This window comes from Burkholderia ubonensis (assembly GCF_001718695.1).
Classification (GTDB): Bacteria; Pseudomonadota; Gammaproteobacteria; order Burkholderiales; family Burkholderiaceae; genus Burkholderia; species Burkholderia ubonensis_B.
Map to the genome: position 1 here is coordinate 1,552,155 of NZ_CP013422.1, position 461,373 is coordinate 2,013,527.

Annotated in this window: 365 protein-coding genes, 3 tRNA genes, 3 rRNA genes and 23 pseudogenes (2 of these 394 running past the window's edge); 166 read left to right on the forward strand and 228 right to left on the reverse strand. The window is 67.5% G+C overall.

Features of this window, described 5'->3' with window-relative positions:
- Together sctV and WJ35_RS26520 are read right to left on the reverse strand one after the other, a co-directional pair.
- Positions 1–2,155: the 5' portion of a type III secretion system export apparatus subunit SctV gene (gene sctV / locus WJ35_RS26515; protein WP_060233442.1), read on the reverse strand. Its footprint begins 32 nt before the window's first position; only the first 2,155 of its 2,187 coding nucleotides appear in the window; the start codon lies at positions 2,153–2,155; the stop codon falls past the left edge of the window.
- A 247-nt stretch (positions 2,156–2,402) separates the two neighbouring features.
- The gene (locus tag WJ35_RS26520) at positions 2,403–3,236 is read right to left on the reverse strand and encodes a helix-turn-helix transcriptional regulator (RefSeq protein ID WP_069240646.1); all 834 of its coding nucleotides are present in this window, start codon (positions 3,234–3,236) and stop codon (positions 2,403–2,405) included.
- 288 nt (positions 3,237–3,524) lie between these two features.
- Between WJ35_RS26520 and WJ35_RS26525 the strand changes: the two genes are divergently transcribed.
- Complete coding sequence (locus WJ35_RS26525; protein ID WP_060233667.1) at positions 3,525–4,430, forward strand: helix-turn-helix transcriptional regulator; 906 nt, start codon at positions 3,525–3,527, stop codon at positions 4,428–4,430.
- A 13-nt stretch (positions 4,431–4,443) separates the two neighbouring features.
- Here the strand turns inward: WJ35_RS26525 and WJ35_RS26530 are convergent, their stop codons facing one another.
- Positions 4,444–6,090, reverse strand: a complete 1,647-nt coding sequence (locus WJ35_RS26530) for an NRAMP family divalent metal transporter (RefSeq protein WP_060233440.1) — start codon at positions 6,088–6,090, stop codon at positions 4,444–4,446.
- A gap of 103 nt (positions 6,091–6,193) precedes the next feature.
- Positions 6,194–6,331 carry a hypothetical protein gene (locus WJ35_RS31945; protein WP_014725409.1) on the reverse strand — a complete coding sequence of 46 codons (138 nt, stop codon included), beginning with the start codon at positions 6,329–6,331 and terminating at the stop codon, positions 6,194–6,196.
- Between the two features lie 1,201 nt (positions 6,332–7,532).
- Between WJ35_RS31945 and WJ35_RS32690 the strand changes: the two genes are divergently transcribed.
- Together WJ35_RS32690 and WJ35_RS26540 are read left to right on the forward strand one after the other, a co-directional pair.
- Positions 7,533–7,679 carry a hypothetical protein gene (locus WJ35_RS32690; protein WP_335645772.1) on the forward strand — a complete coding sequence of 49 codons (147 nt, stop codon included), beginning with the start codon at positions 7,533–7,535 and terminating at the stop codon, positions 7,677–7,679.
- Between the two features lie 87 nt (positions 7,680–7,766).
- On the forward strand, positions 7,767–9,248 hold the full coding sequence (locus WJ35_RS26540; RefSeq protein ID WP_069240376.1) for a carbohydrate porin: 1,482 nt from the start codon (positions 7,767–7,769) through the stop codon (positions 9,246–9,248).
- 59 nt (positions 9,249–9,307) lie between these two features.
- Here WJ35_RS26540 and treA read toward each other — a convergent pair whose 3' ends face one another.
- Positions 9,308–11,011, reverse strand: a complete 1,704-nt coding sequence (treA, locus tag WJ35_RS26545) for an alpha,alpha-trehalase TreA (protein ID WP_069240377.1) — start codon at positions 11,009–11,011, stop codon at positions 9,308–9,310.
- A gap of 309 nt (positions 11,012–11,320) precedes the next feature.
- Between treA and WJ35_RS26550 the strand changes: the two genes are divergently transcribed.
- Together WJ35_RS26550 and WJ35_RS26555 are read left to right on the forward strand one after the other, a co-directional pair.
- On the forward strand, positions 11,321–12,709 hold the full coding sequence (locus WJ35_RS26550) for an MFS transporter (protein WP_029226696.1): 1,389 nt from the start codon (positions 11,321–11,323) through the stop codon (positions 12,707–12,709).
- A 357-nt stretch (positions 12,710–13,066) separates the two neighbouring features.
- Positions 13,067–14,278: a winged helix-turn-helix domain-containing protein gene (locus tag WJ35_RS26555; protein WP_060233432.1), complete on the forward strand. Its 1,212-nt coding sequence runs from the start codon at positions 13,067–13,069 to the stop codon at positions 14,276–14,278.
- A gap of 53 nt (positions 14,279–14,331) precedes the next feature.
- Here WJ35_RS26555 and WJ35_RS26560 read toward each other — a convergent pair.
- From WJ35_RS26560 to WJ35_RS26570, 3 genes and pseudogenes are all read right to left on the reverse strand, one after another.
- A pseudogene (locus WJ35_RS26560) lies at positions 14,332–15,392 on the reverse strand (alpha/beta fold hydrolase).
- Between the two features lie 47 nt (positions 15,393–15,439).
- A complete protein-coding gene (locus WJ35_RS26565) occupies positions 15,440–16,660 on the reverse strand; it encodes an acetate/propionate family kinase (protein ID WP_069240378.1) in 1,221 nt (406 codons plus the stop codon).
- Positions 16,657–17,628 carry a phosphate acetyltransferase gene (locus tag WJ35_RS26570; RefSeq protein WP_060233426.1) on the reverse strand — a complete coding sequence of 324 codons (972 nt, stop codon included), beginning with the start codon at positions 17,626–17,628 and terminating at the stop codon, positions 16,657–16,659. Before WJ35_RS26570 ends, WJ35_RS26565 begins: the two co-directional genes overlap by 4 nt.
- Before the next feature lie 181 nt (positions 17,629–17,809).
- Between WJ35_RS26570 and atpG the strand changes: the two genes are divergently transcribed.
- Both atpG and atpC read left to right on the forward strand, forming a co-directional pair.
- The gene (gene atpG, locus WJ35_RS26575) at positions 17,810–18,676 is read left to right on the forward strand and encodes an ATP synthase F1 subunit gamma (protein WP_059814191.1); all 867 of its coding nucleotides are present in this window, start codon (positions 17,810–17,812) and stop codon (positions 18,674–18,676) included.
- 21 nt (positions 18,677–18,697) lie between these two features.
- On the forward strand, positions 18,698–19,150 hold the full coding sequence (gene atpC / locus WJ35_RS26580; protein WP_069240647.1) for an ATP synthase F1 subunit epsilon: 453 nt from the start codon (positions 18,698–18,700) through the stop codon (positions 19,148–19,150).
- A gap of 46 nt (positions 19,151–19,196) precedes the next feature.
- On the opposite strand, the gene WJ35_RS32405 is transcribed toward atpC, so the two are convergent.
- Both WJ35_RS32405 and WJ35_RS32410 read right to left on the reverse strand, forming a co-directional pair.
- The gene (locus WJ35_RS32405; RefSeq protein ID WP_059964056.1) at positions 19,197–19,415 is read right to left on the reverse strand and encodes a DUF1653 domain-containing protein; all 219 of its coding nucleotides are present in this window, start codon (positions 19,413–19,415) and stop codon (positions 19,197–19,199) included.
- 75 nt (positions 19,416–19,490) lie between these two features.
- On the reverse strand, positions 19,491–19,934 hold the full coding sequence (locus tag WJ35_RS32410) for a GNAT family N-acetyltransferase (RefSeq protein ID WP_069240379.1): 444 nt from the start codon (positions 19,932–19,934) through the stop codon (positions 19,491–19,493).
- Positions 19,935–20,126: 192 nt separating this feature from the next.
- Between WJ35_RS32410 and WJ35_RS26595 the strand changes: the two genes are divergently transcribed.
- Both WJ35_RS26595 and WJ35_RS26600 read left to right on the forward strand, forming a co-directional pair.
- The gene (locus tag WJ35_RS26595) at positions 20,127–20,750 is read left to right on the forward strand and encodes an HAD hydrolase-like protein (protein ID WP_069240648.1); all 624 of its coding nucleotides are present in this window, start codon (positions 20,127–20,129) and stop codon (positions 20,748–20,750) included.
- A 372-nt stretch (positions 20,751–21,122) separates the two neighbouring features.
- The gene (locus tag WJ35_RS26600) at positions 21,123–21,695 is read left to right on the forward strand and encodes a DUF4142 domain-containing protein (RefSeq protein ID WP_069240380.1); all 573 of its coding nucleotides are present in this window, start codon (positions 21,123–21,125) and stop codon (positions 21,693–21,695) included.
- A gap of 88 nt (positions 21,696–21,783) precedes the next feature.
- Here WJ35_RS26600 and WJ35_RS26605 read toward each other — a convergent pair.
- A pseudogene (locus WJ35_RS26605) lies at positions 21,784–21,972 on the reverse strand (GNAT family N-acetyltransferase); the annotation flags it as partial.
- Between the two features lie 37 nt (positions 21,973–22,009).
- Positions 22,010–22,945: a LysR family transcriptional regulator gene (locus WJ35_RS26610; RefSeq protein WP_060233403.1), complete on the reverse strand. Its 936-nt coding sequence runs from the start codon at positions 22,943–22,945 to the stop codon at positions 22,010–22,012.
- A gap of 103 nt (positions 22,946–23,048) precedes the next feature.
- Here WJ35_RS26610 and lysA point away from each other — a divergent pair, with 103 nt between their 5' ends.
- Complete coding sequence (gene lysA, locus WJ35_RS26615; RefSeq protein WP_069240649.1) at positions 23,049–24,287, forward strand: diaminopimelate decarboxylase; 1,239 nt, start codon at positions 23,049–23,051, stop codon at positions 24,285–24,287.
- 167 nt (positions 24,288–24,454) lie between these two features.
- On the opposite strand, the gene WJ35_RS26620 is transcribed toward lysA, so the two are convergent.
- Positions 24,455–25,342: a DMT family transporter gene (locus tag WJ35_RS26620; protein WP_069240381.1), complete on the reverse strand. Its 888-nt coding sequence runs from the start codon at positions 25,340–25,342 to the stop codon at positions 24,455–24,457.
- 125 nt (positions 25,343–25,467) lie between these two features.
- On the opposite strand from WJ35_RS26620, the gene WJ35_RS26625 reads away from it, so the two are divergent.
- Positions 25,468–26,931, forward strand: a complete 1,464-nt coding sequence (locus tag WJ35_RS26625; protein ID WP_080484452.1) for a PLP-dependent aminotransferase family protein — start codon at positions 25,468–25,470, stop codon at positions 26,929–26,931.
- A gap of 55 nt (positions 26,932–26,986) precedes the next feature.
- Here WJ35_RS26625 and WJ35_RS26630 read toward each other — a convergent pair whose 3' ends face one another.
- Both WJ35_RS26630 and WJ35_RS26635 read right to left on the reverse strand, forming a co-directional pair.
- Complete coding sequence (locus WJ35_RS26630) at positions 26,987–28,420, reverse strand: nicotinate phosphoribosyltransferase (RefSeq protein ID WP_069240382.1); 1,434 nt, start codon at positions 28,418–28,420, stop codon at positions 26,987–26,989.
- 74 nt (positions 28,421–28,494) lie between these two features.
- A complete protein-coding gene (locus WJ35_RS26635) occupies positions 28,495–29,535 on the reverse strand; it encodes a bifunctional nicotinamide-nucleotide adenylyltransferase/Nudix hydroxylase (RefSeq protein WP_060233380.1) in 1,041 nt (346 codons plus the stop codon).
- Between the two features lie 328 nt (positions 29,536–29,863).
- Here WJ35_RS26635 and WJ35_RS26645 point away from each other — a divergent pair, with 328 nt between their 5' ends.
- Positions 29,864–30,625, forward strand: a complete 762-nt coding sequence (locus WJ35_RS26645; RefSeq protein WP_069240383.1) for an N-acetylmuramoyl-L-alanine amidase family protein — start codon at positions 29,864–29,866, stop codon at positions 30,623–30,625.
- A gap of 49 nt (positions 30,626–30,674) precedes the next feature.
- The gene (locus WJ35_RS26650) at positions 30,675–31,064 is read left to right on the forward strand and encodes a lysozyme inhibitor LprI family protein (protein ID WP_069240384.1); all 390 of its coding nucleotides are present in this window, start codon (positions 30,675–30,677) and stop codon (positions 31,062–31,064) included.
- A 65-nt stretch (positions 31,065–31,129) separates the two neighbouring features.
- Here the strand turns inward: WJ35_RS26650 and WJ35_RS26655 are convergent, their stop codons facing one another.
- From WJ35_RS26655 to WJ35_RS26665, 3 genes are all read right to left on the reverse strand, one after another.
- Entirely contained in the window at positions 31,130–32,476 is a 1,347-nt protein-coding gene (locus WJ35_RS26655) for a glutamine synthetase family protein (RefSeq protein ID WP_069240385.1), read from the reverse strand.
- A gap of 138 nt (positions 32,477–32,614) precedes the next feature.
- Positions 32,615–33,172, reverse strand: coding sequence for a helix-turn-helix domain-containing protein (locus WJ35_RS26660; protein ID WP_042588360.1), 558 nt, complete (start codon positions 33,170–33,172; stop codon positions 32,615–32,617).
- Positions 33,173–33,190: 18 nt separating this feature from the next.
- Complete coding sequence (locus WJ35_RS26665; protein WP_069240386.1) at positions 33,191–34,480, reverse strand: NAD(P)/FAD-dependent oxidoreductase; 1,290 nt, start codon at positions 34,478–34,480, stop codon at positions 33,191–33,193.
- A gap of 1,433 nt (positions 34,481–35,913) precedes the next feature.
- Between WJ35_RS26665 and WJ35_RS26670 the strand changes: the two genes are divergently transcribed.
- The gene (locus tag WJ35_RS26670; protein WP_059463032.1) at positions 35,914–37,317 is read left to right on the forward strand and encodes a sensor histidine kinase; all 1,404 of its coding nucleotides are present in this window, start codon (positions 35,914–35,916) and stop codon (positions 37,315–37,317) included.
- 57 nt (positions 37,318–37,374) lie between these two features.
- On the opposite strand, the gene WJ35_RS26675 is transcribed toward WJ35_RS26670, so the two are convergent.
- On the reverse strand, positions 37,375–37,872 hold the full coding sequence (locus WJ35_RS26675; protein ID WP_011882645.1) for an acyl-CoA thioesterase: 498 nt from the start codon (positions 37,870–37,872) through the stop codon (positions 37,375–37,377).
- 224 nt (positions 37,873–38,096) lie between these two features.
- On the opposite strand from WJ35_RS26675, the gene WJ35_RS26680 reads away from it, so the two are divergent.
- Complete coding sequence (locus WJ35_RS26680) at positions 38,097–39,083, forward strand: response regulator (protein WP_011882646.1); 987 nt, start codon at positions 38,097–38,099, stop codon at positions 39,081–39,083.
- 352 nt (positions 39,084–39,435) lie between these two features.
- Here the strand turns inward: WJ35_RS26680 and WJ35_RS26685 are convergent, their stop codons facing one another.
- Genes WJ35_RS26685 through WJ35_RS26715 form a run of 7 tightly spaced genes read right to left on the reverse strand, consistent with a single transcriptional unit; the run spans position 39,436 to position 47,227 of the window.
- Entirely contained in the window at positions 39,436–40,302 is an 867-nt protein-coding gene (locus WJ35_RS26685; protein ID WP_011882647.1) for an alpha/beta fold hydrolase, read from the reverse strand.
- A gap of 14 nt (positions 40,303–40,316) precedes the next feature.
- Positions 40,317–41,570 (reverse strand): 3-(3-hydroxy-phenyl)propionate transporter MhpT, encoded by a 1,254-nt coding sequence (mhpT, locus tag WJ35_RS26690; protein WP_059562552.1) that lies wholly within the window; start codon positions 41,568–41,570, stop codon positions 40,317–40,319.
- A gap of 58 nt (positions 41,571–41,628) precedes the next feature.
- Positions 41,629–42,651: a 4-hydroxy-2-oxovalerate aldolase gene (gene dmpG / locus WJ35_RS26695; protein WP_311732205.1), complete on the reverse strand. Its 1,023-nt coding sequence runs from the start codon at positions 42,649–42,651 to the stop codon at positions 41,629–41,631.
- A 15-nt stretch (positions 42,652–42,666) separates the two neighbouring features.
- The gene (locus WJ35_RS26700; RefSeq protein WP_069240388.1) at positions 42,667–43,614 is read right to left on the reverse strand and encodes an acetaldehyde dehydrogenase (acetylating); all 948 of its coding nucleotides are present in this window, start codon (positions 43,612–43,614) and stop codon (positions 42,667–42,669) included.
- 17 nt (positions 43,615–43,631) lie between these two features.
- Positions 43,632–44,420: a 2-keto-4-pentenoate hydratase gene (gene mhpD / locus WJ35_RS26705; RefSeq protein ID WP_011882651.1), complete on the reverse strand. Its 789-nt coding sequence runs from the start codon at positions 44,418–44,420 to the stop codon at positions 43,632–43,634.
- 4 nt (positions 44,421–44,424) lie between these two features.
- Positions 44,425–45,378, reverse strand: coding sequence for a 3-carboxyethylcatechol 2,3-dioxygenase (locus tag WJ35_RS26710; RefSeq protein ID WP_069240389.1), 954 nt, complete (start codon positions 45,376–45,378; stop codon positions 44,425–44,427).
- Position 45,379: 1 nt separating this feature from the next.
- Positions 45,380–47,227, reverse strand: coding sequence for a bifunctional 3-(3-hydroxy-phenyl)propionate/3-hydroxycinnamic acid hydroxylase (locus WJ35_RS26715; protein ID WP_069240390.1), 1,848 nt, complete (start codon positions 47,225–47,227; stop codon positions 45,380–45,382).
- Positions 47,228–47,391: 164 nt separating this feature from the next.
- On the opposite strand from WJ35_RS26715, the gene WJ35_RS26720 reads away from it, so the two are divergent.
- Entirely contained in the window at positions 47,392–48,204 is an 813-nt protein-coding gene (locus tag WJ35_RS26720) for a DNA-binding transcriptional regulator (RefSeq protein ID WP_069240391.1), read from the forward strand.
- A 279-nt stretch (positions 48,205–48,483) separates the two neighbouring features.
- Here WJ35_RS26720 and WJ35_RS26725 read toward each other — a convergent pair whose 3' ends face one another.
- On the reverse strand, positions 48,484–49,722 hold the full coding sequence (locus WJ35_RS26725; protein WP_011882655.1) for an SfnB family sulfur acquisition oxidoreductase: 1,239 nt from the start codon (positions 49,720–49,722) through the stop codon (positions 48,484–48,486).
- 287 nt (positions 49,723–50,009) lie between these two features.
- Here WJ35_RS26725 and WJ35_RS26730 point away from each other — a divergent pair, with 287 nt between their 5' ends.
- Positions 50,010–51,269, forward strand: a complete 1,260-nt coding sequence (locus WJ35_RS26730; protein WP_069240392.1) for an acyl-CoA dehydrogenase family protein — start codon at positions 50,010–50,012, stop codon at positions 51,267–51,269.
- Positions 51,266–52,666, forward strand: a complete 1,401-nt coding sequence (locus WJ35_RS26735) for an LLM class flavin-dependent oxidoreductase (RefSeq protein ID WP_011882657.1) — start codon at positions 51,266–51,268, stop codon at positions 52,664–52,666. Before WJ35_RS26730 ends, WJ35_RS26735 begins: the two co-directional genes overlap by 4 nt.
- A 114-nt stretch (positions 52,667–52,780) precedes the next feature.
- On the opposite strand, the gene WJ35_RS26740 is transcribed toward WJ35_RS26735, so the two are convergent.
- From WJ35_RS26740 to WJ35_RS26760, 5 genes are all read right to left on the reverse strand, one after another.
- Positions 52,781–54,208 (reverse strand): MFS transporter, encoded by a 1,428-nt coding sequence (locus WJ35_RS26740; protein WP_034194530.1) that lies wholly within the window; start codon positions 54,206–54,208, stop codon positions 52,781–52,783.
- A 329-nt stretch (positions 54,209–54,537) separates the two neighbouring features.
- Positions 54,538–55,398, reverse strand: a complete 861-nt coding sequence (locus WJ35_RS26745) for an HpcH/HpaI aldolase/citrate lyase family protein (RefSeq protein WP_069240393.1) — start codon at positions 55,396–55,398, stop codon at positions 54,538–54,540.
- A gap of 89 nt (positions 55,399–55,487) precedes the next feature.
- Entirely contained in the window at positions 55,488–56,837 is a 1,350-nt protein-coding gene (locus WJ35_RS26750; RefSeq protein ID WP_045577790.1) for an MFS transporter, read from the reverse strand.
- Between the two features lie 48 nt (positions 56,838–56,885).
- A complete protein-coding gene (locus WJ35_RS26755; protein WP_045577789.1) occupies positions 56,886–57,725 on the reverse strand; it encodes an FAS1-like dehydratase domain-containing protein in 840 nt (279 codons plus the stop codon).
- Complete coding sequence (locus WJ35_RS26760; protein WP_069240394.1) at positions 57,722–58,894, reverse strand: CaiB/BaiF CoA transferase family protein; 1,173 nt, start codon at positions 58,892–58,894, stop codon at positions 57,722–57,724. The genes WJ35_RS26755 and WJ35_RS26760 overlap by 4 nt, the downstream gene beginning before the upstream one ends.
- A gap of 198 nt (positions 58,895–59,092) precedes the next feature.
- On the opposite strand from WJ35_RS26760, the gene WJ35_RS26765 reads away from it, so the two are divergent.
- A complete protein-coding gene (locus WJ35_RS26765; RefSeq protein WP_224019615.1) occupies positions 59,093–59,971 on the forward strand; it encodes a LysR family transcriptional regulator in 879 nt (292 codons plus the stop codon).
- A gap of 25 nt (positions 59,972–59,996) precedes the next feature.
- On the opposite strand, the gene WJ35_RS26770 is transcribed toward WJ35_RS26765, so the two are convergent.
- The 13 genes and pseudogenes from WJ35_RS26770 to WJ35_RS26820 all read right to left on the reverse strand — a co-directional run bounded on the left by WJ35_RS26770 (position 59,997) and on the right by WJ35_RS26820 (position 74,427).
- Positions 59,997–61,157 (reverse strand): sensor domain-containing diguanylate cyclase, encoded by a 1,161-nt coding sequence (locus WJ35_RS26770; protein ID WP_059562585.1) that lies wholly within the window; start codon positions 61,155–61,157, stop codon positions 59,997–59,999.
- A 365-nt stretch (positions 61,158–61,522) separates the two neighbouring features.
- A pseudogene (locus WJ35_RS32415) lies at positions 61,523–61,666 on the reverse strand (RES domain-containing protein); the annotation flags it as partial.
- Complete coding sequence (locus WJ35_RS31655) at positions 61,624–61,779, reverse strand: hypothetical protein (RefSeq protein ID WP_155121979.1); 156 nt, start codon at positions 61,777–61,779, stop codon at positions 61,624–61,626. The gene WJ35_RS31655 and the pseudogene WJ35_RS32415, both read right to left, overlap by 43 nt.
- 242 nt (positions 61,780–62,021) lie before the next feature.
- The gene (locus WJ35_RS26775; RefSeq protein WP_069240395.1) at positions 62,022–63,497 is read right to left on the reverse strand and encodes an efflux transporter outer membrane subunit; all 1,476 of its coding nucleotides are present in this window, start codon (positions 63,495–63,497) and stop codon (positions 62,022–62,024) included.
- A 47-nt stretch (positions 63,498–63,544) separates the two neighbouring features.
- Positions 63,545–66,655 (reverse strand): efflux RND transporter permease subunit, encoded by a 3,111-nt coding sequence (locus WJ35_RS26780; protein ID WP_069240396.1) that lies wholly within the window; start codon positions 66,653–66,655, stop codon positions 63,545–63,547.
- Positions 66,652–67,755 carry an efflux RND transporter periplasmic adaptor subunit gene (locus WJ35_RS26785; RefSeq protein ID WP_080484437.1) on the reverse strand — a complete coding sequence of 368 codons (1,104 nt, stop codon included), beginning with the start codon at positions 67,753–67,755 and terminating at the stop codon, positions 66,652–66,654. The genes WJ35_RS26780 and WJ35_RS26785 overlap by 4 nt, the downstream gene beginning before the upstream one ends.
- 158 nt (positions 67,756–67,913) lie before the next feature.
- Positions 67,914–68,348: a DoxX family protein gene (locus tag WJ35_RS26790; RefSeq protein ID WP_069240398.1), complete on the reverse strand. Its 435-nt coding sequence runs from the start codon at positions 68,346–68,348 to the stop codon at positions 67,914–67,916.
- Complete coding sequence (locus WJ35_RS26795; RefSeq protein WP_069240651.1) at positions 68,345–69,535, reverse strand: multidrug effflux MFS transporter; 1,191 nt, start codon at positions 69,533–69,535, stop codon at positions 68,345–68,347. The genes WJ35_RS26790 and WJ35_RS26795 overlap by 4 nt, the downstream gene beginning before the upstream one ends.
- Positions 69,536–69,592: 57 nt before the next feature.
- A complete protein-coding gene (locus tag WJ35_RS26800) occupies positions 69,593–70,219 on the reverse strand; it encodes a thermostable hemolysin (protein WP_060002543.1) in 627 nt (208 codons plus the stop codon).
- A 13-nt stretch (positions 70,220–70,232) separates the two neighbouring features.
- Entirely contained in the window at positions 70,233–71,573 is a 1,341-nt protein-coding gene (locus WJ35_RS26805) for an AMP-binding protein (protein WP_230459739.1), read from the reverse strand.
- A 133-nt stretch (positions 71,574–71,706) separates the two neighbouring features.
- Positions 71,707–72,633, reverse strand: a complete 927-nt coding sequence (locus tag WJ35_RS26810) for a TauD/TfdA family dioxygenase (protein ID WP_029226725.1) — start codon at positions 72,631–72,633, stop codon at positions 71,707–71,709.
- Between the two features lie 207 nt (positions 72,634–72,840).
- Complete coding sequence (locus WJ35_RS26815; protein ID WP_010094234.1) at positions 72,841–73,797, reverse strand: LysR family transcriptional regulator; 957 nt, start codon at positions 73,795–73,797, stop codon at positions 72,841–72,843.
- Positions 73,798–73,875: 78 nt separating this feature from the next.
- Positions 73,876–74,427 (reverse strand): MarR family winged helix-turn-helix transcriptional regulator, encoded by a 552-nt coding sequence (locus WJ35_RS26820; protein WP_069240399.1) that lies wholly within the window; start codon positions 74,425–74,427, stop codon positions 73,876–73,878.
- A 106-nt stretch (positions 74,428–74,533) separates the two neighbouring features.
- Between WJ35_RS26820 and WJ35_RS26825 the strand changes: the two genes are divergently transcribed.
- The 4 genes from WJ35_RS26825 (at position 74,534) to WJ35_RS26840 (ending at position 78,030) form a co-directional block, all read left to right on the forward strand.
- Positions 74,534–75,343, forward strand: coding sequence for an alpha/beta fold hydrolase (locus WJ35_RS26825; RefSeq protein WP_069240400.1), 810 nt, complete (start codon positions 74,534–74,536; stop codon positions 75,341–75,343).
- Between the two features lie 900 nt (positions 75,344–76,243).
- A complete protein-coding gene (locus tag WJ35_RS26830) occupies positions 76,244–76,471 on the forward strand; it encodes a DUF2945 domain-containing protein (RefSeq protein WP_046422958.1) in 228 nt (75 codons plus the stop codon).
- The gene (locus WJ35_RS26835) at positions 76,468–77,043 is read left to right on the forward strand and encodes a DUF488 family protein (RefSeq protein WP_069240401.1); all 576 of its coding nucleotides are present in this window, start codon (positions 76,468–76,470) and stop codon (positions 77,041–77,043) included. Before WJ35_RS26830 ends, WJ35_RS26835 begins: the two co-directional genes overlap by 4 nt.
- Before the next feature lie 249 nt (positions 77,044–77,292).
- Entirely contained in the window at positions 77,293–78,030 is a 738-nt protein-coding gene (locus tag WJ35_RS26840) for a sulfite exporter TauE/SafE family protein (RefSeq protein WP_069240402.1), read from the forward strand.
- Positions 78,031–78,235: 205 nt separating this feature from the next.
- Here WJ35_RS26840 and WJ35_RS26845 read toward each other — a convergent pair whose 3' ends face one another.
- From WJ35_RS26845 to WJ35_RS31950, 5 genes are all read right to left on the reverse strand, one after another.
- Positions 78,236–78,814 carry an NnrU family protein gene (locus WJ35_RS26845; RefSeq protein WP_069240403.1) on the reverse strand — a complete coding sequence of 193 codons (579 nt, stop codon included), beginning with the start codon at positions 78,812–78,814 and terminating at the stop codon, positions 78,236–78,238.
- Between the two features lie 383 nt (positions 78,815–79,197).
- Complete coding sequence (locus WJ35_RS26850) at positions 79,198–79,731, reverse strand: TfoX/Sxy family protein (protein ID WP_069240404.1); 534 nt, start codon at positions 79,729–79,731, stop codon at positions 79,198–79,200.
- A 25-nt stretch (positions 79,732–79,756) separates the two neighbouring features.
- The gene (locus WJ35_RS26855; RefSeq protein WP_069240405.1) at positions 79,757–80,866 is read right to left on the reverse strand and encodes a malate/lactate/ureidoglycolate dehydrogenase; all 1,110 of its coding nucleotides are present in this window, start codon (positions 80,864–80,866) and stop codon (positions 79,757–79,759) included.
- 55 nt (positions 80,867–80,921) lie between these two features.
- Positions 80,922–82,376, reverse strand: a complete 1,455-nt coding sequence (locus WJ35_RS26860; RefSeq protein ID WP_060232826.1) for a M20 family metallopeptidase — start codon at positions 82,374–82,376, stop codon at positions 80,922–80,924.
- A gap of 357 nt (positions 82,377–82,733) precedes the next feature.
- Positions 82,734–82,982, reverse strand: a complete 249-nt coding sequence (locus tag WJ35_RS31950; RefSeq protein WP_162471376.1) for a hypothetical protein — start codon at positions 82,980–82,982, stop codon at positions 82,734–82,736.
- Between WJ35_RS31950 and adiC the strand changes: the two genes are divergently transcribed.
- Positions 82,876–84,402: an arginine/agmatine antiporter gene (gene adiC, locus WJ35_RS26865; protein ID WP_059474701.1), complete on the forward strand. Its 1,527-nt coding sequence runs from the start codon at positions 82,876–82,878 to the stop codon at positions 84,400–84,402. The genes WJ35_RS31950 and adiC overlap by 107 nt on opposite strands.
- A gap of 3 nt (positions 84,403–84,405) precedes the next feature.
- Positions 84,406–86,745: an Orn/Lys/Arg decarboxylase N-terminal domain-containing protein gene (locus tag WJ35_RS26870; protein ID WP_014725479.1), complete on the forward strand. Its 2,340-nt coding sequence runs from the start codon at positions 84,406–84,408 to the stop codon at positions 86,743–86,745.
- Between the two features lie 75 nt (positions 86,746–86,820).
- Here the strand turns inward: WJ35_RS26870 and WJ35_RS26875 are convergent, their stop codons facing one another.
- Together WJ35_RS26875 and ftrA are read right to left on the reverse strand one after the other, a co-directional pair.
- Complete coding sequence (locus tag WJ35_RS26875) at positions 86,821–87,555, reverse strand: hypothetical protein (protein WP_059474700.1); 735 nt, start codon at positions 87,553–87,555, stop codon at positions 86,821–86,823.
- Positions 87,556–87,716: 161 nt separating this feature from the next.
- The gene (ftrA, locus tag WJ35_RS26880; RefSeq protein WP_069240406.1) at positions 87,717–88,691 is read right to left on the reverse strand and encodes a transcriptional regulator FtrA; all 975 of its coding nucleotides are present in this window, start codon (positions 88,689–88,691) and stop codon (positions 87,717–87,719) included.
- A gap of 111 nt (positions 88,692–88,802) precedes the next feature.
- On the opposite strand from ftrA, the gene WJ35_RS26885 reads away from it, so the two are divergent.
- Positions 88,803–89,222, forward strand: coding sequence for a rhodanese-like domain-containing protein (locus WJ35_RS26885; protein ID WP_069240407.1), 420 nt, complete (start codon positions 88,803–88,805; stop codon positions 89,220–89,222).
- 101 nt (positions 89,223–89,323) lie between these two features.
- Positions 89,324–89,650, forward strand: a complete 327-nt coding sequence (locus WJ35_RS26890; protein ID WP_010099330.1) for a superinfection immunity protein — start codon at positions 89,324–89,326, stop codon at positions 89,648–89,650.
- Between the two features lie 9 nt (positions 89,651–89,659).
- Here WJ35_RS26890 and WJ35_RS26895 read toward each other — a convergent pair whose 3' ends face one another.
- The 5 genes from WJ35_RS26895 to WJ35_RS26915 all read right to left on the reverse strand — a co-directional run bounded on the left by WJ35_RS26895 (position 89,660) and on the right by WJ35_RS26915 (position 93,964).
- On the reverse strand, positions 89,660–90,856 hold the full coding sequence (locus WJ35_RS26895) for a cytochrome P450 (RefSeq protein ID WP_069240408.1): 1,197 nt from the start codon (positions 90,854–90,856) through the stop codon (positions 89,660–89,662).
- A 254-nt stretch (positions 90,857–91,110) separates the two neighbouring features.
- Complete coding sequence (locus tag WJ35_RS26900) at positions 91,111–91,377, reverse strand: YodC family protein (RefSeq protein ID WP_069240409.1); 267 nt, start codon at positions 91,375–91,377, stop codon at positions 91,111–91,113.
- Between the two features lie 336 nt (positions 91,378–91,713).
- The gene (locus WJ35_RS26905; protein ID WP_069240410.1) at positions 91,714–92,574 is read right to left on the reverse strand and encodes an isocitrate lyase/PEP mutase family protein; all 861 of its coding nucleotides are present in this window, start codon (positions 92,572–92,574) and stop codon (positions 91,714–91,716) included.
- 120 nt (positions 92,575–92,694) lie between these two features.
- Entirely contained in the window at positions 92,695–93,555 is an 861-nt protein-coding gene (locus WJ35_RS26910) for a MurR/RpiR family transcriptional regulator (protein WP_010089806.1), read from the reverse strand.
- Between the two features lie 55 nt (positions 93,556–93,610).
- Positions 93,611–93,964, reverse strand: coding sequence for a YgiW/YdeI family stress tolerance OB fold protein (locus WJ35_RS26915; protein ID WP_042588373.1), 354 nt, complete (start codon positions 93,962–93,964; stop codon positions 93,611–93,613).
- Between the two features lie 210 nt (positions 93,965–94,174).
- On the opposite strand from WJ35_RS26915, the gene WJ35_RS26920 reads away from it, so the two are divergent.
- From WJ35_RS26920 to WJ35_RS26930, 3 genes are all read left to right on the forward strand, one after another.
- Positions 94,175–94,837, forward strand: a complete 663-nt coding sequence (locus WJ35_RS26920; protein ID WP_059534748.1) for a response regulator — start codon at positions 94,175–94,177, stop codon at positions 94,835–94,837.
- Positions 94,838–94,861: 24 nt separating this feature from the next.
- Positions 94,862–96,208, forward strand: coding sequence for an ATP-binding protein (locus WJ35_RS26925; RefSeq protein WP_069240411.1), 1,347 nt, complete (start codon positions 94,862–94,864; stop codon positions 96,206–96,208).
- 910 nt (positions 96,209–97,118) lie between these two features.
- Positions 97,119–97,319 (forward strand): DUF805 domain-containing protein, encoded by a 201-nt coding sequence (locus tag WJ35_RS26930; RefSeq protein WP_011882712.1) that lies wholly within the window; start codon positions 97,119–97,121, stop codon positions 97,317–97,319.
- Between the two features lie 469 nt (positions 97,320–97,788).
- On the opposite strand, the gene blaPEN-bcc is transcribed toward WJ35_RS26930, so the two are convergent.
- Positions 97,789–98,682 carry a PEN family class A beta-lactamase, Bcc-type gene (gene blaPEN-bcc, locus WJ35_RS26935; protein ID WP_069240412.1) on the reverse strand — a complete coding sequence of 298 codons (894 nt, stop codon included), beginning with the start codon at positions 98,680–98,682 and terminating at the stop codon, positions 97,789–97,791.
- Positions 98,683–98,796: 114 nt separating this feature from the next.
- Between blaPEN-bcc and penR the strand changes: the two genes are divergently transcribed.
- Positions 98,797–99,687 carry a beta-lactamase transcriptional regulator PenR gene (gene penR / locus WJ35_RS26940; protein ID WP_069240413.1) on the forward strand — a complete coding sequence of 297 codons (891 nt, stop codon included), beginning with the start codon at positions 98,797–98,799 and terminating at the stop codon, positions 99,685–99,687.
- A gap of 507 nt (positions 99,688–100,194) precedes the next feature.
- Here the strand turns inward: penR and WJ35_RS26945 are convergent.
- From WJ35_RS26945 to WJ35_RS26955, 3 genes are all read right to left on the reverse strand, one after another.
- Positions 100,195–100,446: a hypothetical protein gene (locus WJ35_RS26945; RefSeq protein ID WP_069240652.1), complete on the reverse strand. Its 252-nt coding sequence runs from the start codon at positions 100,444–100,446 to the stop codon at positions 100,195–100,197.
- 98 nt (positions 100,447–100,544) lie between these two features.
- Positions 100,545–102,764 (reverse strand): amylo-alpha-1,6-glucosidase, encoded by a 2,220-nt coding sequence (locus tag WJ35_RS26950; RefSeq protein WP_060232935.1) that lies wholly within the window; start codon positions 102,762–102,764, stop codon positions 100,545–100,547.
- A gap of 146 nt (positions 102,765–102,910) precedes the next feature.
- Positions 102,911–103,945, reverse strand: a complete 1,035-nt coding sequence (locus WJ35_RS26955) for a rod shape-determining protein (protein WP_069240414.1) — start codon at positions 103,943–103,945, stop codon at positions 102,911–102,913.
- 270 nt (positions 103,946–104,215) lie between these two features.
- On the opposite strand from WJ35_RS26955, the gene WJ35_RS26960 reads away from it, so the two are divergent.
- Positions 104,216–106,681, forward strand: a complete 2,466-nt coding sequence (locus WJ35_RS26960) for a patatin-like phospholipase family protein (protein ID WP_069240415.1) — start codon at positions 104,216–104,218, stop codon at positions 106,679–106,681.
- Positions 106,682–106,706: 25 nt separating this feature from the next.
- On the opposite strand, the gene WJ35_RS26965 is transcribed toward WJ35_RS26960, so the two are convergent.
- Together WJ35_RS26965 and WJ35_RS26970 are read right to left on the reverse strand one after the other, a co-directional pair.
- Positions 106,707–107,837: an ATP-binding protein gene (locus tag WJ35_RS26965; protein ID WP_060232850.1), complete on the reverse strand. Its 1,131-nt coding sequence runs from the start codon at positions 107,835–107,837 to the stop codon at positions 106,707–106,709.
- A gap of 55 nt (positions 107,838–107,892) precedes the next feature.
- Complete coding sequence (locus WJ35_RS26970; protein ID WP_060232852.1) at positions 107,893–108,603, reverse strand: response regulator; 711 nt, start codon at positions 108,601–108,603, stop codon at positions 107,893–107,895.
- A gap of 223 nt (positions 108,604–108,826) precedes the next feature.
- Here WJ35_RS26970 and WJ35_RS26975 point away from each other — a divergent pair, with 223 nt between their 5' ends.
- On the forward strand, positions 108,827–109,741 hold the full coding sequence (locus WJ35_RS26975; protein ID WP_010089825.1) for a glutaminase: 915 nt from the start codon (positions 108,827–108,829) through the stop codon (positions 109,739–109,741).
- A 248-nt stretch (positions 109,742–109,989) separates the two neighbouring features.
- On the opposite strand, the gene WJ35_RS26980 is transcribed toward WJ35_RS26975, so the two are convergent.
- The 4 genes and pseudogenes from WJ35_RS26980 to WJ35_RS26995 form a co-directional block, all read right to left on the reverse strand.
- Entirely contained in the window at positions 109,990–110,547 is a 558-nt protein-coding gene (locus WJ35_RS26980) for a hypothetical protein (RefSeq protein WP_059474693.1), read from the reverse strand.
- Positions 110,548–110,832: 285 nt separating this feature from the next.
- Positions 110,833–112,282 (reverse strand): annotated as a pseudogene (locus WJ35_RS26985) (IS1182 family transposase).
- Between the two features lie 114 nt (positions 112,283–112,396).
- Positions 112,397–113,017 (reverse strand): LysE family translocator, encoded by a 621-nt coding sequence (locus tag WJ35_RS26990; protein WP_069240416.1) that lies wholly within the window; start codon positions 113,015–113,017, stop codon positions 112,397–112,399.
- A gap of 150 nt (positions 113,018–113,167) precedes the next feature.
- On the reverse strand, positions 113,168–115,060 hold the full coding sequence (locus tag WJ35_RS26995; RefSeq protein WP_069240417.1) for an SAM-dependent methyltransferase: 1,893 nt from the start codon (positions 115,058–115,060) through the stop codon (positions 113,168–113,170).
- Between the two features lie 436 nt (positions 115,061–115,496).
- On the opposite strand from WJ35_RS26995, the gene WJ35_RS27000 reads away from it, so the two are divergent.
- The 5 genes from WJ35_RS27000 to WJ35_RS27020 all read left to right on the forward strand — a co-directional run bounded on the left by WJ35_RS27000 (position 115,497) and on the right by WJ35_RS27020 (position 121,759).
- Entirely contained in the window at positions 115,497–116,732 is a 1,236-nt protein-coding gene (locus tag WJ35_RS27000) for an MFS transporter (protein WP_059460569.1), read from the forward strand.
- A gap of 61 nt (positions 116,733–116,793) precedes the next feature.
- Entirely contained in the window at positions 116,794–117,720 is a 927-nt protein-coding gene (locus tag WJ35_RS27005) for a LysR family transcriptional regulator (protein WP_224056444.1), read from the forward strand.
- A gap of 88 nt (positions 117,721–117,808) precedes the next feature.
- The gene (locus WJ35_RS27010) at positions 117,809–119,338 is read left to right on the forward strand and encodes an amidase (RefSeq protein ID WP_059739067.1); all 1,530 of its coding nucleotides are present in this window, start codon (positions 117,809–117,811) and stop codon (positions 119,336–119,338) included.
- Positions 119,339–119,346: 8 nt separating this feature from the next.
- Complete coding sequence (locus WJ35_RS27015) at positions 119,347–120,708, forward strand: D-serine ammonia-lyase (RefSeq protein WP_011880681.1); 1,362 nt, start codon at positions 119,347–119,349, stop codon at positions 120,706–120,708.
- Between the two features lie 226 nt (positions 120,709–120,934).
- Positions 120,935–121,759 carry an alpha/beta fold hydrolase gene (locus tag WJ35_RS27020; protein ID WP_059739071.1) on the forward strand — a complete coding sequence of 275 codons (825 nt, stop codon included), beginning with the start codon at positions 120,935–120,937 and terminating at the stop codon, positions 121,757–121,759.
- Between the two features lie 248 nt (positions 121,760–122,007).
- Here WJ35_RS27020 and WJ35_RS27030 read toward each other — a convergent pair whose 3' ends face one another.
- Positions 122,008–122,391 carry an ATP-dependent protease gene (locus WJ35_RS27030; RefSeq protein WP_069240653.1) on the reverse strand — a complete coding sequence of 128 codons (384 nt, stop codon included), beginning with the start codon at positions 122,389–122,391 and terminating at the stop codon, positions 122,008–122,010.
- A gap of 357 nt (positions 122,392–122,748) precedes the next feature.
- Here WJ35_RS27030 and WJ35_RS27035 point away from each other — a divergent pair, with 357 nt between their 5' ends.
- Positions 122,749–123,384 carry an isochorismatase family cysteine hydrolase gene (locus WJ35_RS27035; RefSeq protein WP_069240418.1) on the forward strand — a complete coding sequence of 212 codons (636 nt, stop codon included), beginning with the start codon at positions 122,749–122,751 and terminating at the stop codon, positions 123,382–123,384.
- 67 nt (positions 123,385–123,451) lie between these two features.
- Here WJ35_RS27035 and WJ35_RS27040 read toward each other — a convergent pair whose 3' ends face one another.
- The 7 genes and pseudogenes from WJ35_RS27040 to WJ35_RS27070 form a co-directional block, all read right to left on the reverse strand.
- On the reverse strand, positions 123,452–124,183 hold the full coding sequence (locus WJ35_RS27040; RefSeq protein ID WP_069240419.1) for a ribonuclease T2: 732 nt from the start codon (positions 124,181–124,183) through the stop codon (positions 123,452–123,454).
- Between the two features lie 324 nt (positions 124,184–124,507).
- Positions 124,508–125,648, reverse strand: a pseudogene (locus WJ35_RS27045) (enoyl-CoA hydratase/isomerase family protein).
- Positions 125,645–126,436: an enoyl-CoA hydratase gene (locus WJ35_RS27050; protein WP_060232861.1), complete on the reverse strand. Its 792-nt coding sequence runs from the start codon at positions 126,434–126,436 to the stop codon at positions 125,645–125,647. Before WJ35_RS27050 ends, WJ35_RS27045 begins: the two are co-directional and overlap by 4 nt.
- Complete coding sequence (mmsB, locus tag WJ35_RS27055; protein WP_060232862.1) at positions 126,436–127,335, reverse strand: 3-hydroxyisobutyrate dehydrogenase; 900 nt, start codon at positions 127,333–127,335, stop codon at positions 126,436–126,438. Before mmsB ends, WJ35_RS27050 begins: the two co-directional genes overlap by 1 nt.
- 13 nt (positions 127,336–127,348) lie before the next feature.
- Positions 127,349–128,878: a CoA-acylating methylmalonate-semialdehyde dehydrogenase gene (locus WJ35_RS27060; protein ID WP_060232864.1), complete on the reverse strand. Its 1,530-nt coding sequence runs from the start codon at positions 128,876–128,878 to the stop codon at positions 127,349–127,351.
- A gap of 99 nt (positions 128,879–128,977) precedes the next feature.
- Positions 128,978–130,684, reverse strand: a complete 1,707-nt coding sequence (locus WJ35_RS27065) for an AMP-binding protein (RefSeq protein WP_060232865.1) — start codon at positions 130,682–130,684, stop codon at positions 128,978–128,980.
- Positions 130,685–130,800: 116 nt separating this feature from the next.
- Positions 130,801–131,934 (reverse strand): acyl-CoA dehydrogenase family protein, encoded by a 1,134-nt coding sequence (locus tag WJ35_RS27070; RefSeq protein ID WP_010089843.1) that lies wholly within the window; start codon positions 131,932–131,934, stop codon positions 130,801–130,803.
- 87 nt (positions 131,935–132,021) lie between these two features.
- Between WJ35_RS27070 and WJ35_RS27075 the strand changes: the two genes are divergently transcribed.
- From WJ35_RS27075 to WJ35_RS27085, 3 genes are all read left to right on the forward strand, one after another.
- Positions 132,022–133,110, forward strand: a complete 1,089-nt coding sequence (locus WJ35_RS27075; protein ID WP_155121980.1) for an AraC family transcriptional regulator — start codon at positions 132,022–132,024, stop codon at positions 133,108–133,110.
- A gap of 157 nt (positions 133,111–133,267) precedes the next feature.
- A complete protein-coding gene (locus WJ35_RS27080; RefSeq protein WP_060232866.1) occupies positions 133,268–134,815 on the forward strand; it encodes an NfeD family protein in 1,548 nt (515 codons plus the stop codon).
- A complete protein-coding gene (locus WJ35_RS27085) occupies positions 134,812–135,585 on the forward strand; it encodes a slipin family protein (protein WP_010099442.1) in 774 nt (257 codons plus the stop codon). The genes WJ35_RS27080 and WJ35_RS27085 overlap by 4 nt, the downstream gene beginning before the upstream one ends.
- A 28-nt stretch (positions 135,586–135,613) precedes the next feature.
- On the opposite strand, the gene WJ35_RS27090 is transcribed toward WJ35_RS27085, so the two are convergent.
- Positions 135,614–136,891, reverse strand: coding sequence for an HAD family hydrolase (locus WJ35_RS27090; protein ID WP_042588415.1), 1,278 nt, complete (start codon positions 136,889–136,891; stop codon positions 135,614–135,616).
- A gap of 504 nt (positions 136,892–137,395) precedes the next feature.
- On the opposite strand from WJ35_RS27090, the gene WJ35_RS27095 reads away from it, so the two are divergent.
- Together WJ35_RS27095 and WJ35_RS27100 are read left to right on the forward strand one after the other, a co-directional pair.
- Positions 137,396–137,683: a hypothetical protein gene (locus WJ35_RS27095; protein WP_060232883.1), complete on the forward strand. Its 288-nt coding sequence runs from the start codon at positions 137,396–137,398 to the stop codon at positions 137,681–137,683.
- Between the two features lie 250 nt (positions 137,684–137,933).
- Positions 137,934–138,308 carry a DUF2917 domain-containing protein gene (locus tag WJ35_RS27100; RefSeq protein ID WP_069240654.1) on the forward strand — a complete coding sequence of 125 codons (375 nt, stop codon included), beginning with the start codon at positions 137,934–137,936 and terminating at the stop codon, positions 138,306–138,308.
- Between the two features lie 163 nt (positions 138,309–138,471).
- Here WJ35_RS27100 and WJ35_RS27105 read toward each other — a convergent pair whose 3' ends face one another.
- Positions 138,472–138,750 carry a hypothetical protein gene (locus WJ35_RS27105; protein WP_069240420.1) on the reverse strand — a complete coding sequence of 93 codons (279 nt, stop codon included), beginning with the start codon at positions 138,748–138,750 and terminating at the stop codon, positions 138,472–138,474.
- A 698-nt stretch (positions 138,751–139,448) separates the two neighbouring features.
- Here WJ35_RS27105 and WJ35_RS27110 point away from each other — a divergent pair.
- Positions 139,449–140,750 carry an NCS2 family permease gene (locus WJ35_RS27110; RefSeq protein ID WP_060232885.1) on the forward strand — a complete coding sequence of 434 codons (1,302 nt, stop codon included), beginning with the start codon at positions 139,449–139,451 and terminating at the stop codon, positions 140,748–140,750.
- Between the two features lie 186 nt (positions 140,751–140,936).
- On the opposite strand, the gene WJ35_RS27115 is transcribed toward WJ35_RS27110, so the two are convergent.
- Both WJ35_RS27115 and WJ35_RS27120 read right to left on the reverse strand, forming a co-directional pair.
- Positions 140,937–141,224, reverse strand: coding sequence for a DUF1488 domain-containing protein (locus WJ35_RS27115; RefSeq protein WP_045563807.1), 288 nt, complete (start codon positions 141,222–141,224; stop codon positions 140,937–140,939).
- 243 nt (positions 141,225–141,467) lie between these two features.
- Positions 141,468–141,695: a DUF2964 family protein gene (locus WJ35_RS27120; RefSeq protein ID WP_080434816.1), complete on the reverse strand. Its 228-nt coding sequence runs from the start codon at positions 141,693–141,695 to the stop codon at positions 141,468–141,470.
- A gap of 244 nt (positions 141,696–141,939) precedes the next feature.
- Here WJ35_RS27120 and WJ35_RS27125 point away from each other — a divergent pair, with 244 nt between their 5' ends.
- The 7 genes from WJ35_RS27125 to WJ35_RS27150 all read left to right on the forward strand — a co-directional run bounded on the left by WJ35_RS27125 (position 141,940) and on the right by WJ35_RS27150 (position 146,710).
- Entirely contained in the window at positions 141,940–143,832 is a 1,893-nt protein-coding gene (locus tag WJ35_RS27125) for a sigma-54-dependent Fis family transcriptional regulator (RefSeq protein ID WP_069240421.1), read from the forward strand.
- 98 nt (positions 143,833–143,930) lie between these two features.
- Positions 143,931–144,233 (forward strand): 2Fe-2S iron-sulfur cluster-binding protein, encoded by a 303-nt coding sequence (locus WJ35_RS27130; protein ID WP_069240422.1) that lies wholly within the window; start codon positions 143,931–143,933, stop codon positions 144,231–144,233.
- Between the two features lie 94 nt (positions 144,234–144,327).
- Entirely contained in the window at positions 144,328–144,705 is a 378-nt protein-coding gene (locus tag WJ35_RS27135; RefSeq protein WP_034195468.1) for a DUF2946 domain-containing protein, read from the forward strand.
- A gap of 217 nt (positions 144,706–144,922) precedes the next feature.
- The gene (copC, locus tag WJ35_RS27140; protein ID WP_011880709.1) at positions 144,923–145,288 is read left to right on the forward strand and encodes a copper homeostasis periplasmic binding protein CopC; all 366 of its coding nucleotides are present in this window, start codon (positions 144,923–144,925) and stop codon (positions 145,286–145,288) included.
- Between the two features lie 52 nt (positions 145,289–145,340).
- Positions 145,341–145,787 (forward strand): copper chaperone PCu(A)C, encoded by a 447-nt coding sequence (locus WJ35_RS27145; protein ID WP_011880710.1) that lies wholly within the window; start codon positions 145,341–145,343, stop codon positions 145,785–145,787.
- A 30-nt stretch (positions 145,788–145,817) separates the two neighbouring features.
- Positions 145,818–145,994: a hypothetical protein gene (locus WJ35_RS31955; protein WP_011880711.1), complete on the forward strand. Its 177-nt coding sequence runs from the start codon at positions 145,818–145,820 to the stop codon at positions 145,992–145,994.
- Positions 145,995–146,080: 86 nt separating this feature from the next.
- Positions 146,081–146,710: a LysE family translocator gene (locus tag WJ35_RS27150; protein WP_069240423.1), complete on the forward strand. Its 630-nt coding sequence runs from the start codon at positions 146,081–146,083 to the stop codon at positions 146,708–146,710.
- Positions 146,711–146,748: 38 nt separating this feature from the next.
- On the opposite strand, the gene WJ35_RS27155 is transcribed toward WJ35_RS27150, so the two are convergent.
- Positions 146,749–148,074 (reverse strand): leucine-rich repeat-containing protein kinase family protein, encoded by a 1,326-nt coding sequence (locus WJ35_RS27155; RefSeq protein ID WP_069240424.1) that lies wholly within the window; start codon positions 148,072–148,074, stop codon positions 146,749–146,751.
- A 147-nt stretch (positions 148,075–148,221) separates the two neighbouring features.
- Here WJ35_RS27155 and WJ35_RS27160 point away from each other — a divergent pair.
- Both WJ35_RS27160 and WJ35_RS27165 read left to right on the forward strand, forming a co-directional pair.
- Positions 148,222–148,306: transfer RNA gene (locus WJ35_RS27160), tRNA-Leu, on the forward strand.
- A 379-nt stretch (positions 148,307–148,685) separates the two neighbouring features.
- The gene (locus WJ35_RS27165) at positions 148,686–150,497 is read left to right on the forward strand and encodes a hybrid sensor histidine kinase/response regulator (protein ID WP_011880714.1); all 1,812 of its coding nucleotides are present in this window, start codon (positions 148,686–148,688) and stop codon (positions 150,495–150,497) included.
- Between the two features lie 40 nt (positions 150,498–150,537).
- Here WJ35_RS27165 and WJ35_RS31660 read toward each other — a convergent pair whose 3' ends face one another.
- Positions 150,538–151,248, reverse strand: a complete 711-nt coding sequence (locus WJ35_RS31660) for a hypothetical protein (protein WP_230459765.1) — start codon at positions 151,246–151,248, stop codon at positions 150,538–150,540.
- Between WJ35_RS31660 and WJ35_RS27175 the strand changes: the two genes are divergently transcribed.
- Positions 151,171–151,758: a response regulator transcription factor gene (locus tag WJ35_RS27175; protein ID WP_230459757.1), complete on the forward strand. Its 588-nt coding sequence runs from the start codon at positions 151,171–151,173 to the stop codon at positions 151,756–151,758. The genes WJ35_RS31660 and WJ35_RS27175 overlap by 78 nt on opposite strands.
- 251 nt (positions 151,759–152,009) lie before the next feature.
- Here the strand turns inward: WJ35_RS27175 and WJ35_RS27180 are convergent, their stop codons facing one another.
- The gene (locus WJ35_RS27180) at positions 152,010–153,299 is read right to left on the reverse strand and encodes a right-handed parallel beta-helix repeat-containing protein (protein WP_059568722.1); all 1,290 of its coding nucleotides are present in this window, start codon (positions 153,297–153,299) and stop codon (positions 152,010–152,012) included.
- Positions 153,300–153,829: 530 nt separating this feature from the next.
- Positions 153,830–154,714 carry a LysR family transcriptional regulator gene (locus tag WJ35_RS27185; protein WP_175658061.1) on the reverse strand — a complete coding sequence of 295 codons (885 nt, stop codon included), beginning with the start codon at positions 154,712–154,714 and terminating at the stop codon, positions 153,830–153,832.
- Positions 154,715–154,790: 76 nt separating this feature from the next.
- Between WJ35_RS27185 and WJ35_RS27190 the strand changes: the two genes are divergently transcribed.
- The 3 genes from WJ35_RS27190 to WJ35_RS27200 all read left to right on the forward strand — a co-directional run bounded on the left by WJ35_RS27190 (position 154,791) and on the right by WJ35_RS27200 (position 157,493).
- Positions 154,791–156,092: an aspartate aminotransferase family protein gene (locus tag WJ35_RS27190; protein WP_034195474.1), complete on the forward strand. Its 1,302-nt coding sequence runs from the start codon at positions 154,791–154,793 to the stop codon at positions 156,090–156,092.
- An 85-nt stretch (positions 156,093–156,177) separates the two neighbouring features.
- A complete protein-coding gene (locus tag WJ35_RS27195; protein ID WP_011880719.1) occupies positions 156,178–157,041 on the forward strand; it encodes an AraC family transcriptional regulator in 864 nt (287 codons plus the stop codon).
- Between the two features lie 44 nt (positions 157,042–157,085).
- On the forward strand, positions 157,086–157,493 hold the full coding sequence (locus tag WJ35_RS27200) for a DUF2000 domain-containing protein (RefSeq protein ID WP_011880720.1): 408 nt from the start codon (positions 157,086–157,088) through the stop codon (positions 157,491–157,493).
- 31 nt (positions 157,494–157,524) lie between these two features.
- Here WJ35_RS27200 and WJ35_RS27205 read toward each other — a convergent pair whose 3' ends face one another.
- From WJ35_RS27205 to WJ35_RS27230, 6 genes are all read right to left on the reverse strand, one after another.
- On the reverse strand, positions 157,525–157,875 hold the full coding sequence (locus WJ35_RS27205) for a VOC family protein (protein WP_069240425.1): 351 nt from the start codon (positions 157,873–157,875) through the stop codon (positions 157,525–157,527).
- A gap of 91 nt (positions 157,876–157,966) precedes the next feature.
- A complete protein-coding gene (locus tag WJ35_RS27210; RefSeq protein WP_010089867.1) occupies positions 157,967–158,668 on the reverse strand; it encodes an ABC transporter ATP-binding protein in 702 nt (233 codons plus the stop codon).
- Positions 158,668–159,435: a high-affinity branched-chain amino acid ABC transporter ATP-binding protein LivG gene (gene livG / locus WJ35_RS27215; RefSeq protein WP_042588433.1), complete on the reverse strand. Its 768-nt coding sequence runs from the start codon at positions 159,433–159,435 to the stop codon at positions 158,668–158,670. The genes WJ35_RS27210 and livG overlap by 1 nt, the downstream gene beginning before the upstream one ends.
- Positions 159,432–160,703: a high-affinity branched-chain amino acid ABC transporter permease LivM gene (locus WJ35_RS27220; protein ID WP_059919711.1), complete on the reverse strand. Its 1,272-nt coding sequence runs from the start codon at positions 160,701–160,703 to the stop codon at positions 159,432–159,434. Before WJ35_RS27220 ends, livG begins: the two co-directional genes overlap by 4 nt.
- An 11-nt stretch (positions 160,704–160,714) precedes the next feature.
- A complete protein-coding gene (gene livH, locus WJ35_RS27225) occupies positions 160,715–161,641 on the reverse strand; it encodes a high-affinity branched-chain amino acid ABC transporter permease LivH (protein ID WP_010089870.1) in 927 nt (308 codons plus the stop codon).
- Between the two features lie 170 nt (positions 161,642–161,811).
- Positions 161,812–162,936: a branched-chain amino acid ABC transporter substrate-binding protein gene (locus WJ35_RS27230; RefSeq protein WP_069240655.1), complete on the reverse strand. Its 1,125-nt coding sequence runs from the start codon at positions 162,934–162,936 to the stop codon at positions 161,812–161,814.
- A 785-nt stretch (positions 162,937–163,721) separates the two neighbouring features.
- On the opposite strand from WJ35_RS27230, the gene WJ35_RS27235 reads away from it, so the two are divergent.
- On the forward strand, positions 163,722–164,279 hold the full coding sequence (locus WJ35_RS27235) for a hypothetical protein (RefSeq protein WP_060042505.1): 558 nt from the start codon (positions 163,722–163,724) through the stop codon (positions 164,277–164,279).
- Positions 164,280–164,341: 62 nt separating this feature from the next.
- Here WJ35_RS27235 and WJ35_RS27240 read toward each other — a convergent pair whose 3' ends face one another.
- Both WJ35_RS27240 and WJ35_RS27245 read right to left on the reverse strand, forming a co-directional pair.
- Entirely contained in the window at positions 164,342–164,839 is a 498-nt protein-coding gene (locus WJ35_RS27240) for a PIN domain-containing protein (protein ID WP_011880728.1), read from the reverse strand.
- The gene (locus tag WJ35_RS27245) at positions 164,836–166,008 is read right to left on the reverse strand and encodes an XRE family transcriptional regulator (RefSeq protein ID WP_011880729.1); all 1,173 of its coding nucleotides are present in this window, start codon (positions 166,006–166,008) and stop codon (positions 164,836–164,838) included. Before WJ35_RS27245 ends, WJ35_RS27240 begins: the two co-directional genes overlap by 4 nt.
- A 392-nt stretch (positions 166,009–166,400) precedes the next feature.
- Between WJ35_RS27245 and WJ35_RS27250 the strand changes: the two genes are divergently transcribed.
- The gene (locus WJ35_RS27250; protein ID WP_069240426.1) at positions 166,401–167,642 is read left to right on the forward strand and encodes an NAD(P)/FAD-dependent oxidoreductase; all 1,242 of its coding nucleotides are present in this window, start codon (positions 166,401–166,403) and stop codon (positions 167,640–167,642) included.
- Positions 167,643–167,658: 16 nt separating this feature from the next.
- Here the strand turns inward: WJ35_RS27250 and WJ35_RS27255 are convergent, their stop codons facing one another.
- The 9 genes from WJ35_RS27255 to WJ35_RS27295 all read right to left on the reverse strand — a co-directional run bounded on the left by WJ35_RS27255 (position 167,659) and on the right by WJ35_RS27295 (position 176,898).
- Positions 167,659–168,417 carry a FadR/GntR family transcriptional regulator gene (locus WJ35_RS27255; protein ID WP_069240427.1) on the reverse strand — a complete coding sequence of 253 codons (759 nt, stop codon included), beginning with the start codon at positions 168,415–168,417 and terminating at the stop codon, positions 167,659–167,661.
- Positions 168,418–168,523: 106 nt separating this feature from the next.
- Complete coding sequence (locus WJ35_RS27260; protein ID WP_069240428.1) at positions 168,524–169,396, reverse strand: amidohydrolase family protein; 873 nt, start codon at positions 169,394–169,396, stop codon at positions 168,524–168,526.
- Positions 169,397–169,459: 63 nt separating this feature from the next.
- On the reverse strand, positions 169,460–170,401 hold the full coding sequence (locus tag WJ35_RS27265) for an ABC transporter substrate-binding protein (RefSeq protein WP_069240429.1): 942 nt from the start codon (positions 170,399–170,401) through the stop codon (positions 169,460–169,462).
- Between the two features lie 39 nt (positions 170,402–170,440).
- The gene (locus tag WJ35_RS27270) at positions 170,441–171,478 is read right to left on the reverse strand and encodes an ABC transporter permease (protein ID WP_060232941.1); all 1,038 of its coding nucleotides are present in this window, start codon (positions 171,476–171,478) and stop codon (positions 170,441–170,443) included.
- A gap of 21 nt (positions 171,479–171,499) precedes the next feature.
- Positions 171,500–173,056 carry a sugar ABC transporter ATP-binding protein gene (locus tag WJ35_RS27275; protein WP_060232943.1) on the reverse strand — a complete coding sequence of 519 codons (1,557 nt, stop codon included), beginning with the start codon at positions 173,054–173,056 and terminating at the stop codon, positions 171,500–171,502.
- Between the two features lie 35 nt (positions 173,057–173,091).
- Positions 173,092–173,868, reverse strand: a complete 777-nt coding sequence (locus WJ35_RS27280; protein WP_060232909.1) for an SDR family oxidoreductase — start codon at positions 173,866–173,868, stop codon at positions 173,092–173,094.
- A gap of 39 nt (positions 173,869–173,907) precedes the next feature.
- Positions 173,908–175,185, reverse strand: a complete 1,278-nt coding sequence (locus WJ35_RS27285; RefSeq protein WP_069240430.1) for an L-fuconate dehydratase — start codon at positions 175,183–175,185, stop codon at positions 173,908–173,910.
- A 38-nt stretch (positions 175,186–175,223) separates the two neighbouring features.
- On the reverse strand, positions 175,224–176,066 hold the full coding sequence (locus tag WJ35_RS27290; RefSeq protein WP_045563822.1) for an ureidoglycolate lyase: 843 nt from the start codon (positions 176,064–176,066) through the stop codon (positions 175,224–175,226).
- A 67-nt stretch (positions 176,067–176,133) separates the two neighbouring features.
- Positions 176,134–176,898, reverse strand: coding sequence for an SDR family oxidoreductase (locus tag WJ35_RS27295; RefSeq protein ID WP_060232912.1), 765 nt, complete (start codon positions 176,896–176,898; stop codon positions 176,134–176,136).
- Positions 176,899–177,559: 661 nt separating this feature from the next.
- On the opposite strand from WJ35_RS27295, the gene WJ35_RS27300 reads away from it, so the two are divergent.
- Complete coding sequence (locus tag WJ35_RS27300) at positions 177,560–177,850, forward strand: DUF3331 domain-containing protein (RefSeq protein ID WP_069240431.1); 291 nt, start codon at positions 177,560–177,562, stop codon at positions 177,848–177,850.
- 353 nt (positions 177,851–178,203) lie between these two features.
- On the forward strand, positions 178,204–178,506 hold the full coding sequence (locus WJ35_RS27305; protein WP_059588975.1) for a DUF4148 domain-containing protein: 303 nt from the start codon (positions 178,204–178,206) through the stop codon (positions 178,504–178,506).
- Positions 178,507–178,696: 190 nt separating this feature from the next.
- Here WJ35_RS27305 and WJ35_RS27310 read toward each other — a convergent pair whose 3' ends face one another.
- The 7 genes and pseudogenes from WJ35_RS27310 to WJ35_RS27340 all read right to left on the reverse strand — a co-directional run bounded on the left by WJ35_RS27310 (position 178,697) and on the right by WJ35_RS27340 (position 185,585).
- Positions 178,697–179,893, reverse strand: coding sequence for a TauD/TfdA family dioxygenase (locus tag WJ35_RS27310; protein WP_069240432.1), 1,197 nt, complete (start codon positions 179,891–179,893; stop codon positions 178,697–178,699).
- A gap of 22 nt (positions 179,894–179,915) precedes the next feature.
- Positions 179,916–180,853 (reverse strand): annotated as a pseudogene (locus tag WJ35_RS27315) (alpha/beta hydrolase).
- A gap of 15 nt (positions 180,854–180,868) precedes the next feature.
- Positions 180,869–181,351: a thioesterase family protein gene (locus tag WJ35_RS27320; RefSeq protein WP_060168845.1), complete on the reverse strand. Its 483-nt coding sequence runs from the start codon at positions 181,349–181,351 to the stop codon at positions 180,869–180,871.
- A gap of 2 nt (positions 181,352–181,353) precedes the next feature.
- Complete coding sequence (locus tag WJ35_RS27325; RefSeq protein ID WP_060232917.1) at positions 181,354–182,319, reverse strand: L-carnitine dehydrogenase; 966 nt, start codon at positions 182,317–182,319, stop codon at positions 181,354–181,356.
- Between the two features lie 79 nt (positions 182,320–182,398).
- A complete protein-coding gene (locus WJ35_RS27330) occupies positions 182,399–183,328 on the reverse strand; it encodes a 3-keto-5-aminohexanoate cleavage protein (protein WP_059479984.1) in 930 nt (309 codons plus the stop codon).
- Positions 183,329–183,395: 67 nt separating this feature from the next.
- Entirely contained in the window at positions 183,396–184,349 is a 954-nt protein-coding gene (locus WJ35_RS27335; protein ID WP_060232918.1) for a choline ABC transporter substrate-binding protein, read from the reverse strand.
- 264 nt (positions 184,350–184,613) lie between these two features.
- On the reverse strand, positions 184,614–185,585 hold the full coding sequence (locus WJ35_RS27340) for a LysR substrate-binding domain-containing protein (RefSeq protein ID WP_069240433.1): 972 nt from the start codon (positions 185,583–185,585) through the stop codon (positions 184,614–184,616).
- A gap of 135 nt (positions 185,586–185,720) precedes the next feature.
- Here WJ35_RS27340 and WJ35_RS27345 point away from each other — a divergent pair, with 135 nt between their 5' ends.
- Complete coding sequence (locus WJ35_RS27345) at positions 185,721–188,021, forward strand: NADP-dependent malic enzyme (protein WP_069240434.1); 2,301 nt, start codon at positions 185,721–185,723, stop codon at positions 188,019–188,021.
- Positions 188,022–188,084: 63 nt separating this feature from the next.
- On the opposite strand, the gene WJ35_RS27350 is transcribed toward WJ35_RS27345, so the two are convergent.
- Together WJ35_RS27350 and WJ35_RS27355 are read right to left on the reverse strand one after the other, a co-directional pair.
- Positions 188,085–189,212, reverse strand: a complete 1,128-nt coding sequence (locus tag WJ35_RS27350; protein WP_069240435.1) for an aminotransferase class V-fold PLP-dependent enzyme — start codon at positions 189,210–189,212, stop codon at positions 188,085–188,087.
- 177 nt (positions 189,213–189,389) lie between these two features.
- Positions 189,390–190,307, reverse strand: coding sequence for a LysR family transcriptional regulator (locus WJ35_RS27355; protein ID WP_059460596.1), 918 nt, complete (start codon positions 190,305–190,307; stop codon positions 189,390–189,392).
- A 136-nt stretch (positions 190,308–190,443) separates the two neighbouring features.
- Between WJ35_RS27355 and WJ35_RS27360 the strand changes: the two genes are divergently transcribed.
- The 3 genes and pseudogenes from WJ35_RS27360 (at position 190,444) to WJ35_RS27365 (ending at position 192,531) form a co-directional block, all read left to right on the forward strand.
- Positions 190,444–191,208, forward strand: a complete 765-nt coding sequence (locus WJ35_RS27360; protein ID WP_014723959.1) for an SDR family NAD(P)-dependent oxidoreductase — start codon at positions 190,444–190,446, stop codon at positions 191,206–191,208.
- 148 nt (positions 191,209–191,356) lie between these two features.
- Positions 191,357–191,455: pseudogene (locus WJ35_RS32420) on the forward strand (glycosyltransferase); the annotation flags it as partial.
- A gap of 122 nt (positions 191,456–191,577) precedes the next feature.
- Positions 191,578–192,531 carry a GlxA family transcriptional regulator gene (locus WJ35_RS27365; RefSeq protein ID WP_069240436.1) on the forward strand — a complete coding sequence of 318 codons (954 nt, stop codon included), beginning with the start codon at positions 191,578–191,580 and terminating at the stop codon, positions 192,529–192,531.
- A 55-nt stretch (positions 192,532–192,586) separates the two neighbouring features.
- Here the strand turns inward: WJ35_RS27365 and WJ35_RS27370 are convergent, their stop codons facing one another.
- Genes WJ35_RS27370 through WJ35_RS27385 form a run of 4 tightly spaced genes read right to left on the reverse strand, consistent with a single transcriptional unit; the run spans position 192,587 to position 196,274 of the window.
- Positions 192,587–193,375 (reverse strand): ABC transporter substrate-binding protein, encoded by a 789-nt coding sequence (locus tag WJ35_RS27370; RefSeq protein ID WP_011880754.1) that lies wholly within the window; start codon positions 193,373–193,375, stop codon positions 192,587–192,589.
- A 49-nt stretch (positions 193,376–193,424) separates the two neighbouring features.
- The gene (locus tag WJ35_RS27375) at positions 193,425–194,861 is read right to left on the reverse strand and encodes an NAD(P)/FAD-dependent oxidoreductase (protein WP_059889069.1); all 1,437 of its coding nucleotides are present in this window, start codon (positions 194,859–194,861) and stop codon (positions 193,425–193,427) included.
- Positions 194,858–195,157: a (2Fe-2S)-binding protein gene (locus tag WJ35_RS27380; RefSeq protein WP_045577731.1), complete on the reverse strand. Its 300-nt coding sequence runs from the start codon at positions 195,155–195,157 to the stop codon at positions 194,858–194,860. Before WJ35_RS27380 ends, WJ35_RS27375 begins: the two co-directional genes overlap by 4 nt.
- Positions 195,150–196,274 (reverse strand): NAD(P)/FAD-dependent oxidoreductase, encoded by a 1,125-nt coding sequence (locus WJ35_RS27385; protein WP_059739347.1) that lies wholly within the window; start codon positions 196,272–196,274, stop codon positions 195,150–195,152. The genes WJ35_RS27380 and WJ35_RS27385 overlap by 8 nt, the downstream gene beginning before the upstream one ends.
- A 149-nt stretch (positions 196,275–196,423) precedes the next feature.
- On the opposite strand from WJ35_RS27385, the gene WJ35_RS27390 reads away from it, so the two are divergent.
- Positions 196,424–197,338: a LysR family transcriptional regulator gene (locus WJ35_RS27390; protein ID WP_011880758.1), complete on the forward strand. Its 915-nt coding sequence runs from the start codon at positions 196,424–196,426 to the stop codon at positions 197,336–197,338.
- A gap of 133 nt (positions 197,339–197,471) precedes the next feature.
- Positions 197,472–197,834: a YbjQ family protein gene (locus WJ35_RS27395; RefSeq protein WP_069240437.1), complete on the forward strand. Its 363-nt coding sequence runs from the start codon at positions 197,472–197,474 to the stop codon at positions 197,832–197,834.
- A gap of 6 nt (positions 197,835–197,840) precedes the next feature.
- On the opposite strand, the gene WJ35_RS27400 is transcribed toward WJ35_RS27395, so the two are convergent.
- The 4 genes and pseudogenes from WJ35_RS27400 to betC form a co-directional block, all read right to left on the reverse strand.
- Positions 197,841–199,091, reverse strand: coding sequence for an MFS transporter (locus WJ35_RS27400; protein WP_011880760.1), 1,251 nt, complete (start codon positions 199,089–199,091; stop codon positions 197,841–197,843).
- 257 nt (positions 199,092–199,348) lie between these two features.
- Complete coding sequence (locus WJ35_RS27405; RefSeq protein ID WP_069240438.1) at positions 199,349–200,488, reverse strand: porin; 1,140 nt, start codon at positions 200,486–200,488, stop codon at positions 199,349–199,351.
- 253 nt (positions 200,489–200,741) lie between these two features.
- Positions 200,742–201,707: a choline ABC transporter substrate-binding protein gene (choX, locus tag WJ35_RS27410; protein WP_069240439.1), complete on the reverse strand. Its 966-nt coding sequence runs from the start codon at positions 201,705–201,707 to the stop codon at positions 200,742–200,744.
- A 42-nt stretch (positions 201,708–201,749) separates the two neighbouring features.
- Positions 201,750–203,288 (reverse strand): annotated as a pseudogene (gene betC, locus WJ35_RS32500) (choline-sulfatase).
- A 222-nt stretch (positions 203,289–203,510) separates the two neighbouring features.
- Here betC and WJ35_RS27420 point away from each other — a divergent pair.
- Positions 203,511–204,416 carry a choline sulfate utilization transcriptional regulator gene (locus WJ35_RS27420; protein ID WP_069240440.1) on the forward strand — a complete coding sequence of 302 codons (906 nt, stop codon included), beginning with the start codon at positions 203,511–203,513 and terminating at the stop codon, positions 204,414–204,416.
- Positions 204,417–204,597: 181 nt separating this feature from the next.
- The gene (gene purU / locus WJ35_RS27425; protein ID WP_069240441.1) at positions 204,598–205,473 is read left to right on the forward strand and encodes a formyltetrahydrofolate deformylase; all 876 of its coding nucleotides are present in this window, start codon (positions 204,598–204,600) and stop codon (positions 205,471–205,473) included.
- Between the two features lie 61 nt (positions 205,474–205,534).
- Here purU and WJ35_RS27430 read toward each other — a convergent pair whose 3' ends face one another.
- The 11 genes and pseudogenes from WJ35_RS27430 to WJ35_RS27480 form a co-directional block, all read right to left on the reverse strand.
- Positions 205,535–207,190: an APC family permease gene (locus WJ35_RS27430; RefSeq protein WP_060234886.1), complete on the reverse strand. Its 1,656-nt coding sequence runs from the start codon at positions 207,188–207,190 to the stop codon at positions 205,535–205,537.
- A gap of 167 nt (positions 207,191–207,357) precedes the next feature.
- Entirely contained in the window at positions 207,358–208,221 is an 864-nt protein-coding gene (locus WJ35_RS27435; protein WP_060234885.1) for a glycine betaine ABC transporter substrate-binding protein, read from the reverse strand.
- A 116-nt stretch (positions 208,222–208,337) separates the two neighbouring features.
- Positions 208,338–209,584, reverse strand: a pseudogene (locus WJ35_RS27440) (FAD-binding oxidoreductase).
- Positions 209,536–210,777: an aromatic ring-hydroxylating oxygenase subunit alpha gene (locus WJ35_RS27445; protein ID WP_010089906.1), complete on the reverse strand. Its 1,242-nt coding sequence runs from the start codon at positions 210,775–210,777 to the stop codon at positions 209,536–209,538. Before WJ35_RS27445 ends, WJ35_RS27440 begins: the two are co-directional and overlap by 49 nt.
- A gap of 51 nt (positions 210,778–210,828) precedes the next feature.
- A pseudogene (locus WJ35_RS27450) lies at positions 210,829–211,619 on the reverse strand (electron transfer flavoprotein subunit beta/FixA family protein).
- The gene (locus WJ35_RS27455) at positions 211,616–212,785 is read right to left on the reverse strand and encodes an electron transfer flavoprotein subunit alpha/FixB family protein (protein WP_060234884.1); all 1,170 of its coding nucleotides are present in this window, start codon (positions 212,783–212,785) and stop codon (positions 211,616–211,618) included. The pseudogene WJ35_RS27450 and the gene WJ35_RS27455 overlap by 4 nt, the downstream one beginning before the upstream one ends.
- An 8-nt stretch (positions 212,786–212,793) precedes the next feature.
- Positions 212,794–214,719, reverse strand: a complete 1,926-nt coding sequence (locus WJ35_RS27460) for a (Fe-S)-binding protein (protein WP_010089909.1) — start codon at positions 214,717–214,719, stop codon at positions 212,794–212,796.
- A 4-nt stretch (positions 214,720–214,723) separates the two neighbouring features.
- Entirely contained in the window at positions 214,724–216,787 is a 2,064-nt protein-coding gene (locus WJ35_RS27465) for an NADH:flavin oxidoreductase (protein WP_010089910.1), read from the reverse strand.
- 70 nt (positions 216,788–216,857) lie between these two features.
- Complete coding sequence (locus WJ35_RS27470; protein ID WP_010089911.1) at positions 216,858–217,391, reverse strand: DUF5943 domain-containing protein; 534 nt, start codon at positions 217,389–217,391, stop codon at positions 216,858–216,860.
- Between the two features lie 159 nt (positions 217,392–217,550).
- Positions 217,551–218,522 (reverse strand): dipeptidase, encoded by a 972-nt coding sequence (locus WJ35_RS27475; RefSeq protein ID WP_060234883.1) that lies wholly within the window; start codon positions 218,520–218,522, stop codon positions 217,551–217,553.
- 33 nt (positions 218,523–218,555) lie between these two features.
- Entirely contained in the window at positions 218,556–219,830 is a 1,275-nt protein-coding gene (locus WJ35_RS27480; RefSeq protein WP_010089913.1) for a serine hydroxymethyltransferase, read from the reverse strand.
- Positions 219,831–219,910: 80 nt separating this feature from the next.
- Here WJ35_RS27480 and WJ35_RS30825 point away from each other — a divergent pair, with 80 nt between their 5' ends.
- The 4 genes from WJ35_RS30825 (at position 219,911) to WJ35_RS27495 (ending at position 224,640) form a co-directional block, all read left to right on the forward strand.
- Positions 219,911–220,171, forward strand: a complete 261-nt coding sequence (locus WJ35_RS30825) for a hypothetical protein (protein ID WP_080434939.1) — start codon at positions 219,911–219,913, stop codon at positions 220,169–220,171.
- Positions 220,172–220,282: 111 nt separating this feature from the next.
- Positions 220,283–221,311, forward strand: coding sequence for a GlxA family transcriptional regulator (locus tag WJ35_RS27485; RefSeq protein ID WP_069240442.1), 1,029 nt, complete (start codon positions 220,283–220,285; stop codon positions 221,309–221,311).
- A gap of 790 nt (positions 221,312–222,101) precedes the next feature.
- The gene (locus tag WJ35_RS27490) at positions 222,102–222,917 is read left to right on the forward strand and encodes an ATP-dependent serine protease (RefSeq protein WP_069240443.1); all 816 of its coding nucleotides are present in this window, start codon (positions 222,102–222,104) and stop codon (positions 222,915–222,917) included.
- Positions 222,918–223,332: 415 nt separating this feature from the next.
- Positions 223,333–224,640, forward strand: a complete 1,308-nt coding sequence (locus WJ35_RS27495) for an NRAMP family divalent metal transporter (protein WP_059462657.1) — start codon at positions 223,333–223,335, stop codon at positions 224,638–224,640.
- Positions 224,641–224,735: 95 nt separating this feature from the next.
- Here WJ35_RS27495 and fdhA read toward each other — a convergent pair whose 3' ends face one another.
- A complete protein-coding gene (gene fdhA / locus WJ35_RS27500) occupies positions 224,736–225,932 on the reverse strand; it encodes a formaldehyde dehydrogenase, glutathione-independent (RefSeq protein ID WP_010089917.1) in 1,197 nt (398 codons plus the stop codon).
- Between the two features lie 308 nt (positions 225,933–226,240).
- Here fdhA and betI point away from each other — a divergent pair.
- The 3 genes and pseudogenes from betI to betA form a co-directional block, all read left to right on the forward strand.
- Positions 226,241–226,739 (forward strand): annotated as a pseudogene (gene betI, locus WJ35_RS27505) (transcriptional regulator BetI); the annotation flags it as partial.
- 138 nt (positions 226,740–226,877) lie between these two features.
- On the forward strand, positions 226,878–228,332 hold the full coding sequence (gene betB, locus WJ35_RS27510) for a betaine-aldehyde dehydrogenase (protein WP_069240444.1): 1,455 nt from the start codon (positions 226,878–226,880) through the stop codon (positions 228,330–228,332).
- A gap of 22 nt (positions 228,333–228,354) precedes the next feature.
- Positions 228,355–230,055, forward strand: a complete 1,701-nt coding sequence (gene betA / locus WJ35_RS27515) for a choline dehydrogenase (RefSeq protein WP_069240445.1) — start codon at positions 228,355–228,357, stop codon at positions 230,053–230,055.
- A 60-nt stretch (positions 230,056–230,115) separates the two neighbouring features.
- On the opposite strand, the gene WJ35_RS27520 is transcribed toward betA, so the two are convergent.
- The 5 genes from WJ35_RS27520 to WJ35_RS27540 all read right to left on the reverse strand — a co-directional run bounded on the left by WJ35_RS27520 (position 230,116) and on the right by WJ35_RS27540 (position 235,918).
- Positions 230,116–231,237: a hypothetical protein gene (locus tag WJ35_RS27520; protein ID WP_011880785.1), complete on the reverse strand. Its 1,122-nt coding sequence runs from the start codon at positions 231,235–231,237 to the stop codon at positions 230,116–230,118.
- A 230-nt stretch (positions 231,238–231,467) separates the two neighbouring features.
- Positions 231,468–231,971, reverse strand: a complete 504-nt coding sequence (locus tag WJ35_RS27525; protein ID WP_069240446.1) for an activator protein — start codon at positions 231,969–231,971, stop codon at positions 231,468–231,470.
- A 121-nt stretch (positions 231,972–232,092) separates the two neighbouring features.
- Positions 232,093–232,917 carry an OmpW/AlkL family protein gene (locus WJ35_RS27530; RefSeq protein WP_069240656.1) on the reverse strand — a complete coding sequence of 275 codons (825 nt, stop codon included), beginning with the start codon at positions 232,915–232,917 and terminating at the stop codon, positions 232,093–232,095.
- A 65-nt stretch (positions 232,918–232,982) separates the two neighbouring features.
- Positions 232,983–234,236, reverse strand: coding sequence for a DUF2957 domain-containing protein (locus WJ35_RS27535; protein WP_069240447.1), 1,254 nt, complete (start codon positions 234,234–234,236; stop codon positions 232,983–232,985).
- Between the two features lie 71 nt (positions 234,237–234,307).
- On the reverse strand, positions 234,308–235,918 hold the full coding sequence (locus WJ35_RS27540; RefSeq protein ID WP_069240448.1) for a DUF2957 domain-containing protein: 1,611 nt from the start codon (positions 235,916–235,918) through the stop codon (positions 234,308–234,310).
- An 854-nt stretch (positions 235,919–236,772) separates the two neighbouring features.
- Here WJ35_RS27540 and WJ35_RS27545 point away from each other — a divergent pair.
- From WJ35_RS27545 to WJ35_RS27555, 3 genes are all read left to right on the forward strand, one after another.
- Complete coding sequence (locus tag WJ35_RS27545) at positions 236,773–237,726, forward strand: ABC transporter ATP-binding protein (RefSeq protein ID WP_069240449.1); 954 nt, start codon at positions 236,773–236,775, stop codon at positions 237,724–237,726.
- Positions 237,723–238,484: an ABC transporter permease gene (locus WJ35_RS27550; protein WP_069240450.1), complete on the forward strand. Its 762-nt coding sequence runs from the start codon at positions 237,723–237,725 to the stop codon at positions 238,482–238,484. The genes WJ35_RS27545 and WJ35_RS27550 overlap by 4 nt, the downstream gene beginning before the upstream one ends.
- A 148-nt stretch (positions 238,485–238,632) precedes the next feature.
- Complete coding sequence (locus WJ35_RS27555; protein ID WP_069240451.1) at positions 238,633–239,334, forward strand: MBL fold metallo-hydrolase; 702 nt, start codon at positions 238,633–238,635, stop codon at positions 239,332–239,334.
- Between the two features lie 30 nt (positions 239,335–239,364).
- Here the strand turns inward: WJ35_RS27555 and WJ35_RS27560 are convergent, their stop codons facing one another.
- A complete protein-coding gene (locus tag WJ35_RS27560) occupies positions 239,365–239,595 on the reverse strand; it encodes a hypothetical protein (RefSeq protein WP_011880793.1) in 231 nt (76 codons plus the stop codon).
- A 159-nt stretch (positions 239,596–239,754) separates the two neighbouring features.
- Here WJ35_RS27560 and WJ35_RS27565 point away from each other — a divergent pair, with 159 nt between their 5' ends.
- The 4 genes from WJ35_RS27565 to WJ35_RS27580 all read left to right on the forward strand — a co-directional run bounded on the left by WJ35_RS27565 (position 239,755) and on the right by WJ35_RS27580 (position 244,342).
- Positions 239,755–241,515 (forward strand): ATP-binding protein, encoded by a 1,761-nt coding sequence (locus WJ35_RS27565; protein WP_011880794.1) that lies wholly within the window; start codon positions 239,755–239,757, stop codon positions 241,513–241,515.
- A gap of 263 nt (positions 241,516–241,778) precedes the next feature.
- Positions 241,779–242,210 carry a YciI family protein gene (locus tag WJ35_RS27570; RefSeq protein WP_069240452.1) on the forward strand — a complete coding sequence of 144 codons (432 nt, stop codon included), beginning with the start codon at positions 241,779–241,781 and terminating at the stop codon, positions 242,208–242,210.
- 135 nt (positions 242,211–242,345) lie between these two features.
- The gene (locus WJ35_RS27575) at positions 242,346–243,152 is read left to right on the forward strand and encodes a DinB family protein (protein ID WP_069240453.1); all 807 of its coding nucleotides are present in this window, start codon (positions 242,346–242,348) and stop codon (positions 243,150–243,152) included.
- A 341-nt stretch (positions 243,153–243,493) separates the two neighbouring features.
- Positions 243,494–244,342, forward strand: a complete 849-nt coding sequence (locus tag WJ35_RS27580) for an alpha/beta hydrolase (RefSeq protein ID WP_069240657.1) — start codon at positions 243,494–243,496, stop codon at positions 244,340–244,342.
- A 164-nt stretch (positions 244,343–244,506) separates the two neighbouring features.
- Here WJ35_RS27580 and WJ35_RS27585 read toward each other — a convergent pair whose 3' ends face one another.
- Both WJ35_RS27585 and WJ35_RS27590 read right to left on the reverse strand, forming a co-directional pair.
- Positions 244,507–244,737, reverse strand: coding sequence for a hypothetical protein (locus tag WJ35_RS27585; protein ID WP_069240454.1), 231 nt, complete (start codon positions 244,735–244,737; stop codon positions 244,507–244,509).
- 273 nt (positions 244,738–245,010) lie between these two features.
- Positions 245,011–245,916 (reverse strand): hypothetical protein, encoded by a 906-nt coding sequence (locus tag WJ35_RS27590; RefSeq protein ID WP_069240658.1) that lies wholly within the window; start codon positions 245,914–245,916, stop codon positions 245,011–245,013.
- Positions 245,917–245,995: 79 nt separating this feature from the next.
- On the opposite strand from WJ35_RS27590, the pseudogene WJ35_RS27595 reads away from it, so the two are divergent.
- Together WJ35_RS27595 and WJ35_RS27600 are read left to right on the forward strand one after the other, a co-directional pair.
- Positions 245,996–246,329 (forward strand): annotated as a pseudogene (locus WJ35_RS27595) (XRE family transcriptional regulator).
- A 545-nt stretch (positions 246,330–246,874) separates the two neighbouring features.
- Positions 246,875–248,809 (forward strand): Xaa-Pro dipeptidyl-peptidase, encoded by a 1,935-nt coding sequence (locus tag WJ35_RS27600; RefSeq protein ID WP_069240455.1) that lies wholly within the window; start codon positions 246,875–246,877, stop codon positions 248,807–248,809.
- 129 nt (positions 248,810–248,938) lie between these two features.
- On the opposite strand, the gene WJ35_RS27605 is transcribed toward WJ35_RS27600, so the two are convergent.
- Complete coding sequence (locus WJ35_RS27605) at positions 248,939–249,868, reverse strand: 2-hydroxyacid dehydrogenase (protein ID WP_069240456.1); 930 nt, start codon at positions 249,866–249,868, stop codon at positions 248,939–248,941.
- A gap of 164 nt (positions 249,869–250,032) precedes the next feature.
- Between WJ35_RS27605 and osmF the strand changes: the two genes are divergently transcribed.
- From osmF to WJ35_RS27630, 5 genes are all read left to right on the forward strand, one after another.
- Positions 250,033–250,956: an ABC transporter substrate-binding protein gene (gene osmF / locus WJ35_RS27610; RefSeq protein WP_069240457.1), complete on the forward strand. Its 924-nt coding sequence runs from the start codon at positions 250,033–250,035 to the stop codon at positions 250,954–250,956.
- Positions 250,953–252,131 carry an ABC transporter permease gene (locus tag WJ35_RS27615; RefSeq protein ID WP_060234825.1) on the forward strand — a complete coding sequence of 393 codons (1,179 nt, stop codon included), beginning with the start codon at positions 250,953–250,955 and terminating at the stop codon, positions 252,129–252,131. The genes osmF and WJ35_RS27615 overlap by 4 nt, the downstream gene beginning before the upstream one ends.
- Positions 252,128–253,084: an ABC transporter ATP-binding protein gene (locus WJ35_RS27620; protein ID WP_069240458.1), complete on the forward strand. Its 957-nt coding sequence runs from the start codon at positions 252,128–252,130 to the stop codon at positions 253,082–253,084. The genes WJ35_RS27615 and WJ35_RS27620 overlap by 4 nt, the downstream gene beginning before the upstream one ends.
- Positions 253,081–253,863, forward strand: a complete 783-nt coding sequence (locus WJ35_RS27625) for an ABC transporter permease (RefSeq protein WP_069240459.1) — start codon at positions 253,081–253,083, stop codon at positions 253,861–253,863. The genes WJ35_RS27620 and WJ35_RS27625 overlap by 4 nt, the downstream gene beginning before the upstream one ends.
- 205 nt (positions 253,864–254,068) lie before the next feature.
- On the forward strand, positions 254,069–254,752 hold the full coding sequence (locus tag WJ35_RS27630) for a lytic transglycosylase domain-containing protein (protein ID WP_069240460.1): 684 nt from the start codon (positions 254,069–254,071) through the stop codon (positions 254,750–254,752).
- Between the two features lie 13 nt (positions 254,753–254,765).
- Here WJ35_RS27630 and WJ35_RS27635 read toward each other — a convergent pair whose 3' ends face one another.
- From WJ35_RS27635 to WJ35_RS27660, 6 genes are read right to left on the reverse strand one after another with little or no spacing between them, the layout of a single operon-like run.
- The gene (locus tag WJ35_RS27635; protein ID WP_069240461.1) at positions 254,766–255,206 is read right to left on the reverse strand and encodes a dihydroneopterin aldolase; all 441 of its coding nucleotides are present in this window, start codon (positions 255,204–255,206) and stop codon (positions 254,766–254,768) included.
- Positions 255,203–255,835, reverse strand: coding sequence for a sarcosine oxidase subunit gamma (locus WJ35_RS27640; RefSeq protein WP_059855273.1), 633 nt, complete (start codon positions 255,833–255,835; stop codon positions 255,203–255,205). The genes WJ35_RS27635 and WJ35_RS27640 overlap by 4 nt, the downstream gene beginning before the upstream one ends.
- Positions 255,825–258,836 carry a sarcosine oxidase subunit alpha family protein gene (locus WJ35_RS27645; protein ID WP_059535094.1) on the reverse strand — a complete coding sequence of 1,004 codons (3,012 nt, stop codon included), beginning with the start codon at positions 258,834–258,836 and terminating at the stop codon, positions 255,825–255,827. The genes WJ35_RS27640 and WJ35_RS27645 overlap by 11 nt, the downstream gene beginning before the upstream one ends.
- Positions 258,833–259,129 (reverse strand): sarcosine oxidase subunit delta, encoded by a 297-nt coding sequence (locus WJ35_RS27650; protein ID WP_059672655.1) that lies wholly within the window; start codon positions 259,127–259,129, stop codon positions 258,833–258,835. Before WJ35_RS27650 ends, WJ35_RS27645 begins: the two co-directional genes overlap by 4 nt.
- Before the next feature lie 26 nt (positions 259,130–259,155).
- A complete protein-coding gene (locus WJ35_RS27655) occupies positions 259,156–260,400 on the reverse strand; it encodes a sarcosine oxidase subunit beta family protein (protein WP_010089369.1) in 1,245 nt (414 codons plus the stop codon).
- Positions 260,401–260,416: 16 nt separating this feature from the next.
- On the reverse strand, positions 260,417–261,802 hold the full coding sequence (locus tag WJ35_RS27660) for an L-serine ammonia-lyase (protein ID WP_059929526.1): 1,386 nt from the start codon (positions 261,800–261,802) through the stop codon (positions 260,417–260,419).
- 287 nt (positions 261,803–262,089) lie between these two features.
- Here WJ35_RS27660 and WJ35_RS27665 point away from each other — a divergent pair, with 287 nt between their 5' ends.
- The 4 genes from WJ35_RS27665 to WJ35_RS27680 all read left to right on the forward strand — a co-directional run bounded on the left by WJ35_RS27665 (position 262,090) and on the right by WJ35_RS27680 (position 266,001).
- Positions 262,090–263,181 carry a GlxA family transcriptional regulator gene (locus WJ35_RS27665; RefSeq protein WP_069240462.1) on the forward strand — a complete coding sequence of 364 codons (1,092 nt, stop codon included), beginning with the start codon at positions 262,090–262,092 and terminating at the stop codon, positions 263,179–263,181.
- A 144-nt stretch (positions 263,182–263,325) separates the two neighbouring features.
- Positions 263,326–264,102: a 2-oxo-tetronate isomerase gene (otnI, locus tag WJ35_RS27670; RefSeq protein WP_069240463.1), complete on the forward strand. Its 777-nt coding sequence runs from the start codon at positions 263,326–263,328 to the stop codon at positions 264,100–264,102.
- A gap of 193 nt (positions 264,103–264,295) precedes the next feature.
- Positions 264,296–264,823 (forward strand): cytochrome b, encoded by a 528-nt coding sequence (locus tag WJ35_RS27675; RefSeq protein ID WP_059462665.1) that lies wholly within the window; start codon positions 264,296–264,298, stop codon positions 264,821–264,823.
- Between the two features lie 488 nt (positions 264,824–265,311).
- Positions 265,312–266,001, forward strand: a complete 690-nt coding sequence (locus tag WJ35_RS27680) for an aspartyl/asparaginyl beta-hydroxylase domain-containing protein (RefSeq protein ID WP_069240464.1) — start codon at positions 265,312–265,314, stop codon at positions 265,999–266,001.
- 28 nt (positions 266,002–266,029) lie between these two features.
- Here the strand turns inward: WJ35_RS27680 and WJ35_RS27685 are convergent, their stop codons facing one another.
- Entirely contained in the window at positions 266,030–266,971 is a 942-nt protein-coding gene (locus WJ35_RS27685) for a LysR substrate-binding domain-containing protein (protein ID WP_069240659.1), read from the reverse strand.
- A 78-nt stretch (positions 266,972–267,049) separates the two neighbouring features.
- Here WJ35_RS27685 and WJ35_RS27690 point away from each other — a divergent pair, with 78 nt between their 5' ends.
- From WJ35_RS27690 to WJ35_RS27700, 3 genes are all read left to right on the forward strand, one after another.
- Entirely contained in the window at positions 267,050–267,448 is a 399-nt protein-coding gene (locus tag WJ35_RS27690) for a nuclear transport factor 2 family protein (RefSeq protein WP_069240465.1), read from the forward strand.
- Between the two features lie 148 nt (positions 267,449–267,596).
- Positions 267,597–267,866: a MoaD/ThiS family protein gene (locus WJ35_RS27695; RefSeq protein ID WP_011880820.1), complete on the forward strand. Its 270-nt coding sequence runs from the start codon at positions 267,597–267,599 to the stop codon at positions 267,864–267,866.
- Between the two features lie 55 nt (positions 267,867–267,921).
- Positions 267,922–269,043 (forward strand): WD40/YVTN/BNR-like repeat-containing protein, encoded by a 1,122-nt coding sequence (locus WJ35_RS27700; RefSeq protein WP_069240466.1) that lies wholly within the window; start codon positions 267,922–267,924, stop codon positions 269,041–269,043.
- A 55-nt stretch (positions 269,044–269,098) separates the two neighbouring features.
- Here the strand turns inward: WJ35_RS27700 and WJ35_RS27705 are convergent, their stop codons facing one another.
- From WJ35_RS27705 to WJ35_RS27720, 4 genes and pseudogenes are all read right to left on the reverse strand, one after another.
- Positions 269,099–270,052 carry a choline ABC transporter substrate-binding protein gene (locus tag WJ35_RS27705; protein ID WP_069240467.1) on the reverse strand — a complete coding sequence of 318 codons (954 nt, stop codon included), beginning with the start codon at positions 270,050–270,052 and terminating at the stop codon, positions 269,099–269,101.
- Between the two features lie 105 nt (positions 270,053–270,157).
- On the reverse strand, positions 270,158–271,159 hold the full coding sequence (locus tag WJ35_RS27710) for a GlxA family transcriptional regulator (protein ID WP_060234805.1): 1,002 nt from the start codon (positions 271,157–271,159) through the stop codon (positions 270,158–270,160).
- A 109-nt stretch (positions 271,160–271,268) separates the two neighbouring features.
- The gene (gene choW, locus WJ35_RS27715; protein ID WP_059589246.1) at positions 271,269–272,165 is read right to left on the reverse strand and encodes a choline ABC transporter permease subunit; all 897 of its coding nucleotides are present in this window, start codon (positions 272,163–272,165) and stop codon (positions 271,269–271,271) included.
- Positions 272,158–273,832, reverse strand: a pseudogene (locus tag WJ35_RS27720) (quaternary amine ABC transporter ATP-binding protein). Before WJ35_RS27720 ends, choW begins: the two are co-directional and overlap by 8 nt.
- A 94-nt stretch (positions 273,833–273,926) precedes the next feature.
- Between WJ35_RS27720 and WJ35_RS27725 the strand changes: the two are divergent.
- The 13 genes and pseudogenes from WJ35_RS27725 (at position 273,927) to WJ35_RS27805 (ending at position 299,191) form a co-directional block, all read left to right on the forward strand.
- Entirely contained in the window at positions 273,927–277,358 is a 3,432-nt protein-coding gene (locus WJ35_RS27725; RefSeq protein WP_069240468.1) for a DUF2339 domain-containing protein, read from the forward strand.
- Entirely contained in the window at positions 277,355–278,713 is a 1,359-nt protein-coding gene (locus WJ35_RS27730) for a DUF3999 domain-containing protein (protein ID WP_069240469.1), read from the forward strand. Before WJ35_RS27725 ends, WJ35_RS27730 begins: the two co-directional genes overlap by 4 nt.
- A gap of 115 nt (positions 278,714–278,828) precedes the next feature.
- Positions 278,829–279,134: an NIPSNAP family protein gene (locus tag WJ35_RS27735; protein ID WP_069240470.1), complete on the forward strand. Its 306-nt coding sequence runs from the start codon at positions 278,829–278,831 to the stop codon at positions 279,132–279,134.
- A gap of 307 nt (positions 279,135–279,441) precedes the next feature.
- Positions 279,442–280,092 (forward strand): NADPH-dependent FMN reductase, encoded by a 651-nt coding sequence (locus tag WJ35_RS27740; RefSeq protein WP_010089330.1) that lies wholly within the window; start codon positions 279,442–279,444, stop codon positions 280,090–280,092.
- A gap of 215 nt (positions 280,093–280,307) precedes the next feature.
- The gene (locus tag WJ35_RS27745) at positions 280,308–280,523 is read left to right on the forward strand and encodes a hypothetical protein (protein WP_010089329.1); all 216 of its coding nucleotides are present in this window, start codon (positions 280,308–280,310) and stop codon (positions 280,521–280,523) included.
- Positions 280,524–280,628: 105 nt separating this feature from the next.
- Positions 280,629–281,528: an aminomethyltransferase gene (locus tag WJ35_RS27750; RefSeq protein WP_069240471.1), complete on the forward strand. Its 900-nt coding sequence runs from the start codon at positions 280,629–280,631 to the stop codon at positions 281,526–281,528.
- A gap of 1,129 nt (positions 281,529–282,657) precedes the next feature.
- Positions 282,658–282,744 (forward strand): annotated as a pseudogene (locus WJ35_RS32770) (ESPR domain-containing protein); the annotation flags it as partial.
- A 345-nt stretch (positions 282,745–283,089) separates the two neighbouring features.
- The gene (locus tag WJ35_RS32610) at positions 283,090–292,641 is read left to right on the forward strand and encodes a YadA-like family protein (RefSeq protein WP_420480914.1); all 9,552 of its coding nucleotides are present in this window, start codon (positions 283,090–283,092) and stop codon (positions 292,639–292,641) included.
- A gap of 94 nt (positions 292,642–292,735) precedes the next feature.
- Positions 292,736–293,407 carry an OmpA family protein gene (locus WJ35_RS27785; RefSeq protein WP_069240473.1) on the forward strand — a complete coding sequence of 224 codons (672 nt, stop codon included), beginning with the start codon at positions 292,736–292,738 and terminating at the stop codon, positions 293,405–293,407.
- A gap of 310 nt (positions 293,408–293,717) precedes the next feature.
- Positions 293,718–294,863 (forward strand): DUF2827 domain-containing protein, encoded by a 1,146-nt coding sequence (locus WJ35_RS27790; RefSeq protein WP_069240474.1) that lies wholly within the window; start codon positions 293,718–293,720, stop codon positions 294,861–294,863.
- A gap of 14 nt (positions 294,864–294,877) precedes the next feature.
- Positions 294,878–296,032, forward strand: coding sequence for a DUF2827 domain-containing protein (locus tag WJ35_RS27795; RefSeq protein ID WP_060232417.1), 1,155 nt, complete (start codon positions 294,878–294,880; stop codon positions 296,030–296,032).
- Between the two features lie 23 nt (positions 296,033–296,055).
- Positions 296,056–297,192 (forward strand): DUF2827 family protein, encoded by a 1,137-nt coding sequence (locus WJ35_RS27800; RefSeq protein WP_069240475.1) that lies wholly within the window; start codon positions 296,056–296,058, stop codon positions 297,190–297,192.
- Between the two features lie 34 nt (positions 297,193–297,226).
- Positions 297,227–299,191, forward strand: coding sequence for an FkbM family methyltransferase (locus WJ35_RS27805; protein WP_069240476.1), 1,965 nt, complete (start codon positions 297,227–297,229; stop codon positions 299,189–299,191).
- A 46-nt stretch (positions 299,192–299,237) separates the two neighbouring features.
- On the opposite strand, the gene WJ35_RS27810 is transcribed toward WJ35_RS27805, so the two are convergent.
- The 7 genes from WJ35_RS27810 to WJ35_RS27840 all read right to left on the reverse strand — a co-directional run bounded on the left by WJ35_RS27810 (position 299,238) and on the right by WJ35_RS27840 (position 308,378).
- A complete protein-coding gene (locus WJ35_RS27810) occupies positions 299,238–299,669 on the reverse strand; it encodes a hypothetical protein (RefSeq protein WP_011880840.1) in 432 nt (143 codons plus the stop codon).
- Positions 299,670–299,730: 61 nt separating this feature from the next.
- Positions 299,731–300,534 carry an EAL domain-containing protein gene (locus WJ35_RS27815; protein WP_069240477.1) on the reverse strand — a complete coding sequence of 268 codons (804 nt, stop codon included), beginning with the start codon at positions 300,532–300,534 and terminating at the stop codon, positions 299,731–299,733.
- Between the two features lie 741 nt (positions 300,535–301,275).
- Positions 301,276–302,418 carry a DUF2827 domain-containing protein gene (locus WJ35_RS27820; RefSeq protein ID WP_069240478.1) on the reverse strand — a complete coding sequence of 381 codons (1,143 nt, stop codon included), beginning with the start codon at positions 302,416–302,418 and terminating at the stop codon, positions 301,276–301,278.
- A 270-nt stretch (positions 302,419–302,688) separates the two neighbouring features.
- A complete protein-coding gene (locus WJ35_RS27825) occupies positions 302,689–304,689 on the reverse strand; it encodes an acetyl-CoA carboxylase biotin carboxylase subunit (RefSeq protein WP_069240479.1) in 2,001 nt (666 codons plus the stop codon).
- Positions 304,690–304,738: 49 nt separating this feature from the next.
- Positions 304,739–305,524, reverse strand: a complete 786-nt coding sequence (locus WJ35_RS27830; protein ID WP_059629167.1) for an enoyl-CoA hydratase/isomerase family protein — start codon at positions 305,522–305,524, stop codon at positions 304,739–304,741.
- 23 nt (positions 305,525–305,547) lie between these two features.
- The gene (locus tag WJ35_RS27835; protein ID WP_060232406.1) at positions 305,548–307,155 is read right to left on the reverse strand and encodes a carboxyl transferase domain-containing protein; all 1,608 of its coding nucleotides are present in this window, start codon (positions 307,153–307,155) and stop codon (positions 305,548–305,550) included.
- Between the two features lie 41 nt (positions 307,156–307,196).
- Positions 307,197–308,378 (reverse strand): isovaleryl-CoA dehydrogenase, encoded by a 1,182-nt coding sequence (locus WJ35_RS27840; RefSeq protein WP_059753109.1) that lies wholly within the window; start codon positions 308,376–308,378, stop codon positions 307,197–307,199.
- 174 nt (positions 308,379–308,552) lie between these two features.
- On the opposite strand from WJ35_RS27840, the gene WJ35_RS27845 reads away from it, so the two are divergent.
- Positions 308,553–309,302 carry a TetR/AcrR family transcriptional regulator gene (locus WJ35_RS27845; RefSeq protein WP_069240480.1) on the forward strand — a complete coding sequence of 250 codons (750 nt, stop codon included), beginning with the start codon at positions 308,553–308,555 and terminating at the stop codon, positions 309,300–309,302.
- A gap of 70 nt (positions 309,303–309,372) precedes the next feature.
- Here the strand turns inward: WJ35_RS27845 and WJ35_RS27850 are convergent, their stop codons facing one another.
- The gene (locus WJ35_RS27850; protein ID WP_014724026.1) at positions 309,373–309,861 is read right to left on the reverse strand and encodes a MarR family winged helix-turn-helix transcriptional regulator; all 489 of its coding nucleotides are present in this window, start codon (positions 309,859–309,861) and stop codon (positions 309,373–309,375) included.
- A gap of 195 nt (positions 309,862–310,056) precedes the next feature.
- Here WJ35_RS27850 and WJ35_RS27855 point away from each other — a divergent pair, with 195 nt between their 5' ends.
- The 3 genes from WJ35_RS27855 (at position 310,057) to WJ35_RS27865 (ending at position 314,521) form a co-directional block, all read left to right on the forward strand.
- Positions 310,057–311,136, forward strand: coding sequence for an aromatic ring-hydroxylating oxygenase subunit alpha (locus WJ35_RS27855; protein WP_069240481.1), 1,080 nt, complete (start codon positions 310,057–310,059; stop codon positions 311,134–311,136).
- A complete protein-coding gene (locus WJ35_RS27860) occupies positions 311,133–312,098 on the forward strand; it encodes a PDR/VanB family oxidoreductase (RefSeq protein ID WP_034195528.1) in 966 nt (321 codons plus the stop codon). Before WJ35_RS27855 ends, WJ35_RS27860 begins: the two co-directional genes overlap by 4 nt.
- A gap of 227 nt (positions 312,099–312,325) precedes the next feature.
- Complete coding sequence (locus WJ35_RS27865; RefSeq protein ID WP_069240482.1) at positions 312,326–314,521, forward strand: TonB-dependent siderophore receptor; 2,196 nt, start codon at positions 312,326–312,328, stop codon at positions 314,519–314,521.
- Positions 314,522–314,549: 28 nt separating this feature from the next.
- On the opposite strand, the gene WJ35_RS27870 is transcribed toward WJ35_RS27865, so the two are convergent.
- Positions 314,550–316,472, reverse strand: coding sequence for an SMP-30/gluconolactonase/LRE family protein (locus WJ35_RS27870; RefSeq protein ID WP_069240483.1), 1,923 nt, complete (start codon positions 316,470–316,472; stop codon positions 314,550–314,552).
- 329 nt (positions 316,473–316,801) lie between these two features.
- Between WJ35_RS27870 and WJ35_RS32775 the strand changes: the two are divergent.
- The 3 genes and pseudogenes from WJ35_RS32775 to WJ35_RS27880 form a co-directional block, all read left to right on the forward strand.
- Positions 316,802–316,876, forward strand: a pseudogene (locus tag WJ35_RS32775) (N-acetyltransferase); the annotation flags it as partial.
- A 116-nt stretch (positions 316,877–316,992) separates the two neighbouring features.
- Positions 316,993–317,727 carry a metallophosphoesterase family protein gene (locus WJ35_RS27875; protein WP_034195533.1) on the forward strand — a complete coding sequence of 245 codons (735 nt, stop codon included), beginning with the start codon at positions 316,993–316,995 and terminating at the stop codon, positions 317,725–317,727.
- A gap of 53 nt (positions 317,728–317,780) precedes the next feature.
- A complete protein-coding gene (locus WJ35_RS27880) occupies positions 317,781–318,392 on the forward strand; it encodes an alpha/beta fold hydrolase (protein ID WP_069240484.1) in 612 nt (203 codons plus the stop codon).
- A gap of 340 nt (positions 318,393–318,732) precedes the next feature.
- On the opposite strand, the gene WJ35_RS27885 is transcribed toward WJ35_RS27880, so the two are convergent.
- From WJ35_RS27885 to WJ35_RS27910, 5 genes and pseudogenes are all read right to left on the reverse strand, one after another.
- Positions 318,733–320,127: a Kelch repeat-containing protein gene (locus WJ35_RS27885; RefSeq protein WP_196480344.1), complete on the reverse strand. Its 1,395-nt coding sequence runs from the start codon at positions 320,125–320,127 to the stop codon at positions 318,733–318,735.
- Between the two features lie 253 nt (positions 320,128–320,380).
- Positions 320,381–321,286: pseudogene (locus WJ35_RS27890) on the reverse strand (CysS/YqeB C-terminal domain-containing protein); the annotation flags it as partial.
- 35 nt (positions 321,287–321,321) lie between these two features.
- Positions 321,322–322,496 (reverse strand): IS3-like element ISBvi4 family transposase gene (locus tag WJ35_RS27895; RefSeq protein ID WP_155121863.1). Its coding sequence is split into 2 segments (ribosomal slippage): positions 321,322–322,235 and positions 322,235–322,496, totalling 1,176 coding nucleotides; the frame shifts between segments, so codons are not numbered across the junction.
- 31 nt (positions 322,497–322,527) lie between these two features.
- Positions 322,528–323,049 (reverse strand): annotated as a pseudogene (locus WJ35_RS27905) (cysteine--tRNA ligase); the annotation flags it as partial.
- 393 nt (positions 323,050–323,442) lie between these two features.
- A complete protein-coding gene (locus WJ35_RS27910) occupies positions 323,443–323,814 on the reverse strand; it encodes a heavy metal-responsive transcriptional regulator (protein ID WP_034195534.1) in 372 nt (123 codons plus the stop codon).
- A gap of 99 nt (positions 323,815–323,913) precedes the next feature.
- On the opposite strand from WJ35_RS27910, the gene WJ35_RS27915 reads away from it, so the two are divergent.
- From WJ35_RS27915 to WJ35_RS27925, 3 genes are all read left to right on the forward strand, one after another.
- Positions 323,914–324,741, forward strand: coding sequence for an SDR family NAD(P)-dependent oxidoreductase (locus WJ35_RS27915; protein WP_059669177.1), 828 nt, complete (start codon positions 323,914–323,916; stop codon positions 324,739–324,741).
- Positions 324,742–324,930: 189 nt separating this feature from the next.
- Positions 324,931–325,758: an AraC family transcriptional regulator gene (locus WJ35_RS27920; protein ID WP_069240485.1), complete on the forward strand. Its 828-nt coding sequence runs from the start codon at positions 324,931–324,933 to the stop codon at positions 325,756–325,758.
- 77 nt (positions 325,759–325,835) lie between these two features.
- Positions 325,836–326,261, forward strand: a complete 426-nt coding sequence (locus WJ35_RS27925) for a cupin domain-containing protein (RefSeq protein ID WP_059475914.1) — start codon at positions 325,836–325,838, stop codon at positions 326,259–326,261.
- 242 nt (positions 326,262–326,503) lie between these two features.
- On the opposite strand, the gene WJ35_RS31675 is transcribed toward WJ35_RS27925, so the two are convergent.
- Positions 326,504–327,190 carry a hypothetical protein gene (locus WJ35_RS31675; protein WP_124259675.1) on the reverse strand — a complete coding sequence of 229 codons (687 nt, stop codon included), beginning with the start codon at positions 327,188–327,190 and terminating at the stop codon, positions 326,504–326,506.
- A gap of 359 nt (positions 327,191–327,549) precedes the next feature.
- On the opposite strand from WJ35_RS31675, the gene WJ35_RS27930 reads away from it, so the two are divergent.
- Complete coding sequence (locus WJ35_RS27930) at positions 327,550–328,032, forward strand: cupin domain-containing protein (RefSeq protein WP_034194741.1); 483 nt, start codon at positions 327,550–327,552, stop codon at positions 328,030–328,032.
- A 271-nt stretch (positions 328,033–328,303) separates the two neighbouring features.
- On the opposite strand, the gene WJ35_RS27935 is transcribed toward WJ35_RS27930, so the two are convergent.
- Both WJ35_RS27935 and WJ35_RS27940 read right to left on the reverse strand, forming a co-directional pair.
- Positions 328,304–329,626, reverse strand: a complete 1,323-nt coding sequence (locus WJ35_RS27935) for an ATP-binding protein (RefSeq protein WP_069240486.1) — start codon at positions 329,624–329,626, stop codon at positions 328,304–328,306.
- Positions 329,623–330,363: a response regulator gene (locus tag WJ35_RS27940; protein ID WP_060232425.1), complete on the reverse strand. Its 741-nt coding sequence runs from the start codon at positions 330,361–330,363 to the stop codon at positions 329,623–329,625. Before WJ35_RS27940 ends, WJ35_RS27935 begins: the two co-directional genes overlap by 4 nt.
- A gap of 223 nt (positions 330,364–330,586) precedes the next feature.
- On the opposite strand from WJ35_RS27940, the gene WJ35_RS27945 reads away from it, so the two are divergent.
- Positions 330,587–331,177 (forward strand): thioredoxin family protein, encoded by a 591-nt coding sequence (locus WJ35_RS27945; RefSeq protein ID WP_069240487.1) that lies wholly within the window; start codon positions 330,587–330,589, stop codon positions 331,175–331,177.
- A gap of 49 nt (positions 331,178–331,226) precedes the next feature.
- Here WJ35_RS27945 and WJ35_RS27950 read toward each other — a convergent pair whose 3' ends face one another.
- Positions 331,227–331,865, reverse strand: a complete 639-nt coding sequence (locus tag WJ35_RS27950; RefSeq protein ID WP_069240488.1) for an FMN-binding negative transcriptional regulator — start codon at positions 331,863–331,865, stop codon at positions 331,227–331,229.
- 41 nt (positions 331,866–331,906) lie between these two features.
- On the opposite strand from WJ35_RS27950, the gene WJ35_RS27955 reads away from it, so the two are divergent.
- Positions 331,907–332,290, forward strand: coding sequence for a hypothetical protein (locus WJ35_RS27955; protein WP_124260299.1), 384 nt, complete (start codon positions 331,907–331,909; stop codon positions 332,288–332,290).
- 104 nt (positions 332,291–332,394) lie between these two features.
- The gene (locus WJ35_RS27960) at positions 332,395–334,590 is read left to right on the forward strand and encodes a penicillin-binding protein 1A (RefSeq protein WP_069240489.1); all 2,196 of its coding nucleotides are present in this window, start codon (positions 332,395–332,397) and stop codon (positions 334,588–334,590) included.
- A 10-nt stretch (positions 334,591–334,600) separates the two neighbouring features.
- On the opposite strand, the gene WJ35_RS27965 is transcribed toward WJ35_RS27960, so the two are convergent.
- Together WJ35_RS27965 and WJ35_RS27970 are read right to left on the reverse strand one after the other, a co-directional pair.
- The gene (locus WJ35_RS27965) at positions 334,601–335,848 is read right to left on the reverse strand and encodes a hypothetical protein (protein WP_069240490.1); all 1,248 of its coding nucleotides are present in this window, start codon (positions 335,846–335,848) and stop codon (positions 334,601–334,603) included.
- A 269-nt stretch (positions 335,849–336,117) separates the two neighbouring features.
- Positions 336,118–337,537, reverse strand: a pseudogene (locus WJ35_RS27970) (MFS transporter).
- A gap of 440 nt (positions 337,538–337,977) precedes the next feature.
- Between WJ35_RS27970 and WJ35_RS27975 the strand changes: the two are divergent.
- On the forward strand, positions 337,978–340,431 hold the full coding sequence (locus tag WJ35_RS27975) for a DUF3772 domain-containing protein (RefSeq protein ID WP_069240491.1): 2,454 nt from the start codon (positions 337,978–337,980) through the stop codon (positions 340,429–340,431).
- An 81-nt stretch (positions 340,432–340,512) separates the two neighbouring features.
- On the opposite strand, the gene WJ35_RS27980 is transcribed toward WJ35_RS27975, so the two are convergent.
- The gene (locus WJ35_RS27980) at positions 340,513–342,024 is read right to left on the reverse strand and encodes an aldehyde dehydrogenase family protein (protein ID WP_069240492.1); all 1,512 of its coding nucleotides are present in this window, start codon (positions 342,022–342,024) and stop codon (positions 340,513–340,515) included.
- 623 nt (positions 342,025–342,647) lie between these two features.
- Here WJ35_RS27980 and WJ35_RS27985 point away from each other — a divergent pair.
- Together WJ35_RS27985 and WJ35_RS27990 are read left to right on the forward strand one after the other, a co-directional pair.
- Positions 342,648–343,916 (forward strand): NAD(P)/FAD-dependent oxidoreductase, encoded by a 1,269-nt coding sequence (locus WJ35_RS27985; RefSeq protein ID WP_060232362.1) that lies wholly within the window; start codon positions 342,648–342,650, stop codon positions 343,914–343,916.
- Positions 343,917–344,066: 150 nt separating this feature from the next.
- Positions 344,067–344,744: a TetR family transcriptional regulator gene (locus tag WJ35_RS27990; protein WP_010089309.1), complete on the forward strand. Its 678-nt coding sequence runs from the start codon at positions 344,067–344,069 to the stop codon at positions 344,742–344,744.
- A gap of 18 nt (positions 344,745–344,762) precedes the next feature.
- Here WJ35_RS27990 and WJ35_RS27995 read toward each other — a convergent pair whose 3' ends face one another.
- A complete protein-coding gene (locus WJ35_RS27995) occupies positions 344,763–346,544 on the reverse strand; it encodes a phospholipase D-like domain-containing protein (RefSeq protein ID WP_060232358.1) in 1,782 nt (593 codons plus the stop codon).
- A 103-nt stretch (positions 346,545–346,647) separates the two neighbouring features.
- Positions 346,648–347,406 (reverse strand): DeoR/GlpR family DNA-binding transcription regulator, encoded by a 759-nt coding sequence (locus WJ35_RS28000; protein ID WP_010089307.1) that lies wholly within the window; start codon positions 347,404–347,406, stop codon positions 346,648–346,650.
- A gap of 195 nt (positions 347,407–347,601) precedes the next feature.
- Here WJ35_RS28000 and WJ35_RS28005 point away from each other — a divergent pair, with 195 nt between their 5' ends.
- The 3 genes from WJ35_RS28005 (at position 347,602) to nadE (ending at position 349,894) form a co-directional block, all read left to right on the forward strand.
- On the forward strand, positions 347,602–347,787 hold the full coding sequence (locus WJ35_RS28005; protein ID WP_045563987.1) for a hypothetical protein: 186 nt from the start codon (positions 347,602–347,604) through the stop codon (positions 347,785–347,787).
- Positions 347,788–347,900: 113 nt separating this feature from the next.
- A complete protein-coding gene (locus WJ35_RS28010) occupies positions 347,901–348,770 on the forward strand; it encodes a DMT family transporter (protein WP_069240493.1) in 870 nt (289 codons plus the stop codon).
- 275 nt (positions 348,771–349,045) lie between these two features.
- Complete coding sequence (nadE, locus tag WJ35_RS28015; RefSeq protein ID WP_069240494.1) at positions 349,046–349,894, forward strand: ammonia-dependent NAD(+) synthetase; 849 nt, start codon at positions 349,046–349,048, stop codon at positions 349,892–349,894.
- A gap of 87 nt (positions 349,895–349,981) precedes the next feature.
- Here nadE and WJ35_RS28020 read toward each other — a convergent pair whose 3' ends face one another.
- From WJ35_RS28020 to WJ35_RS28030, 3 genes are all read right to left on the reverse strand, one after another.
- Positions 349,982–351,658 (reverse strand): S10 family peptidase, encoded by a 1,677-nt coding sequence (locus tag WJ35_RS28020; RefSeq protein ID WP_069240495.1) that lies wholly within the window; start codon positions 351,656–351,658, stop codon positions 349,982–349,984.
- A 72-nt stretch (positions 351,659–351,730) separates the two neighbouring features.
- Positions 351,731–353,323 carry a S53 family peptidase gene (locus WJ35_RS28025; RefSeq protein WP_069240496.1) on the reverse strand — a complete coding sequence of 531 codons (1,593 nt, stop codon included), beginning with the start codon at positions 353,321–353,323 and terminating at the stop codon, positions 351,731–351,733.
- Positions 353,324–353,549: 226 nt separating this feature from the next.
- Complete coding sequence (locus tag WJ35_RS28030) at positions 353,550–354,170, reverse strand: LysE family translocator (RefSeq protein WP_010089300.1); 621 nt, start codon at positions 354,168–354,170, stop codon at positions 353,550–353,552.
- Positions 354,171–354,302: 132 nt separating this feature from the next.
- Between WJ35_RS28030 and WJ35_RS28035 the strand changes: the two genes are divergently transcribed.
- Entirely contained in the window at positions 354,303–354,767 is a 465-nt protein-coding gene (locus WJ35_RS28035; protein ID WP_069240497.1) for an Lrp/AsnC family transcriptional regulator, read from the forward strand.
- Positions 354,768–354,824: 57 nt separating this feature from the next.
- On the opposite strand, the gene WJ35_RS28040 is transcribed toward WJ35_RS28035, so the two are convergent.
- Positions 354,825–355,736: a LysR family transcriptional regulator gene (locus WJ35_RS28040; protein ID WP_069240498.1), complete on the reverse strand. Its 912-nt coding sequence runs from the start codon at positions 355,734–355,736 to the stop codon at positions 354,825–354,827.
- A 139-nt stretch (positions 355,737–355,875) separates the two neighbouring features.
- Here WJ35_RS28040 and speB point away from each other — a divergent pair, with 139 nt between their 5' ends.
- Positions 355,876–356,832, forward strand: coding sequence for an agmatinase (gene speB, locus WJ35_RS28045; protein ID WP_010089297.1), 957 nt, complete (start codon positions 355,876–355,878; stop codon positions 356,830–356,832).
- A gap of 105 nt (positions 356,833–356,937) precedes the next feature.
- Here speB and metE read toward each other — a convergent pair whose 3' ends face one another.
- The gene (gene metE, locus WJ35_RS28050) at positions 356,938–359,241 is read right to left on the reverse strand and encodes a 5-methyltetrahydropteroyltriglutamate--homocysteine S-methyltransferase (RefSeq protein WP_069240499.1); all 2,304 of its coding nucleotides are present in this window, start codon (positions 359,239–359,241) and stop codon (positions 356,938–356,940) included.
- Between the two features lie 109 nt (positions 359,242–359,350).
- Between metE and WJ35_RS28055 the strand changes: the two genes are divergently transcribed.
- The 3 genes from WJ35_RS28055 (at position 359,351) to WJ35_RS28065 (ending at position 363,069) form a co-directional block, all read left to right on the forward strand.
- On the forward strand, positions 359,351–360,259 hold the full coding sequence (locus WJ35_RS28055; RefSeq protein ID WP_034194758.1) for a LysR family transcriptional regulator: 909 nt from the start codon (positions 359,351–359,353) through the stop codon (positions 360,257–360,259).
- Between the two features lie 153 nt (positions 360,260–360,412).
- The gene (locus WJ35_RS28060) at positions 360,413–362,005 is read left to right on the forward strand and encodes an inorganic phosphate transporter (protein ID WP_069240500.1); all 1,593 of its coding nucleotides are present in this window, start codon (positions 360,413–360,415) and stop codon (positions 362,003–362,005) included.
- Positions 362,006–362,325: 320 nt separating this feature from the next.
- A complete protein-coding gene (locus WJ35_RS28065) occupies positions 362,326–363,069 on the forward strand; it encodes a 2OG-Fe(II) oxygenase (protein ID WP_069240663.1) in 744 nt (247 codons plus the stop codon).
- 504 nt (positions 363,070–363,573) lie between these two features.
- Here the strand turns inward: WJ35_RS28065 and WJ35_RS28070 are convergent.
- From WJ35_RS28070 to phnS, 13 genes are all read right to left on the reverse strand, one after another.
- Positions 363,574–365,001 (reverse strand): DHA2 family efflux MFS transporter permease subunit, encoded by a 1,428-nt coding sequence (locus WJ35_RS28070; protein WP_069240501.1) that lies wholly within the window; start codon positions 364,999–365,001, stop codon positions 363,574–363,576.
- Between the two features lie 735 nt (positions 365,002–365,736).
- A 5S ribosomal RNA gene (rrf, locus tag WJ35_RS28075) occupies positions 365,737–365,849 on the reverse strand.
- Positions 365,850–366,003: 154 nt separating this feature from the next.
- Positions 366,004–368,885, reverse strand: a 23S ribosomal RNA gene (locus WJ35_RS28080).
- A 284-nt stretch (positions 368,886–369,169) separates the two neighbouring features.
- A tRNA-Ala gene (locus WJ35_RS28085) sits at positions 369,170–369,245 on the reverse strand.
- A gap of 38 nt (positions 369,246–369,283) precedes the next feature.
- A tRNA-Ile gene (locus WJ35_RS28090) sits at positions 369,284–369,360 on the reverse strand.
- A gap of 63 nt (positions 369,361–369,423) precedes the next feature.
- Positions 369,424–370,956 (reverse strand): 16S ribosomal RNA (locus tag WJ35_RS28095).
- Together the 16S, 23S and 5S rRNA genes with 2 tRNA genes alongside form the textbook arrangement of a ribosomal RNA operon.
- Before the next feature lie 506 nt (positions 370,957–371,462).
- Complete coding sequence (locus tag WJ35_RS28100) at positions 371,463–372,014, reverse strand: phosphonate degradation HD-domain oxygenase (RefSeq protein WP_069240664.1); 552 nt, start codon at positions 372,012–372,014, stop codon at positions 371,463–371,465.
- A gap of 5 nt (positions 372,015–372,019) precedes the next feature.
- A complete protein-coding gene (gene phnY / locus WJ35_RS28105; RefSeq protein WP_060236059.1) occupies positions 372,020–373,474 on the reverse strand; it encodes a phosphonoacetaldehyde dehydrogenase in 1,455 nt (484 codons plus the stop codon).
- On the reverse strand, positions 373,471–374,781 hold the full coding sequence (gene phnA, locus WJ35_RS28110; protein WP_069240502.1) for a phosphonoacetate hydrolase: 1,311 nt from the start codon (positions 374,779–374,781) through the stop codon (positions 373,471–373,473). The genes phnY and phnA overlap by 4 nt, the downstream gene beginning before the upstream one ends.
- Complete coding sequence (phnV, locus tag WJ35_RS28115; protein WP_069240503.1) at positions 374,778–375,638, reverse strand: 2-aminoethylphosphonate ABC transport system, membrane component PhnV; 861 nt, start codon at positions 375,636–375,638, stop codon at positions 374,778–374,780. The genes phnA and phnV overlap by 4 nt, the downstream gene beginning before the upstream one ends.
- On the reverse strand, positions 375,628–376,551 hold the full coding sequence (gene phnU / locus WJ35_RS28120) for a 2-aminoethylphosphonate ABC transporter permease subunit (protein ID WP_060236066.1): 924 nt from the start codon (positions 376,549–376,551) through the stop codon (positions 375,628–375,630). The genes phnV and phnU overlap by 11 nt, the downstream gene beginning before the upstream one ends.
- Positions 376,529–377,632 (reverse strand): 2-aminoethylphosphonate ABC transport system ATP-binding subunit PhnT, encoded by a 1,104-nt coding sequence (gene phnT, locus WJ35_RS28125; RefSeq protein ID WP_060236068.1) that lies wholly within the window; start codon positions 377,630–377,632, stop codon positions 376,529–376,531. The genes phnU and phnT overlap by 23 nt, the downstream gene beginning before the upstream one ends.
- 40 nt (positions 377,633–377,672) lie before the next feature.
- Positions 377,673–378,764: a 2-aminoethylphosphonate ABC transporter substrate-binding protein gene (phnS, locus tag WJ35_RS28130; RefSeq protein ID WP_010090040.1), complete on the reverse strand. Its 1,092-nt coding sequence runs from the start codon at positions 378,762–378,764 to the stop codon at positions 377,673–377,675.
- 316 nt (positions 378,765–379,080) lie between these two features.
- Between phnS and WJ35_RS28135 the strand changes: the two genes are divergently transcribed.
- Positions 379,081–380,199, forward strand: a complete 1,119-nt coding sequence (locus WJ35_RS28135; RefSeq protein ID WP_060236070.1) for a 2-aminoethylphosphonate--pyruvate transaminase — start codon at positions 379,081–379,083, stop codon at positions 380,197–380,199.
- A 63-nt stretch (positions 380,200–380,262) separates the two neighbouring features.
- Here WJ35_RS28135 and WJ35_RS28140 read toward each other — a convergent pair whose 3' ends face one another.
- From WJ35_RS28140 to aroQ, 3 genes are read right to left on the reverse strand one after another with little or no spacing between them, the layout of a single operon-like run.
- The gene (locus WJ35_RS28140) at positions 380,263–381,603 is read right to left on the reverse strand and encodes an MFS transporter (RefSeq protein ID WP_059996142.1); all 1,341 of its coding nucleotides are present in this window, start codon (positions 381,601–381,603) and stop codon (positions 380,263–380,265) included.
- Between the two features lie 41 nt (positions 381,604–381,644).
- Complete coding sequence (locus tag WJ35_RS28145) at positions 381,645–382,499, reverse strand: shikimate dehydrogenase (RefSeq protein WP_060236072.1); 855 nt, start codon at positions 382,497–382,499, stop codon at positions 381,645–381,647.
- Positions 382,496–382,951 (reverse strand): type II 3-dehydroquinate dehydratase, encoded by a 456-nt coding sequence (gene aroQ / locus WJ35_RS28150; RefSeq protein WP_060236075.1) that lies wholly within the window; start codon positions 382,949–382,951, stop codon positions 382,496–382,498. Before aroQ ends, WJ35_RS28145 begins: the two co-directional genes overlap by 4 nt.
- Positions 382,952–383,204: 253 nt before the next feature.
- On the opposite strand from aroQ, the gene WJ35_RS28155 reads away from it, so the two are divergent.
- Entirely contained in the window at positions 383,205–385,097 is a 1,893-nt protein-coding gene (locus tag WJ35_RS28155) for a bifunctional sugar phosphate isomerase/epimerase/4-hydroxyphenylpyruvate dioxygenase family protein (RefSeq protein WP_060236077.1), read from the forward strand.
- Between the two features lie 304 nt (positions 385,098–385,401).
- Entirely contained in the window at positions 385,402–385,668 is a 267-nt protein-coding gene (locus WJ35_RS28160; RefSeq protein ID WP_029226250.1) for a hypothetical protein, read from the forward strand.
- A gap of 73 nt (positions 385,669–385,741) precedes the next feature.
- Here the strand turns inward: WJ35_RS28160 and WJ35_RS28165 are convergent, their stop codons facing one another.
- A complete protein-coding gene (locus WJ35_RS28165; RefSeq protein WP_069240504.1) occupies positions 385,742–386,536 on the reverse strand; it encodes an AraC family transcriptional regulator in 795 nt (264 codons plus the stop codon).
- 917 nt (positions 386,537–387,453) lie between these two features.
- Between WJ35_RS28165 and WJ35_RS28170 the strand changes: the two genes are divergently transcribed.
- Entirely contained in the window at positions 387,454–388,590 is a 1,137-nt protein-coding gene (locus WJ35_RS28170) for a branched-chain amino acid ABC transporter substrate-binding protein (protein ID WP_080434899.1), read from the forward strand.
- A gap of 283 nt (positions 388,591–388,873) precedes the next feature.
- Positions 388,874–390,184 carry an MFS transporter gene (locus WJ35_RS28175; RefSeq protein ID WP_069240505.1) on the forward strand — a complete coding sequence of 437 codons (1,311 nt, stop codon included), beginning with the start codon at positions 388,874–388,876 and terminating at the stop codon, positions 390,182–390,184.
- 121 nt (positions 390,185–390,305) lie between these two features.
- Here the strand turns inward: WJ35_RS28175 and WJ35_RS28180 are convergent, their stop codons facing one another.
- From WJ35_RS28180 to garD, 3 genes are all read right to left on the reverse strand, one after another.
- Positions 390,306–390,743, reverse strand: a complete 438-nt coding sequence (locus tag WJ35_RS28180; RefSeq protein WP_069240665.1) for a DoxX family protein — start codon at positions 390,741–390,743, stop codon at positions 390,306–390,308.
- A 178-nt stretch (positions 390,744–390,921) separates the two neighbouring features.
- A complete protein-coding gene (locus tag WJ35_RS28185; protein ID WP_069240506.1) occupies positions 390,922–391,377 on the reverse strand; it encodes an RbsD/FucU family protein in 456 nt (151 codons plus the stop codon).
- A 167-nt stretch (positions 391,378–391,544) separates the two neighbouring features.
- Positions 391,545–393,101: a galactarate dehydratase gene (gene garD, locus WJ35_RS28190; RefSeq protein ID WP_060236092.1), complete on the reverse strand. Its 1,557-nt coding sequence runs from the start codon at positions 393,099–393,101 to the stop codon at positions 391,545–391,547.
- A gap of 231 nt (positions 393,102–393,332) precedes the next feature.
- Here garD and kdgD point away from each other — a divergent pair, with 231 nt between their 5' ends.
- Positions 393,333–394,247: a 5-dehydro-4-deoxyglucarate dehydratase gene (kdgD, locus tag WJ35_RS28195; RefSeq protein WP_069240507.1), complete on the forward strand. Its 915-nt coding sequence runs from the start codon at positions 393,333–393,335 to the stop codon at positions 394,245–394,247.
- Positions 394,248–394,550: 303 nt separating this feature from the next.
- On the opposite strand, the gene WJ35_RS28200 is transcribed toward kdgD, so the two are convergent.
- Positions 394,551–396,128 carry an aldehyde dehydrogenase (NADP(+)) gene (locus tag WJ35_RS28200; protein WP_069240508.1) on the reverse strand — a complete coding sequence of 526 codons (1,578 nt, stop codon included), beginning with the start codon at positions 396,126–396,128 and terminating at the stop codon, positions 394,551–394,553.
- A gap of 248 nt (positions 396,129–396,376) precedes the next feature.
- Between WJ35_RS28200 and WJ35_RS28205 the strand changes: the two are divergent.
- Both WJ35_RS28205 and WJ35_RS28210 read left to right on the forward strand, forming a co-directional pair.
- A pseudogene (locus WJ35_RS28205) lies at positions 396,377–397,752 on the forward strand (MFS transporter).
- A gap of 189 nt (positions 397,753–397,941) precedes the next feature.
- Positions 397,942–398,793, forward strand: coding sequence for a helix-turn-helix domain-containing protein (locus WJ35_RS28210; RefSeq protein WP_059603030.1), 852 nt, complete (start codon positions 397,942–397,944; stop codon positions 398,791–398,793).
- Positions 398,794–399,019: 226 nt separating this feature from the next.
- Here the strand turns inward: WJ35_RS28210 and WJ35_RS28215 are convergent, their stop codons facing one another.
- From WJ35_RS28215 to WJ35_RS28240, 6 genes are read right to left on the reverse strand one after another with little or no spacing between them, the layout of a single operon-like run.
- Entirely contained in the window at positions 399,020–400,231 is a 1,212-nt protein-coding gene (locus tag WJ35_RS28215; protein WP_069240509.1) for an acyl-CoA dehydrogenase family protein, read from the reverse strand.
- On the reverse strand, positions 400,228–401,085 hold the full coding sequence (locus WJ35_RS28220; RefSeq protein ID WP_069240510.1) for a hypothetical protein: 858 nt from the start codon (positions 401,083–401,085) through the stop codon (positions 400,228–400,230). Before WJ35_RS28220 ends, WJ35_RS28215 begins: the two co-directional genes overlap by 4 nt.
- 56 nt (positions 401,086–401,141) lie before the next feature.
- Positions 401,142–401,798: a methionine ABC transporter permease gene (locus tag WJ35_RS28225; protein WP_059533709.1), complete on the reverse strand. Its 657-nt coding sequence runs from the start codon at positions 401,796–401,798 to the stop codon at positions 401,142–401,144.
- On the reverse strand, positions 401,791–402,957 hold the full coding sequence (locus WJ35_RS28230; protein ID WP_060236117.1) for a methionine ABC transporter ATP-binding protein: 1,167 nt from the start codon (positions 402,955–402,957) through the stop codon (positions 401,791–401,793). The genes WJ35_RS28225 and WJ35_RS28230 overlap by 8 nt, the downstream gene beginning before the upstream one ends.
- 18 nt (positions 402,958–402,975) lie before the next feature.
- On the reverse strand, positions 402,976–404,373 hold the full coding sequence (locus tag WJ35_RS28235) for an LLM class flavin-dependent oxidoreductase (protein ID WP_060236141.1): 1,398 nt from the start codon (positions 404,371–404,373) through the stop codon (positions 402,976–402,978).
- 11 nt (positions 404,374–404,384) lie between these two features.
- Entirely contained in the window at positions 404,385–405,212 is an 828-nt protein-coding gene (locus tag WJ35_RS28240; protein WP_060236119.1) for a MetQ/NlpA family ABC transporter substrate-binding protein, read from the reverse strand.
- A 420-nt stretch (positions 405,213–405,632) separates the two neighbouring features.
- Here WJ35_RS28240 and WJ35_RS28245 point away from each other — a divergent pair, with 420 nt between their 5' ends.
- From WJ35_RS28245 to WJ35_RS28265, 5 genes are all read left to right on the forward strand, one after another.
- Entirely contained in the window at positions 405,633–406,973 is a 1,341-nt protein-coding gene (locus tag WJ35_RS28245) for a 2-hydroxycarboxylate transporter family protein (RefSeq protein ID WP_415874016.1), read from the forward strand.
- Positions 406,974–407,080: 107 nt separating this feature from the next.
- Complete coding sequence (locus WJ35_RS28250) at positions 407,081–408,973, forward strand: sensor histidine kinase (protein WP_060236123.1); 1,893 nt, start codon at positions 407,081–407,083, stop codon at positions 408,971–408,973.
- Positions 408,963–410,327 carry a sigma-54-dependent transcriptional regulator gene (locus WJ35_RS28255; protein WP_069240511.1) on the forward strand — a complete coding sequence of 455 codons (1,365 nt, stop codon included), beginning with the start codon at positions 408,963–408,965 and terminating at the stop codon, positions 410,325–410,327. Before WJ35_RS28250 ends, WJ35_RS28255 begins: the two co-directional genes overlap by 11 nt.
- 16 nt (positions 410,328–410,343) lie before the next feature.
- Positions 410,344–410,565, forward strand: a complete 222-nt coding sequence (locus WJ35_RS28260) for a DUF3579 domain-containing protein (RefSeq protein WP_011880922.1) — start codon at positions 410,344–410,346, stop codon at positions 410,563–410,565.
- Between the two features lie 264 nt (positions 410,566–410,829).
- Positions 410,830–411,681: an alpha/beta fold hydrolase gene (locus WJ35_RS28265; RefSeq protein ID WP_069240512.1), complete on the forward strand. Its 852-nt coding sequence runs from the start codon at positions 410,830–410,832 to the stop codon at positions 411,679–411,681.
- 792 nt (positions 411,682–412,473) lie between these two features.
- Here WJ35_RS28265 and WJ35_RS28270 read toward each other — a convergent pair.
- From WJ35_RS28270 to WJ35_RS28290, 5 genes are all read right to left on the reverse strand, one after another.
- On the reverse strand, positions 412,474–412,815 hold the full coding sequence (locus WJ35_RS28270; protein WP_224020109.1) for an aegerolysin family protein: 342 nt from the start codon (positions 412,813–412,815) through the stop codon (positions 412,474–412,476).
- 471 nt (positions 412,816–413,286) lie between these two features.
- Positions 413,287–414,822 (reverse strand): multidrug efflux transporter outer membrane subunit OpcM, encoded by a 1,536-nt coding sequence (gene opcM / locus WJ35_RS28275; protein ID WP_069240666.1) that lies wholly within the window; start codon positions 414,820–414,822, stop codon positions 413,287–413,289.
- Positions 414,823–414,832: 10 nt separating this feature from the next.
- On the reverse strand, positions 414,833–418,033 hold the full coding sequence (gene ceoB / locus WJ35_RS28280) for a multidrug efflux RND transporter permease subunit CeoB (RefSeq protein WP_069240513.1): 3,201 nt from the start codon (positions 418,031–418,033) through the stop codon (positions 414,833–414,835).
- A complete protein-coding gene (locus WJ35_RS28285; protein ID WP_335645773.1) occupies positions 418,030–419,307 on the reverse strand; it encodes an efflux RND transporter periplasmic adaptor subunit in 1,278 nt (425 codons plus the stop codon). The genes ceoB and WJ35_RS28285 overlap by 4 nt, the downstream gene beginning before the upstream one ends.
- 40 nt (positions 419,308–419,347) lie before the next feature.
- The gene (locus tag WJ35_RS28290; RefSeq protein WP_045564044.1) at positions 419,348–420,211 is read right to left on the reverse strand and encodes an alpha/beta hydrolase; all 864 of its coding nucleotides are present in this window, start codon (positions 420,209–420,211) and stop codon (positions 419,348–419,350) included.
- A gap of 194 nt (positions 420,212–420,405) precedes the next feature.
- On the opposite strand from WJ35_RS28290, the pseudogene ceoR reads away from it, so the two are divergent.
- Together ceoR and WJ35_RS28300 are read left to right on the forward strand one after the other, a co-directional pair.
- A pseudogene (gene ceoR / locus WJ35_RS28295) lies at positions 420,406–421,390 on the forward strand (putative multidrug efflux transcriptional regulator CeoR).
- Between the two features lie 476 nt (positions 421,391–421,866).
- Positions 421,867–422,160, forward strand: a complete 294-nt coding sequence (locus WJ35_RS28300) for a DUF4148 domain-containing protein (protein WP_069240514.1) — start codon at positions 421,867–421,869, stop codon at positions 422,158–422,160.
- A gap of 206 nt (positions 422,161–422,366) precedes the next feature.
- On the opposite strand, the gene WJ35_RS28305 is transcribed toward WJ35_RS28300, so the two are convergent.
- The 4 genes from WJ35_RS28305 to WJ35_RS28320 form a co-directional block, all read right to left on the reverse strand.
- Positions 422,367–423,464 carry a purine-nucleoside phosphorylase gene (locus tag WJ35_RS28305; protein WP_069240515.1) on the reverse strand — a complete coding sequence of 366 codons (1,098 nt, stop codon included), beginning with the start codon at positions 423,462–423,464 and terminating at the stop codon, positions 422,367–422,369.
- 314 nt (positions 423,465–423,778) lie between these two features.
- A complete protein-coding gene (locus tag WJ35_RS28310) occupies positions 423,779–424,369 on the reverse strand; it encodes a LysE family translocator (RefSeq protein WP_069240516.1) in 591 nt (196 codons plus the stop codon).
- Between the two features lie 56 nt (positions 424,370–424,425).
- Positions 424,426–425,490, reverse strand: coding sequence for a selenide, water dikinase SelD (selD, locus tag WJ35_RS28315; protein WP_069240667.1), 1,065 nt, complete (start codon positions 425,488–425,490; stop codon positions 424,426–424,428).
- 281 nt (positions 425,491–425,771) lie between these two features.
- Positions 425,772–427,274 carry a PLP-dependent aminotransferase family protein gene (locus WJ35_RS28320; protein WP_069240517.1) on the reverse strand — a complete coding sequence of 501 codons (1,503 nt, stop codon included), beginning with the start codon at positions 427,272–427,274 and terminating at the stop codon, positions 425,772–425,774.
- 129 nt (positions 427,275–427,403) lie between these two features.
- Here WJ35_RS28320 and WJ35_RS28325 point away from each other — a divergent pair, with 129 nt between their 5' ends.
- Both WJ35_RS28325 and gabD read left to right on the forward strand, forming a co-directional pair.
- Positions 427,404–428,687 carry a 4-aminobutyrate--2-oxoglutarate transaminase gene (locus tag WJ35_RS28325; protein ID WP_060237303.1) on the forward strand — a complete coding sequence of 428 codons (1,284 nt, stop codon included), beginning with the start codon at positions 427,404–427,406 and terminating at the stop codon, positions 428,685–428,687.
- Positions 428,688–428,763: 76 nt separating this feature from the next.
- Positions 428,764–430,239, forward strand: coding sequence for an NADP-dependent succinate-semialdehyde dehydrogenase (gene gabD, locus WJ35_RS28330; protein WP_069240518.1), 1,476 nt, complete (start codon positions 428,764–428,766; stop codon positions 430,237–430,239).
- 123 nt (positions 430,240–430,362) lie between these two features.
- On the opposite strand, the gene WJ35_RS28335 is transcribed toward gabD, so the two are convergent.
- Together WJ35_RS28335 and WJ35_RS28340 are read right to left on the reverse strand one after the other, a co-directional pair.
- Positions 430,363–431,907, reverse strand: coding sequence for a PAS domain-containing methyl-accepting chemotaxis protein (locus WJ35_RS28335; protein WP_069240668.1), 1,545 nt, complete (start codon positions 431,905–431,907; stop codon positions 430,363–430,365).
- A gap of 399 nt (positions 431,908–432,306) precedes the next feature.
- Positions 432,307–433,851, reverse strand: a complete 1,545-nt coding sequence (locus tag WJ35_RS28340; protein WP_069240519.1) for a PAS domain-containing methyl-accepting chemotaxis protein — start codon at positions 433,849–433,851, stop codon at positions 432,307–432,309.
- Positions 433,852–434,225: 374 nt separating this feature from the next.
- Between WJ35_RS28340 and WJ35_RS28345 the strand changes: the two genes are divergently transcribed.
- On the forward strand, positions 434,226–434,705 hold the full coding sequence (locus WJ35_RS28345; protein ID WP_046424053.1) for a DUF523 domain-containing protein: 480 nt from the start codon (positions 434,226–434,228) through the stop codon (positions 434,703–434,705).
- 89 nt (positions 434,706–434,794) lie between these two features.
- Here the strand turns inward: WJ35_RS28345 and pcaF are convergent, their stop codons facing one another.
- Entirely contained in the window at positions 434,795–435,997 is a 1,203-nt protein-coding gene (pcaF, locus tag WJ35_RS28350; protein WP_060237236.1) for a 3-oxoadipyl-CoA thiolase, read from the reverse strand.
- A 216-nt stretch (positions 435,998–436,213) separates the two neighbouring features.
- Between pcaF and WJ35_RS28355 the strand changes: the two genes are divergently transcribed.
- Positions 436,214–437,002 (forward strand): IclR family transcriptional regulator, encoded by a 789-nt coding sequence (locus WJ35_RS28355; protein ID WP_059554616.1) that lies wholly within the window; start codon positions 436,214–436,216, stop codon positions 437,000–437,002.
- Positions 437,003–437,041: 39 nt separating this feature from the next.
- On the opposite strand, the gene WJ35_RS28360 is transcribed toward WJ35_RS28355, so the two are convergent.
- Positions 437,042–438,376 carry an MFS transporter gene (locus WJ35_RS28360; protein WP_060237229.1) on the reverse strand — a complete coding sequence of 445 codons (1,335 nt, stop codon included), beginning with the start codon at positions 438,374–438,376 and terminating at the stop codon, positions 437,042–437,044.
- 53 nt (positions 438,377–438,429) lie between these two features.
- A complete protein-coding gene (locus WJ35_RS28365; RefSeq protein ID WP_069240520.1) occupies positions 438,430–439,620 on the reverse strand; it encodes a M20 aminoacylase family protein in 1,191 nt (396 codons plus the stop codon).
- Between the two features lie 263 nt (positions 439,621–439,883).
- On the opposite strand from WJ35_RS28365, the gene WJ35_RS28370 reads away from it, so the two are divergent.
- Positions 439,884–440,462 carry a peroxidase-related enzyme gene (locus WJ35_RS28370; protein WP_060122071.1) on the forward strand — a complete coding sequence of 193 codons (579 nt, stop codon included), beginning with the start codon at positions 439,884–439,886 and terminating at the stop codon, positions 440,460–440,462.
- A 114-nt stretch (positions 440,463–440,576) separates the two neighbouring features.
- Here the strand turns inward: WJ35_RS28370 and WJ35_RS28375 are convergent, their stop codons facing one another.
- Positions 440,577–441,452: an SDR family NAD(P)-dependent oxidoreductase gene (locus WJ35_RS28375; RefSeq protein WP_069240521.1), complete on the reverse strand. Its 876-nt coding sequence runs from the start codon at positions 441,450–441,452 to the stop codon at positions 440,577–440,579.
- Between the two features lie 95 nt (positions 441,453–441,547).
- Positions 441,548–442,126: a TetR/AcrR family transcriptional regulator gene (locus WJ35_RS28380; protein ID WP_010094553.1), complete on the reverse strand. Its 579-nt coding sequence runs from the start codon at positions 442,124–442,126 to the stop codon at positions 441,548–441,550.
- A 193-nt stretch (positions 442,127–442,319) separates the two neighbouring features.
- Between WJ35_RS28380 and zwf the strand changes: the two genes are divergently transcribed.
- Entirely contained in the window at positions 442,320–443,795 is a 1,476-nt protein-coding gene (zwf, locus tag WJ35_RS28385; protein ID WP_060234360.1) for a glucose-6-phosphate dehydrogenase, read from the forward strand.
- Between the two features lie 43 nt (positions 443,796–443,838).
- Here the strand turns inward: zwf and WJ35_RS28390 are convergent, their stop codons facing one another.
- The gene (locus WJ35_RS28390) at positions 443,839–444,786 is read right to left on the reverse strand and encodes a LysR family transcriptional regulator (RefSeq protein WP_069240522.1); all 948 of its coding nucleotides are present in this window, start codon (positions 444,784–444,786) and stop codon (positions 443,839–443,841) included.
- A gap of 101 nt (positions 444,787–444,887) precedes the next feature.
- Between WJ35_RS28390 and WJ35_RS28395 the strand changes: the two genes are divergently transcribed.
- The 3 genes from WJ35_RS28395 (at position 444,888) to WJ35_RS28405 (ending at position 448,299) form a co-directional block, all read left to right on the forward strand.
- The gene (locus tag WJ35_RS28395; RefSeq protein ID WP_060238603.1) at positions 444,888–446,099 is read left to right on the forward strand and encodes an MFS transporter; all 1,212 of its coding nucleotides are present in this window, start codon (positions 444,888–444,890) and stop codon (positions 446,097–446,099) included.
- A 211-nt stretch (positions 446,100–446,310) separates the two neighbouring features.
- On the forward strand, positions 446,311–447,117 hold the full coding sequence (dkgB, locus tag WJ35_RS28400) for a 2,5-didehydrogluconate reductase DkgB (protein ID WP_060238605.1): 807 nt from the start codon (positions 446,311–446,313) through the stop codon (positions 447,115–447,117).
- Between the two features lie 66 nt (positions 447,118–447,183).
- Positions 447,184–448,299, forward strand: coding sequence for an alkene reductase (locus WJ35_RS28405; RefSeq protein ID WP_069240523.1), 1,116 nt, complete (start codon positions 447,184–447,186; stop codon positions 448,297–448,299).
- Between the two features lie 37 nt (positions 448,300–448,336).
- On the opposite strand, the gene WJ35_RS28410 is transcribed toward WJ35_RS28405, so the two are convergent.
- A complete protein-coding gene (locus WJ35_RS28410; protein ID WP_014724113.1) occupies positions 448,337–449,002 on the reverse strand; it encodes an O-methyltransferase in 666 nt (221 codons plus the stop codon).
- Between the two features lie 92 nt (positions 449,003–449,094).
- Here WJ35_RS28410 and WJ35_RS28415 point away from each other — a divergent pair, with 92 nt between their 5' ends.
- From WJ35_RS28415 to WJ35_RS28425, 3 genes are all read left to right on the forward strand, one after another.
- On the forward strand, positions 449,095–449,745 hold the full coding sequence (locus WJ35_RS28415; protein ID WP_014724114.1) for a TetR family transcriptional regulator: 651 nt from the start codon (positions 449,095–449,097) through the stop codon (positions 449,743–449,745).
- Positions 449,746–450,146: 401 nt separating this feature from the next.
- A complete protein-coding gene (locus WJ35_RS28420; RefSeq protein ID WP_060231553.1) occupies positions 450,147–451,532 on the forward strand; it encodes an NCS2 family permease in 1,386 nt (461 codons plus the stop codon).
- Between the two features lie 196 nt (positions 451,533–451,728).
- Positions 451,729–452,322: a hypothetical protein gene (locus WJ35_RS28425; protein WP_011880959.1), complete on the forward strand. Its 594-nt coding sequence runs from the start codon at positions 451,729–451,731 to the stop codon at positions 452,320–452,322.
- A gap of 83 nt (positions 452,323–452,405) precedes the next feature.
- Here WJ35_RS28425 and WJ35_RS28430 read toward each other — a convergent pair whose 3' ends face one another.
- The 5 genes and pseudogenes from WJ35_RS28430 to WJ35_RS28450 all read right to left on the reverse strand — a co-directional run bounded on the left by WJ35_RS28430 (position 452,406) and on the right by WJ35_RS28450 (position 458,002).
- The gene (locus tag WJ35_RS28430; protein WP_011880960.1) at positions 452,406–452,912 is read right to left on the reverse strand and encodes a hypothetical protein; all 507 of its coding nucleotides are present in this window, start codon (positions 452,910–452,912) and stop codon (positions 452,406–452,408) included.
- A gap of 49 nt (positions 452,913–452,961) precedes the next feature.
- Positions 452,962–453,479 (reverse strand): annotated as a pseudogene (locus WJ35_RS32460) (integrase core domain-containing protein); the annotation flags it as partial.
- A gap of 104 nt (positions 453,480–453,583) precedes the next feature.
- Complete coding sequence (locus WJ35_RS28440) at positions 453,584–454,660, reverse strand: patatin-like phospholipase family protein (protein ID WP_011880961.1); 1,077 nt, start codon at positions 454,658–454,660, stop codon at positions 453,584–453,586.
- Complete coding sequence (locus WJ35_RS28445; RefSeq protein WP_011880962.1) at positions 454,653–455,555, reverse strand: diguanylate cyclase regulator RdcB family protein; 903 nt, start codon at positions 455,553–455,555, stop codon at positions 454,653–454,655. Before WJ35_RS28445 ends, WJ35_RS28440 begins: the two co-directional genes overlap by 8 nt.
- Positions 455,552–458,002, reverse strand: a complete 2,451-nt coding sequence (locus tag WJ35_RS28450) for a dynamin family protein (protein ID WP_011880963.1) — start codon at positions 458,000–458,002, stop codon at positions 455,552–455,554. The genes WJ35_RS28445 and WJ35_RS28450 overlap by 4 nt, the downstream gene beginning before the upstream one ends.
- Positions 458,003–458,429: 427 nt before the next feature.
- Between WJ35_RS28450 and WJ35_RS32465 the strand changes: the two are divergent.
- The 3 genes and pseudogenes from WJ35_RS32465 to WJ35_RS28460 form a co-directional block, all read left to right on the forward strand.
- Positions 458,430–458,951, forward strand: a pseudogene (locus tag WJ35_RS32465) (integrase); the annotation flags it as partial.
- Positions 458,952–459,119: 168 nt separating this feature from the next.
- Positions 459,120–460,067, forward strand: a complete 948-nt coding sequence (locus tag WJ35_RS30890) for a GlxA family transcriptional regulator (protein ID WP_072465459.1) — start codon at positions 459,120–459,122, stop codon at positions 460,065–460,067.
- A gap of 138 nt (positions 460,068–460,205) precedes the next feature.
- A pseudogene (locus tag WJ35_RS28460) lies at positions 460,206–461,306 on the forward strand (IS256 family transposase); the annotation flags it as partial.
- Between the two features lie 7 nt (positions 461,307–461,313).
- On the opposite strand, the gene WJ35_RS30895 reads toward WJ35_RS28460, so the two are convergent.
- A protein-coding gene (locus WJ35_RS30895) for an IS110 family transposase (RefSeq protein WP_059606722.1) crosses the window boundary here: on the reverse strand, positions 461,314–461,373 show its final stretch. Its footprint extends 1,176 nt past the window's final position; 60 of the gene's 1,236 nt are visible here — the last part of the coding sequence; its start codon lies beyond the right edge, outside the window — the gene reads right to left on this strand; the stop codon is at positions 461,314–461,316.

The window sequence follows — 461,373 nt, forward strand, 5'->3', positions numbered from 1 at the left end:
CGCCCGCGCCGACCGTGCCGTCGTCGGGCGGGTTCTTCACCCAGCCGATCGTGTGCAGCTGCACGTCCTCCTCGACCTCCTGGTACGACAGCACCGCGAGTTCGGGCAGCACCGGCTGCAGGATCGTCTTCACGTAGCGGCGCGCGCCGAGCGCGACCATCACCGCGAGCCGCGCCGCGCCGTGCGGGCCGCTCGCGCCCGCGGCCTGCACGATCGCGCGCACCTGTTCGCAGATGTCCTGCTTCACCGCGCTCGACAGCGCGAGGAAATTGCCCTGCTTGGTGCGCATCACCGCGCTCTCGATGCGCTCCTGCAGGTTCTGCTCGAACAGCACGACGCGCAGCTGGCGCGCCGCGCCCGCGTGGCGGTCGGTGATCATCCGGCGCAGGTCGACGCGCACCAGCTCGACCAGCGCGACCACGTCGTCGGGCTCGTTCGGCGCCCACGTGATCAGGCTCTCGAAGATCACGCGCAGGTTGCGGATCGGCACCTGCTCGGCGAGCAGCCGGCGCAGCACGTCGGTGACGCGCTGCAGCGGCACGAGCCGCGTCAGCTCGCCGACGAGTTCCGGGTGGTCGCGCCGCACGAGATGCACGAGCGCCTGCGTTTCCTGGATGCCGAGCAGCTCGTCCGCGTGCCGGCGCACGATCTGCTCGACGTGCGCGGCGAGCGCGGCTTCGCTCGTCAGCCATTTGGCGTCCGGCGCCGCGCCGTCGGGCTTGATCCACAGCGCGGTCGGGAACGGCCCGAACGCCTCGGCCGGCTGGCGCTCCGCGCGCTCCGGCAGCGGCGACGCGCCGTCCCACAGCAGCCAGCCGGGCTTCAGCGCGCCGCTCGCGGCGAGCACGTCCTGCAGATAGATCCGGTACGTGCCGGCGGCTGCGCCTTCGTCGTCGTTCAGCGTGAGGCGCGGAAACACCGTGCCGACGTCCGCGTCGACGCGCGCCTTCGCGCTCGCCAGCGCCGCCTGCAGCTGCGCGAGGTTCAGGCTCGTGCGCAGGTCGTCGGACAGCGACACCGCGATCAGCGACGTGACGCCGGCCGCGTGCGCCGCCTTCGCCGGCTGCCCGTCGTCGGCCGCGCCGACGCGCCCCGCGACGTGTATCAGGTTGAAGCTCGGCGCGGCGGTCTTGCGCTTGAGCTGCGTGAACGCGAACGCGCCGAGCCCGGCCGCGATCAGCGCGAACGACCATTTCGGGAAGCCGGGCACCACCAGAAAGCCGGCCAGCACGAGCGCCGCGATCAGGAGCGCGCGCGGATGCGCGCCGAGCTGTTCGCCCAGCTGCTCGCCGAGCTGGCGCTGCCGCGCATCGCGCGTCGCGACGCGCGTCGTCACGATGCCCGCCGCGATCGACACGAGCAGCGACGGGATCTGCGACGCCATCCCGTCGCCGACCGTCAGGATCGCGTAGCGTTGCAGCGCGTCGCCGATGCCCATCCCGTGCATCAGCGTGCCCACCGCGATCCCCGCGACGATGTTGATGAACGCGATCACGAGCCCCGCGATCGCGTCGCCCTTGACGAACTTCATCGCGCCGTCCATCGCGCCATGCATCTGCGATTCCTGCTCGAGCTTCTCGCGGCGCTCGCGCGCCTCGTCGGCGCTGATGATGCCCGCGCGCAGGTCCGCATCGATGCTCATCTGCTTGCCCGGCATCGCGTCGAGCGAGAAGCGCGCGCCGACTTCGGCGACGCGCTCCGAGCCCTTCGCGATCACGATGAACTGCACGACGGCGATCACGAGGAACACGACGCCGCCCACGACGACGTTGTTGCCGACGACGAGCCGGCCGAACGCGTCGATCACGTGGCCGGCGTTCGCGTGCAGCAGGATCAGCTTGCACGACGCGATGTTCAGCGCGAGCCGGAACAGCGTCGTAAACAGCAGCAGCGCCGGAAACGACGAGAAGCTGACCGCCGAAGGCACGTAGGTCGACACCGTCAGCAGCACGACGCTCACCGCGAGATTCAGCGAGATCATCCCGTCGAGCGCGATCTGCGGCAGCGGCAGGATGAACAGCGCGACGACCGCGACGATGAACGCGGCGAGGAACAGGTCCGCGCGCGGCGACGCGCCGAGGCGACGACCGGACACGCCGCGGCCGGCGGAAAACATCCGCTGCCAGTCGCGGGGAAGCGCCTTCGTTTCTGCCATCGTGTCGTCGTCCTGTCGTTGTGGCCGCGCGGCGCGGGCCGTCATGCCCCGTGCAGTGCGGACCGTTGAATGGGACGAGTGTAGCGACGCGCAACCGCGCAAAAACGGGCGCGCCTCGTAGCGTTCCGGCGGTTTTCCGGCAGCCGCCGAAACGGACTACGAAACCCGATGACGGCCGTCGCGGCGCGCGGCCGGAACCGCTCCCATCGCGCGGCGGGCGCCGCGCGGGCTTCCCATGACCTCAGGCTCAGGACTCCAGACGACGTCCGGCGAGATACGCGAGCTGCGCGCGGTTCTGTACGTTGAACAGCCGCTCGAGCGAACGGATGTGATGGCCGACCTTGTGCAGCGACGTGCGCAGCGCGCTCGCGATCTCCTGGTCCGACAGCCCGTGCACGAGCCGCTCGAGCACCGCCTGCTGCTCCTGGCCGAGCGCGAAGCCGCGTGCGCGCGCGACGCGCGCCTCGAGGAACGGCAGCGCGACGCGGTGCACCGCGAGGCTCACCGACAGCGCGCCGCCGATCACGCGATCGTCGATCCAGTCGGTGCCGTGCGTTTCGGACGTCACGTTGACCGCGACCCGCAGGTCGAGCCGCGGCGCCGACAGGCTGAAGATCACGCCGCTGTTCATCGCATGCGCGCGCAGATGGCCCGCGAGCGCGGCCACCTTGCGGTCGCCGCCGCGCTGCGCGGCCGCCTCGATGTCATCGAGCCGCCATGCGACCGGAAAGCCGCTCTGGCGCACTTGCGCGAAACGCGGATCGGTTTCGTAGAGCATGCCTTCTATATATGGCTGCATGAAGGTCGCCGGCGCGAGATCGCGCAGCACATGCGCGCACAGCATGCGCCGCCCGATCATTTCGTATGCGCCATAACCGAGCGTGCTGAAACCGATCTGTCGCAAGCGCGCATGGCATTGCGCGAAATCGAATGCGCCCGGGTCGGATTTACCGGCAGCGGATTGAACGACGGTAAAAACCTCCCGGTTCGCCGCCTGCAATTCGGCCGAACCGGCGAAGGCGGCCGCCAGGTCGGCCTGCGAGAACCACTCGACGAGTGGCGTTCCGTCAGCATTGGTCATGAAGAGCCCGCCCATTTTCTCAATGTTGTGAATCCAGCAGCCCCGTCACGACTTGGTCTTTTCTTTATGGTTTCGTTACGATCCGTCTTCGCGCCTCTGCATGAAATATTCGACGCGATTAGTATTACGGGATATTACGCGCACACCGGCATTTTTGTACAATGCCCCCGCGCTGAATCGGGATGTCGATCGGCGCCCATGAACAACAATGCTTCGATCGCAATGCCGCGACCGGCCATTCACGATGCGGCCGCCGCGGCGGTGCGCGTCGGTTCCGAGGGATGGCTCATGTCCGATATTGCCTTGCATCAAGAAGCTGTCGCCCCAGAATTTCCATTGCCGTCAGGCGACCTGGCGTGCCGCGACGGCGCGCAGCGCCCCCGCCCGGTGCAGGTCGTCTGGTGCGACGACGTGAAGCGCGGCGACGTCGAGCAGCCGCACGCGCCGCGGCTCGGCGTCGCGGACACGCTCGCGCACGCGCAGAGCACCGCCGAGCGCAATCGCATCGTGACGAGCCTGCTGCACCTGACCGGCTTCTCGACGTTCGCGTACTTCGCGCTGGAATTCGCGCACGAGCGCGTCGAAAGCCTCTACCTTCACGAAGCGTTCACGCCCGCGACCTATCGCGGCGACTACGTGCGGCACAGCCATCACGACGTCGATCCGCGCACGCTCGGCGCGCGCGTCTGCAACATGCCGATCGTGTGGGACCTGCAGCAACTGCGCCGCCAGCACCGGCAACGCGTCGACGGCGCGAGCGTGCCGTCCGGCGCGCTCGACGGTTTCCTGCAGACGATGCAGGACGACGGGATGTGCAGCGGGATCATGTATTCGATGGCCGTGCCCGGCACGCGGCTGCATGCGTTCATGAGCTTCACCGCGCCGCGCCGCACGCGCGAATGGATCACGCCGGCGACGGTCGAGCAGGCGCTGTCGATCGGGCTGTCGGTGCACAAGTTCGCATCGCCGCAGTTGATCGCGACGTCGCGCGAACGCACGGTCAACGGCCTCACGCCGTTCGAGCAGGAACTGCTGATCGGCATCGCCGAAGGCGCGTCGGACAAGGAGATCGGCCGGCGCCTCGACACCAGCGCGCACAACGTCGACTATCACTTGCGCAAGCTGCGCAAGCGCTTCGGCGTCGCGAACCGGATCCAGCTCACCTACCTGACGTCGAAGCTCGAACTGATCTGAGCCGGATGCGGCGTTACCTGAGCAGCATCATCTGCACGACCTTGACGATCACGAGGCCGACCGCGATCACGAGGTAGCCGCGCAGCACGCCCATCCAGATCCGCGTCGACAGCGTCATCACCTGCGGCTCGAGCGTGTCGAGCGGCGGCATGCGCCACGTGTCGCGCAGCGAGCGGTCGACGCCCGGCTCGATCACGCGCTTGTTGCGGCGGATCAGCACCGTCGCGAGGTAGCCGGCGATCGCGAACACGGTGCCGCCCACCAGCACGTCGACGATCGCGTCGCCGCTGATGTCCGGATACATCACCGACGCGGTCAGGATGATCGACAGCAGCACCAGCACCCAGATCACCGCGCTGGTGAAGATGTTGAGCTTCGTCGAGTTGACCCACGGCCCGAGCACCTGCCTGTCGTTGCAGAGCAGCAGCAGGAACACGGTCGCGCTCGGCAGCAGCACGCCCGCGAGCGTCTGCACCGCCTCCGTCAGCAGTCCGAGCGGGCTGCCCGGGATCAGCACCAGCGTCGCCGCGGCCGCGACGATGCCGAAGTAGACGAGATAGAAGCCCTTCGCGTCCGACACGTTGCGGTGCAGCGAGTGGCGGATCTTGAACACGTCGCCGATCGCGTACGCGGTCGACAGCGACACCGCCGCCGCGCCGATGATGCACGCATCGAGCAGCGCGACCGCGAACAGCGTCGCGCTCGTGCGGCCGGCATACTTCTCGAGGCCGGCGATGACGCCGCCCGCGTCGGTGAAGTTGCCGAACTCCGGATGCCCGCCGAACAGCGCGGCGCTGAAGCCGATCATCGCGACCGCGCCGATCAGCACGAACACGATGCCGATCCACAGGTCGGCCTTCTCGTACTTCATGAAGCGCGGCGTGATGCGCTTGTCGATCACGTAGCTCTGCTGGAAGAACAACTGCCACGGCGCGACCGTCGTGCCGACGACGCCGATCACGAGCAGCATCACGTCGGACAGCTTCGCGTGCGCGGGCCAGGCCGGCACGAAGAGGTCGCGCGACATCTGCGCGACCGGCGGATGGATCGTCACGAGCACCGGCACGAGCAGCAGGCTCATCACGCACAGCACCACCGCGAAGCGCTCGAAGCGCCTGAAATCGCCGGTGCTGACCGCCGCCATCGTCAGCGCGGCGGCCACGCACACGCCGGCGACCTTCGGCAGCCCGAAGAAGTCGAGCACGAACGTGATGCCGATGAATTCGGTGACGATCGTCAGCGCGTTGAGCAGGAACAGGTCGATCACGCTGAACGCGCCCCAGAACTTGCCGAAGCGCTCGAAGATCAGCCGCGCATGGCCGACGCCCGTCACCGCGCCGAGCCGCAGCACCATTTCCTGGTTCACGTACAGCACGGGCACGAGCAGCAGCAGCGTCCACAGCAGCGTCGTGCCGTAGTTCTGCCCGGCCTGGGTATAGGTGCCGAATGCGCCCGCGTCGTTGTCGCCGACCATCACGATCAGGCCCGGCCCGATGATCGCGAGCAGCGTGCGCAGGCGCGCCCGCCACGTGCCCCGCGGCGCGGTGTCGTGATGCGCGATCGTCCCGAACGCGCCGCGGATGTCGCCCAGATGGGCGTCGTCGAGCACGGCGCCGCGCTCGACGGCGATCGGTGGAGAAACGTTGGATGGCGTGGACATGATGTGTTCCGTACGGCAGATGTGTTTGGCCAAGCGCGTGGCCTTGGCATACGCGCGCGGAGCGGCCGCCGCGCGCATGCCGAGGCTTGCTCGGTGCTGCGATTCAGTGGAACAGCGACTTCAAGCGGGAGATGAAGCGCGAGAACACCCGCGGGCGGGCGTCGAGTGTCAGCATCGCGTCGTAGTGACGGCGCGATTCCGTGACGTGCGGAAGGTTCGACAGCAGAAGGCCGAAGTTCATGGTCTGGCTCCGTGCGGCGGCAGCGTGCGTGCCGGCCGCGTCATGGGCGCGGGGCCAGTCCGGGGCTGAACGATGCGTCAGGCTAGTCGGCCGGAAAGTCCCTGCGATCCCGGTTCAATTGGGTCGGTGGGTGCAACGGGCATAAGGGACAACTGTCACTGTCGTTCACGGCGGCTCCTGTTCAGTGTTCCGGAAGAACACGGTTGACCGCCGCGCGGCGCGCGGACCGTCGTTCGGGCGCAGGCGAAACGCATGCGCGAACGCGGCCGCGCAACGGGCGGCGGCGAAACCGGAATGCGGATGCGCGAACGCATCACGCCGACCGGCGCGAATCGGGGTGCACGTAGGGAGTTGCTGCGAAATACTGCTGCGCGCACCGTTTGCCTCAGTGACAAACGGCGGCGTGGGAAAGGCGCGGACGTCGGTCGCTCAGGCGGAAAACTCGTTCGAAAGTCGACTACTGCAAGCGTCCAAGGCATTCGCCCCAAGGGTGAAGATGGCGGATTTTATGGACCGCCCGAAACCGAAGTCAACCCCTGGAAACGCCATTTCCCGAAATAATTTTCGCGGCCGCCGACGCTGAAAGATTTGCGCTCGACATCACGCGGCGCAACCTTTCAGCGCGGCGCGGCGCGGCGTTGCGCCGATGCGCGCGAACAACGGTGCAACGCCCGCCGGGGCACGCTTTGACGCGCTGCGTCGCGCCGCCGCCAGGGGCTCGTCAGCGCGCATCGGCGCGCCGCGACCGCAGCTTTCATGCGATTTTTGCTTGCACCGCAGCAAAAATCGCGACTACAATCCGCCGCAATTCAACACAGGAGTCCCTCCGTGGACACATGCCCCAGTTGCAGCTCGATGCCGGTTCAAGCCGGCCAAGCCATCGCGAGATAGCAGCTCAGGCATGTCCTTCGCCGCTAGCTCGCATTCGTCGGGTTTAGCGCGCTTCCTTCCGAACCGGCCATCGCCGGTTCGTCCGTCGCACGCTCCGTCAAGTTTCAAACGCCGATCGCAGGCCGCGTGCCGCGCCCGCGCTCGGTCACGCCGTCCGGCATGCGCCGGTGCGGCCGGAGGCAGCGTCATGGTCGTTCAATCGTTTTCACTCAGACTCAAGCGATGCTTGCAGGCAGGACGCACGCGCTGTGCGCTCCGCAGGCGCTCGCCGCTTGCGCGGGCACGCCGCCACCGGCGCGACGCCGCACGCGTGCAGCTGCGTGCCGCGTGGCGCGCGCTCGATTGCGCGCTGCTCGCCGCGATGGCCGCGGCCGTCGCGCTCGGCGCGCTGCTCTGCTCGAGCGCATCGCGAGTCGGCTTCGCGCAGGTCTGGCGCGTCGGCGGCTGGCTGCCGTAGGGCGTTGCCGCGCGCGCTTCGCGACGCGCGCCGCACTGCAATCCTTCTTCGTCAATCTCACTGATCGGACCGCCACACGGAAATCACATGAAGAACCATCTCGAACCCGTTGCTCGCAAGCCACGCCTGCCGGCGTTCGCCACCTTGCTGCTGTCGCTGGCGTCCGCTCCGGCGCTCGCGCAGGCACTGCCGCCCGCCGCCGCGCCGGAACCGGCTGCCGGCGCGAGCGGCGCCGCTGCCCCCGCGCAGGCCGCCGATGCTGCCGAGCCCACCGGCTTCTGGGAGCGTTCGAACCTGTTCGGCAACCTGGGCGGCCTGCGCGACGTGCTCGGCGATCACGGCGTCACGCTGAACCTGCAGGAAACCAGCGAATACCTGTACAACACGTCGGGCGGCACGGCACGCGGCGGCGCATACCAGGGCCTCACGCAGTTCGGCCTGAACGTCGACACGGCCAAGGCGATCGGCCTGCCGGGCGGCACGTTCAACGTGTCCGGGCTGCAGATCCACGGCACCAACCTCACGCAGCGCAACCTGCAGACGCTGCAGACCGCGACCGGCATCGAAGCGAACTCGACCACCCGCCTGTGGGAGCTGTGGTACCAGCAAGCGTTCCTCGACGGCAAGGCTGACGTGAAGATCGGCCAGCAAAGTCTCGATCAGGAATTCATGGTGAGCCAATACGCGACGTCGTTCATGAACGCGACGTTCGGCTGGCCGGTGCTGCCGGCGGTGGACCTGCCCGCGGGCGGCCCCGCCTATCCGCTGTCGTCGCTCGGCGTGCGGCTGCGCGTGAAGCCGTCCGACGCATGGACCGTGCTGGGCGGCGTGTTCGACGGCAACCCGGCCGGCCGTTTCGGCGGCGATGCGCAACAGCTCAACGCGCACGGCACCAACTTCAACCTGCGCAGCGGCGCGCTGCTGATCGGCGAGGTGCAGTACGCGCTCAACGCTCCGCCGGCCGACCCGAAGGCGCCGCAGCCTGCCGGCCTGCCGGGCGCCTACAAGCTCGGCGTCTGGTACCAGACGCAGCATTTCGACGACCTGCGCACCGGCACGGACGGCCTGTCGCTCGCGAATCCGGCAAGCAACGGCATCCCGGCGAGCCATCACGGCAACTACGGGTTCTATGCGGTCGCGGACCAGATGGTGTGGCGCCAGGCGCCGGACAGCCCGCGCTCGGTCGGCGTGTTCGCGCGCGTGATGGGCGCGCCGGGCGACCGCAATGTCGTCGATCTCGCGCTCAACGCAGGCGTCACGCTGAAGGCGCCGTTCGCGGGCCGCGACAACGACGTCGCCGGTCTCGCGGTCGGCTACGCGAAGGTCGGCTCGCACGCGCGCGCGCTCGACGGCGACACCGGCGTGTACACGACGCCCGGCTATCCGGTGCGCCGCGCGGAGACGGTCGTCGAAGCAACCTACCAGTACCAGGTCACGCCGTGGTGGCAATTGCAGGCGGACCTGCAGCACTTCTTCCGTCCGTCGGGCGGCATCCCGAACCCGAACGCGGCGGGCGCGCGCATCGGCGACGAGACGGTCGTCGGCGTGCGCACGACGATCACGTTCTGATGCCAGGTGTCCCGGCGGCGAGCACGCCGCCGGGCCTCTGTCCGCTCACGGCGAGCGCGTCACTCGCCATACAACCCGAGCAGCTTCAGCGTGACGCCGTTGGTCCAGCCGAAGCCATCCTGCAGCGGATATTCGCCGCCGCCCCCACCGCCCGCGCCGGCGCCCTCGACCACATACTTCTCGACGAGCTTGCCCTCGGTCGCATACACGTGCTTCACGCTCGCCAGGAAGCGCGTGCCGATTTCCTTCGCGAGTGCGGGCTCGCCGTAGCGGCGCAGCCCGTCGACCGCGATCCACTGCAGCGGCGCCCAGCCGTTCGGCGCATCCCACTGCTGGCCGGTGGTCACAGTCGTCGTTGCGAGACCGCCGGGCTGCAGCAGCGTCTTGCGCACCTCGCGGGCCGTCGCCTTCGCGCGCTCCGGCCACGCGACGCCCGCGAACAGCGGATACAGCGCAGCCGCGCTGACCGCATCGCGCGGCTGGCGCAGCTGCCAGTCGTAGTCGCCGTAATAGCCGCGGCGGTTCCACAGGTAATGATTGATCGCCTTCGCACGCTGCTCCGCGCGCGCGGCGAAATCGGCGACGCACGCGACGTCGCGCGCGAGCGTGCAGCCCTTCACGATCGTCGTCTCGAGATGGAACATCAGGCTGTTCAGGTCGACGGGCACGATCGACGTCGTGCGGATCGTCGCGAGCGTCTTGCCGTCGCCGAACCAGCGCGAGCTGTAGTCCCAGCCGCTTTCGGCACCCGCGCGCAGGTCGCGCCACACCTGGTTCGCCGGGCGGCCGGACGCCGCCTGCGCGGTCTTCACGTCCTCCAGATACGACTCGTCGCGCGGCGTGTCGCTCGCATCCCAGTAGCGGTTCAGGATCGCGCCGTCGGGCATCGCGACCACGTGGCGCGTCGCGCCGCCGCGCGGCGTCGTGCGCTCGCCCTGCATCCAGTACGCATGCTCGCTGCGCAGCGCGGGCAGGTACTTCTGGTAGACCTTGTCGCCTTCCGCCTGCGCGGCGAGCGTCACCATGTACGCGAAGAACGGCGGCTGCGAACGGCTCGCGTAATACGTGCGGTTGCCGTTCGGCACGTGGCCCATCGTATCGATCAGGTGAGCGAAATTGTCGAGCATCGCGTCGACGAGATCCTCGCGGCCGGACACCTGCAGGCCGAGCATCGTGAAATAGGTGTCCCAGTAATAGCCTTCCCGGAACCGCCCGCCTGGCACCACGTACGGCTTCGGCAGCGGAATCAGCGAGCTGTACGGCGGGACCGTCGCGCTCGTGCGCGTGAGCTTCGGCCACAGCCAGTCGATGCGCTCGCGCAGCGTCTGGTTCGGCGGCGGCGTGACGCCCGCGTCGACGGGCGGCGTGAAATGCTGGTCGGCGAACGCCTTCAGCGAAAAGCCCGGCTGCGATTGCTGCTGCTGATACAAGCGGACGATCGTCGCGGGATCGGTGTCCGGCGTCGCGTCGACGAAGGTCTTCTGGTCGGGATAGAGCTGCGCGGTCTGCACCGCGACGAACAGGTCGCCGTACAGCTGGCTCGGCGGCGGCAGCAGCGCGCCCGCTGCGGCGCTTGCCGGCGCTGCGGCCGTCTGCATCGCGGGCTGGCTCGCCGCGTGGTTCGCATTGTCGGCCTGTGCGGCGCAGCCGGCGACGGCAAGATAAGCGATGGCAAGTACCGCCGCCCAGCGCGGACGCGGCGCGGGCGTGGACGGATGCAGACCGGGATGTGATGCGATCGATGCGGCACGACGTGACGTCATGACGTGTCCCCTCCTTGCGATGGTGAGTGGATCGGCACGCGGTCTCGATTCGCGCGGTGCGCCCGATTCGATGGCCGTCGATCGATGCGCATTGTGGTGTTTCGCAGATGTGGGTGGACTGTCGCACGAAACGCGCGACGCGCGCAAGTCGGGGGGGCGCGTCGCCGGGAGCCGAGGCGCCGGCGCAGTCGTCTCTGCTTCGCGACGCCGTAACAGGAACGACTATTGCAACATGCGGAACACGCGCACGGCTGCGTGACGCGATCCCCACAATGTGGGCATAATGGCGCCTTTACGCGCGCCCCGCCCATGTCGCCCGTCTTTCTTGCACCGCTCATCGTTGCCTGTGCGTTGTTCATGGAAAGCGTCGACGGGAACATCATCGTCACGGCCCTGCCCGCGATGGCGCGCGACTTCGGGCACAGCCCCGTCACGCTGAACATCGCGATCACCGCGTACGTCGTCGGGCTCGGCGTGTTCATCCCGATCTGCGGCTGGCTCGCCGACCGCTTCAGCGCACGCGCGGTGTTCCGCACCGCGATCGGCATCTTCGTCGTCGGCTCGCTGCTGTGCGCCGCATCCAATTCCCTCGGCCTGCTGACGTTCGCGCGCTTCGTGCAAGGCGTCGGCGGCGCGATGATGGTGCCCGTCGGGCGCATCATCATCTTCCGCGCGGTGCCGCGCGCGGATCTCGTGCGCGCGATGAACTATCTCGCGATCCCCGCGCTGTTCGGCCCGACCGTCGGGCCGCTCGTCGGCGGCTTCATCACGACGTACCTGCACTGGCGGATGATCTTCTTCATCAACGTGCCGATCGGCCTGTACGGCATCTATCTCGCGAGCAAGCACATCGCGAACACGCACGAGCCCGACCCGGGCCCGCTCGACTGGTTCGGCTTCCTGCTGTCGGCGAGCGGCGCCGCGCTGCTGCTGATGGGGCTCACGCTGATCGACGGCGCGCTGACCTCGCGCGGCAACGCGCTGGCGATGTGCGGCGCGGGTGCCGTGCTGCTCGCGCTCTACGTGCCGTACGCGCGCCGCAAGGAGCGGCCGGTGCTCGACCTGACGTTCCTGCGCATCCCGACCTATCACGCGAGCGTCGTCGGCGGCTCGCTGTTCCGCATCGGCCTCGGCGCGGTGCCGTTCCTGCTGCCGCTCGCGCTGCAGGAAGGCCTCGGCATGTCCGCGTTCCACTCGGGGCTGATCACCTGCGCTTCGGCGCTCGGCGGCGCAATGAGCCGCTCGACGGCCACCCGCACGCTGCGCCGCTTCGGCTTTCGCACGGTGCTGATCTACAACGCGGCGTTCGCGGGGCTCGCGATCGCCGCCTACGGCGTGTTCCATCCCGGCATGCCGACCTGGGCGATCTGGCTGATCGTGCTGGTCGGCGGGATCTTCCCCGCGCTGCAGTTCACGAGCCTCAACTCGATGATCTACGCGGACATCTCACCGCGCGACGCGGGCCGCGCGACGAGCCTCGGCAGCGTCGTCCAGCAGATGTCGCTCGGCCTGGGCGTCACCGTCGCGGGGCTCGTGCTGCATCTGTCGCATTGGGCGCAGGGGCACAAGACGATGGTCTGGTCCGACTTCTGGCCGGCGTTCGTCGTGGTCGGGCTGTGCTCGTTCGCGTCGATCCCGATCACGCGCAGGCTGCCCCTGAACGCCGGCGACGAAGTCGCGCGCGGCAGGCGCCAGTAGGAACAACGGTCGGGAATCGGCGGAAGAACGCAGCGGCACCGCCGCGGCACAGAAAAATCAGCGGACATCCACACGGGGCCGGTGCACAGCCGCATGGATGTCCGCTCAGGGCTACGGAGCGCTTAATGGGGGCAAGCACTCCGGATTCGCTTCCTGCGTGCCATGGACATATGTGCGTCGGAAGCAGAATCGGCGCGCACACTGCAGCGCGCTCTGGAATGCACTATAAGGAATCTTCGGCCACGCATCTGTCAACGATTGTCAGATGCGTTGCAGATACGTTGCAGGCGCGCGTCGAGCGCGCCCGCCGCTTTCGCGCTAAAGTGGTGCCCGACCGCCAACTTCCCCGCCCCTCCGATGCTTACGCTCTCGCCCGCCGCCGCCCGCGCGCTGCATCTCGCCGCGCAGGGCCTGCTGACGCCGCCGCGCCGCAAGGCGACCAAGGCCGACGTGCTCGACACGATCCGCCGCATGGCGCAGCTGCAGATCGACACGATTCACGTCGTCGCGCGCAGCCCGTACCTCGTGCTGTACAGCCGGCTCGGCGCGTATGCGCCGCAATGGCTCGACGAGCACCTCGCCGACGCGCAGCTGTTCGAATACTGGTCGCACGAGGCGTGCTTCCTGCCGATCGAGCAGTTCGGCCTGATGCGCTACAAGATGCTCGATCCGTCGGGGATGGGATGGAAATACGCGGCCGACTGGCATGCTCGCCACCGCGCCGACATCGACCGGCTGCTCACGCGGATTCACGCGGACGGCCCGGTGCGCTCGGCGGACTTCGTGCGCGAGGACGGCGTGAAGGGCAACGGCTGGTGGGACCGCAAGCCGGAGAAGCGTCACCTGGAAGTGCTGTTCACGACCGGCGAGCTGATGGTGGCCGAGCGCCGCAACTTCCAGCGCGTGTACGACGTGCGCGAGCGGGTCCTGCCCGGCTGGGACGACGCGCGCGACCTGCCGCCGCGCGAAGCCGTGCTGCCGGCGCTGCTCGACCACACGTGCCGCGCGCTCGGCATCGTGCGCGCCGACTGGGTCGCCGACTACTACCGGCTGCCGCGCCGTTCGTACCGCGCGGAACTCGACGCGCTCGCCGACGCGGGCGAACTGATCCCGGTCGCCGTCGACGGCTGGAAGGAGCCGGCGTACGCGCACCATTCGCTGAACGCGCTATTGCCGGCCGCCGCGGCCGACACGCTGCGCTCGACCGTCACGACGCTGCTGTCGCCGTTCGACCCGGTGGTGTGGGACCGGCGGCGCGCGTCCGCGCTGTTCGATTTCGACTACACGATCGAGTGCTATACGCCCGCGCACAAGCGGCGCTACGGCTATTTCTGCCTGCCGGTGCTGCATCGCGGCCGCCTGGTCGGCCGGATCGACGCGAAGGCGCATCGCGCGCAACAGGTGTTCGAGCTCAAGACCGTGCACATCGAGCCGGGCGTGCGAATCGGCTCGGGGCTGGCGAGCGACGTGGCGAAGGCGGTGACGAAACTCGCGGCCTGGCACGGCACGCCGGACGTCCGGGTCGGCCGCGCGCCGCCGGAACTGGCGCGCGCGCTGGCGGGCGGCTGACGCGCGGCCGCGTCGCTGCAACGTCCGTTTCTCCGCTGCAACGACGATTTACCCTAGGCCTGCGCCGCGATCCACGCGGCGATGTCCGGCCATGCGTCCTTCAGCGTGCGCGAGCCCATGAAGAGGCCGATGTGCCCGCCGGGCACGAGCCGGCTCGTCACCTGCGCCGCGGGCGTGCCGAGATACTTGACACCGCATCGAACACCTGCTCCGGCGTCGTGATGTCGTCGGCTTCGCCGGCGAGCAGGTAGACGGGACAGGTCACGTCCTTCAGGTTCAGCGTGCGGCCGAGCGCGACGAACGTGCCCTTCGCGAGCCGGTTCTCCTTGAAGAGCTGCACGATCGCCTGCAGGTACCAGCGCCCGGGCAGGTCGATCGGGCTTTCGTACCAGCTCGCGAACGCCTCCTGCTTGCGCAGGTAGTCCGGATCGTCGAGATGCTCGTACAGGTCGACGTGCTCGGCCAGGTAGTGCTGGTCCGGATGCATGTTCTTCCAGCCGCGCAGCATGAAGCGCCCGCGCATCAGCCCGCCGCCCAATTCCACCAGCTCCTCGTAGAACGACGTCGGATACGTGTGCACCATCTGCCGGATCGGGCCGTTGCCCGCGTCGGTGTCGATCGGCGAACCCGCGAGCACGAGGCTCGCGACCTTGTGCGGAAAGCGCGCCGCGTACATCGCCGCCATCCAGCCGCCCTGGCACAGCCCGACGAAGTTGACGCGGCCACCGAGCTCGTCGACGCAGACGTTCAGCTCCGCCAGGTACTGGTCGATCTCGAGATCCTTCATGTCCTCGGTCGCCGATCGCCAGTCGGTCAGGTACAGGCGGCTCACGCCCTGCTCGCGCAGCGTCTGCATCAGGCTCTGGCCCGGCTGGTAGTCGGCGATCATCGCGCTGTGCCCGGCATACGGCGCATCGACGATCGTCGGCAACCCGCGCGCCGCGCCGTCCGAATAGTCGCGAAAGATCATTGTGCGCAGTTCGAGCAGCGGCCGGTTCTCCGTGGCGAGCGCCGGACGTTGGCCGAAGTGCAGCTTCTCCTCCTCCGCGACGAATCGCAGATTGCGGGCAGTGAGTTCGGAGCCGGCTTCGAACAGCGTGGCGGCGGCAGCCATCGGCCAGAAGATCGGCAGCGACGCCGTCGCGGGTCGGTGAGTGGATTTCATCGGGATAGTGAGGCGCTCGAGGTCGAAGGAGAAAATACCGCGCCGTCCAGCAGGCCGCGCGTGTGCCGCGCGATTATCAGGTTCTCGTCGGTCGGGATCACGCGCACCGTCACGCGCGATGCGCCGCCCGAGATCACCGGCCGGTTGGCGGCGTTCGCGGCGGCGTCGAGCTCGATGCCGAGCCAGCCCGCCGCGCGGCAGATGCGCTCGCGCACCGCGGGCGCGTTCTCGCCGATGCCGGCGGTGAAGACCAGCGTATCGAGGCCGCCCAGCACGCCGGCCAGCGCCGCGAGCTCGCGCGCCGCGCGATACGCGAACAGGTCGACCGCATGCGCGGCCGACGCCGAGTCGCTCGCGAGCAGCGTGCGCATGTCGCTCGACAGGCCCGACACGCCGAGCAGGCCGGATTCCTCGTAGATCAGGCGTTCGACCTCGTCGATCGTGCGTCCGTCGTGGCGCAGCAGATACAGGATCGCGCCCGGGTCCAGCGCGCCCGTGCGCGTGCCCATCGGCAGCCCGTCGACCGCGGTGAACCCCATCGTCGTCGCGACGCTGCGGCCCTCCGCGAGCGCGCACAGGCTCGCGCCGTTGCCCAGATGCGCGACGATCGTGCGGCGCTGCGTCCACGACGCATCGAGCGCGGTGAGCGCCGTCGCGATGTATTCGTACGACAGCCCGTGAAACCCGTAGCGCATGATGCCCTGCTCCGTCAGCACGCGCGGCAGCGCGAATTCGCGTTCGAGCGCCGGCAGCGTGTGATGGAACGCCGTGTCGAAGCACGCCACCTGCGGCAGGTCCGGCGCGAGCGCGCTCACCGCGCGGATCGCATCGACGTGATGTGGCTGGTGCAGCGGCGCGAGCGGCGACAGCGACGCGATCTTCGCGAGCACGTCGTCGTCGATCCGCACCGGCGCGGCAAAATACCGGCCGCCGTGCACGACCCGGTGCCCGACGCCGTCGAACGCCGCGTCGTCGCCGACATGGCGCGCGAACCATTCATGCAGCGCGTCGATCGCGCCGTGGTGGCCCGTGCGCGCGACCGGGTGATCGGCCAGCGTCGCGCCGCGCGCGTCCTTCACGACGAGGTGCGGCGCATCGTGCAGGCTGTCGACCTGGCCGTGGACGCCCGCGCCGAGCGAGCGGTCGTCCAGCGTGTCGTAGACGGAGAACTTGAGGCTCGACGAGCCGGCATTCAGCACGAGAACCGGATGTTTCATCGCGATGCCCCATCGATGCCGGCGCGGCCGGCCGACGCGCGCGTCGCGTGCGCGTAGAGCGCCGCGACCGCGCAGCTCGCCATCCGCGTGCGCTCGTTGTCGGCGCGGCTCGTCAGGATGACCGGCACGCGCGCGCCGAGCACGATGCCGGCCGCATCGGCGTTCGCGAGGAACGTCAGCTCCTTCGCGAGCATGTTGCCGGCTTCGAGATCGGGCGCGAGCAGGATGTCCGCATCGCCCGCGACGGTCGAGCCGAGATGCTTGAGCCGCGCGGCTTCCAGGTTGATCGCGTTGTCGAGCGCGAGCGGGCCGTCGAGCGCCGCGCCCGTGATCTGGCCGCGCTCGGCCATCTTGCACAGCGCCGCGGCGTCGATCGTCGACGGCAGCTTCGACGTGACCGTCTCGACCGCCGACAGGATCGCGACCTTCGGCCGGTCGACGCCGAGCACGCGCGCGAGATCGATCGCGTTCTGCGCGATTTCGGCCTTCTGCTCGAGCGTCGGACGGATGTTGACCGCCGCATCGGTGATGAACAGCGGCTTCGGATAAGTCGGCACGTCCATGATGAACACGTGGCTGAGACGGCGCTCGGTGCGCAGGCCGGCGCCGTCGCGCACGACCTCGGCGAGCAGCTCGTCGGTGTGCAGGCTGCCCTTCATCAGCGCGTCGGCTTCACCCGTGCGCACCAGCTCGACCGCGCGCGCCGCCGCCGCGTGGCTGTGCGGCGCATCGACGAGCCGGAAGCCGGACAGGCCGATGCCGAGCGACGCGGCGAGCGCCGTGATGCGCGCCTCGGGGCCGACGAGCACGGGCTCGATGATGCCGGCGCGGGCGGCATCGACGGCCGCGCGCAGAGAAACGTCGTCGCACGGATGCGCGACCGCGACCTTGACCGGGGGAAGCGCACGGCAACGCGCGATCAGCGCGTCGTATTTCTGGTGCAGGCGGGAATCGACGGAATCGGACATCGGGCAAGGCTCCCTTGTCATGTGGGCGGGAAACGTGCTGCATGCTGCAACGCATTCTTGTGCGAATTCCGCGACGGTTGTTTGACATTGGTCAGATATGTCAGGAGAAGTCCCGATAGCATCGATTCGTCCGCGACGGCATGCGCACCGCAACCGCCGCACCCTTTCCGCCGGGACGCTCATGCATATCCGTGAAATCCGCTCGAAGATCGCCAGCACCTCGTCCACGCGCAAGATCACGCGTGCGATGGAGATGATGGCGCGCACCAAGATGGCGAGCGCGCAGAAGCGTGCGCGCGATTTCCGCCCCTACGCCGCCAAGGTGAAAGCGATGGCCGAGCGCCTGATCCGCGACCGGCCCGACTACATGTCGGCGCTGATGGCGCGGCGCGACCCGGTGCGCCGCATCGGCCTGATCGTCGTCAGCACCGATCGCGGGCTGTGCGGCCCGCTCAACGCGCGGCTCCTCGTCCACTGCGTCGACGCGCTCGAGCAATGGGACGAGGCCGGCATCGAGTTCGAACTGAGCGTGATCGGCGCGCGCGGCGTCGCGCCGCTGTCGCGCTATGGCGCGCACATCACCGCCCGCACCGGCAGTCTCGCCGGCGAGCCGCGTTTCGACGCGCTGCTCGGCGCGTTGCTCGTGCCGCTGACCGCGTTCATCAACGGCGAGCTCGACGAAGTGCGCGTCGCGTACAACCGGCTGACGAGCGCGCTGACCTACGAACCGCGGATCGACACGGTGCTGCCGGTCGTCGGCCTCGACGACGCGCCGCACGCCGGCGGCATGTCGTCCGACTACCTGTACGAGCCGGGGCCGCGCCCCGTCGCGGACACCATCCTGCTGCGCTACGTCGAGGCGGTGCTTTATCAGGCCGTCGTCGAAAACTACGCGTGCGAACAATGCGCGCGGATGTTCAGCATGCAGACCGCGACCGACAACGCGGACCGCGTGCTGCGCGACCTGCGCAACCTGTACCAGAAGACCCGGCAGGCGCAGATCACCACCGAGCTGTGCGAGATCGTCGCCGGCGCGGCGGCCGTCTGAAGGAGGCGCATCGTGGAACCCATCCCCGTGCTGCAGCTCGACATCCTGAGCATCGACGACGTGCTGTTTTCCGGCGTCGCGCGCGCCGTGACCGTTCCCGGCGAGAGCGGCGAACTCGGCATCCATCCGCGCCATGCGCCGCTCTTCACGCGGCTGCGGCCCGGCGTCGTGACGGTCACCGACGCGCAGAGCGGCGAACACCGCCGCATTCTCGTCGCGGGCGGCGTGCTGGAAGTGAGCCGGGACGGCGTGACGCTGATCGCCGATCACGCGCTGCGCACGCCCGAACTGGACGCGCTGCGGGCCCGCGAGGCGCGCCACGCGGCCGACGAGTGGCGGCGCGTGCACGCGCAGGAAAACCGGCGCGCATTCGACTTCGCGTCGGCACGCGCGGAGCTGATGGACGAGATCCGGCGGTTCTTCGCGATGGCGATGCGCGACCACGCATCGCACGGCGCCCGCCGCGGCGGCTGACGCGCGGTTCGGTCGGGTTTATCAGCCGGGCGTATCGGTCGGGCGATCAGTCGCGCAGCTTGCGAAAGCGCGGCGTGCCGTCTTCGAGGGTTTCGTTGAACATCGCTTCCGGGCGCACCCACAGCCCGCGCGCATGCGGCCACAAGTGCTCGTAGACGACGAGCGATTCTTCCATTTCGGAATGGCGGGCAACGCCGATCATGCGGTACAGGCCGCCCTTGTAATGGCGGTGAGTCGCGAGTTGTTCGGCTTCCTGCACGGTCATGGTGTGCTTCCTTCTGCGTGACGAAAAGCGCGTATTGTATGCGCCGCTCGGGCCGCATGCGCTTCGCCCCGCGCGTCAGCGCTTCACGTACACGTCCGGGCGGCGGATCTCCATGATGCGCTCGGGATGCGACGGCGGCTCGAAGCCGACCGGCCGGTACAGCGCGTGCGCATCGGACGTCACGAGCATGATGCGGCGCAGCCCCTGCACCATGTCCTGCGCGAACACGTGGTCGATCAGCGCGCGGCCGTAGCCCTTGCCGCGTTCGGCCGGCAGCACGAACACGTCGCACAGGTACGCGAAGGTCGCGTGATCGGTGACGAGCCGCGCGAACCCGACCAGCCGCGCGCCGACGTAGGCGCCGAAGCACAGCGAGCCGTCGATCGAGCGGTCGAACACGTCGCGCGGAATCCCTTTGGACCAGTACGCGTCGCGATGCAGGAAGTCGTAGATCGCGTCGACGTCGAGTTCGTGCTTGTCGGTCGAAAATCTCAGCGTGGCGGGCGGGATATCGGGCACGTCGGTCTCCGGGAGTCGCGGGCGGAGCAGCCACGATAGCGCGCGCCCGGACGAGCGGCAAGCAGCCCGGCCGCGCAGCGAAGGGCTGCGGCGCGAGGTGCGCCGTGGCCCGCGCGTCGCGGCCAAACCGCCCAGCAGCGCTTCCGATTCGGTGCTATCGTCGGCCGCTCGATGAATATCCCGCACCGTTTCATGCCCTATCGACTGATCGCGTTCGACTTCGACGGCACGCTCGCCGACTCGTTCGACTGCTTCCTCGCGGCGCTGTCGCAGGCGTCGCGCCTGCACGGCTTTCGCGACGCGACGCCCGAGCTGCGGCCGGCGCTGCGCGGCCTGTCCGCGCGCGACATCATCCGCGCGCTCGAGGTGCCGCCGTGGAAAGTGCCGCGCGTGACGCTCGACATGCGCCGGCTGATGCAGCAGCGCATCGCGGACGTGACGCTGTTTCCGGGCGTCGCCGAGACCTTCGACGCGCTCGCGGCGCGCGGCGTGCGGATCGCGATTGCGACGTCGAACAGCGAGGCGGTCGTGCGCGACCGGCTCGGCGCGCATGCGTGCCGCCACGTCGGGCACTTCGCGTGCGGCATTCCGCTGTTCGGCAAATCGCGCCGGCTGCGCGCGCTCGCGCGCGACGCAGGGCTGCACGCCGCCGACGTGCTGTACGTCGGCGACGAGATCCGCGACGCGGACGCCGCGCGCCGCGCGCGCATCGCATTTCAAGGCGTCGCGTGGGGCTATACGACGCCGCACGCATTGCAGCCGCATTGCGACACACCGTTGCTGCCGAGCCTCGACGCATTGCTCGATCGCGTATAGCGGCGCGGCGCGTGTTCACGCGCCGCGTTGCAGATTCGACGATGACACGCCGATGACACGCGCGCCGAGCGCGGCCGGGCCGATGCACGTCAGGCACGCAAATTTTGCCGCCATGAAAGCGCGCCGCAGGTAGCCGCTACCTGCACGCTCGCGAGCCCTTCCATTCGTCTTACCAACCGTTACACAAGCGACAGCGCGGTTTCACCTGCGACGCAGACGCTCTCCTAGAATCGGTCGGGCCGGGAAACACTTCGACAGCCGCCTCGGCAGAGCGGCGCTCGAGCCCGGCCCGGGCCGCGCCCCGGCCTCTCGCAACAGCAGCGGATCACGCGATCCGTCCATTGAACAGAGCCCCGATAGAAAGGAGGTCCCATGAACCGTTTTCCGAACGCTTCGCGCCTTGCGCTGTCTGCCGCCGGTCTGCTTCTCGTCGCCGTGACGGCGACCGCGCAAACGGCGCAGCCGTCGGCGTCCGCGCCGGCCGCGACGACGCAAGCGCGCATCCACGAAGCCGACCAGTCGTTCATCAACGACGGCACGAAAACCGTCTCGACGCAACGCGGCGCGGCGCGAATCGCCGACTCCCGCACGTCGGACAGCCAGGTCAAGGCATTCGCGCAGCGCGTGATCGCCGACGATGAAAAGATCATCCAGGCCATGCGCGCTGCGAGCCCGCGCGGCGTCGACGTGCCGCACAACGATCCGGACACGGCCGTGCTCGACAGCATCAAGACCCTGCGCGGCGCGGAATTCGACAAGGCCTATATCGAGCAGGTCGCGCTGGCCGGCCAGCAGAAGGCGATCTCGGCGTTCCAGGCTGAAATCGCGGCGGGCCGCGACACGAAGCTGAAGGAAGTCGCGCGCCAGGCGCTGCCGATCCTGCAGAAGCACTACGCGGACGCGCAGAAGCTCGCGCAGCGTCATCACCTCGCATCGGCGCAGTAACGCGCCGGGCATGCCGCGCGTGGCGCGGCTGCCTGCTTCCCTGTCTCGCCGCCGCCGGCCCCTCTCCCGGCGGCGGCCCCACCGCCCGCTACCGCGCGAGCCTCTCCCGCAGCCGCGCCTTCACGCCGGGCCATTCGTCGTCGATGATGCTGAAGCGCGCCGAGTTGCGTTTGCGGCCGTCCGGCATGATCCGCTCGTGACGCACGATCCCCTCCTGTTTCGCGCCGAGCCGCAGGATCGCCGCGCGCGATTTCTCGTTGAGCTCGTCCGTCGTGAACGGGAGAACGGCGAGGGGAAACGGCGCGAAGCGTCCATCATACGGCCGCGCGCCGGCCGAGATGCGCGGCGAGCCGGCCGCGGATCGCATCCGCCTCGTCGCGCAGCGCGCTGGTGAACGCATCGACGAGCATGCTTTTCGGCCGGTGCTCGGGCACGATCACGCTGACCCGGTAAGGAAACGAGCGCGCGAGCGGCCGGATCTGCAGGTCGCGCCCCGCGAAATCGAGCGCGGTCAGCGGATTGACGATCGCCGCGCCGAGCCCCTGGCGCACGAACGCGCACACGGACACGGCCGACGGCGTCTCGACGACCGAGCGCGGCGCGACGCCGAGCTGCGCGAACGCCTCGTCGATCATGATCCGGTACGGGTCGTTCAGCGACAGGCTGACGAACGGGCGATCCGCGAGATCCGCGAGCTCGATCGTCCCCTTCGCGAGCAGCGGATGGCCGTCCGGCAGCACGCACACCTCGTCGGCCTCGAACAGCGGCGCGAGGACGGTGCCGGCCGGCGCGACGTCGTGCTCGGTGAGGCCGAGGTCGTAGCGCTGCGCGGTGAGCCACTCCTCGAGCACCGGCGACTCCTGCGTCGCGACCGACACGCTGACGCCTGCATGCGCCGCATGAAAGCGCCGGCACGCACCCGGCAGGATCGCGTGCGAGAACGCCGGCAGCGCGATCACCGACAGTTGGCCGTCGCGAAACTCGCGCAGCCGCGCGGCCGTCGCCGCGACACGCTCCAGCCCCACATACGCGAGCCGCACGTCGTCGAACAGCGTGAGCGCGGCCATCGTCGGCCGCAGCCGCCCGTGCGCGCGCTCGAACAGCGCGAAGCCGACGATCTGCTCCATCCGCGCGAGCTCGCGGCTGATCGTCGGCTGCGACGTGTAGAGCATCTCGGCCGCGCGGGTCGCGCTGCCGGTGACCATCAGCGCGCGGAACACTTCGATGTGGCGATGCGTGAGCGTAGCCATATATATCCGGAATGAATCGAATATCGACAAAATGGCATTTTACTGGATGACCATTCGGGCGCATCATGCCCTCTATCCGTTCATTCGACCCGATTCATTCGTCATGTCCCTCGATTCCCGCCAGCTCGCGACACTCGCTCAACAATACGGCACCCCGCTGTGGGTCTACGACGCCGACGTCATCCGCGACCGCATCGCGCAACTGCGCCGGTTCGACGTGATCCGGTACGCGCAGAAGGCCTGCTCGAACGTCCACATCCTGAAGCTGATGCGCGACGAAGGCGTGCTCGTCGACGCGGTGTCGCTCGGCGAGATCGAGCGCAGCCTCGCGGCGGGGTTCCGGCCGGATGGCGACCCCGAAGGCGTCGTGTTCACGGCTGACCTGATCGACCGCCCGACGCTCGCGGCGGTGCTCAAGCACGGCGTGACCGTGAACGCGGGCTCGCTCGACATGCTCGCGCGCATCGGCGAGCATGCGAGCGGCCACCGCGTGTGGCTGCGCATCAACCCGGGCTTCGGCCACGGCCACAGCAACAAGACCAACACAGGCGGCCCGCAGAGCAAGCACGGCATCTGGATCGGCGACGTGCCGCGCGCGATCGAGATCGTGCGCCAGCACGGGCTGAAGCTCGTCGGCATCCACATGCACATCGGCTCGGGCGTCGACTACGGCCACCTGTCGCAGGTGTGCGACGCGATGGTCGACCTCGTCACGTCGCTCGGCCACGACATCGACGCAATCTCGGCGGGCGGCGGCCTGTCGATCCCGTACCGCGACGGCGAGCCGCGCGTCGACGTCGATCACTACTTCAGCCAGTGGGACGCCGCGCGCAAGCGGATCGAGCAGCATCTCGGCCACCCGGTGCGCATCGAGATCGAGCCGGGCCGCTTCCTCGTCGCCGAATCCGGCACGCTCGTCGCCGAAGTGCAATCGGTCAACCGCCGGCCGAAGCACGACTTCGTGCTGATCGACGCGGGCTTCAACGACCTGATGCGCCCGGCGATGTACGGCAGCCATCACGGCATCACCGTGCACGCGCCCGACGGCGCGGAACCCGGCGGCCGGCCGCTCGCGCACGTCGCGATCGCCGGGCCGCTGTGCGAATCCGGCGACGTGTTCACGCAGGACGCGGGCGGCGTGGTCACGCACCGTCATCTGCCGCAGCCGCAGATCGGCGACCTGCTGTTCCTGCACGATGCGGGCGCATACGGCTCGTCGATGTCGTCGAACTACAACAGCCGGCCGCTCGCGCCGGAAGTGCTCGTCGATCGCGGCGCGCCGCGCCTGATCCGGCGCCGGCAGACGATCACCGAGCTGCTCGCGCTCGAGACCTTCGAGTAACGCGCGCCGCCCAAATCCGCACCCGCGCCCGCGCCGCGTTCGGCGAGCCGAACGCCAACGGCCGCGCAATGCCGCTACCGGCATGCGCGGCCGTTTCGTTGTCAGGCGATTGCGCTCGCGGCGATCGTTGAACGTCGTCGCCTGACCCGCCGCCGCGCAGTCACGCGTCAGCCCGCGCGCTGCACCGGCGCCATCTTCGAGAAGTACTTCGCGCCGGCCACGCAGCCGACCACGACCGCCGTCACGACGAGCATCGACGCCGGCACCGGCTCGTGCAGCAGCCCGGCGGCCAGCACCAACCCGAAGAACGGCTGCAGCAGCTGCAACTGGCCGACGCCCGCGATGCCGCCGAGCGCGAGCCCGCGATACCAGAACACGAAGCCGATCAGCATGCTGAACAGCGACACGTACGCGAGCCCCCACAGCGCACCGGCGTCGACGCCGTCGAACGACGCGGGCCGCGTGATCCACGCGAGCGGCAGCATCACCGGCAGCGACAGCACGAGCGCCCACGAGATCACCTGCCAGCCGCCGAGATGCCGCGACAGGCGCGCCCCTTCCGCATAGCCGAGCCCGCACGCGACGATCGACGCGAACATCAGCGCGTCGCCGACCGGCGACGCCTCGCCGCCGTTGCGCAGCGCGAATGCGGCAACCGCGCCGCTGCCGATGAGCGAGAAGGCCCAGAACGGCAGCCGCGGCCGCTCGCCGCCGCGCCACACGCCGAACAGCGCGGTCGCGAGCGGCAGCAGCCCGACGAACACGATCGCGTGGGCCGATGTCACGTGCCGCAGCGCGAGCGCCGTCAGCAGCGGGAAGCCGACCACGACCCCGAGCGCAACGACCGCCAGCGACACGGCTTCGCCGCGCGTCGGCCGCTGCTGCTTCAACGCGACGAGCAGCAGCAGGCCGAGCACGCCGGCGATCGTCGCGCGCGCGAACGTCAGGAACATCGGATCGAGCCCCTGCACCGCGACCCGCGTCGCGGGCAGCGAGCCGCTGAAGATGATGACGCCCAGCAGGCCGCTGAGCCATCCGTCGGTGGACTTTTGCACGGGAATTCCTGATCGAAGATGAATAGCCGATGATCCGCCCGCCGCCAAAAGCGCGTAAGCTACAGCGCAATACAATTCGACCAAACTGTACTGGACAAACGTCCGTACAGTTCATGCCTTTCACCATGAACCGCATCGATCAGGACCTGGCCCCGCCCGCGCCGTCGCGCACGCGCGTGGAAACCGTGATGGAGACGCTGCGCGCGCGGATCGCGAGCCGCGCGCTGATGCCCGGTGCGCGGGTGCCGTCGATCCGGACGATGGCCGACGCGCTGCGGGTGTCGAAGTCGACCGTCGTCGACGCTTACGAGCGGCTCGCCGGCGAAGGCGTGCTGGTCGCGCGGCGCGGGTCGGGCTTCTACGTGTCGGGCCACGCGCCGCCGCTTGCGCTCGCGGATCTCGGGCCGCGCCTCGATCGCGAACTCGATCCGCTGTGGCTGTCGCGCCAGTCGCTCGAAGCGGCCTCGACGGCCACGGCCGTGAAGCCCGGCTGCGGCTGGCTGCCGTCGTCGTGGCTGCCCGACGAGAGCCTGCGCCGCGCGCTGCGCGCCGTATCGCGCGACGAGCCCGACGCGCTCACCGGCTACGCGACGCCGCTCGGCCTGCCCGCGCTGCGCCAGCAGCTCGCGTGGCGGCTCGCGCAGCATGGCGTCCATGCGGAACCCGCGCAGATCATGCTGACCGACGGCGGCACGCACGCGCTCGATCTCGTGTGCCGCCTGCTGCTGGAGCCGGGCGACACGGTCGTGCTCGACGACCCGTGCTACTTCAACTTCCAGGCGCTGCTGCGCGCGCACCGCGCGCGGATCGTCAGCGTCCCGTACACGCCGAACGGCCCCGATCTCGCGCGTTTCGAGCAGACGCTCGCCGAGCACCGGCCGCGCCTTTACATCACGAACGCGGCGCTGCACAACCCGACCGGCGCAACGCTCGCGCCGAGCGTCGCGCACCGGCTGCTGACGCTCGCGGCCGAGCACGACCTGCTGATCGTCGAGGACGACATCTTCGCGGACTTCGAGAGCACGCCCGCGCCGCGGCTCGCGGCGTTCGACGGGCTGTCGCGCGTCGTGTCGATCGGCAGCTTCTCGAAGACGCTGTCGGCCGCGATACGCTGCGGCTACGTCGCCGCACGCCCCGAATGGATCGACGCGCTCGTCGACCTGAAGCTCGCGACATCGTTCGGCAATGCGCAGATCGGCGCGAACGTCGTGCACCGGCTGCTCGTCGACGGCACGTACCGGCGCCATCTGGACGGCCTGCGCGCAAATCTCGCGGACGCGATGGGCGAAACGATCCGGCGCCTCGCGCGCGCCGGGCTCGGGATCTGGACGGAGCCGCGCGGCGGCCTGTTCGTGTGGGCGCAGTTGCCGGACGGGCTCGACGCCGCGCGCGTCGCGCGCCACGCGCTCGACCATGACGTCGTGCTCGCGCCCGGCAACGTGTTCAGCGCGTCGCGCAGCGCGACGTCGTTCCTGCGCTTCAACGTGTCGCGCTGCAAGGGGCCGGCGGTGTTCGATGCGCTGGCGCGTGCGATGGAGGCGGCGCGGCGCGCGGAACACGGCGGGTCCACGCTGGCCGGCGAACGATGACGCTCGCCGGCGTCGCGGCGCATGTCGGGGCGAACCAGCGCCCCGACGCCGACCTTCACACTTCGGCCGCGTGCGCCCTCGCCCGCACGTCGGCCAGCGACACGTCGACCAGCAGCCGCCCCGTATCGAACACCGTCACGAGCGCATCGTCCCATTCGCTTTCGACCACACGATCATCCCACGCGACCGGCAGCGTCACGGTCCGGTACTCGCCGGTCCGGCAATTGCGCAGCAACGTGAGCCGCCCCTTCTTCGACCGCTTGCCCTGATCGGTGACCGGGTCCTTGCAGACTTCGCGCCACACGCCGCCGCGCCGGATCGCCGAGCACTTCATCGCGAAGCGCTGCGTGTCGCGGTTCACCTGCTGCAGCAGCGCGCCGCCCATCCCGAACACGGCGTTGCCGGCCGCATAGCCCGCATCGTCGAGCGCGGCCAGAATCGCCTCGATCGAATTCGCGTCGACGCCGTCGCCCTGGATCACGCGCACGTGGTTCAGCACGCGCCGGCCCTTGCCGTTGAGCGTCGAGCCGAACGACGCGTCGAGCGCGCGCACGGTCTGCAGCACGATCGTCACCGGATCGCCGGAATCGGGCCGCACGACGAGCGTCGCGCCCGAGTCGATCACGGCCTGCTTCAGCTCGCCGCCCCACAGGTCGAGCGCGGCGAACAAATCGTAGGAATCCGATACGACCGACACGATCGCGCCCGGCAGGCCGAAGCGGCGCAGCATGTTCCGGTACGCATCGGCCTCGCCTTCGCGGCCCCACGACGTGATCGTGCTGTGCTCGGCCGCCGGCACCGAATACGCGGCCATCGGCTCGCGGTAGAAAAGGTTCGCGGCAAGCACGCCGAGCACCGTATCCGAGCCCATGAAACTGACGAGGTGGGCGGCGCCGCCGATCGCCGCCGATTCCGCGCTCGACACGCCGCGCGCGCCGAAGTCGTGCAGCTTGAACGGCAGTTGCGCGAGGTCGTCGTCGGTTTTCTCGAGGAAGCGGCGGATCGTCTGCCGCAGGTGCCAGCTCTGCGTCGCGACCGTCACCGGATACCACACGCGCAGCAGCATCGTCTCCAGGTACGACGCCAGCCAGAACACCTGCGGGTCGTCGCATTCGACGGTCATCAGCACGTTGTGCGTCGGCACGACCGAGCCCTCCGGCACCGCGCGGATCTTCACCGGCAGGTAGCCGTCGTAGCGCTCGACGATGTAGCGCCAGCCGGCTTCGTTGAATGGCTCGCCGTGCACCGCGAAGAAATCGCGCGCGTCGTCGATCATCGCGTGCGTGACCGGCTTGCACAGATATTCCTTCAGCAGCATCTGCAGGCCGAAGAACAGCGTGCGCTCGTAGCGGCCGCCGCGCGATTCGACGTACGAGAACATCGCGGTCGCGTCGGCCGGATATTGCAGGAAGTGGGATGCCTTGTACGAATCCGTGTTGAGGATCGGATTGGCGAGAACCGCGGCAAAGCCGCCGAGATCGTTTTGCATGGCTAGAGCTCCTCTAGGCCGTTGAGATGCCGCCGCGTCTGTCGCGACGGACCGGAATGCGGGGAATCAGCGGATCACAGCTTCCCCAGGAAGTGATAGGCGATGTCGAAGTGATCCTCGAACATCACGCTGCGCATCTGCGCGAATTCGTTGAGCGGCACCCAGCGCGCCTTGTCGGCATCGTCGCTGCCCTTCACGCGCGGCAGCTCGCCGGTCGGGAAGCTGAACAGGCACGCGTGCGTGATCGTGCGGCCGCGCAGCGAGCGGGTCGGATGATCGAACACCTGGCGGTCCTTCAGCGAGCCGCGCAGCACGGGCTCGGGCAGCTTCAGCCCGGTTTCCTCGCGCAGCTCGCGAATGCACGCGGTATCGAGCCTTTCGTCCTGGTTCACGAAGCCGCCCGGCAACGCCCACAGGCCGCGGCCGGGCTCGCTGCGACGGCGCACGAGCAGGATGTGGCCGGAATGCACGACGACCGCGTCGACGGTCACGAACGTGACCGGATACGGCGCCGCCGCCCACGCCTTGCGATACGCGGCGATGAACTCGGCTTCCGCCTTGAGCTGCGCGAATTCCGGCTGCGTGCGGAACCGCTCGAGCCAGCCGAACACGGGCTCGGGCACGGCCCATTGCACGAAGCTGTTGGGGCGTTCCGCGAAATACTGGTCGCGGATTTCGGTGGCGGAGATGTCTTCCGTCGCATCGGCCTCGACCAGCTCCCATTGCGGGAACATCCGCAGGTAATACGACGTGGCGTCCTTCTCGTGGCCGATCAGCCCGACCTTCTTGTGCGCGACGTCGCCGAGCGCGGACGCGACGGCATCCTGCACCCAGCGCACCCAGTCGCCGTCGTTGTACGTCGAGTCCTGCACGGGGGCGATCGTCACGCGGTCGCGCTCGGACGCGTCGAGCAGCGAGGCCAGCATCTGGCGGCGCTCGTCGAACGAGAACGGATCCTTGATGGTGCGGGGCTTGTCGGTCGACCCGATCAGCACGCAGACGCGCTCGGCCCGGCTCAGCGCCGACTTCAGCACGTTCAGGTGGCCACGATGCGGAGGCTGGAAACGACCGATGAAGACAAGCGCGTCGAAGCGCCTGGTGTGTTGCGTACTCATGAGGCTCCCTCAAGAGATTGAAACGCTTCGGGTCTGTCCCGAAGGCATGGACGCAATCGTAGGAGAATTCGCCGCGAAAATCAATCGAGCGCGCGCTCGACTCGAGCGCAATGCGGCGCGACGGCGGCTTCGTCCGATCCGCACCGCTTGCCGTTGACGCGGCCCGCGGCGGCACCCACGTTGCCGCGCCGAGCACGCGTGCGCGCCGCGCATTCGGTCATTGCCTCGCCGCGCGCAGCCGCTATAATCGCGCCACATTCCGACTGCTTGAGCAGGCCGTCGGCGCGACGGGGATGCGACGCGCCGGATGCCCATCTCGACGACAACAATGACAAACCGAACCGTTCGACGCCTTCGTTCGTCCACGCGCGCCGTTGCGCGCCTGCTCGCGTGCATGCCGCTGCTGGCTGCGCCGCTCGTGGCTGGCGCGGCCCGCGCCGCCGGCCCCGACGCGCCGCCGCCGTCCGCCCGCTACATCGTCGTCGACACCGGCCATACGCCGGCCCATCCGGGCGCGACCGGCGCGAGCGGCCGCGTCGAATACCGCTACAACCTGGATCTGTCCACCGCCGTCGCCGACACGCTCGTCGCCCACGGCGACCGCGTGCTGCGCACGGCCGCGGACGGCCGCGAGATCAAGCTGGACCAGCGCTCGACGCAGGCGCCCGATGCCAACCTGTTCGTGTCGATCCATCACGACTCGATGCAGCAGCAGTTCATCGACGCCGGCCGGCAGCGCGAATTCCGCGGCTTCTCGGTATTCGTGTCGGAGCGCAATCCGCATTACGAACAGAGCCTGCGCTGCGCGAAGGCGATCGCCGGGAAGCTGGTCGCGGCAGGCGAGACGCCGTCGCTCTATCACGCGCAGCCGATCCGCGGCGAGAACCGTCCGCTGATCGACCCGCATCTCGGCATCCACCGCTTCGACGATCTCGTCGTGCTGCGCACCGCGCCGGTTCCGGCCGTGCTCGTCGAAGCCGGCGTGATCGTCAACCCCGACGAAGAGAAGCGGCTCGCGCAGCACGACACGATCCAGCGCCTGTCCGCCGCGATCGCGGGCGGCATCGACGCATGTACGGCGGCCCGCTGAAGACGCGGCCGCCCGCTTTCAACGGTTTTACCCAGTGAGGAGCACTACGATGAAGAAGAAGAATCTTCTCGCATCCTGCGCGCTGTTCGCGCTTGCCGTTCCGTTCGCCGCGCACGCGGCCGGCTGCGCGAAGCCGCGCGGCGCATTCGACCAGGTGTACTGCAGCAGCACGCAGTTCTCGCAGCTCGACCGCGAGCTGAACGACCAGTACGGCCGCCTGCGCAAGCAGCTGAGCGGCGACCAGCAGGCGTCGCTGAAGACGGGTCAGCTCGCGTGGCTCAAGCAGCGCGACGACCGCTGCAGCGAAACGCGCGACGACGGCTACCTCGTGAACCTGCAATGCGCGATCGACGCAACGCAATCGCGGCTGACGTTCCTGCGCGAACGTGAACGCGAGTGCACGAGCACCGGCTGCGTCACGGCCAAGCTCGGCGACTGAGCGTTGCCCCGGTTCCGCGCCGTGCCACGCCTCGGTCGCGGCGCGGGACCGTCATCGCGCCGCGCTCACAGAAACCACCGATACTCCCGCGCCCCGATCTCGTTGCGAAAATCCAGCTCTTCCTGCCGCTTGTTCTCGCAGTAGACCATCACGAACTCGCCGCCGAGCCCTTCGCGCACCGCCGGATGATCCTGCATCGCGGCAACCGCCGACAGCATGTCCTTCGGGAAATCGATGCCGCTGCCGCGATCGTCGTTGAGCGGCGCGATCGGCTCCTTGCCCGCGTCGAGCCCGTATTCCATCCCGGTCAGGATCGCCGCCAGCACGAGATACGGATTCGCATCCGCGCTCGCGAGGCGATGCTCGATCCGCAGGTTGCCCGCATCCGATTCGGGAATCCGGATGCATGCGTCGCGATCCTCGAATCCCCAGCTCGCGCGGCTCGCCGCGTTCACCATCGACCCGTAGCGCCGGAACGCGTTGTGGTTCGGCGCGAACACCGGCATGCAGTGCGGCAGCAGCGCGAGGCAGCCCGCGACCGCATGGCGCAGCGGACGCTGCCCGTGCGCCGCCAGCAGGTTGCGCCCCGCTTCGTCGTACAGGCTCACGTGCACGTGCATGCCGCTGCCCGGCGCATGCAGGTACGGCTTGCCCATGAAGCTTGCGCGATAGCCGTGCCGCAGCGCGACGCCGCGCGTGCTGCGGCAGAACAGCGCCGACCAGTCCGCCGCACGCAGCCCGTCGTCGGTGTGGCCGAAGTTGATCTCGAACTGTCCGGGCCCGAGCTCGGCGGTGATCACGGTCGCATCGACGCCCTGCTCGCACGCAGCCTCGACCATCTCGTGCAGCACGTCGGAGAACCGCGACAGCCGCTCGATATGCATGTTCGGCTGATCGTCGCGGTCGTCGCTCAGGCGGTCGCGCGGATACTGCGGCAGGCCGTCCGCGAGCTGCGCGGCGAACAGGTAGAACTCGAGCTCGAACGCGACGACCGGGCGAATCCCCCGCTTCGCGAAGCGCCGCAGCACGCGCGCGAGCACTTCGCGCGGCTCGAACTCGATCGGCGCGTCGGTGCCGTCGGAGCTGATCAGCATCTGCGCGAGCGGCTGGCTTTCCCAGCGCACCCGCTTCAGCGTGCCGGGAACCAGCCGGCGCGGCGCATCCGGGTCGCCGTCGTTGAAGCAGTAGTCGCCGATCTTGTACAGGCCGCCCTGCGTGCCGAGCAGCACGCAGTTCTGCGGCAGCTTCAGCAGCGAGCCCGATGCGACCTTCTCGAGCGCGTCGATCGGATAGCGCTTGCCGTAGAAGTGGCCGGGCAGGTCCAGGCAGATCAGGTCGACATAGCGGATCTCGGGGTGCGCGTGGCGGAATGCACGGACTTCATCGACCAATGCGGAAACGACGTCAGCCATGATTCATCCTTTCGTTCGAGTGTGACGATGCCGCGTCGCGGCGAACCGGGACCGAACGGCCTGCGCAGCGCCGCTCGCCCCATCGATCAGTACGTCAAACCATGTGCTTCGAACGCAGCGTGCCGCCGCGACGACGACTCAGGTGAACACCCAGATGACCCGCGTGGGCTGGTCGGTCAGGTTCGCGTAGCGGAACCGCTTGTGGGCGGGCAGCTGGAACGCATCGTTCGGGCCGAGCGTGACGGGCGTGTCATCGCCGTCGAGCCAGATCGTCAGTTCGCCTTCGAGCACGAAGCCGCCCTGCTCGTCGCTGTCGTCGACGGGCCGGTCGCCGCTGCTCGCGCCCGGCGCAAGATGGCTCTCGAGGACCGAGAAGCGCGCGCGCATGCTCGGCGACACGAGGATGTCCGTGATGCCGGCCGCGTAGTACACGGTGCGACGCTCGCCGGGCCGCGTGACCCACGGCACGGAGCGCGGCTTGTCCAGGCTGTAGAAGTACGTGGTCGGCACGCCGAGCGCCTCGCCGATCGCCGTCAGGTCCGCGACGGTCGGACGCGACAGCCCCCGCTCGACCTGCGACAGGAAGCCGACCGAGCGGCCGATCCGGTCGGCCAGCTCGTTCAGCGTGACCTTGCGGTGCTTGCGCAAATCGCGGATCAGGATCGCCAGGCTTTCGATTTCTTCCTGTTCGTTCATCGTGTGCTCCGGGGAACTTCAGACGGTGTCGCGCAGCCGGTACCAGGCCTTGCCGATCGCCTCCAGCGGCGCGGCGAACCGGCCGCCGCCGGGGAAGCGCGGGTTGCGGATGCGCTGGTACAGCGCGAGGAGCCGGTCGTCGCCGAGCACCGCGTCGGCGACGGCGCGCGCGCCCGCGAGCGTCGGCAGCACGCCGTGGCCGGAAAACCCCTGCAGCCAGTAGCGCTGCCCGCAACGGCCGAGGTCCGGCGTACGGCGCATGCTGATGTCGATGTGGCCGCCCCATGCGTAGTCGAGCGGCACGCCGCGCAGCTGCGGAAACACGCGTTCGAGGTGCGGCCGCGTCGCCGCCGCGATGTCCGCGGGGATGCCGCCGAGATACGTGCAGCCGCCGCCGAACAGCAGGCGCCCGTCGGGGCTCAGGCGGAAGTAGTCGGGCACGAACTGGTTGTCGATCACGCAGTTGTCGCGCGGCAGCAGCGAGCGCGCGAGCTCGGGTTCGAGCGGCGCGGTCGCGACCTGGTAGGTGCCGACCGGCAGCAGCCGGCGCGACAGTCCGGGATCGAGCCGGTCGACGTACGCGTTGCACGCGAGCACCAGCACGTCCGCGCGCGCTTCGCCGGCGGCGGTGCGCGCGACGTAGCCGCCGGCCGTCTCGCTCAGGTCGAGCACGCGGCTCTGCTCGAAGATGCGGCCGCCCGCGCGCTCGATCGTCTGCGCGAGACCGAGCGCGAGTTTCAGCGGATTCAGGTGCCCGGCCTCGGGATCGTAGAGCGCCGCGAGATAACGCGCGCTGCCGATCCAGCCGGGCATCTCGGCGTGCGGAATCACGCGCAGCCGGTCGCAGCCCCAGCGCTCGGCCGCTTCGTCGCGCGCCTGCGCGAGCATCGCAACGCGACGCGGCCGCACCGCCGCCCACAGGCTGCCCGGCCGGTAATCGATGTCGAAGCCGTGGCGCGCCGGCAGGTCGCGCACCTCGGCCGCCGCCCAGCGCATGCTGTCCCACAGCGCGCGTGCGCCGTCGCGGCCGAGCGCCTCCTCGAGCGGCGGCATGTCGCACGACCAGCCGAGCAGCGCCTGCCCGCCATTGCGGCCCGACGCCGCCCACGCGACCCGGCTCGCTTCGAGCATCACGACGCGCTTGCCCGCGAGCGCAAGACGCAGCGCCGTATGCAGCCCGCTGAAGCCCGCGCCGACGATCAGCACGTCGGCGTCGATACGCTCGTCCAGTTCAGGACGCTGCGGGATCGGTGCCGGGTGGGCAGCGGCGTAGTAGCTTGCGACGTGGCGGTCCGACTGCAGGAACATGCGGGTTTTCGTGAAATTTTTGCAGGTGAATTTCATGAAAAATTAGCACGCCGATTTCATGCGGGCAAGGGGGCGAGCGTGGGGAGGTAAGTCGGTCCGTGTACCGTCCGACGAACCAAATGTCGCCGATTTAGGGCTCTGGTGGCCGAATCGGACATTCGGCAACATTGAGGGACATTCGGCTGGCAGCGCGCGGTGCGCACCAGGCGACCCGTGATATACATCCGAACGCCCGTCGCGAGGGCTTCCCAGCGCGCAACCACCGCCTCGACTGGAGCGCGTCTGATTTAATCAGCACAACGCGGCACGCCGCGTTCGCTGGCTGCAATTAAAGTCCACCCACTCTTGCGCGCACGGCGCGAAAGTTCGCCCGATGATGCCGCCGTGGATGCACCACTTTGCGGCGCCTCAGGCTCGCACACTTCGCAACCGACATGCGATGCAACCGGCGTTATCGACACCGGCAGTAATCCCCGCCATCGAATCGCGTCTGTACGCACACCAAGAAACTCCTGCCGATGTCGAGAGAATTACAACTGTGAGCCACCCCACTGATCCGGATGACTTTCCTCGAGACTGTCGAAGGCGCCATTGGCTGGTACCGCCCGAACAACGTCCAGGTGTCGACATCGCTTCCGCGCGGTTAGGCCGCCACGTAACGATCGGCGCGGGTTCCGTACTACCGGGATGCGAGATTGGCGAAGGTGCCTCCGTCGAGGCCATGTCCCGCGTGACTCAATCTCCTGCGCCTTGGGGTACACATGACGGCGTGCCTGCCCTGCTCATCAAGAAAAGCCGTCGCAGCACCTCCCGACAATGGAGACCGAATTGATCGACTGGCAAGAACGAAGCCGATCGTAAATCCACGACGGCGTCCCCTTTTGCCCGGTTTCGACAATGCAATTCAACCCTCGGATGCCGGGACTCCATCTGCCGACCGGTTCACACCCGTCGGCGCTTTTTCTTAAACGGGCGGCGGCAAGTGCCAACGCCCGCACGGAAAAGTAAAAACATGACGCAATCGAAAACCAAAGCGAAATGCTCGCGCTCGAGTATCTGAAGCTGACCGTCACGACCGTGATTCATCCTCTGGTATCGTTGATGACCTCCAAGGCAGAATACCGTCGATATTCTCGAGGCTGGGGCGTACCGCGGCCTTCCGTGCCGCAATCCGTCTGTTTGCGTCGCAACGGAATGCCGGAGGCGGCGCGATCGAAGCAGGCAAGCCATGCGATCGTTGAACGAGTCCGCCGCTGGCACGGGCGTTATGCGGTAGTGACACTTGGCGGGCGTCACATGAGACGGTGTATTCAACGTACGCGCCCACGTCGCAGCGCCGGAATGGCCCGCCAGCTATCGGAATCGACGACGAAACTTCAACCCTGCACTAAGCAGTCCGCTGTAGGCAACCCTGTGAAACGGAACCGAGTTGCATGTATTCGATCTTGCCGGCGTTTGTGTCCGCCCTCTTTCTCGGATTTGGTGTCTATGTATGGCTGACCGAGGGCGTGACCCGACGATCGACGCCCTTCGTGCTGATGTGCATGACCACCTTCGTCTGGCAGGGGACGTGGGCCTTTCTGTTTCAGACCAGCCAGCCGGACGTTGCCCGCGTGCTGGCCAAGGTCGGCTATCTGTTCATCATGTTCCTGCCGACGACGTTCTATCACTTTGTAACGGCAACCGTTGCCCGGCGAAACGAACGCCCGCTGCTGCTGGCGTCATATGCCATCAGCGCGGTGCTGGCGGTACTGCTGCTCACCGGCAACGAGGTCGTCGACGGCGTTCGTCAATTTGCTTTCGGAGATTATCCCCGCGCCGGGCGTCTGCATCCCGTGCACGTCGTGCAAACGATCGTCCTCGCCGGTCGCAGCGGCTGGCTCCTGGTCACCGCGCGCCGTCGGGCGGCTCGCGGCCGGGACGAGCGCAAGCTCCTCGATCTCTGCCTGCTGAGCCTCGGGCTGTATTCGCTCGCGGCCATCGACTACGCCGTGAATTACGGCTACCCGTTTTATCCGCCGGGCGTCGTCTTCATCGCGCTCAGCCTCGGCATCCTCGCTGTGACGATCGTTCGCTATCGGCTGATGCGGCCGTTCCTGGTCGCGGCGACGGTAGCGCATGAAGTGACCACCCCGCTTGCGACGATCGGCATGTATGTGGCAGAAATCGACCGAGCGCTGCCGGCCCTGCTACGTGGATATCAGCTCGCCGTGACGCATCGGCTCGTGGATGGCGATTTGGACACCGAGCAGCTCGAGCGACTTCCGGCGCTGCCCGCTGCGATACGCCACCAGGTCGACAGCACGCATGCGATGGTCAAAATGTCGCTGGCGATGTTTACGCTGGACAGCGTCGATCGCCAAAGCTTCTCGACTCATTCGATCGGGCGCTGCATCGACGTTGCGCTCGATTGCTATCCTTTTTCCGCCGGGGAACGCGAGCGTGTCGACGTCGCGCCGATCGACCCGCGGCTGCAGTACTTCGGGTCCGATTCGCTGATGCTTTTCGTCGTGTTCAACCTGCTGAAAAACGCGCTGCACGCAACGACGGGCGGCACAACGGGCAGGATCGAGATCCTCGCCGAGCGAGACGACGGTTCTTGCGTGCTCCAGATTCGAGATACCGGTACCGGCATCGACGCCAATGTTCTGCCTCACATCTTCGATCCGTTCTATTCCACGAAGTCGCACGGCCGCGGCGCTGGCCTTGGGCTGGCGTATTGCCGTCGAGTCTGCGAGATGTTCGGCGGTCAGATTTCGTGCGAGTCGGTGCCGGGCGTCATGACGACCTTCACGATTCGCTTGCCTGAGGCCGGGTCACCTGCGTCGCGCAGGTGACCGGCGTGCCGATACGGCGCCCGCCCGGCACTGGCGCGCCGGGCGGGACGACACAGCTTAGCTTTCGAGCGACGGCAGGTTCAGTTCATATTCCTTGACCCGCTCGATGATGCCGGCCGGGAAGCGGCGGATCCGCTTGTCGGTTCCCGCGAAGAGGATCTGCTGGTATCCCAGCGAAACCGTGCGTTCGTCGACGCAGAAGCGGAACACCAGATAGGCCGAGCACTGCCGCACCTGCAGCGTATTGAGGTAGCAATCGACGCGCTGAAACGGGAACGTCTCCTGGACGTACTCCTGGTGCGCACGTTTCGTGACGAACGTGCCGCCGGAAGCCAGCAGATTGTTGTGAATGCACTCGTGGAACCAGCGCTCACGACATACGCCCTGCCACTCGAAATAGCGTGCGAAATACGTGTTCATGAATGCATTGGAATCTTTCAGATAAATGTCGATCACGTGATGGAACGTCTTGTGAGGCGCAGCCGTGTTTAATTCCGACGACAGCAGCTCCGGGTTATTGAGCAGGATTTGAGGGATTGCGTTTCGCGTCAACATGGATTTTTTTCCAGAAGAACGACTGCAAGCGGCAGCAACGCACGCCTTCGGCATGAGGGCGTGTCCCATTTTGGATTTGCCCTATTTTTGTTGGTCGTACCCGGACAAAATGGGCTGCAGTTGCCGGTCGCCTTTGAGATGTCCGATAATCTGACGCTGGTGCGCGGCGCCATATCCCGATGCGGGATGGCTCGCTCGTTTAATTCACGTTTCTCGGATCAGCTATGCGTCGCTTTGTCAGGCAGCCGGTGTTCTATCCCGTGTCCACGGTATTTGTCGACGATCATCCGGGCTTCCTCGACGCGCTACGTGGAACCTATCGGAACGGGCCTCTGAACCGCTTTTTCAGCTCACCGCGCGAAGCATTGAACTTCCTGACATCGCAACACCGTCGCGGCACGCCCGAGCGGCTATCGGGATCGCAATTTTCCGATTTTGAAAAGCGCAGCTTCAATGCCTTGGGGCTCGATGCGCTGACCGACGTGACGCGATTCGACGAAGTGGCCGCCGTCGTTGCCGACTACGAGATGGACGAAATGAACGGCGTCGAGGTTTTCGCGGCCTTGGCCGACATGCCGTGTACGAAGATCTTGCTGACGGGCGTGGCGACGGAGCGGGAAGCCGTTGAGGCGTTCAACGCCGGCGTCATCGACCTGTACGTGAAGAAGTCCGCGCCGGACATGACGGAGAAGCTGACCCGCGCGCTGACGGAGGCGAAGGCACGCCACTGTGCCGAGCGAGGAATGATCAGCGCCAACGACGTCGGATCCACGTACTGCGACGCGAGAGCGCTGGCGGTGATGCAGACCATCGTCGAGCGGGAACGGATCGTGGAATATTACTGGCGTCTCGATCAGAACGCCGTGCTGATGTTCGACGCCAGTGGTCAGCCGAGTGTTTTTCTCGTGTGGGACGCCGACGAATGGGCATTCCAGTGCGGCATCGTGGCAGATGAAGGCGACATTTCCCCACTGCGCCGGGAAATGGAAGCCCGTCGCATCATGCCGTTGTATTGGCCATTTCAGGCCTACCGCGCGGGCATGATGGGGGTTCCGTCAATCCGGCCGCTGCCCGTTCCCGGATGGGATGGCGCGTTCTACGGCTGGAGTCGACTCGAGTCTGCGGTGCTCGAGCCGAACATGTCGACGTACGCACGCTGGCGCAAGGCGCAGATGAACAGCGATCACCGCCCTGACTCTTTTGCGATTTAGTTTCAACGCGCCAGCCTGGCGTAAGCACGGCTGGTACTTTTAGACACCGGTTTTGAAGAAGCAATCGATCGAATCGCGCCGAATGCGCATCTTCATACGAACGACTACTCACGACACCGGCAATTTATTGGTGGCCCTCGGAATAGGGACGACGATTAAAACAAAATATTAATGGAATTGAAACTGACACTTTTGACAGGGTCGTTGCGATTCCTTGGCGGACAAAGGGGTTGTTCAGCTTCGCCGGCGGCGGATCATAAAGGCCGCCGTTGATTTCGGGGATGCGGCCATTTTCTTGGACTGATTTACGTCGTTAGGCCGAGCAACCGGCCGCCACCGATGCCACCCTTCGTTATCGGCGCAGGAACTCGAGCACCATCCGGTTGAAGCGCTCCGCGTGCTCCCATTGCGCCCAGTGCCCGCAGCGCCCGAACACGTGCAGATCGGCGTTCGGCATATTCCAGACGAGCCGCAGCCCGACATCCATCGGCACGAACCGGTCGTCGCGGCCCCAAATCACGAGCGCGGGCGCCTTGATCTCGCTCAGCCGGTGACCGTAATCCGGAAACTGCTTCGGATTGGCCGTCAGACTTTTCACGAAATTCTCCAGATGATCGCGCCGTCCGAGCATGTTCTCGAGCCGCGTCTGCATCAGCTCTTCCGTCATCGTGCTCGCATCGTAGACGAACACGTTGAGCATCTTCTTCAGGTTCTCGAGCGTCGGGTCGCGATACAGCGCTTGAAGCAGCTTGATGCCTTCGGTCGGCATCGGCACGAACTGGCTCGGACCGCCCGTGCCGCCGCCCATCAGCACCAGCTTGCCGACCCGCTCGGGATACGACAGCGCGAAGGCCACCGCGCTATGCCCGCCCATCGAGTTGCCGACGAGATGCGCGCGCCCGATGCCGAGCGTATCCAGCACGCCCGCCAGCACGCGCGCGTTGAGGTCGGAGCGCGAGCCCGTACAGACGATCGAATCGCTCTTGCCCCAGCCGGGGCAGTCGACGAGGATCACGCGATAACCCGCGTTCGCGAATGCGTCCACGTTGCGATGGAAGTTCGCCCAGCCGGTCGCGCCCGGCCCCGAGCCGTGCAGCAGAACGAGCGCTTCGTTGCCGGTGCCCGTGTCGTTGTAGTGCACGCGCAGTTCCGTGCCGTCTTCCACCACGTTCACGTACTTGCTGGTCGCGCTTTCGGTATGAATCACAGTGTCAGTCATGTCGATGTCCTTCGTCAGATCGATTCGGTTCCAAGGGTGTGCGAGCCGTTGACCGACTCGCGCGGAGATTTCGCGACTGCGGTGAGCGCACCGAGCGCCGCGATGACGATGAGCGGAATGCTCGAGATCACGAGCAGCGACGCGCTCTGGCCCAACGCCAGCAGTTGCCCGGCGATCAGCGGGCCGATCATCGAACCCATGCGGCCGACGGCCACCGCTGCGCCGACGCCCGTGCCCCGCACCCGCGTCGGATACGTCGCGCCGGCGAGCGCATACAGCACCGACTGCGTGCCGACGAGAAACAGGCCGGCCAGCAGGCCGCCCCATGCCATCGACACGCTCCCCGTCGCACCGGCGAGCGCCAGCAACGCAAGCGCGATGCCGGCATACATGCCGACCACGACCGGCCGCTTGCCGATGCGATCCGACAGCCCCGCGATCACGATCGCGCCGATGCCGCCGCCGATGTTGAACATCATCTGCACGACGCTCGCCTGGACCGGCGTGAGGCCGCGCGAGAGCACCATCGACGGCAGCCAGTTCATCAGGAAATACAGCACGATCAGCGTCCCCAGGTAGCTGATCCACAGGGCGATGGTCGTCCCCGCGCGTCCGTCGCTGAAGAGCGCGCGCACGATGCCGTCCTTCGACGCGCGGCTCGCACCCTGGCTCGCCGCGGCGAATTGCGTCGACTCCTTCAAGCACAGCGCCAGCAGCGGCAAGGTCAGCAGCGGCCCGATCCCGCCGACATAGAAGATCTGCCGCCAGCCCTCGGCGCCCGGGCTGACGATGCCGATCACGGCCGCGAGCGCCGCGCCGAAAGGCATGCCGCAGTACATTGCGCCGACCGCCGTGCTGCGCTGTCGGGGCGGCGCTGCCTCCGCGCACAACGCGATCAGGTTCGGCATCGCCGCGCCGAGGCCGAGGCCCGTGAGAAAGCGCGCGACGAGCAGGCTCTGCAGATCCCACACCTGGGTCGTTGCAATCGAAAATATCCCGAACAGCGCGACGGACATCATCAGCACGCGCTTGCGGCCGATGCGATCGGCGAGCCTGCCGCCAAGCGCCGCGCCCGGCAACAAGCCGAGCGCGCCGATACCGAATGCCCAGCCGAGTTGCGCCACCGCGAGATGAAACTCGCGTGCCATGCGCGGCGCAGCGATGCCCGTGGATTGCAGATCGAGCCCTTCGAGGAGCGCGACCGCGAGGCACAGGCCGATGGTGATGGCGCCGCCGACGCGCGGGGGGGAAGCCGTTGACGTGTTCATTGTTGTCTCCAGGTTGAACGATGCAGCGCTCTTCGTGGCGCCTGGCATATCGGATGGTTCAGGCGCGTGCTTCGCGCTTCTTCAGATCGAGCGCGACGTCGACGATCATGTCTTCCTGACCGCCCACCATGCGTCGCTTGCCCAGTTCGACGAGAATGTCGACGGCTTTCAGGCCGTATTTCTTCGCCGCGATTTCGGCATGCCGCAGAAAGCTCGAATACACCCCCGCATAGCCGAGCGCGAGCGTTTCGCGGTCGACCCGCACCGGCCGGTCCTGCAACGGGCGCACGATGTCGTCGGCCGCGTCGAGCAGCCGATAGAGATCGGTGCCGTGGTGCCAGCCAAGGCGCTCGGCCGCCGCGATGAACACTTCGAGCGGCGCGTTGCCCGCTCCCGCGCCCATGCCCGCCAGGCTCGCATCGATGCGATCGCAACCTTCCTCGACCGCCGCGATCGAGTTGGCGACGCCGAGGCTCAGGTTGTGATGGGCATGCATGCCCGTCTGGGTCTCCGGGCGAAGCGCTGCCTTGAGCGCCCGGAAGCGCGCGCGGATGTCGTGCATGTTCATCGCGCCGCCGGAATCCACCACGTACACGCAGGTCGCGCCATAGCTTTCCATCTTCTTCGCTTCGATCGCGAGATGGTCGGGCGTCGTCATGTGACTCATCATCAGGAAGCCGACGGTATCCATGCCGAGGCTGCGTGCGTATTCGATGTGCTGCTTCGAAATGTCCGCTTCCGTGCAATGGGTTGCGACACGGACGACACGCGCACCCGCGTCGTACGCGGCCTTCAGGTCATGAATCGTGCCGATGCCGGGCAACAGCAGCGTCGCGATTTGCGCGTGCTTCACCACCTCGGCTACCGCCTCGATCCATTCCAGATCGCTGTGCGCGCCAAAGCCATAGTTGAAGCTCGAACCCTGCAGGCCATCGCCGTGTGCGACCTCGATGCTGTCGACCTTCGCCTCGTCGAGCGCGCGGGCGATGTCCTGCACGTTCTGAATCGAATACTGATGACGGATCGCGTGCATGCCGTCGCGCAGCGTCACATCGGAAATGTAGAGTTTCTTGTCCATGATCGAGTGCTCCTTGCGTCAGGCGTTCACGAGCGACGCGGCCATGCGCTCGGCCGTTGCCAGCGCGGCGGACGTCATGATGTCGAGATTGCCGGCGTAGGCCGGCAGATAATGCGCCGCGCCTTCCACTTCGACGAAGATCGAAGTCTTGAGTCCGCTGAAACGGCCGAGTCCGGGGATATGCAACGGCGCAGCGGCGGGGATGTCGTCGAACTGCACGGACTGTTTCAGCCGATAGCCGGGCACATAGGCCTGGACCGCAGCGGCCATCTCGCTGACCGACGCTTCGATCAGCGCGCGGTCCGCCGCTTCGGACAGCAGATACACCGTGTCGCGCATCATGAGCGGCGGCTCGGCCGGATTGAGCACGATGATCGCCTTGCCCTTGCCGGCACCGCCGACCGCTTCGAGCGCCTTCGACGTCGTCTCCGTGAACTCGTCGATGTTGGCGCGCGTGCCCGGCCCTGCCGACTTGCTGCTGATCGACGCGACGATCTCCGCGTAATGCACCTTTGCGACGCGCGACACCGCGGCGACCATCGGGATCGTCGCCTGCCCGCCGCAGGTGACCATGTTCACGTTCGGCGCATCGAGATGCGCGTCGAGATTCACCACCGGCACGCAGTACGGGCCGATGGCAGCGGGCGTCAGGTCGATCATCCGAATGCCGGGCTTGAGCGCGCGCAGGAACGCGTCGTTCTTCACATGTGCGCCGGCCGACGTCGCATCGAACACGAAGTCGATCTCGTCGAACACGGGCAGGCGCGCGAGCCCTTCCACGCCTTCATGCGTCGTCGCCACGCCGAGCCTCGCGGCGCGCGCGAGGCCGTCCGAGGCCGGATCGATGCCGACCGTCGCGGCGATTTCGAGGTGCTTGCCGCTGCGCATGATCTTGATCATGAGGTCGGTGCCGATGTTGCCGGAGCCGATGATCGCGGCCTTGCACCGGGTGTTGTCTGTTGCCATGGGAATGTCTCCGTCCGTCATTCGGTGAAAGTGGCGCGCACGCTGCCGAGCCCGTCGATGTGCGCCGCATAGGTGCCGGCCGCCTTCACTGCGACCATCGGGCCAAGCGCGCCCGTCAGCACGACGTCGCCCGCACGCAGCGGCGTGCCGAGTCGGACCATCCGGTCCGCGAGCCACGCGGCCGCATTCAGCGGATTGCCGAGGCACGCAGCGCCGTTGCCGCGCGACAGGACTTCGCCGTCCTGCGCGAGCGTCATCGCGCACGCGGTCAGATCGATGTCGCGCAGCAGGACCGGCCGGCTGCCGAGCACGAACAGCGCGCTCGATGCGTTGTCCGCGACGGTGTCGAAAAAGCGGATGTCCCAGTCGCGGATGCGACTGTCGACGACCTCGATCGCGGCCACGGCATACGCGGTCGCGGAGATGAGGTCCGCGAACGTGTGTTTTTCTGCGGTCAGGTCGCGTTCGAGCACGAGCGCGATCTCCGCTTCGACCTTCGGCTGGATCAACGACGCAAGCGGCATCGGCTCGCCGTCGCCGTACGCCATCGACGCGAACAACGCACCGAAGTCCGGCTGATCGACGCCGAGCTGCTTCTGCACCGCAGGCGAAGTCAGGCCGATCTTCCTGCCGACGACACGCTCGCCGTTGGTCTTGCGCAAGTCGTTGTTGATCTGCTGGATCGCATAGGCGAGCGTCGCGTCGCCTCCCGGACACGTATCGCGCAGCGGTGCGATCGTCCGGCCCGACGCCTGTGCTTCACGCAGGCGCGCGGCCATCGAAGCAATGCTGTTGTCATCCGACATGGTTCTATCTCCTGGAAAGGGTCCGCTCTCGCGCGTGCATCGCGCCGAAACCCGCGATCCATTCGGGAATCGCGCGGTAGTAATCGATCGACGCCGCGTACGGGCCGCTCGCCGCAAGTGCGCCGAATGCGGCGACCCACGTGCGGATCTCGTGCGCGGACTTGCCCGCATCGCGCGTGATCGCTTCGTTCGTGAGGCCATCGGCGGCGGTGAGGTCACCGCGTTCGAGCAATTCGAGGAACCTGCGATCCCATGCGGGATTGAGCGGATGCAGGCGGCTGTCGCCCGCTGCGAACGCCCTGGCCGCCGCGACGGTGCTGGATTGCCGCGCATCGCGCGACGCGGGCGACGGGTTGCGGCCCGCGATCAACCGTTCCGCGACGACGTCGTCCGCGCCGGCGATTTCCGGCACGGGCGGCTCATGCGAGATGCCGCCCGAGCCGATCACCAACACGCGCCGGTTCATGCGCGCGACGGCACGGCCGATCGCGTCGCCCAGCAGGCGCGCGCGGCGGCACGACGCCATCGGCGGCGCAACCGAGTTGATGAAGACGGGTACCACCGGAAAGCGGTCGATGCGGCCCGTGAGTACCTCGAGCGCCTGGGCGCAGCCGTGATCGACCTGCATCCGATACGACACGGCGACGTCGATATCGCTCGCGAGCGCCGCATCGGCGAGCGCGAGCGCCGCATCGCGCGCGACGGGCAACGGGCCGGCCGCGCTGCCGAAATCGCCGACGGCCGTCGCGCTTGCGCCGATGCAGAACTGCGGCATCACGTCGTAAAAGAAGCCGTTGTAGTGATCCGGCGCGAACACGATCACCAGCTCCGGATCGAACGCGTCGACCCGCTCGCGCGCCGCGCGCTGCACGCGCTCGACTTCCGAGACGACTGCCGGCGCGGGATCGAAATAGCCGTGCAGCGGCGTGTGCGACATGCATTCGAGATGGATCGGCATCTCAGGCTCCCACCAGGCCTGCGGCCGGCGCGAACGTCGCGTCGTCGGCCTGCGCGCCCGTTGCCACGGAAAGCGACAGCCGTTGGGCGAGCTGCGACACGCATTCCGATACGCATTGCGGCGAGCACATGCCTGCCACGAAGCGGTCCGGCCGCAACAGCACGACCGACTCCGGCACCCGCGCGAACCAGTCGCGCAGGCGCGAGTCGACATCGCCGATCGCGATCACGTCTGCGGGTACGTCGTCGCGGAAGCCGAGCTGCGGGTCGGGCTTCGCGAGCACGAAGCATCCGCCGAGCGCGCTCCAGATGCGGCGCGCCTCGGGCGTCAGGCCGAAGGTCGGGTCCGTGCCCCAGCTCAGGATCGCGAAGCGGTTGCCGATCGCATCGTCGAGCCGGACGATGCTGCCATCCGCGACACGCACGCGCGGCTGGATGAACATGCGGCCCACTGGCGTCCCCGCCTGCGCATCGCGGCCGTGCACGATCCGTCCGAGCAACGATTCACGCTTCTCGCTCATCAGACCGACCAGCCTCCCGAACGCGCCGTGCCCCCGGCTGGCGATCAGCCGCGCGAGCATGCCTTCGGACCGCGCGCGTCGTGCCAGCAGCACGACGCCGTCTTCATAGCGCGGCATCGGCTTGAAACGCATCTCGACGAAGTAGCGCTTCAGGGACGGCAGCACGTCGAAGCAGCGCACGAACGCGTCGCGCACGCGCGTTCCGACGAAGCTCGTCGGCGCGAAGATGTCGCCGGCCACTTCCGACAGGTGGATCATCGAGCGCGCGTGGGCGCGCCGCTCCATCGTGTAGGTATCGAGCAGCGCGTCGCGCGCCGCGCCCTTCACGACCATCGCGAGCTTCCAGCCGAGATTGCTCGCGTCGCGAATCCCGCTGTTGTAACCCTGCCCCTGCCACACGGGCATGATGTGGGCGGCGTCGCCCGCGAGCAGGATGCGCTTCACGCGGAACACGCTCGCGAGCCGCGCGTTGTGCGTATAGACCCGCTGGCGGATGTAGTCGACCTTGTCAGGATCGTCGACCACCCCGCGCACCAGCGCCGCCATGTTCTCCGGCTTCGACAGCTCCTCCTCCGTCTCGCCCGGCATCACCATGAATTCGAAGCGCCGGATGCCGTGCGGCAGCGCCGCCGACACGTAGGGCCGCCGCGCGTCGCAATGCAGATAGACATGCGGAGAGCCGATCGGATCGTTGCGCACGTCGATCACGATCCATTGATTCGGCTTCGTGCGCCCTTCGAACGGCACGTCGAGCGTGCGGCGCACGAAGCTGTTGCCGCCGTCCGCGCCGACCATGTATGCGGCGCGGATCGTCGTGCGCACGCCGTGCGCATCGGTCGCGTCGATGGTCACGCCGCTTTCGTCCTGCGCGAAGCGGTCGACGTTGTGGCCGAGCAGCGTCGACACATGGTCGAAACGCTCGAGACCGCGGTACAGGATCTGATCGGCGAGCGGCTGGATGAAGGCGTTGCGGCGCGGCCAGCCGAACTCGTCGGTGCGCGGCTCGATCGACGCGAAGCACTTCCCATTCAGCGTGAAACGCATCCAGTGATTCGGCGTGGTGTGCGGCAGCAGCGCCTCTGCGAGGCCGACCGACTGGAATACGCGCAGTGCTTCGTCGTCGAGCCCGATGGCGCGCGGATAGTCGATGATCTGCGTGAGCTTCTCGACAACGACGACGCGCACGCCCTGCAGGCCGAGGATGTTCGCGATCATCAGGCCGACCGGGCCAGCACCGATGATCGCGACATCGGCGTCGATCGAGCGATGTGTCGTTTCGTGAGGATGAGCGCGGCCGAGGCCGGCCGCCGGTTCAAAAGCGGGGCGCATGCTTGTCTCCTGACTGGGCTTGTTCGTTGTGCTGAATCGACGCAGCGCGTGGCTGTCGCTCGTTCAGCTTATGGACGCAGTTTAGGGATGGCTGAAAACCCCCTCAACAAAATCTCAGGAATGTGCATAGAATGCACATGATTGATTTAAATGGGATTTTTTCCATGACAACCTACACAAACGTGCGCGGCCTGGCGCGCGGCCTGCAGGTGCTGCGGGCGCTGAACGCGATGGAAGACGGCCATGCAACGAGTCAGCAACTCGCCGATCTGACCGGCCTGCATCGCACCACGGTGCGCCGTCTGCTCGAGACGCTGATGGAAGAAGGTTTCGTGCGCCGCAGCACATCGGACGACAGCTTCCGCCTGACGCTCGCGGTGCGTTCGTTGAGCGAAGGATTCACCGATACCGAGCGCATCGCGACCGTGGCGCCGCCGATCATGGGTCAGTTGCTGCAGCGCGTGGCATGGCCATCCGATCTGACCACGCCCGATGGCGACGCGATGATCATCCGCGAGACGACGCATCGCTTCAGCCGGCTGTCGTTTCATCGCGCGATGGTCGGGCGGCGCCTGCCGATGTTGCTGACGGCTGCGGGCCGCGCCTACTTCGCAATGTGCCCCGACGAGGAGCGCGAGGACATTCTGGAGCTGCTGCGCTCCGGTGTGGGCGGTGACGAGCAACAGGCGTTCGCGAGAAACGATGCGCTCGTGCGCAAGCTGATCCGGCGTGTGCGCGACGACGGCTTCGGATCGAACCACGGTGACTGGACCGCGCAGGCGAAGATCGGTGCGGTGGCGGTCGCGATCAGCGCGGACGAGCGCGTGATCGCGAGTCTCAACGTCATCTTCCTGTCACGCGCGGTGCGGCTCGAAGACGCCGTGCGCCGCTATGTGCCGGAGCTGCAAAAGGCGGCACTGGATATCGCCGATGCGTTGAAGCAGGAGTCGGAAGCGCGTCCCCGCGCATCGACGTAGGATTCCGCAACGGCCGAATGTCCATCTCACCGTCGCGTCGGCACGCGACGGGGCGAATCCGCACGCAACAGCGGACGTTCATCGATGCGGGCCATCGCGACGATGCAACTGCGTGAGAACATTACTCGTCTTCTCGAGCATTCATGATCGGCGCGCGTATTCCGAACCGACGGCCGTGATTCTCGTCGTCGATGCACTCGGGTTCGAGCTCGACGGTACCGCGCGGCCGATCGCCAACGCGACGATCGATCGGGCCGCGATCGGCGGCCCACGAGCGGCTCAGTTCCACGCATGGCGTGCCGGACGCACGCCGTTCAGGTAGTAGTTGCCGACGAGGTGATATTTCCAGCGCACCGGATCGTGCAGCGTATGCGTGCGCGCGTTGCGCCAATGCCGGTCGAGATTGTGCTCGGCGAGCGTCGACTGCGTGCCGGCCAGCTCGAACAGCTTCTCTCCCGCGAGCAGCGCCACCTCGGTCGTCAGCACCTTCGCCTCGCCGACCGCGACCGATGCGCGCGCGACGTCGTCTTCGGTCACGTCGCCGCGCGCCGTGATCTCGTCGAGCGTGCGTGCCGCGCGTTCGAGCAATGCCTCGGCCGCATGCAGCTGGATGTGCAGATGGCCGATCTCGCGAATCGTCAGCGGATCGTCGACTGCACGATCGACGCCGCTGTCGACCCACGGGCGCGTGCGGGTCCGCACGAACGCCAGCGTATCGTCGATGGCCGCCTTCGCGATGCCCGCGTCGATCGCGGCCTGGATGATCTGCGACAGCGGGCCGTTGAGCGTCGGCACGTCCGACACGCGCTGCGCGGGCAGCACGTGCGACGCCGGAACGCGCACCGCATCGAGCACGACCGTGCCGCTCGCGGTCGTGCGTTGCCCGAATCCCGACCAGTCGTCGATCACGGCCAGCCCCGGCGTCGGTTGCGGCACGTACGCGAGCCATGCCTGGCGTGCGTCGTCGAGACCGAGCACCGGTACGTAATGCGCGAACAGCGCACCGGTCGAGTAGAACTTCGTGCCGTCGACGACGTAGTCGTCGCCGTCGCGGCGCACGCGCGTCTTCAGGTCGAGCACGTGCTTCGTGCCCTTCTCCGAGAACCCGTTGCCGAAGCGCTTGCCGCTCAGTATCTCCGCGAAGAAATGGCGCTTCTGCGCGTCGGTGCCGGTGAGCGCGATCACGTCGACCAGCCCGAAATGATTCTGCGGCAGCTGCCCGAGCGACGGATCGGCCGCCGCGACGATCTTGACGACCTCGGTCAGCGTGACATGCGACACGCCTGCGCCGCCGTATGCCTTCGGCACCGTGATCGCCCACAGCCCCGACTGCGAGAACCATTCGATTTCGTCGCGCGGCAGACGGCGCGTGCGATCGCGCTCGGCGGCATCTTCCGCGAGCCGCTTCGCCAGCGCGTGCGCGGCTGCGATCGCCTGCGCATCGTCGGCGATCACGCGGGCCGCGGGTGGTTGCACATCGGCTGGCTGCTCCTGAATCGTCGCGCTCGTGTCTGACATCGGGTTCTCCTGTCGAATGGCGAAAGCACTCAATCTAGCAGCGCAGCGCGGGCCGGAAAAACGAGCGATTCTCGGAACGATATTCCTCCGGATAACAAACGACCCGATCGACGCCGGCGACACGCGCTTCGGCGCCGCAATCGACGCGCCGGCGTCGCCGCATCGCGGTGCACCTGCGGTAATACCCAGCGACGATAACGATCTGCGAATCCGTTATTGGAACGCGCATGTCGCGCTTCCTATACTGGCCTCCCGGCGCAATCGGCCCGCTCTTCGAGGAACACCGCATGACTTCGTTGCACGCTGCCCCCGACCTATCCACCGGTACCGACTACGACGCACTCGCGAGCCGGTTCAGGCCGATCTTCGAGCGCATCGCCACGGGCACCGCCGAACGCGAACGCCGCCGCGAGTTGCCGCACGAGGCGATCGGCTGGTTGAAGGCCGCAGGCTTCGGCGCGGTGCGGCTGCCGGCCAGCGCCGGCGGCGCCGGCGCCTCGCTGCCGCAGCTGTTCCGGCTGCTGACCGAACTAGCCGCCGCCGATTCCAATCTGCCGCAGGCATTGCGCGGGCATTTCGCGTTCGTCGAGGACTGGCTGAACGCCCCGTCCGGGCCGCAGCGCACGACCTGGTTCGATCGCTTCGCAAGCGGCCAGCTGGTCGGCAACGCATGGTCGGAGGCCGGCGACGTGCCGCTCGGCCAGACCGTCACGAAGGTGTCGGAGCGCAACGGCCGGCTCGTGCTGAACGGCCGGAAGTTCTACAGCACGGGCAGCCTGTTCGCCGACTGGATCGACGTGTTCGCGCAGCGCGCGCACGACGGCAGCGACGTGATCGTCGCGGTCGCGACCGCGCAGCCCGGCGTGATCCGCGAGGACGACTGGGACGGCTTCGGCCAGACCACGACCGGCAGCGGCACCACGCGCTTCGAGGATGCGACCGTCGACGCCGACCACGTGATCGACTTCGCGCGCCGCTTCAAGTACCAGACCGCGTTCTACCAGTTGTTCCACGTCGCGACGCTGGCCGGCATCGGCCACGCGATCGTACGCGACGCCGGCGAGCTCGTGCGCAACCGGACGCGCGTGTACAGCCACGGCAACGCACCGCGCGCGGGCGACGACGTGCAGCTGCAGCAGGTGATCGGCGAGATCGCGTCGTGGGCGTATGCGGCCGACGCGCTCGCGCTGCGCGCCGCGCAGCCGCTGCAACAGGCCTATGAAGCGCGCTTCGGCGACGACGAAGCGACCGAGCACGCGGCGAACGTCGCGGCCGAGATCGAATCCGCGCAGAGCCAGCTCGTCGTGTCCGAACTCGTGCTGCGCGCGGCGACGCGCCGGTTCGACGCGCTCGGCGCGTCCGCGACGCGCACCACGACCGCACTCGACCGCCACTGGCGCAACGCGCGCACGGTGTCGTCGCACAATCCGCTCGTCTACAAGGCGCGGATCGTCGGCGACTGGGTCATCAACGGCCGCACGCCGCCGTTCGTCTGGCGCGTCGGCAACGGTGCGGGCACCGGCGTGGAAGCGGGAGGCGCACGATGAGCAAGACGATCCGTTTCAACGCGTTCGAGATGAACTGCGTCGGCCACCAGTCGCCGGGCCTGTGGGCGCATCCGCGCGACCGCTCGTGGCAGTACAAGGACCTCGACTACTGGACCGACCTCGCCCGCGTGCTCGAGCGCGGGATCTTCGACGCGATCTTCATCGCGGACGTGATCGGCTATTACGACGTCTACCAGGGCAGCAACTATCACGCGCTGCATCAGGCCGCGCAGATCCCGGTCAACGATCCGCTGCAGCTCGCCGCGCCGATCGCGATGGCGACCGAGCATCTCGGGATCGGCATTACCGCGTCGACGACGTTCGAGCACCCGTACACGTTCGCGCGCCGCCTGTCGACGGCCGACCATCACACGAAGGGCCGGCTCGCGTGGAACATCGTCACGTCGTACCTGGAGAGCGGCGCGAAGAACGTCGGCGACCAGGGCCTGCGCACGCACGACGACCGCTACGCGGTCGCGGCCGAATACGTCGAGGTGCTGTACAAGCTGTTCGAGGGCAGCTGGGAGGATGGCGCGGTGGTGCGCGATCGCGACGGCCGCGTGTTCACGCATCCCGAGAAAGTGCACGAGATCGGCCACAAGGGCCGCTTCTTCGACGTGCCCGGCTACCACCTGTGCGAACCGTCGCCGCAGCGCACGCCGGTGCTGTTCCAGGCCGGCGCGTCCGGCCCCGGCAAGGCGTTCGCCGCGCAGCACGCGGAATGCGTGTTCGTCGCCGCGCCCACCCGCGAGCAGCTCGCACGCTACGTGGCCGACGTGCGTGCGCAGGCTGCCGCGGCAGGCCGCGATCCGGCCAAGGTGCTGATTTACAACCTCGTCACGGTGATCGTCGACGAAACCGACGAAAAGGCGCAGGCCAAGTTCGACGAGTACCGCCGCTACGTGTCGTACGATGGCTCGCTGGTGTTCATGTCGGGCTGGACCGGCATCGACTTCGGCCAGTACGCGCCGACCGATCCCGTGCGGCGCGTCGAAACGAATGCCATCGTGTCGGCCGTCGAGCACCTGGCGGGCGGCGACACCGCGTGGACGATCGAGGCGCTGGCCACGTGGGGCGGTATCGGCGGAATGGGGCCGGTGTTCGTCGGCTCCGCCGCGACCGTCGCGGACATCCTGCAGGAATGGGTCGCGGCGACCGACGTCGACGGCTTCAATCTCGCGTATGCGGTTGCGCACGAAACCTTCGAGGATGTCGTGCGTCATCTCGTGCCCGAGTTGCAGCGCCGCGGCGTGTATCCGACCGCGTATGCGCCGGGCACGCTGCGCGAAAAGCTGTTCGGCGGCGCGGCGCGGCTGCCCGACGAGCATCCCGCCGCGCAGTTTCGCAATATCGAGCAGGTCAAGCGCGAAGCCGAGCGCGAGGCGGTCGGCGCGTAGCGGGATGTCGAGGCCGGTCTGCCCGCGTGCGGGCCGACCGGCTGCAATACCAACGGCTTCGTGCGGTTCGACGAAGCCGTTGGCGCTTTTCGGGGCGGTCGATGCCCCGCGCGTTCACGCGACGCTTTCGTCGTCGATGTCGTGCGCCGTCGGTTCGTACCGCACGATCAGCAGGAACGCGATCGGCGTGACCGCGCTGACCGCGACGACCCAGAACATGTCGGTGCCGAGACGCGCCTGCAGGATCGGCAGCACGAACAGCGCGAGCGCCTGGCCGATGCCGCACAGCGAGCGTCCGAAGCCGACGCCGGTGCCGCGGATCGCGGCCGGATACGACAGCGTCGGATAGATCATCATCTGCGCACCGGGGCCGAATCCTTCGGCGAACAGCCAGGTCCCGAGCATCAGCAGCACGACGCCCACCGCGATCGCGCCGTGCGGATGCCCGGCGAGCGCCAGCGCGACCAGCGCGATCGTCTGCAGCGCGAAGCCCGCGATCGCGACGTGGCGCGACGGATAGCGATACGCGAGGCGCATGCCCAGCAAGCCGCCGGTGAACGCGAACAGCACGTTCAGCGCGAGCGAGGCCGCGATCGTTTCGAACACGCCCGCGCCGAGAAACTGCGACAGGATCGACGGCAGGAAGAACGCGATCGCCGTGTACTCGAACGGAATGCACAGGTTCATCGCGCTGGCGACGATCGTGCGGCCGAGATACGGGCGCTGGAACAGCACGCGGATCCGCACGGGCGGCGGACTCGGCTCGCGCCGCGCATCGTCGGCCTCATGCGCGTGAATGCCGTACGACTCGCGCAGGATGCGCGCGGCATCGGCCAGGTCGCCCTGGTTCGCGGCCCACAGCGGCGATTCGTTCATGAACCGGTTGCGGAACAGGATGATGACGAGCGCCGGCACCGCCCCGAAGATCAGCGATGCGCGCCACAGCCATCCCGCATGCTCGGCCGGCAACAGGAAATACAGGCCGAAGATCAGCAGGAAGCAGACCGACGACGCGACGTACCACATCGGGCACCACGCCGCGAGCCGCGACGCCTTGTTGCCGCGCCCGTTGAACTTCGAGAATTCCGCGAGAAACGCCATCGCGACGGGCAGGTCGATGCCGACGCCGAGCCCCATCACGAAGCGGGCCGCGATCAGCACCCAGACGTTCGGCGCGAGGCCGGCCGCGATCGCCGCGACCACGAAGAACAGCATGTCGGCCATGAACACCTGATAGCGGCCGATCCGGTCGGTCAGCCAGCCGCCGATCAGGCTGCCGAAGATCGTGCCGATCATGATCGCCGAACCGACGAGCCCGGTCAGCGCGGGCGTCAGCCCGAATTCGCGCGCGACGTCGTCGATGCCGTAGGACAGCGTCGTGAGGTCGTACGCGTCGAGAAACACGCCGCCGAGCGCCAGCAGCACGATCATCCGCGCATGGCTGACCGAACTGTCCACGGTATTGATCAGGCGCGCGACGTCGCTGGCCGAGCGGATGGGAGCGGAAACCGGTGTGGCAGGGCTTAGATCGATCGAACTCATCGCATTCCTTGGGGTTTGGCGGAATGCACGCCGAGGCCGGCGTGGAGCCGGAGCCCAGGCTGGTGCATTCGCGATCGGCAGGATTTCGACGGAACGCGGGCGCGTCGACAGGCTGACGTGATTGCGTTCCGGCAGCGGGCATTCTGTTCCGCCGATCCCGGTATCCCAAGCGATATAAAGCGATAAATTAATCGGGCTGCGTCATAACGTTGGCCGGCTGGCGCGCTCGGCAGGAGCGCTTGTCGACGATCTTCGTCAGCGCCGCGTCGATGTCCTGACGGTCTAGCCGACCGACGCCCCACTCCGTCCGGAAACCTCGATCCCCTCCTCTATCGTTCAACGTGGAATTCCTGGGAATGCGCAGGCATTTCAGGAAGAAGATCGCATGCGCTGGCCGAACTGCTTACGATGTCGTTCGCTTTGGCAATGACAGGAGCGTCCACCATTTTTCCATCGACGCTAATGGCCGAGCCGTCGCTTTCCTGAACGGCAGCAAGGACTCGTCGCGCCCACGCGAGCTCTTCCGGGCAAGGGCGCAGAGCCGCGTGTACATGCTCGATCTGTTTTGGGTGGATGCACAGCTTGCCCCTGAAACCGAGATTGCGGGCTCGAACCGTGTCGCTGCGGATCCGCTGAGCGTCATCGATTGCAGCAGTGACTCCGTCCACCGGGGCCGCGATGCCGGCAATCCGTGACGCGATGGTCAGTTGTGAGCGGAAATACACGAGTTCATCGCCGTCACCTTGAATACCGGTGTCGACCTGAAAGTCCAAGGTGCCAAACAAGAGGCGCGCGACTTTCGGCGCCTTCGCCAGCGAGCGGAGGTCGTCAAATGCAACCGCGGTCTCGATGAGCGGCAGCAACACCGCTTCATCGGAGATCTCGTTCGCGAGGTTCGAGAGCAGGTCGGCTCGCTCGGCCTTGGGGACCACGATGCCCTGCAGGCTCGGGCAGGTCCGAAGGGCCGCTATATCGTCCTGGTACCACGCGGTACCGACCGCGTTCGCTCGGACGTACGCTCGCCCGCCTTTTCCAAGCCACGACACGACGGCGTCACGAGCCTGCGCTTTCGCGGTGGATGGCACGGCGTCTTCAAGGTCGAGGATGACTGCGTCTGCGCCCGCAGCGCACGCCTTGTCGAATCGTTCCGGTCGATTGCCGGGAACGAACAAATAGGATCTCGGATACATAAGATTTGTCCTGGAGGTGAGCGGGCGTCCTGATGAGACGCGACCGCAGTGGCATCGCGACAAGCGATCGAGAGCGCCCGCTGCTTTCCTTAGTGCGCAGCCTCTACGAGACGCTCCGATACCGCCTTCGGTTCGACCGTCCGTTGCCGGCCGAGGAAGAACGCGGCGCAGGCGCTGACGAGAGACATGGCCGCGAGAAAAGCGGCAACGGCGTATGCGGAATGGAACGTCTGAAACAGCCACAGCGAAATCATCGGCGCGGGGCCGCCGGCAATGATCGAGGCGCCCTGGTATCCGAGCGACGCACCGCTGTAGCGAATGCCGGGAGGAAACGACTCGGCGATGAAGGCGGCCTGCGACCCGTAGAGCGCCGCATGAATGACCATGATGATGACCGTGCCCGCAATGACGGCGAGCGGAATCTTCGTATTGAGCAACGCGAAGTACGGGAAAGCGAACAGCATCATGCAGACGGCTGCCGACATGTAGGTCTTGCGACGGCCGATACGGTCCGCCAGATGCCCAAAGTACGGCAACGCGAAACACGCGACAACGGCGGCAATCAACACCGCGTTCAGGATGAACCCCTTGCCGAGGCCGAGGTTCTTCGAGCCGTACAGCATGGCGAACGACGTGAGCATGTAGAACGCGGCCTGTTCGCCGGGACGGACGAGTGCCGACAGCAATATCGCCTTCCACTCGGTTCTAATGGCTTCCCGAACAGGACTCCTGGTGCGGTCGACCGACTGGTTGGCCTCGACGAAATCCCTGGTCTCCGGCACGCCCATGCGAATCAGCAGGCCGAACACCAGAAGCACACCGCTTGCATAGAAGGGAACTCGCCAGCCGAAGTCCATCAGCGAGTCGCCGCTCAAGCGGCTGCAGACGCTCCAGACCAGCACCGAGATGACGAGGCCGAGCGGTACGCCGACATTCGGCAGCGACGCCATGAAGCCGCGACGCTTGCCTTGATGACTCTCCATCGAGAGGAGCACGGCGCCGCCCCACTCGCCGCCTACGCCGATTCCCTGGAGGAACCGAAGTCCGACGAGCAGCCAGCCGGCAGCGGGTCCGATCTGTTGCGTGGTGGGCAGCAAGCCCACGAGCAACGTCGCGACGCCCATCAAGGTCAGCGTGGCGACGAGCGTCGATTTGCGGCCCACACGGTCGCCCATGTACCCGAAGATGGCGCCGCCCAAGGGGCGCGACAGAAAGCCCACGAAAATCGTGGCGAACGACTCCATGAGGCCTTCCGAGCTGCCGTGTGCAAAGAACAGCCTCGGGAAAATCAGGGCGGCTGCGGTGCCGTAGATGAAGAAGTCGTACCACTCGATCGTGGTGCCTATGACGCTTGCGATTGCGGCGCGGCGCTCAATGCGCTTCGAGTCCTTCGACTGGGTCGAGGCAACGGCCTGACCATGACGGGCGTTCGGGTGCATCTATGTCTCCAATCTTGAGAAATTTTGTCGAGGCAGGCGTGTGTGCGTTCAGAACGAGGCTTCGGCTCGCATGGACACTGCACCGCCGGGCAAGCTCACCCAGACGACGAGCTGGTCGCCGTCTGGCGCGGCGTTGAGCTCCAATTCGTTGCCCAGTAGCGACGGCTGAACGCCGCGATAATGGAACTGCTTCAGGCGACGTCCGCTCACTTCCTCGGCGAAGCTCGCAAGGAGCGTTGCGTTGAGGGGGCCGTGAATCACGAGATTCGGATAGCCTTCGACCGCTCGGCAGTAGTCGGCGTCGTAATGAATGCGATGGCCGTTGAACGTCAGCGCGGAGTAGCGGAACAGCATCGTCGAATCGGGTTTCACGCGACGCGTCCGCTGCGGTGGCGGCATGTTCGTTTGCGCAGGTGTAGCACCGGCCTTCGACGCTTCCTTGTAGACAATGTCGTGGTGCTCGGTGACAAGCACCTCCCCTTCGCGCACGACTTCATGCAGGACGGTCACGAAGACGAGTTCGCCACTGCGTCCTTGTTTGTGTTCGACCGATGCGATGCTTGAACGCCTTTCCACTTCTGCGCCAAGCGGCAGGTCGCCATGAAATTCGAGCTTGCCGCCGGCCCACATGCGGTTCGGCAACGGCACGGGAGGCAGGAAGCCGCCTCGTGCGGGGTGTCCATCTCGGCCGAGCGCCGAAGGCGCCTCACCGCTCAGGAAATAGAGCCAATGCCAAAGCGGAGGCAAGCGTGCGCCGTCGACGAAGCCGGACTGCGGAATGCCGAGCGTCGCGGCCATCAGCCGCGCGTGACGCGACGACAGGACGTCACGGCTGCACTCGCTCTTGCCGATCCATTCGCGCAGGTGCGCAATATCGACGCCGCTCATGCGAATTCTCCCACTTGCTTCGTGGCGAACTCGGCCCGAATGCGCTCCGTGTGTTCACCCAATCGAGGCGCTGCATCAAAGTGCCGGCTGTCCCACGGCGCGCGAACCGCCGGCGCAATCATGCGCAATTCTTCGCCGTCGACCGTCATCGGCCACGTCCGCAGCGCAGGGTGTTCAGCCATCTGGGCAACCGAGCGAACCTGACCGTAGGCGGTGTTCGAAGCTGCCAGGCGTTGCAGTGCTTCACTGGAGTCGAGCCTCGCGAACGCTTCGGCAATCACCCGATCGAGGGCTTCGCGGTTTTGCACGCGCTTCGTGTTGGACGAGAAGCGCGAGTCTTCTGCCACGTCCGGTTGCTGCAGGAACGCCGAGCAGAACTGGCGCCACTCGCGCTCGTTCTGAATGCTGATGACGATGTCGTCGCCGTCGTTGGTCTTGAAAGCGCCATACGGCGCAATGGAAGGATGCTTCAGCCCCTGACGCGTAGGCGCTCCGTTTCCGTAAACCTGGTGAACATAGGGAATCGTCATCCAGTCCGCCGCGCCGTCGAACAACGAAACCGAGACACCCGAGCCCTTGCCCGTGCTCGAGCGAAGCGCGAGCGCCGACAGCACTGCAATGGTCGCGTTCATCCCCGCGCCGATGTCGCAGATGGAAACGCCCACGCGCCCGCACGCATCCGGTGCGCCCGTGATACCCGCGAGACCGCTTTCGCACTGCACGAGAAGGTCGTACGCCTTGAGATTGCTCGCGGCGTTGTTCGTGCCGTAGCCGCTGATATCGCACGTGATCAGACCCGTGTGCATTTCGCGCAGTTTTTCACTGCCGAATCCAGCTCGATCCAATGCGCCGGGAGCCAGGTTCTGAACGAAGACGTCGGCCTGCGCAATCAGCCGATGCAGGAGCGCGGCGTCATCGGCGTCCTTGAAGTCCAGCACGACCGATTCCTTGCCGCGATTCGTCCACACGAAATACGACGATTGGCCGTTCGCGGCCGCGTCGTAGCCACGCGCGAAATCGCCTTCCGCGCGCTCGATCTTGATGACTCGCGCCCCCATTTCGGCCAAGCGACCGGTGCACAGAGGCGCGGCCAGGGCTTGTTCGATGGAGACGACGACTACGCCGGCGAGCGGCTTCGCCGACGGTGTTTCAGCAACTGATGCGACCATCACTGCCTTCCTGAGTTGGGATGATGGCTATCAGTATCGGAAAACGCCGCGGTCGATTACAGCGAGATTTCACGAAGGGATCGTTCGTGATTAACGAAATCGTGCAATGCAGCAATCGCCGGCATGCATGCCAGCTAGTACTCCTGTGCTATAAAGCCGGCATCATCTTCGCGAAATTCGAACACGATGAGCTATGACTTGACTGACCTGAAGGTGTTCGTCGCCGTCGCCGAAGAGGGCAACGTCTCGCGCGGCGCTGAACGCTGCCACCTTGCGCCATCGTCCGCGAGCCTTCGCGTGAAGAATCTTGAAGACTCGGTAGGCGTGACGTTGCTGAGCCGGCATCCGAGAGGCGTCGCGCTGACGGCGGCGGGCCAGGTGCTCGTGGAGCACGCACGGCGTTGTCTCGCTCAACTCGACCAGATGCGCTCGGATCTTTTGCCTTTCGCCGAAGGACTGACCGGGCACGTCACCGTATTCGCCAACAACAACGCGATCAGCTCCCATCTGCCGGACGATCTCGCTCGTTTCTTCGCGGCGTTCCCGAGCGTGCGCATCACACTGGAAGAAAGACTCAGCCACGACATCGTGGGCGCCGTGGTGGCCGGTCGAGCGGACGTGGGTGTGGTGGCATTGGAATCCGAGCATTCGGCGCTGCGATTCGTACCGTACAAGAAGGACCAGCTGGTCTTGCTCGCGCCAGTGACGCACGCGCTCGCGAGGCAAAGCGAAGTCAGCTTCGCGGCGTGCCTGGGTCAGCCGTTCATCAGTCTGCAATCAGGGGCTGCGCTGCACACCTTTCTGGTGAATCATGCCGCCGCGCTCGACGGACGACTCGACATTCGCGTGCAGGTATCCGGTTATCGGGCTATCGCTCGGCTCGTATCGTCGGGAGCCGGAATCGGCATCGTTCCGCGGACGGCGATTGAATCATCCGACGAAGGCAAGGTCGCGGTCATCCCGCTAATCGAGCCCTGGTCTCAGCGCAATCTCCACGTCTGCGTACAGCGCAATCCGGCGGAGAAGAACCTGTACCGCGACAAGCTGATCAGCATGCTGTGCCATCCTTCGGAGTGATACGCCAAGGTGTGGCTTGGTCTAGCTATCGTCCTTCAGCATGATGAATCAGCTGACTGCCGCCTTGCGACTTCGCCCGATATAGCGCCTGATCTGCCGCTGCGAGCAAATCGGTGAGTGAAGGCACCTCGGAATTCGACGTCGCCAGGCCAATGCTGACGGTTGCGGAAATCCGATGATCGTCGGCGCTGTGGACCATCCTGGCAAACTGGCTCGCAATGCTTTCGCCGATCTCGTTCGCGCGATGGCTGTCGTGATCGGGCAGCAGAGCAGCGAATTCTTCACCACCGATGCGCGCCAGAATCGTGTTCGCGTCGGTACTGGCGCGAACCACGCCCGCGAACGATCTCAGCACCTCGTCGCCGGTTTTGTGCCCATAGCGATCGTTGATCTTCTTGAAGTGGTCGAGATCAAATGCAAGGAGCGTGACCGGGCGTCGACGTATCGCGCAATCGTTGATGATTCGCTCCCCCTCTTCGAAGAACAGCCTGCGATTTCCCAGGCGCGTCAGGTAATCCGTACGGGACTCTTGCAGGAGTTCGCCGTGAACCTCCTCGCGGGTGAGCCGAAGTAGCGTCATCGGCAAAACGACCGAATAGAGCACGCCTTCGTACATCGTGATCTTGCTCGAAATCGACAGTGCGCTCGCTCCAAAGACCGGGACCACCCAAGGCAGGACGAAGGCTCTGGCAGCGTAGAACAGTGCATGGACGCCCGTCACCGCCACAGCGACGCGTCGAGCTTGAACGGCCGGCATCCCGTCGCGTCGTGTCAGTTCGAGGGCCGTCATCGCGGAGACGAGCGCGATGGGCAGCGCGCTGGCATAGAGCCATACGGCGGCCTGCCCGCGCGCGCCGGCCGCCGCCCAGGTCAACCCCATCAAGATCAGCAGGCCGATCGAGCCTGCGAGATACCGCCGGCCGTTGAACATTGCCACAGCGCGCAGAACCAGTAGATAGCCGCTCAGAATCACGAGATTGCTTACAGCCGCGCCCGCGGCGCCCAGCAGTTCAAGCCGGAACGCGGCCACGGCGCAACCGATCCCGAGCGTCGCATATCCGGCCGCCAGCATTCGCAGTTCGTTGCTGCGCTTGGGATGCGATACGTGCTCCCAATATGTCATGGCGGAACTGGCCCACAAGGTGCCGATCACTAGAAGGTAGAGGGTAGCCAGATCGACTTTCATCGCCGTCGTCAACGCGGTATCCCCGCCACGACGAGGAAAAGGTTAAGGGTCTATCGAGATTACGGCAAATGCGTCGGATTCTTGAAAAATCTCGTGGACGCGGCGGTCTGCAGCGGGATGCCACGGGACGCGGTGTCATGTAGCCCCGATTCCGAGGCGGGCGACGTCATGCATCGCTCGTAGACCAAAATAAAGCCGCCACCGTCGGGGATGCGGAGATGTCGCCTCGCCCGTCGCCGTTGACCAGACATCCGAAACCCTGCGGAAGTCGTGAGGCTGCACGCCGCGCAATAAGGTTGTCACTGAGCGCGGCATTGCAAAGACCCAGCTATTTGTATGAAGCCGCGGCAGACCACCATCGACTTCTATGACTGCCCGGCCAGTGGCATGGCAAAGAGGCGTTCATCCCACACCACGGGTCGAGGATCTGTCACGACGATTCGCGCCGCGTCGGGATGTGCCGGATTCACCAGCACGTCGAACGCTGCCCGGACGACGACGGAAGGGACGGCGCAGACTTCGGCAGGCCGTCGCGCACGAGCGCCTCCAATTCCGCCAGCGTGTGCGGGACCGGCTGCAACTCCATGACCGCAGCCACGGCTTCAGGGGTGACGAGCAACATGGCGGCTCCCTGGCAGGTATCAAATGATGCGCGATTATAGTCAATCTGATACCGGAGCCACGCGGATTCGCCGACGGCGGAATCGGGCGCAGCGGACGATCGGCTGGCACGAAGCCATCCAGTCTCGCCATCGTGAACATCGTCTCGGTGCAGCTGTCCGCTCCGCACATCGCTTCGGTCCCGGCGTGGTCGGCCTCCCTGTTTCGACGTTTACCGCTCCAGCCGGATGACCACGCCGGGCGCTAATCGGCCGACGCATCCGGCGCGCGCGGCGTCTCGCCGGCCCGCTGGATCCAGCCGCCGCCCAGCGCGCGGTACAGGTCGACGAGGTTGGTCCAGCGCGCGAGCCGCGCGGTGATCAGCGACTGCTGCGCCGCGTACAGGTCGGTCTGCGCGGTCAGCACCGACAGGTAGCTGTCCACGCCGTTCCTGTAGCGCAGGTCCGACAGGTCGTAGCGTCGCTGCTGCGCGTGCTCGTTGCGCTGCAGCGCGGCGATCTGCTGGTCGTACGTGCCGCGTGCGGCCAGCCCGTCCGACACCTCGCGGAACGCCGACTGGATCGCCTTCTCGTAGTTCGCGATCTCGATGCGCTTCTGCACGTGCGCGAGATCGAGATTGGCGAGGTTCGCGCCGCCCTCGAAGATCGGCATCGCGATCTGCGGCGCGAACGACCACGCCGCCGTGCCGGCCTTGAACAGCCCGCCGAGCGTCGGGCTCGCGGTGCCGAACGCACCCGTCAGCGAGATGCGCGGGAAGAACGCCGCGCGCGCCGCGCCGATGTTCGCGTTGGCCGCGAGCAGGTTCTGCTCCGCTTCCATGATGTCCGGACGGCGCGTCAGCAGGTCCGACGGCAGCCCGGCCGGGATGTCGGTCAGGAAGTTTTGCGCATCGAGCGGCAGGCCCGGCGGCAGGTCGTCCGGCAGCGGCTGGCCGATCAGCAGCACCAGTGCGTTCACCGCCTGCGCGCGGGCGCGCGCCTGCGCCTGCTGGTTCGCGAGCGCCGTCTCGACGATCGTCTGCGCCTGGCGCAGGTCGAGCTCCGAGCCGGTGCCGTTGTCGAACTTCAGTTTCGTCAGGTCGTACGACGCCTGTGCGGATTTCAGCGTATCGTCCGTCACCTTCAGCAGGTCGTCGTACGCGAGCACCGTCAGGTACTGGTCGGCAACCTGCGATACCAGCAGGATCTCCGACGCCTTGCGGGCCTGCGCGGTCGCGAAGTATTTCGCGAGCGCCTGATCCTTCAGGCTCTGGAGCCGGCCGAACAGGTCGAGCTCCCACGACGCCTGCAGCCCGACGTTGTAGGTCGTCGTGATGTTGCGCCCCGGGATGGCCGTGAGCGCGTTCGGCGTGCGCGTGCGGTTGCCGGTGCCGACCGCATCGAGCGTCGGCATCAGGTCCGCACGCGTGATCTGATACTGCGCACGCGCGGCCGCGACGTTCAGCACCGCGACCCGCAGGTCGCGGTTGTTCGTCAGCGCGATCTCGATCAGCCGCTGCAGGCGCGGATCGACGAAGAATTCGCGCCAGCCGATGTCGGTCGCCGCCTGGCCGTTCGCGCTGCGCGCGCCGGCCGCCGCGGCCGGCTGCGTCGCATAGACGCCGCCGGACGGAAACGCCTGCGCGACCGGCGCATCGGGCCGCGTGTAATGCGGCGCCATCGTGCAGCCCGCGGCGAAGAGCGCGGCCGCCGCGGCGGCCGCAACACGGATCCGATTCATGTTTCTCCCATTGCGCGCCGTCGCGACGCGCGTTGTCGATTGCGCGCTCATACGGTCTCCAGCACGCGCGCACGTTCGCTCGTCGCCGCCTCGCGATGCCGCTTCGCGATCAGCGTGTACACGGTCGGCAGCACGAACAGCGTGAACAGCGTGCCGACCAGCATGCCGGTCGAGACCGTGATCCCGATCGCGAAGCGGCTGGCCGCGCCCGCGCCGCGCGCGAAGATCAGCGGCACGAGCCCGGCGACCATCGCCGCGGTCGTCATCAGGATCGGCCGCAGCCGCACGGCGGCCGCGTGCTCGATCGCCGCGCGCCGGTCGAGGTTCTGCGTGCGCTGCAGCTCGTTCGCGAAGCTCACCATCAGGATCCCGTGCTTCGAGATCAGCCCGATCAGCGTGACGAGCCCGATCTGCGTATAGATGTTCAGCGTCGCAAAGCCGAGATACAGCGGCACGAGCGCGCCGCACACCGACAGCGGCACCGACACGAGGATCACGAGCGGATCGCGCAGGCTCTCGAACTGCGCGGCGAGCACGAGGAAGATCACGACGAGCGCGAACACGAACGTGACGGTCAGCCGGTTGCCCTCCTGCACGTACTGGCGCGATTCGCCGAGCCAGTCGATGTCGTAGCCGGGCGGCAGCGCCTGCTTCTGCAGGAACTCGACCGCCTGCCCCATCGTCACGCCCGGCGCGGCCACGGCCGACAGCGTCGCCGAGTTCATCTGGTTGAACTGCGTGAGCGCGTTCGCCTGGCTGCCGTTCGACACGTGCACGACCGTCGCGAGCGGCACCATCTTGCCGCTGCGCGTCTTCACGTAATAGCGGTTCAGCATGTCGGACGACAGGCGCTCCGCGCGCGCGACCTGCGGAATCACGTCGTACGAGCGCCCGTCGTGGTCGAAGCGGTTCACGTAGTTCTCGCCGACGAGCACCGCGAGCGTATCGGCGATGTCCTTCATCGTCACGCCGAGCGCGTTCGCCTGGTTGCGGTCGATCGTCACGCCGACCGCGCGGCTGTCGAACGTCAGGTCGCTGTCGACGACCGCGAACAGCCCGCTCTTCGACGCGGCGGCCTTCAGCTTGCCCATCGTCGCGAAGATGTCCTTGAAGTCGGCCGGCGCGCGCAGCACCATCTGGATCGGCAGGCCGCCGCTCGACGCGGGCAGCGACGGCAGCAGGAACGTGAACACCTGGTCGCCGGCGATCGCGTTCGCGCGCGCCTGCACGAGCGCCTGCAGATCGGCGGCGCCGCGCGTGCGCTTCGACCAGTCGACGAGGTTCACGCCGGCGAAGCCGAGATTGGCGCCGCCGACGCCGTTCAGCACGAAGCTCGTGTCGGCTTCCGGCAGCGAGCGGAACACCTTCTCGACTTGCGGCGCGTAGCGTTCGAGGTAGTCGAGGTTCGCGTACTGGGGCGCCTTCACCTGCAGCATGATCGAGCCCTGGTCCTCCTGCGGCGCGAGCTCGCGCTTCACGCCGCTGAACAGCAGCCCGATGCCGAGCAGCACGCCCGCGCCGAACACCAGCACCGCCGGCCGCGCGGCGAGGCTCGCGTGCAGCAGCCGCCGGTAGCCGTGCGTGACGCGCGACAGCGTGTGCTCGATCGCGCGCGCGATGCGCCCTTCCGACATCCGGCTGTCGAGCAGCAGCGAGCTCAGCATCGGCGACAGCGTCAGTGCGATCACTGCCGACACGCACACCGCGCCCGCGAGCGTGAACGCGAATTCGCGGAACAGCGATCCGGTCAGCCCGCCCATCAGGCCGATCGGCGCGTACACGGCGACGAGCGTGATCGTCATCACGATCACGGGCGACGCGATCTCGCGCGCGCCGAGCAGCGCCGCGCGCGCGGGCGGCTCGCCGGATTCGATGTGCCGGTGGATGTTCTCGACGACGACGATCGCGTCGTCGACGACGAGCCCGATCGCCAGCACCATCGCGAGCAGCGTGAGCAGGTTCAGCGAGAAGCCGGCCGCGAGCATCAGCGTGGCGGAGCCGACGAGCGCGAGCGGAATCGTCACGACCGGGATCACGACCGCGCGGAACGAGCCGAGGAACAGGAAGATCACGATGACGACGATCGCGATCGCCTCGACGATCGTCTCGCGCACCTCGTCGATCGACGCGTTGACGAAGCGCGCGACGTCGAACACGTCGCCGATCCGGATGCTGGCCGGCTTGTTGCGCTCCATCGTCGGCAGCAGCGCCTGCACGCCGCGCACGATGTCGAGCGGGTTGCCCGACGGCGTCGCGTTGATCGCGATGTTCACCGCGCGGCGGCCGTTCATCAGCGCGCTCGCGTTGTATTGCTGCCCGCCGAGCTCGATGGTCGCGACGTCGCGCAGCCGCACGAAGCTGCCGGTCGCGTCGGACTTCACGACGAGGTTGCCGAACGCGCCGACGTCGGTCAGGTCGGTATTCGCGGAGATGTCGGCGACCGTGAGCGCGCCCTTCACCTGCCCCGGCGCGGCCTGCACGTTGTTCGCCTTCAGCGCGCTCGCCACGTCCGCCGCCGACAGCCCGTGCGCGGCGAGCCGCGACGCGTCGAGCCAGACCCGCATCGCGAGGTTCTGCCCGCCGACGATCTCGGCCGACGCGACGCCCGGCACGGTCGTGACGAGCGGCTGCGCGACCCGCACCACGTAGTCGGTAATCTCCGGAATCGACAGCGTGTCGCTCGAGAAGCCGAGATACATGACGGCCGTCGGCGCGTCGGTGAGCTTCGTGATCACCGAGTCGTACGCGCCTTCGGGCAGCTTGTACTTGACCTCCTGCACCTTCGCCATGATTTCCGTCATCGCGCGGTCGGCGTTCGCGTTCAGGCGCAGCCGCGCCTTCACGACGCTCTTGCCCTGCGTCGACGTGGAGCTCAGGTATTCGATGCCGTCCGCGGTCGCGATCGACTGCGCGATCGGCGTCGTCACGAAGCCCTGCATCAGCGCCTGCGACGCGCCGGGATACGCGGTTTCGACGCTGATCGTCGCGCTCTCGAGCATCGGGTACTGGCGCACCGGCAGCGCGCCGAGCGAGCGCAGCCCGATCAGCAGGACCAGCAGGCTGCAGACGAGCGACAGCACCGGCCGCCGGACGAAGATGTCGGTGAAGCGCGCGCCTTGCGTGGGGCCTTGCGTGGGGCCTTGCGTGGGCTGGCTCATCGCACGCTCTCCCGTTGCGCGGACGCGTCGGCGAGCGCCTGCACCTTCGCGCCCGGCGCGACGCGCAGCTGCCCGGTCGTCACGACCACGTCGCCGGCGCGCAGCCCGTCCTCGACGACGATGCGGCCCCGGTCGCGCGCGCCGATGCGCACCTGGCGCACGCGCGCCACGCCGACGCCGCGCGCGTCGCGCTGCTCGACCACGACGACGCTGTCGCCGGCCTGCGACGTCTGCACCGCGGTATCCGGCACGCTGATCACCGCGTCGCGGCCCGGCAGCGCCAGGTGCGCATCGATGTACATGCCCGGGCGCAGCAGCTGGCCGGCGTTGGCCACGGTCGCCTGCACGGTGATGTTGCGCGTCTCGTCGCCGACCTGCGGCTCGATCGCGGTCACGCGCCCTTCGAAGGTGCGGCCCGGGTAGGCGTCCGTCGTCACGCGCACGGCTTGCCCGAGCGCGACGCGGCTCAGCGCCTTCTGCGGCACCGTGAAGTTCGCGTGCAGCGCATCGAGATCGGTGAGCGTCGCGATCGCGTCGCCCGGATTCAGGTACTGGCCGAGGTTCACGCGCCGCAGTCCGATCACGCCGGAAAACGGCGCGCGGATCAGCTTCTGCGTGATCACGGCCTGCGTCTCGCGGATGTCGGCGCGCGCGGCGTCGAGCTCGTAGCGGCGCGCGTCGAAGGTCGCCTTCGGTTCGGCGCCGTTCGGCACGAGCTGCTCGGCGCGCGCAAACTGCCGGCGCGTGTAGTCGGCCTTCGCCTGCAGCCCGGCGAGCTTCGCCTGCTCGGGTGCATCGTAGAGCTGCACGAGCGGCTGCCCGGCGCTCACGCGCGAGCCCGCGACGAAGCGGATGTCCACGACGCGCCCGGCGACTTCCGGCGCGATCGTCACCTGCCGCACCGCTTCGAGCGAACCGACCGCATCGAGCGTCGGCGCATCGGCCTGCGGCTTCACGACGATGGTCTCGACCGGCAACGGCGCCGGTGGCGACGCAGGCCGATCGGCCGCCGATACACGTTCCGTGCGCCAAAGGAACAATGCGCCGGACAGGACGACCAACGCGCCTGCGGCAAGGAACACAGAGCGTCTCACCGATATCTCCCCAATGAATCAGTCATGACGTCAGTTTGGGTGGAGCCGCCGCGCCCGGACGTCAACTTTTCGAATCCCCGTTTAAATTTTTCGCATGCCCGACACGAAAAAAGCCGCTTGCCGCGACGAACGCGGCAAGCGGCGAAGCAACGCCCGCTACGAGCTCAGATGGTCGTGGCAGGCGCTCGCGGCGCATGAAGGGTCCATGCGCGCGCATACGGGTGTGACATCGCCAACAGGACGGCGCCGAACAGCAGCAATGGATTGGTGCCGACCGCCCCGCACATCAGGAACAGCGCGGACATCGCCGCCGCGCCGGCGACACCCCACGCGATCGCGATGCCGAGCAGGATCGATAATCCTGCCGCCAGTTCCAGCCAGGGCACGATCAGGTTCACCGCGACGACGTGCGGAAGCGCGACGTGCACGATCGCGCCGGTCAGCGCGAGCCGCACGGCTTCGGGCGCCACCGCGGATCGCGAGACGGCTGCCGTCAGAAAGGGGCCTGCATCGAAGTGCCCGACGATCTTCGTCAAGCCCGCCCAGCTCCAGAACACGCCGAGCACGACGCGCAGCGCGAGCGCGGCGGCCGCCTTCATCGCGCCACCTGCGGATGGCGGCGATGCAGCTGCCGGAAGCCGATCATGGTCACGCCGAGCAGACACGCGAACATGATGGCAATCGTCGCGTTCGTCTCCATGGGCAATGCGCTGACGACCCCCGACACGATCGAACCGAGCACCAGCATCAGGCAGCCCTGCAGGCTCGCCGCGGCGCCCGCGCGCCCCGGAAACAGCGCCATCGAGCGGGCCATCGCGTTCGAGAAGATGAAGCCCTGCGCGAATGCGATCAGCATGATCCCGCCGAGCGCGGTGACGAGCACGAGCGCGGTGCCGCTCGACGCGACGCACGCGACGCCGAGCGCGAACAGCACGATCCCGCCGCGCATCAACTGCTCGCCGCTGTAGCGCTTGATCAGGCTGCGGTTCAGCGTCGTGCCGCCGAGGTAGCACAGGCCGACGGCGAGCGCCGTCGATCCGAAGTACGACGCGCTGTGCCCGAGGCGATGCTGCACGATGTACGGCCCGATCACGTTCCACATCAGGAATGCCGAGAAGCTCATCCCGAGCATCCCGACGGCGGACAGGAAATGCGGATCGGACAGGATCTCGCGGTAGCCCGCTATCGTCTGCGCCGGCGTGCGCCGCATCTCGGGCCGCAGCGACTCGCGCAGGCCCGCGAACGCGAACGACAGCACGACGAGCCCGTAGCCGCAGTAGACGACGAAGTTCCAGCGCCAGCCCGCCATCTCCTGCACGAGCCCGCCGACGTACGGCGCGATCACCGGGCCGAGCCCGAATGCGAGACTCAGGTAGACGATCGCGACGCGGAAGCGGTCGCCCTTCACGGTATCGACGAGCACGGCGCGCGCGACCACCTGGCACGACCCGATCGCGAAGCCCTGGATCGCGCGACCGACCATCAGCGCCTCGAACGACGGCGCGGCCACCGCGAGCGCGCTGCCCGCGATGAACAGCGCGAGGCCGGCCAGCACGGACGGCCGGCGCCCCCACCAGTCGGCGAGCATGCCGAACGCGAGCTGGCCGAGCGCATAGAACACGAGCGTGATGGTGATCGTGTTCTGCATCATGCTCGGCGCGACGCCGAGCTCGCGGCCGATCGCCGGAATGCTCGGCGCGTACAGGTCGATCGCGATCCCGCCGACGCTGTTGATCAGCGGCGCCAGGAACACGAGAAAGTTTTCGTATTGTTTGGAATCGGACATGGGGACGTTCCAGATGTAACGAGGCGGGCCGGCGCCGAAGCGCACGGCCCACCGGGATCAATGACCAGGCGCGGCGAGCGCGACGTGCCGGGAAGCGCAGCGCGGCGGAGGCTTGTCGTCGAGCGGGCTCCAGGCGGGCAGCTCGTCGCGCGCGGCCATGCCGCCGATCTTCACCATGATCACGCGCGGCGCGTTGTCGTAGTACGTGCCCCAGTCGACGTGCTGGTCGCGCACGCGGCTCACGCTTGCGTGACCGAGATCGTCATAGCCGATCTGCAGCGACTGCACGATGTGCCGCACCCGCTCGGTCGCCGTCATCAGCACGTACCGGTAGTGATGCTGGGCAAGCGTGCGGAACACGTTCGCGATCAGGTAGCGCCCCGCGCCCTTCGAGCCGAACGACGAGAACTGCCCGAGTTCGACGAGCTCCGCGCGCGACAGCCCGTACAGATGCGTCAGCGACTCGTCCAGGTAGTACTCCGAGAAGAGCGGGGCGCTGTCGCCCCAGCTCAACCCGACGCACGCGTAGCCGGGCAGCGTCATCGCGCGGTCGGTCAGGCACCAGAACTGGTCGGGGCGCGGCTCCGGGCGCGCGCCGTGCGCCTGGTAGTAGTTCTGGGCGACCGCCAGCTGCATCGCGCGATAAGCGGCCTGCCCCGGATGGAAAGTTCGTACGATGTGCACGTTCGGCTCCCGATCAGTACAGCGACGCCGCGAGATCGCGTTCGATCAGCTGGCGGCGCGGCCGGCCCGTGACCGTGTAATAGTCCTTGCGGAAGCGCTCGATGTCGGCCACCACCCGCACGCGCCGCACCCGCGCGAAATCCGCGAGCCGCGGCTCGAGGCGCGCCATCTCGCCGCGAATCGCCGCCTCGTCGTGCTGCGACAGCACGATCGCCGCCGGCTCTTCCCGGCCTTCGCCGAACACGACGATGTCGTCGATCAGCGCGCTTTCCTTGTAGACCGTCTCCACCCACTCCGGCGAGATGTTGCGGGCCGTCGACAGGATGATCACGTGCTTCTTGCGGCCGGTGATGTACAGGTAGCCGTCGACGATCTCCGCGATGTCGCCCGTGTGCAGGTAGCCGTCGGTCAGCTCGCACGACGTGTCGTCCGAGTTGTAGTAGCCGGCGCACAGCGTCGGGGTGAGCACGCGCAGCTCGCCGTCGACGATCGTCGGCACGATGCCGTCGAGCAGCGGGCCGGCGGAGCCGATGCGGCGATGCCCCGGATGGTTCAGCGAGATGATCGAGCTGTTCTCGCTCAGGCCGTACGCTTCGTAGACCTGCACGCCGCGCTTGTCGAGCGATTCGAGCACGGTGGCCGGAATCTTCGCGCCGCCGGTGATGATGTGCGGATTGCGGCGGCCGAACAGGCTCGTGACACTCGTCGATTCGAGCAGCGCGTCGGCTTCCTCGAGCAGCTTCGGCGGCAGGTACAGGAAGTTCGGATCGACCTGCGCGATCAGATCCAGGTAGTCGCGCGCATTGCCGCTGCGCGCGCCGTACTCGGCATAGCGCGCCGGCATCAGCGTCAGCGAGCCGCCGGACAGGATCGGCAGGAACACGCCGAGCACCTGTTCGATCAGCAGGCTCATCGGCACGATCGACAGGTAGTCGAGCGGCGCCTGCGGCACGCGCTTCAGCACGTTCGTCACGAGCAGGCCGACCGCCTCGTCGCGGATCTTCACGCCCTTCGGCTTCGACGTCGTGCCGGACGTATGGATGATCCCGCAGATGCCGGGCTCGATCCGCTCGCCGGCCGGCGCGCCCTGCGCGGGCCACGCGCTGCGCTCGCTCGCGGCGTCGAGGCACGCGATGCCGGGCAGGATCGCGCTGATGCGCGCCGCGGTGTGCGCGTCCTGCGCGAAGATCGCGGTGGCCTTGTGCAGCAGGCTGCCGATCTGCTCGTCGGAGAATTCGATCGGCACCGGCAGCAGCACGGCCTTCACGCGGAAGATCGCCAGCATCGTCGCGACCCACGTATAGCTCGAGCGGGCGGCGATCCCGAACACGAGCCCGCTGCAATCGCCGTACACGTCCTGCAGTGTCGCGGGGCGATCCGCTCCACGTCGGCGCGCAGTTCCGCGAGCGAATAGTCGCGGCCTTCCATCTCGCGCACGACGATCCGGTCCTGCGCTTCGGCGAAATGACGTTCGAGGAGTGCGCTGATCATGCAATGGCTCCTTTGCGATAGCTTTGCGCGCCGAAGATCCGGCGGCCCGTATCCGCGAGGCGGCGGCGGCCGTGCATCACGCGGGTGTTGTCGATCACGACGATGTCGCCCTTGTTCCAGAACAGGTCGTACGTGTAGCGCGCGGTCACGTCCTTGATTTCGTCCCACACCTCGAAATCGATGTCGGTGCCGTCTTCCCACGTGATGAGCGGCGGTTCGTAGTTCACGCTCGGCCCGAGCAGCGAATTGCAGAACGCGCGGCGGCCGGAGAAGCAGCTCGTGGTGATCGCATCCGTCACGCGTTCGGACGACACGAGGAACTGGTCGAGCCGGCGGTAGTGCTGGCCCGGCACGCGCTGGTTGACGACTTCGAGATGCGAGTCGTTCACCTCATGCGCGCTCACCTGCAGCTCGATGCTCAGGAAGCGCTGCACGTTCGGCCAGGGAATGCGGCGCGCGTACTTGATCCTGCGCTGCTCGAACAGGCGGCGGGTGGCCGGCGACAGCTCGTGCAGCACGCGCAGGCCGTCGCACATCGTCGTCTCGGAGCCGACGCGCGCCGGCTCGAGGCAGAAGAACCACTGCAGATCCGGCGTGAACGGCAGGTTGCCGTTTTCCTGATGCAGGCCCATCTCGAGGTGGCCCGCGTCGATTTCCGCGGTGTTCTCGGTCGACGCCTTGCGCGCCGGATCGAACGTGACGCGCGCCGAGTGCTGGCTGACGAAGCGGTTGAAATCCTCGAGCGTGTCCGCGAAGTTGCGGTAGATCACGACGCCCGAGTGCGCGAGATTTTCGTATAGCTGATCGGTATCGACGATGTCGATCGCCTTCTGGCCCGGCTCCAGGCTCTCGATCAATTCGAAGCCGAAGCGCGGCAATGGTTTGTGGTGGACCTGCGCGGTGACTACGTCAACATCCATCATGTGTGCCTCTCACTCTCAGTGTGGTTAGTCTTGGTGTGTTCGAGTCCTGGCCTCGTCGAACACCACTCAATTTACCGACACGAAGCGGCACGCCGTTTTAAAAATTAAAAGCTGGATGTAATTTTGTTGAGAGATTCGTGAGAAAGCCCGCCGGGTGCTTCCCCACGCGAAAAAATCAGCCGGGCGGCACGCGCCGCCGCGGCCCGCTCAGAGCGCGTGCGCCGCGCCGGGTTCGAGCGCGTTCGCGCTTGCGAGATCCTTGAACAGCATCCGCATGCTGCGGATGTCGTGGTTCTTTTCCATCTGGGTCGCCCAGATCACGTCGAGCGTGAAGGTCGGAAAGCCGAGCGGCACGTCGCAGATCTGCACCGACGGCGGGATCGACAGGTACGGAATCAGCCGTTGCGGCAGCGTCAGCACGACCGGCAGCCGCGAGACGATGTTCAGGCAGGCCTGATACGTATTCGCCCGCGCGACGATGTTGCGCGAGCGCCCGAGCTTCTCGAGCCAGCCGTCGATCATGTTGCGCTCGGAGATCCACGGCGTCGGGAACACGTGATGCATGTCGCAGAACTCGTCGAGCGTCACGCGCGTCGTCGGCGCGAGCTTGCGCGATGCGGTCAGGCACACGAACGTGTCGGACAGCACCGATTCCCATTGCAGGTCCGGATGCAGCCGGTGATAGCCGGGGCCGAAGCCGGTCGCGAAATCGATCTCGCCGGCGAGCAGCCGCTCGACCGGTAATTCGCGGCCGAGCCGCTCGACGATCAGCGACGTCTCGCGGCCGCGCTTCATGAACGATTCGAGCACACCCGGCAGCAGCAACAGCTCGAAATACTCCGGCGCGCACACGCGGATCACGCGGTGCGCCGCCGCGGCGACCTGGTCGTCGTCCATGTCCGCGCAATGGTTCACCGCATCGATCACGTTGCGCAGATACGGCTCGATCGCCTCGGCTTTCGGCGTCGCCACGAGGCTGCCGTGATCGACATCGAACAGCACGTCGTGAAAGCAGTTGCGCAGCCGCTTCAGGCAATAGCTGACGGTCGGCTGGCTGATGCTCAGCACCTCGGCGGTGCGGCGCGCGCTCTTGTGTTCGTACAGGCACAGAAACACCATCACGTCCTGCAAGTCGAGTTGGCGCAATACGTTGTTGTTGAGCACGATATTTCCTTATCGTTATTGTTGTCGCCGGCCTCATTTGTTGCGGTCTTTATCTTAAACCCATCGAGGTTCGGTCTGTCACGCCTGCTCCCCTCGCGCCCACCCTGCGCCATCGGACGGGAGCGCTTCGCCCGGTAGCGCGAGAAGCGCACGCTTCAGGAGCGATGCAAGTGTCGTGCGGTCGTCCCGATCCAGCCCGCCGAGCAACAGATTCAGTGTGTCCACGTGTACATTCACCGCCCTGTCGATCAGTGCGAGCCCTTCGCGAGTCAATCGCACGGCCATTCCCCTGCCGTCGTGCGGATTCGGCACGCGCTCGACGAAGCCCGCCTGTTCGAGCCGCATCAGCCGGTTGGTGATTGCGCCCGACGTGATCATCAATGAGCGGTACAGTTGCGTCGGCGACAATTCATACGGCTTTCCCGCGCGCCGCAGCGTCGCGAGCACGTCGAACTCCCCTTCCTTGAAACCGAACGGCGACAGCGCCTCGGCGCGCGCCTTTTCACAGTGCTTCGCCAGCCGCGCCAGCCGGCCGAAGATCTCCATCGACGTCACGTCGAGCCCGGGCCGCTCGTCGCGCCACTGCGCGACGACGAGGTCAACGTGATCTTCGGTACCCGGAACCGTCATGAATATCCTCGCATTCGATGGGGGCTTGGTCGCTCAACTTGCAGCCAATATATCTCAATATTAAGATAGTTCAGAAGTACACGGGGGACAGCAGTGGAGCAGGCAGATGGCAAAACTATCATTCAAAGACCACGATCTCTATTACGCGGACATCGGCAGCGGCCTGCCGATCATGCTGATTCACGATCTGGGCAGCTGCGGACTCGCCTGGGCACGCCAGGTGCCGTTCCTGCGTCACGCGGGATATCGCGTGATCGTGCCGGACCTGCCCGGTCACGGCGCGTCGTCGTACCCGGATCGCACGCTTGACGTGAGGGAACTTGCCGGCAGCCTGCAGTTTCTGCTGGATTATCTTGGCCTCGAAAGTGCCGCCCTCGTCGGCATCTCGCTTGGTAGCGCGATCGCCTTGACGATCGCGCTCGATGCGCCCGCACGCGTCGGCAAGCTGGTGGTGTGCAACGGCTGTTCGAACCTGGTCGACGACGATTTCGTCCGGCGCTTCGAGTTCTGGAAATGCGGTTTCGCGCGCGACGATGGCGCAAGCCGCTGGTTCGAGGAAATGTGGCCGCTGATGGTGAGCGCCGAATTCGCTCAATCGGAAGCTGGCGAGATCGCGTATCAGATCGGCCATGCGCGCGCGGCAACCACCGATTCCGCGCAGCTTGCCCGCCTTTGCATCGGGATCGCGAACTACGACGTCAGAAGGCGACTGAATCTCGTACGCAGCGAAACGCTCGTGTTGCAAAGCGAAGACGGCAGCATTTTTCCGGCGACCGAAGGGCAACGGCTCGCTGCCATGATTCCGGGTGCCCGCTACGGAACGCTTCCCGGAGGCGGACATCATGCAAATCTCGACCGCGCCGGGGCGTTCAATTGGGCGGTATTGCGCTTTCTTGGCGGGTCAAATGCTGTGTAGGGTTTCGCACGAATCTCGTCTGGAGGCGTGAGGTGCGTGGGCCGTCATCAACGGCACCGCAGGCGACGAAGCCGGCTTCGCGCTCGGCTTCCTCGGCTACTGGCTGACCGCGTTTGTCTACGTCGAGCAATGGTGAGAACGTCGTTGTTGGCGGAAAGTGCGCAGCAACGCCGTCGCCCGGCCGGATTCGGCTCCGAACGCAAACGGTCGTAATCGTTCGTGTTCGCCCGTAGCGCCATTCATCGTCGTAGCACTCCGACCTAGAAGTCCGCCATCTCACGTCTGCACCAGGTCATCGCTCTACATCGGAAGCGGTCGATCTCTCGGCGATCCGTCGATGGTGCTGAACAGCGCTCGAAGCGCTGCATCATGGGTTCATGACGCATCGCGGCCATCGACATCGCACAACGCTTGTTCACTCCCGGCTCGAAGCACGGGAAACCGGCACGTCGGTGCTTTGAAGCGTCTCCGTGATGCGTACTTTATCGACATCCAGCCAGCATGAATTTGTGGAAGATGACAACGCATCTGCAAAAACTGCCAGAGTTTTGCTGATGCACGATGTCCTGTCGGCGGTCCATTGCCGAACCGCGCGCCGATTCGAGGCGGTCGTTCGGAGACGGCGCCATATACCGGACGATCCGATCGGGATCGACTTTCATCTGCTTCGCCTGCTCCCCGTCGAGCCATCGGCGGAAGCAAGGTCGTCGATGCTTGCGAAGCAAAATGTCACTTCCGACGTCGACACGGGGCATGCAGATTGCATGGACGAGCCTGACCGAGGCCCCACACGATGCACCTCGCACGCGCGAAAGCGCGGCAATGTGCATACTGGCGTGACTCGCTCCACCCGCCGCTTGCGGCCGTATCGCAACAGCATCACCACGAGGAGGCTCACGCATGACGACGCCGTTCGAACCGGGCGACCATGTCCGCTGGAATTCCGAAGCCGGTTACGTGACCGGCACGATCATTGCGGTGCACACGCAGGATTTCGACTACAAAGGCCATCGTCATCGCGCGTCGCCCGACGACCCCCAATACGAAATAAAAAGCGACCGGACCGATCACGTCGCCGCGCATCGGGGCCGCGTGCTCGAACGCGTCGCCGGCAAGGAGCGCACGTGACGCTCCCGTTCTACACGATCGGCCATTCGAACCGCACGCTCGGCGAACTCGTCGCGATGCTGCGGGCCGTCGACATCACGCTGCTCGTCGATATCCGCAAGATGACGCGCTCGCGCACCAATCCGCAGTTCAACGAAGCGACGCTGCCGGTCGCGCTGGCGCCGTCCGACATCGCCTATGAACACGTCGCCGCGCTCGGCGGCCTGCGCGGCAAGTCGCGCGACGTGCCCGACGCACTCAACGGCTTCTGGACGAACCGCAGCTTCCATCGGTATGCCGACTACGCGCTGTCGCCGGAATTCCGCGCCGGCCTCACGCGGCTGATCGCGCTCGGGGAGCAGCAGCGCTGCGCGCTCATGTGTTCGGAGGCCGTGTGGTGGCGCTGTCACCGGCGCATCGTCGCCGACTACCTGATCGCGCGCGGCGAGACGGTGCTGCACATCATGGGCCTGAATCGTGTCGAGCCGGCGCGCATCACGGCCGGCGCGACGGTCCGCGACGACGGTGCGGTCGTCTATCCGGACGCCGACGGCGATACGCAGGAAGATGCCGCGCCGCAATCGAACGAATGACCGGGCGTCGGCGCTGCCCGCGCCGGCTGGTTGATGCGGTTGGGTGACGCGGTTGGTTGATGCGACGGGTTGACACGACCGGTTGACGCAGCCGGCCGATGCGCCGCCGCACGGCGGCCGCCCGTGCGCGTCTGAAACGGAGCGCACGCACCGCCTTTGCGCGGACGCGATCCTGCATTACCATCGGGCCACCTTCGCGCTCGCGCTCGCCGCCGGCGCGCCCTGCCACGCTACCCTTCCTGCGCACCGATGCTCGTCCTCATCATCCTCGCCGGCCTCTGGGCCGGCCTGCAGAACTCCCTCGCGGGCGGCGGCTCGTTCGTCACGCTGCCCGCGCTGATCGTGTCGGGCCTGTCGCCGCTCTCCGCGAACATCACGTCGACGGTCGCGCTCTTTCCCGCACAGGTGACGACCGGCTGGGCCAGCCGCCACCATGTGCGCGGCGCGGGCCAGCTGCCGTTTCGCGCGCTGTTCCTGATCAGCATCGTCGGCGGCGCGCTCGGCGGCCTGCTGCTGCTGAAGACGCCGTCGTCGATCTTCTCGCGGCTCGTGCCGTGGCTCGTGCTGTTCGCGACGGCCGTGTTCGCGTGGGGCAGCTTCCTGCGCAAGCCGAGCGAGGAGACGGTCCATCTCGGCCCCGTCACGACCGCCGTTGCGCAGTTCGCGATCGCGATCTACGGCGGCTATTTCGGCGGGGGCATCGGCTTCCTGATGATGGCGGCGCTGACGATGGCGGGCCTGTCGCCGCGTCACGCGGCCTCGACGAAGAACGCGCTCGCGGGCGTGATGAACGCGTCGGCGGTCGTGCTGTTCCTGACCTCGCCGCACCTGCACTGGTCCGCCGCGCTCGCGCTCGGCGGCGGCGCCGTCGTCGGCGGGCTGTGCGGATCGTGGGCGCTGCACCGCGTCAACGAGCGCGTGCTGCGGCTCGGCATCGTGTGCATCGGCATCGCGCTGACCATCGGGCTGTTCGTCAGGCCGCTGTGACGCGCGCGCCGCGAGCGTCGTCGCTATGCGCCCGCGTCGATGCGCGGGCGAACTCGCCAGCCGCCGCGCGATCGTGCCCGCCGTCGGTCAATGCTGCCGCCGATGTTGAATGCGTCGGCCGGTAGGCCGGGCGATGCCTGCCGCTCGCGCGCCGGGCCGCGGCCATCGGCGTGACGCAGTCGCCGAGCCTGCGCACGCGCAACGTTCAGCCGAACGGCCGCACGCCGATCAGCCAGCCGTGCAGGAACAGCGCGAACACGGCCCATGCGACGACGCCGGCCGCGATCGCCGACACATCGCCCGACAGACGGCCCGCCGGATAACGGACGCGGTCGCGCCGATCGCGCGTGCGCGACACGATGAACAGGATGAGCGACCACGCGAAGAACGCGCCGAACAGCACGACCGCGTGCAGCGTGCCGTTCGCGAGCAGGTGCGCGACGGCCCATACCATCACGCCGGCCAGCATCGGGTGCCCGACGAGCCCCTTGATGCGGTTGCCCGGCACATACGCCGCCGCGATCAGCACGAACGCGAGCGCGGTCAGCACGCCGGTCAGGTGCCGCACGCCGACCGGCGAGACCCACAGCAGCGTCGCGCTGTCGCGGGCGATCCCGCAGCCGCGCACGACCAACACCAAGCCGATCAGCGACGCAACCGAATAGCCGGCCTTCCAGCCGCGCTCACCGACGCGCGCGATTGTCGCGGCGCGCCAGCGGCTGGCCACGATGCGGATCGAATGCACACCAAGAAAGATCACTAAACCGAGAATCAGGACGAACATCGGCTGTCTCCATCTGCAACGATGAGTGGGGAATGCATTCAGCGCGGCGTTCGATGCGCCGTTCGCGGGGCGGGTGTCGCGGTGCGGGCCGCTCAGATGTCGCGTGCGGCTCGCGCCGATCATAAACGCCGGGCCGGTCGTTGTGAAGCGCGGAGAAACAGCGCGCGGCATGCTTGAAGTTTCGTCTAGCGGATGCGAGCAACGTGCGGCGCGCGAATCGTCAGGGCGTATGCGTGCGGACGGCGCAGGGCACTGAGCATCGAGTAAGAGTCCTGAGCGTCGCGTGCCGAGCGCCGAGCGCAGCGAACATCGACCGCCGCGGGTCCAGTATCGACAAGCCCCGAACACTGAACAATCCGCAGTTGCCGTCACGCCGACCGACGCTACGCCTGCTTACGCTTCGACGCCGGTTTCGCTCCGGATTTCGTTTTCGCTTTCGACGCACGCTTCGAAGCCGATTCCGTCGCCCGCTTCGCGTCAGGTTTCGCGGACGGCTTGACACTGCGCCCACGCATCGACCGCGACTCCGCCTCACCCTCGTCCACCGGCTTCCGCCTCGCCTTCGCTTTGCGCTTCGGCGGCCCCGCCAGCAACGCGGCCCGATACGCGCCGCGGCACCAGTCGAACAGCGCGCTCGCATCCTCGAGCACGTCGGCCGGGGTTTCGTAATAGCCTTCGAGATTGACGGTGCGCGTGCGTCCCGAATACGAAAACGGTCCCATCCCGGCTGCGACGAAGGCGGGCCGGCTCACGTCGTCGACGCGCAGGAACAGCGACCCGCGCGACATGAACCCGAACATCACGCCGTCGATCCGCAACGCCGCGCCGCTGAAGAATCGCGTCACCACGACGTTGCCGAGCATCGCGAGCCGATACGCGATCTCGTCGCCGTGCGCCTTGTCTGCCTGCCAGCTCATCGGCACGCTCCTTCTTGCCGGTGCATCACGCGGCGCCGACGCAGCGTTGCGTCCATGCGTCGAATTCGGCGGCGTCGAAGCCGAGCGCCGCCGCGCTGTCGCGAATCTGCCGCCACGTCGCACGATCGACCGGAATGCCGTGCGCGAGCCGCTCGGCGCGGCTCGCCTCCTCCGGCTCGCCGGGCATCTGCACCGGCGCGTCGCCGGAACGCGGCGACGCCTTCGCCCACGCGACGAACGCATCGGCCTCGCGCTGCGCATCGGCCGCATCGAACGCGTTCGGATCGATCAACACCGACAGCATGCCGTTGACGATCGCGCTGGTCTTCTGCAACGTGCCGTCGTAGGTCGTATGCCCGCCGACGAGTGCGCCGCCGAACACCTCGCACATCGCGGCGAGCGCATAACCCTTGTGCAGCCCGAACGGCAGCAGCGCGCCGAACGGCTGCTCGTGCATCACGGCCGGATCGTCGGTCGGCCGGCCGCGATGGTCGATCAGCGCGCCCGCCGGCACGCGCTTGCGCTGGTGGTACGCGACGCGCGTCTTGCCGTACGCGACCGCGCTGGTCGCGAAATCGAGCAGCAGCGGCGCGCGCCCGGCGCGCGGATACGCGGCGCAGAACGGATTGGTGCCGAACCGGGGATCGGCGCCGTGAAGCGGCGCGACCAGCAGATCGCCCGGCACGTTGACGAAATGGAACGAAGCGAGCCCCGATCGCGCGCATTGCTCGGCCCAGTGGCCGATGCGGCCGAGATGATGCACGTCGCGCAATCCGATCGCGCAGATGCCCATGCGCCGCGCGCGCTCGATGCCCTCGACCATTGCCTCGAACGCGATCACCTGCCCGAAGCCGCGGCCGCCGTCGATCGTCAGCACCGCGCCGCCGTCGCGCACGATCGCCGCATGCCGGTTCAACTGCAACTGCCCTTCGCGGCAGGATGCGACGTAGTTCGGGATCATCCCGATGCCGTGCGAATCGTGACCGGCGAGGTTCGCGCCGACCAGGTGCTCGGCAACCAGCCGCGCCTCGCGCGCGCTGCTGCCGGCCCGTTCCCACAGCGCGGCGACGAAGTCGTGCAGCGGTTCGGCGCGCATGCACAACGCATCGGTATCGGGTATCGGCGGCATAGTCATCGGCAGGACTCCAGGGGTTCAGACCGACGTCGGCGCGATCGGCCGACCATCGCGCTCAGCGCGCGGTCGCGATCACGTCGGCCACCGCCGCGGTCAGCTTCTTCGCGTACGGCACGTGCAGGAACTCGTTCGGGCCATGCGCGTTCGACTTCGGCCCGAGCACGCCGCACACCATGAACTGCGCGGCCGGGAAGCCTTCCTGCAGCACGTTCATCAGCGGGATCGTGCCGCCGAGGCCCATGTACGCGCAGTCCGCGCTGAAGTGGCGGCGCGACGCGGCGTCGAGCGACGCCGCCAGCCACGGCGCGACGTCGGGCGCCGCCCAGCCGGTCGCCGCGCCCGCGTCGGGCTTGAACGTGACCTTCGCGTTGTACGGCGGGTCGACTTCGAGCAGTTCCTTCAGCTGCTGCACGGCCTGCGCGGCATCGACGAGCGGCGGCAGGCGCAGCGACAGCTTGAACGCGGTGCGCGGGCGCAGCACGTTGCCCGCGTCGGCGAGCGGCGGCATGCCCGCCGCGCCCGTCACCGACAGCGACGGCCGCCACGTCGAGTTGAGCAGCGCCTCGCGCGGATCGGTCGTGGTCGGCAGCACCGGCTTGCCGTCCGCGCCGCACGCCCACGGCAGCCCCTTCCACACCGTGTCGCCGAGAATCGCGGCGGTCGCCTCCGCTTCGCGCAGGCGGCTCGCGGGAATCTCGCAATGGAACGCGCCCGGCAGCAGGTTGCCGTTCTTCGCGTCCTCGAGCCGTTCGAACAGCTGGCGCATCACGCGGAAGCTCGACGGCGCGATGCCGCCGAACACGCCCGAATGCACGCCCTCCTCGAGCACCTCGACCTGCAGGTCACCGGACACGAGCCCGCGCAGCGACGTCGTGAGCCACATCTGGTCGTAGTTGCCGGCGCCGGAATCGAGGCACACGACGAGCGACACCTGGCCGAGCCGGTCGCGCAGCGCGTCGACGTACGGCAGCAGGTCGTAGCTGCCCGACTCCTCGCAGGTCTCGATCAGGCCGACGCAGCGCGGCCGCTCGACGCCCTGCGCGTCGAGCGCGCCGAGCGCCGCGAGGCTCGCGTAGATCGCATAGCCGTCGTCCGCGCCGCCGCGGCCGTACAGCTTGCCGTTCTCGAACTTCGGCGTCCACGGGCCGAGATCCGCGCGCCAGCCGTCGAATTCGGGCTGCTTGTCGAGGTGGCCGTACAGCAGGATCGTGTCGGTGCTGCCCGAGCGCGTCGCGGGCGTCTCGAAGAAGATCACCGGCGTGCGGCCGGGCAGGCGCACGATCTCGAGCTTCAGGCCCTTGACCGGCTGGCGCTCGGCCCATTGCGCGGCATCGGTGACGACACGCTCGAGATAGCCGCGCTTCTCCCAGTCGGGATCGAATGCGGGACTCTTCGCGGGAATCGCGATGTAGTCGGTCAGCGCATGGAGGATTTCATCGTTCCACTTGCGCTCGATGAAGGTGACGAGCTTGTCATGGTCGAGGACGGGGGTAGTGTCGACGGAGGTCATGGCGGGTGCCTGGATCGGGCTGACGAAGATTCGGATGATACGCCGACGGCCCGCCGCCCGGGTGCATTCACGGCGCGCTGGCTTTCAGTGCCCTTTCCGCCACGGCCGGCAAGCGATACCGTTCGGCAGAACGCGCCCCATCAACCAAAACGATTACGAGCCGCCGGATTATTTAGGCCGCGAATTGATTTAGCCATTTCGTCAAGGATATTTACCGGGCGCCGGTTGTTCCGCGCATCCAGCGAATGACCGAGAAAATCGGCGAAGCCTTTATCAGTAAAGGCCGAGCGCCCGACATACCGAAACGGCGCGTCGCTGCCCGCCTACTTTCAATGACATGAATCAATATTAAAGTCATTAAATTCCGGCGTTTACCATTACCAGAACGGGCCAAAGCGATAACATGGCGACGTTAATAAAACGGCGATCCATTTCGGAATCGTCCACCGGCGCCGGCCGCGCCACCTCAACCGCATCACGTCCGTTCAAGGAGCCTCGCATGTCCGATGCCAGCTCGTCCTCCTCCCGTTCCACCGCTGCGTCGGCAGCGTCCGACGCGCCGAAGATCGGCGTCGTTCCCGCCACGCTGATGGTGGCGGGCAACATGATGGGTTCCGGCGTCTTCATGCTGCCCGCGAACCTCGCCGCCACCGGCGGCATCGCGATCTTCGGCTGGTTGATCACCGTCGTCGGCGCCGTCTCGCTCGCGCTGGTGTTCGCGAAGCTCGCGGCGATCGACCCGGCCGCCGGCGGCCCCTACGCGTACGCCAGAAAATCGTTCGGCCCGTACATGGGCTATCAGACCAACCTGATCTACTGGCTCGCGAACGTGCTCGGCAACGTCGGCCTCGCGGTCGCGGGACTCGGCTACCTCACGCACTTCTTCCCGGTGATGAAGGACCCGCTGGTGTTCGCGCTCGCGCAGATCTTCGTGATCTGGCTGTTCACCTACGCGAACATCCTCGGGCCGAACGTGGTCGGCCGCGTGCAGTCGGTCACGACCGTCGTCGCGCTGGTGCCGATCCTCGGGATGGCCCTGTTCGGCTGGTTCTGGTTCAGCAAGGACGTCTATCTCGCGGGCTGGAACGTGTCGGGCACGAGCAGCATCGGCGCGATCGGCGCGACGCTGAACTTCACGCTGTGGGCGTTCATCGGCGTCGAGAGCGCGTCGGTGTCGGCCGGCGTGGTCGAGAATCCGTCGCGCAACGTGCCGATCGCGACCGTCGGCGGCGTGGTGCTCGCGGCCGTCTGCTACGTGCTCAGCTCGACCGTCATCATGGGGATGATTCCGAACAAGGCGCTGCTCGCCTCGAGCGCGCCGTTCGCCGACGCCGCGCGCCTCGCGCTCGGCGACACCGCCGCGAACGCGGTCGCGCTGTGCGCGGCGCTCGGCTGCCTCGGCTCGCTCGCGGGCTGGACGCTGCTGGTCGGACAGACCGCGAAGGCCGCGGCCGACGACGGCCTGTTCGCCAGCGTGTTCGCACGCGTGAACTCGAAGAACGTGCCGTCGGCCGGGCTCGCGATCGTCGCCGTGATCATGTCCGTGCAGGTGCTCGCGACGATGTCGCCGAGCGCAAGCCAGCAGTTCGGCAAGATCGCGTCGATCGCGGTGATCATGACGCTGCTGCCGTACATCTACTCGTGCATCGCGATCAAGGTGCTCGGCTACGGCAAGATGCCGCCGCACCAGTTCACGTTCTACACGATCGTCGGCCTGATCGGCGCGGTCTACTCGCTGTGGGCGATGGTCGGCTCCGACGGCCAGCAGACGCGCTGGTCGCTGATCTTCGTGATCGCGACGATCGTGTTCTACGAACTGTCGATCAACCGCCAGCGCGAAATCGAGGAAACCCACGTCCATCCGGGCGGCCGTTCGCCGCGCTGGGTGCGCTACTTCGCGCTCGGCGTCACCATCGTCGCGCTCGCCGCGACGTTCTGGATCTCCGTCGGCCAGCACGAGGCCGATATCCTTCACGCACGCTCGCCGGCCGCGGGCGTCGCGGCAACCCAGCACACGGGGGAATAACAGATGACCGCTTCCTTGACCCAACCGGCATTGCGCCGCCTCGGGATGAAGGCGCTGCTCGTGCAGCACGACATCGACGAGCGAACCGCGACCGGCCGCGCCGCCACCGCGCTCGCCGAAGAATTGCGCACGCGGCTCGTCGACGTCGTGATCGCGACCTCCGCCGACGACGCGTGCGCGGTGGTCGTCGCCGATCCGGCGATCCAGTGCCTGCTGCTCAACTGGGAGCTCGGCAACGATCCGGCCCACGCGCCCGCGCAGGCCGTGCTCGACGCGATGCGCGCGCGCAATGCGACGGTGCCGGTGTTCCTGCTCGCGAGCCGCGCGAGCGCGGCCGCGATTCCGGTCGACGCGATGCGCAAGGCCGACGACTTCATCTGGATGCTGGAGGACACCACCGCGTTCATCGGCGGGCGGATCGTCGCCGCGATCGAACGCTACCGCGAAACGGTGCTGCCGCCGATGTTCCGCGCGCTCGCGCAGTTCTCGCGCGTGTACGAATACTCGTGGCACACGCCGGGCCACACGGGCGGCACCGCGTTCCTGAAGTCGCCGGTCGGGCGCGCCTACTTCGAATTCTTCGGCGAAGCGCTGTTTCGCTCGGACCTGTCGATCTCGGTCGGCGAACTCGGCTCGCTGCTCGACCACTCCGGCCCGATCGGCGACAGCGAGCGCTATGCGGCGCGCGTGTTCGGCGCGCATCGCACGTATCACGTGACGAACGGCTCGTCGATGTCGAACCGCGTGATCCTGATGGCGAGCGTCACGCGCAATCAGGTCGCGCTGTGCGACCGCAACTGCCACAAATCGGCCGAGCACGCGATGACGATGTCCGGCGCGATTCCGACCTACCTGATCCCGTCGCGCAACCACTACGGCATCATCGGCCCGATCATGCCCGAGCGGCTCACGGCCGCGGCCGTGCGGCTCGCGATCGACGCGAACCCGCTGGTGCGCGGCCGCGACGGCATCAGCCCGACGCCCGTGCACGCGCTGATCACGAACTCGACCTACGACGGGCTGTGCTACAACGTCGCGCGCGTCGAGGAGCTGCTCGGCCAGAGCGTCGACCGCCTGCATTTCGACGAAGCCTGGTACGGCTATGCGCGCTTCAACCCGATCTACCGCGATCGTTATGCGATGCACGGCGATCCGGCGCAGCACGACGCGAGCAAGCCGACGGTGTTCGCGACGCAATCGACGCACAAGCTGCTCGCGGCGCTGTCGCAGGCGTCGTTCATCCATATCCGCGACGGCCGCAATCCGATCGAGCACGCGCGCTTCAACGAGGCGTACATGATGCACGCGTCGACGTCGCCGAACTACGCGATCATCGCGTCGAACGACGTGAGCGCGGCGATGATGGACGGCCCCGGCGGCGAAGCGCTGACGACCGACGCGATCCGCGAGGCCGTGTCGTTTCGCCGGATGCTGGCGCGCCTGCATGCGGAATACGACGAGAACGACGACTGGTTCTTCGACGGCTGGCAGCCGGACACGGTCGTCGACCGCAAGACCGGGCGACGCGTGCCGTTCCACGAAGCGGACGAGACGCTGCTCGCGACCGATCCGTCGTGCTGGGTGCTGCATCCGGGCGACACGTGGCACGGCTTCGGCGCGATCGAGGACGACTACTGCATGCTCGACCCGATCAAGGTGTCGATCGTCACGCCGGGCGTCGCGCCGCACGGCGGGCTGATGCCGGTCGGCATTCCCGCGTCGGTGGTGACGGCCTATCTTGACCGGCAAGGGATCGTCGTCGAAAAGACGACCGACTTCACGATCCTGTTCCTGTTCTCGCTCGGCGTGACGAAGGGCAAGTGGGGCACGCTCGTCAACACGCTGCTCGACTTCAAGCGCGACTACGATGCGAACGCGCCGCTCGAGCAAGCGCTGCCGGAGCTCGTCGCGCGCTATCCGGAGCGTTACGGCAAGCTGGGGCTGCGCGAGCTGTGCGATCTGATGTTCGCCGCGATGAGCGACCTGAAGACGACCGAGATGATGTCGCGCGGCTTCTCGACGCTGCCGCAGCCGGACTACAGCCCGGCCGAGGCGTACGAGCATCTGGTTCACAACGACATCGAGATGCTCGAGCTGTCGGAGATGGCCGGCCGCACCGTCGCGACCGGCGTCGTGCCCTATCCGCCCGGCATTCCGCTGCTGATGCCGGGCGAGAACGCAGGGCCGGCCGACGGTCCGCTGCTCGGTTACCTGAAAGCGCTCGAACAGTTCGACCGGCGCTTCCCGGGCTTCACGCACGATACGCACGGCGTCGAAGTGGACGACGGCGTGTACCGCATCGCGTGCATCAGGCAGGCGGGCCGCGATAGCGCCGCGCGCTGAGCGAAGGCGGTGAGCAGCGACCGGCGTCACGGCCGGTCGCTAACGGCCCCGGCCGGGGCCGGGGGTGCCGGCCCGCTACGCGGGCAACTTGGCGACCCACGCGGCAAGCTGCGCTTCGCCTTCGTCGTCGAGCTTGCCGCTGAGTTCTCCATACCACTGCACGATCGCGTCGGCCGGCTGCGTGGCCTTCAGGATCTCGAGGCTGTTCTCGAGGAACGCGCCGAAGAACGGAATCCCGCGCATGTAGAGGAACGTCGAATCGGTGATGCGCACATGGCCGTACACGTCGCGCAGCCACCCGAGATGCGGCAGCGCCTCGCGCGCATGACCGCTTTGCATCAATGCCGAAATGAAGTTCGTGCGCGCGGCGACGTCGGACTGTTCGTGCGTCTCATGATTGATCTCGGCCGCCTTCTGCATCCACGCCTCGCCGCGCTCCACTTCGTCGCACATCACCGACGTCGTCGCGAGCTGCACCGCGTTGTGCGCACTCGGCTCATGGCCGAACAATTCGAGCCAGTAAGGGAATGCCTCCGCGTAGCGCTGCAGCGCCGAATACGACAGCGCGCACAGACGCGCCGCGTCGGCCAGCCGTTGCGCATGCGGCGCGGCAGCCGCGATCGCCGCTTCGTGCCGGCCGGCCTGATATGCCGCCAGCGCCGCGGCCAGTTCGGGGGCGATGTCGGGGCCGCGCTGTTCGTCCGCGTCGGCGTCCGACGGCTGCGTGCGTTGCGTAGACGATGCGGGCGGCGTGAGCAAGGCGGCCTCGTCGCGCGGTTTCTTCCCGAACAGCTTTCCCAGCAGACCCATGTCGTTGTCCTTGTCGTTATGGTGAAGGAATGGCGGCGCCGCATCCACGGCCGCCGCACGGCGACCGCCATCTTACGCGTGCGACGCGGTGGCGGAAACGGGCAACGGGAAAAGCGAAAAGGCGACCGCCGCGTGCAGCCGTCCAGGAGCGCCGCGACGCGTCACGCGCGCGGCGGCCGCACGCCGCGATCCATGCTGCGCCGGTACGCGGCGGGACTCGTCGCCGCGATGCGCCGGAAATGCCGGCGCAGCGACTCCTCCGACCCGAAGCCCGCGCGCGCCGCGACCTGCGCGAGCGGCAGCGCCGGATTCGCTTCGAGCAGATCCTTCGCGACGTTCACGCGCTCGCGGACCAGCCACGCGACCGGCGACATCCCGGTCGCGTCGGCGAACTGCCGCTGCAGCGTGCGCGGGCTCATCGCGGCCTGCGCGGCGAGTGACGCGAGCGTATGCGGCTCGGCCGCGTGCGCGCGCATCCAGTCGATCAGCCGGGCGAGCCGGTCGCTGCCGCCCGGCGCCACCGGGCGCGGCACGAACTGCGCCTGCCCGCCGTCGCGATGCGGCGGCAGCACGAGACGCTGCGCAACGCGATTGGCGATCGCGCCGCCGTGATCGCGGCGCACGAGATGCAGCAGCATGTCGAGCCCCGCCGCCGACCCGGCCGACGTGATGACCTGCCCTTCGTCGACGTACAGCGCGTCCGGATTCACGCGCAACGCCGGATAGCGCGCCTGCAGGCGCTCCGCGTAGCGCCAGTGGGTGGTCGCGGTCAGGCCGTCGAGCACGCCCGCCGCGGCCAGCACGAACACGCCGGAACAGATCGAGCAGAGGCGCGCACCGCGCCGGTGCGCGGCGCGCAGTTTCTTCACCAGCGGTTCGGGCGGCAGTTCGTCCGGATCGCGCCAGCCGGGGATCACGATCGTGTCCGCGCGGTCGAGCATCGCGAGCCGGTACGGCGCGGCGACCGTGATGCCGCCGGCCGCGCGCACGGGGCCCGGCTCGCTCGCGCACACCGCGAAGCGATACCAGCCGACGCCCAGCTCCGGGCGTTCGAGCGCGAACAGTTCGACCACGCAGCCGAATTCGAACGTGCAGAGGCGATCGTAGGCGAGCGCGACGACGAGATGGTTTTGCATGGCGTGATGTTACCGGAACTTGTCGATCGCGCCACTGCCGGAAAACCGGCGCGCACGCGATACTGGCCTCGTTGCGGCGCATTCCGCGCCGCCTGCTCAGGAGCGCATTTCATGTCATATGTCACCGACGTCCCGGCCGCCGACAGCGCAAGCGCCGCCACGCATTTCGAAGCGTCGCTGCGCTTCGAAACCGATTGCTGGGACGTTCACGACGCGCTCGCGTCCGGCGCGCCCGATTTCGTGCTGCTCGACGTCCGCGGCCCCGACCAGTTCGCCGCCGGCCACGTGCCCGGCGCCCGCAACCTGCCGCATCGCAAGATCGTCGCGGGCAAGCTCGCCGGCTACCCGGCCGATACGCTGTTCGTCGTGTACTGCGCCGGGCCGCACTGCAACGGCGCCGCCCGCGCCGCGATCCGCCTCGCGCGGCTCGGCCGGCCGGTCAAGCTGATGATCGGCGGCGTCACCGGCTGGCGCGACGAAGGTTTCGCGCTGAGCAACGATGCGCAAATGGAAACCGGTGCCATGCACTGATCGTCGCTAAAAACGCAACAATCAATTGCCGAAGGAAGGCCTGCACACGAACGGGAAAAGCGCGACAATCGGTCCCATTGCAGTCCGGATGGAGCAGCAACATGCAGACCGAAGTCCTGATTCAAGTCGCCGGCTCAGTCGCCGCGATCGCGCTCTACTTTCTCCCGGCGATCATCGCCGACCGGCGCCGCCGCCACGACAAGCTGACGGTCGCGCTGTTCAACGCGCTGTTCGCGTGGACCGGCATCGGCTGGCTGATGACCCTGTACTGGGCCTGCCAGCCGAATCCGCGGGCCGACGTCGCGCAGACGATCCTCGCGCAGCGCCGCGGCATCAGCATGCGCACCTTCTCGACCGGCCTCGTCGAACGCGTGCAGCGCCGCGTCGCCGCCCAGGAGGAATGGGCGCAGAAGCAGGGCTGCCGCTGAACCGCCTGTTCACGCCTGGCTCGCGATGCCGAAGTTCGGCATCCTGATGTTGGTCGACGCGCGGTAGTCCCACACGAGCCCGCTGGGCAGCTCGCCGCTGCTCGCATGTAACCACACGTCGAACGCCCCCGTCGTCACCGCCCGCGCGATCCGCTCGCCGGGACAGCCGTGCGGCCCCGCGCCGAAGCCGAAAGTCGGCGCAGGCGCGCGGCCGGGCAGCAGGCGATGCGGCTCGCGATGCACGGCCGGATCGCGGTTCGCCGCCGCGAGCACGACCAGGATCGCGTCGCCCGCGTCGACGGTCACGCCGTCCAGCGTCGTGCGCGCCGCGACGAAGCGGCGCGTGTTCTGCACCGGCGCGTCGAAGCGTGCGACTTCCGCGACGAACGCATCGAGCGCAGCGGCATCCGGAATCGCCCGCCCGCCGTCGGCGCTCGCGCGCGCCGACTCTTCCCATGCGATCAGCACGTTGCCGAGCCACGCGGCCGTCGCCTCGCACGTCTGCGACAGCAGCCCGACCAGATTCGCAATCAGCGCGCCGCCGGCCTGCCAGCCCGCGGCGCGCGCCGCATCCTGAACCGCCGCGACGAGCGACCCGTCCCGGGCGCGCGTGCGTGCGACCCGCTCCGTCATCCGTTCGAGCAAGCGCCGCGCAGCATCGCTTGCACGCGCCAGCGTCGCGTCGTCCGACAGCGGCGACAGCGGCGACAGCGCGGCGACGAACGCGACGACGAGCGCAGCGATGTCGTCGAGCTGTGCTTCATCGAAGCCGAGCAGATCGGCGACCGCGCAGACGGGCACCGTCAGGCACCATGCGTTCAATGCCTCGGCGTCGAGCGGCGCGCGCAGGCGGCGGCCGGCGAGCGACGCGGTCCGCTCGCGCAACGCGAGCGCGTCGACCGACGCGAGCGCCGCCTGCATCGCCCGTTTCGGCGCGTCGTGCCGCAGCGCGCCGTCGTTCATGCGGATCAGTTGGCCGAACAGCTCGCCCGCCGTCGTGCCGCGCAACGCGGGCGGCACCGGCGCGGCGAGCGGCCGGACCCGGCACGCGGGGTGGCCGAGCACCGCCGCCACGCTGGCCGCGCGGCTCGCGACCCACAGGCCGAGCGTGGCGTCGAACGCGAGCGGCGGCCCGTCGACGAGCGCCGCATAGTACGGATAGGGATCGCGGTGCGTAACCGCGGCAATCGGATCGGTCGGGTTCATGCACGCAGTATCGGCGCGCAGGCCGGCAGCATGTTTCGGGTCGACGTGAAATGTCGATGTGCGGGTGTGTGGGGGCTTCGAGGGCGCGCGGGCCGCGGGCCGCGGGCCGCGGGCCGCAGTGGCGCGGTGGCGCGTGGGCGCAGGGGCCGCGGCGGCGCGTGTGGGCGGGATAGGCCCGACAACCGCAATGCCGCTGTGAACCCGCCAGCACAATAGGCGCAGCGGCCGTACCGAACCGGCGCCCCGCTCCTGCGTCAGGCCGCCGAACGAAAGCGAAACGTTTGCATCCGCACGCGCACCCGGCCGGCCGAAATCGCGCGCGGCTCCGGCACGACCGTCTCGTGATGGAACATCTCCTGCCGGAAGTGCCCGCTGTCGTCGAACCACTGGCAAATCAGCCAGTCGGCGTCGTCAAACACGACCGGGCCTGCATAGATCACCGTCATGCGCGGCCCGCCGGTTTTCAACGTCACGACATCGCCGACGCGAAAGCGGCTGCGGTGATTTTCTCGGATTGTCATCGCTCTCTCGATTTTTATATATTCATTATTTCCGGCGCCCCGCCGGCCGATCATTCGGATATGCCGCAGATTAACAATCCGAAAAATAACCGGCAACTCCCGAAAACCGAAAAAATACCGGTCTTAAAATCGGGACAATACGTAAATCGGGTACGCCGGGCGCATGATTGGCGCCAATGCCGGCGCGGCTTGCGCGCCGACTCCCGCCAATCGGCCGGAATTCGCAGAGTAAACGATGTAATTGCCGCAGTCACCGAAGATTAAATCGACTGCGGCTTCGTTTGATAACGGTCAACCGGTATCCATCTGGAAAACGTTACCCCGATTTAGCCACGATCATTCTGCGAAACGGACCGGCGAATTGTCCCGCGCGGCGAACCAGCGATCGAGATCGCTGCCCGGCACCGCCTCTTGCGCGAAGGTAAACGTGCCGTCGCGCGCCATTTCCGTCGCCGCCCTCAGAAATGCGCCGAGCGCGGCCCGCGCCAGCGCGCTGCCCACGCTCACGCGCTTCACGCCGAGCGCCGCGAGCGCATCGACGCTGAGCGACACGCCCTGCAGCCCCATCACGACGTTGACCGGCGCATCGACCGCGTGCGTGAGCTCGGCGATCTCGCCGGGATCGGTCAGGCCCGGCGCGTACAGCACGTCGGCGCCCGCGTCGCGATAGGCGACGAGGCGCGCGATCGTGTCGGCCAGGTCGCGCCGGCCGTGCAGGTAGTTTTCGCAACGCGCGGTCAGCGTGAACGGGAACGGCAGCGCGCGCGCCGCGGTGACCGCCGCCGCGATGCGCTCGACCGCCGCGTCGTGCGGATAGATCGGCGCGTCGGGACGGCCCGTCGCGTCCTCGATCGAGCCGCCGACCGCGCCTGCCCCGGCGGCGAGCCGGATCGTCTCGGCGACCGTCTCCGGCGCGTCGCCGAAGCCGTTCTCGAGGTCGGCGCTCACCGGCAAGCCGCCTGCCGCGACGATCTCGGCGATGTGCGCCAGCATCGCGTCGCGGCCGACCGCGTTGTCCGGCAGGCCGCGCGCATAGGCATAGCCGGCGCTCGTCGTCGCCAGCGCGTGGAAGCCGGCCATCGCGAGCAGGCGCGCGGTGCCGGCGTCCCACGGATTCGGCAGGATGAACGCGCCGGGCTGCGCATGCAGCGCGCGGAATGCGTGCGCGTGGCGGGACTGAAGGTCAGGATGGGTCATCGAGGGCTCCGTCGGAATGGGGAAGCCCCAGCATACGCGCGCGGCGTGCGGCGACGATACGGCGTGCGTTGAAATGTGGGTGCGCGAAGCGGACGGGGACGGCCGGCGCTTCGCGATCCGTCAGACCACGTAGGCGCCCTTCGCGTGCAGTTCGGCTTCCGCGCGCTCGAGCGCGGCGATCGCGTCGCTGCCTTCGAGCGCCAGCAGCTGCGCGACGAGCGCTTCGGCGAGCGCGTGCGCGGCGACGAGCGACGGGAAGAACGACGGGCTGTCGTGCGTGAAGATCAGCTGCGCATCGGCGTGCAGCGCGATCGGCGACACCGCGCTGTCGGTGATCGCGACGATCCGGCTACCCTGCGCCCTCGCGGCCTGCGCGACGCGCGTGGCCTCCGCCGAGTACGGCGCGAAGCTGACGATCACGGTCGCGCTGTGCTTCGCGATCGAGCGCAGTTCCATTTCGAGCGAGCCGGCGACGCCGGCGAGCAGCGACACGGTCGGCCGGAACAGCCGGTAGCCGTACACGAGCCCGAACGCGACCGGATAGCACGAGCGGAATCCCGCGACGTGCACGTGCGACGCCTTGCGGATCAGCTTCGCCGCTTCGGCGAGCGCCTGCGCGTTCTGCGCGGCGGTCGCGGCGAGGTTGTGCTGCTGCGCGGCGAGCAGGTCGTGCGCGAGCGACGCCTTCGCGTCGGGCCGCACGAGCGAGCGCGCGCGTTGCGTCAGCGGCTCGGGGCGCGTGCGCACGCGCGCGACGCACAGGTCGCGCAACTCGTTCCAGCCGGGAAAACCGAATTGCTGCGCGAGCCGCACGAGCGACGCGGGCTGCACCTGCGCGCGCTGCGCGACCTTGCGCATCGACGACACGGCGACTTCGTCGGGATGATCGAGCAGAAATGCCGCGCCCGCCTGGAATTGCGGGCTCAGCTCGGAAAATTGCGCCCGGATCCGGGACGCGAGTTCGTCGAAATTGGCGGCCATCTTGGTGAGAACGGGAACCGGTCGCTCATGGTATCACCGGCCCCGCACGCACCCGTCAGCGCACCACGTCGATCCGGTCGGCGTCGACCTTCACGCGGCCCGACCACTTGCGCTCGAATTCGCCGGTCAGCTTCACTTCGCTCTTGTCGCTGACGGGCTGGCCGCCGGCCCACAGCTTGTCATCGATCTCGACGCGGATCGTGCCGGTCGCATCGGCGAATTCATAGTCCTCGCCGCCGACGTGCTTGACGATGCGGCCCTGCAGCTGCACGTGCTGATCGTCCTTGCCGTTCGCGAGCAGCTCCTTCACGGTGGTGGTCGTCAATGCGGACGGCCCCGTGTATTGCGCGTAGACGGCGGCCGGCAGCGCGGCGAGCGCGATCGTCAGGATTCTGGCCAGTTGCTTCATGATCTCGTTTCCTTTTCTTCGATGGTGCGCCGCGCCCGGATCGAGCGCGACGGCCAGAGCTTACGAAGCGTAAGATTAAGCGCACCTGAAGGCGCGAACCGCGCGACGCGGTCGTGGCGCCGGGCGCCGGCACTTAAGCACGACCTAAGATACGGGCGCTTATCATGGACACCCCGGGCGCATCGCGCCCTGCTGAAGAGATACCAATCCATGCGCGTACTGCTCGTCGAAGACGATCCGCTGATCGGCAGCGGGCTCGAACACGGTCTGAAGCAGGAAGGCTTCGCGGTCGACTGGGTGAAGGACGGCGACGCCGCATCGCTCGCGCTGCGCACCACCGGCTACGGCCTGCTGCTGCTCGACCTCGGCCTGCCCAACCGCGACGGCCTGTCGGTGCTCGCCGCGCTGCGCCGCCGCGACGAGACCCTGCCGGCGATCGTCATCACCGCGCGCGACGGCCTGTCCGACCGCATCGCCGGACTCGACAGCGGCGCGGACGATTACCTCGTGAAGCCGTTCGCGCTCGAGGAACTGCTCGCGCGCATCCGCGCGGTCAACCGGCGTCACGCCGGGCGCGCGCAGACCACGCTCGCGGTCGGCCCGCTGCGGCTCGATCCCGTCAAGCACCTCGTCTGGCTCGACGACGCCGAAGTGACGCTGTCGCCGAAGGAATTCGTGCTGCTGCACGAGCTGATGCGCGAGCCGGGCGCGGTGATTTCCCGCGAGCAGTTCGAGGAGCGCCTGTACAGCTGGGGCGAGGAAATCGAAAGCAACGCGGTGCAGGTGCACATCCACAACCTGCGCAAGAAGCTCGGTCACGACATGATCCGCACGGTGCGCGGCGTCGGCTACCGGATCGGTGACGCGGCATGACGAGCCTGCGGCGCGCGCTCATTCATGCGCTGGCGCGGCGCATCGCTGCGGCGGCGCCTGCTGTTCTGGTTGCTGCCCGCCGCCTGCGTGATCGGCCTGCTCGCGAGCGCGGGCACCTACTGGGGCGCGCTGCGCGAACTCGACGACCTGCTCGACGACCAGATGCGCAGCATGACGAAACAAATCGTCGTCGGCCCGAACGGCGAGCTGTCGTTCAGCGGCGACGCCCGCGGCAAGCACCGCTTCAAGGTCGACGATCCCGACGTGGTGCTGCTGCAGGTGTGGCGCAACGGCACGCTCGTCTATTCGACCGACCGCGATTCGACGCTGCCGCCGCCGGCGCAGGCCGGCATCGCGAGCATCGACGTCGCCGGCCAGTCGTGGCGCACCTACGTGACCGAACGCGGCGGCACGACGATTCGCGTCGCGCAGGCGCGCCACGCGCGCTGGGAAGCGATCGCCGGCATCGCCGTGCATCTGCTGTGGCCGGTGCTGTCGATGCTGCCCGTGCTGGCGATCGGGCTGTGGTTCGGCATCGGTGCGGGGCTGCGGCCGCTGCGCCTGATCGCCGCCGGCCTCAAGCGCCGCAATGCCAACAATCTCGAACCGGTGGACGTCGCGTCGATGCCGAACGAGGTGCGGCCGCTCGCCGAAGCGATCAACGACCTGCTCGCCCGCCTGGACCGCTCGTTCACGCTGCAGCGGCATTTCATCGCCGACGCCGCGCACGAGCTGCGCACGCCGATCATGGGCCTGTCGATCCAGTCGCAGCTGCTGCGGCGCGCGGCGACGCCCGACGAACGCGAGCGCATCCTCGCGCAGATCCACGCCGGGACGACGCGGCTCGGCCATCTCGCCGAACAGCTGCTCACGCTCGCCCGCATCGAGCCGGACGCGCAGACGGCCGAGTTCGCGCCGGTCGATCTCGCCGCGCTGTGCCGCGCGGTGGTCGCGGATCGCGCGCGCGTCGCCGATGCGCATCGCGTCGACCTCGGCGCGATCGGCGCGTCGCCCGTCACGGTCGCCGGCAACGCCGATACCTTGCGCGTGCTGCTGAACAATCTCGTCGACAACGCGATCCGCTATGCGGGCGACGGCGCCTGCATCGACGTGAGCACACGCGTCGACGGCGCGACGCCCGTGCTCGAAGTGTCGGACGACGGCCCCGGCATTCCGGAAGCGGAGCGCGCGGACGTGTGGGAGCGGTTCTATCGCGGCGCCGGCGCGCAGGCGGCGACGTCGTCGGGCAGCGGGCTCGGCCTGTCGATCGTCAAGCGGATCGCCGAGCAGCATCGCGCGACGGTCACGCTCGGCACGAGCGCGGGCGGCCACGGGCTCACCGTGACGGTGCGCTTCCCGGCCGCGGCATGACGAGGCAAGACGAGTCCTGACGCGGGCCGGTCGCGCGGCTTGTCCACAGATTTTGTTGGCAAGCTTGTGGACAACCAGCCGCCAACGACAGCAAGCCATTGATCCGAAAAGATTTGATCGGTGTGCGCAGCAAACGCGCCGTCGCGCATGGCTATCGCATGTGATACGCAGCAAAGCGACGTCGCCGCGGACACCGCTGGTAGCCTCGACATCGCGAACCGTGCGGCTCGGCGATACCGAATTCATTGAAGCGGCAGTTCATGCCGACCCAGCTTCGTCACGCACTCGCCAGCAGTCCGACGTATTTCAACGATGCGATCGAATGGTCGACCGTGACGTTTCGATCAGCCGCCATCGCGAAACAACAGCTGCCGTCGTTCCGGAAAGTCGCGCCGACGGGCATTTGCACGCCGTGAACCGCCGCGCAGCGGGACACCGCGCCACACGATCGCCACATGCACTTCTCCACAGAAAATGTTGGCAAGCTTGTGGATATCCTGCGCATCGCGACGCTAAGCCCTTGATCCGACAGACTTTGGCACGTGTGATGCAGACGCTGCGCCAGCCGGGCCGCGTTATGCACGGCTTCGCCGCAGTTCGCATCACGATGCCACGCGGCCAGACCCGCGCTGCACGACGTGCGCATCGCGGCACTTACACACAGATTTTGTTGGCAAGCTTGTGGATATCCTGCGCAAGCGTTCGCTAAGCCATTGATCGGCCGGCGATTCGCGCGCCATGTCAACGTTTCGGCACGGCCGTCGCGCCGCACCGGCGACCCCCGTGCGTCCCTTGACGGCCGCACACGCGACGCGTCACGATCACACGACGCCGCGCACGTCACGCGTCGGCGCCACGGGCCGGCCGCTCCGCCCGCATTCGACAACGACACATCACTCCGAGGAAGGCCATGGAACATTTCAACGCAGGGCAAATGCTGGTCGCGCTCGTGCTCGTCGCGATCGTCGTCTATCCGTACGTGCGCATCGTGCGGCGCACGGGCCACTCGGGCTGGTGGATCCTGACGATGTTCGTGCCGGTGCTGAACTTCATCATGTTGTGGGTCTTCGCGTTCGCACGCTGGCCCGCCACCGACGATCGGCAACGCTAGGGCCTGCTCACGCTTATAACGGGCTTGCGAACCGGCCTGCGCATCGGATGAGCCGGCCGGCCCGCTTGTCCACAGATTATGTTGGCAAGCATGTGGACAGCGTGCGCATACCGGCACCAAGCGCTTGATCCGAAAGACTTTCTGCGCGGTGCTCCAAATGCGGCACGCGGCGCGCAACGCCGCCTCCCGCTTGTCCACAGATTGTGTTGGCAAGCATGTGGATAGCCTGCGCATACCGCAATCAAGCGCTTGATCCGAAAGACTTTGTTCCCATCGCTTCGAATCGGGCAGCGCCCGCCGCCGCGGCCGCGTTGCGGCAAGCGCGGCGGCCGGCCGGCTTTTCCACAGATTTTGTTGGCAAGCGTGTGGATATCCTGAGCATGCGTGACGCAAGTGGTTGATCTCACAACGTTTGGCTGCCGCGGTCACGACTGCGGCAGCGCCTGCCTCGATCGCCGCGCCCCGCCCGTCACGCGAATGTCGCGACCGCGATCCGCGCCGCCGCCGCGATCACGTCGTCCCTCCCCTTCGCATCGGCGCGCGCCTGCGTGTAGTACACGGTCAGCACGATCGGCCCGCGCGCGGGCGGCCAGAGCACGCCGATGTCGTTGATCGTCCCGTAGTCGCCGGTGCCGGTCTTGTCGCCGACCTGCCATCCCGTCGGCACGCCCGCGCGAATCCGCTTGTCGCCCGTCTTGTTGCCGCGCAGCCATTGCACGTACTGCGCACGCTGCGGCGCCGGCAACGCATCGCCGAGCGCCAGTGCGCGCAGGCTCGCCGCCATCGCGGCGGGCGTCGTCGTGTCGCGCGCGTCGCCCGGCAGCGCGGTATTCAGTTCGGTTTCCCAACGGTCGAGCCGGAACGTATCGTCGCCGATCGAGCGCGCGAACGCGGTCACCGCCGCCGGCCCGCCGAGCAGCTTCATCAGCAGGTTCGCGGCCGCATTGTCGCTGTACTGGGCCGTCGCCTCGCACAGCTGCGCCACCGTCATCCCGGTGTCGACATGCCGGCCCGACACGGGCGAGGAGTTGACGAGATCGGCCTGCGCATACGTCACGCGCTGCTGCAGCAAACCGGGATGCTCGACGCTCCGCGCGAGCACCGCCGCGCCGAGCATCGCCTTGAACGTGCTGCAGAACGGAAACCGCTCGTCGGCGCGATGCTGCACGCGCCGGCCGGTCGCGGTATCGAGCGCGTACACGCCGAGGCGGCCGCCCGCCGCCCGCTCGAGCGCGGCGAACGTCGCGGCGGACGCGATGTCGGGTGCGGCGGCCGACGGCGCCGCGCACGCGCCGACGGTCACGACGAGCGGCGCCGTCGCGGCGGCCAGCAGCAAAGTTCGACGTTGCGAAGAGTAGGTCATGTCGTTTGTCTCGTGGTGAATGGAAGCAGGATGCCGGCCCGGCGACACGCAATATCCCGGCTTTACGTTTGCCTGACAAGCAACGATAATTGAGCGCTGACAAAAGAATTTCTTATGACAACGCTCCGCCCTCACCTTCCACTGAATGCGTTGCGCGCATTCGAATCGTCGGCGCGCCACCTGAACTTCACGCGCGCCGGCCTCGAGCTGAGCGTGACCCAGGCCGCGGTCAGCCAGCAAGTTCGCGCGCTCGAGGAGCGGCTCGGCTGCATGCTGTTCACGCGCCTGCCGCGCGGGCTCGGGCTCACCGACGAGGGGCGCGCGCTGCTGCCCGTGCTGAGCGACGCGTTCAGCCGCATCGAGACGGTGCTCAAGCAGTTCGACGGCGGGCGCTTCCACGAGGTGCTGTCGATCGGGGTCGTCGGCACGTTTGCCCTAGGCTGGCTAATGCCGCGACTGAAGCGATTCGGCGACGTCCACCCGTTCGTCGAGCTGCGGCTGCGCACCAACAACAACGTCGTCGACCTGGCGGCCGAGGGGCTCGATTTCGCGATCCGCTTCGGCGTCGGCAACTGGCCGGCGACGCGCAATGAACGGCTGCTCGATGCGCCGCTCACCGCGCTGTGCACGCCGGAGATCGCCGCGCGCGTCTCGCAGCCCGGCGATCTCGCGAACGAAACGCAGCTGCGCTCGTACCGCACCGACGAATGGCTCGGCTGGTTCGCGGCCGCGCAGCTCGAACCGTGGCCGGTCAACGGCCCCGTGTTCGACTCGTCGCGGCTGATGGTCGAGGCGGCGATGCAGGGCGCGGGCGTCGCGCTCGCGCCGGCCTGCATGTTCACGCGCGAGCTGCAGCTCGGCCTGCTCGCGCGGCCGTTCGACATCGACGTGCAGGCGGGCGGCTACTGGCTCACGTCGCTGAAATCGAAGCCGCTCACGCCGGCGATGACGCTGTTTCGCGACTGGATCGTCGCGGAAGCGGCCGACGCCCCGCCGCACGAATGAGGCACGCGTGTTTGTCCACAGAAAATGTTGGCAAGGATGTGGATATCCTGGGCACCCGGCGCGTAACCCGTTGATCTGGCACGAATTCCAGGTGCCACGTGCGCATCGCGCATTGGCCGCCACAGGATCGAGGCGAACGCGGCCGATTCCGAACTATGAGGAATCTATCGCGTGACACTTATCCACAGATTTTGTTGGCAAACCTGTGGATATTCCGCCAAAGTGCCGCGCAAGCCACTGATGCAAAAGGGAATTTGGTAGATCGCGCGCCGCAGGTCAACGATGCGACATCGATTGGCACCTGTGCGTCACCTGTGCGGTGCCCGTTTCACGACCGTCCGACAAGTGTCCGATCGTGAGCCGGTTCTCCACAGATTTTGTTGGCAAGCTTGTGGATATCCTGCGCATCCGCCCCCTAACTCATTGAGCGCACGGGAATTTGTATGCACGGCGCTGGATCGGGCAGCGCCGGCGCGGGCAGCAACGCACGCGCCGGCACCGTCCGCGTCAATGCCGGTCGAGACCGCTGCGCAGGTCGCGCGCCTTGTTGCGCAGCGCCTCGTAGCCGGAGCGCGCATGCTCGGGCAGATCCGGGTCGCCGATCAGCGCACCCAGGGTTTCGATCAGGCTGTAGAGAATGCCTTTCGCCGCGCCGACGGCGATGCGCTGCGATTCGATCGACTCGTGCAGGTGGTTGACCGCCGCTTCGAGATGCTCGAGCTTCTGCTCGCCGTCGTCGGGCCGCTTGTCCGTGGTCATCTTGGATGCCTCCGCCATAGTTAAAGGGTCATGTCGCGATTCTATGCCGCTGCGCGCGTATGTGGCACGACCTGGCTCAACGACGCGCCGCCCGGCCGCTACAGCACCGCGACGACCTTCACGCGCCCCGGCTCCGCCGCCGCGACCACCTGGCCGTCGACACGCCGGAACGTCAGCGACACGCTGTCGTCGCCGACCCGCAGATCGTCGATCCGCAGCCAGTCGACGCCTTCCGGCAGCGCCGGCCGTTCGACCCGCACTTCGTGACGGGCTGCGTCGACGCTCACGCCGAGGCACGCCTGCAGCATCATGAACGGCGCGCCGGCGGCCCACGCCTGCGGCAGGCACGCGACCGGATACGCGGTCGGCGGCTCGCCGCGCCGGCGCGGGAACCCGCAGAACAGTTCCGGCAGCCGCATCTCGAAGCTGACCGCCGCCTCGAACAGCGAACGCAGCAGGTTCAGCACGGCGGCCTTGTCGCCGTAGCGCGCGAGCCCGCGCGCGGCGAGCGCATTGTCGTGCGGCCACACCGAGCCGTTGTGATACGCCATCGGATTGAAGCGCGGCTGGCCGGCCGCCAGCGTGCGCACGCCCCAGCCGGTCTGGAACAGCGTCGAGCCGAGCGCATCCGCGACCGCCGCGCCGCGCGCCGGGTCCGGCAAGCCGAACGCGAGCAGATGCCCGGCGTTCGACGCGAGCACGCGGCACAGCTCGCCGTGGCCGTCGAGCGCGATCCCGTAGAAATTCGCGTCGGGCATCCAGAACAGCGCCTCCACCTGCTCGCGCAGCAGCTTCGCGCGCAGCGCATAGCGCGTCGCGTCGGCCGCATGGCCGCGCCGCTGCGAGCACGCCGACATCGCGTCGAACGCCGCGCACGCATATGCCTGCACTTCGACGAGCGCGATCGGCCCGTCGGGAAAGCGCCCGTCCGCATGGAACACCGAATCGTGGCTGTCCTTCCAGCCCTGGTTCGCGAGCCCGCGCTCCGACGTGCGCTGGTAATCGAGGAGTCCGTAAGGATTGCGGTCGCACTTGTCGCTCACCCACTGGATCGCGCGTTCGAGCGCGGGCCACAGTTCGTCGATCAGCGCGTCGTCGCCGGTGTGCTCGACATACGCGCCCGCCAGCACGACGAACAGCGGCGTCGTGTCGACGCCGCCGTAGTACAGCGCGAACGGCACCTCGCCCGTCGCCGCCATCTCGCTCTTGCGGAACTCATGCATGATCTTGCCCGGCTCGGCGTCACGGAACGCCGACGTCTCGCGCGCCTGATGCGCGGCCAGAAAACGCAGCACGCCGCGCGCGAGCGACGGCTGCAGCCACAGCATCTGCAGCGACGTGATCACCGCGTCGCGGCCGAACGGCGTCGAGAACCACGGAATGCCGGCATACGGATACGGGCCGGTGTCGAGCTGCGTCGTCAGCAGCCCGAGATCCGCGAGCGAACGGTCGAGCCACGCGTTGAACAGCGGGTTGCCGGTGCGCACGCGGGCCATCGTCGCGCGCCGCGCGCGCATCGCGCGGTGCACCGCGACGAGCGCGGTGCGCAACGCGGCGCGGCCGCACCCGGGCGTCTCGCCGCGCGCCGCGCCGACGGTCGCCTCGACGCTCAGGTAGATCGACACGCACGCCTGCGCGGCGATCGTCAGCCGGTAATCGGCGCGGTCGACCGACAGCGCGTCGGGCGCCGGCGAGAAGTTGAGCGTCACCGCGCGCTCGACGCGATCGAGCCCGTCGTAGCGCAGCCGCACCGCGCCCGCGTCGATGCGCGGCTGAGCGATCGTGCCGCGGCGCGCGCGATGCGTGCCGCGCACCTCGAACATGTCCTTGAAATCGGCGGCGAACGACACCGACAGCGGCACCTCGGCCTCGCTCGCGCCGTAGTTCGTCAGCGTCAGCGCTTCGTACAGCACGTTGTTCGCGAGCACGCGCATCCGCTCGATGTGGATCACCCCTTCGGGCGTCTCGCGGCCGCCGAGCGGCGGCAGCGGCCGGTTCGTCAGGTGCGCGGTGAACGACGCGTTGTCGGCGCTGGTCGCGCCCGACAGCAGCGATGGCGCGCGGCCGCCGAAGGTCAGCCGCCATTTCGACAGCACGCGCATGTCGTCGACGAACAGCCCGTCGTCGTGCCCGCTGACGTCGCCGAGCGCGTCGCTGACCACGAACGCGTCGCCGGCCTTCAGCACGTACTGGTTGTTGCGCGCGTCCGCCTGCGGGTCGGCCTCGGGCGCGATGAATGCGGGGCCCGACGCCTGGGTCGGGGGCACAGGCGCGACTTGCGGCGCGCGCGTCGTCGTCTCGTCGGCGTGATTCGGCATCGATGCTCCTGTGTTGGGCAGCACGCGCAGCGCGCGTCGCTCGTTCCGCACAGGATAGGCCAGAACGATGGATGTGCGCAGCGCGTGTGTGGCAGAGGCGCTGCGTGGGCGCGTGGGCGCGAGTGGCTGGCGTGGCCCGCCCGGCGTCAGTCCACCGGGCACATCGCGAGCCGCCCCATCGCCTCGCCCGCGCCGCGCACGGCACAGGTCGCGGGCTCGTCGGCGACGCGGGCGACCAGCCCCGTCTCGTCGCGCAGCAGGCGTTCGAGATCCGCGAGCAGCGCGCCGCCGCCCGTCAGCACCACGCCGCGATGCGCGATGTCGGTCACCAGTTCGGCCGGCGCGTTTTCCAGCACCGATTTCACCGCGCCGATCACCTGCTTGAGCGGCGCGGCGAGCGCGTCGGCCACGTCGTGATTGGACAGCTCGATCGAGCGCGGCAGCCCATCGCCGATGCCGCGTCCGATCGCGCGCGTCGACGTGCGCGGCACGGCGCTGGTGGCCGAGCCGATCGTCTGCTTGACGCGCTCGGCCGTCTGTTCGCCCAGCAGCACGCCGTACACGTTGCGCACGTAGTTGATGATCGCGGCGTCGAACTGGTTGCCGCCGACGCGGATCGCCTCGCGATACACGATGCCGCCGAGCGCGATCACCGCGACTTCGGTCGTCCCGGCGCCGATGTCGACGACCATCGAGCCGACCGGCTCGGTGACCGGCAGGCCCGCGCCGAGCCCGGCCGCGAGCGCTTCCTCGATCAGCGCCACGTCCGATACGCCGGCCGCGAACGCGGCTTCGCGCACCGCGCGACGCTCGACGGCCGTCGCGCCCGACGGCACGCACAGCGCGACCTCGACGCGCCGGCCGAACCGCGAGCGCGTGCGCGACATGTCGATGAAGTGGCGGATCATCTGCTCGGCTGCGTGCGCGTCGGCGATCACGCCGTGCTGCAGCGGCCGCACCGCCTCGAGATGGATGGGCTCGCGGCCGAGCAGCGCCTTCGCGCGTTCGCCGACCGCCTCGAGGGTCGGACGCGCATCGGACATGCCGGCCTTGCGGAAACAGATGACCGACGGCTGGTTCAGCACGACGCCCCGGTCGTGCGTATAGATCCGCGTGGTCGCGGTACCCGGATCGATCGCGACGGGATGCGCGAACAGCTTTCCGAACAGCGGTGTCGACATATCAACCCTTTTCATGAACAAACCGGCCGGAACGGCCGGCCCGCATCGATGCGGCACGCATTTGCGGTCCCATCACGGACTTAGCGGCAAATCGTTCCGATACTTTAGGCAATTCTAATGATTTTTTTGCGACGAAATGACCGAAAACCCGGGCCGGCCGCCGCACGACTACGCGCCGAGCGCTCGCGCTGCGCTTGTAAAACACGTTAATCTCTCGGTTTTGCCTGCTTCCGGCAGGCTTCCGACGCCCATCACGCCAGGTATTCCAACATGACAGCGCCTGCCTCCCTTCGCTGGCTCGCGGCGCGCCGGCTCGGCGCAACGCTCGTTGCGCTCTGGTGCTGCGCCGCCGCCGCGCAGCCCGTGCCGGCCGCCGACACCGCAACGCGCGCCGCCCAGGCAGGCGCCGGCACGGCCGGCGCCGCTTCGGCCGCGGCCGCGGCATCGACGACGATGGTGGCCGCCGCCGCCGTAGCACCCGCCGCAGCCCCCACACCGAGCTGCACCGCCGACGGCGGTCCGGCCGGCCGCCCATCGGTCGGCCTCGTGCTGTCCGGCGGCGGTGCGCGCGGCTATGCGCATCTCGGCGTGCTGAAGGTGCTCGAGGACAACCGCATCCCCATCGACTGCATCGCGGCCACCAGCATGGGCGCCGTGGTCGGCGGCCTGTATGCGAGCGGGATGCCCGCTGCCGAGATGCAGAAGCGCCTGTCGGAAACGAATCTCGCCGACATCGCGTTCGACGTGACCGAGCGCGCGGACCTGCCGCAGAGCCGCCGCGAGGACGAACGGCTGTACGCGAACGGCGCGACGCTCGGCTTCAGCGGCAAGGGCGTGAAGGCGCCGGCGGGGATCGTGCAGGGCAACCGGCTGCAGGCGCTGCTCGCCGACTGGACCGCCGCCGTGCCGATCAACCAGCCGTTCGACAAGCTGCCGATTCCGTATCGCGCGATCGCGACCGACCTGCAGACCGGGCAGATGGTGGTGCTCGATCACGGCTCGCTGCCGCTCGCGATCCGCGCGAGCATGGCGATGCCGGGCCTGTTCGCGCCCGCCGAGATCAACGACCGGGCGCTGGTGGACGGCGGCCTCGTCAGGAACCTGCCCGTCGATAGCGCGCGGCAGATGGGCGCGGACGTCGTGATCGCGGTCGACATCGGCTCGCAGCTGCGGCCGCTCGACGCGCTCGCGTCGCCCGCCGACGTGGCTCAGCAGATGGTCGGCATCCTGATCCGCCAGAACGTGGCGGCGCAACGCAAGCAGCTCGCGCCGCAGGACGTGCTGCTCACGCCCGAGCTCGGCACGCTCACGTTCACCGATTTCCAGAAGGCGAACGAGGCAATCGCCGCCGGCGCGGCCGCCGCGACCGCGGCGCTGCCGCGCCTGAAGCGCTACGCGCTCACGCCGGAGCAGTACGCCGCCTACCGGGCGGCGCACACGCAGCCCCTGCCGCCGGCGATCCGGATCACCGACATCGAGATCCGGACCAACGGCGGCGTGCCGCAGCGGGTCGTCAGGGACGCGCTGCACGTGAAGCCCGGCGACACCTACGACCCGAAGGCGGTCAGCCGGGACCTGCTGACGCTCACGACGGGCGGCAATTTCGAGGGCGTCACGCAGCAGGTCGTCAGTAACGGCGACGACAACCGGCTCGTGATCGATGCGCGCGAAAAATATTGGGGTCCGAATTTCCTGCTGTTCGGCCTCGGCATGTCGAGCAGCTCGACCGACCAGGGCGGGTTCCGGCTGCACGTCGGCTACCGGCGCCCGTGGCTCACCGAGTCCGGTCTCGAGTTCCGCACGGACGCGACGGTCGGCAGCGACCTGAACGCGGTGCACGTCGAGCTGCGCCAGCCGCTGTCGGTGAAGTACGGCGATTACATCGCGCCCTACGCCGAATACCAGCGCCGCTACGCGAATCTGTACGACGATAGCGGCGACGTGAAGGTCACGCAGTACATGGTCCAGACGGCGCGCGCCGGTATCGACTTCGGCGCGCCGATCGGGCGGCTCGGCGATTTCCGGATCGGCCTCGCGTATACGCACAGCCACGGTTCGCCCACCTACAACCTGCCGCTGCAGCTGCTCGACCCCGACGTGACCGATCAGACGGCGCTGCTGTTCCCCAGCTACTCCGCGGATGCGCTGTCGGCCCGTGCGCGGCTCGTGATCGACCAGCTCGACGATCCGATGTTCCCGCGCAAGGGCTACTTCGCCGAATTCCGCGTCGAACGCTCGCTGATGTCGCGCAACGGCGCGTCGTCGGAAACGGTCGATTCCAGGATCACCGACGCGCCCTACACCGAGCTGTACGGCAAGCTGATGGTCGCGCAGCAGTTCGGCCGGCACAGCGTCAGCGCGGGCGTCGAGGGCGGCAAGAGCATCGGCGGCACGAACCTGATCAACGCGTTCAACTTCACGCTCGGCGGGTTCCAGCATCTGGCGGCCTACGCGGCCGACCAGCTGAACGGCGATTCGCTCGTCTACGGGCAGATCACCTACATGAACCAGCTTGCGACGTTCAATTCGTCGCCCGTCAAGGCGCTCTTCGTCGGTGCGAGCGCGGAGGTCGGCAACGTGTGGTCGGGCGGCGCGAGGATCGGCGGCGGCGCGCTGAAGCAGAGCTACACGTTCTTCACCAGCCTGACGACCGCGTTCGGCCCGCTGTACATGGGTGTCGCGCTCGCGCCGGGCGGCCGGCGCAACATCTACCTGCAGCTCGGCCGCACGTATTGATGCGCCGCGCGGCCGGCCGTGCCGGTCACGCGGGCCAGCTGATTTCGAAGCGCGCGCCGCCGAGTTCGGCCGGATCGACCACCGCGATCCGGCCGTTGTGCGCCTGCAGCACCTGCCGCGTGATCGCGAGGCCGAGGCCGTAGCCGCCGGTGCGCCGGTCGAGCCGCACGAACGCTTCGAAGATCCGCTCGCGCTCGGATTCGGGCACGCCGGGGCCATCGTCCTCGACGTAGATGCCGATATTGCCGTGGCCGATCGCGATGCCGACCACGATGCGCGAACGCGCGTACTTGCTCGCGTTGCGCAGCAGGTTGCGCATCGCGTACGACATCAGCCGCCGGTCCATCTCCACGCGCACGTCGGTCGCGATCGCGATGCGCGTCTCGATCGTCTTCTCCGGATACAGCAGCGCGGCGTCGTTGACCTGATGCTCGAGCCATGCGGCCAGCGCCGTCGGCTCGAGGTTCGACTGCAGCGAACTGTATTCGAGCCGCGCGTAGGTCAGGCTCATGTCGATCAGCTCGTCGAGCTCGGTGACGTCCTGCGCGATGCTGTCGAGCGCGCTCTCGTATTCGGCCGCCGAGCCGGGCTCGCGCAGGATCTCGAGCGCGAAGCGCACGCGCGCGAGCGGCGTGCGCAGCTCGTGCGAGATCCCGTTCGTGAGGTCGCGCTGCGCGGCGATCAGGCGCTCCATCCGCATCGCGAGCGCGTTCAGCGTGCGCGCGAGCGGGCCGATGATCACGCTGTGCGATTCGCGCGCGCGCGTGTTGAAGCGCCCGCCGGTGAAGTCGATCGCGCGCTCGCGCACCATCACGAGGTCCGACCACACCGGCCGCATCCAGCGGTACGCGGCAAGCGCGGGCGCGGCGAACACGAACGCGAGCACGAGCCACACGTCGCCCGGCAGCGCGTCGAACGCATGCCACACGAGGCGCGGCGACAGCACGACGCACAGCGCGAGCGCCGGCACGAGCGCCGTCAGCAGCACGAGGCCGAGCAGATGCAGGTAGGTGCGCACGTACAGGCGCGACCAGCTTGGGATGCGGTCGGCGCGCGTGTCGGTCCACGCGCGGCGGAAATGCATCCAGCGCCATCTGACGTAGCGCAGCGGCGACAGGCGGGGCGCATTGGGATGCGCGGCGGGTCGTTTGATCATCGCGGGTCTCGGGTCTCGGCTATCGGATGGGGCAGCCGCGCCGGCCCGCGCGGCGTCAGTCCCACGCATGCTTGCTGAACTGGTAGCCCTTGCTGCGAATCGTCTTGATCCGCTGCGGGTTGCTCGCGTCGTCGCGCAGCTTGCGGCGCAGCTTCGAGATGCGCCCGTCGATCGTGCGGTCGAGGCCGTCGAATTCGACGCCGCGCAGCTGCAGCATCAGGTCGTCGCGGCTGACGACCTCGCCCGCGTGGCAGACGAGCGCCCACAGCAGGTCGAACTCGGCCGACGTCAGGTCCGGCGCGCTGCCGTCCGGCAGCATGACGGTGCGGTCGGTGCGGTCGATCGAGAACTTGCCGAACGTATGGCGCTCCGGCTGCGGGGCCGAGCCGTCGGCGGCGCGCGCCGGCGCGCGGCGCAGCTGCGCCTTGATCCGCGCGAGCAGGATGCGCGGTTCCACCGGCTTGTGCACGTAGTCGTCCGCGCCGATTTCGAGGCCGAGCAGCTCGTCGAACGGCTCGTCGCGCGCGGTCACCATGATGATGACGCCGTCGTACTGCTTGCGCGCCTCGCGGCAGATCTCGAAGCCGTCCTTGCCCGGCAGGTTCACGTCGAGGATGACGAGATCCGGGCGGATGGACAGGATCGCCGGCACTGCGGCATCACCGTGCAGCACGGTGTCGACTTCATAGTCGTTCTTGCGCAGATAGCCGGCGATCAGCGTGGAGAGGCGAGTGTCGTCTTCGACGAGCAGGATCCGGAAAGGCATGGGCACACAATCGGTTCAACAGGGAAGCGGCGCAGGAACGGACAAGGTTCGGCAGCCGAAACGTACCGCATGATACTGCGCCTGCCGGATGCGCATCTTCTTATCTCGAAAAATGAGGGCGCAAATACCTGTCGGCGGCGCATGGCGCTTGACGAATTCGCGCCGAAACGGTTCCATACGGGCTCGCCGCAATCCGGGCGCCGCGCCGCCCTCGCCTGAAGTCATGAATTACCAACCGATCCTCGAACGCATCCACACCGAACTCGCCCCCTGGATCGGCCAGGGCCGCGTCGCCGACTACATCCCCGAACTCGCGAAGGTGCCCGCCGACAAGTTCGGAATGGCGGTCGTGACGCTCGACGGAAACGTTTACACGGTCGGCGACGCACGCGAGCGCTTCTCGATCCAGAGCATCTCGAAGCTGTTCGCGTGCACGCTCGCGTTCCAGCTGCTCGGCGACGCGCTGTGGGACCGGGTCGGGCGCGAACCGTCGGGCAACGCGTTCAACTCGCTCGTTCAGCTCGAGACCGAGCGCGGCAAGCCGCGCAATCCGTTCATCAACGCGGGCGCGCTCGTCGTCACCGACGTGCTGTGCCGCCGCTTCGTGAAAGCCGAGACCGCGCTCGTCGAATTCGTGCGGCGGCTGATCGGCGCGGCCGACATCGACTACGATTCGCGCGTCGCGCTGTCGGAACTGCAGCACGCCGAGCGCAACCGCGCGATGGCGCACTTCATGGCGAGCTTCGGCAACATGCAGATGCCGCCCGAGACGGTCGTCGACGCGTACTGCCGCCAGTGCGCGATCGAAATGAACTGCGTCGAGCTCGCGCGCGCGGCGCTGTTCCTCGCGAACGGCGGCGTCGCGCCGGTCACGGGCGAACGGATCGTCGATTCGAGTTCCGCGAAACGGCTGTCCGCGCTGATGCTGACCTGCGGCACCTACGACGCGGCCGGCGACTTCGTGTACCGGGTCGGCCTGCCCGCGAAGAGCGGCGTCGGCGGCGGGATTGTCGCGGTGCTGCCCGGCGAGATGGCGGTGTGCGTATGGGCGCCGGGGCTGGACGCGAACGGGAACTCGCTCGCTGGGACCAGGGCTTTGGAATGGTTGACGACTTATTCGGGGCGGTCGATTTTTTGAGGTGGCGGGGACAAGCTCGCCTCAGCGGGGGCGAGGGCGGCAGGTGAATATCGGTGCGCACCGGTGCGCTTAATGGTGGATTCGGCCATTGGGAGCGATTGACCCGGAGCGGTCCCTCGATTTTCTGCAAAGCGGTCGCTCCAAAGCACGAATCAACCGTTGAGCCTTGTGGTACCAAAGAAGATTTCGACGAGCAAAGCTAAGAGTACCTGGCCATGACGGCTCATCCCACTCAACGGCAACGCAACCTACTTTGCGACAGCCTTTGTCGCCTGCTTTATGAATTCGGCTTTGGCCGCCCTTGCCAACTCTTCTGGTATCGGTGTACTACGAACGGACTTGTCCAGTTCTGCCAACGCGCTACCACGGGCAATCAATGCGGGGTATACATAGGTCAAGCAATACTCCCCAAGGCGCTTGTATTCGCGTACTGCGGCAGCAGCGTCTCGCTCGTACATGCCAAAATTGGCCGCGTCCACCTGCTGCAACTTCCCTGAATACGCCTCGTTGTCTGTTCCTCGAGCCAGCGCGGTGAAGAAGATCATGCGCATGCTTGCTTCTCTCATTGCCTCGTAGACCGCCTCCGCTTGTTGTGTGTTCAAGCCACCTTTCAGTAGAAGGTCACGGTCGTAAGTGAACCAGTTCCGCTCGTAGATCGCTTTCTCGCACGCCACAAACTTGGTCTGCCAGTCCGCATCTTTGTACGCTCCAAAACCATCGTCAACACCGGCGGCCATAGCATGGGGCAACCCCGTTGCTTGTACGACGAAGAGTGCAGCAAGCAGAGTTTTTTTCATCATCTTCATTCATCCTTGTTGAGTAGTTCAGCGATCGTAGTAGCAGATTACGAAGTGGGAATTGTAGTGCTGGCATTGGAACGACCGCTCATGGCTGCGCTGTGGAACGCTGTCTGTCCGATTTTGTCGACGATTCTGCCTCGGCAGTCGACTGACCGCTTCTGGCCGAGGCCGTGTAAAAACGCGCAGAACGGCCGACCGATCCCTCCTCGGCGGGAGCACAGTTGCGTTAGGACGTGACGCAGGCAAATGAAGTGATCGTGTTTTACTGGCAAACAGCGTCGGCGCGCGCATTCACGCGCCTGCCAGCTTCATCGCTCGCATCGTCTTTGCGAACCCGAGAATCCTGATGACTCGCTTGAGGTTGTATGCCAGCACGTGCAAACTCATTTCAGCGGCGACATGGCCAAGTCCGCGCGTCTGGAAGTGCGTCGCCCCATCCAGTACTTGAGTGTGCCGAACACGTGCTCGACCGTGCGCCGTCGCATCGTCATGGCATCGAGCTGGCGATCCAGCCTGGACTGCATCGCCTCGAGCACCGCTGCGTGTTCCCATCGTCGAATACGCCGATAGTCAGTGGGCGTGCACCGGTTCTTTATCGGGCATTTCGGGCAAGCGCTGCTCCAGTAGGTACGCAGGGCCATCGGAGTTTCGCGCTCGACGGAAGTAAATCGGTAAATCGCCCGTTGCCCCGCTGGACATAGGTATTGGTCGTCTTTGGCGATGTAGATGAAGTCGGCCCGATCGAACCGTCCATCTGCCTTTGCACTGGAGGTTTGTGTTTTTGGCACCAGAGCTGCAATACCAGCGTCATCGCATGCTTTGATCTCCGTGCCGCTGTAATACCCGCGATCGGCCAGCGCCTTGAGCTTCTTCTTGCCCATCGCTTCGCGCGCGGCTTTGGCCATCGGGCTTAGCTGAGCGCGGTCACTACCGACGTTCGTCACTTCGTGTGTCACGATGAGGTGGTGCTTCGTATCAACAGCCACCTGAACGTTGTAGCCCACCACGCCTGTGCACTTGGCTTGCGACATCATCGAACGTGAGTCGGGATCAGTCAGCGAACCCTGTTTTTCCGGTAAATCATTCAACAGTTCCGCGGCCCGATCCAGATCGCGCATCTGCTCGCGCAGCGTCTCGATCTTTTCCCGCAGCCGTTCGGTTTTCGCTTCGACCTCTGCGGGTTGCGTGCGATCAGCAGTTTCCAGCGCATCCAGATAGCGCTGGATGCTTTGCTCGATCTGCTCCTGACGCTTTGCGATCTTGTTGGGCGTGAAGTTGTTATCGCGACTGTTGACCGCCTTGAACTTGCTGCCGTCGATGGCAACGACTGCTTGCGTGAACAGCTTCAGGTCGCGGCATATCACCACGAAGCGGCGGCATACATTGCGAATGCCGGCGCCATTGCTGCCCGTGAACTCGGCAATCGTCTTGAAGTCCGGCGCGAGGCGACCGGTCAGCCACATCAGTTCGACATTACGCTGGCACTCGCGCTCCAGACGTCGGCTCGACTGCACACGATTGAGTAGCCGTAGATGTAGAGTTTGAGCAGAACGGACGGATGGTAAGACGGTCGGCCCGTGATCGCCGGCGTGGTGCCTTCGAAGCCCATGGAAGCCAGATCGAGTTCGTCTACGAATGCGTCGACGATCCGCACGGGATCGTCTTCAGCGATAAAGTCTTCGAGACACTCCGGCAGCAACGTGGCCTGATTGCGGCTTGCACCTTCGACGAATCGCCCCATCTCCGCCTCTCGCGCTAACAGGTTGATTCAGTCTAGGCGATCGCGCGGGTTTTGACACACCCTCGGCCGCTTGCGGGCAGCCGTGGTCGGCATTCGCGATGCCCGATAACCGGGCTATCGATCCAGCGCGAGCTTCGCACCCAGACCGAGCAAGACAGTCCCCATCACGGCATCGATCGGCTTGCGTATGCGCGCGTAACCCACTTGCACGCGCTCGGTGGAAAACAGAATCGCCATCGCGCCGAACCACGTCAGCGAGACTGCCGTAACGATGGCCAGGGTCGCGCCGTGCACCCACAGCGGGGCATGCGCCGGCAGGACCGTGATGAAAAGGCTGCCGAAAAACGCCGCCGCTTTCGGGTTGGTAAGTCCGACCAACAGACCTCGTCGATATGCCTGCCCGTCGCTCTTGGCGGACTGCGCATCTACCTCGGTTTGCTGCATCGGTTTTCTCAACCCGGCGAGCGTCTTTCCGCCGAGATAGACGAGATAAACCGCGCCGGCGATCCGAATGACTTCATACAGCCATGCGAGCTTTGCGAGGATGAGCCCAAGGCCGAAGATTGCCAGCGCCGCCCATAACGCATGTGAAGTCGAAATGCCGGCAGTCGCGTAAAGACCGGCTCGTCGTTTGGCAAGTGCATGCGACGTGACGGCGATAAGGTCGGGACCGGGGCTGACGCAGGCCAGAAGCATTACGCCGCCGACGGCGGCGAGTTGGGCAACGTAGGTCATATAAGCGCTATAGCCTTTGAGAAGACCATGATGGGCGGACTCACTCTAGCACGGCCAAAATGGGCTAAACCGGCTCAATAGCCGTCGCATTCAAATGCATGCTTCGTCTTGACGCTTATCGGTATCGAACTCCCCACGCACGAACCGTTCTCAAACCGTCGCAAGAATCAACCGCGCAGGCGTCACCCCGATGAGCAATCCGTCGTCGCGGTTCGCCAGATAGCGCTGGTTCAACTCCTCCGGCGTCCACGCATTGATCTGGCCGAATCCCAACGCACTCAACTTCTCGGCAATGACGGCCGGCTCGAAAAAGGTTTTCCACGGCTCGCCGCGCTCGGCGAGCCGCGCCGTAAACTGCTCCATCGCGATACGCATGATCGTCGGCAAGCCCGAAAGCGGCGTCACGTACTCGAACAGCACGGCGCTGCCTTTCGCGCAACCGGCGATGAAGCGCAACGTGTCGATGACCGCCTCCTCGTCGAGATACATCGTCACGCCGAGCCAGCTGAAAACGGCCGGCGCATCGGCGTCGAAACCCGCCCGCGCCAATCCCTCCGCCAGCCCGACGCTTTCGAAGTCGACCGGCACGAAATGCAGCGACGACGGCACCGCGATGCCTGCCTCACGCAAGCGAGCCTGCTTCCACGCCTGCGTTGCCGGCAAATCGACCTCGAAGATTCGCCCGGGCATATCGGGATGCCGAAACGCGCTGGTATCGAGCCCCGCCCCGAGAATCACGTACTGACGAATGCCGCGTTCGACGGCCTCGCGCCACACGTCTTCGGCCAGCCGGCTGCGCACGATGACCGAGCTGCGCATGCCGACCGACGGCGGCTCGCGGAATCGGTCGAGATTGTCACGCAGCGCCTGTGCTTCGGCGGCGCCGAGGATCGGCAGCGCAACGGGATCGTCGAGCACCAGCGGCCGATCGAGCAGTTGATGTGCGGCGCGCTGCGTCGCGACCATCAACGCGCTCGGCTTCGGGCCGCCGTCGACTGGCGACATGTCGCGGCCGGCGAGATGCGCGGCGTTCAGATACGCGAGCAGCGAATCGTCGAGGCCCACGCCCAGTTGCAGATCGGGCTCGCGCATCAACGCATCGCGCACACGTGCCTCCAGCACCGCGTCGTCTCCGCAAAAGCTGTCGCGGAACAGTTGCTGCCAGCGCCCGACGATCGCCTGCACCGGCGCGGCGCCGGGGTCGACACCGGCTGCCATGTTCGCCCTCAGCTCGACCACCAGCGCCGGCCATGCGCGATGCTTCGCGCTCGCGAACTGACGACGGCGCACCCCGTCGGCCTGCGCCGGACTGAGATACTTCGCGAGCAGCGCGCAGCGCGCGTGCATGAAGGCTTCGTCGATCCATTCCAGCATCTCGACGGTAATGCCCACGATTTGCCGCGCGCGCGGCTCGCGCAGCTGCATCAGCATCAGCTTGGTCGCGAGGTCCGGGTCATTGCGCGTCATCCGGACCACGAGCCGGATCCAGCGCCACGCCAAAGCCTGAGCCGCATCGCTCGCGGTGGGCAACGCGTTCTGCATGGCAACGCGGACCTCCTCTATCAGCGCGGCCCATGCCGGATCCGACGGCGCCGCCGTCTCGGGCCCGGATGCCAGCAACGCATCGAGTTCTTCGTCATCGAGATGCTTTTCGTACATGTTCATCAGCTCCAGAGCGTTCATCCAATCGGCGGCGGCGATCTCGCTGCCGGCGCAAACCATGTCGACGATGTATTGCAAGCGACGGCCAAGGCGCTGCGCGCGCAGCGCCTGCGCATTCAACTCGGCGATCTGTCGTTGCAGCAGTTCCAGCGGAACGCGAGCCGGGTCGCCCTCGAGGCTCGCCTTGATGTCCGGCAGCGAATACCCGAAACGTTTCAGCGCCTCGATGCGATGCAGCCGGATCAGGTCATCCTGCCCATACAGGCGCGCGCCGCCTTCGGTACGCTGCGACGGCGACAGCAGCCCGATCGCGTCGTAGTGGTGAAGCGTACGGACAGTCAATCCCGCCTTGTTCGCGAGTTCGCCGATTTTCAGTCGCATTGCTTTCTCGATCGTCGAGGGTCAACGTTAAAAGCTGACGTAGCGTCAGGTGCAAGGGGAATCGACGGGTTGGGGGCATCGCTCCGGCCCCCAGCGGTCCCTCGTTGCGCAGCGTGCATCGTGCCATGACAGACGGCGCCGGATCGCGCCGATGCGCGAGCTTGGCGAAAAGGTGACGAAACGCAGCCCAATATACAGACTGTCGCACCGCAAGCACGGCGAAGCACGCGCGTATCTAGGGACCGGTCACGGCGGGCAGTAATTCACTCCGCCCCGTCGCCGCGCTTCTCGGATGAGTTTTCGCGAACGGAGACATCGGAATATGTCACTTGTCGGCACATTTGCGGCTGCTTACGATCGATTCGACTAGTCAAGGCGGGCGCGCTCGGCATGGCCGACGCGAGCCCGGTCTCTTCTCTATCGACAGGTGCCCGGCATGATCGACCCGAACAAGAGCAGACGCGCCAGCTTCGCGGTATTCGCGCTGCTATATCTAGGCTATTGCATTTCATACATCGACCGCTCGGCGATCGCGCTCTCGCTCGTTGCCATCGGCAAGGAGTTTCATGTCGGCTCGGCCGCGCTCGGCATCGTCATGAGCACGTTCTATATCAGCTATGCCGCCATGCAGATTCCCGGCGGCTGGATCGCCGACCGCTGGGGCAGCAAGAAGGTCATCGTCGTCTCGGTGGCATTCTGGTCGCTGTTCACTTTGATGACCGGCCTCGCGTGGTCGCTCGCCTCGTTGATCGCGATCCGTTTCATCTTCGGTCTGGGCGAAGGCGGTTATCCCGGCGCGGCCGTCAAGGGCGTCACCGAATCGGTGGCGCGAGCGGATCGTCCGAAGATGTCCGCGCTGCTGATGTCGTCGAACTACGTCGGCAGTTTCATCGCGCCGCTCGCGATCGCACCGCTGATTCTGCTGCTCGGCTGGCGCCATGCATTTTTCGTTGCGGGCTGCGCCGGCCTCGTGTTCGCGCTGTTTTATCTGTTCGCCGTGAAGGATACGCATCAGAAGCGCGATTCAAATGGCCGCGCCGCGCGCATCGACGGCGACGCGACGCGCGCGCTGCTCAAGATGCCGCTGATGTGGAAGATCCTGTTGACGTGGTTCGGCATGGGCATCGTCAACAAGGGGCTCGACGCATGGATGCCCGCGTATCTGCTGACCGAGCGCCACCTCGATCTGAAGGCCGTCGGCATGCTTACACCGTTGCCGTTCGTCGCGGCGAGCATCTCGACCGCACTCGGCGGCTGGATTCTCACGCGCTGGTTCGATGGTCGCGAGAAGTGGCTGATGGCCGCGTGCTGCGCGATCTCGGGGTTCTTCCTCTACCAGATGTACACGGCGCAAACGGTGACGGGCGTGATCGCGTATCAGTCGATCGTCTACTTCTTCAAATCGTTCGTGTTCGCAGGCGTGTTCGCGTTGCCGGCCAAATTCCTGCCGACCAATCTCATCGGCACAGGCGCGGGAATGGTCAACTTCGGCGGTCAGGTAGCGGGGTTCGTTGCGCCCGCAATCATCGGCCTGCTGGTGTCGGCGACGGGCAACTACGACGCCGTGTTCGGCTTTCTGATCGTGGCAACGGCGTTCGCGCTCGTCACGAGTCTGTCGATTCGTCTGGTGCCCGAAGCCACTCCGCACGTGGGCGCGACGAAAGAAGCCTGATCGCTCGACGGCGGCGACAGGCGCTATGATGAAGCATCACGTGTCATCACATCGAGCCATCATGAGCGCCCGCATTCTTCAGGAAGCCGCCGTCCGCTACTTCCTCGAAGTGGTCAACACCGGCTCCGTTGCCGACGCCGCCAGTCGTTTGAACGTCGTGCCTTCCGCCGTGAGCAGGCAAATCGCGCGGCTCGAAAGCGAGCTCGGCACGCCGCTGTTCGTGCGGCGATCGCGCGGCATGGTGCCGAGCAAGGCAGGCGAAATGCTCGCCGCGTATGCGCGCCGTTCGCAGCTCGACGCGGAGCAGATTTCTCTGGAAATCGACGCACTGCGCGGTGAAGCCGAACGCACGATCCGCATCGCCTGCACGGAAGGATTCTCGGCCACGTTCGTGCCGCGCGCGATGGCGGTGTTCCGCCGAACCGTCGCCCCGGCGTCGTTCGAGGTCGTGGTCGACACGGCCGCAGGCGTCACGCAGCGCGTGCGCGAAGCCGAATGCGATGTCGGTCTGACGTTCAGTTTCGGACCGGAAAAAGACATCCACACCGCGTTCTCCATGCCTTCGCCGATTCACGCGATCGTCGCGGCATCGCATCCGCTCGCGCAGGAGCCGCAGGTTTCGTTCCGTCGACTGCTCGCTTATCCGCTCGCGTTGCCGGGCGTGCATTCGACGCTGCACAAGCTGATCGATATCTATTGCAGCCGCGAAGGCGTCGCATGCAAGAGCGTGCTGAGCAGCGCAACGCTCGAAACGCTGCTCGGCTTCACCATCGCCAGCGACGCCGTCACGTTCAGCGGAGAACTGTTTGTGCGGCCGCGTCTGGCATCGGGCGAGCTGGTCGCGTTGCACGTGCCGGAACTCACGACGAGCGAACGCGCCATCGAAATCCAGACGCTCGCGCGGCGTGCGTTGCCGCCGCTTCTGGACGCGTTTATCGAGCACTTGAGCCGCGAGCTCGCACCTGCCGCACGCGTTGAGCAAAAGTGAATCCACGTTTCGATATTCATCACTGGTCGCTGCCTTTCTCGTCGTCTACATTGGCGCTCTGTTGCATGACCGTTTAAAGGACCGCCCGATGAGCGACCGCCACGAACTCACCCGCCATACCGCCGTCGCGTTGCGCGCGCTGTTGCTGGCGCGGGAAATCTCCGCTGTTGAACTGCTCGATGCCTGCATCGCGCGCATCGAAACGCTCAATCCGTATGTCAACGCAATCACGGCGACGAGTTTCGAACGCGCACGCCGCGAAGCGCGCGCCGCCGACGCCGCGCTCGCACGCGGCAATGCCGTCGGTGTACTGCACGGCTTGCCTGTCGGCATCAAGGATCTCGAAGAAACCGAAGGCCTTCTGACCACCTACGGTTCGCCGTTGTACCGCGCAAACATTCCCGCACAGGACAACACGCTGGTGCGCCGGTTGCGCGCGGCAGGCGCGATCGTGGTCGGCAAGACCAACGTGCCCGAAATGGGCGCGGGTGCGAACAGCTTCAATCCGGTGTGGGGCGCGACGGGCAATCCATTCGATCCGCGTCTGAATGCGGGCGGTTCGTCGGGCGGCTCGGCAGCGGCGCTTGCGCTCGATATGGTGCCGCTCGCATCCGGTTCGGACACGGGCGGCTCGCTACGGATTCCGGCGGCCAAATGCGGCGTGGTCGGTTTGCGCACCTCGCCGGGGCTCGTGCCCAGCGATCGCAAGCCGCTCGGCTGGACGCCAATTGCCGTGGTGGGGCCGATGGGTCGCACCGTCGAGGACACGTGGCTCCAACTCGCCGCGACGGTCGGGCAATCCGGCAGCGATCCGCTCGGTTATCCGTGCGCGCTCGACGCGACGATGGAACGCCGCGCGCACACGGATCTCGCGACGCTGCGTGTGGGCTACACGGAAGATTTCGGTGTCTGCGCGGTCGATGACGATATCCGCGCCGTGTTTCGCCGCAGGATCGCGTTGCTGCGCGGCGAAGTGGCCGTCTGCGAGCCGATCGACGTCGATTTCTCGGGCGCGCATCAATGCTTCGACGTGTTGCGCGCGGAAGCCTTCGTCGCGGGTCTGCAAAAAGCCTACGAGACGAATCCCGATCTGCTCGGGCCGAATCCGCGCGCCAACTACGAAATGGGCATCAACCTCGGTCTTGCCGATTGCGTGCGCGCGCATGCCGACCAGACGCGGCTGTTCCGCCGCTTCCAGACGCTGTTCGATCGCTACGACGTGATCCTGTCGCCCACGACGCCTGTTTCGCCGTTCCGTTGGACGCAGCCGTATCTGAAATCGGTGAACGGCATCGCACTGGAAAACTACTATCGCTGGCTGTCGCTGACCTATGTCGTCACGCTGACGACGAATCCGGCCGTGTCGCTGCCGTGCGGCGTCGATCATCGCGGCATGCCGTTCGGCTTGCAGATGATCGGTGCATTTCGCGGCGATCTTGCGCTGCTCGACGCGGCACGCGCATTCGAAACACTCTTCGAGTCGTCGGACGAAATGCGCCGCCCGATTCCCGATGTCGCGAAATTGCGCGCATCGGATGTCGATCTCCGTTCCATCGTCACGCATCCGCCGGTGCTGGACGCCGCGTCGTCCTCCCACGCTTGCGCTTCGGCAGTCTGATTTTGCCCATGACCGATTCCATCTACGGCAAGCCACTCGAATCCTGGCTTCGCGACTACCCGCTTCTGCGCCCATTGATGGCGCTCGAGCCGGTCGAGTGGTTCAACCCCGCCGTCGCGCCGCTGACCGAAGCGCTCGATGACATTGCGCTGGACGCCTCGCATATCGCCGATGCGAGCGCGCGCCTGCAACGCTTCGCGCCGCTGCTGGCCGACCTGTTCGCAGATGTGTGCGACACGGGCGGCATCATCGAATCGCCGCTCACCGACGTGCCTGCGTTCGCGCAGGCATTGAGCGAACGTTACGGCGTGGAAACGCCGCGGCGCCTGCTGCTCAAGCAGGACAGCCATCTGCCGATCTCCGGCTCGATCAAGGCGCGTGGCGGCATCTATGAAGTGCTCTTCTACGCCGAGCAGCTTGCGCTGCGCCACGGCTTGCTCAACGACGGCGACGATTACCGCGTCCTCGCCGGCGACGCATGTCGCGCGCTGTTTCGCGAGCACCGCATCGCGGTCGGGTCGACCGGCAATCTCGGCATGTCGATCGGCATCGCGAGCGCGACGCTCGGCTTTGCGGCGACCGTGCATATGTCCACCGATGCGCGCCAATGGAAGAAGGACCGCCTGCGCGCGCATGGCGTGACGGTCGTGGAGTATGCGGGCGATTACGGCGAAGCGATCGAGAACGGCCGGCGTCTTGCGGCTAACGATCCGATGTGCCACTTCGTCGACGACGAAAATTCGACGACGCTGTTCCTCGGCTATGCGGTCGCGGGTGAGCGCCTGAAGCGTCAGCTCGAAGCGTCGAACGTGCGTGTCGATGCGACGCATCCGCTCTTCGTGTATCTGCCTTGCGGCGTAGGCGGCGGCCCGGGCGGTGTCGCGTTCGGCTTGAAGCTCGCCTTCGGCGATGCGGTGCACTGTGTTTTCGCGGAGCCGACCCATTCGCCGTGCATGTTGATGGGCGTGCTGACCGGCTTGCACGAGCAGCTTGCGGTGCAGGATTTCGGTATCGACAACGTGACGGCCGCCGACGGCCTCGCGGTCGGACGCCCTTCCGGATTCGTCGGTCGTGCGATGCAACGGATGATCGATGGCTATTTCACCGTCGAGGATCGCGAGCTATATGCAATGCTCGCGCTGATGGCGCAGACGAGCGACATCCGGCTGGAGCCGTCGGCGCTGGCCGGCGCACCGGGTTTCGCGCGCGTGTCGACGGAGCGGCAAGGTTACCGTGCCCGCATGCAACTGGACGACTCCGTCATGCGGGACGCGACGCATGTGATCTGGGCAACGGGCGGCGGTATGGTGCCGCAAGCTGAGATGAACGCATATCTGCAGGCCGGGCGGCAGGCACTGGCGGGGTCTTGATTGCGGCTTCGAGGCTATAACTGGATCGGGCGCCCGGCCGGTGGCCCCGTGCTGTTTTTTCAGCGCTTGCGCTAGCGTCGTTCAGAACATTTCAGATTGCTGCTCTGCTGCCCAACCTATCATTGCTGCACAGCAGCCGGAAGCGTCGCGCGACGCTCTTCATATCGATGCGCGGAAAGCCGGCCCATGAAGCGAAAGGCAATTCCCATCTGAAGGAGCGAGCAAAATGAGCCGGATTACGACGCCTGACGGTACTGAAATCTATTACAACGACTGGGGAACCGGGCAGCCGATCGTGCTGGTTGGCGGGTGGCTGGTCAGCGCCGACATGTGGGAATACCAGGCGCACTTCCTCGCCAGCAACGGCTTCCGCGTCATAGCGTATGATCGCCGGGGCTTTGGACGGTCGAGCCAGCCGTGGTCGGGCTACGACTACGACAGCCTCACGAGCGACCTGGACGAGTTGATTCAGCAGCTGGACCTCACCGACGCCATTTTGGTCGGCTACTCGATGGGCGGCGGAGAAGTTGCACGATACATCGGTACGCGCGGATCGAAGCGTGTCGCCAAGGTCGTTCTTCTCAGCGCGACGACCCCGTTACTCATGGCAGGGGCCGATAACCCGGCGGGCGTTCCCCGCGACATTTTCGACGGATTGCGTGCCGGCGTACTCCATGATCGCGCCGATTTTCTGGTCAATTTCGGTCGCGCCTTTACAGGAGCCGATCATGACGCGTCGGTGGTCACGCAGGCGATGCTCGACTGGACATTCGATATGGCAATCACGGCGAGCATCAAGGCAACCCATGACTGCATTGCATCGTTTTCCGAAACCGATTTGCGTCCCGACCTGAAAAAATTCGATATCCCCACGCTGGTCATCCACGGCGGCGCCGACCCCGTTGTGCCAATCGACCTTTCGGGCAAGGTGTCTGCCGAGCTGATTCCCGGTGCGAGACTGGTTGTCTACGAGGGCGCCTATCATGCGTTGTACTACACGCACAAGGATCGCCTCAATCAGGACATCTTGGACTTTGCCCGATCGTCGTAGGACTGCCGCCGCCGCTTCGACATGGCTCAGGCAAGCGCCGCAAGCCCTTGCCGAACGCGATCGCGATGCATCCAGCCCACCATACGGATGCCGACGCGGAAAACGGGCTGCGGAAAGCGGTTGGTCGCGCAACCGGAACCGCCGGCGGTGCGATCGCGCGGGAGCTTCGTATCATTGCGGCGATCGAAGCATTCCCGTGCAACGTACACCTCCGGCGTCAGACCTCAAAACCAACCACCGAACCGCGCTCACAAATCTCCCCGCACCTCCCCCGTTCCCAGCGCGCTCCGCTGCCGGTTGACTTCCGCCCAAAGCTCATCGCTGTCGTCATTGCGCAGCAGGACCATCCAGTCCAGTTGATTGTCGGTCACGCCGAAGTATTCCAGGATTTCCCGGCGAACCGTATCGATGAACTGCGCGTATTCCGGGGTTGCCTGGGCCTGCGCGTGCAAGGCATCGTATGCTGCATCGTCCGCGCCGCCGCCGTGCTCGTCGATATAGCGCGAGATCCACTGGTCTCGTTCGTGGTCGTAATCGGCCTCGGCACGCATCGCTTGCACAGCCGTGTAGAAATCCAATTGGGCAAACGCGGCGATCGCCGCCGTTGTCGCCTCGTCGAATGTAGTCGTCATTCCATCTCTCATGTTGGTCATCGCACATCATCGCACGGGGCGCACGCCTGGGGACGCGCGCGCTCCGGTATGCCGCCCATCGCGGCCGCCTGCGCGACAAAACGCATATTTTGCCGCACTCCACGAACCTGAGCGCCGACACGAACGCCGCTCGCGAATAGCCGATAATGGCCGCAGCCGCTGGCAGAGGGCAACGCGGCGCACGCCCGCATGGTCGGCACGTGTACCACCCCACCGGCTTACATTGCCCGACCTGAAACACGCGCGCGCCCGAACCGTTGCCGCCGTATCCGCCCCAGCCGATTGTTTGAACCCACCGAAGTGACCATCGAAGTGACCCACGGGAGAGCATCAGCCATGCAACCGGAACACGCTTCAGATCACGCCACGAACGACCCGACAGGCCCGGATGCACGCGCACACGCGCCGCTTCCGCCGCTCGTGCCCGCGCAAACCGCGCTCGTCGTCATGCATTACCAGACCGACATTCTCGGGCTCTTTCCGTCGGCGGCGCCCACGCTGCTCGCGAACACACGCCGGCTCTGCGACGCGGCGCGCGCGGGCGGCGCGCACGTCTGCTTCGCGAATCTCCACTTCAGTCCCGGCTACCCCGAAGTCAGCCCGCGCAACAAGAACGGCCAAGGGATCAAGCAGCTCGGCCGGTTCGTCGACGACGGCCCATGCCCCGAACTCGGCCGGCTCGACGGCGAGCCGCTGATCGCCGCACATCGCGCCAGCGTGTTCTTCGGCACCGATCTGCAGGCACGGCTCGCCGCGCGAGGCATCGACACGCTGATCATGGTCGGCATTGCGTCGACCGGTGTCGTGCTGTCGTCGGTCGCGTATGCGAGCGACGCGGATTTCCGCCTGTATACGGTCAAGGATTGCTGTTACGACCCGGACCAGGTCGTACATGAACATCTGTTCGCCACCGCATTCGATTCGCGCACGACGGTGCTGTCGCTCGAACAGGCGCTGCGCCTGCTCACGTGAATGCGCAGCGCGCCGGCCGCGCCGACCACACCGTGGGCGGCCGGCGCGGCACGCGCGACGTCGCGCCTCACTTCGCGATATACACGCCCGTCGTCGGGCACGTGCCCTGCGTGCTGCCGTCGGTCACGAGCGACGCGGCGCTCGGGAATTGCGCGGTCGCGTCCGTCTTCACCGCGATCCACGCCTCGGTGAAATAGCTGACGCCGTTCGCCTTCGTGCATTTCAGCGACACCGCGCTGCGCGTGTTGCTGCCGAACGCGCCTTCGAACGCGGACAGCAGCTGGTTGCGGGTTACGGTTCGGCCTGCGTTCGCCTGCAGAAACGCATTGAACGACGTGTTGCCGAGGCGGCTGATCATGCCGGCCGCCTGGTTCCAGTACGCATCGGGCGACGCCGCGTTCGCACAGGTGCCGTGCTTGAACCACTCGTGCTTGTCGAGGCACGACGCGACGCCGGGCATGTAGGTCGACAGCGTATTGCGGGTCGCGGCGCTGATCGGGTACGCGTCCATGCTGCACCACTGGTGGCTGTTGTCGAGATCGATGTCGCTCTGCGGCACGCCGCAGTAGAACGGCTGGTTGCCGTCGTAGCTGTTCGGCCACAGCCCGTGCAGCGACAGGCTGGTCGCCGCATACGAGCCGGCGAGGTTCGAGCACTCCGGCGTGGAATGCGTCGCGCAGAAGCCCGGCTCCCACGAGGAGGCAAGCAGCAGGTAGTCGTAGCTGGTCTGCGCGCCGGCATGCAGCGACGCGGATGCGACGGCGAGCGCCGCCACGGTGCGGGCGAGTGTGTTCAACATGGCATGTCCTCGGAAAAGGCTTGCGATCGCGCGCGGCGCCGCAAGGTTGTCGAATGTCTGCCCGCGATTGTTGCCGCAGCAACATGGCACGAATATGAACGGATGACGAAACGGAGCGGCGGCCGTGGATTCGCCATGGGGGGACGCCGCTACCGGACGCGCGCGTCCATTCTGAATGCGCGATCGCACCATCATCGACGCGCTCGTTCAGGCGGTGCGGCCGATGATCGGACGCCCGGAACCCCGAAAAAGCCGGTTGAACACGGCGCACGCACACGTGAGCGCAACCGCGCCCGACACGCCGCGCCGATCACCCCGCCTTGTTCACACCCCGCCGAGATCGACGAGCGGATGCGCGGGCAGCTTCCACGGCGACGTGAGGAAATGCCGCACGCGTTCGGCGCGCAGCTCGACGAGCGACGCCGGCGCCCAGCGCGGCTTGCGGTCCTTGTCGACGAGATGCGCGCGCACGCCTTCGCGGAAATCGCCCTCCTCGATCGCCCGCGCGACGATGCCGAGCTCCATCCGGAACGATTCGGCCAGCGTCATCTGGCGGCCGCGCAGCAGCGCCTCGCGCGTCACGGCGAGCATCGTCGGCGAATGGCCGAGCAGCGCGTCGAGCGTCGCCTGCAGCCACTGGCGATGCTCACGCGACAGCTCGTCGCGCGCGAGCTCCTGCGCGAGCGTCGCGACGGTCCGCTCGACCGTCGAGCGCTTGTCGAAGTGGCGCACGATCCACGGCAGCTGGCCGTCGAGCGCCGCGTGCGGCACGACGTTGCACGGCGGCTCGAACACCCGGCGCAGCGCGGCGAGCACGTCGCCGTCCCATTTGAGGTTCTCGATGCGCGTCTCGAACGTGTCGAGCCACGACGACGGCACGCACAGGTCCGCGAGCTTCGCGACGAGCGCATCCGCGCCGGACAGCGTCGCGCCCGTGAGCCCCACGTACAGCGCCAGCTCGACCGGCATGCGCGCGAGGAAATGCGTCGCGCCGACGTCCGGCACGAAGCCGATGCGCGTCTCCGGCATCGCGATCTTGCTGCGCTCGGTCGCGACCCGCAGCGCCGCGCCCTGCGCGAGCCCCATGCCGCCGCCCATCGTGATGCCGTCCATCAGCGCGACGACCGGCTTCGGGAACGTGTGGATTGCGTAGTCGAGCCGGTATTCGTCGACGAAGAACGGCAGCCACGCGTCGCGCCGCGCGGCGTCGCGGTACAGCGCGCGCACGTCGCCGCCCGCGCAGAAGCCTTTCTCGCCCGCGCCGCGCAGCACGACGGCGACGATCTGGTCGTCGGCTCGGCAACGCGCGAGCAGCGCCGCCAGCTCGCGCACCATCCCGTGCGACAGCGCGTTGAGCGCGGCCGGCCGGTTCAGCGTGATCAGCGCCACGCGGTTCAGCACGCGACACAGCACCTCCGGCGCGGCGTCGGCAAACGCCGTCATGCGTCGTGATCGGCGTGCTCATCGGTCCTGCCCCCCGTCGGTGTGCCACTGCGGCGCGCGCTTGCCGAGAAACGCGGCCACGCCTTCGCGCGGATCGTTCGTATCGAACAGGTCGACGAAGCGCTCGCGCTCGACCGCGAGCGCCGCGCTGCGCGGCACGCCGCGGCGCGCGAGGCCGATCAGCTCCTTGCTGTACGCGACCGCGTGCGGGCTCTGCCGCGCGACGTTGCGCGCGAGCGCGAGCGCCGCGTCGCGCGCGGCGCCCGTGTCGACCACGTCCTCGACGAGGCCGATCCGCAGCGCGGTCGCCGCGTCGACGCGCACGCCGGCCAGGATGATCTTCTTCGCCCAGCCTTCGCCGACGAGCCAGGGCAGCGTCTGCGTGCCGAGCCCGCACGGCAGCAGCCCGACCGACGGCTCGGGCAGCGCCATCTGCGCATGCGTCTCCGCGATGCGCAGGTCGCACGCGAGCGCGCATTCGAGCCCGCCGCCCATCGCATAGCCGTTGATCGCCGCGATCGTCACGAAGCGCGCGTCGGAGAGCGTTTCGAACGCCGAGCCGAAGCGCGCGGCCATCGCGCGCGCGATGGCCGGGTCGCCGTCGGCGAACGTGTTGAGGTCCGCGCCCGCGCTGAAGAATTTCGGGCCGTCGCCGGTGATCACGAGCGCGCGCACGCGCGGATTCGCGTTGAGCGCGCCGACGGTCTCCTGCAGCTGCCGCAGGCCGTCGGCGGTAAAGGCGTTCGCGGGCGGCCGCTTGAGCGTCGCGCACGCGATCGCGCCGTCGTCGACGAAGTCCAGTTCGATCATCACGCGTCCTTCTTCGTTACCGGTTGGTAGAGGCGGATCACCGCCGAGAAATCGAGCTGCCCGTCGCCGCGGCTGCTCATCGTCTGGTACAGCTGCTGCGCGAGCGCGCCGAGATAGACGGGCTGGCGCACCTGCCTCGCCGCGTCGTTCGCGAGGCCGAGGTCCTTCAGCATCAGGTCGGTGCCGAAGCCGCCCGTGTAGCCGCGCGACGAAGGCGCGGTGCCGATCACGCCCGGATACGGGTTGTACGTGTCCGAGCTCCAGCAGCGGCCCGTTGACGTGTTGACGATGCCCGCGAGCACCTTCGGATCGATGCCGAGCGCGACGCCGAGCGACATCGCCTCCGACACGGCCGCCATCGAGATGCCGAGCACGAGGTTGTTGCAGACCTTCGCGACCTGCCCCATCCCGGTCGCGCCGCAATGGACGATGTTCTTGCCCATCCCGGCGAGCACCGGCTGCACGCGTTCGAAATCCGCGTCGCTGCCGCCGACCATGAAGGTCAGCGTGCCCGCCGCCGCGCCGCCCGTGCCGCCCGACACCGGCGCATCGACGAACGCGCCGCCGTGCTCGCGCACGAGCGCGCCGAACGCCTGCGCGCTGGCCGGGTCGATCGTGCTCGAATCGATCACGGTCGCGCCCGCGCCGAGCCCGGCCAGCACGCCATGCTCGCCGGTCAGCACCGAGCGCACGTGCGGCGCGGCCGGCAGCATCGTGATCACGAACTCCGCGCCGGCCGCCGCGTCGCGCGGCGAGCCGGCCGCCTGCGCGCCCGCGTCCTGCAGCGCGCGCAGCGCGTCGGCGCTGAGGTCGAACGCATGCACTTCATGGCCGGCCTTCAACAGGTTCAGCGTCATCGGCGCGCCCATGTGGCCGAGGCCGATAAAACCGATCTTCATGTTCAGCCCCTTGTCAGTGCAAACGGATCGTCGTGTTCACCGGGCCGGCCGTCGTGTCGTCGTCGAACCAGCGCGCGGTGACCGTCTTGGTCTGCGTGTAGAACTGCACGACCTGCTTGCCGTACGGGCCGAGGTCGCCGAGCTTCGAGCCGCGCGAACCGGTGAAGCTGAAGAACGGCACCGGCACCGGGATCGGGATGTTGATGCCGACCTGGCCGACGTCGATCTCGCTCTGGAACTTGCGCGCCGCCGCGCCGCTCTGCGTGAACAGCCCGACGCCGTTGCCGAACGGGTTCGCGTTGACGAGCGCGATCGCGTCGTCGAGCGAGTCGGCTTCGAGCACGACCAGCACCGGACCGAAGATCTCGTGCGTATAGATCGACATGTCGGTCTTCACGCCGGAGAAGATCGTCGGGCCGACGAAATTGCCCTGCTCGTAGCCGGCCACCGTCACGCCGCGGCCGTCGAGCTCGAGCTTCGCGCCTTCCTTCACGCCCGCTTCGATCAGCGACAGGATGCGTTCCTTCGCGGCCTTCGACACGACCGGGCCGACGTCGGTGCCGGCTTCCGCGCCCGCGTTCACCTTCAGCAGCTTCGCCTTCGCGACGAGATCGGGCAGCCAGTCGCGCGCGGCGCCCACCAGCACGACCACCGACGTCGCCATGCAGCGCTGCCCCGCCGCGCCGAACCCGGCGCCGACGAGCGCGTTGAGCGTCTGCTCGCGGTTCGCGTCGGGCAGCACGACCGCGTGGTTCTTCGCGCCCATCATCGCCTGCACGCGCTTGCCGTTCGCGCTGCCGAGCTGGTACACGTGCGTGCCGACCGCGGTCGAGCCGACGAACGAGATCGCCTTCACGAGCGGATGCGTGCAGATCGCGTCGACGACTTCCTTGCCGCCGTGCACGACGTTCAGCACGCCCTTCGGAATGCCCGCCTCGAGCGCGAGCTCGACGAGCTGCATCGTCGACAGCGGGTCCTGCTCCGACGGCTTCAGCACGAACGTGTTGCCGCACACGATCGCCATCGGGAACATCCACAGCGGAATCATCGCGGGGAAGTTGAACGGCGTGATGCCCGCGCACACGCCGAGCGGCTGGCGCAGCGTGTAGGTGTCGACGCCGCCCGCGACGTTCTCCGCGAACTCGCCGAGCTGCAGCGTGCCGATCGAGCACGCGTGCTCGACCACTTCGAGGCCGCGGAAGATGTCGCCTTCCGCGTCGGGCAGCGTCTTGCCCTGCTCGGCGGTCAGCGTCTTCGCGATCCGCTGCTGGTTGGCGCGCACGAGATCCTGGAACTTCAGCATGATGCGCATGCGCGCGGCGATCGGCGTGTTCCTCCACGACGCAAACGCCGCCTGCGCGGCCTGCACGGCCGCGTCGACTTCGGCCACGGTCGCGAACGGCACGCGCGCGAGCACCTCCTGCGTGGCCGGATTGATGATGGGACGCCACTCGTGCGTCTTCGATTCGACGAATTCGCCGTCGATCAGCAGCTTGACCGTCGGCACGTCTTGCCCCGTCTGGGGCGTCGGATTCGCGTTCATCGCTTGATTCTCCTTGGGAGTGCCGCCGCGCGACGCAGCGCGCGGGCGGCCGGTTCGATGCATCGGCGGGCCGCGCGACGCGCGCGGCCCGCGCTCGGGTCATTTCAGTTCCGCAGAAAAATCCTCTTCCCAGTATTCGCCGGGCATCCGCACGCTCGTGTCGTCGCCGCGCTCGATCTCGCGGCGGCGCAGCTCGACGCGGCGGATCTTGCCGGAGATCGTCTTCGGCAATTCCGCGAACTGCAGGCGGCGGATGCGCTTGTACGGCGCGAGCTTCTCCCGCGAGAAGCGGAAGATTTCGAGCGCCAGCGCCGGGCTTGCCTCGTAGCCCTGGCGCAGCGTGATGAAGGTCTTCGGCACCGCGAGCCGCAGCGGGTCCGGGCTCGGCACGACGGCCGCCTCGGCGATCGCCGGATGCTCGATCAGCACGCTTTCGAGTTCGAACGGGCTCAGCCGGTAGTCGGACGACTTGAACACGTCGTCCGCACGGCCGATGTAGACGAAGTAGCCGTCGTCGCGACGCATCGCGATGTCGGACGTGCGGTAGTGGCCGTCGCGCATCGCATGCGCGGTCGCGTCGGGGTTGTTCGCGTAGCCCGTCATCAGGCCGACCGGGCGCTCGACGCCCGCGCCGACCGGCAGCGCGACCTCGCCTTCGCTCACCGGCGCGCCGTCCGGGTCGAGCAGTTCGATCCGGTAGCCGGGCATCGGGCGGCCCATCGAGCCGGCGACGACCGGCTGGCCCGGCGAGTTGCCGATCAGGCAGGTGGTCTCGGTCTGGCCGTAGCCGTCGCGGATCGTGATGCCCCACGCCTTCTTCACGCGCTCGATGATTTCCGGGTTCAGCGGCTCGCCCGCGCCGACGATCTCGCGCAGCTTCACGTCGAACGACGCGAGCGGCTGCTGCACGAGCATCCGCCAGACGGTCGGCGGCGCGCACAGCGTCGTCACCTGGTACTTGACCAGCGCGTCGAGCACGACCTTCGGCTCGAAGCGCGCATAGTTGAACGCGAACACGCACGCCTGCGCGTTCCACGGCGCGTAGAAGCAGCTCCACGCGTGCTTCGCCCAGCCGGGCGAGCTGATGTTCCAGTGGATGTCGCCCGGCTGCAGGCCGACCCAGTACATCGTCGACAGGCTGCCGACCGGGTAGGTGCGGTGCGTGTGCTCGACGAGCTTCGGCTTCGACGTCGTGCCCGACGTGAAATACAGCAGCATCGGGTCGCTCGAATGCGTGACGCCGTCCGGCTCGAACGCGGCCGGCGCCGCGTAGCCGTCGCTCATCGCGAGCCAGCCGGCGCGCGGCGCGCCGGCGACGATCCGCTGCGCGAGGCCGAGGTCGGGCTGCTCGAACTTCGCGGTTTCGTTGTCGTCGACGATCGCGTATTTCGCGCCGCCGATCTGCACGCGGTCGCGCACGTCGTCGGCGGACAGCTGCGTGGTCGCGGGCAGCACCACCGCGCCGAGCTTCATCGCGGCGAGCATCGCGTCCCACAGTTCGACGCGGTTCGGCAGCATCAGCAGGATCCGGTCGCCGCGCACGACGCCGATGCCGCGCAGCCAGTTCGCGATCCGCGACGAGCGTTCGGACATCTGCGCGAACGAATACGGGTCGCCCGTGCCGGTCGCCGCGTCGACGATCCACAGCGCGGGCCGGTCGTTGCCGCGCGCCATCACGTCGAAATAATCGAGCGCCCAGTTGAACGGGTCGGGCGCCGGCCACTGGAAATCGCGATACGCGGTTTCGTAGTCGGTGCGATGGCGCAGCAGAAAGTCGCGTGCGTCCAGGAAAGCCTGTGGCGTCATGTCGTCTCCATCCATGTTGCGCGGCGCGGCGGGCCTACGCCCCCGCGCTGCGCGATGCCCCGGCCGTCTTCGGGTCTCTGGGGCTGGCTGCTGTCACCGGGCAACCGGCGCGACGCTCAAAGCTGCCGCGCGATCACCATCCGTTGCACTTCGCTGGTTCCCTCGTAAATCTGCGTGATGCGCGCGTCGCGGTAATGACGCTCGACTTCGTAATCGGCGAGGTAGCCGTAGCCGCCGTGAATCTGGATCGCATCCGAGCACACGCGCTCGGCCATCTCCGACGCGAACAGCTTCGCCTGTGACGCCTCCGACAGGCACGGCAGCCCGGCCGTGCGCAGCTTCGCCGCGTGATGCACGAGCAGGCGCGCGGCGTTGATCTGCGTCGCCATGTCCGCGAGCTTCTGCTGGATCGCCTGATGCTCGGCGAGCGGCTTGCCGAACTGCACGCGCTCGCCCGCATAGCGGCGCGCCTTGTCGAACGCGGCGCGCGCGATGCCGAGCGCCTGCGCGGCGATGCCGATGCGGCCGCCTTCGAGATTCGACAGCGCGATCTTCAGCCCTTCGCCGCGCGCGCCGAGCAGGTTCTCCTCGGGAATCGCGCAGTTCTCGAACGTGATCGGGCAGGTGTCCGACGCGCGGATGCCCATCTTCTTCTCCGGCTTGCCGACGACGAAGCCCGGCGTGTCGGTCGGCACCAGGAACGCGGAGATGCCGCGCTTGCCGGCGTCCGGATCGGTCACGGCAAACACGATCGCGATGCCCGCGCGCTGGCCGTTGGTCACGAACTGCTTCGCGCCGTTCAGCACCCACTTGCCGTCGCGCAGCTCCGCGCGGGTGCGCAGGTTGTGCGCCTCGGAGCCGGCCTGCGGCTCCGTCAGGCAGAATGCGCCGATCGTGCGGCCGGCCGCCATGTCGGCGAGCCAGCGCGCCTTCTGCGCGGGGGTGCCGAAGCCGAGGATCGGCCCGCAGCCGACCGAGTTGTGCACGCTCATCATCGTCGCGCACGCGGCGTCGCCCGCGGCGATCTCCTCCATCGCGAGCGCGTATGCAACGTAGTCCGTATACGCGCCGCCCAGCTCCTGCGGCACGATCATCCCGAGCAGGCCCAGCTCGCCGAGCTGCGCGACGACCGCATCCGGCAGGTGCGCGTCGCGGTCCCACTGCGCGGCGTTCGGCGCCAGCACCTCGGTGGCAAAAGCGCGCGCCGCATCGCGGATCATCCGCTGGTCTTCGGTGTAAAGCTCGTCCATGGCGCTGCCGTCTCCCGGCGGCCGGCGTGGCGCGGCCGCGATGTGTTTTCGATGAATCAAGTGTAGGCAACCGTGCACGACTGTTCGATGCTCGCACCGCTCATTTACACTGAGCGTTTTTGCCATAGCGGCGCCGTCTCGATGAAGCAGGAAGAAAAGGGAACCATCGCGATCAGTCTCGTCGCGTACAGCGTCGCGCTCGCGACGCGGCGCGGCGTCGCGGCCGAGCCGCTGCTCGCGCAGGCCGGCATCCCGCCCGCGCTGCTCGAGCAGCCGCGCGCGCGGGTGTCCGCGCAGCAGTACGGCGCGTTGTGGAACGCGATCGCGCGCACGCTCGACGACGAGTTCTTCGGCCAGGACCGCCACCCGATGCGAAGCGGCAGCTTCATCGCGATGAGCCAGGCGGCGCTCACGGCGCGCGACGGCCTGCATGCGATGGCGCGCGCGGTGAACTTCATGCACTGCGTGCTCGACGACCTGCACGCGGAGCTCGACGCGAACCCGCAGCGCGTGCGGCTGCGCTTCGTGCACCGCAACAACGGCGCGACGCCCGCGATGTTCACGTACGCGACCTATTTCATCATCGTCTACGGGCTCACCTGCTGGCTGATCGGCCGGCGCATCCCGCTGCTCGCCGCGTGCTTCCGCTGCGACACGCCGCCCGCCGAGCACGAATACCCGTCGATGTTCTGCGACGACATGCGCTTCAACCAGCCCGATTCGTATGTCGATTTCGATCCCGAATTCGCGGCGCTGCCGGTCGTGCAGACCGCGAAGACGCTGAAGACCTTCCTGCGCAACGCGCCGGCCAGCTTCATCGTCAAGTACCGCAACCCGAACGCGCTCGCGCAGCGCGTGCGCGCGGTGCTGCGCGGGATGCCGCCCGCCGCGTGGCCCGGCGCGGCGGGGATGGCCGCGCGGCTGCACGTGGCCGAGGCGACGCTGCGCCGCAAGCTGCACCAGGAAGGCCACGCGTACCAGTCGATCAAGGACGCGCTGCGGCGCGATCTCGCGTTCGAGGCGCTCGCCGATCCGGCGCGCACGATCGCCGACGTCGCCGCGGCGGCCGGCTTCGCCGAGCCGAGCGCGTTCTACCGCGCGTTCCGCAAGTGGAGCGGGCGCAGCCCGGCCGAGTTTCGCGACGAGGCGCTGGCGCGCGGAACCGACGCACGCTGATTTCGCGGGCGCACGGCCAGTGGCGTGCGGCGGGCGGCGAGCGCCACTCCGGCCCCGCCATCGCGCTTTCCGCAGAAACCGCCTACTCTTTAAACATCGGGCCAGCGCCCTTCCTGCGGGCCGGACGGCGCGCAGCCGCGCGCCGTCCGGACGGTCGATGCGCTTCCAACGCCATTGGCATCTGCCGACGCCCGACGCGTCGGGCCGACATTCCCACCACCCGCTGTCGGCGCGGGTCGCGCGCGCCGTGCTGTTCGCGGCGCTGCTCGTCGTCTGCGCGGTCGCCGCGGCGCCGCGTGCCGCGAACGCGCCCGCGGCCCATCCACCCATCATCGTGATCCCGGTCAGCGGCGCGATCGGGCCGGCCAGCGCCGATTTCATCGTCCGCTCGCTCGGCCGCGCGGCGAAAGAGCATGCGCCGCTCGCGATCCTGCAGCTCGACACGCCGGGCGGCCTCGATTCTTCGATGCGGGTGATCATCAAGGCGATCCTCGGCTCGCCGGTGCCGGTCGCCGCATTCGTCGGGCCGAGCGGCGCGCGCGCGGCGAGCGCGGGCACCTACATCGTGTACGCGAGCCACGTCGCGGCAATGGCGCCGGGCACCAACCTCGGCGCGGCGTCGCCGGTCCAGTTCGGCATCGGCGGCGCGCCCGGGGGCAACCCGGCGTCGCCGACCGGCGGGCCCGCATCGCCCGCGTCGGGCGCATCAGGCGCGTCGGGCACGCTGCCCGGCGACACGCAATCGACCGAATCCCGCAAGGTGATGCACGATTCGGCCGCCTACATCCGCGGCCTCGCGCAGTTGCGCGGCCGTAACGCCGATTGGGCGGAGCGCGCGGTGCGCGAAGCGGTCAGCCTGTCGGCGAGCGAGGCGCAGACACAGCACGTCGTCGACGTGGTCGCGCTGGACCCGGCCGACCTCGCGCGCCAGCTCGACGGCCGCACCGTGACGACGTCCGCGGGCGCGCAGCATCTCGCGACCGCGCACGCGCCGCTCGTCGTCGTCGAGCCCGACTGGCGCAGCCGCTTCCTGTCGATCATCACCGATCCGAACGTCGCGCTGATCCTGCTGACGTTCGGCATCTACGGGCTGTTCTTCGAATTCGCGAACCCGGGGTTCGTGCTGCCGGGCCTCGTGGGCACGATCTGCCTGCTGATCGGCCTGTTCGCGATGCAGTTGCTGCCGGTCAACTACGCGGGCCTCGGCCTCGTGCTGCTGGGCCTCGCGTGCCTCGTCGCCGAGGCGTTCCTGCCGACCTTCGGCGTGCTCGGCTTCGGCGGCATCGCGTCGTTCACGATCGGCGCGCTGATGCTGATCGACACCGACGTGCCCGGCTACGGGATTCCGTGGCCGCTGATCGCGAGCCTCGGGCTCACCGGCGGGCTGCTGGTGGCCGGCGTGTCGAGCCTCGCGCTGCGCGCGCGGCGCCGGCCGGTCGTCACCGGCGGCGAGGCGATGGTCGGCAGCATCGGCGAAGTGCTCGACGACGGCCTCGTGCCCGACCAGCCGCAAACGGCCGGCGGCCCCGAGCCGTCCGCCGCCGGCTGGGCGCTGGTGCGCGGCGAGCGCTGGCGGGTCGCATGCAGCGCGCCGCTCGCCGCGGGCTGCCGGGTGCGCGTCACGGGCCGCCAGGGGCTGATGCTGACGGTCGCCCCGCTCTATGACAAGCCGCCAACTTCGGTCGTAAAGGGAGAACAACAATGATTGGCTATACGTTCGGCTTCAGCAGCCTGCTGATCGTTTTCGCCGTGCTGATCGTCGCGTCGTCGATCCGCATCTTCCGCGAATACGAGCGCGGCGTCGTGTTCATGCTCGGCCGCTTCTGGAAAGTGAAGGGGCCGGGGCTCGTGCTGATCATCCCGATCGTCCAGCAGGTGGTGCGCATCGACCTGCGCACCGTCGTGTTCGACGTGCCCGCGCAGGACGTGATCACGCGCGACAACGTGTCGGTGAAGGTGAACGCGGTCGTGTATTTCCGCGTCGTCGATCCGGAGAAGGCCGTGATCCAGGTCGCGCGCTTCTTCGACGCGACGAGCCAGCTCGCGCAGACGACGCTGCGTTCGGTGCTCGGCAAGCACGAGCTGGACGCGCTGCTCGCCGAGCGCGAGCAGTTGAACGCCGACATCCAGAAGACGCTCGACGCGCAGACCGACGCATGGGGCATCAAGGTGTCGACGGTCGAGATCAAGCACGTCGACCTCAACGAGACGATGGTGCGCGCGATCGCGCGGCAGGCGGAGGCCGAGCGCGAGCGGCGCGCGAAGGTGATCCACGCGGAAGGCGAGCTGCAGGCTTCCGAAAAGCTGCTGCAGGCGGCGCAGCGGCTCGCGCTGCAGCCGCAGGCGATGCAGTTGCGCTACCTGCAGACGCTGACGACGATCGCGGCGGACAAGAACTCGACGATCGTGTTTCCGCTGCCGGTCGAGCTGCTGAGTTCCTTGCTCGAGCGCTTCGGGCCGCCTCGCGAGCGCTGAGCGCAAGGCACTCCGCGCCCGCCGCGCTTTATGCCAGCAGCCTGCGCTCCGTCTTGCCGTACTTGATCGACTTCTCGTCCGGGATCATCAGGCCCGTGTGCTCGTCGCGGCCCTGCAGCAGGAAGCGCGCGTCCGGATTGCCGATCTGCGCGGCCGCGAGCTTGCTGTCCGCGCCGATCTCGCCCTTCTTCATCCGGTTCACGATCACGCCGACCGCGGTGTCCTTGAAGTCGCGCAGCATCCATGCGTCGCCGTCGCTGTCGCCGAACACCAGCAGCGGACCGTAGCCCTTCTTCGATTCGAGCACGTTGCGGATGCCGACGGTCTTGCCCGGGCCATAGTTGAAGTGCCAGCCGTCCGGGTAGTGGCTGACGTACTTGCCGTCGCGCATGTCCAGACGCAGGCCGATCACGTTCTCCGGCGGCACGCCGTAGCCGTAGTTCGGGTGGCCGGCGAACACGCGCACGACGTCGTCGATCGATGCGGTGCTCACGTACACGTCGATGCCGTTCGCGCGCAGCGTATGCATCACCGCGCGAATCTCCTCGTGAATGCGGATGCCGTGGAAATGCGTGGCGGCGACGACGCCCGCCTTGCCCGGCAGCGTCTTCGGGCTTTCATACTTCACCTTGCGCAGCGCGTCGCCGATGCCGTAGTCGTTCGACGCCTGCGCCATCGCCTGCAGCTCGGCGGTCGTCATGTTCCGGTAGAAGTAGATGATCCACTTGTAGCCGATCTCGAGCGGATGCGTATCGCAGATCGCGTCGTACATGAAGTACAGCTTCGTGCGGAAATCCTTGAACTGATCGGTCTCGCGAATCTCGTCGAGGCTCTTGCCGCCGCCGAAGCCCTGGTAGTTCGCGTAGAGCCAGCGATAGTCTGCCTCGACGTCGGCGGCGAGGTCTTCCATCGTCACCGGCTTGCCGTCCACCGTCGTGTAGTCCTTCGCGAACGCGCCCTTCGGCACGTCCTTCCACATCACGTCGACGAATTCGTCCGGCGTCAGCTTGTACTGCAGATGGTTGATCTGGTACATCAGCAACGCCTCTTCGCAGTCGTTCATGATGCACGTGTTGTCCCAGTCGAACACCGCGTACGGGCGCCGCTTCGCGTCGTAGCGCTTGCTCCCGACGCCATGCTGGTCGAGCACCGCCTGCAGGCGCGCGGCATTGAACGGCGACCAGCGGCCCGGGTCCAGCGCGTCCGGCGCAGCGGCGTTCTTTGCGTCGGCCGTGCCGGCCTTGAGCATGAGCGACGTCGCGGCGGTGGCCGCGGCAAGGGTGTTGATGAACGTGCGGCGTTGCATGGTCTCTCTCCGTTGAAATGCCGAATCGGCTTCGGCCGCTGCCCCGCGCGACGCGCGACACATCGCCCCCATTCGAGGCCGCAAAGGCGTCGAATGGGGGCGAATGATCTGCCGAAAATATTGCGGCAATATGACAGCGTCGCGCCACGGCGCGACGTCGAGTTGATCCGGCGCGACATCCGGACGCGTGCGCGGACCTCGCGTGGGGCGCTGCGCCGCGTCCTGGTGCCTCCCGTCCCTACCGCGGTTGCCGGCCGCCGTTCTCGAACCCGAGCGGCGCAGCGCTGCGTGACTTCAAGGCCGGTTACATACACACCGCATTGCGAAGGCTCGAACCGGCGCTCTCATATATGACATGACGCGCCGGCCCGCCGCGCAGAACGGCAACCGGAGCGCGACGAAGGACGACGCCCGCGCCGCGCCACGCCCTGCAACTCGACGGTTCCGGCGGTGCGTGCGCCGAAATGCGTACAATCGCGGCTTCATTTCCCCGGAGGTGCCGCGATGGCCATGAAGAAAACCGATCTCGAGAAGAACAAGGCGCTCAAGCTGACGCACGCGATGAAGCAGTCCAGCTCCGCGCGTTTCGGCAAGGGCAGCGAAACGGCGGCGACGCTCGACCGCCGCGCACAGCGCAAGCTCGATCAGGAACAAGGGCTCGTGCCGTTCGCGTGCAAGCTCAACGCGGAGCTCGTCGAGCAGTTGAAGGCGCGCGCGGCGACGCATCCGAACGGCATGACCGGACTGCTGTCCGAACTGCTCGTCAACGGCCTCGCACAGCGCGACGCGTGAGCGCCGCGCGACGCCCAAATAGTCGTTGACAACGCCGTACGACATCGACAAACTCGTTCGCATGCCTACGTTCAAGCTCATCGCCATCGCGATTCATTGCTCGGTGAACATTCGAAAGAATGGATCACGGGAGGCGCTTGTGCGTTAGCATCCAGAGCAGCACTGCATGTCACAAGGCCTCGCCGGAAACGGATGAGGCTTTTTTGTTTTGGTGCGCGTCATCCGCCCGGCTCAACGGATGGAGATGACGATGGACCAAGCAAGCCGGCTGTTTGTTCGTCCCGATCCGCGCCGCCCCGGCGCGATCGCATTGCCGAGAGTCGTGATTCATTTCGCCGTCGCGCCGCGCAAGACGCTGACGTGGCGCGCGCCGAACGACGCCGAGATCCGTTCGCACGACGCGCCGCTGTGGCTCACGCGCCAGACGAGCGTCGACGATTACTGGATCCGGCCCGGCGACGTGCTGCGCATCCCGCGCGGCGAACGCATCTGGCTCGGCACCTACGACGGCCGCCCCGCCGAAGCATCGATCACGACCGCATACGTGCGGCGCGGCGACCGCCTCGGACGCACGCTCGCGCGGGTGCGCGGCTGGCTCGCCGCAAGAGGGAGAAGGCGGGACTGACGCTGCGCTGCCGCGCAACGCGTTGACGCGGCGAACGACCGCGTCGGAAAACGAACGCAACCGCGGCGCAATCGGCCGCGGGTGCGCTTCGAGTGGCGCGGCGCGCCGCTGCGTACCGCGAGCGATCGCGCGCCGTGCGCAGCTTTCACATGCAATGCATGCGTCAGGTGCTGGCGGCGAGACGCGGACCCGTGCCGCGCGGACTGGACTCGATTTCAGGCCGTTGCGACGGCTGCGCGCTCACCCAAGGATCGATGCCCTGCCTCTGCACTTCCTCGAGAAAGGACACGCGCGTGCGCCAGTAATCCGCTTGTAATTTCGCATCGATGACGCGCTGCTCGGCCGCGAACAGTTCCATCCGCGCCGTGACGAGCATCGACGCAGCGGTTTTTTCCGGCGTGGGGGCGTGCCGCAACGCCCAACGACTGATCCAGTTCAACATGCTGACCTCCGTGATAACGGATGAACCCGCATCGGGCAATCGCAACCGGCCGCGCGCCTGCCCGAACGCGCAACGACCGTTACCGCACTTCGCCGCCTGGCCTGCACGGACTGCGACTCCCCCGCGTCGGCAGCGATCGGCCGGCGTGCGTGCACGATTCATCTATCCTAGGAACAGTTGGCGGTTAACGCGATGGGGTCTTGCACTCTTTTACACAGAAACCACAGTCGCGCGAGCGGCGCGAAATCGCAGTTGCGCACGCGCCGGCTTCGGAGCAGCATAGCCCGATGTCCGCCGCCGCCCGGCCTGCCGAACGGCCGGCGCGCGCAGTTGCCCGCCCGTTCGGGCGGGCGCGCCCTTGCAGGCGAACCCTCTCTACCGCACGGCGTCGTGCCGTCGCCGTCGTACCCGCCACCGAATCGTTTCCATCGTTTGCGCCCGGCCGCTTCGCCCGAACCGGTAAAATGCGCGCCGCCGTCGCGCGACGTGCATCTGCAACGTGCATCTGCGGCCGTCCGCGCGAACGCGCGCGATCGTGCCCCGCAACTATATCGTCCGACCTATCCCGGCTATTACAATCCGCCGATAGTCACGCAATAGTGGCTGGTTACAGTACGCCGGCCGCACCCGGCTGGCTGCGCAGCTACAAGAAATCAACGTAACAAGCAACACGACAAACCGACCGGAGAAACGCCTACATGGAATCCATCAAGCGGTATTTCGGCTTCGCTGAAGCCGGCACCGACTTCCGCACCGAAATACTCGCGGGCGTCACCACGTTCCTGACGATGGCTTACATCATCTTCGTCAACCCCGCGATTCTCGGTGACGCCGGCATGCCGAAGGAATCCGTGTTCGTCGCGACCTGCCTCGTCGCGGCGCTCGCGTCGATCATCATGGGGCTGTACGCGAACTATCCGATCGCGTGCGCGCCCGGCATGGGCCTCAACGCGTACTTCGCGTACACGGTCGTCAAGGGAATGGGCTTCACGTGGCAGGCCGCGCTCGGCGCGGTGTTCGTCTCCGGCTGCCTGTTCCTGCTCGTCACGCTGTTCCGCGTGCGCGAGGCGATCGTCAACGGCATCCCGAAATCGCTGCGCATCTCGATCACTGCCGGCATCGGCCTGTTCCTCGGCATCATCTCGCTGAAGACCTCGGGCGTGATCGTCGGCAGCCCGGCCACGCTCGTCACGCTCGGCGACCTGCACAAGCCGACCACGATCCTGTCGATCGTCGGCTTCTTCACGATCGTCACGCTCGACCACCTGCGCGTGCGCGGCGCGATCCTGATCGGCATCATCGGCGTCACGATCCTGTCGTTCTTCTTCGGCGGCAACGAATTCCACGGCGTGTTCTCCGCGCCGCCGTCGATCGATGCGACGCTGTTCAAGCTCGACATCGGCGCGGCGCTGTCGACCGGCGTGATCAACGTGATCCTGGTGTTCTTCCTCGTCGAGCTGTTCGATGCGACCGGCACGCTGATGGGCGTCGCGAACCGCGCGGGCCTGCTGGTCCACGGCAAGATGGACCGGCTCAACAAGGCGCTGCTCGCGGACAGCACCGCGATCGTCGCGGGCTCGGTGCTCGGCACGTCGTCGACCACCGCGTACATCGAGAGCGCATCCGGCGTGCAGGCCGGCGGGCGCACCGGCGTGACCGCGATCACCGTCGCCGTGCTGTTCCTCGCGTGCCTGTTCATCGCGCCGCTCGCGGGCGTCGTGCCGGGCTATGCGACCGCGCCGGCGCTGCTGTACGTGTCGTGCCTGATGCTGCGCGACATGGTCGACGTGCCGTGGGACGACGCGACCGAGGCCGTGCCGGCCGCGCTGACCGCGCTGCTGATGCCGTTCACGTACTCGATCGCGAACGGCGTCGCGTTCGGCTTCATCGCGTACGGCGGCCTCAAGCTGCTGACGGGCCAGGTGCGGCAGGTCAAGCCGATCGTGTGGATCATCGCCGCCGTGTTCCTGTTCCGCTTCTTCTATCTCGGCAGCGAATGAGCGTCGCGCAACCCGCCGCATAACGAAAAACGCCACCTGCCGGGTGGCGTTTTCACTGGTGCGCGGGCATCGGGTGGACGCGAGACGGCGACGGCAAGCCACCGGCGCGCCCGGGCGGCGCGCGCGGACTCGCCGACGGCCGGGCCCGCTGCGCTCAGCGGCGCCCGCTCGACACGCGCTCGGCGTTCAGCGCCCGTTCGCCTCGTAGAAGCGCACGTAGCCGCTGCGCAGCGTCACGCATTGCGCGCGCGTTTCCGACAGCAGACGCCGGGCCGCAGCCTCGATGCGGTCGCGGTGCATGTCGAACGCGCCGACCATGTCCTCGAAACGCGGGGATGCCGCGCCGAAGTGGTCTTCCAGCGCCTCCGCGGTGATGTGGCATTGGACGCGCTCGCCATTGACCAACGCCGGAAACGCAAGCATCAGTTCGCGTCCCGAATACTCGGGCGCCTCGTTCGGGAAATGGATCTGCATGGGAGCCGCCTCGACCGTCCGGTAGAAAATGAGTGACCGCGTACGTCGTCCGCTACCGGCCGGACGAAATGTTCGCGGGCTGGCCGGCAACGACACGGGCCGCGGCGTTTGGCGCGGACAATGCATGCCGGTTGCATTCACTTTAGACGGTTTGGCGCAGGAGGCAAATTTTGCGCGCGCGGCGTTCCGCCGCGGCTTTCGTCTGGCCAATCCAACGCCGGGCGAGCCGAATCAGGTCCGGCATCAATGGGGATCTTTCGGCCACACGTTGAGCGCGACCGCGGTCGTCGCGACGCCCAGCCCGATCGCCGCCGCGCCGAAGAGCAGCGCGTCCTGGATATCAAAGAGCAGGCCATGGATCGCCACACCGATGCCGCCCAGCATCACGAAGGTGGCGATGGCCGCCAGAATGACCCTCAGTTCCGTCCGAACCATGATGCGTCTCCCGAACGGATGCATGTCGCGGCGCATGCATGCTGCATTGCGGAACAAAGCGCGGCGTGATCCAATTTCATGATTGCATGCGCCCGCTTAAAAACAAGCAGAATTTGCCCGCAGTCGCGCATCTCGCGCGGCGCTTGTATGATGGAGCGTTCCTGCGTGACCGGCCTGCGCCGGACGTCGCGCGAGCGGGGAACGCACCCCGCCGGCGGCGGCAGATCAGCATGAGATCGGAGCGCGCCACCGCGCCCGCTCCGGTCACTGGAGACACGTCATGCCTCAATCTTCCGTGCTGCCCGCCACCACGGGCCGCACCGACCTGCTTGCGCAAGCGCACGTCCGCTCGACCGCGGTCGGCCTGCGCACGAGCGACCTCCCCGATTTCTCGCCGCTGTCGCGCGTCGCGCTGCGCGAACTGATCTCGACCCATCACTCGCTCTACACGCACGCGCGCCCGGTGATGGAAAACCTGCACGCGCAGATCGCCGACACGCAAAGCCTCGTGCTGCTGACCGATCCGGACGGCGTGATCCTGCACAGCATCGGCGACGCGGACTTCATCGAGAAAGCCAACCGCGTCGCACTGTGCCCGGGCGTGTCGTGGGCCGAAGGTGCGCGCGGCACCAATGCGATCGGCACCGCGCTCGCGTCGGGCCAGGCGCTCGCGGTGCACGGCGCCGAACATTTCCTGCGTGCGAACCGCATCCTCACCTGCTCGTGCGCGCCGATCGTCGATCCGTTCGGGCGCACGCTCGGCGCGCTCGACGTGAGCGGCGACCCGCGCGGCTTCAGCTCGCACACGCTGGCGCTCGTGCGCATGTCCGCGCAGCTGATCGAGAACCAGCTGTTTGCGAACCAGTGCGTGGAGGCGCTGCGCGTGCGCTTTCACGCGCACGAGGAATGCGTCGACTCGCTGTTCGCCGGGCTGGTCGCGCTCGGGCCCGACGGCGGGCTGATCGCCGCGAACCGCAGCGCGCAATTCCAGCTCGGCGCGCCGCTCGACGCGCTGCAGCACCAGGGTTGCGATGCGCTGTTCGGCCTGTCGTTCGGCCTGCTCGCGCAGCAGGCCGCCCGCGCGCCGGGCGCGACGTTCCGGCTGACGCTGGCGAGCGGCGTGCGCGTGCTCGCGCGCTGCGAATTCGCCGACGCGCAGAAAACGGCCGTCGCCGTCACGCCAGCCGCGCCGTCCGTCGCACGCGCCCCCGCGACCGATCCCGACGCGATCACGTTCGCGACGCTCGACACCGGCGACGCGCGCATGGCCGCGGTGCTCGAACGGGTCGCGAAGATCCGCGGGCGCGACCTGCCGCTCCTGATCCTCGGCCAAACCGGCACCGGCAAGGAGTGGCTCGCCCGCGCGCTGCACCATGCGTCGCCGCGCGCGGACGGCCCGTTCGTCGCGGTGAACTGCGCGGCGCTGCCCGATTCGCTGATCGAGGCCGAGCTGTTCGGCTACGAGGACGGCGCGTTCACCGGCGCGCGCAAGCGCGGCAGCCCCGGCAAGATCGCCCAGGCCGACGGCGGCACGCTGTTCCTCGACGAAATCGGCGACATGCCGCTTGCGCAGCAGGTGCGGCTGATGCGCGTGCTGCAGGAACGCGCGGTCATGCCGCTCGGCGGCGCGCGCGCGGTGCCGGTCGACGTGCGCGTGGTGTGCGCGACGCACCGCGACCTGCGCGCGATGATCGCCGACGGCACGTTCCGCGAGGACCTGTTCTACCGGATCAACGGGCTCGCGGTGACGCTGCCGCCGCTCGCGACGCGCACCGACCTGCCTGCGCTCGTCGAGCGGATTCTCGCGCGGCTCGCGCGCAGCGAACCGATGCCGCGCCGGATCGCGCCCGACGTGCTCGACGCGTTCACGCGCCATCGCTGGCCGGGCAACCTGCGGCAGATGACCAACGTGCTGCGCACCGCGGGCATGCTCGCCGACGACGAAGCGGAAATCGCGCTCGTGCATTTGCCGGACGACTTCTGGCTCGATTGCGAAGACGCGCCGGCGAGCTCGCCCGCGCCGGCCGGCACGCGCGCGGCAACGACGTTGCAGAGCCACCAGGCGGCGGTGATCGACGCGGTGCTCGCGCGCCACCGCGGCAACGTGTCGGCGACCGCGCGCGAGCTCGGGCTCGCGCGCAATACCGTGTACCGGCATCTGCGCCGGCACTGAGATCGCGGCCGGCGGCCTGCACGGCGCCGGCCGCGCGCGGCTTCGGGTATGCTTGGGCGCTCGCATCGCATTGCCGCCGCCTGCCGCCCGCCTTCACCATGACCGATTCCGAACGTCCTCCCCTCGTCCGCGTCGAACCGCTTGGCGTGAGCTTCGACGCGCCCGACGCGCTGACGCTGCTCGAAGCGGCCGCGTTCGCGAACGTGTCGCTGCCCCGCTCGTGCCGCAACGGCACATGCCGGACGTGTCTGTGCAGGATCGTCAGCGGCAGCGTGCGCTACACGATCGAGTGGCCCGGGCTGAGCCGCGAAGAGAAGGCCGACGGCTACACGCTGCCGTGCGTCGCGGTCGCGACGTCGGACGTCGTGATCGACGTACCCGACGCCCAAATGATCGAATGAGCGCGGCGCGCGGCCGTGTGCCGCGCCCGCCGCCGCGGCGGCTGCGTGGCATAATCCGCAGCATCGCCTTCCTCCATATGCCGCCGCGCATCGCATGCTGAGTCGTCGTCTCCGCAAGATCGTCAGTCTGATCGGGATGCTCGCCATCCTGATGACGACGCTCGCGCCGACGATCTCACAGGCGCTGACGACGCAACACCGCGTCGACGCGCTGCTCGCCGGTTACTGCACGGCCGGGCCGAGCGATGCCGACCACGGCGACGCTGCGTCGTCGAAGAGCCTGCAGGCCCATCTGCAGGCATGCGGCTATTGCAGCCTGCTCGCGCATACGCCGGCCCTGCCCGCGCCCGAACTGACGTTCGCGGCCAATCTTGCGCCGCTGCGGCACCGCGAAGCGACCCGCTTCGAGAGCCTGCCGCGCGCGCTGCCGCTCACCGTCGCGCAACCGCGCGCGCCACCGTCCGCCGCCTGAAGCACCGTCACCGCGCGTGATGCGTTGGCGCATCGCGCCGTCCGCCTGCGCGCGCCTCGTCGCGCGCGGCGCCAAAACGTTCCTGTTCGACCGTATTGCCTGCCCGCGGCATCGCGCCGTGCGCGCACGCCCGCTTGCGGCATGCGCGCGTGCGAACGCGCGCGGCGACGCGTCGAACGCATCGTTCTCCTCGTCATCTCCGATCGGATCAACCAACATGAAAATCACTTCGTTCGTTCGCGGCGCACTCGTCGTCGCCGGCTTCGTCATCGCGCAGGCTGCTCATGCGCACGCACACCCGAAAACCCTCGACCCCGCCGCCGATGCCACGCTGGCGAGCGCGCCGCACGAGGTCGCGATCGACTTCAGCGAAACGCTCGAACCCGCATTCAGCTCGATCGTGGTCACCGACAGCCACGGCCAGTCGGTCGCCGACGGGAAATCGACGGTCGACGCCGGCAACCGCAAGCGCATGCACGTCGCCCTCGCAAGCCTCGCGGCCGGCACGTACACGGTCGCGTGGGTCGCGGTGGCAAGCGACGGCCATCGCACGCAGGGCCGCTACACGTTCACGGTGAAGTGACGCCGACGATGCCCGCACGGCAACTTCCGATACCCGACAAGGAATGCACTCGATGAAACGCTCGATTCCCGCCAGCCTGCTGTTCGCCCTGCTCGCGCTGCAGGCGCCCGCCACCTTCGCCGCGTCGGCCGTCCAGGCCGATGGCTGCTGGATCCGCACGATGCCGGCGACGGTCCCGTCGTCCGGCTACTTCACGCTGAAGAACGACGGCGACAAGCCGGCCACGCTCACCGGCATCGACACGCCCGCATACGGGATGGCGATGATCCACGAAACGCTGACGGCCGGCAGCTCCGCGAAGATGGTCCACGTCGACGCGGTCGAGGTGCCCGCGCACGGCACGGTCACGTTCAAGCCGAAGAGCTATCACGTGATGCTCGAGGACGCGCGCAAGCCGGTCGCGCCCGGTGCGAAGGTGCCGCTCGCGCTGCACTTCGCCGACGGCTCGACGGTGTCCGTGACCTGCGACGCGAAGGCGCCGTCGTACACCGGCCAGTAACGCCCTATTTCCCGCCCGAAGGAGACCAACATGAGCCACCAACGCCCGACGCTCGCCGACCGGATCGTCCGCTACCGGACGCCGCTGAATCTCGCCGTGCTGATCGTCTGCGGTTTATGGGCGGCGTGGGTCGCGTGGATCACGCGGCCGGCCGCGATCGATTCGCCTGCGTCGATCGTCGCATCCTGCGTGCGCGACACGCGTTGACGCGATGCGCCGGGGTGAGCCGCGCGCAGCCGTGGCATCATGCAGCGATTCACCCCGACCGCAGACCCCGCCTTCCGGAGCGCCGCATGTCCGTTCAGACCTGGATGTTGTTTGCCGCCGCCTATCTCGCGACCACGCTGTCGCCCGGCCCCAACGTGCTGCTGGTGATCCGCAATACGGTGCGCTACGGCTCGCGCGGCACGGCAGCCACGATCGCCGGCAATCTCGTCGCGCAGGGCGCGGTGGTCGGGCTGGTCGCGCTCGGCGTGGGCGCGGTGCTGGCCGCGATGCCGCCGCTGTTCGTCGCGATGAAAGTCGTCGGCGCCGCGTACCTGATCTTCATCGGCATCCGGCAACTGCGCGGCGATCGCCACCGGCGCGCGCCGGACAGCGGCGCGACAAGCGTCGAACCGGATCGCAGCAAGCTGTTCCGTGAAGCGCTGTTCGTGTCGGGCAGCAATCCGAAGACGATGATCTTCCTGTCCGCGTTCATGCCGCAGTTCATCTCGCACGATCAGCCGCTCGCGATGCAGTTCGTCGCGATGTACGCGACGATCGCATGCACCGTCATCGTCGTGCACAGCCTCTATTCGTTCGGCGTGCGCCGGCTTCATCGCGGCTTCGGCGTCAGCCCGTGGCTGCGCGCGGCCAAGCGCGCGAGCGGGCTGCTGTTCGTCGCGCTCGGGATCAAGCTGCTGACGGCGCGGCAAGCTTAAGCGCGAACGCCCGCGCGGGCACCGCGCGCACGACACCGTCAGTCCATCGTTGCAGCCAGCGCGGCGACGATCTGCTCGAACGACGGCCGCGCGTCGACCTCGTCGTTCACGCACGCAGCGGCCAGCGCGCCGAGGGCTTGCGCGGCGGCCCAGGCACGCGGCTCGCATCGCTCCAGCAACTCGCGCAGCAAGTAACCGAACGCGCGGACTTCCAGCCGCTCGAACCGCGCCGCGCGCACGCGGTCGTTCACGTCGTAGAGCGACGCCGCGCCGAAATCGCCGAGCAGCGCGCCGCCTGCCCCGTCGTGCAGGATGTTGTGCGCGTACAGATCGCCATGCAGGATGCCGCGCTCATGCAGATGCGCGGCGACCGACGCGATGCCGTGTGCGAGCCGCGCTGCGTCGGCCGGCGCGAAGCGCGCATCGGCCGCATAGACGTCGCGCGTACACGATGCGAAGCTCGGCGGCCCGGCGAGATTCGTCAGCGCCGGATCGACCAGCTCCATCACGAGGCCGTGCGCGCCGTCCGGATGACCGCGCAGCTTGCCGATCACCGGGATCAGGTTCGGGTGCTGGCCGGCGTGGATGCAGGCCGCCATCTCGCAGTCCGGCAGCCCGTCGCTCGTCATCGCGCCCTTGAACAGCTTCACCGCGACCGCGCGCGTCGCGCGGCCCTCCGCACGCCACTGCGCGCGGTAGATCACGCCGGACGCGCCTTCGCCGAGCCGGTGTTCGCATGCGAGCGACGCCCAATCGATCTCGGCCACGCCGGGCTCGGCAGACGCGGCGGCCTCCGGGCCCGCGCCGAGCGGATTGCCGGCGGCCGCGAGCCAAGAAAGGCGCGGCAGGCGCAACAGCCAGTCCGGCAGCGCGTCGAGCCGGTTCGCGGACAGACGCACCAGCTCGAGCGCACGGCACGCCGCCAATTCGGCCGGCAGCGTGCGCAGGCGGTTGCCGGCGAGCATCAGTTTCTGCAGATGGGCGCAGTTGCCGATTTCCGCGGGCAGCGTGTCGACTTCGTTGTCGGTCAGGATCAGCCAGCGAAGCAGGGGCGGAAGCGAATCGCCGGGAACCGTGCGGATGCGGTTCGCCTTGAAGCCGATCATGCTCAACTGCGGGCATGCGCCGAGTACTTCGGGCAATTCGGTGAAGCGGTTGTCCGACGCGAACAGGATGCGCAGTCTGCTGAGGCGCGGCAGGTCGTCCGGCAGCGTCGACAGCGCGTTGCCGGTCAGGTCGAGGGTTTCCAGCGTGTCGGCCAGATCGAAGATCTCACGGGGGAATTCGGTCAGGCCGCAGGCGAGCTTGAGTTCTCGGGCGCCGGACAACTGGCCGGATTGAAGTCGTTCGAGGGTGGTCGTCACGGGAAGAAGCGGGTACGGATGCGATGTTGGGCCGGGCGGACCGACGGATTTTACCGGGATCGCGCACGCCGCCGGCGCAATCGCGTCATACCCCCTTCACAAACGCGCAATGTGACGCTAGAATTGCGCCCCTTGCAGTACCGAAGTGCCGACGTGGTGAAATTGGTAGACACGCTATCTTGAGGGGGTAGTGGCGAAAGCTGTGCGAGTTCGAGTCTCGCCGTCGGCACCAGATACGGTTTTCATCGACCGTGTTTCGGGCATAGGAAAGAAACCGCGACAGCGCAACGCTTCGCGGTTTTTTTATTGGGCGCGCACAACGCGCGGATCGCTCGGCCGCAGCAATCGACGGCAGCGAGCATGCCACGACATCGTTGGCCGATCCCGCTCGGCTCCCCGGCGAGCGATGCTCCCCTCCCCACGCCGTTCCGCTCGGCGCCACAAAACGGACGATCGACCGATGGACGCCATGATCCGACATGGCGATACTTGACCGTCCATCGGCGCGATCCTTGCCGACGATCGACCAACCCAGCGTCGACATGCCGGCCCAGCAGGACCGACGTGCGCCGCCTGCTGCAATTGCGTTCGTACCTCGGGGAGCCCGTTGGATGACGATGCATCCGGAAAGCCCGATCGCCGCCGAACAACTGAAGCTCGTCTACGGCATCGTGACCCTGAGCGTGTGCGGCGGAACGCTGCTGGCCGCGACACTCGTCGTTTCGCTGGAGCGCCTCGGGCGCGTCGATCCGCTGGCCGGCGCCGCGTGGCTGTCGTACATCGTCGCGTGCTCGACGGCGCACGCGTGCCTCGCGTGGCGCTACCACCGCTCGGCCAACCGCGACACGCGCAGATCGCGCTGGGCGGCAGGATTCGTCGCCTGCAGCACGGCGGCCGGGATCGGCTGGGGGTGGTCGTCGATCGAACTGGCGAAGGGACGCGGGTTCGAGGTCGAGAGCCTCGCGGTCACCGCCACGCTCGGGGTAGTGGCCGGCGCCGTGCCGGTCTTCGGCACGTATCTTCCGGCGTTCCTCGCGTTCCTGTTGCCGGCCACCGTCCCATACGTCGTCGCCGCCGCGCTGTCCGACAATCGCGTGCAGCAGGCGACGGCGCCGATGATGTTCCTGTTCGTCTGCGTGATTGCCTATCTCGGCCTGCTCGCCAACCGAAGCGCGGCGCAGAACATTCGCCTGCGCTTTCGTGCGGAACAGCTCGCCCGCGATCTGCGCGCGCGCAACCGGACCGCGAAGCGGCTCGCGGACGACCTGCTGCGCCAGAAGCAGATCGCCGAAGAAGCCAATCTCGCCAAATCGCGCTTTCTCGCCGCCGCGAGCCACGATCTTCGTCAGCCGTCCCACGCGCTGAGCCTGCTGGTCGGCGCGTTGCGCGGCACGAAGACCGACGCGGAGCGGGCGCAGATACTCGTGCAGATCGAGCGTTCGACCGATGCGCTCGACTCGCTGTTCGGCGCGCTGCTCGACGTGTCGCGGCTCGATGCCGGCGTGGTGGACGTGCATCGCAGGCCGGTGCACGTCGACGCGGTGCTCGAACACGCATGCACCGATCACATGCTCGACGCGGCGGCGAAAAACCTGACGCTGACGCGCGTCCCGTGCCGCGCGATCGTCGATACCGATCCGGTGCTGCTCGAGCGCATCGTGCGCAACCTCGTGTCCAACGCGGTGCGCTACACGGATGCCGGCCGGATCGTGGTCGGCTGCCGACGACGCGGCGCACGCGTCGCGATCCAGGTATGGGACACCGGACGCGGGATCGCCGCCGACCAGCTCGAGCTGGTGTTCCAGGAGTATTACCAGGTCGGCAACCCGGAGCGCGACCGCGCAAACGGCCTCGGGCTAGGGCTCGCGATCGTGCGACGGCTGGCCGACCTGCTCGAATGCGAGCTGAAGGTGCGCTCGGCGCCCGGCCGCGGATCGTGCTTCGAAGTGTGGGTGAGCCGCTGCGATCACGCTGCTGCGCAAGCCGACGCATCGGCCGAACCCGCCGACGACGTGTCGCATCACTCGGGGCTCGTCGTCGTCGTGGACGACGAGCTCGCGATCCGCGACGGCATGGCCAGACTGCTCGAACTGTGGGGCTATGAAACGATCGTCTCGGACAGCGGCGACGCTGCGATCGAACGCTTGTCGGCATGCGCGCGCCGCCCCGACCTGCTCGTCTGCGACTTCCGCCTGCGCGGCGCCGAAAACGGGCTGACGGTGATCGAGCGGCTGCGCAGCGAATACAACGACGACATCCCCGCGCTGCTGATCAGCGGCGACACGGCCGCCGACCGCCTCGCCGAAGCCCATGCGAGCCATTGCCTGCTGCTGCACAAGCCGATCCCGAACGGCAAGCTGCGCGCGGCGATCGGCAACCTGATCGCGGCCGGCGTGCGCGCGCGGAGCGGCGAACCGGAGTGAGCCGAACCGCGCGCCGTCGCATCGATGACGCCGGGCACACTCAGGCGCGGCACGCAGATCGATCGAACGACGCGAGTTCGCTCCTCTCGATCCTCAGCGTCATCGACAGCGATGCATTCGCATCGGCCGGGTCGCCCGTCATGCCGAGCCGGAACGTCGCGGTCGCGCAATCCGCCAGCAGTCGTTGCAGCGACAACCACAAGTACGACACGTTCGACTCCCACACTGCGTCACCCGAATCACGAATCCTCGGCATCCGCGCCAAATTGCAGTTCGAATCCGCGCAATCCGGCGGTCCGCCCATCCGGCGATCCGGCCATTGCCGCGATTCTGTTTGGTTGTCGGCGCATCGAATTTGGCCTGCACCGGGACGCCACCACGCAGCGACGATCGCCGGGGATTGGTTACCGGCGCGAGTCAGTCGCGGCGATTCATGCGGCAATGTAAATACGATGTCGCCGCAACGATCGACGTCGCCGAAACAGGCGCGTTGCACGCGCACGATTGCCTGTAAGATCGCACGGCGGAACGCGACCACGACCAGCCATCCGGGCCTTGCACGCAACCTCGGGCCTCGTTCAACCGGCAGCTTTTCCTCCCTTCGGCATCGCGGATTCTCATGAAGATTCTCATCGTCGACGATCATCCGATTCTGCGCGACGGCGTAGCCGCATTGCTGCGTCAAAACGGCGAAGACGTAACGGTCGCGCAAGCCGGCAACGCCGACGATGCGATGCGGATGCTCGATCAATCCGCCGATTTCGACGCGATCGTGCTCGACCTGAAGCTGCCGGGAATGAACGGCCTCGATGCGATCTCCGCGTTTGCCGGCAAGTGCCCGCAACTGCAGATCATCGTGCTGTCCACGTCCGAGGATGCGGCCGACGTGCGGGCCGCCTTCGCGCGCGGCGCGCTCGGCTACGTGCCGAAATCGGCGGGGCCGCATACGGTGCTGTCGGCGATCAGGATGGTGCTCGACGGCGAGCGCTACGTGCCGCCGCTGATGCTCGACGATTCGTCGTCGGCCGCACCGGGCAGCCCGCGTCCTGCGCCGGCGACGCGCAGCGCCGGGCCGCTCACGCAGCGCCAGATCGAGGTGCTGCGATACGTTGCAGAAGGCGTGCCCAACAAGGTGATCGCGGATCGCCTCAATCTGTCCGAGAAGACGGTCAAGGCGCACGTCACGGCGATCTTCAAGGCGCTCAATGTGCTGAACCGTACCCAGGCGGCAGCGGCCGCGCGCAAGGCCGGGCTGCTGTGAGCCGGGATGGGCAGCTCGCGCACGCGCGACAAGCGCCGCGAGATCCGATCGCACCATGTACGCCCCGATGCGGCGGCCGGATTTGCCGGCACACCCGCGCCGGATGGCCTGACGCGCGATGTGCTTGTCGGCGCGCGCCGAGGCCAACATTCGGCACCGACGCGATTCGGCCGCACGTCGCGACGATGATGCACGCGTATGCCGAAACCTGCGGTCCGTGCGGCGCCGCGTGACGGCGTTGCGCCGCGCGGCTACCGCATCAGATTGGTACGCACCTGCGGCATCGTCGCCGTCGCCGCGCCGGTCGCCTGAATCGTTCCCGACGGCGATGCGCCGACCGGCGCGACCAGCGCAACGCCGTCGAGCGTGTTGCCGGCCACGACGATCCGGCCGGCCGGGCAGCCGCGCGACAGCAACGACACCGGCGCTTGCGCGATCGACGCGAACGCGTTGTTTGCCGCCTCGAACGCGCACACGTTCCCCAGCGCGCGGAACCCGGTGTAGCCGGACCCGGTCACGCGATTGCGCGTGACGACGACGTACGACACCGTGCCCGACCACGTATCGAGCTCGAGTGCGCCCTGTTGCGTCGGCAACAGTCCGTTGTCGACGTTCGCGTTCTGGACGTTCGACACGACGTTGTTGTCGACGACGACGTTCGAGACGCCGTAGGTGCGCCAGCTGTCCTCCTGCGCGACCAGAATGCCGGCCGCCTTCTGCACGCCGTCGACCGTATTGTTCGAGATCGTCACCGCCTGGCCGCCGACGACGGCGATTCCGCGCCCCCAGTAGTTTCCCGATACGGTGTTGTGGTCGATCAGCACGTTGTTGCTCACGCGGCCGTCGGACAGATAGCTGACGACGGCGATCAGGTCGTCGCCGGTGCCCGTCACCGTGTTGCCCTGCACCAGCACGTTGGCTGCGCCGTCGGTCATGTGGATGCCGTCGGCAAGCGTCGCGCGCACCGTATTGCCGACGATCGCGACGTTGCGGCCGCCGAACACGAAGATGCCCGCGCTCGCGCCGCCCTGCACCGTCACGCCGAGCACCTGAACGCCGGTGCCGGTCACTTCGACCTTGGTCGACGCCGGTGTCGCGAGGCGCGTCGTGCCGGCGCCGATCAGCGTGACGCCGACCAGCGTCGAATCGGCGCCGCTCATCACGATCGTCTGGTCGGCCGGATTCGTCGCCGCGAGCGTCGCGCCGTAGCCCGACACGACGACACCCGACATCGCAACCGACAGCGACCGGCTGACCGTATAGCGTCCCGGCGAAAGTATCAGCGTTTGCCCGGCCTGCAATGCATTGAGCGCCGTCTGCAGCGCGTCGGCCTGGTCGCTGCCGTCGACGGCCGGCTTGACGATCACGGGCGGCAGCGTAGCCGATGCGGCCGGTCGCACGCGCGATGCGCGGGATGGGTGGAACGCGTGCGACGGCGCGGTATACGTGAGCGTCGCCGCGTGGACCGGAACCGGCGCATGGCCGGCGCTGCATGCCAGCGCGGCGAGCGCGGCACTGACGATCCGAAGTGACCTGTTCATGCTGACCCCTCGTTGCCCATCCGCCCGCAGCGGCATCCGATGCGGCGGCATCCGGCCCGATGAGGTCGGCGGTCGACGGCGAGCCGGCGCGACCGAGGTCGGCCAGCGGGACGGAACGGGTTCGTGCGAAAACAGTTGGGTGGCGCATCGCTTGACGTCGTCACCCGCGCTTCCACCGAAACAGGCGCGCTCCCCCCGAACGCGGCCCGATGGTCGACGGTCCCCGGTAGCCAGCTACCGTCGAACGACGTGCGAAGGCCGTTGCATGAGCGACGCGGGATGGTGGGCGGCCCTGTCGACCCGCGCATCGGGTCGCTCGATTCGAAGTCTATTTCGCGATCGACGCGTGTAAATGCGACAGAAGGCGCGCGACGTCGTAAGACGGTCGCGGGGCAGCAGCGCGCCTGCACGCGACCGAACTTACGACCCGCGATGCAGAAAGCCGCACTGCGGGCACGCGCATCATCGGTTCTGACGGGAGTTGCGCTGCGACGCACCGTAACGGCATGCGCCACGTCATCCGCCGCGAGTCACAACAGCGGCAACACCGCGCGTATGTGCTCGGCGAACACCGCCGTCAGATGCGACGGCCGCTTCCGGTCGAAGCGCAGCGTGATGCCCACCGCCGGCAGCGGCGGCAGCCCGCGATCGGCGGCGAGGATCGCGAGGTCGGCGGGCACCGCCGTTTGCGTCATCACCGCGATCGCCTGCCCGGAGCGCACCAGCGCAATCAGCCCCGCGAGGCTGCTGCTCGCATAGGCGACGCGGTAATCGCGCCCGGCGCGCGCCAGCGCGTCGCACGCCGCGATGTGATCGAGCGTGTCGGGATCGGAAAGCGCGAGCGGCAGCCGCTCGAACTGCGCGGTATCGAGCCCCGGATAGCCGATCCACACCAGCTGCTCGCGGCGGATGAAATCGTCGGTTGCCGCCTCGTCGGGCACCGAGATCATCGCGAGATCGACGGCGCGCTTGTCGAGCTGTTCGAGCAGCCGCGGCGTCGGCCCGCACACGACCTCGACGATCGCGTGCGGATGATGGCTCGAGAACTGCCGCAGCAGCGACGGCAGCCACACCTGCGCGTAATCGTCCGGGCACCCGAAGCGGATCGTCCCCGACAGACCCGTACCGCACAGATCGGCCAGCGCCTCGTCGTGCTGCCGCAGGATGCGCTGCGCATGCAGCAGCAGCCGCTCGCCGGGATGCGTGAGCACCACGCCGCGTCCGGTGCGCTGGAACAGCGGCTGGTCGACGCTCTCCTCGAGCCGCCGCATCTGCTGGCTGAGCGCGGACTGCGTGCGGCCGACCCGCGCCGCCGCGCGGCTGAGCGAGCGCACTTCGGCGATCACGACGAACGAGCGCAGCAGATCGATGTCGAGCGAACGTGCCAAGGTATTAGCTCCTTTTCTACCTTGCATAAGAACTATTCGTTTCCATCAAAACAGAGCGGCGCCTAGACTGCAAGCATTCCCTGCCCCTCGCCTGGAGAAAACGATGTCCGCAAACGACGACGCAACGTTCTGGCACAACGCGACGCATCACCTGATCCGCTACGGCGGCACGTTCGAGCCGCTCATCGTCGAGCGTGCGCAGGGCAGCTTCGTCTACGACGCGGACGGCCGCGCGATCCTCGACTTCACGTCGGGCCAGATGAGCGCGGTGCTCGGGCACTGCCATCCGGACATCGTCGCGGTCATCGCCGAATACGCCGGCAAGCTCGATCACCTGTTCAGCGGGATGCTGTCGCGGCCGGTCGTCGAGCTCGCGACGCGCCTCGCCGACCTCACGCCGCCGGGCCTCGATCGCGCGCTGCTGCTGAGCACCGGCGCGGAATCGAACGAAGCGGCGATCCGGATGGCGAAGCTCGTCACCGGCAAGTACGAGATCGTCGGCTTCGCGCAGTCGTGGCATGGGATGACGGGCGCGGCGGCGTCCGCCACCTACAGCGCGGGCCGCAGGGGCGTCGGCCCGGCGGCCGTGGGCTCGTTCGCGATTCCGGCGCCGTTCGCGTACCGGCCGCGCTTCGAGCGCAACGGCGCGTACGACTACCTTGCCGAGCTCGACTACGCGTTCGATCTGATCGATCGCCAGTCCAGCGGCAATCTCGCCGCGTTCATCGCGGAGCCGATCCTCAGCTCGGGCGGCATCATCGAGCTGCCGGACGGCTACATGGCGGCGCTCAAGCGCAAGTGCGACGAGCGCGGGATGCTGCTGATCCTCGACGAAGCGCAGACGGGCGTGGGCCGCACCGGCACGATGTTCGCGTGCCAGCGCGACGGCGTGACGCCCGACATCCTGACGCTGTCGAAGACGCTCGGCGCCGGGCTGCCGCTCGCGGCCGTCGTGACGTCCGCGCAGATCGAGGAGCGCGCGCACGCGCTCGGCTACCTGTTCTACACGACCCACGTGTCGGACCCGCTGCCGGCCGCGGTCGGCCTGCGCGTGCTCGACGTGGTGCAGCGCGACGGCCTCGTGCAACGCGCGAACCTGATGGGCGAGCGGCTGCGGCGCGGGCTGCTCGACCTGATGGAGCGCTTCGAATGCATCGGCGACGTGCGCGGACGCGGGTTGCTGCTCGGCGTCGAGATCGTCAAGGATCGCCGCACGAAGGAGCCGGCCGATGGCCTCGGCGCGAAGATCACGCGCGAATGCATGAAGCTCGGGCTCAGCATGAACATCGTGCAGCTGCCGGGGATGGGCGGCGTGTTCCGGATCGCGCCGCCGCTCACGGTCAGCGAAGCCGAAATCGATCTCGGGCTGTCGCTGCTCGAACAGGCGATCGCGCGCGCGCTGTAACGCCGTCGCGTGCGCCGGCGCCGCACGGACCCTCCGCGATCTGCGTACACTATCCGCCGGGCAACGACGGGCAGCGAGGCGAGCGATGGGACGCGCAGCGGATGACGGCGGCACGCACGAGCACTGGCTCGTCGCGCGCCGCGATCCTGAAACGGGGATCGAAAGCCTGCGCGCGCATTTCAGCGGCCACGCATACGACCCGCACGATCACGACGACATGCTGATCGGCTTCACCGAACAGGGCGTGCAGCGGTTCCAGTGTCATCGGTCGCTGCATACCAGCGTGCCGGGCCGCGCGATCCTGATCGAGCCCGGTGCGACGCACGACGGCCATGCGCCGGAAGCCGGCGGCTTCACGTATTCGATGCTGTACCTGCCGCAGGCATGGGTCGAGCGTGCGGCGCGCCGCATCGATCTTCCAGGCCTGAGCGGCGTCGAAGCCGCGTTCGGCCATACGCTGGTCGACGATCGCGCGCTCGTCGAGGCGATCCGCGACGCCTTCGTCGCGCTGCACGGCAACGAAGGCAAGCTCGCGCGCGACCAGACGCTCGACCGTCTGCTCACGCGGCTCGGCGGCCAGCTGCGCGCGTCGTCGCCGACCGGCGTCGGCGGCCGCGACGTGCCGCCCGCGATCGCGCGCGTGCGCGAGCTGCTGCACATGCGAATGGACGGCAACCCGGGGCTCGACGAACTCGCCGAACTCGCTGGCGTCGATCGCTTCCGGCTCACGCGGCTGTTCCAGCGGGCCTACGGCACGTCGCCGCACGCGTATCTGGTGCGCCTGCGGCTGCGCGCCGCGCGGCGGCTGCTCGCGGCCGGCCGCACGCCCGCGCAGGCCGCCGCGGACGTCGGTTTCGCCGACCAGAGCCACCTCGGCCGCTGGTTCCGCCGCGCGTACCGGATGACGCCGGCCGCGTATCGGCGGATCTGCACAAACGTTCCAGACTGAACGCGCGCGGCGTCCGATCATGAGCGCTTCAACCAGGAGCACTCATGTTCGATACGAAGGTGGCATTGATCGTGCGCGACGATCTCGCGGCGTGGCAGAAACTCAACGTGGTCGCGTTTCTCGCGACGGGTGTCGCGGCCGGTGCACCCGATGCGCTCGGCGAGCCATACGAGGATGCGGCCGGCAATCGCTACGGCCGCATGCTCGGCCAGCCGATGCTGGTGTTCGCGGCCGATCTGAACGGGCTGCAGGCCGCGCATCGGCAGGCGCTGTCGCGCGAGCTGAGGATCGTGCCGTACGTGCGCGCGATGTTCTCGACCGGGCACGACGCGGCCAACCGCGACGCGTTTCGCGCCGAGGATGCCGCCAATCTGGATCTGGTCGGCCTCGCGCTGCACGGGCCGAAGAAGGCCGTCGACAAGGCCGTGAAGGGGCTCTCGCTGCACGCATGAAGGTGTCCGTGCGGCGCGGCGCGCGAGCCGGTCAGCGATGCACGAGCACGTTGACGAGCTTGCCGAACGGATCGCGAACGAAGAACCGCCGAACACCCCACGGCTCGTCGGCCGGGCCGTATTCGACCGGAATGCCTGCCGCACGAACGCGCGCAAGCGCCTCGTCGAGATCATCGACCTCGATCGACAAGTCGGGCGTCGGCGTGCCCGCCCCGCCCTGCGACGCAAAGCTGATCTGCACGCTCATCTGCTCGGCATTGCCGTACGTCGCGATCCAGCCGTGGTCCATCAGCAGGTCGAGGCCGAATATCCGCTGGTAGAAACGCCTTGCGTCGTCGATCGACTGCGTGTCGATATTGGCGACGATCCGTTTGACCTTCATCGGTTTCCTCCTCGGTACGTGTGAACGAGCGGCAGCGGCACCGCGCGCCGCAAGCCGCCGGCCCGTTGCAGGCCGGCGGCGCGCGGTGCACTCAGCCGCCCAGATAAGCCTGCTTGATCCGGTCGTTCGCGAGCAGGTTCGCGCCGGTATCCGCGAGCACGACCCGCCCCGTCTCCAGCACGTACCCGCGATCGGCAACGTGCAGCGCCTTGTTCGCGTTCTGCTCGACGAGGAACACCGTCACGCCCTCGTCGCGGATCATCCGGATGATGTCGAAGATCTGCGCGATCACGAGCGGCGCGAGGCCGAGCGTCGGCTCGTCGAGCAGCAGCAGGCGCGGCTTGCTCATCAGCGCGCGGCCGATCGCGAGCATCTGCTGCTCGCCGCCCGACATCGTGCCCGCGCGCTGCGACGAACGCTCCTTCAGGCGCGGAAAGAGGCGGTACACGTGCTCGACGCCCGCGTCGATCTCGTCGCGGCTCGCGAAGAACCCGCCCATCTTCAGGTTCTCGAGCACCGTGAGGCTCGGGAACACGCGCCGCCCTTCCGGCGAGATCGCCATCCCCTGCCGCATGATCTGGTGCGTCGACATCCCGGTGATGTCCTTGCCCTCGAACAGCACGCGGCCCGACGACGCGCGCGGCGTGCCGCACACGGTCATCATCAGCGTCGTCTTGCCGGCGCCGTTGCTGCCGATCAGCGTGACGATCTCGCCCTTGTTCACTTCGATCGACACGCCCGCGAGCGCCTCGACCGCGCCGTAGTGCGTATGGACCTGTTCCAGCTTCAGCATCACTCTTCCCCCAGATACGCCTTGATCACGCGCGGATCATTGCGGACCGCCTCCGGCGTGCCGATCACGATCGGCCGGCCGTGCTCCATCACGAGAATGCGGTCCGACACGCCCATCACGAGGCTCATGTCGTGCTCGATCAGCAGCACCGCGACGCCGAACTCGCGGCGCAGCCGGTCGATCAGGTGCTGCAGCTCGATCTTCTCCTGCGGGTTGAGGCCGGCCGCCGGCTCGTCGAGCATCAAGAGGCGCGGCTCGGTGATCATGCAGCGCGCGATCTCGAGCCGGCGCTGGTGGCCGTACGACAGCGTGCCCGCCGGCCGGTTGGCGACCGACGTCAGGTTCATCCGCTCGAGCCACACGGCCGCACGTTCGAGCGCTTCCTTCTCCGCGCGCCGGTAGGCCGGCGTCGCGAACAGGCCGTGCAGCAGGCCCGACTTCACCTTGCGGTGCTGCGCGACGAGCAGGTTCTCGACGACCGTCAGCGACTTGAACAGGCGGATGTTCTGGAACGTCCGCACGAGGCCTTTCACCGCGATCTGGTGGCTCGCGAGCCCGGCAATCGGATGACCGTCGAGCACGACGTTGCCCCCGGTCGGCTTGTAGAACCCGCCGACGCAGTTGAACACGGTGGTCTTGCCCGCACCGTTCGGCCCGATGATCGCGAACACCTCGTCGCGGCGCACGTCGAAATCGATGCCGTCGACGGCGAGCAGCCCGCCGAAGCGCATCTGCAGCCCGGCGACCTTCAACAGTTCTGCATTCATTGCGGCAGCTCCACGTGCGGACGGCTCGCGGGCAACAGGCCCTGCGGACGCCACATCATCATCAACACCATCACCAGGCCGAAGATCAGCATCCGGTACTCGGCAAAGCCGCGCGCGACTTCCGGCAGCACGGTCAGCAGGATCGCCGCGAGGATCACGCCGAGCTGCGAGCCCATCCCTCCGAGCACGACGATCGCGAGGATCAGCGCCGACTCGATGAAGGTGAACGATTCCGGGTTCACGAGGCCCTGGCGCGCCGCGAAGAACGCGCCGCCGATGCCCGCGAACGCCGCGCCGAGCGTGAATGCCGACAGCTTGATGCGCGTCGGGTTCAGGCCCAGCGAACGGCACGCGATCTCGTCGTCGCGCAGCGCTTCCCACGCGCGGCCCATCGGCATGCGGATCAGGCGGCTCGTCACGAACAGCGTGAAGCCGACCAGCAGCAGCGCGAGCAGGTACAGGAAGATCACCATGTGCTCGCCGCTGTACTCGAGGCCGATCAGCTCGTGGAAGGTCTTCGCGCCTTCGACGCTCGCGCTGCGCGCCATCTCGAAGCCGAACACGGTCGGCTTCGGAATGCCGGAGATGCCGTCCGGGCCGCCGGTGAGGCTCGTCAGGTTGTTCGCGAGCAGGCGGATGATCTCGCCGAAGCCGAGCGTGACGATCGCGAGATAGTCGCCGCGCAGCCGCAGCACCGGGAAGCCGAGCAGGAAGCCGAACGTCGCCGACGCGATCGCGGCGAGCGGCAGGCACTCCCAGAACGTGAGCCCGAAGTACTGGTTGAGCATCGCGTACGTATAGCCGCCGACCGCGTAGAAGCCGACGTAGCCGAGGTCGAGCAGGCCCGCGAAGCCGACCACGATGTTCAGCCCGAGGCCGAGGATCACGTAGATCAGCGCGAGCGTCGCGACGTCGACCGCGCCGCGCGACCCGAAGAACGGCCACACGAGCCCGACCGCGAGCAGCGCCCAGACGATCGCGCGCTGCTGCCGCGCGCCCATCGCGGGCAGCGCCGGCAGCGTCACCGCGGCTTTCGCGCGCGTGAGCCACGGCTTGAACAGCTGGAACAGGAACACGGCCGCGACCGCGATCCACACGGGGCGCCAGTGCGGCTCGAGCACGACCTGGTAGCCGTCGAGCTTCAGTTGCAGGCCGAGCACGGGCACCGTGAGGATCGCCGTCAGCAGCGCAGCGGCCGCGGCGTTCTTCAGCGTGTCGCCGAACGATGCGCCGGCAGCCGGCCGGCGGACGGAAATGACTTGACTCATCTGCGCCTCCCTCAAACCTTTTCGATGTCCGACTTGCCGAGCAGGCCGGTCGGGCGGAAGAGCAGGATCAGCACGAGCAGGCCGAACGCGACGACGTCCTTGTACTCGGCCGGCATGTAGCCCGCCGCGAAGGTTTCGGCGAGGCCGAGCAGCACGCCGCCGAGCATCGCGCCCGGAATGCTGCCGATGCCGCCGAGCACCGCGGCGGTGAACGCCTTGATGCCCGCGACGAAGCCGATGTACGGGTTCAGCTTGCCGATCGTCAGGCCGATCAGCACGCCGCCGACGGCTGCGAGCATCGCGCCGAGCACGAACGTGAACGAGATCACGCGGTTCGTGTCGATGCCGAGCAGGTTCGCCATCTTCATGTCCTCGGCGCACGCGCGGCATGCACGGCCCATCCGCGAGTGCGAGATGAACAGCGTGAGCGCGATCATCAGCGCGATCGTCACGCAGACGATCAAGAGGCGCGCATACGGCACCGTGACGTCGAAGTCGCCGCCGAGATGGATGTCGAACGCGCCGGAGATCAGCACGGGCACGGACACGTCGCGCGCGCCCTGGCCGATCTGCACGTAGTTCTGCAGAAAGATCGACATGCCGATCGCGGAGATCAGCGGCACGAGGCGCGGGCCGCCGCGCAGCGGCCGGTACGCGACGCGCTCGACCGCGAAGCCGTACAGCCCGGTGACGAGCACCGACACGATCAGCGCCGCGCCGAGCACGAGCGGCAGCGGATAGCCGGCGGACACGCCGATCGCCGTGAGGGTCACGAGGCCCACGTACGCGCCGATCATGTAGATCTCGCCGTGGGCGAAGTTGATCATGCCGATGATGCCGTAGACCATCGAGTAGCCGATGGCGATCAGCGCATAGATCGCGCCCAGCGTCAGGCCGTTGACCAGCTGCTGGGCGAATTGCGGAAAGAAATCAGTCATGTGCGGGAAGCTCCCGGTAGCGCCGCGCCGGGCGCCGCCGCCGGATCTCGGCGGGGCTGCGGGCAACGCACGGTGTCGTCACGAGCCGCCCGATGGCCGTTCGCGCGGCCAAATACGCACCCGCCCCGCGCGGGTTTCGAGCGGGGCGGGTGCGCGGGCGGGTACTCCGTTTAGTTGGCGGCGACCACCGTCTTGGTCGCGTCCTTGTGCCACGTGTAGACGACGAACTTGAACGCCTTCAGGTCACCCTGCGCGTCGTACGCGACCTTGCCGATCGGCGTGTCGAACGTCGTCTTGTGCAGGTACGCGGCGACCTTCGTCGGGTCGGTCGACTTCGCTCCGGCGATCCCGTCGGCGATGATCTTCACCGCTGCGTATGCCGGCATCTGGAACGGGCCGTTCGCGTCGCGCTTCTTGTCGGCGAACGCCTTCACGAGCGATGCGTTGGCCGGGTCGGCCGTGAAATCGGCCGGCAGCGTGACGAGCATGCCTTCCGACGACGGGCCGGCGATCGCCGTCACGTCCTTGTTGCCGACGCCCTCAGGCCCCATGAAGGTGGCCTTCACGCCCTGCTCGCGCGCCTGGCGCATCAGCAGGCCCATTTCCGGGTGGTAGCCGCCGAAGTAGACGAAATCGACGCCTTGCGACTTCAGCTTCGTGATGATCGCCGAGTAGTCCGAATCGCCGGCGTTGATGCCTTCGAACAGCACGACCGGGATCTTCGCGGCTTCGAGGTCCTTCTTCACCGACGATGCGATGCCCTGGCCGTACGACTGCTTGTCGTGCAGCACCGCGACCTTCTTCGGCTTCACTTGCGTGATGATGTACTTCGCCGCCGCCGGGCCTTGCTGGTCGTCGCGGCCGATCGTGCGGAAGATGAAGTGGCGCTTCTTGCCTTCGGTCAGCTGCGGCGCGGTGGCCGACGGCGTGACCATCACGATGCCTTCGTTCTCGTAGATGTCGGACGCGGGAATCGTCGAACCCGAGCACACGTGGCCGATCACGTACTTGATCTTCTGGCTGACGATCTTGTTCGCGACCGCGACGGCCTGCTTCGGCTCGCACGCGTCGTCCATCATCACCACTTCGAACTTGTTGCCGCCCGCGCCGCCCGCCGCGTTGATCTGCTCGATCGCGGTCAGTGCGCCGGCCTTCACCATGTCGCCGTACTGGGCGACCGAGCCGCTCATCGGCCCGGCGATGGCGATCTTCACGGTTTCCGCTTGCGCGGCGGCGGCACCGGCGGCGAACAGCACGGCGGCGACGGAGATGGACGTAAGACGGGACAGCGTCATCAGGAGCTCCTCGATGTTGTTAGTCATACGGGCAAAGGCGGCATGACTTGCGCAATCGAACAGCACCCGGGGCGAGGACATGGGACACGCCCGAGACACATGAAGACGGACCTGCGGTGGAATGATGCGTAGCGGGGCCCGGCTCTTGCAGTCCCCAAGGGGACGTCTGGTTCGGAAAGACATCGTGATGCGTCTTGCATTGCGCAAGCGTTTCGCCTGCCCCGCTTGCCAAAGCGCTCGCCGGATGGATGGTCCGACAGCCGTTGGCAAGGCAGCCGAAATTATATGGGCGTTTTTGAAACGTCTGTCAAAAATGCGGCTCCTATGAGGGAAAACACGGAGAAACCTCGGGCGGCGGCGGTGGCGATCTGGGAGCAACTGGGTGACGGTCGTGAGGTTGGTGGCCGGTGCAATCGGGTTGCGATTTTGAAGCTCTCTGCACGATGAAGCCTTGCTGGACAACGCGTTCGGCGAGATCGGGAGGCATGACGCGTGATTCGGAAGTCGTGCACGGCTGTATGCCGCGGCAGGTATTCAACAGAGGATTCGGGCGAACGCACCGGCGTGGGGCGCGAGCGGATCGCGCGATTTCCTTCTTTATGCTGACGATTTCATGCGCCGCGAAAGCATATTGTTATATCTGTGAAATAATTCGAACTCGCAACCGCAATCCAGCCAGCCCTCCTGCACGTCGTTTGACGCGCCCCTGTCGCGCCCCCTGTCGCACCGCAGCCAGCCAGTGATCTGCCGTTTTTCTCGTTGCATGTCACCTGCCGGAGGGCCCGATGCATCATCCTCTTCGTTTTTCTTCCGCCGCCACCATTGCGTGCGCGCTTTCGCTCGGTGCTGCCGACGCTTCGAGTCGCGATTCGCTGATCGACGGTTCGGGCAATACCAATCTGTTTCATTCGGAACGTCGCGCCGCAGCCCGGAACGACGTCCGCCCGGTTCGCGCGAAACGACGCGAGAAGGAAGCGGTGCCGCTCAAGCGCAGCCCGTTCGATACGCGCGATACGCGTGCATTGCGTGTGTCGGGGGACAAGCTCGAGCCGCAGCCTTCGACGGGCGGCGGCCTCGGTCGCGTGCTGTCGGAGATCGAACAGCGCGAGCAGCGCCGGAACGAACATCTGTGGGCCGACGAGCAGCGGCCCGTCGATGTACCGCACTACTCCATCGGCGCGCCGAATCCATTCCTCTACGTGCCCGACGCGTCGAACCGGTTCAATTCGGCTGTGCTGCCACCGCCGCCGCGTGCGTTGTTCTACGACAACGGTGCGCGCTCGCGTTGCGTGGTTACGCGCGGCGCGGGGACGTCGCGGTCGGTTTGCAATATCGGGAGGTGATGGGGGGCTGTGGTGGGGTAGCAGTTGCCGTCAGGCATCCTGTGCCACCGTCGCCCGGCAGATCAGAACTGCCAATCCTGCTGGTGCATGAACTCCTCGAGATCGATACACGGAATCTCGAAATGGGCGCATACGTTGGGAATCTTCGCGGCGTGCGGCTTCGGCACCAAGCCGGCGCCCGCACGCTGCCACCCCTCTTCGGTCACGACCGTTCCCCGGCGCACCCTGGCGCACGCTATGACGAACGGATCGGCGACCGGCGTGCCCTTGAGACGTTGCTGCTGCCCGATCAATGCCTGAAAGTGCTTGATGCGCAAAATCGCTGCGACGAATCGGAGTTCGTCCACGGTCGGCGTCGTGAATACGGATCGGTTGCCTTTCACCCACGCCGACACATCAGCGCTCACGGCCTGTCGTTCGATTTCGTTCAACACTTCTCTCGTCGAAATCAAGCGCCGCTGGCTTACGAGTTTCTCGATACCATCCCAGATACTGCGGAACACGCGCGGATAGAAATGCTGCAATGATCGAATGGAGCTGGTATCGAAGACATAGATCATGCACCGGCCCCATGAAGAACATGCTCTTCAAATCCGGCGAAGCTTTTCGGCTTGATACCGAGAAAATCCGCCGCCTGCTCGAGCGTGATCTGGTGCCGGTAGTGGCGACCGACGACTTCCCGCGCGAATCGATCGCTCAGATATGCACCCTGGTTCGCATAGTAGCTACCGCCGGCCGTATCTCTGCGCTGCGCCGACCACATCGCAGCCTTGCTCCTGTAGAAAGCCGGACTGACTCGTCCCTGATCCAGCAAGCGCCGCAGCACGGCCTCGCGGCTCACGCCGAAATAGCCGGCCAGTTCGGCAAACGCTTCCTCGGACACAGACTCGACATTGGCAGGAAGCGTTGCCGCAAGACGGTCGAATACGGCGTGCGGAATCAGTATCTCCGCCGCGATGGCATTGCAGAATCGCTCGATTTTCCTTTCGGCTTGGGGAAGCGCATCGATATAACCGGAATCGAGCTTGCTCAGGCCATTCATGTTCAGGAGCAAGTGCGCCAATTCATGCATGAGGCTGAATATTTGACGCGTCTTGGTCGTACTGTTGTTCAGATAGATGATCGGAAATGCGTCGTCCATCAAGCAAAAGCCCGAGATTTCACGCTGCCTGAATGCCGACTTGAAAACAAAAATACCCGCTTCCTCAACGGCCTTGCGCCATTGCTTGAGAGCGAGTTCATCATTGCGCCACGACGCTTGTTCATCTAGCGTGATACCGAGCGCATCGCGAACCCTGGCGGCCTGCCTGGATACGGGCTCCGATAGTGACAGCGACGACGACTTCCAGATCATCCGGGCTGCCGGGTTGCGCCCGCCGAACACCTCCCCGAGCGAGAGCTGAAATGCCTGAGCCTGCCGGATCTGCAGATACGTGTCGCGTGCAAGCGATCGCATGTCGGCTTCCGGGAGCGTCCGAAATTCGCTCTGGGGTACTTTCTCGTCGGGCGGAGCCGGAAGAAAGAAGACGGCGAGCGGCCTCTTGAAAACTTGATACGCGAGCTTCTCGAGTTGAGCGTAGGTCGGCGCCCCGGCGCCGGCCTCCCAGTCGGCAACCTCGGCAGCGGGGACGCGCAGCATGATCGCCACCTCGTCGAGCGACAGTCCGACCGTCTCTCTTGCCCAGCGCAACACCTCGGCCTGCACGCCTTCAACGGGTTCTCGTTTCATCCCAGTTTCTCTATCGATTCAAAAGGGCCACCATCCACCATCGGCACATGATAGATAGATGCGTCACTCGCCACGCACATGCTACGCAATTCGCTCCGGGCGCGCGCCGCAACATCGCCCTCACCAGTACGTCGAATTCATTCTAATTCATGGGGTTACCGCGCCGACGCAAGATCGCAACCGCCTGATTCCGGCCGATCCTTTGCTCGAGAGCTGCGCAGGAAATGTCGCCGATCTTGACGACGCGCCCGGCAGACCACATCCAGGCTTTGCGAAGCGAACGGCAGAGCGGGTATGCTAACGAGCAGCCACATGCCGATGCGTTATCCGGCATCCGGCCTCGTCCGCCAAGTTGGCCGATCAGCGACTTCAACCGCCACCACCACTACCGAATGGATTTCGACGTCATCGTTCTAGGCGCAGGCATCGTCGGCGTCTCCGCCGCGCTGCACCTGCAGGATCGCGGCCGCAAGGTCGCACTCGTCGACCGCGGCGCGCCGGGCGAAGGCACGAGCTTCGGCAACGCGGGGCTGATCGAGCGCTCGTCCGTCGAGCCCTACCCGTTCCCGCGCAGCCCGTTCACGCTGCTGCGCTACGCGTTGAACCGCTCGACCGACCTCTACTGGCACGGCGCGTCGCTGCCCGCGTTCGCGCCATGGCTCGCGCGCTTCTGGTGGGAATCCGCGCCGCACCGCCACGCGGCGGCCGCGCGCGACATGCTGCCGCTGATCGAGCGCTGCATCGTCGAGCACGACGCATTGATCGCGCGCGCGGGCGCCCACGCGCTGGTGCGCGCGAGCGGCTGGCTCGAAGCATTCCGCTCGCCCGCCGCCCTCCAGCGCGGCATCGCCGAAGCGCAGCTCACCGCGCGCCGCCACGGGCTCGCCGTGACGCCGCTCGACGCGGCGGCGCTGCTCGCACAGGAACCGAGCCTCGCGCCGGGCTTCTGCGGCGCGCTGCACTGGCTCGACCCGAAAAGCGTCGCCGATCCCGCCGGCCTCGTCAAAGCATATGCACAACTCTTCGAGCAAAGCGGCGGCACGCTGCTGCACGGCGACGCCACGAGCCTCGACGCGCTGTCGCCCGGCTGGCAGGTCATGACCGACCAGGGCAAGATCGCCGCGCCGGCGGTCGTCGTCGCGCTCGGCCCGTGGTCGGACACCGTGTTCGGGAAATTCGGCTATCGGATTCCGCTGCGCGAGAAGCGCGGCTATCACATGCACTACGCGCCATCGGCGCGCGGCGTGCCGTCCGCGCCGATCGTCGATCGCGAATACGGCTACGTGATCGCGCCGATGCAGCGCGGGCTGCGCCTGACGACCGGCGTCGAGATCGCGCGCCGCCACTTGCCGCCGACCGGCGTGCAGCTCGACCGCGCGGAACGGCTCGCGCGCCCGCTGTTCGGCTTCGGCGAGCGGCTCGATCCGCAGCCGTGGCTCGGCTTCCGGCCGTGCACGCCGGACATGCGGCCGGTGATCGGCCCCGCCCCCGCGCATCGCGGGCTGTGGTTCGCGTTCGGCCACAACCATCACGGGCTGACGCTCGGCCCCGTCACGGGCCGCCTGCTCGCGGAAATGATGACCGGCGAGACGCCCTTCACCGACCCGTCGCCGTATCGCGCCGACCGCTTCTGACGCCGGCGGCCTGCGCTCAGTCGAGCGCGCGGCCGAAGATCTCGATCACTTCGTCCAGATGCTCGGCCATCGCGCGCCGCGCGGCGTCCGCGTCGCGCGCGCGAATCGCATCGAGAATCGCGCGGTGCTCGCGCTCCGAACGGCGCGGCATGTCGCTCGGCATGTAGAGCGACTGCAGCCGCTGGAACATCGGATCGTACTTGTGCGCGAGCAGTTGCTTGATCATCAGCGCATAGGCCGGGTTGTCGCTCGCTTCGGCGATCCGGATATGGAACAGGCGGTCGCCGGGATGCGTGCGCGAGCCGCTGCGGTTGTCTTCCTCGTTGCGCAGGAAGGCCTCGTGGATGCCGGCGATCTGCGCGTCCGACCCGTGCGTCGCGGCCAGCGCCGCAGCCTCCGGCTCGATCAGCCGGCGCGCCTGCAGCAACGCGAACGGCGGGATTTCCGTATCGAGATCGAGCGCGATGCCGAGCTCGGGGTCGATCTCGATCACCGCGAGCGCGCCGGGCGGTGCGCTCCGTTCGGACGCCGGCACGGCCGCTTCGGGATGGCGGACCTTCACGCCGTCGCCGACGCGCACGCTGACGAGCCCGCTCACCTCGAGCGCGATCAGCGCCTCGCGCACCGACGTGCGCGACACGCCGAACTGCTCGGCCAGCTCGCGCTCGGGCGGCAGATAGCTGCCCGGCGGAAAATCGCCGGACGCGATCATCGCGCTCAGCCGGTCGGCGATCTGCTGGTAAAGGCGGCGGTTCTGAATCGGCTGGATGGACATACGCTGAAGCGGGTCGTCGGTTTGGGTGGCGCGGCGGGGACACATTCCCGGGCCGCAAACGCTATCGTAATTCTGTAATTCTATATGCCGGCATCGAGGCCGCGCGTCACGCCGCCACCCCGTAGCAACGCGCCGCCGTGCCGCCCCACACCGCGCGCTGCTCATCCTCCGACAAGCGCGTCGCCGCCCATCGCTCGATCAGCGCGACGACCTGGTCATACGAAGCCGCCAGCAGGCACACGGGCCAATCGGAACCGAACATCAGGCGCTGCGGACCGAAGACCTCCAGCGCGGCATCGAGGCAACGCTCGATGTGGCCGAAGTCCCGCGGCCGCAGCCCGTGCGCCCAGTCCGCTTCCGTCACGAGCCCGGACAGCTTGCACGCGACGTGCGGCAGCGCGCCCAGCGCGCGCAATGCGTCGCGCCAGCGCGGGAAGGCCGTTTCGTCGCGATCGAATTCGGCGAGCGCGGGCTTGCCGAGATGATCGAGCACGAGCCAGTGCGCATCATGGCGTGAGCAGAACGCGCGCACGTCGGACAACTGGCGCTGGAACACCAGCACGTCATACACGTAGCGCTGCGCCTGCAGCCACGCGATGCCGCGCTCGAACGCGGGCCGGGAGACGAACGCGGCAACGTCGCCTTCATCCTGGACCTGATGGCGAAAACCGAGCAGCTTCTCTCGCCCCCACTCGGCCACGTGGTCCGCAAGCCGCGGGGAACCGATATCCTCCCAGCCGACGACGCCCGCGATGCGCGCGTCGCCGCGCGCGAGGCCGAGCAGGAACGCGGTCTCGTCGCGTCCGGCGCGCGCCTGCACCGCGATCGACGCAGCGAGCGCATGCGCGTGCATCTGCGGCCACAGCGCAGCGGGCAGGTAGTCGCGGGCGAGCGCGTCCATGCCCGCGCCGATCCACGGGTAGTGTTCCGCGCGGTAGCGCCAGAAGTGCTGATGGGAATCGATACGCACTGCGCTCATGGTGTCCTCGTGCTTCACCTCGCGTCGTCGCCGCGCGCAGCATCGCCGCGCGCCGCATGACGCTCAGTCGTACAGCACCGCCGTGATCTTCGGATCGTCGATGTTGGTCTTGTCGTACCAATAGAAGCCGGTATCGATGATCTTCGGCAGCTTCTCGCCCTTGGTCGCCTTCACGGCCGCCTCGACGGTCCTGTAGCCGATGCCGACCGGGTTCTGCGTGATCGCGCCGGCCATCAGCCCGCTGCGGATCGCGTCCTTCTGCTGCTTGCCGGAATCGTAGCCGACGATCACGACCTTGCGCTTCATCTCCCGCACGCCGTTGACGACGCCGATCGCCGATCCTTCGTTGGTGCCGAAGATCCCCTTGAGCTTCGGATACGCCTGCAGGATCGACTTCGTGACCTCGGTCGACTTGAGCTGGTCGCCTTCGCCGTACTGCACGGTCACGATCCGGATCTTCGGATAGGCGGACTTCATCCGCTCGACGAAGCCGTCGCGCCGATCGACGCCGGTGCGGCTCGTCTGGTCGTGCGCGACGACCGCGACCTCGCCTTCCTTGCCGATCAGCTCGGCGAGCTTGTCCGCCGCGAGCGATGCGGCGGCCTTGTTGTTGGTGGCCGCGGTGGTCACCGGAATGTCGCTGTCGACGCCGGAGTCGAACGCGACCACCGGAATCTTCTCGGCCTGCGCCTTCTTCAGCAGCGGCAGCGCGGCCTTGCTGTCGAGCGCCGCGAAGCCGAGCGCGGCCGGCTTCTTCGCGATCGCGGCCGACAGCATGTCGATCTGCTTGTCGATCATCGCCTCGGTCTCGGGGCCCTCGAACGTCACCTTCACGTGATAGTCCTTCGCCGCCTGCACCGCGCCTGATTTCACGGCCTGCCAGAACTGGTGCTGGAAGCCCTTCGAGATCAGCGGGATGTAGGCTTCCTGCGCGTGCGCGGCGGCCGTGAGGCCGACGGCGAACGTCACGCCGACGATCGCGTTCAACAGCGGGTTCCTGATCACTTCGCGTCTCCTTGTCGTATTGCGGTATCGCGCGTCGGGTCAACGGCGCCGCCGGCGCAGGATGTCGAGGTAGACGGCCAGGATGATGATCACGCCGGTCACGACCGTCTGCCATTCCTGCGCGACCGACATGATGCGCAGGCCGTTGGTCAGCACGCTCATGATGAACGCGCCGATGATGGTGCCGAGTATGCTGCCCGCGCCGCCCGACAGCGACGTGCCGCCGATCACGACCGCCGCGATCGCGTCGAGCTCGTAGCCCTGGCCGAGCGCGGGCTGCGCGGAGTTCAGGCGCGATGCGATCAAGAGGCCGGCGATCCCGCACACGGCGCCGCTGAACGTATAGACGCCGATCTTCCACGCGTCGACCTTCACGCCCGACAGCCGCAGCGCCTCCTCGTTGCTGCCGAGCGCGAACGCATAGCGGCCGAAGATCGTCTTGTTCAGCACGACCGACGCGCCGGTCGCGACCAGGAACAGGATCAGCACCGCGTTCGGGATCGGCAGCGCCGGAACCAGGCTGCCGATCAGCGAATCCTGCGCGATCGACGTGAAGCCCGGCGTGTCGTTGAAGTAGATCGGGCGCGTGCCGGATATCACCAGCGACAGCCCCTTCAGCAGCAGCATCATGCCGAGCGTCGCGATGAACGGCGGCACTTTCATCTTCGCGATCACGATGCCCGACACGCAGCCGGACAACGCGCCGAAGCCGAGCGCGGCGACGATCCCGACCGGCAGCGGCATCCCCCAATAGGTGAGCACGACGCCGGTCATCACCGCGCAGAACGTCATCAGCGTGCCGACCGACAGGTCGATGCCCGACGTGATGATCACGTAGGTGCACGCGACCGCCAGCACGCCGTTGACGGCGGTCGCCTGCAGGATCGTGACGAGGTTGTCGACTTCGAGAAAGTTCGGCGATGCGACGCTGAAGAACGCGATCAGCAGCAGCAGGCTGGCGAACGCCAGCAGCCGCTGCCGCGCGGCCGGGTTGAAGAAGCGTGCGCGCAAGCCGGACACGCCGGCCGGCGCGTCGCCGGAGGCGATCGGAGGAACGGGATGCGTATCGTTGGACATGGTCATCGGTCAGCGTCGGATTCAGGGGATGACGGTCGACTCGCGCTGCGTGGCGAGCTGCATGATCTTTTCCTGGGTGGCCTCGGCCGCGCTCAGCTCGCCGGTGACGCGGCCTTCGCACATGACGAGGATGCGGTGGCTCATGCGCAGCACTTCGGGCAGCTCGGACGAGATCATCACGATCGCCTTGCCGTCGGCCGCCAGTGCATCGAGCAGCTTGTAGATCTCGCTCTTCGCGCCGACGTCGATGCCGCGCGTCGGCTCGTCGAAGAACAGGATGTCGCAGTCGCGCAGCAGCCATTTCGCGATCACGATCTTCTGCTGGTTGCCGCCCGACAGCAGCCGCGCCGGCTGCGCGACCGACGGCGTGCGGATCGCGAGCTGCCGCACGTACGCATGCGCGGCGTCGCGCATCGCGCGCGCGTCGAGGAACACGCCGCGGCGCACGAAGCGGCGCAGGCTCGACAGCGCGATGTTGTTCTGCACGTCCATGCCGACCGCGAGCCCGAAATGCTTGCGGTCTTCCGACAGATAGCCGATGCCGTGCGCGACCGCGTCGGCCGGCGTGCGGATCGTCGCCCGCGCGCCGTGCACGCGGATCTCGCCCGCATCGACGGGATCGGCGCCGAAGATCGCGCGCGCGACCTCGGTGCGGCCCGCGCCCATCAGGCCCGCGAACCCGAGGATCTCGCCGCGCCGCAGCGTGAAGCCGACGTCGCGGATCGCGCGGCCGCGCGACAGGCCGCGCACGTCCAGCACGACGTCGTTGGCCGACGTGTCGGGCGGCGTGCGCAACTGCGCGTCGAGCTGGCGGCCGACCATCATCGCGATGATCGCGTCCATCGACGTGCCCGCCATCGGCACGGTCGCGACGTATCTGCCGTCGCGCATCACGGTCACGCGGTCGGCGATCCGGCGCAGCTCGTCCATCCGGTGCGAGATATAGACGATGCCCACGCCGTGCGCGCGCAGGTCGCGGATGATCCGGAACAGCTCGGCGATCTCCGCGTCGTTCAGCGCGGCGGTCGGCTCGTCCATGATCAGCACGCGCGAGTCGAACGACAACGCCTTCGCGATCTCCACCATCTGCTGGCGCGCGACCGTCAGCCGGCCGACCTGCGTGCGCGGGTCGAGATCGAGCCGCATCCGCGCGAAGATCGCGGCGGCGTCGCGGTTCAGCCGCTCCTCGTCGATGAACGCGCCGAACCGGCCGCGCGGCTCGCGCCCGATGAAGATGTTCTGCGCGACGCTCAGGTGGTTCATCAGGTTCAGTTCCTGATGGATGATGCCGATGCCGAGCGCCTGCGCGGCGCGCGGCTCGGCGACGTCGACCGCGCGGCCGTCCAGCAGGATCTCGCCGCCGTCCTTCTCGTAGATCCCCGCGAGGATCTTCATCAGCGTCGACTTGCCCGCGCCGTTCTCGCCCATCAGCGCGTGCACCTCGCCCGCCCGCAGGTCGAAGCGGCAGTCGTCGAGCGCCTGCACGCCGGGGAAGCGCTTGCTGATGCCGCGCAGCTCGACGAGCGGCGCGCGCGCATGCGGCGGCTGGGTGGGTTGCCGGGTCGGGTCGGGTTGCATGTCGGCGTCCTGGGTGCGGGCCACGTTCGCGCCGTTCAGCCGAGCGCGCGGTCGAGGTGCGTATAGCCGCCGTCGACGAACAGCCATTGCCCGGTCGTGTGCGACGCGCGCGCCGACAGCAGGAACACCGCCGTGTCGGCGATCTCGTCGACGGTCGTGAAGCGCCGGCCGAGCGGAATCCTGGCGGCGATCCCGGCGAGCTTCGCGTCGGGATCGTCGAACCCGGCGATCCAGTTCCGGTAGAGCGGCGTCATCACTTCGGCGGGCACCACCGCATTGACGCGCACGCCGTCGTCGCGCAGCGACGCCGCCCATTCGCGCGTCAGCGCGAGCTGCGCGCCCTTCGCCGCGCAATAGCCGCTCGTGTCGCCCTGGCCCGTGACGGCCGTCTTCGACGACACGTTGACGATCGCGCCGCGTGCCGCCTTCAGGTGCGGCACGCAGTAATGCGCCATCACGTAGTAGTGGATCAGGTTGCGTTCGAGCGACGCGACGAACGCGTCGCGCCCCGCGTCGAGGCCGACACGGTCGTTCACGCCCGCGTTGTTCACGAGGCCGTCGAGCCGGCCGAAGCGCGCAACGGCCTGCCCGACCGCGGCGCGGCACTGCGCGTCGTCCTGCAGCTCGACCGCGAAGAACGCCGCGCGCGCCTGCCGGCGCTGGAGGTCGCGCCAGAACGCGTCGTCCGGCGCGTGGCGCGCGAACACCACCGGAATCGCGCCCTCGTCGGCGAGCCGCGTCGAAATCGCGGCGCCGATGCCCGACGCGCCGCCGGTCACGATCACGACCTTGTGCTGCAGGTTCAAGTCCACGTTGCGTCTCCGTCGTTCCTGTTGTCGCCGCGTGCCGCGTCAGCCCCGGAAGCGGTACTGCTCCAGCGATTCGGGCTTCATCTCGATCGAGAAGCCCGGCGCCGTCGGCGGCAGGTAGGCCGCGCCGCGCACCACGCACGGCGTGACGAAATGCTCGTGCAGATGATCGACGTACTCGGTCACGCGCCCCTCCTTCGTGCCGGAGATGCACACGTAATCGATCATCGACAGGTGCTGCACGTACTCGCACAGCCCGACGCCGCCCGCGTGCGGGCAGACCGGCAGCCCGTATTTCGCGGCCATCAGCATCACCGCGAGAATCTCGTTGACGCCGCCCAACCGGCACGCGTCGATCTGCACGACGTCGATCGCGCCGCGCGCGATGAACTGCTTGAACATCACGCGGTTCTGGCACATCTCGCCGGTCGCGACCTGCACCGGCGCGATCGCCTCGCGAATCTTGCGATGTCCTTCGACGTCGTCGGGGCTCGTCGGCTCCTCGATGAACCACGGCCGCGCGAATGCGAGCGCATGCACCCAGTCGATCGCCTCGTCGACTTCCCATACCTGGTTCGCGTCGATCATCAGCTTGCGGTCGGGGCCGATCACGTCGCGCGCGATCGTCACGCGGCGGATGTCGTCCGCGAGGTTCGCGCCGACCTTCAGCTTCACGTGGTCGAACCCGGCGTCGACCGCTTCGCGGCACAGGCGGCGCAGCTTGTCGTCGCCGTAGCCGAGCCAGCCCGCGGACGTCGTGTAGCAAGGGTAGCCGTCACGCTCGAGCGCCGCGATCCGCGCGGCCTTGCCCGGCGCCTGGCGGCGCAACAGGTCGAGCGCCTCGTCCAGCGTGAGGCAGTCGCGCAGGTAGCGGAAGTCGATCGCGCGCACGAGCGCCTCCGGCGACAGGCCGGCGACGAGCCGCCACAGCGGCTTGCCTTCCACCTTCGCCCACAGGTCCCACACCGCGTTGACGACCGCGCCGGTCGCGAGATGGATCGCGCCCTTGTCCGGCCCGATCCAGCGCAGCTGGCTGTCCGACGTCATGCGCCGCCAGAACCGCCCCATGTCCTCGCGAATCCAGTCGAGGTCGAGACCGACGACGAGATGGCGCATCGCGTCGATCGCCGCGCAGCAGATCTCGTTGCCGCGCCCGATCGTGAACGTGAGCCCGTGCCCTTCGAGGCCCGCGCGATCGGTCTCGAGCACGACGTAGGCGGCCGAGTAATCGGGGTCCGGGTTCATCGCGTCGGAGCCGTCGAGCGCGCGCGAGGTCGGAAAGCGCACGTCGATGACGCGCATCGATCGAATGATAGGCATGGCGAACGATCCGAGAAAGGGGTCCGGTGAATACGGAATCAGGCCTGCACGGTGCGCTGGCGCTGCTCGCCGAGCCCGTCGATGCCGAGCGTCATCACCTGGCCCGCGCGCAGGTAGACGGGCGGCTTCTGCCCGAGCCCGACGCCCGGCGGCGTGCCGGTCGAGATCACGTCGCCCGGCTGCAGGCTCATGAAGCGGCTCAGGTAGCTGACGAGGAACGGCACGCGGAAGATCATCGTCGCGGTCGAGCCGTTCTGGTAGCGCCGGCCGTCGACGTCGAGCCACAGCCGCAGCGCGTGAGGGTCGGGCACCTCGTCGGCCGTCACGAGCCACGGCCCGAGCGGGCCGAACGTGTCGCTGCCCTTGCCCTTGTCCCAGGTGCCGCCGCGTTCGAGCTGGAATTCACGCTCCGACACGTCGTTCACGACGCAGTAGCCGGCGACGTGCGACAGCGCGTCGGCCTCGTCGATGTAGCGGCCGCCCCGGCCGATCACGACGCCGAGCTCGACTTCCCAGTCGGTCTTCTCCGAACCGCGCGGAATCTCGACGTCGTCGTTCGGCCCCGCGATCGCGCTCGTCCACTTGCCGAACACGACCGGCTCCTTCGGCACCTCCATTCCGGATTCGGCCGCGTGGTCGGAATAGTTGAGCCCGATGCAGATGAACTTGCCGACCCGGCCGACGCACGCGCCGAGCCGCGGCGCGCCGCCGACGAGCGGCAGCGTCGCCGGGTCGATGCCCGCGAGGCGCGCGAGCGACGCGGGCGCCAGCACGTCGCCGGCGATGTCGTCGACCACGCCGGACAGGTCGCGCAGGCGGCCCTGCGCGTCGAGCAGGCCGGGTTTTTCATGATGCTTCGCGCCGTATCGGAGCAGTTTCATGTCGTCGGGTATGAGGAAGGTGAAGGTTGCGACGTGCGGTCAGTTAGACACGGTCGGTTAGACACGGTCAGTTAGACCAGCCGCCGTCGATCAGATGGATCGCGCCGGTCGTGAACGACGATTCGTCGGACGCCAGGTACAGCGCGAGCGCGGCGACTTCGTCCGCGCGGCCGATGCGCCCCATCGGCTGGCGCGCGATGAACGCGTCGCGCACCACGTCCGCCGACACCTGGCGCACGCGCGCCTGTTCCGCGATCCGCGCCTCCAGCGACGGCGACTCGATCGTGCCGGGGCAGATCGCGTTGCAGCGAATGCGCTGCTCGACGAAATCCGCGGCGACGGACTTCGTCAGGCCGATCACCGCGGCCTTGGTCGCGCCGTACACGAAGCGGTTCGGCACGCCTTTCACGCTCGACGCGGCGGACGCCATGTTGACGATCGACGCGCCGCCCGCGGCGATCATCGCGGGCAGCAGCGCGCGGATCAACCGGTACATCGACGTCACGTTCAGGTTCCACGAGAACGCCCACGCGTCTTCGTCGCAGTCGAGGATCGTGCCGTGGTGCACGTAGCCGGCGCAGTTGAACAGCACGTCGAACGCGGCTTGCGCGGCCGCCAGTTCGCCCACGTCACGGGCGCTCGTCACGTCGAGCCGCCGCGTCGACAGCGCGCCGCCCGCGCCCTGCGCATCGGCCGCGAGCCGCGCCAGCGACGCTTCGTCGATATCCGTCGCCAGCACGTCGGCGCCCTCGCGCGCAAACCGCAGCGCGGTCGCGCGGCCGATACCCTGCCCCGCCGCCGTGACGAGCGCACGCTTGCCCTGCAATCTCATGAGCCCCTCCGGGAGAGCCGGTCGAGCCGGCCGATTGGCACAAAGGACCAAAGGTCCAACCAATCTTAGGAAGAGAATCCGGATTTGTCACGAACATGGGATTCAGTGTTTTCCCGAGCGACAAAATCGGTCGCCAAACAGCGGAGAAGTCGGGAAACGAGCCTTCGCCGCGCCGCGCGATTGCCCGCAACGCCAATAGGCATGCGGCTCGCGCCGATTGGCGCGCGCGCGCCGCGAGTGCGGCCGGCACGAAACTGACAAAAAAGTCATGTTCGCGTCAGGCTGGCAACCGGGCGCGCACGGGATCATGGCGTCGTCGGCCGCGCCCTACCGGTCCACCGCAGCGTCCGCCGCCAAGTGCGGCGGGCATCTCCGTCCCCCGCGGGGTCCGACGTGCCCGGGCGAGCGGGCACGTTGGCGCGGGCCGATTTCGCGCCCCGGACGTTTAAGTCCGGGGCGCTTTTGTCGTGGGCGTTTTACCCGAAAACGCGCCCTCATTGTTTCTAAATCGGCAAAAGGTAATTTGAACGAAGCAGGATGTTTTTTCTGGTCACAGACGCTTACATTTAGCGCACCACTACTGGAAACCGCTACGGAATCGACTTTGGCCAGTGCCATCCACTGCCGGCGCCGATACCGCACGAGCTTTAGGAAACGGCAAATGAAGTCTCCCAAATCCCTGCCTGTGCTCGATCCCGCTGACGTTCACGTCGAAATCCTCGAACGTTCCGATACGCTGCTCGTCGTCCGCTGGGTCGAACCGGGCCGCTGCCATTACGGCGAACAGCGCTGGCGCCGCCGCTTCGCGCAACGCACCGGCACCTGCGCGCTGTCGCGCCAGGCGATCCAGCGCGGCGACGAAGTGTTTCGCCCCGCCGAACGCCCGGCGCCCGCGAACGCCGGCGCGATGATCTCCGCCGCCGAAGTGCTCGCGCTGGCCGGCAACCGCTAAGCGCGCGACGGCGCCGCCACGTCGGCGGCTGCGCGACGCGCAAGCGGCGCGCCGATTCCCCGTCTCTGCTGCCTGTGTCATCCGACGCGCACGCCGTGGGTATCCGCACGCACGGGCGTCGCGCCGGCATGCAGCCGAGTCGGCCGACGTGACGTCGCGGCGCGCTGCGACTCATTGCACAGGCGGAAACGAAAGCACGATGAAAGGCTGGATCGGCGCCGCACTGTTACTCATCAGGAAACAATCTATCGTCAAAATCAGCGTTTACCCTGAAGATCCCGGTGACTAAGATTCAACCCAATCGCTGCAGACATGGTGTCGCAAGCGAATCAAATAAAACATCGGAGGTCATCATGAAATCGCTCATCACCGCAGTCGTTGCCGCTACCGCCCTGTCCGCTTCGTTCGGCGCATTCGCGCAAAGCACCGTGACCCGCGCGCAAGTGCGCGACGAGCTGGTCCAGCTCGAGAAGGCCGGCTACAAGCCGGGCGTGTCGAGCCCGTACTACCCGCAGGACATCCAGACGGCCGAAGCGCGCGTGCATGGCGCCGACAACAGCGGCTACGGCGCGCAAGCCGCACCGGTCGTCCGCGCAGGCAGCCCGGCCACCGCGACGTCGTCGAACCCGCGCGACTCGATCTTCTTCGGCCAGTAAGCCGACGCGCCCTCGGCGGGCGCACAGCGCCTGGCGCGCTGAAGCAGTACCCGGACGAGCCCGTCAAGCGGGCTCGTCTTGTTTTGCGATACGCATACCTCCGCCGCCTGGCAACAGGTGGCTTCGCCCGGGCGCTTCGCGTCCGGGCGCTTTTTCCCCGCCGAGGTAGATGCGGCCAAGCCGTGCGCCGTCAACGCGGCGCGGCCACGGCGCCCAGCGTTCGCGACAACACGCGCCACCGCGACAGCAGCTCGTCGCGATCGACGTAGCAGCCCTGCAGGTGCCGGCGTCCGGTCGACGGATCGAACTCGGTGCGCGCATGCAGCACCCGCCGGTTGTCGAACGCCCACATGTCGCCCGCGCGCAGCCGCCGCTGTACCCGAAGGCGCGGCTCGCGCGCCAGCGCGAGAAAGCGCCGGTACGCACGGTAGATCGCCGGCATCGACGCGGCCGGCGCGTCGACCGGCCCGCGCAGGAAATTCGCGTGGCGCACCTCGATCACCTCGCGGCGCGCGTTCAGCCCGATCACCGGCGCCGAGCAGCGATAGTCGCTGGCCGCGCTCTTGTTCCAGAACTCGAACGGCGTCGCCGCGAGCAGTGCGAAGTCGTCCGGATATGCGTCGCGCAGCGCGGCGGCGAGCGCGAAGCCGTCGATGAAAATGCTGTCGCCGCCCGTCGCGTCGTTCGCGAGGCAATGCAGGAACTGCACGCCCGGCTGCAATTCGCGGGTCGGCAGGTCGGTATGCGGCGGCAGGTTGATCGACGTGTACGCGTTGCTGTCCGGGCGCGGCTTCGACTCGACGTCGAACAGCGCGCCGAAATTGGTCTCGCGCACCAGCCCGACCCGGCGCGCGATCTCGTCCACTCGCCCGCGCTCCGGCGGCACGCCCTCGACCAGCGTCAGTCCCGTGCGCTGCAGCGCGCCGAGCCACGCGCGCAGCGCCGCGTCGTCGTGCATCACGTCGCGCCACGCGAATACCGCGATCGCGTCCGGATCGTCGCCGGTCCACACACGTCGCCCCTGCGCCGCGTGACGCTCCGCGCGCGACGCGTCGTCGTAGGCGTGCGCCCGGAGCCAGCCGGGCGGCCACGCGCTGCGGTGGCCGTCGCGCCATTCGACGTGCAGCGCACCGTCGTGGCCCACCTGCACGCCGCGCACCGCGAGCGCGTCGGGCGCGTCGACGATCTCGAACACCTGCTCGCGGGTCTGCGCATGCACGCAGGCCGGACACGAACAGGTGTCGCGCAGCCAATCGAAATGAAACGGCGAGCGGCGCCCGTCGCTCCACGCGACGCTCACCAGAGCGTCGCCGAGCGTCGCGGCCGCGATCGTCACGTCGGTGGAAAACGTCCGCCAGTCCTCGATACGCGATAGTGCTGCCTGCATCGTTGCCTCCTCGAATCGAACGCTACGCGCACGGCGCGCGCAGGAAATCGCCGACCATCCGGTGCATCCGCGCCGCCTGCGGGCTCGTGTCGAGCGCGCGCCAGCAGCCGTGCACCAGCCCCGTTCCCAACCAGAAGCGCGCGGCACCGCCTGCCGCGCGAATCCGCTCGACGTAGACCCGCGCGTCGTCGCGCAACGGGTCGTGCTCCGCGCCGATCGCGAGCACCGGCGGCAACCCGTCGAAGCGCGCGGCGTCGAGCGGCGCGGCCGCGTCCGACCGGCCGTCCAACTGGCCGTTCCAGTACAGCGCGCGATAGCGATAGACGTCGTCGAGCGTCAGCATCGGCGCATGCGCTTCGGCATCGCGCGCCGGCGGCTGCGGCTCGAAGCCCAGCATCGGGTAGACGAGCGCGACGCCGTCGATGCCCCCCTCCCCCGCATCGCGCAGCGCCGTCGCGACGGCCGCGGCGAGCATGCCGCCCGCGCTGTCGCCCGCGAGCGTCAGCGGCCGCGCGCACGGCCCGAACGGCAACCGCTCCGCGAAAACGCCGCGCGGACGACGGCAACGCAATCGTCGAGCGCGGCCGGCGCCGGATGCTCGGGCGCGAGCCGGTAATCGACCGCGATCACCGCGAGCCCCGTGTCGGCCGCGAGACGCGCGGTGATCAGCGCATGACTGTCGAGCGAGCCGACGACGAAGCCGCCGCCATGAAAGAACAGCACGGTGCCGCGCGGCGCCGCGTGCGCGTGCCGGTAGCGGCGCAGTGCAATGACACGACCGTCCGGCGCGCGCCACGCGCCGTCGTCCCGCACGATTCCCGGCGGCAGCCCGGCAGGCGTCCACGCCGCCGCGAAACGTTCGTAGATGCGCCGCTGCTCCGCCGGCGAACGCGTGGCCGCATCGGCCGGATACCACGCGTCGACCGCCGCGACGAACGCCGCGATTTCCGTTTCGAGCATCGTTCGCGCGCCGCGCTAGCGGCGTGGCGGCAAGCCGATCACGCGCCCCGCATAAGCGGGCGGCGGGCAATCGCGCTGCAACGCGTGCAGCGCGGCGAGCTGCGCGGCGACGTCGTCGTCGAACGGCGCCGACTTCGGGCCGTCGCGCGTATCGACGTGCAGCAGCATCTGCTCGCTCGCCGATACCGCGTCGTCGCGCCCGTCGGCGAACAGCTCCAGATACAGATGCAGCCGCTTCGCGTCGTGCGCGACCACGCGCGCATCGACGCGCACGCGGGCGCCCTCCTTGATCTCGTGCAGATAGTTGACGTGCGCCTCGAGCGTGTAGACCGAGCGCCCCCGCGACCGGCGCGCCGCGTCGTCGAGGCCGATCCGGTCCAGCAGCGCATCGGTCGCGAAGCTGAAGATCAGCAGGTAGAACGCATCGCGCAGGTGTCCGTTGTAATCGACCCATTCGGGCCGTACGACGTCGCGGTATATCGTCAGCGGGGTAGTCATATCTAGTCCTCGAATCGCATGCCGTGCCGCGCCTTCACCGCGGCGATCGCGCGCAGCACTTCGGTGATGCACTCGTCGCGATAGCGCTCGAGCTCCTTGATGCTGCGCGCGCCCTGCTGCTCGGCCGTGCCGTCGACCACGCGGTCGATCAGCGCGTCGGTCAGCCGCGGCGCGACGAGCTTCGTCCACGGCAATTCGAGCGCCGGGCCGAACTGCCGCATGAAGTGTCGCATGCCCGCGTCGCCGCCCGCGAGCGTGTAGGTCAGGAACGTGCCCATGAACGACCAGCGGATGCCCGCGCCGAAGCGGATCGCATCGTCGATCTCCCCGGTCGTCGCGACGCCTTCGTCGACGAGATGCAGCGCCTCGCGCCACAGCGCTTCGAGCAGCCGGTCCGCGATGAAGCCGGGCACTTCCTTGCGCACGTGCAGCGGCCGCATGCCGAGCGTGCGGTAGATCTCCATCGCGGCGTCGACCGCTTCGGGCGCGGTGCGCGCGCCGCCGAGCACCTCGACGAGCGGCAGCAGGTACACCGGATTGAACGGATGGCCGACGACGCAGCGCTCCGGGTACGACGCGCGCGCGTAGAAATCCGTCGGCAAGAGGCCGGACGTCGACGATGCAATGATCGCGTCCGGCTTCGCCGCGCGGCTGATCTGCTCGTGCAGTTCGAGCTTCAGCGCTTCGCGCTCGGGCGCGCTTTCCTGGATGAAGTCGGCGTCGGCGACGCATTCCTCGATCGTCGCGACGAAGCGCAGGCGCGCGGGAGAGGCGCCCGGCGCGAGGCCGACGCGTTCGAGCGCGGGCCACGCGTTCGCGACGTTCGCGCGCAGCTGATGTTCCGCGCCGAGCGCGGGGTCCCATACGACCACGTCGAGGCCGTGCGCGAGCGCGCGGGCGACCCACCCGCTGCCGATCACGCCGGTGCCGATCGCGGCGAACGTCTTGATGTCGGTGATCACTGCCATGTCGAACGCATCCTTGAAATCGGGTGAAGCGAGACGGCGGGCTTCGCGTCGAAGCCGCCGCCGTCCTGCAATGGAAAGGTCAGGCGAACTCGGCGATCGCGCGGCGTTCGAGCAGCCGTTCGCCGCGCGCCGGCAGGCCGAGCTTGCGGCGCCCTTCGGCGGGCGTCAGCACGCGGCCGCCGAGACGCTCGACGATGTCGCGCGCGCGCTCGACGAGCGTGCCGTTGCTCGCATGCACGCCGCGATCGAGCCACAGGTTGTCCTCGAGGCCGACCCGCACGTGGCCGCCGAGCAGCATCGCCTGCGCGACCATCGGCATCTGCATGCGGCCGATCCCGAAGCCGGCCCAGTGCGCGCCGGGCGGCAGGTTGTCGACCATCGCCTTCATCGTGCCGGTGTCGGCCGGCGCGCCCCACGGAATGCCGAGGCACAGCTGGAACAGCGGCGGATCGTCGAGCAGCCCTTCCTTCAGCAGCTGCTTCGCGAACCACAGATGCCCGGTGTCGAAGATCTCCAGCTCCGGCTTCACGCCGAGCTCCTGGATGCGCTTCGCGCCGGCGCGCAGCTGCGCGGGCGTCGATACGTAGATGTAGTCGCCGTCGCCGAAATTCAGCGTGCCGCAATCGAGCGTGCAGATCTCCGGCAGCAGTTCCTCGACGTGCACGAGGCGCGTGAGCCCGCCGACGAGATCGGTGCCCTTGCCGAAGCGCATCGGGTCCTCGCCGGGGCCGATCTCGAGATCGCCGCCCATGCCGGCCGTCAGGTTGATGATGACGTCGACGTCCGCCGAGCGGATCCGGTCGACCACCTCGCGATACAGGCGCGGGTCGCGGCTGCCGCGCCCCGTCTGCGGATCGCGCACATGGCAGTGCGCGACCGTCGCGCCGGCCTTCGCCGCTTCGATCGCGGCGGCCGCGATCTCCTTCGGCGTAACCGGAATCGCCGGATGCTTGCCGACCGTATCGCCCGCGCCGGTGACGGCGCACGTCACGATGACTTCGTGATTCATGCTGGTTGCCTCGTTGTGTTCGGGTTGTGTCGTGTGTTTCGTGGATCGTCGCTGCGCGCCGCGGCCGTCACAGGCCGAGATAGGCCTTCACCGCCGGCAGGCCGTCCTTGCCGTCGAACGTCTTCACGCCCGCGAGCCACGGATCGAGCACCTGCGGATTCTTCTTCAGGTACGCCTTCGCGGCCTCGGCCGGCTTGGTCTTGTTCATCACCGCCTGCATCAGCTGGTTTTCCAGTTGCGTGGAGAAGCGCAGGTTCGTGACGAGCTTGCCCGCGTTCGGGCAGCGCGCGATGAAGTCGGGCGCGGTCAGCGTGTAGACGCGCGCTTCGCCGTAGTTCGGGCCGAACGCGGCATCGCCGCCCGACAGGTAGTTCATGCTGATCTGGATGTTCATCGGATGCGGCTCCCAGCCGAGGAACACGACCCACTTCTTGTCGCGGATCGCGCGCTCGACGGTGACGAGCATCCCGGCCTCGCTCGATTCGACGAGCTTGAAGCCGCCGAGCCCGTACTGGTTCGTGTCGATCATCTTCTGGATCGTCGCGTTCGCGCTGCTGCCGGGCTCGATCCCGTAGATCTTGCCGTCGAGCTCCGCGCGATGCTTCGCGATGTCGTCGAACGTCTTCAGGCCAGCCTGGTATGCGTAGCTCGGCACCGCGAGCGTCGCCTTCGCGCCGGACAGGTTCGGCGGTTCGACGACGTTGATCGACTTGCTGTCGAGGAACGGCTGCAGCTGCTTCTGCTGCACGGGCCACCAGTAGCCGAGCGACACGTCGAGCTGCTTGCTCTTCAGCCCTGCGAACGAGATCGGCACCGACGCGATCGTCGTCGTCGGCCTGTAGCCGAGCGCCTCGAACACCGTCGACGCCATCGCGGTCGTCGACGTGATGTCGGTCCAGCCGATGTCGGCGAAGCGCACGGTGCGGCAGGTCGCGGGGTCCGCTTCGGCCTGCGCCGCAGTCGACCACACACCTGCCGCCAGCACAGCCGCGCCGAGCGCGGCGATCGTTCTCGACTTCATGGTCTTCTCTCCCGGTTGGACCGATGTCCGACGGGTTCGCGGAAGTGCGTCCCGGCCTGCATCGTGGACTCAAAAGTACCGAGCCATATTCGCCGCAAGGCGACCGCCGGCGACATTTTCTTGACTGTTTGCGACTATGAGTGGAAACCACTACGCGCGCGCAGCGGCTTGTGCGGCGGGGGTTTTACGGCGATCGCGGCGGGCGGGCGGTTGTCCGGATGCGGCGTCGGGACGGTGACGCGGAGGCGCCGCAACGGCGACGCGTCAGCGCCGTACGTCGACGTAGGTTTCGCGGCAGATGGCGCGCAGCGCGTCGACCAGCAGATCGCGCGTCGGCGCATGCGGTTCGGCCGCGCGCGTGAACAGCGCGATCGGCGGCAGCGTCCAGACCAGCGAGTAAGGCACGATCGCGACGCCCGCGATGCGCACCATTTCCTCGGCGATATCGGCCGGCACGATCGACACCGCATCGTCGCTCGACGCGATCATTTCGCCGATCAGCTTCGACGAGTAGCTCTCGACGATCGGCACCGGCGGCGCGATGCCGGCCGACAGGAACAGGTCGGTCACCTGCTCGCGCATCGGCGTGTGCGGCGCGCCGAGAATCCAGTCGAGCGCGCGCAGCTTCTCCCAGTCGAGCGGCATGCGGGCCAGCTTCGCGGCGAGACGGCGGCTCGCGATCAGGCGCGGCTTCTGTTGATGCAGCACTTCGAACGACACCTGCCCGAGATCGATCGCCGACGACGCGCGGCCGATCACCAGATCGACGCTGTGATCCTTCAGCTGCAGCAGCAACTGGTCGCTGGTGCCCTCGTGGATCGTCACGGTCAGACGCCGCTCCATCCCCGCCTGCAGCCGCTTGAGCGCCGCGGACAGCATCTGGCCCGAAATGAACGGAATGACGCCGATGTGCAGCCGCATCGCATGGCCGGCGACGACCGCTTCGATATCGCGGGTGAGATGGTCGAGGTCGTGCAGCATCGCCTGCGCGCGTTCGAGCACGACGTTGCCGAGCGCGGTGGGCACCATGCCGCGCGGCGAGCGGTCGAACAGCGGCCCGCCGAACATGCTTTCGAGCTCCGCCAGCGCATTGGTGACCGCCGGCTGGCTGCTCGCGAGATGCTCGGCCGCGCGCGTCAGCGAGCCGTGCTGCCGGATCTGCAGCAGCAGCACGAGGTGCCGCATCTTCAGCCGCGCACCGAGGCGCCGGACCACGTCGTTTGCGTCGAATGTCACCTTGGGACCGCCGCACCATCAGGAAAAAGTGATGGCCCGATATTAAAACAGAATCATCTCCTTATGGCCGATCCCTAGAATGGCCGTCATCGATCGCGTCGGGACTGGCCTGACGCACCTGCCCGGACCCAAAACATGAAACAGACAGAGACTCAGCAGCAAGCCGCGTACGACTATCACGAGTTTCCGACGCCGGGGAAGATCTCGGTCGTCGCCAGCAAGCCGCTCGTGACGCAGCGCGATCTCGCGCTCGCCTATACGCCGGGCGTCGCGAGCGTCTGCGAGTCGATCGCCGCCGAACCGCTGAACGCGCATCGCTTCACGAGCCGCGGCAACCTGGTCGGGGTGATCACGAACGGCACGGCGGTACTGGGCCTCGGCAACATCGGCCCGCTCGCGTCGAAGCCGGTGATGGAAGGCAAGGCCGTGCTGTTCAAGAAGTTCGCCGGCATCGACGTGTTCGACATCGAGATCACGGAGACCGATCCCGACAAGCTGGTCGACATCATCGCGAGCCTCGAGATGACCTTCGGCGGGATCAACCTCGAGGACATCAAGGCGCCCGAGTGCTTCACGGTCGAACGCAAGCTGCGCGAGCGGATGAAGATCCCGGTGTTCCACGACGACCAGCACGGCACCGCGATCACGGTGTGCGCGGCGTTCATCAACGGGCTGGCCGTGGTGGGCAAGGACATCAAGCAAGTGAAGGTGGTGACGTCCGGCGCCGGCGCGGCCGCGCTCGCGTGCCTGGACCTGATGGTCGATCTCGGCCTGCCGCCGGAGAACATCTGGGCGACCGACATCGAAGGCGTCGTCTACCGCGGCCGCACCACGCTGATGGACCCGGCCAAGGAGCGCTTCGCGCAGGAAACCGATGCGCGCACGCTGTCCGACGTGATCGAGGGCGCCGACGTGTTCCTCGGGCTGTCCGCCGGCGGCGTGCTGAAGCCGGAGATGCTGAGCGCGATGGCCGCGCGCCCGCTGATCCTCGCGCTCGCGAATCCGACGCCGGAGATCTTCCCGGAGCTCGCGCATGCGACCCGCGACGACGTCGTGATCGCGACGGGCCGTTCGGACTATCCGAACCAGGTCAACAACGTGCTGTGCTTTCCGTACATCTTCCGCGGCGCGCTCGACGTCGGCGCCACCTCGATCACGCGTGAAATGGAAATCGCCGCGGTCCACGCGATCGCCGGTCTCGCGCAGGAAGAACAGAGCGACATCGTCGCGGCGGCCTATGGCGGCGACGAGGTGTCGTTCGGCCCGAAGTACCTGATTCCGAAGCCGTTCGATTCCCGCCTGATCGTGCGGATCGCGCCCGCCGTCGCGAAGGCCGCGATGGAGGACGGCGTCGCCACGCGCCCGATCGACGATTTCGCCGCATACGCGGATCAGCTTCAGCAGTTCGTCTACCACTCCGGCGCGTTCATGAAGCCGCTGTTCGCGGCGGCGAAGCAGTTCGTGCGCGACGGCGGCAAGGCGCGCATCGTGTTCGCCGAAGGCGAGGAGGAGCGGGTGCTGCGCGCGGTGCAGGTGATCGTCGACGAGAAGCTCGCGCGTCCGATTCTGGTCGGCCGCCCGGAAGTGCTGCTCGCCCGCATCGAGAAGTTCGGGCTGCGGTTGCGGCTCGGCGAGGACGTCGAGGTCACCAATCCGGAATACGACGAGCGCTTTCACCAGTACTGGACGACGTACTGGGAACTGCGCTGCCGCGACGGCATCACGAAGGAGATGGCGCGCGTCGAGATGCGGCGCAGGCTGACGCTGATCGGCGCGATGATGGTGCGGCTCGGCGACGCGGACGGCATGGTGTGCGGCACCGTCGGCGCTTTTCATGACCACCTGCGCTTCGTCGACGAGGCGATCGGCAAGCGGCGCGGCGCGCACGTCTATGCGGCGATGAACATCCTGCTGCTCGACCGGCGCACGCTCGCGCTCGTCGATACGCACGTCAACGACAACCCCACCGCCGAGCAGATTGCCGAGTTCACGATCGCGGCGGCGGCGCAGATGGCGTGGCTGAACCTGACGCCGAAGGTGGCGCTGCTGTCGCGCTCGAATTTCGGCTCCGGCAGTTCGGCGTCGGGCGCGAAGATGCGCGAGGTGCTCGAACGCGTCAGCGAGCAGGCGCCGGATCTCGAAATCGACGGCGAAATGCATGGCGATTGCGCGCTGGACGAAGCGCTGCGGTTGCGCATCCTGCCGACGTCGCGGCTGAAGGGCGCGGCGAACCTGCTGGTGTGTCCGAACGTCGACGCGGGGAATATCGCGTACAACCTGCTGAAGACGGGCGCGGGCAGCAATGTCGCGGTCGGGCCGTTCCTGCTGGGCGTCAATGCGCCGGTCAACATCCTGACGTCGAGCTCGACGGTGCGGCGGATCGTGAACATGGCCGCGTTGACGGTGATCGAGGCGAATCGCAACGCGGCGGCGTAACGACCACGGACGAGGGGCGGCCGAGGCGGCCCCTCGTCCGGTGCTGCGCACCGCCCGTTGCGCTTATACGATGCGCTCCAGCGCAGCGGCGAAGCGCGCCACCGCCGCATCGACGTCATGCAGCTTGTCGAGGCCGAACAGGCCGATGCGGAAGGTCTTGAAGTCGGCCGGCTCGTCGCATTGCAGCGGCACGCCGGCCGCGATCTGCACGCCCACGTCGGCAAACTTCTTGCCGGAACGGATCCCGTCGTCGTCGGTATAGCTGACGACCACGCCCGGCGCCTCGAAGCCTTCGGCCGCCACGCTGCGAAACCCCTTCTGCGCGAGCAACGCGCGAATCCGCGCGCCGAGCTCGAGCTGCTCGGCCTTCACCTTGTCGAAGCCGTACGCCAGTGTTTCGGCGATGACGTCGCGCAGCGTCGCGAGGCTGTCGGTCGGCATCGTCGCGTGATACGCGAAGCCGCCGTTCTCGTACGCCTCCATGATCTGCAGCCACTTGCGCAGATCGCACGCGAAGCTGGTGCTGGTGGTCGCGTCGATCCGCTCGCGCGCCAGCGCGCCGAGCATCACCAGTCCGCAGCCGGGCGAGGCGCTCCAGCCCTTCTGCGGCGCGCTGATCAGCACGTCGACGCCGGTCGCCTCCATGTCGACCCACACCGTGCCGGACGCGATGCAATCGAGCACGAACATCCCGCCGACCGCATGCACGGCGTCCGCCACCGCGCGCAGATACGCGTCGGGCAGCATCATGCCGGAGGCGGTCTCGACGTGCGGCGCGAACACGAGGTCCGGCTTGTGCTCGCGAATCGCGGCGACCACTTCGTCGAGCGGCGCAGGCGCATAGGCGGCCTGCCGGCCCGGCTCGACCGGACGCGCCTTCAGCACGATCGCTTCGGACGGAATGCCGCCCATCTCGAAGATCTGCGACCAGCGGAAGCTGAACCAGCCGTTGCGGATCACGAGGCATTTGCGGTTGGTCGCGAACTGCCGCGCGACGGCCTCCATGCCGAAGGTCCCGCTGCCCGGCACGATGGCGACGGCCTTCGCGTGGTAGACCTGCTTCAACGCAGCGGAAATGTCGCGCATCACGTGCTGGAAGCGCTGCGACATGTGATTGATCGACCGGTCGGTGTACACCACCGAATATTCGAGAAGCCCGTCGCGGTCGACATCGGGAAGTAATCCTGGCACGTTCGCCTCCGGTAAGGAATCTGGCATGGGATGAGCGCGCGCGGCATCCGGGCGGACGCCGCCGCTGCAATGCAACATCGGATGACGGTTGCATCGACGACGACCGATTCTAGCGAAAGCCGCTGCGCTTGGTACGACGGGGCGCGGAGGCGCGCTGCACGTTGCCGCGCCGCTCGCCTACCTCGGCCACCGCCAGCTCGGCTCCGACAGATGTTCGGCGAAGAAGTCGGACAGCGCGGCGATCTTCGCCGGCCGGGCGCGCGCGGAAGGCGTGATGAAGTACAGGCCGCCCTTGGTGAGCGACCAGTCGGTCAGGATCGCTTCGAGCCGGCCGTCGGCCAGATATTCGCCGGCGATGAACTCCGGCAGCTCGCCGATCGCGAGCCCTTCGAGCAGCGTCGGCAGCAGCGCGTCGGAATTCGTGACGCGCAGCGGCCCGTTCGGCAGGATCGGCTCTTCTTCGCCAGCGTCGTTCGTGAAGCGCCACACGTCGCTGTGCGCGCGGTACGCATACGACAGGCATGCGCGCCCGGCCAGATCGCGCGGATGCGTCGGCCGGCCTTCGCGCGCCAGATAGGCCGGCGACGCGACCACGTATTGCGTCACCGCGCACAGGCGCCGCGCGACCAGCGACGAATCGGGCAGCGCGGCGATCCGCAGCGCGGCATCGAAACCGTCGGCGATCAGATCGACCGACGCATCCGACAGATGCAGGTCGATCGACACTTCCGGATAGGCGCGAAAGAACGCCGGCAACAGCGGCGCGACCCAACGCAGCCCGAACGACATCGGCACCGCGAGCCGCACGAGCCCGCGCGGCTGCACGGCCATCTCGCGCGCGGCGCTCTCCGCCTCTTCCGCGTGGCGATACATGTCGCCCGCCTTTTCGCACAAGGTCCGGCCGAACTCGGTGAGCGCGAGCTGCCGCGACGTGCGGTTGAAGAGCCGCCCGCCGAGCCGGTCTTCCAGGCGCGCGACGCCGCGCGACACGGTCGCCACCGACACGCCCATCGAGCGGGCCGCCGCCGCGAACGAGCCCTCCTCGGCGACCTTCGCGAACATCGCGAGCCCCTCGAAGTCAGGCAATCTGGCCATTTCCCCTCATCTTTTCATTTATGCAACGTTGGCTTGCAATCAATTCTATTTCGAAAGCCTGGGTGCGTCGATATTCTCCTTACATCGCAGCACGTAACACGAACCCCCTCATCCAGATATCGAAAGGAGAAGCACCATGGCACGCAAGCTCGACAACAAGATCGCACTCGTCACCGGCGGCACCAGCGGGATCGGCCTCGCGACCGCCCAGCGCTTCGCCGCGGAAGGCGCCCACGTCTACGTGACCGGCCGCCGTCAGGCCGAACTCGACGCCGCGGTCGGCTCGATCCGCGACAACGGCGGCAGCGCGACCGGCGTGCGGATCGACTCGACGAAGCTCGACGAACTCGACGCGCTGTACGCGCAGATCGGCGAAGAACGCGGCCGCCTCGACGTGCTGTTCGCGAACGCGGGCGGCGGCTCGATGCTGCCGTTCGGCAGCATCACCGAAGAGCACTTCGACGACACGTTCGATCGCAACGTGAAAGGCGTGCTGTTCACGGTGCAAAAGGCGCTGCCGCTGCTGGCCGACCGCGCGTCGGTGATCCTCACCGGCTCGACGGCAGCCAGCGCCGGCACCGCGGCGTTCAGCGTGTATGCGGCGTCGAAGGCCGCGGTACGCTCGTTCGCACGCAACTGGATTCTCGACCTCAAGGAGCGCGGCATCCGCGTGAACACGATCAGCCCCGGTGCGACGCGTACGCCGGGCCTGCTCGACCTCGCCGGCCAGGACGCCGCGCAGCGTCAGGGGCTCGCCGACTATCTGGCTTCGCTGATTCCGATGGGGCGCCTCGGCGAACCCGAGGAAATCGCGGGCGCTGCGCTGTTCCTCGCGTCGGACGATGCGAGCTTCGTGAACGGCATCGAGCTGTTCGTCGACGGCGGTCAGCAGCAGATCTGAACATGATGAGGCTGCGGCGGTTAGACCGGCGGCACGCGCCACGCCGAGACGCCGGTCAGCGCTGCCGCCGCGCGCCGGGGCCTCATCCGCCTCGGAAATTTCGCGACCGTCTACAACACGCAATTCGGCGAGCTGCCGTCGGCGACCACACGCCGAGCGTTTCGCGGGCCAGTCGATGTATTCCCTGTACCGCCTGATCCCGCTGAACTTCGATCTCGTCGCCCGCTTCTCGGTCGAGCGGCTGCAGCGGCCGTCGCACGAAAATACGCGGAGCGCCGCGCAAACCCGCGATAATCCAGTGTCGAGCGTCCGGCGCGCGCTGCGCCCCGCTCGCCGCCCGGCCTTCATCCGATTCGACGCGACCCCGCGATGCCCGAGGATTTCCACTTCCTGCTGCTGCCCGGCTTCTCCGCACTCGGCTTCATGTCCGCGGTCGAGCCGCTGCGCGTCGCGAACCGCTTTCGCGCGCAGCTTTACCGCTGGCACGTGCTCAGCGCGGACGGCGGCCCGGTGGCCGCCAGCAACGGCATCCCGGTCGCCGCGGAGGCCGCGTATGCGGACGTGGAGCGCGTCGGCACGGTGTTCGTCGTCGCGGGCTTCGACCCGCTCGTCTGCTACACGCGCGCGCTCGGCGACTGGCTGCGGCGCCAGCACCGGCACGGCGCGACGCTCGGCGGCATCGATACCGGCAGCTTCGTGCTCGCCGAGGCCGGGCTGTTCGATTCGTCGCATCCGCTCACGCTGCACTGGGAAGCGCTTGCCGCGTTCCGCGAGCGCTACCCGGGCCTGAAGGCGACGCAGGAGCTGTTCGAGATCGGCGAGCGGCGCATCACCTGCGCGGGCGGCACCGCGTCGATCGACATGATGCTCGACCTGATCGGGCGGCGGCACGGCGCGGACCTCGCGGCGGCGATCTCCGAGCAGTTCGTCGTCAGCCGGATCCGCCAGCGCTCGGACAGCCAGCGGCTCGAGATCGCCGCGCGCTACGGCGTGCACAACCGCAAGCTGATCCAGGTGATCGGCACGATGCAGCGCCACATGGAGACTCCGCTCGGGCCCGACGCGCTCGCCGACGAAGTCGCGATCACGCGGCGCCAGCTCGAGCGGCTGTTCAGCGCGACGCTGAACGACACGCCGACGCGCTTCTACCTGAACCTGCGGCTCGACCGCGCGCGCGAGCTGCTGCAGCAGACCGACATGAGCATCACGTCGGTGTGCGTCGCGTGCGGCTTCGAATCGCCGTCGCACTTCTCGCGCACCTATCGCACGCGTTTCGGGATGAGCCCGCGCAGCGACCGCGGCGGCCTCGCGCCAAAGCGCTGAGCGATGCGGGGCGCGGTACGAACCGATGCGTTGCCGTGCGCCGCGGCGACGGCCGTCAATTCCCGTACATGTCGAAGTCGAAGTACTTCGACTCGATCTTGCGATACGTGCCGTCGCTGCGAATCTGCGCGATCGCGCGATTCAGCGCGTCGCGCAGGTCGGTATCGGCCTTGCGCACGCCGATCGCGTCGCCGTTGCCCATGATCCGCGGATCGAACACGACGCCGCCCGCGAACGAGAAGCCCTTGCCGCGCGGCGTCGCCAGGAAGCCGAGCTGGCCCTGCACCGCATCCATCAGCACGCCGTCGATGCGCCCCGTCACGAGGTCCGCATACGCCTGGTCGTAGCTCGGGTACGGCACGACCTCGACCTTCGCCGGCGCCCATTTCTCGCGCGCATAGGTCTCCTGGATCGTCCCCTGTTCGACCGCGATGCGCTTGCCGGCGAGCTTCGCCGCGTCGGGCAGCAGCCCGGCGCCCGTGCGGGCGATCAGGCGCGTCTGGTTGCGGTACAGGCGGTCGGTGAAGTCGATCTGCTGGCGGCGCTGTTCGGTCGCGGCCATCGACGACAGGATCACGTCGAACTTGCGCGCCTGCAGGCCCGGAATCAGTCCGTCGAAGCTGCTCGACACCCACACGCATTTCGCGTTCAGCTTCGCGCACAGCGCATTGCCGAGGTCGACGTCGAAGCCCTGCACGCTGCCGTCGGTCGCGGTCGATTCGAACGGCGGATAGGTCGGGTCCACGCCGATGCGGATCGTCGTCCACTCCTTCGCCGACGCCAGCGTCGCGAAGGCCATCGTGGCGGCGGAAAGCAGGATCGTGATGCGGGTCTTGTTCTTCATGGTCAGGCTCCGTTCGGGTGGGCAAGCTGGGGCATGCGCGGGCCGTGCGTCAGCTCGGGAATTCGCCGCGCCGGAAATCGTTCGACAGTTCAAGCGCGTCGGCCATCTCGCCGACGGTCACGGGCTTGATCGGCGCGCGGATCCGGTAGTGGCCCACGTCGCCGACGTCGCGCCGCTGCACGTCGGCGATCAGTTCGCCGACCGTCGTGCTGCACCAGCGCCCCTGGCACGGCCCCATTCCACAGCGCGTGAACGCCTTCATCTGGTTCGGCCCCGGACAGCCGAGCGCCGCGAGGCCGCGTATTTCGGCGGCCGTGATCTCCTCGCAGCGGCATACGATGGTGTCGCCGTCGGGGCGGCGCAGCATGGCGGGCGGCGTATAGAGCGCATCGAGCAGAGGACGCACGGCGAGATGACGGCGCCGCGCACGCAGCAACGGGCGCTCGCGTTCGGCCTGCGCGTGCCGATCGAGCACGCCGAGCGCGGCAGCAACGTCGAGCGCGGCGACTTCGCCCGCCAGTGCCGCGGCCTGCGCGCCGCCGATGCCGGCGCCGTCGCCGGCAATCCAGACCGGCGCGACGCTGCTGCGGCCGCGCGCGTCGCATTGCGGCCGCCAGCATGCCGCGCGTCCGTCCCATTCATGCGCGCAGCCGAGCGCGCGCGCGAGCTGCGTCGACGGAATCACGCCCTGGTGCAACAGCACGAGCGACGTGTCGAGCGAATGCGCGATGCCGTGCGCGTCGCGAAAGTGGATGGCTTGCGCGCGGCCGTCGCCGTCGATCCGCACGTCGGTCGCGCCGCGATGAACCGCGATGCCCGCATCGCGCACCGCACGCAGCATGCGCCAGCCCTTGAGCAGATAGTCGGCGCCGCGCAGCGCCGGCAGCGCGTGCGGAAGCGCACGGCGCCACGCATCGCGCGGCGTCGTGTCGACCAGCGCGCGCACGCGCCTGCCCGCGTTCAGCAATTGCGCCGCGAACAGCCACAGCAGCGGGCCGCTGCCGGCGAGCACGGTGTCGGCCGACGGCGCGAGCCCCGACGATTTCAGCAACGACTGCGCGGCGCCGACGCCCATCACGCCCGGCAGCGTCCAGCCCGGTATCGGCCACGGCCGCTCCTGCGCGCCGGCCGCGATCAGCACCGCGCGCGCGCCGATTTCGAGCGTGCCGCCCGACGGACCGCTTCGCGTCAGCATCGCGACCGGCTCCGGCTCCAACGCCACCTGCCATACCGTGCTGCGCGGCAGATAACGCGCGCCGCTCGCATGCAACGCGTCGACGAGCGGCCGGCCGGCGACGTAATCCCTGCCGAGCCAGCGCGCGAGTTCGGCAGGCGCGGCCGCGACGTTGCGATAGATCTGGCCGCCGGCCGCCGTGCCTTCGTCGGCGACCACGACCGACAGCCCCGCCTTGCATGCGGCGGCGGCCGCAGCCATCCCGGCCGGCCCGGCGCCGACGATCAGCAGATCGCACTGGCTGCGCGTCATGCCAGCCTCGCGCGGCCATGCATCGCACGCACCTGCATCCCGTCGCGCACGGGCGTCATGCAGCCCTGCACGTTCGGCACGCCGTCGATGTCGACGAGACAGTCGAAGCACACGCCCATCATGCAGAACGGGCCGCGCGGCGCGCCGCCAACGGCGCTGGCGCGGCACGCGAGCACGCCCGCGGCGAGCAACGCGGCGGCGACGCTGTAGTGCGCGGGCACGTCGTGCGGCGTGCCGTCGAAATGGATGCGCACGCGCTCGCGCGTCGCGGCGGCGGGAACGATGGATTCAAACATGCCGGTGCTCCGGGGGCGCGGCGAAGCGCGCGGTGTTGAAGGCGGACAGGTCGGCCGGTGCGGCGTCGCCTGCGATCCAGGGCGCGACGAGGTCGGCATGCGCGGCCGCGAGCGTCACGCCGCTGTGGCAGATCGCGACGAACGCGCCGGGATGCGTAGTCGACGCTTCGTACACGGGCAGCCCGTCGGGCGTCATGATGCGCAGCGCGCCCCAGGCGCGGACGATGCGCGCATGCGCGAGCACCGGAAACGCGGTGCGTGCGCGGCGTGCGATGTCGACCATCGCGGCACGTGTCTGGCCGTCGTCGAAGCCGACGTCTTCCGCCGAATCGCCGAGCAGCACCGAGCCTTCTGGCGTCTGACGCACGACCAGCGTCGGATAGTCGAGAAACGGCGTGAGCCGTTCGGTGACCATGATCTGGCCGCGCAGCGGCGCGATCGGCGCGTGCATGTCGACCATCGGCGCGAGGCGTGCATTGTCGAGTCCGGCCGCGAGCACGATGCGCCCGGCTTCGAGACGGCCTTCGCGCGTGTCGATCTCGAAGCGCCCGGCACGCGGACGGATCTCGTTCACCGGGTTGCGCGGCAGATAGACGCCGCCGCTTTGCACGAACGCCTGCAGCATCGCGCGCAGCGTATAGAGCGGATTCGCATGGCCGTCGTTCGGCGACCACAGCGCGCCGGCGAGCGCAGCGGACGCCGCGGGGATCCGTCTGCGCAGCGCGGCCGCATCGAGCACTTCGTACGACAGCGCCGCGTCCTGCCGATGCAGCGACTCGAGCAGCGCGGTCGCGCTCGCGAGTTCGTCGGCGTGCTCGAACAGTTCGATGCCGCCGGGGCGTTCGAAACCGCAGTTCACGCCGGTTTCTCGCTGCAGCTGCGCCGCGAAGGCATGCCAGCGCTCCGACGATTCGCGCGACCAGCGCGCATACGGCAGGCAGCGCCCGCCCTTGCCCTGCACCCAGACGAGCCCGAAGTTGCCGCGGGCCGCGCGAAACGCGATGTCGTCGCCGTCGCACACGGCGACGCGCTTGCCGGCGCGTGCGATGCCCCACGCGAGCGCCATGCCGACGAGGCCGCCGCCGGCGACGACGACGTCGAAGCCGCGTGTGCTCATGTGCGGCTCCGCGGCGAGCCGGTCGGTCGATGCGTGTTATGGGCCATGTCGGCGCGGTTCCTTGAATATATATCGTTGATGAACCGATGTTCGGGCAGGCAAAATAGGCTGTCCAATACAGCTTGATCAACGACCCATAATCCAGTGTTATGACCACGCCATCCCTGAGAATCCGGCAGATCGAAGCGTTCCGCGCGGTGATGCAACGCCATACCGTCACGCGCGCGGCGCGCGATCTGCATATCTCGCAGCCGGCCGTGAGCCGGCTGATCGCCGATCTCGAGGATCGCGTCGGCTTCGTGCTGTTCGAGCGCCAGCAGGGACGCTTCACGCCTACCGCGCAGGCGCGCGTGCTGTACGAGGAGGTCGAGCGCGCGTTCGTCGGGCTCGATCGCGTCGCGCAGGCCGCCGAGCAGATCCGCGCGATGCGGCGCGGCACGCTGCGCGTGGCCGGCTCGCCGGCCGTCGCGCTCGACCTGCTGCCGGAACTCGTCACGCGTTTCTCGCACGCGCATCCGGGCGTCGACATCACGCTGCTCGCGCACAGCGCGTCCACCGTGGTCGACAAGGTCGCGTCGGGCCAGTGCGACGTCGGCTTGATCGCGGAGCCGGTCCCGCATCCGGCGGTGCGCACCGAGCGTCTCGCGGAAGGCGCGATGTGCTGCATCGTGCCGCGCGGGCACCGGCTCGCGCGCAAGCGCGTGGTGCGGCCGGCCGATCTGAGCGGCGAGTCGTTCATCTCGTTTCCGCCGAGCTTCGACGCGCGCAGCGCGATCGACCGCTTGTTCGTCGAGGCCGGCGTGTCGCGCGTGCTGTCGATCGAGGCGCAGCTGTCGCAGACGATCGTCGCCTTCGTCGCGAACGGCGCCGGCGTCGCGCTGATCGATCCGGTGACGGCGGCCTTTGCCGGGCATCGCGTGGCCGTGAAGCCGTTCGAGCCGGCCGTGCCCGATCACTTCTATCTGGTGACGTCCGCGTCGCAGCCGCTGTCGATGCTCGGCGATGCATTCTGTGTGGAGTTGCGCGACGCCTTCACGCGGATGCGCGATCGACGCGGCGAATGAACGAGGCAGAAGGCGAACGCTAGCGATCGCGCAGCCAGTGCGCGCACGGCATGCGCACGCGGCCCGCGCCGGGCAGGCCCGTCATTCCGGATAGAATCGTCGTCCATCCACTTCCGCGATACGGTGCGCCGCCATGACCGACCTTTCCCGCTCCGCCGATGCGCTCACGCCCGAACGCGTGACCACCGCCTTCGACCTGCCCGGCCACGCCACCGTGCGCTCGCTCGGCGTCGCGCAGGGGATCGTCGTGCGCTCGCGCTCGATCGTCGGCACGTTCGGCGCGGCGCTGCAGACGCTGTTCGGCGGCAACATCACGCTGTACACGTCGCTGTGCGAGAAGGCCCGCGAGCAGGCGTTCGACAAGATGCTCGCCGACGCGCGCAAGCTCGGCGCGAATGCGATCGTCGCGATGCGCTACGACTCGACCGAGATCGGCTCAGGCGTCACTGAAGTGATCTGCTACGGCACCGCGGTGTGCGTGACGCCCGATGCGTGACGCGCTTCACCGGTCGCGTTCGAGCGACTTCATGCCGGTCAGCTGAGGAAACAGGCGCATCCACGCGAGCGCGACCGCGATCGTCGCCGTGCCGCCGACGACGATCGCCGCCGGCGCGCCCCACCATGCGGCCGTCACGCCCGATTCGAATTCGCCGAGCTGGTTCGACGTGCCGATGAACAGCGAATTCACCGCGCTCACGCGCCCGAGCATGTCGTCCGGCGTGCGCAGCTGTACGAGCGACAGACGCACGACGACGCTCACCACGTCCGACGCGCCCAATGCCGCCAGCGCGACGAGCGACAGCGCGAAATGCCGCGACAGACCGAACACGATCGTCGCGATGCCGAACGCGATCACGCCGCCGAACATCGCGCGGCCCGGCCGCACGTCGAGCGGAAAGCGCGTGAGCCACAGCGTGCCCGCGAGCGCGCCGACGGCCGGCGCCGCGCGCAGCGCGCCGAGCCCCCACGGCCCGACCTGCAGGATGTCGCGCGCATAGATCGGCAACAGCGCAGTCGCGCCGCCGAACAGCACGGCGAACAGGTCGAGCGACAGCGCGCCGAGGATCGCCGGCTCGCGCCGGATGAACGCGATGCCCGAGAACACCGAACGCAGCGTGACCGGCTCGCGCGCGGGCGGCGCGCTGCGCAGCGGGATGGTGCCGCTGAGCACCGCGGCAATCGCGAACGCGACGGCGCTCGTGCCGAACGCGGCCGGTGCGCCGACGCCGTACAGCAGCCCGCCGAACGCCGGCCCGAGAATCTGCGCGGCCTGGTTGGCCGAGGTGGACAGCGCGGTCGCGCGCGGCAGGTCGCCGCGCGGCACGACGGCCGGCAGCAGCGACGACACCGACGGCGATTCGAACGCGCGCGCGGTGCCGACGAGCGCGGCGAGCGCATAGACGCCCGGCGCCGTCAGCCAGCCGCGGGCCGCGCCGAGCAGGAACACGCCGGCAGCCAGCGCCTCGACGCTCTGACAGATCGTCGCGATGCGCCGCCGGTCGTAGCGGTCGGCCACCTGCCCGACGACGAGCGTCAGCGCGAACATCGGCACGAACTGCGCAAGCCCGACGAGGCCGAGCGCGAACGCGCTGTGCGTGAGCGTATAAACGTACCAGCCGATCGCGACCGACAGGATCTGGAACGCTAGGGACGACGTCACGCGCGTCCCCCAGAAACGCTGGAACGGCGCATGACGGAACAGATTCGCCGGTAGCGGCGACGGCGGAGCGGATTCGGGTAACGGGGTGGTCATCGGGTCATCGGCGGGATATCGACGGGATATCGTCGTGTCGCCGGCAGGCGATCGGCGCGACACGGCGCGTGTCGAACCGCGATGATATCGTCAAGTGCCGCGACTGCGCTCGGCAGGCGCTTGGCACACGCATGCCGCGCGCGGCGCCCTATCGCAACAAGAGTCGCAACAAGAATCGCGACAAAAAATAGCGCGAACCGGAGTTCGCGCCAAAGAGAGACCTCGCTGAAGACGTCGAATGAACTACCCTGCCGGGCTCAGAACGAATGCCGCATGCCGATCCGCACGTCGGCCTGGGTCTGCGTCGTCGACGGCGTGAAGCTGTAGCCGATCACCGCATCGACGCCGTTCGACGCGCGCAGGTAATCGCCGGAGATGTAGACGTCGGTGCGCTTCGACAGCATGTAATGGAGGCCCGCCGTGCCCATGTTCCAGTGGTGGCCTTCGAAGCGCGTGTGCTGGTAGCCCGCGATCAGGCTGAGCGCCGGGGTGAACTGGTACGAGCCGCCGCCTTCGTACGACTGCATGTGCGACGACTGGCCGAAGCCCTTGATCGTCGTGTACGAGTAGTTCGCGTCGAGCGTCAGCTTGCCGATCGTGTAGCTCGTGCCGACGCCGAACGTGCCCTGGCTGTCGACGTTCATCGGCGTGTCCGCGAACAGGTCGGTGCGCGCGCCGGTCGCCGGGTCGACGGTGACGGTCTGCTGGCCGAGGAACGTGTGCGTGCCGATCATCGCGTACGGGTCGAACGCGTAGATGCCGTGCGGGTTGTTCAGGCGCGTGTACGCGGCGCCGATCGAGAAGTCGCCCTTCGTGAAGCTCGCGCCCGCGCTCCATGCGCTGTCGCGGTGGAAGTTGCCCGCGACGTTGCCGAACGAATACATCGCGCCGAACTTGAAGCCGCTGAGATCGCTCGACAGGAACTTCACCGAGTTCGGCAGGCGGTCGCCGTTGAAGCGGTCGAAGTCGCCCTGGTGGATCGCGTAGCCGCTGCCCCATGCTGAGATGTTGTAGATCGACACCAGCTCGTTGGTGATGTCGAGCTGGTTGCCGAACGACAGCGTGCCCCAGTCGTTCTGCAATCCAACATAAGCCTGGCGGCCGAATTGCGCGCCGCCGAAGGTCGTCTGGCCGGTGCCGAGGCGGAAGCCGCTCTCGAGCGCGAACACCGCCTTCAGGCCGCCGCCCAGATCCTCGGTGCCCTTGAGCCCGAAACGGTTGCCGTAGGCGACGCCGTCGTCGAACTTGAACACGTGCGCGCCGCCCGTGTTGTTCACCCACGTGATGCCCGCATCCAGGATCCCGTACAACGTCACGCTGCTCTGCGCGTGGCCGATGGTGGGAATGCAGGCCGCGCACGCGAGCGCGGCGGCTACGGCAACTTTCGTTTGCTTCATTGTCGACTACCCCCTGAACCGTTCGATGGAAGGAATCTTGGCTGGCGCGCGCCGCATTGCGCTGGCTGATTCGAATTTTGTACTCCTCTGGCTTCGCTATTACGTATTCCGCAATAACGGGAGCCATGGGCAAAAAATACAAACCCATATTTCGCGTCACCCGTCTGAAGGCGACATCAAATGGTCTGGTTACGACCGGCCGGGAAAACACGGAGACGGGCGGCGCGGCCGCAACCGGCCGCCCGAGGGGCCGTCAGCGGCCGTCCAGCGCCGCGCGCACGGCCGGCAGCCCGGGGGCGCCCGCGGCCGTCGTCACGCCGTCCAGCCAGCGCTCGACCAGCGGCGGGTCCGCTTTCAGCACGTGCTGCGCCGCGACGGCGGGGGGCGTCTTGTGGTCGAGCATGTCGGCGATCATCCGGTTCTCGATGTCGACCGTGAACGTCATCTGCCGGAACAGGCGCGCGAGGTTCGCGCACTGGTCGGCGAACCCTGCGCGGGCGACCGTGTTGACCGTCGCGCCGCCGTAGTTCGGGCCGAAGTACGCGTCGCCGCCCGCGAGATAGGTCAGGTGGAACTTCGTGTTCATCAGGTGCGGCTCCCACGCCAGAAACACGATCCAGCGCCGGTCGCGCACCGCGCGCTCGACCTGCGTCAGCATGCCGGTCTCGCTCGATTCGACGAGCGCCCAGTTCGCCGGGCCGAGCGCGTGGTCGGCCAGCATCCGCCGGATGTTCTGGTTGGCCGGCGCGCCGGGCTCGATCCCGTAGATCTTCCCGTCGAAGCGGCTTGCGTATCGTTCGAGATCGGCGAACGTGCGCACGCCCGCGGCGGCGACGTAGTCGGGCACCGCGAGCGTGAACTTCGCGCCGCTCAGGTTCGCGTGCAGCACGTCGATCGCGCGCGCGTCGACGAACGGCTTCACGAGCGGCCCCTGCGCGGGCATCCAGTTGCCGAGGAACACGTCGACCTGCCCTTTCTTCAACCCCTGATAGGTGATCGGCACCGACAGGTTCGACACGTCCTGCCGATAGCCGAGCGCCTTCAGCACGACGCCGGCCATCGCGTTCGTCGCGTCGATGTCGGTCCAGCCGGGCCCGGCCATCCGTACGTCGCGGCAGGCCTGCGGTTCGGCCGCGTGCGCGGCCTGTGCGCCGATCAGGCAGGCGGCCGCGGCGAACGCCGCGCCGATCCGGATTGCTGCACTGCATTGCCGTTTCATTCCGCTTCCTCCGTCGTTTTGAATGATCGCGATGCGGGACGCTCAGCGCCCGACGCGCGGAAAGCGCGCCATCGCTTCGAGCGTGTCGAGCTCGATGTGATTGCGCATGTAACGCTGGCTCGCGTCGGTGAACGGCTGCCAGTCCCACGGCTGGATGCGGCCCTGCGTCGTGGCCGCGTAATGAAAACGGCGCCGCCGCTGGCTCGCGCGCACCTGCCGGTCGAGTTCAGGCAGGTTCCAGCGCTGCGCCGCCTGCGCGCGGAACGCGGCGAGCACGTCCGCCGCTTCCGGCGAGCCGGCCAGGTTCGTGCGCTCGCGCGGGTCGTCCGCCAGGTTGTACAACTGGTCGGGATCGGCCGGGCAATGCACATACTTCCAGTCGCCGCGGCGGATCATCACGATCGGCGCGATCGCGCCTTCCGCCAGATATTCGCCGAGCGCGACGTCGTGTGCGGGCGCGCCGCGCAGATGCGGGACGAGGCTCGCGCCGTCGACCGGGTCGGGCCAGCCGCCCGCGGGCGCGGCGCCGGCAAGATCGACGAGCGTCGGCAGCAGGTCGACGTGCGATACCGGCCCGCGCACGCGCGCGGCGTCGAAGCGGCCCGGCGCATGAACGATCAGCGGCACGCGACAGCCGCCCTCGAAGAACGTCATCTTGTACCAGAGCCCGCGCTCGCCGAGCATGTCGCCGTGGTCGGACGTGACGATCACGATCGTGTCGTCGGCGAACCCGCATTGCTCGAGCGCGGTCAGCACGCTGCCGAACTGCGCATCGACATAGGACGTCGCGCCATAGTATGCGCGGCGCGCGGCGCGGATCTGCGCGTCGGTCGGCGGCGTGCGGTCGTTTTCGCAGACGAAACGCAGCCGCTGCGAATGCGGATCGCTGTGTCGGCCGCGCCGAGCCGCACCGCCGGCATGTCGACGTCGTCGTCGCTGTACAGATCCCAGTATTCGCGCGTGATCGCATACGGGTCGTGCGGGTGCGTGAGCGACACGACCATGCAGAACGGCCGCGCATCGTGGCCGGCCGCACGCTCGCGCGCGACGTCGTACAGCTTCTGCTTCGCGGCGAACGTCACTTCGTCGTCGAAGTCGAGCTGGTTCGTACGCACGCACGGGCCGGCTTCGAGTACCGAGCTCATGTTGTGATACCAGCTCGGCCGCTCGGTCGGGCCGTCCCAGTCGGGCACCCAGCCGAAGTCGGCCGGATAGATGTCGGTCGTCAGCCTCTCCTCGAAGCCGTGCAGCTGGTCGGGCCCGCAGAAGTGCATCTTGCCGGACAGCATCGTCCGGTAGCCGGCCGCGCGCAGGTAATGCGCGAACGTCAGCGTTTGCGCAGGCAATTCGGCGGCGTTATCGTAGGCGCCGATCGCGGGACGGCAGCTTGCCGGTCAGCAGCGAGAAGCGCGACGGCGCGCACAGCGGGCTCGCGCAATACGCGGCGTCGAACACGACGCCTTGCGCGGCGAGCCGGTCGAGCGTCGGCGTGCGCGCGACGCGGTTGCCGTACGCAGGCAGCGCGAACGGCGTCAGCTGGTCGGCCATCAGGATCAGGAGGTTGGGTGTCGGGTTCGTCATCGGCGATCGCGGGGAAATCGGTGTTCGAACGGAACGGCGCGACGCTGTTGCAGCGACGCAGCCGGCATGACGGACGCGGCTGCACGAAGTGCCGCGCGCTCGGGCCGCGACTGGCTAGAATCGCGGAAGGGCCGGCGCGGCGCCGTGCCGTCCGATGCACTATCTCCCGCCCGAATTCGCGCGGGAAGGCGTCCGGCCCTTATGGGGCCATTAGAGAGACTTATGTCCAAACCCGAACCGTTACCGTCGATGCAGGCGCTGCGTGCGTTCGAATCGGCCGCGCGCCTCGCGAGCTTCACCGCCGCCGCACGCGAACTCGGTTCGACGCAGCCGGCCGTCAGCCAGCAGGTGTTCCAGCTCGAGGCCGAACTTGGCGTGCCGCTGTTCGAGCGCAGCCCGCGCGGCGTCACGCTGACGACCGACGGCCAGTGCCTGTACGAAGCCGTGCGGCTGAGCCTCGACACGCTGCGCGGCGCCACCGCGACGCTGCGCGCGCGCCGCGAGCACGGCACGCTGACGATCGTCACCGACTTCGGCTTCGCGACCTACTGGCTAATGCCGCGCCTCGCGGGCCTGAAGCGCGTGATGCCGGACGTCGACGTGCGGGTCGTCACGTCGCAGGACTTCGACGCGCAGCGCGATCACGCCGACATCGCGATCCTGTTCGGCGACGGCCACTGGCCGTCGTGTACGGCCGCGCGGCTCTTTGCCGAATCGGTCACGCCCGTCTGCTCGCCGGCGTTCCGCGACGCGCATCCGCACGTGTCGCGGCCCGAGCACCTCGCCGCGCTGCCGCTGCTGCACGTGCAGCCGACGCGCCCCGAGCGCTGGCTGTCATGGTCGGGTTGGTTCGACGCGCACGGGCTCGACGCGCAGGCCGCCGCGCGCGGTGTCACGTTCAACAGCTATGCGCTCGTGATCCACGCGGTGCTGCTCGGCGAAGGCGTCGCGCTCGGCTGGTCGCCGCTCGTCGACGAATTGATCGCGGCCGGCCAGCTCGTGAAGCTCGTCGACGCGCCGGTCGTCACATCGCGCGGCTATTTTCTGGTGCGGCCGCCGCAGCGGCCGGAGCCAGACGCGACGCACGTGTTCCGCCGCTGGCTGCTTGACGCGTGCGCAGCGGCGTGACGCGCCGCGCGCGGTCGCGCATGGGCGCGGCGGCGCTGGCGCGCCGATACCAGCCACATGGCGGGTTGGTTCTATCCGCCGCGTAATCGTCCTGATTTACTTGAGCCTCCCGCTACCGCGACACGCGGCGCGAAGCCGCGCTGCGCCGCGGCTTCGCGCTCCATGACATTCGAGGAGTTTCATGACCGCCGACTCACGTCCCGAACAATTCGTCCTGACGCTGTCGTGCGCGAGCGCGGCCGGCCAGGTCGCCGCCGTCGTCGGTTTTCTCGACCGCCATCGCTGCTATGTCGATGCGCTGAACGTGTTCGACGACGATCTCAGCAACCGCTTCTTCGTGCGCTGCGTGTTTCATCCGACCAATGAAACGCTGCAGATCGACGCGCTGCGCCACGAATTCGCGCCGATCGCGGCCGACCTCGGCAGCGACCTGCAGTGGGCGATCCACGACGTGAACGCGCGGCCGAAGGTGCTGATCATGGTATCGAAGCTCGAGCACTGCCTTGCAGACCTGCTGTTCCGCTGGCGGATGGGCGAGCTGAAGATGGACATCGTCGGCATCGTGTCGAATCATCCCGACTTCGAACCGCTCGCCGCGCAGCATGGGCTGCCGTTCCGGCACTTCCCGATCACGCCCGACACGAAGGCGCAGCAGGAAGCGCAGTGGCTCGACTTCTTCGAGACGAGCGGCGCCGAACTCGTGATCCTCGCGCGCTACATGCAGGTGCTGTCGCAGGAGACGAGCGCGAAGCTCGCGAACCGCGCGATCAACATCCACCATTCGTTCCTGCCCGGCTTCAAGGGCGCGAAGCCGTATCACCAGGCGCACGCGCGCGGCGTGAAGCTGATCGGCGCGACCGCGCACTTCGTCACCGACGATCTCGACGAAGGCCCGATCATCGAGCAGGTGGTCGAGCGCGTCGATCATGCGCTGCGTCCCGAACAACTGCTCGCGGTGGGCCGCGACGTCGAATGCATCACGCTCGCGCGTGCGGTGAAGGCGTTCATCGAGCGGCGCGTGTTTCTGAACGGCGACCGGACGGTGGTGTTTCCGTAAGCGCGCGCCGACGGTCCCGCTCGGACGCGGGCTGCGCGCGACGCGTGTCGCGCGCGGTGACTCATTTCACCCAGGCGAAGTAATACGATACGCCGATCGTCAGTGCTGCACCGACCAGCGCCGCATATGGCATCAGGCTCAGCCACATCGCGCGCTTCGGCACCTCGAGTTCCATGTCGCGCTGCATCTGCGCGGGGAAGCGGCCGCGATCCTGCCAGTAGTGGCGATAGAGGAACACCGGCACGATCAGCAGCATCGCGATCAGCCCGTTGCGCAGCGTGCCTTCGCCCTGCAGGTTCGCGCCCGCGCCGACGTAGACGAGGTTCGCGTAGCCGCACAGCGAGCCCGCGACGAGCAGCCACGTCGGGCAGCGGAACGGACGCTCCCAGCCGCCGCGATCCATCCGGTGGATCCAGCCGGACTGAAGGTTCAGGAATACGAACAGCATGTAGCAGACGTTCGAGATCGACAGCACCGTCATGTAGTCCGACATCATCAGCAACACGAGGTTGAAGCCGAGATCGGTCCACATCGCGCGCGTCGGCGAGCCGTGCTCGTTTACGTGCGACAGGTACTTCGGCAGCCAGCCGTCGACCGACGCCTGGTACAGCGTGCGCGACGAGCCCATCATCGACGTCATCACGATCAGCAGGATCGACAGCATCAGCATCACGACGACCGCGTTCGCGACCCATGCGCCGCCGCCGACGATCTTCGCCATCGCCGCGCCGACGCCGGTGCCGTCGCCGATCGCCGGATCGAGCATCGCCTGCGTGCCGAGCGCGCCCTGGAACGCCATCGGCACGAGCGTCATCACGACGAGGCACAGCGCGCCCGACCAGAAGATCGCCTTCGCGGTGTCGCGGCGCGGATCACGGAATTCGCGCGTATAGCAGACGGCCGTCTCGAAGCCGTACGATGCCCAGCCCGCCATGAACATCGCGCCGAGCGCCATCACGACGCCCTGGCCGTTCCACGAGCCGAAGGTCGCGGTGGTCAGGTTGCCCTGCGCGTCGTGGCCGAGCGGCAGCAGCGGCAACAGGTTCGACATCGGCACGTCGCCGGTCACGAACGGCACGATGCCGACGATCAGCAGCGGCGTGAGCGACGCGATGCCGAGAATGCGCTGCGTGCGCGCGGCCTTCGACGCACCGCTGTGCTGAAGCTTGAACGTGACGAGGAGCAGGATCGTCGCGATGATGAACGTCGCGTTGATCCGCAGGGAAAGGCCCGGCTTGATGAAGCTCAGGTCTGCGATCTTGAGCTGCCAGTGCAGCACCGCCGCATCGGCGGGAAAGAGGCTCGTCAGCGCGTAGCTCGCCGCGAGACCGCATCCGAGTGCGAGCATCGGCGACCACGCGAGCCAGTTGCACCACACGGATACCGGGGCAATCAGTTTGCTGTAACGCACCCAGCCGATCGCGCCATACACCGACGCACCGCCCGATTTATGGGGAAATAGCCCGGAAATTTCCGCATAAGTCGCGCTCTGGATCAGCCCCATCGTGATCGCGGCGATCCAGATCGCCCACGCGGGCTGGCCGATCGTCGCGCACACGCCGCCGATCGTGAACAGCACGCCTGCCGGCACGCCGCTCGTTACCCAGAATGCATCCTTCCAAGTCAGGCCACGATGCAGCGTGTGGCCCGTCGAATCATGTGAGATGGTTGCCTCAACATCACTGGTGCCATTCGCACGCAGTCCTGCCTGACTCATCCAAATCCTCCTGTGATGACTCCGCACAAGAGGCGCAGTGTAACAACTTTTGCGCTTTTTTGCAGAATCGGAAAAATAACTCCGGGATATGACGCCGGCTCCGCCGCATTGCTTCGGAATCCTGCGCGTCACTCCCGGACGTCGTTTTTATGTTTTCGTGTGACGATTTACTGCACGCCTTCCGTCCATGCATTCACGCGGTCCGCATGGGCTGCGATCCACGCATCGGCGGCGGCGTCCGGCTTCGAGCCGTTCTGGATCGCCAGCATCACGCTGTCGATTTCGCCCGGCTTCCACTGGAATTTCTTCAGGAACGCCACCACCGGCTTCGCCTTCGTTTCGAGGCCCGGATTCGCGACGCTGTCGACGTGCTCCGCGCCGCCGAACACCTTCTTCGGATCGTCGAGGAAGCGCAGCTTCCACTTCGCGAACATCCAGTGCGGCGCCCAACCGGTGACGATCACCGGCTTGTTCGCGTTGACCGAACGCGCCAGCTCCGCCGTCATCGCACTGCCCGAGCTCGGCATCAGCGAATAGTTGAGGCCGTAGTTCTTGATCGCCTCGTCGGTCTTGCGCATCACGCCGGCACCGGCGTCGATCCCGACGATGCGGCCGCCGAAGTCGGCCTTCTCCGCATTCAGATCGTCGATGCTCTTCGCCTTCACGTAGGCCGGCACGATCAGGCCGATCTTCGCGTCGTTGAAGTTCGCGCCGAGATCGACGACCTTGGCCTTGTACTGATCCCAGTACGAGCCGTGCGTGACCGGCAGCCACGCCGACAGCGTCGCGTCGAGGTCGCCGCGCGCGACGCCCTGCCACATCACGCCGGCCGCGACCGGCACGAGCTGCACCTGGTAGCCCAGCTTCTTCTCGATGATGCGCGCGGCGACGTTCGACGTCGCGACGCTGTCGTCCCAGCCTTCGACATAGCCGATCTTCAGCGTGGGTTTCGTGTCGGCAAGCGCCGACGCACTCAGCGCCACCATCGCCGACAGCGCGCCGGCATACAGCAGTTTTCCGAACAACTTCATGGTCGATCTCCTTTGAATCGGGCGCGAATGCCCCCATGCCTCTCTAGGTTCTTCAACCACAATTCCACGGTATCGTTGTTTTCCGACGCGCGCTTGTCCAGTTGCGACGCCGGCGGCTACTTGTCGATCACGAGGTCCGTCAGCGGCTTGCTGCAGCACAGCAGCACCATCCCCTGATCGATCTCGCGCTGGCGAATCCCGCCGTTGTGCTTCATCTCCACCTGGCCGGACACGAGCTTCACCTTGCAGGTGCCGCACATGCCTTGCGTGCACGACGCGGGCAGCCGCACGCCCGACTGGCGCGCCGCGTCGAGCACGTGCTGCTCCGAGCCGCAGGCGATCTCACGGTTGCTCTTTGCGAAGCTGACGGTGAACTGCGTCGTCGCCTTGTCGCTGTCCGCGCCGTCGCCGTTCGTGGTTCGTGGCGGGTGCAAGATCGGCGGCCAGCTCGTCGCTCGCCGTCTGCGCGAGCGTCTCGAACGAGAAGCTTTCCTCGTGGTACTGCTTGCGATCGAAGCCCGCTTCGTCGAGCAGGTCGCGCACGGCCTTCATGTACGGCGCCGGGCCGCACGTGAAGATTTCGCGCTCCATGAAGTCCGGCGCGATCAGCTTCAGCAGCGACAGCGACAGGAAGCCCGTGACGCCCGGCCAGCTGGTGCGCGCGCCGACCCGCTCGACGACGAACGACGTGCGGAAATTCGTGTGGTTCGTCGCGATCAGGTCGAGCTCGCGCGCGAAGATGATGTCGTCGGGCGTGCGTGCGCTGTGCACGAACACGATGTCGCGATCCTCGGCGAGATCGTGATGCGCGCGGCTCATCGACATCAGCGGCGTGATGCCGGAGCCGGCGGACAGGAACAGGTACTTGCGCGCCGGATGCCGCGCGCAGGTGAACTCGCCGGCCGGGCCGAGCACACGGATCGGCGCGCCCGGCTGCAGGTTGTCGTGCAGCCAGTTCGACACCTTGCCGCCCGGCACGCGCTTGACCGTGATCGAAATCGTGTGCGGCCGCGCGGGCGACGACGAAATCGTGTAGCAGCGGTTGATCGTCTCGCCGTCGATGTCGAGCTCGAGCGTGATGAACTGCCCAGGCTCGAACGAGAACGCACGGCCCTGCGGCGAACGGAAGAAGAAACTCTTCACGTCGTGCGTTTCCTGCCGCACCTGGCAGCAGACCAGTGTTTCCTCGACGTCGCTCGTCCAGCGCTCGGGAAGCGCGTTCCAGAACGCCGGGCGCGTCACCCGGCTGTCGGTCGGCTCGAAATTCGCCGCATCTCGCATCATGTCTTGCTCCGCTTGCTGTTCCGCTGACGACTACGCGCCGGTCTTTTCGGCGAGCCGGCCGATGTACCAGGCCGCGAATTTCTCGACGAGCCCTTCGGTGTACGGCGAGTACGGGCCCGGCTCGTACGCGCTGCTCGTCGCGCCGCGCTGCGAAAACTCGACGAGCGCGCGGTCCTGGTCGTTGGTCGCGTTCCACACGGCCGTGAGGTTCTTCACGTCGTAGTCGATGCCTTCCTTCGCGTCCTTGTGCACGAGCCACTTGGTGCGCACGAGCGTCTTGCCGGCCGACAGCGGAATCACCGAGAACGTGACGATGTGGTCGCTCATGAAGTGGTGCCACGAGTTCGGCTGCGTCCAGAACGACAGGCCGCCGAGATCAGGCTGGCTGAAATCGCCCAGCAGCTTCTTCGACGCGACCTTCGCGTCGAGCGTCTGGGATTCGCCGCTGCGGTCGAGCGGCAGGCGCTGCGTGCGGAACCCGGTCACGTCGAGCAGCCTTTCGACCTCGGCGGACGGCAGGCCCATCTCGGCCCACTCCTTCCCTCGCCGGATGCACGTCTCCGCAAACGCGTCCATGCCCTCGGCGTTGGCGTCGGAGCGCTGATAGCCGAACCCGTATTCGTACAGCGAGATCGTCAGCTCCGGATGGTTCGCGACGCAGTGATAGCATTCGCGGTTGTTCTCCATCGTGAGCTTCCAGTTGCCTTCCTCGATGATGTCGATCTGCGCGGCGATCTTCGCGTTCGGCAGGTCATGCGGCAGCAGGTACGGCTCCATCGTCGCGCGCAGTTGCGCGAAGTCCGCCGGCGGCTCGTCCGCGAGGCAGATGAAGATCAGGCCCGCGAGGTTCTCGACGTGCACCTGCTTCAGGCTGTGCTTGCAGCGGTCGAACTGCTCGCCCATGTGCTCGGCGAACATCAGCTGGCCGGTCAGGTTGTAGGTCCAGCTGTGGTACGGGCACACGATATTGCCGACCGACCCTTTGTCCTCGTTGCACAGCCGCGCGCCGCGATGGCGGCAGACGTTGTGGAACGCGCGGATCTGCATGTCGTCGTCGCGCACGATCAGGATCGAATCGCTCCCCAGTTGCACGGTCACGTAGTCGCCCGGCTCGGGCACGTCCGGCTCGACCGCCACCTGGATCCAGTGCTGGCGGAAGATCGCCTCCATGTCGAGCGCGAAAATCTCCTCGCTCGTGTAGAACGGCGCTTCCAGGCTGTACCCTGCCTTGCGTCGTTCGATCAGTGCACGAATGTCTGCCGTTACTTTCATCGTTTGCTCCGGATTCCTTGCGTCCCTGGGTTCTTGCCGACAGGCATCAAATCAGTAGTCGATGAGCTGATGCTCGCGCAAATACGCGAGGATCACTTGTGCTTTTTCGACCGAACTCCCTTCATTTACGACGTTCCCGCCCCGGCTTTCGGTGGTGGTCGCCGACAGCATCCGGGCATGCCCGGAGCGCTTCTCGGCGGCGGCCAGCTTCACCGGCTTGCGTTCGATCGCACCGACCGTCCACGCGGCCGCGCCGGCGTCCGCGCCGGGCGACACCCGCACCGGGCGCACGCTGCCCGCCTTCAGCCGCGCATACGCGTAGCGCGGCTGCACGTTCGCGAGCGGATGCACGGCGACGACCGCCGGCAGCGCGGCGTCGACGCGCCGCCGCAGCCCTTTCGGCAAGAATTGCCGAACCGTCGCGCGGCCCGCGTCGATCGTCAGATCGACGGCCGAGCCGACGAGCGGATAGCCCAGCGCCGCGGCGACCTGATACGGCAGCATCCCGGTGTCGTACGCGCCCTCGGCGCGCGTGCCGGTCAGCACGAGGTCGTAGCCGTCGACGCGCGCGGCGAGCGCGCGCGCGGCATCGTCGCCGTCGCGGCAGGTCAGCACCTCGACCTCCCGCGCGCCGAGCGCCAGGTATTCGGCGAGCGCCGGCGTGATCTGATCGGGTCGCCCGCGTGGATCACGTCGAGCTGCGAGTGATGGCGCTCGGCCAGCGTGCGGCCGAGCTCGAGCGCGGCCGCGTCGTTGCGGCTGTAGCGCTGCGCGCCGCTGACCGGATGCCGGCCGACCGACACCAGCACCGCGATGCGCTTCAACAGTCGGGGGGCGTTCATGCAGCGACTCCTTCCGGTTGACGGGCGCCGGCCGCTGCCGGCGATGCGCCGCGCGCGGCCCGCGCGGCCTGGACCTGCTCGATCAGCGCGGCGATCGTGCCCTGCGCGTCGCCGACCACCGTCAGGTTCGCGCGCTTCGCGATCGGCGCGCTGCCGTCGAGGTTCACCGCGATCACGTGGCGGCAGTCCTTGATGCCCTGCAGGTGCTGCACCGCGCCCGAAATGCCGAACGCGATGTAGACGCTCGCCTCGACCGTCTTGCCGGTCGCGCCGACCTGCTTGTCGCGCGTGAAATGGCCGTTGTCGACCGCGACGCGGCTCGCGCCGATCGCCGCGCCGAACGCGCCGGCGAGCCGCTCGAACGCGCCGATGTCGGTCACGCCGTTGCCGGCCGATACGATGAAATCGGCCTCCTCGAGCGCGACCTGCGCCGCGTCGATTTCCTCGAGGCCGAGATCGCGATACGACTGAGTGGCGTCGCCCGCCGGGCGGATGAAGTCGCCGGCAAGGCGCTCGCCCGCGCCGACGAACGGCAGCTTCGGGTCCACCGCGTTCGGCGCGAGCAGGATCACGTCCGGCAGCGCACGCGTGGCGAATGCGCGTCTTGCGTGCGCATACGCGCCGACGTGCCGCGCGTCGAGCTCGACCACGTGGGTCGCGACGCTCGCGCCGGCCGCCGCCGCATGGCGCCGGCCGAGATCGCCGTCACCGCTCGCGTTGTCGGGCACGAACACGTGCTTCGGCGCGAGCGCCGCGACGCACGCCTGCAACGCTTGCAATTCGCTTTCAGGCGCGAACGCGCGGCGATCGAAGCCGCTCAGCTCGATCAGCTTGTCGACGCCGAGTTCGGCCACGTCGTCCTTCAGTTCGCCGAACACCAGCAGCGCGACTTCGGTTTGCGCGTCGGCGAGCAGCGCGGCGGCCGCGATTGCCTGGCGCGCATGGTCGTCGAGCGCGCCACGCTCGCTGTGCGCCACCGCGAGCAGCACGTGCTTCGGGTCCTGCACAGCGCGGCGCGGCTTCGCGGCCGCGGCGCCGTGCGCGTGGGCGGACCAGTGCGCGGCGCTCGCGTCTGCGCTGCCTTCCTCGCCCAGCGTGATGCGCTTCAGGCCCGCCGCCGTGATGATGAACGGCCGGCGCGGATCGATTCGTTTGATCGTGTTCATCGATTCACTCACTCCAGCGACGCAGCAACGAGTTCGGCCACGTCGAGCACGTCGGGGCGCGGGCCCACGACGCCTTCGAGCATTGCCGTGCAGTTCGGGCAGGCAACCGCGACCACTTCCGCGCCGATCGTGCGCGCGTCGGCGATGCGGATGTCGGGAATGCGCTGCTTGCCGGGGATGTCGGTCAGCGGCGCGCCGCCGCCACCGCCGCAGCAGCGGCCGCGCATGCCGTTGCGCTCCATCTCGACGACCTGGATGCCGATCGTCTTCAGCAGCTTGCGCGGCGCGTCCGTCTCGCCGTTGTAGCGGCCGAGGTAGCACGGGTCGTGATACGTGGTGCGCTTCTCGCTCAGCGCATCGACGGCCTTCGGCGAAATCCTGCCGCTCTCGGCGAGTTCGGCGAGATACGTCGTGTGATGCTTGACCGTCACGCGCAGGCCGAGCGCGCGGTATTCGTTGCGCAGGCTGTGCATCACGTGCGGGTCGGCGGTGACGATCTGCTTGTACGACAGCGTCGACAGCGTGCCGATCAGGCGCTTCGCGAGCTGCTGGAACGTCGCCTCGTCGCCGAGACGGCGCGCGACGTCGCCCGTGTCGGTCTCGCCGCCGCCGAGCACCGCATAATCGACGCCGGCGCGGTTCAATACCTTGACGAGCGCGCGCAGCGTGCGCTGGTAGCGCATGTCGAACGCGCCCTCGCCCGCGACGAACAGCACGTCGACCGGCTTGCCGGGCTGCGCGACCGGCGCGTTCAGGTCCACCGACCAGTCGTAGCGCGCGGCCGTGTCGTAGCCGCCCATCGTGCCCGTCTCGCGCAGGTTCGCGAGCACTTCCGCGCCCTTGCCCGGCACCGTGCCGTGCACGAGCGTCTGGTTGCGGCGCATGTCGACGATCGCGTCGACGTGCTCGATCAGCATCGGGCATTCCTGCACGCACGCGCGGCAGGTCGTGCACGACCACAGCGTCTGCGCTTCGATCAGCCCCGACACGATCGGGCCGTTCGGCTCGCCGCGGTGCTGGCCGACCGCGATGCCCGGCGTCGGGCTGCCCGCATACGCCGCATCGCTGCCGCCCGCCATCCCGACGACGAGATCCTGGATCAGCTTCTTCGGGTTCAGCGGCTGGCCGGACGCGAACGCGGGGCACGCGGCTTCGCACTTGCCGCACTGCACGCACGCATCGAAGCTCAGGAGCTGGTTCCAGCGGAACTCGACCGGCTTCGCGACGCCGTATTCCTGCTGCTCGATGTCGGGCAGCTTCAGCGCGGTCGGCGGCGTGGCGGTGCCGTTGCCGGTGAACGATTCGCGGGTCGCCGCGAAACGCTCCTGGCGCGGATGGAACGCGAGATGCAAGAGGCCCGCGATCGCGTGCTTCATCGGGCCGCCCTTCGCGGCGCCGAACGTCATCGCGAATGCGCCGACGCCGATCAGCACCGCGCAGAGCACCGCGAACGCGCCGGACATCGCGCCGGCCGGCACCAGCATGTACAGCACGAGGCCGAGCGCGAACGAGCCGAGCAGCCACGGCAGCGTATTCCACGGGCCTTTCGACAGCCGCGCCGGCACGTTCCTCGCGTGACGGCGGCGCCACACGAACACCGCGCCGACCAGCATCGCGAGCGCTGCCAGGAAGATCAGCTTGTCGAGCCACGGCGAGTAGATCGCGAGGCCGTAGTTGACGAACACCAGCGCGAGCGCGGCGATCGCGCCGCCTGCCGTCGCGACGTGCGTCTTCGCGATGTACGGATCGCGGGCGACCACGTGGTGCAGGTCGACGAAGTAGCGCTTCGGGATCGCGAACAGGTTCGCGACGCCGAACGCGCCGGGCGCGGTGGCCCGGCCGAGACGCCAGTACGACGAGCGCTTCGCGACCGCGAACGCGAGCCCCGCCACCGACAGCCACAGCAATGCGGTAATCAGGAAGGACGGATTCATGGCGTTAGAAATCCTTCACGAGACGCAGCGAGTCGTAGATCGCGCCATGGACGTTGTGCATCGAGATGCAGTCGCCGACACGGAACAGCAGGAAACGGCCATTGCCGAGCTCTTCCGACAGGCACGGCTGCGGCTGGGCCGCGAACAGCGTATGCGGATCGATCTGGCCGCGGTTCAGCGACTCCGGCTTGAGCTTCCAGTACAGCTCGTCGTTCGGCGACGAACCGTTCTCGATCACCACCTGGTCGACGGCGCGCTCTTCCAGCTCCTCCGTGTACTCGTTGCGCAGCACGGCGATCTTCTTGCCGTCTTCTTCATACACGCGGTCGAGCATGTAGTTCGGCGTCGGGATCACGCCGAGCGCGTACAGGCGGCGATAGAAGATCGGGAACGTCGTGCCGCCGCAATCGTCGGCCACCTTCACGTCAGGCGTGACGACCTCGACCTTCGAGCCGCGGCTCGCCATGAAGTCGGCCACGCCCGCGCCCGCATGGGTGCTCACGCCGTCGAACAGCAGCACGTTCTGCTTCGGCTCGACCTTGCCGGTCAGGATGTCCCACGAGCTGACGGCCAGTCCCTCGGCCACGCCCCAGCCCGGCACCTGCCAGGTGAAGCTGGAGCCGCCCGTCGCGAGCACGACGATGTCCGGCTTCTCGGCCATGATCATCTTCTCGTCGGCGGCCACGCCGAGGCGGCGGTCGACGCCCAGGCGCTTGGTTTCCATGTCGAACCAGCGGATGATCCCCGACATCTGTTCGCGCTGCGGCGCCTTCGCGGCGATCATCACCTGCCCGCCCACTTCCGTGTTCTTCTCGAACAGCACCACGTCGTGCCCGCGCAGCTTCGCGACGCGCGCCGCCTCGAGGCCCGCCGGGCCGGCGCCCACCACCACCACCTTGCGCTTCGGGCCGCGCGACTTCTCGATGATGTGCGGCATCGTCGCTTCGCGCGAGGTGGCCGCGTTCTGGATGCACAGCACGTCGAGGCCGTTGTACTGGCGGTCGATGCAGTAGTTCGCGCCGACGCACTGCTTGATTTCGTCCTCGCGGCCGTCGCGGATCTTGATCACCATGTGCGGATCGGCGATCTGCGCGCGCGTCATGCCGACCAGGTCGATCATGCCGGTGGCGAGCAGGCGCTCGGCCTGGCCCGCATCGCGGATGCTCTGCGCGTGCATCACGGGAATCTTCACCACCGACTTGATGCCGGCCGCGAGGTGCACGAACGGCTCCGGCGGCAGCGCCATCGGCGGCATGCAGTTCGCGATCGTGTTGTGCGTATCCCCGCCGGAACCCACCACGCTCAGGTAGTCGATCAGGCCCGTCTCCGACATCGCCTGCGCGATTTCCTTCAGCGCCTCGTGATCGAGGCCGTCCTCGTGGAATTCGTCGCCGCACATGCGCAGGCCGACGCAGAAATCCTTGCCGACCGCCTCGCGCACCGCCGTCAGCACCTCGATGCCGAAGCGCAGGCGGTTCTCGAGGCTGCCGCCCCATTCGTCGGTGCGATGGTTCGAGCGCTTGCTCCAGAACTGGTCGATCAGGTGCTGGTGGGCGGCGGAGATTTCGATGCCGTCCATGCCGGCAGCCTTCACGCGCTTCGCGGCCGCCGCGAAATCGCCGATGATGCGGCGGATCTCCTCGATCTCGATGATCTTCGCGTTGCCGCGGTGCACGGGCTCGCGCACGCCCGACGGCGACATCAGGTGCGGCCAGTGCTCGCCGTGGAACGACGAGCGGCGGCCCATGTGCGTCGCCTGGATCATGATCTTCGCGCCGTGCTTGTGCATCGTGTCGGCCAGCCGCGTGAGCGGATCGATGATCCGGTCGTTCGACAGGTTCACCGATTTCCACCAGCCCTGCGGGCTGTCGATCGACACGGGGCTCGACCCGCCGCAGATCGCCAGGCCGACGCCGCCCTTCGCCTTCTCTTCGTAATAGCGGATGTAGCGGTCGCCCGGCAGGCCGCCCGGCTCGGCATACACTTCCGCGTGGGCGGTACTGACGATCCGGTTGCGCAGCGTCAGCTGGTTCAGCTGCATGGGTTTGAACAGGTGGGGATAACGCATCGCTGGCGACCTCTGGCGTTCGTGTGTCTCGTGTTGCGGGTGTTGTTCGGTGTCGGATATCGTCAGCGCATCAGTGCGCGATCGGCGACACTTCGAAGACGCAGTGGTCGTGGTGCTCGGCCGCGCACTGCACTTCCTTCGACTGCGAGCGCGGCGCGCCCTTGCCTTCCGGGGTCGTGTCGTTGACCCAGTCCATCGCGCCGGCGAACCAGCCGGCGAACATGTAGCAGAGCTTGCCTTCCTTGCCCGGCTGCTGGAGCACGAATGACGAGTGGCGCAGCTCGATCTTCGCGCGCGCCGTCGCCGGATCGGCCTCGATGATCGAGAACAGGCCCCAGCCGCGCTGCGACAGGCGCTTCAGGTAGTGCTCGAACACCGCCATGCCGGTCAGGCCGTGCAGCTTCGCTTCCTTGTCGCACCAGTGGTATGCGGACTTGTAGCCGGCCTTGTAGAGGATCTCGGCATACGCTTCGACGCCGAGCGCTTCCTCGACCGCGACGTGGTTGTTCGTGAAGAAGTGGCGCGGCACGTACAGCATCGGCAGCGCGTCGGTGGTCCAGACGCCGGTATCGGGATCGACGTCGATCGGCAGTTGCGGTTGCATCGTGGTGACTCCGTGAGGAAAATTCGCCGCGCGCCGCCCGCATTTCGCGGGTCTCGCAGGCGCGGCATCGTCCGCGCGCCCGCGCGGCTTGCGCGGGCACGTCCCGATTTTTCTTGTGGTGAATCGCTAGTGGCGGTCCGGCTCGACGTGGCGTGACGCTTATGCGCCCCACACGTCCTTGAACACGCGCACCCAGTTCTCGCCCATGATCTTGCGGATGCGCGACTCCTTCCAGCCATGGCGTTCCATCGCCGCGGTCAGGTTCGGGAATTCGCCGATCGTGCGGATGCCGTCCGGGTTGATCACCTTGCCGAAGTTGGTCAGCTGGCGATAGCGGCCCTTGTCATGCGTCAGCATGTCGAAGAATTCCTTCGCGTAGTCCTGCGTGAAATCCGTGCCGATGCCGACCGCGTCCTCGCCGATCAGGTTCACGACGTAATCGATCGCCTCGATGTAGTCGTCGATCGTCGCTTCGATCCCGCGCTTCAGGAACGGCGCGAACATCGTCACGCCGACGAAGCCGCCCGCATCGGCGATCTCCTTCAGCTGTTCGTCGCTCTTGTTGCGCGGATGCTCCTTCAGGCCCGACGGCAGGCAGTGCGAATAGCACACCGGCTTCTTCGAGAACGCGATCGCTTCCGACGACGTGTTGCCGCCCACATGCGACAGGTCGACCATGATGCCGACGCGGTTCATCTCGGTGATCACTTCGCGGCCGAAGTCCGACAGTCCGCCGTCGCGCTCGTAGCAGCCGGTGCCGACCAGGTTCTGCGTGTTGTAGCAGAGCTGCACGACGCGCACGCCCATGTCGGCGAACGCCTCGATGTAGCCGATGTTGTCCTCGAACGCATGCGCGTTCTGGAAGCCGAGGATCACGCCGGTCTTGTCTTCCTTCTTCGCGCGGAAGATGTCGTCCGTCGTGCGCACCAGCGTCAGCAGTTCGCTGTTGTCGCGGATCTTCTTCTTCATCACGCCGATGTTGTCGACGGTCTTCGTGAAGTTCTCCCACACCGACACCGTGCAGTTCGCGGCCGTGATGCCGCCACGGCGCATGTCCTCGAACACCGGTTTCTCGAACTTCGAGATGTTCAGCCCATCGATGATGATGCTGTCCTGATGCAGCGTGCTCATATCCGCCTCTCGCTCCATTTGTGTCGGTGTCGATCAGTAAATCGGGAAACGCTCGCAGAGCGCGAAGATCTCGCGGCGCACGCGCTGCTCGGTCGCATGGTCGCCTTCCGGGTTCGCGCGCAGCGCGTCGAACACCTCGAGGATCAGGCGGCCGACCTCGCGGAATTCGGCCACGCCGAAGCCGCGCGTCGTGCCGGCCGGCGTGCCGAGACGGATGCCCGACGTGACGGTGGGCTTCTCGGTGTCGAACGGGATGCCGTTCTTGTTGCACGTGATGCCCGCACGTTCGAGCGCCTGCTCGACCGGCGCGCCCTTCAGGCCCTTCGGCCGCAGGTCGACGAGCAGCAGGTGGTTGTCGGTGCCGCCGGTGACGAGATCGACGCCGCCCGCCTTCAGCACTTCGCCGAGCGCCTGCGCGTTCGCGAGCACGTTGTCGATATAGGTCTTGAAGTCCGCATGCAGCACTTCGCCGAACGCGACCGCCTTGCCGGCGATCACGTGCATCAGCGGGCCGCCCTGCAGGCCGGGGAACACCGCCGAGTTGATCTTCTTCGCGATCTCCTCGTCGTTGGTCAGCACGAAGCCGCCGCGCGGGCCGCGCAGCGTCTTGTGCGTGGTCGACGTGACGACGTGCGCGTGCTCGACCGGGTTCGCGTGGCGTCCCGCGGCGATCACGCCCGCGATGTGCGCCATGTCGACCATCAGCTTCGCGCCGACGCTGTCGGCGATCGCGCGGAAGCGCGCGAAGTCGAGCTTGCGCGGATACGCGGAGAAGCCGGCGATGATCAGGCTCGGCTTGTGCTGGTGGGCCAGTTCCTCGACCTGGTCGTAGTCGATCAGCATCGTGTCGCGGTTCACGCCGTACTGCACCGCGTTGAACCACTTGCCCGACAGCGCCGGCTTCGCACCGTGCGTCAGGTGGCCGCCCGCGTCGAGCGACATGCCGAGCACCGTGTCGCCCGGCTTCGCGAGCGCGAGCATCACCGAGCCGTTCGCCTGCGCGCCCGAGTGCGGCTGCACGTTCGCGTAGCCGGCGTTGAAGATCTGCTTCACGCGCTCGATCGCGAGCGCCTCGACTTCATCGGCGAATTCGCAGCCGCCGTAGTAGCGCTTGCCCGGATACCCTTCCGCGTACTTGTTGGTCAGCACCGAGCCCTGCGCTTCGAGCACCGCGCGCGACACGATGTTTTCCGACGCGATCAGCTCGACCTGCGACTGCTGTCGCTCGAGTTCCTTCAGGATGGCGCTGCGGACCGGCGCGTCGCGCTCGGCGAGGGGCTGCGAGAAGAATGACTGGGTGTTCGACATAGGGCATCCGTGACGAAGAATAGTGGGCGGCAATCAATGCTTGAGGCCCGCCACGCCTGGGTTTCCGGCATGTCCAGGGCATGGCTGCCGACGGCTCTATTCTTGTCGTTCGGATTTTCGGTCGATTGATGAATTTAGACGCGTTCTTTGCCTTTTCCGCCATGCGCGTCCGTTTTATACAAGTGACCGGTCGTGCTTTTTCGGATCGCAAAGCATCGCCGCCGCAGCGCGGCAACGGCCGGCAGGCACTGCGGCGGTGCCGCCGCCGCCCGCGGCGGGTGCAGCCGGTCACGGATTCGGTGCAGTGCAGCAACGCGATTGAGCCAAATCAACGTATGTAGCTAGGGTTTAGCCGTATGGCACGCTTGTTGCGCTCGCTCACACAATACCCGAGCCCGTTCGGTGCCTCGGGCCAATAGCTATTAGTAGTAGAGATTCAAGGAACGCTCCCCATGTCGCCCGACCGCACAGCGTCGCTGTCCCACTTCGCGTTCATGCCGTTGCCCAACTTCACGATGATTGCGTTCACGAATGCGATCGAGGTGCTTCGGATGGCGAATTACCTGAGCGGACAGCCGCTCTACCGCTGGTCGGTCATCAGCCCGGAGGGCGGCCCGGTCACGGCGAGCAACGGCCTGACCGTCGACACCGGCCCGGCCGAATGCGCGGGGCAGCCGGACATCGTGTTCGTGTGCGGCGGCGTCGACGTGCAGCGCGCGACCACCGCCGCCCACCTGTCGACGCTGCGCCGCTTTGCGCGTTCGGGCATTCCGCTCGGCAGCCTGTGCACGGGCACCTATGCGCTCGCGAAGTCGGGCCTGCTCGCGGGCTACGCGTGCGCGATCCACTGGGAGAACATGTCCGCGCTGAAGGAGGAGTTTCCCGACACGCGCTTCCTGAAGGAGCTGTTCGTGATCGATCGCGACCGCATCACGTGCACGGGCGGCGTCGCGCCGCTCGACATGATGCTGAACCTGATCGCCGCGCGCGTGGGCACCGCGCGCGTCACGCAGATCGCCGAGCAGTTCATCGTCGAGCACGTGCGCGACACGAGCGCGCAGCAGCGGATGCCGCTCGTCGCGCGGCTCGGCTCGGCCAACAAGTCGCTGTTCGAAGTGATCTCGCTGATGGAGAACAACATCGAGGAGCCGCTGTCGCGCGAGGAGCTCGCGCGCCTCGCGAACATGTCGCAGCGGCAACTGCAGCGGCTGTTCCGCGAGCATCTCGGCATGACGCCGACGCATTACTACCTGACGCTGCGGCTGCGCCGCGCGCGCGAGCTGCTGCTGCAGACCGACATGTCGATCATGCACATCACGATGGCGTGCGGGTTCCAGTCGGCGTGCCATTTCAGCAAGAGCTACCGCGACGCGTTCGGCGTGGCGCCGACGCGGGAGCGCCGCAAGCAGGTCGCGCCGCTCGCGCAGGGCGCAGCGGCGGCGGCCGCGCCGATGTTTCCGGTGCATGCGCTCCATGCGTGACGCCGGCGCCGACTGCGGCGCGAGCGTTGCAATCACGAAAGCGGCCCAATGGCCGCTTTTCTTTTGCGCTGACGATTTCGGCGCGTGCGTTTCGGCGAGCGTGTCAGGTGGCTGCATCGCGCGCCGCGTACACGATCCTCGAATGTGCATTCGCGCGCGTTCGGCTTCAGCAACCTCGCCGCTCGGCAGCGGAAAACGTGACGCTGTACCGACCCGCCAGCGGGAACGAGACTTGCGCAGGACGCCCGGTTCCCGAACCGATGCAGCGGAGCGGAATCGCCCGCGAAACATTGGCGATTGGGGCGGGATTGAATGCGGCGGTTGCCGTTGCTAATCTTTCTTCAGCGCCGGCCGCGCCCGGCCGGAGGCCACGCATGAAGCGATATGCGGCGATCGCGCAAATGGTCGCCAACTCGATCCGGTACGGTGATTTCTCCCATGTCGCGCGCGTCGCGACTGAGCCGTCCGCATGCGGCGCGCGTCGTGTAAATCCTGCTACCGCGCCGCGCGGCTTCTACATGTGCGAATGCGAGCCGGCGACCGCCGTGCGTACGCGCGCTCGTCAGTTCGTCCCGGACGGCGATGCCACGCGAATGCATTGCGATCCAGCACCGCACCGACGCGTCGCAAACCGCGCGCGACGACGAGGCGACATTCCAGTCGACCGACCAGTTCAAGCACGCCATACCCGGCTCAGCCATCGCTGGCCGTGGCCTCCCGCCGTCGAGGATGCGATCCGGACCCTCGGAACGCTCGCCGACCGGCAACGACAAACGAGGTAGCAACGACGATGCGAGTCCTGCCCAGCCGGAGAATCCACCCACGCGACACGCTGCTCGGCGCGATGAATGTGCGCGTCCAGCCGCGCGTGACGGTCAGTCAGCGCTGTCGGGAATGCGGCTTCATGGCATTCCGCGCCAGCGAAACCTGCCCCGTGTGCGGAACGGGGAACCGGCCGTTCGCCCCGCTCGGTCGCTGGCGCGGCGGCGAGCCGGCCGCTCCCGACCACGGCGCGCCGTCGGCACCCACATGGGTGTCGCGCTTCGCGGCCGCCGTACGCAACGCGGCGATTCATCGGCCGCGCGCATCGAGCGCACCGTTGCTCAGCGTGTTGACGCTGGTCCTGCTCGTCGGCGGTTACGTGACGTTCGACCGCACGTGCCGGGCCGACCCGGTCTGTCGCGGCCACGGCGCAACGAGCACCGGCGCGGCCGACGCCGGCGTGCAGGTCGCCGACACGCCCGCGTTGCCGGTGCTGCCCGCACCCGTCTATGCGTTTCGTCGGGATGAGACGCTGGCGCCGGCGGCCGGCCCGCTCGCCGATGCCGGCCAGCCGGCCACCGTCGACGGCCCGCGTGGTGCGGCCTCGAGCCGCCACGCGAGGGCCAATGCGAGAGCGGGCGCAGGCGCGCCCGCGACGCTCGCGCGGCAAGTGCCGCCGCTTCGCGACACGGATCGCGCGCAAGGCGGCATCCGCGTCGCCGACTGGAAAGGCGGGGTCCCGGCCCGGCGCACGCATGCGACCCGTCGCGTGAGCTGGCACGCGCGCCACCTGCGACGCGGGGCGACCGACGCCGAAATGGCCTATCTGTACCGCGGACACTGACGGCCGCGCAGCGAGGAACCTGGTTGCGCGTCAGTTGCCGCGGATGTCGGTAGCGGAGCCGTCGGTGGCCCCCGCTCCAGTCGGCGCCGGACAATATCCGTGGCCGCTGACGAAGCCTGCCCCGGCCAGCCGCGCGCACCCGCCGACCAACCCCGCATAGTCACGACCCCGCTCGCAAGCCTCCCGCCGCCGCTGGTCGACCAACCGCCCGCGCTCGGCCGCGCGGAGCGAACGAGAATGCCTCCTTCGCCAGAATCCGATACGCTATCGGCTGCCTCGTCTACCGGCTCATCCCGCACGGCAGGTCGGCTTACGGCGCAACCCTCGCGGGCGTCTGACGGAACGGGCGCGCGTCATAACCCGCGTCGGTAGACACCCACCCGAATTCCCGCCCTCGCGCAAAGACCCTCGTCCCATGGACAGCAATTCACAGAACGATCCCCTACCCACGCGCGACCCCGTCGTCGGTCCGTCCAAACCGCGCCTGTTCGGCTTTCTCGGCGCCGGCTTGATCACCGGCGCATCGGACGACGACCCGAGCGGCATCGCAACCTACAGTCAGGCCGGCGCGGCGTTCGGCTACGGGCTTTCGTGGACGTTGCTGTTCAGCTATCCGCTGATGGTCGCGATCCAGATGATCAGCGCCCGGATCGGGCGCACCACCGGCCACGGCATCGCCGGCGTGCTGCGCCGGCACTATCCCGACTGGCTGCTCCAATGGGTCGTCGTGCTCCTGCTCATCGCCAACATCATCAATCTCGGCGCCGATCTTGGCGCGATGGCCGATGCGATGGCGCTCCTGCTGCCCGGCCCGAAGTGGCTGTACGTGCTGCTTTTCTCGGCCATCTGCATCGCGATGCAGCTGCTGCTGCAGTACACGCGCTACGTCGCCGTGCTGAAATGGTTCACGTTGTCGCTGTTCGCGTACTTCGCGGTGCTCGCGATCGCGCATATCGAATGGGCGCGTCTGGCGAGCCATTTGTTCGTTCCGCATCTGAGCTGGACGTCGTCCTACCTGACGCTCGTCGTGGCGATCTTCGGCACCACCATCAGCCCCTATCTGTTCTTCTGGCAGTCGGAAGAGGAAGTGGAGGACATGCACGCGCATCCGACCCGCCGTGACCTTTTCAGCGCGCCGGCACAGGCGCCGACGGCGCTGCACCGCATCGAGATGGACACGGTGACCGGGATGGGCCTGTCCAATCTGGTCGCCCTCGCCATCCTCGCCACCACCGCCGCCACACTCAACGCGGGCGGCATCACGGACATCCAGACTTCGGCGCAGGCGGCGCTCGCACTGCGGCCGATCGCGGGACACTTCGCTGCGCTGCTGTTCACCGTCGGCATCGTCGGGACCGGCTTGCTCGCGGTGCCGGTGCTGGCAGGCTCGGCCGCCTACGCCGTAGGCGAGGCACGCGACTGGCCCGTCGGGTTTTCGCGGAAGGTCCAGGAAGCCAAGGCCTTTTATGCCACCATCGCGATCGCCACGCTGATCGGGATGGTCATCAATTTCACCTCCATCAACGCAATCAAGGCGCTTTACTGGAGCGCCGTGCTCAACGGCGTGATCGCCGTGCCCGTGATGGTCGTGATGATGTTGATCGCGTCGCGCACCGACATCATGGGCGCCTTCAGCGTCAAGGGCTGGCTGCGCGTGCTGGGTTGGCTCGCCACGATCGTGATGTTCGTGATCGCGGTCGGGATGGTGGTGACTTCGTTCTGACCGGTAGCGCGGCAGGCGTCGGGAGAGTCGTCGAGGAATGAAAAACGGGCGGCGCCGTCTCCGGCGCCGCCCGCTTCATGTCAGCCGTTCGCGCGTCAGGCCGCCAGCAACCCGTGCGGGTCGATGACGAATTTGCGCGGCGCGCCGCCGTCGAACTTCTTGTAGCCTTCCGGCGCCTGGTCGAGCGAGATCACCGTGACGTTGACGATCTGCGCGATCGGCAGCCGGTCGAACAGGATCGCCTGCATCAGGTTGCGGTTGTACTTCAGCACCGGCGTCTGCCCCGTGAAGAACGAATGCGACTTCGCCCAGCCGAGCCCGAAGCGGATGCTCAGGCTGCCGTGCTGCGCGGCCTTGTCCTTCGCGCCCGGATCGTCGGTCACGTACAGGCCCGGAATGCCGATCGCGCCCGCCGGCCGCGTGATTTCCATCAGCGAGTTCAGCACCGTCGCGGGCGCTTCCTCCGAGTGGCCGGACGAGCCGTGGCCGTGCGCCTCGAAGCCGACGCAGTCCACCGCGCAATCGATCTCCGGCTTGCCGAGGATCTGCGCGATCTGCTCGCCGAGCGACGCGTCCAGCGACAGGTCGACCGTCTCGAAGCCCATCGCCCGCGCGTGCGCGAGACGCTCCGCGTTCATGTCGCCGACGATCGTGACCGCCGCGCCGAGCAGGCGCGCCGACGCGGCCGCCGCCATCCCGACCGGGCCCGCACCCGCGATGTAGACCGTCGAGCCGGGCTTCACGCCGGCGCTTACCGCGCCGTGATAGCCGGTCGGCAGAATGTCCGACAGGCACGTGAGGTCGCGGATCTTCGCCATTGCCTGGTCGCGGTCGGGGAACTTCAGCAGGTTGAAGTCCGCGTACGGCACAAGCACGTACTCGGCCTGCCCGCCGATCCAGCCGCCCATGTCGACGTAGCCGTATGCGCCGCCCGCGCGCGACGGGTTCACGTTCAGGCACACGCCGGTATGCGTTTCCTTGCACATCGCGCAGCGGCCGCACGCGACGTTGAACGGCACCGACACGAGATCGCCGATCTTCAGCGTCTCGACGTCGCGGCCGACCTCGACCACCTCGCCGGTGATCTCGTGGCCGAGCACGAGCCCGACCGGCGCCGTCGTGCGGCCGCGCACCATGTGCTGATCCGAGCCGCAGATGTTCGTGCTGACCACCTTCAGGATCACGCCGTGGCCGATCGCGCGGCCGCTCGGATCGACCATCTTCGGATAGTCGATCTTCTGCACCTCGACCTGGCCCGGCCCAAGATATACGACTCCTCGATTGCTGCTCATCGCATTGTCTCCATGTCTCGTTGGATGGCGCCGCCGCGCGCCGGCGGATGCGGCGCGCACGCAACGTGCTGTTCGAGAGTAGTCCCCGACACGGGGGCACCGATGTCTCAAACGCGACAGGTGTTTGACCGGTGCCGACATCGGCCGCGCGAAGCCCGAGCCGGCGCCGCGCCGCCGCACGGCGTCGCCGCCGCACATCGTCGGACCCGATTTTTTATTGATTGAACGTTCAATAAAAAACCGCTAAGCTCTCGGCTTCCACGAACGGCCCGTCCGGGGCGAAGGAGTGCGCGATGCCGAAAGTGGGAATGCGGGAAGTCCGCCGCGCGCAGCTGATCGATGCGACGCTGCGCTCGATCGACGAAGCGGGCCTGCCCGGCACGACGCTCGCGTCGGTCGCGCAGCGCGCGAACATCTCGACCGGCATCGTCAGCCACTACTTCGGCGACAAGGACGGCCTGCTCGAAGCGACGATGCGGCACGTGCTGCGCGATCTGTGGTCGGCCACCACGCGCCGCCGCGTGGCCGCGCGCAAGGACCCGCGCGCAAGGCTGCGCGCGATCGTCGCCGCGAACTTCGACGACACGCAGATCAGCGCGCCCGTGATGAAGACGTGGCTCGCGTTCTGGTCGCAGAGCATGCACGAGCCGACGCTCAAGCGCCTGCAGCACGTCAACACGCGGCGCCTCTACTCGAACCTGTGCGCGGAGTTCGCGAAAAGCGCTGCCGCGCGCGAAGGCGCGGGAAGCCGCCAGCGGCCTCGCCGCGCTGATCGACGGCCTGTGGCTGCGCGGCGCGCTCGCCGGCGGCCCGTTCGACACGCGGGCGGCGCTGAAGCTCGCCCACGACTACATCGATCTGCTGCTCGCGTCGGCGTGACGCGGCGCACGGTCGCCCCACCAAGGAGATACTCATGTCCGTAATCGGTTTACCGCGCCGCGCGGTTTGCAGCGCCTCTACATCGGCGGCGGCTACGTCGACGCCACCAGCGGCAAGACTTTCGACACCTTCGATCCGGCCACCGGCGAACTGCTCGCGCAGGTCCAGCAGGCGAGCGCCGCCGACGTCGACCGCGCGGTTGCGTCCGCGCGCGAAGGCCAGCGCGAATGGGCGGCGATGACCGCGATGCAGCGCTCGCGCATCCTGCGCCGCGCGGTCGAGCTGCTGCGCGAGCGCAACGACGAGCTCGCCGCGCTCGAGACGCGCGACACCGGCAAGCCGATCGCCGAGACGCTCGCGGTCGACATCGTCACCGGCGCGGACGTGATCGAGTACTACGCGGGCCTCGCGACCGCGATCGAAGGGCTGCAGGTGCCGCTGCGCGCCGAGTCGTTCGTCTATACGCGCCGCGAGCCGCTCGGCGTGTGCGCGGGCATCGGCGCGTGGAACTACCCGATCCAGATCGCGTGCTGGAAGACGGCCCCCGCGCTCGCGGCCGGCAACGCGATGGTGTTCAAGCCGAGCGAAGTGACGCCGCTGACGGCGCTGAAGCTCGCGGAGATCTATACGGAAGCCGGCGTGCCGGCCGGCGTGTTCAACGTCGTGCAGGGCGACGGCTCGGTCGGCGCGCTGCTCACCGGCCATCCGGACATCGCGAAGGTGTCGTTCACCGGCGGCGTCGAGACCGGCAAGAAGGTGATGTCGCTTGCAGGGGCCTCGTCGCTGAAGGAAGTGACGATGGAGCTCGGCGGCAAGTCGCCGCTGATCGTGTTCGACGACGCCGACCTCGACCGCGCCGCCGACATCGCGGTGACCGCCAACTTCTTCAGCTCGGGCCAGGTCTGCACGAACGGCACGCGCGTGTTCGTGCACCGCTCGGTCAAGGATGCATTCACCGAGCGCGTGCTCGAACGCGTGAAGCGCATCCGCGTCGGCAAGCCGACCGATGCCGACACCAACTTCGGCCCGCTCGTGTCCGCCGCGCAGCTCGACAAGGTGCTCGGCTTCATCGAGAGCGGCAAGGCCGAGGGCGCGAAGCTGCTCGCGGGCGGCGCGCGCTTGACCGACGGCCACTTCGCGAACGGCCAGTACGTCGCGCCGACCGTGTTCGGCGACTGCCGCGACGACATGAAGATCGTCCGCGAGGAAATCTTCGGGCCGGTGATGAGCATCCTCGAATTCGCATCGGAGGACGAAGTGATCGCACGCGCGAACGACACGCACTTCGGGCTCGCGGCCGGCGTCGTCACCGAGAACCTGTCGCGCGCGCACCGCACGATCCACCGCCTCGAAGCGGGCATCTGCTGGATCAACACGTGGGGCGAATCGCCGGCCGAGATGCCGGTTGGCGGTTACAAGCAATCCGGCGTCGGACGGGAGAACGGCATCACGACGCTCGAGCACTACACTCGGATCAAGTCGGTGCAGGTCGAGCTCGGCCGCTACAACCCGGTGTTTTGAGTCACGAAAAAGGAGATCCGTCATGACGACACGCGAATACGACTACATCATCTGCGGCGCGGGCTCCGCGGGCAACGTGCTCGCGACGCGCCTGACGGAAGATCCGGACGTCACGGTGCTGCTGCTCGAGGCCGGCGGCCCCGACTACCGCTTCGACTTCCGCACGCAGATGCCGGCGGCGCTCGCCTATCCGCTGCAGGGCCGCCGCTACAACTGGGCGTACGAGACCGACCCCGAGCCGCACATGGACAACCGCCGGATGGAATGCGGGCGCGGCAAGGGGCTCGGCGGCTCGTCGCTGATCAACGGGATGTGCTACATCCGCGGCAACGCGCTCGACTACGACAACTGGGCGACGCACCAGGGCCTCGAGAACTGGACGTATCTCGACTGCCTGCCGTACTTCAAGAAGGCGGAGACCCGCGACGTCGGCCCGAACGACTATCACGGCGGCAGCGGCCCCGTGTCGGTCACGACCAGCAAGCCGGGCGTGAACCCGCTGTTCGAGGCGATGGTCGAGGCCGGCGTGCAGGCCGGCTATCCGCGCACCGACGACCTGAACGGCTACCAGCAGGAAGGCTTCGGCCCGATGGACCGCACCGTGACGCCGCGCGGCCGCCGCGCGAGCACCGCGCGCGGCTATCTCGACCAGGCCCGCGCGCGGCCGAACCTCGAGATCGTCACGCACGCGCTCGCCGACCGGATTGTGTTCGACGGCAAGCGCGCGTCGGGCGTCGCGTACCTGCGCGGCAGCGAGCGCGCGACCGCGCATGCGCGCCGCGAAGTGCTCGTGTGCAGCGGCGCGATCGCGTCGCCGCAGCTGCTGCAGCGCTCGGGCGTCGGCCCCGGCGCATGGCTGAAGGAGCTGGACATCCCGGTCGTGCTCGACCTGCCCGGCGTCGGCCAGAACCTGCAGGACCACCTGGAGATGTACATCCAGTACGCGTGCAAGGAGCCCGTGTCGCTGTACCCGGCGCTCAAGTGGTGGAACCAGCCGAAGATCGGCCTCGAATGGATGCTGACCGGCACCGGCCTCGGCGCGAGCAACCACTTCGAGGCGGGCGGCTTCATCCGCACGCGCGACGACGATCCGTGGCCGAACATCCAGTATCACTTCCTGCCGGTCGCGATCAACTACAACGGCTCGAACGCGATCGAGATGCACGGCTTCCAGGCGCACGTCGGCTCGATGCGCTCGCCGAGCCGCGGCCGCGTGAAGCTGCGCTCGCGCGATCCGAACCAGCATCCGAGCATCCTGTTCAACTACATGGCCGAAGCGCTCGACTGGCGCGAGTTCCGCGACGCGATCCGCGCGACGCGCGAGATCATGCGCCAGCCCGCGCTCGACCGCTTCCGCGGCCAGGAGCTGAACCCGGGTGCGGACCTGAAGACCGACAAGGACCTCGACACGTTCGTGCGTGCACGCGCCGAAACGGCGTTCCATCCGTCGTGCTCGTGCAAGATGGGCTACGACGACATGGCGGTGGTCGACAACGAAGGCCGCGTGCACGGGCTCGAGGGGCTGCGCGTGGTCGATGCGTCGATCATGCCGATCATCACGACCGGCAACCTGAACGCGCCGACGATCATGATCGCGGAGAAGATCGCCGACCGGATTCGCGGACGGCAGGCGCTCGCGCGCGTGGATGTGCCGTATTTCGTCGCGAACGGTGCGCCGGCGCGCAATGTCGCGAAAGCGGTGCGGCAACCGGAGACGGCGTAGGCGCGTCCGCGCGCGACGACAGCGTGCACGGCTCGCGGCGTTCTCGCCGCGAGCCGTTTTTCATTGGGCGTCGCTGCCGCCCGCATTGAAGCGCGTGATCGCGGTCGCTCGCGACCGTATGCGTTTCGCGCGCACGATCGGGTTCGCACGCGACGTCAGGCTCATCGCGCCGCGCAAGCGGTCGAACGCGACCTCTTCTTTCGGCCCGAAGCGGCCGATCGCCGGCCATGCGAGCGTCTGATCGAGCCAGCTCTGCCATGCGTCGCCGTAGAAGCGGCGCGCATATGCGCGCACCGTGTCGGGCGCCGCGATCACGACGCCGGCCAGCAGGTAATACGCCCAGAAGCTGCCCGCGCCGACGAGCCGTTCGAGCCGGCACACCGACACCGCCGCGAGCAGGCCGGACACCGAGGCGAGATCGCCGCGTCGTTCGCGGATCGCGCGCGCGACGAGATTGTGCCGGCCGCCGTATGCGGCCAGCGACATCCGCGTGCCTGCGGCGAGTGCCGCGCAGTACGTCGCGAGCGCGGCCATCTCGTCGATGCGCGCCGCCGCGTCGCGCGGCCCGCACACGCGCAGCACGAGCGCGTCGATGATCGCGTCGTGGCCGGCCGACGCGTCCATGCCGCCCGCGGCGACCGCCACGCGGCGTTCTCTCGGGTTCTTCGCAGGCGGTGCTTCGCCGTCTGCTTCGGCTTCATGCGGTGCGCGTTCGCCGCTGCCGTCATCGAGGGCGACGCCGCTGGCAATCCGCTCGAGTGCGGCCCAGCCATCGTCGGGATCGTCGAAGGTCCACGCAGCGACGAATCCGTGAGCGGCTTCGAACGCCACGCGCGAACCGGGGCAGCGACGCTCCGCATGCGCCAACTGCTGCGCGTCGGGCACGTGCACGCATGCTTCGAGCGCGTCGCCCGCGTCGCATGCGCAACCGCCGCCATCCGTCGCCAGCCACGGCGCGACCTCGTGCAGGACGGCGATCGCCTCATCGGAAAGCGCTGCGCCGGCGCGCACGCGCGCATCGCGCGAGTCCGTCGACGAAGCAGCGGCCGCAGCGGCCGCGTCGGCCTCGGCACCGGCCGGCACCTGTAGACGTTCGATCAGATACTGCAGCCACGCGGCCGTGCGCAGCCGGTCAGGCGTCGCACCGCGGGCATCGCCATACTTCGCTGGGTCGGTGAGCATGGGTGGTCCGAAGGAGTTCCGGCGAATCGGAATGGTTGTTATGTAGTGGGCCGGTCGAGCGGTCCCGTCAAGCGCAGGCGGTGCGATGAGCCGCACCGCCTGCCTCGCCGCCGCGTCGATTCGCGCTCATCCGAGCGGCCACGCCCACGTCCCGCGAAACCGCGACGCCCGCCGCGCATCCTCTCACGGCCCTCGTAACCGGCAGGCGTGCGGTCGCGATCGCGCGATGCTTATTGCACGTGGAACTTCGGCGACGTCGTCAACGTGCCGTTCACCTTGCAATCCGGCGTCAGCACCGCATTGTTGAACGTCAGCGACGAGTTCGGATCGCTCCACGCCAGCACGACCTTGCTCGGGCCGCAGGTGCCGAGCAGCGTCACCGTGACCTTCGCGTTGTTCACCGACAGCTGCGTCGCGCTGTCCGCCTGCCCCGTCCACGGCGACGTGCTCGACGCGCTGCCCGAGATGAGCCCGCACGTGCCGCCGCCCGTGAACTGCGTCGACGTGATCGTCACGATGCCGGACGACGTGATCGTGCCGTTGAACGTCGCCGTGCAGTTCGCGCTGATCCCGCCCTTGCTGAGGCCCGTGATGCCCGATGCGGAGAACGGTTCGCCATTGGGGTTCATCGCCTGGCCGTCCGCGCGCGTGACGGTGACGGCGAATGCGGGCGCGGCCGCAGCCGCGGTGAATGCCACTGCAGCAACAAGCGATGCGATTTGACGAATGCTCATTTGAACTGCCCCCTCTCTTCACAAATGGCGGCATGCCGCCGGAAACGCGACGGCCCGGACGAAGCGAACGGCCGGCCCGTCGCAGGAAGCCGCACGGCGCGCGCCGGGCGCGCCGTGCGGCTCAGAACTTGTAGGAGATGCCGACGAACGTGATCAGCGGGTCCGCCTTCACCTTCGAGCGCGAGGTCGCGAGCGTCGAGCCGTCGGCCGCCTTGATGGTCGTCGTCGCGTACGTCTTGAGCGGCATGTACGACAGCGTCGCGGTCAGCGCCCAGCGGTTGGTGATCGCGTAGCTCGCGCCGATGTTGTAGATCGGCGTGAACGACGACGACGACTTCGCCTCGACCGACGTCGGCCCCGGCTTGCCCGCGCCCGCGGCGAGCACGCTGCCGAGGTTCTCGTTGATGTCGCGCGCGAAATTGCCGTTCAGCTGGATGTTCGTGAACCAGCTGTACGACACGCCGATCCCGACGAACGGCCTGAAGCGCGCGTTCGGCGCGTTGAAGTAGTACTGCAGGATCACGGCCGGGCTCCATTGCCGCGCGTTCTTCACGGCCGGCTGGTTCGCGGCCTTGCCGAGATCGACGTTGCCGAGCGAGCCGCTCGGGCCGAACGGCCGGATCTCGCCGTGCCCCGTCAGCTTGAACTCCGGCGGCACGCCGAGCACCGACGTGACCGCGATGTGGTCGGTGAAGAAATGCGTGAGCGTCAGGCCGACCGTGTCCGCGTTGTTGACGGTGAGGCTCGTGCCCGGCGACGTGAACGAGCTTGGCAGCCGCAGCGGCCCGTTCATCGGCATGTTGGCGAGATTGGTCGTCAGCCCGTTGGTCGAATCCTGCGGCATCACGTGCAGCCAGCCGAGCGTCGCGACGTTGTCGCCCGCCTGCTGCGCCGATGCGAGCGTCGACATGCATGCGACGGCACCCGCGGCAATCACCTTCTTCATGAAGTCTCCCCTGTTCTGTCCGGGCGCCGCGCACCTGCGCGGCGCCGCCGTGTCGCTGCGCGCAATCACTGCACGAACGCGCCGACCGTGAAGTACGGATTGCTTGCATCGGCCATGTCGAGGAACCCGAACACGCCGCCCGTGAACACGAACTTGCCGGTCGGCGGCCCCGACGCCGCATCCGCATGCACCGTCGTGATCACCCCCGGCACCTGCTGCGTGTAGTCGAGATTCAGCGCGCGCGTGAGCGCCGCCTGCGATGCGTTGAACGGATCGAGCAGCGTCGCCTGCGCGCCGACGAGCGCGGTCGCGCGATAGTCGAGCCGGCTGTCGACGCCGGTGTACTCGCCGTTCTGCGAGCCCGGCGCGATCGCGTTGCGCGGGCCCAGGATCGAAATGCCCGATTCGTCGTCGGCGGACGGCGCGCCCTGCGTCAGGTCCGCGTTCGCGGCCCCCGTGCGGATCAGGATCGGCACGAGCTGGTTGCGCAGCTTGCCGACGATCAGGTTCGCGCGCCCGGCCTTCGCCGGGTCCGCCGCGGCCAGCGTCGCCGGAATCTGCGGCAGGTAGTTGACCGACTGGAAGGCCGGCACGTCCGCGCGCAGCGTGAAGTTCTGGTTGACCGTCGCGGACGACGCGAGCGGCGCGCCGCCGTTCTTCATGCCGAGGTTGTCGGTCTCGACGTAGCTGCCGTCGGCGTTGATCGTCACCGACTGGTCGATCGCGACCTGCGTGAAGCTCTGCGACGGCACCTGGTGATAGCCGAGCTGGTTGTACGTGCCCGCGATCTTCGACAGGTCCGTCTCCACCTGCGCGAAGCTGATGAACGGGTAGGTCGGGAACGTCGTCTTCGGAATCCGGCCGACGCCGATCACGCCGTCGAACTGGATCGCCGCGCCCGGAATCGCGCCGCCCAGCACGCCCTCGCCGAGGAACATGCGCGCCGGCCGCGCGGGATCGAGGCTCGCGTTGTTCAGGCGGAACGTGCACTGGTTCAGCTTCTGCGTCGGCAGCCCGGTCTCGTCGGACAGCGTGCCGGTCATCACGTTGTACGGCGCGACGGCGCGCGTCGGCTGCACGGTGCCCAACGTCGCGGGCACCGGCGACGCGAGGTACGTGATCTGGTAGGTCATCTTCACCGTGTCGAGCTGCACCTTCACGAGCTCGCCCGAGCCGGAGCCGCCGATGAACGCGGTGTTGTAGTCGATCTGCTGCGGGCACAGGCGCACGGGGCTGACGGCCGGCGGGTCGCCGTCGCCGCCGCACGCGGCCACCAGCGGCGCGAGCGACGCCGCCACCATCCAATGCTTCACGTTCATAGGAATCCTCTTGAAATTTTGTTCGCCGGCGGCGCTGCGTGCGCCGCCGGGGTTCCGTGTTCGATGCGCCGTTACTGGACGAATGCGCCGACCGTGAAGAACGGGTTCGTCCGACTGTTGTTCATGACCATCGCGTAGACGTTGCCGATCTTCACCGCCCAGCCGGTGTCGCCCTTGCTGATGATCGCGACGTTGCCGTTCGCGCTCGTCGCATTGAAGTCGCGCGTCACCGTCACCTTGATCTTGCCGGGCGTCGCCTGGGCGTAGTCGAGCGCGAACTGGCCCGTCACCCCCGACGTCTGCGGATTGATGAACGCGGCCGTCGCGCCCTGGAACAGCGTCGACGTGTAGTTCGCCGCCATCGTCGACACGGCGGTGCCGTCGTTGCAACTGCCGGCCGCCGAATAGAACGCGCCGTTCATGAACGTGCCCGGCAGGTCGGGGTGCGGGACGCTCACGTCCAGGCTCGGCCCGCCCACCGCCAGCGCGTTCGCCTGCCCGGTCGACGTCACGACACCGCACGCGGCGGCGCTCGTCGCGCCGATGAAGCCGCCCTTCAGCGAATTCGCGGCGATCGCGGTCGTCGACGAAAGCATCGAGATGCCGACCTCGGGGTCCGCGACGGACGCAAGCAGATTGCCGGCATCGACGTGGTTGTAGCCGACGCGGATCACGACCGGCACGCGCACGCCGTTCAGCTTGCCGACGATCATGATCCCCTTCGCCTGGCTCGGTGCGATCACGAGCGACGCGCCCTGCCCCGCGAGCGGGTACACCGGCGTGCCGAACTGGCTCGCCACCGCATTGCTCACGAACACGTTGTCTGGCGAACCGTCCGCGTTCGTGCGCAGCGTCCACGGCATGCCGGTCGTCTGGCACGAGTAGTCGCTGCCGGCCGTGATCGTGCACGAGCCGTCCGCGTTCAGCGTCTGGTTCCAGTTCACGACGTCCGGCTGCCAGCCGACCGGGCCGGCCGTGCTCTGCGCGTTGCCGCCGAGCGGCGACAGATGGATGCCGAGCTCGTTGTAGTTGCCGGCGACCTTCGAGAAGTCGGTTTCGGTCTCGCTGAAGCCGATGAACGGATAGAAGTCGAACGTGCGCGACGGCACGATGCCGAGCGTCAGGCCCGGAAAGAGCTCGATGCCGGAGAACGCGATCGTCGCGCCGGGAATGCCGCCGCCCACGACGCCGTTGCCGACGAACAGCATCGGCGGATCGGCGCGGTTGATCGTCACCGCATACGCGCCGTCGCTCGTCGCGCCGCTGTCGAGCACGAACGCGCAGCGGTTCTGCTCGGCCGTCGGCAGGTTGGACGGATGGTGGAACGCGCCGCTGATCGTGAGGCCCGCGCGCGTATTGTTGATCTGCCCGGCCGAGGTCGGCACCGACGATTCGATGAACTGCAGCTGATAGGTCTGCTTCGTCGTGTCGAAGCGCACCTTCACGTATTCGCCGCTGCCCGCGCCGCCGGTGTAGGTCGTCGTGTAGTCGAGCGCGTCCGGGCAAAGCTTCGTGACGACGGGCGGCGTCGTTTCGGCGCCGCTCGGCCCGCACGCGCTGCCCGAACACTGCGGCACGTTGATCGGCCCCGGGTCGTCACCGCCGCCGCAGCCAGCGACGAACGGCAGCGCCAGCACGGCACACGACAGGATCGCTTTCCGCCACTCAGGAATGCAAAGCATCAACCCCTCCTTTTGAGGTACGACGAGTCTCGTCCGGTCGGGCTGCGTGGCCCGCCGGTTGGTATCACGCCGCGCACATCGGGCGCGGCGCATGACGATGCGCGCAGCGCGCGCCGCACGGCTCGTCCGAGCGAACACGGAGTCGCGGCGACACGCAGGCGCAAGCCGGCAGCGCCGCCATCGGGCACGGCGCCGTCGGAACAATCGAAACGGATCGGGATGCGTCGCTACAGCGCCGACGCGATGCGGTAACGCAGGCAGGCGACTCGCGTCGCGCCTGCGTCAGGCGAACAGCTGATGAACGGCAGCTTGGCCGGGCCCTCGGAAAGGCGTCTCATGGGTTGGTCTCCGTACGTACGCTGGATTCGTTATCGTGATGCGACGTTTGCCGAGACTATGATCGGGCGTTGCGCGCAAGTAAATGGATGCAGAGTTCCAAACGAACCAGACGGCTCGATCCAAGCGCGCTCAGGGCCTTTCACAATTTTTCAAACGACCTTCGATTTATTTGCTCAGACAAATACTTCGGCGGTACATGTGCTGCTTACCGCTCCGGCCCGGCACGCTCCGGCAAAATACCGCTCATTGTTCACCCGATTCAAATAAATCGCCTGATTGATGAGCAGTGCGCGCCTATTTCGCGCGAATTCCGTGCATGCATCGCATATCGTTTGCGCCGAAATGCATTTCCATCTTCCGGTTGCTAATATGGCGATCCTGCGATCCCGCACCACAACGCCGTTCGACATGACGCCCGTTCGCCATGCCGCACCCGCAGCCAGCCGTGTCGCAGCGGCGGCGCCGGGCTCGCGCGGCGCACGGGGTCGGCCCGAGCAGCCGTGCCATCCGTGAGCATGCAACCGATCCTGTCCGTTTCGAACCTGTCCAAGACCTATGCGTCCGGGTTCCAGGCCCTGAAGCACGTCAATCTCGACATCCGCGCCGGCGAAATCTTCGCGCTGCTCGGCCCGAACGGCGCCGGCAAGACGACGCTGATCGGCTCGATCTGCGGGATCGTCACGCCGACCGACGGCCGCGTGACGGTCGGCGGCCACGACATCCGCGACGCGTACCGCGCGGCCCGCGAGATGATCGGCCTCGTGCCGCAGGAGCTGACGACCGACGCGTTCGAGACCGTGTGGGCGACCGTGTCGTTCAGCCGCGGCCTGTTCGGCAAGGCGCCGAACCCCGCGCACATCGAGAAGACGCTGAAGGCGCTGTCGCTGTGGGACAAGCGCGACAACAAGCTGATGACGCTGTCTGGCGGCATGAAGCGCCGCGTGATGATCGCGAAGGCGCTGTCGCACGAGCCGCGCATCCTGTTCCTCGACGAGCCGACCGCGGGCGTCGACGTCGAGCTGCGCCGCGACATGTGGAAGCTCGTCGATTCGCTGCGCGAAAGCGGCGTGACGATCGTGCTGACCACGCACTACATCGAGGAAGCCGAGGAAATGGCCGACCGGATCGGCATCATCCAGGGCGGCGAGCTCGTGCTCGTCGAAGACAAGCACGAGCTGATGCGCAAGCTCGGCAAGAAGCAGCTCACCGTGCAGCTCGAACAGCCGCTCGCCGCGCTGCCGCCCGCGCTCGCGTCGTTCGGGCTCGAACTCGCGGACGCCGGCAGCGCGCTCGTCTACACCTACGACTCGCAGCGCGACGACGTGGGCATCGCGACGCTGATCAACGCGCTCGGCGCGGCCGGCATCGGCTTTCGCGACCTGCACACGACGCAGAGCTCGCTCGAGGACATCTTCGTCAGTCTGATCGACAACCGCCGCAACGGCTCACGAGAGGCAACCCTCGCATGAATTTCCAAGCAATCCGCGCGATCTACCGCGCAGAAATGGCCCGCACGCGGCGCACGCTGATGCAGAGCATCATCGCGCCGGTGATCTCGACGTCGCTCTACTTCGTCGTGTTCGGCTCCGCGATCGGCTCGCGCATCAGCGACGTGAACGGCATCGGCTACGGGTCGTTCATCGTGCCGGGCCTCGTGATGCTGTCGCTGCTGTCGCAGAGCATCTCGAACGCGTCGTTCGGCATCTACTTCCCGCGCTTCACGGGGACGATCTACGAGATCCTGTCGGCGCCGGTGTCGTACTGGGAGATCGTGATCGCCTACGTCGGCGCGGCCGCGTCGAAGTCGATGCTGCTCGGCCTCATCATCCTCGCGACCGCCGGCCTGTTCGTGCCGCTGCACATCCTGCATCCGTTCTGGATGGTGCTGTTTCTCGTGCTGACGTCGATCACGTTCAGCCTGTTCGGCTTCGTGATCGGCATCTGGGCCGACAGCTTCGAGAAGCTGCAGCTCGTGCCGCTCCTGATCATCACGCCGCTGACGTTCCTGGGCGGCAGCTTCTACTCGGTCGACATGCTGCCGCCCGCGTGGCGCATCGTCACGCTGTTCAACCCGATCGTCTACCTGATCAGCGGCTTCCGCTGGTCGTTCTACGGGCTCGCGGACGTGCACGTCGGGATCAGCCTCGGCGCGACCACGCTGTTCCTCGCCGTGCTGCTCGCGATCGTCGCGTGGATCTTCCGCACCGGCTACAAGCTGAAGAACTGACGCGCGCGGGCGCGGGATCGCCCCGGTTCGCGGGGAGAAGTTGCGCTGCTAGACTGGGCCGGAGATCGACCGGCGCCGCCTGCCGCATCGCAGCATGATGCGGTGCGCGCGGCGCGCTTCCCGCCCCATTGCCTGCGCGAGGATCCCGATGAGCGCCTCCCGAATCGACGCCGTCCGCGACGGCCTGTTTCGCGCCACCACCTACGTCGACACGCTGGACCTCGGCTTCAGCCAGTTCTTCATACGCTCGCCGCACGGCGACGTGCTGTGCGTCGAAACCGGCACGCGCGCCAATTTCACGCAACTGAGCGCGGCGCTCGACGCGGTTGGCATTGCGCCGTCGATGGTCAGCAACGTGATCGTCCCGCATTTCGAGGCCGACGAGATGGGCGCGTTGCCCGACTTCCTCGCGGCCAACCCGGCGCTCGTCGCCTACGCGCATCCGATGTGCGCGTGGGGGCTGGCCGACGTGTTCGGCGTGCACGCCGTACCGTTGCAGGACGGCGAGCCGACGACGCTGTCCGGCATCGACGTCGTGCCGGTGTTCACGAAGCACGTCCATCAGTGGGACGCGCTCGTCGTCTATCTGCCGGCGTACAAGGCGCTGCTGTCGTCGGACATCCTGATGCGCTTCGGCACGCAGGACGCCGACGATCCGCTGCCGGCGATCCTCGACGCGATCGCCCGCGCCGACTACCTGCCGTCGCTCGCGCATCTCGCGAGCGCGCTGCGCCGCGTCCAGGCGCACGATATCGACATCGTGCTGCCGATGCACGGCCCGGCGATCACGCGCGACGTTCAGCGCGTGATCGCCGGCGTTATCGCGCATTGCGAGGCTGCCGCCGCGTAGTGCACAGCGCGGCGCGGCGACGGCCGCCGTTCAGGCGCCGGTGACGACGAATTCGTCGGCCGCCTTGCTCTGCACGGCGGCCAGCACGGCCAGTTCGCGCTTGGTGTGCGGCTCGCCCGACACCACGCCGGTCGCATGCTTGGCCTTCGCGCCGAGCGGAAAGAACACGAACGATGCACCGGCCGGCGCCTCCGGCTCGGCCCGCAGCCGCTTGTTCAGGATCTTCAGATACTTCTTCTTCGACACTTCCTTCGCTGCCATGGCGCCCTCCGCACGAACGTAACGCTGGTCAGCATACCAGCTTGGCAGGCGGCCAGGAACGCCGCCGGGCCGTCGATCTGCACTAGAATGGACCCGCTTGCCAACTCGCCGTCCCCGGACGCGGCCACGTTACCGCGATGTCTTTTTCGGAGCGTTTTCATGCGTGTCGAGTTGTTCGCACAACACCACGGTTGTCCGGGCTGGGAAGGTGAAATGGCCCGGCGCATCGCCGCCTTCGACTGGTCGGAGGCCGGACTCGGGCCGATCGAGCAATGGTCGGCGAGCCTGATCGCCGCCGTACGCACCGTGCTCGCGTCGCCGCTGCCGCTGGTGATGCTGTGGGGCCGGCCCGGCTACATGATCTACAACGATGCGTACGCCGCATTCTCCGGCGGCCGCCATCCGTATCTGCTCGGCAAGCCGGTCGAACTCGGCTGGCCCGAAGTCGCCGATTTCAACCGCAACGTGATGAATACCTGCCTCGCGGGCGGCACGCTGTCCTATCGCGACAAGGAACTCGTGCTGCTGCGCCACGGCCGGCCCGAAGACGTGTGGATGGACCTTCACTACAGCCCGCTCGCCGACGACGACGGCGCGCCGGGCGGCGTGCTAGCCGTCGTGATCGAGACGACCGAGCGCGTGCTCGCCACCCGTCAACGCGCACACGCGGAAGCCGCGCTGCAAGCGTCGAACGACGCGCTGCGCCGGCTGACCGAAACGCTCGAACAACGCGTCGCCGACGCGATCGCCGAGCGCGCGGCCATCGAGGAGCAGTTGCGTCACGCGCAGAAGATGGAGGCGATCGGCAGCCTGACCGGCGGCATCGCGCACGACTTCAACAACGTGCTGCAGGTGATCAGCGGCAATCTGCAGGTGCTGGCGGTCGAACTCGGCGAGCGGGCGAGCGCGCAGCCGCGGATCGAGAGCGCGAACAACGCGGTGCGGCGCGGCGCGCAGCTGGCGTCGCACCTGCTGGCGTTCGCTCGGCGTCAGCCGCTGTCGCCGACGGTGCTGAACCCGCGCAAGCTGATCGACGGCATGAGCGAGATGCTGCACCGCGCACTCGGCGAAACCGTGCGCGTCGTGGCCGCGCTGGCGCCCGACGTCGGCAACGTGCTCGCCGATCGCCACCAGCTGGAAAACGCGCTGCTGAACCTCGCGATCAATGCGCGCGACGCGATGCGCGGCGACGGTACGCTGACGATCGCGGCCTACAACGACACGACTGCCGTCGGCGCCCGGCGCACGCCGCTGCCGCCCGGCGAATACGTGACCTTCGAGATCACCGATACGGGCAGCGGCATGACGCCGGACGTGCTCGAACGCGTGTTCGAACCGTTCTTCACGACCAAGCCCGACGGCGAAGGCACGGGGCTCGGGCTCAGCATGGTGTTCGGCTTCGTCAAGCAAAGCGGCGGCCATACGTCGATCGACAGCGCGCCGGGCCAGGGCACCACCGTGCGGCTGACGTTCCCGCGCTGTCACGATGCGTTGGCCGAGGAACCGGCGTGCGCGCCGCGGCCCGATCCCGTGCGCGGGCGGGAAACCATCCTGATCGTCGAGGACGACGCGGACGTCCGGCTCACCGTCGTCGACATGCTCGCGCAGCTCGGCTACAAGGTGCTCAGCGCGTCGGACGGCGAAGCCGCGCTGCGGATACTCGACAGCGGCACGCCGATCGACCTGCTGTTCACCGACGTGATCATGCCGGGGCACATCAAGGGCGGCGAACTGGCGCGCCGTGCGGCGCAGCGCACGCCGCCGCTGCCCGTGCTGTTCACGTCCGGCTATACGCGCGACGAAATTTTCCATTCGGGGCGGCTCGATCCCGGTGTGATGCTGCTCGGCAAGCCGTACCGCCGCGATGAGCTCGCGGCGCGGATTCGGAGTGTGCTCGACCGGAATGTGAAGGCGGCTTGAGGCGGGTGGATTGCGAGGCGGCTGCGTTGCCGCCGAGCCGATGGGGGCTGTGAGGGTGATCGCGGGACTCGTGCTTCGAGCCGCTGCGCATAGGCGGTGGCGTACGGCAACCGTCCTGACCATCAGCTACCACCCAAAATATTTCATATGCGATGTCGATTCCTGCGCCGCTCGCACGTCGCAGTGACGCAAGCGTTCGTTTCGACGTCGGTACGACGGGCAGCAAACGGACGCCTCTTTCCCACGTCAAAGGAGCAACGACAATGCGCGTCATGGTGATCGTCAAGGCCACGGCCTCTTCCGAAGCGGGCGCGATGCCGGACACCGAACTGCTGGCCGCGATGGGCCGGTACAACGAGGAACTGGTGAAGGCGGGCGTGATGCTCGCCGGTGAGGGGCTGCATCCGAGTTCGCGCGGCAAGCGCGTGCGCTTCTCGCGGCCGGGCCGAAGCGTGATCGATGGGCCGTTCGCCGAGACCAAGGAGCTCATCGCCGGTTTCTGGATGTGGCAGGTGAAGTCGATGGACGAAGCCGTCGAATGGGTGAAGCGCTGCCCGAATCCGATGAAGGGCGACTCGGAGATCGAGATTCGCCCGATCTTTTCACCCGAAGACTTCGGTGAAGCATTCACGCCGGAGCTGCAGGAGCAGGAAGCGCGGCTGCGCGCGGAGCTGGACGGCAAGCACGGCGAGTGAGGCGACGGGTGGGCGCGGTTCGCTGACCGAGCGCGGCACGCCGGCGCGGGTCAGCGAGCAGGACGACCACCCGGATTGACACGACTCCGTGTAGTAACGTATCGTTTTGATACGTTACTACACGGAGTCGTCGTCATGCATTCCCGTTTCGACCGTTTTCGCGAGACACCGCTCGGCGCGCAGCTCGAAGCGCTGATCGAGCAGCCGGACCGCTACGTCGAATTCGCCGCCCTCTCCCGCGTCGGCGTTGCCGCGATCGGCGCGATCCAGGATGAAATCGCGCAGAAATTCCCGGAAATCTCGACCGACACCACCGCACGCCAGTTCTGCGGCGCGATGGTCGCCGACGTGATGCGCCGCCGCGGCCACGACGTCGTTCAGGCGCGCGGCCGCCTCGGCGGCGCGCTGTTCAGCTACGGCGCCGTATTCAGCGCGTATCCGCAGGTGCTGCCGTTCTCGGACCTCGCGGCCGCGCTGGCCGAGATGCCGTCCCGGATCGCCGCGTACGCGGCGCACGTTCCCGCCGCACTCGTCACGCGCCGCCCGGCCGGGACGGGCTTCTCGCTGGTCGAACACGCCTGCCACCTGCGCGACCTCGACGCGATCTTCGCCGCGCGCATCGATCTGGTCCGGAGCAGCGAATTGCCGGTGATCGCGTCGGTCGACGGCACCGCGCTCGCCGAACAGCGCGACTACCTCGCGCAGCCGCTCGACGAAGCGCTCGCCGCGTTCGGCCGCGGGCGCGCCGCGCTGTGCGCGACGGTCGCGGCGCTGCAGCCACAGGAACTTGCACGCTGCGGCCTGCGCGACGGCATCCGGCGCATGTCGCTCGACGAACTTGTGCGCGAGTTGCTCGACCACGATCGCACCCATTCTCTCGAACTCGACGAACTGCTCGCCGAACTCGAGTTGCCGCCGCTTCGCCCGTCTACCGCCGAATGAGCGGTCGTGCAGGTCGGTTGTCTGCGTTCACGGTTTCATCGGCACGCTCGACGCACGCGCACGGCCGGCCGCGCATCTCGTCCCGCGCCCGCGCGGCCATCGACTGACACACGCTGCGCCGGTCGAGTCGTCGCGCAGCGGCCGATCGGTGCGATTAATCAAGCGCGGGCGGCGAGCCCGCGATGCCGCTCCTCGATACCCCTACTCACCAGTCATGCGACGACCGCCTGACAACTCGTAGGCTTCGCAGAAATTTGTCTGAAAGGCACCGTTGCTAGAGTGTTCGTACAGGGTTTTCCCGATGCCGGACTGCCGAAAGGGCACGACACATGCGAGGCTCCATGAACCTGTTACGCACGTTGTGGCTACTGCTGTTGCTCGCGGCCGCCGTACCGGCCGCCGCGTTCGAGTCGCGCGTCGTCGCGATCCCGAGCGCCGCGATGAACGCGACGCTGAAGGCGACCGTCGTGCTGCCCGACGCGTATGCGCGCCTTCGGCACGGCCCGGAGCGCAGCGTCGAGCGCTTTCCGGTCGTCTATCTGCTGCACGGCTCGGGCGGCGACCATACCGACTGGACCGCGAACACGCGAATCGGCGAGCTGGCCGACCGCTACCACGTGATTCTCGTGATGCCCGACGGCGGCCGCGAAAGCTGGTACATCGACAGCCCGTTCGATTCGGGCAGCCGCTACGAGACCTTCGTCGGCAAGGAGGTGGTGTCGTACATCGACACGCATTTCCGCACGATCGCGACGAAGCATGCCCGCGCGATCACCGGCCTCAGCATGGGCGGTTTCGGCGCGCTGCGCATCGCGCTCGACCGGCCGGACGCGTTCGGCGCGGCCGGCAGCATCAGCGGCGCGGTCGATCCGCGCAAATGCGGAGACGAGCCGGGCATCGATCACGTGTTCGGCGACCCGGGGCGGCATCCGTCGTTCTGGAGCCGCAATGCGATCGTCGAGAGCGCCCGCGCATTCGCGCACCTGCACATGGACCTGACGATCGACTGCGGGTCCGACGATTCCCTCGTCGGCGCAAACCGCACGCTGCACGAACGGCTGAACGCGCTCGGCGTGCCGCACGACTACGCGGAGCGGCCCGGCGGCCATACGTGGGACTACTGGGCGAATGCGATCCGCTATCAGGTGCTGTTCTTCGCGTCGTCGTTCCAGCACGGCGGTTACGCGTAACGCACGAACTACCGGCGCATGGCAAGTGGGTGGAGTGTCGTATCGCACCGGCTCGCATAGCGATGTGCAATAGACGACGAGCGCGCGCGGTGGCGCGACAAGAAGGGAAAAGAAAACGGAAAACCAGCGCCGAGCGCCAGCCGAAACCACGCGCTCGGTTGCGCTCAGTTGTGCTGCGCCGCGTCGGCGCTCACGACCCGGTCGAAGAATTCCTGCGCGCGCGCCAGCTCGTCGAGCGCGCGATCCAGCCGGGACATCGCCATCGCATATTCGACCGACGACACGTCGTCGTCGGCTTCGCCGCGCACCGCGCGGAACGCCTGATCGACGTTGCGCGTCGCTTCGACGAAGCGTTGTGCGGCCCGGGCTTCTCGCGAACAGATGTGGGTGGACATCGACACTTCTCCCTGAGGATTGCAGTGTGAAGCAAGCCGCCGCGCAGTGTGCGCGGCCCGCGTGTCGGCCGCGTGACCGACGGCCGCTTGCCGGGCGATGCGCGAATCGCCGAGCGGCGCGCTTCGTCGCGATTGTCGCGCGATGTTCGCTTGCCCGCTACGGCGAGATTGCAACAAATTCCTTGCGCACACCGCGATGATGGCGACGCCGCTGCCGGTCGTTGCGCGCGCATCGACCTTCAATCCCTGAGCCGCGCGCTCGCGGCGCGACCGTCACGCGCGGCCGATGCGCGGCTGCGCGACACCGCCGAACGCGGCCGCCTCGGCCGGCCCCAGATCGAACAGATCGCCGGTGAGCTCGCGCGGATGCTCGGCCGCGGGCCGGTGCCGAAGCCGCACGACGTGCGCGGGCGCGACATAGGCGGCAGCCGTTTCGATCAGCGGCACGTCGAACAGATCGCGCGTGAAGCCGCGCACGTCCTCCGTCGACGAGCGGCCGCGCAAGCGCGTGACCAGTTCGACGAAACGATCGAAATCGCCGTCGCGCGTCGCCTTGTTCACCGCCGCGAGATCGCGCGCCTTCAGCACGCTCGGCTGCGTGAGGCGCACGAAATACGGCGCTTCGAGCTCGACCGACAGCGCGAGCGGATAGCTCCTGCCCGTTTGCTCCTTCGCGCGGCCGACGCAATCGACCACGGCCGCGCCTTGCGCGGCGCCGAGCGCCCTACCGGTGCTCACGTTGCGCAGCTGGTCCGGATACACGCGCAGGCGCGTGCCGATCGTGAGCGCGGTGGACGACGCGCACACGAGCGCGTAGTGATGCTCGCGCGGACGGCCGGACGGCAGCTTCGCGCGGCTCGTGATGAACGTGTGAGGCGGCAGCTGCCGCACCTGGCCGCTCGCATCGACCCACGCATTCCACAACAGCACGTTGCCGCGCCCGCGCTCGGCCGCGCGCGTGCGCGCCGCGACCGGCGAGAACAGCGCGAGCAGCGAGCCCGTGCGATGCGCGGCGACCTGCGCGCTGTTGCCGAGCGGCTGGTTGATCCCCCACAGAAACCGCCCGCCCCCCAGCCGGCGCTCCCATTCCTTGCGGAGCACCACGGTGGCCAGTTCTTCGCCGGACTCGGCGCCGATCTTGGTCCAGCAAAACGTACGAGGGAGGTGTTTCAGTGTCATCAACTTTCTCAGGGCCCAGCCGCTTGCCAGTTTCAGCAAGTCATTCAACAACCGTAACTGTATAGGTATAATGCATGACATGGAAGCCCCGGACGATGATTTTCCCATTGATGACCTGTTGCGCCGCTTGTCGGAAGATACCCGCTCGTCCAGCGAAATAGCGCGGCTTTCCGGAGTCAGCCAGCCGACCGTGTCGCGCCTTCGGCAGTCGAACGGCCGGCGCCTGCGCCGCAGCACGCCATTCAATAAGCTATGCAGTTTCTATGGACGTGCATCCGTCGCGGCGCCGCTATAACGAATTGCTGCGCGACGCGATCGTCGACGCGTGGGACGGCTCGGACGAGCACGGGCGCGCGCTGCTGGTCGTGATCAAGGGTTTGAAGGATTTGCAGGCGAAGGCCGAAAGCGGGTGACGGCGCGCAGCGGCAAACGGTGGAACGCCGCAACGGCCACGCGCGGGCGGTAACGGATGCGATCCGTCGCCGCCCGTTTTGCATCCGGCGACGCCGCCGACACGTCGCCGGTCAAGCGCGCGAAACTTTATTTACCTGTGGTTAAAAAAGTTTGACACGCCGTTTTCCCTGAGATAAGTTTTGCGCAAGCTTCCGGAAAGCAAACGCAGACCGGCAAGCTCATAAGACGCGCGGCGCGTCGGACATCGCCGGTCCGTTTCATCCCGTCGCCGCTCGCACGCGTGTCGTGTCGTCCGCAGCGCAGCACCGCAGCTCGCAATATCCCCGTTTTCTCTGCCGATACCGCCTGGTTTGACGAGGCAAGGTACACGGCACGACTTTGATTGGCAGTACTGCATGAGCCGCGCCGCATCGGGCCGTGGGCGGTCGCCCCGGCGCTTTCGGCGGTGCGGTCATCTGTTCGTCGCAGGCGGTAATCGGCCCGGCCCGCAGGGGGCGTATCGCGGAACGGTCGTATCCACACAATCAGAACAACGAGGTCGACAATGCAATTCCATCCAGGAGGATTCCGTCGCGCATGGCTGCCGGCGCTGGCCGCAGCCGCGACGCTCGCCGCGTGCGGCGGCGAGGACGGCGCAGGCGTGCCGGGCGCATCCGCGCTCGCGCAAACCCAACAGGACGCGGCGTCCGCCTCGGCGGACGCCGCTGGATCGCTCGCGTCGCGCGTGTCGCCGTCCGGCGTCCCGTATGCGAATCCGGCCAGCGGCGGCCGCTATAAGCCCGTGATCGACGACGGCCAGGTGCAGCCGTCGCTGTCGGGCGCCACGATCGCCGAGGAGGCGTGGGTCGAGACGCCCGTCGACTCCGACGGCGACGGCGCGAAGGACCGGATTCACGTGCGCGTCGTGCGGCCGACCGAAACCGCGTCGGGCGCGCGCACGCCGGTGATCGTGCTGGCGAGCCCCTACTACAACAACCTCGCCGACAGCCCGAACCACAACGTCGACGTCGAGCTCGACGGCACGCCGCATCCCGCCGCTTCCGGCGGCGCGCGCATCATGGCCGCCGCGCCGCAGACGCGGATCCTGCAGCAGGTCGAAGCGGCCGCCGCGGGACGTTCTTGGATCGAGGGGTATTTCGTGCAGCGCGGCTTCACGATCGTGTATGCGGATTCGCTCGGCACCGCCGGCTCGGACGGCTGCCCGACGATCCTGACGCGCGACGAATCGGTGGCGATGGCGTCGGTGATCCGTTGGCTCGGCCGCGGCGCGAGTGCGAAGGACGCGAGCGGCAAGCCGGTCGTCGCGAGCTGGTCGACGGGCCACGTCGGCATGTACGGCGTGTCGTACGACGGCACGCTGCCGAAGATGGTCGCGAGCCTGCGCACGCGCGGCCTCGACGCGATCGTGCCGGTCGCCGGCCTGTCGAACATGTACGGCTACTACCGCTCGGGCGGGCTCGTGCGCGCGCCCGACGGCTACCAGGGCGAGGACGTCGACGTCTACATCAAGGCGCTGCTGACGAACCCGCATCCGGAGCGCTGCACGCACCTCGTCGACGACGCGCTGAAGAAGGAAGATCGCACCTCGGGCGACTATTCGGCGTTCTGGGCGGCGCGCGACATTCCGACGGCGCTCGCGGTCGCGCCCGCGCTCGTCGCGCAGGGGCTGACCGACGACAACGTCAGGGTCGACCAGTCGACCTCGTGGTACCTCGCGATGCGGCGCCAGGGCGTGCCGGCGCAGTTGTGGCTGCACCGCCTGAAGCACACCGATCCGACCCGCGTGCCGGCGATGGCCGCCGCGTGGACGGCGCAGGTGAACCGCTGGTTCACGCGCTACCTGCTCGGCTACGACAACGGCGTCGAGCGCGATCCGGGCGCGGTGGTCGAGCAGGCGGACGGCACGCTGCTGAAGGAAGCGGACTGGGCCGCGCGCCACGCGACGCCCGTTGCATATTTCGCCGGCGGCGACGGCACGGGTATCGGCACGCTGCTGCGGATACCGAGCGGCGGTCCGCTCGCACGCTTCACCGACGATGCGTCGATACCGGCGCTCACGCTCGCCAATGCAACGACCGGCGAGCATCGCTCCCGCTTCGAGACGGCGCCGCTCGCGAGCGCGACGCGGATCTCGGGCACCGCGACCGCGCGCGTGCGGCTGACGTTCTCGGCCGTCGCAAACGTGACCGCGCTGCTGGTCGACCGTGCGCCGGACGGCAGCGCGACGATCGTCACCCGCGCGTGGACCGATCCGCGCAACCGCGTGTCGAGCTGGTTCTCGGAGCCGGTCCTGCCCGGCATGCCGTACGACCTGCGCCTGACCTTCATGCCGCGCGACTACCGGCTCGAAGCAGGCCATCGGCTCGGGCTCGTCGTGCTGTCGAGCGACAACGAGGCGACGCTGCGGCCGACGCCCGGCACCGAGCTGTCGCTCGATCCGGCCGGCACGTCGGTGACGGTGCCGCTGGTATCGTCGTGAGCGATCGGGTGCGAGAGTGAGCGGCTGAGCGGGCGCACCCGGCATGACCGACTGCCGGGCGCGTCCGGTCGCACTGCGGATTCCTCACGAGCACGCGCCGCTCGAGCATGCGACCGCATGCCGTTTCATTCACACCGGCGTCAGCACGGGCTGGCCGGCGAAATGCCGCGCCGCGTTGTCCAGAAACTGCCGCACCGAGCGATCGAGCGCGTCGGGTGACCAGCCGCCCAGGTGCGGCGTCAGCACGACGTTGTCGAGCCCGACCAGCGCGCGCGGCGGATCGGGCTCGCCTTCGTACACGTCGAGCCCCGCGCCCGCGAGCCGGCTTTCGCGCAGCGCCTCTGCCAAAGCAGCGGTATCGACGACGCTGCCGCGCGACACGTTGACGAGAAAGCCGTCCGGGCCGAGCGCGTCGAGCACGTCGCGGCCGATCAGGTGCCGGGTGAGCGCACCGCCCGGCGTCGCGACGACCAGGAAGTCCGCCCAGCGCGCCAGCGCGTCGAGCCGGTCGAAATAGCGGTAGGGAACCTCCTTGCGCGACCGGTTGTGATAGCCGATCTCGAGATCGAAGCCGGCCGCGCGGCGCGCGATCTTCTCGCCGATCCTGCCGAGCCCGACGATGCCGAGCTTCCTGCCGGACACGTTCGGCGGCATCGGCAACGCGTCGCGCCAGATGCCCGCACGGGTCGCGCCGTCGAGCCGCACGATCCCGCGCACGGCCGCCAGCAGCAGCGCGAACGCGTGATCGGCGACGCAGTCGTCGTTGGTGCCCGCGCCGGTCACGACCACCACGCCGCGCGCCTTCGCATGCGCGACGTCGATATGCTCGTAGCCCGCGCCGAGCGAGCCGACCAGGGTCAATGCAGGCATCCGGTCGATCTCGGCGGCGGTGAGGCCCGTGCTGCCGTTGGTCAGCACCGCGCGGATCGCGCCGCCGTGTTCCGCGATCGCCTGGCCGCGCGCCTCGGCCGTCGGCGCGTGGTGAACGTGGTACGACGCGGCGATGCGGCGGTGCGCGTCGTCGCGCAGCGCGATCAGAACCAGCAACTCGGGTTTCATGTCAGCAAGTGTCCGCAGGCGGGAATGCGTTCCAGTGTAACAACGGCGCGCGGCGCGTGCCGTTAGCCCCACGCACGCTGTGGGCACGCCGCCGCGCGCGGTTTGCCAAAGCAGGCCCGGTCAAGTAAGTTTCGGCGTACGTCCCGATACTGGAGATTGGCCCGATGAAGCTCGCCCTGCCCGCCCCGCTCCTGGGGCTCGCGTTCGCCGCCGCCGCCGTCGCGCCCGGCGCGCACGCCGATACGCCCGTCGTGGTGTCGTCGAAGATCGATACCGAAGGCAACCTGCTCGGCAACCTGATCGTCCAGGTGCTGAAGGCGCACGGCATTCCCGTCACCGAAAAGATCGCGCTCGGCGCGACGCCGATCGTGCGCAAGGCGCTCGTCAGCGGCGAGATCGACATCTATCCCGAGTACACCGGCAACGCCGCGTTCTTCTTCAACAAGGCCGACGACCCGGTGTGGAAGAACGCGAGCCAGGGCTACGACGCCGCGAAGAAGCTCGACTACGCGGCCAACCACCTCGTCTGGCTGACGCCGTCGCCCGCCAACAATACGTGGGGCGTCGCGGTGCTCGCACCGCTCGCCCAGGCGCAGCGCCTGAAAACGTTCTCCGATTTCGGCAAGTGGGTGGCCGGCGGCGGCAAGGTGAAGCTCGCGGCGTCGGCCGAATTCGTCAACAGCGCGTCCGCGCTGCCGTCGTTCGAGAAGGCATACGGCTTCAAGCTGAAGCCGGACCAGCTCGTCGTGCTGTCCGGCGGCGACACGGCGGCCACCATCAAGGCCGCCGCGAACCAGACCGACGGCGTGAACGCGGCGATGGTCTACGGCACCGACGGCGGGATCGCGGCGAGCGGCCTCGCGGTGCTCGACGACGACAAGCACGTGCAGCCCGTCTACGCGCCGGCGCCGGTGATTCGCGAAACGGTGCTGAAGGCGCATCCGCAGATCGCCGACTACCTGAAGCCGGTGTTCGCGAGCCTCGACCTGAAGACGCTGCAGACGCTCAACAGCCGCATCCAGATCAACGGCGAGCCGGCCGCGGGCGTCGCCGCGCAATACCTGAAAGCGAAGGGCTTCGTCAAATGACGGCACGCGCGGCGGCCCGCGCGCGACGCATCGCGATCGACAAGGTCGGCGTCCTCACCGGCGCGCTGACGATCGGCGCGGTGCTGTTCGCGCCGTTCGTCGTGCTGCGGCCGAACCGGATCGCGGCGGGCGCCGGCTTGCCGGTGTTCGGCGCGCTGCCGGCCGCGCAGGCCGCCGCGCTCGCCGCGCTGTGGATCGCGGCCGCGCTGTGGACGATGACGACGAGCCGGCCCGCATCGCGCCTCGCCGCGGGCTGCGGCCTGCTCGCGACGCTCGGCTACGCGGCCGGCGCGGCCGCGGCGCATCTGGTCGCGCCGGAAGACGCGCTCGCGCGCGTGTCGCCGGCCGCCGGCATCTGGCTGCTGCTGTTCGCATGGGCCGTGCTGGTCGCCGACGCGCTCGCGCGGCTCGCGTTCGGGCCGTGGCGGCGGCTCGCCGCGCTGGCCGTCGCCGCCGCGGCGCTCGCGCTGCCGCTGTCGACCGGCTGGTGGGACGGCCTGTCCGTGATGCGCGAATACGCGGTGCGCGGCGACGATTTCTGGCGCGAGGCCGTGCGGCACGTCGCGCTGGCCGGCGGCTCGGTCGCGGCCGCCTTCGTCGCGGGGCTGCCGCTCGGCATCGCGTGCGCGCGCGTCGCGGCCGTGCGCGCGGCGCTGCTGCCGGTCCTCAACGTCGTGCAGACGGTGCCGAGCATCGCGATGTACGGGCTGATGATGGCGCCGCTCGGCATGCTCGCCGCGCACGTGCCGCTCGCGGCCGCGCTCGGCGTGCGCGGGATCGGCGTCGCGCCGGCCGTGCTCGCGCTGTTCCTGTATTCGCTGCTGCCGATCGCGTCGAGCGTCGCGGTCGGGCTCGCGCAGGTGCCGGCGCAGGTGACGGAAGCGGCGCGCGCGATGGGCATGACGGCCGCGCAGCGCCTGCTGCAGGTCGACCTCGTGCTCGCGCTGCCGGTGATCCTGAGCGGCGTGCGCATCGTGCTCGTGCAGAACATCGGCCTGACCGCGGTCGCCGCGCTGATCGGCGGCGGCGGCTTCGGCACCTTCATCTTCCAGGGCATCGGGCAATCGGCCGCCGATCTCGTGCTGCTCGGCGCGATCCCGACGATCGCGCTCGCGCTGATCGCCGCCGTCGTATTCGAAGCCGCGACCGCGCTCGCGAGGGGACGCACCGCATGATCGAAATCGAACGCCTCGGCAAGCGCTTCGGCGATGTCGTCGCCGTCGACGACGTATCGCTGACGATGCAGCGCGGCACGATCACCGCGCTCGTCGGCGCATCGGGCAGCGGCAAGTCGACGCTGCTGCGGATGATCAACCGGCTGATCGCGCCGGGCACGGGCGCGGTTCGCATCGACGGCGTCGATACGGCGAGCGTGCCGCCCGAGCAGCTGCGGCGGCGCATCGGCTACGTGATCCAGGGCCACGGGCTGTTTCCGCACTGGAGCGTCGCGCGCAACATCGCGACCGTGCCGCGCCTGCTCGGCTGGGACGCCGCGCGCATCGACGCGCGCGTGCGCGAACTGCTCGCGCTCTTCAATCTCGCGCCGGACGAGTTCGCGGGCAAGCTGCCGCACGAGCTGTCGGGCGGCCAGCAGCAGCGCGTCGGCGTCGCGCGCGCGCTCGCGGCCGAGCCGGCGATGCTGCTGATGGACGAGCCGTTCGGCGCGCTCGATCCGATCATCCGCGGCAAGGCGCAGGACGACCTGCTCGCGCTGCAGCGGCGGCTCGGCATCACGGTCGTGCTCGTCACGCACGACATCGAGGAAGCGCTGAAGCTCGGCGACACGATCGCGGTGATGGACGGCGGCCGGCTGCTGCAGGTCGCGCCGCCCGCCGAGATCCTCGGCCGGCCGGCGGCGGGCGTCGTCGAGCAGCTCGTCGCGGGCGTCGACCGGCCGCTGCGCCTGCTCGCGCTGACGCCGGTCGGCGACGTGGCCGAGCCCGGCGTCGCAAACGGTCCGCCGATCGCCGCGACCCGCACGCTGCGCGACGCGATCTCGGAGCTGCTGTGGCGCGGCGTCGAAGCATTGCCGGTCGGCGAGGCGAACGGCGATGGCGCGCACGGTGCGCCGGCCGCGCGCCGCATCACGCTCGACGCGATCCGCGCGCACGCGAGGAAGCCCGCATGAGCGCGCCTGCACAGCCGGCGCGTGCTCCGCTGCCGCGGCGGTTGGCGCCGCATGTCGCGCAGGTCGCGCGCGCAGCCGCGCTCGCGCTGCTCCTCGTGCTGCTGTTCCGGCCGGCCTGGCTGCACGCGCTGTTCGCGCCGTTCGCGGACAACGGCGCGCCCGTCATCTACGATCGCGCGAGCCTGCTCGACCTCACGCTCGCGCATCTCGGCACGGTCGCCGCATCGAGCCTGATCGGCACGCTGCTCGCGATCGCCGCGGGCATCGCGGTAACGCGGCCGTGGGGCGCGGATTTCCTGCCGGTCGCGCGCAGCGTCGTCAACATCGGCCAGACGTTCCCGCCGGTGGCCGTGCTCGCGCTCGCGGTGCCCGCGGTCGGCTTCGGCCTGAAGCCGGTGCTGATCGCGCTCGTGCTGTACGGGCTCCTGCCGATTTTCGAGAGCACGATCGCGGGCATCGAGGACGTGCCGCGCGACGTCGTCGACGCCGCGCGCGGGATGGGCATGAGCGGCTGGCAGCAGCTGAAATCCGTGGAGCTGCCGCTCGCGTTTCCGGTGATCGTCAACGGCATCCGCCTCGCGGTCGTCATCAACCTCGGCACCGCGACGATCGGCTCGACGGTCGCCGCGCGCGGGCTCGGCGACGTGATCATCGCCGGCCTGCAGACCGCGAACACCGCGTTCGTGCTGCAGGGCGGGATGATCGTCGGGCTGCTCGCGGTGCTGGTCAGCGACGCGATCGGGGCGCTCGCGAGGGTGGCGGGCGGGCGGCGGGGGTAGTGCGCGTGGGCGGCTCACTCGCGACCAAAACAGAGCCAGAGCGCGACTGACTCACGCGCTCGATGCGGACTCCGATGCGGGCGCCCACAACCATCCCCATCCCCACCGCCCCAACCCTACATCGCCCTTTCACTCGACCCCGCGCTCGACCCTGCGCCGCAATTGGCCGATATACTGTGCGCCTCCCAATTCCTCGCACTCGACCATGCGACGACGGTTTCTCTGGCTGATCGTGGTTTCGCTCGGCATTGCGCAACAGGCAGCGGCGCAGCAAGCGCCCGGGCTGCCGGCCTCCGCGCAACCGGCCTCCGCGCCGCAAGCGAGCGCGTCGGCAGCGGACGCCGCATCCGCGCCGCTCGCCAACGATCAGCCCAACGGAGCAAACCACCGCATCACGTCGTATCTGACGAAGAAATTCGGTCTCGCGAAGGAAAAGGCGACGCGGCTCGCCGACATCGTGAACGCCACCGCGACGAAATACGCGCTGCCGCCGGCGCTCGTCTACGCGATCATCTCGATCGAATCGCGCTTCCAGGAGAAAGCGCGCGGCGGGGGCGGCGCGACCGGGCTGATGCAGGTGGTGCCCAGCGCGCACCGCGGGCTGCTGCGGAACGTGAAGGACCTGACCGAGCCGAACGCGAACGTCGACGTCGGCTCCAGGATTCTGTCAGGTTACGTGCGCGCGGCCGGCGGCAACGTGCAGGCCGGCCTGAAGAGCTACGGCGGATCGAATGCCTATGCGGCCAAGGTGATGCAGCGCGTCGACGCGTTCCGCTTCGTGCTCGAACCCGAAGACGGCTCACGCAACGCCGCCGATGCGACGCCGCGGATGATACCGGTCAGCGATCCGTCGAGCGCGGCGCCATCGGCGAACCGCAACGCGAAGTAGACGCTACGCGCGCTTACAGCTGCCCCGCCGCGCCCGTCCACCGCAGGTAATCCCCCCGCGTCCAGTCGAGCGACACCCCGACGCGTTTCGTCCCCGGCCGGATCTTCGGCTTGTGGACGGACAGCGTCAGCGTCTCCAGCGCCGGCCATTCGCGAAACGACAGCACCGCGATCTCGGCGACCAGCGTCTCGAGCAGCCGCGTATGCGGCTTGTGCGCGAGAAACGCCGCCACCCGCGCGCAATACCCGTCGTAATCGATCCACTCCCCCGCCTCGCTCGGCTCGCAGCGATAGCCGAGCTGCGCATCGATCACGATCGGCTGCGGCGCGTCATGCTCGTGCGCATGGATGCCGATCCGCGCCGGCACCTTCAGTTCGTCGACGAACACGCTCCAGCCGCGCCCTCGCAGGCGCGGCGCGTCGATCGACACGAACGGTTCGTCGACCGGCTTCATGATGCGAGCGGCGCGGCCGCGTCGAACATGATGCGGACGAAATAGTCGGCGAAGCTGCGGCGCACGACGATCTCGAAGCTGTCGTCACCGGTCGGCACCAGCACGATCGACGCCTTGAAGTAATGCGACTGCGCGCACTGCCCCGCCTTGAACTGGCGCGGATGCAGGTCGAGCGGGCAGCCGCGCGCCAGCACGTCGCGCACGCGCTCGCCGCTGACCTCGACGACCGTGTAGCCGCTGCCGACGTCGACCGCCGCCGCATACGAGCCCTGCACGGCCTCGGCAAGCGCCGCCTCGAGCACGCCCGCCTGCACGGGCCCGTTCGAGCGCACGAGCCATTCGTCGGGGCCGAGCCACAGCACGTCGTACTCGGCGCCGCGCGCAACCGTGTTCGGCGCGGCAGGCGGCCGGCAGCCGACCACGCGCTCGAACGCGGCGACGAACGCCGGGTCGCTCAGCTCGCCGCGCACGTTGACGAGGTCGAGGAACGGCCGCTCGCGCAGCGTGAACTTCTTCGATGCGCGCGCCTGCTGCGTCTTCAGCAGGTCGGCCGCGCCGACGAACGGCGATTCGAGCTGCACGCCGCCCGCGCCCGCCACCTGCGTCTGGTTTCTCGTTTCATTCCACATGCTGGCGCACCCCTTCGGTATCGTAGAAAACCGGGCTCGAGATCTTCGCGGTGATGCGCTTGCCGTTGGCCAGCGGAATCACGACGCTCTCGCCCATCTTGTTCAGGCCGCCCTTCACCACCGCAAGCGCGATCGAGCGCTTCAGGATCGGGCTGTAATAGCTCGACGTCACGTGGCCGATCATCGGCGTCGGCTCGGTCGTCGACACCTGCGTGTCCTTCGCGACGATCTGCGCGCCTTCCGGCAGCACGAACTGCTCGTCGTCGGTCAGCAGGCCGACGAACTGCTTGCGGCCTTCCTTCGCGGTATCCGAGCGCGACAGCGAACGCTTGCCGAGGAAGTCCTTCGACTTCGCGACGAGCCCGCCCATCCCGAGGTCGTACGGCGTGACCGACCCGTCGGTATCCTGGCCGACGATGATGTAGCCCTTCTCCGCGCGCAGCACGTGCATCGTCTCGGTGCCGTACGGCGTGATGTCGAACTCGGCGCCCGCGGCCATCAGCGCTTCCCACACCGCGCGGCCCGCATTCGCCGGCACGTTCACTTCATAGGCCAGCTCGCCCGAGAAGCTGATCCGCATCACGCGCGCCTTCACGCCCGCCACCGTGCCGTTGCGGTAGCTCATGAACGGGAACGCCTCGTTGCCGAAGTCGATGTCCTGGCACACCTTCTGCACGACCTTGCGGCTCTTCGGGCCGACGACCGCGAAGGTCGCCCAGTGGTCCGTCACCGACGCGAGGCGCACCTTCATGTCCGGCCATTCCGTCTGCAGCCAGCGTTCGAGCCACGTGAGCACGCGCGCCGCGCCGCCGGTCGTGGTCGTCATCATGAAGTGCTGGTCGGCGAGGCGCACCGTCACGCCGTCGTCGAACACCATCCCGTTCTCGTCGAGCATCAGCCCGTAGCGGCACTTGCCGACTTCGAGCTTGCCCCACGGGTTCGTGTACATCCAGTTCAGGAGCTTCACCGCGTCCGGGCCCTGGATGTCGATCTTGCCGAGCGTCGACGCGTCGAGAATGCCGACGCTGTTGCGCACCGCGAGGCATTCGCGCTTCACCGCCGCGTGCAGGTCCTCGCCGTTCTTCGGGAAGTACCACGGCCGCTTCCAGTTGCCGACGTCCTCGAACATCGCGCCGTGCTCGACGTGCCATTCGTGCACGCAGGTCTTGCGGATCGGGTCGAGGAAATCGCCGGTCTCGCGGCCCGCGAACGTGCCGAACGAAACGGGCGTGTAGTTCGGGCGGAACGTCGTCGTGCCCGTCTCCGGAATCGACTTGCCGAGCGCCTGCGCGAGGATCGCCATCCCGTTGATGTTGCCGAGCTTGCCCTGGTCGGTGCCGAAGCCCATCGCCGTGTAGCGCTTCACGTGCTCGACCGACTCGAAGCCTTCGCGCGCGGCGAGCAGGATGTCGGCGGCCGCCACGTCGTTCTGGAAATCGACGAACTGCTTCGGCCCGCGCGCGGCGGCCTCGCGGCTGCCGACGAGCCACAACGGCTGCAGCGCGCCTTCCGCGGCTTCCGCGACCTTCGGCGCGGCCGGGCGCTGCGTGGCGGAGAAGCCGGCAGCCTTCGCCGCTTCCGCGCCCGCGTCGAGCGCGAGCCGCAGCGCACGCGCGAGGCCGAATTCGCCCGCCGCCGCGCCGACGCTCGCCTCGGGCTGCACGGCCTTGCCCGGCAGGAAGCAGGCTTTCTCGTCGCTCCAGCACGCCTTGCCGCCCGATTGCGCGAACAGGTGCAGCACCGGGCTGAAGCCGCCCGACATCGCGACGAGGTCGCACGGCAGCGTCTTCAGCTTGCCGCCCGTCTGGCCGTTCGTGTAGGACGCGACGTCGACCGACGAGACGCGCCACTTGCCCGCTGCGGCCGTCACGACCGCGCCGCTCATCACCGTCACGCCCTGGCGCTTCGCCGCCGCGGGCAGCGCGCCGTTGCTCGACGCCCGCGAATCGACGACCGTCACCTTCGCGCCGCATGCCTTCAGGTCGAGCGCCGCCTGGTAGCCGCGGTCGTTGTTCGTGAACACGACCGCGTCGCGGCCCGGCAGCACGCCGAAGCGATGGATGTACGCGGACACCGCGCCCGCGAGCATCACGCCCGGCAGGTCGTTGTTGCCGAACACGATCGGCCGCTCGTGCGCGCCGGTCGCGAGGATCACGCGCTTCGCGCGGACCTTCCACAGCAGCTCGCGCGTGCCCTTGCGCATCGACACCGGCAGGTGATCGGTCAGGCGCTGCGTGACCGTCACGAGGTTGTGGTCCTGGTAGCCGAACGCGGTGCTGCGCGACAGGATCGTCACGTCGGGCAGCTTGCGCAGCTCGGCCTCGATCTTCTCGACCCACTGCAGCGCGGGCTTGCCGTCGATTTCCGCGCGGCACGACAGCAGGCTGCCGCCGAGCTCGCGCTGGTCGTCGACGAGGATCACGCGCGCGCCGGCCGTCGCCGCCGCATGCGCGGCCGCGAGGCCCGACGGGCCGCCGCCGACGACGAGCACGTCGCAATGCGCGTAGCACTTGTCGTAGCGATCGGCGTCGAGCACCTCGGGCGCCTTGCCGAGGCCGGCCGCTTCACGGATCTTTTCTTCGTACTTCGGCCACATGTTGCGCGGCCACATGAAGGTCTTGTAGTAGAACCCGGCGGGCATGAAGCGCGACAGCTTCTGGTTGATCGCGTACTTGTCGTGCTCGAGCGACGGCTCCGCGTTCACGCTGGTCGCGACGAGGCCCTGGTACAGCTCGATCTCGGTCGCGCGCGCGTTCGGCACGGTGTACGGGCCGGACTCGAGCTGCACGACGGCGTTCGGCTCCGCGACGTCCGCCGTCACGATCCCGCGCGGGCGGTGGTACTTGAAGCTGCGCGCGACGAAGTGCACGCCGTTCGCGAGCAGCGCGGACGCGAGCGTGTCGCCCTGGAAGCCCTGATAGGTGCGGCCGTTGAACGTGAAGGTCAGCGGAATCGCGCGATTGATGCGGCCACCGGTGCCGAGACGGTCTTTCTGGCTCATTTGCTGGTGCCCTCTTCCTTAGCGTTGGCGGCGGCTCCGCCGAATTTTTCGTAGCCCTTGATTTCGTAGGTGACGGTATCGCGCTCGACCTTGAACCAGCGGCGGCAGCCCTGCGTATGCAGCCACTGCTCCTTGTGCAGCCCGCGCTTGTTCTCGCGCATGAACACGTATTCGCCCCATTCGCGGTCGGTCATGGTCTCATTGGCGACCGGGCGCACGATGTCGGCTTCGCCGCCGCACGTGAACTCGGATTCGGCGCGCGGCCCGCACCACGGACATTCGATCAGCAACATGTTTCTTTCTCCAATGGTCGTCGGGTTCAGTGCGCGACGGCGGCAGCGCCGTGCTCGTCGATCAGGTGGCCGGTGTAGAAGCGGTCGAGCGCGAACGGCGCGTTCAGCGGGTGCGGTTCGTCGCGCGCGATCGTGTGCGCGAACACCCAGCCCGAGCCGGGCGTCGCCTTGAAGCCGCCCGTGCCCCAGCCGCAGTTGAAATACAGGCCCTTCACGTCGGTCTTGCTGATGATCGGGCACGCGTCCGGCGACACGTCGACGATGCCGCCCCACTGGCGGTTCATCCGCACGCGCGAGAACACCGGGAACATCTCGACGATCGCCTGCAGCGTGCCTTCGATGATGTGGAAGCTGCCGCGCTGGCCGAAGCCCGTGTACTGGTCGATGCCCGCGCCGATCACGAGGTCGCCCTTGTCGGACTGGCTGATGTACGCGTGCACCGCGTTCGACATGATCACCGAGTTGACGACCGGCTTGATCGGCTCGGACACGAGCGCCTGCAGCGGGTGGCTTTCGATCGGCAGGCGCACGCCGGCCATGTCGGCAAGCGTCGTCGTGTTGCCGGCCGCGACCACCGCGACCTTCTTCGCCTTGATGAAGCCCTTCACCGTGTCGACGCCGACCACCGCGCCGCCTTCACGGCGAATGCCCGTCACCTGGCAGTTCTGGATGATGTCGACGCCCGCGCGGTCCGCGCCGCGCGCGAAACCCCAGGCCACCGCATCGTGGCGCGCGACGCCCGCGCGCCGCTGGATCGACGCGCCGAGCACCGGGTAGCGGCTGTTCAGGTTGATCGTCGGCTCGATTTCCTTGATCTGCGCGGGCGTCAGGAACTCCGCGTCGACGCCGTTCAGCCGGTTCGCATTGACGCGGCGCTCGGTGTCGCGCACGTCCTGCAGCGTGTGCGCGAGGTTCATCACGCCGCGCTGGCTGAACATCACGTTGTAGTTCAGGTCCTGCGACAGCCCTTCCCACAGCTTCATCGCCTTCTCGTACAGCGCGGCCGACTCGTCCCACAGGTAGTTCGAGCGCACGATCGTCGTGTTGCGCGCGGTGTTGCCGCCGCCGATCCAGCCCTTCTCGAGGATCGCGACGTTGGTGATGCCGTGCTCCTTCGCGAGGTAGTACGCGGTCGCGAGGCCGTGGCCGCCGCCGCCGACGATCACGACGTCGTATTCCTTCTTCGGTTCCGGGCTCTTCCACTGCTTTTCCCAGTTCTCGTGATACGAGAGGCCGTTGCGGAACAGGCTGAATATCGAGTAGCGGCTCATTTTGATGGACCCTTCGTTAGCATTCGATGACGTTCACGGCCAGACCGCCGCGCGACGTTTCCTTGTATTTCGTCTTCATGTCGGCGCCCGTCTCGCGCATCGTCTTGATGACCGAGTCGAGCGACACGTAGTGCTGGCCGTTGCCCTTCAGCGCCATGCGCGATGCGTTCAGCGCCTTGATCGCGCCCATCGCGTTGCGCTCGATGCACGGGATCTGCACGAGCCCGCCGACCGGGTCGCAGGTCATCCCGAGGTTGTGCTCCATGCCGATCTCGGCGGCGTTCTCGACCTGGTCCGGCGTGCCGCCCATCACCGCGGCGAGCGCGGCCGCGGCCATCGAGCACGCGACGCCGACCTCGCCCTGGCAGCCGACTTCCGCGCCGGAGATCGACGCGGTTTCCTTGTAGATGATCCCGATCGCGGCAGCCGTCAGCAGGAATTCGACGATGCCGGCCTCGTTCGAGCCGGGCACGAACTTCACATAGTAGTGCAGCACCGCCGGGATCACGCCGGCCGCGCCGTTGGTCGGCGCGGTGACGACGCGCCCGCCCGCCGCGTTCTCCTCGTTGACGGCCATCGCGTACAGGTTGACCCAGTCGAGCATCGACAGCGGGTCGCGCAGCGACTCCTCCGAACGCGCGCGCAGCCGCCCGTACAGCTCGGCCGCGCGGCGCTTCACGCGCATCGGGCCCGGCAGCTCGCCCTCGACCTTGCAGCCGCGCTCGACGCACGCGGCCATCGTGCGCCAGATCGCGAGCAGGCCCGCGCGCACCTCGTCTTCGGAGCGCAGCGCGCATTCGTTGCGCAGCATCAGCTCGGCGATCGACAGCCCGTGCTCGCGGCACTGGCGCATCAGGTCGTCGCCGGTGCGGAACGGATGCGGCACCTCGGCCGCCGCGCGCACGCCGTTCACGCGGTCGCCGTCGCGGTTCACGACGAAGCCGCCGCCGATCGAGTAATACTCTTTCTCGACGAGCAGCTGGCCGTGCTCGTCGAACGCCTGGAAGCGCATCCCGTTCGGATGCACGATGCTCGTGCCGCTCATCAGCTTCCGGTAGAAGCCGATGTGCTCCTTCTCGTCGAAGCGGACCGCCTGCCTGCCGAGCAGCGAAAGAGACTTGCCGGCGCGGATCTCCGCGAGGCGCGGCTCGATCAGGTCCGGGTCGATCGAATCGGGCAGATGGCCTTCGAGGCCGAGCAGCACCGCCTTGTCGGTGCCGTGCCCCTTGCCGGTCGCGCCGAGCGAGCCGTACAGCTCGACCCGCACGCGCCGCACGAAGCCGAGCAGGTTGGCGTCCTCGATATGCGATGCGAAGCGGCAAGCGGCGATCATCGGGCCGACCGTATGCGAGCTGGACGGGCCGATGCCGATCTTGAACAGGTCGAAGACGCTGACGTTCATCTGGCTTCCTCTGGATGGACACACGTGAAGTGACGTTGGACGACGTTGGACGCCAGTACACCAAAGCGTAAAATCGGCCGATAGAACAAAAACGGCATCGGCGTGGGACGCCGCCGCCAAGCGCCGCGCCGCCTGGCCCGAAAGTGCGTTTTGACGATGGTTCCCGACGGAAAAACGCAAGTGCGCGCGCCATCGATCGGCGACGCTGGGGCATCCGCGCCGCCCGTGCCGCCCCTGTAGAAAGTGAGACCTGGCCGCCCCGGCGCGCCGTGACGAGATTTGCCGCGATGACACCCGACGTACCCGCTTCCCCCCTCGCCGAACCCGCGCCGAAACGCATCCGCTTCGGCATCGTGCTGCTGCCGAACTTCACGCTGACCGCGTTCTCCGGTTTCGTCGACATGCTGCGGCTGTCCGCCGACGACGGCGACTACAGCAAGCCGGTGCGCTGCGCGTGGAGCGTGATCGGGGAAACCCTCGCGCCGGTGCGCGCAAGCTGCGGGATCCAGGTCACGCCGTGGGAAACCTTCGACGATGCGGAGCCGTTCGACTACGTGGTCGTCGTGGGCGGCCTGCTGCATTCGGGGCCGCAGGCGGGGCCGGAAACGCTCGGCTTCATCCGTCGCGCGGCCGCCGGCGGCGCGACGGTCGTCGGCATCTGCACCGGCGTGTTCACGCTGATGCGCGCGGGCGTGCTCGACGGGCATCGCACCTGCGTGAGCTGGTTCCACTACTGGGATTTCATCGAGCGCTTCCCGGCCGCCGACCCCGACCTGCTGATCGCCGACCGGCTGTTCGTGATCGACCGGCGGCGCATCACCTGCTCGGGCGGGCGCGCGTCGATCGACGTCGCCGCCGCGATCCTGCTGCGCCATTTCGACCACGCAACCGTACAGAAGGCGCTGCGCATCCTGCTGGTCGGCGAGATGCAGAAAGGCAACGCGCCGCAGCCGCATCCGCCGGGCCTCGAACCGGCGACGCACCCGAAGGTCAAGCGCGCGATTCTGCTGATGGAACAGCACGTCGGGCGCGCGCTGCCGCTCGAAGAGCTCGCGTGCAAGCTCGACCTGTCGGCGCGCCAGCTCGAACGGCTGTTCAAGGCGGAAACCGGCAAGAGCCCGCAGGCGTTCGCGAAGCAGGTGCGGCTGCGCACGGCCGCGTGGCTGCTGACGAGTTCGGACCGGACGGTCGCCGACATCGCGTCGAGCTGCGGGTTCGCCGACGCATCGCATCTCGGGCGGGAGTTCCGCAAGCAGTTCGGCGTGCCGCCGGCGGCTTATCGGGAACGCGGCGGCGAAGCCGTGGACGCCGGCGTGGCGGCCGATGCCGTTGCCGTTGCCGTTGCCGTTGCCGATTCAGTCGAAGACATCCCGGACTGACCGGCGCGCCTGCCGTTTGGTTGTGCGCGCATGCGATCGCGCGTGCACGAGCGGCGCGCGGCTCGTGAACCGCTGAACCGCTGAACCGACATTCGACGCGGGGCGCCCTCTGCCCCGCCCCATTCACTTCCTGGACCCGTTGCCATGCCACGCTTCGCCGCCAACCTCTCGATGATGTACAACGAATACGCGTTCCTCGAGCGCTTCGCCGCCGCCGCTCACGACGGCTTCAAGGCGGTCGAGTACCTGTTCCCGTACGACTTCGCCGCCGAGGACATCCGCGAACGCCTCGACCAGCACGGCCTCACGCAGGCGCTGTTCAACGCGCCGCCCGGCGACTGGGCCGCCGGCGAGCGCGGGATCGCGTCGCTGCCGGGCCGCGAGGACGAGTTCCGGCGCGGCATCGACACCGCGCTCGACTATGCGCGCGTGCTCGGCAACACGAAGCTGCACGTGATGGCCGGGCTGATCGCGCCGGGCCAGGACCGCGCGCAGCATCGCGCGACCTACGTCGCGAACCTCGCGCATGCCGCGCAGGCCGCCTTCGCGCACGGCATCACGATCCTCGTCGAGCCGATCAACCAGCGCGACATGCCCGGCTACTTCATCAGCAGGCAGGACGATGCGCATGCGATCTGCGCGGAAGTCGGCGCGCCGAACCTGAAGGTGCAGTTCGACTGCTACCACTGCCAGATCGTCGAAGGCGACCTCGCGATGAAGCTCGAGCGCGATTTCGCGGGCATCGGCCACATCCAGATCGCGGGCGTGCCGGAGCGTCACGAGCCTGATCTCGGCGAGCTGAACTATCCGTACCTGTTCGACCTGATCGATGCGCTCGGCTACGACGGCTGGATCGGCTGCGAATATCGTCCGAAGGCCGGCACGTCCGAAGGGCTCGGCTGGCTCCGGCCGTACCTGTAATTCCCGTATCTCGTCGACGATGAACGACAGTCTCGCGCGCGGGGTGCTCGAGCGGCGACGCCGTCGTGCAGCTGGTGCGTCATGCGCCGGACCGGCGGCGGCGCGCGCTGCCGAACGCTTAATGTTTCGTTAACGATCCCGCCGTAGAATCCGGTCGATACCTACGATCCCCACCGCCTTGACAGGAGCCTCCATGTCCACACCCGCACGCTATGACGTCGTCGCACGTCTTCTTCACTGGTTGATCGTGGCGCTCATCGTCGCGCAGTACCTGATCGGCTGGACGATGCCCGACGTGCATCGCGATACGCAACCGGTCGGCTTGATCGCCGCACACCTGCTCGTCGGCACCGCGCTGGTCGCCGCGATGGTGTGCCGCGTGCTGTGGCGCGTGACGCATCGCCCGCCCGCCGACACGCTGTCGCCCACGATGCGCAAGTTGTCCGGCGCCACCCATTTCGCGCTCTATGCGCTGCTGATCGTCGTGCCGCTGCTCGGCTGGATCAATGCGTCGTCGCGCGCATGGGCCGTCACGCTGCTCGGCGTCCTGCCGCTGCCGGCGCTGTCGGAAGCCGGATCGCAATTCGGGCACGCGATGGGCGACGTGCACGGCGTGCTCGCGTGGGTGCTGTTCGCCGGCATCTGTCTGCACGTCGCGGCCGCACTCGCGCATCGCTTCGTGCTGCGCGACCAGACCATGCAGCGGATGATGCCGTGGTGAGCATGCCGCGAACGGCATGCTCGATGCCGTAGCGCCGACGCGGGACGCGCTCGCGCCGGCACCGGGTAGCAGGCTGGCGTCGGCCTGCTACCGCATCGTCGATGTGCCCATGTACCTATGCACGGCGGCCAAGGTCGCGATCTTCCGCCGAATCCCCGCCTTCCCCCTTCTACCGGCCACACCGGCCGCCGCCGCACCGATCGGCGCGTCGCAAACCTGCGCGCGACAGCACCTGGGCCGATGCAGGCGTCGGGGCACCCGCCCACGCACGTCGCGGCCCCTGGCCGTTGCGGCTTCATATTCGATCGCTGCGCCAATCGACGAGCGCGCGCATGACCACCGGTCCGACGACGCATGGTGGCCATTCATTCGCGGCGCCGCATCTCGAACGCACTGTCATTCTTTCGTCAGCGGGTGTAACCTGACGTAACGCACGCTCCACCGCGCGTGGGGCAGACTGACGACACCTCGTGGATCGCCCTCCGATCATGTCCGTCGCTTACGAGTACGCTGCCGGCCTGCTCCGTACGCTCTACGACCGCCACATCGACGGCGGCGCGGTGCTCGACACGGCCGCGTTTCCCGATGCCGTGCGTTTCGTTGGCGCATGGCGCGACATCCAGGCAGAGGCGTTGGCCGTGGCGCGCGACATGCCGCGCATCCCGCGCTTTCACGAGATCATGCGCGAGCAGCGCGACATCTCCGCGAACGACGCGCGCGACTGGCGGATGTTCATCATGCAGGCATACGGGCAGCCGTTTCCGCGCAACCTGTCGCGCTGCCCGACCGTCGCGTCGCTGGTCGCCGCGTCGCCGGACGTGCTGTCCGCGTCGCTGTCGTTCCTCGCGCCAGGCAAGCACATCCCGCCGCATCGCGGCCCGTTTCGCGGCATCGTGCGCGGCTATCTCGTGCTGTCGATGCCGAGGCGCGCGGACGGCTCGCCCGCCGCGGTGCTGAAGATCGATGGCCGCGAATACCGGCTCGAAGAAGGCCGCTTCCTGCTGTGGGACGACACGTTCCAGCACGAGGTGTGGAACGACAGCGGCGAAGTACGGATCGTGCTGCTGCTCGACATCCGCCGGCGCGGGATGCCGCGCGCGCTGAGGTGGCTGTCGAACGCGGTGATCGGTGTCGTGCGGCTCGGGATCCGCATCCGCGGGCGCTCGATTCCCGTTTAGCGGCCCACCGGGCGCACCTGCGTAGCGGTCAGTCCTCGCGCGCGAGCTGCGCGAGCGCATCGGCGAGCGCGCGAATCGCCGGCTGCGCGGCGCGCTGCACCGGATGAACCAGGTAGTAGCCGAGGCCGTTGCGCACCACCTGCGGAAACGGCGTGACGAGCGTTCCGGCGGCCAGCCGGTCGGCCGCCATCCGCGGATCGCCGATGGCCACGCCGTGCCCCTGCTCCGCCGCCGCGAGCGTCAGTTCGAGGGTATCGAATACGAGCCCGGCCGCCGGGTCGATCTGCGTCGCGCCGAGCGCACCGAGCCAGCATCGCCATTCGTCGCGGTTGCGCGCCGGATGCAGCAGCGTGACCCGCGCGAGATCGTCGATCGCGTGCAACGACGCAGCGGCCTCGCGCGTGCACATCGGCGTCAGGCATTCGTCGAACAGCGGCACGGCCGCCATTCCCGCCCAGGTTCCGCTGCCGCGCACGACGATTGCATCGACGTCGGCCTCGGTGAAATCCGGCGTGTCGTCCGCCGACGTATGGATGCGCAGCTCGGTGCGCGGCAACGCACGGTTGAGCGCCGCGAGCCTCGGCAGCAGCCAGCGCACCGCGAACGTGGAAGGCACGCGCAGCGTGAGGACCGACGCGGCCTGCGCGTGCGCATCTGCGTGTCGCGCCAGTCGGGCGAGCACGTCGACGGCCACCGCCAGCAGCGCGCCGCCTTCGGCGGTCAGCGTCAAGCCCGACGCATGGCGGACGAACAATGCACAGCGGTAATGCGCTTCCAGTTGCTGCACCTGACGGCTCACCGCGCCCTGGGTCCGGCACAAATGGTCGGCGGCCTTGCTGATGCTGCCGAGTTGCGCGGCCGCGACGAACGCCTGGTACGCCGTCAACGGAGGCAGCGAACGCGTGAGATCGGCCAGCGGGTATGCATGCGGCGCATGCCCGGATTGCGGATTTTTCGATGGTTCGGTCATCGGTGCATCGCTATCGTGGTGGAACCGGCGCGCGACGGCAGTCGCGACGGGCCGGTCCATCATCAGCGGAGAAATACCATGATTTCGTCGTCCGACGCACTATACACGCGGCAGGTGGATACCTACCTGAAGGCGCTGGAGCGCGGCGACACCGCTGCGATCTGCGCGTTGTTCACGCCGGGCGCGCGGATTTTTTCGCCGTTTCTCGGCTGGATGGAACCCGGGCCCTTCTTTGAAAAGGTCGAGTCGGCGTCCGGGCAGAGCAGGATCACGACGATCGACATCTGCGTCAGCGCGACCGGCGCGCGTCGGGCGACCGGTTACTTTGTCTACGACTGGGGACTGAAGGACGGCTCCTCGGTTCGATTCGAATGCGTCGACGTATTCGAGTTCGACGACGGCGGACTCATCGAGCGCATGACGATCATCTACGACACCTACCCGATCCGCAGCACGGTCGGCGACAAGTACGCGTAACGGCGCGCCGCGCGCCGGCCGTTGCGCGGCGCAGCAAGCGCATGGCGTCGCCGGCCGGCCCGGTGAAGCGGGCTGATGCCCTGCTCGATTTGCCGAACGATCGCCTAAACTACAGACCGTCCCCCGCACGCTGCTGCCGGCCCCTGCCATGGCACACCTCTTCTTCGCGGCATCGATTCAACGGCATGTCGACATGCCCGAGCGCGACATCGACGCGCGCACGCTGCGCGACGCGCTGGAAACGGCCTTCGCCGCGCAGCCGCGGCTGCGCGGCTACATCGTCGACGACCAGGGTGCGCTGAGAAAGCACCTGTCGGTGTTCATCGACGGCCATCCGGTACGCGACCGGCAACACTTGTCCGATACGCTCGACGACGCCAGCCGCGTCTATGTCGTGCAGGCGTTGTCGGGCGGATAACGGGGCGCATGCGCGGCGCAGCCAGCCGCGCCCGAGCCCACAGGAGACACCGGACATGAACGACCGATTGCTCGTCGCGACCCGCAAGGGCCTGTTCGTGCTGCACGCCGACGGCGACGGCGGCTGGTCGCTCGGCGAGCCGCACTTCATCGGCGAGCCGGTCGGCATGACGCTCGCCGATCCGCGCGACGGCACGCTGTATGCGGCGCTCCATCTCGGCCATTTCGGGGTCAAGCTGCATCGCAGGCGTGCCGATGCGGACGAATGGGAGGAATGCGCGGTGCCCGTCTATCCGCCGCAGCCGGCCGACGCGGGCGCCGGCAATACGGATGCCGAAGCGCCCGCCGCGCCGCGCGCGCCGTGGACGCTCCAGCAAATCTGGTCACTCGAAACCGGCGGCCCGGACGAACCGGGCGTTCTATGGGCCGGCACGATCCCCGGCGGGCTGTTCCGTTCCGACAACGGCGGCGACACCTGGACGCTCAACCGCGCGCTATGGGATCGCCCCGAGCGCCGCGAATGGTTCGGCGGCGGCTACGACGCGCCGGGCATCCATTCCGTGATGGTCGATCCGCGCGACAGCCGGCACGTGTCGATCGGCGTGTCGTGCGGCGGCGTTTGGCAGACCGAAGACGGCGGCGCGACCTGGCGCGTGAGCGCCGACGGCATGGAAGCCGACTACATGCCGCCGGAACGGCGGGGCGACGCCAACGTGCAGGACCCGCACCGCGTCGTGCAATGCCCGGCCAACCCGGACGTGCTGTGGACGCAGCACCATTGCGCGATCTTCCGCTCGACCGACGGCGCGGCGCACTGGCAGCGCATCGACGCGCAGCCGTCGAGCTTCGGCTTCGCGGTCGCCGTGCACCCGCGCGAGCCGGACACCGCATGGTTCGTGCCCGCCGTGAAAGACGCGTGCCGGATTCCGGTGAACGGCCAGTTCGTCGTCACGCGCACCCGTGACGGCGGCCGCACGTTCGAGCGTTTCTCGAACGGATTGCCGCCGGCGCCGGCGTACGACCTCGTGTATCGGCACGGGCTCGCAGTGGACGACTCGGGCACGCGCCTCGCGATGGGATCGACGACCGGCGGGCTATGGACGTCCGGCGACGGCGGCGAGAACTGGCGTCAGGTGTCCGCGCATCTGCCGCCGGTTTATTGCGTGCGCTTCGGGTAACGCGCGAGGTCCGGCGCGCCGGACCATTCGGCCGGCGCGCCGTGTACGACCTCGCTCAACGCACCCCGAGATACGCCTTCACCGCCGGCAGCCCCGGCTTGCCGTCGATCGTCGTCACCCCCGCGAGCCACTTGTCGAGCGCCTGCGGGTTCGCCTTCAGCCATGCGGCCGCGGCCTTGTTCGGCTCCTCCTTGTTCATGATCGGCACCATCACGTGGTTCTCGATCGATGTCGTGAACTGCAGGTTCGACACGAACTTCGCGACGTTCGGGCAGCGCTGCGCGTAGTCGGGCGGCGTCGCCGTCAGCACCTTCGCCTCGCCGTAGTTCGGGCCGAACACGTCGTCGCCGCCGGTCAGGTAGTCGATCTTCATCTGCACGTTCATCGGATGCGGCTCCCACCCGAGGAACACGATCCACTGCTTGTCGCGAATCGCGCGGTTCACCTCGACCAGCATCCCGGCCTCGCTCGACTCGACCAGCTTGAACTTGCCGAGCCCGAACTGGTTGCCGTCGATCATCTTCTTGATCAGCGCGTTGCCGTCGTTGCCGGGCTCGATCCCGTAGATCTTGCCGTTCAGCTTGTCCGCGAACTTCTGGATGTCCGCGAACGATTTCAGCCCGCCCTGGTACACGTAGTCGGGCACCGCGAGCGTGTATTTCGCGCCGGTCAGGTTCGGCGTGGCGAGCACCTTGATCGTGCCGGCCTTCGTGAACGGCTGGATGATCGGGTCCATCGTCGGCGACCAGTAGCCGAGGAACACGTCGATCTGCTTGCTCTTGATCCCCGCGAACGTGATCGGCACCGATGCGATCGTCTTGGTCGGCGTGTAGCCGAGGCCTTGCAGCATCGTCGATGCGAGGCCGGTCGTCGCGGCGATGTCGGACCAGCCGACGTCCGCGAAGCGCACGGTCTTGCATACCGGCGGATCGGCCGCATACACGGCCGTCGCCGGCGCGGCGGCGGCGATCCCGACACCACATGCCGCTGCGATCAGTAGTCGCTTCATCTTTCTTCTCCTCAAAGTGTTGTCGTTCGCGTGAAATCCGGGATCGTGAATAGAAGCCGTTCGCCGCGATCCCGGCGGCGCACGGGCCGAATGGATCAGCGCCGTTCAGCGCCCAGGCAGCCTGCGTTCGACGCTGGGCGCATGACCGAACTGCGCGCGGTACGCCTTGCTGAAATGACACGGCGAATGGAACCCGCAGACCGTCGTCACGCGCGCGATCGACGCGTCGGTCGTGCGCAGCAGGTCGCGCGCGCGCTTCAGGCGCAGCGTCAGGTAATAGTGGGTCGGCGACACGTTCAGGTAGACCTTGAACATCCGCTGCAGATGCCGCTGCGACAGCCGCACGAGCCGCGCGAGCTCGTCGAGCGACAGCGGCTCCTCGATGTTCGCCTCCATCAGCCGCACGACCTCGATCAGCTCCGCGCGCGAGAAGCCGACGCGCGCATCGACCGGAATCGGCTGCGGATCGGTCGCGCTGCGGATGCGCTCGAGGATGAACTGCTCGGACACCTGCGCGGCGAGCTGCTGCCCGAAGCGCGCGCCGACGAGGTTCAGCATCAGGTCGAGCGGCGCGGTGCCGCCGGTGCAGGTCAGGCGGTCGCGATCGACGACGAACAGCTCGTCGGCGAAACGCACCTGCGGGAACTCCGCATGCAGCGACGACAGGTTTTCCCAATGGACGGTGCAGCGGTAGCCGTCGAGCAGCCCGCTCGACATCAGCGCGTACGCACCGGTGCAGATGCCGCCGAGCGGCAGGCCGCGCTCGGCGAGCCAGCCGAGCGTCGCGCGCGCGTCCTCGTCGACGACGTCGCGGATGCGGATGCCGCCGCAGACGATCATCACGTCGGGCAAGCGTTCCGGGTCGAGCGCCTGCGTCGGCCGCACCGCGATGCCGTTGCTCGCATGCACCGGCGCGCCGTCGAGCGAATAGATCGACCACTGGTAGTGATCGGCGCGCCCGACGTAGTTCGCCATGCGCAGGACTTCGACCGCGCTCGAGAATGCGATCATCGAAAAATTCGGCAGCGTCAGAAAGCCGAAATGCGCGAGGGACGAAACCGGTGAAACGCAGGCGGCGGGCGCAAAGGCGGCAGCGGCGGACGTCACATCGCTCTCCTAACGGGCAGGTTGCACGAGGTCAGCCCCGCGGCCTGCGCCACGGATGCCGAAGCTGGATCGGAGAAAGCGGCCGGGAAAGAGTCCGGCCGCCGGTCAATCAGGCCTGCGCGGGCGCGGCCTTGACGCGAAACAGCTGCTTGAGGCCCGCGAACAGCGGCGCCTTCGCGGTGCCCGGCGCGCGGCCGAAGCTCTCGGTGATGCGGTCGAGGATGATCGCGAGCAGCACGACCGACAGGCCGCTTTCGAAGCCCAGGCCGATGTCGAGACGCTGGATGCTGGCGAGCACGTCGTTGCCGAGGCCGCCCGCGCCGACCATCGACGCGATGATCACCATCGACAGCGCCATCATGATCGTCTGGTTCACGCCCTGCATGATCGACGGCAGCGCGTTCGGGAACTGCACCTTGTACAGCAGCTGCCACGGCGTGCAGCCGAACGCCTGGCCCGCTTCGACGATCTCGCGGTTCACGTGGCGGATGCCGAGGCTCGTGAGGCGCACGGCCGGCGGCATCGCGAAGATCACCGTCGACAGGATCCCCGGCACGCGCCCGAGACCGAACAGCATCGCGGCCGGAATCAGGTAGACGAAGGCCGGCATCGTCTGCATCAGGTCGAGGATCGGACGCACGATCGCGGCGACCCACTTGCTCTTCGCGGCCCAGATGCCGAGCGGGATGCCGAGCACGAGGCTGATGATCGTCGACGACAGCGTGAGACCGAGCGTGATGACGGTCTGATCCCAGAAGCCCGTCGCGAAGATCAGCAGCAGCGACGCGGTGGTGAACAGCGCGAAGCGCCAGCCCACGCGCCACAAGCCGACGCCGATGAAGATCGCCATCATCAGCCACATCGGGATCGCCTGCAGGCTGTGCTCGACGAATGCCGCGAGGCCCTCGATCGCTCGACCGATCGCATCGAACGTCTGCGCGTCGTGGTCGAGCAGGTAATGAACGGACTGGTCGACCCACCTACCGAGCGGAATAATTTCAGACATGGGAGCCTCGCGAACGCGTGATGGCCTTCAGGATGAGCGCACGATCGACCGAGCCGCAGTAGCAGCCGTCGTCGTCGACGACGGGCAATGCATTCGGGTTCGCGACCACGCGCGCGACGACATGTTCAAGCGACGCATCGCGCCGGATGCTCTCGATCGGCCGCACCGACGGCGTGGCCTGACCGATCGCGTCGCGCGTGACGAAGCCGCGGATCTTGCGTTCGGCGTCGAGCACGAACGCGTATTCGGCGCTGCCGTTCAGCGTCGCCGCGACGCTCGCGGCATCGCACTTCGACACGACCGGCACGGCGCCCGTCTGCATCAGGTCGCCGGCAGTCAGGTAGCGGCTCGTGTCGATGCCGTCGAAGAACGCGCGCACGTAGTCGTCGGCCGGGTTCGCGATGATGTCCTGCGGCGTGCCGACCTGCACGAGGCGGCCGCCCTCCATGATCGCGATCCGGTTGCCGATGCGCAGCGCTTCCTCCAGATCGTGCGACACGAACATGATCGTGCGGCGCTGCTCCTTCTGCAGCTGCAACAACACATCCTGCATTTCCCTGCGCTTGAGCGGATCGAGCGCGGAGAACGCCTCGTCCATGATCATCAGCGACGGGTTCACCGCGAGCGCGCGCGCAAGGCCGACGCGCTGCTGCATGCCGCCCGACAGCTCGGACGGCAGCTTGTGCGAAAACGGTGCGAGGCCAACCTGCTCGAGCACCTCCATCGCGCGCCGTTCGCGCTCCTTCTTGCCGACGCCCGCGACCTCGAGGCCGAACGCGGCGTTCGACACCACGGTGCGATGCGGCATCAGCGCGAACGACTGGAACACCATGCTCATGTCCTTGCGGCGCAGCGCGGTGAGCGCCGAGCGGCGCGCCGACGCGACGTCGAGACCGTCGATCATCACCTTGCCCGCGCTCGGATCGACCAGCCGGTTCACGAGGCGGATCAGCGTGGATTTGCCGGAGCCGGACAGGCCCATCAGCACGAAAATTTCGCCTTCCTGCACGTCGAACGATACGTTGTGCACGCCGACGACCTGGCCCGTGCGCTTGAGTACTTCGTCCTTCGTCGCACCGGCGGCGAGCATGTCGAGCGCCTGCTGCGGATTGCTTCCAAATACCTTGCACAGACCTTCGACCACGACCTTGGGGGCATCCATCGAAACCTTCTCCTCGTGTAGCGGGGACTCACGCGTGTCATAGCGTGCCTACATAGTTGCCAGAAAAAACCCCGGCCTGCCGACGAATTACGACAAACGCTTGCGCAAATACGACACACCCCACAGCCGCGCCCCGCGGGCCGCGGCGCGCGGCGACCCCCGATTGCGGCGACGCACTACGCGCAGCGTCAGCAACGACGGGCATCGCGTCCCGGACTTGTGCGCAGCAGCGCGACGCGTAACCCGCGCAGTCGGGCGAAAAAACACAAGTGGCGCGCGTCGCTTTACGACAATTTTGCGTCCGATCGGCCGCGTCGCGGCGCCGTGCGCAAATTAAAAGAATGGTCGTACGAAAAGACTGCATCGCGAACGTGTACCGCCACGTTCGCGGGCCGTCGGCAACCCTGAAATTCCCGCATGGCCACTGTGATACATTGCCGGCAACCACGCCATTCGGGACATCACCGCGCGCCTTGCGCGGCGCACGCTCGAGCGGTGCGCGCATGCCGGTTCGCCTGCCGGCCAGAATGGAAAAACCGCCTCGATCGGGCAGCGCGACGATCGAAGGACGATAACGAAATGAGAGAGGGAGTTAGGCGATGACTTGGGCCTTGGCCGCAATCGGCTTCATCGCGGGCGGTATCGCCGCATTGTTCGGGGATGTCTCGGTCGCCACCGGCGCGCTGCTCGGCGCGGTGACCGGCTTCTGCGTCGGCTACGCGCTGCAGGAAGGCAGGCGCACGAGCGGCGACACGACCTCCGACGCATCTGCAATTTCCACACCCGGCAGCGCGCCGCCATCTGTGGTGGTGCCGCTCGCCGATCGCGTCGCGCGGCTCGAAGCGACCGTCGACGCGCTCACCCACGAGCTCGACGCGCTACGCGGGCAGCTGGCCGGTGCGAACGCCGGCGTCGCGGCCGGCAGCGCCGCGCACGCGCCGGCGGTCATACCGGTGGGCAAACCGGCTGTCACGCCGTCACCCGCCGCGATGCCGCCGCAACCATCGGTGCAACCGGCGGCCGTGCGTGTCGCCACGCCGGCGTCGACGATCGCGGTTGCGCCTGCGCCTGCGCCCGCGCCCGCGCCTGCCGCTTCGGCGCGCGCGAGCGCCGAGCCTGCGGCCGCCGTCGCACCGACGCTTACGCCCGCCGCGACCACGCCGCCCGCACCACCCGCCCCGCCGAAGCCGCGCGAGCCCGGTATCGCGGAGCGCGCGCTGCGCGCCGCACGCGACTGGCTGCTCGGCGGCAACACGGTCGTGCGGGTCGGCATCATCGTGCTGTTCTTCGGTGTCGCGTTCCTGCTCAAGTACGCCGCCGACAACGACCTGCTGCCGATCGAATTCCGCCTGGCCGGCACCGCGCTCGCCGCGGCCGCCCTGCTCGCGATCGGCTGGCGCGTGCGCGCGCGGCGTGCGGCATACGGGCTCGTGCTGCAAGGCGGCGGCATCGGCATCCTGTATCTGACGATCTTCGCCGCCACCAAGCTCTACGCGCTGCTGCCGGTCGGCGCGGCGTTCCCGCTGATGGTCGCGATATGCGCGCTCGGCGCGTTCCTCGCGGTGATGCAGAACGCGCTGCCGCTCGCGTTCATGGGCACCGCGGGCGGCTTCCTCGCGCCGGTGCTGCTGTCGACCGGACACGGCAGCCACGTCGCGCTGTTCAGCTACTACGCATTGCTGAACGCGGGCGTGTTCGCGATCGCATGGTTCAAGGCGTGGCGTCCGCTGAATCTGCTCGGCTTCGTGTTCACGTTCACGATCGGTTCGGCGTGGGGCGTGACCGCGTATCGTCCCGCGTTGCTGGCGAGCACCGAACCGTTCCTGATCCTGTTCTTCCTGATGTACGTCGGCATCGCGCTGCTGTATGCGGTGAAGCGCGAGCTGGCGCTGCGTCACTACGTCGACGGCACGCTCGTGTTCGGCACGCCGATCGTCGCGACCGCGCTGCAGGCGGCGCTCGTGAAGGACATCCCGTTCGCGCTCGCGTGGAGCGCGGTCGCGCTGTCGGCGTTCTACCTCGTGGTCGTCGCGTGGCTCGCGCGGCGCCGCGCGCGTCTCGCGCTGCTGTTCGACGCGATGCTCGCGCTCGCGGTGATCTTCGCGACGCTCGCGGTGCCGCTCGCGTTCTCCGGCCCGACGACGAGCGCCGCGTGGGCGATCGAAGGCGCGGCGATCGTGTGGGTCGGCGTGCGTGAACGGCGCCTCGCGCCGTTCGCCTTCGGCCTGTCGATGCAACTCGCGGCCGCCGGCGCGTTCTTCACGAGCCTGCTTGGCGCGCCCGACGCGAACGCGCTGCCGGTGCTCAACAGCCCGTACATCGCGATGCTGCTGATCGCGCTCGCCGGGCTCTTCACCGGCTGGTGGCTGCACGGGCGCAACGAAGCGCGCGCGTGGCATGCGTGGATGCCCGACGTGGGCTCGGCGGCCGCGGTCTGGGGGCTGTTGTGGTGGCTCAGCGGCGGGCTGCACGAGATCCTCGTCTATGCGAGCCGCCACGTCGATCTGCATGCGGACCGCTTCGTCGTCGATGCGACCGCGCTGTTCGCGGCCGGCACCGCATGGCTCGCGCACCTGGCGCGCCGCAAGCTCGCGTGGCCGATCGCCGAATGGCCCGCGCTCGCGTTGACGCCGGTGCTCGCGCTGCTCGCCATCCGCGCGTTCGATACGCACGACGCGCCGCTGTCCGGCATGGGCGCGTTCGCGTGGCCGATCGCGGTGATCGCGTGCTATGCGCTGCTGCTGCGCCAGTCGCGCGCGATCCCCGCCTCGGCGGCATCGGCGACGGCCCGCGCCGCAACCGGCGCGCCGACCGTCGCAGCCGTGCCCGCGGCGTGGCTCGCGCCGCTGCACACGCTGATGTTCTGGACCTTGTGCGGCTTGTGCTCGCTCGAAGGCTTCTGGCGCTTGCGCGCGTTCGTGCCCGAAGGCGCGTGGAGCTGGAGCGCATGGGCGTACGGCTTCGGCGCGCTGCTCCTGCTGGTTTCGGGCCCCGGCTCGCGGCTGCGCTGGCCGATCGGCGCGTACCCGCGCGCCTACCAGCTGTGGGGCGCCGCACCGCTCGCCGCGTTGCTGTGGCTGTGGAGCATCGCGAGCGTGACGAGCGACGGCGACGCGTCGCCGCTGTTCTGGCTGCCGATCCTCAATCCGCTCGACGTCGCGCAGCTGTTGATCTTCGTCGCGTTCGCGATGTGGCTGCGCCGCCTGAAGGCGCTCGGCGTGACGTGGCATCCGCTCGCGGCCGATCTCGCGGCGCTCGCGACGGTGTTCCTGTGGTTCAACGCGCTGCTGCTGCGCACGCTGCATCACCATTTCCACCTCGCTTACGACGTCGACGCCGTGCTGTCGTCGTTCGGCATGCAGCAGGTGTTCATGGTCGGCTGGAGCGTGTTCGCGTTCGCAGGCATGTGGCTGATGCGGCGCGACGCCATCGCGCGCATCTGCGCGCTCGCGTCGCTGCCGCTGATCGTCGTGATGTGGCTCTGGACCTTCTACGCGAACTTCACGCAGGACGGCGGCAGCTGGGCGCGCATCCCGCTGCTCAATCCGCTCGATCTCGTGCTGGTGGCCGTCTACGCGCTCGCCGCGTCGTGGTTCGTGCGCGTGCGCCGGCTCGGCTGGTCGTTCGGCGCGTATCGCGTCGAGCTGCTCGCGGCGGCCGGCGCGACGGCGTTCCTGTGGCTGAACGCGATCCTGCTGCGCACGCTGCATCACTGGACGGGCGTGCCTTATGCGTTCGACGCGATGGCGGAATCGACGCTCGTGCAGGCATCCGTATCCGTGTACTGGACGCTCTGCGCGCTCGCGACGATGATCTGGGCAACGCGCCGCGCGCTGCGTCCGCTGTGGTTCGTCGGCGCCGCGCTGCTCGCGCTCACGGTGATCAAGCTGTTCGTGTTCGACCTGTCGCACGTCACCGGCATCGAACGCATCGTGTCGTTCATCGGCATCGGCGTGCTGCTGCTGTTGATCGGCTATTTCTCGCCGCTGCCGCCGAAGGCAGCGGCTCAACCGGACGATCGCCAATCATGAAGCGACTCGCAGCCCTGCTCGGCCTGAGCCTGCTGACTTCGTTCGCGGCCGCCGGCGGCCCGCCCGGCGCCGAACGCGTCGCACGGCGCTTCGCGCTCGATCTCGACGGCAGCGCCGCGTATTACCAGCTCACCGTGCCGCAACCCGTCTATGCGGGCAGCCGGCGCGACGACCTCGGCGACGTGCGGATCTTCAACGGCGCGGGCGAGCCGGTGCCGTATTCGCTCGATGCGCCCGCGACGACCGCGGCCGCGTTGCCGCCGACGCGCACGCCGGCACACTGGTTCGCGCTGCCGCGCACGCGCGGGAACGACGACCGCGCACCGCTCGGCGTAGCGGTCGCGCCGGACGGCTCGCTACGCGCGACGCTCGCCGCGCCGGCACGCGCGACGCATGCGGTGGATCTCGTCGACCTGTCTCATGTGGACGGCGACGTCGACGCGCTGCTCGTGCACCTCGGCGACGACAGCTACCAGGGACGCGTCGCGGTCGAGGCCAGCGACGATCTGCACGACTGGCGCTCGCTCGGCAGCGTGCAGTTGCTGAAGGTGGCACGCGGCGGCGACACGCTGGTGCAGGAACGTATCGCACTCGACGGCATGGGTTCGCGCTACCTGCGGCTCGAATGGCTCGACGACGTGCCGTCGATCGCTTCGATCGACGTCGAGACGCGTCCGCGCGATGCGCGCGCGGTGGAAGCCGCCGCGGTGCCGCGTCAATGGCGCGACGCCGTACGCGTGCGAGCCGGCGACACGCCGGGCGAATACCGGTTCGACACCGACGGCCCGTATCCGGTCGACCGCTTGCGCATCGACCTGCCGCAGCCGAATACGGTTGCGCGCGCAACGGTGCAGAGCCGCAGCGATGCGCAGTCGCCGTGGCGCGACGTCGCCGATGCGGTGCTGTTCCGGCTGCAACGCAACGGCGGCGAGCAACGCAACCCGCCGCTCGCGTTCGCGCCGAATCCCGACCGGGCTTGGCGCATCGTCGTCGACATGCGCAACGGCGGGCTCGGCGGCGGTCAGCCGGCCGTGGCGATCGGCTGGCATCCGGCCGCACTGACGTTCGTCGCGCGCGGCACGCCGCCCTTCACGCTCGGAGTCGGCAATGCGGCGCTGTCGTCGTCGGCCGTGAGCCGCGATGCGCTGCTGATCGGCATGGCGCCCGAAGTGCGTCCCGCGCGCGTGGGCGCGGCTTTGGCGACGTCGGAGGCCGCGCCGGAGCCGAGCGCCGACGCGGACGCGACCCGCCGCTACGTGCTGTGGGGCGCGCTGGTCGCCGCGGTCGCGGTGCTCGGCACGATCGCGTGGCGTCTCGCGCGCGGCAGCGGCGAGGTACGCAAGCGCGACGAATGACGTGGCATCGCGCGGCAGGATGACGGCGCCGGACCCATGCGCGGGACGGCGCCCCGTTGACACGGCCGGCCGCGCATTCCATGCTCGCTGCTCGTTCATCGCCCTGCGAGCGCCCATGGTCACCTGCTTTCTTCGTTACGTCGTCGATCCGTACAAACTCGAGCAGTTCGAAACCTACGGCAAGATGTGGATTCCGCTCGTCGAGCAATTCGGCGGCACGCATCACGGCTACTTCCTGGCGTCCGAAGGCGCGAGCGACATCGCGCTGGCGATGTTCTCGTTCCCGAGCCTTGCCGAATACGAGCGCTACCGCGAACGCTCGAAGGCCGACCCGGCATGCCAGGCCGCGTTCCGTTACGCGGAGGAAACGCGCTGCATCGTCAGCTACGAGCGCAGCTTCTTCCGGCCGGTGTTCGAGTAAGCCGCGCCTTTGCGGCGCCGGACGAAAAAAAGCCCCGCCTGCATCCGTGCCGGCGGGGCCAACCCATGTCAGTAGAGACATCATGGAGGAGACGGAGCCATCATATCGACGGCTCGCCGCGCGCCCAACCAAGCATTTCTGCTATCGATCTGCGCCGCCGCGTTCACGATTCACCGGCCCGCGCAGCATATCGATAGAACGAAAAGTCGTTTTCAGACTGGCGGCGGGGTCGTTACCATGCAGGTTTTAAGCCCGTGTTTAAGGCTGTGCCCAGCAGCCGGGCAACCGATTCCCGAGGAGCGCCCCCTTGACTGCATTCGATCAACACCGCCGGCCGTTCGTCGTCGGCATCGGCGGCACCACCCGCGCGGCCTCGTCCACCGAACGCGCGCTGGCGTTCGCGCTGCGCGGCGCGCAGGCGGCCGGCGCCCGCACCCGCCTGTTCGACGGACCATTCCTGCACACGCTGCCGCACTACGCGCCCGAACACAACGCGCTGACCGACGCGCAGCGCGAGCTGATCGACACGGTGCGCGAAGCCGACGCGATCATCATCGCGACGCCCGGCTATCACGGCGGCGTGTCCGGCCTCGTCAAGAACGCGCTCGACACGCTCGAGGAGCTGCGCGCCGACCAGCGGCCCTATCTCGACGGCCGCGCGGTCGGCCTGATCGTCACCGCGTACGGCTGGCAGGCCGCCGGCACCGTGCTGACGTCGCTGCGCTCGATCGTCCATGCGCTGCGCGGCTGGCCGACGCCGTTCGGCGCGACCGTGAACACGCTCGAAACGCGCTTCGAGAGCGCCGACAGCTGCTCGGATCCGAAAGTCGTCGCGCAGCTCGAGACGGTCGGCACGCAAGCCGCCGAATTCGCGCTCGCGTTCGCGTCGCATCGCGCGGCGTCGCATGCGGCATCGGTCGACGCGCTCGCGCCGGTGCTGAAGATCGCCAACCAGTAACCCGCCCCTTTCCTCTTTCCCCGTTCCGCCGCCCGTGCACGGCGCCTCGCCCGTGCGCGGGCGGCGCGCATCCGGCGCCGCCGGCCGCCGTACGCCCGGCCGTCCACCGTCGATAAGGTTTCAGCCCGCCGCGTGATTTGCATTGGCCGAAAGATTGGTTCACGCCGGTTGCGGGTTTTCGTACGCTGAAAGCCCGAACCCTCTTCGAGCGCGCCATGATCCGCACGATCCGCTACAAGGGCTACGAAGTCGCGCCCGCCGCCGCGCGGCTGCCGAACGGCCTGTTCGCCGCCAACCTGACGATCGAAAAAGCGAGCGGCGGCCCGTCGCGCGCCGTCACGTTCGACGCGATCGATTTCTTTTTCGAGGAAGAACACGCGCTCGCCTACGCGTCCCGCTGGGGCCGCCTGTGGGTGGACACGCATGCTTGACCTGCTTGACCTGAGTCATGCAGCCGTGCGCATGGCCGCACGAAAATACGCGAAAACGGGAGCCGTGGGAGAATCCTTCGCTCCGTAATCGCAATAACAAAAGCCATGACTGACACGCTGCAGAAAGAGCAGGCAGCAGATCACGCAATGCGCAACTGGACCTTCGAGAGGCAAGGTCCGGTAGAGATCGGTTCCGATGCGCACAAGCAGATGTTTTGCCGCATGCTGCTCGACACACACAACCCGTACAAGCCGGCCGTGATCGACTGGCCGCCGCTCAAGCCCGAAGAGCTCGAGCGGCTCACGTCGCTGCCGATCTGGGACATCGCGGTGCAAACGGAAGGCCGCGCGTCGATTCGCGTCGCAACGTTCGCGTCGACCGTCCGCGACCCGCTGCTGAAGCAGGCGCTCGACATGGACGGCGGCGAGGAAGCGCGTCACAAGGTCGTGCTGTCGAAGCTGGTCGAGGCCTACGGCATCAAGCTGGCGCCCGAGCCGGCCTACCCGGCCCCGAAGGACGCCGAATGGGCGTGGATGGTGACGGGCTTCAGCGAATGCATCGACAGCTTCTTCGCGTTCGGCCTGTTTCGCTCCGCGCAGCGTTCCGGCTATTTCCCGGAAGAGCTCGTCGAGACCTTCGAGCCGGTGATCCAGGAAGAAGGCCGGCACATCCTGTTCTTCGTCAACTGGTACGCCTGGTACTGGCGCAACATGGCGTGGTGGCGCCGGCCGGCGTTCTTCGCGAAAGTCGCTGCCGTGTGGGCGTTCCTGATCTGGGAACGGATCGGTATCGCGCGCGGGATCGACGCCGAAGGCGTCGCGCACGACGCAAACTTCCCGGCGACCGGCACCGCGGCCGTCGGCGACGCGCTCAATCCGCGCGAGCTGATCGAACTGTGCCTCGCCGAGAACGACCGGCGGATGGCCGGCTACGACGAGCGGCTGCTGCGGCCGATGTTCGTGCCGCGGATGGCGCGGCTTGCGCTGCGCTTTCTGCGGAAATAGGCGTCGTTGCGACGGGGCGGTTCTGCGGCGAACGAGTATCGCGGCCGCGGACCGCCGGCGATTCGTGCTGGCCAACGGGGCGGCAGGTGGCGCCATCGTGGTGTCGTCCGGCTCATGCTGTGCCCGCCGCGCAACGTTTGCAGGCTTGCTCCCGGAGCAAAAACGCACGGTTCCCGATTTGGCCGGGTCGCATCGCGCGCGACACGATGCCGGTCAGTGCGCGGCCATTACCGCACGGCCGTTTCGAATGCGATGGCGCATCGCCGTTCCTACTCGCGTTTCCACTTCGCTGCTCGGCTTGCCGCTCCTCGTAACGGAGTTGCGCCGTGGACAGTCGGCCCGGACGCGGCGGCGATGATCTGACAATTTCGCGCCCGCCGGTGGCTTCGCGCAGCCGAGCGGTTGGAGCCTCCGGCTGCCCCCATCGGCGATTAGCCGAATCGCTCAATTGCCCGCCATATGGAACACGATCAATAGGATCGCTTCAACATGTGCTCTCAATTAGCGAGCGATTGCGCTGCAGCGGTTTCTTTGTCATCGACTGATAGTGAGCGCTGCCGGAAGCCCGCCCGACGGACCAGCGCGGGCGGCGCGATGCGCAATTCAGCATATCGCGACGGCTCGCCCCGCGTCGTCAATCGATTATCCCCCATGATTAACGACATAATAAAAATGCCACTCATGATATTAAAATAGCGAATTGATAAATATGTTCATATTCTTGTAGATCGACATCGTGGTCGCATTACAGAACAGAAAGAAACATGCGTCGCGCAAACGTTTGCTATTCAATTCTTCCTACCTTTCCAGGGCCAAAATGCGCACCATCGCGCAAACAACCCATGCAAACCATTGATTTCACACGACTTTTATGCGTGAACATCAGACCTCCGGCACTTTACAAAAACAATTCTTCATACTTTCGGATTGGTTGTTAATCAATACATCAAATCGCGATGCATTAACGATTCTTTAAACTTCCACGCGCTACATTTATCACTTTTTGTCAATCTACAAATAACGCCTCAAATAAAATTCGCGCATCGATTAAGAGTTTCGCGCGAGCGCACGAAATATTCGTCTAATGAAAGGCGGTGTGTGCGGCGCGCTTATTTGGAGGTAGCAGGACATGAACCGCACATACCGCTCGATCTGGAACGAATCGCTTGGCGCCTGGGTCGCCGCATCGGAGCTCGACTCGGCACGGGGCAAGCCGAACAAATCCGCCGTCGCGAAGGCTGTTGCGGCAGTGGCGCTCGTCGCGGGGGCGACGGTCGGCAACGTCGCGCACGCGCAGTACAGTGCGGGCGGGTTCGGCGGCTCCGTCGTCGCGTCGGGGTCGCAGGCGATCGCGATCGGCGGCAACGCCGGCAGCACGACGACGGCCAGCGGCGCAACCTCGATCGCGATTGGCGCGAACGCGACAGCGTCGGGCAACTATTCGCAGGCATTCGGTCAGCGTTCCGTGGCCACCGGCTCGAGCTCGATCGGCATCGGTTCCGGCTCCACGGCACTCAATACCGGCGCGACCGCGGTCGGCAACGACACGACGGCATCGGGCATCAGTTCGGTCGCGCTGGGCGGCGGCAACAGCAGCGGCACGGGCGGTGCGGTCGCGGCAGGCACGAACGCGATCGCGATCGGCCGGTTCTCCAATGTCGATGCGGCGGCGACGTCGGGCGTTGCGATCGGCGCCAACTCGGTCGTCACGTCGGCCGGCACCGACGCAACGGCGCTGGGTTCCGCCGCGACCGCGGCGGCCAGCGGCGCGACCGCGCTCGGCAACGGCGCGACGGCCAACGTCGCCGGCTCGGTCGCGCTCGGCAAGAACGCCGTGACCACAAGCACGAGCGGTACGACGACGGCAGGCACCGGGGCCGTCGGCAGCGCGACGGTCGGCACGCAGACGTTCACCGGGTTCGCCGGCACGAGCTCGGCCGCGGGGGTCGTGAGCATCGGCAGCCCCGGCGCGGAGCGGCGGATCCAGAACGTCGCGGCCGGGCTCGTGACTTCGGGCAGCACCGATGCGGTCAACGGAAGCCAGCTCTATTCGGTCGCCAGCACGACGACGTCAAGTATCAGCAGTCTTTCGACTTCGACGTCGACGGGGCTGTCGACGGTTGGTAGTTCGATTACTTCGCTTTCTACGTCGACTTCGACCGGCATCAGTTCGTTGTCCACGGGCCTCAGTTCGACCAATAGTTCGGTGACATCGCTTTCTACGTCGACTTCCACGGGTATCAGCTCGCTGTCGACCGGGCTCAGTTCGACCAATAGTTCGGTGACGTCGCTTTCGTCGTCGACGTCGACCGGCCTCTCGTCGGCCAATAGCGCGATTACGTCGCTGTCTACGTCGACTTCCACGGGCATCAGCTCGTTGTCGACGGGTCTGAGCTCGACCAATAGTTCGGTGGTCTCGCTGTCCACCTCGACGTCGACCGGCATCAGCTCGCTGTCCACCGGCCTCAGCTCGACCAACAGCTCGGTGACGTCGCTTTCGTCGTCCACGTCGACGGGCTTGTCATCGGCCACCAGCTCGATCACGTCGCTGTCAACTTCGGCTTCGACGGGTCTGTCGTCGGCAACCAGTTCGATCAGCTCGCTTTCCACTTCGACCTCGACGGGTATCAGCTCGCTGTCGACGGGCCTGAGCTCGACCAACAGTTCCGTCGCTTCGTTGTCGACCTCCACGTCGACGGGGCTGTCGTCGGCCAATAGCTCGATCACGTCGCTGTCCACCTCGACGTCCACGGGCATCAGCTCGTTGTCGACAGGTCTCAGCTCGACCAATAGTTCGGTGGTCTCGCTTTCCACTTCGACCTCGACCGGTATCAGTTCCCTGTCGACGGGCCTGAGCTCGACTAATAGCTCGGTGACGTCGCTGTCGTCGTCCACGTCGACCGGCTTGTCATCGGCCACGAGTTCGATCACGTCGCTGTCCACCTCGACCTCGACCGGCATCAACTCGCTGTCCACCGGCCTCAGCTCGACCAACAGCTCGGTTACGTCGCTGTCGTCGTCCACGTCGACCGGCCTCTCGTCGGCGAATAGCTCGATCGCTTCGCTGTCCACGTCGACCTCGACAGGGATCAACTCGCTGTCGACCGGCCTCAGCTCGACCAACAGTTCGGTGACATCACTGTCGTCGTCCACGTCGACGGGCTTGTCGTCGGCAACGAGCTCGATCACATCGCTGTCCACCTCGACCTCGACCGGTATCAGCTCGTTGTCCACCGGCCTGAGCTCGACCAACAGTTCCGTCGCTTCGTTGTCGACCTCCACGTCGACCGGCCTCTCGTCGGCGACGAGCTCCGTCACGTCGCTGTCCACGTCGACCTCGACCGGTATCAGCTCGTTGTCGACGGGCTTGAGTTCGACCGATAGCTCGGTGGCCTCACTGTCGACTTCGACATCGACCGGTCTGTCGTCCGCGACCAGTTCGATCAGCTCGCTCTCCACGTCGGCCTCGACCGGTATCAGCTCGCTGTCGACCGGCCTCAGTTCGACCGACAGCTCGGTCGCCTCGCTCTCGACGTCCACGTCGACGGGCCTTTCGTCGGCGACCAGCTCGATCGGCTCTCTGTCCACGTCGACTTCCACGGGCATCAGCTCGTTGTCCACGGGTCTGAGCTCAACCAACAGCTCGGTTGCCTCGCTGTCGACCTCCACGTCGACCGGCCTCTCGTCGGCTAACAGCTCGATCGCCTCGCTCTCCACCTCGACCTCGACCGGCATCAGCTCGCTGTCGACGGGCCTGAGCTCGACCAATAGTTCGGTTACGTCGCTGTCGACTTCCACGTCGACCGGTCTTTCGTCGGCGAACAGCTCGATCGCCTCGCTGTCCACGTCGACTTCCACGGGCATCAGCTCGCTGTCCACGGGCCTGAGTTCGACCGACAGCTCCGTCGCTTCGCTGTCAACCTCCACGTCGACCGGCCTCTCGTCGGCGACCAGCTCGATCACCTCGCTGTCGACCTCGACGTCGACCGGCATCAGCTCGCTGTCCACCGGTCTCAGCTCGACCAACAGCACGGTCACCTCGCTGTCGACCTCCGCGTCGACCGGCATCTCGTCGGCCAACAGCTCGATCGCCTCGCTGTCCACGTCGACCTCGACCGGCATCAGCTCGCTGTCCACCGGCCTGAGCACGGTCACGACCAAGACCGACAATCTCGGCAACAGCACTGCCGCGGCGCTCGGCGGCGGCGCCACCTACAATCCGGCGACCGGCGCGGTTTCCGCTCCGTCGTACACCACGTACAACGCTAACGGCACGACGTCCACCGCGAACAGCGTCGGCTCGGCGATCGACAGCATCAACAGCCAGGGCATCAAGTACTTCCACGCGAATTCGACGGCGGCCGACAGCCAGGCGCTCGGCACCGACTCGGTCGCGATCGGCCCGAACGCCATCGCCAACAACGCCGGCGACGTCGCGCTCGGCAGCGGTTCCGTCACCGCGGCGCCCAACCCGACGTCGACGGGTACCGTCGGCGGCGTGACCGCCACGTTCGCGGGCGGCAATCCGAGCAGCGTGGTGAGCGTCGGCAATGCGAGCACGGGCACCACGCGTCAAATCACCAATGTCGCGGCAGGCCAAATCACGGCGAACAGCACGGACGCGATCAACGGCTCCCAACTCTTCGCGACCAATTCCATCGTGGATTCGCTGTCGACGACGGTATCGTCGTCCAGCAGCGCGATCTCGTCGCTGTCGACCGGCATCACTTCGTTGTCGACGGGGCTCAGCTCGACTGATAGTTCGGTGGCGTCGTTGTCGACCTCGACGTCGACGGGTTTGTCGTCGGCAACCAGCTCGATCAGCTCGCTGTCGACGGGCCTCAGCTCGACCAATAGCTCCGTTGCGTCGCTGTCGACCTCCACGTCGACCGGTATTTCGTCGGCTAACAGCTCGATCGCTTCGCTGTCCACGTCGACTTCCACGGGCATCGGTTCGCTGTCGACCGGCCTGAGCTCGACCGATAGTTCGGTGGCGTCGTTGTCGACTTCGACGTCAACGGGGCTGTCATCGGCGACGAGCTCGATCAACTCGCTGTCGACGGGCCTCAGCTCGACCGATAGCTCGGTGGCTTCGCTGTCGACTTCCACGTCGACGGGTCTCTCGTCGGCGAACAGCGCGATCAGCTCGCTCTCGACGTCGACCTCGACGGGCATCAACTCGTTGTCCACGGGCCTCAGCTCAACCGACAGCACCGTGGCTTCGCTGTCGACCTCGACGTCGACGGGCTTGTCGTCGGCGACCAGCTCGATCAGCTCGCTGTCCACGTCGACTTCGACCGGCATCAACTCGTTGTCCACGGGCCTCAGCTCGACCGACAGTTCCGTCGCTTCGCTGTCGACCTCCACGTCGACCGGCCTCTCGTCAGCGAACAGCTCGATCACGTCGTTGTCCACGTCGACCTCGACGGGCATCAACTCGCTGTCCACGGGCCTCAGCTCGACCGACAGCTCGGTCGCTTCGCTCTCGACGTCCACGTCGACTGGCCTGTCGTCGGCAACCAGCTCGATCAGCTCGCTGTCCACGTCGACTTCGACCGGCATCAACTCGCTGTCGACCGGCCTGAGCTCGACCGACAGCTCGGTCGCTTCGCTGTCGACCTCCACGTCGACCGGCCTCTCCTCGGCAACCAGCTCGATCAGCTCGCTGTCCACGTCGACCTCGACGGGCATCAGCTCGCTGTCGACGGGCCTCAGCTCGACCGACAGCACGGTCGCTTCGCTGTCGACCTCGACGTCGACCGGCCTGTCGTCGGCAACCAGCTCGATCAGCTCGCTGTCCACCTCGACTTCGACGGGCATCAGCTCGCTGTCGACCGGCCTGAGCTCGACCGACAGCTCGGTCGCTTCGCTGTCGACCTCCACGTCGACCGGTCTGTCGTCGGCGACCAGCTCGATCAGCTCGCTGTCCACCTCGACCTCGACGGGCATCAACTCGTTGTCCACGGGCCTGAGCTCGACCGACAGCTCGGTCGCTTCGCTGTCGACCTCCACGTCGACCGGCCTCTCGTCGGCGACCAGCTCGATCAGCTCGCTGTCCACGGGCCTCAGCTCGACCGATAGCTCGGTCGCTTCGCTGTCGACCTCCACGTCGACCGGTCTGTCGTCGGCGACCAGCTCGATCAGCTCGTTGTCTACCTCGACCTCGACGGGTATCAACTCGTTGTCGACTGGCCTGAGCTCGACCAACAGCTCGGTCGCTTCGCTGTCGACTTCCACGTCGACTGGTCTGTCGTCGGCGAACAGCTCGATCACGTCGCTGTCCACCTCGACTTCGACCGGCATCAACTCGCTGTCGACGGGCCTCAGCTCGACCGATAGCTCGGTCGCTTCGCTGTCGACCTCCACGTCGACCGGTCTGTCGTCGGCCAACAGCTCGATCGCGTCGCTCTCCACGTCGACCTCGACCGGCATCAGCTCGCTGTCGACCGGCCTGAGCTCGACCGACAGCTCCGTCGCTTCGCTGTCGACCTCCACTTCGACCGGCCTCTCGTCGGCAACCAGCTCGATCGCGTCGCTCTCCACGTCGACCTCGACCGGTATCAGCTCGCTGTCGACCGGCCTGAGCTCGACCGACAGCTCGGTCGCGTCGCTGTCGACCTCCACGTCGACGGGTCTCTCGACGGCGACCAGCTCGATCACGTCGCTGTCCACCTCGACTTCGACCGGCATCAACTCGCTGTCAACGGGCCTCAGCTCGACCGATAGCTCGGTGGCTTCGCTGTCGACTTCCACGTCGACGGGTCTCTCGTCGGCGACCAGCTCGATCGCGTCGCTGTCCACGTCGACCTCGACGGGCATCAACTCGTTGTCCACGGGCCTGAGCTCGACCGACAGCTCCGTCGCTTCGCTGTCGACCTCCACGTCGACGGGTCTCTCGACGGCCAACAGCTCGATCGCGTCGTTGTCCACATCGACTTCGACGGGCATCAGCTCGCTGTCGACCGGCCTGAGCTCGACCGATAGCTCGGTTGCGTCGCTGTCGACCTCCACGTCGACCGGTATTTCGTCGGCCAACAGCTCGATCGCGTCGCTCTCCACGTCGACTTCGACGGGCATCAGCTCGCTGTCGACCGGCCTGAGCTCGACCGACAGCTCCGTCGCGTCGCTGTCGACCTCCACGTCGACGGGTCTGTCGTCGGCAACCAGCTCGATCACCTCGCTCTCCACGTCGACCTCGACGGGGATCAACTCGCTGTCGACGGGCCTCAGCTCGACCGATAGCTCGGTGGCTTCGCTGTCGACTTCGACGTCGACGGGTCTCTCGTCGGCGAACAGCTCGATCACCTCGCTGTCCACGTCGACTTCCACGGGCATCAGCTCGTTGTCGACGGGCCTGAGCTCGACCGACAGCTCGGTCGCTTCGCTGTCGACCTCCACGTCGACCGGCCTGTCGTCGGCGAACAGCTCGATCTCGTCGCTGTCCACGTCGACTTCGACCGGCATCAGCTCGCTGTCCACCGGCCTCAGCTCGACCGATAGCTCGGTCGCGTCGCTGTCGACCTCCACGTCGACCGGTCTGTCGTCGGCCACCAGCTCGATCGCGTCGCTGTCCACGTCGACCTCGACCGGCATCAGCTCGCTGTCCACCGGCCTGAGCTCGACCGACAGCTCGGTCGCGTCGCTGTCGACCTCCACGTCGACCGGTCTCTCGACGGCCACCAGCTCGATCGCGTCGCTGTCCACGTCGACTTCGACCGGCATCAGCTCGCTGTCCACCGGCCTGAGCTCGACCGATAGCTCGGTTGCGTCGCTGTCGACTTCCACGTCGACCGGTCTGTCGTCGGCGAATAGCTCAATCGCTTCGCTCTCCACGTCGACTTCGACGGGCATCAACTCGTTGTCCACCGGCCTCAGCTCCACCGATAGTTCGTTGACGTCGCTGTCGACCTCGACGTCAACGGGGTTGTCGTCGGCGACGAGTTCGATCAGCTCGCTGTCCACCTCGACCTCCACGGGCATTAGCTCGCTGTCGACGGGCCTCTCGTCCACGAGCAGCTCGATCTCGTCGTTGTCCACCTCGACTTCGACGGGCATCAGCTCGCTGTCGACGGGTCTGAGCTCGACCGACAGTTCCGTCGCTTCGCTGTCGACCTCCACGTCGACCGGTCTCTCGTCGGCCACCAGCTCAATCAGCTCGCTGTCGACCGGCCTCAGCTCGACCGACAGCTCCGTCGCCTCGCTGTCGACTTCCACGTCGACGGGTCTCTCGTCGGCCACCAGCTCGATCGCGTCGCTGTCCACGTCGACCTCGACCGGCATCAGCTCGCTGTCCACCGGTCTGAGCTCGACCGATAGCTCCGTCACTTCGCTGTCGACCTCCACGTCGACCGGTATCTCGTCGGCCACCAGCTCGATCGCGTCGCTGTCCACGTCGACCTCGACCGGCATCAGCTCGCTGTCGACCGGCCTCAGTTCGACCGATAGCTCGGTCGCGTCGCTCTCGACCTCGACGTCAACGGGGTTGTCGTCGGCGACGAGTTCGATCAGCTCGCTCTCCACGTCGACTTCGACGGGCATCAACTCGCTGTCCACCGGCCTGAGCTCGACCGACAGCTCCGTCGCTTCGCTGTCGACTTCCACGTCGACGGGTATCTCGACGGCCACCAGCTCGATCGCGTCGCTGTCCACGTCGACCTCGACGGGCATCAACTCGCTGTCCACCGGCCTGAGCTCGACCGACAGCTCCGTCGCTTCGCTGTCGACTTCCACGTCGACGGGTCTCTCGACGGCCACGAGCTCGATCAGTTCGCTGTCCACGTCGACCTCAACCGGTATCAGCTCGTTGTCCACGGGTCTCAGTTCGACCGATAGCTCGGTCGCGTCGCTCTCGACCTCGACGTCGACGGGGTTGTCGTCGGCGACGAGCTCGATCACATCGCTGTCCACCTCGACTTCGACCGGCATCAGCTCGCTGTCCACCGGTTTGAGCACGACGGATAGCACGGTGACGTCCCTGTCGACGTCCACGTCGACGGGTCTGTCGTCGGCCGCCAGCTCGATCACGTCGTTGTCCACCTCGACTTCGACCGGTATCAGCTCGTTGTCGACCGGCCTGAGTTCCACCGATAGCTCGGTGACGTCGCTGTCGACCTCCACGTCGACCGGTCTGTCGTCGGCGACCAGCTCGATCAGCTCGCTGTCGACTTCGACGTCGACCGGCATCAGCTCGCTGTCGACCGGCCTCAGCTCGACCAACAGCTCGGTGGCGTCGCTCTCGACCTCCACGTCGACGGGCCTGTCGTCGGCCACCAGCTCGATCACGTCGCTGTCCACCTCGACCTCGACCGGCATCGGTTCCCTGTCCACCGGCCTCAGCTCGACCAACAGCACCGTCGCTTCGCTGTCCACCTCGACCTCGACCGGCCTCAGCTCCCTGTCCACCGGCCTGAGCACGACCGACAGCACCGTCGCTTCGCTGTCGACCTCGACCTCGACCGGCCTGTCGTCGGCGACCAGCTCGATCACGTCGCTGTCCACCTCGACCTCGACCGCGATCGAGGCCGCGAAGACGCACTACTACAGCGTCAACGACAACGGCACGCAGCAAGGCAACTACGCCAACGACGGCGCGACGGGCGTCAACGCGCTCGCAGCCGGCGTGAACGCCAGCGCCGCGGGCGCGAGCAGCGTCGCGGTCGGCGACGGCTCGAACGCGTCGTCAAACGGCGCGGTCGCCATCGGCCAGAACGCATCGGCGACCGGCGGCAAGGCGGTGTCGATCGGCTCCGGCAACACGGCGAGCGGCGACGGCGCGGTCGCGATCGGCGACCCGAGCGTCGCAACGGGCACCGGCGCCGTGGCGATGGGCGCGAACGACACGGCGACCGGCACCGGCGCAGTGGCGCTCGGCAACGCGAACACGGCAACCGGCAACGGCGCGCTCGCCCTCGGCAGCAACGCGGTCGCCAGCGCCACCGGTGCGCAAGCCTACGGCTCCGCCGCAGCGGCCACGGCCACCGACGCCCTCGCGTTCGGCACGAACGCGCAGGCCAACGTCGCCAACTCGATCGCGATGGGCGCGAACTCGACCACGAGCAATGCAGTCGCGGTGTCGAGCATGACGGTCGGAGGCGTCACGTACGCGGTCAGCGGCATCGCACCGGTGGGCGTCTTCAGCGTCGGCGCGCCGGGCGCGGAACGCCAGATCACGAACGTCGCCGCAGGCCGCGTCTCGGCCACCAGCACGGACGCGATCAACGGCAGCCAGCTCAACGCGACGAACCAGGCCGTCAACAGCCTGTCGACGTCGACGGCGTCGAACATCTCGTCGCTGTCGACCGGGATCGGCTCGCTGTCCACCGGCCTGAGCTCGACCAACAGCACCCTCACGTCGCTGTCCACGTCGACCTCGACCGCCATCAGCTCGCTGTCGACCGGCCTGAGCTCGACCAACAGCAACCTCACGTCGCTGTCCACGTCGACCTCGACCGGCATCGGCTCGCTGTCGACGGGCCTCAGCTCGACGAACAGCACGGTGGCGTCGCTGTCGACCGGCGTGACGACCATCAACAACACGCTGAACCAGCTGTCGACGACGCTGAACAACAACCAGACGCGCACGGCGAACAACAACGGCGTCGCGGCCGACATGAACGGCACCGGCACCGACCGTCCGACCGTCACCGCCGGCTCGAACTCGGTGGCGATCGGCGCGAATTCGACCGACGGCGGCCGCTCGAACGTGGTGTCGGTCGGCAACGACACGCAGCAGCGCCAGATCGTCAACGTCGCGCCGGGCACGCAAGGCACCGATGCGGTCAACGTCAACCAGCTCAACGCGGTGTCGTCGACGATGTCGACGGCGCTGTCGGGCCAGCAGGCGCAGATCAACAACCTCGGCTCGCAACTGCAGCAAACCGACCAGATGGCGAAGCAGGGTATCGCGGCCGTCGGCGCGATGGCGTCGATCCCGCAGCTCGACCGCGACGCCAACTTCGGGATGGGTGTCGGCGCATCGACGTTCCTCGGCCAGAAGGCGATGGCGGTCAACATGCAGGCGCGGATCACCGAGAACCTGAAGGCGTCGATCAACGGCGGCTTCAGCGGCAGCCAGCGCGTGATCGGCGCCGGCATGCTGTATCAGTGGAAATAACCCGTCGCGCAGCACGCCGCCCGTCCGGCCCACCGGCCGGGCGGCGGGCGGCGTGCCGCGCGCTTCAGTCAACTCCAGTTTTGAGGACGTAACCGTGAACAAACTCACTTTCGCGCTCGCGCTCTCCGCGATAACCCTCGCCGCCTGCTCCAGCGCGTCCGGCCCGACGTTCAGCGCATCCGAGCTGCAGCCGCGCGACGGCGTGCGCACTTACCAGGTCGACTGCCACGGCGTGCTGTCGGGCCCGCAGACCTGCATGAACGCCGCGCGCAAGATCTGCGGCGAGCAGCCGGTGCGCGTCGCCGATTCGGCGCATGCACTGCGCGACCATGCCGACCCGGCCACGCTGGTGTTCCAGTGCGGCGCCGCACCGGCCGAAACGGCCGCGCCCGTGCCGACACCGGCGCCCGCGCCCGCGGCGGTCGAACATGTGAATCTCGCGGGCGACGCGCTGTTCGCCACCGGGCTGGCGACGCTCACGCCGACCGCCCGCGCGTCGCTCGACAAGCTGCTGAGCGAACGCGAAGACCGCACGTACACCGAAGTGACGGTCACCGGCTATACCGACTCGGCCGGCAGCGACGCGTCCAATCTCGCGCTGTCGAAGCGCCGTGCGGACGTCGTCGCGCGCTACCTGCACGCGCACGGGCTGAAAGCTCTTACGATGACGGTCGCCGGCCGCGGCAGCGCCGATCCGGTCGGGTCGAACGCGACGGCCGAAGGCCGTGCGGCGAACCGCCGCGTCGAGATCTCGCTGAAGCGCTGACGCGCCGAACAGCGGCCCCGGCGCCGACCCTCCGCTATGTCAAACATCGTCATGGCCCTCCACAAACCGGCGATTTCCGTGCCACAATCGCCGCAGACTGTCGCCGGAACTTTCCGCCCGCGTCGCGCGCCGTGCCAGCTTCGCGCGACGACACACCGGAATCCGGCGGCCGCCTCGCGATCCGCGCCGCCCGATCCGTCGTCAGCGCGCGCCGACGCGAACGCAACCACGACAATCCACGGCGCGCCGTCCGCAGGCCAGTCGCTCGACACCAGCGCCTGACGCGCGACGCCGCAGAGGAAACCAACCGGTGACGTACATCGATCAAGCCGCGTCAGGCGGCACTCGCAGAGAACGCCCGGCCGTCGGCATCTCGCTGTTCGCGCGAGACGGCCAGGCGATCTGGGAAAACGGCATCCACCAGAACATCGCGTACCTCGCGATGATGCTGAAGCGCTCCGACCGCGTCGGCCCCGTCTACTTCCTGAACGGCGGCGACGCACGCGCGCTGCCCGCCGGGCTCGACCTCGACGGCCTCGACGTGCCGCTCGTGCAGCCGAACGACGTCACGCACGCACTCGACGTCGTGATCGAGATGGGCGCGCAACTGCCGGTCGAATGGCTCAAGCACATGAAGGCGCTCGGCAAGAAGCGCATCGCGTGCTTCGTCGGCCATACCTACAGCGGCCTCGCCGAAACGCCGATCTTCGAGAAGCCGTCCGGGCACATCTTCAACGGCGCGCCGTTCGACGAAGTGTGGGTGCTGGAGAAATCGAAGACGATCGACGTGCCGCTGCTGCGCACGCTCACGCGCGCGCCGGTCCATACGATTCCGCACATCTGGTCGCCGTACTTCCTCGACCGGCGCATTGCCGCGCTCGCGGGCGAAGGCGCGACGTTCGGCTACCAGCCGGGCCGCGCGGCCTGGCGGCTCGCGACGCTCGAGCCGAACATCTCGGTCGTGAAGACCTGCCATATCCCGATGCTCGCGTGCGAGGAGCTCTATCGCGCGCGCCCGGAAGCGGTCGAGCTCCTGTTCGTCGTCAATTCGATGCACCTGAAGGAGCACCCGACCTTCCTGCACTTCGCGAACAGTCTCGACCTCGTCCGCCAGCACAAGGCGACCTTCGAGCCGCGCATCGACCTGCCCGGCTTCATGGCGCGCCACGCGGACGCGGTCGTCTCCCATCACTGGGAAAACCCGCAGAACTATCTGTACTACGACGTGCTGTACGGCGGCTATCCGCTGATCCACAACTCGACGCTGCTCGGCGACGCCGGCTACTACTACCCGGATTTCGATGCGGCGACGGGCGGCCGCGCGCTGCTCGACGCATGGCAGCATCACGACACGCGGCTCGATGACTACCGCGCGAAGGCCGACCGGCTGCTGAAGTCGGTCTCGATCGACAACCCCGCGAACCTCGACGCGTTCGTCGCGCGTCTGGTCGCCTGAACCGGAGCACACGCATGTCGGACTCCAATGCCCGTCAAGCGCCCGGCGAGGGCAAGCGTCTCGTCGTCGGCGTGTCGCTGTTCGTGCGCGGCGCCGGCCAGTCGCTGTGGGAAAACGGCATCTTCCAGAACTGCCTGCTGCTGATCCTGCTGCTGCGGCAGTCGCCGCTCGTCGCGGAAGCCGTGATGGTGAACGGCGGCGAACAGGTCGCCGATCCGCAGATGATGCTCGGCGAATGGAACGTGCCGCTCCTGTCGATGGACGAGGCGATGCAGCGCTGCGACGTGCTGATCGAGATGAGCGCGCAGTTCAACGCCGATTACCTGCGCGCGTTCCGCGAGCGCGGCGGCAAGGTGGTGACGATGCGGGTCGGCAACGACTACGTGATCGACATCGAGCGCGCGATGTTCAACAAGCCGTCGGGCTTCCTGTTCTCCGGCGCACCGTACGACAGCGTGTGGACGATTCCCGAATTCGAGCGTTCGTGCCTGCATTACTACCAGACGGGCCTGCGCGCGCCGGTGACGATCGTCCCGCACATCTGGCATCCGCTGCTGTTCGACAAGGCGCGCGCGACACTCGGGCCCGGCCTCTCGTTCGGCTACCAGCCCGGCAAGCCACGCTGGCGCGTGACGATGTTCGAGCCGAACATCTGCATGGTGAAGACGAGCATCATCCCGATGCTCGTGACCGAGGAAGCGTATCGCGCGAAGCCGGATTTCCTGGAGATCGTGCGCGTGTGCAACACGCTGCACCTGAAGGACCACACGACGTTCGTCCACTTCGCGAAGCGCCTCGACATCGTCGATCACGGCCTCACGACGTTCGAGAGCCGCTATGCGGTGTACGAGTTCATGGCGGCGTTCGGCGACGCGGTGGTGTCGCACACGTGGGAGAACGCGCAGAACTATCTGTATTACGAACTGCTGTACGGCGACTATCCGCTGATCCACAACTCGCCGTTCCTCGGCGACGCCGGGTATTTCTATCCTGACTTCGACTGCCAGGCCGGCGGCCGCGCGCTGCTGCAGGCGTTCGCGGAGCACGACGCGAACCTCGACACGTACCGCGAGCGCTCGAAGCGCGTACTCGATTCGGTCAGCATCTACAACCCGGACAACGTCGCCGCGTATACGGACGCGATCGCGTCGCTCTATCGCGACGCCTGACTCACCGCGGACGGAGAGCCGACATGAAGATCAACGTTGCGATAACGATCAACGTGCAGCGCGACGCGGCGCAATCGATCTGGTACAACGGCGCGAACCAGCACTGCGTGTACCTGGCCATGCTGCTGAAGCAGTCGCCGCTCGTCGGCAACGTCTGGCTCGCGCACGACGACGGCATCGCCGACTATCCGGAAGCGCTGATGATGGACGAATTCCGCGACGCGCTGCGGCCGCTGTCGGCAATCGTCCACCAGACCGACCTGCTGATCGAGATGAACGCGTTCATTCATCCGAGCCATGCGGACGCGGTCCGGCAGCGCGGCGGCAAGTGCGTGTCTTACCGTTTCGGCAACGACTACGTGATCGCGGTCGAAACGATCAACTTCGGGAAGAACGACTGGCGGCCCAACCCGCATCGCGTGCAGTTCGACGAGATCTGGACCAACCCGCAGCATGCGCACACCTGCGCGGCCTATTTCCAGGCGGTCTACCGCGCGCCCGTGTTCGTGCTGCCGCACATCTGGTCGCCGTACTTCATCGAGCGCAGCCTCGACGCCGATCCCGAGCTGAAGGCGCGTTTCGGCTACCGGAACCACGGGCTTGCGAAGCGCATCGCGTTCTTCGAGCCGAACCTCAACGTCGTCAAGAGCGCCGTCGTGCCGATGCTCGCGGCGAACGCGTGCTACGTCGCGCATCCGGAGCTGGTCGAGCACGTCTACATGACCAATACGTTCGACAAGAAGGAAAACGTCGCCTTCAAGCATCTCGCGCTCGGGCTGGAAATGGTCCAGGACGGCAAGGCAACCGCTGACGTGCGCGCGCCGTTCGTCGCATGGGCCGCACACCACACCGACATCGTCGTGTCGCACCATTGGGAAAACGGCCTGAACTACCTGCTCTACGACGCGCTGTACGGCAACTACCCGCTGGTGCACAACTCGCCGTTCCTGCGCGACGTCGGCTACTACTACGCGGACTTCGACATCTTCGACGCGGCGCGGGCGATCGCCACCGCCGCGCAGACCCACGATGCGCGGCTCGACGACTACGCGGCGGCGGCACGCCGCTGCCTGCAACAGGTCGATACGCTCGCCGAGCACAACGTGCGTACGTATTCGGAGCAGATCCAGCGCCTGTTCGGCGGCCGTACGCCGGGCTGACGGCCTTCCCCACATCCCACCCATCCGCGCGCCGATGAATCAGACCATCCGCAATTTCGTCGTGATCGAATCGATCCACGGCCCGTTCCTGATCAATCGGCACTGCGACCTGCAGGCCGACGCGCTGATCAAGACCGGCCGCCCGCATATCCAGCGCGAGCTCGACACGATCATGCACGTGATCGACCAACTGCCCGACGGCGCGATCGCGGTGGACGGCGGCGCGAACGCCGGGCTGGTGTGCGTGCCGATTGCGCACCGGCTGCGCGAGCGCGGCGGCCAGGTGTACGCCTTCGAGCCGCAGCGCACGCTCTATCATGCGCTGGGCGGCACCATCGCGCTCAATGAGCTCGACAACCTCCATCTGCTCAACATGGGGCTCGGCAGCAGCAACGGCACGATGAAGGTGCCGGACGTCGACTACGGACGCGCGAGCGACTTCGGCCAGGTCTCGCTCGTCGGCGAACACGCGGCGGGCGGCACGCCGACGCCGATCGTCAGACTCGATTCGCTCGGCCTGCCGCGGCTCGATTTTCTGAAGCTCGACATCGAAGGGATGGAGATCGACGCGCTGCGCGGCGCGCGGCAGCTGATCGAAACGCATCTGCCGTGGTGCTGGATCGAGTACTGGAAGGTCGGCATGGAGGCGATCGCCGACACGTTCGCCGGGCTCGACTACACGTTCTTCCAGATCGACGGGCTCAACATGCTGTGCGTGCCGAATGCGCGCTGGGACCGGCAGCGGTTGTTCATCTCGGGCGAGCCGCTCGTCACCGCGCCGGCTGCGCAACGCGGCGCTGCCGCCGCTGCGATAGCGGACGCCGACGCGCCCGAAACGAACTGGAACCGCGCGCTCGAGCACGAGGCGCGCTGCGAATGGGGGCACGCGATCGACCGCTGGCTACGCGCGCGCGGCCGCGGCCTCGACGACGATGCGATCGCGTTCCAGCTCGCGTCGTGCTACGGCTTCGCCGGCGTGCCCGACGCCGGCCTCGCGGCGCTCGAACGCTTCGGCGACCGGGCCGTACTGCCCGACCCGCTGCGCGGCCGCGTCGAGCTGGCACGCTCGGCGCTGCTGCTGCGCGCCGGTCGGCGCGACGAAGCGGCACGCGCGACCATCGTCAGCGAGAAAGTGCTGAGCGCCGCGCAGTTCGGGTTGCCGATCGAGCGGCTCTACGACGGCCAGCCGCTGCACGGCAAGCGGCTGCTCGTGGTCAGCTACGGCGGCATTGGCGATCAGCTTCAATACGCGCGCTACCTGCATGCGCTCGACGCGCTCGGCTGCGCGGCGGTGACGGTCATCGTCCCGGCCGCGCTGGCCACGCTGATGCGCCACACGTTCCCGCAGATCGAATTCGTCGCCGCGCAGGGCCCGTGGATCGACGCGTCGGAACTTGCACACGATTACTGGTGCTCGTTCCTCGTGCTGGCCGCAATCTTCGGCTTTGCGCCGGCGCCGGAGCACGCACCGGCCACCTATCTGTCATGCCCGCCGGAGCGCGCGGCCGCGTGGCGCGAGCGCATCGCGCGCGACGGCAGCGCGCCCGGCACGCGCCGCATCGGGCTGAACTGGCGCGGTCGCGAAGAGAGCGACGCACGCTTTCTGCGAGCGGCCAGCGTGCGCGATCTGGCGCCGCTCGCACGCCTGCACGGACACGCGGCGTACTGCGTGAATCGCGAAATGTCCGCGCAGTCCGAGCAGACGGATCTGCCGATCACCTTCGCGCATCATGCGATCGAGGATTTCAGCGACCTGGCCGCGCTGATGCTCGCGATGGACGCGGTCGTCACGACCTGCACCGCGCATATCCATCTGGCCGGCGCGTTGGGCGTGCCGGCAGTTCTGCTGCTGAGCCCGAAGGCCGATGCGCGCTGGGAAACCGGTTCGCAGACGGCGCTGTACCGCAGTGTCCGGATAGCGCGCGCCGCCCATCCCGGCCGATGGGATGACGCGATCGATCGCGCGCTCACGTACGTGCTTGGAGAGTTCCGGAAGTGACTGACGAAGCGGCCGACGACAAGCGGCCGACACCCGCGATCGGCCGCTAGGCCGGCTCGCGCTGTGCGCGCCACGTGGCGAATACGCGGCCATGCCGTTGCCCGATGCGCGCCACGCGCGCGAAACAGCGCGCCGCCATCCCGCTGAAGCCGCGCGCCTGCTGCGCGAGGCTGCCCGACACACCGCGCGCGATCACCGAATCGTCGCCGCAGGCGCCGGCGAACACGCCGGCAAAATAATGCCGCGCCGCGCACTCGCGGCCGTCGGCATCGAGCGGCTTCAGCGCGCGAATATGCCGTTCGACGGCTTTCAGGCCTTCGAGAAACGGGGCGATGTCGACGGCCGCATCGGCTGCCTCGCGGGCTTCGGCATTGAACTCCCGCAGCATGTCGGCCAGCTCGGCGAGCGCGACCAGCGCGCCTGCGCCATCGCGCCGCTCGTGCACCCCGTGTCCGGTCTTCAGCTTCGTCACCGCCATGCTCTCGCTCCTTTGCGATCCGCCATTGTCCGATACCGTACCGACGCGTGCTGCCACGCTGTCACGCGGCGGCCGGCGACCGCCACGAGAAGCGGATGCCCTGCGCCCACGCGACGCCGGAATCCACCAGAATCTCCCGGTCGAGCTCGGTCTCCACGCCTTCGACGACGACGTGCCCCGCGTTCTCGTGCGCGAACGCAATGAGCCGGCGAAACTGGTAGCGCCCGATCGCATTGCGCTTGATCAGCGATAGCACCGACCGGTCCAGCTTCACGATGTCCGGACGGCCGACCACGAAATGGTTGTGCGCGCTGTGGCCCGCGCCGAAATCGTCGATCGCGATCCGGCAGCCGGCCTGGCGGAACCGATGCACGAACGCGCGCCCGGCAACGGGGTTCAGCGGCTCCGTCTCCGTGATCTCGACGACCAGCCGCGCTGCAACCGACGGCTCACGTTCGAGGCGCCGGAAGATCGCTAGCCACGCGCTGTCGAGCACCGCACTCGCCGCCGCGATGTTGCAGCCGTATACGGCATTCGGATCGGCACGCAGCGCATCGATCGTCCGGCTGACCACGAGCTGGTCGAACCAGCGCATCAGGCCGAGCGCCTCGAGGCGCGGCAGAAATGCGCCTGGCGCCAAACTCTCGCCCGCGCCCCAGCGCAACCGCGCGAGGCATTCGTGATACAGAACGCCGCCGGACAGATCGGCCCGGCATACGGGCTCGCGCGCGAACCCGAGCCGGCTTTCGACGAAACTGCGTACCGACGCGGAATCCGGGTGATCGTCCGACGCGCCGAACACGCACTCGATATCGTCCCGATTCCGTTCCCTGTTAGCCTCCAGGCGAGGTTCGACCGCATTCATCCGGCGCTCCGGCAAATGGCGAGCCGCCGATGGACGGCCCGCGCTCACGAAACATATGGCAGATGCCGACCACGACACGTGCCACCGCTTACCCGGCCCATCCTCAGGTTTTCATCTTTTCCGACAGCGTACGTTTCATGCCGGCGCGCCGTCAAACACGGCATTGTCAAGGATATTCAAATACCATTAATACACCACGCACCCGATTCATTGACGGTGCGGCAGGTCACATAACCCGCCGATTCGGAAACAATCGGGTTCGGCCGCCGGCGCCTCTCATCCGCCGACACTCAGCATGGTTCGATTTGTTCGAAAACGCCTGAACGTTATTAATTTGATGTGACGATTATGTATTTTCGATATTGGCGGCCGAATCCGCCGAATCTGCCGAAACGCAACGCCGTCGCGCCACGCGGCAGAACAATCAATAGCAAATATTAAGTGTCCGGTCGCGGCCGGATCGAATGCCGCTGCCGCAAGCGAGATTGATAACTCACAAAGCGCAATTTTGAAAAATCAAATAGACAATTGATCTTCAAATAATCTTACGATTATCTGCCGAAAGATGTTTAACAATCTTTCAGACCAGTTAACCTATAAAATTATTTCTGACGGACTTCCCCCTCGGAGCCGTCGATTTTCGTGCCTTCAAACCGTCGAATCTCCCCGTTTCGACGGTTTCTTTTTTTATCGCGTCGCCAGCGATTGTCTCGGACCTGAATCCGGGAATCGCGTTGCCCGTCACGCGAGCGTCGCGCCGATCAGATTCGCGAACAGCGCGTCGTACTCGGCGACGAGCGCGGGGTTCGCGGACGTATAGCGCCGCAGGATCTTGCGCTGGCGCAGCGCATACCCTTGCCAGTCGTCGTCGTGCGTGCGCAGCGCGCGCAGCAGCGCGTCAGCGCCCTGCTGCACGTCGTTGTCCGGGTAGTAGTAGCCGAGATCGGGCGCGAGGCTCGCGTTGTGCACGAGCGGATAGCCCTGCCAGCACACGTCGAAGTAGAAGTAGTTGAGCGGGTTTTCCCATTGGTGCGACACGACGATGTCGGTCAGCTCGGACAGGAACACCGGCGTGTCGAAGCGGCCGACGAAACTCGCCTTGCCGGCGCGCACGACCTCCAGGTAGTTCATCAGCATCACGAACTCCTGGCTCTCGCGCGCGAGACGGTCCGCGTTCGTCACGTGCGTAAACGCGATCGCGTCCGGCTCGCGGCGATACGCCTCGTCGATGATCAGCAGCGGATACACGCAGAACTTCACGACGTTGTGGTTCGGCTCCATCACCGTGAGCCGCTTCGCGGGCGTGCCGCTCGGCCGGTATTCGCCGTGCCCGGGCAGCGTGCCGGCGCGCTCGGCCAGGAACATCGGATCCCAGACGAACGGCACGACGCGCCCCGGGCAGCGGCGCAGCGACTGCAGGAACGGCAGCGACGACGGCGCGATCTGCGGGATCGCCCACACCTCGTCGAAGCCGCGGTTGATGAAGAGCGAATCCCACAGCCGGCGGCCGAACAGCATCGACTCCATCGCGTTGATGTACTCGACGCCGCAGCAATAGCTGACGAGCTTCGCGCCGCGCGCCTTCAGGTATGCGGTCTGCGCGGCGTCGATCTGCCCGCCGAGCTCGATCAGCACGTCGAGCGTGTCCTTCGCGTCGGCGAACGCGCGCGTGTCGTACACCGCGCGATCCCACGGCAGCGCATCGGTCAGCGGCACGTCGGTGGTGTTGACGAGCGTCACGCGGTAGCCGTGCGGCGACGCCATCAGCAGCTTCGCGAGGAACAGCGCGTTCTGCTTGATGCCGTTGATCCACAGGCTTTCGTCGGGGGCGCGCAGGCCGATCGTGATGCCGATGCGCAGGCCGTTCAGGACAGGAGACGTCATCGTGGGCGGGAGGAGAGATGGACTGGACGCAGTGTAGCGCGGCCGGCAGCCGCGCGAACTATCCGCCAGTCTAGCGCAGCGTGCGCCGCCCGACTGTCATGGATCGTCATGCGCCGCGCGGGCGCCCGGCCACTCGAACCAGAGCCCGCGCGCACGCTTTTCACGCGTTGCCAACGCAGATCAACCTGCTGCTTGCCGCTGCCGCTGCCGCTGCGACGGCAGCCGGCGTCTCGCCCGGCCGCGCCGGCCGACGCTCGGCCGCTGCCTGCGTCAGCCTTCCGCCATCACGAGCAGTTGCGCGCCGTCGGCGACCTGGTCGCCGACGCCGTACAGCACTTCCGCGACGACGCCCGCGCTCGGCGCGCCGATCGTGTGCTCCATCTTCATCGCTTCCATCACGATCAGCGGCGTGCCCGGCTCGACCGCCTGCCCGGCCTCGACCAGCACCGCGATCACCTTGCCCGGCATCGGCGCGGTCAGGCGCCCGCCGCCGTGCTCGGTGTCGCCCGCGTGCGCGAGCAGGTTGCGCCATTCGAACGATTCGGACGCGCCCTGCGTGAACACGTGGAACGTGTCGCCGTCCGCATACACGCGGCCGCTGCTGCGCACGCCGTCGAGCGTCACGTCGAAGTCGAGCGGGCTCGCGCCGCGCGTCCACGCGAACGGCTGCGCCGGCGCGTCGCCGATCGCGAGGCACGCACGGCCGCCGTCGTCGTCGTACGCGACCGTCAGGTCCACTTCGCGCTCCGGCTCATGCCATTCGAGCGTGCGGCGGTAGCCGGCATTCAGGCGCCAATCCGGCAGCGCGCACCACGGCGAGCGGCCCGCATGCGCGGCCGCGTCGCGCTCGCGCGCGAACAGCGCCGCACAGGCGAGCGCGAGCGCCGCGCGCGGCGGCTGTTGCGGCGCGAACAGCGTGTCGTGGTTGCGCTCGATCAGGCCGGTGTCGAGATCGGCCGTCGCGAACGGCTCGCACGCGACGATCCGCTGCAGGAACGCGGCATTCGTATGAAGCCCCACCACCTCGCATTCACGCAGCGCGCGCATCATCCGGCCGAGCGCTTCCTCGCGGTCCGCGCCGTGCACGATCAGCTTCGCAATCATCGGGTCGTAGAACGGCGTGATCGCATCGCCCTCGCGCACGCCGCTGTCGACGCGCACCGGCGCGCCGGTCGCGAACTCGACGCCGTCGGGCAGGCGCAGGTGCTTCAGCGTGCCGGTCGACGGCAGGAAGCCGCGCGCGGGGTTCTCCGCGTACAGGCGCGCCTCGATCGCATGCCCGGTCACGTGCAGTTGGGCCTGCTGCAACGGCAGCGGTTCACCCGCCGCGACGCGCAGTTGCCACTCGACGAGATCGAGGCCCGTCACCATCTCGGTGACTGGATGCTCGACCTGCAGGCGCGTGTTCATCTCCATGAAGTAGAACGCGTCGCCCGTCATGATGAATTCGACGGTGCCCGCGCCGACATAGCGGACCGCGCGCGCGGCCGCGACCGCCGCCTCGCCCATCGCCCGCCGCACCTCATCCGGCAGGCCCGGCGCCGGCGCTTCCTCGAGCACCTTCTGGTGACGGCGCTGCACCGAGCAGTCGCGGTCGAACAGGTAGACCGTATTGCCGTGCGTGTCGCCGAACACCTGCACTTCGACGTGGCGCGGGCGCGTCAGGTACTTCTCGATCAGCACGCGGTCGTTGCCGAAGCTGCTCGCCGCCTCGCGCTGGCACGACGCGAGCGCCGCCGGGAAATCGTCGGAGCGCTCGACGACGCGCATCCCCTTGCCGCCGCCGCCCGCGCTCGCCTTCAGCAGCACCGGGTAGCCGATCGCATCGGCCTCGCGATGCAGCAGCGCCGCGTCCTGCTCGTCGCCGTGATAGCCGGGCACGAGCGGCACCGCGGCCGCATGCATCAGCGCCTTCGCGGCGGCCTTCGAGCCCATCGCGGCGATCGCGTCGACCGGCGGCCCGATGAACACGATGCCGGCCAGCTCGCACGCATGCGCGAAGTCCTCGTTCTCGGACAGGAACCCGTAGCCGGGATGGATCGCCTGCGCGCCGGTCGCGCGCGCGGCTTCGATGATGCGCTCGATGCGCAGGTAGCTATCGGCAACCGCCGCGCCGCCGATATGCACGGCCTCGTCGCACGCGGCGACGTGCTTCGCGTGCGCGTCCGCGTCGGAATAGACGGCGACGCTCGCGATGCCGAGACGTCGGCACGTCGCGGCGACCCGGCAGGCGATTTCGCCGCGGTTGGCGATCAGAATCTTGTCGAACATGGCTTCGATGTCGTCCGGTAAGGGATGGGGTTCGCGCTGCGCGCTGCTGTCACGCCCGCCATGACGGCGTGCGCTTCTCCAGGAACGCGGCGATGCCCTCGCGCGCTTCCGCGCCCGCGCGGGTCCGCGCAATCCATTCGGCGGTCTGCTCGATCAGCGCTGCGTCGAGCGGACGGCCCGCGACGTCGGCCACGAGGCGCTTGCACGCCTGCACCGCATCGGGCCCGTTCGCGACCAGCGTCGCCGCGAGCTGCTCGACCGTCTCGTCGAGCGCATCGGCCGGCACCGCTTCGTGCACGAAGCCGAGCGCCGCCGCGCGCGCGCCGTCGAACACTTCCGCCGTCGTGAAGTAGCGCCGCGCCGCGCGCTCGCCCATCGCGCGCACCACGTACGGCGCGATCGTCGCCGGGATCAGCCCGAGCCGCGCCTCGGACAGGCAGAACTTCACGCCGTCCGCCGCGATCGCGATGTCGGCGGCGGCAACGAGGCCGACGCCGCCCGCATACGCATCGCCATGCACGCGCGCGATCACCGGCTTGCCGCAGCGGTGGATCGCCTCGAGCATCCGCGCGAGCTTGCGCGCGTCGGCGCGGTTCTCGTCGTCCGAGTAGCCGGCCATCTTCTTCATCCAGTTCAGGTCCGCGCCCGCGCAGAACGCGGTTCCTTCCGCCGCGAGCACCACCGCGCGCACGCCGGCGTGCGCGTCGAGCCATTCGAACGCGGTCGTCAGCTCCGCGATCATCGTCTCGTTGAACGCGTTGCGCACGTCGGGGCGCGCCAGCGTGACGGTCGCGACGCGGTTTGCTTCGTTGACCTTGATGGTTTCGTATCGCATCGTCCGCTCCTTGCTCTTGCTCGTTACATCCGGAACACGCCGAAGCGCGTGTCGTCGATCGGCGCGTTCATCGACGCCGCGAGGCCCAGGCCGAGCACGTCGCGCGTCTGCGCGGGATCGATCACGCCGTCGTCCCACAGCCGCGCGCTCGCGTAGTACGGATGCCCCTGGCGCTCGTACTGGTCGCGAATCGGCTGCTTGAACGCCTCTTCGTCGTCGCTCGACCACGTGCCGCCCTTCGCCTCGATGCCGTCGCGGCGCACCGTCGCGAGCACCGATGCGGCCTGCTCGCCGCCCATCACCGAGATCCGCGCGTTCGGCCACATCCACAGGAAGCGCGGGCCGAATGCACGCCCGCACATCCCGTAGTTGCCCGCGCCGAACGAGCCGCCGATGATCACCGTGAACTTCGGCACCTTCGCGTTCGACACGGCCGTCACCATCTTCGCGCCATGCCGCGCGATCCCTTCGTTCTCGTACTTGCGGCCGACCATGAAGCCGGTGATGTTCTGCAGGAACACGAGCGGGATCTTGCGCTGGCAGCACAGCTCGATGAAATGCGCGCCCTTCACCGCCGATTCGGAAAACAGGATGCCGTTGTTCGCGACGATCCCGACCGGATGGCCCCAGATGTGCGCGAAGCCCGTGACGAGCGTCGTGCCGTAGCGCGCCTTGAATTCGTCGAATTCGGAATCGTCGACGATGCGCGCGATCACCTCGCGCACGTCGAACGGCTTGCGCGTGTCGACGGGGATCACGCCGTACAGGCTCTGCGCGTCGTAGCGCGGCGGCTTCGGCTCGCGCAGCGTCACCGGCGACGCGAGCTTCGGCGCGAGGTGGTCGACGATGTTGCGCGCGATCGACAGCGCATGCGCGTCGTTCTGCGCGAGATGGTCGGCCACGCCCGACAGGCGCGTGTGCACGTCGCCGCCGCCGAGATCCTCGGCGCTCACTTCCTCGCCGGTCGCCGCCTTCACGAGCGGCGGGCCGCCGAGGAAGATCGTCCCCTGGTTCTTCACGATGATCGACTCGTCGCTCATCGCCGGCACGTATGCGCCGCCCGCGGTGCACGAGCCCATCACGACCGCGATCTGCGCGATGCCCGCCGCCGACATCGTCGCCTGGTTGTAGAAGATGCGGCCGAAGTGGTCGCGGTCGGGGAACACGTCGTCCTGGTTCGGCAGGTTCGCGCCGCCCGAATCGACGAGGTACACGCACGGCAGGCGGTTTTCCGCGGCGATCTCCTGCGCGCGCACGTGCTTCTTCACCGTGACCGGGTAGTAGGTGCCGCCCTTGACCGTCGCGTCGTTGCAGACGATCACGCACTCGCGGCCCGCGATCCGGCCGATGCCGGTGATGATCCCCGCGCCCGGCGCGTCGTCGTTGTACATGCCGTTCGCCGCGAGCTGCGACAGCTCGAGGAACGGCGTGCCCGGATCGAGCAGCTGCGCGATCCGGTCGCGCGGCAGCAGCTTGCCGCGCGACAGGTGCTTGTCGCGCGCGGCCGGGCCGCCGCCCTGCGCGAGCTGTTCGATCTTCGCGCGCAGGTCGGCGACGACCGCCTCGAGCGCCGCGGCATTCGCGCGGAATTCTTCCGAGCGCGGGTTCAGCTTGGATTCGATGATCGGCATCGACGGGGCTCCGTTCGCGTGGCGTGGGCGTGACGTGGGCGTTACAGCGTTTCCGCGAACAGCTCGCGGCCGATCAGCATCCGGCGGATCTCGCTCGTGCCGGCGCCGATTTCGTAGAGCTTCGCGTCGCGCCACAGGCGGCCGACCGGGTATTCGTTGATGTAGCCGTTGCCGCCGAGAATCTGGATCGCCTCGCCCGCCATCCACGTCGCCTTCTCGGCCGTGTAGAGGATCACGCCCGCGCAGTCCTTGCGCACCTGGCGAATGTGGTCGCTGCCGGCCGAGTCGAGATGGCGGCCGACCGCGTACAGGTACGCGCGGCACGCCTGGAACGTCGTGTACATGTCGGCGACCTTGCCTTGAATGAGCTGGAATTCGCCGATCGCCTGGCCGAACTGCTTGCGGTCGTGGATGTACGGCACCACCGCGTCGAGACACGCGGCCATGATGCCGGTCGGGCCGCCCGACAGCACCGCGCGCTCGTAGTCGAGGCCGCTCATCAGCACCTTCACGCCGCCGTTGAGCTGGCCGAGGATGTTCTCTTCCGGCACCTCGACGTCCTCGAACACGAGCTCGCCCGTGTGCGAGCCGCGCATCCCGAGCTTGTCGAGCTTCTGCGCGACCGAGAAGCCCTTCATCCCCTTCTCGACGATGAACGCGGTGATGCCGCGCGGGCCGGCTTCGATGTCGGTCTTCGCGTAGACGACGAGCGTGTCGCAGTCGGGGCCGTTGGTGATCCACATCTTCGTGCCGTTCAGCACGTAGCGGTCGCCGCGCTTGTCCGCGCGCAGCTTCATGCTGACGACGTCGGAGCCCGCGTTCGGCTCGCTCATCGCGAGCGCGCCGATGTGTTCGCCCGAGACGAGCTTCGGCAGGTATTTCCGTTTCTGCGCGTCGGTGCCGTTGCGGTGGATCTGGTTCACGCACAGGTTCGAGTGCGCGCCGTACGACAGGCCGATCGACGCGGACGCGCGCGAGATCTCCTCCATCGCGACCATGTGCGCGGTGTAGCCCATGTTCGCGCCGCCGTATTCTTCCGAGACGGTCATCCCGAGCACGCCGAGGTCGCCGAACTTCTTCCACAGATCCATCGGGAACTGGTCGGTGCGATCGACTTCCGCCGCGCGCGGCGCGATTTCCTTCGCCGCGAAGTTCGCGACGGCGTCGCGCAGCATCTCGATGTCTTCACCGAGCATGAATTGCACGCCGGGCAAGTTGATCATGTCTCCTCCGTCTCCAGAAAGTGCGTGCGTTGCGCGCACCGATTTCTGAGTTTTGCTCAAAACCGGTTGTCGCGCCGATTCGTTAGCCAATACTGCGGAAATTTTGTGTAGTTTCGCGCTTCGCGTGGGACGTCGTCAATAGTTTTTTGAGTGACACTCAGATATCATGGCCGGATGACAGCCGTGCATCCGACCGACATCATGACCGACACCGTGAAGGCCGAGCGCGCCGACGCGCCCCGCGCGCCCGCCGGCCGCAAATCGCAGCAGCGCGTGCAGGACATCCTGCGCGCCGGACGTGACGTGTTCGCCGAAAAGGGCTACGAGCACGCGACCGCCGCCGAGATCGCGCAGCGGGTCGGCGTGTCCGAGGCGACCGTGTTCAGCTATTTCCGCGGCAAGCGCGAGCTGTGCGCGCGCGTGATCGCGGACTGGTATGACGAAATCATCGCGGCATTCGAGCTGGGGATGCCGCAGGATGCGCCGGTGCAGCAGCAGTTCGCGTTCATCGTGCGCACCCACCTGCGGCTGATGCTCGTGAACGGCACCGGGCTGTGCGCGCTCGTGCTGTCGGAGGGGCGCGCGAAGCAGCATGCGCTGAGCGACGAGCTGACCGCGCTGCAGCGGCGCTACACGGCGCCGCTGATGGACGTGCTCGCGCGCGGGCAGGCGGCCGGCCAGGTACGCACCGACATGCCGCTGAGCCTGCTGCGCTCGATGGTGTTCGGGCCGATGGAGCACGTGCTGTGGGACGCGATTCTCGGGCACCGGAAGCTCGATACGGAAACGACGGCCGCGCAGCTGATCGACATGCTGTGGGCGGCCGTGCAGCCGCCGGCGCCGGATCAGGCGGCGCTCGTGCGGTTCAGGAACGAGGTGGCCGAAGCGATGCGCCGGCTGGAAGGACACGCGCCGGAGGCATGATGCGGGCGGCGAAGTTGTGCCGCCGTGATCCGTAGCTCGACGCGCGTGGCGCGATGGCGCCTCGCTGCCGCTACGACGCGTCCGCGGCCCGCAACGGCGCGCGGCTTTGCTCGTTGTTCAAATGGACGAACTTGCGCAACAGCCGCACCAGTTCGCGTGAGTCGTCTTCGCCCATCCCGTCGAACAGGCCCGCGCGCAACGCCTGCACCGACGGAATCAGATGCGTGAGCAGTTCGACGCCCGCCGGCGTCAACAGCAGGCGCCGCTGCCGCCGCGGCAGCACTTCGCGCACGATCAACCCTTTCGCTTCGAGGCGCGCCGCCAGATCGGCGGTCGTCGACGTGTCGAGCGCGACGCGCTGCGCCAGCGTCACCTGGTCGAGCCCGGGGCTTTCCTGGAGCATCCTCAGCACCGCGTACTGCACCGGCGTGACGTCGCGCCCCAGCTTCTCGTAGAACATCGCCACCGCGATCTGGTGCGCACGCCGGATCAGGTGTCCCGGTTCGTCGTACAGATCGAACGGGAAAGCCGGCGCGCTGGCGGGATTCGTTTTTTCCATGGATGAGTCGGTCACATAAGGCGGCGCACGCGGTCGCGCGCGCCAGCGGCATCGCGCGGCGTCGCGCCATTGGCCGGGAAAACCAGTATACCGCCCGCCTTGTCGTCGCCCATTTCGATAAGTACACTGAATCTCATTCAGTACACGAAATGAAGAAGTGCCGACCACCGGCACCGCCCCAAGGAGACGACGAACGTGTTTCTCAAGAACGCTTGGTACGTGGCATGCACGCCCGATGAAATCGACGGCAAGCCGCTCGGCCGCAGAATCTGCAACGAATCGATGGTGTTCTATCGCGCGGCGGACGGCCGCGTCGCCGCGCTCGAGGATTTCTGCCCGCACCGCGGCGCGCCGCTGTCGCTCGGCTTCGTGCGCGACGGCGTGCTCGTCTGCGGCTATCACGGGCTGGAGATGGGCTGCAACGGCAAGACGGCGGCGATGCCCGGCCAGCGCGTCGGCGGCTTTCCGGCGATCCGCAGCTTTCCGGTGGTCGAGCGTTACGGCTTCGTGTGGGTGTGGCCGGGCGATGCGTCCCGCGCCGATCCGGCCGCCCTGCCCGCGCTGACGTGGGCCGACGATCCGGCGTGGGCGCACGGCGGCGGCCTGTATCACATCCGTTGCGACTACCGGCTGATGATCGACAACCTGATGGACCTCACGCACGAGACCTACGTGCACGCGACGAGCATCGGCCAGAAGGAAATCGACGAAGCACCGCCGAAGACCACCAGCCACGGCGACGAAGTCGTCACGAGCCGCTTCATGCACAACGTGATGCCGCCGCCGTTCTGGCAGATGGCGCTGCGCGGCAACGGGCTCGCCGACGACGTGCCGGTCGACCGCTGGCAGATCTGCCGCTTCACGCCACCGAGCCACGTGATGATCGAAGTGGGCGTCGCGCATGCGGGCCACGGCGGCTACGACGCGCCGGCGGAGCACAAGGCGTCGTCGATCGTCGTCGACTTCATCACGCCGGAAACCGACGGTTCGATCTGGTATTTCTGGGGAATGGCGCGCAACTTCCGGCCCGACGACGATGCGCTGACCGCGACGATCCGCGAAGGCCAGGGCAAGATCTTCGCCGAGGATCTCGAGATGCTCGAGCGCCAGCAGCGCAATCTCGAGCAATGGCCCGAGCGCAAGCTGCTGAAGCTCAATATCGACGCGGGCGGCGTGCTGTCGCGCAAGGTGATCGACCGGTTGCTCGCCGCCGAGGAGGCGGCCGGCGCGCCGTCGGCCGCGGGTGCGGTCGTGCGGATCGAGGCGGCGTCGTGAGCGCGCCGACGCTGACCGTCCGGGTGGCCCGCAAGTGGCAGGAAGCGCGCGACATCTGCGGCTTCGAATTCGTCGCCGACGACGGTTCGCCGCTGCCCCGCTTCGACGCCGGCGCCCATATCGACGTCCATCTGCCGGGCGGCCTCGTGCGCCAGTATTCGCTGTGCAACGACCCGCGCCACGGCGATCGCTATCGGATAGCGGTGCTGCGCGACGCCGACGGCCGCGGCGGCTCACGTGCGATTCACGATGAGGTCAGGCAGGGCGACACGCTGCGCATCGGCATGCCGCGCAATCAGTTCCCGCTCGCGCGCGACGCTTCGCATCATCTGCTGCTCGCCGGCGGCATCGGCGTCACGCCGATGCTCAGCATGGCCGAACAGTTGTCCGCGGCCGGCGAGTCGTTCGACCTGCATTACTGCGCGCGCTCGCTCGAACGCATGGCGTTCGTCGAGCAGATCAATACCGCCGCGTTCCGCGACCGCACGCGCCTGCACGTCGACGACGGCGACGCCGCGCAACGCTTCGATCTCCCCGCGGTGCTCGACGCGGCGCCTGCCGGCACGCACCTGTACGTCTGCGGCCCGCGCGGTTTCATGGACGCGGTGCTGGACGCCGCACGCGCCCGCGGCTGGCCCGACGCGCGGCTGCACTACGAGTTCTTCGGCGGCGCGGTCGTCGCGTCGGGTGCGGAGCGCGCGTTCCAGGTCCGGCTCGCGAGCAGCGGCAAGGTTGTCGACGTGCCGGCGGATTGCACGGTCGTCGCCGCGCTCGCGGCCCACGGCATCGACGTGCTGACCTCGTGCGAGCAGGGCGTATGCGGCACCTGCGTGACGCGCGTGCTCGAAGGCGAGCCCGACCATCGCGATTCGTATCTGACGGAAGCGGAACAGGCCGCCGGCGACCAGTTCATGCCCTGCTGTTCGCGTGCCCGCAGCGACCTGCTCGTGCTCGACCTGTAGACGCGGCACGCGGGCGGCCATAGGCCGCCGTTCCCGATGCAGCAGACGATCGACGTGTCACCCACACGGCGGTCACTTCGCGAGCCGCGGCCGCGACGGCTTCGACGTGCGCCGTCCCACATTTACAATTGAAAACGATTCTCATTACATATATCATGCGCATCCTGCCGCGGTGACGCATTCGGACGCTGCGGCTCTTTCCTCAGCACTCCGTCATTGAACGATTCATGTCATTTCGTCGACCGCTCCGCCGCGCGCGGGCTTTGCGTCCGTGGCGCGCGGGCCTGCCTGCCCTGATCACCCTTTGCGTCGCCGGCGGCGCACACGCGCAGGCCCAGCGTGCCGCGCCTGCCTCGGCGGCCTCGGCGGCCGACGCGGCGTCGCCCGCCGCGCCGCCCGCGGCCGAACGCGAACTGCCGACGATCAGCGTCAACGCGTCGGCCGTCGCCGACCCGACCATCGGCTACCAGCCGCGCACCAGCAGCATCGCGGGCGGCGACGATCGCGCGCTCAAGGACATTCCGCAATCGATCGCCGTCGTCAGCAGCAGCGTGATGCAGGACCAGCAGGCCCGCTCGCTCGACGACGTGCTCGGCAACATCAGCGGCGTCACGCAGACCAACACGCTCGGCGGCACGCGCGACGCGTTCATCAAGCGCGGCTTCGGCTCGAACAACGACGGCTCCGTGCTCGTCGACGGCATGCGCACGCCGGTGCTGCACAGCTATCTCGCGACGATCGACCGCGTCGAAGTGCTGAAGGGCCCCGCGTCGCTGCTCTACGGCATGCAGGACCCGGGCGGCGTGATCAACCTCGTCACGCGCAAGCCGGAAGACACGTTCGGCGGCTCGATCTCCGCGACGCGCACGAGCCACGGCGGCGCGGGCGCGGCGTTCGATCTCACCGGCCCGCTCGGCAAGCCCGGCCAGGTCGCGGGCGGCACGCTTGCGTTCCGCCTGACCGGCGAATACGACACGAGCCGCTACTGGCGCACCTTCGGCCGCACCCGCGATGCGCTGATCGCGCCCGCGCTGTCGTGGCGCGACGCGAATACGTCGATCGACGTCAGCTACCAGTACGTCGACTACACGACGCCGTTCGATCGCGGCACGGCGCTCGTCAACGGCCGCCTCGACGATGCGCTGCGCGATCGCCGCTACGAGGAGGCGTGGTCGCAGAGCAGCGGCATCCAGGAGACGCTCCGCGCGCGCATCGAGCATCGCCTGTCCGACGCGTGGCGGCTGCGTGCCACCTACGACTGGGGCCGCGACCGCTACGCGCAATACATCACGCGCGCCACCGGCCTGAACGGCGCGACGGGCGCGATGATGCGCTCGTCCGACGCGAACCTCGGGCGCAATGATTCAGACCAGATCACGACGCTCGGCCTGCTCGGCAACGTGACGCTCGCGGGGATGAAGCACGCGCTCTACGTCGGCGGCGAATACGAGCGGCAGCGCAGCTTCCGCGGCGACACGATCCGCGGCAAGGCGACGCCCGGCTTCAACCTGTTCGATCCGGTCTACGGCCTGCTCGCGCCCGGCGGCACGCCGAGCAAGACGCAAAGCGACAACCTGTCGAAGGTGCACGCGTATTCGGTCGTCCTGCAGGACTCGGTGAACCTGACCGAACGGCTCACCGCGGTGGCCGGGCTGCGCTGGGAGGACTGGCAGCAGGAGTCCGGGACGGGGCGGCCGTTCGTGTTCGCGGACCGCTCGCACGGAAACGTGTGGCTGCCGCAGTTCGGGCTCGCGTACGCGCTCACGCCGGCGCTGACCGCGTACGCGAACGTGAGCCGCTCGTTCAAGCCGAACGTGTCGTCGAACGCCGCCGCGCCGCTCGCGCCGGAATTCGGCCGCGTGGTCGAAGCGGGCCTCAAGTTCAGCCTCGAGCCCGCGATCACCGGCACGCTGGCGGTCTACCAGATCGACAAGCGCAACGTCGCGGTGACCGTCGACAACGTGACGTCGACGATCGGCGCCGCGCGCTCGCGCGGGATCGAACTCGACGTCGCGGGGCAGCTCACGCGCCACTGGAGCGTGATCGGCAGCTATGCGTATACGAACGCGAACGACCGCGAGGCCAACCAGCCGCTGATCAACGTCGCGCACCACACCGGCAGCCTGTTCGCGGTGTACGACACGGCCATCGCGAACCTGCCGGGCCGCTGGCGCTTCGGCGGCGGCGCGCGCTTCGTCGGCGCGCGGCCCGGGGATACGGTGAACCGCTTCACGCTGCCCGGCTACGTGAGCGTCGACGCGTTCGCGGCCTACGAGACGACGATCGGCAAGTTCCCGACGCGCATCCAGCTCAACGTGAAGAACCTGCTCGACAAGACTTACTACCCGTCGAGCAACAGCAACCTGATCGTCGCGGTCGGCGAGCCTCGGCTCGTCACGCTGACGACGACCGTGTCGTTCTGATGCGCGGCGGCCGCGCGCCACACGCGCGTCACGGACGCCAGCGATACACGACGATGCTGGAGCCGTTGTAGTTGTCCTTCGTGATCACGTACTCGCCGGTCGAGCGGAGATATGCGCGGATTCCGTACATCGAGTCGACGTCGTTGCCGACGTCCATCGCCGCCGGGTTCGAATTCGTCAGCGTCGTGACGAGGCTGCCGGTATCGAGATCGAACACGTCGATGTTCGGCACCGTGTGCACGTAGCCGACGAACAGGTAACGGCCGGCCGCCGCGATCGATTTCGGGTTGGGGCTCGTGAGCGTGATCACCGGGTTCGGCGCGGTCGTGTTGCCGGCCTTCCAGCCGTGATAGACCTCGATGTAGCCGTTCATCGCCGTCCAGTCCCAGTTCCCCGCGAGGCCCTGCGCGAGGATCATCGTGTCGCTGTCCGACTGGTAGACGATGCGCGTGACCGGCGCGACGGTGGCCGGCACCGGAATCGTCGTCGGCTTGCCCCATGACGGCTTGCCGGTCGCGTCGAAGCCCGTCATCAGATAGTGGGTGATCGCGTTCGTGCCGTTGAGGCCGGCCCACACGTCGCCGTTGCCGTCGATCGCGAAGCCCGCGGTGACCTGCAGCGTCGTGTTGAACGGCTTGCCCGGCAGCGAGCCGGCCGGAATCGCGATGTAGCCGCTCGCCGCGTTGAAGTAGTAGAAGTTGAAGTTGCCGGGGTTCTGGCCGGACGCGACGAGAATCCGGTTGCCGCCGACCGTCACGAGCTGGCCGAAATGCTGGCCGCGCTGATAGTCCTTCATGTCGAGGCGCGGATCGCGCGGATAGGTGAACGGATCGATCGTGTTCGCGACGAACGTGCCGCCCGCGGTGCCCGTATAGATGTTGGTGCCGCTGTAGAAGAACGCGCCGTCCGTCGCCGGGTCCGGCGCGGCGATCGCCTCGAAGTTCAGCGCCTGCAGCTTCCATTGCAGCGCGCCCGCCGGACTGTACGCATGCAGGTCGGTGCTGCCGTTGCGCCCGAGGTCCCAGCCGCCGCCCCACGCGTTGTTCAGCACGTACAGGTTGCCCGCGGCATCCTTGCCGATGCCCGCGACCCGCGTGAAGCGCTTGTCGCCGACCTGCCCCTTGATGCCCGACGTGGTGTCGAGATAGCCGCCCTGCACGCCGAACGTGCCGACCTGCGCGGGCTGGCCCGCGAGCGCGTAGATCTTGATGTTCATGTCCGGGCCTTCATCGCCCACCAGCAACTGCCCGCTCGGCGCATCGAAATAAAGCGAAGCCGGCCGCGCGCGGGCCGCCATCTGGATCGTGCCCAGCGCGGTGCCGCTCGGGCTGTACTGCACGACCACGCCCGCGCTCTTGCGCGCGACCCACAGGTTGCCCGCGGCGTCGAGCGCGAGCGCGCCGGGGCCCGTCACGTTGATGTCGCGCTGCCAGACGCCGTTGGTCGTAAAGACACGCACGCGATTGCCGTAGAAATCGCTCACGTACAGCAGCGTGCCGGCCGTCGCGAGCCCGGTGATCACGTCTGCGTACTGCACGCCCGTCCACACGCTGACCGGAATGCGCAGGTCGCGGGTGTTCGTCGACCGGTTGTAGCGCCCCACCGATCCGCTGCCGAAGGTCCGGTTGTAGCCGAGCGCGACGAACAGCGACGACGCGTTGCCGGTGATGGCCCCGCCCTGGAACTCGTCGTGCAGCCCGATCGTGCCGATGCCCTGGCCGTTCTGGTACATCGCGACGCCGCCCGCGTTTTCGTCCCAGCGCGACGACGTGTAGATCACGCCTTCCGGCGCGACCCACATCGACCGCGCGCCGTTGCCGACGTGCGCGGCGATCGTGCCGAACGTGTTCGCGATCCAGTCGGTCGAGTATTGCGTCTGCGCGTGGGCGAGCGGTGCCGTGAGCATCATGCATGCCGCAAGCAATACCGCGCCGATTCGTTTCACTGACATGACTGAGGCTCCCGGACGATTGTTTGTTGATACTGTAATTCGGCGCAGATGAAACATTGGTGATTTCTGAAAAATTCCATCAAATTGTGCCGAGAATTATTTTGCGGCTTTACGTTATGCGGATGTCGCGCGCTTTGCTCGTCAACGCTGGGCGTGCCGCTACGCTACGATGTGTCGCGCCCGCATTGTGCAGGCAGAATTTTTCGGCACTTTATTCCGAATAATTCGATGCGTGCATGTCATTTTTTCTGATTTTCGCACAGCGGTTTTATCGCGCGCGGAATCGATTGAATGATTACAAATAGAAATTTAAATGAAAGAAAAAAATATTGTCGCGTGCGTCCCGGATGGTGCGCGGCGTGCCCGGCGATTTCGCGATGTACGCGCGCCTCGCGACGGACTGACGCGTCGGGCGACCGGCACCGGCCTCGTGAATGGCACTGCGCCCGCCGTCGAAGCGATTGGACGGCCCGCGGCGAATTCGCGACAATCGGCATTCCCCGGCTCGACTCGCCCCGCCATGAAAATCGCTGCGCTGTCCGACATCCACGGCAACCTCGCCGCGCTCGACGCGGTGCTCGACGACGTGCGCCGCCGCGGCGCCGACGTGATCGTCAATCTCGGCGATATCGTCTCGGGCGCGCTCCATCCGGCGGAAACGGCCGATCGCCTGATCGCACTCGATCTGCCGACGATCCGCGGCAATCACGAACGGCAACTGCTGGAGCGCACGCGCGACGCGATGGGGCTGTCCGACCGTTGGGCGCACGACACGCTGCACGAGCGCCACCGCGCGTGGCTCGCCGCATTGCCTGAACGCGCGACGCTCGGCGACGACGTGCTGCTGGTGCACGGCACGCCCGCGAGCGACCTCGACTATTTTCTCGAAACGGTGACGCGCGACGGCTGCCGCGCGGCGACGCCCGACGAAATCGCGCAGCGCGCCGGAGACGAGCCGGCGTCGCTGATCCTGTGCGGCCACACGCATGTGCCGCGCGTCGCGCGGCTCGCCGACGGCCGCACGATCGTCAACCCTGGAAGCGTCGGGCTGCCGGCCTATGCGGACGATTTGCCGTATCCGCACCGGATCGAAACCGGCTCGCCGCACGCGCGCTATGCGATCGTGTCGCGCACGCCGGCGGGCTGGCACGCCGAACTTCATACCGTCGAATACGACTGGCAGATGGCTGCCGACACGGCAGCCGCGCGCGGCCGCGACGAGTGGGCCGTCGCGCTGCGCACCGGCCGCTGCTGACGCGCCGTCAGGTCACGTTCGCCATCCTTCTTTTACTGGAAAATCACCGCCCGATGCCCGTTCCTTCGCAACTGCTTTTCCTGCCGGGCGCCTCGGGCAGCACCGCGTTCTGGCAGCCGCTGATCGACAACCTGACGCATCCGGCCGAGCGGCGCGTCGTCGCCTATCCCGGCTTCGGCGACGAGCCCGCCGATCCCGACGTCCGCGACTTCGACGGCCTCGTGCGGCGCGTGCTGCGACACATCGACCGGCCCACCGCGGTGATCGCGCAATCGATGGGCGGCGTGATCGCGCTGCGCGCGGCGCTCGACCGGCCCGAGCGGGTCACGCACCTGGTGCTGACGGTCACGTCCGGGGGCCTCGACATGCAGGGTCTCGGCGCGCAGGACTGGCGCACCGGATTCGTCGCGGCGAATCCGCACCTGCCCGACTGGTTCGTGTCGTTTCGCGCCGACCTGTCGGCTGAGCTGGGCCGGGTCGCGCAGCCGACGCTGCTGCTGTGGGGCGACGCGGACCCGATCAGCCCGGTCGCGGCCGGCCGCCGCCTGCTCGAACGGCTGCCCGATGCGCGGCTGCACGTCGTGTCGGGCGGCCAGCATGGTCTCGCCGCCGTGCATGCGCGCGCGCTCGCGCCGCTCGTCGATGCGCATCTGCAGCGGGTTTGACGCTGTGTGTTTCAGCACGCGTGGCGCGAGGTGGACGGTGTTGTGACAGCGGTGGGGCCGTGGGGCGGTGCGCTTAGTCGGGTGCGCTTGGTTCGGCGCGTTTGAATTTGCGTAAGTCAAGACCTGATGTCTCAGTCAGCGTCAGATCAGGTCTGAGATTGCTTTTGCCGTCACTTCATCAAGGGCCGTGATCGACCCACTGCGGTCACCCGTTTTTCTCCGAACCAGTCGTTCGTGTTAGCGTAGTCTCCTCCCCACCGCTCCGGGTTCTGCTGTGGCTTATCGGTTGTACATGAACGTGACCAACGCAGCGTTTCGCGAGGTGCGTCGCATCAAGTGATCAGTAGCGCAGGATTTCTGCGGAGGAGAGTGCGCTGTTATCGTTGAAATCGTCTGCCCGATAGATTCCTTGCGCCAAACGCTCTCGAAGGCCCGGCTTGGACTTGACGTAACCTCGATCCCCGCCCGCAGCGAGCACCTCACCACCGGGCAGCACGGTAAGCGTGGCCCCTATGCCCACGCCGTCGTTCATGGGCGCCGTCAGGCGCCACACACCCGTCTTTACGTCATAGATCTCTGAAGAATTAAGGTCGAGGCTTTCGTCATCAGCGCCTCGTGCCACAAGCACGTTTCCATTCGGCAACAGCACAGCGCGAGCCCCAGATCGCGCCGCGTTCAGGTTTCCCGCGGGCGACCACTGGTTCGTGACTGGATCGTAAATTTCGGCCAAGCTTCGATAAGGCCCGGGATCCTTGGCAAGCGCGATGGCCAAGTCGGTCGATGTGAAGTCCGAGCCTTTCTCCTTGACGACTTCCGCCATCGCGGCATCCAACCTCTTGGTGTCGTCGCCGGCTTTCTTGACGTCCTCGCCCCCCACGACGAGTACCTTCCCACTTCGCAGAAGCGTTGCGGAGTGACCGTAGCGCGCGTTCCTCATCGGGGCAACCGCTACCCAAGTATCTTTGACGGGGTCAAAGAGTTCAGCCATGGCGGTCGCGTCGCCGTTGCTCCCCGCCATTCTCCCGCCAACCACAAGCACCTTGCCGTTCGGCAACAGCGTGGCAGTGTGGCCCCGACGTCCAATACTCATACTGGCGGTGACTGCCCATTGGCCATCGGTGGGATTGAACAGCTCGGCCGAAGCAAAAGCGTCGTCATCCATCACGTCATCCGCGCGATGGCCGCCGGTGACAAGCACGCGACCGTCCTTCAAGACAGTCATCGTATGACCCAATCGCCCCGTCGCCATGTTCCCGACACGATTCCAAACGCCACGGGTAGGGCTATAGACCTCAGCCGAAGGCGTCGCAGAGAGGTTATTTGAGTCAGCGGCCAGCCCGCCGGCCACCAACACATTGCCATCGGCCAACAAGACCGCTTTGTGCGCTTGGCGTGGAAGCACCATGGCGCCCGCCTTGGACCATTTTGGGTGGGCGGGATCGTAAAGCTCGCTCACCGCCAGAAGACCGCCGCCTCCGGGGCCACCGAAACCACCAGCCACCAGCACCTTGCCATTGGGTAGCAAGGTTGCGGTATGCCCGTAGCGGGCGAGCACCATACGCGTCGTGGACTGCCAAACACCAGCGGTCTTGGTGGTTGTTCGCTCAATCGATGGACGATCAATATCTGCTTGCCCGACCTCGTCGGTCGCGTAGAACATAGAGACACCGGTCAACAGGACGATCCCCAGTGCCATCAAAGTGCGTCGTAATTCAGAGCTTCCCAAAGTGTTCATACGCATTATTCTGTACCGAATCGCTGGCAAACATTTCTTTGGTCATTGGACATGGTCGCACGGAATATGCTCAACTCGTCGTGATTGTCGCCGATTCCGACTGCGTGGTCGGCCGACCGCTTGTGGCCGACGACCGCCCGATGCCGCCGTCACACTGCGTTGGATCGGAGGACGGCGCGCACCGACCCCAAGCGGTCAATCGAGCCTGTGCCATCCGGACATTCAGTGCGGCTCCCATGCAGCTAACACCCATTCAGATATCTGTCGAGGGCGTGGCGATTTCGATCAGACGTTGTCCGTCGTTGCCATCCTCGACTCTCCAGCCTCGGGCGTTTAACATCTTTCGTATCTCATCGGCCTTTGCCCAATCCTTTGCCTCTCGGGCCTGAGCACGTTCACCGAGCAACACTCGGATGCTTTCCGGAATGTCAGACGCAACTGGCTTCCAATCGCGTAACCCAAGGCCCAGAACATAATCAAAGCTGTCGACAGTCGCTTTCAAGGTCGCAGATGGGAGCTCGCTCTTGACCAACTCCCATAGCACGGCCAATGCCCTCGGCAGATTCAGGTCCTCATTCACTTCGGCGTCGAAGCGCGCGGCGAAATCCGGATCGATGCGGCCACCGTCCGGCCAACCGGAATAGAGATGCCTCAGCCGGTTCAAGGCTGTCTGCGCTGCGTCAAGAGACGCCCAGCTGAAATGCAGCTTGCTCCGGTAATGAGCCGTCATGCACAGGAAACGGTAGGCAAGTGGATCGATGTTCCGAGTGCGCAAGGTCTGCAAGCGAACAAAATCGCCACTCGACTTCGACATCTTCGTGTTGGCATCGAGCGTTAGAAAATGTCCGTGCATCCAGAAGTTCGCAAGCCGCGTGCCGTGGGCCGCTTCGGTTTGCGCAATCTCGTTGCTGTGATGCACGGCGACATGGTCTTCGCCGCCGCAGTGGATATCGAACCAGACGCCCAGATACTTCGCGGACATCGCCGAGCACTCGATATGCCAGCCCGGAAATCCCCGTCCCCACGGGCTGTCCCATTCCATCTGCCGCGTTACGCCCGCCGGACTGAACTTCCATAGCGCAAAATCTGTGATGTTCCGCTTGGCACCAACTACGACGCGCTTGCCGGCCTGCAGGCCGGCGCGATCGAGCCGGGCCAGAATGAGGTCGGACGGAATTCGTGGAGGCCAACGGGTTAAGCAGCGATCTGATTCAAATAGAAGCGCTGCGTGAACGCGACAGGCGATTGGTAGTTCAGACGCGCCTGCGTGCGCTGCCGGTTGTAGAAGATTTCGATGTATTCGCTGATCGCCAGGCGCGCCTGCTCGCGCGTGGCGAAGCGTTGATGATAGACCAGTTCATTCTTCAGCGTTCCCCAGAAGGATTCGATGGGCGCGTTGTCGTAGCAGTTGCCACGGCGGCTCATCGACGCGCGCATGTCAAACTGGCCGATGAGTGCTTGATAAGCCAGCGCACAATATTGCGACCCACGGTCGCTATGATGAATCAGGCCCGCCGGCGGTCGTCGGGTTGCGACAGCGCGAAACAGTGCCTGCATGACCAGATTTTTCGTCATACGTTCGCTCATCGCATAGCCGACGATTTCGCCGCTGTACAGGTCCTTCAGGCCGGCAAGATACAGCCAGCCCTCGTCGGTCGCGATATAGGTGATGTCACCGCACCAGGCCTGATTGGGCGCGGTCACTGAGAAATCCTGGTTCAACAGATTCGGCGCGACAGGCAGGTCGTGCTTCGAATTCGTCGTGGCCTTGAACCGGCGTTTCTGCTTGCAGCGCAGTCCCAGTTTTCTACGCAGTCGCCTGATCCGGTGCACGCCGATTCGCACGCCACGTTCATCGAGATGTTGCTTCAGGCGCTCGGGCCCGAAGCTTTCCCGAGTTCGCTGATGTGCCGCAAGTACCTCCGCTTCCAGGCGAGGCTCCTGCTGCGTTCTTTCGGACGGCCCGCGCTTGCGCCACGCATAGTAGCCGCTCACCGATACACCCAGCACGCGGCACATCGGCGGCACGGGATAGTCCTGTCGCATTTGTTCGATCACGCCGTACTTCACCGCGACTCCTTCGCGAAGTACGTCGCGAACTTTTTTAGCAGATCGCGCTCCATTTTGACCTCGGCCAGTTCGCGCTTGACCTGCGCCAGCTCGGCCTCCATTTCCGTCAGTGGCCTCTGGTGCCGGCCGACATCTTTCAGCTTACCGGCCTTCGCCGCGCGCACCCAGTTTGCCAGCGTCTTGATTGGGATCGACAAGCGCCGGGAAGCTTCCGATACCCCCACACCTTCGGCCAACGCCAACTTGACCGCTTCGTCGCGAAGCTCCTTCGTATAGACCGCTCTTGGAATTCGATTCATCCATGCCTCCGTTTCTCGATTTTACGAAACGTTGGCTTCCATTTTTTCCGACCGGCCTCAGAAAGCCGTAATCGTCCTGCTTGCCGGTGTCGAAGTAGAGGCCGTCGTTGGTCCTGTATACGTAGCCTGACCGTTCCAACTCGCCGATAAAGGCGATCTGCTCCGCGATGTGATCCGTCGCGCGGCACCATATCGACGGCTCCAGCAGGTTGAGGGCATGCCAATCCGCGAAGAAGGCCTCGGTGTAGCGCTGAGCGATAGCCCATGCTGACTCTCCGGTCCGTCTGCTACCTTTTTCCATCTTGTCTTCGCCTTCGTCGGCGTCCGACGTCAGGTGGCCGACGTCGGTGATATTGACGACGTGACGGACCTCGTAGCCGTTGCGAATGAGCACCCGGCGCAGAATGTCTTCGAACACATACGTTCTTAGATTGCCGATATGCGCATGGTCATAGACGGTGGGGCCGCAGCAATACATGCCAACGCGGCCAGCGTGAATTGGCGTGAACGAGCGCACGGTACGCGACCAGGTGTCATACAACGTAAGTTGCATCAACTCTCTCCGTCTCGAAGGGGGCAAAAACGAAAAGGCCGCCGGTTTTGCAACGGGCGGCCAGAGGCGATTGATGCGACGTGTAGTTAATCGCTAGACGCAGCATCTCCCCGGCACGTTTTGACAACATGCGCGGACCAGCGAAAAGAGGGATTTGGAGCGACTAATCATGCTGACGATCCTAGCGTCGTTTGGCTGCGCAGGTCAATACCGGCGAATGGCCGCTTTGAGCGTGGTCTTCCGACTGACCGTTTGTGGCCGGACTCGGCCGGCCGCAGCCCCGGCAGGCACCGACTGGCTCAACCCGACCCTGAAGGGACCCTCACGGGCGATCAAAGCGGCCATCGAAGTTCCTGTGCGGGGCAGGATGACACTTGCACCGGCCGCGACTGATCACGCTACTTCTTCGACACAATCGCCGCCAACTTTGGCCAGCGCATTCAGCAGCCCGGTTCGCAGCGTGGTTAACGCGAGACTCTTTGCGTCGAGTTCGGCGAGCTTTGCTTGCAGGCACGCGACCTTTTGGTCAACGCCGAACGTCGGACTTTCCCATACATGGACAACGTCGCCAATTTCCGCCAGCGTGAAGCCCAACGCCTTCGCGTGGACGATCAGCCGTATCCGCTGTAACGAAAGTTCGGAATAGTGCTTGTAAGTGTTCGTCGCGTTACCTTGCGTTGCTTTATCCAGCAGACCCATACGCTCGTAGTAACGGACGGTGTCGCGCGATACACCCGCCCGCTTGCATAGCTCGCCGATGCGCATGCTGCCTCCAATCAATGTCGTGGACCGTCATTTACGCTTGACCGTTGCCTATAGTCAACGGTTTAGAGTGCAACTCCCGTTCCACTCCATCAGCAGCCCATGAGCAAATCTTTCGATTTTGGCGGAAAAACAGCACTCGTCACGGGTGCATCATCGGGTATCGGGCGCGCGTTTGCCCACGCGTTGGCCGAACGCGGTGCGAGACTCCTGCTGGTCGCACGCTCTCACGACAAGCTGCGTGATCTGGCCGCGGAACTGCGGCGCGATTACGCGTGCGACGCCGATTTTCTGACGGTCGACCTGAGCGCAGCCGACGCCGTCGACACGATCGATCGCCATCTGAAGGGGACCGGCACGTTCGTCGATGTGCTGATCAACAATGCGGGCTTCGCAGCTTACGGGCGCTTTGAAACGATTCCGCTGACGCGCCAGCGCGATGAAGTCCTGGTGAACTGCATCGCCGCGATCGAGCTGACTCATCTTCTGCTGCCGGGGATGCAAGCGCGATCCGGCGGCGCAGTCATCAACGTCGCGTCAACCGCGGCATTCCAGCCCGATCCGTATATGGCCGTCTACGGCGCGACGAAGGCCTTTCTCCTGTCATTTTCGGAAGCTGTTTGGGCTGAAAACCGGCAGCGGGGCATCCGGGTCGTCGCGCTATGTCCCGGCGCCACGCAAACGGCCTTTTTCGACGTTGTTGGCACGAAGGAGGCTGCAGTCGGCGTGCCGATGCCGGTCGCCAACGTGGTGCGGGATGCGTTGTGGGCGCTCGATCGTAATCTGAGCTATCGGGTTGTGGGGACGCGAAATCGACTGCTTGCGAACTTGCAGAGACTACTGAGCCGTCAGATGTCGGCTCGGCTCGTTGAAAAAATCCTTCGACCGAGAGAAGTTCGGAATCTCGCGGCAACAGATATCAAGGCGTAGGGTTGCGCTGTTTTCAAATGGTGGTCTCTTGGCGTCGCGAACGGCCGCGTTTCAACCCGGCGCGTCGACCGTAGCATGTCATCGCTAGTGGACTATCCGATGCGACAATTCGGATAGCGGCTTTGCATCGTACAGCGCCTGAGCGCCCGTGCCGCAGCGTGATGCGTCAGGCCATCCACGCTCTACATCATGAACCGACAACCCGCAATCTCATGCCCCGACTGGGTAAGGCGCGCCGAGCCGATAGAAGGTGTCGAACGCATCGAAGCGTGGTTTCACGGCAAGGCGTATGCCATGCACCGCCACGATACCTATGCGATTGGTCGCACGCTCGCCGGCGTCCAGTGCTTCCACTATCGGCGCAGCCTGCGCAGCAGCGTGCCGGGGCAAACGATGGTCCTGCATCCCGACGAGGCTCACGATGGTCAGGCGGGTACCGACGAAGGGTTTCGGTACCGGATGATCTACGTGGAACCCGCGCTTTTTCAGGACGTGCTCGGCGGGCGCGCGCTGCCGTTCATCGACGGCGGCGTGACGACCGATGCGCGCCTTGCGGCGGCAACCACGACATTGCTGCAGCACGTCGGCTATAGGCTTGAACCGCTTGAACAAAGCGATGCCCTCGTCGAACTGACGCATGCGATTGCCGCTGTTGCCGGCACGCCCACACGCCGTCCGAAAGGCGATTTCCTCGCGGCGCGGCGCGCGCGCGACTATTTGCACGTGAACTGCGCGCGCGTCGTCACGCTCGTCGAACTTGAAGCGGCGACGGGCCGCGATCGCTGGAGTCTGTCGCACGACTTTCGCACCTTCTACGGAACGAGCCCGTACCGTTATCTGACGATGCGGCGCCTCGATACGGTGCGCCGCATGCTGCTCGCTGGCACCTCGCTCGCTCACGCCGCTGCGGCCGCGGGTTTTTCCGATCAGAGCCACATGACGCGACACTTCTCGAAAACATTCGGGCTGACGCCAGGGCGCTGGCTCCAGGTCACGGGCAGCATTCACCGCGGCTGAAAACACACACGATCGTTCAATACGGCCGCAAGGAGCATGTATATCCTCGAAGCATTGCCCCTTGAACGGAGAGAACGGTGTCCCAATCCTCGAAACACAACAACGTGCCGGCCGAACGCGGCCAGTGCCAGACCATCGATTTGACCGGCAAGATCGCGCTGATCGACGGCCACTGGCAGCCGCGCGTCGTCGCTGAAATGAATGACTATCAGTTCAAGGTCGTGAAAGTCGAAGGCGAGTTTCAGTGGCACCGCCATGCCGATACCGACGAAACGTTCATCGTGCTCGGAGGCGAGTTGCGTATCGAATTTCGCGCGGGCCCTTCGGGCGATGGTTCTATTGTGTTGCGTGCCGGTCAGATGGCCGTGGTGCCGAAGGGGGTCGAACACAAGCCCTGTGCAAATGCCGAAGTGAAGCTGCTGTTGATCGAGCCGCGCGGCGTCGTCAACACGGGCGACGGCGCAGCGGGCGAGCGTACTGTCGAGAACGACCAGTGGATTTAAGGCAGCCTCTGCGTATGCCAGCTGAGATAGTCGGAGCCGGCGAGCTTGAGCGAGTCTGCGGAAGCGCGATCATCGTCGATCTGGACGCATCGGTTCGACGGCTCGTTCTGGCCGACTGTCGCCTGATGCCGTTGGCCGAACCCGCCCCTGAAGAGACAGTCAGATCTCCTGCAAGCGGACACTCGGCGCATGTTCATTGGCGCAGTCACCCGCCATCCACACGAAGGATTCTTTGTTCGCGATCATGCCATGCCGGTAGCTTTAGTCAGCATCTCACCGAGTCGTATGGAGACTGGGTCTTCCGCTGAACGCCCTTCGAGAAAGCGATCCAACTCTCGACGTGCGCCATCAGCGTTGCCTGTCCTCGCGAGCACAAATGCGAGCGCGATCGGATGCTGGACATAGTTGTAAAACCCCAAGCCTCCGCTCGACAGATAGCTTCGCAGCCATTCGAATGCCCCGACGACGTCCTCGATCGAATTGACCAGTCGCCAAAATTCGTCTGCCCGTGCGATCGCAGCTTGCACAATCGGCGCCGATTTCTGAGCGACGACCTGCTCTCCACAAATAAGGCTCACGTCTAAGTCCCTGTCGCGTGCATCAACAACGAGGTCAAAGATCGCAGTTTTGTTGGTTCGGTGCCAGCGAACAGAACTGCCGGACACATGCGGGACAAAGTCAAAGGACAAGCCCCATCGAGGAGCGATGACGCCGCCTTTCCATGCGGAAAATGCAAATATCTGGCGGATAGGTGATCCGTCGTGTCGCACCCACTTCAGAGGCGCTACTGTCTCGACCCCCCGCGCGTTCAAAGCCGCATCGACCACGGGAGACATTACGCGATGCGCTGCCTCCAAGGTCACCATGTTGAATGCTTCGCCGTTTTTAGAATCATTCCGAACGTGCGCTATCCACTTGCTGATGCTCATCGTCGCAACACCATTGTCGGGCTTGGAAGGCCGCCGCTATCAGTCTGATTTGACGGGGCGTAGCCGTGGTTTGACCTTGCATTGTCGACGATTCAGATCGCGCTGTCGAATGTCCGTTCCTGGCCGGGAAGTCGCCGGTCGGCGCCCGGTGCGGCCCGACCGGCGACTTCCGACCCGGAGCCGACGGTGGACTCAGCAGCACATTTTCGGCAGATCCCAAACTACAACGGCCATTCACCCTTGCCCGCCGCTTGCGGCTCGTCGGCCGAAATGGCCATGGCCAAGATTGGCCGCAGGTTGTGGTTAGCGTCCGCTCCTAAACCGTTATCATCAATGGCCGTCCTTTAAGAGAACAACCGATGAGCCGACCAGATTTCGTCAAACACTGGACTGAACTCGAAGAACCGGATGCACATTCCTATCCCGCCGATACCGAGCCCATGGCGCTAGACGCTCCGCTTTCTGCCGCACTCGGCATCACGCGTATTGGTATTCATCATGTGAGGCTTCTACCCGGCCGGAGGACATCATATCCGCACGCCGAAAGTACCGAGCAGGAGTTTGTGTACGTGCTCGAGGGCAAGCCTGACGTCTGGATCGACGGTGTGCTGCATTCCATTGCTGAAGGTGATTCGGTTGCGTTTCCGGCAGGTACGGGAATTTGCCACACCTTCATCAACAATACGAAGGACGAAGTCAGGCTGATGGTGATCGGCGAACGTCCGCGCGACGACAATCGTATTCGTTACCCGCTCAACGAAGCGTACGAACTTACGCGCGCGGACCGCTGGGTGGACTGGCCCGCTAGACCCCTCGGCGACCATAACGGAATGCCGGACTGAGCTTACGCGGATCAACGCGGCGGCTGATGACCCACGATTCGTCCTCGCGAATCGAATGGCCGCTCGCAGGGTGGATCTAACATCTGAACGTCCGCGCAGCGGCGCTAGCGAATGACGCTTCATGGCCGGAACTTAGTCAGACACCTGGCGCTGTCTGTTTGGTCTAGTCCAGCCATATACATTTGCTTCGTCGCACTTCGCTCGTCACGCTTGACTCATCTCGCACGATTCGTCTCGCGTGATCGGCGCCCGTACTTCCCCCCTCCCCCCATCACCCCACATTCACCAACGTCAACCGCGCCTCCAGCCCGCCGCCATCCTCCCGGTTGCGCAGCGTCAGCGCGCCGCCCATCGCGAGCGCGAGCTGCCGCGCGATCGCGAGGCCGAGCCCCGTGCCGCCCGTCTCGCGATTGCGCGACGTCTCGACGCGCCGGAACGGCTCGAACACCGCATCGAGCTGGTCGTCCGGAATGCCGGGCCCGCGGTCCAGCACCGCTATGACCGCGCCACCGTCCGGCGCGGCCGTCACGTCGATCTCTGCCGCACCGGAGAACTTCAGCGCGTTGTCGACGAGATTGCCGACGATGCGGCGCAGCGCCTTCGGCCGCGTGACGAGCGCGATCGGCGCGCGGCTGTGCAGCGTGACGGCCTGCCCCGCGTCCGCGTAGTCGCACACGATGCTGTCGAGCAGCGCATCGAGATCGGTGCGCCGCGCGGCTTCCTCGGTGCCGTGCAGCGTCTTCGCATACGCGACGCCCTCCTTCACGAGATGCTCCATCTCGATCAGGTCCTGGCGCAGCTTCGCGCCCTGCGCGTCGTCGTCCATCACGTCGACGCGCAGCCGCATCCGCGTGATCGGCGTCTGCAGGTCGTGCGAGATCGATGCGAGGATCTGCATGCGCTCCGCCATGTACTGCGCGATGCGGTCCTGCATCGCATTGAACGCGCGCGCCGCGCGCGCGACCTCGGACGGGCCGTCCTCGCTCAGGCGCTCCGCCTTCAGGTCCGGGCCGAGCGCATCGGCGGCCTGCGCGAGCTGCTTGAGCGGCCGCGTCGCGAGCCGCACCGCGAGCCAGCAGCATGCGGCCAGCACCGCGAGCTGCAGCGCGAGCACGAACGGCAGCCAGCCCGACAGCGGCACCGTCGACATCGGATGGATGTCGATCGTCAGCGGCGACCCGTCGGTCAGGCGCAGATGCACCTGCAGATGCTCGCGCTCGCCGGGCATCGCGTTCGCCGTCAACGGGTACTCGCCGCCGATGCCGTCCGAGATCGACCGCTCGACGCGCGCCGACAGCCGCGCCTGCGGCGGCGTGCCGGTCTCGCCCGGCCCGAGGATGAACTGGTAGCTGCGCCGCGCGAGCCGCGGCAGCCACTCGGCGCGCTCGGCAGGCGACAGATGGTCGAGCAGCGCCACCGAGCTCGCGACTTCGCGCTCGATGTACCCCATCATCAGGTTGGTGGTGGCCTGGTCGCGCTCCGTCAGCGTGAGCCAGAACGACAGCGTCTGCGCGAGCGCGAGGCCCACGCACAGGATCAGCGCGAGCCGCGCGAACAGCGTGCGCGGCCACCGCCCTATCGCGCGCGGCGTCATGACGTGCCTTCGATGACGGTCACCGCCGCCGAGAACACATAGCCCTCGTTGCGCAGCGTCTTGATGTAGCGCGGCTCGCGCGCGCCGTCGCGCAGGCGCTGCCGCAGGCGGCTCACGAGCAGGTCGATCGAGCGGTCGAACGGATCGGACTGCCGCCCCTGCGTCAGGTTGAGCAGCTGGTCGCGGGTCAGCACCCGCTGCGGATGATCGAGGAACACGCGCAACAGCCGGTACTCCGCGCCGCTCAGCGCGACCAGCGTGCCTTCGGCGTCGAGCAGGTGCCGCCCCGTCGTATCGAGCCGCCATTCGCCGAAGCCGAGCATCCCGGCCGCCTCCGTCACCTGCATGCCGGGCGGCAGCATCCGCGTGCGCCGCAGCACCGAGCGGATTCGCGCCAGCAGCTCGCGCACCGCGAACGGCTTCGCGAGATAGTCGTCCGCGCCCATCTCGAGGCCGACGATGCGGTCGGTTTCCTCGCCGCGCGCGGTCAGCATCAGCACCGGCACCGCGCGGAACTTGCCGACGCGCAGCTCGCGGCACAGCACGAGGCCGTCCTCGCCCGGCATCATCAGGTCCAGCACGATCAGGTCGGGGGCGCCGCTGTCGAGCACCCCGCGCATCTCGCGGCCGTTCGCGGCCAGCGACACGCGCATGCCGTTCTTCTCGAGGTAGTCGGCGATCAGTTCGCGAATGCCGCGATCGTCGTCGACGATCAGTACGTGGTCGGTCTTGTCCATGGGTGTCTTCGTCGTGATGTGGCGGCTCGCGATGTCCGCTTTTATACCGCAGCGCGGCCGCGCGTTTGTATCTCAATGTATCGCGCCGCCGCGACGACACACAACATTGCACACGCGCCGCTTGGAGGACACATCGCCGATACGTCGGTGCGGCCCAATGGGGATCGTCGAAACCCGTCGGCCGACGCACCCGCCCAGCCGGCCACCGAACCGGAGAACCGCCATGCTGCCCCGTTTCAGAACCGCCGTCGCCGTGGTCGCGGTCGCCGCCACGGCCGCGCTCGCCGCATTCGCCGGCACGCGCGACGATGCCAAGCTGCCCGCATCGGCAGCCGGCATGCAGGCGCCGAACTTCACCGGCATCGAGCGCTGGCACAACAGCGCGCCGCTGACGCTCGGGCAGTTGCGCGGCAAGGTCGTGCTCGTCGATTTCTGGACGTATTCGTGCATCAACTGCATTCATACGATTCCGTATGTCAACGACTGGTATCGCAAGTACCGCGATCAGGGGCTGGTCGTGATCGGCGTGCATACGCCCGAGTATCCGTTCGAGCGCGATGCGCGCAATGTCGCGGATGCGGTGGGGCGCTTCGGGATACGTTATCCGGTTGCGCAGGATAACCGCTACGACACCTGGCGCGCGTACGGCAACCAGTACTGGCCCGCGCTGTACCTGATCGACGCGAGCGGCAAGGTGGTCTACACGCGGTACGGCGAAGGCGGGTACGACACGACGGAAGCCGCGATCCGCGCCGCGCTCGCGCAAGCACATGCGGCCACCGACGCGATGCAACGCGCGACGCGCACGCAGTAGCTCGCACGGCGGCGCGCGCAGGTGCGGCGCGCGTGCGGATCGGCGCGACTCACTGCCGCTTCGCGTCCGCCTGCTCGAGCATCGCGTCGCCGATGGCCACCTGCCCGTTCGCGATCAGCGCGTCGGCCGCGCCGCGAATATCCTCCACCGCCTTGTTCTGCCCCAGCTTGCGCTTCCCGACCAGCCGCGTGATCTCGATCTGCAGCCCGACGATCGACTGCAGCATCGTATCGAGGTAGTCCTTCGGCGCGTCCCCCATCTTCCACGGTTCAGGCAGCGCTGCTTCGTGCGTGCGCGTCAGCCGCGCGACCACGCCGCGCACGAAGCGCTCGTCGTCGCGCACCGTGACGCGCCCGTGCGCATGCACGGCGACGTAGTTCCACGTCGGCACCTGCCGGTGCGTCGCGTGCTTGCTCGGATACCAGCTCGGCGAGATATACGCATCGCCTCCACGAAAAATCACCAGCACCTCGCCGCCGTCCGCGACGTCCTGCCAGACCGGATTCGCGCGCGCGACGTGCGCATGCAGCTCGCCGAGCCCGCCGTCGCCGGCTACCAGCTCGAACGGCAGGTGGTTCGCATCGAGCCCGCTCCTGCCGTGCGTGACCAGGCTGCCGAACGGGTGCTGGACGATCAGCTCGCGCAGCGCGTCGGGGTTCGATTCGGCGAAATGGGCAGGGACGTACATGGCGGCTCCACGGTGGGACGGGGTTCGGCTGACGGCCCTGCATGGGCTTCGTCATGCGCAGATTGTGCCCGCAAACTGGTTTCTTCTGTAGAACCGGTTGCGAGCAGTTTCAGCAGAACAGGATCGTGGCCCGAACGGCCCGCATCGTGGCAATGCCGTCGCTCGGCGCGCTCCGGCGCGCCGCCGTGCGCCTCGGCGACGTGCGGCTCGGCGACGATCCGCCGTCCACGTGGCGGCTCGCGGCATCGCTGCAGGCGGCGCGCTCCACCGTCGTCGAAGCGAATGCACGACCGAGCGGCAAAGGCTTCGTGGAAGCGCGCGGCGTGGCGGCTTCGATCGCGCAGATGGAGGCGGCCGCCCTCGACCCGAGCGGCGCGCCGCGGCCGCGGGCGCCGCGAAAGGTTGTCCGCGGGCAACAAACGTAATCGTCTGTAAATCCTGCAAGAAAACGGCCGTTTCGGCCCGCGGCAGCCGCTCGCGGTTTGCTAGCATCGCGCCTTTTCGGACCGCGCTCCGCGCTACCGTCGCCGTGAATCGCTTCGTGCCGTCTCTTCGCAATCTGTGGCTCCGCTGCCGCGACCGCGCGCGCGCCTTGTGCGCCGGCGCATGGCAGCGGCTGCGCCATCCGACGCGCCGCGGCGTCGTGCTCGCGCTCGCGGCGCTTCCGCTGCTCGGGCTGCTGGTCCTGCTCGCGTTCGTGCCGTTCACGCCGAGCATCGGCGACATCCGCAAGGCGCGCATCGACCGCCCCGCGCAGATCGTGTCGGCGGACGGCCAGGTGATCGCCGAGTTCCGGCCGGTGAACCGCGAATGGGTGCCGCTGTCACAGATCTCGCCGCACATGGTCGACGCGCTGATCGCCACCGAGGACCGCCGCTTCTACGACCACCACGGCATCGACTGGCGCCGCACGCTCGGCGCCGCGCTGCATACCTTCTCCGGCGACCGCCAGGGCGGCTCGACGATCACGCAGCAGCTCGCGCGCAACCTGTATCCCGACGAAGTCGGCCGCGCGCCGACGCTCACGCGCAAGCTGAAGGAACTGGTGACCGCGTTCAAGATCGAGAGCGTGTACACGAAGGACCAGATCCTCGAGACCTACCTGAACACGGTGCCGTTCCTGTACAACGCGTACGGCATCGAAATGGCCGCGCGCACCTACTTCGGCAAATCGGCCGCCCAGCTCGACATCCTTGAAAGCGCGACGCTCGTCGGCATGCTGAAGGCCAACAGCTATTACAACCCGGTGCTCAACCCCGAGCGCGCGCTGCAGCGGCGCAACACCGTGCTCGGCCAGATGGAGAAATTCGGCAAGCTGCGGCCCGACGCGTATGCGGCGCTGACCCGCCGGCCGCTGCGCGTCGATTTCGAACCGCAGGCCGCGTCGCCCGGCCTCGCGCCGCACTTCACCGTGCTGTTGCGCAAATGGCTGATCGCGTGGGCCGACCGCAACAACTACAACATCTACTCGGACGGGCTCGTCGTGCGCACAACGATCGATTCGCGCCTGCAGGAGATCGCCACGCAGGCGGTCGAACGGCAGACGGACCGGCTGCAGGAAATCGCGAACGACGCGTGGCGCGGCCCGAACGGCTGCGGGCTGCGCAACGACCTGTTTCGGAGCTTCATTCGCCAGACGCCCGACTACCGCAGCGCGCGCGATGCCGGCCTGACGGACCCGGTCGCGCTGCGCAGGCTCGGCGCGAATCGCGACTTCATGCGCGCGCTGTGCCGGAGCAAGACGCGGGTGCAGGCCGGCTTCGTCGCGCTCGATCCGCGCAACGGCCAGATTCGCGCGTGGGTCGGCAGCCCCGACTTCGGCGACGAACCGTTCGATCACGTGCAGCAGGCGCGCCGCCAGCCGGGCTCGACGTTCAAGCCATTCGTCTACGGCGCGGCGTTCGCGGACGGCCTGCGGCCGGACGACACGTTCGTCGACCGCAATGTCGCGATCCCGCTCGACGCTCACGCGGTGTGGCGGCCGACCGACGCGGAACCGCCGAGCGGCCTGCCGATGACGCTGCGCGACGCGCTCGCGCATTCGCGCAACCGCATCACCGCGCAGCTGATGCAGCACGAAGGCCCGGCGAAGGTGGTGCGGCTCGCGCGCGCGATGGGCGTGCGCGAGAGTCCGCTCGACGCGGTGCCGTCGCTCGCGCTCGGCACGAGCCCGGTCACGCTGAAGGAAATGGTGTCGGCGTACGGCACGATCGCGAACCGCGGCATGTACGTCGAACCGCAGATGGTCACGCGCATCGAGGATCACGACGGCAAGGTGCTGGCCGTGTTCGCGAGCCCGCCGCCGGAACGGGCGCTGCCCGCGAACGCAGCGCTGACGCTCGTCGACGTGATGCGCGACGTCGTCGACCAGGGCACCGGCGTGGACATCCGCGCGCGCTACGGCATTCGCGCCGACGTGGCCGGCAAGACGGGCACGACGCAGGACAACGCCGACGGCTGGTTCATCCTGATGCATGCGCAGCTGGTGGCCGGCGCGTGGGTCGGCTTCGACGACGGCCACGTGACGCTCGGCAGCGACTACTGGGGCGAAGGCGCGCACAGCGCGCTGCCGATCGTCGGCACGTTCTACGATGCCGCGTTGCGTGCGCGCGTGATCGATCCGCGCGCGCAGCTGTCGCCGGATTTCCGGCCGCGCAGCGCGCCGGCGCCGAAGCGGCGCGCACCGCATGCGGGCCTGTTCGACTGGCTGAAATTCTTCCGCTGACCGGCGCGCGTCAATCCGCCGTATCGCCGTTCTTCGGCAATTTCGACCGCGCCTTGTGGCCCGGCGCCGGCGACCATGCCGGACGCGTCCTGCGTTCGCTGTCGATCACGACCAGATAGCGCCCGGCGATCGGCGTGATGTCGCGATCGTGGCGCAGCACCCACAGCGACCGGCCGGACTCGACGCGCGCCTCGTAGTCGGCGTCGAGCATCCCGTGCCGGTCGATGAACGTGTTCAGCGACGCCGGAATCCGCACGCAGCCCTTCGAATGGCGGATGCCGAGCAGCGGTTCGAGGCGCTCCGGATCGGTCGCATGCATCTGGAAGCGCATCGCCGACACGCCGCCCTTGCCCCAGCCGCGTTCGCTGTCCACCCAGCCGAAGTCGAAGATCCGCATGTCGCGGCGGCCGTAGCCGCGAATGCCGTTGTCGTTCGTCGTGCCTTCCGCGCGGAAATCCATGTTGTCCGGCGTGTGCGTAAACACGCCGAGCGGCGTCATGAAGTGGTCGTACTTGCCGGGCAGCCCGGTCGCGACCGGCGACGCGCCGATCATGAGCCACGCGTTGGCCGACGTCGCGCGGAAGTAGATGAAGAGCGCCTGCACGGCCGGCGCGCGATCGACCATCACCACGTATTCGCCGGCGAGGTCGGCGAGACCGCCGGCCGCCAGCGCCTGCTGCAGGCGCTGGCCATATGCGCGCTGCTCGCTCGAAGGCACGTTCAGCCGGCGCGTCACTTCCTGCGCGAACCGCTTGCGCATGTCGACCGCGCGCGTGGTCGCCTCCTTCGCCTGTTCCGCAGACAACGGCGGATGCCGGCGCGGCGGCGTCGGCGCCGGTGCTTCGGCTTCGCTCGCGGAAGTTTCTGCGGTATCCGAGGCGGCGGATGCGGCCGAAGCAGCCGATGCGCCGCTGGCGGAATGCGCGTGATGCGCGGCGGCAGCGGACGACGGCGCCGCCGACGACGCCGGATGCGCCGCGGCGGCATGCCGAGCCGGAGACGATGCCGATGAGGCGCCGGGCGCGGCAGACGCCAGCACGTCGGATGCGCCGAAGGCCGGCTGCGGGACGAGAACGGAAACGGGGAGCGCGGCGGCGAGCCACACGAAGGCGGCGACGGTGCGCGTACTGCAACGCGGCACGGGGAATCGCCGCGTCAGGTCGGAAAGCATCATGCGATCGGAGCCATCGGCCGATCCGGCCGCCGGACATAGCGAGCGGCGCAACGCGCGCGAGCTTCGCCGGTACGTGGAACGCATCGCATGCGCGCCGCGCCGACGTCTCGCCGGGGCGAAGCCGCTCGTGCGGGCAACACGTTCGGCCCGATGGCGGTCAATGAGTCGTGAGGTCTTTCATTCTACCTGCGCACGCATTGAACGGCAGCGCGGCGGGGCGTGGGGCGCGCACCGAGCGCTTTACTCTGGGCTTCGGGCTTCGGGCTTCGGACGCCGTTCGCCCTGCACGAAGCACCGAGCGGCGCGCAACGTAGCGCGCCGCCCGGCCGCCTGCCCCGCACCCCGCGCGACAACTACTTCGAGATCGCTTCGAGCGCGATGCCCTTGGTGCGCGGCCCCATCAGCCCGATCACCGCCATCACGACCGCCATCGCGCCCGCGATGAACACGAACACGCCTGCGGTGCCGAAGCCCTTCAGCACGGCGGCGATCGCGAACGACGTGAAGATCGCCGAGAAGCGGCTCCACGAATAGACGAAGCCGACCGCGCGCGCCCGGATCGCGGTCGGGAACAGTTCGGCCTGGTATGCGTGGAAGCTGTACGACATGATGTTGTTCGCGAGCGTGAGGCCGATGCCGAGCACGATCAGGAGCGCGGCCGCCGTCGTCTGGCTGAACAGCAGCCCGCAGACCACCGCCGCGCCCGCCATCGCGACGATCACCGACTTGCGCTCGAAGCGGTCGGCGATCAGGAGTCCGATCAACGGGCCGATCGGTGCGGCCAGCGCGATCACGCTCGAATACGCGAGGCTCGTCGTGATCGTGATGCCCTGCTTGATCAGCAGCGTCGGCACCCAGTTCGCGAAGCCGTAGAAGCCGACCGTCTGGAACACGTTGAAGATCGTCATCATGATCGTGCGGTTGCGGTACGGCGGCACCCACATGTCCCGGAAGCTGCCGCGCGCGTTGCACCGGCTGGGCAGGCGCGGGCGGCGGCAGCGGGCGGCCGTATTCCGCCTCGACCTTCGCCTCGAGCGCGCGCATCACGCGGTCCGCCTCGTCGAGCCGGCCCTGCTGCGCGAGCCAGCGCGGGCTTTCCGGCAGTGCGCGACGGATCCACCAGACGAAGATCGCGCCGTGCGCGCCGATCAGCACGACCCAGCGCCAGCCGTCGAGGCCGAGCGGCGCGCGCGGGACGAGCAGGTACGCGAGGAACGCGACGACCGGCACCGCGGCGAACCCGACCGCCTGCTCGCACGCGAATGCGCGGCCGCGGATCTGCTTCGGCACGAGCTCCGAGATGTACGTGCCGATCGTCACCATCTCGACGCCGAGCCCGAGGCCGACGACGAAGCGCCAGAAGTTCAGCCCCGCGGCGGTGTCCTGGAACGCCATCACGACATTCGCGGCCGTGTACCACAGCAGCGACCACGTGAAGATCGCTCGGCGTCCGAAGCGATCGGCGAGGAAGCCGCACGCGATCGTGCCGATGAAGAGGCCCGCGAACAGCGCGGCGATGAAGCTCGCGACGCCGGTGGTGCCGAACAGCCCATGCGTCGTCGCGCTGAGGATGCCGCTTTTCACGAGGCCCGGTGCGACATAGCCGCTGTACAGCAGGTCGTAGAGTTCGAAGAAAAAGCCGAGGCTCAGCAGCACGACGAGCTTCCAGACGCTGCGGGTCGGCGGCAGGCGGTCGAGGCGGGCCGAGATTGCGCCCGCGTCGATGGTGGAGGACGGGGCGGCTGCCCGTGGAATGCTTTCCGATGAGACCATCTTGGTCGTGTCTCCTGATCGTGTCGTATGTTGTTGTTCGCCGGCCGGCCGGCCGCCGCGTCGACGATTCGCTGCATTGTACCGGCACGCCGCACGCGCCGGCTCGGATGGTCCGAGGAGCGCGACGCCGCGCGGGCACACCGCTTCGCAGCCGGACGATGTGTAAATTGCGTAACGATGTGTCGGCGCATCGCCATCGGTGCGCGCAGGCCATGCGCCGCCGCAGCCGCCCGCGAAAGCCGGCGCGGCCCCGTCGGCACGGGCGTCCGGCGTCGCCGCGCGCCCGCGCGCGTCCGCCGGCGCATGCCTGCGCGCCGAGGCCGCGCGGGCACGACCTGCGCCACCGCCCGCGCCGCGCCCGGTAACATGCTAGCGGTCCAACTTCCCGCCTCCCCGGCGCCATGCGGCGGCCGGGGTCGTCAGCAAAACGCAAGCATTCCATGTCAATACCACGACTTTCCACCTACGCACGCCGCATCGCGCTGATCGCACTGCTGCAGTTCGCGGCGATCGCGACGGCCGCCGCGTTTCCGGCGGCCGCGTCCGCACCGGGCGCGAGCGGCGTCGGCGTCCCGGTGCCGACGATTTCGTTGAGCGACGCGGTCGCCGAGCTGAAGCAGATGCAGGTCCAGCAGGACCGCATCAAGCAGCAGACGTCCGCCGCGACGAACGGCAAGGTGCTGGACTCGCTGGCAGACTCGACCCAGGCGTTGAGCGCCGCCGTCGACAAGCTGAGCGCGCAACTGGTCCCGCAGCGCGCGAAGATCCAGGCGCAGCTCGACGTGCTCGGGCCGCCGCCCGCGCCGGGCGCGGCGCCCGAGACCCCGGCGGTCGAGCAGCAGCGCGCGACGTTGAACGCGCGCAAGGCGCAAATCGATGCGGCGCTGAAGCAGGCCGCCGACCAGAAGGGCAATCTCGCCAACCTGACCGACCAGTTCTCGAAGCTGAATCGCAGCCTGCTGAAGAACCAGCTCGTGCTGCGCTCGGGCAGCATCTTCGGCGCACAATTCTGGCTGCCGCTGTTCCGGCTGCCGCCCGACGACGCGCAGCGGCTCGGCGACTTCGACGAGCAGCTCGTCGCGATGCTGAAGTCGGCCTGGCAGCCGGGGCAGCGCATCGTGACCACGCTGCTGCTGCTCGCCGCGCTGGCGGTCTGGATCGTGGGCCGGCGGCTCGTCGAACGCGGGCTCGCGTGGTTCTGCGTGAACCGCCTGCCCGAAACCCGCCTGCGCCGCAGCGCGCTCGCGCTGTCGACCGCGGTCACCACGCTGCTGACCACCGGCGTCGCGGTGCAGCTCCTCTATGTCGCGCTGGCGCGTCGCTACGATCTCACGCCGACGCTCAGCGACCTGTGGGACGAGTTCGCGAAGCTGGCGCTGACCTGCGCGCTGATCGCGGGCCTCGGCCGCGCGCTGCTGTGCACGCGCCATCCGTCGTGGCGGCTGCCCGCGCTCGCCGATCCGGTCGCCCGCGCGATGCGGCCGTTCCCGGGCGTGCTGGCCGGGTTGCTGCTCGTGTCCGGCACGCTTGAGGAAATCAACCGGATCGTCGACACGAGCCTGTCGGTCACGCTGTTCGGCCGCGGCATCGTGGCGCTCGTCGTCACGCTGACGGTCGGCGCGTCGCTGCTGCGCGCGAACCGCGTGCGCAGCGCGCTCGCGGCGGCCGGCGAAGCGCCCGAGCAGCGCTCGACGCTTGCGGGACTGATCCACGCCGGCGTGTCGCTCGCGATCGTCGTGTCGCTGCTCGCGCTGATGATCGGCTACATCTCGGTCGCACGCTTCATCACCTTCGAGCTGGTCTGGTTCGAGATCGTCCTGTGCAGCGTATACGTGCTGACGCAACTGACGCGCGACGCGTGCGCCACGCTGTTCAACGCGAACCTGTCGAGCGGCAAGCAGATCAAGCATCTGTTCGGGCTCGGCGACAGGCATCTCGAACAGGCGCAGACCGTGCTGTCGGGCCTCGGCACGAGCCTGCTGATGCTGTTCGCGGTGATCGCGCTGCTGACGGGCGGCTTCGGCACGACGCCGGGCGACCTGCTCGACAGCCTGGTCGCGGTGGTCGGCGGCCAGAAGCTGCAAAGCCTCAACATCATGCCGGACCGGATCATCAACGCGGTGATCGGCTTCGCGGTCGGCCTCTACCTGCTGCGCTCCGTGCGGCGCTGGCTCGACAACGAGTTCATGCCGGCGCTCGGCATGGACCCCGGCATGCGCGCGTCGCTCGTCACGCTGTTCAGCAACGTCGGCTATGCGCTGATCGTGCTGATGACGCTGGCGCTGCTCGGCGTGCGGTGGGACAAGCTCGCGTGGATCGTCAGCGCGCTGTCGGTCGGCATCGGCTTCGGCCTGCAGGAGATCGTGAAGAACTTCGTGTCGGGGCTGATCCTGCTGACCGAGCGGCCGGTGAAGGTCGGCGACATGATCAGCATCAGCGGCGTCGAGGGCGACATCCGCCGGATCAACGTGCGCGCGACCGAGATCCAGCTCAGCGACCGCTCGACCGTGATCGTGCCGAACTCGCAACTGATCTCGCAGAACCTGCGCAACGTGACGATGGGCAACAGCACGCAGGGCGTCGCGACGCTGGTGCTGACGTTTCCGCTGAACACCGATCCGGAGCAGGTGCGCGACCTGCTGCTCGATGCGTACCGCGAGCATCCGTCGATTCTGGAGAAGCCCGCGCCGTCGGTGACGTTCAGCCAGCTCACGCCGGACGGCATCACGCTGAGCGTGACGGGCTACGTCGCGAGCCCGCGGATCGCGGGGTCGACGAAGAGCGACCTGCTGTTCGAGATCCTGAAGCGGCTGCGCGCCGCGCAGATCTCGCTGTCGAGCCCGCGGATGCTGATGGTGCAGAACATGCCGGCGGGGGAGGCGTCGCCCCGCTGAAACGCAAAGGGCGTTTGCGACGACCGCAAACGCCCTTTTCCCGGTGCCGGCGCGTGGGCCGCCGAGCGGCGGCGCCCCGCATCACACGTCGAACTTCACCCCCTGCGCCAGCGGCAGCTCCCGGCTGTAGTTGATCGCGTTCGTCGCGCGACGCATATACGCCTTCCACGCATCCGAACCCGACTCGCGCCCGCCGCCCGTCTCCTTCTCGCCGCGGAACGCGCCGCCGATCTCCGCGCCGCTCGTGCCGATGTTCACGTTGACGATCCCGCAATCGCTGCCCGCCGCCGACATGAACTGCTCGGCCTCGCGCATGTCGTTCGTGAAGATCGCCGACGACAAGCCCTGCGGCACCGCGTTGTGCACGTCGATCGCATCCGTGAAGTCGTCGTACACCATCACGTAGAGGATCGGCGCGAACGTTTCGCGCTCGACCACCGCCGTCTGCTTCGGCATCCGCACGATGGCCGGACGCACGTAGTAAGCATCCGCGTGGCCGAAGTCGACACGCTCGCCGCCCTTCACCTCGCCGCCCTGCTCGCGCGCATCGGCCAGCGCCTTCTGCATCGCGTCGAACGACGCGCGGTCGACCAGCGGGCCGATGAGCGTGCCGGCTTCCAGCGGGCTGCCGACCGTCACTGACGCATAGGCCTTCTCGAGTCGCGGCAGCAGCTGATCGACGACGCTGCGGTGCACGATCAGGCGGCGCAGCGTCGTGCAGCGCTGGCCGGCCGTGCCGACCGCGGCGAACGTGACCGCGCGCACGACGAGATCGAGATCCGCGCTCGGCGCGACGATCATCCCGTTGTTGCCGCCGAGCTCGAGGATGCCGCGGCCGAGGCGCTGGCTCAGCACCTTCGCGACTTCCTGGCCCATCCGCACGCTGCCCGTCGCGCTGACGACCGGCACCTTCCTCGACGACGTCAGCACCTCGCCGACGTCGCGCATGCCGAGCACGAGCTGGCTCAAGCCTTCCGGCGCGACGCCCGGATGCGTCTTGTCGAACTCGCGCAGCGCCTTGCCGAGCAGCACGTGGCACGCGATCGCGGTGAGCGGCGTCTTCTCGGACGGCTTCCACACGACCGGATCGCCGCACACGAACGCGAGCGCCGCATTCCACGCCCACACCGCGACCGGGAAGTTGAACGCCGAAATCACGCCGCACACGCCGATCGGGTGCCACGTCTCCATCATCCGGTGGCCCGGGCGCTCGGACGCGATCGTCAGGCCGTACAGCTGGCGCGACAGGCCGACCGCGAAATCGCAGATGTCGATCATTTCCTGCACTTCGCCGAGCCCTTCCGACGTGATCTTGCCGGCTTCGAGCGTGACGAGCCGGCCCAGCGCGGCCTTGTGCTCGCGCAGCACGTTGCCGAACACGCGCACCAGTTCGCCGCGAACCGGCGCGGGCACCGTGCGCCACTTGAGGAATGCCGCGTGCGCGGCGTCGATCTTGCGCTCGGCGTCGGCAGGGCTGTCGACGGCCAGCGTCGCGAGCGTCGCGCCGTCGAGCGGCGAGCGCGCGGTCAGCGCATTGCCTTTCCACTGGGCGAGATCGATGTCGAGCGCGGCAAGAATGTCGTTGAATTGCATCACTTCCTCTTCAGGGACAGATTGATCGGTGCGGCGGCAACGCCGCCCGCGTGATTCGATTGGAGCGCGTTCGCGCGCCCTGTGCAAGCGCACGCACGGCGGGGCGAGTACGGCAGCGCTGTGTCGCGCCTCGGGTGGATGCCGTCGCCGGGCCGTGGAGGACGGCAAACCCGCGCGCCGTAACGCACGATCCATGCATCACATTGTCGATGGCCACAAGTCGGGCGGCTATTGATATTAACTCACGACTTCATTCCCAAAACGCAACAACTGGGCTGGCCGAAGCGGGGCGTGTCGGCGCGCCGAGCCGACATGTCTAGGGCGGATGGGCGGCACGCATGTGCCGGTGCCGCGCGCAGCAACTTGATGACGATGCGGCATTACCCGGTGTGCAAATTTCGTTCGCCGTGCGGGCGACTTGCACACACGAACGAGGTGGCGCCGGCATGCTCCGCATCCGGCGCGCCCACGGCCGTCGGCCAATGGCGACACGACGCCCTTCGCTTCCACGACGACAGCCCACCCGCCGCGATACCGACCCGCCATTCGACGCGGCGCGCGCGTTCAGGCAAGATCGACGCGCGCCGCGCGCCCCGTTCGTCGTCCATCGTCACCGAAAACGCATGCAGAATTTCTACGAAGCCACCGTTTCCCGCCAGCCCTATCCGCAACTGACCGACACCGTCGACACGCAGGTCTGCATCGTCGGCGGCGGCCTCGCCGGCCTGTGCACCGCGCTCGGGCTCGTCGAGCGCGGCGTGCGCGACGTCGTCGTGCTCGACGGCGAACGGGTCGGCTACGGCGCGTCCGGCCGCAACGGCGGCTTCGTGTTCGGCGGCTACAGCCTCGACAACGCCGACCTGCTGCGCACGCTCGGCCGCGACGAAGGGCGCCGCCTGTACCGGCTGACCGTCGATGCGGTCGACCTGATACGCGCGCGCATCGCGCGCTACGGCATCGACTGCGACATCGTCGACCGCGGCGTGATGCTCGCGAACTGGTTCGACGATCCGTCGCGGCTCGACGGGCTGCGCACGCTGATGAAGACGGAATTCGACGTCGACTGGGAGCCGGTCGCGACCGACGCGCTGCGCGCGCGGCTGAAGACCACGCGCTATCACGGCGGCCTGTTCGAGCCCAACGCGTTCCATTTCCATCCGCTCAAGTACGTGCTCGGCGTAGCCGCGGCCGCGGCGCGCGGCGGCGCGCGCATCTGCGAACAGTCGGCCGCGCTCGGCATCGCACGCGACGGCGCGGGCTACGTCGTGCGCACCGCCCGGGGCGCGGTGCGAGCGAAGGACGTCGTATTCGCGGGCGGCGGCTACGCGCGCGGCGTGTCGCCGCGCATCGAGCGCGCGGTGCTGCCGATCGCGACCTACGTGATCGCGACCGAGCCGCTCGGCGCGCGCCTCGCCGATGCGATCGACGCGCCGTATGCGATCTACGACACGCGCTTCGCGTTCGACTACTACCGTCCGCTGCAGGACACGCGGATCCTGTGGGGCGGCCGGATCTCGGTGCTCGACCGCGGCCCGGACGCGATCGCCCGCCTGCTCAAGCGCGACCTCGCGCGCGTGTATCCGCAGCTCGCGGACGTGAAGGTCGAATACGCGTGGGGCGGGCTGATGAGCTACGCGCGGCACAAGATGCCGCAGATCGGCCGCGACGCCGACGGCGTCTGGCACGCGATCGCGTTCGGCGGGCACGGGATGGCGCCGACCACGGTCGCCGGCGAAACGCTCGCCGCCGCGCTGGCCGGCGAGCGGCCGGTGCCGGCAGGCTTCGCCGCGTTCGGCTTGACCCGCACGTTCGGGCTCGCGGGCCTCGCCGCCGCACAGCTCACGTACACCGCGTACCAGGCGCGCGACGCGCTCGCGGCTTATCGGCACTGAACGCCACTGAGCGCCCGCGCGGCGGCCCGTCGGGCGCTTCCCGGCGCTGCCGGACATATCCGGACTAGAACGAAAGGTCGGCAAAACGACGAATTTCCACATGCTAGAATGGCCTGTCCAAGCCGCCGTGAAGCCACCAATAAACGTCACATGAAAACAGGAAGCAGGGCCGCCACGTCCGACAACCGCGCGGTTCCGTCCGATGCGCGGCGCAAATACGATCCCGAGCAGACCAAGCGCAACATCCTCGACGTCGCCACGCAGGAATTCTCCGCGATGGGGCTCGCCGGCGCGCGCGTCGACGCGATCGCCGAGCGCACGAACACGACGAAGCGGATGCTCTACTACTACTTCGAAAGCAAGGAAGGCCTGTACGAGGCCGTGCTGGAGAAGGTCTACGGCGACATCCGCGCGCTCGAGCAGGAGCTGCACGTCGGCGACATGGCGCCGGTCGAGGGCATGCGCCGGCTCGTCGAGTTCACGTTCGACTATCACGACAAGCATCGCGATTTCGTCCGTCTCGTGTCGATCGAGAACATCCACGGCGCGAAGTATCTCGAACAGCTCAAGTCGTTCAAGAACCGCAACGTCAGCATCATCAAGACGCTCGAGGAGCTGCTCGAGCGCGGTGCTGCGAGCGGCGCGTTCCGCAAGGACGTCGACGCGTTCGACCTGCACTTGCTGATCAGTTCGTTCTGCTTCCATCGCGTGTCGAACCGCTACACGTTCGGCGCCGCGTTCGGCCGTGATCCGTCGGCGCCGCGCCTGCGCGCGCGGCATCGCGACACGATCGCCGAGGCCGTGCTACGGTACGTCGCCGCCGAATAGCGCCGCGCGACGCGCGCATCAGCCCTTCGGCGCGGGTGCGGCCAGTGCAACCCGCGCCTTCTCCTCCGGGCTTCCCGCCACGAAATACTTCTTCGCCCAGCCCGCATCGGGTGCCAGCGCGAGCCGCGGATGCGGCGACGCGCCGCGCGTCTTCGCGTCGATGGCTAGCGCCCGCGCGCGGTAGTGCTCGTACAGCCGCAGGAATTCCGCCAGATAGGTCGCGGCGACGCGCGCGTCGCGAATCTCGAGCAGGTTCTCGTCGTTGTATTGCTCGGAATTGCGGCTCATGTTCGCCGATCCGCTGTAGACGACCGGGTTCGCGCCCTCCGCGTCGATCACGATGAACTTGTGATGGATCACGACCGGCGGATACGCGGGCGCGGGCTCGCCCGGAAACAGCCGCAGCTCCGGTTCGAAGCCTTGCGGCGCCGTCGCCGGCGAAAAATACCGCGCGTCGATCACGTCGCGATGGTCGCGGCCGCGGTGGTACAGCTCGAGGTTCGCGAGCGTCGCCGCATCGAGCGCCTGGCCATTCTGCTGCGCGGCATCGGCCTTCGTCGCGCTGTCGATGCTGATCCGGTTGACGAGCCCGAACATCATCAGCCCGCGGTCGCCGGCCGCGAAGCACGCATCGCGCAACGCGGCGTCGGTCGGCATGAACAGGCAGAACGCGACCGAATGCTGCGCCGCCTCGATCGCCGAGACGATCGTGTCGATCTGCGTGCGCTGCCCGGCCGGCTCGGGCGAGAACGACACCCGCACCCGCGCGCCGCCGATCGCCACCGGCTCCGACCAGCCCGGCGACAGCCGCGCCGTCTCGGCGATCGGCGGATTCGCGGCGAGCGCACGCGCGCGATCGTTGTACAGCGCGGCAAGCGCCGGCGAATCGAACGTGTGCAGCACGTTCGCCTGCTCGGTCAGGCCTTCGGTCGTGAAGTTCGCCGAGCCCGTCAACAGGCGCGCCGGCGCGGCGCTCCCCGGTGCGTCCGTCACGATGAACTTGTCGTGCATGATGTGCGTCCGGTCGCGCGGCGCGAGCGTCGCGAGCCCTTGCAGCGCGTCGACGGCCGGCTGGTTCGGCGACGGCAGCGGCGGCCGGCCCTTGCGCGCCGTCACGTGCGCGTCGTAGACGATCGCGAGCGACGCGTCGCCGTGCGCACGGCCGAACGCGTCGAACGCGGGCAACGCCCACAGCGTGTCGGTCAGGTGATAGACGGCCGACACCGCGCGCGACGCGGGATCGAGCATCTGTGCGAACACCTGCTCCATGTCGTTCGCGAGCCACGTGCGCAGCTTCAGCGCCTGGTCGGCGGCGGGCGCTTCGCCGGGCGCGAGATGCAGCGCCGCGACCTGCTTCGCGAATGCCTGCGAGCTGACCACCGCACGGTTGAACCACGTGCCGACGCCATCCTCGACGTGCGCGGGCAGCACGACGTCGCACACGCCGCGTTCTGCGTCGAGCACCTGCAGGCACGCCGGCGTGCCGACGACCGGATACACGTCGTAGCGGAATGCGCCGCCGCGGTCCTGCGGGTCGATCCGCGCGTCCCACCACATGAATTTCTGGATCGGCGCCTGGTCGGTGGGCGCGTCGCCTTGCGTATCGGCGGCCGGGCCGTCGAACGTCAGGCGGTTCGGCAGCCAGCTATAGGGCGCGCGCGTCCTCCCGTCCGCCGACCAGAAGCCCGGCGTGCGCGTGATCGCGAAACCGAGGAAGTCGCCTCGCGCCTGCGCGCCGGGCCAGTCGAAGGCCAGCAGCACCAACGTCGGGGAAAGATAGCTGCGCACGCTCACGGACATCGTCGTTCTCCTTGGTTCAATCCAGGTCGAACGGGTCAGTCTTTCGCGCGGCTTTGCCGTGGGGATGACGCTTCGATGAATCTTGCGTGTCGCGGTACGCGCGTCAGTCGCAGACGAGCAGCTCGATGCCGCGCGCGACCAGCGTGCGGCGCACTGCCTTGTCGGGCGCGCGCTCGGTCACGAGATAGCGCGCCGCTTCGGTGCCGTTGATCCGCACCGGCGTCACGCGGCCGAACTTCGAATGGTCGGCGACGACGATCGCCGTGGCGGCCGCGGCGATCATGCGGCTGCGCACTTCGGCGGCAAGCCGCGAGTAGTCGGTGAATTCGCCGTCGGCCGTGATGCCGCCCGCGCCGACGAACGCGAAGTCGACGTGGTATTGCGCGAGCTGCTGGATCGTGTCGAGCCCGAACGTCGCGTCCTCGTCGTCCGACAGCTCGCCGCCGAGCAGCGTGACGCGATTGCCGTTGCGGCGCGCGAGCACCAGCGCGGTGCGCCAGTCGTTCGTATAGACCGCCAGCCGGTGCTTGTCGGCGAGTGCGAGCGCGACCGCATGCGGCGTGCTGCCGGAATCGATCAGCACCGACGCGCCGTCGGGCACGAATTCGGCCGCGCGCCGCCCGATCGCGCGCTTCGCGTCGGCGTTGGCCGCCTCGCGCTCGGACAGGCTCGGCTCGCGGCGGTCCGCGGCCAGCGCGCCGCCGTGCGTCATCACCAGCAGCCCGCGCGCCGCCAGTGCGTTCAGGTCGCGCCGCACGGTCTCGCGCGACACGTCGAGCGAACGCACCAGTTCCGCGACCGACAGCGCGCCCGACCTTCCGAGTTCCGACAGGATGAATTGGTGACGTTGTTCCGCCAGCATCTCGCGACGCGCCCGAGGCGACCAGTGAATGAGTAGCGCGCCATTGTAGTACGGCCGTTTGACCGCCGCGTGTAAGCCGGCCGGTCGTCGCGGGCGGAGAAATTCTGAATTGCCGGCGGCGCGGGAATCGGCGCGCCGCGCATTGCTACACTTTGCGCTTCGCCGAACGAACGACCATCCAGGGGAGCTTGCGCGATGTATCGCAAAGGCATAGTGCTCGAAATCCAGTTTCCGCCCGAACGACTCAACGACGCCGCCGGCGATCCCTACTGGATCGACCTGACGCTCGACGAGGCGCGCCGCCTGCATCAGCAGCTCGCCGCCCGCTTCGCGAACGAAACGAGCGCGAACCAGCCGCTCGACACCTTCTCGCTCGACTAGGGCCTGTTCGCACGACGCGCGCGCGACTGCAGGATTCGACAAGACACCGGCGCGGCGGCGCCGGATACTGCCGGACTTCGTGATTCCATCCGGCCGTCCGCGGCCCGTCCTGCATGCTGACCTCGATCGTCGCCGCGGCCTTCGTCGCACTCTGGTCCACCGGGTTCATCGTCGCGCGGGCGATCAAGCCCTACGCCGATCCCAACCTGTTCCTGCTCGCGCGCTTCGCGGGCACCGCCGTGCTGTTCGGCGCGGTCGCGCTCGCCGCGCGCGCGCCGTGGCCCGCGCGCCGCGAATGGCCGCGCCACCTGATCGCCGGCGCGCTGCTGCAGGGCGTGTACCTCGGCGCGAGCTACTGGGCGGTCGCCCAGGAGCTGAACGCGGGCGTGATGGCGCTGCTCGGCGCGCTGCAGCCGCTCGCGACCGCCGTGCTCGCGGTGCCGCTGTTCAACGAACGGCTGCCCGCGCGCGGCTGGCTCGGGATGGCGCTCGGCCTCGCAGGCGTCGCGCTGGTGCTGGCGCCGAAGGTCACGGGCGGCGTCGCGCCGCCGCCCGGCGCCGCGCCGGCCTGGCTCGTCGTCACGGTGTCGGTGCTGGCGGTCGGCTCGATCACCGCCGGCTCGCTCTATCAGAAGGGCAAGCTCGCGCAGAGCGACCTGCGCACCGCCGTCGCGGTGCAGAACCTCGGCGCGGCGCTCGTCGCGGCCGTCTTCGCGGGGCTGCTGCACGAGACGCGCTGGACCGGCGCACCCGCGCTGTGGGTGTCGCTCGCGTGGGGCGTCGTATTCCTGTCGGGCGGCGCGGTCACGATGCTGATGTGGATGCTCCGGCGCGGCAACGCCGCGCGCGCGACGTCGCTGCTGTTCCTCGCGCCGCCGCTGGCCGCGCTGCAGGGCTACCTGCTGTTCGGCGAGACGCTCGCCGCCGTCCAGCTCGCGGGGTTCGCGCTCGCGCTGGTGGGCGTCGTGCTCGCGCGGCGCTGATCCGCGGTCGGCGCGCGGTTGCGTGCGTGCGAAACGCCGACGCATGTGCGCGGTCGTACGCCATCGACGCCGTCGCTGCATGCAACCGAAGCATCGGCGCAAGCGGGCGCCCGCCACCACGCCACCGTCCTTGCACGCAACCAAGCCCCGCCCCCTGACGCCCCCACGCATCTCCCCGATGCAACTCACCCTCCCCACGTGCACGCGCCGCGCGGCACCCGCCCGCGATTGCGCTTATGATGGGCGCCTCGAATTTTCGTTCCGGAACCACTGACATGACCTCCGCCGATTACGCCAGCCGCCAACGCGCGATCATCGCCGAACTGAACGTCGCCCCGCATTTCGATGCCGATGCCGAAATCGCGCGCCGCGTCGACTTCCTCGCCCAGTACCTGCGCTCGACCGGCCTGCGGACCTACGTGCTCGGGATCAGCGGCGGCGTCGATTCGTCGACGGCCGGGCGGCTCGCGCAGCTCGCGGTCGAGCGCCTGCGTGCGGAGGATTACGACGCGCGCTTCATCGCGATGCGTTTGCCGAACGGCGTGCAGAACGACGAAGCCGACGCGCAGCGTGCGCTCGCGTTCGTTCGCGCGGACGAGGTGCTGACGGTCGACGTGAAGCCGGCCGCCGACGCGATGCTCGCGTCGCTCGTCGCCGGCGGGCTGGCGTTCGCGGAACACGCGCAGCAGGACTTCGTGCACGGCAACATCAAGGCGCGCGAGCGCATGATCGCGCAGTACGCGGTGGCCGGCGCGCGGCGCGGGATCGTGATCGGCACCGATCACGCGGCCGAATCGCTGATGGGGTTCTTCACGAAGTTCGGCGACGGCGGCGCGGACATCCTGCCGCTCGCGGGCCTGAACAAACGCCGCGTGCGCGCGGTGGCCCGCGCGCTCGGCGGCGAGGAGACGATCGTGATGAAGGTCCCGACCGCCGATCTCGAGGAGCTGCGTCCGCTGCGCCCCGACGAGCACGCGTACGGCGTCAGCTACGACGAGATCGACGACTTCCTCGAAGGCAAGCCGGTCAGCGATCACGTGTACGAAACCGTGCTGCGCTTCTACGACGGCTCGCGGCACAAGCGCGCGCTGCCTTACACGCCGTTCGACTGGCCGGCCGCGTAAGCCGGCCCGGCTCGCTGCCGACGCCGCGCGCCCCGCACGCGCCACGCACACCATGCACACCACGCGCGGCGCGCGCGCCCGGCGACGCTACGCGCGCCCGCCGCCCTTCTTCGCCTGCAGCGCGCGAATCCGCAGCTGCGCGCCGGTATCGGCAACCGTCTTGTCGTACATCGCCGCGAGATCGTGCTTGAGCGCGGTGCGCGAGCCGCCGTCGAGATACACCATGTGCCCCGACGGATAAAAGCGCGCCGACAGGTTCTGCCGCACCGTCGCATCTTCGAGCGGCATCTGCTGCAGGTCGAGCACGGTCTGGTAGAACGGCGTGACGAAATCGTAGAAGCCGTTCGCCGACAGCACCTTCAGGTCCACGTTGAGCGCCATCACCGCGGCGAGGTCGCCCGCCGTGTAGAGGATCACGTTGCCCTGCGCGTCGACGCCCTGCTGTGCGCCGGTCGGGTCGATGTGGCTGAAATCCCAGTTCTGGAACGCCTGGTCGTTCAGGTCCGTGAACGACGAGTTCGACGTGAACTTCAGCTGCTCGTTCAGGTAGCTGTTCCACATCGCCGTATAGACGCCGGACACGGCCGTCATCGTCGGATCGTTGCCGCCCGAGTTCGGATCGACCTTGCCCGCGATGCCCGTGCCGATCCCCGTCACGCGGCCGTCGTACGCGCCGAGCGACAGCCCGCGCGCGCGCAGCAGCGTCGTCAGGAACACCGAATTGCCGCGCGCGTCGTAGCCGGCGATGTCGAGGTTCCACGACAGCAGCGTCGCCGTGTCGATCCCCGTGTAGTCGGCGAGCTTCCGCACCACGGCTGGATCGGGATGCGGGCGCTTGCGCAGCGCGTCCAGGTAGTCGGTGCGCGCGAACTGCGCGACTTCCTCGACGAACGCGCCGAGGTCGGTCGGCGCCGGCGACACGCCGAGCCGCTTGTGATACCACGCGTCGGCCGCCGCGGTCGGCAGCACGCCGACCGGGTTGCCTGCCTGCCGGTAGTCGAGGATCGACGACTGCAGCGTGACGCCGTTCAGGTCGACGCCGTCCTCGTGCAGCTTGTACGCGAGCACGCAGCTGCGCGCGGTGCCGTACGATTCGCCGAACAGGTATTTCGGCGAATTCCAGCGGTTGTTCTTCGTCAGGTAGCGCTTGATGAATTGCTTCAGCGAGTTCGCATCCTGGTCGACGCCCCAGAAATCGCGGTTCTTGTGCGGCGCGATCGCGGCCGAGTAGCCGGTGCCGACCGGGTTGATGAACACGAGGTCGCTGCGGTCGAGCAGGCTGTCGGGGTTGTCCTCCATCTGGTACGGCGCAGGCGGCGTGAAGCCCGGCATCGACGTCTTGATGCGGCGCGGCGCGAACGAGCCGAGCAGCACGAACACCGACGACGAGCCCGGCCCGCCGTTATAGAAGAACGTCACGGGGCGCGCTTCCTCCTTCTGGCCGTCCTCGGTGAACGCGACGTAGAAAATCTTGGCGTCCGGCAGCGAACTGCTCGGATCGACCGTCACGAGATGCCCGGCCGTCGCGGTGTACGCGATGCGCCGCCCGCCGATCGTGACCGTGTGATGCGTGACGGCGGCCGCCTCGGTCGTGTCGGTCACCGAATCGTCCGGGCCGTTGCCGTAGGCGACCGGATCGAAGAACGGATGGTCGCGGCCGTGGCTCAGCGCAACCGGATTGACGGTCGGCGGCACGGCGTGCGAATTGTGCTCGCCGTGATGCAGCGGATACACGCCGCCGGAAGATGCGGAATCGTTGCCCATCGTGCTGCTCCTCGAGGTAAAGGGGGGGAAGCAAGAAACCCGTGACAACCTGATGCGCGGCAACCGCCGCCGTCAGCTCGACGGCTTCGGCGGCAGGATCGCGGCCAGCCGCGCGCCGTTCGGGCTGCCGAGCCCCGTGCACGCGTCCCAGCCCGGCGCCGCCGCGTACGCGCCGTTGCTGCCTTCGGTGATGTCGCGCAACGCGTCCGGATGCTTGTACAGCGTCGGGTTGATCCAGCCGACGGACGTGTTCGCCGCCGCGTTGATGCGCGCGATCAGCGCCGCCCACAGCGGCGACACCGCGCTCGTGCCGCCCATCACCGCGGGCGTGCCCGCGACCGAGACTTCGTAGCCGGTCTGCGGCGATGCATCGCCCGCGACGTCCGGCACGCCGCGCTTCGCGAGCGGCGCGCGGCTGCCGTCGGCGAGCTTCGCGGCCAGCCCCTGCTGCCACACGGGCACGTCGAACAGCGTGCTGACGCCCCCGCCGCCCGAGCCGCCGCCCGACGCCTCGTCGTTCCACGTCACCTCGCGACGGATGCCCTGCCCCGGCAACGCGTCGAGCTGCGTGCCGCCGCACGCGAGCACGTACGGGCTCGACGCGGGGAAATCGACGTGCTGCGCGCCGTCCTGCAGCCCGTCGCCGGAGCCGCTGTCGCCCGACGCCGCGCACACGGTGACGCCCAGCGCGGCCGCCGACTGCAGCACGCGGTTGAATGCCTGCGCGGACTGCGCCTGCCAGATCGCCTCGGGCCCGCCCCAGCTGATCGAGATCACCGACGGCCGGTTGGTCGTGTCGTGCACCGCCGCGTTCACGGCCTGGATGAAGCCTGCGTCGCTGTTCGGCGCGAAATAGACGGCGAGCTTCGCGGCGGGCGCGATCGCGCCCGCGATCTCGAGGTCGAGCGCGACTTCGCCGTCCGGGCCGTTCGCATCGCCGGTCGGCACGTTGCGGCCGCTGCCGACGTTCACGTCGACGAGCGCCGGCGGCGTCGCGATGCCCAGCCCGCGGAAATACCGCCGGATGTCGGCCGCGCGATAGCCGCCGCCCAGTTCGATGATGGCGATGCACTGCCCCGCGCCGTCGCCGTCCGGAAAGCCATAGAGCGACGCGAGCTGCGGCGGCGTGAACGTGACGGCGGCCGCGCCGCCGCGCGCGGGCCTGAACGGCGGCCGCAGCCGGAAGTGCGGCCGCGCCTGCGGCCGGCTGTCGAGGCCGAGCACCGCGGTAACCGCGTCGCCCAGCTCGTCGGGCAGCACGATCGGGCCGGACCGGCCGCGATACTGGCCGATCGACCGATGCTCGAAGCGTTCGAGCGTGACGCCGAACGCGGCCTCGAACTGCCTGATCGTGCCGGACAGCACGACGACGCTTTCCGCGGGATCGACCCGCTCCACCTTCAACTGATGGCGGTGCGCGAAGTCCTCGGTCTTGCGGATGTCGTCGGGATTCGCGGAAAAGCGCTGCGCGAACGCTTCGCGCGACAGCGGCTTCGCGGCCGCGTCGCCGCTCGCGAGCTGGTGAAGCAGTGCATCAAGATGTGCTTCCTCCTGCCGCCGCAACATGATCGTGACGTGGATGCGCTCGGCCGGATCGCACGGGCCGAGACAGGTGGACTCGGCCACGATTCGGGGTTCACGGTCGGCGTGAAGGTGCCTTGCCATGTGTTGACCTCCTTGGTACCGCGTTGCACGGAACAGCCAGAAAATCGGATATGGCAGACGAAAGAAGGTTCCGTCCGGTTGGCCGCGCAACAGCGGCGCGGCGACGTACAGGAAGTTTAGAACAAGTCAGATGAATCGCGGTTGCGGTATGTCACTGGTGGCAGGCGCGAGAGGGAAGGCAGCGATGGTGACGCGCGTCGCGGACGGCGAATCCGCGACGTCCGGCTCAGTCCACCGACAGGCGCAGCGCGAAGCCGATCAGCGCCGCGGAGAAGGTCCAGCGCTGCACGGTCTGCGCGAGCGGATGCGCGCGCATCCACGCGGCGATCCGCGACGCGCCGAACACGCACGCGAGGTCGAAGCACACGCCCGCCGCCACCAGCAGCGCGCCGAGCTCGAACATCTGCCAGACGACCGGGCCCGCGTCGGGCCGCACGAACTGCGGCAGCAGCACCGAGCAGAACAGCAGCGCCTTCGGGTTCAGCAGGTTCGTCAGCAGCCCCTTCACGAACGCCTGCCGCAGTTCGCCCGCCTCGGCGGCGCCGTCGCCGAGCGCGAACACCGGCGAGCGGAACACCTGGATCGCGACATACGCGAGATAGAGCGCGCCGCCGTAGCGGATCACTTCATAGAGCCACGGCGCGCTGCGGATCAGCGCCGCGACGCCGCACGCGGACAGCGTCACGTGCGCGGTGCGCGACAGCGACAGGCCGGCCGCTGCGGCCATGCCCGGCCGCACGCCGCGCCCGATGCTGGTCTGCAGCACGAGCGCCATGTCCGGCCCCGGCACCGCGTAGATTGCCGCCAGCGCGGCCAGGTAGATCAACAGCAAATGCGTGGAAATCATGGTCGGGCTCGTCCTTCGATGACGATATGTTGCCGTCGAAGGCGGAGCGCTTATTGGCCATCTTTCGTTCCGTATTGCCGCTTCGCGGCGGAATCCCCCACAATTGGCCGATCTACAAACGGATTCCCCCACATGACCGAACTCGACAAAACCGACCGCGCGATCCTTGCCGCGGTGCAGCGCGACGGCCGCCTGCCGATCGCGCGCCTGGCCGACAGCGTCGGCCTGTCCGAAACGCCGTGCGCGCGGCGGCTGAAGCGCCTCGAAACCGACGGCTACATCGAGCGCTATCGCGCACAACTGTCGCGCAAGGCGCTCGGTTTCGGCGTCGTCGCGTTCGTGCTGGTGCGGTTCGCGACGCACGACCGCAAGATCGCCGACCGGTTCGAACGGGAGGTGCTCGGGATCGAGCGGATCCTGTCGTGCCACAACGTGTCGGGCACGGCCGACTACCTGCTGCAGGTCGTCGCGCGCGATCTCGACGATTACGGCACGTTCCTGCGCGAATCGCTGCGGACGCTGCCCGGCGTGACGTCGCTCGAATCGGCGCTGTCGCTGCGGGAAGTGAAGCACGACGCGGGTTTGCCGGTGCCTTGATGCGAGCGACCGGGCGCGCCGGCACGACACAGGCCCAGGTGATCGGGAAGATCACCGTCATCCGGCATCGCCCGGCTGGTGCGCGTGCTCGAGATCCTCGAGAAACGCCTGCACGAGCGGATTGCCGCGCGCGTTGCGCGCGACCACCATGTGGAACGTGACGTCGTAGTGCAGCCGCTCCGCGTTGAGCGGCGCGAGCAGCCCCTGCGCGACGTACGGCGCCGCAAAGTGCTGCGGCAGGTAGCCGAGATGGTGGCCCGACAGGATCAGCAGCGCGACCGCCTCCATGTTGTCGGCGGTCGCGGTCACGCGGTCGGGCGTCGTCGACATCTGCGCCTCGGGCAGCGGGTACGAGCGCCACGCCCATTCGAACCCGGCCACGTCGGCCGGCTTCAGCGCGCCGGCGCGCGCGAACAGCGGATGGCTGCGGCCGCAGTACGCGACCTGCCGCTCGATGAAGAGCGGCGTGTAGTGCAGCGACGGCACCCGGTGCCAGAAATAGCCGACCGCGATCTGGAGCTCGTCGCTCAACAGCTTTTCCTCGAGATCGCCGGGCGCCCTCACCGAGATCGAGAAGCGCACCGCCTCGTCGCGGGTGCGGAACGCGGCAATCGCCTCGGCGATCCGCGCGTTCTGGCTGATCGGCGTATGGCCGATCAGGCCGATGTTCAGCGTGCCGACCAGCTGCCTGTCCATGTGCCGCGCCGCCATCCCGAATTCGTCGAGCGCCGTCAGCAGCTTGCGGCTCATCGCATGGAAACGCTCGCCCTTCGGCGTGAGCCGGAAGCCGCTGCGGCCCCGCTCGCAGAGCCGGTAGCCGAGCCGGGTCTCGAGCGACGACAACTGCGCGCTGATCGTCGATTGCCCGACGTTCAGCACCGTCTGCGCGGCCGATACGCCGCCGGCGTCCGTCACCGCGAGAAACACCCGGATCAGCCGCAGATCGAGAGTCGACAGATTCCCCAGCACGCCATTCCCCTTCCATACATCGATGGAGATCGATGTTTACGTCGATATCTTCGCATTCTTCTTTCCGGCCGGAGCGCGTACAACTACGAGCCAAGCCGCGTCGCATGATACGGCAACCCCACACTGGAAGAGACGCAAGATGAACGACCATATCCATTTCCAGCCGCTCGGCGGCAACGAAATGCCGCGCTGCGGCGGCATCGCGACGATGATGCGCCTGCCGCACGTGCCGAGCGCCGAAGGGCTCGACGCGTGCTTCGTCGGCGTGCCGTTCGATCTCGGCACGTCGAACCGCACCGGCGCGCGCTTCGGTCCGCGCCAGATCCGCACCGAATCCGTGCTGCTGCGCCCGTACAACATGGCGACGCGCGCCGCGCCGTTCGACTCGCTGCAGGTCGCGGACATCGGTGACGTGGCGATCAATCCTTACAATCTGCACGATTCCATCGCCCGCATCGAAGTCGAGTACGACGCGATCCTGAAGCACGGCTGCAAGCCGATCACGCTGGGCGGCGACCACACGATCGCGCTGCCGATCCTGCGCGCGATCCACCGCAAGCACGGCAAGGTTGCATTGATTCACGTCGATGCACATGCGGACGTGAACGATACGATGATGGGCGAAAAGATCGCCCACGGCACGCCGTTCCGCCGCGCGGTCGAGGAAGGGCTGCTGCACGGCGACAAGGTCACGCAGATCGGCCTGCGCGGCACCGGCTACGCCGCCGAGGACTTCGACTGGTGCCGCGAGCAGGGCTTCCGCGTGGTCCAGGCCGAGGAATGCTGGAACAAGTCCCTCGCGCCGCTGATGGACGAAGTGCGCGAACGGATCGGCGACACGCCCGTCTACATCAGCTTCGACATCGACGGCATCGACCCGGCCTACGCGCCCGGCACCGGCACCCCGGAAATCGCGGGCCTGACGGTGCCGCAGGCGCTCGAGATCATCCGCGGCGCGAAGGGCCTGAACATCGTCGGCTGCGATCTCGTCGAGGTGGCGCCGCCGTACGACCCGTTCGGCACCACGGCGCTGCTCGGCGCGAACCTCGCGTACGAGCTGCTGTGCGTGCTGCCGGGCGTCACGTACCGCGACTGATCGCGGCGCGGCATAGGGCGGGTTCCGGGGCGGCGCTGCGCCGGGAGCTTCCGCGCACGCGCTGGTTGCGCGAGCGCGGAACCGGCGCGTCGCCGAAGCGCTTTATCAGAGCCCGTTGCGCAGCTCGCTGCGCAACGTCTTCGCCGCGGCGACCATGTTCGTCAGCGCCGGCAGCACTTCCGCCCAGCGGCGCGTCTTCAGCCCGCAGTCCGGATTGACCCACAGCCGCTCGGCCGGAATCCGCTCGGCGGCTTTCCTCATCAGGCCGACGATGTGCTCCTGCGTCGGGATGTTCGGCGAATGGATGTCGTACACGCCCGGCCCGATTTCATTCGGATACCGGAAGCCGTCGAACGCGTCGAGCAGCTCCATGTTCGAGCGGGTCGTCTCGATCGAGATCACGTCGGCGTCGAGCGCGGCGATCGACGGCAGGATGTCGCCGAACTCCGAATAGCACATGTGCGTGTGGATCTGCGTGTCGTCGCGCACGCCGTTCGCGGCGATCCGGAACGCGTCGATCGCCCACTTCAGGTAGGCCGGCCATTGCGCACGACGCAGCGGCAGCCCCTCGCGCAGCGCGGCCTCGTCGATCTGGATCACGCGCACCCCGGCCCGCTCGAGATCGAGCACTTCGTCGCGGATCGCCAGCGCGAGCTGGTAGCACGACACCGAACGCGGCTGATCGTCGCGCACGAACGACCACTGCAGCATCGTCACGGGCCCCGTCAGCATGCCTTTCATCGGCTTGCTCGTCAGCGACTGCGCGTAGGCGATCCACTCGACCGTCATCGCGCTCGGTCGGCTGATGTCGCCGAACAGGATCGGCGGCTTCACGCAGCGCGATCCGTACGACTGCACCCAGCCGAACTGGCTGAACGCGTAGCCATCCAGCTGCTCGCCGAAATATTCGACCATGTCGTTGCGCTCGGCTTCGCCGTGCACCAGCACGTCGAGCTGCAGCGTTTCCTGTTCGCGCACGCTGCGTTCGATCTCCGCGTGCATCGCGTGGCGGTAGCCGGCTTCGTCGAGCTCGCCGGCCTTGAAGCGGCGGCGCGCGTCGCGGATCTCCGCGGTCTGCGGGAACGAGCCGATCGTCGTGGTCGGCAGCAGCGGCAGTTTCAGGCGTGCCGACTGCGCGGCCGCGCGTTGCGGATACGCGCTCGCACGGTTGCCGAGCCGCGCGTCGATGCGCGCGACGGCGGTCTTCACCGCCGGGTTGTGCACGCGCGGCGAGCGGCACCGCGACTCGATCGCGGCCGCATTCTCCGCGAGGGCGTCGGCCACCGTGTCGCGCCCTTGGTTCAGCGCGGTCGCGAGCAGCTTCAGTTCGGCGAGCTTCTGCACCGCGAACGCGAGCCACGAGCGGATCTCGGCGTCCAGCTTCGGCTCGTTGCCGAGATCGACCGGCGCGTGCAGCAGCGAACACGACGGCGCAAGCCACAGTCGCTCGCCCAACTGCCGCGCGAGCGGCTCGAGCCAATCGAGCGCCGCGTTCAGGTCGGTCCGCCAGATGTTGCGGCCGTCGATCACGCCGACCGACAGCACGCGTGTGGCCGGCAGCGTGCGCGCCAGCACGTCGACCTCGTCGCGCGCATTGACGGCGTCGATGTGCAGTCCATCGACCGGCAGCGAAACCGCAAGCTCGAGATTGTCCTGAAGCGGGCCGAAGTACGTCGCGACCAGCAGCTTGATGCGACGCGTCTCGAGCGCCTCGTATGCCGTGCGCAACGCACGCCGCCAGTCGGCGTCGAGCTCGGTGACGAGGATCGGCTCGTCGATCTGCACCCATTCGACGCCCTGAGCGGTCAACGTATCGAGCAGCGCGCCGTACACGGGCAGCAGTTTCGGCAGCAGCGCGAGCCGGTCGGAATCGTCCTTCGCCTTGCCGAGCCACAGATACGTGACGGGGCCGAGTATCACCGGCTTTGCGTTTACGCGCTGCGCGTTCGCCTCGGCCAGTTGCTGCAGCAGTCGCGACGGGTCGAGCGAGAAGTTCGTGTCGGCGTGGAACTCCGGCACGAGGTAGTGATAGTTCGTGTCGAACCACTTCGTCATCTCGCCGGCCGCCACGCCACCGCAGCAGCTCGCATGCTCGTGCGCCGAATGCGCGGAACGGCCGCGCGCCACGCGGAAATAGTTGTCGAGCGCGTCGCCGTGAAAGTCCTGCACGCGCTTCGGCAGATTGCCGAGCGTGAAGCTCATGTCGAGCACGTGGTCGTACCACGCGAAATCGCCGAGCGGCGCGAGATCGAGGTCGTGCTGGTCGCTCCAGTGGCGCCGGCGCAGCGCGGCGCCGAGGGCCGTCAGCTCGTCGCGCGTGGCGTCGCCGTTCCAGTAGCGTTCGAGGCCGAATTTCAGTTCACGCTGCGCGCCGATGCGCGGGAAACCGAGGTTGTGGGTCTTCACCATGAAGCCGCCGTCCAGAAGTAATAGAAGATTCAGCAGCCATCATAGGGATTTCGCCCCATGAAATAAAATGGCATTATTTCATTCATCCATTAACTTTGTTCATGTATTGATGCTCGAGCGATTCCATCTCGTCGTGATCCGCGAAGTCGAGCGCCAGGGCTCGCTGACTGCGGCTGCCAACGCGCTGCACCTCACGCAGTCGGCGCTCAGCCATACCGTGCGGAAAATCGAGCAGCAGCTCGGCACGCCGATCTGGGATCGGGAAGGACGTGGCCTGCGGCTCACGCAGGGCGGGCAATATCTGCTGAAGCTCGCGAACCGGCTGCTGCCGCAGTTCGAGCTCGCCGAGGAGCGGATGAAGCAGTACGCGAAGGGCGAGCGCGGCACGCTGCGCATCGGGATGGAATGCCATCCGTGCTACCAGTGGCTGCTGAAGGTGGTGTCGCCGTATCTGGCGCGCTGGCCGGACGTCGACGTCGACGTGAAGCAGCGCTTTCAGTTCGGCGGGATCGGCGCGCTGCTCGGCCATGACATCGACGTGCTCGTGACGCCCGACCCGCTGAACAAGCCGGGCCTGCGCTTCGATCCGGTGTTCGACTACGAGCAGGTGCTGGTGGTCGCCGACGCGCACCGGCTCGCGAACGCCGACTACGTCACGCCCGAGCAACTGGCCGACGAGGTGCTGATCACGTACCCGGTCGAGACCGACCGGCTCGACATCTACAACCAGTTCCTGACGCCGGCCGCCATCGTGCCGCGGCGCCACAAGTCGATCGAGACGACCGACATCATGCTGCAGATGGTCGCGAGCGGACGCGGCGTGGCCGCATTGCCGAAGTGGCTCGCCGACGAATACGCGGACCGCATGCCGGTCGTGCCGGTCAGGCTCGGCAAGCAAGGCATCGCGAAACAGATCTTTCTCGGCATCCGCGACGCCGACGCATCGATCGATTACCTGTCCGCATTTCTCGCGCTCGCACGCGACTCGGCGTCGGACGCGCCACGCATGCTGCGATAGGCGCGCGCGCAAGGCGCGAAGCGGCCCGGATGCATGAGCGTGCTCACTATATGGACGACGGCGTGAACAACGGCGTTTCGCGGTCCGTACTGTCATCAAACTGACTGAAAGCCGACGCTAGGATCGGACGCGTTTCCGTTACGAGACGCCGTCATGAATCAACCCGCTTCGTCCGCCGCACACCATCCCGGTTCCACCGAACGCGCCCGACGTGCCGGCTACGCCGTCGTCCTGCTGGTGCTCGCGATCGGCGCCGTCTACGTTGCCACGCACCTGATCTCCGATATTGCGCCGGTCCGCGAAGGCTCGCTGTTTCCGTACCTGATGCTCGGCGCCGCGCTCGTGATCGCGCTCGGCTTCGAGTTCGTCAACGGATTCCACGACACCGCGAACGCGGTCGCGACCGTGATCTATACGCATTCGCTGACGCCGAACATCGCGGTGATCTGGTCCGGCCTGTGGAACTTCCTCGGCGTGATGCTCTCGAGCGGCGCCGTCGCGTTCGGCATCCTGCAGCTGCTGCCTGTCGAACTGATCCTGCAGGTCGGCAGCGGCGCCGGCTTCGCGATGGTGTTCGCGCTGCTGATCGCCGCGATCGTCTGGAATCTCGCGACCTGGTATTTCGGACTGCCGTCGTCGAGCTCGCACACGCTGATCGGTTCGATCATCGGCGTCGGGCTGATGAACCAGCTGATGCACGGGCCGTCCGGCACGAGCGGCGTCGACTGGGGCCAGGCGCTCGGCGTCGGCAAGTCGCTGCTGTTTTCGCCGATCGTCGGCTTCCTGTGCGCGGGCCTGCTGCTGCTCGTGCTGAACGCGCTCGCGCGGGTGCCGGAACTGTACCAGGAGCCGCCGAAGGATCAGCCGCCGCCGTTCTGGATCCGCTGCCTGCTGATCCTGACCTGCACCGGCGTGTCGTTCGCGCATGGCTCGAACGACGGCCAGAAGGGGATGGGGCTCATCATGCTGATCCTGATCGGTATCGTGCCCACCGCCTACGCGCTCAACAAGGCCGTGACGCCCGCGGAATCGCAGACCTTCGTCGCGGTGGCGAACCAGGCGGCCATGACGTTCGCGAAGTATGCAAACGGCATCGCGCCGTCCGCCAATCCGCGCGCCGACGTCGAGCAGTACGTGCAGCATCGCGAGATGACGCCCGCCGTACTGCCCGCGGTACAGCAGTTGTCGGTCTCGCTTGCGCATGCGGTCGGCGCATCGGGCTCGATGGCGGCGGTGCCGCAGGGCGACATCGACAACGTGCGCAATACGATGTACCTCGTGTCCGAAGCAATCCGGCTGATGGAAAAATCCGGGCAGCCGGCGTTCGCGCCGGCCGACCGGCTCGCGATCGACAACTACCGCAGGCAGCTCGACCACGCGACCAAGTTCATCCCGACCTGGGTGAAGGTTGCCGTCGCGATCGCGCTGGGGCTCGGCACGATGGTCGGCTGGAAGCGCATCGTCGTGACCGTCGGCGAGAAGATCGGCAAGCAGCACCTGACTTACGGCCAGGGCGCGTCGGCGGAGCTCGTCGCGATGCTGACGATCGGCGCCGCCGACGTCTACGGGCTGCCGGTCTCGACGACGCACGTGCTGTCGTCCGGCGTCGCCGGCACGATGGCCGCCAACGGGTCGGGGCTGCAATGGGGCACGGTGCGCGGCCTCGTGCTTGCGTGGGTGCTGACGCTGCCTGCATCGATCGCGCTCGCGGGCGGGTTGTACTGGTTGTTCCGCGCGCTGGCTTGAGCGGATAACGGCGAGCGGGCGGGCGGCGACGGCTCACGGCCGCGCGGTTGCCGCGGCGGGTGCGAGAGCGGCGGGTTCGGCAGTGGCTTCATTCTTCTTTGTCGCTGCGCTCGGGCACGTCGCCGCAATCGGCGTGCCGTCGTCGCGCGGCTCGCCGTCGCTTCGCGAATTGAAGCGCAACATCCGGAGTGCAACGGCGCGCGCCGGTCGCTAGACTCGGTTCATCGACATGCATCGCGACGCCCCGCGTGTGCTGCATGCCTGCGAAGCACGCCGCGGGTACGCGCGATGCGACGTCGCAAACGAACCGGGGGATGTCCGTGAATATCGCCGATCTGCAACCTGCCGCCGACTTGCAGGACATCGCGGCGCGCGTCGACGCAATCGACTGGTCGACCGTCGAGGCCGAACTCGATCGCTACGGCTGCGCGCACGTGTCGAGCCTGCTGTCGCGCGGCGAATGCGATGCGCTGCGCGCGCTTTATCCGCACGATGCGCTGTACCGCTCGCGCGTCGTGATGGCACGTCACGGTTTCGGACGCGGCGAATACAAGTACTTCGCCTATCCGCTGCCCGCAGTCGTCGACGCGCTGCGCGCAACGATCTACCCGCATCTCGCGCCGATTGCCAATCGCTGGAATGACGCGCTGCGGATCGACGTGCGCTATCCGCTCGACCATGCGGCGTTTCTCGCCCGCTGCCACGCGGCGGGGCAGACGCGCCCGACGCCGTTGATCCTCCAATACGGCCCGGACGACTACAACTGTCTGCATCAGGACCTGTACGGCGAACACGTCTTTCCGCTCCAGGTTGTGATCCTGCTGTCCGCGCCCGGACGGGACTTTACCGGCGGCGAGTTCGTGCTGACCGAGCAGCGGCCGCGCATGCAGTCGCGCGCCGAAGTGGTCCCGCTGACCCAGGGTGACGCCGTGATCTTCGCCGTGCACGGCCGGCCGGTGCAGGGCACGCGCGGCATCTACCGCGTGAACTTGCGCCACGGGGTGAGCAGGATTCGCAGCGGTCACCGCCATACGGTCGGCATCATCTTCCATGATGCGTTGTGAGGGTGTTGGTGGTGCGGATGAGGTGGAGATGGGACTCGGCACGTTGGGGGAGCGTGGGCGGGCGGTTGGCGGTTGGCGGTGGCCAATTGCCGATTACCGATTGGCAAGTGCCGAGTGCCGGTTGCCGAGTGCCCGTTGCCCGTTGCGGGTTGCCGGTTGCGCGTTCCGGGCGCCGGTTATTGGTTGCCACTCGCCACTCGCCGGTTGCCGGTTGCCGGTTGCCGGTTGCCGGTTGCCGGTTGCCGGTTGCCTGTCGCCTGTCGCCTGTCGCCTGTCGCCTGTCGCCTGTCGCCTGTCGCCGGCAGCAGCCCGGACGGCGTGAAGTTATAAGCGGGCAACGCCACGCGATTTAGAGTTCGCGCGCCGTAAACTGCAACCGACGACTGGCTGCTCCATACGCGCGGTCCGCTGCTCATTGCTGGGGCGGCGTCTCGACTCAGTCCGCAGTGGCGACGAATCGCTGACCGCCGGCCTTCGCGCGACCGCCGCGATCAGAACGACGCTCTACCCGCGCGCCACATTTGCGCGAAGTCGATCGCCAGCATCGGCGGCGAGTCCCGCATAGCCGGGCAAAGTCAGCAGCGCAAGCACGCCGGCCGCGACGAACGCCCAGCGAAAGTCCTCGAGCACGTAATGCACGCCGGTCGCGTCGCCGCGCAACGAAGCTGCCACACGCAGCGCCAGCGCGCCGAAGGCGATCCCCATGCCGATCGTCATCTGCTGCGCGGCGCTCCACAATGTGCTCGCGGCACTCGTCTGCCGGGCGGGAATGTCCGCATAGGCCAGCGTCGCGAGCGTCGTGAACTGCATCGACCGTGTCAGCCCGTAGACGAACACGACGAGCAGCGTGATCGCAAGCGGCGTTGATGCGGTCAGCCAGCCGCATGCGATCGTGAACAGGCCGACGATCGTCACGTCAACGAGCGCGACGCGCCGGAAGCCGAACCGGTCGAGGATCCAGGACGTCCCCGCCTTCATGCCGAGATTGCCGACCGCGCTCGCCAGCAGCAACAGGCCCGACTGGAACGGCGACAGGCCGAAGCCGATCTGGAACAGCAGCGGCAGCAGATAGGGCACGGCGTTGATCGCGATCCGCGTGACCGAGCCCGTGATCACCGTCACGGAGAACGTCGGGACCTCGAGCGTGGTGAAGTCGAGCAGCGGATGCGCGCATCGTTGCGCATGCAACCATGCGGCAATGCCGAACAACACGCTCGCGGCGACCAGGATACCTGCGCGCGTGAAATCGACGTCCTGCTGCCCGGCCGCTTCGGTCCCGATCAGCAGGCACGTCAACGCGGCGCCGGCGAGCACGAAACCGATCCAGTCGAGCGGCCGCTGCTCGTCGACGCGCGTGTTCCTGACGATCAGCCAGGTACATGCGAACGCCGCGATGCCGAACGGCACGTTCAGCAGGAAGATCCAGCGCCACGACGCATACGTCGTGATGAAGCCGCCGATCGGCGGCCCGACGACCGGCGCGACGATGCCCGGCCACGTGATCGTCGCGATCGCGCGCATCAGGCGCGCCTTTTCGGTGCTGCGCACGACGATCATCCGCCCGACGGGCACCATCATTGCGCCGCCGATGCCCTGCAGCAGCCGTGCTGCGGTGAAAGTCCCGACGCCGTTGGACAGGCCGCACAACACCGACGCGCCGGTAAAGATGACGATCGCACTGCCGAACACCGTCCGCGAACCGTATCGATCCGCAATCCAGCCGCTGATCGGGATGAATACCGCGAGCGCGAGCATATAGGCGGTCATCCCGAGGCTCAGCGCGTTCGGCCCGACGCCGAACGTGTGCGCCATCTGCGGGAGTGCGGTCGCGATCACGGTCGTATCGAGATACTCCATGAAAAATGTCGCGGCGACGAGATATGGCAGGAAGTCGGTCGTCCGACGACATGAAGCGGCGGCGCGGTCGGTCATGAATCAATGTGCGGGAATGAGTTGTAGGAACACCGAGCAGTGGCAGGCAGACGAATTGCCGGCAGTCGGACGAACGGCGATATTACCGTGAATGGCGGGAAGCTCGCCGATGACATCTGGCGCTCGGGGACTTTATGCGCATAGATTTTTATTGGGATATTGGGATATACCGGCCACTAGGTGAAGCCCCCTCAAGACCGGCGAATCGCACTTACGTCGACGAAGTGATTGAGCATCTAGCAGTCATTTCCGCTCAACATGCAGCATCATCTTCCACGTCGACGCCATCACGCGTTATATCTGGACGCCTAGGATGCGCGGAATCCCGTACGCAGCATCGTCACCGCGACAACGGTCGTGCTTGCCGGTGATTTCGATGGCACGGCGTTCAGCGGCAGGTTCGCCTACACGCGGCTGTGGCGCCCAGTAGGAGATCGTTGGCGCGTGGCCGCCGGACATGCATCGCAGATATCGCCAGCTTGATGCATCGCGCGTTCCGGCGATGAGCAGTTCCGCGGCAGCGTGACGATCAGGGGATATGGGCCGACTCGTCGTGAACCTGGTGAGCAGCGTGGCTTCTAGCGAGTCGGTCCTGGGCACATCACCAAGCTATCGCAAACCGACCGGGTTCGTTCGATCCCGCCGACTCGAGCCGATGCAACTGGCCGAGTGCTCTTTCTGCCGCGCCAATGCAAAAACCCCCGCCTGTTCAGGCGGGGGTTCTCGGCTTAGGGAGCCTGACGATTACCTACTTTCACACGGGAATCCGCACTATCATCGGCGTAGAGTCGTTTCACGGTCCTGTTCGGGATGGGAAGGGGTGGGACCGACTCGCTATGGTCATCAGGCAAAGAGGGTTGTTCTGCTGGCGTGGCCAACAGAACCAATCTTGGAAGAAGCAGTAATTTAGGTTGTGTGTATCACACACGAGAATCCAACATGTCGCTCCGGATCGCGGCCAGTGCTTTCGCACGGCGCCGATCTACAAGGCAGACTTGTTATAGGATCAAGCCTTACGGGCAATTAGTATCAGTTAGCTGAACGCATTACTGCGCTTACACACCTGACCTATCAACGTCCTGGTCTCGAACGACCCTTCAAGGGGATCTAGTCCCCAGGGATATCTCATCTTAAGGCGAGTTTCCCGCTTAGATGCTTTCAGCGGTTATCTCTTCCGAACATAGCTACCCGGCGATGCCACTGGCGTGACAACCGGTACACCAGAGGTTCGTCCACTCCGGTCCTCTCGTACTAGGAGCAGCCCCCTTCAAATATCCAACGCCCACGGCAGATAGGGACCAAACTGTCTCACGACGTTTTAAACCCAGCTCACGTACCTCTTTAAATGGCGAACAGCCATACCCTTGGGACCGGCTACAGCCCCAGGATGAGATGAGCCGACATCGAGGTGCCAAACACCGCCGTCGATATGAACTCTTGGGCGGTATCAGCCTGTTATCCCCAGAGTACCTTTTATCCGTTGAGCGATGGCCCTTCCATACAGAACCACCGGATCACTATGACCTGCTTTCGCACCTGCTCGACTTGTCGGTCTCGCAGTTAAGCACGCTTATGCCATTGCACTATCAGCACGATTTCCGACCGTACCTAGCGTACCTTCGTACTCCTCCGTTACGCTTTGGGAGGAGACCGCCCCAGTCAAACTGCCTACCATGCACTGTCCCCGACCCGGATCACGGGCCAAGGTTAGAACCTCAAACAAACCAGGGTGGTATTTCAAGGACGGCTCCACCGAAACTAGCGTTCCGGTTTCATAGCCTCCCACCTATCCTACACAGATCGGTTCAAAGTCCAATGCAAAGCTACAGTAAAGGTTCATGGGGTCTTTCCGTCTAGCCGCGGGTAGATTGCATCATCACAAACACTTCAACTTCGCTGAGTCTCGGGAGGAGACAGTGTGGCCATCGTTACGCCATTCGTGCAGGTCGGAACTTACCCGACAAGGAATTTCGCTACCTTAGGACCGTTATAGTTACGGCCGCCGTTTACCGGGACTTCAATCAAGAGCTTGCACCCCATCATTTAATCTTCCGGCACCGGGCAGGCGTCACACCCTATACGTCCACTTTCGTGTTTGCAGAGTGCTGTGTTTTTATTAAACAGTCGCAGCCACCAGTTTATTGCAACCCCTTCACCCTCCTGGCGCAGGCCAGTCAAGCTACAAGGGCGTACCTTATCCCGAAGTTACGGTACCAATTTGCCGAGTTCCTTCTCCCGAGTTCTCTCAAGCGCCTTAGAATACTCATCTCGCCCACCTGTGTCGGTTTGCGGTACGGTCATCGTTAGACTGAAGCTTAGAGGCTTTTCTTGGAACCACTTCCAATTGCTTCGCTCCCGAAGGAGCTCGCGCCACACCCTTGAATTACGCACCCGGATTTGCCTAAGTGCCTTCTCCAATGCAGCGACCGGGACTTCCAACACCCGGACAACCTTCCGCGATCCGTCCCCCCATCGCATCTAACAATGGTGCAGGAATATTGACCTGCTTCCCATCAGCTACGCATTTCTGCCTCGCCTTAGGGGCCGACTCACCCTACGCCGATGAACGTTGCGTAGGAAACCTTGGGCTTACGGCGAGGGGGCCTTTCACCCCCTTTATCGCTACTCATGTCAGCATTCGCACTTCCGATACCTCCAGCACCCTTTACAAGGCACCTTCGCAGGCTTACGGAACGCTCTCCTACCATGCGAGCAAAGCTCGCATCCGCAGCTTCGGTATATAGCTTAGCCCCGTTACATCTTCCGCGCAGGACGACTCGATCAGTGAGCTATTACGCTTTCTTTAAAGGGTGGCTGCTTCTAAGCCAACCTCCTGACTGTTTTAGCCTTCCCACTTCGTTTCCCACTTAGCTATATTTGGGGACCTTAGCTGGCGGTCTGGGTTGTTTCCCTCTTGACACCGGACGTTAGCACCCGATGTCTGTCTCCCGTGATTGCACTCTTCGGTATTCGGAGTTTGCTATGGCGGGGTAATCTGCAATAGACCCCCCAACCATGACAGTGCTCTACCCCCGAAGGTGAGACACGAGGCACTACCTAAATAGTTTTCGGAGAGAACCAGCTATTTCCAGGTTTGTTTAGCCTTTCACCCCTATCCACAGCTCATCCCCTAACTTTTCAACGTTAGTGGGTTCGGACCTCCAGTACGTGTTACCGCACCTTCATCCTGGCCATGGATAGATCACCTGGTTTCGGGTCTACGCCCAGCAACTGAACGCCCTATTCGGACTCGCTTTCGCTACGCCTGCCCTATACGGTTAAGCTTGCTACTGAACGTAAGTCGCTGACCCATTATACAAAAGGTACGCCGTCACCCCTTACGAGGCTCCGACTGTTTGTATGCATGCGGTTTCAGGATCTATTTCACTCCCCTCCCGGGGTTCTTTTCGCCTTTCCCTCACGGTACTGGTTCACTATCGGTCGATCACGAGTATTTAGCCTTGGAGGATGGTCCCCCCATCTTCAGACAGGATTTCACGTGTCCCGCCCTACTTGTCGCACACCTAGTTCTTTCATACTGTTTTCGCCTACAGGGCTATCACCTGCTATGGCCGCACTTTCCAGAGCGTTCGGCTAACAATACAAATAAAGAGTGCAAGGCTCATCCCATTTCGCTCGCCACTACTTTGGGAATCTCGGTTGATTTCTTTTCCTGCGGTTACTTAGATGTTTCAGTTCACCGCGTTCGCTTCTCTGGACCTATGTATTCAGTCCAGGATGACCCAAAAGGGCCGGGTTTCCCCATTCGGACATCTACGGATCAAAGCTCGTTTGCCAGCTCCCCGTAGCTTTTCGCAGGCTACCGCGTCCTTCATCGCCTGTGATCGCCAAGGCATCCACCACATGCACTTGTTCGCTTGACCCTATAACGAGTCTGTCTCATCGACAGTCGCTACAGGTTGAGTTCTCGCGTTGTGCCGTATTCCAATTGAGCCGAACATGAAGTTCGAATCATCTTGAGATACATCGATACAATCACAACCCGGATAGTTTTCACGTCCATCTCGAGACGCTTCCGCTATCCAAATTACTTACTTCTTCCAGATTGTTAAAGAACGACAGCCGATATGGTGTTACTCATATCACTCTGACTGGCTCAATCGCCAATGACAAAAGCTCGACGCGTCGAACGCTTGTCATTGAGGATTGGTGGAGGCAGACGGGATCGAACCGACGACCCCCTGCTTGCAAAGCAGGTGCTCTCCCAGCTGAGCTATGCCCCCATGAGTACAGATGCCTCAGGGTGTTACCGCCAGACAAATGGTGGGTCTGGTTGGATTCGAACCAACGACCCCCGCCTTATCAAGACGGTGCTCTAACCGACTGAGCTACAGACCCCTGAGTCTGTCTTTAAATTTACAGCCGATAAGCGTGAGCGCTCAACTTTGCGATAAGCTCTGGAAAGGAGGTGATCCAGCCGCACCTTCCGATACGGCTACCTTGTTACGACTTCACCCCAGTCATGAATCCTACCGTGGTGACCGTCCTCCTTGCGGTTAGACTAGCCACTTCTGGTAAAACCCACTCCCATGGTGTGACGGGCGGTGTGTACAAGACCCGGGAACGTATTCACCGCGGCATGCTGATCCGCGATTACTAGCGATTCCAGCTTCATGCACTCGAGTTGCAGAGTGCAATCCGGACTACGATCGGTTTTCTGGGATTAGCTCCCCCTCGCGGGTTGGCAACCCTCTGTTCCGACCATTGTATGACGTGTGAAGCCCTACCCATAAGGGCCATGAGGACTTGACGTCATCCCCACCTTCCTCCGGTTTGTCACCGGCAGTCTCCTTAGAGTGCTCTTGCGTAGCAACTAAGGACAAGGGTTGCGCTCGTTGCGGGACTTAACCCAACATCTCACGACACGAGCTGACGACAGCCATGCAGCACCTGTGCGCCGGTTCTCTTTCGAGCACTCCCGAATCTCTTCAGGATTCCGACCATGTCAAGGGTAGGTAAGGTTTTTCGCGTTGCATCGAATTAATCCACATCATCCACCGCTTGTGCGGGTCCCCGTCAATTCCTTTGAGTTTTAATCTTGCGACCGTACTCCCCAGGCGGTCAACTTCACGCGTTAGCTACGTTACTAAGGAAATGAATCCCCAACAACTAGTTGACATCGTTTAGGGCGTGGACTACCAGGGTATCTAATCCTGTTTGCTCCCCACGCTTTCGTGCATGAGCGTCAGTATTGGCCCAGGGGGCTGCCTTCGCCATCGGTATTCCTCCACATCTCTACGCATTTCACTGCTACACGTGGAATTCTACCCCCCTCTGCCATACTCTAGCCTGCCAGTCACCAATGCAGTTCCCAGGTTGAGCCCGGGGATTTCACATCGGTCTTAGCAAACCGCCTGCGCACGCTTTACGCCCAGTAATTCCGATTAACGCTTGCACCCTACGTATTACCGCGGCTGCTGGCACGTAGTTAGCCGGTGCTTATTCTTCCGGTACCGTCATCCCCCGACTGTATTAGAGCCAAGGATTTCTTTCCGGACAAAAGTGCTTTACAACCCGAAGGCCTTCTTCACACACGCGGCATTGCTGGATCAGGCTTTCGCCCATTGTCCAAAATTCCCCACTGCTGCCTCCCGTAGGAGTCTGGGCCGTGTCTCAGTCCCAGTGTGGCTGGTCGTCCTCTCAGACCAGCTACTGATCGTCGCCTTGGTAGGCCTTTACCCCACCAACTAGCTAATCAGCCATCGGCCAACCCTATAGCGCGAGGCCCGAAGGTCCCCCGCTTTCATCCATAGATCGTATGCGGTATTAATCCGGCTTTCGCCGGGCTATCCCCCACTACAGGACATGTTCCGATGTATTACTCACCCGTTCGCCACTCGCCACCAGGTGCAAGCACCCGTGCTGCCGTTCGACTTGCATGTGTAAGGCATGCCGCCAGCGTTCAATCTGAGCCAGGATCAAACTCTTCAGTTCAAACCTGTTACTGTTTTCGGTTCCGCAGAACCGGTCGCTCACTCAAAGCTGACAGGAATATGAATTGCTTCATAAACCTGACTTACTTTAGTGTGAGACTCTTGATACTTTTGCCAATCCGATCTGACGATCGGCTCGCTTCGATCAAGCGCCCACACTTATCGGCTGTTAATTTTTAAAGAGCATTTCTGCGAGAACTTCGTCTTTCCCAGCAGCGCTGCGTTGTCAGCAGCAGAGAAGAGAGATTATGAACCGTCTTTCTTCACTCGTCAACAACTTTTTGAACTGCTTCGTTGTGACGGTGAGGGGTTCAGCTTCGTGTGCACCTGGGTCACCACATCCACCCAACCGCACCGCTTCCCTTCTTCCTTCCGCGCCGCGTTGCCGTCAGCGCGAAAGAGGCGTGATTCTATGCAGCTCACGGCAATCGCGCAAGGGGTTTCGTGAAATATATAAAGCCCCGCACGCTGCCGCGTGCGGGGCTTTATATACAAACAGTCGAGCAGTCAGCCCGTCCGCGCCTGGCGGGCCACGATCTCCATATAGTGATCGAGATCCGGCGTCACCTTCCCTTCCACCTTCGCCATATCGTCCCAGCGGCGCAGGCGCAGCGCGTCCTCCGCGAACGGGCGCAGCAGGAACGCCGCGGCCTCCTCCTCGCTGAAGATCCCGCCCTGCAATGCGAGGCTGCGCACCGAGTCCGGCGACAGGCTCTCGAAGTAGCCGGCGTCCGTCCGGCAAAGGCAGCGCTTGGCATCGACATGCAGCCGGATCGGATCGAGCACCGCGTCCGGCAACAGCGGCCGCAGGAACGGCAATACGTAATATTGATGGAGATCGTCGATGCCGCGCGCGCTCGGCGTCTCCCCCTGACGGTTCAGCAGATGCCCAAGGTCGTGCAGGAACGCCGCCGCGACCAGCGCGTCGTCCGCGCCCGCCTCCTCCGCCAGCAAGCCGCTCTGCAGCGCATGCTCGAGCTGCGTGACCGGCTCCCCGCTATAGGCCACATGGCCATGCTCGCGGTACAGGCCGCGAATCTCCTCAAGCGTCAACGCCATTTCCGTCATCCCCACGGCAACGAGAAGGTCTTCAGGTTCGTGAAGCTCTTCATCGCTTCCTGCACCCCTTCCTTGTAGCCCAATCCCGAATCCTTGATCCCGCCGAACGGCGTCAGCTCGATCCGGTAGCCCGGCACCTCCCAGACGTTCACGGTGCCGACGTTCAATTCGTTCACGAACCGCACGACCGCTTCCGTGCTGTCGGTGCAGACGCCCGACGACAGCCCGAACGCCGTGCCGTTGCTGATCCGGATCGCGTCGTCGATCGTGTCGAACGCGATGACCGGCGACACCGGGCCGAACGTCTCCTCGCGCACCAGCGCCATCGCCGGATCGACGCGATCGAGCACGGTCGGCGCATAGAGCGCGCCGCGGCGGACATTCCCGGTCAGCAGTCGCGCACCCTGCGCGAGCGCCTCGTTGACGCGCGCCTCGAACAGGCGCGCCGCTGCTTCGTCGATCACCGTGCCCATCTCGTTCGCCGGATCGAACGGGTCGCCGTACGACCACGCGCGCGTCTTCTCCACCAATCGTTCGGTGAACGCCGGCGCAACCGAACGCTGGACCAGGATGCGCTTGACCGCCGTGCAGCGCTGGCCGGAATTCCGGTACGAGCCCTGCACCGCGAGCGACGCGGCGCGGTCGAGATCGGCGTCGCCGAGGACGATCAGCGGATCGTTGCCGCCCAGCTCGAGCACGACGCGCCGGTAACCGGCCTTCGCGGCAATCGCCTTGCCGATCGCCACGCCGCCGGTAAACGTGATCAGCGACGCGTGCGGGTGCGTCACCAGCTCGTCCGCGATCTCCCGCGGATCGCCGGTCACGACCTGCAGCATCGGCTCGGGCAGTCCGGCCTCATGGAGCAGATCCGCCAGATAGAACGCCGACAGCGGCACCTTCTCGGACGGCTTCACGATCACCCGGTTGTTGGTCGCGATCGCCGGCGCGACCTTGTGCGCAACCTGGTTCATCGGATGATTGAACGGCGTGATCGCGACGATCACCCCGTCGAGCGGCTGGCGCTGCGAAAACACCCGGCGCGCCTTGCCGTGAGGCGTCAGGTCGCACGAGAAGCTCTGCGCGTCGTCGCGCAGCGCCTCGACCGACGCGAACTTCAGCACGTCCGCGACGCGGCCGATCTCGTAGCGCGAATCCTGCTTCGACAGGCCGGATTCGAGCGTGATCAGGTCCGACGCTTCCTCGGTGCGCTCTCGCAGCAGCGCGGCCGCCCGTTCGAGGATCTGCGAACGCTCGTAGCGCGTGAGCACCGGCCGGTAAGCCATCGCGTAGTCGAACGCGGCGCGCACGTCGTCGACGCTCGCGAGCGGCGCGGTGCCGACGCGCATGCCGGTATAGGGATCGGTGACATCGAAGGTCCGCTCGCGTGCCGCGTGAGCGCCGCACCAGCGCAACGCCTCGGCACGAAAGGCCGGATGGTCCCGCCGAACAGGGGAAGTCATGATGCGATCCGGTTCAGCGCGAAATCGAACACGTCGAAATTCCGCGGACGACGCTCGGGATCGTCGCGCTCGATGCGACGGTTGAACAGCAGCGGCACTTCCTGCTCCGACACGCCGCCATGCGAGCGCAGCGGCACGGTCAACCCGGACAGGTCGTGTTCGCGCTCGCGCGTGCCGAGCGTCATGTCGCGCCGGGCGATCACGGCCAGATCGCCGATCCGGTCCGCCGGCAGCTCGAAGCGCGCCGCGGCTTCCGCGTTGTCGAGCACGAGTTCGACGCCGTCGAGCCCGCCGATGCGCCACATCGCGTCCATCCGGTCGGCGCCCGACGCCAGATAGACGGTCGCGAACGAGCCGAGCGCGCCGTGGTGCACGACGTACGGATCGGTGATCGGCAGGATCACCCGCGCGGCCTGCACGCCGAACCAGCCGTCGAGCGCATCCTGCAGATAAACGACGTTCGGCCGGCCCGTCGCCGGATCGTGCTTCGCGTTCATCCCGTGGTCGGCGGTCAGCCCGATCACCCAGCCGAGCGCATCGAGCTGCGCGAGATAGCGGTCCATCATCGCGTAGAACGCATTTGCGCCGGGGCTGCCGGGCGCGCACTTGTGCTGCACGTAGTCGGTGGTCGACAGGTACATCAGGTCGACCTGGCGCGTCTGCGCGAGCCGCACGCCGGCCGCGAACACGAATTCGGACAGCGCCGCACTATAGACGTCCGGCGACGGCAGGCCGACCCAGTCGAGCACGTCGACGATGCCGTTTTCCGCGAGATTCGCCTGCGCGGCTTTCTCCGCGGAGAAGCAGATGCCGCGCATCCGCCAGCCGAGCAGGCGGCGCAGCTTGTCCTTCGCGGTCACGACCGCCACCCGCGCGCCGGCGTCGGACGCCGCGGCGAGCAGCGTGCCCGCCCGCAGGTAGGCCGGGTCGTTCATCATCACCTCGGCGCCGCGCCCGCCGTCGGCGTCCGGGTCCCAGAAGTAGTTGCCGCAGATCCCGTGCACGGACGGCGGCGCGCCGCAGACGATCGACAGGTTGTTCGGGTTGGTGAAAGTCGGCACGACGCAATCGGCGCGCCACGCGGTGCCTTCCGCGAACATCCGGCCGATGAACGGCGCGACGCCCGCGTCGACCGCGCGCTCGAGATAGTCGTATTCGCAGCCGTCGACGCACACGACGACGGTCGGCACGGCCGGCAGCCGGTAGCGGCGGCCGTTGACGTCGACGCAGCGCGCCGCGAGATCGGCCGAAAGGTTGCCGGCACGCACGTGCTCACCGGGCAGTCGCAAGGAGAATGCGGCGTTCATGATGCAGCCCTCGTGCCGCCCGGCACGCGGGCGGCAATCAGCAGCAGCGCCGCGAGCGACGCGCCGAGCATCAGCAGCGACAGCGCCGACGCCGGCAGGTAATAGCCGCGCTCCACCTGGCCGATCACGACGATCGGCACGGTGGCGAAGCCGGGCGGATAGACGGTCAGCGTCGCGCCGAGCTCGCCGAGCGACAGCGCGAAGCCGAGCGCGAGGCTCGCACGCAGCGCGGGCACGAGCTGCGGCAGCAGCACGCGCCGCAGCACCATCGCGGGCGGCGCGCCGAGGCTGGCCGCGGCCTCGCGCAGCACCGTCAGCTCCGGGCGCAGCGCCGCTGCCGCGCAGCGATAGCAGAACGGCAAGATCAGCGTGAGCTGCACGAGCACGACGATCGCCGCCGAACTCGACAGATCGACCGGCTTCTGGTGATAGGCGATCAGCACCGCGAGCCCGAGCACGACGCTCGGCACGCCGTTGGGCACCATCACGAGCGCGTCGACGAACGCGCCGACGCCGCGCCGGTCGCGCCCTTCGAGCGCGAGCGCGAGCCACAGGCCGAGGGCCGTGCCGATCACGGCGACCCCGAAGCCGATCTCGAGGCTCGTCGCGAGCGCGCCGTATTCCTGCGAACCGAGCTGCTCGAACCAGCGCAGGCTGTAGCCGGCCGGCAGGATCGTGCCGGACCAGCGGCTCGACACGCTCGACAGCGCGACGACGATCACCGGCAGCACGAACAGCCAGAAGCACGCGAACGCGGCGAGCGCCAGCGCGACGCGCGACGCATGCTTGAGCAGCGTGTCGCTCCAGCCCGGTTCGTGGCGCGGCACGGCCTGCCCGATACGATATTCAGCGGACATCGCGCGTCCCTCCCGTTGCGCGCCGGTTCACCCGGCGATAGACCGCATACAGCGCCAGCGACAGCGCGAGCATCGCGACCGCGCCGGCCGACGCGGTCGGCAGGTCGAGATCGACGGTCGCGCTGCTGTAGATCGCGACCGGCAGCGTGACGAGCTTGGCGCTGCCGAGCACGAGCAGGATCCCGAATTCGTTCAGCGTCAGCAGGAAGCACAGCACGGTGCCGGCCGCGATCCCGGGCCACGCGATCGGCAGCACGACGCGCCGCGCGAGCATCCAGCCCGACGCGCCGAGGCTGCGCGCCGCTTCGATCAGGCGCAGGTCGAGCGTCGCGAACGACGCGAGCGTCGGCCGCACGACGAACGGCGTGTAGAACACGGTCTGCGCGAGGATCACGCCGCCGAAGCCGAACAGGAAATCGAGCGGCGGCTGGTCGAGATGGAACGCCTGCTGCAGCGCGATGCTGACCGAGCCCTGCGAGCCGTACAGGAAGATCAGCGTGAACGCGACGAGAAACGAAGGAAACGCGACGTACAGCTCCAGGAAGCGCGTGACGAGCGACGCGCCCGGAAACGGCCGGAAGAACAGCAGCGCGGCGAGCAGCACGCCGAGCACCGACGCGGTGCCGGCGCTCGCGAACAGCACGCCGAGCGTCGTCAGCAGCACGTTGCGCGTGTCGGGATTGCCGAAGAAGTTCCGGTACGCGGCGAAGCTCAGCCCGTGATCGCCGGTCAGGCTCAGCAGCACGAGCCGCACGAGCGGATAGACGACGAGCGGGCCGAGCACGACGACCGCGAGCAGGATCAGGTGCCAGTCGCCGGCGCGCCGGCGGCGCTTCGCGGCGGCAGCATGGGCGGCGGCCGACGCGAGCGCCTTTGGCGGCAGCGCGGCGTCAGGGCTCGATAAGGACGACATCGTCTGCCTCGCAATGCAGGGAAACACGCGCGCCGCGCTCGGGCGCCGCGCCGCGGCCGCGCTGCATCGTCACGCGCACCGGCTCGTCCGGCGCCGCGTCGACCACGACCGCGATCGACAGCTCCGCGCCCTGCCATTCGACCGATGCAACCGTGCCGTGCAGCCCGCCCGCCGCAAGCGGCCGGACGGTCAATTGCTCGGGACGCACGCATGCGACCCTGTCGCGCACGTCGTGGCGTGGATCGCCGAGCGGGAAGATCACGCGCGGCGGCAGCAGGTTCGCCGGGCCCAGGTAGCGCGCGACGTAGCCGTTGCGCGGCGTGTCGTAAAGCTGCTGCGGCGTGCCGAGCTGCGCGACGTGGCCGTCGCGCATCAGCAGCGCGCGGTCGGACAGCACCAGCGCGTCGTCGCGGTCGTGCGTCACGCACACGACGGTCAGGTTCGGCAGGCGCTCGTGCAGCGCCTTCAGCTCGCTGCGCACCGACGCGCGCAGGTTCGCGTCGAGCGCGGACAGCGGCTCGTCGAGCAGCAGCACGTCGGGCTCGATCACGAGCGCGCGGGCGAGCGCAACGCGCTGCTGCATGCCGCCCGACAGTTGCGCCGGCAGGTGGTGGCCGGCGTCGCCGAGCTGGACGAGCTTCAGCGCGTCGGCGACGCGGCGCGTCACCTCGGCCGACGGCATCCGTCGCGCGCGCAGGCCGAATGCGACGTTCTCGAACACCGACAGGTGCGGGAACAGCGCGTAGTTCTGGAACAGCAGACCGAGGTTGCGCTTGTGCGGCGGCGCATAGGTCAGGTCGCGCCCGGCGACGGTCAACGTGCCGGTCAGGCCGTCGGCCTTCACGAACCCGGCGATGAAGCGCAGCAGCGTGGTCTTGCCGCAGCCGCTCTTGCCGAGCACGGTCAGAAATTCGCCGGCGCCGATCGACAGCGTCAGATCGTCCAGCACCGTGCGCGCGCCGTAGCGCACGCTCAGGTGCTCGATCTGCACGCCGCCCGGCGCGCCGGACCGCAGCGTCGCATGCGGCTCGGCGGCGCCGAATGCGCCGGGATGGGTCATGGCGGTATCCACCGGTTTCATCCTTTCAATTGCAGGCGGAATGGCACGCGGCGTGCGCCGGTCACTTCGGCTTGACGACTTCGGTCTGCTTGCCCGAGCTGCCGATCACGTCCTTCTTCCAGCGCTCCAGCCACACCGGCTTCTTCGCCATCACCTGGCTCCAGTCGACCGGGATCAGCTTCACGCCCGCGATCGCGCGCTTGACCGCCTCGCCGTTCTTGCCGGCGAGCGGCACGTCGGTGCGGCCCGGGATGCCGTACATGTCCGGCACCTTCGCCTGCACTTCCGTCGACATCAGGTAGTCGATCAGCTTCTTGCCCGCGTCCTGGTTCGGGCCGCTCTTGATCAGGCCGATGCCGTACGGGAGCTGGAACGTCGTCGGCTGGTCGCCGTCCTTCGCCGCGAGGAAGATCGGCTTGATCGACAGGCCGCCGTGCTCGGCATCGTCGAGATCCATCTGCAGGTCGCCGTTCGCGAAGCTGATCTCGTTGCGCGACAGCAGCACGTTCAGGTAGCCCGTGCCCTTCGTGTGGAACTTCACGCTCTGCGACAGCTTCGCGAGGTAGTCGAACGCCTTGTCCTCGCCCATCAGCGTGGTCGTCAGGATCAGCACCGCCATCCCGTCGCCGGCCGTGGCCGGGTTCGAGTACGCGACCTTGCCCGCGTAGTTCGGCGACAACAGGTCGGCGAACGTCTTCGGCTGCTGCTTGACGACTTCGGGGTTGATCGCGAACGAGAAATAGTTGTTCACGAACGTCGCCCAGCTGCCGTCTTCCGCCTTCGCGATCGCCGGCACGTTCTTGTAGTTGACGCTCTGGTACGGCTGCAGCAGGCCCATCTGGCCGGCTTGCTGGATGAACGGCGGCAGCGTGACGATCACGTCCGCCTTCGGCGAGTTCTTCTCGATGTTCGCGCGGTTGACGACTTCGCCGCTGCCCGCCGTGACGATGTTGACCTTCACGCCTTCCTTCTTCTCGAAGGCCGGCAGCACGTCGCGGTAGAGGTTTTCCAGGCCGTCCGCCGTGTACAGCACGACCGCGTTCGCCGCGTGCGCCGACAGCGCGGCGCCTTGCAGCAGGCCGGCGGCGCAGGCAGCCAGCGCAAGCTTGCGGAACGCGCCGGCAGCGGCGCGCGAGGAATTCTGCAGTGTCATCTCACTTCTCCGTAGACGGAACACCAAACGGCCGGGGCACGACCGGCTCTGTCGGCCAGAGTTGGCGCTTCAGCGCTTACTCTGGCCCCACGCAGAGCAGTAATTGGGGGCGAACCTCCAGCGGGCCCGCCTCGTCGCCGCCCGATCGGTGCTGGACCGATGCGGTTTCGTGCGGCAAGCGAAGGATCACAGCGTTCGATGACAAGCCCGTGACGACCGCCCAAAATTCCACAAAATGACATAATTTGCCACTAAGATGGCCGTCACCCGGAAACGCCACCCGGCGTTTCATCCGACCTGTGCTGGAGAAAAACCGATGTCCGCCACCGCCCCGATCCTGCTCACCCCCGGCCCGCTCACCACGTCCGCCGCGACGCGCGACGCGATGCAGCGCGACTGGGGCTCGTGGGATGCCGAATTCAATCGCCTGACCGAAAGCGTGTGCGCCGACCTCGTCGGCATCGCCCGCGGCGACGCCGAATACGTGTGCGTGCCGATGCAGGGCAGCGGCACGTTCGCGGTCGAAGCCGCGCTCGGCACGCTGGTGCCGCGCGACGGCGTCGTGCTCGTGCCGGACAACGGCGCGTATTGCGCGCGCATCCTGAAGATCCTCGGCCGGCTCGGGATCGAGGCGATCGCGCTGCCGTTCGGCGAGGCGTCCGCGGCCGATCCCGCGGCGATCGACGCGGCGTTCGCGCGCGACCCGCGCATCACTCACGTCGCGCTGGTGCATCTCGAGACGAGCGCCGGCATCCTGAATCCGCTCGACGAGATCGCCGCGTGCTGCCGGCGGCATGGCAAGCGGCTGATCGTCGATGCGATGAGCTCGTTCGGCGCGCTGCCGATCACGCTCGACGGCAGCGGCGTCGACGCGCTGGTCTCGGCCAGCGGCAAATGCCTGGAAGGCGTGCCGGGGATGGGGTTCGTGATCGTGCGGCGCGACGCGCTGGACGCCTGCGAAGGCCGCTCGCCGTCGCTCGCGCTCGACCTGCACGACCAGTACGCGTACCTGCGCAAGACCGGCCAGTGGCGCTTCACGCCGCCGACGCACGTGGCCGCCGCGCTGCGCGTGGCGCTCGACCAGTTTCTCGCCGAGGGAGGCCAGCCCGCGCGCGGCGCGCGCTATGCGGAGAATTGCAGGACGCTGGTCGACGCGATGCATGCGCTCGGCTTCGAGCCGATCCTCGACGCGCGCGTGCAGGCGCCGGTGATCGTGACGTTCCATGCGCCGGACGATCCGGCATACGACTTCAAGCGCTTCTACGACGCGGTGCGCGACGCCGGCTTCATCCTCTATCCGGGCAAGCTCACGCAGCTGGAGACGTTCCGCGTCGGCTGCATCGGCGCGATCGACGCCGACGACGTCCGGCGCGCGGTCGCCGCGATCGCGCACGCGATCGAGACGCTCGGCATCGCGCTGCGCCGCGCGTCATGAACGAAAAAAGGGCCCGGCGGGTTGCTCCCGCCGGGCCCGAGGTCCTGCCGCCGCGTGCCTGCGTTACAGCACGATCCGCTTGATGTCGCCGACGACGAAGATGTACGACGCCGCGCCGATCAGCGCGATCACGCCGATGAACACCAGCGCGCCGACGAACGAGCCGGTCGATGCGACGATGAAGCCGACGACGAGCGGCGTGATGATGCCGGCGAGGTTCGCCGCGAAGTTGAAGATGCCGCCCGTCACGCCGAGCAGGCCGTCCGGCGCGATGTCGGACACGAGCGCCCAGCCGAGCGCGGCCATCCCCTGCGCGAAGAACGCGACCGACATGATCGCGATCACGGCCTCGTTGCTCTGCACGTAGTTCGCGAGAATGATCGTCGACGCGAGCAGCAGGCCCGCGATGATCGGCAGCTTGCGCGCGAGGTTCGCGGACTTTCCGCGGCGCAGCAGCCAGTCGGAGAAAATGCCGCCGAACATCACGCCGACCGACGCGGCGATGAACGGCATCACCGCGAAGAAGCCGATCTTCAGCCAGCCCATGTGGCGCTCGGTGGCGAGATAGGTCGGGAACCAGGTCAGGAAGAACACGAGCGTCGAGTTGCCGGCGAACTGGCCGAGGCAGATGCCCGCGAGCTGGCGCTTCTTCAGCAGCTGGCCGGCCATGCGCCAGCTGAATTTCGCCTGCTCGGGCCGGTCGTTCTTCTTCGCGCCGTGCGCGAGGCCGCCGCCCGCTTCGATGAACTCGATCTCCTCCTTGTTCGCGCCCGGATGGTTGTGCGGCTCGTGATAGAGCTTCCACCAGACGAAACCGAACGCGATGCCGACGCCGCCGACGACCCAGAACAGCGAGCGCCAGCCGAACGCGCCCATCAGCGCGAACAGCACCGGGCTGAAGAACGCGAGGCCGATGTACTCGCCGACCGTGTAGGTGCCGGTCGCCATCGCGCGCTCGTTCTGCGGGAACCACGTCGCGACCACCCGGCTGTTGGTCGGGAAGCACGGCGCTTCCGTGATGCCGAGGCCGAGGCGGCACGCGAACAGCGTCGCGACGCCGGGCACGAAGCCCTGCAGCAGCGTGCACAGCGACCACAGCGTCATCGACCAGTAATAGGTGATCTTGCTGCCGAAGCGGTCGAGAAAGAGGCCGCCCGGCACCTGCATCGCGGCGTAGGTCCATGAGAACGCGGAGAACATGATGCCCATCACCGCCGCGTTGATGCCGAGCTCCTTGGTGAGCTGCGGCGCGGCCACCCCCAGCACGGTGCGGTCGAGGTAGTTGATCATCGTGCCGATCGCGAGCAGCGCGAGAATCTTGTAGCGCGCCGACGTGCGCCGGACCGTGCCGGCTGCCTGCGCCGGACGCGCCGGCGCATGGTTGGTGTGGGTGGTGTGCTGCATGGTCGTCTCCTGGTCTCGTCTTTCTCTGGATCTATCGAGGGTCAGCGCGCAACGAGCGCCTGAAAGTGGTCGAACATCCGCTCGGCGTCGGGCGTGCGTCCGGTGAAGATCTCGAACGCGTCGACGGCCTGGTAGACCGCCATTCCGCCGCCCGGCAGCGTCGCGCAGCCCGCCGCGCGCGCCGCCCGGATCAGCTCGGTTTCGAGCGGGAAGTACACGATGTCGGCAACCCACATCCCCGCGCGCAGCAGCTCGGCCGGCAGCGGCAGGCCCGGATGCTTCGCCATGCCGGTCGGCGTCGCGTGGATCAGGCCGGTCGCGGCGCGCATCGCGCTCGCGAGATCGTCGCCCTGCGTCACTTTCGCGGCCGGGAAGCGCTGCTGCAGTTCGTCGGCGAGCGCGCGGGAGCGCGACGCGTCGACGTCGAAGATCGCCAGCTCAGCCGCGCCCATCTGCAGCGCCGCATGCGCGACGGCGGCCCCGGCGCCGCCCGCGCCGAGCTGGACGACACGTTCGAGCGATGCGCCCGGCAGCCCGCGCCGGAACGACTTCGCGAAGCCCGACCAGTCGGTGTTGTGGCCGATCCGCTTGCCGTCCTTGAACAGCACGGTGTTGACCGCGCCGAGCGCGCGCGCGTCGTCGGACAGCGCGTCGAGGTGCTCGATCACGCGCTGCTTGCACGGGTGCGTGATGTTCAGGCCCGTAAAGCCCATCTGCTCGGCGGCCGCGAGCAGTTGCGGCAGCGCGTCGGCGGTCAGGCCGAGCACGTCGAGGTCGATGCGCCGGTACACATAGCCGAATCCCTGGCGGAATCCTTCTTCCTCATGCATCGCGGGAGACAGCGAACCGCCGATGCCCTGGCCGATCAGGCCGATCAGAAAGGACGGGCGGCTCATCGCGCGGCTCCTTGCGAAAGAATGGTGGACATGCGCTGCAGCGCGAACACGTAGCCTTCGGTGCCGCAGCCGCAGATCACGGCTTCGGCGATCGCCGACACGTACGAGTGGTGGCGGAACGGCTCGCGGCGGTGCACGTTCGAGATGTGGACCTCGATCACCGGCTTCGCGATCGCCGACAGCGCATCGGCCAGCGCGACCGACGTGTGCGTGTACGCGGCCGGGTTGATCACGACGCCGTCCGTGTCGTGGCGCGCCGCGTGCAGCCAGTCGATCAGCTGGTGCTCGGCGTTCGATTGGCGAAAGTCGATCTCCAGCCCGAGCGTATCCGCCGCGGCGCGGCAGCGCTGCTCGAGGTCGGCGAGCGTTTCCGCGCCGTAGATGTGGGGTTCACGCGTCCCCAGCAGATTCAGGTTCGGGCCGTTCAGCACCAGGACCTTGCGCTTGCTCATGTCAGGCTCCGAAAAGGGGGGCTCATCACTACGCGACTTCGCCCCCTCACGTCAAGATTCGACGCTAGTGTGCGCTTGCGAAAGCGCAAAGTCTTTTCGGGTTTTCGCTAATTTGTACCAACTAGTTAGTTTGTATAATCCGCTACATCAGCCTAGTAAATTGGGGATATGGCGCGCCCCTATGACTCCACGACTGGTTCATTCAGGGCCAGTCCGGCCGGCGCCGCCCCCCGCTCATCCGCAGGATTCGCCCATGCAGCGCTCGATCGCCACCGTGTCCCTGTCCGGCACGCTCGCCGAGAAGCTCGCCGCCGTCCAGGCCGCGGGTTTCGACGGCGTCGAAATCTTCGAGAACGACCTCGTCTACTTCGACGGCTCGCCCGCCGACGTGCGGAACATGGCCGCCGATCTCGGCCTCGACATCGTGCTGTTCCAGCCGTTTCGCGATTTCGAGGGCGTGAGCCCCGCGCAGCTCGCGCGCAACCTCGACCGCATCAAGCGCAAGTTCGACGTGATGCACGCGCTCGGCACCGACCGCATCCTCGTCTGCAGCAACGTGTCGCCCGATACGAGCGCGGACGACGGGCTGCTCGTCGACCAGCTCGGCGCGCTCGCCGAGGCCGCGCGGCAGGCGGGCGTCGTCGCCGCCTACGAAGCGCTCGCATGGGGGCGGGTCGTGAAGACCTACGGCCACGCGTGGCGGCTCGTGAACGCGGTGAACAGCCCGCATCTCGGGCTCGCGCTCGACAGCTTCCACACGCTGTCGCTCGACGATTCGCCGGACGCGATCGCCGACATCCCCGGCCACCGGATCGCGTTCGTGCAGATCGCCGACGCGCCGAAGCTCGTGATGGACGTGATCGAATGGAGCCGCCACTTCCGCTCGTTCCCCGGCCAGGGCGACTTCGACCTCGCGCGCTTCACCGCGCGCGTGATCGAGGCCGGCTATACGGGGCCGCTGTCGCTCGAGATCTTCAACGACGGCTTCCGCGCGGCGCCGACCGCGCTCACGGCCGCCGACGGCCACCGCTCGCTGCTTTATCTGGAGGAGCAGACGCGCGCACAGCTCGCGCGGGAAAGCCGCGCGCCGGGCGCCGGCCAGCCGCTGTTCGCGCCGCCCGCGCCGCCTGCGCACGTCGGGTTCCAGTTCATCGAATTCGCGGTCGATGCGCGGGCCGCGGCCAACGTCGGCGAGTGGCTCGGCAAGATGCGCTTCCGGCTCGCCGGGCGGCACCGCTCGAAGGACGTGACGCTGTTCCAGCACGGCGCCGCGTCGATCGTGCTGAACGCGGAGCGGGATTCGTTCGCCGACGCGTTCTTCCAGCAGCATGGGCTGTCGCTGTGCGCGTCGGCGTTCCGCGTCGACGACGCGAAAGTTGCGTTCGATCGCGCGGCGGGCTTCGGCTATGCGCCGTTTTCGGGGCGCGTCGGCCCGAACGAGCGCGTGCTGCCGAGCGTGAAGGCGCCGGACGGCAGCCTCGAATACTTCGTCGACGAGGCGCCGAACGCGCCGACGCTCTACGAATCCGATTTCGTGCTGACCGACATCGACGGCCCGAGCGAAGTCGGCCCGCTGACCGGCATCGACCACGTGTGCCTCGCGCTGCCGGGCGACGCGCTCGATACGTGGATCCTGTTCTTCAAGACCGCGTTCGGCTTCGAGGCCGAGCGCAGCTGGCTCGTGCCCGATCCGTACGGGCTGATGCGCAGCCGCGCGGTGCGCAGCGCGGACGGCTCGGTGCGGATCGCGCTGAACGCGTCGGTCGATCGCCACACGGCCGTCGCCGAATCGCTGGACCGCTACCACGGCACCGGGCTGAACCACGTCGCGTTCCGCACCGACGACATCGTGAAGACGGTCGCAGAATTCGCGGCCGACGGCGTGCCGTTCCTGCGCATCCCGCGCAACTACTACGACGACCTCGCCGCGCGCTACGCGCTGCCGGACGACGTCATCGACACGCTGAGCGCCCACCACCTGCTGTACGACCGCGACGACAGCGGCGGAGAGTTCCTGCATGCGTATACGGAACTGGTCGACAACCGCTTCTCGCTCGAGATCGTCGAGCGGCGCGGCGGGTACGACGGCTACGGCGCGGCGAACGCGGCCGTTCGCCTGGCGGCGCAGGCGCAGCGCCGGAAATAGCGAAGCGGCGAGATTCCGGCTCGGCGCCGGATCGCATGATCGCCAGCGTGCCGCTGTGGCACGGCATACCACGGCCCGGCTCGGCGGAGCGGACTCATCTATGTGAGCAATACGGCGGCGGACGCCCGTCCGGCAAGGCCCGAACGCGCGCGCCCGGCGGCCGGCACACGGCCGCCGTTACGTCCAGTAACGGATGCGGCATCGCAGCATGCGCGGCAAGGCGGCAGTTTTAAGAATCGCTTAAGCCTTCGACGGCACCATCCGCAACCATATCCGAAGAATCCGTCGAACTAGGAGGACAGCGATGAGCGCCGTAGTTGCACCCGCGGGCCGCCCGGCCGCGCCCCCCGCCAAACCCAGGACGATGCTGCGCCGCCTGCTCAGCCATCACGAAATCGCGACGCTGCTCGTGCTGCTGCACGCGCCGATCGGCGCCAACGCCAAACCCGAACTGCCGGCGCTGCAGGAAGCCGGCCTCATCGAAATGATCAAGCTCGACGCCGACGCGCAGCCGAGCTTCCGCCTGACCGAAAACGGCACGGCCGTGCTGAAAGGTCTCGGCTACCGCTGAGCCGTCAGCTTCCCCTTCCCCCACCCGCCCCACGCCCGTCATTGCGCGCCGCCGCCCCGGCGCGCGCGTCGTTTCAACCGGCGCGTTCCTGCAGCATCATCCGGTATTCCGTCGGCGTCACGCCGACCGTCGCCTTGAACTGGCGCGTGAACGCGCTGTGATCGGTGTACCCGCATAGCGCCGCGACGTCGGTCACCTTGTCGTGCGTGACCAGCAGCGCGGTCGCGGCGTCGAGCCGCGTCTTCAGCAGCACCTGGCGCGGCGTCAGGTGGAACACCTTGTGGAAGTAGCGCTCGAGCTGCGCGACCGACATCCCGGCCATCTGCGCGAGCTGCCTCAGGTTCAGCGGCTGCACGTAGTGATCCTGGATGTACTGGACCACGTCCGCGAGCTTGCTGTAGGCCGGATGCGAACCTTCGTGCGCCTTCAGGTCGCGCGAGATGCCCGCGAGGCCGACCACCTTGCCGGCCGCGTCGCGCAGCGGCTCCTTGCAGGTCAGGCACCAGCCCGGCTGGCGGCCGGGGTACAGGTGCAGTTCGAGCTGGTCCGTCAGCTGGTGGCCGGCGGTGATCGTCGCCATGTCCTGCTCGAAGTAGCTGCGGCCGAAGCGCCGCGGGAACACCTCGTCGGTGGTCTTGCCGAGCAGGTCGCGCTTGTCCTTGTAGCCGCAGCGCATCGCCAGCGTGCGGTTGACGAGCGCGTAGCGGCCGTCCGCATCCTTCACGAAGAACGCGACGTCGGGCAGCGCGTCGAAGACCGGCTCGAGCAGCCGGAAATGCGCGAGCATCGCGCCGAAGTCGGCGTTGTCGGGCTGGTAGCGCAAGGTGTCGGACAGGCTCATGGACGGTGCGGCAAGCAAGGTCGTCATCCCGGCATCCGCTAGGCGAGTGGCTGATGGCGTCGATTATAGAAGCGGGCGGTCCGGCGCGGCGCAAGGTTCGCGGTGCGGTGGTTCTCGCGGTGGAGGTGATGGCGAGGGCCGGGGCGCCACGCTTCGCGTCGCGGAACGTTATCGCTACGGGATTGGCGGGTGGAGGGCGTGGGGCGGACTGTCGCCTGTCCGCCTGTCCGCCTGTCCGCCTGTCCGCCTGTCCGCCTGTCCGCCTGTCCGCCTGTCCGCTTGTCCGCTTGTCCGCTTGTCCGCTTGTCCGCTTGTCCGCTTGTCCGCTTGTCCGCTTGTCCGCCTGTCCGCTTGTCCGCTTGTCCGCCTGTCCGCCTGTCCGCCTGTCGCCTGTCGCCTGTCGCCTGTCGCCTGTCGCCCGTCGCCCGTCGCAATTCGCAAATCGCAAATCGCCGGTTGCAGGGAGCTCACAACGCGCCGCGCAGCAGGAGGTTGTACGCGCAACCGCTGCAAGACTCGCAAGGCCCTCATCGGCATCACACATCCCCCGACGCCGCCCCATCGCCACGCCCACCGCCGCCTGCAACCCAAACCCGCCATCCTAGGAACGACGACGTCCCGCGTCTTGGCCCGTCTGCGCATCACCCATGACGATTTCGGCATATATCAGGGTTATCGACGATATGCCGAAATCGTCGCGCGCCACGCATCGAACGCGCAAGACGCGGGAATTTTCACTATCTAGACTTTAATGAACGGTTACGAGACGTCCATCCGCCCCCGCAGCCCACGCCGATTCCGGCACAGCATGCGCTGCGTGCCGCGCATTCGCATCGCCGTGGCGGCGCGTTCCGCACCACGCAGGGTCGAAACGTCTCGCCCGGCTTACCGCACCGGTCGAAGGGTCGGCCGCGGCCCAACCACGCCATCAAGGGGAAGTGAAAGTGAAGCTGAAGGTATCGCACGTCGCGCTGGCCGCCGCCTGCGCACTGTCGGGCGCCCACGCCATCGCCGCCGACGTCGTCAGGATCGGTTTCGCCGCGCCGCTGACCGGGCCGCAATCGAACTACGGCACCGACATGCAGAAAGGCGTGCAGCTCGCGATCGCCGATTTCAACGCGACCAATCCGACGATCGGCGGCAAGCCGGTCACGTTCCAGCTCGATTCGCAGGACGACCAGGCCGACCCGCGCACCGGCACGACCGTCGCGCAGCGCCTGATCGACGACAACGTGCGCGGCATCATCGGCCACTTCAACTCGGGCACCAGCATCCCGGCGTCCGACCTGTACGATCGCGCGGGGCTGCCGCAGATCTCGATGGCGACGTCGCCGCAATACACCGCGCGCGGCTACAAGACCACCTACCGGCTGCTGACGAGCGACGCGCAGGCGGGCCGCATCGTCGGCACCTACGCGGTGAAGACGCTGCACTTCAAGCGCATCGCGATCATCGACGACCGCACCGCGTACGGCCAGGGCATCGCCGACGAATTCGCGAAGGCCGTGCAGGCGGCGGGCGGCACGATCATCAAGCGCGACTTCACGAACGACAAGGCGCTCGACTTCTCCGCGATCCTGACCAACCTGAAAGGGATGAATCCCGACGCGATCTTCTACGGCGGCGGCGACGCGCAATCGTCGCCGATGATCCGCAAGATGCGCCAGCTCGGGATCAAGTCCGCGTTCGTGACGGGCGAGATGTCGCGCTCGCCGACGTTCCTGAAGGTGGGCGGCACGGCGGCGGAAGGCGCGATCGTCTACATGGGCGGGCTGCCGAAGGAGAAGATGCCCGGCTTCGCCGGCTACGCGGCGCGCTACAAGGCGCGCTTCAACGAAGACGTGATCACCTATTCGCCCTACTCGTACGACGGGACGATCGCGCTGCTCACCGCGATGAAGGACGCCAATTCGACCGACCCGAAGGTCTACGCGCCGTATCTCGGCAAGGTAACGGTCAAGGGCGTATCGGCGGAGCGCATCGCCTATGACGCAAAAGGCGACCTGAAGGATGCGCCGGTGACGATCTACCGGGTCGAGGGCGGCGCGTTCAAGCCGGTCGACACGATCGCCGGCAACTGACGCAGCCCCAGCGCGCGCGGCGCGGCGGCGCCCGGTTCGCCCGCCCGCGCCGCGCGCCGCCGCTCGCTGCCGCCGAAAAGTTGCATGCCCGCCTTGCGCACGTTCGTGCTCCTGTAGAATCCTCCCACTCGCTTGACACTCGTCCCCGCTTGCCCGACCCGGGCGACGCGATGCGTGTTCCGTGCGCCATCCGCGCGCGGCGCACCTCGTCGACGAGGCAGGCCGCGCCTTGGAGACGCGGCGCCGATTCAAACAATTAATTCGAATACCGATCGCCCTGACCATGCAAGCTTCCGAATTGAGCGGCGCCCCGCGCGCCGCCGAGCGCGCGCTGACGCGCAGCGACTACAAGACCCTCGGCCTCGCCGCGCTCGGCGGCGCGCTCGAGTTCTACGACTTCATCATCTTCGTGTTCTTCGCGCCCGCGATCGGGCAGCTGTTCTTCCCGCACGACATCCCCGAATGGCTGCGCGTGCTGCAGACCTACGGCATCTTCGCGGCCGGCTATCTCGCGCGTCCGCTCGGCGGCGTGATCATGGCGCACTTCGGCGACCTCGTCGGCCGCAAGCGGATGTTCACGCTGAGCGTGCTGATGATGTCGGTCCCGACGCTGCTGATGGGCCTCCTGCCGACCTACGACACGGTCGGCATCCTCGCACCCGTGCTGCTGCTGCTGTTCCGCATCCTGCAGGGCGCGGCGGTCGGCGGCGAGGTGCCCGGCGCATGGGTGTTCGTGTCCGAGCACGTGCCGTCGCGCCACATCGGCTACGCGTGCGGCACGCTGACCGCGGGCCTCACGGCCGGCATCCTGCTCGGCTCGCTCGTCGCGGCCGGCATCAACCGCCGCTACGCACCCGCCGAGGTCACCGCGTTCGCGTGGCGCATCCCGTTCCTGCTCGGCGGCGTGTTCGGCCTGTTCTCCGTCTACCTGCGCCGCTGGCTGCACGAGACGCCGGTGTTCACCGAAATGAAGGCGAAAAAGGCGCTCGCGGCCGAGATCCCGCTGAAGGCCGTGCTGCGCGACCACGGCCGCGCGGTGATCGTGTCGATGCTGCTCACGTGGATGCTGTCGGCGGCGATCGTCGTCGTGATCCTGATGACGCCCGCGCTGCTGCAGAAGCAGTTCCACCTGTCGCCGGCCACGACGCTGTTCGCGAACAGCATCGCGACGCTGTGCCTGACCGCCGGCTGCATCACCGCGGGCTCGCTCGCCGGCTGGATCGGCGCAAAGCGCGTGCTCGGCCTCGGCGGCCTCGTGCTGGCCGCGTGCTATTACCTGCTGTTCGCGCAGGTCGCGGCCGACGCGTCGACGCTGCCGCTCTACTACGGGATCGCGGGCTTCGCGGTCGGCGCGATCGGCGCGGTGCCGTTCGTGATGGTGAAGAGCTTCCCGGCCGTCGTGCGGTTCTCGGGAATCTCGTTCTCGTACAACGTCGCCTATGCGATCTTCGGCGGCCTGACGCCGGTGATCGTGTCGCTGATGATGAAGTCGAATCCACTCGCGCCGGTGGTGTACGTCGCAGCGATTTGCGTGCTCGGCGCGATCGCGGTGCAGTTCGCGAAGGATGCGAAGGAGCTGACGGACGCTCGCTGAGCGCCGCCTGCGCGCCTAGCAGATGAACGAAGGGCCGAATCCCGCACCTGCGGGATTCGGCCCTTTTGCGTTGGCAGCGCGTGCCGCGCACGTCGGCTGGATCAGTTCTGCTCAGTTCCGCTCAGCGCAGCGCGCCGTACGACGAACTCGGCCGGCGCAGCGCGTCGATGCTCACGCCGCCCGCGCCGGTCACGAACAGCAGCAGGAAGCCGCCGGCGATCGCGACGTTCTTCCAGAAATGGATCACCATCTCGTGCTGGACGGCGGGGTTCGTCGCGTCCCAGAAATTGTGCCCGACCACCGCGGTCGCCAGCGTGTAGAACGCCATCAGCAAGGCGAGCGGCTTCACCTTGTAGCCGACGATCAGCAGCAGCGCGCCGAGCCCTTCGATGGCGACGACGACCGGCGCGACATAGGTCGGAAACGGCACGTTCAGGCCGCGCAGGTAGCCGACCAGGTCGCCGTAGCCGAGCAGCTTCATCACGCCGCCCCACAGAAACAGCGCCGCCAGCGCCAGGCGCGCGAAAAAAATGACGCCGGAATCGACTGGACGCGTCATGCCTTTCTCCTCGTAGCAGTTCGGCCGTCCGCACGGGCGCACCCGTGCGGTTCGAACCGCGCGGCCGAGCGGGGCCGGCGGCAAATGGGCCAGCATAGAGGGTCTTGTGGCCGTGTCCAAGAAAAAGGTTGTAGCAAATCTTTACACTGCAGCCCTTACCGTCGAGGCGGGCACGTCGCTAGCCGGCGTCGCTCAGCAGCACGCCTTTTTTGAAGATGAAGCAGCCGTAGCCGCGCAACTCGCCGGTGACGATCACCGCATACGCCTGCTGCGCGCGCGCGTAGAACGCGAACCGGTCGATGCCGGCGAGCGGCACCGCGCGCCCTTCCGCGCGATCGATCTCGGCCTGCACTTCGCGCTGCACCGGCGGGACGGCAGCCGGATCGCCGACGACTTCCATCCGCGCCGCGGGCGCATCGACGAACGTGTCGAGCGGCAGCACGGACAACACCGCGCGCACGACCCGCGCCGAATCGGCGCCGTCGATGCGCAGCGCGCGGCCGACCGCCGTATGCCGCGCGACGGACTCCGCCGGAAAATTCGCATCGCAGATCACCACTTCGTCGCCGTGGCCCATCGCGCGCAGCGCGTGCAGGATGTCGGCGTGCAGCAGCGGATCGAGGTTCTTCAACATGTGAGCAAGTCTCCGGGATCAGGAACGAACCGCATAACGTTACCCGATCCCGGGCGCCGCGGGCGACGCGTCATGCATGTCAGGCGGCCGCGCGGCGGCGCGATGACGACGTGACGACGGGGGCGCGAAGGCGCCCGCTTCGGCCGCAGCAAGCCACCGCGCGCGCGTCAGGTCACCGGCGCCGGATTGAACAGCGCCAGCGCGTTCGCGAGCTGCCATTGCTCGGCCCACGTGCGGCGCCTGCCGCTCGCGACGTCGAGCATCAGCCGGAACAGTTCCCAGCCCACATCCTCGATCGTCGCCGCGCCGGTCGCAATCTGCCCGGCATCGAGATCCATCAGGTCGTGCCAGCGGCGCGCGAGGTCGCTGCGCGTCGCGACCTTGATCACCGGCACCTGCGCGAGGCCATATGGCGTGCCGCGCCCGGTCGTGAACACGTGCAGGTTCATCCCCGCCGCTAGCTGCAGCGTGCCGCAGATGAAATCGCTCGCGGGCGTCGCCGCGTACAGCAGCCCCTTCTGCCGCGCTCGCTCGCCCGGCGGCACGACGCCGGCGATCGGCGCGCTGCCCGATTTCACGATCGAGCCCATCGCCTTCTCGACGATGTTCGACAGGCCGCCCTTCTTGTTGCCGGGCGTCGTGTTCGCGCTGCGGTCGACGCGGCCGCGCTGCAGGTAGCGGTCGTACCAGTCCATCTCGCGGATGATCGCGCGCGCGACGTCCTCGTTCGCCGCGCGCGACGTGAGCTGCGCGACGCCGTCGCGCACTTCCGTCACCTCGGAGAACATGATCGTCGCGCCTGCGCGCACCAGCAGGTCCGCCGCGAAGCCGACCGCCGGGTTCGCGGTCAGCCCGGAGAACGCGTCGCTGCCGCCGCACTGCACGCCGACCACGAGGTCCGACGCCGGGCAGGTCTCGCGGCGGCGGCGGTTCAGCCGCTCGAGATGCGGCTCGGCCATCGTCATGATCGAGTCGATCATCGAATTGAAGCCGACGTGCGCGGCGTCCTGCAGGCACACGACGCCGCCGTTGTCACCCGGCTCACCATCGGCCGCGACCGGGACAGCGCCCGGCGGCAGCAGGCGGTCCGGCTGCAGCTTCTCGCAGCCGAGGCTCACCGTCATCACCTCGCCGCCGAAGTTCGGGTTCAGGCTGATGTTGCGCAGCGTGCGGATCGGGATGTCGGCGTCCGGCGCGTCGATCGCGACGCCGCAGCCGTACGTGTGCTCGAGCCCGACCACGTCGTCGACGTTCGGATAGCGCGGCAGAAGCTCGGCCTTGATCCGCTTCACCGCGTGCTCGACGACGCCCGACACGCACTGCACGGTCGTCGTGATCGCGAGGATGTTGCGCGTGCCGACCGAGCCGTCCGGATTGCGAAAGCCCTCGAACGTATAGCCTTCGAGCGGCGGCAGCGGCGGCGCCTTGCGGGTCGCGAGCGGCAGGTCGTCGAGGCCCGGCGGCTCGGGCATGCGCATCGTGCGCTCGTTGACCCAGCTGCCGCGCCGCAGGTCGGTCAGCGCATAGCCGATCACGACGCCGTAGCGAACGATCGGATCGCCGGCCGCGAGATCGGCCAGCGCGACCTTGTGCCCCTGCGGCACGCCCTCGCGCAGCGTCAGCCCGTCGGCGAACGTCGCGCCCTCCGGCAGGCCGCCGTCGTTGACGACGATCGCGACGTTGTCGTCCGGATGCACGCGGATATAAAGAGGAGAAGCAGTCATCGGAATTCCTGGAGGCTACCGGACAAATCGTTAGTCATCATATGACATTGAACACCACCGGAGCATCGTGCGTAAACCCCTATCCGGAAAGACCCTATCATCGTGACGACAGCAAAGCGCTTGCACCGCCCTTCCCCATTGTTGTACGATGACATACAACGACATCGCCACTCTTGGCCCGCATGCCGTTCCCGACGAACCCAGCACTCGCGCTAGACGGACGACCCCATCATGACTTCTCCGCAAGAACTCAAACAGATCATTTCCCACGGCCTGCTGTCGTTTCCGCTGACGGATTTCGACGCGAACGGCAACTTCCGCCCGGCGACCTACGCGGAGCGCCTCGAATGGCTCGCGCCGTACGGCGCGACGGCGCTGTTCGCCGCGGGCGGCACGGGTGAATTCTTCTCGCTCACGCAGCGCGAATACTCGGACGTGATCCGCGTCGCGACCGAGACCTGCAAGGGCAAGGTGCCGATCCTGGCCGGCGCGGGCGGCGCGACGAGGGTCGCGATCGAATACGCGCAGGAGGCCGAGCGCCTCGGCGCGAGCGGCATCCTGCTGATGCCGCACTACCTGACCGAAGCGAGCCAGGAAGGCATCGCCGAGCACGTCGAGCAGGTGTGCCGTGCGCTGAAGATCGGCGTGGTGGTCTACAACCGCGCGAATTCGAAGCTGAACGCGGACATGCTCGAGCGCCTCGCCGACCGCTGCCCGAACCTGATCGGCTTCAAGGACGGCGTCGGCGACATCGAGAGCATGGTCACGATCCGCCGCCGCCTCGGCGAGCGCTTCTCGTACCTCGGCGGCCTGCCGACCGCCGAAGTCTATGCGGCGGCATACAAGGCGCTCGGCGTGCCGGTGTATTCGTCGGCGGTGTTCAACTTCATCCCGAAGACCGCGATGGCGTTCTACGAAGCGATCGCGAAGGACGATCACGCGACGGTCGGCCGCCTGCTCGACGAATTCTTCCTGCCGTACCTGCAGATCCGCAACCGCCGCGCGGGTTATGCGGTCAGCATCGTCAAGGCGGGCGCGAAGCTCGTCGGCCACGATGCGGGCCCGGTGCGCGCGCCGCTGATTGATCTCACCGACGACGAAATGGCCGAGCTCGACGCGCTGATCAAGAAGATGGGGCCGCAGTAAGCGCGGCGGGCGGCCGGCGTCGTGCCGGCCGCCGTCGTGAAGTTGCTCGACTGTTTTGCGGCCGGCGCTTGCCGGCCGCTGTCGTTTGGGGCGGCGCAGCGTGCGATGGGCCGGCGGCAGCGCTGCCGAATGCGCAGACTCCGCCCGCATGCGCCGCTGCTGCGGCACCCGGCGCGTCCATTCCATCACTGGTTTGAAACCGCCCCGGCGACGACCAACAAAAAGCGGACGCGGCCAGCCGGCCGCGTCCGCTTTTCCGTTCCGGCATGGCGGCCCGCGCATCCGCGCGGGGCCGCGGCCGCGTCACTCCGCCTTGCCGTCGCGCAGACGCGGAATCCCGAGCGGGTTCGCTTCCTGCAGCCCTTCCGGCAGCAGGTCGTCCGGGAAGTCCTGGTAGCACACCGGCCGCAGGAAGCGGTCGATCGCGGTCGCGCCGACCGACGTGACCGCCGGGTTCGACGTCGCCGGGAACGGCCCGCCGTGCACCATCGCATCGCACACCTCGACGCCGGTCGGGAACCCGTTGACGAGCAGACGCCCCGCCTTGCGCTCCAGGATCGGCAGCAGCCGGCGCGCGAGCGGCTGATCGGCCGCGTCCATCTGCAGCGTCGCCGTCAACTGGCCCTCGAGCGCGTCGAGCACGCGCGCCAGTTCGTCGACGTCGCGGCAGCGCACGATCAGCGACGACGGCCCGAACACCTCGTGGCTGAACGCCGGCTCGTCGAGAAACGCCTGCGCGGACACCTCGAACAGCGCGCCGCTCACGTCGCAGGCGCCCTGCGCCGCCCCGCCCGCGCCGAGCTGGCGCACGCCCGGCAGCTCGGCGAGCTGGCCGCGGCCGGCACGGTACGCTTCGGCGATGCCGCGCGTCAGCATCACGCCCGCCGGCTTCGCCGCGAGCGCCTGCGCGGCGGTCGCTTCGAAGCGGTCGAGATCCGGACCGTCGAGCGCGAGCACGAGCCCCGGGTTCGTGCAGAACTGGCCGACGCCGAGCGTCAGCGAATCGACGAAGCCCGTCGCGATCGCGTCGCCGCGCGCGGCGAGCGCGGCCGGGAACAGCAGCACCGGGTTGATGCTGCTCATTTCCGCATAGACCGGGATCGGCTGCGGGCGCGCGTTCGCAAGCTGCGTCAGCGCGACGCCACCCTGCCTCGAACCGGTGAAGCCGACCGCCTGGATCGCCGGATGGCTGACGAGCGCCGCGCCGATCACGCGGCCCGGCCCGATCAGCAGCGAGAACACGCCGGCCGGCATCCGGCACTTCTCGACTGCCGCGCGGATCGCGCGGCCGACCAGCTCGGACGTGCCGAGATGCGCCTCGTGCGCCTTCACGATCACCGGGCAGCCGGCCGCGAGCGCCGACGCCGTATCGCCGCCGGCCACCGAGAACGCGAGCGGGAAGTTGCTCGCGCCGAACACGGCGACCGGCCCGAGCGGGATCTTCTGCAGCCGCAGGTCGGCGCGCGGCAGCGGCGTGCGCGCGGGCTGGGCCGGATCGATCGACGCGGCGAGGAAGCGGCCGTCGCGCACGACCCGCGCGAACAGGCGCAGCTGGCCGACCGTGCGGCCGCGCTCGCCTTGCAGGCGCGCAACCGGCAGGCCGGTTTCGGCGTGCGCGCGCTCGATCAGCGCATCGCCGAGCGCGACGATCTCGTCCGCGATCGCGTCGAGGAACGCGGCGCGCGCCGCCAGCGGCTGCGCGCGATACGCGTCGAACGCGTCGCGCGCGAGCTCGCACGCGCGCTCGACGTCGGCCGGCCCGCCGACGCCGAACGCTGGCGCGTCGATCGGCGCGCCCCGCGTCGGGTCGAACGCGTGCAAGGTTCCGGACGAGCCGTAGACCGCATCGGCGCCGATCAGCATCTCACCTGTCAGTTGCATGGGGTGTGCTCCGTGGTTCGGGAATGGTGCGCTCATTGTATCTCAACAGATACGATGTCTGCTGACGACGCACTACCGATCGCGCCGCCTGCGAAGGCGCGCACGATACACCGCGGGGCCAATCCGGGCCAAGTTATCCGGCCACTTCCCACACTCTGTGACAGTCATCAAAGGGAAAACCCGAGGTTTATGTATTCGGCCGTTCCCCATAAACTCCCGCCGATGTCATACGACGACGTACATTTAAAGTGACCCATCGAACCTCCTCTCGCGATCTCCCCATCGACCTCGCCGGCAGCGCGCGCCGCACCGCCGTGCGCTACTGGATTCTGGCGATGCTGTTCGTCGTCACGACGCTCAACTACGCCGACCGCGCGCCGCTGTCGATCACCGGCACGCCGATCCGCAAGGCGTTCGGCATCGACCCGGTGACGATGGGCTACATCTTCTCGGCGTTCAGTGGGCGCACATGCTCGCGCAGCTGCCGAGCGGCTGGCTGCTCGACCGCTTCGGCGCTCGGCGCGTCTATGCGGCGAGCATCTTCCTGTGGTCGGCGTTCACGCTGCTGCAAAGCACGATCGGCCTGGGCGGCAGCGCGGCGTTCGCGGTGGCCGCGCTGTTCGCGATGCGCTTCGCGGTGGGCATCGCCGAAGCGCCCGCGTTCCCCGCCAACGCGAAGGTCGTCGCGAGCTGGTTCCCGACCGCGGAGCGCGGCACGGCGTCGGCGATCTTCAACGCCGCGCAGTATTTCGCGGCGGTGGTGTTCTCGCCGCTGATGGCATGGCTCACGCACGCGTACGGCTGGCATCACGTGTATCTGTGGCTCGGCCTCGCCGGCATCGCGCTCGCGTGCCTGTGGCTGCGCGTGATGAAGGACCCGGTCGACCATCCGGCCGTGAACCGCGCGGAACTCGAGCACATCGAGCAAGGCGGCGGCCTCGTGCGCACCATGTCGCGTGGCAACGGCGCGGCGGCGGGCGGCAGCCGCGTCGCGGGCTGGTACTACGTGCGCCAGCTGCTGTCGAACCGGATGCTGCTCGGCGTCTATCTGGGCCAGTACTGCGTGAACGTGCTCACCTATTTCTTCCTCACGTGGTTTCCGATCTACCTCGTGCAGGCGCGCGGGATGTCGCTGCTGAAGGCCGGCTTCATGACGTCGCTGCCGGCGATCTGCGGCTTTCTCGGCGGCGTGCTGGGCGGGATGCTGTCGGACACGCTGATCCGCCGCGGCGTATCGCTGACGATCGCACGCAAGATTCCGATCGTCGGCGGGATGCTCCTGTCGATGGTCATCATCGGCTGCAATTACGTCGACAGCGAAGCGCTGGTGATCGCGCTGATGGCCGTGTCGTTCTTCGGCAAGGGCATCGGCTCGCTCGGCTGGGCCGTCGTCGCGGACACCGCGCCGAAGGAAGCGATCGGCCTGTCCGGCAGCCTGTTCAACATGTTCGGCAATACGGCCGGCATCGTCGCGCCGATCGCGATCGGCTATCTGGTCGGCGCGAGCGGTTCGTTCAACGGCGCGCTCGTGTTCGTCGGGCTCAATGCGCTGGTCACGGTGCTCAGCTATCTCGTGATCGTGAAGGACATCAAGCGCGTCGAGCTGCGTCATCGCGATGCTTGAGGGGCGGTGGCTAGAGGCGCTGGGCTGTGTGATCGGGGGCTGGTGAGGCGGCGGGGGCGTGTGGGGATTGCTTCGGGTGCTTCGGGTGCCTCGCCTCCACCGCTCCGGCGCCCGCCGCGGCCCGCGTAGCCCCAACGCTTACCTCGCAGGTAATACCCGGCGCGTGCGGGATTGCCTATCATCGTCCCCATGAACTCGACCGCCGCCCTCCACTCGCTCCCGTCGTCCGCCGGCCGCGCGTCCGGCATCGGCCCGTTGCTGCGCACCTGGCGGCAACGCCGCCGCCTGAGCCAGATGGCGCTCGCGCTGGAAGCCGAGGTGTCCGCGCGGCACCTGAGCTTCGTCGAATCGGGCCGCGCGCAGCCGAGCCGCGACATGGTGCTGCATCTGGCCGAGCGCCTCGACGTCCCGCTGCGCGAACGCAATGCGCTGCTCGTCGCAGCCGGCTACGCGCCGCTGTTTCGCGAGCGACCATTCTCCGATCCGCAACTGGATGCCGCTCGGCATGCCGTCGAAGCCGTGCTGCGCGGCCACGAGCCGTATCCGGCGCTCGCGGTCGATCGCCACTGGATGCTGCTCGCCGCGAACCGGATGCTCGGCGCGCTCGTCGAGCAAGCCGATCCCGCGCTGCTGCAGCCGCCCGTCAACGTGTTACGGCTCAGCCTGCATCCGGACGGCCTCGCAGCGCAGATCGTCAACTGGCACGAATGGCGCGCGCACGTCCTGCATCGGCTGCAACGGCAGATCGACGCGAGCGGCGACCGCACGCTGCACACGCTGCGCGATGAACTGGCGGCGTATCCGGCGCCGGCCGGCCAGCCCGACGACGCGCAGCCGCGTACCGACTACGCGGACATCGCCGTCCCGCTGCGGCTGCGCACGGCAAGCGGCGGCGAGCTGACGTTCTTCAGCACGACGACGGTATTCGGCACGCCGGTCGACGTCACGCTGTCGGAGCTTGCGATCGAGGCGTTTTTCCCGGCGAACCCGCAGACGGCTGACGCGATGCGCGCACTGGCCGATACGCTGGCGGCGCAGTGAGCGGGCGGGCCGGCGCGGCTGTAGTCGCGCGGCGCGTCGGTCCCGACATGTGACACGGCGCATCTTGCGCGAACGTCGAGCGGCTGACTTAGTGTGCGGAACGGCCCGCGACAGCGATCACACACGGCGCCCGCGAATCGCGTAACGCATGTTCGTTCACGCGGTCGCGTCCCGGCTCGCCACCACGCCATCGACAACCGGCACACGCGAGCGTCCCCCACCGTCGTCACGTATAGAGCGACGCCTGCGGCAACTCACCGGTCAGCGCGAACTTCCCGACGTCGCGCAGCCGGTAGTCGAGCGGATCGTGCAGCGTATGCGTGCGCGCATTGCGCCAGAACCGGTCGAGCCCGAGCGACGCGGCCGTCGCCCGCGCGCCGCACGCATCGAACAGCGCTTCGCCGTTCGCAAGCGCAGCCCGCTGCGCGACGATCTTCGCGTTCGACACCGCGATCGCCACTTCCGCGCGCTGGTTCGCGCTCAACGCGTCGCGCAGCGTCCACGCGCGCTGCAGGTCGAGAGCCGCGCGATCGGCGAGCGCCGCGGCGGCCACCGCCTGCACGCGCATGTCGCCGAAGCGCTGCAGCGTGTACGGATCGTCGGTCGCGCGCTCGACGCCCGCGTGAATCCACGGCCGCCCTTGCCGCAGCACGTATTCGCGCGCGTCGGCCAGCGCGCCTTCGGCGAGCCCGACGAACAGGTTCGTCAGCACCAGTTGCGACACCAGCGTGCGCAGCGTCGCGCGCGGCGTCGGCGGCGCTTCCGAGCGATGCAGCACTTCGTCGGGCGCGAGCGTCACGCCGTCGAACCTCACGCTGCCGCTGTCGGTCTGGCGCTGGCCGATCGGGTCCCAGTCGTCGTTCACGGTGATGCCCGCGCGCGCGGTCGGCACCACGCCGAACACGGTCCGGCCGAGCGCCGGATCGTGCGCGGACACGGTCATCCGCTGCGAGCCGCGCGTGCCCGAGCAAAAGCCCTTCACGCCATCGAGCCGATAGCCGCCGTCGGGCGTCGCGGTCGCGACGAGCCGCGTGTCGAGCGGATTGACCGCATTGCCCCACCACCAGCGTTGCGCGACGGTGCCGCGCAGATAACGCTCGCGCTGCGCGGGGCTGCCCCACACGTCGACGCTCACGACCTGCAGGCACTGGAAGCCGACCAGATGCGCGAGCGCGCTGTCGACGCGCGCGATCTGCCGGATCGCGTCGTAGATCGCGGGCCACGCGGCTTCCTGCCCGCCGAACGCGCGCGGCACCGCGAGCGTCAGCAGGCCGGCGTCGGCAAGCCGCTGCTTCGCATCGGCCGCATGACCGCCGGTGCGGTCGCGCGCGACGGCCGTCTCGCGCAGCGCATCGAGCGCGCGGTCGAGCGCCGCGTCGGCGTGGGCGCGCTCGTCGGTATCCGGCGCGAACGTCGCCGGGCCGCGCGGATCGTTCATGCAACGGCTTCCGCAACGATGGTTTCGCGCGCAACGACGTCGCGTGACAGCGGCGTGAGCGCATCGAGCCGGCGCCCGGTCAGCCGCGCGAGAATCTCGCGGCGCCAGTCGTCGTAGATCGCGCGATAGTCGGCGATGTCCGCGCCGAACACCTCGGCGGTATGCGCATATTCGTCGTGCAGATAGCCGTCGAGCCGCCGCTGCGTTTCCTCGTCGGCGTCGATCACACGCTCGATCAGCGCGTCGCGCTCGGCCGCCGGCAACGCGGCCAGCTTCTCGAACCACCATTGCACGATCTGCACGCGATGCCATTCCTCGTCGGGACGGATGCGGTTCTCGCCGTGCTCGCGCATCGCGCCGTCGGCGATGCCGCCGGTCTTGCGCTGGATCCACAGCTTCGCGAGGATGTGCAGCTCGTAATGCCATTCGAACGCGAGAAAGCCCGCAAGGTCACGCACCGGCAAGTCCCCCAGCCGCGCCCAGTGCGCGGCGACGAGCGCATCGATCTCCGGCAGCGGATCGCGCCCGGTCAGCTCCAGCACGCGCTCGCGGCCGATCACCGCATGCGCGCCGTCGTCGCCGAGCTGGCGCGACAGGATCAGCTGGAAATGCGGATCGTCGCGGAACAGCGTGTCGATCGCCTTCGCGACGACCTGCACGATGAACAGGTCGTGCGACGCCATCTTCGTGTAGTAGTCCGCGACGGCGGCCAGCTCGTCCGCGTTGCGCGGCTCGCGCGGCGGCGCGGCGAGCTTGGCCGGAAAATCGGGACGATGGCGGCGCGCCACGTCCAGGAACAGGGCTTCCTCGAACTGGGCGTTCCACTCGCGCGGCGCGCCGATGGGCAAGGTCATGATGAATCGGTCTCTCAGGATCGTTGGAGGGGAAAGCAGGCGCTTGTGGCGCCCGCTCAGGTGCGCCTGGCCAGTCGTCGGGCCAGGCGGTCGCCCGTGACTTGCACGGCCGAGACGAGCGCGATCAGGATCACGATCACGGTCGCCATGACGGTGGTGTCGAAACGCTGGTAGCCGTAGCGGATCGCGAGGTCGCCGAGCCCGCCCGCGCCGACCGCGCCCGCCATCGCGGTCGAGCCGATCAGCGCGACCACGGTGATCGTGAAGCCGCCGAGCATGCCGGGCAGCGCCTCCGGCAGCAGCACGTGCCACACGATGTGGCGGCGCTTCGCGCCCATCGCGAGCGCGGCCTCGATCAGCCCGCGATCCACTTCGCGCAGGCTCACCTCGGCCACGCGCGCGAAGAACGGAATCGCCGCGATCGACAGCGGCACGACGGCCGCCCACACGCCGATCGTCGTGCCGATCAGCACGCGCGTGAACGGCAGCAGCGCGACGAGCAGGATGATGAACGGCGTCGAGCGGAACACGTTGACGATCGCGCCGAGTGCCGTGTTCAGGCCGCGCCGCGCGTAGATGCCGCCCGGCGCGGTCGTCACGAGGATCACCGCGAGCGGGGTGCCGACGAGCGCCGCGATCGCCGCCGACGCCGCGACCATCGACAGCGTGTCGCGCATCGCGTCGAGCAGTTCGGGCCACCAGAGCTCAAACATAGCCGAGCACCTCCGCATGGTTCGCATGGCGGCGCACGCGTTCGAGCAGCGCGGCGAGCGCGCCAGGCGCGCGCGCGTCGGCCGCCGACGCGATCACGAGGCGGCCCTGCGCGCGCCCCTGGATGCGCTCGACGCCACCGTGCAGGAATCGCACCGAGCCGCCGAGCGCCGCCGCGAGCGCGCCGACGTCCGGCTCGCCGCCGCTCTCGCCCGTATAGCGCAGGTCGAGCACGACCTGCGCGCCGTCGGGCAGCGCCGCGTGCGCGGGCAGCGGCTGCACGCGCGCCGCGAGTTCGGCCGGCAGGTCGTGCACCAGCGTGCTGAGCAGCGCGCGCGTCGCGCCGTGCTGCGGCGCGCCGAACACGCGCCACACGGGGCCCGTCTCGACGACCTCGCCCTGCTCGATCACCGCGACGGTGTCGCACACCGCGCGGATCACTTCCATCTCGTGCGTGATCAGCACGATCGTCAGGCCGAGGCGGCGATTGATGTCGGCGAGCAGCGCGAGGATCGACTGCGTCGTCTCCGGATCGAGCGCCGACGTCGCCTCGTCGCAGAGCAATACTTCAGGATCGTGCACGAGCGCGCGTGCAATGCCGACGCGCTGCTTCTGGCCGCCGGACAGGCTCGCCGGGTATGCGTCGCGCTTCGCGGTCAGCCCGACCAGCTCGAGCAGCGCCGCGACCTTTTGCGCGCGCTCGGCCTTCGGCACGCCGGCGATCTTCAGCGGCAGCGCGACGTTCTCGGCGACCGTCTTCGCGGACAGCAGGTTGAAATGCTGGAACACCATCCCGGTGCGGCGGCGCAGCGCGACGAGGCCGTCCTCGTCGAGCGCGCCGACGTCGACGCCCTGCACGCGCACGCGGCCCGACGTCGGCCGTTCGAGCCCGTTGACGAGCCGCAGCAGCGTCGACTTGCCCGCGCCGCTGCGGCCGATGATGCCGAACACCTCGCCGCGCCGCACGTTAAGCGTCACGTCGCGCAACGCAGCGGCCTGCCCGCGCGGCGACGCGAACACCTTGCCGACCTGCTCCAGCGCGACGGCGACGCCGTCCGCGGCCGCGGCGTCGGCCCGATCGGCCGCGCGCGCCTGCGCGTCACGGCCGGCGGGCACGGCCGACGTGTCGACGAAGCCCAGCGTATCGAAAAATTGCGTCATCGCGTTGCTCCGTTGCGCTCACGCATGCGCGGGCTCGCGCGCGGCCGCCGGCCGGTGCTGCGCGCCCGCATGCCACGCGGGCAGGCGCGCGCCGGCGCCGAACAGCTTCTCGCGCAGCGTCGGCGCGGGATCGTAGTCTTCCTTGTAGACGCCGCGGCTCTGCAGCTCCGGCACGACCCAGTCGACGAAATCCTCGAACGACTCGGGCATCACCGTGCGCGTCAGGTTGAAGCCGTCGATGCCGGTCTCGTCGATCCACGCCTGCAGCTCGTCCGCGACCTGCGACGGCGAGCCGACGATCGGGTGATAGCGGCCGCCGAGCGACATCTGGTCGAGCATGCGCCGCACGGTCCACGCGCCGCTCGTGCTCTTCTTCGAGATCGCGTCGACCGCGGACTGGATCGAATCGGTCTTCACGTACGAGATCGGCTCGTCGAGCCCGTACTTCGCGAAGTCGATGCCGGTCGAGCTCGCGAAATGCGCGAGGCCGGCCTCGGGGCTCGCGTAGCGCCGGTATTCGTCGAACTTCTCGCGCGCGAGCCGTTCGTTCTCGGCGGTGACGACGGTCACGCCGGCAAAGATCCTGATCGACGCCGGATCGCGCCCCTGCCGCGCCGCCGCCGCGCGAATGTCGAGCACCGCCGCGCGCGCGGCCGCCTTGCTCTGGCCGTTCACGAACACGCACTCCGCGTGCCGGCCCGCGAACTCGACGCCGCGCGCCGACGCGCCGGCCTGGTACAGCACCGGCGTGCGCTGCGGCGACGGCTCGCACAGATGGATCGCGTCGATCGAATAGAACGGCCCGTCATGCTTCACGCGCCGCACCTTGCCCGGCTGCGTGAACACGCGTGCGCGTGCGTCGCGGATCACCGCGTCGTCGTCCCAGCTCTGCTCCCACAGCTTGTAGACGACCTCCATGTAGTCGTCCGCGCGCTCATAGCGGTCGTCGTGGCCGATCTGCTGCGCGAGGCCCATCCCGCGCGCGGCGCTGTCGAGATAGCCGGTGACGATGTTCCAGCCGACGCGCCCCTTCGTCAGGTGATCGAGCGTCGACATGCGCCGCGCGAACAGGTACGGCGGCTCGTAGGTCAGGTTCGCGGTCACGCCGAAGCCGAGATGCCGCGTGACCTGCGCCATCGCGGGCACGATCAGCAGCGGATCGTTGACCGGCACCTGCACCGATTCGCGCAGCGCCGCGTCCGGGCCGCCGCCGAACACGTCGTACACGCCGACGATGTCCGCGAGGAAGATGCCGTCGAACTTGCCGCGCTCGAGCGTCTTCGCGAGATCCGCCCAGTAGTCGAGATCGGTGTAGTGCGCGGAGCGGTCGCGCGGGTGCGTCCACAGGCCGTGATTGATGTGCCCGACGCAGTTCATGTTGAATGCGTTGAGCAGGATCTTCTTCTGGTTCGCCATGCGCGCCTCCGTCACCACGCGATCGCGTACAGCGAGCCGAACGCATTGTCGAGCGCCTTGCGCACCGCGGGCGATTGCTGGTAGATCGCGATGAACTTGCGGATGCGCGCGTCGTTCGCGCTCTCCGGCCGCACGACCCACTGCAGCGCGTAGTTCTTGTTCTCGGTGCCGTCGAACAGCAGCGCGCTGTTCGGGTCGGTCGTGCCCGCGAGCTTGATGAAGCTCGGGTAGCCCTGCGCGAGATCGACGTCGTCGAGCGAGCGGGCAAGCTGCGACGCCTCGAGCGCGATGATCTTCAGGTGCTTCGGGTTCGACACGATGTCGTGCGTGGTCGCGCGGTAGTCGACGCCCGGCTTCAGCGTGACGAGCCCCGCGCGCTGCAGCAGCAGCAGGCCGCGCCCGCCGTTGACGGGATCGTTCGCGATCGCGACCGTCGCGCCGTCCTTCAGCTCGCTGAAGCTTTTCACCTTCTTCGAATAGAGGCCGATCTTCATGATCGTGCCCGGCGCGATCGACACGAAGTTGTAGCCGCGCTGCTGCTTCGCGTTCTCGAGGAATGGGACGTGCTGGAAGTAGTTGACGTCGATGTCCTTGTTCGCGAGCGCCGCGTTCGGCGTATTCCAGTCGGTGAACTCGATGATCTTCACGTCGAGCCCCTGCGCCTTCGCTTCCTTCGCGGCGATCTTCAGCGCGTCGATCTGCGGGGTGGTCGACACGCCGACCTTCAGCGGCGCGGGTTCGGCCTGCGCACCGGCCAGCAGGGCCGCGCCGAGCAGCGCGGCCGCCAGCAGGCGGACAACGCGCACGGCGCCGCGGGCGGAAATAACGGGATGCTGCATGGAAGCCATTCTCCAGTCCAAAGACGGTATCGAGGCATGAGCGATGCCGCGGCGAGCGCGCGGGCGCTCTCCGGACAGGGGTTCATGCGTGAGGAAATGATCAGCCGATGATAGAGAGCGGCGGGACGGCGGTCTACGAAGCGATTCTGGGAAGAAAATCGCCGCCAGCGATATGGCGCACTGGCCGAAATCTCGGCCTGCGCGCGGGGCGGATTCCGAAGTTTCGGAACGCCGCCTGCACCGCACAAACATCAGACAACGGAAACCCCCGTCAAATCAACGCGTTGCAGATTCCTCCGCAGGATCGCCGCTGGCACGGACGTTGCGTAATTGTCGGCACACGATGCCGCGCAGCAACGAAGCAGCGCCGGCATTCCAAATCCAAGGAGACACGTCTTGCAGACCTCTACGTCCACCCCGATCCACGCGGAGCCGAGCGCCGCGCCCCGTTCCGACACGCGCACCCGTTTCTGGCCGGAAGGCTGGTGGAAGCTGATGGAAATCCGCATCGGCATCATCCCGCTGCCGATCTACTTCATCCTGCTCGCGCTGATCGTCGGCTTCTCGGTCACCGGCAAGGTGCCCGGCGAGATCTCGATGGCGATCGCCGTGCTCGCGTTCTTCGGCTTCACCTGCGCGGAACTCGGCAAGCGCCTGCCGCTCCTGCGCAACATCGGCGCCGCGGCGATCTTCGCGACCTTCGTGCCGTCCGCGCTGACCTACTACCACGTGCTGCCGAAGCCCGTGCTGACCCTCACGACCGAGTTCACGAAGTCGACGAACTTCCTGTACCTGTTCATCGCGTCGATCATCGTCGGCAGCATCCTGAGCATGGACCGGCGCGTGCTGATCCAGGGCTTCCTGAAGATCTTCATCCCGCTCGCGGTCGGCTCGATCGCCGCGGCGATCGTCGGCACGGCCGTCGGCACCGCGCTCGGCCTCGGTGCGCGGCACACGCTGCTGTACATCGTCGTGCCGATCATGGCAGGCGGCGTCGGCGAAGGCGCGATTCCGCTGTCGATCGGCTATTCGGAAATCCTGCACCTGCCGCAGGGCGAGATGTTCGCGGCCGTGCTGCCGCCGGTGATGCTCGGCAGCCTGACCGCGATCATCCTGTCCGGCGCGCTCGACATGATCGGCAAGCGCCTGCCGCACCTGACCGGCAACGGCCGCCTGCAGGTCGGCGAAAGCGGCGACATGACGCCGGAAAACGAAGAGATCCGCGGCCACGTCGACGTCACGCACATCGCGGGCGCCGGCATCACGGCGATCACGCTGTACCTCGTCGGCCTGATGTCGCACAAGCTGTTCGGCCTGCCCGCGCCGGTCGCGATGCTGTTCCTCGCGGTACTCGTGAAGCTCGCGCGCGCGGTGTCGCCGCCGCTGCAGGAAGGCGCGTTCGTCGTCTACAAGTTCTTCTCGACCGCCGTCACCTATCCGCTGCTGTTCGCGATCGGCGTCGCGATGACGCCGTGGGACAAGCTGACCGCCGCGTTCACGCTGGTCAACGTGATCACGATCGTCGCGACGGTCGCGACACTGATGGGCACGGGCTTCGTGGTCGGCCGCCTGATGAAGATGTACCCTATCGACACGGCCATCGTGAACGCATGCCACAGCGGGCAAGGCGGCACCGGCGACGTCGCGATCCTGACCGCCGCGAACCGGATGCAGCTGATGCCGTTCGCGCAGATCGCGACGCGCATCGGCGGCGCGATCGTCGTCACGGTGACGCTGATCCTGCTGGCGCATCTCGGATGACGCGTCGCCGCGCGTCCGCTCGCGACGGCCACGTGATGCGCGGCGCCGCCGCCGGTTCGCCCGGCGCGCGGCGCGCGCGCATCCAGTAGCGCCGGCGGCGGGCATCGATGAGGGCGAACGTGCAGACGAGTTTCAAGGGAATCGCGTGGTGGGGTTGGGCGGCGGCGGTCGCGCTGTATGTCGGCGTGACGGCCGCCGCGGTCGAGTTCGCGTGGGATCGCGCGATCGACGGGCTCGAGGAGGTCGGCGCGCACCGGCTCGACCTGTACGCGGCGAGCCTGAAGAGCGAACTCGGCCGCTTCGAGCTGCTGCCCGCGCTCGTCGCGCGGCAGGACGGCGTGCGCGCGCTGCTGAAAGCGCCGCCGGATGAATCTCCCGACCTGCTGCACACGGTCAACACCTATCTCGAAGCGGTGAACCGCGACGCGGGCAGCGGCGCGGTCGACGTGATCGACCTGCAAGGCTCGGTGATCGCCGCGAGCAACTGGAACCAGCCGGTCAGCTTCGTCGGCACCAACGTGTCGTACCGGCCTTACTTCAAGGATGCGCTCGCGCACGGCAGCGGCCGCTTCTTCGGCATCGGCACCAACACCGGCATTCCCGGGCTGTATTTCGCGAGCGCGGTCCGCGACGACGGCCGGACGCTCGGCGCGGCAGCCGTCAAGGTCAGCGTCGACGCGCTCGAATTCGCGTGGCGCGCGCCCGGCGTCGCGGCGATGGTGGTCGACGGCAACGGCGTGATCGTCATCTCGACCGAACCCGAATGGAAGTTCGCCGCGCTGCGGCCGATCACCGCGCAGCAGCAGCGCGACATCCAGGCGTCGCGCCAGTACGCGGGCCGCACGGTCGAGGCGCTGCCGTACCGGCGCGCCGGCGGCTGGAACGCCGCCGCGTGGCTCGGCGAGTTTCCCGACCTGCATCGCCCGGGACGCACCGCGCGCTATCTGGTGATGTCGCGGCCCGCGCCGCAGGCCGGCGATTCGCTGATGGTGCTGCTCGACGTCGCCGGCGCGCGGCGCCAGCAGCAGATGGCGTTCGCGTTCGTGACGGGCGCGTTCCTGATCGCCGCGCTCTATGCCGCGTATGCGATCCAGCGCCGCCGCACGATCGCCGCGCGGCTCAATGCGCAGGACGCGCTGCGCCGCGCGAACGACCGGCTCGAATTGACCGTCGCCCAGCGCACGGCCGCGCTGACGGCCGCGAACGAGCGGATGCAGCAGGAGATCGTCGAGCGCGAGCGCACCGAGCAGCGCCTGCGCGATTCGCAGCAGGAGGTCGTGCATGCGGGCAAGCTCGCGGTGCTCGGGCAGATGGCCGCGGGCCTCACACACGAGCTGAACCAGCCGCTCGTCGCGATCCGCACGCTGTGCGACAACGCGCGCACCTTCTTCGAACGCAACCAGCCGGCGCAGGCGCTCGCCAATCTCGAACGCATCGGCCGCCTCGTCGACAGCATGGCGGTGCTGACCGGCGAGCTGAAGACGTTCGCGCGCAAGCCGGACATCGAGCGCGTCGCGGTGTCGCTCGGCGAAGCGGTCGCGCATGCGCGGCTCATCTACGATGCGCGGATTCGCGACGAAGGCGTGACGCTCGACGTGCGGATTCCGCCCGGCACGACCGTGTACGCGGAATCGAGCCAGCTCCAGCAGGTGATCGTGAACCTGCTCGGCAACGCGCTCGACGCGGTGCGCGACGCCGCCGCGCGCACGATCGTCATCGAAGCCGGCGAACCCGATCCGCAAGGCCGCGTGCGCTTCACGATCGCCGACAGCGGCGCGGGCATCGCGCCGGACGTGCTCCCGCACCTGTTCGAGCCGTTCGTGACGACCAAGCCGCGCGGGCAGGGCCTCGGGCTCGGCCTCGCGATCACGTCGCGCATCGTCGAAGGGTTCGGCGCGAAGATCACGGCCGCCAACCGTCACGACGGCGACGAGGGCGGCGCGGAGTTCAGTATCGATTTCGCAGCGGCCACGCTGCAAAGGACAGAGCATGGAAGATGAGATTCGGGTGCTGGTCGTCGAGGACGATGAGAACGTCCGGATCGGCGTCGAGCAGGCAGTCGCGCTCGCCGGGTTTCCGGTCGACGCGTTCGCGTCGGCGGCCGACGCGCTCGCGCAGGTGGCACCCGGCGCGCCGGTCGTGATCGTGTCGGACGTGCGCATGCCGGGCATCGACGGGTTACAGCTGCTCGACCGCGTGATGGCGATCGATGCGCAGATCCCGGTCGTGCTGATCAGCGGCCACGCGGACATCTCGACGGCCGTCGGCGCGATGCAGGTTGGCGCTTACGACTTCATCGAGAAGCCGTTCTCGTCCGACGTGATCGCCGGGCGCGTCGCGCGCGCGGTCGAGAAGCGGCGCCTCACGCTCGAGGTGCAGGGCCTGCGCGCGGCGCTGCACAACTGGCAGGGCATCGAGGCGCTCGTGCTCGGCAAGTCGCCGGCGATGGCGGATGTCCGCAAGAAGATCCTGCGGCTCGCCGATACGTCGGTGTCGGTGCTGATCACCGGCGAGACCGGCACCGGCAAGGAGCTGATCGCGCGCAGCCTGCACGATTTCGGCGGGCGGCGCGACGCGCATTTCGTTGCGCTGAACTGCGGCGGCCTGCCGGAACAGGTGTTCGAGAGCGAGCTGTTCGGCCACGAGGCCGGCGCGTTCACGGGCGCGATCAAGAAGCGCATCGGCAAGATCGAGTGGGCGCACGGCGGCACGCTGTTCCTCGACGAGATCGAGACGATGCCGGTCGCGCTGCAGATCAAGATGCTGCGCGTGCTGCAGGAGCGCGTGGTCGAACGGCTCGGCGCGAACGAGCTGATTCCGGTCGATTGCCGCGTGGTCGCCGCGTCGAAGGCCGACCTCGCCGAGCTCGCGGCCGACGGGCGCTTCCGCGCGGACCTGCTGTACCGGCTGAACGTCGCGCAGATCGAGCTGCCGCCTTTGCGCGAGCGCCGCGAAGACGTGCCGCTCTTGTTCGAGCACTTCGTGCTCGCGGCCGCGCGCCGCTTCGGGCAGCCCGCGCCCGTCGTGAGCGCCGCGCAGGTGTCCGAACTGATGACGCACCAGTGGCCTGGCAACGTGCGCGAGCTGCAGAACGTCGCCGACCGCTTCGTGCTCGGGCTGACCGGCGACAGCCTGCTGTCGGCGTCCGGCGGCGCGCCCGCGAAGGGCGGCACGCTCGCGGAGCAGCTCGCGTATTTCGAGCGCATGCTGATCGAGGACATGCTGCGCCGGCACCACGGCAACGTCGCGGACGCCAGCGATGCGCTCGGGATGCCGAAGAAGACGCTTTATCACAAGCTGCGCCACCTGCGGATTCCCGCGCGCGGCGATGCGGCCGCCGACGGCGGGGAATGAGGCCGCGTATGCGGGCATGGATCGCGGCCGGATCGGCGGCGATCTGACGCGCGGTGTCACGCGCGACTGGTCCGAGTGGCTCGCGATGCCGGTGGTCGACGGCCGCGTCAAATGCCTGTTCGTCGCGGACGCGTTGCGCGTCATGTGCGCCGATGCATTCGACTTCGCGATGCCATTCGCTGCGGACAACGATCTACCTGGCGAGCTTCGGACCTTGGCCGCGCCCGCGGCGCGATAACGCGCGAACGACGTCGCGCGACCTTCATTTTGCGCAGCACGCGGTCGCGTCCGATGCGCGCCCGCGCGGCCGCACACGCTGGCTTTCAGCGCGGAATCAAACCGTCAGACGATTGAAGGCTGAAGTGCGTACCACGCTGCGACAAGGGTTTTCGGCGTTGTCATCAATAAAATTGATCGATGCGATGAAAATTATGCGTTTTGCTTAAACGCCGCGGTCGGGCATAGTTGCGACGTGATGACGCACCTGTGAGTTTTTTCAGTCATGAACATGCGAATCGAGCCTTCGGTGCTCGCGAACCCCGACCTGCAATTTGCGACGCTGTCGTCAGGCATCAGCCTGCCGTATGTCGAGCAGGGCACGGGCGCGCCGATGGTGTTCGTTCATGGGTCGCTTTGCGACTATCGCTACTGGGACCCGCAGCTCGCTGCGCTGTCGGCGCACTATCGCTGCATCGCGCCGAGTCTCAGCCACTACTGGCCGGCGGTTGAAGCCGGCATCCAGAACGAGTTCAGCTGGCAGAACCACGTCGACGAGCTCGCCGAATTCATCGACGCGCTCGACCTCGGCCCGGTGCATCTCGTCGGCCACTCGCGCGGCGGCAGCGTCGCGTTCAACGTCGCGCGCCACCATCCCCACCTCGTCGAGACGCTGACGCTCGCCGATCCGGGCGGCCCGCTGCAGCAGGAAGGCGTGCGCGAGGCAACGCTGCCGCCGGCCGCGATTGCGCTGCGCACGAAGGCCGTGAGCCTGATCGAGAACGGCGACGTCGAAGCGGGGCTCGAAACGTTCGTCGACTCGGTCAGCATCCCCGGCGCGTGGAAGAAGAGCACCGCGAGCTTCCGCACGATGGCAATCGACAACGCGAGCACGCTGCCGAAGCAGTTGCGCGACCCGCTGCCCGCGTATTCGCGCGATGCGGCCGCGGATGTCGCATGCCGCACGCTGCTGATCGACGGTCAGCGCAGCCCGAAGATGTTCCGCCACAACGTCGACACGCTCGCGCAGTGGATCGGCGACGCGCAGCGGCAAACCGTCGCCGGTGCGTCACACGGGATGAATGCGGCGAGTCCCGCGGTGTTCAATCGGTACGTGCACGAGTTCGTCACGGCGTAAGGTGGGTGGGCGGTGTGTGTGCCGCCCGTTGAACGCGCTGTTGCCGAGGCGAACGATGTGCATGTCCGCATGCGATCGCTTCGGATCCCTTTGCGTTGTCGGCGGCAGCCTTTATGCGCGGCGCGCGCCGACGCCGCAAGCACGGCCGCACGGCCGCCGCGAAATCCAATCCAATCACGCTCCTGGTCCTTCCCTGACCGCCACACGCGTCAACGCGCGCGTGTGATCTTGCGCGGACGTTTGGTTAGCGGATGGGATGCGAACGAGGCTGATGGGGAAGATGTTTCACGCGGGAATGAGGCGCGGCGGTGATTGAGTAGGGGCGCGGATGGTTCTGCGCGGGTGCGTCCGTAGCGGCAGGCGTCGCCTTCGCTGCGTGACCGCTGACCTTCATGCACTGCCGGTGCGCGTGGCGGGACGCCACCGCGCCATTGGAAGTCGGCGGGCAGGACTGACCGTTAGTTGCGACGTGCAATGAAGGCCATGCGTGAAAACGTCAGCGGCAACGTCGTCGTCATGGCACCAGCAGTTGGCGGCATTGCGGAGCCGCATGACTCACCTGCCAGGCGGCGATCGAATTTTCCAGTAGCGTTCCCGCGGACGCGGGTTTCCAACGAACGATGGCTGACACGTTCCCGTTGCGAAGCAGCAGCCGTTCGAATGACAGCGCCGGGTATCAGGCGCGCGGCTGGAACCGACCGATCGCCAAGGGCGCGAGATCCGGCCAAGCCCTCAATACGTCCGTCGAGCACTCGCGCCCCATCGAGACGGGCGCGAGCGCCTCACACGGCGTCAGCCCTTCTTGATGTAGAAGTTGACGGTTGCGTTATCCCCGGAGCCACCGTCATAACCAACCTTATAACCCGCGGCACTAACGGTGATCGAGTATCCGTTATTTCCGACATAGGGGTTGTCCCAGTAAAGCCTGACGTTCTCGATACCGCCGCCGTCTGCAAATTGATATTGAAGCTGACCTTCCGTTCCCGTCATAAAACCGTCCGAATCGCTTTCCCATTGGCCAGTTTGGCCATCCGGGATTTTCTCCGGAGGATATGTCACCCATTCCCCGTGCAGCAGGTTGATCGACGCGGGATCCAGGAATAACGTGTTCCCCGAATTGTTTTGCAACTTCACGACAGTGCTTCGCGCAGACATATCGGTCTCCAAAATAAAGTTGATAGCGCATCACGGCGACTTAACGCGATCCCGATGCGCTTCAAACATAGGACACACCCATCCGCTTCGAAAGCTGACAGTTATAGCAGCGCAAATCAACTCAATAGTTCAATAGATTATTTTTTTATTTAAAACACAAACAAGCAGAAATCTAGAATCGCAAGGGTAGAAGCGAGCGTTACCAGAACTGCAACAGTTCAGCTATCCGAACGCTCCAGTCAATGCAGTGGCCGCCTAGTTACGCCATTACGGGCCGACTTGCTCGCGAGCCGCCCATTCAGCTTTTCGAGCCAGCGACATGGCCGATCGCGAGCGACGCCCCGCCAATCCCTCGTCGAACCACAAAAAAAACCGGCACACAGCCCTAAGCCTGCATACCGGGTTTCTTCACTTCAAGACTGGCGAGCGAACCCCACCCGCCACTCCCCTTCACCGCGCCGCCACCTCCGCCTTGCCGGTCGCCGCATCGCCGACCGCCGTCGGCGCCGGTCCCCAGCCGCCGCCCAGCGCACGAATCAGGTTCACGGTCGACACCGCCTGCGTGCCCGTCAGCGCATTCGCCTGCAACTGCGACACGAGCACCGAGCGCTCGCTGTCGATCACGTCGAGATAGCTGACCTCGCCTTCCTGGTACTGCGTGCGCGACAGCTTCGCCGCGCGCCGCGACGCGTTGACGGCCGCATCCTGCGCGCGGATCTGGTCGTCGAGCAGCCGCAAGTCGGCCAGGTTGTCCTCGACCTCGCGGAACGCGACGAGCACCTGCTGCCGGTAGTTCGCGACCTGCTCGTCGTACTGCGCGCGCGCCTGCTGCACGCCCGCCGCGCGCCGTCCGCCGTCGAACAGCGGCAGCGTCAGCGCGGTGCCCGCGAACGGCCCGAGCAGGAACGTGCGGCTCGACCACATGAACAGGCTGCCGAGCGTCGACGCCTCATAGCCGAACGCCCCGGTGATGTCGAGCTTCGGGAAATACGCGGACTTCGCGAGGCCGATGCGCGCGTTCGCCGCCGCCATCGCACGCTCGGCCGCCGAGACGTCGGGCCGCCGCTCGAGCAGCGCCGACGGCAGGCCGGCCGGAATCTTCACGCCGACCGGCACGAGCGGCGTCTCCTTGAACGCGAAGTCCGCGGGCGCCTTGCCGAGCAGGATCGCGAGCGCATGCTCGGACGCCGCGCGACGGCGCGCGACGCCGACCGCATCGGCCTGCGCGGTCGCCAGCTCGTTCTTCGCGCGCGACACGTCGAGCTCGCTGATGTCGCCTTCGTTGAAGCGGCGCTGCACGAGCTTCAGCGCCTGATCGCGCAGCTCGACCGTGCGGCGGTACAGGTCCTGGTCGGAATCGAGCCGGCGCAGCTCGAAGTAGTTCTGCGCGACGTCCGCCTGCAGCGCGAGCTGCACCGAGCGGAACAGCGCCTCGCTCTGCGCCTGGTCCGCGCGCGACGCCTCGACGTTGCGGCCGACGCGGCCGAACAGGTCCGCTTCATACGACACCGTGCCCTGCGCACGCCACAGCGTCGAGGTGGTCGGGCCGCTGCCTTGCGGCAGGGATTGCGACGCCGACGACAGCCCCTGCCGCGTCGGCCCGAAGCCGACGCCGACCTGCGGGAACCACTGCGAGCGCGCCGCGCGGGTCGCCGCGCGCGCTTCCTCGACGCGCGCCGCCGCGGCCTTCAGGTTCTGGTTCGCGGCCAGCGCCTGCGCCTCGAGCGCATCGAGCACCGGATCGCCGAACGCCTTCCACCATTCGCCGCGATGCGCGGCGTCCGACGGCTCGGCGGTCTTCCACGTGCCGGCCTGCTCGCCCGGCGCGAGCGTCGGCGCTTCCTTGAACGCGGCGGGCGTTGCCGCCTCCGGCCGCTCGTAGTCGGGCCCGACCGCGCACGCGGCCAGCAGCGTCGCGAGCAGAGTGCTCGCGGCCGCCAGCTTCGCGACGCGCAGCAGGCCGTTCGTGTTGTGCATGTTGTCCATCTTGTTGTCCTCAAGCATCCGAAGCCGGTACGCCGTGGGCCGGCCCGCCGTAGCCGGCCGAGTCCTTGCCGGCGACGTGGATCTTGCCACCCGCGAGCGTGCGCAGCACGACGTAGAACACCGGCGTCAGCATCAGGCCGAACAGCGTCACGCCCAGCATCCCGAAGAACACCGCGACGCCCATCGCGTGGCGCATCTCCGCGCCCGCGCCGGTCGACGTGACGAGCGGCACGACGCCCATGATGAACGCGATCGACGTCATCAGGATCGGCCGCAGCCGCAGCCGGCTCGCCTCGATCGCCGCCTCGAGCGGCGTCCTGCCGTCGTGCTCCAGCTCGCGCGCGAACTCGACGATCAGGATCGCGTTCTTCGCCGACAGCCCGACCAGCACCATCAGGCCGATCTGCGTGAAGATGTTGTTGTCCCCCTGCGTGAGCCACACCCCCGTCAAGGCCGACAGGATGCTCATCGGCACGATCAGGATCACCGCGAGCGGCAGCGTCAGGCTTTCATACAGCGCGGCGAGCACGAGGAACACGAGCAGCACGCTGATCGGGAACACCCAGATCGCCGAATCGCCCGCGAGGATCTGCTGGTACGTGAGGTCGGTCCACTCGAAGCGCACGCCGCGCGGCAGCGTCTCGTGCGCGATCCGCTCGATCGCCGCCTGCGCCTGCCCCGACGAGAAGCCCGGCGCCGGGCCGCCGTTGATGTCGGCCGCCGTGTAGCCGTTGTAGCGCACCACCATCTCGGGGCCGAACGTCGGCGTCACGTTGACGAGCGACGACAGCGGCACCATCTCGCCCGCGGCGTTGCGCGTCTTCAGCTGCCCGATATCCTCGGCGTAGGCCCGGAACGGCGCATCCGCCTGTACGCGCACCTGGTACACGCGGCCGAAGCGGTTGAAGTCGTTCACGTACAGCGAGCCGAGATAGATCTGCATCGTGTCGAACACGTCGGTGACCGACACGCCGAGCTGCTTCGCCTTCACGCGGTCGAGATCGACGTTCAGTTGCGGCACGTTGATCTGGTAGCTCGTGAACAGCGGCCCCAGCTCCGGCGCCTGCTGCGCGCGCTTGATGAAGTCGCTGGTCGCATCGGCGAGCTTCGCGTAGCCGACCGCGCCGCGATCCTCGATCTGCAGCTTGAAGCCGCCGAGCGTGCCGAGGCCGAGCACCGGCGGCGGCGGGAACACCGCGACGAACGAATCCTTGATCGCGCCGTACTGCTGGTTCAGCGCGCCCGCGATCGCACCCGCCGACAGCGCCTTGCCGTGCCGCTCCGAGAACGGCTTCAGCGTGACGAACACGATGCCCGCGCTGGAGCTGTTGGTGAAGCCGTTCACCGACAGGCCCGGGAACGCGACCGCGCTCTCGACGCCCGGCTGCTTCAGCGCGATCGAGCCCATGTCGCGGATCACCTTCTCGGTGCGGTCGAGCGACGCGCCGTTCGGCAGCTGCGCGAACGCGATCAGGTATTCCTTGTCCTGCGCGGGCACGAAGCCGCCCGGCACGATCTTCGACACCATCACGGTCGCGCCGACCAGCGCCACGTACACGCCGAGCATCACCGCCTTTCTCGACAGCACGCCGCGCACCCCGCGCCCGTAGTTCTCCGCGCCGCGATGGAACACCTTGTTGAAGCGCTTGAAGAAGCCGCCGAGCACGCGGTTCATCACGCGCGTCAGCCAGTCTTCCTTGTCGCCGTGGCCCTTCAGCAGGATCGCGGACAGCGCCGGCGACAGCGTCAGCGAGTTGAACGCCGAGATCACCGTCGAGATCGCGATCGTCATCGCGAACTGCTTGTAGAACTGGCCGGTCAGGCCCGACATGAACGCGAGCGGCACGAACACGGCGACCAGCGTCAGCGCGATCGCGATGATCGGCCCGCTCACCTCCTGCATCGCCTTGTAGGTCGCCTGCCGCGCGCTCATCCCGCTCTCGATGTTGCGCTCGACGTTCTCGACGACGACGATCGCGTCGTCGACGACGATCCCGATCGCGAGCACCATCCCGAACAGCGACAATGCATTGATCGAATACCCGAAGCCGAGCAGCAGCGAGAACGTGCCGACGATCGACACCGGCACCGCGATCAGCGGAATGATCGACGCGCGCCAGGTCTGCAGGAACACGATCACGACGATCACGACCAGCGCGATCGCCTCGAGCAGCGTGTGCACGACGGCCTTGATCGACGAACGCACGAACTGCGTCGGGTCATAGACGATCTTGTAGTCGACGCCCGCCGGCATGTCCTGCTTCAGCTCGGCCATCGTCTTGCGCACTTCGTCCGAGATCTGCAGCGAGTTCGCGCCCGGCGACTGGTTGATCGCCATCGCGACGGCCGGCTTGTTGTCGAGCAGCGAGCGCAGCCCGTACTCGGACGCGTCGAGCTCGATGCGCGCGATGTCGCGCAGGTGCGTGACGCCGCCGTCCGGCGTCGTCTTCACGACGATGTCGCCGAACTCCTCCTCCGTCTGCAGGCGGCCGCGCGCGTTCACCGACAGCTGCAGCGGCGTGCCCGGCAGCGACGGCGACGCACCGATCACGCCGGCCGCGACCTGCACGTTCTGCTCGCGGATCGCCTGCACGACGTCCTCCGCGGCGAGGCCGCGCTGCGCGACCTTCTGCGGGTCGAGCCACACGCGCATCGCGTAGTCGCCCGAGCCCCACAGCTGCACCTGGCCGACGCCCTGGATCCGCGACAGGCGGTCCTTCACGTTGATCAGCGCGTAGTTGCGCAGGTAGGTCATGTCGTAGCGGTTGTCCGGCGAGATCAGGTGCACGACCATCGTCAGCGTCGGCGAGCTCTTCACCGTCGTGATGCCGAGCCGCTGCACGTCCTCCGGCAGGCGCGGCAGCGCCTGGTTCACGCGGTTCTGCACGAGCTGCGTGGCCTTGTCCGGATCGGTGCCGAGCTTGAACGTGACGGTGATGGTCATGTTGCCGTCGCTGTTCGCCTGCGACTGCATGTACAGCATGTCCTCGACGCCGTTGATCTGCTCCTCGAGCGGCGACGCGACCGTCTCGGCGATCACCTTCGGGTTCGCGCCCGGATACTGCGCCTTGACGATGACCGACGGCGGCACGACTTCCGGGTATTCCGAAATCGGCAGCAGGAACATCGCGATCACCCCGGCAAGCAGGATGACCACCGATAGGACTCCTGCAAAGATCGGCCGGTCGATAAAGAATTTGGATATGTTCATGGCTGGCTCTGTCTGGTTCGACGCGAATGCGCGGCGGGTGCGCCCCTTACGAATTCGCCTTGGCCGGCGCGGCGGGCTTCGCGTTGTCGGCGAGCGGCGCGGACGGCGCCGATGGCGGGCGCATCGCCGCCCGTCATCGGCACCATGTGCGGCTTGACCTGCTCGCCCGGCCGCACGCGCTGCGTGCCGTTCACGATCACGCGGTCGCCGGCGGCGATGCCGCTGACGATCACGCGCCGGTTGCCGTGCTGCATCCCCGGCTGCACTTCGCGGTACGACACGCGGCCCTGCTGGTCGACGACGAACACGAACTTCTTGTCCTGGTCGGTGTTGATCGCCGCGTCGTCGACGAGCAGCGCCTGGTGCGGCGCGCTGCCGCCGACCTTCACGCGCGCGTAGAGGCCCGGGACGAGCGAGCCGTCCGCGTTGTCGAAGCGCGCGCGCACGCGGATCGTGCCGGACGACGTGTCGAGCCGGTTGTCGACCGAGTCGATCACGCCGCTCCTCGAATAGCCGGCTTCGTTCGCGAGGCCGAGCTCGACCGGCACCTTGCGGCCGTCGCGCGCGCCGCCGATGTATTGCAGGTAGGTCTGCTCGTCCGCGTCGAACGACGCGTAGATCGGCGACACCGACACGAGCGTCGTCAGCGGCGCGGCCGACGCGCCCGCCGACACGACGTTGCCGAGCGTGATCTCCGCGCGCGACACGCGGCCCGCCACCGGCGCGGTGATCCGCGTATAGCCGAGGTTGATGCGCGCGGTCTCGAGCGCGGCCTCGGCGGCCTTCAGGTTCGCGCTCGCCTCGCGCGCCGCGTTCTGCTTCTCGTCGTAGTCGCGCTTCGCGATCGCGTTGTCGCCGATCAGCCGCTGCGCGCGCTGCCAGTCGCTCTGCGCGTAGCCGTTGCGCGCCTGCGCGGCCGCGAGCTGCGCGCCCGCGCGGTCGACTTCGGCCTGATACGGGCGCGGATCGATCACGAACAGCACGTCGCCTTTCTTCACGAGCGCACCGTCCTTGAAATTGACCGAGACGATCGTGCCCGGCACCTGCGGGCGCACGTCGACCTTCTCGACGGCTTCGAGGCGGCCCGAATAGGCCTGCCAGTCCGTCACGGTCTGCGGCACGACGGTCGCGACGTCGACTTCCGGCAGCGGCGCCGCCGGCTTCTCCGGCGCGCTTGCGCCGACGCGCATCGCGCCGAACGTGCCCAGGCCGACGACGGCGAGCGTCGCGACCGCGGCTGCGATCCGGGAACGAGGGGTGCGTAGGATGGCCATGTAGATCTCCAGTGAACGTGGATTGGATTGGTTATTCGATTCAATTCGCGGTTCGGTTCGGCTGCCGCGCCTGGAAGCGGCACTGGAAGAAGCGCACGGCTTCCTCGAAGGCGAGCTCGTGCGTCGCGAGCGCCGCGTGCGTGATATCCGGATAGCGGATCACCTGCGTGAGCACGCCGGATTCGATCAGGCAGCCCGCATACTTTTCCGCCTCGACGTGCAGCACGTCGTTCTGCGCGGTGACGATCAGCGTCGGCGGCAGGCCCGCGAGGCGCACCGACTCGAGCGGCGCCGCGTACGGGTGCATCCGCTGCGCCGCCTGCGGCAGGTACGCGCGATAGCACGCCGCGCATTCGCGCGCGGTGATGTCGGACGCGAGGCGCTCGGCGTCGCCGATGCGCGTCATGCTCGGGTCGAGCATCGGGCCGAACAGCGCCTGCGCGGCGATCGGCACCTCGCCGCGGTCGCGCGCGATGAACGCGAGGCAGTTCGCGAGCTGGCCGCCCGCGTCGTGGCCGGCGACGCCGATCTTCTTCGGATTGCCGCCGAACGCGCGGGCGCGGGTCGCGGCCCAGATCGCCGCGCGATACGCGTCCTCCGGCGCGGCCGGAAACGGATGGGCCGGCGCGAGCGAATAATCGACGGAGACGACGAGCGCCGGTAAGCGTTCTGCTAAAAAGCGCGCGGCGAAATCGGCGTCGTCGAGCGTGCCGCGCACGAACCCGCCGCCGTGGAAATAAAGCACTACCGGCAGTCCGGTCTTGTCCGGGCGACGGTACAAGCGCAGCGCGATGTCCTGCGCGTAGCCGGGAATTTCGACCTCGGTGACCGTCAGAGCCGCGCCGGCGCAGGGTTCCACCGGCAGCGCGGCTTTCAGGAATTTGCTGAATTCAGAGGCGTCCATGAGGAAACGGCATCCATTTCAAGATGGAACGCATTCTGGGTCCGGCAGACATCCGGATAAATGCCTATAATCCGGCAACACAATTCAACGACTCCGAACAATCACGGGCTGCGTTTGCTTTTTGCTTTCGAGGCAACGCAGCCTCTTTGTTCGGCCCGTCAAATGCGGAGGTTGCAATGGACCGGCTTCAGGCCATGCAGGTGTTTACACGCGTCGTCGACACGAGCAGCTTCACCAAGGCGGCGGAGACGCTCGGCCTGCCGCGGGCGTCCGTCACGACCATCATCCAGAATCTGGAGGCCTTCCTCGGCGTGCGGCTGATGCATCGCACCACCCGCCGGCTGTCGCTGACGCCCGACGGCGCCGCGTACTACGAACGCTGCGTGCGGATTCTCGCGGACGTCGAGGAAACCGAGGCGAGCTTCCAGAACAACAATCGCAAGCCGCACGGAAAGTTGCGTATCGACATGCCGGGCTCGATCGGGCGGCTGCTCGTGATTCCTTCGCTGTGTGAATTCCATTCGCGCTATCCGGACATCGACCTGCAGCTCGGCCTGTCGGACCGCCCGGTCGACCTGCTGCAGGAAGGCGTCGACTGCGTGATCCGGGTCGGCGCGCTGCAGGACTCGTCGCTCGTCGCGCGCCGCATCGGCCTGTTCGAATGCACGTCGGTCGCGTCGCCCGCCTATCTCGAGAAGTACGGCGAGCCAGTCGATCGAGGACCTGAGCCAGCACAAGGCCGTCAACTACTTCTCGAGCCGCACGGGCCGCGTGATCGACTGGACGTTCCTGATCGACGGCAAGGAAGTCGAGATCAAGATGGACAGCGTCGTGTCGGTGAACGACGCGGACGCCTACGTGACGTGCGGGCTGGAAGGCTTCGGGCTGGTGCAGCCGCCGCTGTTCATGGTGCTGCCGCACCTGCGCGAGGGCCGGCTCAAGGAAGTCCTGCCCGGCATCAAGCCGCTGCCGATGCCGATCTCGGTCGTCTATCCGCACAGCCGCCACCTGTCGCCGAAGGTGCGCGTGTTCGTCGACTGGATCGCCGAGGTGTTCGACCGCTGCCCGCTCCTGAGCGGCAAGGGCAGCCTCGACGCGACGTGCAGCAAGCGCACGTTCGAGGAAGCGGAGCGCGCGCCGGCGCTCGATACGCCGGTGCTCAACGAGTGGGTCGCGTAGCCGCTTAGTCGCTTAGTCTGACGAGCGGCGCGCGGGCCGCGCGCTCGCGCGTCTCCGCGCTTTCTTCATACCTCGATCGGTCGGCCTTCCAGCACGTTCTCCTTCCGCGGATGCGTCGTGCTCCTGCAGACGTCGCAGCGGCGCGCACATCGCGTCTTTCCGGAATCCGCATCACACCTTTGCATCGCGCGCGGCAATCGCCGCGTCGCGCCGACACGCCGTCGCGAAGTCGGGCCGCGTCGCCGCGAGCCGCGCCACAGGCGGCTGTGCGCGATTCCGGCAGCACCGTGCGGCCGTGACGGATCGCGATTGTTCCAGCATCGCGACAATTCAATTCGCATCAGCTGCATTTATCGCGCCGGGACACACACCTAGAGTTAACCCTGTCGCGCACATCGTTGCGCATCCAACATCCCGTTCGACGGGACCGGAGCGAGCGCTCTTGCGCCAACTCCGACCAACACAGGAGTTACGTCATGAACCGCCGCCATCTTCTCTCCGCCATCGCACTCGCACTCGTCGTGTCCGCACCGGCCTTCGCCGATACCAATGCGCCGCAAGCCGCCAACTACGCCGGCGCGTCGTACACGCAGCCGAGCAACGGCCCGCGCACGCGCGCCGAAGTCAATGCGGAAGTCGAACAGGCACGCCGCGACGGCACGCTCGCATACCTGCGCAAGGTGAATTCGTATCCGCAAGGTGTCGAGCTCGCGCAAGGCCCGTACCGTCCGACGCCGGAAGGCAACCAGCTCGCAGGCGCGGGCCGGTAAACGCACGACGCCGCGCGACGGATCGTCCGTCGCGCGGCGTCGCGAACCCGACACACGTCAGTCAGTTGCAGGAGTCCGTGATGAACGATCAACTTCCTTCGCCGCTCGATCATTGGGACGACACGACGCCCGTCTGGACGCCGTTTCGTTCGTCGTCGCAACCGCACTGAACGCGTCCGTCACGCGCCGATGCGAGCGCCGGTGCGTCATCGACGCGGCACGCCGTCGCGCCATTCGCCCCAGTGCGACACGATGTCCTGCACGAGCGGATTGCCCGCGCGGTACAGGTTCTCGGTCGCCGGGACGAAGCCGCCCTGGTCCGCGTAGTTCAGCAGGTTGTCGACGCTCGTCTGCCCCGCATACGGGCGGTCGAAATCGGAGCCGGTGCGCAGCACCGCGACGCGCGACAGGTCCACCCGCTTCACGCTCGCCGCGCGCTTCAGCGCCTCGAACGTCGCATTGTCTTCCTGCGCGGTCATGCAGTACGTGCCCTTGCCGTCCGTCAGGATCTTGGTCCATTGCCGCGCGCGCTCGCCGAGCAGCGTGCCCGAGAACCACGTATTGCCCGACGACGTGTCGCAGCGGATCACCGAAGGCGGCTGGTTCGCGGGCGCGTAGCTGAATTTCGCGCGCGCGGCCTGTGCCTGCGTGCTGTCGGCGAGCACGACGTTGCGCGACAGCGCGTAGGCGGCGTCGGCCAGTTGCGGATTGAGCTGGAACACCTCGCTGCGGTAGTCGAGCGGCGGCTTGTCGCTCGGGCTCTTCGTGTTGATGCCGAGATAGCCGGAGTTCCAGCCGGCGGGAATCTCGCGCGCGTCGAGCTCCCACTGCAGGCCGAAATCGACGAGGTACTTCGCCCACGCCGCGGAGCCCACCGTCCCCTGCGCGGGATCGACGCCCGCGATGCCGGAGACGAGGAAATACGTGCGGCGCAGATCGAAGCGCTGCGAAAACGTCAGCGCCATGATCGACGCCGCGGCGTTCGCATAGCCCATGCCGGTCGTCATCACGCATACGTCCTGCTTGTTGCAGTGGACCGCCGGGTAATCGGGCGACAGGCCCGGCACCGTCAGGTCGCGCCACGGGCCGAGGCGGTCGAGCCAGGCCTGGCCTTCCGGCGCGAACATCGTGACGATCATGACCTTGACCGGGCGGCCCTGTGCCGCGGTCTCGGCGAATGCGGCGTTGGCCGTCGTGGCCGCGTTGCCTGCGTCGTCGCGCTGATGGTCCTGCGCGATCGACGGCGCGGTGGCGCAGGCGGCGAGCGAGAAGGCGGCGGCGGAAAGAATGGAGCGAGTCAGCATCGGCGTTCCTTGTTTCGAGTGATGTTGAGTGTGAACGACTCTCGGAGACTGCGCGACGCAGTATAGAACGCGGGTCTGCGATGCGGAACCCGACTACGAAACGGGGGGTTGGGGGGGAGTGGCGCGGGGTGATTGAAGGTGCCGATAACGCTGATTACGCTGATTACGCCGGTTGCCGGTTGCGCGGATCAGCGCGTTCGCGCCGTAATCGCCGCACGCCGCTGCGACCGACACTGAGAATCGCTACGAGGCCGCGTGCCACGGCATGCAGGCATTCCTGAGCGGCCGAGGCTTCGACGACCGTCCCGGCCCCGCTACGCGCGGACGATCCCCGCGACGCCATAAGCAAGCACGACCAGCGCAGCAAGCACGTGGCTCGCCGCGAGCCATCGCGGCGACTTCACGAGGCGGCCGATCGCGCTGCCGCCGAATGCGAACACGAGCTGGCCGGTGAGGCTGCCTGCGAACACGCACGCCGCGCCGAGCAGCCAGTGACGATGTGCGGCGGCGGCAGCCGTCGCGTAGCCGTAGAACAGCAGGATCGTGAGCGGGTTCGCGAGCGTGACGAAGAACATCGACGTGAACGGGCGGCTGCCGGGCGCAGGCGCGTCGCCGTCGAGCGTGCGGCGGCGATCGCGCAGCGCCTGCCACATCATCCGCGCGCCCATCGCGAGCAGCACGAGCGCGCCGGCCAGACGGAACAGCGACAGGTGCGACGCGAGCGTGCTCGCGAGCAGCGCGCCGATCGTGAAGGCGACGACCGCATAGCAGCCGTCGGCCGTCGCGACGCCGGCCGCCGCGCGCACGCCGCTCGCGGTGCCGGCGCGCATCCCGTAGTTCGCGATCATCAGCGCAACGGGGCCGACCGACAGCGCGATCATCAGCCCGAACAGGAAGTCGTTCATCGGGAATCGACGTCTTCGATGGAAAACGCCGATTCTAGCGACAGCAAAAATGCGCGTCAGGCGACGTCGACGCGGGCCGGCCCGTCCGTCATCTCGCCGATCACCGCCGCGCGATCGAAACCGTCCGCGCGGAAGCAGGCGAGCACGTCGTCGACCGCATCGGGCGAGCACGCGACGAGCAGGCCGCCCGACGTCTGCGGATCGGTCAGCAGCGCCTGCGCGACCGGCGGCAGCGCGTCGCCGAGCCGCACGTCCGCGCCGTAGGCCGTCCAGTTGCGGCCCGACGCGCCGGTGAACACGCCGGCCGCCGCGAACGCCTCGACGCCCGCGAGCCACGGCAGCGCCGCGTAGTTCACGCGCGCCGTGAGCCGCGCGCCGCGCGCGAGCTCAAGCGTGTGGCCGAGCAGGCCGAAGCCGGTCACGTCGGTCAGCGCGTGCACGCCCGGCAGCGCGGCCAGCTCGGCGCCCGGCCGGTTCAGCTTGGTCGTGGTCGCGATCATCTGCGCATAGCCGGCGTCGTCGAGCTGGTTCTTCTTCAGCGCGGCGGACAGCACGCCGACGCCGAGCGGCTTGCCGAGCACCAGCACGTCGCCCGCGCGCGCCGCCGCATTGCGCTTCACGCGCGACGGATGCACGACGCCGATCGCGGCCAGCCCGTAGATCGGCTCGACCGAGTCGATCGAATGGCCGCCCGCGACCGGAATCCCTGCGTCCGCGCACACGGACTCGCCGCCGCGCAGCACCGCCGCGATCGTCTCGTGCGGCAGCACGTTGATCGGCATGCCGACCAGCGCGAGCGCGAGCAGCGGCTTGCCGCCCATCGCGTAGACGTCGGACAGCGCGTTGGTCGCCGCGATGCGGCCGAAGTCGAACGGATCGTCGACGATCGGCATGAAGAAATCGGTGGTCGCGACGATCGCCTGCTCGTCGTTCAGGCGATAGACCGCGGCATCGTCGGAGGTTTCGGTGCCGACGAGCAGGTCCGGAAACAGGGCGGGCGGCGTCGCACGCTTCAGCAGCTCGGACAGCACGCCGGGCGCGATCTTGCAGCCGCAGCCGCCTCCATGAGACAGGCTCGTGAGGCGCGGCGCGGCGGGCGGGGTCTGGGTGGCTTCGGTCATCGTCGGCATCGGGTGAATAACAACGTTCTATTATCGGCAATTCCGCGCGAGCACGCGCGATATCCGGATGCGGGATGGAATGCGTGCGCCGCGGTCCACGTCGGCGCAAACCGCGAAGTCGGCACGAACCGGGCGAACCGGGCAAACCGCATGGTCCGACGCGGCGCCTCGGCTACGACACGGGCGTGTCACGCGTTCACCGTCGCGTCGCACGTGTCCTACGACGCGGCCGCCTCCGGTCGCGACCACGCCACCACACGCCCACACACGCCCACTCCCCATCAAGCCGCCGCAACGACCCCGTCGAACGCCCGCTCGTCGATCGCCTCCGCCAGCGTCGCGAACGCCGGCGCGATCTCCTCTTCCGGCACGCACGCGTAGCCGAGCAGCAGCCCCGACGCCGCGCGCGCCGGGTCCGCGTAATACCCGGACAGCGGCCGCACGACGATGTTGCGCGCGAGCGCGGCCTGCGCGACCGCGCGATCGTCGACGCCGTCCGGCAGCCGCGTCACCAGGTGCAGCCCGGCATCGCTGCCGGCCGCCTGCAGCGTATCGCCGTAGCGGCGCGCGACCGCGTCGAGCAGCATCTCGCGGCGCTGCCCGTACAGCGTGCGCATCTTGCGGATGTGCGACACGAAGTGCCCTTCGGCGATGAACTCCGCGAGCACCGCCTGCTGCAGCAGCTGCCCTTCCCGGTACAGCTCCGCGCTCGCCGTCGCGAAGCTGTCCGCGAGCGGCTCCGGCGCGACGAGGTAGCCGACCCGCAGCCCCGGAAACAGCGTCTTGCCGAAACTGCCGACGTAGATCACCTGCCCCGCCGTGTCGAGCCCCTGCAGCGACGCGAGCGGCCGGCTGCCGTAGCGGAACTCGCTGTCGTAGTCGTCCTCGATGATCCAGCAGCGGTGCTGGCGCGCATATTCGAGCAGCATCCGGCGCCGCGCGAGGCTCATCACCATCCCGAGCGGATACTGGTGCGACGGCGTGACGAGCATCAGCTTCGGCGGCTCGGCGAGATCGGCGGCCGACGGCGCGATCCCCTCGTCGTCGACCGGAATCGGCCGCGTCGTGAGCCCCGACACGTTGAGCACGCTGCGCACGCCCCAGTAGCACGGGTCCTCGGTCCAGATCGCGTCGCCCGGGTCGGTCAGGAGCCGCACCGCGAGATCGATCGACTGATGGATGCCGGTCGTGATCACGATCTGCTCCGGCGCGCAGCGCACCGAGCGCGACGTGCGCAGATAGTCGGCCAGCGCCTCGCGCAGCAGCGCGAGCCCGCCGCCCGGCGCGTAGGTCAGCAGGTCAGGACGCAGGCGCCGCCAGTACTTGTTGTGCAGGCGCGTCCATACGCGCGCCGGAAATCGCGACACATCGGGCACGCCCGGCATGAACGCGCCGCCCTGCCGCTTCGACACGCCCGCGCCCTCGACGAGCCGCGCGCCGCGCGCGGACAGCGGCCGCGCCCGCGGGGCCGGCGTCAGGCCCGCGGCGTCCGCCGGCGCGCCGACGAGCTCGTCCGGCGCGCTGTCGGCGACGAACGTGCCGCGGCCGGTCGCCGAGCTCACATAGCCTTCGAGCGCGAGCTGCTCGTACACCTGGGTCACCGTGTTGCGCGCGATCCCGAGCTCGGCCGCCAGCAGCCGCGACGACGGCACGCGCGTGCCGGCCGGCAGCTCCCGCGACAGGATCGCCTGCTGCAGCAGCCGGTGCAGCTGCCGGTAGATCGGCTGCGCACCGCCGCGCACGAGACGCTGCGCCAGCCAGTCCGACAACACGCTTGCCCGCATGATTGGCTCCTAACTATTTATTGAAATGGCTCTGATTGTCAGAGCCAAATCTGATTATAGTCGCCGTCATGGGCTGCCGGAGCGCGCCCGATTCCTTCCCACCGGATACGAAACATCAAGGAGATGACCGTGAAGAATGCCGACCTGCAGGCCCGCAAGAACGCCGCCACCCCGCGCGGCGTCGGCGTGATGTGCGATTTCTATGCAGCCCGCGCCGAGAACGCGGAGCTGTGGGACGTCGAAGGCCGCCGCTTCATCGATTTCGCCGCCGGCATCGCGGTGCTGAACACGGGCCACCGCCATCCGAAGATCGTCAAGGCGATCGCCGACCAGTTGAACAGCTTCACGCACACCGCGTACCAGATCGTCCCGTACGCGTCGTACGTCGAGCTGGCCGAGAAGATCAACGCGCGCGCGCCGGGCGACTTCGCGAAGAAGACCGCGTTCTTCACGACCGGCGCCGAAGCCGTCGAGAACGCGATCAAGATCGCGCGCGCGGCGACCGGCCGTCCGGGCGTCATCGCGTTCTCGGGCGGCTTCCACGGCCGCACGATGATGGGCATGGCGCTGACCGGCAAGGTCGCGCCGTACAAGCTGAACTTCGGCCCGTTCCCGGGCGACGTGTTCCACGCGCCGTACCCGACCGCGCTGCACGGCGTGACGACCGCCGACTCGATCAAGGCGATCGAGATGCTGTTCAAGGCCGACATCGATCCGAAGCGCGTCGCCGCGATCATCTTCGAGCCGGTGCAGGGCGAAGGCGGCTTCAACCCGGCGCCGGCGGAATTCGTGCGCGCGCTGCGCAAGATCTGCGACGAGCACGGCATCCTGCTGATCGCCGACGAAGTGCAGACGGGCTTCGCGCGCACCGGCAAGCTGTTCGCGATGCAGCACTACGACGTGCAGGCCGACCTGATCACGATGGCGAAGAGCCTCGCGGGCGGCATGCCGCTGTCGGGCGTCGTCGGCCGTGCCGACGTGATGGACGCGGCCGCGCCCGGCGGCCTCGGCGGCACCTACGCGGGCAACCCGCTCGCGGTCGCGTCGGCGCACGCGGTGCTCGAGATCATCGACGAAGAGAAGCTGTGCGAGCGCGCGACGCAGCTCGGCGACGTGCTGAAGGCGAAGCTGAACGCGCTGCAGGCCGACGTGCCGCAGATCGCCGACGTGCGCGGCCCGGGCGCGATGATCGCGGTCGAGTTCATGAAGCCGGGCACCGGCGAGCCGGATGCGGAATTCACGAAGCGCGTGCAGGCGCGCGCGCTCGAGCGCGGCCTGCTGCTGCTCGTGTGCGGCGTGTACTCGAACGTCGTGCGCTTCCTGTTCCCGCTGACGATTCCGCAAGCCGTGTTCGACGAAGCGCTCGTGATCCTCGAGGACGTGCTGAAGGAAACGGTCGGCGTGCCGGCCTGAGGTCCAGTCAACTGATCGCGCCGCCGCCGTCGTGACGACGGCGGCGGCCGTTTCATCTTCAAAGCAGGCTATTCATATGAGCACTGTCCATGTCCAGGAATCCCTTTCCCTGAAAGATCCGTCGCTGTTCCGCCAGCAGGCTTACGTCAACGGCGCATGGCAAGGCGCGGCGAACGGCGAGACGTTCGAGGTCCGCAACCCGGCGACGGGCGGCCTCGTCGGCGTCGTGCCGGTGCTGGGCGCGGCCGAGACGCGCCAGGCGATCGACGCCGCGAACGCCGCATGGCCCGCGTGGCGCAAGAAGACCGCGAAGGAACGCGCGGCGATCCTGCGCAAGTGGCATGACCTGATGATGGAAAACGCCGACGACCTGGCGCTGATCCTGACCACCGAGCAAGGCAAGTCGCTGGCCGAGGCGAAGGGCGAGATCGGCTATGCCGCGTCGTTCCTCGAATGGTTCGCGGAAGAAGGCAAGCGCGTGTATGGCGACACGATCCCGACGCCGGCGAGCGACAAGCGCATCGTCGTGACGAAGGAGCCGGTCGGCGTGTGCGCGGCGATCACGCCGTGGAACTTCCCGGCGGCGATGATCACCCGCAAGGTCGGCCCGGCGCTCGCGGCAGGCTGCCCGATCGTCGTGAAGCCGGCCGAGGCGACGCCGTTCTCCGCGCTCGCGATGGCCGTGCTGGCTGAGCGCGCGGGCGTGCCGGCCGGCGTGTTCAGCGTCGTGACGGGCGACCCGAAGGCGATCGGCGGCGAACTGACGTCGAATCCGGTCGTGCGCAAGCTGTCGTTCACCGGCTCGACGCCGGTCGGCCGCCTGCTGATGGCGCAATGCGCGCCGACGGTCAAGAAGGTGTCGCTGGAGCTGGGCGGCAACGCGCCGTTCATCGTGTTCGACGACGCCGACCTCGACGCGGCGGTGCAGGGCGCGATCGCGTCGAAGTACCGCAACAGCGGCCAGACCTGCGTGTGCACGAACCGCTTCTACGTGCACGAAGCCGTGTACGACCAGTTCGCGCAGAAGCTCGCGGCGGCGGTCGGCCAGCTGAAGGTCGGGCGCGGCACCGAGCCGGGCGTCACGCAAGGCCCGCTGATCAACGAAGCGGCCGTGCTGAAGGTCGAGGCGCACATCGAGGACGCGCTCGCGAAAGGCGCGACCGTCGTCACGGGCGGCAAGCGCCACGCGCTCGGCCACGGCTTCTTCGAGCCGACCGTGCTGACGGGCGTCACGCCGGCGATGAAGGTCGCGAAGGAAGAGACGTTCGGGCCGCTCGCGCCGCTGTTCAAGTTCGGCAGCGACGACGAAGTGATCCGCCTCGCGAACGACACCGAGTTCGGCCTCGCCGCGTACTTCTACAGCCGCGACATCGGCCGCGTGTGGAAGGTCGCCGAAGCGCTCGAGTACGGGATGGTCGGCGTCAACACCGGCCTGATCTCGAACGAGGTCGCGCCGTTCGGCGGCGTGAAGCAGTCCGGCCTCGGCCGCGAAGGCTCGCACTACGGCATCGACGACTACGTCGTGATCAAGTATCTCTGTCTCGCTGTTTGACGGTTCGGGGCCTGCCGCTTCGGTGACGGGCCCTGACCGCCCGGCCGGAACCGGGCGGCCCGACGCGGGCCGGCGTCCCCTCTCCGCCGTGCCCGCGTCACCTCCTCGTGCGCGCCTGCGCGCTCAACGAAACACGTTCACCGCATCCACCAGCCGCGTCGCCTGCTGCTTCAGGCTCTCCGACGCCGCCGTGCTCTGCTCGACGAGCGCCGCGTTCTGCTGCGTGATGCTGTCGAGATGCACGACCGCCTGATCGACCTGCGTGACGCCCGAGCTCTGCTCGGCGGTCGATGCGCTGATCTCCGCGATCAGGTCCGACACCCGCTTCACCTGCGCGACGATGTCCTCCATCGTCTTGCCCGCGCCGTCTACGATGCGCGAGCCCGACTCCACCCGCTCGACGCTCGCGCCGATCAGCGTCTTGATCTCCTTCGCCGCATTCGCGCTGCGCTGCGCGAGCGAGCGCACCTCGCCCGCGACCACCGCGAAACCGCGCCCCTGATCGCCCGCGCGCGCCGCCTCGACCGCTGCGTTCAGCGCCAGGATGTTGGTCTGGAATGCGATCCCGTCGATCACGCCGATGATGTCGGCGATCTTGTGCGAACTCGCGGTGATGTCGTTCATCGTCGCGACCACTTCGTTGACCGCCTGCCCGCCGCGCATGGCCGCCTCGCTCGCCGACACCGACAGCTGGTTGGCCTGCAGCGCCGTCTCCGCGTTGCTCGACACGGTGGCCGTCATCTCGGCCATCGACGCGGCCGTCTGCTGGACGCTGGTCGACGCCTGTTCGGTGCGCGCGCTCAGGTCGTTGTTGCCCTGCGCGATCTCGTTGCTCGCGCGCTGCACGTTGAGCACCTGCTCGCTGACGTCGTCGACCAGCCAGCGGAACATCAGCCCGAGCTGGTTGATCGTGCGCAGCGTCATGCCGATCTCGTCGACGCGGTCCATGCCGGCGCCGCCGCGGCGATCGCCGGTCGCGACGTTCAGCGCCTGGTCGCGCAACTGCTTCAGCGGGCGGGCGATCTGCGCATCGAGCCACAGCCCGGCGATCAGCGACGCGCCGGCCGTCACCGCCGCAAACCCGGCCAGCGCGCCGCCGCCGAGGCCGCACGCCCAGCCGGCGCCGACCACGACGGGCGCCAGCACGCCGAGCGTCGCATGCAGCCGCGCGCGCACCGACATCGTCCGGAACAGCGACGTGAAGCCGAGCAGGCCGGTGCGCACGACCAGGCCCTTATGGAAGCGGCGACTGCCGGCGTTGCCTTCGCGGAACGCGCGGTACAGCGCATCGGCAGCCGCGATCTCGTCGCGCGACGCCTTCGTGCGCACCGACATGTAGCCGGTCGGCTGGCCGTTGCGCATCACCGGCACCGTATTCGAACGCACCCAGTAGTGATCGCCGTTCTTGCGGCGGTTCTTCACGAGCGCCGTCCACGGCTCGCCGTTCTTCAGCGTCGCCCACATGTCGGCGAATGCCTCCTTCGGCATGTCCGGATGGCGCACGACGTTGTGCGGCTGACCTTCGATTTCTTCCGGAGAAAATCCGCTGACCTGAATGAACGCCGCGTTCGCGTACTGGATGTAGCTGTTGGCGTCGGTGGTCGACATCAGCGTCGCGTCATCGGGAAACTCGAATTCGCGTTGCGTGACAGGCTGGTTATTGCGCATGGTATGAGGTTCCTGGTGGCGGATCTTGCGTCCGCTCGTGAATAGGATCGAGGCCGGATGCAGCGCGCTCGCGCCGCATTCGGTCAATCAGACTCCTGCGCTTTCGGCAAATCTGGCGAAAACCTTATGCCGCCCAAGGGTAAATTCGCATTAATTCCGCTTCACGCGCCTTTGCCGAATCCTTGATTCATACGTAAATCGAAAAATTCGTCAGGCAAATCGTTCGGAGCCCAATCATCCGATTATTCGATAATCGCCGGTCACGCGAATCGACGAATCGATTCGATATCCAGAATGCGAATTTCTCTCATTTTTTGCACTGGATCGAATCGCATGACCGCGGCCTGAGCGGGCCGACGGCCATACGATGCACATGCACCGGCAAGCGCGCCTGCGCGATCAGCGGAACACGTTCACCGCGTCGACCAGCCGCATCGCCTGCTGCTTCAGGCTCTCCGACGCCGCCGCGCTCTGCTCGACCAGCGCCGCGTTCTGCTGCGTGATGTTGTCCAGATGCACGACCGCCTGATCGACCTGCGCGACGCCCGTGCTTTGCTCGGCCGTCGACGAGCTGATCTCCGCGATCAGATCCGACACGCGTTTGACCTGCGCGACGATGTCTTCCATCGTCTTGCCCGCGCCGTCTACGATGCGCGAGCCCGACTCGACGCGCTCGACGCTCGCGCCGATCAGCGTCTTGATCTCCTTCGCCGCATTCGCGCTGCGCTGCGCGAGCGAGCGCACCTCGCCCGCGACCACCGCGAAACCGCGCCCCTGATCGCCCGCGCGCGCCGCCTCGACCGCTGCGTTCAGCGCCAGGATGTTGGTCTGGAATGCGATCCCGTCGATCACGCCGATGATGTCCGAAATCCGGCGCGAGCTGTCCGTGATGTCGTTCATCGTATTGACGATCTCGGACATCGCGTGCCCGCCGCGTTCCGCCGCCTCGCTCGCAGAGACCGACAACTGGTTCGCCTGCTGCGCGGTCTGCGCGTTGCTGTCGACGGTCGCCGTCATCTCCGCCATCGACGCGGCCGTCTGCTGCACGCTCGACGCGGCCTGCTCGGTGCGCGCGCTCAGGTCGTTGTTGCCCTGCGCGATCTCGTTGCTCGCGCGCTGCACGTTGAGCACCTGCTCGCTGACGTCGTCGACCAGCCAGCGGAACATCAGCCCGAGCTGGTTGATCGTGCGCAGCGTCATGCCGATCTCGTCGACGCGGTCCATGCCGGCGCCGCCGCGGCGATCGCCGGTCGCGACGTTCAGCGCCTGGTCGCGCAACTGCTTCAGCGGGCGGGCGATCTGCGCATCGAGCCACATGCCGGCCGCCGCGGCGGCGCCGGCCGTCACCGCGGCGAACGCCGCGAGCCCGCCGCCGTCGAGACCGCACGCCCAGCCCGTGCCGATCACGACCGGCGCCAGCACGGCCAACGCCGAGTGAACGCGCGCGCGCACCGACATCGTTTGCGGCAGCGAGACGATGCGCATCAGCCCGGTGCGCACGACCAGCCCCTTGTGGAAACGCCGCTTGCCGGCGCGGCCTTCGCGAAAGTCGCGATACAGCGCCTCGGCGCCCGCGATCTGGTCGCGCGGCGCCTTCGTGCGCACCGACAGGTAGCCCTCCGTGCGGCCGTTGCGCATCACCGGCACCGCGTTCGCGCGCACCCAGTAATGGTCGCCGTCCTTGCGGCGGTTCTTGACGAGCGCGGTCCATGGTTCGCCGCCCTTGAGCGTCGCCCACATGTCGGCGAACGCCTCCTTCGGCATGTCCGGGTGCCGCACGAGGTTGTGCGGCTGGCCGACGAGTTCGTCGGTGGAGAAACCGCTCACATACGCAAACGTTGTGTTCGCATAGGTGATGATGCTGTCGGCGTCAGTGGTCGACATCAGCGTCGCATCGTCGGGGAATTCGAATTCGTGTTGGGTAACGGGCTGGTTGTTGCGCATGGAGGGCTCCGAAGAGCGGGTCCGGGTTGGGGGCCCGCGCGGGCGCGGAATCGCGCTCAGTAGCCGGAAAACGGTTGATCGCTTTACGACGGTATCGTCCCCTGCTGACGGCAACTAGCGGCAAAACCTTAGGCCTGATCGACACAAAATATCGAATTCGACGCTAAATATGATTTCAATCAAACAATCTGGAAATAACCGGCGCCGAGGCGATGCCTAAACGGTGTGCACGCAGCGCCGTCAATGCAGCGATCCCATCGACCGTTGCAAACCGCAAAACGATGCGGACGTGCGCGCAGCGCTCGACGCGAACCTGGAGAACGACCGTGCAGCACACGGAGCAACAAGCGGCCACGCCGAAGATCCTCGTCAGCATGTGCCTGCTCGGGCATCCCGTCCGCTACGACGGCGCAGCCAGGCGCAGCGCGCATGACGCGCTCGCGCGCTGGCAGCGCGACGGGCGGCTGGTGCTCGTCTGCCCGGAGCTCGCCGGCGGGCTGGGCGTGCCGCGGCCGCCCGCCGAGATCGCCAGCGGCGCATCGGGCCAGCGCGTGCTCGCCGGCGCCGCACGGATCGTCGACGTGCATGGGACCGATCTGACCGCGCAGTTCGTCTGCGGCGCACAAGCCGCGCTCGCGCTGGCCCGCGCGCACGATTGCCGCTTCGCGCTGCTCGCGGACGGCAGTCCGTCGTGCGGCAGCCGCTTCATTCATGACGGGAATTTTGCGGGGCGTCGGCATCCGGGCGCCGGCGTGACGGCGGCCTTGCTGCGCGAGCATGGCATCGAGGTATTCGCGGACACCGAGATCGACGCGCTCGCCGCGCGTATCGCGCAGCATTCGCCGGCCGAATGACGATGTGGCCGGCACGCGCGCGTCGTGCCGGCCACATCGTCGAGGAAAGGCTACGCGCGCGGCGGGCCGCGCCGCGCCGCATTGCGCGCTTAGACGCGTTCGATCGCGATCGCGATGCCCTGGCCGACGCCGATGCACATCGTGCACAGCGCATAGCGGCCCTTCGTGCGATGCAGCTGGTACATCGCGGTGGTCACGAGACGCGCGCCGGATGCGCCGAGCGGATGGCCGAGCGCGATCGCGCCGCCGTTCGGGTTCACGCGCGGATCGTCGTCCGCGACGCCCAGCATGCGCAGCACCGCGAGCCCTTGCGACGCGAACGCCTCGTTCAGCTCGATCACGTCGAACTGGTCGATCGTCATACCGAGCCGCGCGAGCAGCTTCTGCGTGGCCGGCGCCGGGCCGATGCCCATCACGCGCGGCGCGACGCCCGCCGTCGCGATGCCGAGCACGCGGGCGCGCGGCGTCAGGCCGAAGCGCTTCGCGTTCTCCTCGTTCGCGAGCAGCAGCGCCGCTGCGCCGTCGTTGACGCCCGACGCATTGCCGGCCGTCACAGTGCCGTCCGGGCGCACGACGCCCTTGAGCTTCGCCAGCGTCTCCAGCGACGTCTCGCGCGGATGCTCGTCGCGCGACACGACGAGCGGGTCGCCCTTTTTCTGCGGGATCGTCACCGCGACGATCTCCTCCGCCAGCGTACCGTCCTGCTGCGCGCGCGCGGCCTTCTGCTGGCTGCGCAGCGCGAACAGATCCTGGTCGGCGCGGCTGACGTGGTAGTCGGTCGCGACGTTTTCGGCCGTTTCCGGCATCGAATCGACGCCGTGCAATTGTTTCATCAGCGGATTCACGAAGCGCCAGCCGATCGTCGTGTCGAAGATGTCGGCCTGGCGCGCGAACGCGCTCGCCGATTTGCCCATCACGAACGGCGCGCGGGTCATGCTCTCGACGCCGCCCGCGATCATCAACCCGGCCTCGCCGGACTTGATCGCGCGCGCGGCGGAGCCGACCGCATCCATCCCGGAGCCGCACAGGCGGTTGATCGTCGAGCCCGGCACGACCTGTGGCAGGCCCGCGAGCAGCAGCGACATGCGCGCGACGTTGCGGTTGTCCTCGCCCGCCTGGTTCGCGCAGCCGTAGATCACGTCGTCGATCGCGGACCAGTCGACGTCGCGGTTACGTTCGACGAGCGCCTTGAGCGGCACCGCGCCCAGATCGTCGGCGCGCACGCCGGACAGCGCGCCGCCGTAACGCCCGATCGGCGTGCGGATCGCATCACACAGGAAAGCTTCGGTCATCAGTGTCTCCGGGAGAGAAATGATATGGGCGCCCCCATTGCATTGCCCGCCGGGATGCGCTTAAATGTTCTATATACGAACATAAGATCGTGTATCGAACGTTCGATGCATCATAGGGAGTGCGGGGACGGCCTGTCAAGCGCCGGCGGCGGCCGCGCGGTTGGCGTGTCAGGCCCCATGCGCTATCTTCTCGGCTGCACGATATTCCGACAGGTCATGACTACCGAAGACATCCAGGCCAAACCCGGCGACTCCTACGTCCAGTCGTTCGCGCGCGGGCTCGCGGTGATCCGCGCGTTCGACGCGGACCGTCCCGAACAGACCCTCACCGAGGTCGCGTCGGCCACCGGCCTGACGCGCGCCGGCGCGCGCCGGATCCTGCTCACGCTGCAGACGCTCGGCTACGTCGAGGCGGACGGACGGCTGTTCCGGCTCACGCCGAAGATTCTCGAGCTCGGCTTCGCGTACCTGACGTCGATGCCGTTCTGGAATCTCGCGGAGCCGGTGATGGAGCAGTTGTCCGCGCAGATCCACGAGAGCTGCTCGGCGGCCGTGCTCGACCGCACCGAGATCGTCTACGTGCTGCGCGTGCCGACGCACAAGATCATGACGATCAACCTGTCGATCGGCAGCCGGCTGCCCGCGTACTGCACGTCGATGGGCCGCGTGCTGCTGTCCGCGCTCGACGACGCGACGCTCGACGCCACGCTCGCGCAGAGCGGCATCCGCGCGCACACGCCGCGCACGGTCACGGACCTCGGCGAACTGAAGGCCGCGATCGCGCTCGTGCGCCAGCAGGGCTGGGCGATCGTCGACCAGGAGCTGGAAGTGGGGCTGCTGTCGATCTCGGCGCCGATCCGCAACCGGCGCGGGCAGATCATCGCGGCGATGAACGTGAGCGGCAATGCGCAGCGGCATACCGCGAAGCAGATGGTGAAGGAGTTTCTCGGGCCGCTGCAGCAGGCGGCGCAGACGGTGTCGGAGCTGGTTGCGCGGCGGGGGTGACGCGCCGGCAACCGGCAAATCGGACGCGCCGTTGCGCCGTCAGTCGCCCCGCTCCCCCGCCGTCTCCCGCAGCATCGCCACCGCCGCCAGCGACACCAGCACGCACACCGCGACGTAACCCGCCGGCGCGAGCTTGCTGCCGGTCGTCTGCACGAGCCACGTCGCGACGAGCTGCGACGTGCCGCCGAAGATCGTCACCGCGAGCGCATACGCGATCGAGATCCCGGTCGCGCGCACGCGGCGCGGAAAGGATTCGCACATCAGCGCGAATTCCGATGCGGAACCCATCGAATAGAACAGCAGCATCAGCGCGGTCAGCGGCATGACGACCGACAGCGACGGATGACGGTTCATCAGCCAGAATGCCGGGAACAGCAGCACGACGAGCACGCCGCGCCCGACGAAGATCGGCAGGCGCCGGCTGCCGATCCGGTCCGACAGCCAGCCGAACAGCGGGCACGTCAGCAGCATCACGCATCCCGACGCGACGCCGACGAACATCGACAGCTTCATCGGCAGGCCGAGCGTATGGATCGCATAGGTCGGCATGTAGAAGGTCAGGATGTAGGTCGACACCGTGCCGCCCATCACCGTCAGCGCCAGCAGCAGCACCGTGCGCGCATGCTGCGTGAACAGCTCGCGCAGCACGCCGCCGTCGATGCCGTGGTGACTGTCGCCCGGTGCATCGTCGGCGAGGCGCCGGCGCAGGATCATGCCGACCGGCGCGATCAGCACGCCCACGAAGAACGGAATCCGCCAGCCCCAGCTTTCGAGCGCGCCCTTCGTCAGCGTGTTCGACAGCAGCGCCGCGAAGCCCGAGCCCATCAGCGCCGCGCCGCCCTGCGTCGCGAGCTGCCAGCTCGCGCGCAAGCCGCGCCGCGACACGCCGCCTTGTTCGAGCAGCGTCGACGTCGCCGCGCCGAACTCGCCGCCTTGTGAGAAGCCCTGCATCAGCCGCGCGCAGACGACGAGCAGCGGCGCGGCCACGCCGATCTGCGCATAGGTCGGCGCGATCGCGATCAGGCCCGTGCCGAGCGCCATCAGCGTGATCGTCAGGTTCAGCGCGGCCTTGCGGCCGTTGCGGTCCGCGTAGACGCCGAGCACGATGCTGCCGAGCGGCCGCGTGAAGAAGCCCGCCGCGAACGTCGCGACCGACAGCAGCAGCGACGTCGTCGGATCGCCCGACGGGAAATACAGCTTGCCGATCAGCACCGCGAAGAAACCGTACACGGTGAAATCGAAGAATTCCAGCCAGTTGCCGATCACGGCCGCCGCGATCGCGCCGCGCCGGGTGACCGCAGGAGAATCGGGCGGGGCGTCGGCCGCGACGGCGGCAGACGCGGCGGCGGGCAATGCGAGAGGATCTTTCTGCATCGTTCAGGTCTCCGATCGAATCGGCCGGAACCGCCGGCCGCGCGCCGCCGGTGTCAGCGGCCCAGAAAACGCTCCACGAGGCGCGTCCAGAACGCCGCGCCGATCGGCAGGTTGCGATCGTTGAAGTCGTATTTCGGGTTGTGCACCATGCAGCCGTCCTCGCCCGCGCCGTTGCCGAGGCGCACGAACGAACCGGGGCGCCGCTGCAGCATGAACGCGAAATCCTCGCTGCCCATCAGCAGGTCGGCCTGCTCGACGACGTTCGCGTCGCCGACCAGCTCGCGCGCGACCCGCGCGGCGAAATCGGTTTCGGCATCCGAATTGACGACGACCGGATAGCCTTCGATGTACTCGACGTGCGCGGTCGCGCCGTAGCTCGCGGCCTGCGACTCGGCGAGCTCGGCGATGCGGCGCTTGAGCAGCGCGCGCACGTCCGGGCTGAACGAGCGCACGCTCAGCTCGAGCCGCGCGCCGTGCGGAATCACGTTGTTCGCGGTGCCCGCGTGCATCGAGCCGACCGTGACCACGGCGGGCTGCGCGGGATCGACGTTGCGCGCGACGATCGTCTGCAGCGCCATCACGATGCTCGCCGCGACGACGACCGGATCGACCGCCAGGTGCGGCCGCGCCGCGTGCCCGCCGACGCCGTCGATCGAGATGATCGCCTTGTCGCCCGCCGACATGAACGGGCCGCGCCGCGTCAGGAACACGCCGGGCGCCGCGCCCGGATGGTTGTGCATGCCGAACACCGCGTCGCACGGGAAGCGCTCGAACAGGCCGTCGTCGATCATCTTCTTCGCGCCGCTGTCGACGCCGTGCTCTTCGGCCGGCTGGAAATACAGGTGCACGGTGCCGGAGAAGTTGCGGGTCTTCGCGAGATGCTGCGCGGCGCCAAGCAGCATCGTCGTGTGGCCGTCGTGCCCGCACGCGTGCATCTTGCCGTGCGTCGCGCTGGCGTACGGCAGGCCCGTCGCCTCGACGATCGGCAGCGCGTCCATGTCCGCGCGGATGCCGATGCTGCGCGCGCCGTCGCCAACCCGCAGCGTGCCGACCACGCCGGTCCTGCCGACGCCGCGCGTGACCTGCCAGCCCCATTGCGCGAGCCTGTCGGCGACGAGCCCGGCGGTTTCGACTTCCTCGTACGCGAGTTCGGGATGGCGGTGGATGTGATGGCGGATCTCGCGCAGGCCGTCGGCGGCAGGCAGCAGATCGTCGATTTCGGTAAAGCGGACATCGGTGGTCATCAAGCGGGCTCCTGCTGAGCGTCTGCGTGTCAGCCCGCACGCGGCGAGCGGCATGCGGGAAAGCGAGCCACTATAACGAGCCGATATCGGTTCAATAAGATGCGGAATTTTTCACCGCGATAAGGTTTTTTAATCAGGGTAAACACGGCTCCCGACGGCCGACACGTGCACGCCGTTGACGCCGCGGCCCAACGGTTTATCGTTCACGTTCCGGCCGGCGGCACGCGCAGCGCGCCCGACCGCGCCACTATCAAGGAGACCCCATGACCGCTGCCGACCACGCGCCCATCAGCCGCTTCCCCGTGCCCGCGCTCGACGATCTGCCCGACGACATTCGCGCACGCATCGCCGCCGTTCAGGAGAAGTCGGGCTTCATCCCGAACGTGTTCGTCACGCTCGCGCATCGCCCGGACGAATTTCGCGCGTTCTTCGCGTACCACAACGCACTGATGGACAAGCCCGGCAATCTCACCAAGGCCGACCGGGAGATGATCGTCGTCGCGACCAGCAGCGCGAACCAGTGCCAGTATTGCGTGATCGCGCACGGCGCGATCCTGCGCATCCGCGCGAAGGATCCGCTGATCGCCGACCAGATCGCGACGAACTACCGCAAGGCCGACATCACCGCGCGGCAGAAGGCGATGCTCGACTTCGCGATGAAGGTCTCGCAGGCCGCGCATGAAGTGGGCGAAGCGGACTTCGACACGCTGAAGTCGCACGGCTTCAGCGACGACGACGCGTGGGACATCGCGGCGATCGCCGCGTTCTTCGGCATGTCGAACCGCCTCGCGAACGTGACCAACATGCGCCCGAACGCGCAGTTCTACGCGCTCGGGCGTTGACGGCGCGGGCCGTCGCGGGCGCAGCCTGCCTCGTGCTGCCGCGCCGTTCGCCGCATGCGCCGGCCGGCAGCGGCGCAGCCGCAGAACGCGCGGCCGAAACCCGCGCTTGCCCGCCTACCCGACCTGCTTCAACGTGTGCAGCCCCTCTGGCAGCTTCGCGTCGGGGAACATCGTCGACAACGTCGTATCGCGCCACCGCGCCGCCTCCTGTGCGCGCTGCGCTTCGGCCTGCTCGCAGACGAACACCGCATCGCCGCCCAGCAACAGCCGCATCGGCACATCATCGCGACGCGACAGCTCGACGATCAGCGCGGCGATCCGCGCCGGATCGCCGATCTCGTGGCCGCCATACGCGCCGAGCATGTCGAGCATGCGTCCGACCGACGGCTGGTAGTCCGGCAGCATGCCGTCGACGCCGCGCTTCGCCTCGGCGGCCCAGCCGGTGCGCATCCCGCCCGGCTCGAGCGTGCACACGCGCACGCCGAACGGCGCGACCTCCTTCGCCAGCACGTCGCTGAATCCGCCGACCGCCCATTTCGCCGCCTGATACGCGGACAGGCCGGGCGTCGACGTCCGCCCGCCCACCGACGACACCTGGAAGATATGGCCCGCGCGCTGCGCGCGCATCGTCGGCAGCACCGCGCGCGTCACGTTCACCACGCCGAACAGGTTCGTCTCGATCTGCGCGCGGAAATCGTCGGCGCTCATCTGCTCGAACGGCGCCGTATGGCCGTAGCCCGCGTTATTCACGAGCACATCGATGCGCCCGAATGCGTCCCGCGCGGCAGCGACGGCGCGCGTCGCCGCCGCTGCATCGGTGACGTCGAGCGCGACCGGCAGCAGCCGGTCGCCGTAACGCCCGGCCAGATCCGCGAGCCGCGCGGGATCACGCGCACCGGCCACGAGCCGGTCGCCCGCCGCGAGCACCGCCTCCGAAATCGACCGCCCCAGGCCGCGTGCGGCCCCTGTGACAAACCAGACTTTCGACATGTTCCACTCCTCGAGAATGACATCACACAAAATGAATGATTACTCACTCATTAATAAAGACGATGCATCGATGACTCGACCGACGCACCGCACGTTCATAGCGTGTGCAACACCGCCCACAGCGCCCGAAAGCCGGCTTCGCGGTAGGCATCGGCCCGCGCCGGATCGCGCGCGACCGATTCCATCGTCGTTTCCGCGATCGACGTGAACAACGCGCCGCAGAACGCGAGTGCCTCGTCGGGCCGCAATGTGCCCGATGCGGCGATCCGCTCGCGCAGCACCGCCCGGATCGGACCGAATCCTTCGGCGCCCGCGTCGCGATGCGCGCCGTCGATGCGTCCGCTGACCTCGAGCTGCCGCAGCGCGCGCCGCCCGTCCGGATTCGCGACGCCCCACGACACGTAGCCGTTCCACGCGTGGCGCATCGCCGGCTCGGCGGGGCCGTCCTCCGGGAAGCCCGTCATCATCGCGCGCCGCAGGTCGGCCTTCAGATGCAGGTACAGCGCGTTCAGCAGCGCATCCTTGGTGTCGAAATACGTGAACACCGTCCCCTCGGCCACGCCCGCGAGCCGCGCAATGCGCGCGGTGGTCGCGGCCGCGCCATGTTCGGCGAGCGCGCCGGCCGCCGCGGCGAGAATCGCTTCGTGCTTGTCGAGACTGCGGGGTCGTGCCAAGATTTGCCGCCTTAAATGAGTGATTGCTCAATCATAATCGAGCCCGCCGGGATCGCGCAAGCGGCGTCGCGGATCGATGACGAGCGCACACGCGATTCGGCAAAACCGTGCACTATTAGGGTTTTCGTTGCACCGCCGCACCGGCGCCTTCGACGTTCGTTCAACGCCCACCGTTTCAGACAGCGAACCACCCATGACGAATCAGCCTACCCAGACTGCAGCCGATCAGCCCGTCGACATGATCATCTTCGGCGGCGGCGGCGACCTCGCCGCCCGCAAGCTGCTGCCCGCGCTGTACATGGCGCATCTGCACCGCAACCTCCCCCCCGAAACGCGGATCATCGCGGTCGGCCGCCGCGACTGGGGCATCGACGGCTACCTGAAGTTCATGGAGGAGCAGTCGCGGCCGTTCATCGACGAGAAGGCGTTCGACCCGCAGGCGTGGCATCGCTTCCTCGACCTGTTCCGCTACGTGCTGATCGACGTGCACGACGCGGCCGACTACGCGCGCCTCACGGAAGCAACCCGCCGCGACGCGATTCGCGTGTTCTACCTGTCGACGTCGCCGGAGCTGTTCACGACGATCTGCGACAACCTCTCGTCGGCCGACCTCGTCGACGCCCGCTCGCGGGTCGTGCTGGAGAAGCCGCTCGGCCACGATCTTGCATCCGCGAAGGCCATCAACGACGCGGTCGGCAAGCACTTCGAGGAATCGCAGATCTACCGGATCGACCACTATCTCGGCAAGGAAACCGTGCAGAACCTGATGGTGCTGCGCTTCGGCAATCCGATCTTCGGGCCGCTGTGGCAGGCGCCCTGCATCCGCAGCGTGCAGATCACCGTCGCGGAAACGGTCGGCGTCGGCAGCCGCGCGGGCTTCTACGACCATACCGGCGCGCTGCGCGACATGGTGCAGAACCATCTGCTGCAGCTGCTGTGCATCGTCGCGATGGAGCCGCCCGTGTCGCTCGATCCGGATGCGGTTCGCGACGAGAAGCTGAAGGTGCTGCGCTCGCTGCGGCCGATGTCGCCGTCGGACATCGCGCGCGACACGGTGCGCGGCCAGTACACGGCGGGCGCGATCGACGGCCAGCCGGTCAAGGGCTACCTCGAGGAAGACAACGTGCCGCCGGACAGCCGCGCGGAAACCTTCGTCGCGCTGCGCGCGCACATCAACAACTGGCGCTGGGCGAACGTGCCGTTCTTCCTGCGCACCGGCAAGCGGCTGCAGAAGCGCCAGTCGGAAATCGTGATCGAGTTCGCGGACATGCCGTTCTCGATCATCCCGAGCGGCCCGCGCCACTACAGCAACCGGCTCGTGATCCAGCTTCAGCCGGAAGAATCGATCCAGCTGCAGATGCTCGCGAAGGAGCCGGGCAGCGGCATGAACATGGTGCCGGTGAGCCTCAACCTCGACCTGCAGCAGGCCATTCCGGAGCGGCGCGCGGAAGCGTACGAGCGGCTGCTGATCGACGTGATCCGCGGGCGCCTCACGCACTTCATGCGCCGCGACGAACTCGAGGCCGCGTGGAAGTGGGTCGAGCCGATCCTCGACGGCTGGCAGCAGATCGGCGACCGGCCGCGGCTGTATACGTCGGGCACGTTCGGGCCGGCCGCATCGTCCGCGCTGCTCGCGCGGAACAACATGTCGTGGTCCGAAGAGGCGTAAGCGGCCCGCCGGCAGGCCCGCCGCGCACGCGCGCGGCGCGCCGTCACAGCGGCCCCATCCAGGCGGCCTTGCGCCGCGCGGGCGCTTCGCTGCCGGTGCCGCTGCCGCCGCGCAGCGCATCGATCAGGTAATCGACGAACGATGCGATCCGCGACGAAATCGCCGTGTTCCGGTAATAGACCGCATTGATCGGCTGCCGCACGTCCTGCGTCTGGCGCGCGAGGAGCTGCACGAGCCGCCCCGCTTCGCGATCGTGGACGGTCATGAAGTCCGACAGGCAGACGATGCCCGCGCCGTCGAGCGCGAGTTGCCTGAGCGTCTCGCCGCTCGACGACCAGATCGCCGGCGCGATCCGGTACGGCTCGCCGTCCGTGCCGAGGATCGGCCACACGTTCAGCGACTCCGGCTGATTGAAGCCCAGCAGCGCATGCTTCGCGAGATCCTCGACCTTGCGCGGGTGTCCGTGCGCCTCGAGATAGGCCGGGCTCGCAAGCAGGCGCAACCGGCTGTTGCCGATGTGCCGGCTGTGCAGCGTCGAATCCTTGAGCCGGCCGATCCGGATCGCGACGTCGGTGCGCTTTTCGAGCAGGTCGATGATCCCTTCGTTGCTGTTCAGCTCCAGCTCGACCTGCGGAAACCGCTCGCGATAGCCGCGCACGAGCGGCACGATCACGTGCAGCATGAACGGCGACGCGGCATCGACCCGCAAGCGCCCCGACGGCTTCTCGCGCCGCGCCGTCATCTGCTCTTCGGCGCTCTCGACCGATTCGATGATCGCGCGCGCATTCTGCAGGAACGCCTGCCCCTCCTCGGTCAGTTCGAGCCGCCGCGTGGTCCGACGCAGCAGCGTGGTCTTCAGCTTTTCCTCGAGCCGCGCGAGCGTGCGGCTCGTCGCCGACACGGTGAGGTCGAGCTGCTGCGCGGCCGACGTGATCGATCCGGTGTCGACCACGGTCGCGAATGCCTGGAGTTCGTCGAGCGTGACTTTCATTGTTGATCTCAAATCAAAACAATTTGGTTTATAGACGAGTTTTTCCGCAAAAGTAAAGCCGGCACACTGCGATCCGTCCTCACCGGAACCAGGATCCCGTCATGCCACTCGCCCTGCTCGCGCTGACGATCAGCGCATTCGCCATCGGCACGACCGAATTCGTGATCGTCGGGCTGATCCCGACGATCGCCGCCGATCTCGCCGTCACCCTGCCCTCCGCGGGCCTGCTCGTCAGTCTCTATGCGCTCAGCGTCGCGATCGGCGCGCCGCTGCTCACCGCGCTGACCGGCCGCGTGCCGCGCAAGACGCTGCTCGCCGGGCTGATGGCGCTGTTCACCGTCGGCAACCTCATCGCGTGGCAAGCGCCCGGCTACGAATCGCTGATCGTCGCGCGCATCCTCACCGGCCTCGCGCACGGCGTGTTCTTCTCGGTCGGCTCGATCATCGCGACGACGCTCGTGCCGAAGGACAAGGCCGCGAGCGCGATCGCGACGATGTTCAGCGGGATGACCGTCGCGTTCGTCGCCGGCATTCCGCTCGGCACCTTCATCGGCCAGCACTTCGGCTGGCGCGCGACGTTCCTGATCGTCGCGCTGTTCGGACTCGTCGCGTTCCTCGGCGCGGTCGCGTTCGTGCCGCGCCGGCTGCCGCAAACGGAACCCGCGCCGCTCGCCCGGCAGTTCCGCGTGCTGGCGCAGCCGCGCCTGTTGCTCGTGTTCGCGATGACGGCGGTCGGCTACGGCGGCTCGCTGATCGCGTTCACGTACATGGCCCCGCTGCTCGAGCAGATTGCCGGCTTCACGCCGTCGCAGGTGAGCCTCGTGCTCGTCGGCTACGGCGTGTCGGTCGCGTTCGGCAACGTGTGGGGCGGCAAGCTCGCGGATCGCGTCGGGCCCGTCAAGGCGCTCAAGCGGATCTTCCTGCTGCTCGCCGTCGTGCTGCTCGCGCTGACGTTCACCGTCCACTACGCATGGCTCGCGGTGCTGACGATGCTCGCGTGGGGCGCGGTCGCGTTCGGCAACGTGCCGGGCCTGCAGGTCTACGTCGTCAAGCAGGCGCGGCATTTCGCGCCGGACGCCGCCGACGTCGCGTCGGGCTTCAACATCGCCGCCTTCAACCTGGGCGTCGCGGGCGGCTCGTCGCTCGGCGGCCTGATCGTCGCGCACGTCGGCCTCGGCCATACGCCGTGGATCGCCGCGGTCGTCACGCTCGGCGCGTTCGCGCTCACCGCGCTGAGCGGCCGTCTCGACCAGCGCGCCGGCCTGCCCGAGCGCACGGCCGAACCCGCCGAAGCCGCGGAATTCGCCCACTGAGCCCTTTCGCTACCCGCCGGAGATCACCAACATGAATGCACCGGCCCGACGTCCGCCACGTGACAGGAAGCCGACCGCGCGACCGTCGCATGAGCCACATTTGATTTCAAATCAAATATGTTTGCCGTCTAGAGGCGTTTATTTCATCAGTGGCAAGCGCCAGAATGCCTCTCGGGCCAACCCGGCCCACATACACTCAAGGAAGCCCATCATGAGCAAGATCCCCGCTTTCGGCCTCGGCACGTTTCGCCTGCAAGACCAGGTCGTCATCGATTCGGTCCGCAACGGCCTCGAGCTCGGCTACCGCGCGATCGACACGGCGCAGATCTACGGCAACGAAGCGCAAGTGGGCGAAGCGATCGCCGCATCCGGCGTGCGCCGCGACGAGCTGTTCCTGACCACGAAGATCTGGGTCGACAACTACGCGAAGGACAAGCTCGTGCCGAGCCTTCAGGAAAGCCTCGACAAGCTGCGCACCGACTACGTCGACCTGACGCTGATTCACTGGCCGGCGCCCGGCAACGGCGTGTCGATCGAGGCATTCATGACCGCGCTCGCCGACGCGAAGGCGAAGGGCCTGACGCGCCGGATCGGCATCTCGAACTTCAACATCGAACTGACGAAGCAGGCGATCGCCGCCGTCGGCAAGGGCGAGATCGCGACCAACCAGATCGAGCTGAGCCCGTACCTGCAGAACCGCAAGCTGGTCGCGTTCCTGCAGCGCGAGGACATCCACGTCACGTCGTACATGACGCTCGCGTACGGCAAGGTGCTCGGCAACGCGGTGATCGGCGCGATCGCGCAGAAACACCAGGCCACGCCGGCCCAGGTCGCGCTCGCGTGGGCGCTGCAGCTCGGCTACTCGGTGATCCCGTCGTCGACGAAGCGCGAGCACCTCGCGAGCAACCTGCTCGCGCAGACGCTGCGGCTGACCGACGAAGACATGGCGCAGATCGCCGCGCTCGAGCGCAACGGCCGCGAAGTCGACCCCGCCGGCCTCGCGCCGGAGTGGGACTGATCGCCCCGGCACTTTCTCATACCCGTCCGCGGCCCGCAGGCCGCGGGCCTGACAGGACACCCCATCATGACCCAGGACCCCTTGTTTCAACCGCTGCAACTCGGCGCGCTGATGCTGCCGAACCGCATCGTGATGCCGCCGATGACCCGCTCGCGCGCGAGCCAGCCCGGCGACGTCGCCAACGACCTGATGGCCGCGTACTACGCGCAGCGCGCGAGCGCCGGCCTCATCGTCAGTGAAGGCACCTACATCGCGCCGCTCGGCAAGGGCTATGCGTGGACGCCCGGCATTCATGCGCCCGAGCACGTCGCCGGCTGGCGCAAGGTGACCGACGCCGTGCACGCCGCCGACGGCCGCATCTTCGCGCAGCTCTGGCACGTCGGCCGGCTGAGCCATACGAGCCTGCTCGGCGGCAAGCAGCCGGTGTCGTCGTCGCCGCTGCAGGCGACAGGCGTGAACGTGTTCATCGCGGGCGAGGACGGCAGCACGCCCGGCTTCGTGCAGGCCTCCGAGCCGCGCGCGTTGACGGTCGAGGAAATCCGCGACGTCGTCGGCCAGTATCGCGCCGCCGCCCGCAACGCGATCGACGCGGGCTTCGACGGCGTCGAGCTGCACGGCGCGAACGGCTATCTCGTCAACCAGTTCATCGACTCGAACGCCAACACGCGCACGGATGAATACGGCGGCTCGCTCGAGAACCGGCTGCGCTTCCTCGGCGAAGTCACGCAGGCGCTGATCGAAGGCGCCGGCGACGCATCGCGCGTCGGCATCCGCCTCGCGCCGCTGACCACGCTGAACGGCTGCGTCGACGACGATCCCGAAACGACGTATCTCGCCGCCGCGAAACTGCTCGCCGGTCTCGGCGTCGGCTACCTGCACATCGCGGAAGCGGACTGGGACGATGCGCCGCTGATGCCGGTCGAATTCAAGCAGAAGCTGCGCGCCGCGTACCCCGGCGTGCTGATCTATGCGGGCAAGTACACCGCGGAGCGCGCGCGCGAAGCGATCGCCGCCGGCTGGGCCGACCTGATCGCGTTCGGCCGCCCGTTCGTCGCGAACCCCGACCTGCCCGAACGCCTGCGCATCGGCGCCGAGCTCGCGCCGCACGACCGCAACACGCTGTTCGGCGGCGGCGCCAAGGGCCTCACCGACTACCCGGCGCTCGCGCAGGCTTGCGCGTGAACGTGAAAGTGAGCGCCCGCGCGATGGCGCGCCGATGTCAGACGAGCCGCATCGACAGCTCGACGTCGGCGCCGAACGGCACCGACAGGTAGCCGTTCGCCGGCGCGCGCACGTAGTCGAGGTAGTCGGGGCTGTGCTCGGCGTTGTCGGCGACGATGAATGCGCCGCGCCGCAGCCGCGGCTCGACGCGCGCGAGTATCTCCGGATACAGCGCCTTCGCGCCGTCGAGCAGCAGCAGGTCGACGGTGGCCGGCAGGTCGGTCGCGAGCGTCTGCAGCGCATCGCCTGCGCGGATCTCGACCAGATCCGCGAGCCCGGCCGCCGCGAGGTTCGCGCTCGCGCGCGCCACCTTCGACGCCTCGAATTCGCTCGTGATCACGCGGCCGCCGCCGTTGTCGCGCAGCGCGGCCGCCAGATGCAGCGTCGAGATGCCGAACGACGTGCCGAACTCGACGATCGAGCGCGCGCCGCAACCGCGCGCGAGCATGTACAGCAGCGCGCCCGTCTCGCGCGACACCGCGAGCGGATAGTCCTTCAGACCTGCATAGAAATCGGCGTAATCGGTCTTGCTGCGCATCAGCCGCGCCAGCTCGTCGCGCGACACGCCGGCGAACGCCGGGTCCGACGCGGGCGACGACGCGTCGGCTTCGTCGAACAGGCGCGCGAGCAGCGATGCGAGCGGATCTTGAATCAGGGTGGTCATGCAAATCTCCGGGTCAGGTTGAGCGCGTCAGGGCGCCCGACTAGAATATGACGAACTATTCACGTTTTACTATTCGCATTCCCGGAGCCGCCATGACCGACCGCCGCACCACCCGGATCGCCTCACGCAGACTGCCTCGGCAGGCCCGCTCGACCCAACTCGTCGACGCCGTGCTGCAGGCCGCTGTTCAGGTTCTGGCGGCCGAAGGCGCGCAGCGCTTCACGATGGCGCGCGTCGCCGAGCGGGCCGGCGTGAGCGTCGGCTCGCTGTATCAGTACTTCCCGAACAAGGCCGCCGTGCTGTTCCGCCTGCAGCACGACGAATGGCGGCAAACCTCCGGCATGCTGTGCGCGATGCTGCAGGACGGCGCGAAGACGCCGCTCGAGCGCCTGCGCACTGCCGTCCATGCGTTCGTGCGCTCGGAGTGCGACGAGGCGCCGATGCGCACCGCACTCGACGACGCCGCGCCGCTCTATCGCGATGCGCCCGAGGCGCGCGAACTGAAAGCCGAAAGCGAGCGCGTGTTCGGCGCGTTCATGCGCGAAGCGCTGCCCGACGTGCCGGACGCCGCGCGCACGCTCGCGGGCGACCTGATCGTGACCACGCTCACGGCGGGCGGCAAGGCGTTTTCCGAGACCGAACGCAGCGCGGCCGAGATCGACGCGTACTCGAACGCGATGGCCGACATGTTCTGCGCATATCTCGAGCATCTGGTCCGTGGCGCGCATCCCGCGCGCGACTGAGGCAGCGCGGCCGCGCTGCGCTGCCGCTGCAGTGCCACTGCCGCCCATCCCGCCTACGAATAGTCGCCTTAACGGATTCCCACTAGGCGTATACACGCGTTCCTCGTCGACGAAGCCCCGCGGCACGCGGATATAAGCGCGCCGACATGCGCTGCATGCCGTTCCTCCAATGGGACGCGCCGGGCCGTTCGCCTAACCTTCGCTACGGCAAAGCACGCGGCCGAGTCCGCCTCGCCGCGCGTGGTACGACGCGACGCACGCGCGCCGGTTGGCGCGCGGCCGGCGACACCCGCCGCGCATCATGCGTGCGCACGACGATGCCGATCATTCCAACCAGATTCGAGACACCCTGACGACGGTCCACGTCGACCGTTTCAGCATGCTGATAAAGGAGCAAGCTCATGAGCGATACCCCGGTGCAGCCGGCAGCCGGCGTCGGCGCGCAAGCGGCGTTCGGCGCGAACGGCGCCATCGACCGATACTTCGGGATTTCGGCGCGCGGCAGCACGCGGCGCCGCGAAATCGTCGCGGGCGTCACCACCTTCCTGGCGATGGTCTATTCGGTGTTCGTCGTGCCCGGCATGTTCGGCAAGGCCGGCTTCGACGCGAGCGCCGTGTTCGTCGCCGTGTGCGTGACGACGGCGTTCGGCTCGCTGCTGATGGGCCTGTGGGCGAAGCTGCCGATCGCGATCGGCTGCGCGATCTCGCTGACCGCCTTCACCGCGTTCGGCCTCGTGCTCGGCAAGGGCTTGCCGCCAACGGTCGCGCTCGGCGCCGTGTTCCTGATGGGGCTCGTGTTCACCGGCATTTCCGTCACCGGCGTGCGTTCGTGGATCCTGCGCAACCTGCCCGCGGGCGTCGCGCACGGCACCGGGATCGGCATCGGCCTGTTCCTGCTGCTGATCGCGTCGAACGACGTCGGCCTCGTCGTCAAGAACCCCGGCGCCGGCCTGCCGGTGTCGCTCGGCCACGTCACCGCGCTGCCGGTGATCATGTCGGTGATCGGGCTCGCCGCGATCTTCGGGCTGGAAAGGCGCCGCGTGCCGGGCGGGATCCTGCTCGTCGTGATCGCGATCTCGGCGTTCGGCCTCGCGTTCGATCCGGCCGTGAAGTTCCGCGGCGTGTTCGCGCTGCCTTCGCTGAGCGCGCCGGGCCACGCGTCGCTGATCGGCGCGATGGACATCAAGGGCGCGCTGTCGCTCGCGGTGCTGCCGAGCGTGCTGGCGCTCGTGATGACCGCCGTGTTCGACGCGACCGGCACGATTCGCGCGGTGGCCGGGCAGGCGGGCCTGCTCGACGAGAACGGCCGCATCATCAACGGCGGCCGCGCGCTGACCGCGGACTCGGTGAGCTCGATCTTCTCCGGCTTCCTCGGCGGCGCGCCGGCGGCAGCCTACATCGAATCGAGCGTCGGCGTGGCCGCCGGCGCGAAGACGGGCCTCGCGGCCGCGGTGGTCGGGCTGCTGTTCCTGGTCGTGATGTTCTTCTCGCCGATCGCGGCGCTCGTGCCGTCGTATGCGACCGCGCCCGCGCTGATGTACGTCGGCCTGCTGATGCTCGGCAGCGTCAGCAAGCTGCACATGGACGACATGGTCGACGCGATGTCCGGCCTCGTGTGCGCGGTCTTCATCGTGCTGACCGCGAACATCGTGACGGGCATCATGCTCGGCTTCTCGACGCTCGTGATCGGACGCATCGCGAGCGGCGAGTTCCGCAGGCTCAACGTCGGCACGGTGAGCATCGCGGCCGTGCTCGTCGTGTTCTATCTCGGCGGCTGGGCGATCTGAAGCCGGTGCGCAGCGGGACGGGAATGTTTGCGTTCACGCTCAGCGGCGAGCGCTCTGCAGGCCCGGAAGCGGATGTTTCCAGGCTTTTTTGCCCGTACGGGCGTGGTGCTTCGCAGATGCGGCGAGCGCGTGCTGGCGCGTCGAATCACGATTGCGCACGCGGTGCTACGATCGCGCTTTGTGTTCCGGAACCGTCATGAATCCGTTCGGTATCGTCTCCGAATCAGATACGCGGACCGCGCCGCGCAAGCCGCCGTTCATCCCGTCGTTCGGCTTCGTCGAAACGCACGAATCGCAGCCGATCGACGCGCCGTCGGCTCGCATCATCGATGCCGTCGCCGCGCTCGACATGCGCGCCGATCCGGTGATCGATGCGCTGCTCGCCGTGCGCGAAGCGCCGGCGGCCGTCGCTCGTTTGGTGGGCCGCCGCAGCGGCGGCGCTGCGCGTGAACGCTTCGGCTTCGATACGTTCACGCTGCTGCATCGCGACGATACGTCGCTGTCGCTTGGCCTCGTCGGCCGCTTCTGGCGTCCGACGCCCGACGTCCGGCCAATCGACGACGCCGCGGCGTTCGTGCGGCACGCCGATCCCCACGACGCGAAGCTGGTGCTCAGGTTCGAGGTCGTCGGGCTGCCGAGCGGCGCGCGGTTCTTGCGCACGGAAACCTTCGTTCATTGCCCGAGCAAGCGCACGCGCGCGCTGTTCGTGCCGTACTGGCTCGCGATCCGGCTCGCGAGCGGCTGGATTCGGCGGCGGACGCTCGCGGCTGTGGAGCTTGCGGTGGGGTGAGGGGTGAGGTGGATAGATAGCGTTGGATCGATTGAATCGGAGCCGCCACGACCGGTCGGCCACCACGTTCGCGGGACCCAGTACTATTCGTCAAGCAACTGCAAGATCCTGTTGAGCAAATGAAGTTGCTGCCCATACAACACTGAAGCCGTTCCACCGCGAGCATGGCCAGATGACTTCGATTCGATTCGCCGTATCGACTCCGCCGTCAGGCTGCGTATCGCGTTGATGCGTTTGTATGCATTCGCGCAGCTGCGATCGGCACCGAGATACCATTCGTAGACCAAATCCAACTCCTTACGCAGCTCATCCTGGTTCAGTCTGTCGTAGCTCACCGTGAGCGCAGTCGCATTCATCGAAAGCAAAGCGCCCGCGTCAGCCGTAGCGGTAAGTGTCTTCTCATCAAGCTCAAGGTAAATCGGCTTGGTGTACTGGCGGTCGCGAAAAAACTCGACGCAAGTCGAGACATTGCGCAGCCCTTCAAGGGATATCTGCAGGACTTGCTCGTTGCGCGGAGACGTCGGATGAAAGTCATGTACAAAACGAAGCTGCAACGCCGAGCCGGCGTGCTCGCATTGAGTGACGTACATGTCTTCAGCTGGTATAGCGATATTGACTTTTAATGACCCTGAATCAGAATTAGTCACGACCGGAAGCGGATATTTTCAGCGTGGTTGAGTTGTCAGGCGAGTCGGATTTCCTTTCCAGACGGCCGAATTCGGTGGATGTCATCCACGGCAATGCGAGTGGGGATGAGCCTCGTTATAGTACGTGCGCCAATCACTTATTTTGCTGCGCGCCCGCCAATGACAAGAGCCGATGCGCATTCAGACCTTCCTGACGGAAGCGCCCGTTGAAGCTTTCGACCTTGACGTTTTCAGTTGGCGTGCCCGGCAGCCTGAAATCCAGTTCAATGCCAGGTTCATACGCACACCAGTCCACCACCTTTGAGATGAACTCGTTGCCATTGTCAACTTTGGTGGTGGCAGGGTACCCGCGCGTGGCAGTAATACGCGCCAACACTTCGACCACATGCTGCACTTCAGACTTCGTCGGACCTCGATGGCCAGGCGTTCCCGTGTGCAGTTGTCGACGATGGTCGGAGCGCGAAGGCGTCGCCCATCGAACGCTATATCTACAACAAAATCCATGCTCCACTTTTGAACCGGACTATTTCTCGGATCAGGGTCAAGAATCACTTCTCTAGCAAGTTGCACAGCGCGCTTATAGGTTTTCTGGTGAGCACTTCGCCGCTAACCTTTCAGTAGCGGCGCAAGCGCGCCATCGAATCGGCAAGGCGCGCCTCATTTCCAATGTGTTGGGTCCGTTTCGCCTCCAATATCCTCTCCGACTCGCGCAGCATGCGCCGGGCTTCGCCGGCCCGCATAACGCGTTCGGCGCACGCGAGTGTGTCCTCGTAACCCTGTTCGACCCAAGACGGAATCCGCTTCGGATCGAAGCCGAGCAGATCGCGATGATCGAGCAGGCTCGGGTCACGCGATATCGCGCGCTGCGGACGAATTTCCAGTACGGTCGCTTGCGGCAACTCGCGGCGCGACCACGGCGAGTCGTCGGACAGATGCGAGACGATCAGCATGTTGCAGCCCGCGTCGAGCAGCGCCCCTGCAGGCGTGTTGCCCTGCATCTTGCGCCAACCGCCGATGCCACCATCGGAATAGCGCTCACCGTTGACCGTTTTCGCCGCGTAGATCGCCGGAATCGCGGCGGAGGCGAGCAATGCGGCCTTCTGCTCCGCCTCCGGCAAGCCTTGCACGTGCACGTAGGTTGATGCTGGCGTGTCCTCGATCCCTACTTCTGCGGCGGCGATGCGAAGCAGGTCGTCGAAGGGGGTCTGCGAGCGGAACAGCGAAACGTACAGTGGCAAGCCGGCGTTCAGCGCTGCCGGATCGAGATACTCGTCCATCAACGCCTTGAGCGGCTTGTCGCTCGCAAGGCCATTTGCCAGCATGTCGAGCGACTTCGGCAGAGTGACGTCCAGCATTGCGGCGGCAACGCGAGCCGCCTTGAGTACACGACCAAGCGCGCGGGTGGGCGCCAGCACGGCACCAGCAGAGGACAGGAGCGTGAGGTAGCCAAAAGCCTGAAACTCCACCGGCGATGTCTGCGCGAGCCGGTCCCAAAGCAGGGCGAGGTGCGCATGCGCCTTCTGCGGAGTGACAGCCGACGCCACGATCGCACCATTGAGCGCGCCGATGCTCGCGCCCGCAACCATGTCGATCTGCGCGCCGACCTCCGCTAGCGCACGCATGACACCGACCTGATAGGCACCCTTCGCGCCCCCGCCCGAGAGCACCAGACCTACCTTCAGTTCATCCACGTATAGCCCCTCCGAAAAGTTCACGCACCAAGGCCTCGCCGATGCGCCGCGGCGTGGCACGCAATGGCATTTCGAGCGGCAGGCGGGTGGGAGTCTGCGAGACGGAGAATGCGACCGGAGCGCGCGCCGGGTTCAGCGTAGCGCCGAGATACGAGAGTGCCGCCGCGCCGTCCCGCTGCTCTGCAGTGCTGCCCGCCGCGAGCCACCACGACGTATCGATCCGCTCGCTCGTCGCACATCGCGCGTCGTCAGCGAGTTGCGCCGTCACGCGGTTCATCGCGTCCTCGACGAATGCATGGCGCTGCGGTCCCTCCTGATAGCGGCAATAGTCGCCGAACGCGCCCCACCACAGGCATTCGAGCGCCGCATAGGCTCGGCCCGCCGGCGAAAGGCCAGCGAAACGGCCGGCACGCCAGCGGTTGAACACCTGGTCCAGATTCAACTGCACGCGCTGAATGAAGTCCACGCGCGCCAGATCGTCAGCCAGCGCGTCAAGCCGCTTTTCCAGGCGCAACGTACTCGCCAGCAGTTCGTTCTTGACACTCATCGAGAAGTCCGCCACATCCGCGACGTCGAGCATCATGCGGTTGACCGTGTCATGCACGAGGCCGACCGCAAGATTGCTCTGGGTGACAGATTCGGTAAGCTCCGTCAACCATTGCAGTGTCACCTCGAGACCTTCGGCGAAATTCTGGTTCAGGGCACCTTGGCGCTCGGCGCTGCGGCCCGTGAATCCCTCCCAGCAGCGAGAAAAGAATCCGTTGCGGCTGAACTGACCGGCCAGTCGCCCCTTGGACTCCGCCACGCAATTGGCGAAGTCGACCACCAACTTCTCGGGCAGACAGGTCAGCGTCTTGCAGACCGCCGACTCCGCACTGATGGGCGCTTCGCTCATGCCTGCTCTTCCAGAGCATCCGACAGCCAGTGCTGCGTTTCGCGATACAGCTCCTCGCTGTCCTCGCGTGCGGCTGGCACGTTCCGCATCAACAGGACCAGATCTTCGATCAATCGGTCCTTCTCCGCCTTGCTGCGCTGCTGATCGCGCTCGCTCTGCATCAGAGTGCCACGAATCTTCTGGACTTCGTCCTTGAACGCAGCGAAGAATTTGTCAGTGGCCATGGTAACCGGCTCCTTGACCGATTCGTGGATACGCGCCGCGAGACCATTGAAGCTGTCCTTGATACGCTCGCCGACCATACCCTTCACTGTTTTGAGGCTGATCTCCGCGTATTCGACCGAAACGCTATAGTCTTCCCAACCCCAATCGCTCGTGTTGAACCAGCTGCAGACGGTGCCCCACGCGCCGGACGAACGCCGCTGGCGCGTAACTCGGCGCGTCTTGTGCTGGATAGCGTCGGCCAGCATCTCTCCGCTCGAAAACTCGATGGTGTCGAGCGCGATCATCGGAATTTCCAGCTTCACCACGAAACCGTCGTCGCCGAGGCGCTTGTTGATGTCACCGATAATCATATGAGCCGGTGCCTCGACGTGGTCGGAAAAGCGCTTCTTGAAATCCTCGATTAGTTGCATCAGATCGTCCTGCATGTCTTGTTCAGCATGCGCCATGACTTCTTCCACGCGCGCGCGGATGGTCTCCATCAACTCCTGCGCCTTGCTCGCGTCGTCGAACTGGATCGTCTCCTTGTCTGGATTGAAGTCAGTATTCCCACCGCGATCGGACTCAAACCCCAACATTGCCCTGAACCAGTTGCGTGTGGCCGGCTTCGCCTCCTCCGGCGCACGGGCGGGCTGCATCAGCCTGTTACGTGCCCGCCGCGCACGCGGCCCGCGTGCTTCGGCCTCCTCGCGCTCGGCCATCTTGCCTTCCTGGAAGTACTTTTCGATAACTGCTCCGACGTCCTTCTCGCTCATGATGAATCGCTCGTCGACCGTGCCAGCCATATTGGCCAGTGCATCATCCGTCGCCTTTTGTGCGTTCTGTTCGAGCTTCCCGATCTTTTCGATGTCCTCGACGATGGCGTTGATCTGCGCGTGCAACTTCTCCGCGTCCTGCGCAAGGCCGGTCTTCCGAATGTCGAGGAAGTTCGAGACGTCGCCAGTTAGCTTGATCAGCTTCTGCGAGGCCGAGTCGATCGCCAGCGCAGCCGCGCGCGCGTGCGCGTATTCAATCACGTCCGTGAGCAAGGTTTGGAAATTCGACTTCTTCCAGAGCTTTTCAGCGGCGCTCTCAACCTTTTCGGAATCCGCCAAGTCGTCTTCGTCCCAACTGCTGCCCATTGCCTCGGTGGCGAAGTCCTCGACCCAGCCCTCCTTCTTATGGTCCGGCAAGCGGCCCTTGGCGACCAGTTCGGTTCGCGCGCGGTTCGCCAGATAGCCCCGCTTCGAGGAAACCGGGAACACGTCATCCAACCGCACCAACTCGGGCAGTAGCTTGCCGGCCACGAGCGCACGGACGTCGTCCTCGGTATCGCCGTTGCGGTCGCGCTGGTCGAACTTGTTCACGAGCGCATATGTGCGCGCGCCATCGATATCCACCAGTTCCTTGCGCAGTTCGGCGTCAGCGTCGGACTTGAGCTGCGTGAAGTCGAGCACCGCAAGAATCGCCGATGCATTGCGCAACTGCTCGCGCAGCATCTTGCGCAGATGAGTTTGACCCGCCTCGTTCGGTCCCGGCGTATCGAGCAACGCGAGACGCCCCTGGAAGTCTGCCTTGCCGCGCAAGTGGCCGAACTCCACCTCAATCACGGGAATCGCTTCGATGCGGCTGTAGCTGCCGAACGGAAAGTCGATGCCGAATTCGCCGGCAAGACGCACGAGATCGTTCAAGCTTTTAAGAAAGCGGAATATCTCGTCAGCGCCTTCGTAACACTGCTGGAACTCGTCGCCGGTCTTCACGAATTGCAGCAGGGCCGTCATGTCCTTGTCATCCTGCAGCCCTCGGATGGCCTCGCGATAGTCGGAATGCGCAGCCGCTTCGGCAAGCGTGTGCATCAACGTGTTGATCGGCCCCGTATGGTTGAGCCGCAGGACCGGCACGGCTTGGCCGGGCGTGTGGCGGATCAGCGTGGGCAGCGCGGTCATCGGGCGATTGCGGTTGGGCAGCACTTCCGCGCCAACTATTGCATTAATCGTCGTGGACTTGCCGGCCTTCATAGTGCCGACTACGGCAAGCACCATTTCGAGCTGTTCCACCTTGCCTTGCTCGCTGTGCATTTCATCGATGCGAACGCGCGTCGATTCGAGGTCGAAGATTTGCGGCTCGTCGCGCTTCGGCTCCACGACAATGCCTCGGTTCCGTTCCATTGCCTCCAGCAGCTCGCCGCCGTACTGGAGCAAACGCGTAGCCTCTTCCCGAAGTGTTTCAATGTTCTTTTCGTGCATATCCGTGGCGATGGTTATAGGCAACAGTGAAATGGAATGCCTGCATTGCGCTCTTCCGCTCGATGCCTGTGGGCTCTTATTTCGGCGATGTCGTCGCCCGTGCTCGAATCCGAAGAACGGCCGACTGCTTTTTATTACATTTCGCGTTTACGGACAATAAAGAAAAAACTTGAGTATCTGAGAAAGCAACCAAGTGAATTTTTTCGATATAGCGGCTGACCAGCAAACCGATGCACAGAGCGTCATCAACGGCGTCCGCCGTGAGCCGAGAGCCGTGAGCACAAAGTACCGCTTCACCTCTAAACCGACCGTTGGTTTGGGCATCACAGATGGTCCATTCCGTATCGGATTGCGTCCGTCAAAAAAGGAGCACACTGAATTTACGTCCGGTTGAGAGGGAATTGTTACAAAATCAGTAAATGTCGCCATTAGAGCCCGCGTGCCACGGAACAAGGGCAAGCTCACCGGGGCAGAAGCCGCCGCTAAAGCTCTGCAAAATGGGCGCGAGCCGGACCGGACTGCAGATGGCGTCGAACCCTCGCGGACTCGCGCCGTTCAATCTCGCGATTGGTAGCAGTCTCGGAGCGGGTGATCTTACGTGGTTGCTGGTTCAGGATGTCCGCGAGGGAAACCACGTGGCATCCAGAGCGACATCATGCAGCAGAAAGCCAAGCGGCCAGTGCAACTGGAGACCACAGAACAGACCCGCGAGAACCTCGAAGCGTGAATCGGAGCGCGAGGTTTGATGGCCGCGGGATTTTCTGTTCCGGAGCTCGTTGCATATGTCACTTCATCTATCAACGCGGCAATACGTCCGGCCGGTACATCGCTGGGTTGCATCAACCGGCCTTGACGACGCCGCATACGGAACCACACGATACGCCGCACAACGGCTTCACTGACCTACCGGCCAACGAAGAACCTTACGGCGACGCAGTTGCTGCTCGGACAACGTCCCCAACACCAAAGCCGCCCCCCAAGCCCTGACTACCACCCGCCACAGGCCGTCCGACGAGAGCACAAACGACGCCTCTTCCCCACGACGAACCGCACGACGCGATTCGAGGGTTTTCTATAAACTAAGCCCTCCCTTGAATCTTCGACCACCGACTTCGTCATGCATCGAATTGGATTTTTCGTTTGCCGCGGCCATGATGCTCTCGATCTCGGTGGCCCACTTTCCGCCTTTAATCAAGTAGCCACAGCCGCTGGCCATACTCCGTACGATCTCCATGTCGTCTCGCAGTCTGGAGGTCCGGTTCCCGGTAATACGGGCATTGCGATCGAGACAAAGCCGATCGGAAAGCGCACATTCGATACCGTCGTTTTCGTGGGCGGCGATTTAGATCCGATGCAGACACCGGAGAACATCGCAGCTGCCACGAAATTGGCCGCCCGGGCCTCGCGAGTGGCAAGCGTGTGCACAGGAGCGTTTCTGCTGGCGGAAACCGGCTTGCTGGACGGATTGAAAGCAACGACACACTGGCGATACGCTGCTCTATTGCAGTCGCGCTTCCCCCGCACCAGGGTCGAGGGCAATAGCATCTATGTCGTGGACGGCCGTATTTGGACGTCGGCGGGAATCGCCTCCGGAATAGATCTGGCGCTCGGCATGATCGATAGAGATCTGGGTTCGAATGTTGCGCGCGCTGTCTCCAGGCTTTTGGTCGTCCCGTATCGTCGACCAGGCGGGCAGTCCCAGTTTTCCGCCATGTCGCAAATGGAGCCGGAATCGGATCGTATCCGCATCGCCCTGAACTTTGCCCGGGAACATCTGGCTGAAGCGTTACCTGTGGAACGACTCGCCGATGCAGCGAGATTAAGCCTGCGACAGTTCGGACGAGCATTTCGCCGGGAAACGGGTGAAACGCCTGCCAAGGCCGTCGAACGTTTGCGGGTCGAAGCTGCGAGGCTGCGCCTGCAGGAGGGCAGCGAACCGATCGAACAAATTGCTCTGGCGGTAGGGTTCACTGATCCGGAAAGAATGCGGAGGGCCTTCATCAAACTGCATGGCCACCCTCCGCAGGCGATCCGACGCGAGAGCAGATTGAATAAAGCGCGCTGATCGAGCGCCGGCCGGATAGCGCTTGCGGTCGGTGTTTGCCTATATCACCCGCGCTCAACGGCTATCGGATTTCTGGGTAGCGGGACCTATCCGTGATTTCGTGGGCGGGGCATATCATGAGGTGTAAAAGTCATGGATATGCCAATGAAGAAGAAAAGGCAAACTGTAGCGCGTCAGGCAGCGGCCCGCGGGCCGCTGCCTGAACTGCCCAAGGAACTGCTGGACCAGTTGGTCAAGGGGCCGATGACGCCGGCCGAGGTTCAGGACCTGATGCTGGCGTTCAACAAGGCAGTCATCGAGCGCGCGATGGGCGCCGAGATGAATCTGCATTTGGGCTACCGACCAGGCCAGTCCAAGCCGCCCGGTCAGGCCAACGAGCGCAATGGCGCCAGCGGCAAGACGGTCATCACCGATCGTGGCCCGGTTCGGGTCGAAGTCCCCCGCGATCGCGACGGCAGCTTCGAGCCGATCCTGATTCCCAAGCACGAGCGCCGCTTCACCGGCTTCGACGAACGCATCATCGCGATGTACGCTCGCGGCATGAGTGTGCGCGAGATTCAGGCCTTTCTGGCCGAGAGTTACGGCACCGAGGTATCTCCCGATTTCATCAGCTCGGTCACCGACGAGGTGATGGCCGAAGCGCTGACTTGGCAGAGCCGCCCGCTCGAAACGATGTATCCGGTGGTGTTCTTCGATGCCCTGCGGGTCAAGATCCGTGACGATGGTGTGGTCAGCAACAAAGCCGTCTATCTGGCCCTGGGCATCCAGGCCGACGGCCAGCGCGACGTGCTGGGCCTCTGGATCGAGCAGACCGAGGGCGCCAAGTTCTGGCTCAAGGTGTTCAACGAACTCAAGACGCGTGGCTGTCAGGACATCCTGATCGCCGTGGTCGATGGCCTGAAGGGGCTGGCCGAGGCCATCAGCGCAGCCTATCCCCGCACGACCGTTCAGACCTGCATCGTGCATCTGATCCGCAACAGTCTCGAGTACGCCAGCTACAAGGACCGTAAGGCGCTCGCCGCAGCGCTGCGCCCGATCTACGCGGCCGCCAGCGAGGAGGCGGCAAGGCAGGCACTGCAAGACTTCGCTGACGGCCCTTGGGGCGCGAAGTACCCGACCATCGTGCAGTCGTGGCAGCGTGCATGGGAGCACGTCATACCGTTCTTCGTGTTTCCGCCGGAGATTCGACGAGTTGTCTACACAACGGATGAAATGCACAAGTCCCGCACCGCGCTTCGCTCGTTCGCTATGTTCGCGCCTGCGGCCACCGTATCGGCGCGCTGTCTGATTTGGGGCGCGACTGTTT

Excerpts from the sequence above, each read along its gene's own strand:
- WJ35_RS26520 (WP_069240646.1), bottom strand. The coding sequence starts at position 3,236 with ATGACCAATGCTGACGGAACGCCACTCGTCGAGTGGTTCTCGCAGGCC.
- WJ35_RS26525 (WP_060233667.1), top strand. The coding sequence starts at position 3,525 with ATGTCCGATATTGCCTTGCATCAAGAAGCTGTCGCCCCAGAATTTCCA.
- WJ35_RS26530 (WP_060233440.1), bottom strand. The coding sequence starts at position 6,090 with ATGTCCACGCCATCCAACGTTTCTCCACCGATCGCCGTCGAGCGCGGC.
- WJ35_RS31945 (WP_014725409.1), bottom strand. The coding sequence starts at position 6,331 with ATGAACTTCGGCCTTCTGCTGTCGAACCTTCCGCACGTCACGGAATCG.
- WJ35_RS26540 (WP_069240376.1), top strand. The coding sequence starts at position 7,767 with ATGAAGAACCATCTCGAACCCGTTGCTCGCAAGCCACGCCTGCCGGCG.
- treA (WP_069240377.1), bottom strand. The coding sequence starts at position 11,011 with ATGACGTCACGTCGTGCCGCATCGATCGCATCACATCCCGGTCTGCAT.
- WJ35_RS26550 (WP_029226696.1), top strand. The coding sequence starts at position 11,321 with ATGTCGCCCGTCTTTCTTGCACCGCTCATCGTTGCCTGTGCGTTGTTC.
- WJ35_RS26555 (WP_060233432.1), top strand. The coding sequence starts at position 13,067 with ATGCTTACGCTCTCGCCCGCCGCCGCCCGCGCGCTGCATCTCGCCGCG.
- WJ35_RS26565 (WP_069240378.1), bottom strand. The coding sequence starts at position 16,660 with ATGAAACATCCGGTTCTCGTGCTGAATGCCGGCTCGTCGAGCCTCAAG.
- WJ35_RS26570 (WP_060233426.1), bottom strand. The coding sequence starts at position 17,628 with ATGTCCGATTCCGTCGATTCCCGCCTGCACCAGAAATACGACGCGCTG.
- atpG (WP_059814191.1), top strand. The coding sequence starts at position 17,810 with ATGCATATCCGTGAAATCCGCTCGAAGATCGCCAGCACCTCGTCCACG.
- WJ35_RS32405 (WP_059964056.1), bottom strand. The coding sequence starts at position 19,415 with ATGACCGTGCAGGAAGCCGAACAACTCGCGACTCACCGCCATTACAAG.
- WJ35_RS26595 (WP_069240648.1), top strand. The coding sequence starts at position 20,127 with ATGCCCTATCGACTGATCGCGTTCGACTTCGACGGCACGCTCGCCGAC.
- WJ35_RS26600 (WP_069240380.1), top strand. The coding sequence starts at position 21,123 with ATGAACCGTTTTCCGAACGCTTCGCGCCTTGCGCTGTCTGCCGCCGGT.
- WJ35_RS26610 (WP_060233403.1), bottom strand. The coding sequence starts at position 22,945 with ATGGCTACGCTCACGCATCGCCACATCGAAGTGTTCCGCGCGCTGATG.
- lysA (WP_069240649.1), top strand. The coding sequence starts at position 23,049 with ATGTCCCTCGATTCCCGCCAGCTCGCGACACTCGCTCAACAATACGGC.
- WJ35_RS26625 (WP_080484452.1), top strand. The coding sequence starts at position 25,468 with ATGAACCGCATCGATCAGGACCTGGCCCCGCCCGCGCCGTCGCGCACG.
- WJ35_RS26630 (WP_069240382.1), bottom strand. The coding sequence starts at position 28,420 with ATGCAAAACGATCTCGGCGGCTTTGCCGCGGTTCTCGCCAATCCGATC.
- WJ35_RS26635 (WP_060233380.1), bottom strand. The coding sequence starts at position 29,535 with ATGAGTACGCAACACACCAGGCGCTTCGACGCGCTTGTCTTCATCGGT.
- WJ35_RS26645 (WP_069240383.1), top strand. The coding sequence starts at position 29,864 with ATGACAAACCGAACCGTTCGACGCCTTCGTTCGTCCACGCGCGCCGTT.
- WJ35_RS26650 (WP_069240384.1), top strand. The coding sequence starts at position 30,675 with ATGAAGAAGAAGAATCTTCTCGCATCCTGCGCGCTGTTCGCGCTTGCC.
- WJ35_RS26655 (WP_069240385.1), bottom strand. The coding sequence starts at position 32,476 with ATGGCTGACGTCGTTTCCGCATTGGTCGATGAAGTCCGTGCATTCCGC.
- WJ35_RS26660 (WP_042588360.1), bottom strand. The coding sequence starts at position 33,172 with ATGAACGAACAGGAAGAAATCGAAAGCCTGGCGATCCTGATCCGCGAT.
- WJ35_RS26665 (WP_069240386.1), bottom strand. The coding sequence starts at position 34,480 with ATGTTCCTGCAGTCGGACCGCCACGTCGCAAGCTACTACGCCGCTGCC.
- WJ35_RS26670 (WP_059463032.1), top strand. The coding sequence starts at position 35,914 with ATGTATTCGATCTTGCCGGCGTTTGTGTCCGCCCTCTTTCTCGGATTT.
- WJ35_RS26675 (WP_011882645.1), bottom strand. The coding sequence starts at position 37,872 with ATGTTGACGCGAAACGCAATCCCTCAAATCCTGCTCAATAACCCGGAG.
- WJ35_RS26680 (WP_011882646.1), top strand. The coding sequence starts at position 38,097 with ATGCGTCGCTTTGTCAGGCAGCCGGTGTTCTATCCCGTGTCCACGGTA.
- WJ35_RS26685 (WP_011882647.1), bottom strand. The coding sequence starts at position 40,302 with ATGACTGACACTGTGATTCATACCGAAAGCGCGACCAGCAAGTACGTG.
- mhpT (WP_059562552.1), bottom strand. The coding sequence starts at position 41,570 with ATGAACACGTCAACGGCTTCCCCCCCGCGCGTCGGCGGCGCCATCACC.
- WJ35_RS26700 (WP_069240388.1), bottom strand. The coding sequence starts at position 43,614 with ATGGCAACAGACAACACCCGGTGCAAGGCCGCGATCATCGGCTCCGGC.
- mhpD (WP_011882651.1), bottom strand. The coding sequence starts at position 44,420 with ATGTCGGATGACAACAGCATTGCTTCGATGGCCGCGCGCCTGCGTGAA.
- WJ35_RS26710 (WP_069240389.1), bottom strand. The coding sequence starts at position 45,378 with ATGCCGATCCATCTCGAATGCATGTCGCACACGCCGCTGCACGGCTAT.
- WJ35_RS26715 (WP_069240390.1), bottom strand. The coding sequence starts at position 47,227 with ATGCGCCCCGCTTTTGAACCGGCGGCCGGCCTCGGCCGCGCTCATCCT.
- WJ35_RS26720 (WP_069240391.1), top strand. The coding sequence starts at position 47,392 with ATGACAACCTACACAAACGTGCGCGGCCTGGCGCGCGGCCTGCAGGTG.
- WJ35_RS26725 (WP_011882655.1), bottom strand. The coding sequence starts at position 49,722 with ATGTCAGACACGAGCGCGACGATTCAGGAGCAGCCAGCCGATGTGCAA.
- WJ35_RS26730 (WP_069240392.1), top strand. The coding sequence starts at position 50,010 with ATGACTTCGTTGCACGCTGCCCCCGACCTATCCACCGGTACCGACTAC.
- WJ35_RS26735 (WP_011882657.1), top strand. The coding sequence starts at position 51,266 with ATGAGCAAGACGATCCGTTTCAACGCGTTCGAGATGAACTGCGTCGGC.
- WJ35_RS26740 (WP_034194530.1), bottom strand. The coding sequence starts at position 54,208 with ATGAGTTCGATCGATCTAAGCCCTGCCACACCGGTTTCCGCTCCCATC.
- WJ35_RS26745 (WP_069240393.1), bottom strand. The coding sequence starts at position 55,398 with ATGTATCCGAGATCCTATTTGTTCGTTCCCGGCAATCGACCGGAACGA.
- WJ35_RS26750 (WP_045577790.1), bottom strand. The coding sequence starts at position 56,837 with ATGCACCCGAACGCCCGTCATGGTCAGGCCGTTGCCTCGACCCAGTCG.
- WJ35_RS26755 (WP_045577789.1), bottom strand. The coding sequence starts at position 57,725 with ATGAGCGGCGTCGATATTGCGCACCTGCGCGAATGGATCGGCAAGAGC.
- WJ35_RS26760 (WP_069240394.1), bottom strand. The coding sequence starts at position 58,894 with ATGGTCGCATCAGTTGCTGAAACACCGTCGGCGAAGCCGCTCGCCGGC.
- WJ35_RS26770 (WP_059562585.1), bottom strand. The coding sequence starts at position 61,157 with ATGAAAGTCGATCTGGCTACCCTCTACCTTCTAGTGATCGGCACCTTG.
- WJ35_RS31655 (WP_155121979.1), bottom strand. The coding sequence starts at position 61,779 with ATGTTGCTCGTCACCCCTGAAGCCGTGGCTGCGGTCATGGAGTTGCAG.
- WJ35_RS26775 (WP_069240395.1), bottom strand. The coding sequence starts at position 63,497 with ATGAATCGGATCCGTGTTGCGGCCGCCGCGGCGGCCGCGCTCTTCGCC.
- WJ35_RS26780 (WP_069240396.1), bottom strand. The coding sequence starts at position 66,655 with ATGAGCCAGCCCACGCAAGGCCCCACGCAAGGCCCCACGCAAGGCGCG.
- WJ35_RS26790 (WP_069240398.1), bottom strand. The coding sequence starts at position 68,348 with ATGAAGGCGGCCGCCGCGCTCGCGCTGCGCGTCGTGCTCGGCGTGTTC.
- WJ35_RS26795 (WP_069240651.1), bottom strand. The coding sequence starts at position 69,535 with ATGTCCGATTCCAAACAATACGAAAACTTTCTCGTGTTCCTGGCGCCG.
- WJ35_RS26810 (WP_029226725.1), bottom strand. The coding sequence starts at position 72,633 with ATGATGGATGTTGACGTAGTCACCGCGCAGGTCCACCACAAACCATTG.
- WJ35_RS26820 (WP_069240399.1), bottom strand. The coding sequence starts at position 74,427 with ATGACGGTTCCGGGTACCGAAGATCACGTTGACCTCGTCGTCGCGCAG.
- WJ35_RS26825 (WP_069240400.1), top strand. The coding sequence starts at position 74,534 with ATGGCAAAACTATCATTCAAAGACCACGATCTCTATTACGCGGACATC.
- WJ35_RS26830 (WP_046422958.1), top strand. The coding sequence starts at position 76,244 with ATGACGACGCCGTTCGAACCGGGCGACCATGTCCGCTGGAATTCCGAA.
- WJ35_RS26840 (WP_069240402.1), top strand. The coding sequence starts at position 77,293 with ATGCTCGTCCTCATCATCCTCGCCGGCCTCTGGGCCGGCCTGCAGAAC.
- WJ35_RS26845 (WP_069240403.1), bottom strand. The coding sequence starts at position 78,814 with ATGTTCGTCCTGATTCTCGGTTTAGTGATCTTTCTTGGTGTGCATTCG.
- WJ35_RS26850 (WP_069240404.1), bottom strand. The coding sequence starts at position 79,731 with ATGAGCTGGCAGGCAGACAAGGCGCACGGCGACGAGATCGCGTATCGG.
- WJ35_RS26855 (WP_069240405.1), bottom strand. The coding sequence starts at position 80,866 with ATGACTATGCCGCCGATACCCGATACCGATGCGTTGTGCATGCGCGCC.
- WJ35_RS26860 (WP_060232826.1), bottom strand. The coding sequence starts at position 82,376 with ATGACCTCCGTCGACACTACCCCCGTCCTCGACCATGACAAGCTCGTC.
- adiC (WP_059474701.1), top strand. The coding sequence starts at position 82,876 with ATGTCCGATGCCAGCTCGTCCTCCTCCCGTTCCACCGCTGCGTCGGCA.
- WJ35_RS31950 (WP_162471376.1), bottom strand. The coding sequence starts at position 82,982 with ATGTTGCCCGCCACCATCAGCGTGGCGGGAACGACGCCGATCTTCGGC.
- WJ35_RS26870 (WP_014725479.1), top strand. The coding sequence starts at position 84,406 with ATGACCGCTTCCTTGACCCAACCGGCATTGCGCCGCCTCGGGATGAAG.
- WJ35_RS26875 (WP_059474700.1), bottom strand. The coding sequence starts at position 87,555 with ATGGGTCTGCTGGGAAAGCTGTTCGGGAAGAAACCGCGCGACGAGGCC.
- ftrA (WP_069240406.1), bottom strand. The coding sequence starts at position 88,691 with ATGCAAAACCATCTCGTCGTCGCGCTCGCCTACGATCGCCTCTGCACG.
- WJ35_RS26885 (WP_069240407.1), top strand. The coding sequence starts at position 88,803 with ATGTCATATGTCACCGACGTCCCGGCCGCCGACAGCGCAAGCGCCGCC.
- WJ35_RS26890 (WP_010099330.1), top strand. The coding sequence starts at position 89,324 with ATGCAGACCGAAGTCCTGATTCAAGTCGCCGGCTCAGTCGCCGCGATC.
- WJ35_RS26895 (WP_069240408.1), bottom strand. The coding sequence starts at position 90,856 with ATGAACCCGACCGATCCGATTGCCGCGGTTACGCACCGCGATCCCTAT.
- WJ35_RS26900 (WP_069240409.1), bottom strand. The coding sequence starts at position 91,377 with ATGACAATCCGAGAAAATCACCGCAGCCGCTTTCGCGTCGGCGATGTC.
- WJ35_RS26905 (WP_069240410.1), bottom strand. The coding sequence starts at position 92,574 with ATGACCCATCCTGACCTTCAGTCCCGCCACGCGCACGCATTCCGCGCG.
- WJ35_RS26910 (WP_010089806.1), bottom strand. The coding sequence starts at position 93,555 with ATGGCCGCCAATTTCGACGAACTCGCGTCCCGGATCCGGGCGCAATTT.
- WJ35_RS26915 (WP_042588373.1), bottom strand. The coding sequence starts at position 93,964 with ATGAAGCAACTGGCCAGAATCCTGACGATCGCGCTCGCCGCGCTGCCG.
- WJ35_RS26920 (WP_059534748.1), top strand. The coding sequence starts at position 94,175 with ATGCGCGTACTGCTCGTCGAAGACGATCCGCTGATCGGCAGCGGGCTC.
- WJ35_RS26925 (WP_069240411.1), top strand. The coding sequence starts at position 94,862 with ATGCGCTGGCGCGGCGCATCGCTGCGGCGGCGCCTGCTGTTCTGGTTG.
- WJ35_RS26930 (WP_011882712.1), top strand. The coding sequence starts at position 97,119 with ATGGAACATTTCAACGCAGGGCAAATGCTGGTCGCGCTCGTGCTCGTC.
- blaPEN-bcc (WP_069240412.1), bottom strand. The coding sequence starts at position 98,682 with ATGACCTACTCTTCGCAACGTCGAACTTTGCTGCTGGCCGCCGCGACG.
- penR (WP_069240413.1), top strand. The coding sequence starts at position 98,797 with ATGACAACGCTCCGCCCTCACCTTCCACTGAATGCGTTGCGCGCATTC.
- WJ35_RS26945 (WP_069240652.1), bottom strand. The coding sequence starts at position 100,446 with ATGACCACGGACAAGCGGCCCGACGACGGCGAGCAGAAGCTCGAGCAT.
- WJ35_RS26950 (WP_060232935.1), bottom strand. The coding sequence starts at position 102,764 with ATGCCGAATCACGCCGACGAGACGACGACGCGCGCGCCGCAAGTCGCG.
- WJ35_RS26955 (WP_069240414.1), bottom strand. The coding sequence starts at position 103,945 with ATGTCGACACCGCTGTTCGGAAAGCTGTTCGCGCATCCCGTCGCGATC.
- WJ35_RS26960 (WP_069240415.1), top strand. The coding sequence starts at position 104,216 with ATGACAGCGCCTGCCTCCCTTCGCTGGCTCGCGGCGCGCCGGCTCGGC.
- WJ35_RS26965 (WP_060232850.1), bottom strand. The coding sequence starts at position 107,837 with ATGATCAAACGACCCGCCGCGCATCCCAATGCGCCCCGCCTGTCGCCG.
- WJ35_RS26970 (WP_060232852.1), bottom strand. The coding sequence starts at position 108,603 with ATGCCTTTCCGGATCCTGCTCGTCGAAGACGACACTCGCCTCTCCACG.
- WJ35_RS26975 (WP_010089825.1), top strand. The coding sequence starts at position 108,827 with ATGAATTACCAACCGATCCTCGAACGCATCCACACCGAACTCGCCCCC.
- WJ35_RS26980 (WP_059474693.1), bottom strand. The coding sequence starts at position 110,547 with ATGAAGATGATGAAAAAAACTCTGCTTGCTGCACTCTTCGTCGTACAA.
- WJ35_RS26990 (WP_069240416.1), bottom strand. The coding sequence starts at position 113,017 with ATGACCTACGTTGCCCAACTCGCCGCCGTCGGCGGCGTAATGCTTCTG.
- WJ35_RS26995 (WP_069240417.1), bottom strand. The coding sequence starts at position 115,060 with ATGCGACTGAAAATCGGCGAACTCGCGAACAAGGCGGGATTGACTGTC.
- WJ35_RS27000 (WP_059460569.1), top strand. The coding sequence starts at position 115,497 with ATGATCGACCCGAACAAGAGCAGACGCGCCAGCTTCGCGGTATTCGCG.
- WJ35_RS27005 (WP_224056444.1), top strand. The coding sequence starts at position 116,794 with ATGAGCGCCCGCATTCTTCAGGAAGCCGCCGTCCGCTACTTCCTCGAA.
- WJ35_RS27010 (WP_059739067.1), top strand. The coding sequence starts at position 117,809 with ATGAGCGACCGCCACGAACTCACCCGCCATACCGCCGTCGCGTTGCGC.
- WJ35_RS27015 (WP_011880681.1), top strand. The coding sequence starts at position 119,347 with ATGACCGATTCCATCTACGGCAAGCCACTCGAATCCTGGCTTCGCGAC.
- WJ35_RS27020 (WP_059739071.1), top strand. The coding sequence starts at position 120,935 with ATGAGCCGGATTACGACGCCTGACGGTACTGAAATCTATTACAACGAC.
- WJ35_RS27030 (WP_069240653.1), bottom strand. The coding sequence starts at position 122,391 with ATGACGACTACATTCGACGAGGCGACAACGGCGGCGATCGCCGCGTTT.
- WJ35_RS27035 (WP_069240418.1), top strand. The coding sequence starts at position 122,749 with ATGCAACCGGAACACGCTTCAGATCACGCCACGAACGACCCGACAGGC.
- WJ35_RS27040 (WP_069240419.1), bottom strand. The coding sequence starts at position 124,183 with ATGTTGAACACACTCGCCCGCACCGTGGCGGCGCTCGCCGTCGCATCC.
- WJ35_RS27050 (WP_060232861.1), bottom strand. The coding sequence starts at position 126,436 with ATGATCGAACTGGACTTCGTCGACGACGGCGCGATCGCGTGCGCGACG.
- mmsB (WP_060232862.1), bottom strand. The coding sequence starts at position 127,335 with ATGAAGATCGGTTTTATCGGCCTCGGCCACATGGGCGCGCCGATGACG.
- WJ35_RS27060 (WP_060232864.1), bottom strand. The coding sequence starts at position 128,878 with ATGAACGCGAATCCGACGCCCCAGACGGGGCAAGACGTGCCGACGGTC.
- WJ35_RS27065 (WP_060232865.1), bottom strand. The coding sequence starts at position 130,684 with ATGACGCCACAGGCTTTCCTGGACGCACGCGACTTTCTGCTGCGCCAT.
- WJ35_RS27070 (WP_010089843.1), bottom strand. The coding sequence starts at position 131,934 with ATGGACGAGCTTTACACCGAAGACCAGCGGATGATCCGCGATGCGGCG.
- WJ35_RS27075 (WP_155121980.1), top strand. The coding sequence starts at position 132,022 with ATGCTCGCACCGCTCATTTACACTGAGCGTTTTTGCCATAGCGGCGCC.
- WJ35_RS27080 (WP_060232866.1), top strand. The coding sequence starts at position 133,268 with ATGCGCTTCCAACGCCATTGGCATCTGCCGACGCCCGACGCGTCGGGC.
- WJ35_RS27085 (WP_010099442.1), top strand. The coding sequence starts at position 134,812 with ATGATTGGCTATACGTTCGGCTTCAGCAGCCTGCTGATCGTTTTCGCC.
- WJ35_RS27090 (WP_042588415.1), bottom strand. The coding sequence starts at position 136,891 with ATGCAACGCCGCACGTTCATCAACACCCTTGCCGCGGCCACCGCCGCG.
- WJ35_RS27095 (WP_060232883.1), top strand. The coding sequence starts at position 137,396 with ATGGCCATGAAGAAAACCGATCTCGAGAAGAACAAGGCGCTCAAGCTG.
- WJ35_RS27100 (WP_069240654.1), top strand. The coding sequence starts at position 137,934 with ATGGACCAAGCAAGCCGGCTGTTTGTTCGTCCCGATCCGCGCCGCCCC.
- WJ35_RS27105 (WP_069240420.1), bottom strand. The coding sequence starts at position 138,750 with ATGTTGAACTGGATCAGTCGTTGGGCGTTGCGGCACGCCCCCACGCCG.
- WJ35_RS27110 (WP_060232885.1), top strand. The coding sequence starts at position 139,449 with ATGGAATCCATCAAGCGGTATTTCGGCTTCGCTGAAGCCGGCACCGAC.
- WJ35_RS27115 (WP_045563807.1), bottom strand. The coding sequence starts at position 141,224 with ATGCAGATCCATTTCCCGAACGAGGCGCCCGAGTATTCGGGACGCGAA.
- WJ35_RS27120 (WP_080434816.1), bottom strand. The coding sequence starts at position 141,695 with ATGCGCCGCGACATGCATCCGTTCGGGAGACGCATCATGGTTCGGACG.
- WJ35_RS27125 (WP_069240421.1), top strand. The coding sequence starts at position 141,940 with ATGCCTCAATCTTCCGTGCTGCCCGCCACCACGGGCCGCACCGACCTG.
- WJ35_RS27130 (WP_069240422.1), top strand. The coding sequence starts at position 143,931 with ATGACCGATTCCGAACGTCCTCCCCTCGTCCGCGTCGAACCGCTTGGC.
- WJ35_RS27135 (WP_034195468.1), top strand. The coding sequence starts at position 144,328 with ATGCTGAGTCGTCGTCTCCGCAAGATCGTCAGTCTGATCGGGATGCTC.
- copC (WP_011880709.1), top strand. The coding sequence starts at position 144,923 with ATGAAAATCACTTCGTTCGTTCGCGGCGCACTCGTCGTCGCCGGCTTC.
- WJ35_RS27145 (WP_011880710.1), top strand. The coding sequence starts at position 145,341 with ATGAAACGCTCGATTCCCGCCAGCCTGCTGTTCGCCCTGCTCGCGCTG.
- WJ35_RS31955 (WP_011880711.1), top strand. The coding sequence starts at position 145,818 with ATGAGCCACCAACGCCCGACGCTCGCCGACCGGATCGTCCGCTACCGG.
- WJ35_RS27150 (WP_069240423.1), top strand. The coding sequence starts at position 146,081 with ATGTCCGTTCAGACCTGGATGTTGTTTGCCGCCGCCTATCTCGCGACC.
- WJ35_RS27165 (WP_011880714.1), top strand. The coding sequence starts at position 148,686 with ATGACGATGCATCCGGAAAGCCCGATCGCCGCCGAACAACTGAAGCTC.
- WJ35_RS27180 (WP_059568722.1), bottom strand. The coding sequence starts at position 153,299 with ATGAACAGGTCACTTCGGATCGTCAGTGCCGCGCTCGCCGCGCTGGCA.
- WJ35_RS27185 (WP_175658061.1), bottom strand. The coding sequence starts at position 154,714 with ATGCAAGGTAGAAAAGGAGCTAATACCTTGGCACGTTCGCTCGACATC.
- WJ35_RS27190 (WP_034195474.1), top strand. The coding sequence starts at position 154,791 with ATGTCCGCAAACGACGACGCAACGTTCTGGCACAACGCGACGCATCAC.
- WJ35_RS27195 (WP_011880719.1), top strand. The coding sequence starts at position 156,178 with ATGGGACGCGCAGCGGATGACGGCGGCACGCACGAGCACTGGCTCGTC.
- WJ35_RS27200 (WP_011880720.1), top strand. The coding sequence starts at position 157,086 with ATGTTCGATACGAAGGTGGCATTGATCGTGCGCGACGATCTCGCGGCG.
- WJ35_RS27205 (WP_069240425.1), bottom strand. The coding sequence starts at position 157,875 with ATGAAGGTCAAACGGATCGTCGCCAATATCGACACGCAGTCGATCGAC.
- WJ35_RS27210 (WP_010089867.1), bottom strand. The coding sequence starts at position 158,668 with ATGCTGAAGCTGGAACAGGTCCATACGCACTACGGCGCGGTCGAGGCG.
- livG (WP_042588433.1), bottom strand. The coding sequence starts at position 159,435 with ATGAATGCAGAACTGTTGAAGGTCGCCGGGCTGCAGATGCGCTTCGGC.
- WJ35_RS27220 (WP_059919711.1), bottom strand. The coding sequence starts at position 160,703 with ATGAGTCAAGTCATTTCCGTCCGCCGGCCGGCTGCCGGCGCATCGTTC.
- livH (WP_010089870.1), bottom strand. The coding sequence starts at position 161,641 with ATGACTGATTTCTTTCCGCAATTCGCCCAGCAGCTGGTCAACGGCCTG.
- WJ35_RS27230 (WP_069240655.1), bottom strand. The coding sequence starts at position 162,936 with ATGACGCTGTCCCGTCTTACGTCCATCTCCGTCGCCGCCGTGCTGTTC.
- WJ35_RS27235 (WP_060042505.1), top strand. The coding sequence starts at position 163,722 with ATGCATCATCCTCTTCGTTTTTCTTCCGCCGCCACCATTGCGTGCGCG.
- WJ35_RS27240 (WP_011880728.1), bottom strand. The coding sequence starts at position 164,839 with ATGATCTATGTCTTCGATACCAGCTCCATTCGATCATTGCAGCATTTC.
- WJ35_RS27245 (WP_011880729.1), bottom strand. The coding sequence starts at position 166,008 with ATGAAACGAGAACCCGTTGAAGGCGTGCAGGCCGAGGTGTTGCGCTGG.
- WJ35_RS27250 (WP_069240426.1), top strand. The coding sequence starts at position 166,401 with ATGGATTTCGACGTCATCGTTCTAGGCGCAGGCATCGTCGGCGTCTCC.
- WJ35_RS27255 (WP_069240427.1), bottom strand. The coding sequence starts at position 168,417 with ATGTCCATCCAGCCGATTCAGAACCGCCGCCTTTACCAGCAGATCGCC.
- WJ35_RS27260 (WP_069240428.1), bottom strand. The coding sequence starts at position 169,396 with ATGAGCGCAGTGCGTATCGATTCCCATCAGCACTTCTGGCGCTACCGC.
- WJ35_RS27270 (WP_060232941.1), bottom strand. The coding sequence starts at position 171,478 with ATGTCCAACGATACGCATCCCGTTCCTCCGATCGCCTCCGGCGACGCG.
- WJ35_RS27275 (WP_060232943.1), bottom strand. The coding sequence starts at position 173,056 with ATGCAACCCGACCCGACCCGGCAACCCACCCAGCCGCCGCATGCGCGC.
- WJ35_RS27285 (WP_069240430.1), bottom strand. The coding sequence starts at position 175,185 with ATGCCTATCATTCGATCGATGCGCGTCATCGACGTGCGCTTTCCGACC.
- WJ35_RS27290 (WP_045563822.1), bottom strand. The coding sequence starts at position 176,066 with ATGAAACTGCTCCGATACGGCGCGAAGCATCATGAAAAACCCGGCCTG.
- WJ35_RS27295 (WP_060232912.1), bottom strand. The coding sequence starts at position 176,898 with ATGAGATTGCAGGGCAAGCGTGCGCTCGTCACGGCGGCGGGGCAGGGT.
- WJ35_RS27300 (WP_069240431.1), top strand. The coding sequence starts at position 177,560 with ATGAAGTCTCCCAAATCCCTGCCTGTGCTCGATCCCGCTGACGTTCAC.
- WJ35_RS27305 (WP_059588975.1), top strand. The coding sequence starts at position 178,204 with ATGAAATCGCTCATCACCGCAGTCGTTGCCGCTACCGCCCTGTCCGCT.
- WJ35_RS27310 (WP_069240432.1), bottom strand. The coding sequence starts at position 179,893 with ATGCAGGCAGCACTATCGCGTATCGAGGACTGGCGGACGTTTTCCACC.
- WJ35_RS27320 (WP_060168845.1), bottom strand. The coding sequence starts at position 181,351 with ATGACTACCCCGCTGACGATATACCGCGACGTCGTACGGCCCGAATGG.
- WJ35_RS27325 (WP_060232917.1), bottom strand. The coding sequence starts at position 182,319 with ATGGCAGTGATCACCGACATCAAGACGTTCGCCGCGATCGGCACCGGC.
- WJ35_RS27330 (WP_059479984.1), bottom strand. The coding sequence starts at position 183,328 with ATGAATCACGAAGTCATCGTGACGTGCGCCGTCACCGGCGCGGGCGAT.
- WJ35_RS27335 (WP_060232918.1), bottom strand. The coding sequence starts at position 184,349 with ATGAAGTCGAGAACGATCGCCGCGCTCGGCGCGGCTGTGCTGGCGGCA.
- WJ35_RS27345 (WP_069240434.1), top strand. The coding sequence starts at position 185,721 with ATGAAACAGACAGAGACTCAGCAGCAAGCCGCGTACGACTATCACGAG.
- WJ35_RS27355 (WP_059460596.1), bottom strand. The coding sequence starts at position 190,307 with ATGGCCAGATTGCCTGACTTCGAGGGGCTCGCGATGTTCGCGAAGGTC.
- WJ35_RS27360 (WP_014723959.1), top strand. The coding sequence starts at position 190,444 with ATGGCACGCAAGCTCGACAACAAGATCGCACTCGTCACCGGCGGCACC.
- WJ35_RS27365 (WP_069240436.1), top strand. The coding sequence starts at position 191,578 with ATGCCCGAGGATTTCCACTTCCTGCTGCTGCCCGGCTTCTCCGCACTC.
- WJ35_RS27370 (WP_011880754.1), bottom strand. The coding sequence starts at position 193,375 with ATGAAGAACAAGACCCGCATCACGATCCTGCTTTCCGCCGCCACGATG.
- WJ35_RS27375 (WP_059889069.1), bottom strand. The coding sequence starts at position 194,861 with ATGACGCGCAGCCAGTGCGATCTGCTGATCGTCGGCGCCGGGCCGGCC.
- WJ35_RS27380 (WP_045577731.1), bottom strand. The coding sequence starts at position 195,157 with ATGTTTGAATCCATCGTTCCCGCCGCCGCGACGCGCGAGCGCGTGCGC.
- WJ35_RS27385 (WP_059739347.1), bottom strand. The coding sequence starts at position 196,274 with ATGAGCACACGCGGCTTCGACGTCGTCGTCGCCGGCGGCGGCCTCGTC.
- WJ35_RS27390 (WP_011880758.1), top strand. The coding sequence starts at position 196,424 with ATGACCACGCCATCCCTGAGAATCCGGCAGATCGAAGCGTTCCGCGCG.
- WJ35_RS27395 (WP_069240437.1), top strand. The coding sequence starts at position 197,472 with ATGACCGACCTTTCCCGCTCCGCCGATGCGCTCACGCCCGAACGCGTG.
- WJ35_RS27400 (WP_011880760.1), bottom strand. The coding sequence starts at position 199,091 with ATGACCACCCCGTTACCCGAATCCGCTCCGCCGTCGCCGCTACCGGCG.
- WJ35_RS27405 (WP_069240438.1), bottom strand. The coding sequence starts at position 200,488 with ATGAAGCAAACGAAAGTTGCCGTAGCCGCCGCGCTCGCGTGCGCGGCC.
- choX (WP_069240439.1), bottom strand. The coding sequence starts at position 201,707 with ATGAAACGGCAATGCAGTGCAGCAATCCGGATCGGCGCGGCGTTCGCC.
- WJ35_RS27420 (WP_069240440.1), top strand. The coding sequence starts at position 203,511 with ATGTCCAAACCCGAACCGTTACCGTCGATGCAGGCGCTGCGTGCGTTC.
- purU (WP_069240441.1), top strand. The coding sequence starts at position 204,598 with ATGACCGCCGACTCACGTCCCGAACAATTCGTCCTGACGCTGTCGTGC.
- WJ35_RS27430 (WP_060234886.1), bottom strand. The coding sequence starts at position 207,190 with ATGAGTCAGGCAGGACTGCGTGCGAATGGCACCAGTGATGTTGAGGCA.
- WJ35_RS27435 (WP_060234885.1), bottom strand. The coding sequence starts at position 208,221 with ATGAAGTTGTTCGGAAAACTGCTGTATGCCGGCGCGCTGTCGGCGATG.
- WJ35_RS27445 (WP_010089906.1), bottom strand. The coding sequence starts at position 210,777 with ATGAAAGTAACGGCAGACATTCGTGCACTGATCGAACGACGCAAGGCA.
- WJ35_RS27455 (WP_060234884.1), bottom strand. The coding sequence starts at position 212,785 with ATGAACACGATCAAACGAATCGATCCGCGCCGGCCGTTCATCATCACG.
- WJ35_RS27460 (WP_010089909.1), bottom strand. The coding sequence starts at position 214,719 with ATGAATCCGTCCTTCCTGATTACCGCATTGCTGTGGCTGTCGGTGGCG.
- WJ35_RS27465 (WP_010089910.1), bottom strand. The coding sequence starts at position 216,787 with ATGCGTTATCCCCACCTGTTCAAACCCATGCAGCTGAACCAGCTGACG.
- WJ35_RS27470 (WP_010089911.1), bottom strand. The coding sequence starts at position 217,391 with ATGCAACCGCAACTGCCGATCGACGTCGATCCCGATACCGGCGTCTGG.
- WJ35_RS27475 (WP_060234883.1), bottom strand. The coding sequence starts at position 218,522 with ATGAGCACGCTGCATCAGGACAGCATCATCATCGATGGGCTGAACATC.
- WJ35_RS27480 (WP_010089913.1), bottom strand. The coding sequence starts at position 219,830 with ATGTCGAACACCCAGTCATTCTTCTCGCAGCCCCTCGCCGAGCGCGAC.
- WJ35_RS30825 (WP_080434939.1), top strand. The coding sequence starts at position 219,911 with ATGGCTGCCGACGGCTCTATTCTTGTCGTTCGGATTTTCGGTCGATTG.
- WJ35_RS27485 (WP_069240442.1), top strand. The coding sequence starts at position 220,283 with ATGTCGCCCGACCGCACAGCGTCGCTGTCCCACTTCGCGTTCATGCCG.
- WJ35_RS27490 (WP_069240443.1), top strand. The coding sequence starts at position 222,102 with ATGCGAGTCCTGCCCAGCCGGAGAATCCACCCACGCGACACGCTGCTC.
- WJ35_RS27495 (WP_059462657.1), top strand. The coding sequence starts at position 223,333 with ATGGACAGCAATTCACAGAACGATCCCCTACCCACGCGCGACCCCGTC.
- fdhA (WP_010089917.1), bottom strand. The coding sequence starts at position 225,932 with ATGAGCAGCAATCGAGGAGTCGTATATCTTGGGCCGGGCCAGGTCGAG.
- betA (WP_069240445.1), top strand. The coding sequence starts at position 228,355 with ATGACGACACGCGAATACGACTACATCATCTGCGGCGCGGGCTCCGCG.
- WJ35_RS27520 (WP_011880785.1), bottom strand. The coding sequence starts at position 231,237 with ATGCTCACCGACCCAGCGAAGTATGGCGATGCCCGCGGTGCGACGCCT.
- WJ35_RS27525 (WP_069240446.1), bottom strand. The coding sequence starts at position 231,971 with ATGAGCATTCGTCAAATCGCATCGCTTGTTGCTGCAGTGGCATTCACC.
- WJ35_RS27530 (WP_069240656.1), bottom strand. The coding sequence starts at position 232,917 with ATGAAGAAGGTGATTGCCGCGGGTGCCGTCGCATGCATGTCGACGCTC.
- WJ35_RS27535 (WP_069240447.1), bottom strand. The coding sequence starts at position 234,236 with ATGAACGTGAAGCATTGGATGGTGGCGGCGTCGCTCGCGCCGCTGGTG.
- WJ35_RS27540 (WP_069240448.1), bottom strand. The coding sequence starts at position 235,918 with ATGCTTTGCATTCCTGAGTGGCGGAAAGCGATCCTGTCGTGTGCCGTG.
- WJ35_RS27545 (WP_069240449.1), top strand. The coding sequence starts at position 236,773 with ATGCAACCGATCCTGTCCGTTTCGAACCTGTCCAAGACCTATGCGTCC.
- WJ35_RS27550 (WP_069240450.1), top strand. The coding sequence starts at position 237,723 with ATGAATTTCCAAGCAATCCGCGCGATCTACCGCGCAGAAATGGCCCGC.
- WJ35_RS27555 (WP_069240451.1), top strand. The coding sequence starts at position 238,633 with ATGAGCGCCTCCCGAATCGACGCCGTCCGCGACGGCCTGTTTCGCGCC.
- WJ35_RS27560 (WP_011880793.1), bottom strand. The coding sequence starts at position 239,595 with ATGGCAGCGAAGGAAGTGTCGAAGAAGAAGTATCTGAAGATCCTGAAC.
- WJ35_RS27565 (WP_011880794.1), top strand. The coding sequence starts at position 239,755 with ATGCGTGTCGAGTTGTTCGCACAACACCACGGTTGTCCGGGCTGGGAA.
- WJ35_RS27570 (WP_069240452.1), top strand. The coding sequence starts at position 241,779 with ATGCGCGTCATGGTGATCGTCAAGGCCACGGCCTCTTCCGAAGCGGGC.
- WJ35_RS27575 (WP_069240453.1), top strand. The coding sequence starts at position 242,346 with ATGCATTCCCGTTTCGACCGTTTTCGCGAGACACCGCTCGGCGCGCAG.
- WJ35_RS27580 (WP_069240657.1), top strand. The coding sequence starts at position 243,494 with ATGAACCTGTTACGCACGTTGTGGCTACTGCTGTTGCTCGCGGCCGCC.
- WJ35_RS27585 (WP_069240454.1), bottom strand. The coding sequence starts at position 244,737 with ATGTCCACCCACATCTGTTCGCGAGAAGCCCGGGCCGCACAACGCTTC.
- WJ35_RS27590 (WP_069240658.1), bottom strand. The coding sequence starts at position 245,916 with ATGACACTGAAACACCTCCCTCGTACGTTTTGCTGGACCAAGATCGGC.
- WJ35_RS27600 (WP_069240455.1), top strand. The coding sequence starts at position 246,875 with ATGCAATTCCATCCAGGAGGATTCCGTCGCGCATGGCTGCCGGCGCTG.
- WJ35_RS27605 (WP_069240456.1), bottom strand. The coding sequence starts at position 249,868 with ATGAAACCCGAGTTGCTGGTTCTGATCGCGCTGCGCGACGACGCGCAC.
- osmF (WP_069240457.1), top strand. The coding sequence starts at position 250,033 with ATGAAGCTCGCCCTGCCCGCCCCGCTCCTGGGGCTCGCGTTCGCCGCC.
- WJ35_RS27615 (WP_060234825.1), top strand. The coding sequence starts at position 250,953 with ATGACGGCACGCGCGGCGGCCCGCGCGCGACGCATCGCGATCGACAAG.
- WJ35_RS27620 (WP_069240458.1), top strand. The coding sequence starts at position 252,128 with ATGATCGAAATCGAACGCCTCGGCAAGCGCTTCGGCGATGTCGTCGCC.
- WJ35_RS27625 (WP_069240459.1), top strand. The coding sequence starts at position 253,081 with ATGAGCGCGCCTGCACAGCCGGCGCGTGCTCCGCTGCCGCGGCGGTTG.
- WJ35_RS27630 (WP_069240460.1), top strand. The coding sequence starts at position 254,069 with ATGCGACGACGGTTTCTCTGGCTGATCGTGGTTTCGCTCGGCATTGCG.
- WJ35_RS27635 (WP_069240461.1), bottom strand. The coding sequence starts at position 255,206 with ATGAAGCCGGTCGACGAACCGTTCGTGTCGATCGACGCGCCGCGCCTG.
- WJ35_RS27640 (WP_059855273.1), bottom strand. The coding sequence starts at position 255,835 with ATGTGGAATGAAACGAGAAACCAGACGCAGGTGGCGGGCGCGGGCGGC.
- WJ35_RS27645 (WP_059535094.1), bottom strand. The coding sequence starts at position 258,836 with ATGAGCCAGAAAGACCGTCTCGGCACCGGTGGCCGCATCAATCGCGCG.
- WJ35_RS27650 (WP_059672655.1), bottom strand. The coding sequence starts at position 259,129 with ATGTTGCTGATCGAATGTCCGTGGTGCGGGCCGCGCGCCGAATCCGAG.
- WJ35_RS27655 (WP_010089369.1), bottom strand. The coding sequence starts at position 260,400 with ATGAGCCGCTACTCGATATTCAGCCTGTTCCGCAACGGCCTCTCGTAT.
- WJ35_RS27660 (WP_059929526.1), bottom strand. The coding sequence starts at position 261,802 with ATGAACGTCAGCGTCTTCGACCTGTTCAAGATCGGCATCGGCCCGTCC.
- WJ35_RS27665 (WP_069240462.1), top strand. The coding sequence starts at position 262,090 with ATGACACCCGACGTACCCGCTTCCCCCCTCGCCGAACCCGCGCCGAAA.
- otnI (WP_069240463.1), top strand. The coding sequence starts at position 263,326 with ATGCCACGCTTCGCCGCCAACCTCTCGATGATGTACAACGAATACGCG.
- WJ35_RS27675 (WP_059462665.1), top strand. The coding sequence starts at position 264,296 with ATGTCCACACCCGCACGCTATGACGTCGTCGCACGTCTTCTTCACTGG.
- WJ35_RS27680 (WP_069240464.1), top strand. The coding sequence starts at position 265,312 with ATGTCCGTCGCTTACGAGTACGCTGCCGGCCTGCTCCGTACGCTCTAC.
- WJ35_RS27685 (WP_069240659.1), bottom strand. The coding sequence starts at position 266,971 with ATGACCGAACCATCGAAAAATCCGCAATCCGGGCATGCGCCGCATGCA.
- WJ35_RS27690 (WP_069240465.1), top strand. The coding sequence starts at position 267,050 with ATGATTTCGTCGTCCGACGCACTATACACGCGGCAGGTGGATACCTAC.
- WJ35_RS27695 (WP_011880820.1), top strand. The coding sequence starts at position 267,597 with ATGGCACACCTCTTCTTCGCGGCATCGATTCAACGGCATGTCGACATG.
- WJ35_RS27700 (WP_069240466.1), top strand. The coding sequence starts at position 267,922 with ATGAACGACCGATTGCTCGTCGCGACCCGCAAGGGCCTGTTCGTGCTG.
- WJ35_RS27705 (WP_069240467.1), bottom strand. The coding sequence starts at position 270,052 with ATGAAGCGACTACTGATCGCAGCGGCATGTGGTGTCGGGATCGCCGCC.
- choW (WP_059589246.1), bottom strand. The coding sequence starts at position 272,165 with ATGTCTGAAATTATTCCGCTCGGTAGGTGGGTCGACCAGTCCGTTCAT.
- WJ35_RS27725 (WP_069240468.1), top strand. The coding sequence starts at position 273,927 with ATGACTTGGGCCTTGGCCGCAATCGGCTTCATCGCGGGCGGTATCGCC.
- WJ35_RS27730 (WP_069240469.1), top strand. The coding sequence starts at position 277,355 with ATGAAGCGACTCGCAGCCCTGCTCGGCCTGAGCCTGCTGACTTCGTTC.
- WJ35_RS27735 (WP_069240470.1), top strand. The coding sequence starts at position 278,829 with ATGGTCACCTGCTTTCTTCGTTACGTCGTCGATCCGTACAAACTCGAG.
- WJ35_RS27745 (WP_010089329.1), top strand. The coding sequence starts at position 280,308 with ATGATCCGCACGATCCGCTACAAGGGCTACGAAGTCGCGCCCGCCGCC.
- WJ35_RS27750 (WP_069240471.1), top strand. The coding sequence starts at position 280,629 with ATGACTGACACGCTGCAGAAAGAGCAGGCAGCAGATCACGCAATGCGC.
- WJ35_RS27795 (WP_060232417.1), top strand. The coding sequence starts at position 294,878 with ATGTCGGACTCCAATGCCCGTCAAGCGCCCGGCGAGGGCAAGCGTCTC.
- WJ35_RS27800 (WP_069240475.1), top strand. The coding sequence starts at position 296,056 with ATGAAGATCAACGTTGCGATAACGATCAACGTGCAGCGCGACGCGGCG.
- WJ35_RS27805 (WP_069240476.1), top strand. The coding sequence starts at position 297,227 with ATGAATCAGACCATCCGCAATTTCGTCGTGATCGAATCGATCCACGGC.
- WJ35_RS27810 (WP_011880840.1), bottom strand. The coding sequence starts at position 299,669 with ATGGCGGTGACGAAGCTGAAGACCGGACACGGGGTGCACGAGCGGCGC.
- WJ35_RS27815 (WP_069240477.1), bottom strand. The coding sequence starts at position 300,534 with ATGAATGCGGTCGAACCTCGCCTGGAGGCTAACAGGGAACGGAATCGG.
- WJ35_RS27820 (WP_069240478.1), bottom strand. The coding sequence starts at position 302,418 with ATGACGTCTCCTGTCCTGAACGGCCTGCGCATCGGCATCACGATCGGC.
- WJ35_RS27825 (WP_069240479.1), bottom strand. The coding sequence starts at position 304,689 with ATGTTCGACAAGATTCTGATCGCCAACCGCGGCGAAATCGCCTGCCGG.
- WJ35_RS27830 (WP_059629167.1), bottom strand. The coding sequence starts at position 305,524 with ATGCGATACGAAACCATCAAGGTCAACGAAGCAAACCGCGTCGCGACC.
- WJ35_RS27835 (WP_060232406.1), bottom strand. The coding sequence starts at position 307,155 with ATGCCGATCATCGAATCCAAGCTGAACCCGCGCTCGGAAGAATTCCGC.
- WJ35_RS27840 (WP_059753109.1), bottom strand. The coding sequence starts at position 308,378 with ATGATCAACTTGCCCGGCGTGCAATTCATGCTCGGTGAAGACATCGAG.
- WJ35_RS27845 (WP_069240480.1), top strand. The coding sequence starts at position 308,553 with ATGACAGCCGTGCATCCGACCGACATCATGACCGACACCGTGAAGGCC.
- WJ35_RS27850 (WP_014724026.1), bottom strand. The coding sequence starts at position 309,861 with ATGGAAAAAACGAATCCCGCCAGCGCGCCGGCTTTCCCGTTCGATCTG.
- WJ35_RS27865 (WP_069240482.1), top strand. The coding sequence starts at position 312,326 with ATGTCATTTCGTCGACCGCTCCGCCGCGCGCGGGCTTTGCGTCCGTGG.
- WJ35_RS27870 (WP_069240483.1), bottom strand. The coding sequence starts at position 316,472 with ATGTCAGTGAAACGAATCGGCGCGGTATTGCTTGCGGCATGCATGATG.
- WJ35_RS27875 (WP_034195533.1), top strand. The coding sequence starts at position 316,993 with ATGAAAATCGCTGCGCTGTCCGACATCCACGGCAACCTCGCCGCGCTC.
- WJ35_RS27880 (WP_069240484.1), top strand. The coding sequence starts at position 317,781 with ATGCCCGTTCCTTCGCAACTGCTTTTCCTGCCGGGCGCCTCGGGCAGC.
- WJ35_RS27885 (WP_196480344.1), bottom strand. The coding sequence starts at position 320,127 with ATGAACACTTTGGGAAGCTCTGAATTACGACGCACTTTGATGGCACTG.
- WJ35_RS27910 (WP_034195534.1), bottom strand. The coding sequence starts at position 323,814 with ATGCGCATCGGCGAGCTATGCAAGCGGGCGGGTGTATCGCGCGACACC.
- WJ35_RS27915 (WP_059669177.1), top strand. The coding sequence starts at position 323,914 with ATGAGCAAATCTTTCGATTTTGGCGGAAAAACAGCACTCGTCACGGGT.
- WJ35_RS27920 (WP_069240485.1), top strand. The coding sequence starts at position 324,931 with ATGAACCGACAACCCGCAATCTCATGCCCCGACTGGGTAAGGCGCGCC.
- WJ35_RS31675 (WP_124259675.1), bottom strand. The coding sequence starts at position 327,190 with ATGAGCATCAGCAAGTGGATAGCGCACGTTCGGAATGATTCTAAAAAC.
- WJ35_RS27930 (WP_034194741.1), top strand. The coding sequence starts at position 327,550 with ATGAGCCGACCAGATTTCGTCAAACACTGGACTGAACTCGAAGAACCG.
- WJ35_RS27935 (WP_069240486.1), bottom strand. The coding sequence starts at position 329,626 with ATGACGCCGCGCGCGATAGGGCGGTGGCCGCGCACGCTGTTCGCGCGG.
- WJ35_RS27940 (WP_060232425.1), bottom strand. The coding sequence starts at position 330,363 with ATGGACAAGACCGACCACGTACTGATCGTCGACGACGATCGCGGCATT.
- WJ35_RS27945 (WP_069240487.1), top strand. The coding sequence starts at position 330,587 with ATGCTGCCCCGTTTCAGAACCGCCGTCGCCGTGGTCGCGGTCGCCGCC.
- WJ35_RS27950 (WP_069240488.1), bottom strand. The coding sequence starts at position 331,865 with ATGTACGTCCCTGCCCATTTCGCCGAATCGAACCCCGACGCGCTGCGC.
- WJ35_RS27955 (WP_124260299.1), top strand. The coding sequence starts at position 331,907 with ATGGGCTTCGTCATGCGCAGATTGTGCCCGCAAACTGGTTTCTTCTGT.
- WJ35_RS27965 (WP_069240490.1), bottom strand. The coding sequence starts at position 335,848 with ATGCGTTCCACGTACCGGCGAAGCTCGCGCGCGTTGCGCCGCTCGCTA.
- WJ35_RS27975 (WP_069240491.1), top strand. The coding sequence starts at position 337,978 with ATGTCAATACCACGACTTTCCACCTACGCACGCCGCATCGCGCTGATC.
- WJ35_RS27980 (WP_069240492.1), bottom strand. The coding sequence starts at position 342,024 with ATGCAATTCAACGACATTCTTGCCGCGCTCGACATCGATCTCGCCCAG.
- WJ35_RS27985 (WP_060232362.1), top strand. The coding sequence starts at position 342,648 with ATGCAGAATTTCTACGAAGCCACCGTTTCCCGCCAGCCCTATCCGCAA.
- WJ35_RS27990 (WP_010089309.1), top strand. The coding sequence starts at position 344,067 with ATGAAAACAGGAAGCAGGGCCGCCACGTCCGACAACCGCGCGGTTCCG.
- WJ35_RS27995 (WP_060232358.1), bottom strand. The coding sequence starts at position 346,544 with ATGTCCGTGAGCGTGCGCAGCTATCTTTCCCCGACGTTGGTGCTGCTG.
- WJ35_RS28000 (WP_010089307.1), bottom strand. The coding sequence starts at position 347,406 with ATGCTGGCGGAACAACGTCACCAATTCATCCTGTCGGAACTCGGAAGG.
- WJ35_RS28005 (WP_045563987.1), top strand. The coding sequence starts at position 347,602 with ATGTATCGCAAAGGCATAGTGCTCGAAATCCAGTTTCCGCCCGAACGA.
- WJ35_RS28010 (WP_069240493.1), top strand. The coding sequence starts at position 347,901 with ATGCTGACCTCGATCGTCGCCGCGGCCTTCGTCGCACTCTGGTCCACC.
- nadE (WP_069240494.1), top strand. The coding sequence starts at position 349,046 with ATGACCTCCGCCGATTACGCCAGCCGCCAACGCGCGATCATCGCCGAA.
- WJ35_RS28020 (WP_069240495.1), bottom strand. The coding sequence starts at position 351,658 with ATGGGCAACGATTCCGCATCTTCCGGCGGCGTGTATCCGCTGCATCAC.
- WJ35_RS28025 (WP_069240496.1), bottom strand. The coding sequence starts at position 353,323 with ATGGCAAGGCACCTTCACGCCGACCGTGAACCCCGAATCGTGGCCGAG.
- WJ35_RS28030 (WP_010089300.1), bottom strand. The coding sequence starts at position 354,170 with ATGATTTCCACGCATTTGCTGTTGATCTACCTGGCCGCGCTGGCGGCA.
- WJ35_RS28035 (WP_069240497.1), top strand. The coding sequence starts at position 354,303 with ATGACCGAACTCGACAAAACCGACCGCGCGATCCTTGCCGCGGTGCAG.
- speB (WP_010089297.1), top strand. The coding sequence starts at position 355,876 with ATGAACGACCATATCCATTTCCAGCCGCTCGGCGGCAACGAAATGCCG.
- metE (WP_069240499.1), bottom strand. The coding sequence starts at position 359,241 with ATGGTGAAGACCCACAACCTCGGTTTCCCGCGCATCGGCGCGCAGCGT.
- WJ35_RS28055 (WP_034194758.1), top strand. The coding sequence starts at position 359,351 with ATGCTCGAGCGATTCCATCTCGTCGTGATCCGCGAAGTCGAGCGCCAG.
- WJ35_RS28060 (WP_069240500.1), top strand. The coding sequence starts at position 360,413 with ATGAATCAACCCGCTTCGTCCGCCGCACACCATCCCGGTTCCACCGAA.
- WJ35_RS28070 (WP_069240501.1), bottom strand. The coding sequence starts at position 365,001 with ATGACCGACCGCGCCGCCGCTTCATGTCGTCGGACGACCGACTTCCTG.
- WJ35_RS28100 (WP_069240664.1), bottom strand. The coding sequence starts at position 372,014 with ATGGCGTTGACGCTTGAGGAGATTCGCGGCCTGTACCGCGAGCATGGC.
- phnY (WP_060236059.1), bottom strand. The coding sequence starts at position 373,474 with ATGACTTCCCCTGTTCGGCGGGACCATCCGGCCTTTCGTGCCGAGGCG.
- phnA (WP_069240502.1), bottom strand. The coding sequence starts at position 374,781 with ATGAACGCCGCATTCTCCTTGCGACTGCCCGGTGAGCACGTGCGTGCC.
- phnV (WP_069240503.1), bottom strand. The coding sequence starts at position 375,638 with ATGTCCGCTGAATATCGTATCGGGCAGGCCGTGCCGCGCCACGAACCG.
- phnU (WP_060236066.1), bottom strand. The coding sequence starts at position 376,551 with ATGTCGTCCTTATCGAGCCCTGACGCCGCGCTGCCGCCAAAGGCGCTC.
- phnT (WP_060236068.1), bottom strand. The coding sequence starts at position 377,632 with ATGAAACCGGTGGATACCGCCATGACCCATCCCGGCGCATTCGGCGCC.
- phnS (WP_010090040.1), bottom strand. The coding sequence starts at position 378,764 with ATGACACTGCAGAATTCCTCGCGCGCCGCTGCCGGCGCGTTCCGCAAG.
- WJ35_RS28135 (WP_060236070.1), top strand. The coding sequence starts at position 379,081 with ATGTCCGCCACCGCCCCGATCCTGCTCACCCCCGGCCCGCTCACCACG.
- WJ35_RS28140 (WP_059996142.1), bottom strand. The coding sequence starts at position 381,603 with ATGCAGCACACCACCCACACCAACCATGCGCCGGCGCGTCCGGCGCAG.
- WJ35_RS28145 (WP_060236072.1), bottom strand. The coding sequence starts at position 382,499 with ATGAGCCGCCCGTCCTTTCTGATCGGCCTGATCGGCCAGGGCATCGGC.
- aroQ (WP_060236075.1), bottom strand. The coding sequence starts at position 382,951 with ATGAGCAAGCGCAAGGTCCTGGTGCTGAACGGCCCGAACCTGAATCTG.
- WJ35_RS28155 (WP_060236077.1), top strand. The coding sequence starts at position 383,205 with ATGCAGCGCTCGATCGCCACCGTGTCCCTGTCCGGCACGCTCGCCGAG.
- WJ35_RS28160 (WP_029226250.1), top strand. The coding sequence starts at position 385,402 with ATGAGCGCCGTAGTTGCACCCGCGGGCCGCCCGGCCGCGCCCCCCGCC.
- WJ35_RS28165 (WP_069240504.1), bottom strand. The coding sequence starts at position 386,536 with ATGACGACCTTGCTTGCCGCACCGTCCATGAGCCTGTCCGACACCTTG.
- WJ35_RS28175 (WP_069240505.1), top strand. The coding sequence starts at position 388,874 with ATGCAAGCTTCCGAATTGAGCGGCGCCCCGCGCGCCGCCGAGCGCGCG.
- WJ35_RS28180 (WP_069240665.1), bottom strand. The coding sequence starts at position 390,743 with ATGACGCGTCCAGTCGATTCCGGCGTCATTTTTTTCGCGCGCCTGGCG.
- WJ35_RS28185 (WP_069240506.1), bottom strand. The coding sequence starts at position 391,377 with ATGTTGAAGAACCTCGATCCGCTGCTGCACGCCGACATCCTGCACGCG.
- garD (WP_060236092.1), bottom strand. The coding sequence starts at position 393,101 with ATGACTGCTTCTCCTCTTTATATCCGCGTGCATCCGGACGACAACGTC.
- kdgD (WP_069240507.1), top strand. The coding sequence starts at position 393,333 with ATGACTTCTCCGCAAGAACTCAAACAGATCATTTCCCACGGCCTGCTG.
- WJ35_RS28200 (WP_069240508.1), bottom strand. The coding sequence starts at position 396,128 with ATGCAACTGACAGGTGAGATGCTGATCGGCGCCGATGCGGTCTACGGC.
- WJ35_RS28210 (WP_059603030.1), top strand. The coding sequence starts at position 397,942 with ATGAACTCGACCGCCGCCCTCCACTCGCTCCCGTCGTCCGCCGGCCGC.
- WJ35_RS28215 (WP_069240509.1), bottom strand. The coding sequence starts at position 400,231 with ATGAACGATCCGCGCGGCCCGGCGACGTTCGCGCCGGATACCGACGAG.
- WJ35_RS28220 (WP_069240510.1), bottom strand. The coding sequence starts at position 401,085 with ATGACCTTGCCCATCGGCGCGCCGCGCGAGTGGAACGCCCAGTTCGAG.
- WJ35_RS28225 (WP_059533709.1), bottom strand. The coding sequence starts at position 401,798 with ATGTTTGAGCTCTGGTGGCCCGAACTGCTCGACGCGATGCGCGACACG.
- WJ35_RS28230 (WP_060236117.1), bottom strand. The coding sequence starts at position 402,957 with ATGACGCAATTTTTCGATACGCTGGGCTTCGTCGACACGTCGGCCGTG.
- WJ35_RS28235 (WP_060236141.1), bottom strand. The coding sequence starts at position 404,373 with ATGGCGAACCAGAAGAAGATCCTGCTCAACGCATTCAACATGAACTGC.
- WJ35_RS28240 (WP_060236119.1), bottom strand. The coding sequence starts at position 405,212 with ATGCAGCATCCCGTTATTTCCGCCCGCGGCGCCGTGCGCGTTGTCCGC.
- WJ35_RS28250 (WP_060236123.1), top strand. The coding sequence starts at position 407,081 with ATGAGGGCGAACGTGCAGACGAGTTTCAAGGGAATCGCGTGGTGGGGT.
- WJ35_RS28255 (WP_069240511.1), top strand. The coding sequence starts at position 408,963 with ATGGAAGATGAGATTCGGGTGCTGGTCGTCGAGGACGATGAGAACGTC.
- WJ35_RS28260 (WP_011880922.1), top strand. The coding sequence starts at position 410,344 with ATGGATCGCGGCCGGATCGGCGGCGATCTGACGCGCGGTGTCACGCGC.
- WJ35_RS28265 (WP_069240512.1), top strand. The coding sequence starts at position 410,830 with ATGAACATGCGAATCGAGCCTTCGGTGCTCGCGAACCCCGACCTGCAA.
- opcM (WP_069240666.1), bottom strand. The coding sequence starts at position 414,822 with ATGGACAACATGCACAACACGAACGGCCTGCTGCGCGTCGCGAAGCTG.
- ceoB (WP_069240513.1), bottom strand. The coding sequence starts at position 418,033 with ATGAACATATCCAAATTCTTTATCGACCGGCCGATCTTTGCAGGAGTC.
- WJ35_RS28285 (WP_335645773.1), bottom strand. The coding sequence starts at position 419,307 with ATGGCCATCCTACGCACCCCTCGTTCCCGGATCGCAGCCGCGGTCGCG.
- WJ35_RS28290 (WP_045564044.1), bottom strand. The coding sequence starts at position 420,211 with ATGGACGCCTCTGAATTCAGCAAATTCCTGAAAGCCGCGCTGCCGGTG.
- WJ35_RS28300 (WP_069240514.1), top strand. The coding sequence starts at position 421,867 with ATGAACCGCCGCCATCTTCTCTCCGCCATCGCACTCGCACTCGTCGTG.
- WJ35_RS28305 (WP_069240515.1), bottom strand. The coding sequence starts at position 423,464 with ATGCTGACTCGCTCCATTCTTTCCGCCGCCGCCTTCTCGCTCGCCGCC.
- WJ35_RS28310 (WP_069240516.1), bottom strand. The coding sequence starts at position 424,369 with ATGAACGACTTCCTGTTCGGGCTGATGATCGCGCTGTCGGTCGGCCCC.
- selD (WP_069240667.1), bottom strand. The coding sequence starts at position 425,490 with ATGACCGAAGCCACCCAGACCCCGCCCGCCGCGCCGCGCCTCACGAGC.
- WJ35_RS28320 (WP_069240517.1), bottom strand. The coding sequence starts at position 427,274 with ATGCGGGCAAGCGTGTTGTCGGACTGGCTGGCGCAGCGTCTCGTGCGC.
- gabD (WP_069240518.1), top strand. The coding sequence starts at position 428,764 with ATGAGCACTGTCCATGTCCAGGAATCCCTTTCCCTGAAAGATCCGTCG.
- WJ35_RS28335 (WP_069240668.1), bottom strand. The coding sequence starts at position 431,907 with ATGCGCAATAACCAGCCTGTCACGCAACGCGAATTCGAGTTTCCCGAT.
- WJ35_RS28340 (WP_069240519.1), bottom strand. The coding sequence starts at position 433,851 with ATGCGCAACAACCAGCCCGTTACCCAACACGAATTCGAATTCCCCGAC.
- WJ35_RS28345 (WP_046424053.1), top strand. The coding sequence starts at position 434,226 with ATGTGCCTGCTCGGGCATCCCGTCCGCTACGACGGCGCAGCCAGGCGC.
- pcaF (WP_060237236.1), bottom strand. The coding sequence starts at position 435,997 with ATGACCGAAGCTTTCCTGTGTGATGCGATCCGCACGCCGATCGGGCGT.
- WJ35_RS28355 (WP_059554616.1), top strand. The coding sequence starts at position 436,214 with ATGACTACCGAAGACATCCAGGCCAAACCCGGCGACTCCTACGTCCAG.
- WJ35_RS28360 (WP_060237229.1), bottom strand. The coding sequence starts at position 438,376 with ATGCAGAAAGATCCTCTCGCATTGCCCGCCGCCGCGTCTGCCGCCGTC.
- WJ35_RS28365 (WP_069240520.1), bottom strand. The coding sequence starts at position 439,620 with ATGACCACCGATGTCCGCTTTACCGAAATCGACGATCTGCTGCCTGCC.
- WJ35_RS28370 (WP_060122071.1), top strand. The coding sequence starts at position 439,884 with ATGACCGCTGCCGACCACGCGCCCATCAGCCGCTTCCCCGTGCCCGCG.
- WJ35_RS28375 (WP_069240521.1), bottom strand. The coding sequence starts at position 441,452 with ATGTCGAAAGTCTGGTTTGTCACAGGGGCCGCACGCGGCCTGGGGCGG.
- zwf (WP_060234360.1), top strand. The coding sequence starts at position 442,320 with ATGACGAATCAGCCTACCCAGACTGCAGCCGATCAGCCCGTCGACATG.
- WJ35_RS28390 (WP_069240522.1), bottom strand. The coding sequence starts at position 444,786 with ATGAAAGTCACGCTCGACGAACTCCAGGCATTCGCGACCGTGGTCGAC.
- WJ35_RS28395 (WP_060238603.1), top strand. The coding sequence starts at position 444,888 with ATGCCACTCGCCCTGCTCGCGCTGACGATCAGCGCATTCGCCATCGGC.
- dkgB (WP_060238605.1), top strand. The coding sequence starts at position 446,311 with ATGAGCAAGATCCCCGCTTTCGGCCTCGGCACGTTTCGCCTGCAAGAC.
- WJ35_RS28405 (WP_069240523.1), top strand. The coding sequence starts at position 447,184 with ATGACCCAGGACCCCTTGTTTCAACCGCTGCAACTCGGCGCGCTGATG.
- WJ35_RS28410 (WP_014724113.1), bottom strand. The coding sequence starts at position 449,002 with ATGACCACCCTGATTCAAGATCCGCTCGCATCGCTGCTCGCGCGCCTG.
- WJ35_RS28415 (WP_014724114.1), top strand. The coding sequence starts at position 449,095 with ATGACCGACCGCCGCACCACCCGGATCGCCTCACGCAGACTGCCTCGG.
- WJ35_RS28420 (WP_060231553.1), top strand. The coding sequence starts at position 450,147 with ATGAGCGATACCCCGGTGCAGCCGGCAGCCGGCGTCGGCGCGCAAGCG.
- WJ35_RS28425 (WP_011880959.1), top strand. The coding sequence starts at position 451,729 with ATGAATCCGTTCGGTATCGTCTCCGAATCAGATACGCGGACCGCGCCG.
- WJ35_RS28430 (WP_011880960.1), bottom strand. The coding sequence starts at position 452,912 with ATGTACGTCACTCAATGCGAGCACGCCGGCTCGGCGTTGCAGCTTCGT.
- WJ35_RS28445 (WP_011880962.1), bottom strand. The coding sequence starts at position 455,555 with ATGAGCGAAGCGCCCATCAGTGCGGAGTCGGCGGTCTGCAAGACGCTG.
- WJ35_RS28450 (WP_011880963.1), bottom strand. The coding sequence starts at position 458,002 with ATGCACGAAAAGAACATTGAAACACTTCGGGAAGAGGCTACGCGTTTG.
- WJ35_RS30890 (WP_072465459.1), top strand. The coding sequence starts at position 459,120 with ATGCATCGAATTGGATTTTTCGTTTGCCGCGGCCATGATGCTCTCGAT.